This window comes from Streptomyces sp. NPDC096152 (assembly GCF_044763235.1).
Lineage (GTDB): Bacteria > Actinomycetota > Actinomycetes > Streptomycetales > Streptomycetaceae > Streptomyces.
Window position 1 is genome coordinate 282944 of sequence record NZ_JBIWFW010000005.1, and the last position, 348757, is coordinate 631700.

Annotated in this window: 285 protein-coding genes, 17 tRNA genes, 1 other RNA gene, 4 pseudogenes and 3 riboswitches (1 of these 310 only partly in view); of the genes and pseudogenes, 147 read left to right on the forward strand and 160 right to left on the reverse strand. The window is 71.8% G+C overall.

Features of this window, described 5'->3' with window-relative positions:
- Positions 1-82, forward strand: a riboswitch (cobalamin riboswitch); it begins 119 nt to the left of the window's first position.
- Positions 80-1209, forward strand: a pseudogene (locus ACIQ9G_RS19020) (HoxN/HupN/NixA family nickel/cobalt transporter). Its footprint overlaps the riboswitch before it by 3 nt.
- Here the strand turns inward: ACIQ9G_RS19020 and ACIQ9G_RS19025 are convergent.
- Positions 1202-2197: a nucleoside hydrolase gene (locus ACIQ9G_RS19025; RefSeq protein WP_403610622.1), complete on the reverse strand. Its 996-nt coding sequence runs from the start codon at positions 2195-2197 to the stop codon at positions 1202-1204. The pseudogene ACIQ9G_RS19020 and the gene ACIQ9G_RS19025 overlap by 8 nt on opposite strands.
- Before the next feature lie 198 nt (positions 2198-2395).
- Between ACIQ9G_RS19025 and ACIQ9G_RS19030 the strand changes: the two genes are divergently transcribed.
- A complete protein-coding gene (locus tag ACIQ9G_RS19030; RefSeq protein ID WP_403610625.1) occupies positions 2396-3175 on the forward strand; it encodes a hypothetical protein in 780 nt (259 codons plus the stop codon).
- Between the two features lie 16 nt (positions 3176-3191).
- Here the strand turns inward: ACIQ9G_RS19030 and ACIQ9G_RS19035 are convergent, their stop codons facing one another.
- The 6 genes from ACIQ9G_RS19035 to ACIQ9G_RS19060 form a co-directional block, all read right to left on the reverse strand.
- On the reverse strand, positions 3192-4535 hold the full coding sequence (locus tag ACIQ9G_RS19035) for a tetratricopeptide repeat protein (RefSeq protein WP_403610627.1): 1344 nt from the start codon (positions 4533-4535) through the stop codon (positions 3192-3194).
- A 448-nt stretch (positions 4536-4983) separates the two neighbouring features.
- A complete protein-coding gene (locus tag ACIQ9G_RS19040) occupies positions 4984-6360 on the reverse strand; it encodes an extracellular solute-binding protein (RefSeq protein WP_403610630.1) in 1377 nt (458 codons plus the stop codon).
- Positions 6361-6539: 179 nt separating this feature from the next.
- A complete protein-coding gene (locus ACIQ9G_RS19045) occupies positions 6540-9407 on the reverse strand; it encodes a caspase family protein (protein WP_403610633.1) in 2868 nt (955 codons plus the stop codon).
- 4 nt (positions 9408-9411) lie between these two features.
- Positions 9412-9777 (reverse strand): hypothetical protein, encoded by a 366-nt coding sequence (locus ACIQ9G_RS19050; protein WP_403610636.1) that lies wholly within the window; start codon positions 9775-9777, stop codon positions 9412-9414.
- A gap of 81 nt (positions 9778-9858) precedes the next feature.
- The gene (locus ACIQ9G_RS19055) at positions 9859-11235 is read right to left on the reverse strand and encodes a hypothetical protein (RefSeq protein WP_403610639.1); all 1377 of its coding nucleotides are present in this window, start codon (positions 11233-11235) and stop codon (positions 9859-9861) included.
- 88 nt (positions 11236-11323) lie between these two features.
- A complete protein-coding gene (locus tag ACIQ9G_RS19060; RefSeq protein ID WP_403610642.1) occupies positions 11324-12541 on the reverse strand; it encodes a PP2C family protein-serine/threonine phosphatase in 1218 nt (405 codons plus the stop codon).
- A gap of 187 nt (positions 12542-12728) precedes the next feature.
- Here ACIQ9G_RS19060 and ACIQ9G_RS19065 point away from each other — a divergent pair, with 187 nt between their 5' ends.
- Positions 12729-13160, forward strand: coding sequence for a hypothetical protein (locus ACIQ9G_RS19065; protein WP_403610645.1), 432 nt, complete (start codon positions 12729-12731; stop codon positions 13158-13160).
- 158 nt (positions 13161-13318) lie between these two features.
- The gene (locus tag ACIQ9G_RS19070) at positions 13319-14275 is read left to right on the forward strand and encodes a hypothetical protein (RefSeq protein ID WP_403610647.1); all 957 of its coding nucleotides are present in this window, start codon (positions 13319-13321) and stop codon (positions 14273-14275) included.
- Here ACIQ9G_RS19070 and ACIQ9G_RS19075 read toward each other — a convergent pair.
- Positions 14166-15524, reverse strand: a complete 1359-nt coding sequence (locus ACIQ9G_RS19075; RefSeq protein WP_403610650.1) for a PLP-dependent aminotransferase family protein — start codon at positions 15522-15524, stop codon at positions 14166-14168. The two genes, ACIQ9G_RS19070 and ACIQ9G_RS19075, sit on opposite strands and share 110 nt — an antisense overlap.
- 90 nt (positions 15525-15614) lie before the next feature.
- Here ACIQ9G_RS19075 and ACIQ9G_RS19080 point away from each other — a divergent pair, with 90 nt between their 5' ends.
- From ACIQ9G_RS19080 to metG, 3 genes are all read left to right on the forward strand, one after another.
- The gene (locus ACIQ9G_RS19080) at positions 15615-16445 is read left to right on the forward strand and encodes an alpha/beta fold hydrolase (RefSeq protein ID WP_403610652.1); all 831 of its coding nucleotides are present in this window, start codon (positions 15615-15617) and stop codon (positions 16443-16445) included.
- A gap of 261 nt (positions 16446-16706) precedes the next feature.
- Entirely contained in the window at positions 16707-18710 is a 2004-nt protein-coding gene (locus ACIQ9G_RS19085) for a VWA domain-containing protein (protein ID WP_403610655.1), read from the forward strand.
- 180 nt (positions 18711-18890) lie between these two features.
- Positions 18891-20606 carry a methionine--tRNA ligase gene (metG, locus tag ACIQ9G_RS19090; RefSeq protein WP_403610657.1) on the forward strand — a complete coding sequence of 572 codons (1716 nt, stop codon included), beginning with the start codon at positions 18891-18893 and terminating at the stop codon, positions 20604-20606.
- 102 nt (positions 20607-20708) lie between these two features.
- Here metG and ACIQ9G_RS19095 read toward each other — a convergent pair whose 3' ends face one another.
- Positions 20709-21056 (reverse strand): DoxX family protein, encoded by a 348-nt coding sequence (locus ACIQ9G_RS19095; RefSeq protein ID WP_356194826.1) that lies wholly within the window; start codon positions 21054-21056, stop codon positions 20709-20711.
- 153 nt (positions 21057-21209) lie between these two features.
- Positions 21210-22973 (reverse strand): aspartate--tRNA ligase, encoded by a 1764-nt coding sequence (aspS, locus tag ACIQ9G_RS19100; RefSeq protein ID WP_403610660.1) that lies wholly within the window; start codon positions 22971-22973, stop codon positions 21210-21212.
- Between the two features lie 273 nt (positions 22974-23246).
- On the opposite strand from aspS, the gene ACIQ9G_RS19105 reads away from it, so the two are divergent.
- Positions 23247-25379 (forward strand): SpoIIE family protein phosphatase, encoded by a 2133-nt coding sequence (locus ACIQ9G_RS19105; protein ID WP_403610663.1) that lies wholly within the window; start codon positions 23247-23249, stop codon positions 25377-25379.
- Between the two features lie 40 nt (positions 25380-25419).
- Here the strand turns inward: ACIQ9G_RS19105 and ACIQ9G_RS19110 are convergent, their stop codons facing one another.
- From ACIQ9G_RS19110 to ACIQ9G_RS19120, 3 genes are all read right to left on the reverse strand, one after another.
- Entirely contained in the window at positions 25420-26454 is a 1035-nt protein-coding gene (locus ACIQ9G_RS19110; RefSeq protein ID WP_403610666.1) for an AI-2E family transporter, read from the reverse strand.
- 177 nt (positions 26455-26631) lie between these two features.
- On the reverse strand, positions 26632-27609 hold the full coding sequence (locus tag ACIQ9G_RS19115) for a pirin family protein (protein ID WP_403610669.1): 978 nt from the start codon (positions 27607-27609) through the stop codon (positions 26632-26634).
- A gap of 146 nt (positions 27610-27755) precedes the next feature.
- Positions 27756-28229 (reverse strand): SseB family protein, encoded by a 474-nt coding sequence (locus tag ACIQ9G_RS19120; protein ID WP_356181649.1) that lies wholly within the window; start codon positions 28227-28229, stop codon positions 27756-27758.
- A 170-nt stretch (positions 28230-28399) separates the two neighbouring features.
- On the opposite strand from ACIQ9G_RS19120, the gene ACIQ9G_RS19125 reads away from it, so the two are divergent.
- The 3 genes from ACIQ9G_RS19125 (at position 28400) to ACIQ9G_RS19135 (ending at position 32060) form a co-directional block, all read left to right on the forward strand.
- A complete protein-coding gene (locus ACIQ9G_RS19125; protein WP_403610671.1) occupies positions 28400-30226 on the forward strand; it encodes an acyl-CoA dehydrogenase in 1827 nt (608 codons plus the stop codon).
- Positions 30227-30393: 167 nt separating this feature from the next.
- Entirely contained in the window at positions 30394-31686 is a 1293-nt protein-coding gene (locus ACIQ9G_RS19130) for a M18 family aminopeptidase (RefSeq protein ID WP_403610674.1), read from the forward strand.
- 122 nt (positions 31687-31808) lie between these two features.
- On the forward strand, positions 31809-32060 hold the full coding sequence (locus tag ACIQ9G_RS19135) for a DUF6458 family protein (RefSeq protein WP_392192185.1): 252 nt from the start codon (positions 31809-31811) through the stop codon (positions 32058-32060).
- 11 nt (positions 32061-32071) lie between these two features.
- Here ACIQ9G_RS19135 and ACIQ9G_RS19140 read toward each other — a convergent pair whose 3' ends face one another.
- Entirely contained in the window at positions 32072-33877 is a 1806-nt protein-coding gene (locus ACIQ9G_RS19140) for an NHL domain-containing thioredoxin family protein (RefSeq protein WP_403610677.1), read from the reverse strand.
- Positions 33878-34004: 127 nt separating this feature from the next.
- On the opposite strand from ACIQ9G_RS19140, the gene ACIQ9G_RS19145 reads away from it, so the two are divergent.
- Entirely contained in the window at positions 34005-34499 is a 495-nt protein-coding gene (locus ACIQ9G_RS19145; RefSeq protein ID WP_403610680.1) for an LURP-one-related/scramblase family protein, read from the forward strand.
- Positions 34500-34557: 58 nt separating this feature from the next.
- On the opposite strand, the gene ACIQ9G_RS19150 is transcribed toward ACIQ9G_RS19145, so the two are convergent.
- On the reverse strand, positions 34558-35367 hold the full coding sequence (locus tag ACIQ9G_RS19150) for a carbon-nitrogen family hydrolase (RefSeq protein ID WP_403610683.1): 810 nt from the start codon (positions 35365-35367) through the stop codon (positions 34558-34560).
- Positions 35368-35586: 219 nt separating this feature from the next.
- On the opposite strand from ACIQ9G_RS19150, the gene ACIQ9G_RS19155 reads away from it, so the two are divergent.
- On the forward strand, positions 35587-36411 hold the full coding sequence (locus ACIQ9G_RS19155; RefSeq protein ID WP_356181630.1) for a maleylpyruvate isomerase family mycothiol-dependent enzyme: 825 nt from the start codon (positions 35587-35589) through the stop codon (positions 36409-36411).
- 75 nt (positions 36412-36486) lie between these two features.
- Here the strand turns inward: ACIQ9G_RS19155 and ACIQ9G_RS19160 are convergent, their stop codons facing one another.
- Positions 36487-37788 (reverse strand): nitrate/nitrite transporter, encoded by a 1302-nt coding sequence (locus tag ACIQ9G_RS19160; RefSeq protein WP_403610686.1) that lies wholly within the window; start codon positions 37786-37788, stop codon positions 36487-36489.
- Positions 37785-38435, reverse strand: coding sequence for a GntR family transcriptional regulator (locus ACIQ9G_RS19165; protein ID WP_403610689.1), 651 nt, complete (start codon positions 38433-38435; stop codon positions 37785-37787). The genes ACIQ9G_RS19160 and ACIQ9G_RS19165 overlap by 4 nt, the downstream gene beginning before the upstream one ends.
- 190 nt (positions 38436-38625) lie before the next feature.
- On the opposite strand from ACIQ9G_RS19165, the gene ACIQ9G_RS19170 reads away from it, so the two are divergent.
- A complete protein-coding gene (locus ACIQ9G_RS19170) occupies positions 38626-39528 on the forward strand; it encodes a D-alanyl-D-alanine carboxypeptidase family protein (RefSeq protein WP_403610692.1) in 903 nt (300 codons plus the stop codon).
- A gap of 71 nt (positions 39529-39599) precedes the next feature.
- Here ACIQ9G_RS19170 and ACIQ9G_RS19175 read toward each other — a convergent pair whose 3' ends face one another.
- The 3 genes from ACIQ9G_RS19175 to pdhA (ACIQ9G_RS19185) are packed head-to-tail and all read right to left on the reverse strand — an operon-like array spanning position 39600 to position 43208.
- A complete protein-coding gene (locus ACIQ9G_RS19175) occupies positions 39600-41033 on the reverse strand; it encodes a dihydrolipoamide acetyltransferase family protein (RefSeq protein WP_403610694.1) in 1434 nt (477 codons plus the stop codon).
- Between the two features lie 10 nt (positions 41034-41043).
- Positions 41044-42024, reverse strand: coding sequence for an alpha-ketoacid dehydrogenase subunit beta (locus tag ACIQ9G_RS19180; RefSeq protein ID WP_356181616.1), 981 nt, complete (start codon positions 42022-42024; stop codon positions 41044-41046).
- Between the two features lie 2 nt (positions 42025-42026).
- Complete coding sequence (gene pdhA, locus ACIQ9G_RS19185) at positions 42027-43208, reverse strand: pyruvate dehydrogenase (acetyl-transferring) E1 component subunit alpha (RefSeq protein WP_403610697.1); 1182 nt, start codon at positions 43206-43208, stop codon at positions 42027-42029.
- Between the two features lie 530 nt (positions 43209-43738).
- On the opposite strand from pdhA (ACIQ9G_RS19185), the gene ACIQ9G_RS19190 reads away from it, so the two are divergent.
- On the forward strand, positions 43739-44782 hold the full coding sequence (locus tag ACIQ9G_RS19190) for a phosphotransferase (RefSeq protein WP_403610700.1): 1044 nt from the start codon (positions 43739-43741) through the stop codon (positions 44780-44782).
- A gap of 86 nt (positions 44783-44868) precedes the next feature.
- Here ACIQ9G_RS19190 and ACIQ9G_RS19195 read toward each other — a convergent pair whose 3' ends face one another.
- A complete protein-coding gene (locus tag ACIQ9G_RS19195; RefSeq protein WP_403610702.1) occupies positions 44869-46503 on the reverse strand; it encodes a protein kinase in 1635 nt (544 codons plus the stop codon).
- A 366-nt stretch (positions 46504-46869) separates the two neighbouring features.
- Between ACIQ9G_RS19195 and ACIQ9G_RS19200 the strand changes: the two genes are divergently transcribed.
- Complete coding sequence (locus tag ACIQ9G_RS19200) at positions 46870-48510, forward strand: protein kinase (protein ID WP_403610705.1); 1641 nt, start codon at positions 46870-46872, stop codon at positions 48508-48510.
- A gap of 107 nt (positions 48511-48617) precedes the next feature.
- On the opposite strand, the gene ACIQ9G_RS19205 is transcribed toward ACIQ9G_RS19200, so the two are convergent.
- The gene (locus tag ACIQ9G_RS19205; protein ID WP_403610708.1) at positions 48618-49160 is read right to left on the reverse strand and encodes a bacterial proteasome activator family protein; all 543 of its coding nucleotides are present in this window, start codon (positions 49158-49160) and stop codon (positions 48618-48620) included.
- A 206-nt stretch (positions 49161-49366) separates the two neighbouring features.
- On the opposite strand from ACIQ9G_RS19205, the gene ACIQ9G_RS19210 reads away from it, so the two are divergent.
- On the forward strand, positions 49367-50077 hold the full coding sequence (locus ACIQ9G_RS19210) for a hypothetical protein (protein WP_403610711.1): 711 nt from the start codon (positions 49367-49369) through the stop codon (positions 50075-50077).
- Positions 50078-50187: 110 nt separating this feature from the next.
- On the opposite strand, the gene ACIQ9G_RS19215 is transcribed toward ACIQ9G_RS19210, so the two are convergent.
- The 7 genes from ACIQ9G_RS19215 to pdhA (ACIQ9G_RS19245) form a co-directional block, all read right to left on the reverse strand.
- Positions 50188-51168 (reverse strand): NAD(P)H-quinone oxidoreductase, encoded by a 981-nt coding sequence (locus tag ACIQ9G_RS19215; protein WP_403610714.1) that lies wholly within the window; start codon positions 51166-51168, stop codon positions 50188-50190.
- A gap of 186 nt (positions 51169-51354) precedes the next feature.
- Positions 51355-52452, reverse strand: coding sequence for a potassium channel family protein (locus ACIQ9G_RS19220; protein ID WP_403610716.1), 1098 nt, complete (start codon positions 52450-52452; stop codon positions 51355-51357).
- Positions 52449-54044 (reverse strand): molybdopterin-binding protein, encoded by a 1596-nt coding sequence (locus ACIQ9G_RS19225; protein ID WP_403610719.1) that lies wholly within the window; start codon positions 54042-54044, stop codon positions 52449-52451. Before ACIQ9G_RS19225 ends, ACIQ9G_RS19220 begins: the two co-directional genes overlap by 4 nt.
- Positions 54041-55054: an NTP transferase domain-containing protein gene (locus ACIQ9G_RS19230; RefSeq protein ID WP_403610722.1), complete on the reverse strand. Its 1014-nt coding sequence runs from the start codon at positions 55052-55054 to the stop codon at positions 54041-54043. The genes ACIQ9G_RS19225 and ACIQ9G_RS19230 overlap by 4 nt, the downstream gene beginning before the upstream one ends.
- A gap of 55 nt (positions 55055-55109) precedes the next feature.
- Positions 55110-56624: a dihydrolipoamide acetyltransferase family protein gene (locus ACIQ9G_RS19235; protein ID WP_403610724.1), complete on the reverse strand. Its 1515-nt coding sequence runs from the start codon at positions 56622-56624 to the stop codon at positions 55110-55112.
- Entirely contained in the window at positions 56624-57628 is a 1005-nt protein-coding gene (locus tag ACIQ9G_RS19240; protein ID WP_403610727.1) for an alpha-ketoacid dehydrogenase subunit beta, read from the reverse strand. The genes ACIQ9G_RS19235 and ACIQ9G_RS19240 overlap by 1 nt, the downstream gene beginning before the upstream one ends.
- Complete coding sequence (pdhA, locus tag ACIQ9G_RS19245; protein WP_403610729.1) at positions 57625-58770, reverse strand: pyruvate dehydrogenase (acetyl-transferring) E1 component subunit alpha; 1146 nt, start codon at positions 58768-58770, stop codon at positions 57625-57627. Before pdhA (ACIQ9G_RS19245) ends, ACIQ9G_RS19240 begins: the two co-directional genes overlap by 4 nt.
- Before the next feature lie 190 nt (positions 58771-58960).
- Here pdhA (ACIQ9G_RS19245) and ACIQ9G_RS19250 point away from each other — a divergent pair, with 190 nt between their 5' ends.
- Positions 58961-59443 carry an Lrp/AsnC family transcriptional regulator gene (locus tag ACIQ9G_RS19250; RefSeq protein ID WP_403611290.1) on the forward strand — a complete coding sequence of 161 codons (483 nt, stop codon included), beginning with the start codon at positions 58961-58963 and terminating at the stop codon, positions 59441-59443.
- Between the two features lie 44 nt (positions 59444-59487).
- Here the strand turns inward: ACIQ9G_RS19250 and ACIQ9G_RS19255 are convergent, their stop codons facing one another.
- Together ACIQ9G_RS19255 and ACIQ9G_RS19260 are read right to left on the reverse strand one after the other, a co-directional pair.
- Entirely contained in the window at positions 59488-60078 is a 591-nt protein-coding gene (locus ACIQ9G_RS19255) for a TetR/AcrR family transcriptional regulator (protein ID WP_403610732.1), read from the reverse strand.
- Positions 60075-61589 (reverse strand): 3-hydroxyacyl-CoA dehydrogenase, encoded by a 1515-nt coding sequence (locus ACIQ9G_RS19260; RefSeq protein WP_403610735.1) that lies wholly within the window; start codon positions 61587-61589, stop codon positions 60075-60077. The genes ACIQ9G_RS19255 and ACIQ9G_RS19260 overlap by 4 nt, the downstream gene beginning before the upstream one ends.
- A 160-nt stretch (positions 61590-61749) precedes the next feature.
- On the opposite strand from ACIQ9G_RS19260, the gene paaN reads away from it, so the two are divergent.
- Positions 61750-63441, forward strand: a complete 1692-nt coding sequence (gene paaN, locus ACIQ9G_RS19265) for a phenylacetic acid degradation protein PaaN (RefSeq protein WP_403610738.1) — start codon at positions 61750-61752, stop codon at positions 63439-63441.
- Positions 63442-63450: 9 nt separating this feature from the next.
- Here the strand turns inward: paaN and ACIQ9G_RS19270 are convergent, their stop codons facing one another.
- The 3 genes from ACIQ9G_RS19270 to ACIQ9G_RS19280 are packed head-to-tail and all read right to left on the reverse strand — an operon-like array spanning position 63451 to position 66415.
- Positions 63451-64206: a TrmH family RNA methyltransferase gene (locus ACIQ9G_RS19270; protein WP_403610741.1), complete on the reverse strand. Its 756-nt coding sequence runs from the start codon at positions 64204-64206 to the stop codon at positions 63451-63453.
- Positions 64203-65414, reverse strand: a complete 1212-nt coding sequence (locus tag ACIQ9G_RS19275) for an HTTM domain-containing protein (RefSeq protein ID WP_403610743.1) — start codon at positions 65412-65414, stop codon at positions 64203-64205. Before ACIQ9G_RS19275 ends, ACIQ9G_RS19270 begins: the two co-directional genes overlap by 4 nt.
- The gene (locus tag ACIQ9G_RS19280) at positions 65411-66415 is read right to left on the reverse strand and encodes a DUF5819 family protein (RefSeq protein WP_403611293.1); all 1005 of its coding nucleotides are present in this window, start codon (positions 66413-66415) and stop codon (positions 65411-65413) included. The genes ACIQ9G_RS19275 and ACIQ9G_RS19280 overlap by 4 nt, the downstream gene beginning before the upstream one ends.
- Positions 66416-66780: 365 nt before the next feature.
- On the opposite strand from ACIQ9G_RS19280, the gene paaA reads away from it, so the two are divergent.
- From paaA to ACIQ9G_RS19305, 5 genes are read left to right on the forward strand one after another with little or no spacing between them, the layout of a single operon-like run.
- Positions 66781-67788, forward strand: coding sequence for a 1,2-phenylacetyl-CoA epoxidase subunit PaaA (gene paaA / locus ACIQ9G_RS19285; protein WP_403610746.1), 1008 nt, complete (start codon positions 66781-66783; stop codon positions 67786-67788).
- Complete coding sequence (gene paaB / locus ACIQ9G_RS19290; RefSeq protein ID WP_020119451.1) at positions 67785-68072, forward strand: 1,2-phenylacetyl-CoA epoxidase subunit PaaB; 288 nt, start codon at positions 67785-67787, stop codon at positions 68070-68072. The genes paaA and paaB overlap by 4 nt, the downstream gene beginning before the upstream one ends.
- Positions 68069-68788 (forward strand): 1,2-phenylacetyl-CoA epoxidase subunit PaaC, encoded by a 720-nt coding sequence (paaC, locus tag ACIQ9G_RS19295; RefSeq protein WP_403610750.1) that lies wholly within the window; start codon positions 68069-68071, stop codon positions 68786-68788. Before paaB ends, paaC begins: the two co-directional genes overlap by 4 nt.
- Positions 68785-69330 (forward strand): 1,2-phenylacetyl-CoA epoxidase subunit PaaD, encoded by a 546-nt coding sequence (gene paaD, locus ACIQ9G_RS19300; protein WP_403611295.1) that lies wholly within the window; start codon positions 68785-68787, stop codon positions 69328-69330. Before paaC ends, paaD begins: the two co-directional genes overlap by 4 nt.
- Positions 69330-70394, forward strand: coding sequence for a 2Fe-2S iron-sulfur cluster-binding protein (locus ACIQ9G_RS19305; RefSeq protein WP_403610753.1), 1065 nt, complete (start codon positions 69330-69332; stop codon positions 70392-70394). The genes paaD and ACIQ9G_RS19305 overlap by 1 nt, the downstream gene beginning before the upstream one ends.
- A gap of 227 nt (positions 70395-70621) precedes the next feature.
- On the opposite strand, the gene ACIQ9G_RS19310 is transcribed toward ACIQ9G_RS19305, so the two are convergent.
- From ACIQ9G_RS19310 to ACIQ9G_RS19320, 3 genes are all read right to left on the reverse strand, one after another.
- Positions 70622-70951 carry a rhodanese-like domain-containing protein gene (locus tag ACIQ9G_RS19310; RefSeq protein WP_403611299.1) on the reverse strand — a complete coding sequence of 110 codons (330 nt, stop codon included), beginning with the start codon at positions 70949-70951 and terminating at the stop codon, positions 70622-70624.
- A gap of 59 nt (positions 70952-71010) precedes the next feature.
- Complete coding sequence (locus ACIQ9G_RS19315; protein WP_403610755.1) at positions 71011-71859, reverse strand: hypothetical protein; 849 nt, start codon at positions 71857-71859, stop codon at positions 71011-71013.
- Positions 71860-71998: 139 nt separating this feature from the next.
- The gene (locus ACIQ9G_RS19320; RefSeq protein ID WP_403611302.1) at positions 71999-73459 is read right to left on the reverse strand and encodes a DUF2252 domain-containing protein; all 1461 of its coding nucleotides are present in this window, start codon (positions 73457-73459) and stop codon (positions 71999-72001) included.
- A 544-nt stretch (positions 73460-74003) separates the two neighbouring features.
- On the opposite strand from ACIQ9G_RS19320, the gene ACIQ9G_RS19325 reads away from it, so the two are divergent.
- On the forward strand, positions 74004-75215 hold the full coding sequence (locus tag ACIQ9G_RS19325; protein WP_403610758.1) for an acyltransferase family protein: 1212 nt from the start codon (positions 74004-74006) through the stop codon (positions 75213-75215).
- A gap of 338 nt (positions 75216-75553) precedes the next feature.
- Here ACIQ9G_RS19325 and ACIQ9G_RS19330 read toward each other — a convergent pair.
- Positions 75554-75637: transfer RNA gene (locus ACIQ9G_RS19330), tRNA-Leu, on the reverse strand.
- Positions 75638-76294: 657 nt separating this feature from the next.
- Here ACIQ9G_RS19330 and ACIQ9G_RS19335 point away from each other — a divergent pair.
- From ACIQ9G_RS19335 to pknB, 6 genes are all read left to right on the forward strand, one after another.
- Positions 76295-77158, forward strand: a complete 864-nt coding sequence (locus ACIQ9G_RS19335; RefSeq protein WP_403610761.1) for an FhaA domain-containing protein — start codon at positions 76295-76297, stop codon at positions 77156-77158.
- A 10-nt stretch (positions 77159-77168) separates the two neighbouring features.
- Positions 77169-77687: an FHA domain-containing protein gene (locus ACIQ9G_RS19340; protein WP_403610764.1), complete on the forward strand. Its 519-nt coding sequence runs from the start codon at positions 77169-77171 to the stop codon at positions 77685-77687.
- Positions 77688-77807: 120 nt separating this feature from the next.
- Complete coding sequence (locus tag ACIQ9G_RS19345; protein WP_403610767.1) at positions 77808-79355, forward strand: Stp1/IreP family PP2C-type Ser/Thr phosphatase; 1548 nt, start codon at positions 77808-77810, stop codon at positions 79353-79355.
- Between the two features lie 27 nt (positions 79356-79382).
- A complete protein-coding gene (locus ACIQ9G_RS19350; protein ID WP_392192142.1) occupies positions 79383-80819 on the forward strand; it encodes an FtsW/RodA/SpoVE family cell cycle protein in 1437 nt (478 codons plus the stop codon).
- Positions 80816-82300 carry a penicillin-binding transpeptidase domain-containing protein gene (locus tag ACIQ9G_RS19355; protein WP_403610770.1) on the forward strand — a complete coding sequence of 495 codons (1485 nt, stop codon included), beginning with the start codon at positions 80816-80818 and terminating at the stop codon, positions 82298-82300. The genes ACIQ9G_RS19350 and ACIQ9G_RS19355 overlap by 4 nt, the downstream gene beginning before the upstream one ends.
- A 169-nt stretch (positions 82301-82469) precedes the next feature.
- Positions 82470-84470, forward strand: coding sequence for a Stk1 family PASTA domain-containing Ser/Thr kinase (gene pknB, locus ACIQ9G_RS19360; RefSeq protein WP_403610772.1), 2001 nt, complete (start codon positions 82470-82472; stop codon positions 84468-84470).
- 79 nt (positions 84471-84549) lie between these two features.
- Here pknB and ACIQ9G_RS19365 read toward each other — a convergent pair whose 3' ends face one another.
- From ACIQ9G_RS19365 to ACIQ9G_RS19390, 6 genes and pseudogenes are all read right to left on the reverse strand, one after another.
- The gene (locus ACIQ9G_RS19365) at positions 84550-85317 is read right to left on the reverse strand and encodes a class E sortase (RefSeq protein ID WP_403610775.1); all 768 of its coding nucleotides are present in this window, start codon (positions 85315-85317) and stop codon (positions 84550-84552) included.
- A gap of 14 nt (positions 85318-85331) precedes the next feature.
- Positions 85332-86564 carry a class E sortase gene (locus ACIQ9G_RS19370; RefSeq protein WP_403610778.1) on the reverse strand — a complete coding sequence of 411 codons (1233 nt, stop codon included), beginning with the start codon at positions 86562-86564 and terminating at the stop codon, positions 85332-85334.
- Entirely contained in the window at positions 86561-87199 is a 639-nt protein-coding gene (locus ACIQ9G_RS19375) for an aminodeoxychorismate/anthranilate synthase component II (protein ID WP_403610780.1), read from the reverse strand. The genes ACIQ9G_RS19370 and ACIQ9G_RS19375 overlap by 4 nt, the downstream gene beginning before the upstream one ends.
- On the reverse strand, positions 87196-87357 hold the full coding sequence (locus tag ACIQ9G_RS19380) for a hypothetical protein (protein ID WP_266829722.1): 162 nt from the start codon (positions 87355-87357) through the stop codon (positions 87196-87198). Before ACIQ9G_RS19380 ends, ACIQ9G_RS19375 begins: the two co-directional genes overlap by 4 nt.
- Positions 87358-87409: 52 nt before the next feature.
- Positions 87410-87605 (reverse strand): annotated as a pseudogene (locus ACIQ9G_RS19385) (hypothetical protein); the annotation flags it as partial.
- Positions 87606-87626: 21 nt separating this feature from the next.
- Positions 87627-88415 (reverse strand): DUF881 domain-containing protein, encoded by a 789-nt coding sequence (locus ACIQ9G_RS19390; RefSeq protein WP_403610783.1) that lies wholly within the window; start codon positions 88413-88415, stop codon positions 87627-87629.
- A 141-nt stretch (positions 88416-88556) separates the two neighbouring features.
- Here ACIQ9G_RS19390 and crgA point away from each other — a divergent pair, with 141 nt between their 5' ends.
- Positions 88557-88811 carry a cell division protein CrgA gene (gene crgA / locus ACIQ9G_RS19395; protein WP_356181474.1) on the forward strand — a complete coding sequence of 85 codons (255 nt, stop codon included), beginning with the start codon at positions 88557-88559 and terminating at the stop codon, positions 88809-88811.
- Positions 88812-89079: 268 nt separating this feature from the next.
- On the opposite strand, the gene ACIQ9G_RS19400 is transcribed toward crgA, so the two are convergent.
- Positions 89080-89988 (reverse strand): rhomboid family intramembrane serine protease, encoded by a 909-nt coding sequence (locus ACIQ9G_RS19400; RefSeq protein ID WP_403610786.1) that lies wholly within the window; start codon positions 89986-89988, stop codon positions 89080-89082.
- A gap of 119 nt (positions 89989-90107) precedes the next feature.
- Positions 90108-90641 carry a peptidylprolyl isomerase gene (locus ACIQ9G_RS19405; RefSeq protein WP_403610788.1) on the reverse strand — a complete coding sequence of 178 codons (534 nt, stop codon included), beginning with the start codon at positions 90639-90641 and terminating at the stop codon, positions 90108-90110.
- Between the two features lie 410 nt (positions 90642-91051).
- Between ACIQ9G_RS19405 and ACIQ9G_RS19410 the strand changes: the two genes are divergently transcribed.
- The gene (locus ACIQ9G_RS19410; RefSeq protein WP_403610791.1) at positions 91052-91765 is read left to right on the forward strand and encodes a DUF5324 family protein; all 714 of its coding nucleotides are present in this window, start codon (positions 91052-91054) and stop codon (positions 91763-91765) included.
- Positions 91766-91847: 82 nt separating this feature from the next.
- Here ACIQ9G_RS19410 and ACIQ9G_RS19415 read toward each other — a convergent pair.
- Positions 91848-91920: transfer RNA gene (locus ACIQ9G_RS19415), tRNA-Ala, on the reverse strand.
- Between the two features lie 185 nt (positions 91921-92105).
- On the opposite strand from ACIQ9G_RS19415, the gene ACIQ9G_RS19420 reads away from it, so the two are divergent.
- The gene (locus ACIQ9G_RS19420; RefSeq protein ID WP_356181465.1) at positions 92106-92654 is read left to right on the forward strand and encodes a DNA-binding protein; all 549 of its coding nucleotides are present in this window, start codon (positions 92106-92108) and stop codon (positions 92652-92654) included.
- Positions 92655-92827: 173 nt separating this feature from the next.
- Positions 92828-94510 carry a protein kinase gene (locus ACIQ9G_RS19425; protein WP_403610794.1) on the forward strand — a complete coding sequence of 561 codons (1683 nt, stop codon included), beginning with the start codon at positions 92828-92830 and terminating at the stop codon, positions 94508-94510.
- A gap of 24 nt (positions 94511-94534) precedes the next feature.
- Here the strand turns inward: ACIQ9G_RS19425 and ACIQ9G_RS19430 are convergent, their stop codons facing one another.
- Together ACIQ9G_RS19430 and ACIQ9G_RS19435 are read right to left on the reverse strand one after the other, a co-directional pair.
- Positions 94535-95920, reverse strand: a complete 1386-nt coding sequence (locus ACIQ9G_RS19430; RefSeq protein WP_403610797.1) for a hypothetical protein — start codon at positions 95918-95920, stop codon at positions 94535-94537.
- Positions 95921-96103: 183 nt separating this feature from the next.
- A complete protein-coding gene (locus ACIQ9G_RS19435; protein WP_003999697.1) occupies positions 96104-96232 on the reverse strand; it encodes a DLW-39 family protein in 129 nt (42 codons plus the stop codon).
- Positions 96233-96570: 338 nt separating this feature from the next.
- Here ACIQ9G_RS19435 and ACIQ9G_RS19440 point away from each other — a divergent pair, with 338 nt between their 5' ends.
- A complete protein-coding gene (locus tag ACIQ9G_RS19440) occupies positions 96571-96933 on the forward strand; it encodes a DUF6344 domain-containing protein (protein WP_403610800.1) in 363 nt (120 codons plus the stop codon).
- Positions 96934-97304: 371 nt separating this feature from the next.
- Here ACIQ9G_RS19440 and ACIQ9G_RS19445 read toward each other — a convergent pair.
- The 9 genes from ACIQ9G_RS19445 to dnaA form a co-directional block, all read right to left on the reverse strand.
- Positions 97305-97381: transfer RNA gene (locus ACIQ9G_RS19445), tRNA-Ile, on the reverse strand.
- Between the two features lie 100 nt (positions 97382-97481).
- Positions 97482-98249 carry a DUF3566 domain-containing protein gene (locus ACIQ9G_RS19450; protein ID WP_403610803.1) on the reverse strand — a complete coding sequence of 256 codons (768 nt, stop codon included), beginning with the start codon at positions 98247-98249 and terminating at the stop codon, positions 97482-97484.
- A gap of 18 nt (positions 98250-98267) precedes the next feature.
- Entirely contained in the window at positions 98268-100865 is a 2598-nt protein-coding gene (gene gyrA, locus ACIQ9G_RS19455) for a DNA gyrase subunit A (protein WP_403610806.1), read from the reverse strand.
- Positions 100866-100907: 42 nt separating this feature from the next.
- Positions 100908-102968, reverse strand: a complete 2061-nt coding sequence (gene gyrB, locus ACIQ9G_RS19460; protein ID WP_403610809.1) for a DNA topoisomerase (ATP-hydrolyzing) subunit B — start codon at positions 102966-102968, stop codon at positions 100908-100910.
- Between the two features lie 409 nt (positions 102969-103377).
- A complete protein-coding gene (locus ACIQ9G_RS19465) occupies positions 103378-103911 on the reverse strand; it encodes a DciA family protein (protein WP_356181444.1) in 534 nt (177 codons plus the stop codon).
- Positions 103908-105029, reverse strand: coding sequence for a DNA replication/repair protein RecF (recF, locus tag ACIQ9G_RS19470; RefSeq protein ID WP_403610812.1), 1122 nt, complete (start codon positions 105027-105029; stop codon positions 103908-103910). The genes ACIQ9G_RS19465 and recF overlap by 4 nt, the downstream gene beginning before the upstream one ends.
- 119 nt (positions 105030-105148) lie before the next feature.
- Positions 105149-106024: a phosphogluconate dehydrogenase (NAD(+)-dependent, decarboxylating) gene (gene gnd / locus ACIQ9G_RS19475; RefSeq protein WP_403610815.1), complete on the reverse strand. Its 876-nt coding sequence runs from the start codon at positions 106022-106024 to the stop codon at positions 105149-105151.
- A gap of 200 nt (positions 106025-106224) precedes the next feature.
- Positions 106225-107355, reverse strand: a complete 1131-nt coding sequence (dnaN, locus tag ACIQ9G_RS19480; RefSeq protein ID WP_403610817.1) for a DNA polymerase III subunit beta — start codon at positions 107353-107355, stop codon at positions 106225-106227.
- A 977-nt stretch (positions 107356-108332) separates the two neighbouring features.
- Positions 108333-110378: a chromosomal replication initiator protein DnaA gene (gene dnaA, locus ACIQ9G_RS19485; protein ID WP_403610821.1), complete on the reverse strand. Its 2046-nt coding sequence runs from the start codon at positions 110376-110378 to the stop codon at positions 108333-108335.
- A 376-nt stretch (positions 110379-110754) separates the two neighbouring features.
- On the opposite strand from dnaA, the gene rpmH reads away from it, so the two are divergent.
- The 9 genes from rpmH (at position 110755) to ACIQ9G_RS19530 (ending at position 117742) form a co-directional block, all read left to right on the forward strand.
- Entirely contained in the window at positions 110755-110892 is a 138-nt protein-coding gene (gene rpmH, locus ACIQ9G_RS19490; protein ID WP_003956500.1) for a 50S ribosomal protein L34, read from the forward strand.
- Between the two features lie 21 nt (positions 110893-110913).
- Positions 110914-111285, forward strand: coding sequence for a ribonuclease P protein component (gene rnpA / locus ACIQ9G_RS19495; protein WP_356181429.1), 372 nt, complete (start codon positions 110914-110916; stop codon positions 111283-111285).
- Positions 111282-111635, forward strand: a complete 354-nt coding sequence (gene yidD, locus ACIQ9G_RS19500; RefSeq protein WP_403610824.1) for a membrane protein insertion efficiency factor YidD — start codon at positions 111282-111284, stop codon at positions 111633-111635. Before rnpA ends, yidD begins: the two co-directional genes overlap by 4 nt.
- Positions 111636-111638: 3 nt before the next feature.
- On the forward strand, positions 111639-112925 hold the full coding sequence (gene yidC / locus ACIQ9G_RS19505; RefSeq protein WP_403610827.1) for a membrane protein insertase YidC: 1287 nt from the start codon (positions 111639-111641) through the stop codon (positions 112923-112925).
- A gap of 15 nt (positions 112926-112940) precedes the next feature.
- Positions 112941-113453 (forward strand): protein jag, encoded by a 513-nt coding sequence (locus tag ACIQ9G_RS19510; protein WP_403610830.1) that lies wholly within the window; start codon positions 112941-112943, stop codon positions 113451-113453.
- A 186-nt stretch (positions 113454-113639) separates the two neighbouring features.
- On the forward strand, positions 113640-114356 hold the full coding sequence (rsmG, locus tag ACIQ9G_RS19515) for a 16S rRNA (guanine(527)-N(7))-methyltransferase RsmG (RefSeq protein WP_403610832.1): 717 nt from the start codon (positions 113640-113642) through the stop codon (positions 114354-114356).
- Positions 114357-114621: 265 nt separating this feature from the next.
- The gene (locus ACIQ9G_RS19520) at positions 114622-115695 is read left to right on the forward strand and encodes a ParA family protein (protein ID WP_403611304.1); all 1074 of its coding nucleotides are present in this window, start codon (positions 114622-114624) and stop codon (positions 115693-115695) included.
- Positions 115692-116795, forward strand: coding sequence for a ParB/RepB/Spo0J family partition protein (locus ACIQ9G_RS19525; RefSeq protein ID WP_403610835.1), 1104 nt, complete (start codon positions 115692-115694; stop codon positions 116793-116795). Before ACIQ9G_RS19520 ends, ACIQ9G_RS19525 begins: the two co-directional genes overlap by 4 nt.
- A 329-nt stretch (positions 116796-117124) precedes the next feature.
- A complete protein-coding gene (locus ACIQ9G_RS19530; protein ID WP_403610837.1) occupies positions 117125-117742 on the forward strand; it encodes a GNAT family N-acetyltransferase in 618 nt (205 codons plus the stop codon).
- A 353-nt stretch (positions 117743-118095) separates the two neighbouring features.
- Here the strand turns inward: ACIQ9G_RS19530 and trxA are convergent, their stop codons facing one another.
- The 7 genes from trxA to ACIQ9G_RS19565 form a co-directional block, all read right to left on the reverse strand.
- A complete protein-coding gene (gene trxA, locus ACIQ9G_RS19535; protein ID WP_030049453.1) occupies positions 118096-118428 on the reverse strand; it encodes a thioredoxin in 333 nt (110 codons plus the stop codon).
- Between the two features lie 44 nt (positions 118429-118472).
- Positions 118473-119444, reverse strand: coding sequence for a thioredoxin-disulfide reductase (trxB, locus tag ACIQ9G_RS19540; RefSeq protein WP_403610841.1), 972 nt, complete (start codon positions 119442-119444; stop codon positions 118473-118475).
- 174 nt (positions 119445-119618) lie between these two features.
- Positions 119619-120569 carry a hypothetical protein gene (locus ACIQ9G_RS19545; RefSeq protein ID WP_403610844.1) on the reverse strand — a complete coding sequence of 317 codons (951 nt, stop codon included), beginning with the start codon at positions 120567-120569 and terminating at the stop codon, positions 119619-119621.
- A complete protein-coding gene (gene sigM, locus ACIQ9G_RS19550) occupies positions 120566-121303 on the reverse strand; it encodes an RNA polymerase sigma factor SigM (RefSeq protein ID WP_403610847.1) in 738 nt (245 codons plus the stop codon). The genes ACIQ9G_RS19545 and sigM overlap by 4 nt, the downstream gene beginning before the upstream one ends.
- A gap of 26 nt (positions 121304-121329) precedes the next feature.
- Complete coding sequence (locus ACIQ9G_RS19555) at positions 121330-123054, reverse strand: protein kinase family protein (RefSeq protein ID WP_403610849.1); 1725 nt, start codon at positions 123052-123054, stop codon at positions 121330-121332.
- A gap of 118 nt (positions 123055-123172) precedes the next feature.
- Positions 123173-125536, reverse strand: a complete 2364-nt coding sequence (gene murJ / locus ACIQ9G_RS19560) for a murein biosynthesis integral membrane protein MurJ (protein ID WP_403610852.1) — start codon at positions 125534-125536, stop codon at positions 123173-123175.
- Positions 125537-125581: 45 nt separating this feature from the next.
- Positions 125582-127999, reverse strand: a complete 2418-nt coding sequence (locus tag ACIQ9G_RS19565; protein ID WP_403610854.1) for a DUF6049 family protein — start codon at positions 127997-127999, stop codon at positions 125582-125584.
- A gap of 278 nt (positions 128000-128277) precedes the next feature.
- Between ACIQ9G_RS19565 and ACIQ9G_RS19570 the strand changes: the two genes are divergently transcribed.
- A complete protein-coding gene (locus ACIQ9G_RS19570) occupies positions 128278-129753 on the forward strand; it encodes a CCA tRNA nucleotidyltransferase (RefSeq protein WP_403610857.1) in 1476 nt (491 codons plus the stop codon).
- 149 nt (positions 129754-129902) lie between these two features.
- Here the strand turns inward: ACIQ9G_RS19570 and ACIQ9G_RS19575 are convergent, their stop codons facing one another.
- From ACIQ9G_RS19575 to ACIQ9G_RS19590, 4 genes are all read right to left on the reverse strand, one after another.
- Entirely contained in the window at positions 129903-130385 is a 483-nt protein-coding gene (locus ACIQ9G_RS19575) for a hypothetical protein (RefSeq protein WP_403610859.1), read from the reverse strand.
- 127 nt (positions 130386-130512) lie between these two features.
- Positions 130513-131775 carry an MFS transporter gene (locus ACIQ9G_RS19580; RefSeq protein WP_403610861.1) on the reverse strand — a complete coding sequence of 421 codons (1263 nt, stop codon included), beginning with the start codon at positions 131773-131775 and terminating at the stop codon, positions 130513-130515.
- Between the two features lie 82 nt (positions 131776-131857).
- Positions 131858-132940, reverse strand: coding sequence for an inositol-3-phosphate synthase (locus tag ACIQ9G_RS19585; protein WP_403610863.1), 1083 nt, complete (start codon positions 132938-132940; stop codon positions 131858-131860).
- Positions 132941-132985: 45 nt separating this feature from the next.
- Complete coding sequence (locus ACIQ9G_RS19590) at positions 132986-133669, reverse strand: helix-turn-helix transcriptional regulator (RefSeq protein WP_403610866.1); 684 nt, start codon at positions 133667-133669, stop codon at positions 132986-132988.
- A gap of 352 nt (positions 133670-134021) precedes the next feature.
- Here ACIQ9G_RS19590 and ACIQ9G_RS19595 point away from each other — a divergent pair, with 352 nt between their 5' ends.
- Positions 134022-136712: a transglycosylase domain-containing protein gene (locus ACIQ9G_RS19595; RefSeq protein ID WP_403610868.1), complete on the forward strand. Its 2691-nt coding sequence runs from the start codon at positions 134022-134024 to the stop codon at positions 136710-136712.
- A gap of 254 nt (positions 136713-136966) precedes the next feature.
- Positions 136967-138475: a glycosyltransferase family 87 protein gene (locus ACIQ9G_RS19600; RefSeq protein ID WP_403610871.1), complete on the forward strand. Its 1509-nt coding sequence runs from the start codon at positions 136967-136969 to the stop codon at positions 138473-138475.
- A gap of 94 nt (positions 138476-138569) precedes the next feature.
- On the opposite strand, the gene ACIQ9G_RS19605 is transcribed toward ACIQ9G_RS19600, so the two are convergent.
- From ACIQ9G_RS19605 to ACIQ9G_RS19615, 3 genes are all read right to left on the reverse strand, one after another.
- A complete protein-coding gene (locus ACIQ9G_RS19605) occupies positions 138570-139601 on the reverse strand; it encodes an alanine racemase (RefSeq protein WP_392195953.1) in 1032 nt (343 codons plus the stop codon).
- Between the two features lie 86 nt (positions 139602-139687).
- Positions 139688-140809 carry a peptidoglycan bridge formation glycyltransferase FemX gene (gene femX, locus ACIQ9G_RS19610; protein ID WP_402432687.1) on the reverse strand — a complete coding sequence of 374 codons (1122 nt, stop codon included), beginning with the start codon at positions 140807-140809 and terminating at the stop codon, positions 139688-139690.
- 238 nt (positions 140810-141047) lie between these two features.
- Positions 141048-141353, reverse strand: coding sequence for a hypothetical protein (locus ACIQ9G_RS19615; RefSeq protein ID WP_356181356.1), 306 nt, complete (start codon positions 141351-141353; stop codon positions 141048-141050).
- Positions 141354-141625: 272 nt separating this feature from the next.
- Between ACIQ9G_RS19615 and rpsF the strand changes: the two genes are divergently transcribed.
- The 4 genes from rpsF to rplI all read left to right on the forward strand — a co-directional run bounded on the left by rpsF (position 141626) and on the right by rplI (position 143353).
- On the forward strand, positions 141626-141916 hold the full coding sequence (gene rpsF, locus ACIQ9G_RS19620; RefSeq protein WP_006141322.1) for a 30S ribosomal protein S6: 291 nt from the start codon (positions 141626-141628) through the stop codon (positions 141914-141916).
- Between the two features lie 78 nt (positions 141917-141994).
- On the forward strand, positions 141995-142594 hold the full coding sequence (locus ACIQ9G_RS19625) for a single-stranded DNA-binding protein (RefSeq protein ID WP_403610875.1): 600 nt from the start codon (positions 141995-141997) through the stop codon (positions 142592-142594).
- 57 nt (positions 142595-142651) lie between these two features.
- Positions 142652-142888 (forward strand): 30S ribosomal protein S18, encoded by a 237-nt coding sequence (gene rpsR / locus ACIQ9G_RS19630; RefSeq protein WP_003949403.1) that lies wholly within the window; start codon positions 142652-142654, stop codon positions 142886-142888.
- Between the two features lie 18 nt (positions 142889-142906).
- Positions 142907-143353: a 50S ribosomal protein L9 gene (gene rplI, locus ACIQ9G_RS19635; RefSeq protein ID WP_403610878.1), complete on the forward strand. Its 447-nt coding sequence runs from the start codon at positions 142907-142909 to the stop codon at positions 143351-143353.
- Between the two features lie 145 nt (positions 143354-143498).
- Here rplI and ACIQ9G_RS19640 read toward each other — a convergent pair whose 3' ends face one another.
- Entirely contained in the window at positions 143499-144839 is a 1341-nt protein-coding gene (locus tag ACIQ9G_RS19640) for an MATE family efflux transporter (protein ID WP_403610880.1), read from the reverse strand.
- 459 nt (positions 144840-145298) lie between these two features.
- Between ACIQ9G_RS19640 and dnaB the strand changes: the two genes are divergently transcribed.
- Both dnaB and ACIQ9G_RS19650 read left to right on the forward strand, forming a co-directional pair.
- Complete coding sequence (gene dnaB / locus ACIQ9G_RS19645; RefSeq protein ID WP_403610883.1) at positions 145299-146777, forward strand: replicative DNA helicase; 1479 nt, start codon at positions 145299-145301, stop codon at positions 146775-146777.
- 116 nt (positions 146778-146893) lie between these two features.
- A complete protein-coding gene (locus ACIQ9G_RS19650; RefSeq protein ID WP_403610886.1) occupies positions 146894-148279 on the forward strand; it encodes a serine hydrolase domain-containing protein in 1386 nt (461 codons plus the stop codon).
- 151 nt (positions 148280-148430) lie between these two features.
- On the opposite strand, the gene ACIQ9G_RS19655 is transcribed toward ACIQ9G_RS19650, so the two are convergent.
- A complete protein-coding gene (locus ACIQ9G_RS19655) occupies positions 148431-148883 on the reverse strand; it encodes a GNAT family N-acetyltransferase (RefSeq protein ID WP_403610890.1) in 453 nt (150 codons plus the stop codon).
- Between the two features lie 36 nt (positions 148884-148919).
- The gene (locus ACIQ9G_RS19660) at positions 148920-149384 is read right to left on the reverse strand and encodes a MarR family winged helix-turn-helix transcriptional regulator (protein ID WP_403610892.1); all 465 of its coding nucleotides are present in this window, start codon (positions 149382-149384) and stop codon (positions 148920-148922) included.
- 142 nt (positions 149385-149526) lie between these two features.
- On the opposite strand from ACIQ9G_RS19660, the gene ACIQ9G_RS19665 reads away from it, so the two are divergent.
- Positions 149527-150735, forward strand: coding sequence for an MFS transporter (locus ACIQ9G_RS19665; RefSeq protein WP_403610894.1), 1209 nt, complete (start codon positions 149527-149529; stop codon positions 150733-150735).
- A 126-nt stretch (positions 150736-150861) separates the two neighbouring features.
- Here the strand turns inward: ACIQ9G_RS19665 and ACIQ9G_RS19670 are convergent, their stop codons facing one another.
- A complete protein-coding gene (locus ACIQ9G_RS19670; protein ID WP_403610897.1) occupies positions 150862-151728 on the reverse strand; it encodes a GNAT family N-acetyltransferase in 867 nt (288 codons plus the stop codon).
- A 276-nt stretch (positions 151729-152004) separates the two neighbouring features.
- Between ACIQ9G_RS19670 and ACIQ9G_RS19675 the strand changes: the two genes are divergently transcribed.
- A complete protein-coding gene (locus ACIQ9G_RS19675) occupies positions 152005-153345 on the forward strand; it encodes a globin domain-containing protein (protein ID WP_403610899.1) in 1341 nt (446 codons plus the stop codon).
- A gap of 16 nt (positions 153346-153361) precedes the next feature.
- Here the strand turns inward: ACIQ9G_RS19675 and ACIQ9G_RS19680 are convergent, their stop codons facing one another.
- The 4 genes from ACIQ9G_RS19680 to ACIQ9G_RS19695 form a co-directional block, all read right to left on the reverse strand.
- A complete protein-coding gene (locus tag ACIQ9G_RS19680; RefSeq protein WP_356181323.1) occupies positions 153362-153844 on the reverse strand; it encodes an NUDIX hydrolase in 483 nt (160 codons plus the stop codon).
- A gap of 89 nt (positions 153845-153933) precedes the next feature.
- Positions 153934-154839, reverse strand: coding sequence for a LysR family transcriptional regulator (locus ACIQ9G_RS19685; protein ID WP_403610901.1), 906 nt, complete (start codon positions 154837-154839; stop codon positions 153934-153936).
- Positions 154840-155090: 251 nt separating this feature from the next.
- On the reverse strand, positions 155091-156278 hold the full coding sequence (locus ACIQ9G_RS19690) for a cystathionine gamma-lyase (protein WP_403610904.1): 1188 nt from the start codon (positions 156276-156278) through the stop codon (positions 155091-155093).
- Positions 156279-156422: 144 nt separating this feature from the next.
- Positions 156423-156800 (reverse strand): phage holin family protein, encoded by a 378-nt coding sequence (locus tag ACIQ9G_RS19695; RefSeq protein WP_403610907.1) that lies wholly within the window; start codon positions 156798-156800, stop codon positions 156423-156425.
- A gap of 49 nt (positions 156801-156849) precedes the next feature.
- On the opposite strand from ACIQ9G_RS19695, the gene ACIQ9G_RS19700 reads away from it, so the two are divergent.
- The 4 genes from ACIQ9G_RS19700 (at position 156850) to ACIQ9G_RS19715 (ending at position 159265) form a co-directional block, all read left to right on the forward strand.
- Positions 156850-157167, forward strand: coding sequence for a cupin domain-containing protein (locus ACIQ9G_RS19700; protein WP_403610910.1), 318 nt, complete (start codon positions 156850-156852; stop codon positions 157165-157167).
- Between the two features lie 180 nt (positions 157168-157347).
- Entirely contained in the window at positions 157348-157560 is a 213-nt protein-coding gene (locus tag ACIQ9G_RS19705; RefSeq protein WP_403610912.1) for a DUF5326 family protein, read from the forward strand.
- Positions 157561-157835: 275 nt separating this feature from the next.
- Positions 157836-158729: an IclR family transcriptional regulator gene (locus ACIQ9G_RS19710; protein ID WP_403610914.1), complete on the forward strand. Its 894-nt coding sequence runs from the start codon at positions 157836-157838 to the stop codon at positions 158727-158729.
- Between the two features lie 98 nt (positions 158730-158827).
- A complete protein-coding gene (locus tag ACIQ9G_RS19715; protein ID WP_356181304.1) occupies positions 158828-159265 on the forward strand; it encodes an SsgA family sporulation/cell division regulator in 438 nt (145 codons plus the stop codon).
- Between the two features lie 154 nt (positions 159266-159419).
- Here the strand turns inward: ACIQ9G_RS19715 and ACIQ9G_RS19720 are convergent, their stop codons facing one another.
- On the reverse strand, positions 159420-160847 hold the full coding sequence (locus ACIQ9G_RS19720) for a YibE/F family protein (protein WP_403610917.1): 1428 nt from the start codon (positions 160845-160847) through the stop codon (positions 159420-159422).
- 71 nt (positions 160848-160918) lie between these two features.
- Positions 160919-161096, forward strand: a riboswitch (TPP riboswitch).
- Here ACIQ9G_RS19720 and thiC point away from each other — a divergent pair.
- From thiC to ACIQ9G_RS19745, 5 genes are all read left to right on the forward strand, one after another.
- Positions 161089-162891 (forward strand): phosphomethylpyrimidine synthase ThiC, encoded by a 1803-nt coding sequence (gene thiC, locus ACIQ9G_RS19725; protein WP_403610919.1) that lies wholly within the window; start codon positions 161089-161091, stop codon positions 162889-162891. Its footprint overlaps the riboswitch before it by 8 nt.
- Before the next feature lie 170 nt (positions 162892-163061).
- Complete coding sequence (locus tag ACIQ9G_RS19730; protein ID WP_403610922.1) at positions 163062-163229, forward strand: hypothetical protein; 168 nt, start codon at positions 163062-163064, stop codon at positions 163227-163229.
- Positions 163230-163246: 17 nt separating this feature from the next.
- On the forward strand, positions 163247-163372 hold the full coding sequence (locus ACIQ9G_RS19735) for a hypothetical protein (protein ID WP_403610925.1): 126 nt from the start codon (positions 163247-163249) through the stop codon (positions 163370-163372).
- A 251-nt stretch (positions 163373-163623) separates the two neighbouring features.
- A complete protein-coding gene (locus tag ACIQ9G_RS19740) occupies positions 163624-163773 on the forward strand; it encodes a hypothetical protein (protein ID WP_403610928.1) in 150 nt (49 codons plus the stop codon).
- 630 nt (positions 163774-164403) lie between these two features.
- Positions 164404-164967 (forward strand): hypothetical protein, encoded by a 564-nt coding sequence (locus ACIQ9G_RS19745; protein WP_403610930.1) that lies wholly within the window; start codon positions 164404-164406, stop codon positions 164965-164967.
- A gap of 345 nt (positions 164968-165312) precedes the next feature.
- Here ACIQ9G_RS19745 and ACIQ9G_RS19750 read toward each other — a convergent pair whose 3' ends face one another.
- Together ACIQ9G_RS19750 and ACIQ9G_RS19755 are read right to left on the reverse strand one after the other, a co-directional pair.
- Entirely contained in the window at positions 165313-165480 is a 168-nt protein-coding gene (locus ACIQ9G_RS19750) for a hypothetical protein (RefSeq protein WP_403610933.1), read from the reverse strand.
- 90 nt (positions 165481-165570) lie between these two features.
- The gene (locus ACIQ9G_RS19755) at positions 165571-166338 is read right to left on the reverse strand and encodes a hypothetical protein (RefSeq protein WP_403610935.1); all 768 of its coding nucleotides are present in this window, start codon (positions 166336-166338) and stop codon (positions 165571-165573) included.
- A gap of 831 nt (positions 166339-167169) precedes the next feature.
- Between ACIQ9G_RS19755 and ACIQ9G_RS19760 the strand changes: the two genes are divergently transcribed.
- Entirely contained in the window at positions 167170-168084 is a 915-nt protein-coding gene (locus ACIQ9G_RS19760; protein ID WP_403610937.1) for a phosphotransferase family protein, read from the forward strand.
- A gap of 3 nt (positions 168085-168087) precedes the next feature.
- On the opposite strand, the gene ACIQ9G_RS19765 is transcribed toward ACIQ9G_RS19760, so the two are convergent.
- Positions 168088-169464 (reverse strand): sporulation protein, encoded by a 1377-nt coding sequence (locus ACIQ9G_RS19765; protein ID WP_403610939.1) that lies wholly within the window; start codon positions 169462-169464, stop codon positions 168088-168090.
- 211 nt (positions 169465-169675) lie between these two features.
- On the opposite strand from ACIQ9G_RS19765, the gene ACIQ9G_RS19770 reads away from it, so the two are divergent.
- Together ACIQ9G_RS19770 and ACIQ9G_RS19775 are read left to right on the forward strand one after the other, a co-directional pair.
- Entirely contained in the window at positions 169676-170227 is a 552-nt protein-coding gene (locus ACIQ9G_RS19770; RefSeq protein ID WP_403610942.1) for an ATP-binding protein, read from the forward strand.
- Positions 170228-170568: 341 nt separating this feature from the next.
- The gene (locus ACIQ9G_RS19775; RefSeq protein ID WP_403610944.1) at positions 170569-170847 is read left to right on the forward strand and encodes a hypothetical protein; all 279 of its coding nucleotides are present in this window, start codon (positions 170569-170571) and stop codon (positions 170845-170847) included.
- A 410-nt stretch (positions 170848-171257) separates the two neighbouring features.
- Here ACIQ9G_RS19775 and ACIQ9G_RS19780 read toward each other — a convergent pair whose 3' ends face one another.
- Positions 171258-172037 carry a GntR family transcriptional regulator gene (locus tag ACIQ9G_RS19780; RefSeq protein ID WP_403610946.1) on the reverse strand — a complete coding sequence of 260 codons (780 nt, stop codon included), beginning with the start codon at positions 172035-172037 and terminating at the stop codon, positions 171258-171260.
- A 165-nt stretch (positions 172038-172202) separates the two neighbouring features.
- Here ACIQ9G_RS19780 and ACIQ9G_RS19785 point away from each other — a divergent pair, with 165 nt between their 5' ends.
- From ACIQ9G_RS19785 to ACIQ9G_RS19800, 4 genes are all read left to right on the forward strand, one after another.
- On the forward strand, positions 172203-172550 hold the full coding sequence (locus ACIQ9G_RS19785) for a hypothetical protein (RefSeq protein WP_403610948.1): 348 nt from the start codon (positions 172203-172205) through the stop codon (positions 172548-172550).
- Positions 172550-173851: an FtsK/SpoIIIE domain-containing protein gene (locus ACIQ9G_RS19790; RefSeq protein WP_403611306.1), complete on the forward strand. Its 1302-nt coding sequence runs from the start codon at positions 172550-172552 to the stop codon at positions 173849-173851. The genes ACIQ9G_RS19785 and ACIQ9G_RS19790 overlap by 1 nt, the downstream gene beginning before the upstream one ends.
- Positions 173848-174045 carry a hypothetical protein gene (locus ACIQ9G_RS19795; RefSeq protein WP_403610951.1) on the forward strand — a complete coding sequence of 66 codons (198 nt, stop codon included), beginning with the start codon at positions 173848-173850 and terminating at the stop codon, positions 174043-174045. Before ACIQ9G_RS19790 ends, ACIQ9G_RS19795 begins: the two co-directional genes overlap by 4 nt.
- Positions 174046-174328: 283 nt before the next feature.
- Positions 174329-175696, forward strand: a complete 1368-nt coding sequence (locus ACIQ9G_RS19800; protein ID WP_403610954.1) for a replication initiator — start codon at positions 174329-174331, stop codon at positions 175694-175696.
- Positions 175697-175834: 138 nt separating this feature from the next.
- Here the strand turns inward: ACIQ9G_RS19800 and ACIQ9G_RS19805 are convergent, their stop codons facing one another.
- A complete protein-coding gene (locus ACIQ9G_RS19805; protein ID WP_403610956.1) occupies positions 175835-177400 on the reverse strand; it encodes a recombinase family protein in 1566 nt (521 codons plus the stop codon).
- 74 nt (positions 177401-177474) lie between these two features.
- Here ACIQ9G_RS19805 and ACIQ9G_RS19810 point away from each other — a divergent pair.
- Positions 177475-177606, forward strand: a pseudogene (locus ACIQ9G_RS19810) (thiamine biosynthesis protein ThiC); the annotation flags it as partial.
- Positions 177607-177769: 163 nt separating this feature from the next.
- Complete coding sequence (locus ACIQ9G_RS19815) at positions 177770-178873, forward strand: hypothetical protein (protein ID WP_403610959.1); 1104 nt, start codon at positions 177770-177772, stop codon at positions 178871-178873.
- 23 nt (positions 178874-178896) lie between these two features.
- Here ACIQ9G_RS19815 and ACIQ9G_RS19820 read toward each other — a convergent pair whose 3' ends face one another.
- The 3 genes from ACIQ9G_RS19820 to ACIQ9G_RS19830 form a co-directional block, all read right to left on the reverse strand.
- Positions 178897-179763, reverse strand: coding sequence for a hypothetical protein (locus ACIQ9G_RS19820; RefSeq protein WP_403610962.1), 867 nt, complete (start codon positions 179761-179763; stop codon positions 178897-178899).
- 181 nt (positions 179764-179944) lie between these two features.
- Positions 179945-181036, reverse strand: a complete 1092-nt coding sequence (locus tag ACIQ9G_RS19825; RefSeq protein WP_403610965.1) for a metallophosphoesterase — start codon at positions 181034-181036, stop codon at positions 179945-179947.
- A 299-nt stretch (positions 181037-181335) separates the two neighbouring features.
- Entirely contained in the window at positions 181336-182448 is a 1113-nt protein-coding gene (locus ACIQ9G_RS19830) for a LacI family DNA-binding transcriptional regulator (RefSeq protein WP_392195929.1), read from the reverse strand.
- 425 nt (positions 182449-182873) lie between these two features.
- On the opposite strand from ACIQ9G_RS19830, the gene hisC reads away from it, so the two are divergent.
- The 4 genes from hisC (at position 182874) to cydD (ending at position 190479) form a co-directional block, all read left to right on the forward strand.
- The gene (gene hisC / locus ACIQ9G_RS19835; protein WP_403610967.1) at positions 182874-183953 is read left to right on the forward strand and encodes a histidinol-phosphate transaminase; all 1080 of its coding nucleotides are present in this window, start codon (positions 182874-182876) and stop codon (positions 183951-183953) included.
- 275 nt (positions 183954-184228) lie between these two features.
- On the forward strand, positions 184229-185737 hold the full coding sequence (locus ACIQ9G_RS19840; protein WP_403610970.1) for a cytochrome ubiquinol oxidase subunit I: 1509 nt from the start codon (positions 184229-184231) through the stop codon (positions 185735-185737).
- Positions 185738-185757: 20 nt separating this feature from the next.
- A complete protein-coding gene (gene cydB, locus ACIQ9G_RS19845; protein WP_403610973.1) occupies positions 185758-186762 on the forward strand; it encodes a cytochrome d ubiquinol oxidase subunit II in 1005 nt (334 codons plus the stop codon).
- 60 nt (positions 186763-186822) lie between these two features.
- A complete protein-coding gene (gene cydD, locus ACIQ9G_RS19850) occupies positions 186823-190479 on the forward strand; it encodes a thiol reductant ABC exporter subunit CydD (protein WP_403610976.1) in 3657 nt (1218 codons plus the stop codon).
- Here cydD and ACIQ9G_RS19855 read toward each other — a convergent pair.
- The 4 genes from ACIQ9G_RS19855 to ACIQ9G_RS19870 all read right to left on the reverse strand — a co-directional run bounded on the left by ACIQ9G_RS19855 (position 190448) and on the right by ACIQ9G_RS19870 (position 194979).
- Positions 190448-191377, reverse strand: coding sequence for a Cof-type HAD-IIB family hydrolase (locus ACIQ9G_RS19855; protein WP_403611308.1), 930 nt, complete (start codon positions 191375-191377; stop codon positions 190448-190450). The two genes, cydD and ACIQ9G_RS19855, sit on opposite strands and share 32 nt — an antisense overlap.
- 162 nt (positions 191378-191539) lie before the next feature.
- On the reverse strand, positions 191540-192442 hold the full coding sequence (locus tag ACIQ9G_RS19860; RefSeq protein WP_403610979.1) for an LLM class flavin-dependent oxidoreductase: 903 nt from the start codon (positions 192440-192442) through the stop codon (positions 191540-191542).
- 71 nt (positions 192443-192513) lie between these two features.
- The gene (locus ACIQ9G_RS19865; protein ID WP_403610982.1) at positions 192514-193062 is read right to left on the reverse strand and encodes an RNA 2'-phosphotransferase; all 549 of its coding nucleotides are present in this window, start codon (positions 193060-193062) and stop codon (positions 192514-192516) included.
- Positions 193063-193221: 159 nt separating this feature from the next.
- On the reverse strand, positions 193222-194979 hold the full coding sequence (locus tag ACIQ9G_RS19870; protein WP_403610989.1) for an SDR family oxidoreductase: 1758 nt from the start codon (positions 194977-194979) through the stop codon (positions 193222-193224).
- A gap of 318 nt (positions 194980-195297) precedes the next feature.
- Between ACIQ9G_RS19870 and ACIQ9G_RS19875 the strand changes: the two genes are divergently transcribed.
- Genes ACIQ9G_RS19875 through ACIQ9G_RS19890 form a run of 4 tightly spaced genes read left to right on the forward strand, consistent with a single transcriptional unit; the run spans position 195298 to position 198823 of the window.
- Positions 195298-196272: an ABC transporter ATP-binding protein gene (locus ACIQ9G_RS19875; RefSeq protein WP_403611311.1), complete on the forward strand. Its 975-nt coding sequence runs from the start codon at positions 195298-195300 to the stop codon at positions 196270-196272.
- On the forward strand, positions 196262-197185 hold the full coding sequence (locus ACIQ9G_RS19880) for an ABC transporter permease (protein ID WP_403610992.1): 924 nt from the start codon (positions 196262-196264) through the stop codon (positions 197183-197185). Before ACIQ9G_RS19875 ends, ACIQ9G_RS19880 begins: the two co-directional genes overlap by 11 nt.
- Positions 197182-198093, forward strand: a complete 912-nt coding sequence (locus ACIQ9G_RS19885; protein WP_356181255.1) for an ABC transporter ATP-binding protein — start codon at positions 197182-197184, stop codon at positions 198091-198093. The genes ACIQ9G_RS19880 and ACIQ9G_RS19885 overlap by 4 nt, the downstream gene beginning before the upstream one ends.
- A gap of 10 nt (positions 198094-198103) precedes the next feature.
- On the forward strand, positions 198104-198823 hold the full coding sequence (locus tag ACIQ9G_RS19890; protein WP_356181252.1) for an ABC transporter permease: 720 nt from the start codon (positions 198104-198106) through the stop codon (positions 198821-198823).
- Between the two features lie 211 nt (positions 198824-199034).
- Here the strand turns inward: ACIQ9G_RS19890 and ACIQ9G_RS19895 are convergent, their stop codons facing one another.
- The 9 genes from ACIQ9G_RS19895 to ACIQ9G_RS19935 form a co-directional block, all read right to left on the reverse strand.
- A complete protein-coding gene (locus tag ACIQ9G_RS19895) occupies positions 199035-199847 on the reverse strand; it encodes an HAD family hydrolase (protein ID WP_403610995.1) in 813 nt (270 codons plus the stop codon).
- Complete coding sequence (gene serS / locus ACIQ9G_RS19900; RefSeq protein WP_403610998.1) at positions 199844-201121, reverse strand: serine--tRNA ligase; 1278 nt, start codon at positions 201119-201121, stop codon at positions 199844-199846. The genes ACIQ9G_RS19895 and serS overlap by 4 nt, the downstream gene beginning before the upstream one ends.
- A 530-nt stretch (positions 201122-201651) precedes the next feature.
- A complete protein-coding gene (pheA, locus tag ACIQ9G_RS19905; protein ID WP_403611000.1) occupies positions 201652-202584 on the reverse strand; it encodes a prephenate dehydratase in 933 nt (310 codons plus the stop codon).
- Positions 202585-202732: 148 nt separating this feature from the next.
- Positions 202733-204049, reverse strand: a complete 1317-nt coding sequence (efeB, locus tag ACIQ9G_RS19910) for an iron uptake transporter deferrochelatase/peroxidase subunit (RefSeq protein WP_403611002.1) — start codon at positions 204047-204049, stop codon at positions 202733-202735.
- 8 nt (positions 204050-204057) lie between these two features.
- Positions 204058-206091 (reverse strand): copper resistance CopC/CopD family protein, encoded by a 2034-nt coding sequence (locus ACIQ9G_RS19915; protein ID WP_403611004.1) that lies wholly within the window; start codon positions 206089-206091, stop codon positions 204058-204060.
- Between the two features lie 13 nt (positions 206092-206104).
- Entirely contained in the window at positions 206105-206542 is a 438-nt protein-coding gene (locus tag ACIQ9G_RS19920) for a copper chaperone PCu(A)C (RefSeq protein ID WP_403611313.1), read from the reverse strand.
- Positions 206543-206580: 38 nt separating this feature from the next.
- A complete protein-coding gene (locus tag ACIQ9G_RS19925; RefSeq protein WP_403611007.1) occupies positions 206581-207231 on the reverse strand; it encodes an SCO family protein in 651 nt (216 codons plus the stop codon).
- A gap of 90 nt (positions 207232-207321) precedes the next feature.
- Positions 207322-208065, reverse strand: a complete 744-nt coding sequence (locus ACIQ9G_RS19930; protein WP_403611010.1) for a YcnI family protein — start codon at positions 208063-208065, stop codon at positions 207322-207324.
- 197 nt (positions 208066-208262) lie between these two features.
- Positions 208263-209150 (reverse strand): hypothetical protein, encoded by an 888-nt coding sequence (locus ACIQ9G_RS19935; RefSeq protein WP_403611013.1) that lies wholly within the window; start codon positions 209148-209150, stop codon positions 208263-208265.
- A gap of 222 nt (positions 209151-209372) precedes the next feature.
- On the opposite strand from ACIQ9G_RS19935, the gene ACIQ9G_RS19940 reads away from it, so the two are divergent.
- Complete coding sequence (locus ACIQ9G_RS19940; RefSeq protein WP_403611015.1) at positions 209373-209819, forward strand: ATP-binding protein; 447 nt, start codon at positions 209373-209375, stop codon at positions 209817-209819.
- A gap of 166 nt (positions 209820-209985) precedes the next feature.
- Here ACIQ9G_RS19940 and ACIQ9G_RS19945 read toward each other — a convergent pair whose 3' ends face one another.
- The 4 genes from ACIQ9G_RS19945 to ACIQ9G_RS19960 all read right to left on the reverse strand — a co-directional run bounded on the left by ACIQ9G_RS19945 (position 209986) and on the right by ACIQ9G_RS19960 (position 215463).
- The gene (locus ACIQ9G_RS19945; protein WP_403611017.1) at positions 209986-210945 is read right to left on the reverse strand and encodes a D-2-hydroxyacid dehydrogenase family protein; all 960 of its coding nucleotides are present in this window, start codon (positions 210943-210945) and stop codon (positions 209986-209988) included.
- 1 nt (position 210946) lies between these two features.
- A complete protein-coding gene (locus tag ACIQ9G_RS19950; RefSeq protein ID WP_403611019.1) occupies positions 210947-212314 on the reverse strand; it encodes a PLP-dependent aminotransferase family protein in 1368 nt (455 codons plus the stop codon).
- Positions 212315-212456: 142 nt separating this feature from the next.
- On the reverse strand, positions 212457-213917 hold the full coding sequence (locus ACIQ9G_RS19955) for an aminopeptidase P family protein (RefSeq protein WP_403611022.1): 1461 nt from the start codon (positions 213915-213917) through the stop codon (positions 212457-212459).
- A gap of 139 nt (positions 213918-214056) precedes the next feature.
- Positions 214057-215463, reverse strand: a complete 1407-nt coding sequence (locus tag ACIQ9G_RS19960) for a PP2C family protein-serine/threonine phosphatase (protein WP_403611024.1) — start codon at positions 215461-215463, stop codon at positions 214057-214059.
- Between the two features lie 674 nt (positions 215464-216137).
- On the opposite strand from ACIQ9G_RS19960, the gene ACIQ9G_RS19965 reads away from it, so the two are divergent.
- Both ACIQ9G_RS19965 and ACIQ9G_RS19970 read left to right on the forward strand, forming a co-directional pair.
- Positions 216138-216803, forward strand: coding sequence for a bifunctional DNA primase/polymerase (locus tag ACIQ9G_RS19965; RefSeq protein WP_403611027.1), 666 nt, complete (start codon positions 216138-216140; stop codon positions 216801-216803).
- Positions 216804-216856: 53 nt separating this feature from the next.
- Complete coding sequence (locus ACIQ9G_RS19970; protein WP_403611030.1) at positions 216857-217444, forward strand: hypothetical protein; 588 nt, start codon at positions 216857-216859, stop codon at positions 217442-217444.
- 346 nt (positions 217445-217790) lie between these two features.
- Here ACIQ9G_RS19970 and ACIQ9G_RS19975 read toward each other — a convergent pair whose 3' ends face one another.
- The 3 genes from ACIQ9G_RS19975 to ACIQ9G_RS19985 form a co-directional block, all read right to left on the reverse strand.
- Complete coding sequence (locus ACIQ9G_RS19975) at positions 217791-218756, reverse strand: DUF5926 family protein (RefSeq protein ID WP_403611032.1); 966 nt, start codon at positions 218754-218756, stop codon at positions 217791-217793.
- A 300-nt stretch (positions 218757-219056) separates the two neighbouring features.
- A complete protein-coding gene (locus ACIQ9G_RS19980; RefSeq protein ID WP_403611034.1) occupies positions 219057-219695 on the reverse strand; it encodes an ATP-binding protein in 639 nt (212 codons plus the stop codon).
- 126 nt (positions 219696-219821) lie between these two features.
- On the reverse strand, positions 219822-220652 hold the full coding sequence (locus ACIQ9G_RS19985; protein WP_403611036.1) for a glycerophosphodiester phosphodiesterase: 831 nt from the start codon (positions 220650-220652) through the stop codon (positions 219822-219824).
- A gap of 261 nt (positions 220653-220913) precedes the next feature.
- On the opposite strand from ACIQ9G_RS19985, the gene ACIQ9G_RS19990 reads away from it, so the two are divergent.
- The 3 genes from ACIQ9G_RS19990 to ACIQ9G_RS20000 all read left to right on the forward strand — a co-directional run bounded on the left by ACIQ9G_RS19990 (position 220914) and on the right by ACIQ9G_RS20000 (position 223988).
- Positions 220914-222410: a S1C family serine protease gene (locus tag ACIQ9G_RS19990; RefSeq protein ID WP_403611039.1), complete on the forward strand. Its 1497-nt coding sequence runs from the start codon at positions 220914-220916 to the stop codon at positions 222408-222410.
- A gap of 62 nt (positions 222411-222472) precedes the next feature.
- Positions 222473-222559 (forward strand) — tRNA-Ser (locus ACIQ9G_RS19995).
- Positions 222560-223271: 712 nt separating this feature from the next.
- Positions 223272-223988: a hypothetical protein gene (locus ACIQ9G_RS20000; protein WP_403611042.1), complete on the forward strand. Its 717-nt coding sequence runs from the start codon at positions 223272-223274 to the stop codon at positions 223986-223988.
- Positions 223989-224004: 16 nt separating this feature from the next.
- Here ACIQ9G_RS20000 and ACIQ9G_RS20005 read toward each other — a convergent pair whose 3' ends face one another.
- Entirely contained in the window at positions 224005-224874 is an 870-nt protein-coding gene (locus tag ACIQ9G_RS20005) for a bifunctional DNA primase/polymerase (protein WP_403611045.1), read from the reverse strand.
- Positions 224875-225648: 774 nt separating this feature from the next.
- Between ACIQ9G_RS20005 and ACIQ9G_RS20010 the strand changes: the two genes are divergently transcribed.
- Together ACIQ9G_RS20010 and ACIQ9G_RS20015 are read left to right on the forward strand one after the other, a co-directional pair.
- A complete protein-coding gene (locus ACIQ9G_RS20010) occupies positions 225649-226206 on the forward strand; it encodes a SigE family RNA polymerase sigma factor (protein ID WP_403611048.1) in 558 nt (185 codons plus the stop codon).
- 195 nt (positions 226207-226401) lie between these two features.
- Positions 226402-228045, forward strand: coding sequence for a long-chain fatty acid--CoA ligase (locus tag ACIQ9G_RS20015; RefSeq protein WP_403611315.1), 1644 nt, complete (start codon positions 226402-226404; stop codon positions 228043-228045).
- A gap of 50 nt (positions 228046-228095) precedes the next feature.
- On the opposite strand, the gene ACIQ9G_RS20020 is transcribed toward ACIQ9G_RS20015, so the two are convergent.
- Positions 228096-233063: a PAS domain-containing protein gene (locus tag ACIQ9G_RS20020; protein WP_403611051.1), complete on the reverse strand. Its 4968-nt coding sequence runs from the start codon at positions 233061-233063 to the stop codon at positions 228096-228098.
- 231 nt (positions 233064-233294) lie between these two features.
- Positions 233295-233918: an SSI family serine proteinase inhibitor gene (locus ACIQ9G_RS20025; protein ID WP_403611054.1), complete on the reverse strand. Its 624-nt coding sequence runs from the start codon at positions 233916-233918 to the stop codon at positions 233295-233297.
- 171 nt (positions 233919-234089) lie between these two features.
- Here ACIQ9G_RS20025 and ACIQ9G_RS20030 point away from each other — a divergent pair.
- The 10 genes from ACIQ9G_RS20030 (at position 234090) to ACIQ9G_RS20075 (ending at position 246570) form a co-directional block, all read left to right on the forward strand.
- Positions 234090-234180, forward strand: a tRNA-Ser gene (locus ACIQ9G_RS20030).
- Positions 234181-234399: 219 nt separating this feature from the next.
- Positions 234400-234472: transfer RNA gene (locus ACIQ9G_RS20035), tRNA-Arg, on the forward strand.
- A gap of 622 nt (positions 234473-235094) precedes the next feature.
- Positions 235095-237140 (forward strand): right-handed parallel beta-helix repeat-containing protein, encoded by a 2046-nt coding sequence (locus ACIQ9G_RS20040; protein ID WP_403611056.1) that lies wholly within the window; start codon positions 235095-235097, stop codon positions 237138-237140.
- A 148-nt stretch (positions 237141-237288) separates the two neighbouring features.
- A complete protein-coding gene (locus ACIQ9G_RS20045) occupies positions 237289-238161 on the forward strand; it encodes a DUF2797 domain-containing protein (RefSeq protein WP_403611059.1) in 873 nt (290 codons plus the stop codon).
- A 91-nt stretch (positions 238162-238252) separates the two neighbouring features.
- Positions 238253-239179 (forward strand): amidohydrolase family protein, encoded by a 927-nt coding sequence (locus ACIQ9G_RS20050; RefSeq protein WP_403611062.1) that lies wholly within the window; start codon positions 238253-238255, stop codon positions 239177-239179.
- Between the two features lie 168 nt (positions 239180-239347).
- Positions 239348-240088, forward strand: a complete 741-nt coding sequence (locus tag ACIQ9G_RS20055; protein ID WP_403611065.1) for a response regulator transcription factor — start codon at positions 239348-239350, stop codon at positions 240086-240088.
- On the forward strand, positions 240085-241731 hold the full coding sequence (locus ACIQ9G_RS20060; protein WP_403611068.1) for a sensor histidine kinase: 1647 nt from the start codon (positions 240085-240087) through the stop codon (positions 241729-241731). Before ACIQ9G_RS20055 ends, ACIQ9G_RS20060 begins: the two co-directional genes overlap by 4 nt.
- 14 nt (positions 241732-241745) lie before the next feature.
- A complete protein-coding gene (locus tag ACIQ9G_RS20065) occupies positions 241746-243197 on the forward strand; it encodes a glycosyltransferase (protein ID WP_403611071.1) in 1452 nt (483 codons plus the stop codon).
- Entirely contained in the window at positions 243187-245514 is a 2328-nt protein-coding gene (locus tag ACIQ9G_RS20070; RefSeq protein ID WP_403611073.1) for a glycosyltransferase family 39 protein, read from the forward strand. Before ACIQ9G_RS20065 ends, ACIQ9G_RS20070 begins: the two co-directional genes overlap by 11 nt.
- Positions 245515-245766: 252 nt before the next feature.
- Positions 245767-246570: a TetR/AcrR family transcriptional regulator gene (locus tag ACIQ9G_RS20075; RefSeq protein ID WP_403611075.1), complete on the forward strand. Its 804-nt coding sequence runs from the start codon at positions 245767-245769 to the stop codon at positions 246568-246570.
- 171 nt (positions 246571-246741) lie between these two features.
- Here ACIQ9G_RS20075 and ACIQ9G_RS20080 read toward each other — a convergent pair whose 3' ends face one another.
- The 4 genes from ACIQ9G_RS20080 to ACIQ9G_RS20095 all read right to left on the reverse strand — a co-directional run bounded on the left by ACIQ9G_RS20080 (position 246742) and on the right by ACIQ9G_RS20095 (position 251326).
- Complete coding sequence (locus tag ACIQ9G_RS20080; RefSeq protein WP_403611078.1) at positions 246742-247215, reverse strand: PPOX class F420-dependent oxidoreductase; 474 nt, start codon at positions 247213-247215, stop codon at positions 246742-246744.
- A gap of 133 nt (positions 247216-247348) precedes the next feature.
- Entirely contained in the window at positions 247349-248170 is an 822-nt protein-coding gene (locus tag ACIQ9G_RS20085) for a YceI family protein (RefSeq protein WP_403611081.1), read from the reverse strand.
- Positions 248171-248272: 102 nt separating this feature from the next.
- Positions 248273-250819, reverse strand: a complete 2547-nt coding sequence (locus ACIQ9G_RS20090; protein WP_403611084.1) for an MFS transporter — start codon at positions 250817-250819, stop codon at positions 248273-248275.
- A 48-nt stretch (positions 250820-250867) separates the two neighbouring features.
- Positions 250868-251326: a MarR family winged helix-turn-helix transcriptional regulator gene (locus tag ACIQ9G_RS20095; protein WP_403611086.1), complete on the reverse strand. Its 459-nt coding sequence runs from the start codon at positions 251324-251326 to the stop codon at positions 250868-250870.
- 314 nt (positions 251327-251640) lie between these two features.
- Between ACIQ9G_RS20095 and ACIQ9G_RS20100 the strand changes: the two genes are divergently transcribed.
- Complete coding sequence (locus ACIQ9G_RS20100) at positions 251641-251835, forward strand: hypothetical protein (RefSeq protein ID WP_403611089.1); 195 nt, start codon at positions 251641-251643, stop codon at positions 251833-251835.
- A gap of 483 nt (positions 251836-252318) precedes the next feature.
- Here the strand turns inward: ACIQ9G_RS20100 and ACIQ9G_RS20105 are convergent, their stop codons facing one another.
- The 8 genes from ACIQ9G_RS20105 to ACIQ9G_RS20140 form a co-directional block, all read right to left on the reverse strand.
- On the reverse strand, positions 252319-253215 hold the full coding sequence (locus ACIQ9G_RS20105; protein ID WP_403611091.1) for an RNA polymerase sigma factor SigF: 897 nt from the start codon (positions 253213-253215) through the stop codon (positions 252319-252321).
- Positions 253216-253460: 245 nt separating this feature from the next.
- Positions 253461-254333 carry an RNA polymerase sigma factor SigF gene (locus tag ACIQ9G_RS20110; RefSeq protein ID WP_403611094.1) on the reverse strand — a complete coding sequence of 291 codons (873 nt, stop codon included), beginning with the start codon at positions 254331-254333 and terminating at the stop codon, positions 253461-253463.
- A 155-nt stretch (positions 254334-254488) separates the two neighbouring features.
- Positions 254489-254782 carry a Dabb family protein gene (locus tag ACIQ9G_RS20115; protein ID WP_356181117.1) on the reverse strand — a complete coding sequence of 98 codons (294 nt, stop codon included), beginning with the start codon at positions 254780-254782 and terminating at the stop codon, positions 254489-254491.
- The gene (locus tag ACIQ9G_RS20120; protein ID WP_356181114.1) at positions 254782-254958 is read right to left on the reverse strand and encodes a hypothetical protein; all 177 of its coding nucleotides are present in this window, start codon (positions 254956-254958) and stop codon (positions 254782-254784) included. Before ACIQ9G_RS20120 ends, ACIQ9G_RS20115 begins: the two co-directional genes overlap by 1 nt.
- Positions 254959-255127: 169 nt before the next feature.
- Positions 255128-255215: transfer RNA gene (locus tag ACIQ9G_RS20125), tRNA-Ser, on the reverse strand.
- 124 nt (positions 255216-255339) lie between these two features.
- Positions 255340-255771: a tRNA adenosine(34) deaminase TadA gene (gene tadA / locus ACIQ9G_RS20130; protein ID WP_403611318.1), complete on the reverse strand. Its 432-nt coding sequence runs from the start codon at positions 255769-255771 to the stop codon at positions 255340-255342.
- Positions 255772-255827: 56 nt separating this feature from the next.
- Positions 255828-256367, reverse strand: a complete 540-nt coding sequence (locus tag ACIQ9G_RS20135; protein ID WP_403611320.1) for a hypothetical protein — start codon at positions 256365-256367, stop codon at positions 255828-255830.
- A gap of 588 nt (positions 256368-256955) precedes the next feature.
- Positions 256956-257168 (reverse strand): hypothetical protein, encoded by a 213-nt coding sequence (locus ACIQ9G_RS20140; RefSeq protein WP_403611097.1) that lies wholly within the window; start codon positions 257166-257168, stop codon positions 256956-256958.
- 149 nt (positions 257169-257317) lie between these two features.
- Between ACIQ9G_RS20140 and upp the strand changes: the two genes are divergently transcribed.
- Entirely contained in the window at positions 257318-257953 is a 636-nt protein-coding gene (gene upp, locus ACIQ9G_RS20145) for a uracil phosphoribosyltransferase (protein WP_403611099.1), read from the forward strand.
- Between the two features lie 114 nt (positions 257954-258067).
- Here upp and ACIQ9G_RS20150 read toward each other — a convergent pair whose 3' ends face one another.
- From ACIQ9G_RS20150 to ACIQ9G_RS20170, 5 genes are all read right to left on the reverse strand, one after another.
- Positions 258068-258697, reverse strand: coding sequence for a LytR C-terminal domain-containing protein (locus ACIQ9G_RS20150; RefSeq protein WP_403611323.1), 630 nt, complete (start codon positions 258695-258697; stop codon positions 258068-258070).
- A gap of 233 nt (positions 258698-258930) precedes the next feature.
- Positions 258931-259227, reverse strand: coding sequence for a type II toxin-antitoxin system VapB family antitoxin (locus ACIQ9G_RS20155; RefSeq protein ID WP_003986294.1), 297 nt, complete (start codon positions 259225-259227; stop codon positions 258931-258933).
- Positions 259228-259517: 290 nt separating this feature from the next.
- Entirely contained in the window at positions 259518-259673 is a 156-nt protein-coding gene (locus tag ACIQ9G_RS20160; RefSeq protein WP_403611102.1) for a hypothetical protein, read from the reverse strand.
- Between the two features lie 54 nt (positions 259674-259727).
- On the reverse strand, positions 259728-260069 hold the full coding sequence (locus ACIQ9G_RS20165; protein WP_403611105.1) for a hypothetical protein: 342 nt from the start codon (positions 260067-260069) through the stop codon (positions 259728-259730).
- 148 nt (positions 260070-260217) lie between these two features.
- The gene (locus ACIQ9G_RS20170) at positions 260218-260820 is read right to left on the reverse strand and encodes an HhH-GPD-type base excision DNA repair protein (protein WP_403611107.1); all 603 of its coding nucleotides are present in this window, start codon (positions 260818-260820) and stop codon (positions 260218-260220) included.
- Positions 260821-261198: 378 nt separating this feature from the next.
- Between ACIQ9G_RS20170 and ACIQ9G_RS20175 the strand changes: the two genes are divergently transcribed.
- From ACIQ9G_RS20175 to ACIQ9G_RS20195, 5 genes are all read left to right on the forward strand, one after another.
- A complete protein-coding gene (locus ACIQ9G_RS20175; protein WP_403611109.1) occupies positions 261199-263142 on the forward strand; it encodes a copper resistance protein CopC in 1944 nt (647 codons plus the stop codon).
- A 103-nt stretch (positions 263143-263245) separates the two neighbouring features.
- Entirely contained in the window at positions 263246-263455 is a 210-nt protein-coding gene (locus ACIQ9G_RS20180) for a hypothetical protein (RefSeq protein WP_403611112.1), read from the forward strand.
- 140 nt (positions 263456-263595) lie between these two features.
- Positions 263596-263889: a hypothetical protein gene (locus ACIQ9G_RS20185; protein ID WP_403611114.1), complete on the forward strand. Its 294-nt coding sequence runs from the start codon at positions 263596-263598 to the stop codon at positions 263887-263889.
- A gap of 12 nt (positions 263890-263901) precedes the next feature.
- Entirely contained in the window at positions 263902-264897 is a 996-nt protein-coding gene (locus ACIQ9G_RS20190; RefSeq protein ID WP_403611117.1) for a DUF2637 domain-containing protein, read from the forward strand.
- 320 nt (positions 264898-265217) lie between these two features.
- Positions 265218-267605 (forward strand): ATP-binding cassette domain-containing protein, encoded by a 2388-nt coding sequence (locus ACIQ9G_RS20195; RefSeq protein WP_403611120.1) that lies wholly within the window; start codon positions 265218-265220, stop codon positions 267603-267605.
- Positions 267606-267848: 243 nt separating this feature from the next.
- Here the strand turns inward: ACIQ9G_RS20195 and ACIQ9G_RS20200 are convergent, their stop codons facing one another.
- The 3 genes from ACIQ9G_RS20200 to ACIQ9G_RS20210 form a co-directional block, all read right to left on the reverse strand.
- Positions 267849-270830 carry a glycine--tRNA ligase gene (locus tag ACIQ9G_RS20200; RefSeq protein WP_403611122.1) on the reverse strand — a complete coding sequence of 994 codons (2982 nt, stop codon included), beginning with the start codon at positions 270828-270830 and terminating at the stop codon, positions 267849-267851.
- A 208-nt stretch (positions 270831-271038) separates the two neighbouring features.
- Complete coding sequence (locus ACIQ9G_RS20205; protein ID WP_403611124.1) at positions 271039-272133, reverse strand: hypothetical protein; 1095 nt, start codon at positions 272131-272133, stop codon at positions 271039-271041.
- On the reverse strand, positions 272127-273182 hold the full coding sequence (locus ACIQ9G_RS20210) for an LD-carboxypeptidase (RefSeq protein WP_403611127.1): 1056 nt from the start codon (positions 273180-273182) through the stop codon (positions 272127-272129). The genes ACIQ9G_RS20205 and ACIQ9G_RS20210 overlap by 7 nt, the downstream gene beginning before the upstream one ends.
- 496 nt (positions 273183-273678) lie before the next feature.
- Here ACIQ9G_RS20210 and ACIQ9G_RS20215 point away from each other — a divergent pair, with 496 nt between their 5' ends.
- The 7 genes from ACIQ9G_RS20215 to ACIQ9G_RS20245 all read left to right on the forward strand — a co-directional run bounded on the left by ACIQ9G_RS20215 (position 273679) and on the right by ACIQ9G_RS20245 (position 280610).
- On the forward strand, positions 273679-273828 hold the full coding sequence (locus ACIQ9G_RS20215; RefSeq protein WP_403611129.1) for a hypothetical protein: 150 nt from the start codon (positions 273679-273681) through the stop codon (positions 273826-273828).
- An 84-nt stretch (positions 273829-273912) separates the two neighbouring features.
- Positions 273913-275181, forward strand: coding sequence for an acetyl-CoA carboxylase biotin carboxylase subunit family protein (locus ACIQ9G_RS20220; RefSeq protein WP_403611132.1), 1269 nt, complete (start codon positions 273913-273915; stop codon positions 275179-275181).
- Positions 275178-276230, forward strand: coding sequence for a branched-chain amino acid aminotransferase (locus ACIQ9G_RS20225; protein ID WP_403611134.1), 1053 nt, complete (start codon positions 275178-275180; stop codon positions 276228-276230). Before ACIQ9G_RS20220 ends, ACIQ9G_RS20225 begins: the two co-directional genes overlap by 4 nt.
- Before the next feature lie 167 nt (positions 276231-276397).
- Positions 276398-277414, forward strand: coding sequence for an amino acid--tRNA ligase-related protein (locus tag ACIQ9G_RS20230; RefSeq protein WP_403611136.1), 1017 nt, complete (start codon positions 276398-276400; stop codon positions 277412-277414).
- Between the two features lie 152 nt (positions 277415-277566).
- Positions 277567-278595, forward strand: a complete 1029-nt coding sequence (locus ACIQ9G_RS20235) for a hypothetical protein (protein ID WP_403611138.1) — start codon at positions 277567-277569, stop codon at positions 278593-278595.
- A gap of 49 nt (positions 278596-278644) precedes the next feature.
- Positions 278645-280006 (forward strand): MFS transporter, encoded by a 1362-nt coding sequence (locus ACIQ9G_RS20240; protein ID WP_403611141.1) that lies wholly within the window; start codon positions 278645-278647, stop codon positions 280004-280006.
- Entirely contained in the window at positions 279999-280610 is a 612-nt protein-coding gene (locus ACIQ9G_RS20245; RefSeq protein ID WP_403611143.1) for a DHHA1 domain-containing protein, read from the forward strand. Before ACIQ9G_RS20240 ends, ACIQ9G_RS20245 begins: the two co-directional genes overlap by 8 nt.
- Before the next feature lie 23 nt (positions 280611-280633).
- Here the strand turns inward: ACIQ9G_RS20245 and ACIQ9G_RS20250 are convergent, their stop codons facing one another.
- On the reverse strand, positions 280634-281656 hold the full coding sequence (locus ACIQ9G_RS20250) for a LuxR C-terminal-related transcriptional regulator (protein ID WP_403611146.1): 1023 nt from the start codon (positions 281654-281656) through the stop codon (positions 280634-280636).
- Between the two features lie 239 nt (positions 281657-281895).
- On the opposite strand from ACIQ9G_RS20250, the gene ACIQ9G_RS20255 reads away from it, so the two are divergent.
- Entirely contained in the window at positions 281896-283314 is a 1419-nt protein-coding gene (locus ACIQ9G_RS20255; protein ID WP_403611148.1) for a Gfo/Idh/MocA family oxidoreductase, read from the forward strand.
- Positions 283311-284762, forward strand: a complete 1452-nt coding sequence (locus ACIQ9G_RS20260; protein WP_403611151.1) for an MFS transporter — start codon at positions 283311-283313, stop codon at positions 284760-284762. The genes ACIQ9G_RS20255 and ACIQ9G_RS20260 overlap by 4 nt, the downstream gene beginning before the upstream one ends.
- Positions 284763-284973: 211 nt before the next feature.
- Here the strand turns inward: ACIQ9G_RS20260 and ACIQ9G_RS20265 are convergent, their stop codons facing one another.
- From ACIQ9G_RS20265 to ACIQ9G_RS20275, 3 genes are read right to left on the reverse strand one after another with little or no spacing between them, the layout of a single operon-like run.
- The gene (locus ACIQ9G_RS20265; RefSeq protein WP_403611154.1) at positions 284974-286248 is read right to left on the reverse strand and encodes a hypothetical protein; all 1275 of its coding nucleotides are present in this window, start codon (positions 286246-286248) and stop codon (positions 284974-284976) included.
- A 38-nt stretch (positions 286249-286286) separates the two neighbouring features.
- On the reverse strand, positions 286287-287555 hold the full coding sequence (locus tag ACIQ9G_RS20270; RefSeq protein WP_403611157.1) for a sensor histidine kinase: 1269 nt from the start codon (positions 287553-287555) through the stop codon (positions 286287-286289).
- The gene (locus ACIQ9G_RS20275) at positions 287546-288199 is read right to left on the reverse strand and encodes a response regulator transcription factor (RefSeq protein ID WP_403611160.1); all 654 of its coding nucleotides are present in this window, start codon (positions 288197-288199) and stop codon (positions 287546-287548) included. Before ACIQ9G_RS20275 ends, ACIQ9G_RS20270 begins: the two co-directional genes overlap by 10 nt.
- A gap of 251 nt (positions 288200-288450) precedes the next feature.
- Here ACIQ9G_RS20275 and ACIQ9G_RS20280 point away from each other — a divergent pair, with 251 nt between their 5' ends.
- Positions 288451-289185, forward strand: a complete 735-nt coding sequence (locus tag ACIQ9G_RS20280) for a hypothetical protein (RefSeq protein WP_403611163.1) — start codon at positions 288451-288453, stop codon at positions 289183-289185.
- A 400-nt stretch (positions 289186-289585) separates the two neighbouring features.
- On the opposite strand, the gene ACIQ9G_RS20285 is transcribed toward ACIQ9G_RS20280, so the two are convergent.
- Positions 289586-289673 (reverse strand) — tRNA-Ser (locus ACIQ9G_RS20285).
- Positions 289674-289745: 72 nt separating this feature from the next.
- Here ACIQ9G_RS20285 and ffs point away from each other — a divergent pair.
- From ffs to ACIQ9G_RS20315, 6 genes are all read left to right on the forward strand, one after another.
- An RNA gene (gene ffs, locus ACIQ9G_RS20290) (signal recognition particle sRNA small type) lies at positions 289746-289844 on the forward strand.
- Positions 289845-289890: 46 nt separating this feature from the next.
- On the forward strand, positions 289891-292383 hold the full coding sequence (locus tag ACIQ9G_RS20295) for a DNA polymerase III subunit gamma and tau (RefSeq protein WP_403611165.1): 2493 nt from the start codon (positions 289891-289893) through the stop codon (positions 292381-292383).
- A 209-nt stretch (positions 292384-292592) separates the two neighbouring features.
- Positions 292593-293879, forward strand: coding sequence for a phosphoribosylamine--glycine ligase (gene purD, locus ACIQ9G_RS20300; protein WP_403611168.1), 1287 nt, complete (start codon positions 292593-292595; stop codon positions 293877-293879).
- A 340-nt stretch (positions 293880-294219) separates the two neighbouring features.
- A complete protein-coding gene (locus ACIQ9G_RS20305) occupies positions 294220-296265 on the forward strand; it encodes a hypothetical protein (protein WP_403611171.1) in 2046 nt (681 codons plus the stop codon).
- Between the two features lie 431 nt (positions 296266-296696).
- Positions 296697-298187, forward strand: coding sequence for a N,N-dimethylformamidase beta subunit family domain-containing protein (locus tag ACIQ9G_RS20310; RefSeq protein WP_403611175.1), 1491 nt, complete (start codon positions 296697-296699; stop codon positions 298185-298187).
- A gap of 108 nt (positions 298188-298295) precedes the next feature.
- On the forward strand, positions 298296-299195 hold the full coding sequence (locus ACIQ9G_RS20315) for a phosphoribosylaminoimidazolesuccinocarboxamide synthase (protein WP_403611177.1): 900 nt from the start codon (positions 298296-298298) through the stop codon (positions 299193-299195).
- A 108-nt stretch (positions 299196-299303) separates the two neighbouring features.
- Here the strand turns inward: ACIQ9G_RS20315 and ACIQ9G_RS20320 are convergent.
- The 4 genes from ACIQ9G_RS20320 to ACIQ9G_RS20335 form a co-directional block, all read right to left on the reverse strand.
- A tRNA-Gly gene (locus ACIQ9G_RS20320) sits at positions 299304-299379 on the reverse strand.
- Between the two features lie 408 nt (positions 299380-299787).
- Positions 299788-299860: transfer RNA gene (locus ACIQ9G_RS20325), tRNA-Gly, on the reverse strand.
- Positions 299861-299941: 81 nt separating this feature from the next.
- Positions 299942-300013: transfer RNA gene (locus ACIQ9G_RS20330), tRNA-Gly, on the reverse strand.
- Between the two features lie 174 nt (positions 300014-300187).
- Positions 300188-300505, reverse strand: a complete 318-nt coding sequence (locus tag ACIQ9G_RS20335) for an Lsr2 family protein (RefSeq protein ID WP_356192220.1) — start codon at positions 300503-300505, stop codon at positions 300188-300190.
- A gap of 354 nt (positions 300506-300859) precedes the next feature.
- Between ACIQ9G_RS20335 and purS the strand changes: the two genes are divergently transcribed.
- The 7 genes from purS to purM all read left to right on the forward strand — a co-directional run bounded on the left by purS (position 300860) and on the right by purM (position 308372).
- Complete coding sequence (purS, locus tag ACIQ9G_RS20340; protein WP_015659417.1) at positions 300860-301123, forward strand: phosphoribosylformylglycinamidine synthase subunit PurS; 264 nt, start codon at positions 300860-300862, stop codon at positions 301121-301123.
- On the forward strand, positions 301120-301800 hold the full coding sequence (gene purQ, locus ACIQ9G_RS20345; protein WP_403611180.1) for a phosphoribosylformylglycinamidine synthase subunit PurQ: 681 nt from the start codon (positions 301120-301122) through the stop codon (positions 301798-301800). Before purS ends, purQ begins: the two co-directional genes overlap by 4 nt.
- The gene (gene purL, locus ACIQ9G_RS20350) at positions 301797-304055 is read left to right on the forward strand and encodes a phosphoribosylformylglycinamidine synthase subunit PurL (RefSeq protein WP_403611183.1); all 2259 of its coding nucleotides are present in this window, start codon (positions 301797-301799) and stop codon (positions 304053-304055) included. Before purQ ends, purL begins: the two co-directional genes overlap by 4 nt.
- A 145-nt stretch (positions 304056-304200) precedes the next feature.
- Positions 304201-304998 carry a sterol carrier family protein gene (locus tag ACIQ9G_RS20355; protein WP_403611185.1) on the forward strand — a complete coding sequence of 266 codons (798 nt, stop codon included), beginning with the start codon at positions 304201-304203 and terminating at the stop codon, positions 304996-304998.
- 115 nt (positions 304999-305113) lie between these two features.
- The gene (locus tag ACIQ9G_RS20360; RefSeq protein WP_403611188.1) at positions 305114-305680 is read left to right on the forward strand and encodes an META domain-containing protein; all 567 of its coding nucleotides are present in this window, start codon (positions 305114-305116) and stop codon (positions 305678-305680) included.
- Positions 305681-305741: 61 nt separating this feature from the next.
- The gene (gene purF, locus ACIQ9G_RS20365) at positions 305742-307271 is read left to right on the forward strand and encodes an amidophosphoribosyltransferase (protein WP_403611191.1); all 1530 of its coding nucleotides are present in this window, start codon (positions 305742-305744) and stop codon (positions 307269-307271) included.
- A 33-nt stretch (positions 307272-307304) separates the two neighbouring features.
- Positions 307305-308372, forward strand: a complete 1068-nt coding sequence (purM, locus tag ACIQ9G_RS20370) for a phosphoribosylformylglycinamidine cyclo-ligase (protein WP_403611194.1) — start codon at positions 307305-307307, stop codon at positions 308370-308372.
- A gap of 66 nt (positions 308373-308438) precedes the next feature.
- Here purM and ACIQ9G_RS20375 read toward each other — a convergent pair whose 3' ends face one another.
- Together ACIQ9G_RS20375 and ACIQ9G_RS20380 are read right to left on the reverse strand one after the other, a co-directional pair.
- On the reverse strand, positions 308439-308690 hold the full coding sequence (locus ACIQ9G_RS20375; RefSeq protein WP_356192239.1) for a DUF3073 domain-containing protein: 252 nt from the start codon (positions 308688-308690) through the stop codon (positions 308439-308441).
- 318 nt (positions 308691-309008) lie between these two features.
- On the reverse strand, positions 309009-310109 hold the full coding sequence (locus ACIQ9G_RS20380; RefSeq protein WP_403611196.1) for a Leu/Phe/Val dehydrogenase: 1101 nt from the start codon (positions 310107-310109) through the stop codon (positions 309009-309011).
- Between the two features lie 233 nt (positions 310110-310342).
- Here ACIQ9G_RS20380 and ACIQ9G_RS20385 point away from each other — a divergent pair, with 233 nt between their 5' ends.
- Together ACIQ9G_RS20385 and bldC are read left to right on the forward strand one after the other, a co-directional pair.
- The gene (locus ACIQ9G_RS20385) at positions 310343-311194 is read left to right on the forward strand and encodes a hypothetical protein (protein WP_403611199.1); all 852 of its coding nucleotides are present in this window, start codon (positions 310343-310345) and stop codon (positions 311192-311194) included.
- A 533-nt stretch (positions 311195-311727) separates the two neighbouring features.
- On the forward strand, positions 311728-311934 hold the full coding sequence (gene bldC, locus ACIQ9G_RS20390; protein ID WP_003949541.1) for a developmental transcriptional regulator BldC: 207 nt from the start codon (positions 311728-311730) through the stop codon (positions 311932-311934).
- Between the two features lie 464 nt (positions 311935-312398).
- Here the strand turns inward: bldC and ACIQ9G_RS20395 are convergent, their stop codons facing one another.
- The 5 genes from ACIQ9G_RS20395 to ACIQ9G_RS20415 form a co-directional block, all read right to left on the reverse strand.
- Entirely contained in the window at positions 312399-312590 is a 192-nt protein-coding gene (locus ACIQ9G_RS20395; RefSeq protein WP_403611202.1) for a DUF6274 family protein, read from the reverse strand.
- 205 nt (positions 312591-312795) lie between these two features.
- Positions 312796-312870 (reverse strand) — tRNA-Asp (locus tag ACIQ9G_RS20400).
- Between the two features lie 92 nt (positions 312871-312962).
- On the reverse strand, positions 312963-316940 hold the full coding sequence (gene hrpA, locus ACIQ9G_RS20405) for an ATP-dependent RNA helicase HrpA (RefSeq protein WP_403611205.1): 3978 nt from the start codon (positions 316938-316940) through the stop codon (positions 312963-312965).
- A gap of 149 nt (positions 316941-317089) precedes the next feature.
- Positions 317090-317389 carry a hypothetical protein gene (locus ACIQ9G_RS20410; protein WP_403611207.1) on the reverse strand — a complete coding sequence of 100 codons (300 nt, stop codon included), beginning with the start codon at positions 317387-317389 and terminating at the stop codon, positions 317090-317092.
- A gap of 143 nt (positions 317390-317532) precedes the next feature.
- The gene (locus tag ACIQ9G_RS20415; protein ID WP_403611210.1) at positions 317533-317913 is read right to left on the reverse strand and encodes a hypothetical protein; all 381 of its coding nucleotides are present in this window, start codon (positions 317911-317913) and stop codon (positions 317533-317535) included.
- Between the two features lie 221 nt (positions 317914-318134).
- On the opposite strand from ACIQ9G_RS20415, the gene ACIQ9G_RS20420 reads away from it, so the two are divergent.
- Positions 318135-318689 carry a hypothetical protein gene (locus ACIQ9G_RS20420; protein ID WP_403611212.1) on the forward strand — a complete coding sequence of 185 codons (555 nt, stop codon included), beginning with the start codon at positions 318135-318137 and terminating at the stop codon, positions 318687-318689.
- 111 nt (positions 318690-318800) lie between these two features.
- Here the strand turns inward: ACIQ9G_RS20420 and ACIQ9G_RS20425 are convergent, their stop codons facing one another.
- The 5 genes from ACIQ9G_RS20425 to ACIQ9G_RS20445 all read right to left on the reverse strand — a co-directional run bounded on the left by ACIQ9G_RS20425 (position 318801) and on the right by ACIQ9G_RS20445 (position 322016).
- Positions 318801-319769, reverse strand: a complete 969-nt coding sequence (locus ACIQ9G_RS20425; RefSeq protein WP_403611214.1) for a ferritin family protein — start codon at positions 319767-319769, stop codon at positions 318801-318803.
- Positions 319770-320041: 272 nt separating this feature from the next.
- Positions 320042-320115, reverse strand: a tRNA-Phe gene (locus tag ACIQ9G_RS20430).
- Positions 320116-320139: 24 nt separating this feature from the next.
- Positions 320140-320214 (reverse strand) — tRNA-Asp (locus ACIQ9G_RS20435).
- Positions 320215-320264: 50 nt separating this feature from the next.
- Positions 320265-320337: transfer RNA gene (locus tag ACIQ9G_RS20440), tRNA-Glu, on the reverse strand.
- A gap of 80 nt (positions 320338-320417) precedes the next feature.
- Positions 320418-322016: a metallophosphoesterase gene (locus ACIQ9G_RS20445; protein ID WP_403611217.1), complete on the reverse strand. Its 1599-nt coding sequence runs from the start codon at positions 322014-322016 to the stop codon at positions 320418-320420.
- An 86-nt stretch (positions 322017-322102) separates the two neighbouring features.
- Between ACIQ9G_RS20445 and ACIQ9G_RS20450 the strand changes: the two genes are divergently transcribed.
- The 9 genes from ACIQ9G_RS20450 (at position 322103) to ACIQ9G_RS20490 (ending at position 331503) form a co-directional block, all read left to right on the forward strand.
- Positions 322103-322453 (forward strand): metallopeptidase family protein, encoded by a 351-nt coding sequence (locus ACIQ9G_RS20450; protein WP_403611219.1) that lies wholly within the window; start codon positions 322103-322105, stop codon positions 322451-322453.
- A gap of 110 nt (positions 322454-322563) precedes the next feature.
- The gene (locus ACIQ9G_RS20455) at positions 322564-323109 is read left to right on the forward strand and encodes a hypothetical protein (RefSeq protein WP_403611221.1); all 546 of its coding nucleotides are present in this window, start codon (positions 322564-322566) and stop codon (positions 323107-323109) included.
- A gap of 208 nt (positions 323110-323317) precedes the next feature.
- Positions 323318-325489 carry a DEAD/DEAH box helicase gene (locus ACIQ9G_RS20460; RefSeq protein WP_403611223.1) on the forward strand — a complete coding sequence of 724 codons (2172 nt, stop codon included), beginning with the start codon at positions 323318-323320 and terminating at the stop codon, positions 325487-325489.
- A gap of 160 nt (positions 325490-325649) precedes the next feature.
- Positions 325650-327185 (forward strand): amino acid permease, encoded by a 1536-nt coding sequence (locus ACIQ9G_RS20465; RefSeq protein ID WP_403611226.1) that lies wholly within the window; start codon positions 325650-325652, stop codon positions 327183-327185.
- 236 nt (positions 327186-327421) lie between these two features.
- Positions 327422-327494 (forward strand) — tRNA-Lys (locus ACIQ9G_RS20470).
- Between the two features lie 108 nt (positions 327495-327602).
- On the forward strand, positions 327603-328733 hold the full coding sequence (locus ACIQ9G_RS20475) for a dihydrofolate reductase family protein (protein ID WP_403611229.1): 1131 nt from the start codon (positions 327603-327605) through the stop codon (positions 328731-328733).
- A 98-nt stretch (positions 328734-328831) separates the two neighbouring features.
- Positions 328832-328905, forward strand: a tRNA-Met gene (locus ACIQ9G_RS20480).
- Positions 328906-329275: 370 nt separating this feature from the next.
- Positions 329276-329433: riboswitch (cyclic di-AMP (ydaO/yuaA leader) on the forward strand.
- Between the two features lie 11 nt (positions 329434-329444).
- Complete coding sequence (locus ACIQ9G_RS20485) at positions 329445-330476, forward strand: M23 family metallopeptidase (protein ID WP_403611232.1); 1032 nt, start codon at positions 329445-329447, stop codon at positions 330474-330476.
- Positions 330477-330558: 82 nt separating this feature from the next.
- Positions 330559-331503, forward strand: coding sequence for an aldo/keto reductase (locus ACIQ9G_RS20490; RefSeq protein ID WP_403611235.1), 945 nt, complete (start codon positions 330559-330561; stop codon positions 331501-331503).
- Positions 331504-331851: 348 nt separating this feature from the next.
- Here the strand turns inward: ACIQ9G_RS20490 and ACIQ9G_RS20495 are convergent, their stop codons facing one another.
- The 4 genes from ACIQ9G_RS20495 to ACIQ9G_RS20510 form a co-directional block, all read right to left on the reverse strand.
- Positions 331852-333201 (reverse strand): PrsW family intramembrane metalloprotease, encoded by a 1350-nt coding sequence (locus ACIQ9G_RS20495; RefSeq protein WP_403611237.1) that lies wholly within the window; start codon positions 333199-333201, stop codon positions 331852-331854.
- A 115-nt stretch (positions 333202-333316) separates the two neighbouring features.
- Complete coding sequence (gene trmB / locus ACIQ9G_RS20500) at positions 333317-334147, reverse strand: tRNA (guanosine(46)-N7)-methyltransferase TrmB (protein ID WP_403611239.1); 831 nt, start codon at positions 334145-334147, stop codon at positions 333317-333319.
- 75 nt (positions 334148-334222) lie between these two features.
- Positions 334223-335464: an L-2-hydroxyglutarate oxidase gene (lhgO, locus tag ACIQ9G_RS20505; RefSeq protein WP_403611242.1), complete on the reverse strand. Its 1242-nt coding sequence runs from the start codon at positions 335462-335464 to the stop codon at positions 334223-334225.
- A 59-nt stretch (positions 335465-335523) separates the two neighbouring features.
- Positions 335524-336948, reverse strand: a complete 1425-nt coding sequence (locus ACIQ9G_RS20510) for an MFS transporter (protein WP_403611245.1) — start codon at positions 336946-336948, stop codon at positions 335524-335526.
- A gap of 692 nt (positions 336949-337640) precedes the next feature.
- Here ACIQ9G_RS20510 and ACIQ9G_RS20515 point away from each other — a divergent pair.
- Positions 337641-339719, forward strand: a complete 2079-nt coding sequence (locus ACIQ9G_RS20515) for an asparagine synthase-related protein (protein ID WP_403611247.1) — start codon at positions 337641-337643, stop codon at positions 339717-339719.
- Between the two features lie 53 nt (positions 339720-339772).
- On the opposite strand, the pseudogene ACIQ9G_RS20520 reads toward ACIQ9G_RS20515, so the two are convergent.
- Positions 339773-340378 (reverse strand): annotated as a pseudogene (locus ACIQ9G_RS20520) (RNA polymerase sigma factor); the annotation flags it as partial.
- A gap of 246 nt (positions 340379-340624) precedes the next feature.
- Positions 340625-341398: a TetR/AcrR family transcriptional regulator gene (locus ACIQ9G_RS20525; protein WP_403611249.1), complete on the reverse strand. Its 774-nt coding sequence runs from the start codon at positions 341396-341398 to the stop codon at positions 340625-340627.
- Positions 341399-341797: 399 nt separating this feature from the next.
- Here ACIQ9G_RS20525 and ACIQ9G_RS20530 point away from each other — a divergent pair, with 399 nt between their 5' ends.
- The 3 genes from ACIQ9G_RS20530 to ACIQ9G_RS20540 all read left to right on the forward strand — a co-directional run bounded on the left by ACIQ9G_RS20530 (position 341798) and on the right by ACIQ9G_RS20540 (position 346244).
- The gene (locus ACIQ9G_RS20530) at positions 341798-343174 is read left to right on the forward strand and encodes an NAD(P)/FAD-dependent oxidoreductase (protein ID WP_403611252.1); all 1377 of its coding nucleotides are present in this window, start codon (positions 341798-341800) and stop codon (positions 343172-343174) included.
- A 249-nt stretch (positions 343175-343423) separates the two neighbouring features.
- Positions 343424-345289 (forward strand): SpoIIE family protein phosphatase, encoded by a 1866-nt coding sequence (locus tag ACIQ9G_RS20535; protein WP_403611254.1) that lies wholly within the window; start codon positions 343424-343426, stop codon positions 345287-345289.
- 139 nt (positions 345290-345428) lie between these two features.
- Positions 345429-346244 (forward strand): class I SAM-dependent methyltransferase, encoded by an 816-nt coding sequence (locus ACIQ9G_RS20540; RefSeq protein ID WP_403611256.1) that lies wholly within the window; start codon positions 345429-345431, stop codon positions 346242-346244.
- 72 nt (positions 346245-346316) lie between these two features.
- Here the strand turns inward: ACIQ9G_RS20540 and ACIQ9G_RS20545 are convergent, their stop codons facing one another.
- Positions 346317-347579 carry an MFS transporter gene (locus ACIQ9G_RS20545; RefSeq protein WP_403611325.1) on the reverse strand — a complete coding sequence of 421 codons (1263 nt, stop codon included), beginning with the start codon at positions 347577-347579 and terminating at the stop codon, positions 346317-346319.
- A 164-nt stretch (positions 347580-347743) separates the two neighbouring features.
- On the opposite strand from ACIQ9G_RS20545, the gene ACIQ9G_RS20550 reads away from it, so the two are divergent.
- Positions 347744-348295 carry a MarR family winged helix-turn-helix transcriptional regulator gene (locus ACIQ9G_RS20550; protein WP_403611258.1) on the forward strand — a complete coding sequence of 184 codons (552 nt, stop codon included), beginning with the start codon at positions 347744-347746 and terminating at the stop codon, positions 348293-348295.
- Positions 348296-348757 lie beyond the last annotated feature (462 nt).

Below are 348757 nucleotides of genomic sequence, written 5' to 3' on the forward strand. Positions count from 1 at the left end.
ACTGGTCGCACGACCGGGAAGGCAGGGACGGCGGACGCACGACCCGTAAGCCAGGAGACCGGCCACGGCAGCTCACGAAGTGATCCACGAGGTGCTGGAGCGTGATACCGGATGACCCTGCCCGACCCTGCCCCGACGCCGTCCTTCCGCTGGCGCCGGGAGGACACCCTCAAGACCGCCGGCCTGATGGCCGTCATCGCCGTGCTGCACGTCGTGGCCTTCGGCGTGCTGTTCCTCCTCGTCGTGCCCGGGCACTACGTGGTCGGCTCCCAGGCCTTCGGCATCGGCCTCGGCGTGACCGCCTACACCCTCGGTATGCGGCACGCCTTCGACGCCGACCACATCGCCGCCATCGACAACACCACCCGCAAGCTGATGGCCGACGGCAAGCGGCCGGTGTCGGTCGGATTCTGGTTCGCCCTGGGCCACTCCAGTGTGGTCGTCGTGCTCTCCGTACTGATCGCGGGCGGCACCCAGCTCGCCGGAAAGGTCATGGACCAGGGCTCGCGCACCCACCAGGTCCTCGGCTTCATGGGGACGACCGTCTCGGGTACGTTCCTCTACCTGATCGCCGCCCTCAACCTGGTCGCCCTGATCGGCATCCTCAAGGTCTTCCGGGCGATGCGGGCGGGCACCTACGACGAGCGGGAGCTCGAAGAGCACCTGAACTCCCGCGGCTTCATGAACCGCGTCCTCGGCCGGCTGACCAGGTCTGTCAGCCGGCCCGGCCAGATGTTCCCCCTGGGCTTCCTGTTCGGCCTCGGCTTCGACACCGCCACCGAGGTCACGCTGATGGTGATGGCGGGCTCGGGGGCGGCGGCCGGACTGCCCTGGTACGCGATCCTCTGCCTGCCGCTGCTGTTCGCCGCGGGCATGAGCCTGTTCGACACCCTCGACGGCACGTTCATGAACTTCGCCTACCAGTGGGCGTTCTCGAACCCCGTCCGCAAGGTGTTCTACAACCTCACCATCACCGGCCTGTCGATCGCCGTCGCCTTCTTCATCGGCACGATCGAGCTGGTCGGTGTGCTGCACGACAAGCTCGACCTGCGCGACGACGTCACCGGCTGGATCGCCGGGCTGGACCTGGACAACGTCGGCTACGTCATCGTGGGCCTGTTCGTCGTGGTGTGGGCGGCGGCGCTGTCGTACTGGAAGGTGGCCAAGGTGGAGCAGCGGTGGGCGGTCCCGGCGGCCGACGTCAACTAGCCTCCGCCCGGGCAGCGTTCTCGACCGTCGTGAGATACAGCTTCACGTAGCGCTCGACGTCGATGTCCAGGGCCACGTCCACCAGCGGCTGTTCGCGCATCTCGCCGTGCAGTTCCGCCTCGCCCGGCCGCGGGCGGCGGTCGACGACCGTCTGCCCGCGGGCCGGGCCCGGCGCGAGGTTCACCTCCACCGGCAGCCGGTGGGTGGTCAGTCCCGCCGGGTCGGCGACCGAGCAGACCGCGCCCGCGTCGCCGAGGCCGCCGCAGACGTCGCCGAGGGTGTCGGAGGGGGTCTGGTAGGTCGCCGGGTCGCGGTGGGACAGCAGCCGCCCGGCCAGCCGGGCGCCGGGCTCCGCGCTCTCCCGGAGCCGCCGTACGTCCGCCGCCGGGACGGTCACCCGCTCGAACACGTCGAGGCCGTACATGGTGATCGGCACCCCGGCGGTCAGCAGGATCGCCGCCGCCTCGGGGTCGTGCCAGACGTTGAACTCGGCGACCGCCGTGGCGTTCCCGACGGCCACCGCGCCGCCCATGAACACGATCCGCTCGATGTTGCCCGTCACCTCCGGGTGGGTGCGCAGCAGCAGGGCGATGTTCGTCAGCGGGGCCGTCGGGACCAGGGTGACCGGACGGTCGGACGCCATGATCTCCCGGCGCAGCAGCGCCACCGCGTCCACGTCGACGGGACGGCGGCCCGGCGCGGGCAGACCGAGGTCGCCCATGCCGTCCCGGCCGTGCACGTGGTGCGCGCCCCGGGCCGGCTCGATCAGCGGGCGCCGGGCGCCGCGCGCGACGGGCACGTCACCGGCGCCCGCCTGGTCCAGGACGGTCAGGGTGTTGCGCACCACCTGGTCCACGTCCGTGTTCCCCGCGACACAGGTGACCGCGCGCAGGTCGAGACCCGGATGGCGTACGGCGAACAGCAGGGCCAGGGCGTCGTCGACGCCGGTGTCGCAGTCGATCACCACGGGGACGGGCTGACCGGTCACGGCGGGCTCCTTCCGTCGCACCGACCCTATGTGCCACTCCCGTCTCGCGGTACCGCGCGCCGGGGCTCGCGCGCCGGGGCGATGGAGTGCTTTTCACACGATCACCCGGACGGCCCGGCGCGCTGGTGCGCGGGCGCCGCCGGTGGTGCCGTGAACTGAGCCCAGCCCCTCAAGGTCCGTACGTCTGGAGGCACCGCCATGCCCCCCTCCCCGGCCCGCGCCCGCTCCGCCTCCGCCGCGCTGACCACGGTCGCCGCCGCCGCCCTGCTCACCACGACCGCGTGCACGGTCGGGCCCGGGCAGGCCGAGCCGCCCCCGGTGACGGCACCCGACACCCGCACGCCCGCAGCCTCCCCGGCCGGGTCCGCGCTGACCGCCGCGCAGGCGCAGGCCGCCCTGCTCACCCAGGCCGACCTGGGTTCGGCGTGGGCGCCCACCGAGGGCGCCGCGACCTGGCGGGACGGACTGCTCAAGGCGAGCACCGAGACACCCGACTGCCAGCGCCTGCTCGACGCCCTCTACGCCGACGAGCCGCTCGGCACGCCGACCGGGACGCACGCGGTCGCCGCCTTCGACAACGGCGACGACGCGGCCCAGCTGCGCTACCAGGTCCTCGACCGCCCGGCGGCGGACGTGGACCGGTCCCTGGCCTGGCTGAAGAAGCTGCCGGAGACCTGCGCCCAGTTCACGGCGACGACCACGCGGGCCGGCACGCAGCGGGTGGAGGTCACCGATCTCAAACTGCCGGCCGTCGGCGACGCCCGCCAGGGACTGCGGGTGGTGCTGACCGGCAGGAACTCCGACGGCGACCGGACCGTGCTCACCCTGGACGTGGCCGCGGTACGGGTCGGCGGTACCTCGATCACCCTCACCGACGGCGCCCTCGGCGGCATCTCGTCCGACGCCACCGCGCAGACGGCCCAGCTGGGCGCCCAGCGTCTGTCGGAGATCCGCCGGCGGGCGCGGGTGCAGGCCTGAGAGGGGCGGGCCCCCTTCACAGGGGCGGCTGGGCGGGGGCCGGGCCCAGGGTGGTGGTGCCGGGGGCCGTGCGGTGGCCCAGGCCGGTGCGGTAGGCGTCCAGGGCGGCCTCGACGCGGCCGGTGCGGCGCAGCAGGTCGCCGAGGAGGCGGCACAGGTCGGCCAGGTCGCCGGCCGCGCCCGCCCGCTCCAGGAGGCTCAGCGCGCGGACGTAGTGCTCCTCGGCGGTCTCGGTGTCGCGGGCGTCCTCCGCGATGATGCCGAGCAGCCGGTGCGCGGCGGCCGCGTGGACGGCGCCTCGCTCGGAGGAGAGGTCGCCGAGGACGTCGCGCAGCAGCGCCGCGGCCTCATCCGACTTGCCGCGCCGGTGCATCACATCGGCCAGCTCGACCACGACCTGACTGGTGTAGAGCGCTGCCCGCCGGGCCGAGAGCATGGCCTTCGCGGAGCGCAACTCATCCTCGGCCCGGTCCAGTTCGCCGTTCTGCGCGCAGACGTAGCCGCGCATCCAGTGGCATTTGGCCAGTTCGGTGCGCAGCTGGAGGCTGCGGTAGAGCTCGGCGGCCCTGGCGAGCGACGCGTCGGCCTCGGCGACCCGGCCCTCGGCCAGCAGGGTGCGGGCGACCGAGCGGTGCATCCGGGCCACCAGCGCCGGATCGCCCGCCTGCGGGGCCAGGGCCAGCGCGAACTCCGCCGCCTGCGCCGCCCGCGCGTGCGCCCCCATGTCCATGTACGGCCCGATCACGCTCGCGTACAGCAGGAGCAGCGCGTCCGGGTCGTGCAGTCCGCCCCGGTTGAGCTCGTCGAGGGCGGATTCGAGGAGGTAGACGGCGTACCGGAGTTCGCCGGCCAGGTAGTGGGAGACGGCGCGGCCGCGCAGGGCGGGCACGCGGGCCGGTAGCGGCGCGTCGGCGAGGGCCCGCTCGGACCGCTCGAAGTGCTGCCGGCCGGCCTCCAGTTCACCGGCCTCCAGGGCGCACTCGCCGAGCCCCAGCAGGGCCGCCGCCTGGACGTCGGCGAGTTCGTGCTCCTCGGCCTCCGCGAGCAGCCGCGCATAGCTCTCGGCCGCCTTCCCGGTCTCCCCGGCGGCGAGGGCGCGCTGTGCCTCGACGAGCCTGAGCCGCAGGTCGGTGGCGAGGTGGGCGGGGCGCCCGGTGGCGAGTTCGTCGAAGGCGACCCCGAGCCGGCCGGCGAGGTGCCCGAGCGCCTCGTCCGAGGGCCGCACCCGTCCGGCCTCCAGGGTGGAGATGTAGGCGGGCGTGTACGCCGGCTCCGCCAACTGCCGCTGGGTGAGGCCTTTTTCGCGCCGCAGCCGCTGCACCCTGCGCCCGATGGTCTTCGGGTCGTCCCGCTTCGCCATGCGGTTAATCATGCCAGTAAGCAGACTTACACCGAGCGGTCCCGCGGGCCTGCCGAGGCGCCCGCACGAGGCGGCCGGATGGCGCCCAACTCCCTTGGGCCCCCTTCCGGTTCGGCCTCCCGACCCCCTAGGTTGGGGAGCACATTAAACGTGCTTAATCCATCACTGTCGCTGCGAGGTCGGTTGCCGTGCCCGGACGCACTGTCGCGCGCCATGGACGCATCTCCGCACGTTACGCCAGAGGATTCGGCGCGGCGGTCATAGCCGTGGCCGCCCTGATCACCGCCGCCAACGCCGGCCCCGCGCGCGCGTCGGACGCCGCACCGGCCGCCCACCAGGCGGATCGACACCGCTAGGGCCTCTCATCCGGATCTTGCCGGGGGTCGCGGGGCCTGGCGGGCCCGAGCCCGAAGAGGGTCCTGGCCGGCCCGAGCCCGAAGAGGGCGCCCTAGTCCGGCAGGGCCCGGCGCAGGGCCCGGTCCAGGCGGGCGGCCAGCTCCGCGTCGCCCGGCGGGTCGTCGGTGAACAGGGCCCCCAGCTCAGCGGTGAACGTCTGGGTGAAGGCCCCGTAGAGCGGGGTGCTCGGCCGCCGCACCGCCGCGCGCAGGGCCGGCAGCAGGATGCCGCGGGCGTAGCGGGGGCGGCCCGTCCGGTCGCGGGGCATGTGGTCGGCACTCTCGCCGGTCGGCGACGCCGAGGGGCTCGCCCCGGAGGTGGGCGCGGAGGCGCAGGTGACGTGGTCGTCCACGTACGCCGAGGTGCGCGTCGCGGCGAAGCCCGCGTCCAGCAGGCAGCGTTCGCTCGCCGGGCTGGTGAGGAAGGTGATCAGCTCGGCCGCCTTCTCCGCCCGCTGCGAGTCCCGGGTCACCGCCAGGTTCTGCCCGCCGAGCACCGCCCGGCCGGGCAGCGGCGCCACGCCCAGCTGCTTCTCGGTGAAGGTCTGGTACAGCGTGCGGTAGGCGTACGGCCAGTGCCTCAGGAACGCGGTGCGGCCGTCCGCGAAGTCGCTGAGCGAGGCGGCCTCGTCGGAGTCGACGGCGTCGTCGAGGGTGTACGGCTTCGCGGTGCGCCCGCGCAGCTCCGCGATGCCGTCGCTCAGCTCCTGGACGTCACCGGTGTAGTGGCCGGAGGCGTCGGTGAGCGCGAAGTCCTTCGTCGCCGACGCGAACGCCTCGATCGCGTTGACCGTACGGCCCTCGTACCCGGCCAGCTGCGTGGTCCACGCCTTCTCGAACCCCTTGGGCCGGTGCGTGTTCAGGACGTCGCCCAGGTTGAGCAGGTCCTGCCAGTCGGTGCCGCCGCCGAGCGCGGTCTGCTGGACGCCCGCCTCGCGCAGGTAGTCCTTGCGGTAGTAGAGCAGCCCGACGTCGCTGTTGAACGGCACCGCGTACACCTTGTCCTTCCAGCGGGCGGTGCCGGCGACCGACGCGATCACGTCGGCGTCGACCGCCCGGTCGGACAGCGGGCGGATCAGCCCGGCCTCGGCGAACTCCGGCACCCATGTCACGTCCAGGTTCACCACGTCGTACTTCGCGCTGCCCGACTGCAGCGCGCCCAGCAGCTGGCTGCGCTGCTCGTCGGCCGAGCCGGGCAGTTCCACCAGGCGGGCGGTGAAGTTCGAGTGCTCCTTGGCCTGTTGCTGGTTCCAGGCGTCGATGAGCTGCTCGCGGATGCCGTTCTTGCCGGTCACGTCCCGGCCGCTGGCCACCACGATCTCCCCGGGCACGTCGGCGGCGGGCGTCTGCGTCGCCTGCGGGCCCCGCCCGGTGCAGGCGCCGACCGCGAGCAGCGGCAGCAGCGCGGACAGGGCGAGCCGTCGCGCCATCAGCCGCAGGGACACCGGCCGGCGTGGCTCGGGCCGCCCTGTCTTCGGCCGCTGCGGCACCAGTCGCCCTGTCTTCGGCCGCTGTGGCATCAGTCGCCGTGGTGTCAGCCGCTGTGACACCTGTCGCCGTGGTGTCAGCCGCTGTGGCATCAGCCCTCGTGGCGTCGGTGGCCGTGACATCAGTCCTCCCCCGTCCCCACCCGTGCGACCTCGTCGTGCAGCCCCGTGCCGAGGTCGTCGCCGGCGTCCAGGCAACGGCCCCCGCTCGCCTCGGCGATCAGGGCGTCGGGCCGGCCCTCGTCGCAGGAGCCGCCCGCCAGGGACACCATGTCCACCGGCACCTTGAGCCGGCGTGCCCGGGTCAGCACCTCGTCCAGGTTCCCGCCGGTCAGCCGGTTGTCGTCCTCGTCGTCGGTGATGTAGACGATCAGCTGCGGCCGCGCGTCGTCGGTGCCGCGGCGCCGCATCTCGTCGAGCGCGGCGAGCAGGGCCGCGTGCGGATCGGCCTCCGCGTCCCGCACCCGCGCCCCGCCGTCCACGACGCGCTCGGCGTCGGCGCGCCGGTGGTGCGTGAAGGGCAGCAGCGTCCCGTACGACCGTGCGCCCGAGGTGCCGTACACCGACCACACGCCGTACTCGTCCTGCACACCGAGTCCGCCGAGGGACTGCTTCAGCAGGCCGGGGCCGCCGCTGGGCCCGCGCCACTGGGCGTTCATCGAACCGGAGCTGTCGAGGAGGTAGAGGACCCGGCCGGGGCCGTTGGCGCTGCGGTACCGGTCCAGCACCGTGTCCATCACCCCGGGTTCGGCGGGGCCGGGCAGCGGGCTGGGGTCGCGCAGCACGCCCTCGCCGGGGTCGTCCTGGTCGAGCAGGGCGTGGCCGGGGCCGGACGCCTGCCGGAAGCCGGCCTTCTCGAACGTGGCACGGCCCGGCTCGCCGGTGAGCCAGTCGTGGAAGCGGCGCACGGCGTCGTCCCGCGCCTGCGCGTCCCGGTCGGCGCCCTCCCAGCGCACCCGTACGAACGTGGGCGTCAGCCCTGGTACGTCGCTCGGGTACTCGGCGATCCGCCGCACCCGGGTGGTCCGGGCGCAGCCGACGCCGCTCTTCAGCAGGAACTCGGGGACGAGTACGGCGGTGCGGCCGTCCGCGGCGTGGTCGGCCGGCAGCGTGCACAGCAGCTCGGCGGAGGTGGGCGCGGGCGGCCCGGTGGGGCGGATCCTCCCCTCGGCGGTGCGCGGGTCGGCGCCGCCGCCGCCGTAGAGGCCGACGGTCGCGAGGAGCGCGGAGTCGGTGAACTCGGGGTCGGGCCGCCGGACCTCGGCGTTCGCGTCCTGCTTCCTCAGGGCGTCGACCAGTTGGGACAGCGGGCGCCCGACGCGGTCCGCCAGAGCGTCCGCGGCGGTGTTCTGCGGGACGGCCAGGACGACCGGCGAGTACACGAAGGGCCCGGCTTCCGGCTCCAGCGGGGCGAAGGAGCGGTTGGGCCGGTCGGTGTTGACCCGGGGCACGTCCGCGACGGAGGCGGGGATCCAGACGTCCGGCTGCGGTCCCACGTCCCGCTGCGGGTCGGCGTCCTCGCGGGGTGCCTGCCAGGGGTCCGTCTGCTGGTGCAGCGCGCTGACCGCGGCGGCCGCGCCCGCGCCGTAGACGGTGATGCCGGTACGGCGGCAGCCGTGCCCGGTGGTGTTGGCGTCCGAGGTGAGGTACGCGTCCGCGTCCGCGCGCACCGTCGGCTCCAGGTCGGGGTCGGTCAGTACGCGCAGCTCCAGCGGCGGCACGCAGGGGTGGTCGCCGCCGGGGGCGATGAGGACGTAGCAGCCGATGCCGAGGGCGCCGAGCGCGAGCACGATCAGGGCGCTCACGGCGGCCCGGACGCGGGGGCGCAGCCCGCGGAACCACCGGCCGGCGGCGCGGCCCCGGCCGCGAACGGCCCGCAACGGGGCCACGAGCGAGCCCCGGGCCCCGGAGCCCGCCGGCCGCCCCGGCCCGGACGACTCCGCGCGCTCCGACGGCTCCGCATCCGGCCGCCCGGATCCCGGCGGCGCCGAACCCGGCCGTCCCCGCGGCTCGGATCCCGGCCGCTCCGCACCGGGCCGCCCCGATCCCGGCGGTTCCGCACGGGGCGGCTGCTCGGACGCCTCCGGACCGGGCCCCGGCTGCTCGGACGACTGGGTGGAGGACGGGGGAGACACCGAGGCGGCCGAGACCGCCGCCCCCGACGTCGACGCCGACGCCGACACGGGGGACCGTGACGACGGCGGAGACGGCGGGGAGGACGACAACGGTGAGGACGGTGACAAGGGGGCCGCCGCCAGCAGGACGTCCGTGCCAGGCTCCCCGGCGAGCTGCGGCTCCCACAGGTCCCCGAGCGTGGTCGTACGGCCCGCCAGAGACATCCGGTCCCGCAGCCGGTCGAGCAGCTCCAGAAGCGACGACTCCCCGTCCGCGCCGAGGAGTCGTACGAGTGCGTCGGTGAACGGCGTCGGTCTCGTGCCGTCGCCGGAGTCGATGAGCCGGTTGGCCTGCACGCTCATCAGCAGCAGGATCTTCTGGCGTCGGTCGGCGAAGTCGTGCCAGACCTTGGCGGCGTTGCCCGCGTAGCAGCAGTCGAGGATCACCACGACGCGCTCGGCGCGGCTCCCGGCCAGCTCGGTGAGCACAGCGGTGAAGGCGTCGGCGCCGGGGAACACCGCGCGCCCGCCCGCGACCACGCGCGCGTTGCGCATCTGCAGGAACAGCTCGTTGCCCGCGCTCGGCACCGCCCCGTGCCCGGCGAAGTAGCACAGCAGCAGCCCCTCGGTGAGGCGGGCGGCCGTGCGCAGCTCCTCGCTGAACTCGTCCAGGGACGGCGAACGCCGGACGGTGATCTGCTCCGGGTCGAACACACCGCCCCGCCGCAGCACTTCCTCGAGGTGGGTCAGGTTGTGCCGGACGGCGGGCAGATCGCCGGGGACGCCGTCCGGTTCGGCCGGTTTCGTATGGTCGTAGTCCGACACGCCGACCAGCAGCGCCCGGTTCACCCGCCCGCGCGGGTCGAAGCGGTCCACGGGGCTACCCCTCGTCGAGGTCCACCGGATCGACCCGTTCCTCCGGCGGATCACCGCGCTCCACCCGGCGGCGGTTCTCCTTCCAGGCCGCGACCGCCCGCTTGGTCTGCGCCAGCAGCTCCCGGAACGTGATCTCGGTGCCCACGCCGACCACGACCAGCAGGATCTCCATGCCGACACCCATGTGCCCCGGCGGGCCGTCCGTGCGCGGCCGCTCCAGGATCCGCAACCGGCCGCCGCGGACCAGCTCCTCCAGCGGTCTCTCCCGCTCCAGCCACGCCTTCAGCGCGGCGACGTCGTTGGTGCTGCCCGCGCTCCCGTCCAACCGGACCCGGATGCCTCGGCCGGCCACGCCATCCCCCTCAGCCATAACTCACCATTCTGGCATCGCGGCGGGGGTCGCGGGGAGGGTTCGTACCGGACACGTCCTTTTGCTACCAGCGGAGTTGGGTCAGCCCTGCGTCTGGAGCTGCCGCAGCTGCTGCCGTACGTGGTCCAGCGCGCCCTGCCGCCGGCCGGGCACCCGGCCGCGCAACTCGGCCAGTTCGGGACCGAGTTCACGGGCTCGCGCCGGGTCGCCGACCTGCCCCCACTGGTGGTGCGCCCGGTCGACGGCGGCCTCGACCTCCGGGGTGTCGGGGGACTGTCCCAGGGCGAGGCGGGTGGTGGCGACGGTCAGCCAGGCGCGGCAGCTGCGGGCCGCGTCCCCCGCGAACATCGCGAGATCCGCGCGGACTTCGGCCCAGTGCAGCGCCTCCTCGGAGGCCGTTCCGTACGCCCGTACGGCGGCCTGCTCCCAGCGGGCGGCCAGCGCGTCGGCGTCGCCGTGCCGCCCGCCCCGGACGCACTCGGCGATCGCGGCGTGCGGGTCGTCCGCGCCCGGCGGCCGCGGATCGCGCCGCGGGGCCGGGACGCCGTCGGCCGTCGCGGCGAGCGGGGAGGCCGTCAGCAGCGCCTGCGGGGCGTGGCCCCCGGCGGGTACGCCTTCCGCCGTCGCGGCGATCGGGTCGAACGCCGGCGGCTGCGGGAGCCGCCACCCGGCCGGGGCGCCCCCGGCCGCCGCGGCCGGCGGCTCGGGGTGGAAGGACGCGGCCGTCGCGGGGTATCGGCCGGGAGGGAAGGGCGCGTCGGTCGCGGGGTGCCGGCCGGGACGGAGGGACGCGTCCGTCGCGGGGTACGGGACGCCCGCTCCCGGCGGCTGTGCCGTCAGCACCAGGTCGCCGCCGGTACCGCCCTCGTCGGCGAGGCGCGCCAGCGCCTGCTGGTGCAACTGGCCTGGTGGCGGCCGGTGCCCGCTGCGCAGGAGGGTCGCCACCGCCTTCATGTACGACGGCACCGCGACCGTGCGCCGAGACGGCGGGGGCGCGATCCGGCCGTACACGGCGATGTTGCGGCCCGAGTCCAGCGGGCGCTCCCGGAGCTGGGCCCAGGCCTCCGGGTCCGCGTGCAGGTCGGCCAGGACTGTGGTGGTGCCGTCCGGGCGCAGCCGGAGCTCCTCGCGCAGCCAGTGCCAGGGCAGGGCGGTGTAACGGACCGTCGCGGGGGCGGTCCGGGCGAGCGCCAGATGGGGCAGGCGCTGCCGGCGGTCGAGCTGGAGCTGGCCGGTGACGAAGACGGTCAGCGGGCCGGGGGCCGCCGCGGCGGCACGCAGCCGGGTCAGGACGGCCTGCGGTTCGAGCGGGTCGACGAGTTCCACGACGGTCGCGGTGTCCGTGCCGGAGAGCACGGCGGGCGGGACGGCGGCCAGCACGGGAAGCACCGACGCGGCGTCCACCAGGCGCCCCCGGCCCACGGGTGAGGCCGCCAGCAGCAGCACTGTTCCGGGCATCGTCCCCCCGTGTCGTGTCGGTGATCCTGACTGGTCGCGTACGTCAGCACCGTAGCCTCTGCGGCTGCAAAGGTGGGCTTCGGACCGGTCAGCGCCGGTCGAGGCCGTACCGGGGCCCCCGCCCGGTGGCCCGCCCGGCGGCGCGGCGGACGGCGAAGATCGTGGTGTCGTCGCCGAGGTGGCCGCCGGAGTGGCGCAGGGTGCCGTCCCGGACGTGGGCGACCAGGCGCTGCGGCTCGGCGGTGCGCGGGTCGGCGGCCACGGCGCGGGCCAGCTCGGTGACCAGCGGGTAGAACCTCCCCGCGCCGTCGCGGGACTCCGTGACGCCGTCGGTGAACAGCAGCAGGGTCTCACCGGGGCCGAGTTCCATCCGCCGCACCGCCTGGGGACGGCCGGGGGCCAGCTCCCCGAGGCCGAGCGGGAGGCGGTCGCCCTGCGGCAGCGGCCGTACCCCGCCGGGGCCGACCGCGAGCGGCGGCTCATGGCCGAAATTGACCATCTCCACGGCGTTCGTGGCGTCCGCGGGGAAGCCGAGGAGCAGGGCGGTGGCGAAGCGGTCGCCGTCCTCGCGGCCGAGCGCCGTGGTGTGGCGGCGGTGCCGCAGCATCCGGGTCTCCAGGCGTTCGGCGACGGCCGCCAGGGACGGTTCGTGGAAGCCGGCCTCGCGGAAGGTGCCGAGCAGCGCGGCCGCCGCCTCGACCGCGCCGAGGCCCTTGCCCTGCACGTCGCCGATGAGGACCCAGGTGCGGCCGGGGCCGGGCTGGATGTCGTAGAAGTCGCCGCCGACGCGGGCCTCGGTGTCGGCCGCGAGATAGGCGGCCGAGTGGTCCAGCCCGCCGAAGCCCGGGGGCAGAGGCCGCAGCACGGTGCGGCGGGTGGTCTCGGCGACGTCCTGCATGTGCAGCATGCGCCGCTCGCCGCGTACCCGGACCGCGCAGGCCAGCACGGCGAGGATGCCGCCGGTGGCGACGAGGATGAAGTCGGGGACCCCGGTCTGGAACTGGTGCGGCCAGGCGCTGTCCACCAGCAGGTAGGTGACGACCGACAGCGCGGCGAAGACGGCCGTCGCCCACACCCCGCAGATCGCCGCGGAGATGCCGGGGACCAGCACGATCCAGGAGATGATCCGGAACTCGCCGGTGGTGTTCCAGTCGACCACCGCGATCGCCACGAGCAGCAGCAGCGGCGGCACCCAGGCCACACTGCGCCCGCGCACACGCAGCAACTGGCCGCGGTGCAGGACGTCGCCGCGACCGTGCTCCGGATAACGGTCGAGCGGCTCCGCACCCCCACCGCCGTCACTCACGCGCCTCAGCGAAACACAGCGGCGCACCGGCCGCATCCGGGCCGGGGGCGGGGTGGGGTGGGGCCGGACGGCCCACACGTCGGGCGCGGCCGCGGAAAGCTTCTGGAACAATCCCGTCCGCCGACTTGCCGACGCCCGCCGCCCGGTGTGCCCTGGTAGGCGGGGGCGAAGAGAGAGGAGTGCTCTCATGGCTCAGGCGCTCGCGCCCGGCAGCACCAGGCGCACCCACCCGCCCGACGTCTTCAGCGAGCGGACCCACGCCGTCGCCCGCTGGGCGATCCCCGCCGTGCTGGGACTCGTCTACGGCTTCTGGGCCGCGGCCAACCAGCGCCACGGCGGGCCGGTCACCGGCTGGAACCTGCTCTTCGGCTGGGTCACCGCAATCGTGTTCATGCTGGCCATGGTCGGTGTCCTGTACCTGGCGCCGCGCCTCAGGCGCGAGCTGCACGCCACCCTGTGGGGCGCCTTCACCGGCATCGCCGTGGGCTTCCTCTACGCCCAGACCGGCGACTCGGTCTTCACCGCCCTCTTCATCGGCCTGGGCTGCGCCGCCCTGGTGGGCGTCTCGCTCTTCTACTGGTGCTACACCCACGAGGACGCCGAGGGCCACCACCTCTGACCCCCGCGCCCCGCCGGGGCTCGACCTGTCCGCCGGGCCCCGCGCCACGCCGCGCCTTGCCCCGGAGGCCCCACCCCTCCGCACATGGGGCCCCGGAACCCTCACCCGTTCGCCCACTCCCACTCGCGCCCCCCGCCCCGAGGCCGTTGCCTGGGAGGGTGTCCCCACGTCTGCGAAGCGGTCCGGCGACCGCTCTGATCGCGCTCTCGTGCCTGCTCGTGCCCTTCGGCGCGCTGTCGGCCTGGGCCGCGTACGGGCTCGCCGACACCAGCCGCTACGTCACCACGATGGCGCCGCTCGCCGGCGACCCGGACGTGCGTGACGCCGTCGCCGACACCGTCGGGGACGGGATCATGCACGAGATCGACACGCGCGAGATCGACCGCGAGCTGGACGCGCGCGTGGTCCGGGGCACGGTGGCCCCCTTCGTCCACGAGGCGGTGCGCTCGTTCACGCAGACCGCCGCCTTCCGCACGGCGTGGAACGAGGGCAACCGGGCCGCCCACGACGCCGTGCTGCACGCCCTGCGCGACGAGCGCGCCGAGCACGACCGCCCGGTCACCGTCGACCTCGCCCCCGTGACCGCCCAGGTCAAGCGGCAGCTCACCCAGGACCACGTGCCGCTCGCCGGCCGCATCCCCGTCGAGCACACCGAGGTCTCCCTGCTCCCGGCCCAGCAACTGGGCCGTCTGCGGAAGGGGTTCCACGTGCTCGAAGTCGCCGGCTTCTGGCTCCCCGTCGCCGCCGTCGTGTTCGCCGTCGCCGGCATCGCCCTGGCCGCCCGCCGCCGCCGCGCGGTCCTCGCGACCGCGCTCGGCACCGCCCTCGGCGGCGGGCTGCTCGCCCTCGCCCTCGCCGTGGGCCGCGACCTGACCCTCTCCGACCTGCCCGGCGAGGTCTCCCACCCGGCGGCGGGCGCCGTCTACGACGCCCTCACCTCCACCCTGCGCACGACCTCCTGGCTGCTGGTGGCGATCGGCCTGACGGTCGCCGCCCTCACGTTGGTCACCGCCCGCTCCGGGCGCCCCCGTCCGCCCCGCTCCGGGCGACGTCGGCGAGCGTCCGCAGCGCCCGCTGCAGCTCCGGCTCGGGGGCCGACGCAAGCCCGAGCCTGACCGCGTCCGGGGTACGGGCCGGGTCGACGGCGAAGGCCGGTCCGGGCGTGACGGCGATCCCATGTGCGGCCGCCGCGGCCGTGAAGGTGTCCGCGCGCCATGGCGCGGGCAGCTCCCACCAGGTGAAATAGGCGTACGGATCGGACCGTACGGCGAAGGCGCCCAGGTGCCGGCCCACCAGCCGCTGCCGCCGGGCCGCCTCCGCCCGCTTCGCCGCCACCAGCCGCGCCACCGTCCCGTCCCCGGCCCACCGCACGGCCGCCGCCAGCGCGAAGCCTCCCGCGCCCCATCCCCCGGAACGCACCGCCGCCGCCACGGCCTCGACCCGGTCCGCCGGTACGACGAGGAAGCCGGCGGTGAGACCGGGGGCGACCCGCTTGGACAGCCCGTCGACGACGTGGACGAGGCCGGGGGCGTGGGCGGCCAGCGGGTCGGGGGTGCCGGGGTGCAGGAAGGCCCAGATGCGGTCCTCCACGACGGGCAGGCCGAGTTCGGTCACCGCGCGGGCGAGCCCGAGGAGCCGCGCCGGGCTCGTGGTGAGGGAGGTCGGGTTGTGCAGCGTCGGCTGGAGGTAGAGCGCGGACAGCGGCGCCGAGCGGTGGGCGGCGGCAAGTGCGTCCGGGCTGAGGCCCTCCGCGTCCGTGGCCAGCGGCACCAGGACGATCCCCAGCCGGGCCGCGATCTCCTTGACGAGCGGATACGTCAGCGCCTCGACGCCGACCCGCCCGCCGGGCCGGACCAGGGAGGCGAGGGCGGCGGCGATGGCCTGCCGGGCGTTTCCCGCGAACAGCACCCGGTCCGGCTCGGGACGCCAGCCCGGGGTGGCGAGCAGCGCGGCGGCCGCCTCCCGGGCGGCGCGGGTGCCGGTGGCGGCGGCAGGGCGCAGGGCGTCGGTGAGGCTGCCGGGCCGCAGCAGGGCCGCGAGGGCGGGTTCGAGCAGCTCGGACTGGCCGGGCGCGGTGGGGTAGTTGAGTTCGAGGTTGACCGCCGGCGGGGCGACGGCCGGGAACTCGGCGAGCGAACGGCCGGCCGGCGCCGGTGCCGCGGCCCGCACGAAAGTGCCGCGCCCCACCTCGCCCACCACCAGCCCGCGCCGCACGAGTTCGCCGTACACCCGCGCCGCGGTCGAGGCGGCGATGCGGTGCCGCCGCGCGAACGCCCGCTGCGGCGGCAGCCTCCGGCCGGGGGCGAGCCGCCCGTCCGCGATCGCGTCGGCGATCCGGTCGGCGATGCGCCGGTAGTCGTCCACGAAGGCCCCCTCGCCTGGCTTCCGCCCCCATTGCTCCGAGGGCAAAGACTCTATTGCACCGAGGAGTTGACCGCCTCTAGGGTCGCTGCCATGGCACCCTTCCTCGCATACGAGGACAAAGGCCCCGAAGAGCCACCGGCCTCCCTCGCCCCCACTGCGCCCGCCACCCCCTCCGTCCCTCTCACCCCTCTCGTTCTGATCCACGGCCACCCCTTCGACCGCACGATGTGGGCCCCGCAGCTCGACGCCTTCTCCGCCGCCCGCCGGGTCGTGGCCCCCGACCTGCGCGGCTACGGCGCTTCCCCCGTGGTCCCCGGCGTCACGCCGCTGGCGCGGTTCGCGCAGGACATCGAGGACCTGCTGGACGAGTTGAAGGTGGAGACCTTCGTCCTCGCCGGGCTGTCGATGGGCGGCCAGATCGCGATGGAGTGCTGCCGGCGCTTCCCGGACCGGATCCGGGGTCTGGTCCTCGCGGACACCTTCCCGGCTCCGGAGACGGCGGAGGGCAGGGCGGCCCGCAACGCGATGGCGGACCGCCTGCTGCGGGAGGGCATGGGCGGCTACGCCGACGAGGCGCTGGAGAGGATGGTCGCCCCGTACGCCGACGCCGCGGTCAAGGCCCATGTCCACCGCATGATGACGGCCACCCCCGCCGAGGGAGCCGCGGCGGCCCTGCGCGGCCGCGCCGAACGCCCCGACTACCGCGGCCTGCTGACCCGCCTCCCGGTCCCGGCCCTCGTCGTCGTGGGCGCGGACGACACCTTCACCCCGGTCGCCGACGCGGAGGCGATGCACGCCGCGCTCCCGGACTCCGCCCTGCACGTGATCGAGGGGGCGGCGCACCTGCCCAACCTGGAACGCCCGCAGGCGTTCAACGAGGCCCTGGGCCGGTTCCTGACACGGGTGGACGGCATCTCGTAGGTGCTGGGCCGGTTCCTGACACGGGCAGCGGGGTCATCGGGCTCGCCGGGGCCGACCACCGCGCGCTGCTCGTCGGCCTGACCCTCCACCGGCGGACAGCCCCGCGTCGAGGGGCGGGCGGTCGGGCCTGCTCGGGCACCATGGACACGGCTTGTACCCGGGCTCTCGCCCCTGCCCAAGATCATCACTTCGGGCCGCTAACCTTACGTGTCCGTCCTGGCCAGGGATCGACGGGCTTAACTCATGCGAAGGGTTGCGCACATGGGCATTCTCACTCTCCTGCGGAACGCGTTCGGCCGATCACGCAAGGGGCGCACGGCCGAGGCAGAGGGTGCGGAACGGGTTCCGTCCCAGGACACCGCCCCCGCGCACGAGGAGACTCCGTCCCCCGAGCCGGCGGCCCCCGCCGAGCAGTCGGACGCCAAGCTCCCGTCCCCGTCCCCCGAACCCACCCCAACCACCCCCCACGTCCCGGACCCCCGCCCGTCCTCCCCGGACGAACACGACCTCGTCAGCGCAGCCTTCGACAGCATCACCGTCCCCGCCCAGTCCAAGCCCCTCGACGAGCCCGCACCGGAGCCGGAGCCCAAGGCCGAGGCGCAGGCGGAGAAGCCCGAGCCGACCAAGGCCGAGAAGCCGGAGCCCGCGAAGGCCGAAGAGCCGGCCGCCGCCGAGGCCGAGCCGGAGGCGGCGCAGACCGAGGAGCCGGAGCCCGCACAGCCCGTGGCCCCGGAGCCTGCCAAGGCCGAGGAGCCGGAGGCAGCGGCGGCCGAGAAGTCGGAGCCGGAGCCGGAGGCAGCGAAGGTCACGGAGCCGGTCAGGGCCGAGGTGACGGAGCCGGAGGCAGCGGAGGACCCGGAGCCGGTCACGGCGAAGTCCGAAGCCCCGCAGGCGGAGGTGGCCGCCGAGCCGCAGCCGGCTGAGGCCCACGAGCCGGAGTCCGTCGAACCGGAGAAGCCGCAGACGGACGCCCCGAAGGCCGTGGAGGCGACCGAGCCCGAGGCCGCCGACGCCGAGCCGGAGACGGCCCCCGAGCCGGAGACGGCGAAGGCCACCAAGCCGGAGACCGCGGAGGCGGACGCCCCGCAGACCGAGGCCGAGGCCGAGGCCGCCGCCCAGCCGGAGACGCCGAAGGCGAAGGCCCCGGCGGCCGAGGAAGCCCCTCAGCCGGTGGAGCCGCAGGCCGACGAGACGCCCGAGCCGACGGCACCCGAGGCCACCGACCCGCAGCCCGCCGCGGAGCCCGAGGCAGAGCCGGAGCCGCGCGCGGCGAAGACCGAGACCTCCAAGGCCCCGGACGCCGAGAAGGCGCCCGAGCCGGAGACGCCCAACGCCGAGAAGGCCCCCGAGCCGGAGACGACTGCCTCCGAAGCCCCGGAGGCCGAGGAGGCCGAGGAGGCCGAGGAGGCCGAGGAGGCCGAGGAGGCCGAGGAGGCCGAGGAGGCCGAGGAGGCGACCGAACCGGAAGCCGCCGACGGCGAGACCGCCCCACAGGGGCCATCCGCACCCGACCACGAGACCCGCACGGGTGGTGCGGGTGGGAACGCTTCCGGCGAAGGCGAAGCCGAGACGTCCACCCCCGCCCCGGCCGGCACCCCCGCCCCAGCCGACACCCCCGCCGAACCCGGCCCCGCCCTCCCCCCCACCCTCACCACCGCCTACCAGGCAGCCACCACCACCCTCACCCGCACCGACCTCACCGGCACCCGCGCCAAGGTCTACCTCGTCCTCGACCGCTCCGCCTCCATGCGCCCGTACTACAAGGACGGCTCCGCCCAGGCCCTCGGCGAGCAGACCCTCGCCCTCGCCGCGCACCTCGATCCCGAGGCCACGGTCCACGTCGTCTTCTTCTCCACGGAACTGGACGGCACCGGCGAGCTCACCCTCACCGAGCACGAGAACAAGATCGACGAGCTGCACGCCTCCCTCGGCCGGATGGGCCGTACCAGCTACCACGCCGCCGTCGAGGCCGTGGTCGCCCACCATGAGAAGTCGGCCCCCGGCACCCCCGCCCTGGTCGTCTTCCAGACGGACGGCGCCCCCGACGCCAAGACCCCGGCCACCCAGTCCCTCACCGACGCGGCGAAGAACCACCCCACCGTGTTCTTCTCCTTCGTCGCCTTCGGCGAGCACGACAACAAGGCCTTCGACTACCTCCGCAAGCTGAAGACCGGCAACACCGCCTTCTTCCACGCGGGCCCCACCCCGCGCGAGCTCACCGACCAGGAGCTCTACGAGGGCATCCTGGCCGCCTGGCGTCCGTAACCGCTCGTAACCGCCCGCAGCCGCCGCACGGCACACCGCGCCGCCCGCTTCCCAGCCCGTAGAACGGGAAGCGGGCGGCGCGGTCGTGTCGGCTACGATTTCAAGGTTCGTAGACGAAATCGGACGGTCCGGAAAACCGCCCGGCCGTCACCCCGCGTAGCGACTTGGGAGCAGCCCGCGATGGCTCGACACCTCATCACCAGCGCCCTTCCGTACATCAACGGGATCAAGCACCTGGGCAACATGGTGGGGTCCATGCTCCCGGCGGACGTCTACTCCCGCTACCTGCGCCGGCGCGGCCACGACGTCCTCTACATCTGCGCGACCGACGAGCACGGCACCCCGGCCGAGCTGGCCGCGAAGGAGCGGGGCCTGCCGGTCGACGAGTTCTGCGCGCAGGCGCACGACGCGCAGAAGGCGGTGTACGACGGCTTCGCGCTCGCCTTCGACTACTTCGGCCGCAGCTCCTCCGCGGAGAACCGGGACATCACCCAGCACTTCGCCCGCAGGCTCAACGAGAACGGCTTCATCGAAGAGCGCGCCATCCGCCAGGTCTACAGCCCGGCCGACGGCCGCTTCCTGCCGGACCGCTACGTCGAGGGCACCTGCCCGCACTGCGGCTACGACAAGGCCCGCGGCGACCAGTGCGAGAACTGCACCCGCGTGCTGGACCCGACGGACCTGATCGACCCGCGCTCGGCGATCTCCGGCTCCACGGACCTGGAGGTCCGCGAGACCAAGCACCTCTTCCTGCTCCAGTCCAAGCTGCAGCACGAGGTCGAGGAGTGGGTCGCCCGCCACGAGGACGACTGGCCGCAGCTCGCGGCGTCCATCGCCCGCAAGTGGCTGAACGAGGGCCTGCACGACCGCGCCATCACCCGCGACCTGGACTGGGGCGTCCCGGTCCCGGCCGACACCTGGCCGGAGCTGGCCGCCGAGGGCAAGGTCTTCTACGTCTGGTTCGACGCCCCGATCGAGTACATCGGCGCTACGAAGGAGTGGGCCGACCAGGACCCGGACCACCGCGACTGGAAGTCCTGGTGGTACGACGTCGACACCGCCGTCCGCTACACGGAGTTCATGGCCAAGGACAACGTCCCGTTCCACACGGTGATGTTCCCGGCCACCGAGCTCGGCGTCCGCGAGCCCTGGAAGAAGGTCGACTACGTCAAGGCCTTCAACTGGCTGACGTACTACGGCGGAAAGTTCTCCACGTCCCAGAAGCGGGGCGTCTTCACCGACCAGGCCCTGGAGATCCTGCCCGCCGACTACTGGCGCTACTTCCTGATCGCGAACGCCCCCGAGTCGGACGACTCGTCCTTCACCTGGGAGCACTTCACGGCGACGGTGAACAAGGACCTGGCCGACACCCTCGGCAACTTCGTCAACCGGGTCCTGTCCTTCTCGAAGAAGCGCTTCGGCGAGGAGGTCCCGGCGGGCGGCGAGCCGGGCGAGGCGGAGGCCAGGCTGGGCGAGGAGATCGCACGGCTGCTCGCCGAGTACGAGGGCCACATGGAGGCGCTCCAGTTCCGCAAGGCGGCCGCGTCCCTGCGCGCCCTGTGGTCGGCCGGAAACTCCTACCTGGAGGAGAAGGCCCCCTGGCTGGAGATCAAGACCGACCAGGAGGCCGCGGCCCTCACCCTCCGCACGGCGATGAACCTGATCCACCTGTACGCGGTGGTCTCCGAGCCCTTCATCCCGACCACGGCGAAGACGATGCGCGAGGCCTTCGCCCTGCCGGACGACACGGCGGCGTGGAGCACCCCGGACGAGGCCCGCTCCCTCACCAAGCTCGCCCCGGGCATCCCCTTCACGGTGCCCCCGGTCCTGTTCGCGAAGCTCACGGACGACGACCTGGAGACGTACAAGGAGCGCTTCGGCGGCGAGGCCGCGTAGCCGCCGCTCCACCGTCCGCACCGGGGCCCGGTGACCTCCCTCCGAGGTCACCGGGCCCCGGTCGCGCGGGGCGCGCCCACGGCCGGGCACGCGTGCCGCCGTTCAGGCCGCGTGGGCGAGGACGAGCGCGCCGACCACCGGAGCGGCGTAGACCAGGGGGAAGGGGATGTGCGCGTAGGCGCGCGCCCGGGCCACGGTGATCGCCGCGCCGGTGAAGTACAGGACCAGACCGATCCCGGCGAGCAGGCCGATCACCGGCACGAACAGGCCGACCAGCAGCCCCACGGCCCCGGCGGTCTTGGCCAGGCCCAGCCAGGTCCACCACGACCGCGGCACCCCGTACTCCTGGAGGGCCTGCACGATCCACCGGACCCGCAGCAGCAGGACCGTGCCGGAGAGGCCCGCCATCAGGGCGGCCAGGACGGTGACGACGACGAGGGCGGTGTGCATGACGGTCTCCTTCGGACGGTGGGCCGGGGCGGCCGTGCGGCCGCTGCCTACCTGACGGGGGAGACGCGGAACATGTGACAGGGGCCCGGGATCGAGGTGATCCCGGGCCCCTGTGACCTCGGTGCCGGCGGGCCCCGCGGGGCCCGGCCGTGACTACTTCGGCTGCGGCTTGCGCACCGACAGGTGCAGTTCGCGCAGGCGGGCCTCGTCCAGCTCCGTGGGGGCGCCCATCATCAGGTCCTGGGCGTTGCCGTTGAGCGGGAAGGCGATCGTCTCGCGGATGTTCGGCTCGTCGGCGAGGAGCATCACGATGCGGTCGACGCCGGGCGCGATGCCGCCGTGCGGCGGGGCGCCGAAGCGGAACGCGCGCAGCATGCCCGCGAACTGCTGCTCGACGGTGTCCCGGTCGTAGCCCGCGATCTCGAACGCCTTGAGCATGATCTCCGGCTCGTGGTTCCGGATGGCGCCGGAGGACAGCTCGACACCGTTGCAGACGATGTCGTACTGCCAGCCCAGGATGTCCAGCGGGTCCTGGGTCTCCAGTGCCTCCAGGCCGCCCTGCGGCATCGAGAACGGGTTGTGCGAGAAGTCGATCTTCCCGGTGTCCTCGTCCTTCTCGTACATCGGGAAGTCGACGATCCAGCAGAAGCGGAAGACGTCCTCCTCGAAGTGACCCGCCCGGCGGGCCGCCTCGACGCGCACCGCGCCCATGATCTTGGAGACCTCGTCGAACTCGCCCGCGCCGAAGAACACCGCGTGGCCGGGGGCGAGGGAGAGGCGCTTGGTCAGCTCCGCGACGTTCTCCTCGGTGAGGAACTTCGCGATCGGGCCGGTCAGCGAGCCGTCCTCGGTGACACGGACCCAGGCCAGGCCCTTCGCGCCGAGCGTGACGGCGTAGTCGCCGAGCTGGTCGAAGAACTTCCGGGGCTGCGACGCGACGTCCGGCACCGGCAGCGCGCGCACGTGCTTGCCGGCGAACGCCTTGAACTCCGAGCCCTCGAAGACATCGGTGATGTCGACGAGTTCCAGCTTGGCGCGCAGGTCCGGCTTGTCGGAGCCGTACTTCAGCATCGCCTCGCGGAACGGGATCCGCGGGAACGGCGAGGTGACGTGCCGGCCGCCGCCGAACTCCTCGAACAGCTCCGTCATGAGCTTCTCGATGGGCTGGAAGATGTCCTCCTGCTCGACGAAGCTCATCTCCACGTCGAGCTGGTAGAACTCGCCCGGCGAGCGGTCCGCGCGGGCGTCCTCGTCGCGGAAGCAGGGCGCGATCTGGAAGTAGCGGTCGAAGCCGGAGATCATCAGCAGCTGCTTGAACTGCTGCGGGGCCTGGGGCAGGGCGTAGAACCGGCCCGGGTGCACCCGGGAGGGCACCACGTAGTCACGGGCGCCCTCGGGGGAGGTGGCGGACAGGATCGGCGTGGCCATCTCGTTGAAGCCCATCGCCGCCATCTTGTGGCGCATGGCGGAGATGACCGCCGTACGCAGCATGATGTTGCGGTGCATGCGCTCGCGGCGCAGGTCGAGGAAGCGGTACTCCAGGCGCCGCTCCTCGTTGACCCCGTCCTCGGCGTTGATCGTGAACGGCAGCGGGGCGGCGGCGCCGAGCACCTCGACCTCGCCGACCTCGACCTCGATCTCGCCGGTGGGCAGGTCGGTGTTCACGTTCTCGGTTCCACGTGAAACGGCCTTGCCGTCGACGCGGACCACCGTCTCCTTGGACAGCTTGTCCAGCGCCTCGTAGGCGGGCGTGCCGGGACGGGCGACGAGCTGCGTGATGCCGTGGTGGTCGCGCAGATCGATGAAGAGGATGCCGCCCAGGTCGCGCCGATTGTGCAGCCAGCCGCTCAGCCGGACGTCGCTGCCGACGTCAGAGGCGCGGAGCTCGCCGCAGGTGTGGGACCTGTACCGATGCATCGTCGTTCATCCAGTCTTCGCGATCGGGGTTTCCCCGGGGGCCTCTCCCCGGGACGCCCGGGCACGCACACGGCCCGGACCTCCCCAGGGTACCGGCCACGCCAAGATCGCCTCCCCACCGTTTCCGGCAGCCCGTCCGCGGCCCGATGGCGGCCCCGCGGCGGCCGATCCGCGACCCGACGGCTGCCCCGCGGCAGTCCGACATGAATTCGAGATCGCACACCTGTACGCCATCAGTGGCAGTGTGCGACGGCCTGTTCTTACAGTGGGGCAATGCGCACTGGTGAGCCCCTGCCCGCCGTGGGGGACGTCCTCGCCTCGCTCGCGACCGGCCTGTGGCACTGGGACACCGCCACCGGGCTGGTCGTGGTCGACGGCGAGGCGGCACGCCTGCTCGGACTCCCGCCCGAGGGGACCACCCTCACGGAGGCCCAGGTGCGCGCCCGCCTCCACCCCGTCGACTGGAACGAGATCACCGGCGTCATCCAGCTCGCCGTGGCCGAGGGCACCCTCGCCGAGGTGCGGGTCCGGATCATGGACGAGCGCGGCCGGATCGTCCGTATCGTGCGCAGCCGCTCCAAGCCCACCTTCGACCCGGGCAAGAGGGCGTACGAGCTGATCGGCACCCTCCAGGAGGTCACCGAGCCGACGCCGGGATCCCCGGCCGGGCGCAGCGCGGTCACCGGCGACTGGCGGCGCTCCCGCGAGGCGTTCCTGCTGGACGCGGGCCGGGCGCTGGCCGAGGCACGGTCCACGGCGGAGGTGCTGCGGGTCGCGGCCGGACTGTCGATGCCGGGCTTCTCGCCGGACGGCCTGGCCGTCTTCGGCGTGGAGGGCGACCGGCTGACGATCATCGGCCACCACGGGCAGCGCCCCGGCGACGAGGGCCCCTTCGTGCACATGGCGCTGGAGACGGACTACCCGGCCGCCGAGGCGGTCCGCACCGGCCGCGCCGTCTACCTCTCCTCCCCGGAGCAGTACCGCAGCCGCTACCCGCTCACCTGGCCGCTCGCCCAGCGCTTCAACCGCCAGTCCTGGGCGTTCCTGCCGCTGACCGTCCAGGGCCGCCCGATGGGCGCCTGGATGGCCGCCTTCACCTATCCGGTCGCGTTCACGCCCGACGAGCGCTCCGTGCTCACCACGGTGGCCCGGATGCTCGCCCAGGCCCTGTCCCGGGCCGGCACCGCCGAGACCGAACGGGAGCTCAGCGAGGGGCTCCAGCGCACGATGCTGCCCACGCTGGGCCCCGGCATCCCCGGCATGGACGTCGCCGCCCGCTACATCCCCACCGGCGGCGGCCTCCAGGTCGGCGGCGACTGGTACGACATGGTCCCGCTGCCCGGCGGCTCCTCACGGACGGCGTCCGGGGGCCGGTTCGCCCTCGTCATCGGCGACGTCCAGGGGCACGACGTGCGCGCCGCGGGGCTGATGGGGCAGCTGCGGATCGCACTGCGCGCCTACGCCTCCGAGGGCCACCGCCCCGACGCGGTCCTCACCCGCGTCTCCCGGTTCCTGCACGGCATCACCAGCGACCCCGACAGCGCCGACCTGCGCTTCGCGACCTGCCTGTACGCCGAGGTGGACCCCCGCACCGGGGTGCTGGAGATCGCCCGCGCCGGGCACCCGGACCCGGTGATCCGCATGGCCGACGGGACGGTGCTGCTGCGGCCGACGGCGGGCGGGCTGCCGCTCGGCATCGACCCGGACGCCGACTACCCGACCACCCGGTTCACGCTGGAACCCGGCGAGACGATGATGATCTGCACCGACGGCCTGATCGAGACCGGCGGCCACGACCTGGACACCGGCTGGCAGCGGATCCGGTCCATCCTCGAACAGCACGAGGGCGGCTCCGAGGAGCTCGCCGACGCACTCGTGCAGGCCGTGCACGGCCCCTCCTCGCACCACACCCCCGGCCCGCTGGCCGACCGCCGCGAGGACGACATCGCCGTACTGCTGCTCAGCCGCCGGGGCGAGGAGCACGGCGGCGCGGCGGCCGTCCGGCCCGAGGTCCGGCGCACGCTGCTGAGCGTCGCGCAGGCGGAGCCCGAGCGGGTCTCGGTGGCCCGGCAGCAGCTGCGGGAGCTGCTGCACGACTGGTCGTCGGAGGAGCAGGTGGACTCGGCCGTACTCCTGCTGTCGGAGATGCTCGCCAACGTCCTGCTGCACACCGACGCCGACGCGCTGCTGCTCGCCGAGATAGCGGGCGAGCAGGGCGAGCGCCGGATGCGGGTGGAGGTCACCGACGCCGGCGACGACCTCCCGCACAAGCGGCGCCCCGGGGAGCTGGCCTCCTCCGGCCGCGGCCTGGTGCTGATCGAACTCCTCGCCGACGCCTGGGGCGTGGACCCGCGCGGCCAGGGCAAGAGCATCTGGTTCGAACTCTACGAACCGGCGGCCAAATAGGGCACTCGCGTCACCGGCCGCAGCCTCGGCCGGGGCACGGCTACGCCTGGGACGCGTACCGGTCGCGGAGCTCGTGGGCCACGCCGAACGCGGCCGCCGTGAGGGGCACGGCCAGCAACATGCCGACGATGCCGGCGACCGACGCGCCCGCGGTGATCGCCAGCATCACCACCGCCGGGTGCATCTGCACGGTCCGGCTCTGGACCACCGGCTGGAGCACATGCCCCTCCAGCACCTGCACGGCGAGTACGACCCCGAGCGTCCACAGCGCGACGACGAACCCGCGGTCGGCGAGCGCGACCAGCACGGCCACCGCGCCGGAGAGGAAGGCGCCCAGGTAGGGGATGTAGGCGCCGACGAAGACGAGCGCGCCGAGCCCGACCGAGCCGGGCACCCGCAGGACAAGCAGGCCGACGGTGATGCAGACGGCGTCGATGAAGGCGATGAGGGTCGTGCCCCGCATGAACCCCTCGACGCCCCGGAACGCCCGGCGGGCCATGGCCTCCACCGTGTCGGAGGTGCCGTGCGGGGCGAGGGAGCGCAGGGCTTCGGCGGCCCGGTGGGAGTCCCGCAGGAAGAAGAACACGAGCAGCAGCGCCAGTACGGCCATGGCGAGGCTCTCGCCGACCACGCTGACCCCGCTGATGACGTTGGAGGCGGCCGTCCCGCCGAACTTGCTCAGCAGGTCCCGGGAGTTCGAGGCCAGGTCGTCCAGGGAGGTCCCCGCCGCCCCGAAGTGCTCGGCGAGCGACCGGGCCGCGGACTTCAGGGAGGAGACGATCTGCTCCCCGCTGTCCACCAGCGCCGCCACCACGATGTACACCGCCCCGCCGACCACGGCCACCACGGCGACGCAGGTGAGTCCGGCGGCGAGCGACCGGTTGACCCCGGCCGCCACCAGCCGCCGGAACAAGGGCTGCAGCAGGGCGGTGCCGAGCAGGGCCAGCAGCACCGGTGTCACGGTGGTGCGGAACTCCACACACAGCCGGACGCCGACCCAGACCACCCCGGACACCAGCAGGACGACGGCGCACCAGGCGCCGAGACGCCGGACGGGCTCGGGGAGCAGCAGCACGTCCCCAGCCGAACACGCCCCGGACGGGCTGTCCTGCGCGGACGGCCCGCCCGGGTGACGGAAGCGGTGGAGGTGAGGGAGGCGCTGCGGAGGCGGCTGCGGCGACGGAGGCGGTTGCGGTGACGAGCGGTCGGGGCCCGCGGGCTCCGGCGCCCACCGGAGGTGGGTGCCGGAGCGTCAGGCCCGCGGGCCGCTCTCCGACATCCCGTGCACGGCCGGGATCGTGCCCAGCCGGCCCTTCTGGAAGTCCTCGAAGGCCTGCATGAGCTCGTCGCGGGTGTTCATGACGAACGGGCCGTAGTGGGCCATCGGCTCCCGGATCGGCTGCCCGCCGAGGAGGACGACCTCCAGGTCCGGCGTGTGCGCGTCCTGCTTCTCGTCCGCGCGGACGGTCAGCGCGGAGCCGGTGCCGAAGACGGCGGTCTGGCCGAGGCGGACCGGCCGGCGCTCGGCGCCCACCGCGCCGCGTCCCGCCAGCACGTAGGCGAGTCCGTTGAAGTCCTCGCGCCAGGGCAGGGTGATCTCCGCGCCCGGCGCCAGCGTGGCGTGGACCATGGTGATCGGCGTGTGCGTGATGCCCGGACCCTGGTGGCCGTCCAGCTCACCCGCGATGACGCGCAGCAGCGCGCCGCCGTCGGGGGAGGTGAGCAGCTGGACGTTGCCGCCGCGGATGTCCTGGTAGCGCGGGGCCATCATCTTGTCCCTGGCCGGGAGGTTCACCCACAGCTGCAGGCCGTGGAAGAGACCGCCTGACACCACCAGCGACTCCGGCGGGGCCTCGATGTGCAGCAGGCCCGAGCCGGCGGTCATCCACTGGGTGTCGCCGTTGGTGATGGTGCCGCCACCGCCGTTGGAGTCCTGGTGGTCGAAGACGCCGTCGATGATGTAGGTGACGGTCTCGAAGCCGCGGTGGGGGTGCCACGGGGTGCCCTTGGGCTCGCCCGGCGCGTACTCCACCTCGCCCATCTGGTCCATCATGATGAACGGGTCGAGATGGCGGTAGTTGATCCCGGCGAACGCCCGGCGCACCGGGAAGCCCTCGCCCTCGAAACCGCTGGGCGCGGTCGTGACGGCGAGCACGGGACGTGCCACGGCGTCGGCCGGCGCGCTCACGCGCGGGAGCGTCAGCGTGTTCTCCACGGTCACTGCAGGCATGGTCGGTACCTCCTTGTGCGGACACTTTAGTTGAGCGTTGAACTTTCTGCCACCCCCAACAGAGAGAGCCCGGAGGGCATTCCCTCCGGGCTCGGTGCCTCCGCACGGCAAGGGCGGGCGGCTAGCCGCCTGCGAAGCCATGGCGTTCAGCCATACATCCGGCGCATCGCGAAGTCGACCATCTGCTCCACGGCCTTCGCGTCGAAGACGATCCGGTGCTCACCCTCCATGTCGAGGACGAAGCCGTAGCCGGTGGGGAGCAGGTCGATCACCTCGGAGCCGGTGATCACGAAGTACTTGGACTCCTTGCCGGCGTACCGGCGCAGCTCCTTGAGCGAGGTGAACATCGGGATCACGGGCTGCTGGGTGTTGTGCAGGGCCAGGAAGCCGGGGGTGTCACCGCGCGGGCAGTACACCTTCGACGTGGCGAAGATCTGCTGGAAGTCCTCGGCGGGCATCTGGCCCGTGGTGAAGGCCCGCACCGCGTCGGCGAGTGACGGCGGAGACGGCTCCGGGTACAGGGGCGGCTGCTGGCCGTATCCGCCGACGCCGCCGGGCATCTGCTGCTGCGGCGGGACGTAACCCTGCTGCGCGCCCGCGCTCTGCTCGTAGCCGTACATGCCCGCAAGAGTAGTCAACGGCCCGGCCCCGAGTAGAGCCTCGTCACAGATGACCGATCGGGGTTGCTTCTTATTACCGACGGGTAGCATCATCGGAGCTACTTGTTGGTACGTGAACCAGTCGCGAGGAGTCAGTGCCTCGCCCGAGTCCTCACACGGGAGCCGTAGCCATGGGGCACTACAAGTCGAATCTCCGCGACATCGAGTTCAACCTCTTCGAAGTTCTCGGGCGGGACAAGCTCTACGGCACCGGCCCGTTCGAGGAGATGGACACCGACACGGCCAAGAGCGTCCTCGAGGAGCTGACCCGCCTCGCGGAGAACGAGCTGGCCGAGTCGTTCGCGGACGCCGACCGCAACCCGCCGGTCTTCGACCCCGAGACCAACACCGCCCCGGTGCCCGCGAGCTTCAAGAAGAGCTACAAGGCCTTCATGGACTCCGAGTACTGGCGTCTGGGCCTGCCCGAGGAGATCGGCGGCACCACCGCTCCCCCGTCCCTGATCTGGGCCTACGCGGAGCTGATCCTCGGCGCCAACCCGGCCGTGTGGATGTACTCCTCCGGCCCGGCGTTCGCCCGCATCCTCTTCGAGGAGGGCACCGAGGAGCAGCGGAAGCTCGCGCAGATCGCGGTCGAGAAGACCTGGGGCTCCACCATGGTCCTCACCGAGCCCGACGCGGGCTCCGACGTGGGCGCCGGCCGCACCAAGGCGGTCAAGCAGGAGGACGGCTCGTGGCACATCGAGGGCGTGAAGCGCTTCATCACCTCCGGTGAGCACGACATGGAGGAGAACATCCTCCACTACGTCCTCGCCCGCCCCGAGGGCGCCGGCGCCGGCACCAAGGGCCTGTCCCTCTTCCTCGTCCCGAAGTACCTCTTCGACTGGGAGACCGGCGAGCTGGGCGAGCGCAACGGCGTGTACGCCACCAACGTCGAGCACAAGATGGGCCTCAAGGCCTCCAACACCTGCGAGATGACCTTCGGCGACCGCCACCCCGCCAAGGGCTGGCTGATCGGCGACAAGCACGACGGCATCCGCCAGATGTTCCGCATCATCGAGTTCGCCCGCATGATGGTCGGCACGAAGGCGATCTCCACGCTCTCCACCGGCTACCTGAACGCGCTGGAGTACGCCAAGGAGCGCGTCCAGGGTCCGGACCTGGCGAACTTCATGGACAAGACCGCGCCCAAGGTCACCATCACGCACCACCCCGACGTCCGCCGCTCGCTGATGACGCAGAAGGCGTACGCGGAGGGCATGCGCGCCCTCGTCCTCCACACCGCCTCCGTCCAGGACACGATCGCGGTCAAGGAGGCCAACGGCGAGGACGCCTCCACCGAGCACGCGCTGAACGACCTGCTCCTGCCCATCGTCAAGGGCTACGGCTCCGAGAAGGGCTACGAGCAGCTCGCCCAGTCGCTGCAGACCTTCGGCGGCTCCGGCTTCCTGCAGGAGTACCCGATCGAGCAGTACATCCGCGACGCCAAGATCGACACCCTGTACGAGGGCACCACCGCCATCCAGGGCCAGGACTTCTTCTTCCGGAAGATCGTCCGCAACCAGGGCGCCGCGCTGAACTCGCTGGCCGAGGACATCAAGAAGTTCCTGGCCCTCGGCACCGGCGGCGAGGAGCTGGCCGGCGCCCGCGAGCACCTGGCCAAGGCGACCGTCGAGCTGGAGGCCATCGTCGGCCTGATGCTGACCGACCTCGCGGCCACCGAGCAGGACGTCAAGAACATCTACAAGGTGGGCCTGAACAGCACCCGTCTGCTGCTGGCCTCCGGTGACGTGATCGTCGGCCACCTGCTGCTCAGGGGCGCGGCGATCGCCGCCGAGAAGCTGGAGACCGCCTCCGCCAAGGACAGGGCGTTCTACCGGGGCAAGATCGCGGCGGCGAAGTTCTTCGCGGCCAACGTCCTGCCGGGCGTCACCCTGGCCCGCAAGGTCTCGGAGAACGTCGACCTCGACCTGATGGAGCTGGACGAGGCCGCCTTCTAGTCCGTCCGCGGGGGAGGGTCCGCCGGTCCTCCCGCGGGGCACGGTCCGGTCCTCCCGCAGGGGCCGGCGACCCGCACGCGGGGTTTTCCGGAAACTCCACACCGCCCTCACGAGGGCCCGTTCCCGATCACAGGGAACGGGCCCTCGTCCGTCGTTAAGGTGAACCCATGAGTACAAGCCAGCGCTTCGATCGCGGCCACACCGACGACCTCATGTCCTTCCTGGCGGCCGGACCGTCGCCGTACCACGCCGTGGCGAACGCCGCCGAGCGGCTGGAGAAGGCCGGCTTCCGCCAGGTCGCCGAGACGGACGCCTGGGACGGCACGTCCGGCGGCAAGTACGTGCTGCGCGGTGGGGCGATCGTGGCCTGGTACGTCCCCGAGGGCGCCGCGCCGCACACCCCCTTCCGCATCGTCGGCGCGCACACGGACTCCCCCAACCTGCGGGTGAAGCCGCAGCCCGACCTCGGCGCGCACGGCTGGCGCCAGGTCGCGGTGGAGATCTACGGCGGCCCGCTGCTGAACTCCTGGCTCGACCGCGACCTCGGCCTGGCCGGCCGGCTGACCCTGCGCGACGGCTCCACCCGCCTGGTGAACGTCGACCGGCCGCTGCTGCGGGTCCCGCAGCTCGCCATCCACCTCGACCGCTCGGTGTCCTCCGAGGGCCTCAAGCTCGACAAGCAGCGGCACCTGCAGCCGGTGTGGGGGCTGGGCGACGACATCGGCGAGCGCGACCTCGTCTCCTTCCTGGAGGAGGAGGCCGGCGTCCCGGCGGGTGAGGCGGCCGGCTGGGACCTGATGGTGCACTCCGTGGAGCCGCCGGCCTACCTCGGCCGGGACCGCGAACTGGTCGCGGGCCCGCGCATGGACAACCTGCTGTCGGTGCACGCCGCCACGGCCGCGCTCGCCGCGGTGGCCGGGGCCGAGCTGCCCTGCATCCCGGTGCTCGCCGCCTTCGACCACGAGGAGAACGGCTCCCAGTCCGACACCGGCGCCGACGGCCCGCTGCTCGGCAACGTGCTGGAGCGCTCGGTGTTCGCGCGCGGCGGGTCGTACGAGGACCGGGCGCGCGCCTTCGCGGGCACCGTCTGCCTGTCCTCCGACACCGGCCACGCCGTCCACCCCAACTACGCCGAGCGGCACGACCCCACGCACCACCCGCGTGCGGGCGGCGGCCCCATCCTCAAGGTCAACGTCAACAACCGCTATGCCACGGACGGTTCGGGCCGGGCGGTCTGGGCGGCGGCCTGCGAGAAGGCCGGCGTGCCCTTCCAGTCCTTCGTCTCCCACAACTCCATGCCGTGCGGCACGACCATCGGCCCGATCACCGCGGCCCGGCACGGCATCCAGACCGTCGACATCGGCGTGGCGATCCTGTCCATGCACAGCGCCCGCGAACTGTGCGCGGCCGACGACCCGTTCCTCTTGGCCAACGCGCTGGCGGCGTTCCTCGAGGGCTGACCGGCGGCCCATGAGGAATCGCTTCAGCATGGTCGCCGGATGTCCGGGTACCCGACGGGGACCGGAAGGGACCGGAACAGGCCGGAACCACCGGACCTGACACCGGACAGGAGGCAACACTCATGGGCCTCGGCGGATGCATAGTCCTCATCGCGGTGGGAGCCATTCTCACGTTCGCGACCGACTGGCACATGCAGGGCGTCAACCTCGACCTCGTCGGCATCATCCTGATGATCGTCGGCCTGATCGGCGTGGTGACGTTCAGCAGCATCGCGCGGCGACGCCGCGTCATGGTGCCGCCCACGACGGCCGTGGTCGAGGAGGAGCGGCACCACCACGCCCGCGACGGCTACACCGACGGCTACGGCGTGTGAGCGGACGCCGATCAGGCGTCCAGCCCCGCCAGCACGAGCGGCAGCCGGTCCGCCCCGCCCGCGGTGAGGCGGACCGGGACGCCCCAGTCCTGCTGGTGCACATGACAGGCTGGGTATTCGTTCGCCGGGTCGTCGTCGCACGAGGCGGCCATCGCGGAGACGTGCAGCACGCCCTCCGCCACCGCGGGGTTCAGCTCCAGGGCGCGTGAGAGGTCCGTCCCCGCGCCCTCGCCCTTCAGCAGCAGCTCCGGCGGCGTGGAGGAGACCAGCAGCCGCGTCGACGGGCCGTACCGCGTGTCCAGTTTCTGGCCCGCCGGGGCCTCGAAGATCACGTCCAGCCGGAGCGAGCCGGGGGCCACCTCGGTCGCCGCCCGCTGGGTACGGTGGGCGACCGACTCCACACGCACCGCCTCCTCCGGCAGCCGCAGCCGGGTCAGCCGGTGCCGGGCCGACTCCACGACCACGATGTCCTCGCCGACGAGCACCGCGCCACTGGGCTCGCGCAGATCGGTGGCCAGCGTCGTCACTTCACCGGTGGCCGGGTCGTAGCGGCGCAGGGCGTGGTTGTAGGTGTCGGACACGGCGACCGAGCCGTCCGGCAGGGCCGTGACGCCCAACGGGTGCTGCAACAGCGCCTGTCCGGCCGCCCCGTCCCGGTGCCCGAAGTCGAACAGACCGGTGCCGACGGCCGTGTGCACGGAGCCGTCGGGATCCACCCAGCGCAGCGCGGAGGTCTCCGAGTCGGCGAGCCACAGCCGTTCGGGCGTGGCCGCGAGGCCGGACGGCTGCGCGAACCACGCCTCGGCACCCGGCCCGTCGACGAGCCCCTCGTTGGTGGTGCCCGCGGTGACGCCGACCGTCCCCTCGGCCGGGTCGTACGCCCACAGCTGGTGCACCCCCGCCATGGCGATCCACACCCTGTCGTTCCACCAGGCCACGTCCCAGGGGGACGACAGCTTCACCTCACCGCCGGGGCCGGACGTGGCCTCGCCCTGCATCCACTGGTACCCGGTGCCGGCCAGGGTCGTGGTCCGTCCCGTCTCCGGGTCGAAGCGCCGCAGGGCGTGGTTCACCGTGTCCGCGACGACGACGGTGCCGTCCGGCAGCAGCGCGAGCCCCTGCGGCTCCTGGAACCGGGCCCGGCCCGGGGCGCCGTCGGTCAGCCCCCGGCCGCCCTGGCCGATCCGCCGGACGACCGTCTCCCCGTCCGCCTCCAGCTCCACCAGCTGATGCCGGGTCGTGTCACTGACCAGGAAGTTCCCGCTCGGCAGCAGCAGCGCCCGCCCCGGGAAGCGCAGGGTGGTCGGCTCCGGCTCGGGTGCCACGTACGGCCCGTCGCCCCGCCGCAGGGTGCCCTTCGCCGCATGCTCGGCCTCCAGCTCCTCCACCAGCCGCTCGATGGCGTGCGCGTGCCCCTCGCCGGCGTGCTGCGCGACGACGTACCCCTCCGGGTCGATCACCACCAGCGTCGGCCAGGCCCGCACCGCGTACTGCTTCCAGGTGGCCAGCTCCGGGTCGTCGAGCACCGGGTGCTCCACCCCGTACCGCTCCACGGCGTCGACCACCGCCTGGTGCTCCGCCTCGTGCACGAACTTGGGCGAGTGCACCCCGATGATCACCACCGTGTCCCGGTGCTTCTCCTCCAGCTCCCGCAGCTCGTCGAGGACGTGCAGGCAGTTCACGCAACAAAAGGTCCAGAAATCCAGGACGACGATGCGACCCCGCAGGTCGGCGAGGGTGTACTGCCGGCCACCGGTGTTCAGCCAGCCGCCCCTGCCGGTCAGCTCGGGGGCGCGGACACGTGCGCGCTTTGCCATGCGTCAAGCCAACCACACGGCTCCGGACGCGGTTCTCCGGGGACGCGTGAGCACGACGTTCCCCACGGCTCAGCCCGTCGGCCTACCGGCGGCGTTCCGGAGCGGCCGCCGGGGAAGCGGTGAGGGCATGAGATTCCTCGTGCGCGACCGGATCCTCGGCATCGGTGACGACTACTGGATCGAGGACGAGCAGGGCCGCAAGGTCTTCCTCGTCGACGGCAAGGCGATGCGGCTGCGGGACACCTTCGAGCTGAAGGACGCCCAGGGCCGGATCCTGATCGACATCCACCAGAAGATGTTCGCCCTGCGGGACACCATGGTGATCGAGCGGGGCGGTGAGGCCCTGGCGAAGATCCGCCGCAAGCGGCTGTCGCTGCTGCGCAACCACTACCGGGTGTCCCTGGTGGACGGCACCGAACTCGACGTCAGCGGCAAGATCCTCGACCGCGAGTTCGCCGTCGAGTACGACGGCGAACTGCTGGCGGTGATCTCGCGGCGGTGGCTCACCGTCGTGGAGACGTACGGGGTCGACGTCGTACGGGAGGACATGGACCCGGCGCTGGTGATCGCGGTGGCGGTGTGCGTGATCCACCTGGCGGAGAAGGAGCGGGACGACGACTAGTGCCGTCCCGGCGCCCGTCCGGCGCCCGCGGATCAGGCGGGTGCCGGGGACCGGCCGGCTACCGGCCGCCGGCCCGGCGGCGCGGTGGTTCCAGGCCCAGCACGCGGTCCTTCAGGGCCGGGAACTGCTCCCGGGTCGTGGCGACCTTCCCGGAGTCGAGGTCCACGGTGAGGACCTCCTCCCCGGCGCCGGCCTCGGCCAGCACCTCGCCCCAGGGATCCACCACGATCGAGTGACCCGCCTGCGGAACCCCCGCGTGCGTCCCGGCCGTTCCACAGGCGAGCACGAAGGCCTGGTCCTCCACCGCCCTCGCCCGGGCCAGCAGCGTCCAGTGCGCGCGGCGGCGTTCGGGCCAGCCCGCCGGGACCACCAGCGTCTCGGCCCCGGCGTCGACGAGCCCGCGGAAGAGTTCGGGGAAGCGGAGGTCGTAGCAGGTGGCCAGGCCCAGGGTCGTCTCGGGCAGACGCACCGTCACCAGTTCGCTGCCCGCGCCCATCAGCACGGCCTCGCCCTTGTCGAAGCCGAAGCGGTGGATCTTGCGGTAGGCGGCGGCGAGTTCTCCGGAGGGGGTGAACAGCAGGGATGTGTTGTAGAGCGGGCCGTCGGGATCGCGCTCGGGGATCGAGCCGGCGTGCAGCCACACGCCCGCGTCGCTCGCCGCCTTGGCCATCGCCTCGTACGTCGGCCCTTCGAGCGGTTCGGCCCGGCCCGAGAACTCCTCGAAGGCGAAGGCCCCGGTGGTCCATAGCTCCGGCAGGACCACGAGATCGGCTCCGGCCTGTTCTCGTACCAGCGCGGCCACCCGTTCACGACGCGATTCGATCGATTCGTCCTCGTTTACGTCGATCTGGATCAGCGAGGCGCGCACACTACCACCGTCCTGACATTCGAGTCGTCCTCACGGGCCTACGATCGTCACACGAAAGCACTGCCGGGGTGCCTCACAGCAGCGTAACTTGGGGGTCCCCTGCTCGAAGCGGAGCGGAGAGCCCGGGGGAGCTCGAAGACACCCGCCGACAGCAGCCACCTCTGCCTGGCAACGCCGCCACCATCAGCCCGTGTACCGACCGCCGAGGGGTCCCGTTCCGTGAGTCTGCATCCCACCCTCCAGCCCTACGCCGACGCCTGGACCCATTCCGTCGAAGCGATATCCGAGCTGGTGCAGCCGCTCGTGGAGGGCGAGTGGAACCGGCGGACACCGTGCCCGGGCTGGTCGGTCCGCGACCTGGTCTCCCACGTCATCGGCATGGACTGCGAGATGCTCGGCGACCCCCGCCCCATCCACTCGCTCCCGCGCGACCTGTTCCACGTCGCCAGCGAGCACCAGCGCTACATGGAGATGCAGGTCGACGTCCGCCGCCATCACACGGCGCCGGAGATGACCTCCGAGCTGGAGTACACGATCATCCGCCGCAACCGCCAGTTGCGGAACGAGTCCCGAGACCCCGGCACCAAGATCCGCGGGCCGCTCGGCACGGAGATCACCCTCGAAGAGGCGATGCGCTACCGCGCGTTCGACATCTGGGTGCACGAGCAGGACCTGCGCGCCGCCCTCGGCCGCCCCGGCGGGCTGGACGCTCCCGGTGCGCTGGTCGCCCGTGACTATCTGCTGGGCGAGCTGCCCGACGTGGTCGCGGTGAAGGCCGACGCCCCGCGCAGCTCGGCGATCGTCTTCGACGTGCACGGGCCGGTGGAGTTCCTGCGCACGATCCGCGTGGACATCCAGGGCCGCGGCACGCTGGAGACCGCGCCCGCCCTCGGCCCGGCCGCGACCCTCACCCTCGACTGGGAGACGTACGTCCGGCTGGCCTGCGGCCGGGTCGCTCCGGAGGCGGTGGCGGACCGGGTGAAGGCGGAGGGCGACCCGGATCTGACGGAGGCGATCCTGCGGAACTTCAGGGTGACGCAGTAGGGGACTTCTCCTGAGGTCACCCCGAAGCGGGGGCCCGGGGGCTGCCCGCTCCCGGGAACACCGGCAGCGGGTGCCCTACGCGGGAACGTGCACCGTCTCCACCCGGCTCGCCACCAGCCGCTCCCGCTCCCTGAGCGCCGCCCTCGCGCGCAGCCGCAGGATCTGGCTCACGCCCAGCGCCTGGAGCACGAACACCGCCGAGAAGGCGATCGTGTAGTCGTCTCCGGTGGCGTCCAGGAGCACGCCGATCGCGAACAGGGTCGTCATCGAGGCGACGAAACCGCCCATGTTGGTGATTCCGGATGCCGTGCCCTGACGCTCCGGCGGGTTCGCGGGCCGGGCGAAGTCGAATCCGAGCATGGAGGCCGGCCCGCACGCCCCGAGCACCGTGCACAGCGCGACGAGCAGCCACATCGGCGCCCGTTCACCGGGGTACGCCAGCGTCGCGGCCCACATGCCGGCCGTGGCCGTCACCGTGCCGAGCGCGAGCGGCAGCCGGGCCGCGTGGTGCCGGGCGACGACCTGGCCGTAGACGAGGCCGACGACCATGTTGGACAGGACGACCAGCGTGAGCAGTTCGCCGGCACTCGCGCGGGACAGCCCCTGCGCCTGCACCAGGAACGGCAGCCCCCACAGGAGCAGGAACACCATCGCCGGGAACTGCGTGGTGAAGTGCACCCAGAGCCCGAGCCGGGTCCCCGGCTCCCGCCAGGCCGCGGCGATCTGCCTGCGCACATAGGCGGCGCCGTGGTGCGCCGGCGGCGCCGGTTCGTGGCCCTCGGGGTGGTCCCTGAGGAAGAGGAGCAGCAGGACCAGCACCGTCACGCCGGCCAGCGCGCTGCCGGCGAAGGCGGCGGTCCAGCCCAGGGAGTGCAGCAGCCGGGCCAGCACCAGCGTGGACACCAGGTTGCCGGCCATGCCGACCAGCCCGGCGAGCTGGGCGACCAGCGGCCCGCGCCGGGCGGGGAACCAGCGGGTGCCCAGCCGCAGCACGCTGATGAACGTCATGGCGTCGCCGCAGCCGAGCAGCGCGCGCGAGGCGAGCGCCGTGCCGTACGACGTGGAGAAGGCGAAGCCGAGCTGTCCGACCGTGAACAGCACGACGCCGAGGCCGAGCACCCTCTTGGTGCCGAGCCGGTCGACCAGCAGGCCGACGGGTATCTGCATGCCCGCGTAGACGAGGAGCTGGAGGATCGAGAAGGTGGACAGCGCCGAGGCGTTCACGTGGAAGCGGACGGCGGCGTCGAGGCCGGCGACCCCCAGCGAGGTACGGAAGATGACGGCGACGAAGTAGACGGCGACGCCGATGCCCCAGACGGCGACGGCCCGCCGGCCGCCGGGCGGGTCTCCCGGCAGGGAGACGGACGAGGAGCTCATCGCACCTCTCCCCGGGCCAGGTGGGAGAACCAGCCGACGTGGCGGTGGACGACCTCGACGGCCGCATCCGCGTCTCCGGAGCGCAGCGCGTCGAGGATCTCCTCGTGCTCGGCGAGCGTCTTGGCGATCCGGTCGGGGTGGGAGTGCATGACGGCGACGCCCATCCGCAACTGGCGGTCGCGCAGTTGGTCGTAGAGCCGGGAGAGGATCTCGTTGCCGCCACTGCGGACGATCTCGGCGTGGAAGCAGCGGTCGGTGACGGCGGCCTCGGCGAAGTCACCCGCCGCGGCCTGCCGCTTCTGCCGGTCGAGCAGTTCCTGAAGCCGTTCGAGCAGAGCGGGCGGCGCGGGTACGGCCTTGCGCGCGGCGTGCTCCTCGACCAGCAGCCGGGTCTCGACGACGTCGGCGATCTCCTGCGCGGAGACCGGGAGAACGAGGGCTCCCTTTTTCGGGTAGAGCTTGATGAGCCCCTCGACCTCCAGCCGCAGCAGCGCCTCGCGCACCGGTGTGCGCGAGACCCCGACGGCCTCGGCCAGCTCTCCCTCGGTGAGCAGCGTCCCGCCCTCGTAACGGCGGTCCAGGACCCCTTGTTTGACGTGGGTGTAGACGCGGTCGGCGGCGGGAGGTTGTTTGACGGCCAGGCTCATGCCCACAGCATAGATACAACACGTACGCATGCCCCCGTCCGTCCACGATGCGGACCGGGCCGGAAGTCATTCCCAGCGCGCGCACAACCATCTGTGCTAGTTACGAGTCACACAGGTGCGGCCCCACTTTCTTCGTGGCATTCAACTCGGCCGCACCGCAGGGGCATTCGACGTAATCGGGGTACCTCACTTGAAAACCGGCATCCAGGGCTTCCGTATCCGCAGAGCCGCAGCCGTCGCCGTCACCACCGGCGCCGTGCTCGCCACCGGGGCCCTCACCGCGGCGCCCGCGCAGGCCGTGACCGCGCCCTCGATCGTGGCCAAGGGCGGCTACGCGATGAACAACGCGACCGGTACGACGCTGTACACCAAGGCCGCGGACTACAGGCGTTCCACCGGTTCCACCACGAAGATCATGACCGCGAAGGTCGTGCTCGCGCAGCCGAACCTGAACCTCGACGCCAAGGTCACCATCCAGAAGGCGTACAGCGACTATGTCGTGGCGAACAACGCCTCCCAGGCCCACCTGATCGTGGGCGACAAGGTCACCGTCCGCCAGCTGCTGTACGGGCTGATGCTGCCGTCGGGCTGCGACGCCGCGTACGCGCTGGCCGACAAGTTCGGCTCGGGCACGACCCGGGCGGCGCGCGTGAAGTCGTTCATCGGCAAGATGAACAGCGCCGCGAGCGCGCTCAGCCTGAAGAACACGCACTTCGATTCGTTCGACGGCATCGGCAACGGGTCCAACTACTCGACGCCGCGCGACCTGACGAAGATCGCGAGCAGCGCGATGAAGAACTCCACGTTCCGCACGGTCGTGAAGACGAAGGCGTACACGGCCAAGACCATCACCAAGACGGGCAGCACCCGCACGATGGCGACGTGGACGAACACCAACTCGCTGCTGAGCAGCTACAGCGGCGCCATCGGCGTGAAGACCGGCTCCGGCCCCGAGGCGGGCGCCTGCCTGGTCTTCGCCGCCACCCGCAACGGCAAGACCGTCATCGGCACGGTTCTGGCGTCGACCACGTACGCGCAGCGCGCGACGGACTCGACCAAGATCCTGAACTACGGCTTCGCCAAGCTGGGCTGACGCCGGAGCACCCGCGACGCACAAGGGAACGGGCCCGCCGCACTCGCGGCGGGCCCGTTCCCTGTCGCTCGCTAGGCCCAGCTGATCAGGCGCTTGGGCTGTTCCAGGATCGCCGCGGTGTCCGCGAGGACCTTTGAGCCCAGCTCGCCGTCGACCAGGCGGTGGTCGAAGCTCAGCGCCAGGGTGGTGACCTGACGTGGCTTCACCTTGCCCTTGTGGACCCACGGCTGGAGCTTGATCGCGCCGACCGCGAGGATCGCGGACTCGCCGGGGTTGAGGATCGGCGTGCCGGTGTCGACGCCGAAGACGCCGACGTTGGTGATGGTGATCGTGCCGCCCTGCATCGCGGCCGGGGAGGTCTTGCCCTCCCGTGCCGTGGACACCAGCTCACCGAGCGACTCGGCCAGCTGCGGCAGGGTCTGGGCGTGCGCGTCCTTGATGTTCGGCACGATCAGACCGCGCGGCGTGGCTGCCGCGATGCCCAGGTTGACGTAGTGCTTCTGCACGATCTCCTGGTTGGCCTCGTCCCAGGACGCGTTGACCTCCGGGTTGCGCTTGATCGCGACCAGGAGGGCCTTGGCGATGAGCAGCAGCGGGTTCACCCGCAGGCCCGCGAACTCCTTGTCCTGCTTCAGCTCCTCGACCAGGCGCATCGTCCGGGTCACGTCCACCGTCACGAACTCCGTGACGTGCGGCGCCGTGAAGGCCGAGCCGATCATGGCCGCCGCGGTGGCCTTGCGGACGCCCTTGACCGGGATGCGGGTCTCGCGCGCACCGTCGTACGTCACCGCCGGCGCGGGGACGGCCGGGGCCGGTACGGCGGCCGCGGGGGCCTGCGGCGCCGGCTCGGCCCGCGGCGGGGCCGGGACCGCCGCCACCGCCGCGTGCACGTCCTCGCGCGTGATGATGCCGTCCGGGCCGGACGGGACCACCGTGGCCAGGTCCACGCCGAGGTCCTTGGCGAGCTTGCGCACCGGCGGCTTGGCCAGCGGGCGGGGCCCGGCGGCCGGCGCGGCCGCGCCGTGCCCGTTCAGCTCGGCCTGGACCGCAGCCGCGGCGGCGGCCGCCGCGGACTCGGGGCCCTTGCGGGGGCGGCGCTTCGTCGAGGACGTCGCGACGCCGTAGCCGACCAGCACCGGCTGGCGGCCTTCCGGCTTGGGCTCCTCCGCCGTCTGCTCGGCCGGGGCCGGGGCCTCGGCGACGACCGGGGTTTCCGCGGCGGCCGGGACCTCTGCGGGAGCGCCGCCCGCCACGTCCACCGCGATGATGGCCGTGCCCACGTCCACCGTGGTGCCCTCGGGGAAGTGCAGCGCGCGGACCACGCCGTCGTAGGGGATGGGAAGCTCGACGGCCGCCTTGGCCGTCTCCACCTCGCACACCGCCTGACCGTCCGTGACCGTGTCACCGGGCTGGACGTACCACTTGAGGATCTCCGCCTCGGTGAGCCCCTCGCCCACGTCCGGCATCTTGAACTCGCGCACGGACGCTTCCGTCATCGTCGTCACGACCCTCTCCTCAGTACGCCAGCGAGCGGTCGACGGCGTCGAGCACGCGGTCCAGGTTCGGCAGGTACTCCTCCTCCAGCCGCGCCGGCGGATACGGCGCGTGGTAGCCGCCGACCCGCAGCACCGGGGCCTCCAGGTGGTAGAAGCACCGCTCGGTGATCCGGGCGGCGATCTCCGCGCCCGAGCCGAAGAACACCGGCGCCTCGTGGACGACGACCAGGCGGCGGGTCTTCTCCACCGAGGCCTGGATCGAGTCGAAGTCGAGCGGGGAGACCGAGCGCAGGTCCAGGACCTCCAGGGCCTTGCCCTCCTCGGCGGCCGCGTCCGCGACCTCCTGGCAGAGCTTCACCATCGGGCCGTAGGCGGCGAGGGTGAGGTCCGTGCCCTCACGGACCACGCGCGCCTTGTGCAGGGGGCCGGGGATGGCCTCCGTGGCGACCTCGGCCTTGTCCCAGTAGCGCCGCTTCGGCTCGAAGAAGATCACCGGGTCGTCGCTCTGGATGGCCTGCTGCATCATCCAGTACGCGTCCGACGCGTTCGACGGGGAGACGATCTTCAGACCCGCCACGTGCGCGAAGAGCGACTCGGGGGACTCCGAGTGGTGCTCGACCGCGCCGATGCCGCCGCCGTAGGGGATGCGGACGACCACGGGCAGCTTGACCTTGCCCAGCGAGCGGGCGTGCATCTTCGCGAGTTGCGTGACGATCTGGTCGTACGCCGGGAAGACGAAGCCGTCGAACTGGATCTCCACCACCGGGCGGTAGCCGCGCAGGGCGAGGCCGATCGCGGTGCCGACGATGCCGGACTCCGCGAGCGGGGTGTCGATGACGCGGCTCTCGCCGAAGTCCTTCTGCAGGCCGTCCGTCACCCGGAACACGCCGCCCAGCTTGCCGACGTCCTCGCCCATGATCAGGACCTTGGGGTCCGACTCCAGGGCACGGCGCAGCGACTCGTTGATCGCCTTGGCCAGGGCCATCTTCTCCGCTGCCATGATCAGACCCCCTCTGCGTCCGCGAACGACGCCTGGTAGGCGGCGAACTGGGCGCGCTCCTCGTCGACGAGCGCGTGCCCGTCCGCGTACACGTTCTCGAAGATGGCGAAGTGGTCCGGGTCGGGCATGGCGCGGACCGCTTCGCGCACTCGCTTGCCCAACGCCTCGCTCTCGGCCTCCAGTTCCGCGAAGAATCCCTCGTCCGCGTGGTTTGCGGCCTCCAGGTAGCGGCGCAGGCGCAGGATCGGGTCCTTCGCCTCCCAGGCCACCCGCTCGTCGTCGTGGCGGTAGCGGGTGGGGTCGTCCGAGGTGGTGTGGGCGCCCATCCGGTAGGTGTACGCCTCGACCAGGGTGGGGCCCTCGCCGCCGCGGGCGCGCTCCAGCGCCCACTTGGTGACGGCCAGGCAGGCCAGCACGTCGTTGCCGTCGACGCGGACGCCGGGGAAGCCGAAGCCCTGCGCGCGCTGGTAGAGCGGCACGCGGGTCTGCTTCTCGGTCGGCTCGGAGATCGCCCACTGGTTGTTCTGGCAGAAGAACACCACCGGGGCGTTGTAGACCGCGGAGAAGGTGAAGGACTCCGCCACGTCGCCCTGGCTGGAGGCGCCGTCGCCGAAGTAGGCGATGACCGCGGAGTCCGCGCCGTCCTTGGCGATGCCCATCGCGTAGCCCGTGGCGTGCAGCGTCTGGGAGCCGATGACGATCGTGTAGAGCTGGAAGTTGTTGCTGTTGGGGTCCCAGCCGCCGTTGTTCACACCCCGGAACATGCCGAGCAGGTTGGTCGGGTCGACCCCGCGGCACCAGGCGACGCCGTGCTCGCGGTAGGTCGGGAAGACGTAGTCGTCCTCGCGAGTGGCCCGGCCGGAGCCGATCTGCGCGGCCTCCTGGCCCAGCAGCGAGGCCCACAGGCCCAGCTCGCCCTGGCGCTGCAACGCGGTGGCCTCGGCGTCGAAGCGGCGGGTGAGCACCATGTCGCGGTACAGGCCGCGGAGCTCATCGGGGGTGATACCGGCGACGTACTTGTCGTACTCGGCGTTCTTGACGCGCTTCCCCTCGGGGGTCAGCAGCTGCACGAGCTCGGGGTCGGCGCTCTTCCGCGCGCCCCCGCGACTTTTGGTGCCGGTGGTGCCGGCCTTGCTTCCGGCGCTGCGTCGCGATGTGCGCGCGGCAGTGCTCTCCACGGTCACGTGTGCTCCTCCGTCGGTCCGGCCCCCGGGGTTGCCGGTCGGCCTGGGGGTCTCCCCTTGCTCGTCGAGAGCCCGGGGAGGCTCGCCTGGTCCGACCACCGGGCACGGGGTGGGTGCCACTCGACCGGGAACAGGCGTGACAGGTGCCCCGGCGAGCGCCCTGCAACAGTCACGTTACCCAGTGCTCCACATTTCTGTGAAACCCCTCCTGACCTGCGTTTTTCCTTGGATTTCCAAGTATTTTCACTAGGAAGTCCAAGTACCTCGCCGGTCTTCGGGACAGCCGCTGGTCACAGCCTTGCAGGGGGCCGGAACACCGGCACGTTATCCCGGTCACCCCGGCGACGGGAAGGGTTCAGCGGACCGCCGGAAATGCTCCTGCCGGGGGACGACTCCGCGTAGTCGGCGGGGTGCGCACCGGCGTCGGGGGGAGGACGGCACACGACCTGTAGTGACCGAAAGCGACTACCGGAGACTGCCTGTGACAACGCCCAGCTCACGGCCTCGCCCGGTGCCCTAGCATCTGGCGCGTGCCGCGCCCTTGTGTACCACCCCCCGTACCCCTCGCGCCCCCTCTGAGCGCCCTGCTGCGCCAGTACACCGCCGGTTCCGCCCTCACCTGCGAACCCGTCGACCAGGGCCTGCTCAACCGCGGCTACCGGCTGTGCACGACCCGCGGCCGCTACTTCCTCAAGCACCACTTCGATCCGGACACCGCCGACCCCGCGGCCATCGCCCGCCAGCACCGCGCCACCCAGCGCCTGGCCGATCTCGGCGTCCCGGTGGCGCCCCCGCTCACCGGCCGGGACGGGCGCACGGTCGCCGTCGTCGGCGGCCACGCGTACGCCCTGCACCCCTGGGTCGAGGGCCGGCACCGCCACGGCGGCCAGCTCACCACCGGGCAGTGCGCGCGCCTCGGGGCGCTGCTGGGAGCCGTGCACGCCTGCCTGGAGCGCGTGATGCCGCCGAAGGGGCGCACCCGCCCGGCCACCGGCCCCCACCCCGTGGAGAGCGCCGACCCCGACGACACCTTCGCCCTGATCGACGACCTGCTCGCCCACGTGAGCCGCCGGCGCCCCCTCGACGCCTTCGACGAGCTGGCCAGGTACCGGCTCCTGGAGCGGCGGGCGCTGCTGGAGCAGCACACGGACCGGCGTCCGCCGCCCGGCGGCCCGGTGGGCTGGGTGCACGGGGACTTCCACCCGTTCAACCTGCTCTACCGGGGGGACGCGCCCGCGGCGATCGTCGACTGGGACCGGCTCGGGGTGCAGCCCCGCGCGGAGGAGGCCGTACGGGCGGCCGCGATCTTCTTCCTCCGGCCCGCCGGGACCCTCGACCTGCCGAAGGTCAGGGCGTACGCGCGCGCGTACCGGCGGGCGGCCGGGGCGGCGCCCTCCGAGCTCGCCGCCGCGGTGCACCGGGTGTGGTGGGAGCGCCTGAACGACTTCTGGATGCTGCGCTGGCACTACGAACGCAGCGACACCCGCGCGGACCCGCAGTTCCCGGCCGCCTCGGCCCTCGTGGTGTGGTGGACGCGGGAGTACGACGCGGTGTGCGGGGCGTTCGCGGAGTGATCCGGCTCAGGCGCGTCCGGCGTGCCGACGGCGTCCGGGACGCGCGCGTGCGGCCCGAGGGGGCTCCACGCGCGCGTGGCGGACGGTCAGTTGGTCCCGCCGCCGGTGGTGAGGTCCCCCGTGGTCGTACCGGGGGTGCCTCCGCTGGTGTCGCCGGTGGTGGTGCCGGTCGTCGTGCCGCCGGTCGTCGTACCGCCGTCCGTCGTGCCGCCGGTCGTGCTCCCCGACGCCGGGGGGCTGGACTGCGGGGCGGAGCTGGCGGGGTTCGACGGCTGGCCGGACTGCTGGTCCGGCGCGGACTGCGAGGGCGTGTACGAGGGCTGGCTGGACGGGGTCCAGTCCCCTCCGGAGCCTCCCGACCCGCTGCCGCTGTCCGTCGACGTGTCCGTCGGCCGGTCCGTGGTCGAGTCGCTCGGCGTGGAGCTGGACTTGGGGTCCTTGGTGGCGTGCGTGCTCGTCGGCGACTTGGTGGTGCCGCCGCCTCCTCCGCCGCCGCTGCCCTGGTTGTTCAGCGCCAGCGCGACGCCCGCCGCGACGGCGATCACCGCGAGCGCGGCGAGGATCCACAGCTTGCCGCGGCCGCTGCCCCGGTTGCCGTGCCCCTCGAAGCCGCCGTCGTCACCACCGCCGTACCCGCCCGGCAGGATCGGCTGCGGGATCTGCGCGGTGCCGGAGCCGGAGTCCGCGGGGTGCGGCATCACGGTCGTGCCGGCGAAGCCCGCCGCCGGGGTGTGCCGACCCTCGTGCGCCCCCACCGGGCCGGTGTTCCAGGTGCCGGTGTGGCCGCCGTGGTCGTAGAGCATCTGCAGCCCGTACTGGACCAGCCCGCGCATCTCCTCCGCCGTCTGGAAACGGTCGTCGGGCTCCTTGGCGAGCGAGCGCATGACAAGGCCGTCCAGCTCCGGCGGGCACGTGCCCTCCGAGGTCCGCGACGGCGGCACCGGGATGTCCTGGACGTGCTGGTACACCACCGACAGCGGGGTCTCACCGGTGAACGGGGGGCGCAGCGCGAGCAGTTCGTAGAGCAGGCAGCCCGTCGCGTACAGGTCGGAGCGGTGGTCCACGGCCTTGCCGAGGGCCTGCTCCGGCGACAGGTACTGCGGGGTGCCCATCACCATGCCGGTCTGCGTCATCGTCGTGGACGCCCCGTGCAGGGCGCGGGCGATGCCGAAGTCCATCACCTTCACGGCGCCGTTGTCGGTGATGATCACGTTGGCCGGCTTGATATCGCGGTGCACGATGCCGTGCTGGTGCGAGTAGGCCAGCGCCTCCAGGACGCCCGAGACGATGATCAGGGCCTGCTCCGGGCCCGGTGCCTCGGCGTTGAGCAGCAGGTCGCGGATGGTGCGGCCCTCGACCAGCTCCATCACGATGTACGGCACGGCCTGGCCGTTCGCCTGGTCCTCGCCGGAGTCGTACACGGCGACGATCGCGTGGTGGTTGAGGCCGGCCACCGACTGGGCCTCGCGGGTGAAGCGGGCCTTGGAGACCGGGTCCTCGGCGAGGTCGGCGCGCAGCAGCTTCACGGCCACGGTGCGTCCGAGGCGCACGTCCTCGGCGGCGAACACCTCGGCCATGCCGCCCCGGCCGAGTCTGCGGGTCAGCCGGTACCGGCCGTCGCCGACCAGGCCGCCGTTGCCCCACATCTCCGGCGCCTCTGACATGCCGCCGCCGGACGCCTCGGGGTCGGACGGGCCCTGGGCGCGCTGCGTCTGTGCCATCAGTCCTCGCCGTCGTTTCTGCCCGCGGTGCGCGCGGTGTTGTTACGGTCTCCGTCGGCCACGCTACAGGTTCGGCGCAAGCCGCCGGTCCAGAAGCGTCGCGGGAACCGGCCCGAGACGGACCGGCCATGAAACCCCGTGCGGGTGCGGTCGTGCAAATTGCGTGTACCAGTGGGACGCCAGCTGTAACGCTTGCGCGACGCTTCTTTCGCGTACGGTCACGGAACGGGCACCGAGCTTGACGTGTCCGTGCCCTGGGGCAGACTTGGCCGGGAATAGCACTTTCGATCACCGGATCCGGTCGACGGACAGCCGAACGCGGGAGCACAGCATCCGCTGCCGCCGCGCCTATGGGGGACGCAGAACATGAGCCAGGACGGCGCACAGAGCCGGTTCGCGGGGCGGGCACTGGCCGGCGGCCGCTACCAGCTGCGCGACTTGCTCGGTGAGGGCGGCATGGCCTCGGTGCATCTCGCCTACGACTCCGTGCTCGACCGCCAGGTGGCCATCAAGACGCTCCACACCGAGCTGGGCCGGGAGCAGGCGTTCCGGGAGCGGTTCCGCCGCGAGGCCCAGTCAGTGGCGAAACTCACGCACACGAACATCGTCTCGGTCTTCGACACCGGCGAGGACGAGCTCGACGGCACCACGATGCCGTACATCGTCATGGAGTACGTCGAGGGACGGCCGCTGGGCTCGGTGCTCGACGAGGACGTCCGCCGGCAGGGCGCCATGCCCGCCGACAAGGCCCTGAAGATCACCGCGGACGTGCTCGCCGCGCTGGAGATCAGCCACGAGATGGGCCTGGTCCACCGCGACATCAAGCCGGGCAACGTGATGATGACCAAGCGCGGCGTGGTCAAGGTGATGGACTTCGGCATCGCCCGCGCCATGCAGTCGGGCGTCACCTCCATGACGCAGACCGGCATGGTCGTCGGCACCCCGCAGTACCTGTCGCCGGAGCAGGCCCTCGGCCGGGGCGTGGACGCGCGGTCCGACCTGTACTCCGTCGGCATCATGCTCTTCCAGCTGGTCACCGGACGCCTGCCGTTCGACGCCGACTCGCCGCTGGCCATCGCCTACGCGCATGTGCAGGAGGAGCCGGTGGCGCCCTCCTCGATCAACCGCTCCCTGCCGCCGGCGGTGGACGCGCTGGTCGCCCGCGCGCTGAAGAAGAACCCGAACGAGCGCTTCCCCAACGCCGAGACCATGCGCGACGAGTGCCTGCGCGTGGCGTCCTCCGTCCAGGCGGCCCCGCCGAGCATCGTCCCCGGCGTCCAGACCTCCAGCGGCGCGGGCGTCGGCTCGGCGGTGTTCCCGCCGGTCGACCAGGCGAACCCGGCGCCCTCGGGCAACGTCCAGACGCCGTACCAGCCGGTCCCGAACCCGTACGGCAACCCGGTCCCCTCCGGGCCGTCCCCGGCGTACGGCTATCCGCAGCAGGGCGGCTACCAGACGCCCGCCCCGTCGCCGTACGCGCACCAGCAGGCCTCGACCCCGCCGCCGTACACGATGTCTCCGCAGACCACGCCCATGGGAGGCGGCCCGGGCAGCCGGAGCGGCCGGCCGGTGGTCATCGGCTCGGTCGCCGTCGCCGGCATCGCCGTCCTCGGCCTGATCCTGGCCCTGGTGCTGCACAACAAGGGCGACGACAACGGCGGCACCGCCCGCTCGAGCGGCAGCGCGAGCGCCTCGGCGTCCAAGGCGGCGGGCTACCGCGGGCCGGACCCGTCCAGGACGATCGACAGCAGCGAGTGCACGGAACCGCAGGAGTCGTACAACGACCCCGCGAAGATCCAGGTGCCCAACTTCCAGTACAAGTACGTCAAGTCGGTCAAGGCCTGCCTGCAGGCCGCGGGCTGGAAGGTGAGCGTCAAGGACATGGACGAGAACACCTACGGCGACGGCACCGTCATGAACCAGTTCCCCGCCGCGGGCACGGACGTCGACCCGAAGAACATGCCCGAGATCCAGCTCGGCGTCTCGACGGGCAACCCCGCCTCCTGAGCGGTCCGTCCACGACACGGTGAAGGGGCCCGGCAGTTCGGCTGCCGGGCCCCTTCCGTGGTCTCCGCGGGGAACCCGTGGGCCGGCGGGCCCGCGGGCTCACCGGCCTACAGGTACGGTCCGCCCGAACGGCCGCCGGCGCGGGGGTCGTCGCTCCCCTCCTGGCCGATGCCCGGGGGAAGCGCGCGGCGCATCTGCTCGAGCTGGGCCCGCGCGGCCATCTGCTGGGCGAACAGGGTGGTCTGGATGCCGTGGAAGAGCCCCTCCAGCCAGCCGACCAGCTGGGCCTGCGCGATGCGCAGTTCCGAGTCGCTGGGCGTCCCCTCGTCCGTGAACGGCAGGGACAGCCGCTCCAGCTCCTCGACGAGCTCCGGCGCCAGGCCGTCCTCCAGCTCCTTGACCGAGCTGGCGTGGATCTCCTTCAGCCGGTTCCGGCTCGCCTCGTCCAGAGGAGCCGCCCGCACCTCCTCCAGAAGCTGCTTGATCATGCTGCCGATCCGCATGACCTTGGCAGGTTGTTCCACCTGCTCCGTCACCGGGATCTCGCGGACGTCGTCGTCGCCACCACCACCGCCGAGCGCCATGCCGTCCTGGCCGACGACCAGGATCTGGGGGTTCTCCGGCGACCGTTCGTTCCTCGGCATCTCCATGCCGCCATTCTCTCGCACCCGTACACCTCACCTCCGTGGTGCCCCCCGCGGAAGCTGATCCACCGTGTCGCCCCCGGATCGGGGCGCCCGCGCGGGGCCGGTCGACCCATCGGCCGCGCCCGGAGTGCCGGATCGGGACGGTGATGTGAGTGTGGTGCCACGGATCCACCGATCCACCGACCGGGCACCTTGAGGGGGTCCACGACGTGACTCCATGGCCGCGCATCGCACTGCGCACGACGGGAGTGCTGGCCGTTCTGGGAGCCGTCGCCCTGCCCTGCGGCTCCGCCTCGTCGTACGACCCGGCGAAGGTCTCCCCGAGCCCCACGGCCGCCCGTCCGGCGCCCGCCTCCGCCTCCGCGCGCCCGGCGCCCGAAGGCGCCCCCGCGCACCCGGCGTCCGCCTCCGCCCGTCCGTCCCCGGCGGCCTCGTCCGCCCACCGCCCGGCCCCCGCTCCCGCCTCCGCCCGTCCGGCCGCCGCGCCCTCCGCCACCTCCTCCCCGCACTCCGCCGAGCCGTCCCGGGCCGGGAGCCGTCCCGGCGAGGGACGGCAGCGGCCGGGGCGGTCGACGGGGCCGGACGCCCGGGTGGAGGGCGACGACACGGCCCCGCCGGAGGACGAGGGCGCGAGGGGGCGGCACCAGGGCGGGCGGGACCACGGCGCGTGGGACGAGGGTGCGCGGGAGGAAGGCGCGGACCCGACCGGCGCGTCGACGGAGACGGCCGCCCCCCGGACACCCGAGGAGGCCGCTCCCGCCGCGTCCGTGCCGCCGGACGACCCGGCGGCACGGTCCGCCGCCCGGAGCGCCTCCGCGGCCGAGCCCGTGCTCCGGATCCTGCCCCTCGGCAGCGGGCTCGTCCTGATCGGCCTCGGCCTGGGCCTCGCCTTCGTCGGCCTCAGGGTGCGCCGCGGCTAGCCGCGCCGTGGCAGGTCGCGCCGTGGCAGGTCGCGCCGTGGCAGGTCGCGCCGTCGCTGGTCACGCCGTGGCGGGCGCGAGGGCGCCCGGGGGCTTCGGGGCCGGGGAGGTCAGCCGGCGACGAGGAGGACCTTGCCGATGTGGCTGCTCTCCTCCACGACCCGGTGGGCGGCCGCCGCGTCGCTCATCGGCACTTCGCGGTGGACGACCGGCCGGACGTGACCTGCGGCGATCAGCGGCCACACGTGCTCGCGCACGGCCGCCACGATGGCCGCCTTCTCCTCCAGCGGACGGGCCCGCAGCGAGGTCGCGCTGATCGCGGCCCGCTTGGCGAGCAGGGCGCCGATGTTCAGCTCGCCCTTGGCCCCGCCCTGCATCCCGATGATCGCGAGCCGGCCGTTGACGGCGAGCGCCTTGACGTTGCGGTCGAGGTACTTGGCGCCCATGTTGTCGAGGATGACGTCGGCCCCGGCACCGCCGGTGGCCTCCTTCACCTCGGCCACGAAGTCCTGCTCCCGGTAGTTGATCAGGACCTCGGCGCCCAGCTCGGCGCAGCGTTCCAGCTTCTCCTTGGTGCCCGCGGTGACGGCCACCGTGGCGCCCACGGCACGGCCGAGCTGGATCGCCATCGTGCCGATGCCGCTGGAGCCGCCGTGCACGAGCAGCGTCTCGCCGGGACGCAGGTGGGCGATCATGAAGACGTTGGACCAGACCGTGCAGGTCACCTCGGGCAGCGCCGCGGCCTGCTTCAGGTCGACGCCCTCGGGAACGGGCAGCAGCTGACCCGCCGGAACGGCCACCTTCTCGGCGTAGCCGCCGCCCGAGAGCAGCGCGCACACCTCGTCGCCGACCGCCCAGCCCGACACGCCGGGCCCCAGTGCGGCGATCCGCCCGGAGCACTCCAGGCCGGGGTACGGGGAGGCGCCGGGCGGCGGGTCGTAGAAGCCCTGGCGCTGCAGGATGTCGGCCCGGTTGACGGCGCCGGCCACCACCTCGACCAGCACCTCGCCCTCGCCGGGCACCGGGTCCGGCACCTCGTCCCACACCAACGCCTCGGGTCCGCCAGGTTCGGGAATCGTGATCGCATGCATGGGGCCGACGCTACTCCTCGCTCCCGCGGGAACAGCGCGCCACGGCCCCGGGCGGGCGGAGCGGGCGGCCGACGCCCGGGTCGCCGGTCAGGCGCTGCCTTGTCACCGGGCAGGCCGTGCCCGGTCACCGGGCAGGCCTCGGCTGGTCACGGGGCGGGCCGCACCCGGTCACGGGGCGGGCGGCGGTCAGTCCGTGGGCAGCGGCCGCGCGTGTGGGGTGACCTGGGTGACCGGTGTGGCCCGCACGATGGTGATCAGACGGTCCGTCAATTGCAGCGCGTCGACCGAGGGATCGTCGTATCCGAGCACCCGGTGCCCCCGTACGACGCTGACCACCAGGTCGTCGGTCTCCCGCGGCCCCCTGCCCACCTCGGCCTTTGTGACGGGCCGTTCGACGATGTCCAGGCCGCTCCCCTGCTGGATGAGGTCCTCCAGGACCATGCCGGCGGCCGGACTCAACACGGACAGCCCCAGCAGACGTCCCGCCGCGCTCGCGCTCGTGATGACCGCGTCCGCCCCGGACTGCCGGAGCAGCGGCGCGTTCTCCTCCTCGCGCACCGCCGCCACGATCTTCGCCCCCCGGTTGAGCTGCCGCGCCGTCAGCGTCACGAGCACCGCGGTGTCGTCCCGCTGCGTGGCCACGATGATCTGCCGGGCCCGCTCCACCTCCGCCCGTTTGAGGACCTCGCTGCGCGTGGCGTCCCCGATCACCCCCGCGTACCCGTCCGCCGTGGCCGCGTCGACCACCTTCGCGCTCGGGTCGACCACGACGACCTGCTGCTTCTTCAACCCCGTCGCACACACGGTCTGCAGGGCCGACCGCCCCTTCGTGCCGAAGCCGACGACGACGGTGTGGTCACGCAAGGTGGACCTCCAGCGGTTGAGGCGCCATTCCTCCCGCGTGCGTTCGGTGAGGACCTCGAGCGTGGTGCCGACGAGGATGATCAGGAACAGCACGCGCAACGGCGTGATGATGAGGATGTTGGTGAGCCGGGCGGCGTCGCTGACGGGCGTGATGTCGCCGTACCCCGTGGTGGAGAGGGTGACCGTCGCGTAGTACGCCGCGTCCAGGAAGTCGACCGAGCCGTCCGAGCTGTCGCGGTAGCCCTCGCGGTCGGCGTAGACGATGAGGACCGTCGCGACCAGCACCAGCAGGGCGAGGGCCAGCCGCTTGCCGACCTGCCGGACCGGGCGCTCCACCACCCGTCTCGGGAGTCTCACCCGACGGGTCACGAGGTGTTCGTCCGCTTGGCGGGCGATCGCGTCCTGGCCCGGAAGTTTCACGTGAAACACACACCGATACCGGCGGCGGCCCAGGGCAGATCGAGCAGCTCCGCCTCCTGCCCCGCCCGCGCGCCGCCCGGTGGTACGACGGCCAGGGCGTCGGCGGCGGCCACGCCCCGCAGCATGGCCGGCCCGTTGTAGTGCAGGGGAACCGCGTGGTCCCCGCGCAGCACGACGGGCACCAGCCGGGTGTCGTACGGATGCCCGTGCACCGCGTCGCTCAGCGGCAGCGTGTACGGCTCCGGCGCCGGGCGCGCCGCCAGGGTGCGCAGCAACGGTTCGGCGAGCGTGAGCAGGCCGGAGACGGCAGCCAGGGGATTGCCGGGCAGGCCGACGAGGTGCTGGTGCTCCTTGGTGCGGGCCAGGAGCATGGGATGGCCGGGGCGGACCTGGACGCCGTCCACCAGGAACTCGGCGTCGAGGCGGCGCAGGATGGGGTGGACGTGGTCGACGGGTCCGGCGGCGGTGCCCCCGGTGGTGACGATCAGGTCGGCACCGGATCCGGTGACCGCCTTGTACAGGGCCCCGGCGTCGTCGCCGATCCTGCGTACGGCGGTGACCTCGGCGCCGAGCGCCCGCAGCCAGGGCGGCAGCATCGGGCCGAGCGCGTCCCGGATCAGGCCGTCGTGCGGCAGGCCCTCGGCGAGCAGCTCGTCGCCGAGCACGAAGACCTCGGCGCGGGGCCGGGGGATCGCGGTGAGGGTGTCGTACCCGGCGGCCGCGGCGAGGCCGAGCACGGCCGGGGTGACGAGGGTGCCGAGGGGCAGCAACTGGTCGCCGCTCCCGCACTCCTGGCCGCGCGGACGGATGTCCTGCCCGTGCACGACCTCGCAGGTCGAGTGCAGCCGGCCCTTGTCGTCCATGCGGCCGTGCTCACTGCGCAGCACCGCCGTGGAGTCCTGCGGTACGCGGGCGCCGGTCGCGATCCGCACCGCCTCGCCGTCGGTCAGCGGCTCGGGCCGCGCGTGCCCGGCCAGAACGCCCTCGTCCCGGACGTCCCAGGGGCCGGGGCCGGCCACGGCCCAGCCGTCCATGGCGGAGGTGTCGAAGGAGGGCAGGTCGGTGAGAGCGGTGAGGGGGGCGGCCAGGACCAGGCCCAGGGCTGCGTCGAGGGGCACCGACACGGTGGCGCGGCGGGCGCCGGCGGGGGTGTCGACGGCGGCGGCTCCCCGGGGGACGGAGGCACGGGCCGCCCGGGCGGCGATCTCGCGGGCGGCGGGCCAGGGGGCGGCTCGGTGGCGGGATTCCGCCGAGTGCGGGCCGCCGTGACCGGCTGCGGCGCCGCCCCGGCCGGAGTGCTCCCCCTCGGGGGGCGCGGCGCCGGGTGCGGAGGCGGTGTCGTCACGGCCGTCCCACGAGGCGTCGTCGTATCCCGCGCGGGCGGTGTCGCGGAAGTGGGCCGGACCGGGGGCCTCTCCGGCGCCGCTCCCCGGGGCGGTCCCGGGACCTTCACCGTGGCCGTGGCCCGGAGTTCGGCTGTCGCCGTGGCCTTCGCCCGGTGCGGGGACGTTGCCCTCCTTCACGAGCGCGAGCACCTCCTCGACGTCGAGATCCTCGGCGTCCTCGCCGGTGCGGACGCCGCGGGCGGTCATCCGGCGTCCCGGCCCGCGCCGGGCCCCGCGTCGGCGGCGCTCTCGTCCGCCCAGCGCCGGGCGAGAGCGACGGCCTTGCGGGTGGCCTCGGCGACCGCCTCGGGGCCACCCCCGGCCTTCGCGGCGGCGTAACCGACGAGGAAGGTGGTCAGGGGCGCCGCCGGCCGGGCCACGCCGTGGGCGGCGTCGCGGGCCAGGTCGAGCAGGCCGCCGGTGTCGACGTCCAGGTCGATGCCCAGCTCGTCCTTGACTGCGGAAATCCATTCATCCAACACGTGCCCATGCTCCCTGATGCGTGCCCTGGCGTCGGCGATGTCGTCCCAGGTGTCGCAGTCGAAGGAGGCGACGGGGTCGGGGACGCGGGTGAGGTCGAGATCGGCGGTCAGCCGGCGCAGCGGCAGCCCGGTGAGAGGGCCGCTCGCGGCACCGCCGGGTGCGGAGCCGCCGCCGAGTGCGGAGCCGCCGCCGAGTGCGGGCGCGGCGAGGGCCGTCAGCCCGCGGCGCAGCGCGGCCGTGCGGTACGCGGCCACGAGCGGCTGGTCGCGCCCCTCGGCGTCGGTGAGCAGCGCGCCGTCCGCGCGGCCCGCCCGCAGGGCGTCCAACAGCCGCCGCACGGTGGCCTCTTCGAGGAACGGCAGATCGGCGGAGAGCACGACGACGTGGTCCGCCGTGGTGCGGCGCAGCCCGGCGTCGAGCGCGGCGAGCGGACCGGCGCCGGGCGGCTCCTCGCGCGCCCACAGCACGGGGCGCGGGGTCGGCCGTGGTTCGGCCACGACGACGGTCGTGCGCGCCCCGGCACAGGCGCCGAGCACCCGGTCGAGCAGGGCGCGGCCGCCGACCCGCACCCCGGGTTTGTCCGCGCCGCCGAGCCGCCTGGCGGCACCGCCGGCGAGCACGACGGCGTCGTAGGCGGCACCCTCGTCCGGCACACGCCCGGCCGCGTCCACTGCGCCGGGTGCGCCGGGCACGTCACGGGCGCCGGGGGCGCCGGGGGGCTCGTAGGCGGTCACCCCCCGAGTATGCGTCCCGCCCGCGATCACAGGGAATGCGGGCGGGACCCCGGCGTCACACCGTGCGCAGCAGCACCGCCGGCTGTTCCACGCAGTCCGCCACATACCGCAGGAAACCGCCCGCCGTGCCGCCGTCGCACACCCGGTGGTCGAAGGTGAGCGAGAGCTGGACGACCTGCCGCACCGCCAGCTCGCCCTCGTGCACCCAGGGCTTCGGGACGATGCGGCCGACGCCGAGCATGGCGGCCTCGGGGTGGTTGATGATCGGCGTGGAGCCGTCGACGCCGAACACCCCGTAGTTGTTCAACGTGAAGGTGCCGCCGGTCAGTTCCGCGGGCGTCAGGGTGCCCGCGCGGGCCGCCTCGGTCAGCCGGGCGAACTCGGCGGTCAGCGCCTCGACGTCCCGCGCGTGCGCGTCCCGTACGACCGGGACGACGAGCCCGCGCTCGGTCTGCGCGGCGAAGCCGAGGTGCACCTCGTCGAGCCGGACGACCTCCCTGGCCTCCATGTCCACCGTGGAGTTGAGCTCCGGGTAGCGCGCGAGCGCGGCCGTGCAGATCCGGGCGAGGAGGGCGAGAAGGGAGATCTTCGGGCCCCCGGCCGCGTTCATCGCCGCCCGCGCCCGCATCAGCTCCGTGGCGTCGGCGTCCACCCAGCAGGTGGCGTCCGGGATCTCCCGGCGGCTCCGGGACAGCTTGTCGGCCACGGCACCGCGCACACCCTTGAGGGGGATGCGCGTGCCTCCGGCGCCACCGCGGGGAGCCCGCCGGGCACCGGCGGCCGTCTCGGCGGGCCGCTCGGCGGCGGACGCGGACGTGCCCGACACGGCCGTGCCGGACGCAGTCGTGGCCTCCGTGCCCGGCGCCCCCGTACGGCCCGGCGCCGTGCCGGCCCGGAGCACGCCCTCGACGTCCGCGCGCAGGATCAGCCCGTCGGGGCCGGAACCGGAGAGCCGGCGCAGGTCCAGGCCGTTCTCCCGGGCGAGCCGGCGGACGAGCGGGGAGATGACCGGGACGGGTCCGTCGGCCGAGCGGTCGGCCGCCGGGCCGGGGACGGCCGTGCCGGCGCGGCCGTTCAGGGACGCCGCCCCCGCCGTCCTCGCCTGGACGGCGGCCGACGGTGCCGGACCGCCGTTCGCGGCGGCCACCCCTGCGCGCGCGTCCGCCGCACCCGCGGCCGGCGCACCCGGGGCGGACGCGTCCGAAGCCGGCCCGCCCGATGCCTGCGGCGCCTGGCGCACCCGCCGGCGGCGCGCCGGGGGCGCTCCGGTGCCGTACCCCACCAGGACGTTGCCGGAGCCCTGGCTGTCGTCCCCGGCGGCAGGTTCGCCGACCGCCACCGTCAGCAGCGGGGCGCCGACGGGCAGTTCGGTGCCCTCCTCGCCGTACCGGGCCGTGACCACGCCCCCGTACGGGCAGGGCACCTCGACCATCGCCTTGGCCGTCTCGACCTCGACGACCGGCTGGTCGACGGTGACGACGTCGCCCACCTGCACCAGCCAGCGGACGATCTCCGCCTCGGTGAGCCCCTCCCCGAGGTCGGGGAGCTTGAACTCCAGCACCTGTGCCATCAGCTCTCGGCCTCCCACTGCAGACGCGCGACGGCGTCCAGGATCCGGTCGACACCGGGCAGGTGGTGCCGCTCCAGCATCGGCGGCGGGTAGGGGATGTCGAACCCGGCCACGCGCAGCACAGGCGCCTCCAGGTGGTGGAAGCAGCGCTCCGTGACCCGGGCGGCGATCTCCCCGCCCGGGCCGCCGAAGGAACCCGACTCGTGCACGACGACCGCCCGCCCGGTGCGCCGCACCGACGCGCAGACGGTCTCGTCGTCGAACGGCACCAGGGAGCGCAGGTCGACGACCTCCAGGTCCCAGCCCTCGGCCCGCGCCGCCTCGGCGGCCTCGAGGCAGACGGGCACGGACGGGCCGTACGTGATCAGCGTGGCGCTGCGGCCGGTGCGCCGCACCACCGCACGGCCGATGGGCTCGACGGTCTGCGGTTCCTCCGGGTTCCAGGAGTCCTTCGACCAGTACAGGCGCTTGGGTTCGAGGAAGACGACCGGGTCGTCGGAGGCGATGGCGGCGCGCAGCAGGCCGTAGGCGTCGGCGACGGTCGCGGGCGTGACGACATGGAGCCCCGGAGTCGCCATGTAGTACGCCTCGGACGAGTCGCTGTGGTGCTCGACGCCGCCGATGCCGCCGCCGTAGGGGACGCGGACGGTGATCGGCAGGGGCATCCTGCCGCGGGTGCGGTTGCGCATCCGCGCGACATGGCTGATGAGCTGCTCGAAGGCCGGGTAGGCGAAGGCGTCGAACTGCATCTCGACGACCGGGCGCAGTCCGTACATGGCCATGCCGACGGCGGTGCCGAGGATGCCGGCCTCGGCCAGCGGAGTGTCCGTGCAGCGGTCCTCGCCGAACTCCTCGGCGAGTCCGTCGGTGACACGGAAGACCCCGCCGAGGGTGCCGACGTCCTCGCCCATCACGTGCACGGCGGGGTCGGCGGCCATCGCGTCGCGCAGCGCGCGTGTGAGGGCCTGGGCCATGGTGGCCGGCTTGAGCGCGACGGTGGTCATCGGGCCGTACCCTCCTGGGACTCGGACTCGGCCTCCAGCTCGGCCCGCAGCTGGGCCTGCTGCTCGCGCAGTTGCGGGGTGGGCTCGGCGTACACGTGGGCGAACAGGTCCGTCGGGTCGAGCGAGGGGTCCTGGTTCATGCGCTCGCGCAGCCGGGCGGCCATCGTCTCGGCGTCCTCGCGCGCGGCCCGGATGGCGTCCTCGTCGATCAGGCCCCGCCCGGTCAGCTCCCGCTCCAGCAGCGCGATCGGGTCGTGGTCGCGCCAGGTGTCGACCTCGGCGTCGCCGCGGTAGCGGGTGGCGTCGTCGGCGTTGGTGTGGGCGTCGATGCGGTACGTCACCGCCTCGATCAGCGTCGGGCCGCCACCCGCGCGCGCGTTGCGTACGGCGTCGGAGAGGACCTCGTGGACGGCGGCGGCGTCGTTGCCGTCGACCAGGCGGCCCGGTATCCCGTACCCGACGGCCTTGTGGGCCAGCGAGGGGGCGGCGGTCTGCTTGTCGAGCGGGACGGAGATGGCGAAGCCGTTGTTCTGGACGAGGAAGACGACCGGGGCCTGCCAGACGGCGGCGAAGTTCAGCGCCTCGTGGAAGTCGCCCTCGCTGGTGCCGCCGTCGCCGACCATGGCCAGCGCGACCACGTCGTCGCCCTTGAGGCGGGCGGCGTGGGCCAGGCCCACGGCGTGCGGCAGCTGGGTGGCGAGCGGGGTGCTCAGCGGCGCCACGCGGTGCTCGTAGGGGTCGTAGCCGGTGTGCCAGTCACCGCGCAGCAGGGTGAGGGCCTCGACGGGGTCCACTCCGCGCGCGACGACGGCGAGCGTGTCGCGGTAACTGGGGAAGAGCCAGTCCCGGTCCTCCAGGGCGAGCGCGGCCGCGACCTCGCAGGCCTCCTGGCCGGTGCTGGAGGGGTAGACGGCCAGGCGGCCCTGCTTGGTGAGCGCGGTGGCCTGCGCGTTGTACCGACGGCCGCGCACCAGCTGCGCGTACAGGCGGCGCAGCAGCTCCGGATCGGCCTTGGCGGCGGCCTCCGTGCCCAGGACGCGGTACGGCTCCGGGTCGGGCAGCAGCGGCGCGGGGTCGGTACGGGGCTGCCAGGCGGGCGGTGGCGATGGCCGGTACGCGCCCCGCTGCTCCATGACCGTCATGACGGCACCTCCTCGTGGGAGCGGCTACGGGAGGCGTGTCGGCTGTGACCCGCCTCACCTACCGATTGTTCGGTCGTCGGCACATTTTGGCTACAGGCGGCCCCAGGCTGTGGACAAACGGTTCTCCACAACCTGAGATGTACGCAGTACGTCCACGGCGGAGAGGCGGGGGGACATGGCATCTGAACAAATGGCCGAGGGCCCGAACGGCGCCGCCCTGCCGCCGCCGCGCCCGCTGGACGCCATTGATCAGGACATCCTGCAGATGCTCCAGACGGACGGCCGCGCCTCGATACGGTCGGTCGCCGAACGGGTCCACGTCTCGCGCGCCAACGCCTACGCGCGGATCAACCGCCTCATCGACGACGGCGTGATCCGCGGGTTCGGCGCCCGCGTGAACCACGAACGCGCGGGTCAGGCCACCTCGGCGTACATCACCCTGAAGATCGTGCAGAACTCCTGGCGCACGGTGCGCGAGCAGCTCAGGCAGTTGCCCGGCGCGTCCCACATCGCGCTGGTGGGCGGCGACTTCGACGTGCTGCTCCTCGTGCACACCCCCGACAACCGGGCCCTGCGCGAAGTGGTGCTCACCCGTCTCCAGGCGATCCCCGAGGTGCTCAGCACCCGCACGCTGCTGGTGTTCGAGGAGGAGGACCTGGAGCCCCAGGGCTGACCGGCGGCCGGGCCCGGAGACGGCCGGTGGCGGCCGGAGGCCGCTCAGTCCGCCTTGCGCAGGCCTCCGAAGACCAACTGCACCACCGCGTCGGCCACTTCGCGCTCGCTCATGCCGCGCCCGTCCGGCCGGTACCACTCCACGATCGAGTTGATCATTCCGAAGACGAGCCGGGTCGCGAGCCGCACCTCCACGTCGCCGCGCACGTCCCCCTCCGCGGCCGCCGCCTTCAGCAGCTCGGCCACCCGGTGGTCGAACTCGCGGCGCCGCTCCAGCGCCCAGCGCTCGGTGCCGGTGTTGCCGCGCACGCGCAGCAGCAGCGTCACGTACGGCAGTTCGGCGATGAGCACCTCCACCATGCGCCGCACGACGTACTCCAGGCGGCCCACCGCGCGCCCCACGCGCGCGGGTTCCTCACCGAGGATGCCGAAGAGCCCGTCCAGCGCCCGGCTGACGGCCCGGCGCAGCAACTCCTCCTTGCCGGCGACATGGTGGTAGATCGACGACTTGGAGATGCCGGCCGCCTTGGACAGGTGCTCCATGGACGTGCCGTCGTAGCCCCGGTCGTTGAAGACCCGCACGGCGACGGTGAGCAGCGTCTCGGGGGTGTACGTGTCGCGCCTGGCGGTGGTCATGAGGTGCCCTCCCGCTTGTCGGTGGCGTACGCGTGGCGGTAGAGCGCCAGGGACGGCGCGTAGCGTCCGGAGGGGTCGCGCAGGTGCAGGTCGTCCAGGAGGCCGTAGGCCCAGGTCCGGCCGAGCCTGCGGCTCCACTCGAAGGGCCCCAGGGGGTAGTTGACGCCCAGGCGCATCGCGGTGTCGATGTCCTCCTCGGTGGCGACCCCCTTGGCGACGGCGTCGTGCGCCAGGTCGACGATCCGGGCGACCGTACGGGCCACGATCATGCCCGGCACGTCGCCGATGACGCTGACGTCCTTGCCGAGCGCCTGGAAGAGCCCGGTGGCCTCCGCCAGGGTCTGCGGGGAGGTGTCCTGCGAGGCGGACAGGGCGATCCGGGTGGCCCTGCGGTAGTCGAGCGCCAGGTCGAAGTAGACGACGTCACGGAACTCGACGGAGGTCTGCCCGTCGGCGAGGACCAGTTGGCCGCCGCCGGGCAGCACCAGGCGGGTGCCGTGGTCCTCGTCCTCCTCGCGGACGGCGACGCCCGCCTCGCGGATCAGCGGGAGCAGCTCGGACGCCGGGCCCAGATCGCCCTCGGCGACGACGTACGCGGGCGGGTGCGCCTTCTCGGCGGTGTGCGGCTCGGGGCGCTCGGCGTCCTCGGCGTAGTCGTACCAGCCGTGTCCGCTCTTGCGGCCGAGGCGGCCGGACTCGACCAGGCGCCGCTGGGCGAGCGAGGGCGTGAAGCGGACGTCCTGGAAGAACGACTGCCACACGGAGTGCGTGACCGACTCGTTGACGTCCTGCCCGATGAGGTCGGTCAGCTCGAAGGCACCCATCCGGAAGCCGCCGGACTCGCGCAGCACGGCGTCGATGGTGGCGGGGTCGGCGCCCTGCGCCTCGAGGACGGCGAACGCCTCGGCGTAGAACGGCCGGGCGATGCGGTTGACGATGAAGCCCGGGGTGTCCGCGCAGGCGACCGGCGTCTTGCCCCAGGCGCGGGCCGTCTCGTACACGCGGGTGGCCGAGGTGACATCGGTCGCGAACCCGGAGACGACCTCCACCAGCGGCAGCAGCGGCGCCGGGTTGAAGAAGTGCAGGCCCACCAGGCGGCCCGGATTGCGCAGCGCGCCGCCGACGGCCGTCACCGACAGGGACGAGGTGTTGGTGGCGAGCAGGCAGTCGTCGCCGACGACGCCCTCCAGCTCGCGGAACAGCTCCTGCTTGACGTCCAGCCGCTCCAGCACGGCCTCGACGACGAGCGCGCAGTCCGCGAGGGAGGCGAGGTCCTCGACGGGCCGCAGCCGGGCGCGGGCCGCGTCCCTGTCGGCGGCGGAGAGCCGGCCCTTCTCGACGAGCCGGTCCAGCCGCGCGCCGATCGCGGCGGCCGCCTCCCCGGCCCGCCCGGGCACGGTGTCGTGGAGCCGCACCGGATGGCCGGCGACCAGCGCGACCTGGGCGATGCCCTGGCCCATGGTGCCGGTGCCGACGACGGCCACGGGGCTGCTGAGGTCGAGTGCTGTCATGTGCGCGATCCTCCCGCACGGGGTTTTCCACAGATGCGGCAGGCCCCCTTGTCCCGACCGATCGTTCGGTTACTCTAGCCCTGTCCAGTCGTTCCTGCCCATGGTTCTGCCCAGGTCATGAGCTCGAAGAAGAGTTCTTGAGACGAGGAGTTGGTCCCGCATGGCCGCCGAACTGACCGCGCACGAGCTCATCGCACGGCACCGGCCCACTCTCGACCAGGCGCTGGAGGCGATCCGCACGCGCGCGTACTGGTCGCCCCACCCCGAGCACCCGAAGGCCTACGGGGAGCACGGCGGCCTGGACGCGGCCGCGGGCAAGGCCGCCTTCGACGCCCTGCTGGGCACCCGTCTCGACCTCGGCCAGCCCGGCACCGACGACTGGGTGGGCGGCGAGGTCTCGCCGTACGGCCTCGACCTGGGCGTGACCTACCCGCACGCGGACCTCGACCAGCTGCTGCCCGCGATGAGGGCCGGACAGCGCGCCTGGCGCGACGCGGGCGCGGAGGCGCGCGCCGTGGTCTGCCTGGAGATCCTCAAGCGGATCAGCGACCGGACGCACGAGTTCGCCCACGCCGTCATGCACACCTCCGGCCAGGCCTTCATGATGGCGTTCCAGGCGGGCGGCCCGCACGCCCAGGACCGCGGTCTCGAGGCGGTCGCGTACGCCTATGTGGAGCAGGTGCGCACCCCGGACACCGCGGAGTGGACCAAGCCCCAGGGCAAGCGCGACCCGCTCGCCCTCACCAAGCAGTTCACGCCCGTCCCGCGCGGGATCGCGCTGATGATCGGCTGCAACACGTTCCCGACGTGGAACGGCTATCCGGGCCTGTTCGCGTCCCTGGCCACCGGCAACGCGGTCCTGGTGAAGCCCCACCCGCGCGCGGTGCTGCCCCTCGCACTCACCGTGCAGGTGGCCCGCCAGGTGCTCACCGAGGCCGGCTTCGACCCGAACCTGGTGGCACTGGCCGCCGAGCGGCCCGGCGAGGGAATCGCCAAGGCCCTGGCCACCCGCCCCGAGATCAGGATCATCGACTACACCGGGTCGACGGCCTTCGGCGACTGGCTGGAGGCCAACGCGCGCCAGGCGCAGGTCTACACGGAGAAGGCCGGCGTCAACACGGTGATCGTGGAGTCGACCGACGACTACAAGGGGATGCTCTCCAACCTGGCCTTCTCGCTCTCCCTCTACAGCGGCCAGATGTGCACCACCCCGCAGAACCTGCTCGTCCCGCGCGAGGGAATCCGCACCGACCAGGGCCCCAAGTCCTTCGACGAGGTCACCGCCGACCTCGCCAAGGCCGTCGACGGCCTGCTCGGCGACGACGCCCGGGCGAACGCCCTGCTCGGCGCGATCGTCAACCCGGACGTGAAGGCGCGCCTGGAGGCCGCCGCCGGCCTCGGCGAGGTCGCCCTCGCCTCGCGCGAGGTCACCAACCCGGACTTCCCCGGCGCGGTCGTCCGCACCCCGGTGATCGTCAAGCTGGACGGCGCCAAGCCGGACGCCGAGTCCGCCTACATGAGCGAGTGCTTCGGACCCGTGTCCTTCGCCGTCGCGGTCGACTCGGCGGCGGACGCGGTGGAGCTGCTGCGCCGCACGATCCGCGAGAAGGGCGCGATGACGGTGGGCGCCTACACCACCGACGACGAGGTCGAGCAGGCCGTGCAGGAGGTGTGCCTGGAGGAGGCCGCCCAGCTGTCCCTCAACCTCACCGGCGGGGTGTACGTCAACCAGACCGCCGCCTTCTCCGACTTCCACGGATCGGGCGGCAACCCGGCGGCCAACGCGGCCCTGTGCGACGGGGCGTTCGTGGCCAACCGGTTCCGGGTGGTGGAGGTCCGCCGGGAGGCCTAGGCAGGACCCTCAGGACGCGAGCGGTGCGCCCCCGCCGGCGCTCCAGTGGTACAGCGTCATCGCCACGCTGGTGGCGAGGTTGTAGCTGGAGACCTGGGGGCGCATCGGCAGCGCCACCAGGTGATCGGCACGTGCGCGGAGTCCGCCGGACAGGCCGCTGCGCTCGGAGCCGAAGGCGAGCACGGCGTCGTCCGGCAGCTTCAGCCCCCGGATGTCCTCGCCCTCCGGGTCGAGGGCGAAGAGCGGACCGGGCGGCAGCTCGTCGACGCCGAGCCGCTCCACGGCGGTCGCGAAGTGCAGCCCCGCCCCGCCGCGCACCACGGTGGGATGCCACGGGTCGAGGGTTCCGGTGGTGACCACCCCGGTCGCCCCGAAACCGGCGGCCAGCCGGATCACGGCCCCCGCGTTGCCCAGGTTGCGCGGCTGGTCCAGGACCACCACGGGCGCGCTGCGGGGCATGCGGGCCAGCACCGCCAGACGGTCCTCGCGGGAGGGCCGTACGGCGAGGGCGGCGACGGCGGTCGGGTGGGGCCGGGCCACGAGGGAGGCGTAGGTCTCCTGCGGCACCTCGGCCAGCAGGGCGCCCAGCCGGTCCCGTACGTCCGGCGCCAGTTCGTCGGCGAGGGCGAGCGCCGCCCGCCGGTCGGCGGTGACCGCCACCGGCACCTCGGCACCGAAACGCACGGCGTGCTTGAGGGCGTGGAAGCCGTCGAGCAGGACGCAGTCCCCGGCGAGCCGGCGCCAGCGGGAAACGGGATCGGTCATGCCCCGAAGCCTACGTGGACGGGCTCGCCGTCCCCCGGGGAGCGCGCGCCCTCCGGCTCCGGCCGGCCCGCCCGCGAGGGCAGCCGCCCCCGCGCGTGTGCCGCCCAGCCGCCCACGCGGTGCAGGAAGGAGGTCGGCAGGAACACCGCGTCCGCCGCGATCATCGCGAGCGAGAAGAACGGCAGCCCCAGGACGACGGCGATCACCGCGTGCTCGGTCATCATGGCCGCCAGCAGGACGTTCTTGACCCGCCGGTTGAAGAGCGTGAACGGGAAGGCGACCTGCACGGCCACCGTCCCGTAGGTCACCAGCATCACCATGGTGCCGCTGGCCGACAGCAGGTCGCCGAGCGCGGGCCAGGGCGAGAAGTAGTCCAGGTGGAGCGGGTAGTAGACGGCGGTGCCGTCCTGCCAGCGCGAGCCCTGGATCTTGTACCAGCCGGCCGTCGCGTAGATCAGGCACGCCTCCGCCGCGATCACGAGCAGCGCGGCGTTGTGCACCAGGTTGGCGATGACGTCGAGCAGGATCCGCGGCTGCGACCACCGGTCCCGGCGCCCGACGGCCCACCACAGGGCCTGCGCCACCCACACACCCCACAGGAGCGCGGGGACGAGCCACTCGCCCCGCATCCTGCCCGCTGCGGTCACCACGACCAGGACCAGCCCGAGCACGGCCCACAGGACGGGGCCGGCCCGGTCGGGCGTCCGCTCCCCGCGCGCGCGGGCCGCCGCCGCGCGCCGGGCCCGCCGCGCGTCCAGCGACCACACCTGGCCGCAGCGCGTGAAGACCAGGTACAGGGACATCAGGTGCAGGACGTTGTCGCCGCCGTCACCGGCGAAGACGCTGCGGTTCTGCAGCGACAGCACACCGACCATGAACAGCACGGACAGGGTGCGGGTGCGCCAGCCCAGCATCAGCAGCAGGCTCGCCAGCACGGCCAGCACGTAGACGATCTCGAACCACGGCTGCCCCCGGAACCACAGCAGGACCGTGAAGGAGCCGTTGCTCGCGGTCAGCTGCTCGGCGAGGTCCCAGCTCCACGGCGCGTCCGGCCCGTAGAGCTCCTGGCGGTGGGGGAACTCGCGCAGCAGGAACAGCAGCCAGGTCAGCGAGAAGCCGATGCGGATCACGGCCGCCTGGTACGGGCCGAGGGCCGCCTCGGTGACCCGGGCTATGCCCCGGGAGAAGCAGAGCGAGAGCCGGTTCACCGCACACCCCCTTCGAGCTCGCCGCTCGGCACCGTCCACCAGGGAAGCACGCGGTAGGCGGGCGTGTCCGGCACCTTCTCCCCGCTCCACACGGGCGGCTGCACATTGCTGGTACGGCTGCGGACCTGGACGCGCTGGATCACCCCGTCCGGGCCGGCCGCGTGGTCGCGGCCGAGGCGCAGCACGACGATCCGGCGCAGATACTGCTCGGCGAGCATGCCGCGCAGGCCCGCCGGGCGGTTCTCGCTGGTGTGGCTGGCGCCGTAGAAGTCCCAGGCGCGGCGCAGTTCGTTCTGCTGGGTGTGGCTGGGCACCGGATTGCCGTCGATGGCCCGGCCGTCCTGTGCCGACAGGTCGTACCAGCCGGTCGTGCGCAGGCCACCGGCGCCGGTGGCGACCTCGGCCCGCACCTGCACCGCGATGTTCTGCTGCAACGGGTTCGGCGCGAAGAGCTTCCAGTTCTGCTCGAACTCCGGGTAGACCCAGTCGTCCACGGCCTTGCCGTGCTGTTTCGTCATCGTGTTCGACGGCGCGACGTGCAGGAACACCATGCCCAGGTGCACACAGGCGGTCACCGCCACCACCGCGAGCGCCAGCGCCGCACCGACCCGGTAGGGCGTGGAGAGCGCGGCGACCCCGGCCCGGGCCTCGGCGCGGGGGCCGGGCACGACGGGGTAATCGCCCGGGCCGGGCACGACGGAATGACCGCCCGGGTCGGGCGCGGCGGGGTGATCGCCCGGGCCGGGCACGACGGAATGACCGCCCGGGTCGGGCGCGGCGGGGTGATCGCCCGGGCCGGGCGGGTCGCCTGCGCCGAGCGGGCCGCCTTCGCCGGGCCGGGCGGGCGCACCGGACGGATCGCCGTCACCGGGCCGGGCGCCGGCACCCGGTGTGCCCCCGGCGCCGAGCGGATCGTGGGCACCGGTGGGGCCGGCGGGCGCGGTGTCGCCCGTCGGGCCCCCGCCGTCCGGGGCGTTCGAGTCCTCGTCGTACGCGTCCATTCCGCCCCGTTCCCCATCCCCGTCCGTCTTACGGTCCTCGGCGCCGCACGGAACGGTACTCATGCCCGTCCTCCGGGCACACCCCCGGCCCCGGCCGGTACGCCGACGGTCCTTCGGCCGTGCCGCGATGACCGGACACAGACAAAAGACCGCGGACACAGGATCGCAGGAATGGGAGCGCGGAGACGAACCGCGAAGACAAGGCGCGGAGACGAGCGGCCGAGACGGGAGTGAAGCGGTTCGTCCACAGGCGGCCCGTGCGGTTGTCCACAGCGGTTGACACCCCGCGGCGCCGCGCCCCACCATGGATCCCACCGGACCGAACGATCGGTCGGGAGACACGGAGCGAAGTCGAGGGGGACCGCATGGCGACAGCAGCCGCGCACCAGCCGGCCCGCACCCAGGCGCACGACGCGTCGGGCACGGAGAGCACCGACGCCCAGCAGCGGGCCTTCGACGCCGCCGTGGCAGCCGACGAGCGCGTCGAGCCGCGCGACTGGATGCCCGACGGCTACCGCGCGACGCTGGTGCGGCAGATCGCCCAGCACGCCCACTCCGAGATCATCGGCATGCAGCCGGAGGCCAACTGGATCACCCGCGCGCCCTCCCTGCGCCGCAAGGCCATCCTCATGGCCAAGGTCCAGGACGAGGCGGGCCACGGGCTGTATCTGTACAGCGCGGCCGAGACCCTCGGCACCAGCCGCGACGAGCTGCTCGACAAGCTGCACACCGGCCGCCAGAAGTACTCCTCGATCTTCAACTACCCCACCCTGACCTGGGCGGACGTGGGCGCGATCGGCTGGCTGGTGGACGGCGCCGCGATCACCAACCAGGTGCCCCTGTGCCGCTGCTCCTACGGGCCGTACGCGCGCGCGATGGTCCGCATCTGCAAGGAGGAGTCCTTCCACCAGCGCCAGGGGTACGAGCTGCTGCTCGCCCTCAGCCGCGGCACCCCCGAGCAGCACGAGATGGCCCAGGACGCGGTGAACCGCTGGTGGTGGCCGTCGCTGATGATGTTCGGCCCGCCCGACGACGCCTCCCAGCACTCGGCGCAGTCGATGGCCTGGAAGATCAAGCGGCACTCGAACGACGAGCTGCGCCAGCGCTTCGTCGACATCTGCGTCCCCCAGGCCGAGAGCCTCGGCCTCACCCTCCCCGACCCGGACCTGGAGTGGAACGAGGAGCGGGGGCACCACGACTTCGGCGCCATCGACTGGACGGAGTTCTACGACGTCCTCAAGGGCAACGGACCGTGCAACGAACAGCGCATCACCCAGCGCCGACGAGCCCATGACGAGGGCGCGTGGGTGCGGGAGGCGGCCGTGGCCCACGCCGCCAAGCACACCGGTGAGACGGGAGTGAAGCAGGCATGACCAACACCGACTGGCCCCTGTGGGAGGTCTTCGTGCGCTCCCGGCGCGGTCTGTCCCACACCCACGCCGGCAGCCTGCACGCCCCGGACGCGGAGCTGGCCCTGCGCAACGCGCGCGACCTGTACACGCGGCGCGGCGAGGGCGTCTCCATCTGGGTCGTGCCGTCCTCGGCGATCACCGCGTCCTCGCCGGACGAGAAGGACCCGTTCTTCGAGCCGTCCGCCGACAAGCCCTACCGGCACCCGACCTTCTACGAGATCCCGGAGGGGGTGAAGCACCTGTGACCGCCACTGTCGCGACGACGGCCGCCCTCGCCCTGGGCGACGACGCCCTGGTGCTCTCCCACCGCCTGGGGGAGTGGGCGGGGCACGCCCCCGTCCTGGAGGAGGAGGTCGCCCTCGCCAACATCGCGCTGGACCTGCTGGGGCAGGCCCGCGTGCTGCTGTCGATGGTCGGTGACGAGGACGAGCTGGCGTATCTGCGCGAGGAGCGCGCCTTCACCAACCTCCAGCTCGTCGAGCAGCCCAACGGCGACTTCGCGCACACCATCGCCCGCCAGCTCTACTTCTCCACCTACCAGCACCTTCTGTACGCCCGGCTGGCCGCCGGTGACGGGGTGTTCGCCCCGCTCGCGGCGAAGGCCGTCAAGGAGGTCGCCTACCACCGCGACCACGCCGAGCAGTGGACGCTGCGGCTCGGCGACGGCACGGACGTCAGCCACGAGCGGATGCGGCGGGCCTGCCAGGCGCTGTGGCGGTTCACCGGCGAGATGTTCCAGCCGGTGGAGGGACTGGACGTCGACTGGGCGGCGCTCCGGTCGGCCTGGCTGGAGTCCGTGAGCGACGTGCTGCGCCGGGCCACCCTGCCCCTGCCCGAGGGGCCGCAGTCGGGGGCGTGGGCGGCGGGCGCGGGCCGGCAGGGCCTGCACACCGAGCCGTTCGGGCGGATGCTCGCCGAGATGCAGCACCTGCACCGCAGCCACCCGGGGGCGTCATGGTGACCACCGCGACCCCGCTGGAGACCGAGCTGCTGCGCCTCGCGGGCTCGGTGCCCGACCCCGAGCTGCCCGTGCTGACCTTGCAGGAGCTGGGCGTGGTGCGCGCGGTGCACCTGCGCGGCGCGGACTCCGTCGAGGTCGAGCTGACCCCGACCTACACCGGCTGCCCGGCCATCGAGGCGATGTCCCAGGACATCGAGCGGGTGCTGCGCGAGCACGGCCTGCGGGAGGTCACCGTCCGCACGGTGCTGGCACCCGCCTGGTCGACGGACGACATCTCCGACGAGGGGCGCCGCAAACTGCGGGAGTTCGGCATAGCTCCGCCGCGTGTGCGCGACGGCTCGGGAACGGTCGCGCTGGAGCTCGGCCCGACGCGCACGCTGTCCCCGGCGCCGGACCCGGTGGCCGCGACCGCCCCCGTCCCCTGCCCGCACTGCGGTGCGGCGGAGACCGAGCTGCTCAGCCGGTTCTCCTCCACCGCGTGCAAGGCGCTGCGGCGCTGCCTTTCCTGCCGCGAACCGTTCGACCACTTCAAGGAGGTGTGATGGCCCGCTTCCATCCGCTGCGGGTGACCGCGGTCGACCGGCTCACCGACGACTCCGTGGCGCTGACCCTCGCGGTACCGCCGGAGCTGCGCGTCGAGTACCGGCACGCACCGGGCCAGCACCTCGCCCTGCGGCGGACGGCCGACGGGGCGGAGATACGGCGGACGTACTCGATCTGCTCCCCCGCCCCGGAGCCCGGCGGCGACGGGCCGCGAACGCTGCGGGTCGGCGTGCGGCTGGTGGAGGGCGGCGCGTTCTCCACGTACGCGCTCAAGGAGATCAACGTCGGCGACGAGCTGGAGGTGATGACCCCGGCGGGACGTTTCACGCTGGAGCCCGCCCCCGGCCATTACGCGGCGGTGGTCGGCGGCAGCGGCATCACGCCGGTGCTGTCGATCGCCTCGACCCTGCTGGCGCGTGAGCCCGGAGCACGCTTCTGCCTGATCCGCAGCGACCGCACGACCGCCTCGACGATGTTCCTGGAGGAGGTCGCCGACCTGAAGGACCGCTTCCCGGACCGGCTGCACCTCGTGACGGTGCTCTCCCGGGAGGAGCAGCAGGCGGGCCTGCCGTCCGGCCGGCTCGACGAGGAGCGGCTCACGGACCTGCTTCCGGCGCTGCTGCCCGTGGGGGACGTGGCGGGCTGGTTCCTGTGCGGGCCGTACGGTCTGGTGCAGGGCGCCGAGCGGGCCCTGCGCGGGCTCGGGGTGGCCCGGACCCGGATCCACCAGGAGATCTTCCACGTGGACGCGGGGACTGCTCCCGTCCCGACCGCAGCGGCCCCCGCCCACAGCACGGTGACCGTCCGGCTCGACGGGCGCGGCGGAAGCTGGCCGGTCCAGGACGGGGAGACCCTGCTGGAGACGGTGCTGCGCAACCGGCCCGACGCGCCCTACGCCTGCAAGGGCGGCGTGTGCGGCACCTGCCGGGCCTTCCTGGTGACGGGCGAGGTGCGCATGGACCGCAACTTCGCGCTGGAACCGGAGGAGACCGAGGCGGGGTACGTGCTGGCGTGCCAGTCGCATCCGGCGACCGAGCAGGTGGAGCTGGACTTCGACCGCTGAGGACCGGCCGCCTGCCGCGCGCGGGAGGCGGCCGCCGCACCGTCCCCTGTTCCCTTTTTGCCTGGGACCTGTTGTGTTTTGACACACCATCAGGACCAGCCCTCGGCACCCGGCCGACGGTTCGGCGGCCCGGCGGCCGCTGACAGCACATCCCTTCGGCTGACGCCGCACGGACGCCGCGGATCCCGCAGATACCTCGGTCGCCGCGGTCGCCGCGGACTACGGCCTCAGAGCACGTGGCCCGGCCGGCCCTCGTCGGTCACGACCGGCCGGCCGGAGGCCGCCCACACCTGCATGCCGCCGTCGACGTTCACCGCGTCGACACCCTGCTGGACCAGGTACATCGCGACCTGGGCCGAGCGTCCGCCCGAGCGGCAGATCACATGGACGCGCCCGTCCTGGGGCGCCGCCTCGGTCAGTTCGCCGTAGCGCGCCACGAACTCGCTGATGGGGATGTGCAGCGCCCCCTCGGCGTGGCCCGCCTGCCACTCGTCGTCCTCGCGGACGTCCAGCAGGAAGTCGTCGTCCTTGAGATCGCCGACCTCGACCGTGGGCACACCAGCTCCGAAATGCATGCCCCCGACGCTACCCGAAGCCGGCACGGGGACGCCGTCGCTCAGCCCTGGCCCAGCAGCGTGGCCAGTTCAGCCTCGCGGGCCGTCACGTCGGCGCGCAGCTGCTCGGCGATCTCCTCCAGGAGCCGGTCGGGGTCGTCGGGAGCCAGGCGGAGCATCGAGGCGATCGCGCTGTCCTCCAGCTCCTTCGCGAGCATCGTGAGCAGCTCCTTGCGCTGCGCGAGCCACTCCAGACGGGCGTAGAGCTCCTCGCTGGGGCTCGGTTCCCGCTCGGCGGGCACCGGGCCCGCGGCCCACTCCGCGGCCAGCTCCCGCAGCTCCGTCTCGTCGCCCCGGGCGTAGGCGGCGTTGACGCGGGTGATGAACTCCTCGCGCCGCTTGCGCTCCTCCTCCCGCTGCGCCAGGTCGGGGTGTGCCTTGCGGGCCAGCTCGCGGTAGAGCCTGCGGGCCTCCTCGCTGGGGCGCACCCGCTGCGGAGGCCGCACCGGCTGGTCCGTGAGCATCGCCGCGGCCTCCGGGAACAGGCCTTCCCCGTCCATCCAGCCGTCGAGCAGTTCCTCGACACCGGGGATCGGCATCAGCCGGGCGCGGGCCTCGTCCGCCCTGCGCAGGTCGTCGGGGTCACCGGTGCGTGCCGCCGTGGCCTCGGCGATCTGCGCCTCCAGCTCCTCCAGGCGGGCATAGAGGGGGCCGAGTCTCTGCTGGTGCAGCCGGGAGAAGTTCTCGACCTCCACTCGGAAGGTCTCCACCGCGATCTCGTACTCGATCAGCGCCTGCTCGGCGGCCCGTACGGCCCGCTCCAGGCGCTCCTCGGGACGTGCCGCAGCACCGTCGGACGTCGACCGAGCCGCCCCGGCGACGTCACCCTGCTCAGCTTCCGGGGTCGTCACCCGACCAGCCTAGGCCACGCGGGCGGCGCCCTGGCTCACCGCGCCCCGAAAGGGCGGGCCGCCCCCGTCACGCCCCCGCCTTCCGTCACGCCCCCGCCTTCCGTCACATCCCCGTCTTCCGTCACATCCCTGCCTTCCGTCACACCCCTGACTCTGCCGCGATCCTGCCTGCCCGCACCGCCGCCACGAGGTCCGCGTGGTCCGCCTCCGTGCGGTCGGCGTAGGCGACGGCGAAGGCGGCGACGGCCTCGTCGAGTTCCTCGTTCTTGCCGCAGTAGCCGGCGATGAGGCGGGGGTCGGCGCTGTGGGCGTGGGCGCGGGCCAGCAGGGCGCCGGTCATGCGGCCGTAGTCGTCCATCTGGTCGGCCGCCAGCGCGGCCGGGTCGACGCTGCCCTTGCGGTTGCGGAACTGCCGCACCTGGAAGGGCAGTCCGTCGACCGTCGTCCAGCCCAGCAGGATGTCGCTCACCACCTGCATGCGCTTCTGGCCGAGCACCACCCGCCGGCCCTCGTGCGCCACCTCGGGCACCTCGAATCCGGCCGTCGCCAGATGCGGCAGCAGCGCGGAGGGCCTCGCCTCCTTCACCTGCAGGACGAGCGGCTCGCCGCGGTGGTCCAGCAGCAGCACCACGTAGGACCGGGTGCCCACGCTGCCCGTGCCGACCACCCGGAAGGCGACGTCGTGCACCGCGTGACGGGCCAGCAGGGGGAGCCGGTCCTCGGAGAGCGTGGACAGGTACTCCTCCAGCGAGGCGGCCACCGCCGTGGCCTCCGCGTCCGGCACCCGCCGCAGCACCGGCGGGGCGTCCACGAAGCGGCGGCCGCCGTCCTCGGTGGGCTCGGTCGACTTGGCCGCGAAGCGTCCGCTGGTGTTGGCCCGCGCCTTCTCCGAGACCCGCTCGAGCGTGCCGAGCAGGTCGTGGGCGTCGGTGTGGGAGACCAGTTCCTCGTCCGCGATGGCGTTCCACGCGTCCAGGGCCGGGAGCTTGGCCAGCAGCCGCATGGTGCGCCGGTAGGCGCCCACCGCGTCGTGCGCGGCCTCGCGGCAGCTCTCCTCGTCGCAGCCCGCCTCCCGGCCGGCGAGCACCAGCGAGGTGGCCAGCCGCTTGAGGTCCCACTCCCAGGGGCCGTGGACCGTCTCGTCGAAGTCGTTCAGGTCGATGACCAGGCCGCCGCGGGCGTCGCCGTACAGGCCGAAGTTGGCCGCGTGGGCGTCCCCGCATATCTGCGCCGCTGCCCCGGTCATGGGCGTACGGGCCAGGTCGTGGGCCATGAGACCCGCCGAACCGCGCAGGAAGGCGAACGGCGTCGCCGCCATCCGGCCCACCCGGATCGGGGTCAGCTCCGGTATCCGGCCGAGGTTGGACTGCTCGACCGCCGTCACCGCGTCGGGACGGGAGCCGTCCGGGTCCAGAGCGGCGTGCGCGGAACGCGGCACCCGGTGGCGCAGCGCCTTCCCCTGCTTCTTGGGCGACCCGCCGTCCGGGGACCCGTCCCCCGCGGCGGATCCCTGCCCGGACCACCGGGCGAAGCCCCGCACCCGCGGCAGCCGGCGCGCACGCCCGCCGTCGGCCACCTCCTGACCCGCCTCCCGCCGGATCTCCGGCCGCGCCTCCTGCCCGGTTTCCCGCCGGGATTCCTGTCGGATCTCCGGCCGCGCCTCCTGAGAGGCCTCCTGCCGCGCCGGCACCGACCCCACCGCTCCCGCACCGATCTCGGTCACCACGACCGCCTCCCCCGCCGCGCGCACATCCGCACCCGTGCCAAGACAACATCAACTCGTGGCGACCGTACCGCCGTCGGCCCGAGGGCGTCAGACCCTGTGGACAACTCGGCGGCTGTGGACAACTCGGCGGCTGTGGACGGCACCGGGCCCCGGACACGACTCCGCGGCCGGCGGACGCGCCCCCTCACCGACGCGGACACCGGCGTTCGTCGGCGCGGTTCCGGGGAGGGCCTTCTCACCTCGGCGGCCCTGTATTGCACGGTCGGCAGCGGGTAGGGGCAGCCCCGTGGGCCGGGACGGTACCGTCACCCGCCCCGAACGGAAGGCGTGCCGGCCGGGCATGTGCGCATCCGTTCGGCGGCCTGTGATCGCGTTCCAGGGCCCTGTCGGAAGAGGACGTTCCTGGGACGGGAGACGCATGATCCGGACGGATCACAGGGCAGCGGCCGGCACGGCCCCGAAGCCGCCGAGCCGAAAGCCGACCGCGCGGGACGTGCCGCTGTCGCGGGCGGCACCCGCGGCGCGGGCGATCGTGACCGGGCCGGGCGTCGTGCGAAGGGAGCGGCTCGCCGCACTGGACGGACTGCGGTTCCTGGCGGCGCTGTCGGTGGTGCTCTTCCACTTCGTCGGCCAGACCCCCGGAACGATGCAGAGGATCTGGGGCCGCCCGTACCAAGCCACCTTCCCCGAACTGCACCCCTACTTCGCCTTCGGACGACTCGGCGTCGACCTGTTCTTCCTGATCAGCGGTTTCGTCATCTGCATGAGCGCGTGGGGGCGCAGCCCACGTGACTTCTTCATCTCGCGCGTCACCCGTCTGTTCCCGATGTACTGGATCGCGGTCGTGGTGTCGGCGTGCGTCCTCTACTTCGCCGACAGCCCGTTCGGGCCGCCTGACCCGCGGGTGCTCTTCGCGAACTTCACGATGCTGCAGACACCGCTCGGTGTGGCCAACCTGGACTCGGTCTACTGGACGCTCTGGCCGGAACTCGCCTTCTACCTCACGTTCTCGGTCGTGGTGTGGAAGGGCCTCAGCTACCAGCGCGTGGTGCTCTTCTGCGGGGCCTGGACGCTCGCCACGGTGCTCGCGCCGGCCGCGCACATCCCGTTGCTCACGCTCGCGGTGAACCCGCCGTCCGCCCCGTACTTCATCGCGGGCCTGGCCTTCCACCTGATGTACCGGTACCGGCCGACCCCGCTGCTGTGGGGCATCGTCGCCATGTCGTGGCTGTTGGCGCTGCACTTCCTGCTGGCGCCCACCGGCGGGCGCAACAACTGGCTCACCTGGTCGCCGTCGCGCGGCTGGCTGATCCTGGTGGTCACCCTGTTCTTCCTGCTGATCGGCGCCATCGCACTCGGCTGGACGAACCGGATCCGATGGCGTGGGCTGACCGTCGCGGGCGCGATGACCTTCCCGCTGTACCTCCTGCACGACACGATCGGGATGAGCCTCGCGCACCACTACGGCGACCGTGTCGACCCCCTGGCCCTGGTCGCGGTCGTGACAAGCGGCCTGGTCGTACTGTCGTACCTGGCGCACCGGTTCGTCGAGCGCCCGATCGCGCTGGCCCTGCGACGCTCGCTGAACACCGCCACGTTCCGCCTGCGGGCTCCGGCGCTGCGCCCTTGAGCGGCCATCTCGAGGAAGCTCGGGTTGCTGCTCGCCACGCCTCATTCGCCAACTCCGGCGATCGACGGCCCACATGCCCGGCAGCCTCGCCGGTGCCCGATCACCGTCGGCCCGCGAGCCGGCGGGGCGCGCGGGCAGGGGCGAGAAGTGACGGAGCACCTGGGCGCCGAACACCGCACGCCGGCCGTCGAACTCGGCGTGAGATACCTCACGCGTCGGAGGCCCTGACGCGTCTCACCCTCGACCGTGCGATGCCTCACATCCGGCGGAAGCAACGAAAAACGGGCCTCTGCAGGACTTTCGTCACTGTCAGAGACCCGTTCATCGGTTCTTCGCTGTGCGCGAGGGGGGAGTTGAACCCCCACGCCCTTGCGGGCACTGGAACCTGAATCCAGCGCGTCTGCCTATTCCGCCACCCGCGCATTGGGTGTGTCCTCCGGCTCCCGCCCCTTGGGGGCCGGCGCCTTCCGACATCCAGAACATTAGCACGTAGGAGGGGGTGGGTTCACATCCCTTCCCCGGGCCCACCCCCGGCCCCGGCGACCGGGACCGCCCCCGCACCGGCCCTCCCCACGAGAGCCTCCCCGCCCCGCCACCGCGGGCCTCACCGCCCCACGTCTTCCGCCTCCGCCCCCGCTCAGCCCACCCACGAGCCGTCCCCGGGCCACTCCCGGACCGTCCCTGGGCCGGCCCCGCTCCCAGGAGCACCGGAAGCCCCCCGATCCGTCTCGACGTGAGCCTGTTCACGTATCAACCTCGTACCGGTCGGGCCCGTCTCCCCGGGAGCCGGGACAGGTCCACCGCCGGGTGCGGGACACTGGTCTGCAGCCGCCTCTACGATCCTGGGCAGAAGTACGCGCAGGAGTACTTCCCGCAAGGTTCGGAGAGAAGCTCGGCGGGGAACCTCGGAGGCAGCTCCGCGGGGAACCCGCAGAGACGTCGACACCCGTCGACGGGGCGGACAGGGGGAACCAGCCGATTTACCGGCGCGTGGATACGATCAGTAAGCAGTACCAGGTAAGCAGTACGCAGCACGACGGCAAGACCCGCTACGACGGCAACGACGGAGGAGGTGCCCCATGGGAGTCCTGAAGAAGTTCGAGCAGCGTCTCGAAGGTCTGGTCAACGGCACCTTCGCCAAGGTCTTCAAGTCCGAGGTCCAGCCCGTGGAGATCGCGGGTGCGCTCCAGCGCGAGTGCGACAACAACGCGACCATCTGGAACCGCGACCGGACCGTCGTACCCAACGACTTCATCGTGGAGCTCAGCACGCCGGACTACGAGCGGCTGAGCCCCTACTCCGGCCAGCTCGGCGACGAGCTCGCCGGCATGGTGCGCGACTACGCCAAGCAGCAGCGCTACACCTTCATGGGACCGATCAAGGTCCACCTGGAGAAGGCGGACGACCTGGACACCGGCCTCTACCGGGTCCGCAGCCGGACGCTCGCCTCCTCCAGCAGCCAGCAGGCGCCCTCGTCCCCGTCCGCCCAGGGCGGACGCCCGGGTTCCGGCGCCCAGGGCGGCTACGGCCACCCGCAGGCCGCAGGACCCGCGGGAGCGCCTCCCATGCCGTCCGCGCCGCCGCCCGGCGGCCGGCCCGGCGGGTACGGCTACCCGCAGCCCGCCGCGCAGCGGCCCGCCAACGCCCCGGCGACCGGCGGCCGCACCCGCCACTGGATCGAGATCAACGGCAATCGCCATCAGATCTCCCGCCCGACGCTGGTGCTGGGCCGCAGCACCGAAGCCGACGTGCGGATCGACGACCCCGGCGTCTCCCGCCGGCACTGTGAGATCCGGACCGGAACGCCCTCGACGATCCAGGATCTCGGGTCCACCAACGGCATCGTGGTGGACGGGCAGCACACCACCCGCGCTACGCTCCGCGACGGCTCGCGGATCGTCGTGGGCAGCACCACCGTTATCTATAGGCAAGCCGAAGGGTGAACCGGGGGCAATGTCAGAGCTGACCCTCACGGTCATGCGGCTGGGTTTCCTGGCCGTACTGTGGCTGTTCGTGATCGTGGCCGTGCAGGTCATCCGCAGCGACCTGTTCGGTACGCGCGTCACCCAGCGGGGAGCCCGCCGCGAGGCCGCGCGGCCCCAGCAGGCCGCGCGCCAGACGGCCGCTCCGCCGCAGCAGCGCGGCCAGCAGGGCGGCGGCGGCCGACAGCGCCGCAACGCCCCCACCAAGCTCGTGGTGTCCGAGGGCACCCTCACCGGCACCACGGTCGCGCTGCAGGGCCAGACGATCACCCTGGGCCGTGCGCACGACTCCACGATCGTGCTGGACGACGACTACGCCTCCAGCCGCCATGCCAGGATCTACCCGGATCGCGACGGCCAGTGGATCGTCGAGGACCTCGGATCCACCAACGGCACGTACCTGGACCGGAACCGGCTGACGACCCCCACACCGATCCCGCTGGGCGCGCCGATCCGCATCGGTAAAACCGTCATCGAGCTGCGGAAGTAGTACGACAATGAGCGAGCGGAGCGAGCACGCAGTGGCGGCCGGCACCCCGAGCCGCGGCGCGCTCCCGACCGGAGGGTGGGCACCGTGCGGATGTACCCGGAGCCGACGGGCGAGGTGCGCATGAGTCTGTCACTGCGCTTCGCCGCCGGATCGCACAAAGGCATGATCCGCGAGGGCAACGAGGACTCCGGCTACGCCGGTCCGCGCCTGCTCGCGATCGCCGACGGCATGGGCGGCCAGGCCGCCGGCGAGGTCGCCTCCTCCGAGGTGATCTCCACCATCGTCGCGCTCGACGACGACGTGCCCGGCTCCGACATCCTCACCTCGCTCGGCGCGGCCGTGCGGCGGGCCAACGACCAGCTGCGCGCGATGGTCGAGGAGGACCCCCAGCTGGAGGGCATGGGCACCACGCTCACCGCCCTGCTGTGGACCGGCCAGCGGCTCGGCATGGTGCACGTCGGCGACTCGCGCGCCTACCTGCTGCGCGACGGCGTGCTCACGCAGATCACGCAGGACCACACCTGGGTGCAGCGCCTCGTCGACGAGGGACGCATCACCGAGGAGGAGGCCACCACCCATCCGCAGCGCGCCCTCCTCATGCGCGCCCTCGGCAGCGGCGAGCACGTCGAGCCCGACCTGTCGATCCGCGAGGTCCGCGCCGGCGACCGCTACCTGATCTGCTCCGACGGCCTCAGCGGCGTCGTCTCCCACCAGACGATGGAGGAGACCCTCGCCAGCTACCAGGGCCCCCAGGAGACCGTGCAGGAGCTGATCCAGCTCGCACTGCGCGGCGGCGGCCCGGACAACATCACCGTCATCGTCGCCGACGTCCTCGACCTGGACACCGGCGACACCCTCGCCGGGCAGCTGTCCGACACCCCCGTCGTGGTCGGCGCGGTCGCCGAGAACCAGCTCCACCTCAACGACAACGGCATCATGCAGACGCCGGCCGGCCGCGCCTCGGGCCTCGGCCGCCACGTCCCCGGACAGGGCGGCGGGGGTGGCGAGTTCGGCCCGCCCGGCTCCGGCGACACCACCGGCTACGTCCCCACCGGAAGCTTCGGCGGCTACAGCGACGAGGACTTCGTCAAGCCCAGGAAGGGCCGCCGGTGGCTGAAGAGATCGTTCTACAGCGTGCTCGCGCTCGCCGTGATCGGCGGCGGTCTGTACGGCGGCTACCGCTGGACGCAGACCCAGTACTACGTCGGCGCCAACGAGGAGCACCTCGCCCTCTACCAGGGCATCAGCCAGGACCTGGCGTGGGTGAAGCTGTCGAAGCTGGAGAAGGACCACCCCGAGATCGAACTCAAGTACCTGCCTCCCTACCAGCAGAAGCAGGTCAAGGCGACGATCGCGCAGGGCGGCCTCGCGTCCGCCCAGAAGAAGATCGACGAACTGTCCGTGCAGGCCTCCGCGTGCAAGAAGGAGTCCGAGCGCCGGACCGCAGAGAGCCAGAACAACGCCAAGACGGGCGAGGGCCAGGCCGGAGGCACCACGGGAACCACCCGCACCTCCCTCACGTCCAAGGCGACACCGACACCGAATCCATCGGCGTCGAAGACACCGTCGTCCCCGTCTCCGTCCACGTCCGCCGCGCCCACTCCCAGCCCCGGCCCCACTCTCTCGGAGGAAGAGCAGAAGGTCGTCTCGCTGTGCGGCAAGCAGTAGGCAAGCCGTGAGAGGCCCTGTCACACGATGAGCAGTACTTCCAACCCGTCGACGCACCACACGTCCACCATCGGCGCCATCGGAGCGCCCAGCAGACGCAACACCGAGCTCGCGCTGCTGGTGTTCGCCGTCGTCATCCCGGTGTTCGCCTACGCCAACGTCGGCCTGGCGATCAACAACGAGGTGCCGTCCGGCCTGCTGAGCTACGGCCTGGGCCTCGGCCTGCTGGCCGGCGTCGGACATGTCGTCGTCCGCAAGTTCGCCCCGTACGCGGACCCGCTGCTGCTGCCGCTGGCCACCCTGCTCAACGGGCTCGGGCTGGTCATCATCTGGCGGCTGGACCAGTCCAAGCTGCTGCAGTCGATCAAGCAGGCGGGCGCGGCCGCGCCGCGGCAGCTGATGTACACGGCCATGGGCATCGCCCTGTTCGCCGTGGTGCTGGTCTTCCTCAAGGACCACCGCGTCCTGCAGCGCTACACGTACATCTCCATGGTCGGCGCGCTGGTCCTGCTGCTGCTGCCGCTGGTCCCGGGCCTGGGCGCCAACATCTACGGCGCGAAGATCTGGATCCACATCGGCAGCTTCTCCATCCAGCCCGGTGAGTTCGCGAAGATCGTGCTGGCGATCTTCTTCGCCGGCTACCTGATGGTGAAGCGCGACGCGCTGGCCCTCGCCAGCCGCCGCTTCATGGGCCTCTACCTGCCCCGCGGCCGCGACCTCGGCCCGATCCTGGTCGTCTGGTTCATCTCGATCCTCATCCTGGTCTTCGAGACCGACCTCGGTACGTCGCTGCTGTTCTTCGGAATGTTCGTCGTCATGCTGTACGTCGCCACCGAGCGGACCAGCTGGATCGTCTTCGGTCTGCTGATGTCCGGCGCGGGCGCCGTCGGCGTGGCCTCGTTCGAACCGCACGTGCAGCAGCGCGTCCAGGCCTGGCTCGACCCGATGAAGGAGTACACGCTCAGCCAGCAGGGCGTCGGCGGCCACTCCGAGCAGGCCATGCAGGCTCTGTGGGCGTTCGGCTCCGGCGGCACCCTCGGCAGCGGCCTCGGCCAGGGCCACTCCGACCTCATCCGGTTCGCCGCCAACTCCGACTTCATCCTCGCCACCTTCGGCGAGGAGCTCGGCCTGGCCGGCATCATGGCGCTCCTGCTGATCTACGGCCTGATCGTGGAGCGCGGCGTGCGCACCGCCCTCGCCGCCCGCGACCCCTTCGGCAAGCTGCTCGCCATCGGCCTCTCGGGCGCGTTCGCCCTCCAGGTCTTCGTCGTGGCCGGCGGTGTGATGGGCCTCATCCCGCTGACCGGTATGACGATGCCCTTCGTGGCGTACGGCGGTTCGTCCGTGATCGCCAACTGGGCCCTCGTCGGCATCCTGATCCGGATCAGCGACACCGCGCGCCGCCCGGCGCCCGCCCCCGCCTCCAACCCCGACGCCGAGATGACCCAGGTGGTCCGCCCGTGAACAAGCCCCTGCGCCGGATCGCGATCTTCTGCGGACTCCTCGTCCTCACCCTGCTCATCCGGGACAACTGGCTCCAGTACGTCAAGGCCGACAACCTCAAGAACGACGACAAGAACCGCCGGGTGACGATCGCGCGCTACTCCACCCCGCGCGGCGACATCATCGTCGGCGGCAACCCCGTCACCGGGTCCACCGAGACCAAGCGCAACGGTCTCAACGACCTGAAGTACAAGCGCACCTACAAGGACGGCCCCATGTGGGCGCCGGTCACCGGATACGCCTCGCAGGCCTTCGGCGCCAACCAGCTGGAGTCCATCGAGGACGGCATCCTCACCGGCAACGACGACCGGCTCTTCTTCCGCAACACCCTCGACATGGTCACCGGCAAGCCCCAGCAGGGCGGCAACGTGGTGACCACCCTCAACCCGGCCGCGCAGAAGGCGGCGTACGACGGCCTGAAGAACCAGGGCGGCAAGGGCGCCGCGGTGGCGCTGGACCCGGCCACCGGCAAGATCCTCGCGCTGGCGTCCTACCCGTCGTACGACCCGTCGGCGTTCGCGGGCACGTCCGACACGGACGCCCAGGCCTGGAAGAAGCTGCAGAAGAAGTCCGACGCCAGCGACCCGATGCTGAACCGGGCGCTGCGCGAGACCTACCCGCCGGGCTCCACCTTCAAGGTGGTCACCGCGGCGGCCGCGCTGGAGAACGGGCTCTACAGCTCGGCGGACTCGCCCACCAGGTCGCCGCTGCCGTGGATCCTGCCGCAGAGCACGACGGAGCTGAAGAACGAGGGCAACATCCCCTGCAAGAACGCCACCATGCGGGTGGCGCTGCGGGTCTCCTGCAACACCGTCTTCGGCAAGATGGGATACGACCTCGGCAAGGACAAGATGCTGGCGGAGGCGAAGAAGTTCGGCTTCGACGCCGAGCAGTTCGTGCCGGTCCGCTCCGCGGTCTCCAACTTCCCGCAGGACATGAACGCGCCGAACACCGCGCTCAGTTCGATCGGCCAGTTCGAGACCGCCGCCACCCCGCTGCAGATGGCCATGGTCGCCTCGGCCGTCGCCAACGACGGCAAGCTGATGAAGCCGTACATGGTCGACGAGCTCCAGTCGCACAACCTCGACCCCATCGAGAAGACGAAGCCGAAGGAGCTGAGCCGGCCGCTGACGCCGCAGAACGCGCAGATCCTCCAGTCGATGATGGAGACGGTCGTCAAGGAGGGCACGGGCACGAAGGCGCAGATCGGCGGCGTCACGGTGGGCGGCAAGACCGGTACCGCCCAGCACGGCGTCGAGAACAGCGCGAACCCCTACGCCTGGTTCCTCTCCTACGCCAAGATGCCCGACGGCAGCTCGCCGGTCGCGGTGGCCGTGGTCGTGGAGGACGAGAACGCCAACCGCGGCGACATCTCCGGCGGTGGCCTCGCGGCCCCCATCGCGAAGCGGGTGATGGAGGCGGTCATCAACTCCAAGAAGTGACCCCTGTCACGTCGCCTTCACATCGGTGCACGTTGCGATACCGGTCCTGTATCGGGTGACGGGCTTGGCCAGGTCACACAGAACGAGCCGGGTACGGTAGGCCCGGACGGCAGCCTCAGGCGGCACACGGGTGCCGCTCGAGACCGACGGAGAGGGCTGGTAGGTAGCTATGGAAGAGCCGCGTCGCCTCGGCGGCCGGTACGAACTGGGCCAGGTGCTCGGTCGTGGTGGCATGGCGGAGGTCTACCTCGCGCATGACACCCGCCTCGGCCGCACCGTGGCAGTGAAGACGCTGCGCGCGGACCTCGCGCGCGACCCGTCCTTCCAGGCCCGGTTCCGCCGGGAGGCCCAGTCGGCCGCCTCGCTCAACCATCCCGCGATCGTCGCGGTCTACGACACGGGCGAGGACTACATCGACGGGGTCTCGATCCCGTACATCGTGATGGAGTACGTCGACGGGTCCACCCTCCGTGAGCTCCTGCACAGCGGCCGCAAGCTGCTGCCCGAGCGGGCCATGGAGATGACCATCGGCATCCTCCAGGGTCTGGAGTACGCCCACCGCAGCGGCATCGTCCACCGCGACATCAAGCCGGCGAACGTCATGCTGACGCGCAACGGCCAGGTCAAGGTGATGGACTTCGGCATCGCCCGCGCCATGGGCGACTCCGGCATGACCATGACGCAGACGGCGGCCGTGATCGGCACCGCCCAGTACCTCTCCCCGGAGCAGGCCAAGGGCGAGCAGGTCGACGCCCGCTCGGACCTGTACTCGACGGGCTGCCTGCTCTACGAGCTGCTGACGGTCCGCCCGCCCTTCGTCGGCGACTCCCCGGTCGCGGTGGCCTACCAGCACGTCCGCGAGGAGCCGCAGGCGCCCAGCGTCTTCGACCCCGAGATCACGTCCGAGATGGACGCGATCGTGCTGAAGGCACTGGTCAAGGACCCGGACTACCGCTACCAGTCCGCCGACGAGATGCGCGCCGACATCGAGGCCTGCCTCGACGGCCAGCCTGTCGCCGCCACCGCCGCGCTGGGCGCGGTCGGCTACGGCGGCTACGGCGACGACCAGGCGACGACGGCCCTGCGCTCGGACGCCGGAGCCGGCGCCACGACGATGCTGCCGCCGATGAGCCCGGACGACGGCGGCTTCGGCTACGACGACCGCCCCGACCGGCGCCGCCAGAAGAAGTCCAACACCTCGACGATCCTGCTGGTCGTCGCGGGCGTCCTGGTGCTCGTCGGCGCGATCCTGATCGGCAAGTGGGCCTTCAGCGGCGGCAACGCGGGCGACGGCACCCTCAAGGCGCCCAACTTCGTCGGCCAGAGCTACGACGACGCCAAGCGAATGGCCGAGAACTCCGACCTGAAGCTGGCCCCGCCCACCCGGAAGCCCTGCGAGGATCAGCCGAAGGGCAACGTCTGCTCCCAGGACCCGACGGAGGGCACCGACGTCAAGAAGGGCGACACCATCAACCTGGTGGTGTCGACCGGGGCGCCGAAGGTGACGGTGCCCGACGTCCGCGGGCTCACCTTCGACACGGCCGAGTCGCAGCTCAAGGCCAAGGGCTTCGTCGTCGAGAAGCGGACCCAGGAGTCCGACCAGTCCCCGGGCGTCGTGATCGACCAGGACCCCAAGGGCGACTCGACGAAGCAGAAGGGCTCCACGGTCACCCTCACGGTCGCCATCGAGAAGAAGCAGGCCCAGGTGCCCGACGTCACGGGCCAGACCTGCGACGCCGCCAAGCAGCAGATGCAGGCGAACAACCTCGTCGGTGAGTGCACCGAGGTGGACACCAACGACCCCAACCAGGTGGGCAAGGTCATCCAGACCTCGCCGACGGCCAACACCAAGGCCGACCCGGGGTCGAAGGTGAGCATCCAGATCGGCAAGCAGCCGGCGCAACAGAAGACGCCGGTGCCCAGCGTCGTCGGTCAGACGGTGGGACAGGCCAAGCAGATCCTGGCGCAGGCCGGCTTCACCCAGATCCAGTTCGCGGGCGGCAGTGACCAGAGCGACGGGGCCCTCGTGGTCAAGCAGGACCCCAAGGGGAACCAGCAGGTCGACAATCCCGGCGCCACAGTGATCACCCTCACCACCTTCGGGGCCGGAGGCGACAACGGAGGCAACAACGGAGGCGGCGGAGGCGGCCCAGGAGGAATCTTCGGCTGATCCCAAGGCCCAGCCCCTGACGACCGGAGCCCCTGGCCACTCGCTGAGTGAGTGGCCAGGGGCTCCGTCGTGCCGTCGCTCAGCTCAGTTCCTTCGGCGGGGTGCGCCGGGAGTCGACTTTGTCCACCCGGACCAGTTCGCCCCAGACCACGTACCGGAACCGGGACGTGTAGACCGGGGTGCAGGTCGTCAGGGTGATGTAGTGGCCGGGCTTGGTCACGCCCGACTCCTTCGGGACCGACGACAGGACCTCGACGTTGTACTTCGAGGTCTCCGGGAGGATGTCGTAGACCTTGTAGACGTACCACTTGTCCCTGGTCTCGAAGACGATCGCGTCGCCCTTGCGCATCTTGTCGATGTTGTGGAACTTCGCGCCGTGGCCGTCGCGGTGGGCGGCGAGGGTGAAGTTGCCCGCCTTGCCGGTCGTCGGGAGGGTCGCCTTGACGGGGTCCGCGTAGTAGCCGGCCACGCCGTCGTTCAGGACCTCCGTCGACGTGCCCTTCTTGACCAGGACCTCGCCGTTGTCCATCGACGGCACGTGCAGGAAGCCGATGCCGTCCTTGGTGTCGAGCGCGCCGGGGGCGCCGGAGCCGGAGTGGGCCCACTCGTCACGGATCCGGTGGCCCTGCTGATCGGCCTGGCGGTCGGCGAGGACGTTCGTCCACCACAGGGAGTAGACGACGAACAGGCCGAGGACCAGGCCCGCCGTGATGAGGAGTTCGCCGAAGACGCTGACCGCGAAGGCCAGCCGGCCGGGGCGCCGGCGAGGCGGTGCGGAGCCGTACGCGTCACCGTGTCCTTCGCCGCCGTGGCTGTGCTCTGCCGTGCCGTCCGTGGTCGCTGCCACTGTTCATCTGCCCTTTAACTGACGAGCGCATCCGGCTTGCCCTTGCTGCGCGGCCGTTCCTCGACCATCTTGCCCCAGACGATCAACCGGTACTTGCTGGTGAACTCCGGCGTGCAGGTGGTGAGGGTGATGTAGCGGCCGGGTCCGGTGAAACCCGACCCCCTGGGAACGGGGTCCAGCACGCTCGTGTTGCTCGGCGGGGTCACCGGCAGCATCGACGCCATCTTGTAGACGAAGTACGTGTCCTGGGTCTCCACGACGATGGCGTCGCCCGGCGTGAGCCGGTTGATGTACCGGAACGGCTCGCCGTGCGTGTTCCGGTGGCCCGCGAGCCCGAAGTTGCCCGTCCTCGCGTCCGGCATCGCCGTGTTGAGATCGCCCTGGCCGTAGTGCCCGACCATGCCCTTGTCGAGCACCTTCTCCTTGCTGGTGCCCTCGGCGATCGGCACCACCACGTCCAGCTTGGGGATGTGCAGGATGGCGAAGCCCTGCCCCGGCTCGAACGTCCCCGGGTTGCGCCTGCCGCTCGCCCAGTCGTCCTGCAGGTGGTGCGCCTCGCTGCCCGCCTGGGCGTGCGCGCGGATGTTGGTCCACCACAGCTGGTAGGTCACGAAGAGCAGCATCACCACACCCGTGGTGATGAACGCCTCGCCGATGATCCGGCTGGCGAGGACGCCCGGGCTGGGCTTCTGCGCCCGCGCCCGGCGCCGGGCCTCCACACGGGACAACGGTGCGGACGGACCGCCCGCCGCGCTGTCGCCCTCCGCGGCCGTCCCGGTTGCCCCGGCCGCCCCGGCCGAGCCGCCGTGCCGCCCGTGACGGCCTTTGGCGGCCTTCCTGCGGGCCGCGCGCCCGCCCGGAGTGGTTCCTGTCACCGGTGTGACGGACGAGGCCCGAGAGGCCGTCCCAGGCCCCGTCCGGCCCGCGTCCGCCGGCGACGGCTCGGGGACCAGCAGCGCCATCGTCTCCTGGTCGCCCGCAGGCGGCACGGGAGACGGGTCGTGGGGCGGCGGAGCCGAGTAAGGGGGCGGGGCCCCGTAGGCCTGCTGCGGCTGCGCATACGGCTGCTGCTGCGGGTCGTACGGCTGCTGCTGCCCGTACGGCTGCTGCGGCCCGCCCTGCGCCGCCGGGGAGCCGTACCACTCCTGCGCCCCGGAGCCGTACCACTCCTCGAACGCGCCCGGCTCCCCGTACGACTGCTGCCCGTACGAGGTGTCGGTCTCGCGCTCGGGGCGCAGCGCGGTCACGCCGTGGCCCTGCCCACCACCGGGGCAAGCCCCGCCGACCTCGCCACGGCACCCTGGTCGCCGCACTCCACCAGCCAGTTGGCCAGCATCCGGTGCCCGTGTTCGGTCAGCACCGACTCGGGATGGAACTGCACACCCTCGACGGGGAGTTCACGGTGGCGCAGGCCCATGATGATGCCGTCCTGGGTGCGCGCGGTGACCTCCAGCTCGCCCGGCACGGTGTCCGGCTCGGCCGCCAGCGAGTGGTAGCGGGTCGCCGTGAACGGCGAGGGCAGTCCCGCGAAGACGCCCTTGCCCTCGTGCTCCACCAGCGAGGTCTTGCCGTGCAGCAGCTCGGGCGCCCGGTCCACGACACCGCCGTAGGCCACCTGCATCGACTGCATGCCCAGGCAGACGCCGAAGACCGGCACCCCGGTGGCGGCGCAGTGGCGCACCATGTCGACGCAGACGCCGGCCTCCTCGGGTGTCCCGGGGCCGGGCGACAGCAGCACGCCGTCGAAGCCGTCCTGGGCGTGCGCCGTCGACACCTCGTCGTTGCGCAGCACCTCGCACTCGGCGCCCAGCTGGTAGAGGTACTGGACCAGGTTGAAGACGAAGCTGTCGTAGTTGTCGACGACGAGAATCCGCGCACTCACTGGTTGTCCACCGTCACATCGTTGAAGGGAAGCAGCGGTTCGGCCCACGGGAAGACGTACTGGAACAGGACGTAGACGACGGCCAGGGCCAGCACCAGTGAGATCAGTGCCCTGACCCAAGCGTTCCCCGGCAGATGCCGCCAGATCCAGCCGTACATGCCGTCCCTTCCGTCTCGCCACGGCACCGGACGAGCGCCGTGGGTCACCAGACTAACGGCGCGGCGCCTCCGGTTTCCCGGCCTCCACAGGGTGGGCGGGGTACCCGGACTTACGTGGCACTGGGTCGATCACCTCAACGTCCGTGGGCACGGTTTCGTATCGGTCTCCCGAGCCTCTTCTTCAGGGTGCCGGTGTCGGCGTCCTCGAGCACGGGCTCGTTCCACGTGAAACCGAGCCGCAAGAGGTACGCGCCCACCGGCGGCTCCTGTTACGGCACCTGCTGCGTGGGCTTCGCGTAGTGCAGGTCCACTGTGCCCGAGTAGCCGGGCAGCGTCACCGTCCCGTTCTCGGTGACCTTCCAGCCGAGGCCGTAGACGTTGACGTAGACCATGTAGTTCTGGATGGCCGGGGAGTCCGCGAGCGCCTTCTGGAGCCGCTCCGGGTCGCCGACCGCCGTGATGCGGTACGGCGGCGAGTAGACGCGGCCCTGCAGGATCAGCGTGTTGCCCACACAGCGCACCGCGCTGGTGGAGATCAGCCGCTGGTCCATGACCTTGATGCCCTTGGCGCCGCCGTCCCACAGCGCGTTGACCACGGCCTGCAGGTCCTGCTGGTGGATGACCAGGTAGTCCGGCTGGGGCTCGGGGTAGCCCGGCAGCTTGGCGGTGGCGTTCGGCGGTGCGTCATTGAGGGTGACGGTGATCGCCCTGCCCTTGACGGGCTGGGTGCCGGCGTTCTTCTCCAGCCGTGTGAGCTTCTCGTCCTGGGCCGTGGTCCTGCCGTCGTCCCGTTCGGCGAGGGACTCCACGTCGTGGCGCAGGGCCGCGTTGGACTCGTCCAGCCCCTTGTTCTTGCGGCTGCGCTCCTGGATGAGGTCGGACAGCTTCAGCAGGGAGGTGTCCGTGCGCAGGTTGGTGCCCTTGGCCGTGTTGAAGCTCGTGACGAAGATCAGTCCCGCCAGGGCGAAGACGGCCGCGGTGAGGATCCGCACCGGCCGCACACGGCGGATGCGCCCGGGACTGGATTCCGTCCCCGGGGAGTCGGCAGAATTGCTCAACGTACCCTTATCTCCTTCGGCGCCGCGGAAGCACTACGCTAACGGACGCCCGGGGGAGCCCTCAGCGTCCCCTTGTACGCTGCTCCGGAGCCAGTTCAGTTCCCTGCGCGGCCACGCAGCGCATCGACAGGAGAGACCCTCGTGCCGAAGTCACGTATCCGCAAGAAGGCCGACTACACGCCGCCGCCGGCGAAGCAGGCGACGAGCGTCAAGCTGGACAGCCGCGGCTGGGTCGCGCCCGTCATGCTGGCCATGTTCCTCATCGGTCTGGCCTGGATCGTCGTCTTCTACGTGACCGACGGCTCGCTGCCCATCGACGCCCTGGACAACTGGAACATCGTGGTGGGCTTCGGCTTCATCGCCGCCGGTTTCGGCGTCTCCACGCAGTGGAAGTAAGCGCGGCCTCCCGGTGAATCCAGCTCTCCCCAGGGCTATCCGCTGAGTTATCCACAGGCCGGATCAATATCCACAGCTCCTGGGGAAAAGACAGCTGATCTGTGGATAACCCGTCTGCCGTTGACGCCGGTAGGACTGTCGGACCGGTACCCCAGGAGCTCTTCGCCCCCTGCCTGACCTGCATGAACTCATGTGGGCGACAGGGGGCACACCTGTGCCCGCACCCTATGCACAAGATCCGACACCCGCTGTGGACAACGGTTCGGTATCAACCGAGCTGGACCGTCCTGACCAGCGTCATCACCAGGACGACCGCGAGCACCAGCGCACAGGTGCCGTACTGCACCAGGGCCCGCCGCTCGCGCGGGGCGTGCACCATCGCGTAGCCGATCACCACACCGGCGACGAGCCCGCCGATGTGCGCCTGCCAGGCGATGCTGCCCCAGCCGAAGGTGATGATCAGGTTGATCACCAGCAGCGCGATGATCGGCCGCATGTCGTAGTTGAGCCGGCGCATCAGGACGGCGGTCGCGCCGAAGAGGCCGAAGATGGCTCCGGAGGCACCGAGCGATCCCTCGTACGGCGAGGCCAGCAGATACGTCAGCGCACCTCCCGCCAGCCCCGAGACGAGGTAGAGCGCGAGGTAGCGCGCCCGGCCGAGAGCCGCCTCCAGAGGGCCGCCGAGCCACCACAGGCTGAGCATGTTGAACGCGATGTGCCACTCCGCCTGGTGCGAGAACATCGAGGTCACCAGGCGGTACCACTCGCCGTGGGCGACTCCCGTGGTGGCGGTGTACGGCGGCGGGGGCCACGCGCCGACGAGGACCAGCTGGTCCACGAGCGAGGAGTCGACCTTGATCGCGATGAACACCGCGAGGTTGATCCCCATGAGGATCTTGGTGACCAGCCGGGGATCGGAGGCCATGCTCCCGCCCGCCAGCGTCCGCGGCCGGCTCGCGGACGGGGCGTGGCCCGTGCCGGAGCCGGTGCGGACGCAGTCCGGGCACTGGAAGCCCACGGAGGCGTCGACCATGCACTCGGGGCAGATCGGCCGCTCGCAGCGCGTGCAGCGGATACCGGTCTCGCGGTCCGGGTGGCGGTAGCAGGTGGGCAGGCGCTGAGCGTCCTGCGGGCCCTGGTCCGTCGGGCCCTGCGGGCTGCCTGGTGCCTGATCCATGGGGTCCCCTCGGCTTCGTCGTGGGCAGTGCGTCGCGGCCCGTCGTGGCAACGCACCGCCCCGCTCATCCTTACGGACGAGCGGGGCGATTGGTTCCCAGCCCGGGACGGCGCGCGGGTTCAGCCCTCGCGGGTCTCCACGACGACCGTCTCGATGACGACGTCCTCGACGGGGCGGTCGGTGCGCGGGTTGGTCTGCGCGGCCGCGATGGCGTCGACCACCTTCCGGCTGGCCGTGTCGGTGACCTCGCCGAAGATGGTGTGCTTGCGGTTCAGCCAGGCCGTCGGGGAGACCGTGATGAAGAACTGGGAGCCGTTGGTGCCCGGGCCGGCGTTGGCCATCGCCAGCAGGTACGGCCTGTCGAAGGACAGGTCCGGGTGGAACTCGTCCGCGAACTGGTAGCCGGGTCCGCCGGTGCCGTTGCCCAGCGGGTCACCGCCCTGGATCATGAAACCGCTGATCACCCGGTGGAAGACGGTCCCGTCGTAGAGCTTCCCGGTGGTCTTCTCACCGGTGGCGGGGTGCGTCCACTCCCGCTCGCCCGTGGCGAGCTCGACGAAGTTCCGGACCGTCTTGGGGGCATGGTTCGGCAGGAGCCGGACGTCGATGTCCCCGTGGTTGGTCTTCAGGGTGGCGTGGAGGTGCTCTGCCACGAGGTGCCTTCCGTTGGCTGGGTTGTGCTCCCAGATCCTCGCACGGTCCGTGCCGTGCGTCGCCCGGCGACCGCTTCCGGGCTCGGATCTGCCGGATCCGCTTGCGAAAACCTCGCCGTTCGTCCCGAAGAGGGGAGCGCGAGTCGGCAATCCGTGGCATTGTCGGCCACAAGCTCGTGTTGCCCCGTATTCATCCGTTATCGCATGTGATCGTCTCTCGGACGGACCCGCCGGGCACGGCGGACCCACCGGGACGGCGGGCACGCCAAAACGGAGGAGCCGCGCGGCAACCGGAGCCGTCGCCCGTGACCCGGATGCCCGTCCGCGCATGCCCTCGGGCGTGTCGACAGGCATGATCCGTAAAAGGGTGGAAAGTCGAATTACCGTACGCCACCGAGGAGGAGGAACCCGTGACCCGCATCGACAGCGTGCGCGCCGCGACCGGCTCGGCGAAGGACAGCGTGCTGCACGCCGCGGAAGTGGTGGCGCCCTACGCCGACACGGCCAAGGACAGGGCCGCACACTACGCACACGAGGCCCGCGTACGGCTCGCGCCCAAGGTGTCGCTCGCCGCAGACCAGGCCCGCGTCCAGTACGACGCCCATGTCGCACCCCGGCTGGAGCAGGCTCGCGCCCATGTCCCGCCCAAGATGGACAGGGCCGCCCATGAGGCGGCGGCCCGCACCCGCAAGGCCGCACGGCAGGCCGCCGAGTACTCCCGGCCGAGGATCGAGCAGGCGGTGGCGGCGGCCCAGCCCGTCGCCGACGAGGCCGCCGCCCGCGGCGCCGCCGCGGCGGGCGCCGCGCTGGCCGCGATGCGCGGCCAGCTCTCGGCCAAGGAGCTCCAGAAGATCGCCCGCAAGCACAACCGGCGAGCGCGGGCCGGCCGCACCGCGAAGACGCTTCTGGTCCTGGGCGCGCTCGCGGGCGGCGCCTTCGCCGCCTGGAAGTGGTGGGACAAGCAGGCCAATCCGGACTGGCTGGTGGAGCCGCCCGCGGCGACCGAGGTCCCCGAGACGGGCAGGCTGGCGTCGGTCGACGGCAGCGGCCAGTCCGTACTGGACCCGGAGGTCCAGGCCAAGGAGGCCGAGGAGGAGGGGGCGGACCGCGAAGAGCGCGGCTGACCTCCCTCCCCGCCCAGGATGACGAAAGCCCCTCCGCCCGGTTTCTGCGCCGGTCGGAGGGGCTTTCGTGGAGTGCGGGGAGTGGAGCCTAGGGGAGTCGAACCCCTGACATCTGCCATGCAAAGACAGCGCTCTACCAACTGAGCTAAGGCCCCTGGAACAGGGCATCCGGCCGGAGGAACCGTGTACCGGTCGGGTGCCGCTGACCAGAGTACCGGGTCACCCCCCACATCTCGCAAAAAGATGGGGGGTCCCCGTGACCGACCACTCTCCGTAAGATGCACTCCGCGCGGTTCGCTGCAGCGAACCGCGGTACTAGGGGAAGCGATGGGGAGACGCAATGGACGCCGCACAGCAGGAAGCCACCGCAAGAGCGCGGGAACTGCAGCGGAACTGGTACGGGGAGCCCTTGGGGGCGCTGTTCCGCAAGCTCATAGAGGACCTCGGGCTCAACCAGGCCCGTCTTGCGGGGGTACTGGGACTGTCCGCGCCGATGCTGTCGCAGCTGATGAGCGGGCAGCGCGCGAAGATCGGCAACCCGGCGGTGGTGCAGCGGGTGCAGCTCCTGCAGGAGCTGGCCGGGCAGGTCGCGGACGGCAGCGTCAGCGCGGCCGAGGCTACCGAGCGCATGGACGAGATCAAGCGGTCGCAGGGGGGATCGGTGCTCAGCAACACCACGCAGTCGACGAACAGTTCGGGGGCGCCCACGGTCAAGCGGGTGGTCCGGGAGATCCAGTCGCTGCTCCGGTCCGTCGCCGCCGCCGGTGACATCATCGAGGCGGCGGACACGCTCGCCGGCACGCACCCCGAACTGGCCGAGTTCCTCCGCGTCTACGGCGCGGGCCGCACCTCCGACGCGGTCGCGCACTACCAGTCCCACCAGAGCTGACATCTCACCGCCCGTCCGGCGCAGGGGAGTTGGACAGCCGGCCGAACGCGTGTGGAACACCGCGGACTTGGAGTGGCGTACCACTCGTCCCACTCGTCGGGGCGCGGGAGTCGTGTCACCCGCCGCGGGGGAAGCCAGGGGCGTGACCGCAGGGGGAGGAGCGACGCACAGCCATGGGTGAGGTCTTCGCCGGCCGGTACGAACTGGTCGACCCGATCGGACGCGGCGGGGTCGGCGCGGTGTGGCGCGCCTGGGACCACCGCCGCCGCCGGTACGTGGCCGCCAAGGTCCTGCAGCAGCGCGACGCCCACTCGCTGCTGCGCTTCGTCCGGGAACAGGCGCTGCGGATCGACCATCCCCATGTGCTCGCGCCGGCCAGCTGGGCGGCCGACGACGACAAGGTCCTGTTCACCATGGACCTGGTGGCCGGGGGATCGCTGGTCCATCTCGTCGGCGACTACGGCCCGTTGCCCCCGGTGTTCGTCTGCACCCTGCTCGACCAGTTGCTGTCGGGGCTGGCCGCGGTGCACGCGGAGGGCGTCGTCCACCGTGACATCAAGCCCGCCAACGTGCTGCTGGAGGCCACCGGGACCGGCCGGCCCAGGCTGCGCCTGTCCGACTTCGGCATCGCCATGCGGCTGGGCGAACCGCGGCTGACGGAGACCAACCTCGTGGTGGGCACGCCGGGTTATCTCGCGCCCGAGCAGATGATGGGCGCGGAGCCGGACTTCCCCGCCGACCTGTTCGCGGTCGGCCTGGTCGCCCTCTATCTGCTGGAGGGCGCCAAGCCGGACGCCAAGGCGCTCGTGGAGTACTTCGCGGAGCACGGGACACCGCGTGCGCCCCAGGGCGTTCCGGAGCCGTTGTGGCAGGTCGTGGCGACACTGGTGCAGCCGGATCCGGCGGCCCGGTTCCGTACGGCCACCGGGGCGCGCAAGGCGCTCGCGGCGGCGGCCGAGCTGCTGCCGGAGCCGGGTCCCGACGACGAGCTGATCGAGATCTTCGACCAACTCGGCCCGATCCCGGCGGGCTTCGGGCCCGACGGTCCCCTCGAACGCAGCCCGGGAGTGGCCCTGGTCCACACGAGGGAGACGGGCACAGGGGCGCGGACCGGGGGCTTCGGGGGCTCTGAGGGCTTTCGAGGCTCGGGGAGCTCTGGGAGCTCTGTAGGTTCTCAGGGCTCTGGGGGCTCTGGGGGCTCTGGGGACTCTGGGAGCTTCAGTGACGGCGCGGGCGGTACTGGCCGCACGGGCGCCCCGGCTCGGCCGGCTACCGCCGACGGCGCCGCGTCCGCTCCCGCGGATCCCTCGCACCCCCCTGTTCCCTCCGCCTCCGCCACTCCCTCCACCAGCTCTGCCGGTTCCGTGGGTGCCGCCGTTCCTCCTCTCCCGTCCACCGGTCCCCACGGCAGCGCGCCGGTGCCCGACCGGCCGTCCACGATGTCGGACACGGGCAGCTTCCACCTGCCGCCGCCCGAGCCCACGCCTCCGCCGTCGCCGTCGATCGCCGCGCAGGAACGCCGCGTCCAGCCGCCGCCCGCGCGCCCTGTCTCCCCCCACGACCCCACCCAGGCGCCGGCCTCCCCCCGGCCGTACCCACCCCGGCACCCGGCGGGGCCGACCGTTCCGTCGGCGTGGCAGCGCGCCGACGCGTCCACCGCTTCGTACACGGCCGCTTCGTACACGGCCGAGGCCCCACCGGCTCCTGTGTCGGCTCCCACTGCGGCACGGCAGACCTCGCGGCACCGGGCCGAGCGTCCCCGCCGCCCAGGGCCGCCCGCCAAGGCGGCCGTCCCGCTCCTGCTCCTCGCGCTGGCCTGCTACGCCGTGGGCTTCTGGGCGCTGTCCCGCATGTGAGCCGAGCGCGGCGAGCGGCGGGCCCTACCAGGCCCCCGCCCTGCGCCGGGCGACCAGAGTCCACGCACCGAGGACGACCAGCAGCAGGGTCCCCGTGCCGATTCCGCCCACGGCGAGCGCGCGCAGTTCCGGGGAGCCGCCCGCCGTCCCGGCAGGCGTGGCCGCGGCGCGGTCGCGGTCGGTGACCTCGAACACGCTCCGCGGGGTCGCGGTGCCGTCGTATCCCGGTCCGGACCGGGCGGCGCCGTCGGTACGGACGCGGAGGATCACGCCGAAGGGGCCGTCGCCGAACTGCTTGGCGGTCTGCGCGGCCAGGTGCACCACCAGGTAGTACGAGCCGGCGAACCGCATGGCCTTCACCTGGTCCGCGAAGCCGTAGCGGTTGGGGTAGGCGACGGGCGGGAGGGGGGCCAGCGCGGCCGACGCCTGTCTGCCGGTGTAGCCGTCGGCCGCCTCGGCGACGTATCCGCGCACCGGGTTGTAGAGCGACAGGGACAGCGCGCCGATCACATATCCGCTGCCGCCGCTCGAACTGCCCAGCTCCGCGGTGGCGTTCAGCCGCTGTCCCCAGTCGACGGGCACCTTGTAGAAGAGCGTCTGACCGGGGCGGATCCGGTCCCGCCAGCTTCCCGGCCCGACCGTGCTCGCCGCGGCGAACCCCGCGCCTCCCGCCCGGTCCACCGCCTGGCCGGTGACGGGCGCGGGCGAGGCCGAGTCCCACACGTCGGGCGCCCTGGTCGCGCCGGTCCGCTTCAGGGGCGGCTCGGACGCGGCGAAGAGCTCCAGGGGCCAGGTGTCCGGGGAGGACTCCGTGTCGTCGATGCGTTCGACGACGGCGTAGTAGGTGCCGGCTCCCTGGCACAGCACGTTGCGGGGACCCGTCTCGCGCGCTCCCCACGCGGCGATGGGATGCGGGCTGCGGCTTCCGCCGAAGCGGGTGGACTGGAGGGAGCAGGAGTTGCTGTCGGCGTCCTGCACCGAGACCCGCAGGCCGTCGGTGGCGGCGACTGCGGTGCCCGCGCGGGGGACGGCGGTGACAGAGACGTAGGCGGTCGACGTGGCGTCGAGGTCGAGGCGGTAGTAGAGCTTGCCGTTCTTCGGCAGGGAGCTGCGGTACGTGTGACCGGGTTCGAGGGGTTCGGCGTCCGTGGTGGTCGTGGCGCCGGTGACGGACCGGGAGCCGTCGGCGAACGCGTAGGGGCCCGCCCCGTCGGCCGCGACCGCGGGCGGGCCCGGTACGGCGGCCGCCAGGGCCAGCACCGCCCCCGCGAGGGCAGCGCGTACGACGGCGTACCCGGCGTACGAACGGCGGCGACTGCCGCGACCGCGCCCCGTCCTCGACCGCTGACCCGTCCCCGTACGCCACACCATGCCGCGCCACCCCTCCCCGCCGCTCAGGACGTCGCCCATCCTGCCCCGAGCACCGTTGCGCCATCCGCGCATTCCGTACGAGCGTCCGAAACGCCCGGCTCACCCGACGCTCCGTCCCCCGCGCTACCCCAGGCGTTCCGCCCCCGCAACACGGGACCCCGCCCAACACAAAACCCCGACCGCTGCGGCGGTCGGGGTCTGCTCGGTATCGGGTGTCGGTGCTCAGGAACCCGTGGGCACGGAGTCGGTCGCCTCCGTCCACAGATCCTGCTCGGCGCGATCCGCCTGGATCTGGCGGTACACGAGGAGCCCGCCGATGGCGGCCAGTGCGACCAGGAGAAGCTTCTTCACCGCGCGACCTCGTCTTTCCTTGACGTAGGGGACCTCTGGCGCCCGACTATACACACCGACCGATATCGATCGGTGACCTGCGTCCGCCATCAACTGCCGTGCGCGGACTCCCAGTAGGAGCGGACACCGCCGCTCCGGCCGGAGGGTGACCACACCCCCACGGACGGTCACTTTTGGTCGCCCTCGCCCCGCCTCCGCATGCTTTCTGCACTCTTGCGTCCATCCGAGTGGTGTTCATCCGAAGATCGACGCGCCACGGGCGTCGGTCCACCACTTCGCGAGCCACATACACATCATGAGGAAAGTACGCAAATCGCCCGACCTGAAAGTGAGGGGCCATGGACCAGAACAAGCTCATGAAGCTGTGGACCGCCATCGTCACCGCCTTCCTCGCGCTGTGCACGGCGCTGGGAGTCGTCACCACGACCGCCACCACGACCGCGGCCGCGGCTCCGCAGTCACGGCCGAAGACGGCGCCCGAAAGCACCGCCCGGGTCCCGGCGCAGACGACACCACACCGGTCCCGGATCCATGCCAGGTCCTTGCCCCCCACGATGAAACAGCGCATCCGCGCCGAGGCCCACGGCAAGACACCGACCTGCCGCCACCGCTCGCCCGGCGACGCGCAGTCCCTCGCGATGGACCCGCTGTGCGCCTCCGACGCCCCGCCGGTCAAGCCGACCATCCCCCTGCAACGCTGACAGAGCCGGCCCGGGACTCCCGGTGCCGCTCCCGCATCCATGACGTCACGGCGAGACTTGCGTACCGCACCACACGTCATCCCCCGAAGATCCCCGGTCACCCCGACCGGGGATCTTCGCCGTGCACGTTTCTGCCCGAGGCGTGCCGCCCCAAGTGGACCTGACCGCCGACGAACACCGGCCGTCCCCAGGCTCGCGATGAACACCCACCACCCCGGGCCGCCGATGACACCGGCCGTCCCCACCGGCCCGCCCCAGCCACCGCTTCAGCTGTCGCACCCGGTCCCCTCCCGGGCGCCCGGTACCGCGCGGTTGGTGTCAGCCCTGGACGTCAAAGACCCCCGGTCCTGATGGACCGGGGGTCTTCTCGCTGGTGGGGCTAACAGGATTTGAACCTGTGGCCTCATCCTTATCAGGGATGCGCTCTAACCAACTGAGCTATAGCCCCGCCGCGGCTGCGGTGTGTGTCCCGCGCGCTGACTCCTGAAGATTAGCGCACGACGGGGGCAGTCCCAAAATCGGTTCTCCCGGGCCGGAGCCCGGGTACGTCACTCGTCCTCGGCCAGCGTCAGCTCGATGCCGCCGACGAAGCCGGCGGACAGGTTGTAGATGAACGCGCCGAGGGTCGCCAGGGCCGTGGCGAGGACGACGTCGATGGCCGCGATGATCGACGCGAACATCAGAACGTTCGGGAGGGACAGGAAGGACTGCAGGTCGAAGCCGTTCGACTCGTTGGAGCCGGTCGCCTCCGAGATGGTCCCGCCGACCGTGGAGAACACGCCCATCGCGTCCATGACCATCCACAGCACGGCCGCGGCGACGACCGTGCAGATGCCGAGCGCGATGGAGAGCAGGAAGCTGACCTTCATCACCGACCACGGGTCGGCCTTGGCCACGCGCAGCCGTGCCTTGCGGGTGCGCGGCACGGTGCGGGCGCCCGTGCGCGGCCGGCGCACCGCGCCGGTGGACGCCGGAGCCGACGGATAGGCCTGCGGCGGGTGGTACGGGCCCGTGGGCTGCTGCGGCTGCCGTTCCCCCGGGAGCGGGGAGGCCGGGCGCTCCTGGGCGGCCGCATGGGGCGGAGGAGCGGTCTGCTGACCGGCCGCGGGCTGGGCCTGCGGGCCTCGGGTGTCGGTCACCGTTCCCCCCTGGGATGCGTGAGTGCCGGACGCGTGCGCGTCGGTCGCGGGCGACTTGATCGCCTTGAGGTTGGTCGTGTGCGGGTCCGTCGTCTGCGCGGCGGAGCCACGGCCGCCGCCGTCCGTTTCCCTGCCGGGGGAATTACCGGCCGATCCGGCGCCCGTGGCTCCGCTCACGATGACTCACTCCTCGTGCTACTCGTCCGAGGGCGCCTCACCCTCGTCCGTGCCGAGGATCGCGACGTCGTCCTCGGCGGTCTCGTCCACGGCCACGTCGCCGTCGACTTCCTCCGCCTCGCGTCCCGCCTCGGCGTTGCGAGCGATGCCGACCACGGCATCGCGCTTGCCCAGGTTGATCAGTTGGACGCCCATGGTGTCACGGCCCGTCTCCCTGACCTCATTGACTCGCGTACGAATCACACCGCCCGAGAGCGTGATGGCGAGGATCTCGTCGTTCTCCTCGACAATCAGCGCGCCCACGAGCGATCCGCGGTCCTCGACGATCTTGGCGGCCTTGATACCCAGGCCGCCGCGGCCCTGGACGCGGTACTCGTCGACACGGGTGCGCTTCGCGTACCCGCCGTCGGTGGCAGTGAACACGAACGTACCGGGTCGAACAACATTCATCGAGAGCAGCTCGTCTCCCTCGCGGAAACTCATGCCCTTGACGCCCGAGGTCGCACGGCCCATGGGGCGCAATGTGTCGTCGGACGCGGTGAACCTGATCGACTGCGCCTTCCTGCTGACCAGCAGCAGATCGTCGTCGGCCGAGACGAGTTCGGCTCCGATCAGTTCGTCGTCGGATCCGTCCTGCTGCTCCCGCAGATTGATGGCGATGACTCCGCCGGAGCGCGGCGAGTCGTAGTCCTTCAGCGGGGTCTTCTTGACCAGACCGGCCTTGGTGGCGAGCACCAGGTAGGGCGCCGCGTCGTAGTCGCGGATCGCGAGGATCTCGGCGATCGCCTCGTCCGGCTGGAAGGCCAGCAGGTTCGCCACGTGCTGCCCGCGCGCGTCCCGGCCGGCGTCCGGAAGCTCGTAGGCCTTGGCCCTGTAGACCCGGCCCTTGTTGGTGAAGAACAGCAGCCAGTGGTGCGTGGTGGAGACGAAGAAGTGGTCGACGATGTCGTCCTCCTTCAGCTTCGCGCCGCGCACGCCCTTGCCGCCGCGCTTCTGGGCGCGGTAGTCGTCGGTCTTGGTCCGCTTGACGTAGCCGCCGCGGGTGACCGTGACGACGATGTCCTCCTCGGCGATCAGGTCCTCGATGGACATGTCGCCCTCGTACGGGATCAGCTTCGTCTGGCGGTCGTCGCCGTACTTCTCGACGATCGCGGCCAGCTCCGCGCTGACGATCCCGCGCTGACGGACCGGCGAGGCGAGGATCTCGGTGTACTCGTTGATCTTCGCCTGGAGTTCGTCGTGCTCCTGGACGATCTTCCGGCGCTCCAGGGCGGCCAGCCGGCGCAGCTGCATCTCGAGGATGGCGTTGGCCTGGATCTCGTCGATCTCCAGGAGGCTCATCAGGCCCCCGCGCGCGATCTCGACGGTCTCGCTGCGCCGGATCAGCGCGATGACCTCGTCGATGGCGTCCAGGGCCTTCAGCAGACCGCGCAGGATGTGGGCGCGCTCCTCGGCCTTGCGCAGCCGGAAGCGGGTCCGGCGCACGATGACCTCGATCTGGTGCGTCACCCAGTGGCGGATGAACGCGTCCAGGGACAGGGTGCGCGGCACGCCGTCGACCAGCGCCAGCATGTTGGCGCCGAAGTTGGTCTGCAGGTCGGTGTGCTTGTAGAGGTTGTTCAGCACGACCTTGGCGACCGCGTCGCGCTTGAGGACGATGACCAGGCGCTGCCCCGTGCGGGACGACGTCTCGTCGCGGACGTCCGCGATGCCGCCGATCTTGCCGTCCTTCACCAGGTCGGCGATCTTCTGCGCGAGGTTGTCGGGGTTGACCTGGTAGGGCAGCTCCGTGACCACCAGGCACTGGCGGTTCTGGATCTCCTCGACCTCGACGACCGCCCGCATGGTGATGGAGCCGCGGCCGGTGCGGTACGCCTCCTCGATGCCCTTGCGGCCCACCACGAGGGCGCCGGTCGGGAAGTCGGGGCCCTTGATGCGCTCCATGAGCGCGTCCAGCAGCTCCTCGTGCGACGCCTCGGGGTTCTCCAGGTACCACTGGGCGCCGGCCGCGACCTCGCGCAGGTTGTGCGGCGGGATGTTGGTCGCCATGCCGACCGCGATACCGGCCGAGCCGTTGATCAGCAGGTTCGGGAAGCGGGCCGGCAGGACGGTCGGCTCCTGGGAGCGGCCGTCGTAGTTGTCCGTGAAGTCGACGGTCTCCTCGTCGATGTCACGGACCATCTCCATGGACAGCGGCGCCATCTTGCACTCGGTGTAGCGCATGGCCGCCGCCGGGTCGTTGCCCGGGGAGCCGAAGTTGCCGTTGGAGTCCACCAGCGGCATCCGCATCGACCACGGCTGGGCGAGGCGCACCAGGGCGTCGTAGATCGAGGAGTCGCCGTGCGGGTGGTAGTTGCCCATGACGTCGCCGACGACACGGGCGCACTTGTAGAAGCCGCGCTCGGGGCGGTAGCCGCCGTCGTACATGGCGTACAGGACACGGCGGTGGACGGGCTTGAGACCGTCGCGGACGTCGGGCAGCGCACGGGACACGATGACGGACATCGCGTAGTCGAGGTACGAGCGCTGCATCTCCGTCTCGAGCCCGACGGGCTCGACGCGCATCGCGAGTTCGCCGCCCTCTTCAGGGGTGACAGGAGTGTTGTCGTCGGCCATTGCTGGTGAGGATCCTTCCTGGTGCGGTCAGCTGAGACCGACTCAGATGTCGAGGAAGCGGACGTCCTTGGCGTTGCGCTGGATGAACTGGCGGCGGGCCTCGACGTCCTCGCCCATCAGGACCGAGAACAGGTCGTCGGCCTGGGCGGCGTCGTCGAGGGTGACCTGGCCGAGAACCCGGTGCTCCTGGTCCATGGTGGTCACGCGCAGCTCCTCGGCGTTCATCTCGCCGAGACCCTTGAAGCGCTGGATCGAGTCCTCCCGGACCCGCTTGCCGCGCTGGCGGCCCATCTCGATCAGCGCGTCGCGCTCGCGGTCCGAGTAGGCGTACTCGATGTCGTCCCGGCCCCACTTGATCTTGTACAGCGGAGGGCGGGAGAGGTACACGTGCCCGGCCTCGACCAGCGGCCGCATGAAGCGGAACAGGAAGGTCAGCAGCAGGGTGCTGATGTGCTGGCCGTCGACGTCGGCGTCCGCCATCAGGATGATCTTGTGATAGCGGAGCTTCGCGATGTCGAAGTCCTCGTGCACACCCGTGCCGAAGGCGGAGATCAGCGCCTGGATCTCCTGGTTCTGCAGGATCTTGTCGATCCGGGCCTTCTCGACGTTGAGGATCTTGCCGCGGATCGGGAGGATCGCCTGGTACTCCGGGTTGCGGCCGGACTTGGCCGAGCCGCCGGCGGAGTCACCCTCGACGATGAAGATCTCGCACTTGGTCGGGTCGTTGGACTGGCAGTCAGACAGCTTGCCCGGCAGGGACGCCGACTCCAGCAGGCCCTTGCGGCGGGTGAGGTCGCGGGCCTTGCGGGCCGCCACGCGCGCGGTGGCCGCCTGGATGCCCTTGCGGATGATGTCCGCGGCCTCGACCGGGTTGCGGTCCAGCCAGTCGTTGAGGTGCTCGTAGACCGCCCGCTGCACGAAGGTCTTCGCCTCCGTGTTGCCCAGCTTGGTCTTGGTCTGGCCCTCGAACTGCGGCTCGCTCAGCTTGACCGAGATGATCGCGGTCAGACCCTCGCGGATGTCGTCACCGGTGAGGTTGTCGTCCTTCTCGCGCAGCAGCTTCTTGTCGCGCGCGTACTTGTTGATCAGCGAGGTCAGGGCCGCGCGGAAGCCCTCCTCGTGCGTGCCGCCCTCGTGGGTGTGGATGATGTTGGCGAAGGAGTACACACCCTCGCTGTAGCCGCTGTTCCACTGGAGCGCGACCTCGAGGGAGAGGTTCTTGTCCTTGTCCTCGGCCTCCAGGTCGATCACCGTGGGGTGCACGACCTCCCCCTTGCGGGAGTTGAGGTACTTCACGAAGTCGACGATGCCGCCCTCGTAGTGGTACGAGACGGACTTGACCTCGTCCTTCACGTCCGCGCCGGCCTCGTCCGCCCCGGTGGTGGCCTTCGCCGACTCGCGCTCGTCGGTGAGCCGGATGGTCAGGCCCTTGTTGAGGAACGCCATCTCCTGGAAGCGCCGCGACAGCGTCTCGAAGGAGTAGTCGGTGGTCTCGAAGATCTCCGGGTCGGCCCAGAAGGTGACCGAGGTGCCGGTCTCCTCGATCTCCTCGTGCTTGGCCAGCGGCGCCGTCGGGACGCCCATCTTGTAGTCCTGCGTCCAGCGGTACCCGTCGGTCCTGACCTCGACGGACACCTTGGTCGACAGGGCGTTCACGACGGAGACGCCGACACCGTGCAGACCGCCGGAGACGGCGTACCCGCCGCCGCCGAACTTGCCGCCGGCGTGCAGCACGGTCAGCACGACCTCGACGGCCGGCTTGCCCTCGGAGGGCACGATGCCCACCGGGATGCCGCGGCCGTTGTCGACGACCCGTACACCGCCGTCGGCGAGGATCGTCACGTCGATCGTGTCCGCGTGCCCGGCCAGCGCCTCGTCGACGGAGTTGTCGACGACCTCCTGCACCAGGTGGTGCAGACCGCGCTCACCGGTGGAGCCGATGTACATACCGGGTCGCTTGCGGACCGCGTCCAGCCCCTCGAGGACGGTGATCGCGGTGGCGTCGTACGAGGAGGCCGTGACCTCGCCGTTCGAGGAGGCGGCCTCGTTCACGCCGGCGTCGGTGGACGGGATGTTCTCGTTGGGGTTGCCGGAATCGGCCACGAAGCGCCCTTTCTGGCACAGCACGAGCCGGGCTCGTCGGCGGGTTGCCGGAGCGGCTGCGGCATGTTGCGTTGGTCAGCCTTGATCAGCGTTGCTCAGCTTTTCCCGGACGGTCCCCACGTTTGGGGCGGGATTGCCTTCCAGTCTACCGGTAGCGCCGACAGTGATGGGGGTTTGCCGGTACCTGAGTCCGCATGTGGCGCCCTGAACCGGTCTCCGCCGGGTCCCGATATACGGATGGGGTCTCCAAGAGGCTCACAGCGGCACTCAGCGCTTCGGGACGTCAACCCATCGCTACTCAAGGGTCAGGTCGGGATCAGCAAGCGCGTACAGGCGTACGACGGACCCCTGTCCGAAGCCCGCCTGACCGCGCCGTACGGCCCGCCACGGGGACGTGATGTGATGTCTGTCACCCGTAGGTGTCGCCCGGTCCCGTGCTCCCCGGAGCGCGCAGCGGGCCGTAGCGGCGGGCGGAGCCGCCGGGTCCGAACACCTTGATCAACCGGACGGCGCCGTGCCCGAGATCCTCGTTGAGACGGGCGACCAGCGTCGGCGCGAGCAGCCGCAGATTCGTCGCCCAGGCCGTCGAGTCGCAGCGGACGGTCAGCACCCGCTCGTCCTCGTCGTACCGCTCCGGTACGCAGTGCTTGGCCACGTCCGCGCCGACGATCTGCGGCCACCGCCCCATCACACCGCCGACCGCGGCCGGGGTCTCCCAGCCGCGCTCGGTGATCAGCCGGTTGATCGCCGAACCGAGCGCCATCGGATCGCGGCCGTCGGCGCGCGCGCCGGAGCGCAGACCACCGCGCCGCGCCTGCTTCTTCTGTTGCGCCGCGTCGCCCCGCGCGCGTGCCGCCTCCTTGGCCGCCCTCAGCGCCACCCGCGCGAGGTCGACGCCGGAAGGCTCGGGGTTCTTCCGGGGGCCCGGCTCGTCCGTGCTCACGCCCGCTCCACCGTCCCCTCGGCGACGGCGAACCGCGTCCCCTCCAGGACGTGCGGAACGTCGTCGTCGACCGCGGCGGTCACCAGGACCTGCTCGCCGGGCGCGACCAGCTCCGCCAGCCGCTCGCGCCGGCGCGCGTCCAGCTCGGCGAAGACGTCGTCGAGGATCAGCACCGGCTCGTTGCCCTCCGCGCGCAGCAGGTCGTAGGAGGCCAGGCGCAGCGCCAGCGCGTAGGACCAGGACTCGCCGTGCGAGGCGTACCCCTTGGCGGGCAGCTGACCGAGCTTGAGCACCAGATCGTCCCGATGCGGTCCCACCAGGGTCACCCCGCGCTCGATCTCCTGCTTGCGGGCCTCGGCGAGCGCGGCCGTCAGCTGCTCGTAGAGGGCCTCGCGGGTGTGCGCCTCGCCGGGCGCGGACGGCTTGTACTCCAGCGCCACGGGGCCCCCGCCGGGCGCGAGCTGCTCGTACGCCTTGTCGGCGAGCGGCTGGATCGCCGCGATCAGGTCCAGGCGCCGGGCGAGCAGTTCGGCGCCCGCGCGCGCGAGGTGCTGGTCCCACACGTCCAGCGTGGACAGGTCCATGGAGCGGCCGCCGTGCCGGCGGGCCAGCGCGGCCGACTTCAGCAGGGTGTTGCGCTGCTTGAGGACCCGCTCGTAGTCCGACCGCACGCCCGCCATGCGCGGGGAGCGGGCGGTGATCAGCTCGTCGAGGAAGCGGCGGCGCTCGCCGGGGTCGCCCTTCACCAGGGCGAGGTCCTCGGGCGCGAACAGCACGGTGCGTACGATGCCGAGCACGTCCCGCGGCCTGACCTGCGAGGACCTGTTGATGCGGGCGCGGTTGGCGCGGCCCGGGTTGATCTCCAGCTCGACCAGCTGCTGCCGGTCGCCCTGCCGGACCTGCGCCCGGACGACCGCGCGCTCGGCGCCCATGCGGACCAGGGGGGCGTCGGAGGCGACGCGGTGACTGCCGAGGGTGGCGAGGTAGCCGACGGCCTCGACGAGGTTCGTCTTGCCCTGGCCGTTGGGGCCCACGAACGCGGTGACGCCTGGGTCCAGCGGGACCTCCACCCGGGCGTACGAGCGGAAGTCGGCCAGCGAAAGATGCGTGACGTGCATGGTCGTTCGCCGACCTCCCCCAACGTGGTGGTGCTTCGGTTTCCCCGGTCCGTCCACCGCCTGTGGACGGACCGGACCGCTCCCGAGAGGTGCCAGGGCGGGCACCCCCAGGGTGTGGACTACTTCTTCTCTACCGCGTGCCCGCCGAACTGGTTGCGCAGCGCGGCGATCATCTTCATCTGCGGCGAGTCCTCCTGACGGGAGGAGAACCGCGCGAAGAGCGAGGCCGTGATCGCGGGCAGCGGCACGGCGTTGTCGATGGCGGCCTCCACGGTCCACCGGCCCTCGCCGGAGTCCTGTGCGCGACCCCGCAGCCGCTCCAGGTGCTCGTCCTCGTCGAGGGCGTTCACCGCCAGGTCGAGCAGCCAGGAGCGGATGACGGTGCCCTCCTGCCAGGAACGGAAGACCTCGCGGACGTCCGTGACGGAGTCGACCTTCTCCAGCAGCTCCCAGCCCTCGGCGTAGGCCTGCATCATGGCGTACTCGATGCCGTTGTGGACCATCTTCGCGAAGTGGCCCGCGCCGACCTTGCCGGCGTGCACCGAACCGAAGTCGCCCTCGGGCTTCAGCGCGTCGAAGACCGGCTGGACCTTCGCGACGTTCTCGGCGTCGCCGCCGTACATCAGCGCGTAGCCGTTCTCCAGGCCCCAGACGCCGCCGGAGACGCCGCAGTCGACGAAGCCGATGCCCTTGGCCGCCAGCTCCCCGGCGTGCTTCTCGTCGTCGGTCCAGCGGGAGTTCCCGCCGTCCACGACCACGTCACCGGGCTCCAGCAGCTCGCCGAGCCGGTCGATCGTGTGCTGGGTGGGGTCGCCGGCCGGGACCATCACCCAGACCACTCGGGGGCCCTCGAGCTTGCCCACCAGCTCTTCCAGGCTGTGGACGTCCGCGAGGTCGGGGTTGCGGTCGTATCCGATGACGATGTGGCCCGCGCGGCGTATCCGCTCGCGCATGTTGCCGCCCATCTTGCCGAGGCCGACGAGACCGAGCTCCATCAGTTGCGTTCCTTAGGTGTCACGACGTGGCGTTGCGGCACTTCCGTGCCCGCGTCCGAGCCTAAACCCGGACGCTCGCGCACATCCGTGGGCATACGCGCTCATACGTACGCCCCGGCCCGCGGCTTCACCCACCGCGCCGTCCACAGATCCGCGCGGCCTGTGGACCACCGCGCCGCCGCCCCGTGCGGGCGCGGGCGTCAGCCGCTCAGGCGCACCGGCATGATCAGGTACTTGTAGGCCTCGTCCGCCTCCGCGTCCACCGCCGGCTTGCCGCTCAGCAGCGCGGGCTTGGTGGACGTCGTGAAGGAGAGCTGGGCCACCGGGGAGTCGATGGCGCTCAGGCCGTCCAGCAGGAACGTCGGGTTGAAGGCGATGGAGATGTCGTCGCCCTCGAGCTGTGCGTCGACCCTTTCCACAGCCTGTGCGTCGTCGCTGGAGCCGGCCTCCAGGATGAGCACGCCCTGCTCGAAGCTCAGCCGCACCGGGGTGTTGCGCTCGGCCACCAGGGCCACGCGCTTGACGGCCTCCACGAAGGGGGCGGTCTCGATGGTGGCGACCGAGTTGAACTCCGTCGGGAACAGCGTGCGGTACTTCGGGAGGTCGCCCTCCAGCAGACGCGTGGTCGTGCGCCGCCCGGCGCCCTCGAAACCGATCAGGCCCTCGCCCGCACCCGAGCCGGAGAGCGCCAGGATGACGCTGTCACCGCTGGTCAGCGCCTTGGCGGTGTCCAGCAGGGTCTTGGCGGGCACCAGGGCGACCGCGGAGGCGTCCGGGTTCTCCGGCTTCCACAGGAACTCGCGGACCGCGAAGCGGTAGCGGTCGGTGGAGGCAAGCGTGACCGTGTCGCCCTCGATCTCGATGCGGACACCGGTGAGCACGGGCAGCGTGTCGTCGCGGCCGGCGGCGATCGCGACCTGCTGTACCGCGGAGGCGAAGACCTCGCCGGGGACCGTGCCCGTCGCGTTGGGCATCTGCGGGAGCGACGGGTACTCCTCCACCGGCAGGGTGTGGAGGGTGAAGCGGGAGGAGCCGCAGACCACCGTCGCCCGTACACCGTCGGTGGAGATCTCCACCGGGCGGTTGGGGAGGGCGCGGGAGATGTCGGCGAGCAGGCGGCCGGAGACGAGCACCGTGCCCTCCTCCTCGACCTCGGCCTCGACGGACACGCGTGCGGAGACCTCGTAGTCGAAGCTCGACAGGCTCAGCTGGCCGTCCTCGGCCTTCAGCAGCAGGCCGGCGAGGACAGGCGCCGGCGGACGGGCCGGAAGGCTGCGTGCCGCCCAGGCCACTGCCTCCGCGAGTACGTCGCGTTCCACCCGGATCTTCACCGTAAGCCGCCTCCTGCTGTTGCTACTGAGTCCTCCGACTCGGTGTCACCGCCCACAGCGACGGGAAGGACACCGGGGACCAGTCTGACGCACCGCACTGACAGTAGGCGCCTGTCGGGGTCAAGTCGCTCCGAGGGGCGGTCGGGGCTCCGGGCTCGAGTTGTGCACAGGACCCGCTTCGAAACGGATTCCATGCTCTCTCTAGTTGGGAGTAGTAGTAGGGGCTGTGGATACCGTGGATAACCACGTTTTCCCAGCTCAGCGCGGATATTTTATCCACGTCCCCTGTGGGCGGAGCCCGTGGACAACTCAGCGGTTCTGTGGAGAACGGGAAGTTCTGCACACCTCGCCCACAGCCCGAGGGCAGTTCTCCCCAGGTGTGTCCCCAGGTTTACCCCCGTTTCCCACACCCCGCTGCGGCACCTTCGTGTGACGCCTTTCACTCGGCGCGGTGATCCGGTGCGTCGCGTTGCCGAACAGTGGACAGGGATGTGGAGAAGCCGCCGATCACTGGGGACAACCGGCCCTCTCCTGTGGGAAGCCCGTGGACAACTTCGTGCACACCCTGTGGATCAATTCGTCGTCCACAGTCTGTGGAGATCGTTCGTCCACGATTCCACAGGCTGCTGAGCTGGGCGGATGGTCTGCCGACAGCGCAGCCTGTGGATGCGATCTGGACAACTTCGCGGTCCCCAGCGTGTGGACGCAAGAAAGTCGCCGAATCTGTGGAGGGCGACCGTAACCCGGCCCGGATTCGAACAGACGAAGGCGAGCTCGGGAAGCCGGGAGACGGCTGGAGAGACGGCCGAGGGCGCCCCAGGGGCTTCCCCGGGGCGCCCTCGGTGGCGCGTGTGGCGGCAGGCTTGGCGGCGCGCGTGTGCCGGCAGGGCGTGGCGACGCGTTTGCCGGCAGGCGTGTGGCGGCTTGCGTGCGGCCGCTCGCAAGTGGCCGCAGGCGGGTGGCGCGTGTGGCGGCCGTCAGCCGTTCTTGATGCGGTTGGTCAGCTCGGTGACCTGGTTGTAGATGGACCGCCGCTCCGCCATCAGCGCGCGGATCTTGCGGTCGGCGTGCATCACCGTCGTGTGGTCGCGGCCGCCGAACTGCGCGCCGATCTTCGGCAGCGAGAGGTCGGTCAGCTCACGGCACAGGTACATGGCGATCTGGCGTGCCGTCACCAGGGCGCGGCCGCGCGAGGTCCCGCACAGGTCCTCGACGGTGAGCCCGAAGTAGTCGGCCGTCGACGCCATGATGGCCGTCGCCGTGATCTCCGGGGCGCTGTCCTCTCCGCCGGGGATCAGGTCCTTGAGGACGATCTCCGTCAGGCCGAGGTCCACCGGCTGCCGGTTGAGCGAGGCGAACGCCGTCACCCGGATCAGCGCGCCCTCCAGCTCGCGGATGTTGCGCGAGATCCGGGAGGCGATGAACTCCAGCACCTCCGGCGGGGCGTTGAGCTGCTCCTGCACCGCCTTCTTGCGCAGGATCGCGATGCGGGTCTCCAGCTCGGGCGGCTGGACGTCGGTGATCAGGCCCCACTCGAAGCGGTTGCGCAGCCGGTCCTCCAGCGTCACCAGCTGCTTGGGCGGCCGGTCGGAGGACAGCACGATCTGCTTGTTGGCGTTGTGGAGCGTGTTGAAGGTGTGGAAGAACTCCTCCTGCGTCGACTCCTTGTCCGCGAGGAACTGGATGTCGTCGACGAGCAGGATGTCCATCTCGCGGTAGCGCTTGCGGAAGCTGTCGCCCTTGCCGTCGCGAATGGAGTTGATGAACTCGTTGGTGAACTCCTCCGAGCTCACGTACCGCACGCGCGTGCCCGGGTAGAGGCTGCGGGCGTAGTGCCCGATCGCGTGCAGCAGATGGGTCTTGCCGAGCCCGGACTCCCCGTAGATGAACAGAGGGTTGTACGCCTTCGCGGGTGCCTCGGCGACGGCGACCGCGGCCGCGTGCGCGAACCGGTTGGAGGCGCCGATGACGAAGGTGTCGAAGAGGTACTTCGGGTTCAGCCGGGCGGTCGGCTCGCCGGGCCCGGTGGCCGGGGCGGGCTGCGCGGCCAGCGGGCCGGGGGCGCCGGTGGTCGGCAGGTTCGGGCCCACCGGGCCGCCGCGGTGCACGTGACCGGAGCCGGCCGGCGGCTCCGGCAGGTTGCGGCGGCCGGGGTCGCGCTGGTCGTAGTCGCCGCGCGAGGGCTCGTACTCGGAGCGCTGCTGGTCGTACGACGGGCGGTCCATCGGCTGCGGACGGTAGTCCTGGGACGGCGAGTAGGAGTCCTGCTTGCCGTACGCGTCCTGCCGGTCGTAGGAGTCCTGGCCGCCGTACGTGTCCTGCCGGTCGTACGAGTCCTGCTTGCCGTAGGAGTCCTGCCGGTCGTACGAGTCCTGCTTGCCGTACGTGTCGCGTGAGGGCGACGCGTACGGGTCCCGCTCGGGGAAGCCGAGTCGCTGCTGCTGCCAGCCGTGGTCGTCCTGCGCCGGGCGCGGCCAGGCGCCGGGCTCGGGGCGCCGATAGTCGGCGTACTCGGAGGGGTAGGCGGGGCGGGCGGTCGGCAGCGGGTCGCCGCCCTCGCCCGGCTGCGGGCGCGGGAGCGGCAGCGGCTCGCCCGGGTGCTGGTCGCCGCGGGCGGAGCGGTGGCCCGGGCCGTGGTTGTCGGCCCGGTGCCGGCCGTAGCCCTCGTACCCGCCCTGGCCTTGGCCGGCGGGCAGTTCCTGGTCCTCGTAGCGCGGGGCGGCGGGCGCCTGCGGCTGGGGCTCGCCGACGGAGCTGTCCACCGTGATCGCGATACGGATCGGGCGGCCGCACTCACGGCTCAGCGTCTCGCTGACGACCGGGGCGAGACGGCCCTCGAGCACGCCCTTGGCGAATTCGTTGGGAACGGCGAGCAGGGCGGTGTCGGCGACCAGCGCCAGCGGCTGGCAGCGTCGGATCCAGTGCTCGTCCTTGACCTCGACGCCCTGTCCGCGGCCCTCACCGAGGAGCTGATCGAGTACTCGTGGCCATACTGCGGCAAGATCGGCAGGTACGTCAGCCACAGGGCACGCTCTCTCACAGGTCCCACGAACGTGTGGTTGCGGGACGGGTCGGGATGTAAATCGGGTGGCGCGGGGGACAAGGGAACGAATCGGAGTCCAGTCACGGTAGTCAGCGCGACGGGTACGGTTCAAGTTGTTGTCCCCAGGCTGTGGACAGTGTCCCTTGCCGGCCGCCGGTTTGACCGGATGGCGTAGCCCCGCGTACCGTAACCAGGTCGAGTTGTCGATGGCTGCTGCCGCCTGCCTCCGAAGGGCACAGGTCACGTCAGGTGATCGGTAAGCGGTGCACTCGGGCGTAACTGCGAGCTACTCGTGGGCGCACGGTGACAGCCAGGACGGCACCCCGCCACTACCCGAACCTTTCTGGAGCCCCCGAGTGAGCAAGCGCACCTTCCAGCCGAACAACCGTCGTCGCGCGAAGACCCACGGCTTCCGGCTGCGTATGCGCACCCGTGCCGGCCGCGCGATCCTCGCGTCCCGCCGTAGCAAGGGTCGCGCCCGTCTGTCCGCCTGATCCCGATCAGGTCATGACATCGTGCTGCCCACCGAGAACCGGCTGAGGCGGCGCGAGGACTTCGCGACCGCGGTACGACGGGGGCGCCGGGCCGGCCGCCCGCTCCTCGTCGTCCATCTTCGTAGCGGTGCAACGGACCCGCACGCGCCTGGGGAGAGCGCTCCCCCGACGCGTGCGGGTTTCGTCGTGAGCAAAGCGGTGGGTGGAGCGGTCGTGCGCAACAAGGTGAAGCGCAGGCTTCGCCATCTGATGCGCGACCGAGTCGCTCTGCTGCCCCCCGGTAGCCTGGTAGTCGTACGAGCGCTGCCCGGTGCGGGTGACGCCGAGCACGCACAACTGGCCCGAGACCTGGATGCCGCCCTTCAGCGGCTGCTAGGAGGGGGCGCGCGATGAAGTACCCGCTGCTGGCGCTGATCAAGCTGTACCAGTGGACCATCAGCCCCTTGCTCGGGCCGGTGTGCAAGTACTACCCGTCGTGTTCCCACTACGGCTACACGGCCATCGACCGGCATGGTGCGATCAAGGGAACGGCACTGACCGCCTGGCGCATCCTGCGATGCAATCCGTGGTCGCTGGGCGGTGTGGACCATGTCCCGCCGCGCAAGCGCCCGCGGTGGCACGAAATGCTGCGCAACGCCTGGAGCGCACGCAAGGGCGGGCCCTCCGCCGCCGAAACGGCCACCGACAGGGAGATCCCTTCGAGCCCGGCCGCAGAGACACCGTCCCATGCCCAAGGAGCATGATTAGTGGACACGATTGCCAGCTTCTTCAGCTTCATCACGACACCGGTTTCCTGGGTCATCGTCCAGTTCCACTCGGTGTACGGGACGATCTTCGGTCCGGACACGGGGTGGGCCTGGGGCCTGTCCATCGTGTCCCTCGTGGTTCTGATCCGTATCTGCCTGATCCCGCTCTTCGTGAAGCAGATCAAGGCGACGCGGGCGATGCAGACGCTCCAGCCCGAGATGAAGAAGATCCAGGAGCGCTACAAGAACGACAAGCAGCGCCAGTCCGAAGAGATGATGAAGCTGTACAAGGAGTCGGGTACCAACCCGCTCTCCTCGTGCCTTCCCATCCTGGCGCAGTCGCCGTTCTTCTTCGCCCTGTACCACGTGCTCAACGCCATCGCGACGGGCAAGACGATCGGCGTCATCAACGAGTCGCTGCTGGCCAGCGCCCGTAACGCGCACATCTTCGGTGCCCCGCTCGCCGCGAAGTTCACGGACGGCGCGGACAAGGTCGCCTCGCTGAACGCCTCGATCACGGACGTCCGGGTCGTCACCGCGGTCATGATCGTCCTGATGTCGGCGTCGCAGTTCTACACGCAGCGCCAGCTGATGACGAAGAACGTCGACACCACGGTGAAGACGCCGTTCATGCAGCAGCAGAAGATGCTGATGTACGTCTTCCCGGTCATGTTCGCCGTCTTCGGCATCAACTTCCCGGTCGGTGTCCTCGTCTACTGGCTGACCACCAACGTGTGGACCATGGGCCAGCAGATGTACGTCATCCACAACAACCCGACCCCGGGTTCCAAGGCCCAGGCCGCGTACCTGGAGCGCCTGCACAAGCACGTCACCCACCACGGCAAGGCCCGTAACCGCCGCGAGCGCGCCATCGTGAAGGCGATCGTCGCCAAGGGCCGCGACCGCAACGAGTTCGAGCGCAAGTTCGTCAACGGTCTGAACAAGGCGGGCCTGGCGGCCCAGGCCGACGGCAGCGTGGTGAAGAGCGAGGGTGCCGCCTCCGCGCAGGCCGCGGACGGTACGGCGATCACCGCCACCGCCACCGAGACGGCCCCCCGGCGCCAGCAGCCCAAGCGGCAGACCAAGGCCCAGCGCCAGTCGGGTACGGCGAAGCCGGCCGGTGAGACCACGCCGTCCACCTCGCTCAGCAAGTCCGACCAGCCCCAGGACGACGCGCCCGCCGCTGCCGAGCAGGCTTCCGCGAAGCCCGGCAACAGCACTCGCAGCAGGGCCCAGTCCGGTCAGCGCAAGGGTCCGCAGCGCCCCAAGTCCCCGTCCAAGAAGTAAGAAGGAGCCCATCCCGTGACGGAAGGCACCACCTCCGCCGCTGCCGAGGGCGCAGACGCCCTGACCCACCTGGAGCAGGAGGGCGAGATCGCGGCGGACTACCTCGAGGGTCTGCTGGACATCGCCGACCTCGACGGCGACATCGACATGGACGTCGAGGCCGACCGCGCGTCCGTCTCGATCATCAGCGAGGCCGGCAGCCGCGACTTGCAGAAGCTGGTCGGGCGTGACGGCGAGGTACTGGAGGCCCTGCAGGAGCTCACGCGCCTGGCCGTGCACCGGGAGACCGGCGACCGCAGCCGCCTGATGCTGGACATCGACGGCTACCGCGCCAAGAAGCGGTCGGAGCTGTCCGAGCTGGGTGCGAAGGCCGCGGCCGAGGTCAAGAGCAGCGGTGAGCCCGTGAAGATGAAGCCGATGACCCCGTTCGAGCGCAAGGTCGTGCACGACGCGGTCAAGGCCGCGGGGCTGCGCAGCGAGTCCGAGGGCGAGGAGCCGCAGCGCTTCGTCGTCGTGCTTCCCGCCTGAGCGGTTCCCCGTTCGACCGGCCCCGTCTGTTGCGCAGGCGGGGCCGAACTTTGTCGGGCTGTTCCGGCGTATCGCCACCGGACCGCCCCCGCACCCCCGTCAGCCTGATCCCGCAGGCTGACGCATCCTGGTAGCCCTGGTGGTCAGCGCGCAGAGCGCTCTTGCGTACGGAAGGACGGTCACCCCGTGACGGAGGCAGTGGAGCTTCCCCCCGCGCCCGAGCAGGCGCGCGAGGTCTTCGGTGAGCGCTACGCGGATGCGGTGCGCTACGCGGAGCTGCTCGCGGAGGCGGGTGTGGAGCGAGGGCTCATCGGCCCGCGGGAGGTGCCCCGCCTGTGGGAGCGGCACCTGCTGAACTGCGCGGTGCTCTCCGAGGTCGTGCCCGAGGGGGTGACCGTGTGTGATGTGGGCTCGGGTGCCGGCCTGCCCGGCGTTCCCCTGGCGCTCGTCCGCGAGGACCTCAAGATCACGCTGTTGGAGCCGTTGCTGCGGCGCACCAACTTCCTCAACGAGGTTGTCGAGCTTCTGGGGCTGGACCATGTCACCGTCGTCCGCGGCCGTGCGGAGGAGGTCATGGGCAAGCTGCCGCCGGTCCATGTGGTGACGGCCCGAGCGGTGGCCCCTCTGGACCGTCTGGCGACCTGGGGCATCCCGCTGCTGCGGCCCTACGGCGAGATGCTCGCGCTCAAGGGCGACACCGCAGAAGAGGAGCTGAAGAGCGCCGCGGCCGCGCTGAGCAAGCTCGGCGCGGTGGAGACGTCCATCCTGCATGTGGGTCAGGGCATCGTGGATCCCCTGTCGACCGTGGTGCGGGTCGAGGTCGGCGAGAGCCCGGGCGGTGTGCGCTTCGCGGCGAAGCGCGCGAAGGCGGCCCGTACCGGGCGGACGCGCCGGCGCCGGTAGTTCGGTCTGTCGACCGGCGGTACTCCACACAAGCTGCCCCACCCGCTCATGCCGGAGTGTCGCGACAATTCGGCCACGGCTGCTGTGCATCGTGTTTCACGTGAAACGTCGCTCACTGCTGCACGGCATCATCAACCGTGGCCGCGTCGCGGCCCAACCCCGCGACCGACAGTCGCGCGGTTCACTCGGAGAGGGTGCGGAGTTGTCCACAGAGGTGGATTTCTCCACAGAACGCCAGGCCTCACTGGTTCATGACCCCGAAGGCATGGGAGGCTCTGTTCATTGCGAGCCTGAAGTCGAGGAGAGTGAATCCGTGCGGTCCGACGCCAACATCGCGGGACCGATGACCGATCCGGTCCCCGGTCCCCGTACCGAATCGATGGGGGAGGATGTTTCACGTGAAACACCGCCCCCGATGGACGACACTCCCATCGGTCGTGCTGCCCAACTGGCGGTCGAGGCTCTGGGCCGCGCCGGCGAGGGTCTTCCTCGGCCCGACCAGACCCGGGTCATGGTGGTCGCCAACCAGAAGGGCGGGGTGGGCAAGACGACGACGACCGTCAATCTTGCCGCGTCCCTGGCTCTGCACGGGGCCCGTGTCCTGGTGATCGACCTCGACCCTCAGGGCAACGCGTCCACCGCGCTGGGGATCGATCACCACGCCGAAGTTCCCTCCATCTATGACGTATTGGTGGAGAGCAAGCCACTCGCGGACGTCGTCCAGCCCGTTCCCGACGTGGAGGGCCTCTTCTGTGCCCCGGCCACCATCGATCTCGCCGGTGCGGAGATCGAGTTGGTGTCCCTGGTGGCGCGCGAGAGCCGGCTCCAGCGGGCGATCCAGGCGTATGAGCAGCCGCTGGACTACGTCCTCATCGACTGCCCGCCCTCACTCGGCCTCCTCACCGTCAACGCGCTCGTGGCCGGGCAGGAAGTCCTCATCCCGATCCAGTGCGAGTACTACGCGCTGGAGGGCCTGGGCCAACTGCTGCGCAATGTCGACCTGGTACGGGGGCACCTCAACCCCACCCTGCATGTGTCGACCATCCTGCTCACCATGTACGACGGCCGGACGCGTCTTGCGTCCCAGGTCGCGGAGGAGGTGCGCAGCCACTTCGGCGACGAGGTCCTGCGGACGAGCATTCCCCGCTCCGTCCGTATCTCGGAGGCGCCGAGCTACGGGCAGACGGTGCTGACTTACGATCCAGGATCGAGCGGTGCCCTCTCGTATCTTGAGGCGGCACGAGAAATCGCGCTGAAGGGTGTCGGCGTCCAGTACGACGCGACGCACGCCCACATCGGCGCCCAGAACGACCCGAGCATGGTGGAGGGGATGCAGTGAGCGAGCGACGGAGGGGGTTGGGCCGTGGTCTAGGCGCGCTGATCCCCGCTGCCCCGACTGGAGAGCGGACGTCGACTCCCCCGGCGGTGGGGGGTCCGGCTTCCCCGGCCCCGGCGGCCTCGGCGGCACTGACGGGCGACCGCGGACTTACCGCGGCGAACCTGGCCACGCTGCCGAAGGTTTCACGTGAAACAGAGGAAGGGGTGACGGTCGACGCCCCGGAGACGCCCGCGCCGCCGGTGGGTGCCCACTTCGCCGAGATCCCTCTGGACTCCATCACGCCGAACCCGCGCCAGCCGCGCGAGGTGTTCGACGACGACGCCCTGGCCGAGCTCGTCACCTCCATCAAGGAGGTCGGTCTCCTCCAGCCCGTCGTCGTACGGCAGCTCGCTTCGGGGCGCTACGAGCTCATCATGGGCGAGCGGCGCTGGCGGGCCTGCCGCAAGGCGGAGCTGGAGGCCATCCCGGCAATCGTGCGCGCCACCGACGACGAGAAGCTCCTTCTCGACGCTCTGCTGGAGAACCTCCACCGGGCGCAGCTGAACCCGCTGGAAGAGGCGGCCGCCTACGACCAGCTGCTGAAGGACTTCAACTGCACCCACGACCAGTTGGCGGACCGGATCGGGCGTTCTCGCCCGCAGGTCTCCAACACCCTGCGGTTGCTGAAGCTCTCGCCGGCCGTGCAGCGCCGGGTCGCCGCCGGGGTTCTGTCCGCCGGTCATGCTCGGGCGCTGCTCTCCGTCGAGGACTCGGAGGAACAGGACCGGCTGGCCCACCGGATCGTGGCCGAGGGACTGTCGGTGCGAGCCGTCGAGGAGATCGTGACCCTCATGGGGTCGCGGCCGCAGACCGGCCCGCGTTCCAAGGGCCCGCGGGCCGGCGCCCGGGTCTCCCCGGCGCTGTCCGATCTCGCCACCCGGCTGTCCGATCGGTTCGAGACGCGGGTGAAGGTCGACCTGGGGCAGAAGAAGGGCAAGATCACGGTCGAGTTCGCCTCCATGGAGGATCTGGAGAGGATTCTCGGCTCGCTGGCCCCGGGTGAGGGGCCGGTCCTGCAGAGGAGCCTGCTGGACGGTGGGCCGGAGGAAGAGGACGACTGACGCCCCTCCCCTTTGACGAAGGGGTTTCGGCTCGGCCGATCGACAGAGTCGGGCCGCGTCCGGCATGCACCGGAACACGGCCCGCACTTTGCTTTCAGACGGTATCGAGGCGATCGCAGGGTGGATACGATGCTGGGACAGGGCGCATCACCCGGCGGCACCTCTGACGGGGAGGCGGAGGCCATGCGAACGGTGAGCCGCACCGGACTCGTGGGGGCGGGTCTGGGGCTGGGTGCGGTCGGCGGGTTCGTGGGCAGTCTGCTCAGGGAACGCAGTGTTCTGGCAGCCGCTCGTGACACCGCCGGCGAAGGAAGCGAGGAACAGCCTCCATGGGCCGCAGGCTCGTACCGCTCACGCTGGACAACCTTCAGGATCTTCCCCGGCGCTGTCGCGCGTGTGTCTTCTGGGAGTTGGACCCCGTCAGCGGCGAAGCCGCGGTGAAGGCGGGGACACCCGCACTGGAGAAGGAATCCTGGATCTCCGCCGTCCTGCTCGACTGGGGCTCCTGCGGCCGGGTCGTGTATGTCGACGACGTTCCCGTGGGGTTCGTGCTCTACGCTCCCCCCGCCTATGTGCCGCGCTCCACGGCGTTTCCGACGAGTCCTGTCTCCCCGGACGCGGTGCAGTTGATGACCGGCTTCATCATGCCGGGCCACCAGGGTCAGGGACTGGGGCGTGTGATGGTGCAGACGGTCGCCAAGGACCTGCTGCGGCGGGGCTTCAAGGCGATCGAGGCGTTCGGCGACGCCCGCTGGAAGGAACCCGCCTGCATATTGCCGGCCGACCATCTGCTGGCGGTGGGCTTCAAGACGGTACGGCACCACCCCACTCATCCACGGCTGCGGCTGGAGCTCAGATCGACGCTTTCCTGGAAGGAAGACGTGGAGATGGCGATCGACCGGCTGCTGGGGGCCGTGCAGAAGGAACCGGCGCTCCGTCCGCTCTAGGGCTGTCCGGCGGATCATGCCGCAGACGCGGGGTCTGGCCCGCCCTCCCCCAAGCTCTTCGAGCAGGGGGTGCCCCCAGCGGCGTTGTCGTCGGTTGCCGACTCCCCCAAGCTCCCGGCTTCGCTCGAGCAGGGGGGACCCCCATCGCGTCGACGCCCTCCTCCGCCTTGCAGCTGGACGCCCCAGAACCCGCTCACCTGCGCTGATGACGCGCCGTTGCCTCTCTGCGACTTGATCCGCCGGACAGGCCCTAAGCCTGAAACGACCGGGGTGCCGCCGGCCTGTGGGCCGGGTCACGGAAAGCGAAGGGGCCGACCCCGGCGGGTCGGCCCCTTCGTGTTTCACGTGAAACGTCACTCGGCGATGAAGTCCTCGAGGTCGCGGACGATCGCGGCCTTCGGCTTCGCCCCGACGATGGTCTTGGCGACCTCGCCGTTCTGGTAGACGTTCAGGGTCGGGATGGACATGACGCCGTACTTGGCGGCCGTACCCGGGTTCTCGTCGATGTTGAGCTTGACGACCTCGATCTTGTCGCCGTACTCGCTGGCGATCGCCTCGAGGGACGGAGCGATCTGGCGGCAGGGACCGCACCAGGCGGCCCAGAAGTCCACCAGGACGGGCTTGTCGCTCTTGAGGACGTCCTGCTCGAAGCTGTCGTCGGTCACGTTCTTCAGGGTGCCGGCCACGGCGGGCTCCTTAACTGGTTCGGGCGGTGGTGTGGTTGGGAGTCTCAGACGGTGGTCTTCTCGGGCTCGGCCTTCTGCTCGTTGTCCGCGAGGACGGCGAGGAAGCGCTCGGCGTCGAGGGCGGCGGAGCAGCCGGTGCCGGCCGCGGTGATCGCCTGACGGTAGGTGTGGTCGACCACGTCTCCGGCGCCGAAGACCCCGGTGAGGTTGGTGCGGGTGGATGGGGCGTCGACCTTGAGGTAACCCTCTTCGTCCAGGTCGAGCTGGCCCTTGAAGAGTTCCGTGCGCGGGTCGTGCCCGATCGCGATGAACAGGCCCGTCACCGGCAGGTCCGAGAGCTCGTCCGTCTTGAGGTTGCGCAGCTTCAGGCCGGAGAGCTTCTGCTCGCCCTGGATCTCGGCCACCTCGCTGTCCCAGATGAACTTGATCTTCGGGTCGGCGAAGGCGCGCTCCTGCATCGCCTTGGAAGCGCGCAGCGTGTCGCGGCGGTGGACGACCGTCACGGACTTGGCGAAGCGCGAGAGGAAGGTGGCCTCCTCCATCGCGGTGTCGCCACCGCCGATCACGGCGATGTCCTGGTCCCTGAAGAAGAAGCCGTCGCAGGTGGCGCACCAGGAGACACCGCGGCCGGAGAAGGCGTCCTCGTTGGGCAGGCCGAGCTTGCGGTGCTGCGAGCCGGTGGCGACGATGACAGCCTTGGCCCGGTGCACCGTGCCCGAGGTGTCGGTGACGGTCTTGATCTCACCGGTCAGGTCGACGGAGACGATGTCGTCCGGGACCAGCTCGGCACCGAAGCGCTCGGCCTGGGCGCGCATGTTGTCCATGAGGTCGGGGCCCATGATGCCGTCGCGGAAGCCCGGGAAGTTCTCCACGTCGGTGGTGTTCATCAGCGCACCGCCGGCGGTGACGGCGCCCTCGAAGACCAGTGGCTTCAGCGACGCGCGCGCGGTGTAGAGCGCCGCTGTGTAGCCTGCGGGCCCGGAGCCGATGATGATCACGTTACGGACGTCGCTCACGGCTTGATTCCTCGTCTCTGGACTGTGTCGTACGGCCGGTGGGAGCCTCTCTCACAGCTCTCACCCCACCCAACGGATCCTACGGGGCGCGCATTCCCGGCGTGGCCGGGCACACGGAGGCGCGTCACCATACGGGATACCACGCAGCGCGTGGACCAGGCGTGGGCGCTCAGCTCAGGAACGCGTGTAGGAACGCTTCAGCAGTACCTTCGCCGCCGTCGCGGGGTGGTGGACGCAGGTGGCGTCGACGACATAGGCCGTGACCCGTGTGCTCTCGCCGGAGGCGTCGGGCAGCACGACCAGAAAGGCGTCCTTGCCGGCGTAGGTGCCTTGCTGGGCGGCGAGCGCCGTGTCCTCGCGTGCGATGCCCTGCTGGACGCACGGGGGGACCGAGACGGTGGGCTGGGTCTTGAGGACCCGCGGCCGATCGGTGTCCGGGGCGGAATCCACGCCGAAGCTGTGCGGGGCGCGCGTGTCGCCCTGCTGCTTCTGAGCCTTGGTGAGGAGGTCCGAGACCCGGCTCTCCAGCGTCCCCTCGGCGAAGGTGTCCGCGGAGGCGGTCGGCCGACCGTGCGCGGTGGTGTCGGAGCCGCTGCCGTCGTGCAGGGAGGCCAGCACCACGGACGCGACGCCCAGGACGGCGAGCGTGCACACGGACCCCAGGACGGCGATCCTGCGGCGCCCGTGCCGCGTACGGGTCTTGCGACCCGGGCCGGTGGTGGAGGCGCGGGGGTGGCCCATGGGGCGGTCCACTGTCGATGTTTCACGTGAAACATGCGCGCCGTCACCGGCATCGGTCTCGGGGCGGGAGGTGCCCACAGCGGCAGGTGTGTCCGTGGCCTCGGGCTCGTCCGTGACCGCGGCGGCCGTGGCGCTGAGCAGAGCCTCGGCGGCGAGCGCGGCGTCGATACGGCCCGCGACGTCGTCGGGCATACGGGGCGGGCCCGGCAGTGTGCCGAGCAGGCCGCGGATCTCCTCCAGGGACGTGTAGACGTCGGCGCACAGGGCGCAGGCGTCCAGGTGCCGCCGGAGGTCCGTGCTGCGGGACGGTGTCAGCAGGCCTTCGGTGAGGTCGGAGATCTCGGTGACGTCCGGGTGCCCGGCCCTGTCCGTCGTGGATGTCACGCTCGCCCACCTCCGCCCTTCACAGCAGTCGAATCGTCCGGCCCCGCGCCCTGTGGACCCGTGTCCAGAGGGTGCGCTGCCGGTGGGACGGATGTTCCCTGCACCCGGTTCCGTCCTCTGTCCGGTTCCTTTTCCTCTCCCGTGCCTTCCGCCGCGCCTCCCGGCCGCAGATGGGTGAGCAGCGGCAGGAGCCGGGCTCTGCCCCGGGCGCAGCGGCTCTTCACCGTCCCGGTCGGCACGTCGAGGATCCGGGCGGCCTCGGCCACGGGGTAGCCCTGCATGTCCACGAGGACCAGAGCGGCCCGCTGGTCGGCCGGGAGGGTGCCCAGCGCCTCGATGAGCTGCCGCTGGACGTCGTTACGCTCGGCGGGCGCGGAGGCCGACTCGTGCGGCTCCAGCAACTGCTCCAGGCGCTCGGTGTCGTCCACCGGCGAGGTCTTCCGTGAGGCGGCCTTGCGGGCGCGGTCCAGGCAGGCGTTCACCGTGATCCGGTGCAGCCAGGTCGTGACGGCCGACCGGCCGCGGAAGGTGTGTGCGGCCCGGTAGGCGGAGACGAAGGCGTCCTGGACGGCGTCGGCGGCCTCCTCGCGGTCCCTCAGCGTCCGCAGGGCGACGGCCCAGAGACGGTCGCGGTGTCGCCGTACGAGCTCACCGAAGGCGTCGGGGTCGCCCTCCACATGGCGGGACAGGAGGTCCTGATCGCTCAGGTCGCCGTGAGCGCTGCCCTCTGCCATCCGACCCCCTCCCCCTCGGTGAGACGTCAGCCCGTGAACTTCACTTCGGTGATGGCCTGCTTGTAGCCGGCGCCGGTGTACGCGCTCGCGTCCGCGCCGGAGTACGGCACGGCGGTGAGCCAGACGAGGACGTACCGCGTCTTCACCGGCTTGAGGATCTTCACCGTGGCGGTGTTCCCGCTCGTCCTGGCCGTGCCGAGCCGCTGCGCGGGGCTCATCGACGCCGACGCGAGCGAGTCGGACGCGTACAGCTCGACCGTCGTGTGATCGCCCGCGTAGCGCAGACCGATGGACGCGGTGGAGAGTCCGTGCGGCGAGCCGAGGTCGTAGACGATGCCGACGCCCGGCTTGTAGGGCGCGAGGGCCGGACCGTCTATGAAGGTGTTGGTCTTCCAGAACGTCGAGTTGTCCCCGTCATGGGTCCTGCCGACGTCACCGGGGTGCTGGGCGTCGCCCTTGACGACGTACTCCTGGGCGCCCTGGATCGCGATCGGCCTGACCGGCTTCGGCTGCTTGCCGTCCTTGCCGCTGCCGTCCGTCGTCTGGGTCTGGTTGCCGTTGTCGGAGTTGCCGCCCTGGTCCATCAGGGCGTCCGCGAGCTGCCAGCTGCCCAGGCCGAGGGCGGCGATGAGGAGGGCCGAGACGGCCCACTTCAGCACCTTGCCGGTGCGGCTCTGCAGCGGGGGCGGCGGCGGGGCCACCGCCTGCGTTACACCGTGATGCGGCGTCGTACGCCCGTAGGAGCCCTGCTGGTAGGCCGTGTGCTGGTACTCCGGCGGGGCGGCGAACGAGGGCTCCGGCGGGCGGATGCGCGGCATCTCGCCGATCGCCTTCACCAGTTCCTCCGGCGTGGTGCACGGGGACTCGTGGCGGGAGGCGGTGGCGCCGTTGTTGGCGAGGGCACGCATGGCGAGTTCGGACAGGCCGCGGTGCACCCCGGCCCGCACCTGGTCGGGCGGGATGAGGCCGACGTCCTTGGGCAGGCCGGACAGACCGTAGGCGTCGCTCTCGTACGGCCAGCGCTGAGTCAGCGCCGCGTACAACAGGGCGCCGATCGACTCGGTGTCGGTGCGCTGCGGGGTGTCGGAGCTGACGCCGCGCAGCGCCGCGTTCACGGCGAGGCCGCGGATGCGCCACTGGCCCGAGGAGGTGCGCAGCACCGCGTTGGGGTTCAGCCGCAGATGCGCGAGGCCCTCGCGGTGCGCGGCGGCCATGGCGGAGGCGACCTGGCTGACCAACTGGTAGGCGTCGTGCGGCTCCATGGGCCCGGCGGACAGCAGGGGGGTCAGTTCTACGGCGTCGGGCAGCCATTCGTGGACCACGTAGACGACGTCGTTCTCCTCGACGGCGTCCAGGACCTGGACGAAGCGCGGGTCGCCCAGCAGGGCCGAGGAGCGGGCCGCGGCCAGCACGGAGCGGGCGCGCGTGTGGTCCGCGGGCAGGATGTGGACGCCGACGGCGCGGCGGAGCTTCTCGTCCACCGCTCGCCAACTGCTGAACCCGTCCAGACGGGTGACGCACTCTTCGAGGCGGTAGCGACTGGCGAGCTTGTGACCGCTGTGCAGTTCGGGCGGTGAGGCCTTCTCTCCGGGACTCTCGGTCCCTCGGCTCCCCTGTGCCTCGTCGTTGTCCGTGTCCCGCTCCCCGTTCTGGGCCACCCCGTCGGCCGTGGCCTGGTCCGCCTTCGCGGTCAGCGGCTCGTCGCCGCTGTTCTCTGCCACGTCGACGGCAGCCGTGCTCCGTTCCGCCACCGTCGCTCCTGCCTCCCCATCCATTGCGCGCTGTCCGACGCCGAAACCAATTGTGCCCACAGTCCGCTGCTATGCACGACACACGGCCGCGGACGATGGTTGTGCGCCTACCCCCGCCTCAACGCCCCAGGCGCCCGCGGACCGTGCCCACGAGCGAGTTGAGTTCCTCGATACGCATACGGCGGGCGGCGACGAAGAAGACACCGAGCAGCAGGGCCCCGCCGGCCAGCAGCGCCGCGAACGACCCGAGGACGCCCTGGCCCAGGGCGTGGCCGATGGCGTAGCAGGCCGCGCCGCTGAGCAGCGCCGCCGGCACCGAGGCGATGCACAGCCGTGCGTACGTCCGCATGACACGGGAGCCGTCGAGGTCGCCGCCGAGCCGCACGCGCAGCCGGCGCCAGGCGACACCCACGCCGATCGCGTACGCGAGGCCGTACGCGGCGGCCATGCCGGCGACGGCCCAGCGGGGCGGAAGCAGCACGTAGCAGAGCGCGGAGGCACCCGCGTTGACCGCGGCCACGATGACCGTGTTGTAGAAGGGCGTCCGGGTGTCCTCGTACGCGTAGAAGGCACGCAGGACGACGTACTGCACCGAGTAGGGGATCAGGCCGAGGGCGAAGGCCATCAGCATGTAGCCCATGTTGGTGGCGGCGCCGGTGCCGGAGGAGCCGAAGATCAGGGTGCACATCGGGATGCCCAGGGCGAGGAATCCGAAGGCGATGGGCACGATGGCGACGGCCGTCGTGCGCAGGCCCTGCGAGATGTCGTCGCGGACGGCTCCCGCGTCGCCCTCGGCGGCCGAACGCGAGATGCGGGGCAGCAGCGCCGCCATCAGGGAGACGGTGATGATGGCCTGCGGCAGGCCCCAGATCAGCTGCGCGTTGGCGTAGGCGCTGAAGCCGGTGCCGGGCAGTTCGGTGTCGGTGACCGCGGCGGTGGCCAGCTGGGTGACGACCAGGGCGCCCGCCTGGTTGGCGAGGACGAAGAGGACCGTCCACTTGGCGAGCATGGCGGCCTTGCCGAGGCCGTGGCCCCGCCAGTCGAAGCGCAGGCGGAGCCGGAAGCCGGTCTCGCGCAGGTACGGGATCATCGCCAGCGCCTGGACGACGAGGCCGAGCAGCACGCCGACGCCCAGCAGGCGCTGTCCCTCCGGCGGGATGGTCGTGACGTTCATGTGGGAGTCCGCGGCGGTGCCGTAGACCCACAGGAACATGCCGAGCGTGGCGATGATGACGATGTTGTTGAGGACCGGAGTCCACATCATCGCGCCGAACTTGCCCCGGGCGTTGAGGATCTGCCCCATCACCACGTGGATGCCCATGAAGAAGATGGTGGGCAGGAAGTACCGGGTGAAGGCGACGCCCACCTCGTTGGCCGCGGGGTCGCTGGCGACCGGGTTGGACAGCAGCCGGACCAGGAGCGGCGCCGCGAACATCGCCAGCGCGGTGAGCAGGCCCAGCGCCACGACGACCAGGGTCAGCAGCCGGTTGGCGAAGGCCTCGCCGCCGTCCTCGTCCTCCTTCATGGCGCGGACGAGCTGCGGGACGAACACCGAGTTGAGGCCGCCGCCGACGGTCAGGATGTAGATCATCGTCGGCAGCTGGTAGGCCACCTGGAAGGTGTCACCCAAGAGGGCCGTGCCCAGTGCGGCCACGATCATCGCGGAGCGGACGAAGCCGGTGAGCCGGGACACCATCGTGCCCGCCGCCATCACGGCGCTCGACTTCAGCAGCCCCGACGCGCGCCCGCCCTTCTTCGCCGCCGCGGGCGCGGCGGCGGGGGCGGTCGTCTCCGTGGCGGCCGGAGCCGCGGCGTACGGTCCCGCCGGTCCCTGGCCGCCGGCCGGTGCGGGCGAGGGGCCGGGGACCGAGGGCGCGTCCGTCCGCGGGTGTCCGCCGGTGTGCTGCGGGGGCTGGTAGCCGTGCTGCCCGGCCTCCTGGAAGCCGTCCTGGCGCGCGTCGGGGTAGCCGCCCTGCTGGACGTGGGGGTAGCCGCCCTGCCGTGTGTCCTGGTAGCCGCCCTGCTGCTGGTCGCGGAAGAGGTGCGCGAAGGCGTCCGGCTCGTGGCGCTCCTCGCCGGAGTGGCTGACGAGGTCGTCGACGCCCACGAACCGGGTGCTGCGGGGGTCCTCACCGTGCGGCAGGTACTGCGTGGTGCCCGACGGCTCCGGCGGCGGGGTCTGGGCCCACACGTGGGGGTCGGGGGCGTACGGCGACTGCTGCGGCGGGCCGTACAGCGGCTGCTGCGGCTGGTTCGTGCCCGGGGCCTGCGGAGGATGGGCGGCACGGTCGTACAGCGCCTCGTCGACCGGGTCCTGGGCGGAGAGGTCCTGCGCCCGGTAGGGGTCGTCCGCGTAGGCGTCCTGGAGGTACATGTCCGCCGGGGGCTGCGAGGGCACCTGGCCGTGCTCGGGCGGCGGCCCCTCGGGGTGGCCCGAGCCGCCCACGGCCTGGCCGCGGTCACCGTCGTACGGCGCGTTCATGCTTACCCCACCTCGTCGTCCCGGGCCCACCGGGCCATGACATCCTCAACGGTCCACCCTCTCACCCGTGCCGGACGGGTCGGCGCCTCCCGCTGCGGTGTCCGGTGCCGGGTCACTCGGCTGCTCGGGGGTGTCCGCCCCGGGCCGAACGCCGGACTGTTCTGTGAGACGGTCCGCGGGCCCCTCGGGGTTCTCCGCACCGTCGTTCCCTTGCTCGTCGGGGTTTCCGGCGTCCTCGCCGGTCCCGTCGGGGCCGTCCTCCGCGGTGTCACGGGCGGCCGCCTGCTTGCGCTGGGTGTACATGCGGAAACCGGCGAGGACGAGCAACAGGACGCCGCCGCCGATGACCAGCATCACCGTGGCCGTGACCTCGGTGACCTTCACGTCGAAGGTGACCGGGTCCCCGTACTCCTGGCCGTCCTGCGTGTACAGCTGGGCCACCACCGTCACCGGGCCGTTGGCGTTGGCGGAGGTGGTGAACTTCACGGACTGGCTGTGCCCGCCGGAGATGGCCACGGGCTGCTCCGTGTAGGCCTTGCCGCCGATCTTCAGTCGCGTGGGGTTGGTCGAGGTGAGCCGCAGCACCAGGTGGTCGACGCCCTGCACCAGGTTGTTCTGCACGGTGACCGGGATGGTCGCGCTGCGCCCGGAGAGCTTGGTCTCCGACTTGTCGATCAGCTTGACCTGCTGGGCCAGGTCGTCGAGGTACGCCTCCACGCCGTCCCGGAAGTCCTCGGCCGCCGAGGAACGGCCGCGCCACGACGTGGACATCTCGCGGTTCATGGCCCGGCCGAAGGGAGTGACGACCCGGGACTCGTCGGTGAGCACGACCTTGAAGTTGTCGACCTTGTCCTGCGTCCTGCCGATCGAGGCGAAGGCGGAGCGCGCCAGCTCCTGCCTGCGCAGGGAGGAGGGGTAGTCCGCGGACGACGGCACCCGCGTGGTGGCGCCGGGGTCCGGCTTGGCGTCGGCGGCCGCGGTCAGGTCCTGCGCCTCCGACCAGGTGCTGTGCTGGAGGTCGGTCAGCGCCTGCGCCATGGCCCGGGCCTGGCTCGCGCTCGGCATTCGCTGCGGGGCGACGACGATGCTGCGCTGCTTACCGGTCTGCTCCCCGAGTTCCAGGCTCTGGGCGAGGAACTGCTGCACGGCGAGCGTGGAGCTGCCGGCCTTGGTCAGGTCGCCCTGGAACGCCGTGGACAGCCGCGCGTCCGCGACCACGGCCGTGGTGCCGCCGCCGATCGGGCGGGCCGCCGAGGGGGTGTAGGACAGGCCGCCGGTCTCCTGGAGGCTGTCGCCGCGCGCGATCACCTTGTCGGCGCCCGCGGAGGTGGCGACCTTCACGATCGACGGGTCGACGGCGCCGTCGACGGGCCAGGCGAAGTCGGTGCTCGGCTTCACGTGGAGCACCGTCTCCACCGTGCCGGCGGCGACGTCGGTGGCGTCCCTGAGCTGGCTGAGGGAGCCGGTGACGCTCGTACCGCTGTGCGCGAGGGAGGCCAGGTCCGGGTCGGCGAAGGGGAGCGCCACGACGTCCTTGCCCGCCACCGCCTGCTGCAGCTCGGCGAGCCACTTCTTGGCCACCGCCTGCTTGGTGCCCGCAACGGGGCGGCCGCTGCCGTTGCGGATGCGGTAGTTGCGGGTCATGGCGTCCACGGAGGCCAGCAGGTCCGGGTCGATCACCCAGGTGACGTCGAGGTCCTTGCCCAGCGCGAGCATCTGCTCCAGACGGCCGCCGGGAGCGAGGTCCTGGGCGAGGTCGTCGTTGCCGAAGGTCGGCGTCTGCTGTTCCCCGGGGCCGGTCTCCGCCGTCATGTGGACGTCGGAGACGAGCGGCCACAGATAGGTGGTCTTCGTCTTGGTGTCCGCCTCGTCGGGCTTCCAGGGCAGGAACGTGTGCCGGATGCCCAGTACCTGGTCCCACGGCTGCGCGGCGCTCCGGCCGGAGAGCGAGACGGAGAGCGCGTAGACCCCGTCCGGGCCGAGGTCGAGCTTGCCGACCGGCACCGAGATGCTGAAGTGCTCGGCGACGCCCGGGGTGAGCCGGTCGAACTCCTGGACGTACTTGCCGCCGACCTCGACGCCGTCGGCGCCCGGCTCGAAGTCGGTGCGCCGGGCGACCGTGTCGATCGCCGAGCGGGTGTTCAGCTCGGGGCCCACGCGCAGGCCCACGTGGGCGCCGGTGACCGCCTGCTTGCCGTTGTTCGTCACCGTGCCGCTGACGGTGACGGTGTCACCGTCGGAGGGGGCGCTGGGGCTGAGCGAGTCCAGGGAGACGTCCACCGTGCGCGAGCCGGTGGCGGCCGCCTGCGCGGCGTCCTGGCCCGTGGCGTCCGCGGTCGGCGCGGCGGGCAGCTGGAGCAGACCGGCCAGCAGGGGCGCACCGGCGAGTGCTGCGCCGGTGCGCCGCAACCAGCGGCGGGCAGGTGAGGGAGTGGTCCCCTGGAAGTCTGCCGCGTCGGCCACGCGCTCGCCCGTCCCTCGTCGTCGTCAGTGGTCGTCGGATGTGCGTCCCCGCATGGTAACGATGTGCGCTGAGGCGAAGTGCCACGGAGGCGCCCACAAGATCGGCGGGCACCGGTGCTCGCCCTTCATATGCCCGTTTCCGCGGATGCTGTTCATTACGTCACAAAAGCGCTGATTGAGTGCCTGGTGGAAGGGCCCGCGTCCCGCGTCGGCGGGCCCGTCCGGGCTCCGGATATGGCGGCGCGGCCGGGCGGCCGGGCCACGTACCCTCTTCTGTTGTGCCGAACGCCAACGAAGACACTCCCCCTGCCCTGAGCCAGGTCCAGCAGCGCGCGGTGAACGAGCTGCTGCGGGTGGCCCCCGTCGCCGACGACCTCGCGCGCCGCTTCCAGGAGGCCGGGTTCTCGCTCGCCCTGGTCGGCGGCTCGGTCCGGGACGCGCTGCTCGGCCGGCTCGGCAACGATCTGGACTTCACGACCGACGCCCGCCCCGAGGACGTACTGAAGATCGTGCGGCCCTGGGCGGACGCGGTGTGGGAGGTCGGGATCGCCTTCGGCACGGTCGGGGTCCAGAAGCAGGCCCGTGTCGGGGACGTCGACCGGTGCTTCCAGATCGAGGTGACCACCTACCGGTCGGAGGCGTACGACCGCACCTCCCGCAAGCCCGAGGTGTCGTACGGCGACTCCATCGAGGAGGACCTCGTCCGGCGTGACTTCACGGTCAACGCGATGGCCGTCGCGCTCCCGCGGATGGAGTTCGTGGACCCGCACGGCGGGCTGGACGACCTCGCGGCTCGGGTGCTGCGCACCCCGGGCACGCCCGAGGAGTCCTTCTCCGACGACCCGCTGCGGATGATGCGGGCCGCGCGCTTCGCCGCCCAGCTCGACTTCGAGGTGGCGCCCGAGGTCGTCGCCGCGATGAAGGGGATGGCCGAGCGGATCGAGATCGTCTCCGCCGAGCGGGTGCGGGACGAGCTGAACAAGCTGATCCTGTCCGCGCACCCGCGCAAGGGCCTCAGCCTGCTCGTCGGCACCGGCCTGGCCGACCGGGTGCTGCCGGAGCTGCCCGCCCTGCGCCTGGAGAGCGACGAGCACCACCGGCACAAGGACGTCTACGAGCACACGCTGATCGTGCTGGAGCAGGCGATCGCGCTGGAGGAGGACGGCCCCGACCTGGCCCTCCGGCTGGCCGCGCTGCTGCACGACATCGGCAAGCCGCGCACGCGCCGCTTCGAGAAGGACGGCCGGGTCTCCTTCCACCACCACGAGGTGGTCGGCGCGAAGATGACCAAGAAGCGCATGACGGCCCTGAAGTACTCCAACGAGCTCGTGAAGGACGTCTCGCGTCTGGTCGAGCTCCACCTGCGCTTCCACGGCTACGGCACGGGCGAGTGGACCGACTCCGCGGTCCGCCGCTACGTCCGCGACGCCGGGCCGCTCCTGACCCGGCTGCACAAGCTCACGCGCTCCGACTGCACCACGCGCAACAAGCGCAAGGCGGCCGCGCTGTCCCGCGCGTACGACGGTCTGGAGGCGCGCATCGCCGAGCTTCAGGAGAAGGAGCAGCTCGACGCCATCCGGCCCGACCTCGACGGCAACCAGATCATGGAGATCCTCGGGGTGAAGCCCGGCCCGGCCGTCGGCAATGCCTACAAGTACCTGCTGGAGCTCCGTCTGGAGAACGGCCCGATGGAGCACGACGCCGCGGTGGCGGCCCTCAAGGAGTGGTGGGCCGAGCAGGGCCCACAGGGCTGAGGGCGCACGGCACGCGGTTGCGTACGCGGTGCCGCGTGGCACCGGGTTCGTGTTTCACGTGAAACACGGCCGCGCGACAGCCCCCGGAAAGCCCGAAGGGGCGATGTTTCACGTGAAACATCGCCCCTTCGTCATGGGGGACCGAGGTGTTACTTGGTCTCCTTCAGGCACAGCACCACGTCATGGCCGCTGCCCGACTGCACGTAGTAGATCGTCGAGTCCGTGACGGTCTTGCACTGGGACTCGTCGGTGGAGTTGTCGAACTTCTGGACCACCTTGTACTGGGCGCCGCTGGAGGAGCAGTCGACATCCTGGAGGTCGGGCTTGGAGTACGAGCCGTCGTTGTGCATGCACGAGCCCACCGACGTGGTCTCCGCGTCGTCGCGGGTGAAGAACCAGCCCGCACCGAACTTGATGAGGCCGATGATGACGGCGACGACGATCAGTCCGACGATGCGCAGCGCCTTCTTGCCCGCGCGCTTGCCGGCCGAGGGCGGCGGCGGGGGGACCGGCGCGCCCTGCTGCTGCGGGAACGGAGCGTACGGCTGCTGCGGCGTACCCGGGGCGGCGGGCTGCCCGGTGGGCGCCTGGGCGTACGGGTTCTGGCCCTGGGCAGGCGGTGGAACGGTCACTTGGGGTCCCCCTGGAAATGAGGCGGCGCCGCTGACGCGGACATGGCGCGAATAAGACGCACGTAAGTTACCGGTCCCCACTGACAACGCGGCAGCCGAGGCGGACTCTGTAGCTCTGATGTGACACTTACCAGCGCTCAAAGCGGGCCATAGCGGCCGCAACCGCGCCGTAGATCACGGCGATCGTGATCACCAGTGCGGCCGAGCGCCCGTCCGGCGGGAGCATCAGCGCGGCGACGCCGGCGGCGCCGACGAAGGAGACGTTGTACAGGACGTCGTACACGGAGAAGATACGGCCGCGGAAGCCGTCCTCGACCGTGGACTGCACGACCGTGTCCGTGGCGATCTTCGCGCCCTGGGTGGTCAGTCCCAGCACGAAGGCCGCCACCAGCAGTGGCCCGACGGCGAAGGGGAGGCCGAGGGCCGGCTCCAGGACCGCCGCGGCCGCCGCGCACACGACGATCCAGCGGGCGGGGCCGAGCCGCCCCGCTCCCCACGGAGTGACGACCGCCGCCGCGAAGAACCCGGCGCCCGAGGCGCCAAGCGCCAGGCCCAGCAGGCGCAGCCCCTCCTGCGGGTGGGAGGTCAGCCCGTACCGGCACAGCATCAGCACCATGACGGTCAGCGCGCCGTAGCAGAACCGCATCAGCGTCATCGAGGCCAGCGCCCAGGCGGCCTCCCGGCGCGGCGGGGCCGCGAGGTGCCGCACGCCCGCCGCCAGGTCGCGCGCGGTGCCCCGCAGCGCCGCGCCCAGCCGGGGCTGGATCAGCTCCTGGTCGGGGCCCAGCAGCTCCGGCGCCATGAGCAGCGACACCAGGGCCGCGCACAGGTACAGCGCGGCGCCCAGCAGCACCACGGCCGCGTCGGAGTCCTCGGCCACCAGCCGGACCGCGAAGGCGAGCCCGCCGCCCGCGAAGGCGGCCAGTGACCCGGCGGTCGGGGACAGGGAGTTCGCGATCACCAGGCGCTCCCCGTCGACCACGCGGGGCAGCGCCGCGGACAGGTCCGACAGGACGAAGCGGTTGACGCCGGTCACGCACAGTGCGGAGACGTAGAACAGCCAGTCCGGGACGGCGGCGACCATCAGCACCGCCGTCACCGTGGCCATCGCCGCGCGGGTCAGGTTGCCGTAGAGGAGCACCTGGCGGCGCCGCCAGCGGTCCAGCAGGGCTCCGGCGAAGGGTCCCACCAGGGAGTACGGCAGCAGCAGTACCGCCATGGCGGAGGCGACCGCGGCGGCCGAGGTCTGCCGCTGAGGGGAGAAGACGACGTAGGTGGCGAGCGCGGTCTCGTACACGCCGTCGGCGCCCTGGGAGAGCAGCCGCACGGACAGCAGGCGCCGGAAGTCCCGGAAACGCAGCAGGACGCGCAGGTCACGGACGACGGGCATGGGGCTCAGCCTCACATACGGGAAGGGTCCCCGGGGGGATGATCCCCCGGGGACCCTCAAGGACCCGCGATCACGAGCGTGTTCAGCGCTCGACCTCGCCGCGGATGAACTTCTCCACGTTCTCCCGGGCCTCGTCGTCGAAGTACTGGACCGGCGGGGACTTCATGAAGTACGAGGACGCCGACAGGATCGGGCCGCCGATGCCGCGGTCCTTGGCGATCTTCGCGGCGCGCAGCGCGTCGATGATGACGCCCGCGGAGTTCGGGGAGTCCCACACCTCGAGCTTGTACTCCAGGTTCAGCGGGACGTCGCCGAAGGCGCGGCCCTCGAGGCGGACGTAGGCCCACTTGCGGTCGTCCAGCCAGGCCACGTAGTCGGACGGGCCGATGTGGACGTTCTTCTCGCCGAGCTCCCGGTCGGGGATCTGGGAGGTGACGGCCTGCGTCTTGGAGATCTTCTTGGACTCCAGGCGCTCGCGCTCGAGCATGTTCTTGAAGTCCATGTTGCCGCCGACGTTCAGCTGCATCGTGCGGTCCAGGACGACACCGCGGTCCTCGAACAGCTTCGCCATGACGCGGTGCGTGATGGTGGCGCCGACCTGGGACTTGATGTCGTCACCGACGATCGGGACGCCCGCCTCGGTGAACTTGTCCGCCCACTCCTTGGTGCCAGCGATGAAGACCGGGAGGGCGTTGACGAAGGCGACCTTGGCGTCGATGGCGCACTGCGCGTAGAACTTCGCCGCGTCCTCGGAACCCACGGGCAGGTAGCAGACGAGGACGTCCACCTGCTTGTCCTTGAGGACCTGGACGACGTCGACCGGCTCCTCGGCGGACTCCTCGATCGTGAGGCGGTAGTACTTGCCGAGGCCGTCGAGGGTGTGGCCGCGCTGGACGGTCACGCCGGTGTTCGGCACGTCGCAGATCTTGATGGTGTTGTTCTCGGAGGCGCCGATGGCGTCCGCGAGGTCGAGGCCGACCTTCTTGGCGTCGACGTCGAAGGCGGCGACGAACTCGACGTCACGCACGTGGTACTCGCCGAACTGCACGTGCATGAGGCCCGGGACCTTGGACGCCGGGTCGGCGTCCTTGTAGTACTCGACGCCCTGCACCAGCGACGCGGCGCAGTTGCCCACGCCGACGATGGCTACGCGAACCGAACCCATTGGCGGTTGCTCCCTGTGTGTACTCGGTGAGGTCCCGACGGGACCTCACGTGGCGGTGTCGTCGGGCGTATCCGGCCGGGGCGACTCCCCGGACCGGGGCAGGCCGCCCGTCGCTCCAGATGTGGTGTCCTGCTGAGCGGATCCCCCGGGGCCGGAACCCTTCAGGTCCCGTCCGGCCCGCTCGCTCTCGATGAGCTCGTTCAGCCAGCGCACTTCGCGCTCCACGGACTCCATCCCGTGGCGCTGGAGCTCGAGGGTGTAGTCGTCGAGGCGCTCCCGGGTGCGCGCCAGGGAGGCGCGCATCTTCTCCAGGCGCTCCTCCAGCCGGCTGCGGCGGCCCTCCAGTACGCGCATGCGCACGTCCCGCGACGTCTGCCCGAAGAAGGCGAAGCGGGCGGCGAAGTGTTCGTCCTCGTACGCGTCGGGGCCGGCCTGCGAGAGCAGCTCCTCGAAGTGCTCCTTACCTTCCGCCGTCAGCCGGTAGACGATCTTGGCGCGACGTCCTGTGAGGGGAGCGGCCAGGGCGTCCTCGTGGGTGCTGCCCGGTTCCTCGATCAACCAGCCGTTCGCGACGAGCGTCTTGAGGCAGGGGTAGAGCGTCCCGTAACTGAAGGCACGGAACACACCCAGTGACGTGTTGAGGCGTTTGCGCAGCTCGTAGCCGTGCATCGGAGACTCGCGGAGCAGGCCGAGCACGGCGAACTCGAGGATGCCGGAACGTCGGCTCATCGTCGCCCCTCTCGTCCTTATCTCGCGCTGATGTATCGACTCGATACATCACGACGATAGAACGGTCGTCCGGCCGCGACAAGAGGGCACATGGTGAACGGGATCACATCACCGTTTCGTTGCAGGCGAGTTGCCTGATTTGGGGTGAACTCGGGGGCTCGGGAGGTTTTGGCGGTGCGTAGTCTGTGCGCCATGCACACCACCGGGAACCGAGAGACTCCTGGGGACGTCCTCGTCCTCGGTGCAGTACGGGTGAATGCGCAACCGACCACATCCGTACTTCGGGGGGACCGGAAACCAGCCGCCGTTTCCAGGCGCGCAAGGGTGCGCCTGCCCGAGGAGTAATCGTTCGATGAGCGAGCACCGTCGCAAACCGCCGCAGCCGCAGGAAGGCGGACGTGCCGCGGCCCGACGCGGTCAGTCCGGTTCGCCCTCCGGCCGCCGCGCGGCACCGCGAGGCGCCACCGGATCTTCCGCCGACTCCTATGGGCCCAGTTCCCATGGATCCAGTCCCTACGGGGCGGGTTCCCAGGGCGCCGGGCCCCGTGGCATGGGGGATGAGGGCCCCGCGTACGGCAGTCGTGCCGAGGCCAGGCGCGCGGCGCAGAGAGGCGGCGGCCGCCGCCGTGCGCCCGAGCCGGCCGGCCCCGGGCGCGGCAGGGGCCGCAGCGCCCCTCCCGCCGCCAAGCGGATGATCGACTACCCGCGCGCGGGCAAGTACGGATGGCGTCGCTGGATGCCGTCCTGGAAGCTCGTGACCGGCCTGTTCATCGGCCTCGTCGGGAGCCTGGTGGCGGTCGCGGGCATCGGGTACGCCATGGTGAGCGTGCCCAACGTCGCGGACACCGCGGAGGCACAGAACAACGTCTACTACTGGTCCGACGGCACCCAGATGGTCGCGACCGGTGGTGAGACGAACCGCCAGATCGTGAACCTCTCGGAGATTCCGGAGGCGATGCAGAACGCGGTCATCTCCCAGGAGAACAAGACCTTCTACAGCGACAGCGGCGTCGACCCCAAGGGCATCGCCCGCGCCGTGCTGAACATGGCCCGGGGCGGTCAGACGCAGGGTGGCTCCACCATCACCCAGCAGTACGTGAAGAACGCGCGGCTGGACGACCAGTCGCAGACGATCACCCGTAAGTTCAAGGAGATCTTCATCTCCATCAAGGTGGGCGCCACGGTCCCCAAGAAGGAGATCCTGGCCGGCTACCTGAACTCGGCGTACTACGGCCGCGGTGCCTACGGCATCCAGGCGGCGGCGCGCGCGTACTTCAACAAGGACGCCATCAGACTGAACCCGGGCGAGTGCGCCTTCCTGGCCGCGACGCTCAAGGGCGCCACGTACTACGACCCGGCGGGCGCGACCTCCATCGACCCGAGCGCCACCGAGCAGGCCAACAGCAAACGCGCGCTGAGCCAGATGCAGGACACGCTCACCAAGATGGTCGAGTACGGGCATCTGAGCGCCACGGAGCGGGCCAAGTACACCACGCTCCCCAAGGTGCAGAACCCGCGGTCGAACACCCGGCTGAGCGGCCAGACCGGCTATCTGGTCGACCTGGCCAAGGCCTACATCATCAACAACACCGACATCTCCGCCAACGAGCTGCAGCGGGGCGGGTACCGGATCTACACGACCTTCGACAAGAAGAAGGTCAACGCCCTCAAGGCCGCGGTGGAGAAGGTGCAGAAGGGCAACATCAAGCCCAAGCTGCGTCCGGACACCGATACCCACGTCCAGTTCGGCGGCGCCTCGGTGGACCCGAGGACGGGCGCCATCGCGGCCATCTACGGCGGTGAGGACGCCACCAAGCACTTCACCGACAACGCCGACGCCACCGGTGCCCAGGTGGGCTCGACCTTCAAGCCGTTCGTGCTGGCCGCAGCCATGAAGTGGGGCGTGCGCAACCCCGACGGCCCCGAGGACCAGCCCCAGGACGAGCGCACCCAGGTCTCCCCGAAGAGCCTGTTCAGCGGCCAGAACAAGCTCAAGATCAAGGACTACCGGGGCGAGGTCTGGAAGAACGAGAAGGGCGAGGAGTGGCTGCAGACCAACGACGGCAACCAGTCCTACGGCACCCCGCCCCAGCACCAGATCGACCTGCGTGAGGCGATGCGGGAGTCGGTGAACTCCGCCTTCGTGCAGCTCGGCATGGACATCGGCCTGGACAAGGTCAAGGAGTCGGCCATCGACGCGGGCCTGAAGTCGAACAGCCTGGCCGGCACCAGCTACCCCTCCTTCTCCATCGGCATCTCCGACCCGAGCGCGATCCGCATGGCGGGGGCGTACGCCACCTTCGCGGCCAGCGGCAAGCAGAACGAGCCGTTCTCGGTCAAGGAGGTCAAGGACAAGGACGGCACGCGCTACAAGCACGAGGACAAGACCAAGCAGGCCTTCACCTCCAAGGTCGCCGACAACGTCACCGACGTGCTGAAGACCGTGGTCGAGAAGGGCACGGGTACCAACGCCCAGCTGCCCGGCCGTGACGTGGCCGGCAAGACCGGTACCACCGACGGCAACAAGTCCGCCTGGTTCGTGGGCTACACCCCGCAGCTGTCCACCGCGATCAGCATGTTCCGGATGGACGACAACGCGGAGAACAAGTCGCGCACCTTCCTGAAGATGTACGGAACGGGCGGGCAGAAGAAGATCCACGGTGCCTCGTTCCCGGCCCAGATCTGGCACGACTACATGGCCGAGGCGCTCAAGGGCCAGCCGGCGGTGCCGTTCCCGGCGCCCGAGCCCATCGGCACGGTCGTCAACGCCCCGCCGAGCCCGACCCCGACCCCGACGGTCACGCCGAGCCAGGAGACGAGCCCGAGCCCGTCGCCCACGCCCAGCGAGACCCAGACCAGCCCGAGTCCCTCGCCGAGCGACAGCTGTGGCTTCTTCGGCTGCAGCAACAACGGCGGACAGAACGGCAACGGCGGTACCACCGACGGCGGCACCAGTCCGACGCCGACGATCACGGACACGAGCACCACGGGCACCACCCGGGGCAACGGCAACGGCGGCTTCTTCGGAGGCAGTACGGGCTGACCCCGGCCGGCCGGTCCCCCGGCCGGCCACCGTGGCGCTGCACCCGCGCCGGCACGACAGGGCAGGGCCCCCGGATCCGATCCGGGGGCCCTGCCCTTTTCCGCTCCGTGGTTCCGTGCCCAGGTTTCGTGCCGGCGTTCCGTGCCGTGATTCCGCGCTGTGGATCCGTGCCGGATCCCGGGTTCCCTGCCGGGCGGCCGCGGAGAACGGCGTGCGCGGGGTCCCGCTCAGGCGCGTACGGCAGGATGTGCGGCATGACCGGTGCTGAATCGACGCAAGCGAGCGTGCCCGAGACCGACCCGGTGCGGCCGACCGGGGAGGACCCGGTCGCCGCGGCCGGCAGCGAGCTGATCGGCGGACCCGTCGGGCGGCTCGCCCTGCTCGGGACGTCCTGGTGGACCCCGGTACGGGTCGTGGCGCTCGTGGCGATCGGCATGTTCGCCCTCGGCCTGGTCCAGAAGGCGCCCTGCTACAACGGCGCCTGGTTCTTCGGCGCCGGCTCGCAGTACACCAAGGCCTGCTACTCCGACATCCCGCACCTCTACCAGGGGCGCGGGTTCGCCGAGGGGCTCGTGCCGTACTTCGACAAGCTCCCCGGCGACATGGACTACCTCGAATACCCGGTGCTGACCGGCGTGTTCATGGAGGTGGCCGCCTGGCTCACGCCCGGCAGCGGCAGCATCCAGCACCAGGAGCAGTGGTACTGGATGGTCAACGCGGGGATGCTGATGGCCTGCGCGGCCGTCATCGCCGTCTGCGTCAGCCGCACCCACGCGCGCAGGCCCTGGGACGGTCTGCTGGTCGCGCTGGCGCCCGCCTTCGCCCTGACCGCCACCATCAACTGGGACCTGCTGGCGGTCGCCCTGACGGCCGCGGCGATGCTGATGTGGTCCCGCGGCCGGTCCCTCGCCTTCGGCGTCCTGCTCGGGCTCGCCACGGCCGCCAAGCTGTATCCGGTCTTCCTGCTCGGCCCGCTGCTGATGCTGTGCTGGCGCGCGGGCAGGTGGCGGGAGTTCGGCCGGGCGTTCGGCGGCGCCGCCGTGGCCTGGCTGGTGGTGAACCTCCCCGTGATGCTGTTCGCCTTCGAGGGGTGGTCGAAGTTCTACCGGTTCAGCCAGGAGCGCGGTGTCGACTTCGGTTCCTTCTGGCTGATCCTCGCCCAGAACTCCAGCAGCCCGCTCAGCACCGACACCGTCAACACGCTCGCCACCCTGCTGATGCTGCTGAGCTGCGTGGGCATCGCGGCCCTCGCGCTGACCGCTCCGCGCCGTCCCCGCTTCGCCCAGCTGGCCTTCCTGATCGTCGCGGCCTTCATCCTCACCAACAAGGTCTACTCGCCGCAGTACGTCCTGTGGCTGGTGCCGCTGGCCGTGCTGGCCCGGCCCCGGTGGCGGGACTTCCTGGTCTGGCAGGCGTGCGAGGTGGCGTACTTCCTGGGGATCTGGATGTACCTCGCGTACACGACCAGCGGGGACGCCCACAAGGGGCTGCCGACCGACGGCTACCACTGGGCCATCGGCGTGCACCTGCTGGGGACGCTGTACCTGTGCGCCGTCGTGGTGCGGGACATCCTCATGCCGGAGCGGGACGTGGTGCGCCGGGCCGGGGACGACGACCCCTCGGGCGGTGTGCTCGACGGCGCGGAGGACGTCTTCGTGCTCGGCACGGCGGCCCGTCCGCGGCGCCACGCGGCCCACTTCGCCGGGCCGCAGGTGGAGTGGGGCACCCGGGCCGTGGCCTCCCCCGGAGAAGGTTCGCTCTGAGCGAACGGGGGACGAAGGCCCCCTGCAGCCCCGACCGCATGCGAAAGGCCGTACACCGGGCGTTCCGGGTACGGCCTTTCGTGCCGATGGGACCTCAGCGGTCCATGAGCCGGTCGAACTGCGTGGTGGTGTGCCGCAGATGGGCCACCAGCTCGTCGCCGACCTTCGGCTCCGGGGCGTCCATGGGCACGAACAGGATCGAGACCTGCATGTGCGGCGGCTCCGCGAACCAGCGCTGCTTGCCGCCCCAGACGAACGGCGAGAGGTTCCGGTTGACCGTGGCGAGGCCGGCGCGGGCGACGCCCTTGGCGCGCGGCATGACGCCGTGCAGCGCCTTGGGGGCCTCCAGGCCCACACCGTGCGACGTACCGCCCGCCACGACCACCAGATAGCCGTCGGAGGCGGCCTTCTGCTGCCGGTAGCCGAAGCGGTCGCCCTTGGTCACGCGCGTGACGTCCAGGACCGCGCCGCGGTACTCGGTGGCGTCGTGGTCCCCCAGCCACAGCCGGGTGCCGATCCGGGCGCGGAAACGGGTCTGCGGGAACTGCTGCTGGAGCCGGGCCAGTTCGTCGGCCTTGAGGTGGCTGACGAACATCGTGTGCAGCGGCAGCCGGGCCGCGCGCAGCCGGTCCATCCAGCCGATGACCTCCTCGACGGCGTCCGAGCCGTCGGTGCGGTCCAGCGGCAGATGGATGGCGAAGCCCTCCAGCCGGACGTTCTCGATGGCGGCGTGCAGCTGGGGCAGGTCCTGCTCGCTGATGCCGTGCCGCTTCATCGAGGACATCACCTCGATGACGACACGGGCGCCGACGAGGCCGTACACCCCGTCGACCGAGGACACCGACCGGATCACCCGGTCGGGCAGCGGCACCGGCTCCTCGCCGCGCCGGTACGGCGTCAGCACCAGCAGGTCGCCGCCGAAGAAGTCCTTGATCCGGGCGGCCTCGTACGTCGTACCGACGGCGAGGACGTCCGCGCCCAGGCGCGTGGCCTCCTCCGCCAGCCGCTCGTGCCCGAAGCCGTAGCCGTTGCCCTTGCAGACCGGTACGAGGCCCGGGAACTGCTCCTGCACGTGCTTGTGGTGCGCCCGCCAGCGCGCGGTGTCGACGTAGAGCGTGAGCGCCATGGCCGGACCTGGAACCTTTCCTTCTGGTGGCTGCGGTGGTCAGCTGCGGTGGTCAGCTGTGGTGAAGAGGGGACGGGGGACGGGGCTCAGCGCCGGGACATGTAGATGTCGAGCGCCTTGTGGAGCAGCTTGTTCAGGGGGAAGTCCCACTCGCCGAGGTACTCGGCCGCCTGTCCGCCGGTGCCCACCTTGAACTGGATCAGACCGAAGAGGTGGTCGGTCTCGTCCAGCGAGTCGGAGATGCCACGCAGGTCGTAGACGGTGGCGCCGAGCGCGTAGGCGTCACGCAGCATCCGCCACTGCATGGCGTTGGAGGGCCGGACCTCACGGCCGATGTTGTCGGAGGCACCGTAGGAGTACCAGACGTGGCCACCGACGATCAGCATGGTCGCCGCGGCCAGGTTCACCCCGTTGTGCCGGGCGAAGTACAGCCGCATCCGGTTGGGGTCCTCGGAGTTGAGGGCCGTCCACATGCGCTGGAAGTACGACAGCGGGCGGGGCCGGAAGTGGTCGCGCACGGCCGTGATCTCGTACAGCCGCTGCCATTCCTCGAGGTCCTGGTAGCTGCCCTGGACCACCTCGACGCCGGCCTTCTCGGCCTTCTTGATGTTGCGCCGCCAGAGCTGGTTGAAGTTCTTGTGCACCTCTTCCAGGGAGCGGTTCGCGAGCGGCACCTGGAAGACGTAGCGCGGCTGGACGTCGCCGAAGCCGGCGCCGCCGTCCTCGCCCTGCTGCCAGCCCATGCGGCGCAGCTTGTCGGCGACCTCGAACGCGCGGGGCTCGATGAAGTCGGCCTCCAGGTCGCGCAGGCGCTTGATGTCCGGGTCCTGGATGCCCCTCTTGATGGACTCGGCGTTCCAGCGCCTGATGATCACCGGCGGGCCCATCTTCACGGAGAAGGCGCCCTGCTGCTTGAGGTGGGCCAGCATCGGCTGGATCCAGTCGTCCAGGTTCGGCGCGAACCAGTTGATGACCGGGCCCTCGGGCAGGTAGGCGAGGTACCGCTTGATCTTGGGCAGCTGGCGGTACAGCACGAGGCCCGCCCCGACCAGTTCGCCGGTGCGGTCGTCGAACCAGCCGAGGTGTTCCGAACGCCACTCCGCCTTCACGTCCGCCCAGGCCGGGACCTGCATGTGACTCGCCGCGGGCAGGCTCTGGATGTAGGCCAGATGCTGCTCTCGACTGATGGTCCTCAAGGTCAGGGTCATTCGGGGCGCTCCTCGGGCTGGCTTGTCCCCATGGGGTCAGGGGCTCCGGCTCTCGCGCCGAAGCCTACTGCGCCTGGCCCGCGGCCCGAATGACCGTGCGGTGCCTTCCCCCCGGCCCGGGGTCCGGCCGGGGGCGTGCGGTGGGCCGGCGTGGGGCGCCGTCCGGAGATCCGGCGGACGGCGCCTCATGCCCTGCGGACGGTGTCCGTGATGTTGTGGTGGAGGGGGGTGTGCGGCGTCAGAAGAACCCGCCCCAGGCCAGGCCGAGTCCGAAGCCGACCGCGGAGGCGCCGAGGCCGATGATCAGCCCGAAGCGCTCCCGTGTCGTCTCCGAGATCCACTGGCCGTACGCGCCGGTGAGTATGCCCACCAGGCCGGCCCAGGAACTCAGCGCGTGAAGACCGGGGAACCACGCGGCGACGACAGCCGTCAGGCCCAGCGCCAGGGTCACCGCGAGCAGGGTGTCCTGGACGGGATGGGGCTTGCCGTCCGTGGAGAGGAGTCCACCGCCGGTGGCGGTGTTGGGTCGCAACGTCTGTGCCATCGGGCACCTCCTGCGAAGGGCGGCGCATCGTAGCGCCTTACACACCCGTCGTGTCCAGGTTGACGGGTCCTGGGGCCCGATTTCAACCGGAAGCGGGGGTGAGGGTAGTCTGTAACGTCTGCATCGGTCTCTGTCCAGGCACCCTCGCGGCGCCTGGCGATTCCGTCGGCCGCCTCCGATTGTCAGTGGCGGCCGATACCGTTGCGTACGCATCACAACCCTCCTGCCACGGAACGACCGTGGCCGCCGAGTCCAAAGGAGGTGGGTTCCACATGCGTCACTACGAGGTGATGGTCATCCTCGACCCCGACGTCGAGGAGCGCGCTGTCTCTCCGCTGATCGAGAACTTCCTGTCCGTCGTCCGTGACGGCGGCGGCAAGGTCGAGAAGGTCGACACCTGGGGTCGTCGTCGTCTCGCCTACGAGATCAAGAAGAAGCCCGAGGGCATCTACTCGGTCATCGACCTGCAGGCCGAGCCTGGAGTCGTCAAGGAGCTCGACCGCCAGATGAACCTGAACGAGTCGGTCCTCCGGACCAAGGTCCTCCGTCCCGAGACCCACTGAGCTCTCCCGCTCAGTTGATCCCGGGATTCGAGTAGCAGCACCAAGCAGCCAGCAGCACACCCGCCGAGAGGTTCCCCCATGGCAGGCGAGACCGTCATCACGGTCGTCGGCAATCTTGTCGACGACCCCGAGCTGCGCTTCACCCCCTCCGGTGCGGCGGTCGCGAAGTTCCGTGTCGCGTCCACGCCCCGCACCTTCGACCGTCAGACGAACGAGTGGAAGGACGGCGAGAGCCTGTTCCTGACCTGCTCGGTCTGGCGTCAGGCGGCGGAGAACGTCGCGGAGTCGCTCCAGCGAGGCATGCGCGTCATCGTGCAGGGCCGGCTGAAGCAGCGGTCCTACGAGGACCGCGAGGGCGTCAAGCGCACGGTCTACGAGCTGGACGTCGAGGAAGTCGGCGCCAGCCTGCGCAACGCCACGGCCAAGGTCACCAAGACCACCGGCCGCGGTGGTCAGGGCCAGGGCCAGGGCGGTTACGGCGGCGGTGGCGGCCAGGGTGGCGGCGGCTGGGGCGGCGGCCCCGGCGGCGGTCAGCAGGGCGGCGGCGCGGCCGACGACCCGTGGGCGACCGGCGCTCCCGCCGGTGGCAACCAGGGCGGTGGCGGTGGCGGCGGCTGGGGCGGCGGCTCCGGCTCCGGCTCCGGCGGCGGCGGCTACTCGGACGAGCCCCCCTTCTAGGTCCCCGGACCAAGGGTGGGCCGTACCCACACTTCTTGATCACACAGGAGAAACACCATGGCGAAGCCGCCTGTGCGCAAGCCGAAGAAGAAGGTCTGCGCTTTCTGCAAGGACAAGGTCACGTACGTGGACTACAAGGACACGAACATGCTGCGGAAGTTCATTTCCGACCGCGGCAAGATCCGTGCCCGCCGCGTGACCGGCAACTGCACGCAGCACCAGCGTGACGTCGCCACGGCCGTCAAGAACAGCCGTGAGATGGCGCTGCTGCCCTACACGTCCACCGCGCGCTAAGGGAAGGGTGACCGAATCATGAAGATCATCCTCACCCACGAGGTCTCCGGCCTCGGTGCCGCGGGCGATGTCGTCGACGTCAAGGACGGCTACGCTCGCAACTACCTGATCCCGCGGAAGTTCGCGATCCGCTGGACCAAGGGTGGCGAGAAGGACGTCGAGCAGATCCGTCGTGCTCGCAAGATCCACGAGATCCAGACCATCGAGCAGGCCAACCAGATCAAGGCCCAGCTCGAGGGTGTGAAGGTCCGTCTGGCCGTTCGCTCCGGCGACGCCGGCCGTCTCTTCGGTTCCGTGACCCCGGCCGACGTCGCCTCGGCGATCAAGGCCGCCGGTGGTCCCGAGGTCGACAAGCGCCGCATCGAGCTCGGTGCGCCGATCAAGACCCTGGGCGCCCATGAGACGTCCGTGCGTCTGCACCCCGAGGTGGCCGCCAAGGTCAACATCGAGGTCGTCGCGGGCTGACCGCTGCGCCCGGCTTGAACAGCCAGGAGAAGGGCCGTACCCGATGGGGTGCGGCCCTTCTTCATGGCCGTGTTTCACGTGAAACGGTGTGCGGTGCGCGCTGTCGCATGTTTCACGTGAAACCGCCCCGTTTCCCGTGAACCGCTCAGCGGCGCGTCGCGCCCGTCACCAGCCAGCGGCCCGAGCGGGCCCGCAGCCACAGGGTCAGCATCCGTACGGCCATCATCAGGGTCATCGCTCCCCACAGCGCGGTCAGGCCTCCGCCGAACGCGGGCACCAGCAGCGCGGCCGGCGTGAAGACCGCCAGCGTGAGCAGCATCGCCCACGCCAGGTAGGGGCCGTCGCCCGCGCCCATCAGGACGCCGTCGAGGACGAAGACGGCGCCGCAGACCGGCTGGGAGAGCGCCACCACGAGCAGCGCGGGCAGGGCGGTGTCCGTCACCGCGGGGTCGCCCGTGAACAGCGGCAGGAACACCGGACGGGCCACGGCCACCAGCAGCCCCAGTGCGGCGCCGACCGCGATGCCCCACTGCACCATGCGACGGCAGGCCGCCCGGGCACCCTCGGCGTCCTCCGCGCCCAGATAGCGTCCGATGATGGCCTGCCCGGCGATCGCGATGGCGTCCAGGGCGAAGGCGAGCAGGCTCCACAGGGACAGGACGATCTGGTGGGCGGCGATGTCCGCGTCCCCCAGCCGGGCCGCGACCGCCGTGGCGATCAGCAGGATCGCCCTGAGAGAGAGCGTGCGGACCAGCAGGGGGGCGCCGGCCTGGGCGGAGGCCCTGATCCCCGCGGCGTCCGGGCGCAGTGAGGCACCGTGCTTGCGGGCGCCGCGGACGACCACGGTGAGGTAGACCGCGGCCATGCCGCACTGGGCGATGACGGTCCCCCAGGCGGAGCCGGCGATACCGAGCCCGGCACCGTACACGAGACCGGCGTTGAGAACGGCGTTGGCGACGAAGCCGCCCACGGCGACGTAGAGCGGAGTCCGTGTGTCCTGCAGACCGCGCAGGACGCCCGTGGCAGCGAGCACGACGAGCATGGCCGGGATGCCCAGTGCGGAGATGCGCAGATACGTGGTCGCGTACGGGGCCGCGGTGGGCGAGGCGCCGAAGAGGTCCACGACGGCGGGAGCGGTGGGCAGGGTGACCGCGATGACGGCGGCGCCCAGCAGCAGCGCCAGCCAGATGCCGTCCATGCCCTGGCGGATGGCGGCCGGGAGGTCTCCGGTGCCGACGCGACGGGCGACGGCGGCGGTGGTGGCGTAGGCGAGGAAGACGAAGACGCTGACGGCCGTCGTCAGAAGGGCCGAGGCGACGCCGAGTCCGGCGAGCTGTGCCGTGCCGAGGTGGCCGACGATCGCGCTGTCGGCCAGTACGAAGAGTGGCTCGGCGACCAGCGCGCCGAAGGCCGGAACGGCCAGCGCGACGATCTCCCGGTCGTGCTTGCGCCGGGTGCTCGCGGGGCGTGCGGGGGCCTGTGTCATGGGCATCAATGTAATCGTCCACAGGTAAGAGATGCAAAGCCCCTGAGGTCCTTACTGAGTGTCTCGGAGTGTGTGCTTGTACGCACCGTTCGAAGCGAATGTGGTCCGACCGGGGAAGTTTTTCTTCTGCACAGCCCGTGGATGGCAAAACTGCAGCTCAGAGGCTCGGTGCGGCAGGGAGCGAGGGCTTGTTCACAGTGCTGTCCACCGGGTCGTGCACAGGTTTTCCCGAGTTCTCCACAGCATCCGGGCGCTCGTCCACATGGCCTGTGGATAACCAGATTGGCTGACGCTGCCCGGGGGCCTACCGTGGACCGGCGCCCGCTCCGTTCGCCGGCCTCCGAACCGTCACAGAGTGGCGCGCCAGAAGCGGAGACTGGCTTCTCGTTTTGTCAGTGCCGTGCCGTAGAAAAGAGGGGCACGGCGAGGTCCGCTCGGCGGACGGGAGGAGGTCGCTCGGTGAGCATTTCCGAGCCCTTGGACGACCCGTGGGCCGAGAGCGGACCCAGTGATCGTCTGCCCGCCTCCCGCCGGCACCCCGAGGGAGGCCGCGGGCGCGACGAGCAGCACGACCGGGGCCGGGACAGCGGCGGGTGGGACGGCGCGGGCTCCTCCTTCGAGCGGGTTCCGCCGCAGGACCTCGACGCCGAGCAGTCCGTCCTCGGCGGCATGCTTCTGTCCAAGGACGCCATCGCCGACGTCGTCGAGATCCTCAAGGGCCACGACTTCTACAAGCCCGCGCACGAGACGATCTACCAGGCGATCCTCGACGTCTACGCCAAGGGCGAGCCGGCCGACCCGATCACGATCGCCGCCGAGCTGACCAAGCGCGGCGAGATCAACAAGGTCGGCGGCGCCTCGTATCTGCACTCGCTCGTCCAGACCGTCCCGACCGCGGCGAACGCCGCGTACTACGCGGAGATCGTCCACGAGCGTGCCGTGCTGCGCCGGCTGGTCGAGGCCGGCACCCGCATCACGCAGATGGGATACGCGGCCGACGACGACGTCGACGAGATCGTCAACCGGGCCCAGGCCGAGATCTACGCGGTCACCGAGCAGCGCACCAGCGAGGACTATCTGCCGCTGGGTGACATCATGGAGGGCGCGCTCGACGAGATCGAGGCGATCGGGTCGCGCAGCGGCGAGATGACGGGTGTGCCCACCGGGTTCACGGACTTCGACTCCCTCACCAACGGCCTGCACCCGGGCCAGATGATCGTCATCGCCGCCCGTCCCGCGATGGGCAAGTCGACGCTCGCGCTGGACTTCGCGCGCGCGGCGTCGATCAAGAACAACCTGCCGAGCGTCATCTTCTCCCTCGAGATGGGGCGCAACGAGATCGCGATGCGTCTGCTGTCCGCCGAGGCCCGGGTCGCCCTGCACCACATGCGCTCCGGCACGATGACCGACGAGGACTGGACGCGGCTGGCCCGCCGGATGCCCGACGTCTCGGCCGCCCCGCTCTACATCGACGACTCCCCGAACCTGTCGATGATGGAGATCCGCGCCAAGTGCCGCCGCCTGAAGCAGCGCAACGACCTGAAGCTGGTCGTCATCGACTACCTCCAGCTGATGCAGTCCGGCGGCTCCAAGCGCGCCGAGAGCCGTCAGCAGGAGGTCTCGGACATGTCCCGGAACCTCAAGCTGCTCGCGAAGGAGCTGGAGGTCCCGGTCATCGCGCTCTCCCAGCTCAACCGTGGCCCCGAGCAGCGCACCGACAAGAAGCCGATGGTCTCCGACCTGCGTGAGTCCGGGTCCATCGAGCAGGACGCCGACATGGTCATCCTGCTGCACCGCGAGGACGCCTACGAGAAGGAGTCGCCGCGGGCGGGCGAGGCCGACCTGATCGTCGCCAAGCACCGTAACGGCCCGACGGCGACGATCACGGTCGCCTTCCAGGGGCACTACTCGCGCTTCGTGGACATGGCGCAGACCTGATCGGGGCTCTGGTGCCTTGGTGCGCCGGCGGCTTGGCGATCCGGCGGGGGCGGCTGTCCCGGCGCGCTCGGTGAAATGAACTCGACGTGCGCGGTCGCACCGGGTGGACTGGGGGCATGACGACACCTCAGGACGAGCTTCTTCCCGGTACGCGCCGGGCACTGCTGCACCGAATCGCCGTGGCCCAGAGCGAGGGACGCGCGCCGTCGCTCGTCGCGGCGGTCGTACGGGACGGGCGGACGGTGTGGCACGGCGCGCGGACGTCGGTGGACGGGCACGGGCCGGACGAGAACACCCAGTACCGCATCGGCTCGATCACCAAGACGTTCACCGCGGTGCTGGTCCTGCGGCTGCGGGACGAGGGGCTGCTCGACCTCGGTGACCCGCTGGAGAAGCATCTGCCGGGCACCGGTGCGGGGGAGGCCGCGATCGCCGACCTGCTGGCCCACACGGGCGGACTGGCGGCAGAGTCCCCCGCCCCGTGGTGGGAGCGCACGCCGGGGACGCTGCGCCCCGAGCTGTCCGACGTTCTCGGCGAGCGGCCGCTCGTGCATCCCGTCGGCCGGCGGTTCCACTACTCGAACCCCGGCTACACCCTGCTGGGCGCCCTCGTGGAGAAGCTGCGCGGGGCGCCGTGGGAGGAGGTTCTTCGGCGGGAAGTGCTCGCACCCCTGGGCCTGCATCGCACGTCTGTGCGACCTCGGGCGCCCCATGCGGGGGGCTGGGCCGTGCACCCCTGGGCCGATGTGCTGCTCCCCGAGCCCGCCGAGGATCTCGGCCGGATGGCACCGGCCGGGCAACTCTGGTCCACCACGGGCGACCTGGCACGGTTCGCCGCCTTTCTGGCCAAGGGGGACGACCGGGTGCTGGGTGCCGCCTCCCTGCACGAGATGCGCACCCCCGCCGCTCCGCCCGAGGCCGTCGACGTGGCCACCGGCTATGCGTACTGCCTCGGGCTGGAGTTGAGGCGCATGGACGGACGCCTGCTCGTCGGGCACACGGGGTCGCTGCCGGGCTTTCTCGCCTGCCTCACCTTCAGCCCGGAGGACGATGTCGCCGCCGTCGTTCTGGCCAACTGCACACAGGGTCCACTGGTGTCGACCGTGGGCGCCGAGCTCGTCGGGATCGTCGCCGAGGCGGAGCCGCGGATCCCGGAGCCCTGGCGGCCGCTGCGGGAGGTCGATCCGGCCGTGCTGGAACTGGCGGGGCAGTGGTACTGGGGGACCCAGGGCGTCGCCCTGAGGATCACGGCCGACGGGCTGGTCTCGCTGGAGCCGCTCTCCGGCACGGGCCGCCGTTCGCGGTTCCGGGCGAACGGTGACGGGACGTGGACCGGTCTGGAGGGGTACTACGCCGGCGAGGTTCTGCGGGCGGTACGACGCCCCGACGGGACGGTGAGCCACCTCGACCTCGGATCGTTCGTCTTCACGCGTCAGCCGTACGACGAGACGGCGCCGGTGCCCGGCGGGGTGGACGCGAAGGGGTGGCGCGGGATCGGCTGACGCGGCCACTGCCCGATCCCTTCGACGGGCGTCCTGTTTCACGTGAAACAGGACGCTTCGCTGCTTCTGGGCACCTGCCTGCCGACTTCCCGACCGACCGACCTGCCGACCGGGCCGATCCGATGCGGAGGCGGGCCCGTGGCCAGAGTGGTCAGAGCTGGAGCTTGAAGCCCACATGGGAGGCCTGGAACCCCAGCCGCTCATAGAAGCGGTGGGCGTCGGTGCGTGTCGTGTCCGAGGTCAGCTGGACCAGTCGGCAGCCCTGGCGCCGTGAGGCGTCGATCGCCCACTCGATGAGCCGCGTGCCCAGGCCGCTGCCGCGTTCGTCGGCATGGATACGGACCGCCTCGATGATCGACCGGGTCGAGCCACGGCGGGAGAGTCCGGGAATGATCGAGAGCTGGAGCGTGCCGACGACGCGCCCTTCGCGCACGGCGACGACCAGGTGCTGGTTCGGATCGGCGCCGAGCCGCTCCAGAGCGGCGAAGTACGGGGTGAGGTCGTCCGGGGACTCGCGCTGCGCGCCGAGCGGGTCGTCCGCGAGCAGGGCGACGAGGGCGGGGATGTCGTCGGTGACGGCGGCGCGGATGTCGAGATCTCCCATGCCCCGCACCCTATGCGCCGTCGGCGGCCCGCGGGGTCATGCCGGAGCCGGTGCGTGCAACGACTCCACCGCCCGGACCAGCGGTGCCAGTTCGGGGTTCTTCGTAGCCTCGTCGAGTGCCTCGCGCAGGGCGGCGTCGTTGGTCGGCCGGGCGTCCTCCAGAAGCTTGAGGCCGGCCTCGGTGACGTTGGTGTAGATGCCCCGGCGATCGGTGGGGCACAGATAGCGCTCCAGCAGCCCGCGGTCCTCGAGCCGGGTGACCAGCCGTGTGGTGGCGCTCTGGCTGAGGACGACCGCATCGGCCACCTGCTTCATCTGCAGATGGCCTCCCTCGCCGTCGTGCTGCCGGCTGAGCACGTCGAGCAGGGAGTACTCGCGCACGCTCAAGTCGTGAGCGGACTGCAGGGCGCGCTCGATGTGCGCCTCGATCCTCCCGTGCAGCAGGGAGAGGGCGCACCAGCCCTGGGCGAGGGCGGTGAGCGCGGGATCCGTCGCTGTCATGGGCGTTCTCCTCCGTCCCGGAGCGGCTGTCCCCAGGATAGAGCAGCCTCGAAATATCCGTCGCTTGCATATAGCCCGCGTCTGCAATTATTGTGAACGCACGCAAAGCGCACCTGCAATCGTCTGGGAAGGTCTACCCCTCATGCCTCTCGCGCTTCTGGCCCTCGCGATCGGGGCCTTCGGAATCGGAACGACCGAATTCGTGATCATGGGCTTGCTGCCCCAGGTCGCGAGCGACTTCGGGGTCACCATCCCCACCGCCGGTCTCCTGGTGACCGGCTACGCGCTCGGCGTCGTGTTCGGCGCCCCGCTGATGACCGCGCTCGGCACCAAGATCTCCCGCAAGCGGATGCTGATGCTGCTGATGGGTCTGTTCATCGCCGGGAACCTGCTCTCCGCGCTCGCCCCCGCCTTCTCGGTCATGCTGATCGGCCGGGTGGTCGCCTCGCTGGCCCACGGTGCGTTCTTCGGCATCGGCTCGGTCGTCGCCGCGGATCTGGTCGCCCCCGACAAGAAGGCCGGTGCCATCGCGATGATGTTCACCGGCCTGACGGTCGCCAACGTCGTGGGCGTGCCGCTCGGCACCCTGCTCGGCCAGTCCGCGGGCTGGCGCGTCACCTTCACCGTCGTCGCCGCTCTCGGCGTCGTGGGGCTGGCCGGCATCGCCCGGCTCGTCCCCGAGATGCCCAGGCCCGAGGGTGTGCGCCTGCGCCATGAACTGGCCGCGTTCAAGAACGCCCAGGTCCTGCTCGCCATGGCAATGACCGTGCTCGGCTTCGGCGGTGTCTTCGCCGCCATCACCTACATCGCGCCGATGATGACCCGCGTCGGCGGCTTCGCCGAAGGGTCCGTCACCTGGCTTCTGGTCCTCTTCGGCCTCGGCATGGTCGCCGGCAACCTCGTCGGCGGCAGGTTCGCCGACCGGGCCCTGATGCCCATGCTGTACGTCTCCCTCGGCGCCCTGGCCGTCGTTCTCGCGCTCTTCACGATCACCGCGCACAACAAGATCGCCGCCGCCGTCACCATCGCCCTGATCGGCGCCCTCGGCTTCGCCACCGTGCCGCCGCTGCAGAAGCGGGTCCTCGACCAGGCGCACGGCGCCCCGACCCTGGCCTCGGCCGTGAACATCGGCGCGTTCAACCTCGGCAACGCGCTGTCCGCGTGGCTCGGCGGCCTGGTCATCGCGGCCGGCCTCGGCTACACCGCGCCCAACTGGGTGGGCGCCGTGCTCGCCGCCGGCGCCCTGGTCCTCGCCGTCGTCTCGTCCGCCCTGGAGCGCCGGGACACCGCGCCCGGCACCGTCGTCGCGGGCGCCCCGGCGGCCGAGCAGCGGACGGTCGTCCACCACTGACGACACCCTCTGCACGTCGACGCCGGTCCCCGCCCCAGGTCGGGGACCGGCGTTCTGCCGTACCGCCTCGTAGGTGCCCGTGCCCGTGCCCGTGCCCGTGCCCGTGTCCGTGCCCGTGCGGGCGGCTCAGCCCGCTGCCACCGTGACCGGGGCGAACCGGCGGGTCCAGTCCCCGGGCAGCTCCGTGATCCCGTAGGTCATGACGGCGTTGAAGGTGACGGACGCCAGTCCCCGCTCCTTCACCCAGTCGAGCAGTTCCTCGTGCCGTACGTCGATGTCGGTGCGCAGCGGCCGGTCCGTGTGGGCGGCGAGCGAGGCGAGGAGAGCTTTGGCGGTGTCGGTGTCGCGGGCGATCAGCGGGCCCACCACCTGGGTGTCCATGTTGGGCCAGGCCGCCGCGTACCCGATGACGCGGCCGTCGTCCTCCGCGATCCTCAACTGGTCGGCGAAGGCGGGCAGCCGGGTGACGATGTGAGTACGGTCGGCACCGAACACCTCCTCGTCGAGCCGGAGAATGCCGGGGAGGTCCTCGGCGGTGGCCGCCCGCGTGGCGACCCGGGGAGCCGCCCCGCCCGGCGTGAAACGGCCCCTCACCATTTCCGCCCGTCCGGTCGCCTTGAACCCCATCTCCTCGTACAGCGGTCGGCCGTACGGCGTCGCGTGCAGGGTCAGCGGGGTGGTGTCCAGCATCGAGACGACGTGGCGCATGAGCCGGCGCCCGATGCCCTGACGCGCGTGCCGTTCCGCGACCAGGACCATGCCGATGGCGCCCAGGTCAGGGCGCTCCCGCGGTCCGTACTCCGTGACCACACAGGCGGTGACGAGACCGCCCTCGGGGTCGTCGATCCCATACCCCCGACCGGCCGTGAGGAGGAAGCCCCATTTGTGCTCCTCGCGCGGCCACCCCCGGTTCTCGGACAAGTCGGCGCAGGCGGTGAGATCGCGGAGCGTCAGACGGCGAATGGGCAGAGCGGTGGGAAAAGGAGTCGGCACGCAGTTCAGGCTGTCCGACCGGTGCCCTCGACGTCCACCCGTTTCGGGGGAGGCACACGTGGTTTTGGCCATGTCGTCGCCCTGTGCACAACCTCTGGACAGCTGCCGGTGGTTTCACGTGAAACGTGGCCGCCGTGATCTGTGGGGCCCGGCATAGGCGGGACCTCGCGTGGATACGGTCGTGCCGGGTACCGGACCGCACGGCAGGAATTAAGCCAACGCGGGGGAGAGCACGCGAGCGCGCATGGCTGAGGACGTGCGCAGACCGACCACACGATGTCCGAGGCGAGGCACAGCATGGACGCTCCGATCAGCCCGTCGGCCGGGAACGGCCCGCCGGACGGGGGCGGCTGGTTCGTTCCGCGCACAGGGCCGACGGAGCGGTCCGGCACCCGCGAAGTGCGCCTCGGCCCCTCAGCGGATCCCGCGGCGGATCAGGAGCGCCCACCGGCAGCCCACCCGGCCACACCGCCGCCCCCTCCGGCGCCGGGCGTTCGCGGCGCGTCCCCGGACGCGGTGCTCATCCGCCGCACGCTGGCCGCGATCGAGCCCGTCGCCGACGACGCCACCTCGTATTTCTACGCGCTGCTCTTCGTGCACCATCCCGACCTGCGGTCCCTGTTCCCGCTCGCCATGGACACCCAGCGGGACCGGTTGTTCAAGGCCCTGCTCACCGCGGCTGAGCGCTTCGACGACACCGAGGTCCTCGTGGGCTATCTGCGAAACCTCGGCCGTGGCCACCGCAAGTACGGCACCCGGGCCGAGCACTACCCGGCGGTCGGCGAATGCCTCATGGGCGCGCTGAGCACGTACGCGCCCGGCGTCTGGGATCAGGAGACCGCGGCGGCCTGGATCCGGGCGTACACGAGGATGTCCCAGGTCATGATCGACGCGGCGGCGGCCGACGAGGCACATGCCCCGGCCTGGTGGTCCGCGGAGATCGTCGCCCAGGAGAAGAGAACCTCGGACATCGCCGTCCTCACCCTCCGCCCCGATCATCCCTACCCCTTCCTGGCCGGGCAGTACACGAGCGTGGAGACACCCTGGTGGCCGCGGATCCGGCGGCATTACTCCTTCGCGTCCGCCCCCCGCTCCGACGGGCTGCTCACCTTCCATGTGAAGGCGGTCCCCGCGGGCTGGGTCTCCCAGGCGCTGGTGCACCGTGCCCGGCCCGGCGACATCGTCCGCCTCGGCCCGCCCGCCGGTTCGATGACCGTCGACCACACCACTGAGAGCGGTCTGCTGTGCCTGGGCGGAGGCACCGGGATCGCGCCCATCAAGGCGCTGGTCGAGGACGTCGCGGTCCACGGCGAGCGGCGACCGGTGGAGGTGTTCTACGGCGCCCGCACCGACCACGACCTGTACGACATCGACACGATGCGCCGGCTCCAGCACGCCCACCCCTGGCTGTCGGTCCGCGCGGTCGTCGACCGGCAGGCGCACCCCGGGCTGCCGGAGGCGGTACGGGGGGCCGGTCCGTGGAACGAGTACGACGCCTATCTCTCCGGACCGGTCGGCATGATCCGCAGCGGGCTGACCACCCTGCGGGACGTCGGCATCCCGTCCGCGCGGATCCGCCACGACGCGGTCGAGGAACTGGCCTTCGCCGGACCGTGAGCCGTTCGGCCCATCGTCACCCCAGGTCGGGCGCGTGCATGGCGCGTACGCCCTCGATGTTGCCGTCCAGGTAGTGCCGCAGCGACAGCGGGACCAGATGGACGGAGGCGATTCCCACCCGGGTGAACGGCACGCGGACGATCTCGTACTCGCCGGCGGGCTCCTCCACCTCGGGGCCGTGCCGCAGGGAGGGGTCCATAGACTCCAGACGGCAGACGAAGAAGTGCTGCACCTTGACCCCGGTCGCCCCGCCGTCCTCGCCGATGTGCTCCACGGTGTCCACGAAGCAGGGCACCACATCGGTGATCTTGGCGCCGAGTTCCTCGTACACCTCGCGGTGCAGGGCGTCGACGACGGTCGTGTCCCCCGGTTCGACCCCGCCACCGGGCGTGACCCAGTAGGGATCGACCCCGGGCTTGGTGCGTTTGATCAGGATCAGGTCGTCGCCGTCGAGAAGGACGGCGCGGGCGGTGCGCTTGACCACGGGTCGGACGGTCATGGGAGAAATGTGGCCCGGCTGGTTCCACGTGAAACATCGCGAAACGTCACCGGGCGATGCCAGGAAGTGACGTCCTCGACGGACTGCTTCTAGCACCAGTCGGCAGCCGCCCGCAGCAGCCACTCGTGGGCCCGCGCGATGTGCGGCATCGCCAGTGTGCCTGTGCGGGCCACCAGGAAGTACGTCCGCAGCGGCGGCACCGCCGGCTCGTGCAGGGCCACCACCCGGCCCTGTTCGAGGGCGGGCGCGCACAGATACCGGGGCAGCACCGCGAGCCCGGCGCCCGCGACCGCGCAGGCGAGGACCGCGCGCAGGTCGGGGACGATCACGGTGCCGGAGGCGGCCGGCCGGGCGTCGAAGACCGAGGCCCAGTAGCGGGAGACGAAAGGGAGCGACTCGTGGACCTCGACCACGGGGATGTCGTCCAGGGCCGGTACGTCCTCGCGGCGCAGCGTGTTGGAGCCGATCCGCTCCGCCCAGCTCCGGGCGGCGACCAGTACATGCTCCTCGTCGCACAGCGTGGTCGCCGTGAGCAGGGCGCCGCGCGGCCGGGCCGTGCCGATGGCCAGATCATGGTGTCCGGCGGCCAGTCCCTCCAGGGTCTCCTCGGCGTTCCCGAAGGAGGCGCGCAGCGCGAAGGCCTGTCCGTCCTCGCCGGTCAGCTCGGTCAGCGCGGGAAGCGCCCGTTCGGCGGTGAACTCGGGCGGCCCGGCCAGATGCAGCGTCCGCACGGACGCCTCGTCGTCGAGGCCCGATTCGGCGATCTCCACCAGTGCGTCCAGATGCGGCGCCGCCTTGTGCGCGAGCTCGTCACCGATGGATGTCGGCGTGACACCGCGGGCCTGGCGCAGGAACAGCGGACGGCCGAGCTGCCGTTCCAGGGTGCGGATCTGGGAGGTGACGGCCGGCTGGGAGAGACCGAGCAGCGCCGCGGCCCGGGTGAAGGAGCCCGCCCGGTGCACGGTGACGAACGTCCGCAGCAACGCCAGATCCATGGCCCGCCCTCCCCTCCAGGTGCCCTTCGCCAGCCCCCCGGCCGCGCCCAACTATAAATATGTCGATAGGTCTCTGTCGCTACTGTGATTGGACACTGACAGACAGTCAACTAGCCTTGTTCGCGCGGTTCTTCGCGCGCGGAACCGAGGACGGTCCGAGCCACGAGGGGGGAGGCTCGGACCGTCCGCCGTACGCAGCCGGACACCGAACGGCGTCCGGGAGAGGACCCCCGACCGGCGTCCGGGAGAGGTCACCGCGCCGACTCGTCCAGCGCCCGCAGCACGTCGGCCACCAGGTCCGCGGGGTCCTCGGCCCCGACCGAGAGCCGGATGAAGCCCTCCGGCACGGCGTCGCCACCCCAGCGTCCCCGCCGCTCGGCGGTCGAGCGCACCCCGCCGAAGCTCGTCGCGTCGTCCACGAGCCGCAGCGCGTCGAGGAAACGCTCGGCCCGCGTGCGCGAGGGCAGCGTGAAGGACACCACGCATCCGTAGCGCCTCATCTGCTGCGAGGCGATCTTGTGCGAGGGGTCGTCGGGCAGGCCCGGATAGCGCAGCCCGGTCACCTCGGGACGTTCCCGCAGCGCCTGCGCGAGCGCCAGGGCGGAGGAGTTCTGCCGCTCGACGCGCAGCTGGAGCGTGGCGATCGAACGGTGCGCGAGCCAGGCCTCCATCGGCCCGGGGATCGCGCCGACAATTTTGCGCCAGCGCCGCACGGCGGCCATGGCCTCGGTGTCGCGGCCGGCGACGTATCCGAGCAGGACGTCGCCGTGCCCCGTGAGCTGCTTGGTGCCGCTGGCCACCGCGAAGTCGGCGCCGAGGTCCAGCGGCCGCTGCCCGAGCGGTGTGGCGAGCGTGTTGTCGACGGCGACCAGGGCCCCGCGGGCGTGGGCCGCCTCGACCAGCCGCCGGATGTCGCACACATCGAGCCCGGGGTTCGACGGGGACTCGATCCACAGCAGCCGCGCCCCGTCCAGGACCTCCAGCTGCGCGTCGCCGGCGGTCGGCGCGGTGCGCACCTCGATCCCGTACCCCTCCAGCTGGGCGCGAGCCAGCGGCAGCGCCTGGTAGCCGTCGCTGGGCAGGACCACCGCGTCGCCGGCGCGCAGCTGGGAGAAGAGCACCGAGGAGATGGCGGCCATGCCGGAGGCGAACACCAGCGTCTCGACGTCCCCGCGTCCGGGTCCCTCCAGCTCGCCGATGGCCCGCTCCAGCAGCGTCCACGTCGGGTTCTCGTCACGGCCGTAGGCGTACGGACCGGTCGGGTCGCCCGGCAGGTGGAAGTGGGCGGCGAACACCGGCCCCGGGAGCGTGGGCTCGTGCTTGACCGGCTCGGGCAGCCCGGCGCGCACCGCGCGCGTGCCGTCACCGGCACCGGCAGTGGCCGGGGAACCGGCCCCTTCCAGCGTGCCGCCCTCGTCGTCCTCAACGGAATCGTTCATGCCGGCCGTCCTTCCGTGCCCTCGTACCGCGGCGAGCGGAACGGGGCCCGCTCGCCTCTCCACCCTCTCAAGACGCACCTCGACGCCGTCCGCACCCCCGTGGCAGGGGCCGGGCACGACCACGACGAGGCCGAGGAGCCCCCCTCAGTCCTCGTCCGGCAGGACGAGGTTCAGCGCCCAGGAGACGACCGAGATGATCAGGGCGCCGACGACCGCGGTCCAGAAGCCGTCGACGTGGAAGCTCAGGTTCAGCTCGCCGCACACCCAGGAGGTCAGCAGCAGCATCAGCGCGTTGACCACCAGGGTGATCAGGCCGAGCGTCAGCACGAACAGCGGGAACGTCAGCACCTTGACGAGCGGCTTGACGAGGAAGTTCACCAGGCCGAAGACCAGCGCCACCACGATCAGCGTGCCGATCTTCCTGCCGGTGCTGTCACCGGTCAGAGTGATGTTGTCGAGCAGCCATACGGCGACCGCCAGGGCACCCGCGTTGGCGATCGTCTTGACTATGAAATTCTTCATGTGTCTGATCGTGGCAGACCGGATGGGGCTACGAGGTGGGCGAGGGCGAATGAAGGCATTCCGGCTGGACGAACTGGAGGCGGAGCGGGCCGCCAACGAGGGCGCCTACCTCCAGTTCCTGCGGGAGCGGAACATGTCGGTCGGCCTGTACGCCCTCGACGCGGGCGAGCACGACCCGCAGAAGCCCCACCATCAGGACGAGGTGTACTTCGTCGCGAGCGGCCGAGCCTCGATCACGGTCGGCCTGGAGACCACCGAGGTGGCGCGCGGCAGCGTGGTCTACGTCCCGGCCGGAGTCGCCCACAAGTTCCACCACATCAGCGAGGACCTGCGGGTCCTGGTGGTGTTCTCTCCCCCCGAAGCCTGAGGCGCCGTCTCGGTGTTCCCTAGGGGAACGGTCAGGGACGGGCAAGGGATGCGAGGCCCCCGCCGGGCCCGTTCGCGGCCCTAGCATCGGGTGCAGGACATCGACACGACCCGGCGGCGAGGAGCCCGGGGCCCGACAGGGTCCGGCGCCGGCCACGGGCGGAGAGTAGGGACGAGGGCAATGCGAGAGATCTTCGCGGGTCTGCCGTGGTGGGTGAAGTGGGTCGCGGTGCCGATCATCGCCCTGGTCGTCTTCGGCGGCCTGATCGCGAGCGTGGTCGGCTTCGTGATCGGCCTGCTGTTCAAGCTGCTGGTCTTCGTCGCCCTGGTCGGCGGACTGATCTACGTCGTGCGGAAGTTCATGTCGAGTTCGTCGTCGCGCAGCGACTGGTGAGCAGGGCGCGCGGCGAGCGGTGAGCGGGCGCGGCGGCGACCAACCGGTGTCGGTCGCGCGGCGGCCGCAGGGCATGTGGGGGAACGCCGGTGACCGGTAACAGGAATCGCATGTTCCCTCGCGGGAGGGAAGTTTGCCGGAGGGGCCGTCCGCGAGCGGTGGCGGGCGGATAGGGTCCGGAAATCGACGCGGGGGTCGGTCCCCCGCGGGCGGCGCACACCCCCTTCCCGTGTTCCCCCGCACGGGATGCCCCCTCGCGCTTCGGGAGTGACCCCTTGGCCACTGTTGACACCGCACCCGCAGAACCGCACGCGCCCCGGATGCCGTCCCACTCCACGGCGCTCCCCGCGCAGCCGCGCTCCCCGGCGCGCTCCGTGGCCCCCGTGGAGCGGCCGAGCCCCAGCGTCCCGGAGCAGCAGCACTCCCAGACCCTCATCGGATCTGTGCAGCGCGCGATGCGCCTGCTGGAGACGGTCGCCCGGCACGAGCACGGCGCGCCCGCCAAGCAGCTGGCCCGCGAGACCGGACTGGCGCTCCCGACCGCCTACCACCTGCTGCGCACCCTCGTCCACGAGGGCTATCTGTACCGGGACAAGGGCCTGTTCTTCCTCGGCGACGCCGCCGAGCGCCTGAGCAGCAGCGGAGCGGCGCAGAAACGTCGCAGCACGGTCGTCGACGCGCTCGCGCACTGGCGCGATGCGATCGGCGCCCCGGTGTACTACGCGATGTACCGCGACGGCGAGATCGAGATCGTGTGCGTCTCCGACAGCCCGGGCAGTCCCGCGGTCGAGGAGTGGGCCGACTTCCGTGAGACCGGGCACGCGCACGCGATCGGCCAGTGCCTGCTGTCCCAGCTGGACGACGGCGCCCGCCGGGACCATCTCGACCGCTACCCCGTGCGGTCCCTCACTCCGTACACGGTCCGGGACGATCACGCTCTGTTGCGACGTCTGGAACGGATGTGCCGGATGGAACCGGTGACCGAGCGTCAGGAGTACGCGCTGGGTACGGTTTGTGCGGCGGTCCCGATCACGGTGGGCACCACGGCGGCCACGATGGCACTGTCCCTCCCCGCCCACCAGGCCTCCCGCCTGCTGCCCGCGGCCCGTCAGCTGCAGGGCGAGGTGAGCCGGAGGATCGGCTCTCTGGCGCTCTCTATCAGCATCTGAAAACTCACTCCTTGTGATCTGCCGTGCACGTTCAGCAAGATGCACCCAGTGTGACGGGGACGATTCCCGGCCAGTCGACGGCAGATGACGGGGTAGCGATGCGCGAGTCCGTACAGGCAGAGGTCATGATGAGCTTTCTCGTGTCCGAGGAGCTCTCCTTCCGCATCCCGGTGGAGCTGCGGTATGAGACCTGCGATCCCTATGCCGTGCGGCTGACCTTCCATCTGCCCGGGGACGCACCGGTGACCTGGGCCTTCGGGCGCGAGCTGCTGATCGACGGGGTGGGCACGCCGTGCGGGGACGGCGACGTGCGGATCTCGCCCGCCGACAACGAGGCGCTCAGCGAGGTCCTGATCCGGCTGCAGGTCGGCGGCGACCGGGCGCTGTTCCGTTCTTCGGCGGCCCCGCTCGTGGCGTTCCTCGACCGCACGGACAAGCTGGTGCCGCTCGGACAGGAGGGCGCGCTGGGGGACTTCGACGCCCACCTCGACGAGGCCCTGGACCGCATCCTGGCGGAGGAACAGAGCGCGGGCTGAAGCGCTACGGCCGTCAGGGCGCTGTTGCCGTAACGCTTCGCCGTCCCAGGGGGCATCCGCCGCGTCGCCCTCGGCCTCGCCGGCGACACCGCCTGTGACCTCGTTCGCGACCCCGCCCCGTCCCCCTCGCCGTGACCCGGCCCGAGGTGCCGCCTCAGCGCCTGCGGCGTCGTCCCCGTCCGCCGCGCGCCGGGGCCGGCTGGGCGGCCGGTGCCGCGGCCGGGGCGGCTCCCGGGCGGTCGGCCGAGACCACGAGGGCGGCGAGGGCCGTGGTGACCGGGACCGAGGCCACCAGGCCGATCGAGCCCACCAGCGTGCGCACGATCTCCTCCGCGACCAGTTCGCTGGTGGCGACGGTCCCCACGCTGCTCTGCGCGATGGAGAAGAGCAGCAGCAGCGGGAGCGCGGCGCCCGCGTACGCGAGGACCAGGGTGTTGACCACCGACGCGATGTGGTCGCGTCCGATGCGGATGCCCGCCCGGTACAGGCCTCGCCACCCCATCGCGGGATTGGCCTCGTGCAGCTCCCAGACCGCCGACGTCTGCGTCACCGTCACGTCGTCCAGCACACCGAGCGAGCCGATGATGACGCCGGAGAGCAGCAGACCGCTCATGTCGATCGACGGATACAGGCCGTGGATGAGGCCGGTGTTGTCGTCCGTGTTGCCGGTGAGGGCGGCCCAGCCGATGAACAGCGAGCCCAGGATGCCGATCAGCACCAGAGATATCAGGGTGCCGAGCACCGCGACCGAGGTGCGCGCGGACAGGCCGTGGCACATGTAGAGGGCGATCAGCATGATGGCGCTCGACCCGACCACCGCCACGACCAGCGGGTTCGAGCCCTGCAGGATCGCCGGCAGGACGAAGAAGTTCAGTACCAGGAAGCTGATGGCCAGCGCGACCAGCGCCATGACGCCCCGCATCCGCCCGACGACCACGACGGCGAGTGCGAAGATGCCCGCCAGCAGACCCATGGGGAAGCGCCGGTCGACATCGGTGACCGAGTACTGGAGATCCTTCGGCGCGGAGGGCTCGTAGGCGACCACGACCTTCTCGCCCTCGTGCAACTGCCGCGACTGGTCCGGCTGTACGAACTCGGTGAATGTACGGCCCTTGTCGGAGCCGGTGTCGACCCGGACCGTGGCCTTCTTGCAGGTGCCGGAGGCCTGATCCGGCGCGGAGGAGCCTCCGGCGGCGGAGGGATCTCCGGCGGGGGCGGCGGCTGAGGCGTTCACCCCCTTGCAGCTGACCGCGATCACCCGGGTGACGGTGGCCTGCTGGCTCTGCCGGTCGAAGCCGACGCCGGTGCGCTCGTGCGCGGGGGCACCGCCGGGCCAGAGCACCGCGAGCCCGACGACCACCGCGGCGGCGAACGGGATCAGGATCGCCGCGATCACCTTGCGCAGGTGCTTCGAGACGGGCGTGGCGGGCCCATGACTGTGACTGTGCCCGTGGCCGTGTCCCCGCCCGTGCTCGTGGCCCTGTCCAGACCCGTGCCCATGCTCATGGCCCTGGTCGTGCCCGGGGCCTGGTCGGCCTCGTGGTTCGGGCGGTGGATAGGGGGACTGCTGTGTCGTGGTCACCGCCAGATCATCGCAAGAACGGCAGAGGCCCACTGTTCACCGCGCCACAAAGGACGCTAGCGTGGAGGCACCTTTGCACACGCGGGAGCTCGGAGCACCGGGCTGAGAGGGCGCTGACCTCCGTATTCGCGATGTTTCACGTGGAACGAGAGATGTTTCACGCGAAGCGTCGACAGACGGAAGCCGCTGCGTCGACCGCCGAACCTGTTACCGGGTAATGCCGGCGTAGGGAGTAGGTCTCATGACCAACAAGGACGCACGCACGCCTGCCTCCACGCAGATCTCCAGCGACGGGGAGGCCGGGAAGTCCATCGGCTGGCACAAGGCGTATGTCGAGGGCTCGCGCCCCGACCTGCGGGTGCCGGTCCGTCAGGTGCACCTCACCAACGGGAAGTCGGTCACGCTGTACGACACGTCGGGCCCGTACACCGATCCACTCGTCGACACCGATGTCCGCAGGGGCCTGCCGCCGCTGCGGGAGAACTGGATCATCGCCCGCGGCGACACCGAGGAGTACGCGGGCCGTCCCGTCCGCCCCGAGGACGACGGGATCAAGCACACCTCGCCGCGCGGGGGCCTGCGCAACCTCGACGCAGTGTTCCCGGGACGGCCGCGCCAGCCGCGCCGGGGGCGTGACGGCCAGGCGGTCACGCAGCTCGCGTACGCGCGCCGCGGCGAGATCACACCCGAGATGGAGTATGTGGCCCTCCGCGAGAACGTCGCTCCGGAAGTGGTCCGGGAGGAGATCGCGGCGGGCCGCGCCGTGCTGCCAGCCAACGTCAACCACCCGGAGATCGAGCCGATGATCATCGGCAAGCGGTTCCTGGTGAAGGTCAACGCCAACATCGGCAACTCCGCGGTCACGTCCTCCATCGAGGAGGAGGTGGAGAAGATGACTTGGGCGACCCGATGGGGCGCGGACACGGTCATGGACCTCTCCACCGGCCGCAACATCCACACCACCCGGGAGTGGGTGCTGCGCAACTCCCCCGTCCCCATCGGCACGGTGCCGCTCTATCAGGCCCTGGAGAAGGTCGACGGCAAGGCCGAGGAACTGACCTGGGACATCTACAGGGACACCGTCATCGAGCAGGCCGAACAGGGCGTGGACTACATGACGGTCCACGCCGGCGTACGCCTGGCCTACGTGCCGCTGACGGCGAACCGCAAGACCGGCATCGTCTCGCGCGGCGGCTCGATCATGGCGGCCTGGTGCCTCGCGCACCACAAGGAGTCGTTCCTCTACGAGAACTTCGAGGAGCTCTGCGAGATCCTCGCCGCCTACGACGTCACCTACTCGCTGGGCGACGGACTGCGTCCCGGCTCCGTCGCCGACGCCAACGACGAGGCGCAGTTCGCGGAGTTGCGCACGCTCGGGGAACTCAACACGATCGCCAAGCGTTTCCACGTACAGACCATGATCGAGGGCCCGGGACACGTCCCGATGCACAAGATCAAGGAGAACATCGACCTTCAGCAGGAGATCTGCGATGAAGCTCCGTTCTATACGCTCGGCCCGCTGACCACGGACATCGCGCCGGCGTACGACCACATCACCTCCGGCATCGGTGCCGCGATGATCGCCTGGTGGGGCACGGCCATGCTCTGCTACGTCACGCCCAAGGAGCACCTGGGCCTGCCCAACCGCGACGACGTCAAGACCGGGGTCATCACCTACAAGATCGCCGCCCACGCGGCCGACCTCGCCAAGGGCCACCCCGGGGCGCAGGAGTGGGACGACGCCCTGTCCGACGCCCGCTTCGAGTTCCGGTGGGAGGACCAGTTCAATCTGGCCCTCGACCCGGACACGGCACGGGAGTTCCACGACGAGACCCTCCCCGCGGAACCGGCCAAGACGGCCCACTTCTGCTCGATGTGCGGCCCCAAGTTCTGCTCGATGAAGATTAGCCAAAGCATCACAGAGCGGTTCGGTGGTGCGGCGGGCGAGGCGGCGTCACCCGAGGAGATTGCTGAGGGGATGCTCCAGAAGTCGAAGGAGTTCGCGGAGGCGGGGAACCGGGTGTACCTGCCTATCGCCGACTGACAATTGTTTCGGCCCGCGCCTCTGGCTGGTCAGTCCGGTCGGGAGCGCGGGCCGCGTGCATCCTTGTAGATGGGGGGGTTGAACCGCTGGGATCAACGCTTCGCCGGATGCCCCCTTGCTGGATCAACCGCGGCGCGGCGTGCTGCAGGTGCCGCGGTGGCACATTTGTCATGGACGGCGGCCTCGCCCCCGAGAACAGCGGCGACGTCATCACCCGGCTGGGCAGGTGGGCCGACCTCCCCGTCCGGCACACCGGGTACTCCCCCCGCCGCGGCGCCGCCGAGTCCTACCGCCGCGCCAGCAGCGACCGCCGCGTCATCGCCAAGTCGGGTGGATAGGTGCCCAACTCGCCGTCATGGAGGGAACCTTCGAGGACGGCGACGGGTCGGAGGAGAACGCCATGATCGGCGTGCTCTATGTGATCGAGCGCCCCGAAGGCGGCCGCCACGCGTGCGTGACCCATGTCACATTCAGAAGGTGACGAGGGTTGGGCGTCGCACGGTGCTAGAGGGCTCGCCTCGAGGTCGCTCTCGCTGACCTGCGGATTTGGAATATATCTACACTCTCATTCCGGCTTCTGCGGGCACCCCCGGAATTAGTTGTCAATTAAGTCCGGGAAGCCGCTTGACGGTCGTTCGACCATCCAGCCGATCACCCGGTGATACATTATTAGCTGTCCCTGACGGCTGACTGCCGATTGGTAGTCATGACACCAGAAGGGAGGCAAGACGCATGCCCGGACCTGACCCTGAAAAGGCCAGGCCGGCGAGGATCAAGCTTCGCCGCAGACTGCGGACCATCGTCCGCAGACTTCGGCCCTTGGCCATCGTCCTGCAGATCGTCTACTACGCAGTGCGCGTAGTACGCGAACTGCTCGACTGACCTCGGAGAAGCGCTGAGGGCCCACCTCGTGCCAGCGAGGCGAGCCCTCGGTCCACGTCGAGCCTGCGTGGGTCCCGTGCGTATCTGTCTGCCGTGCGGGACCCACACCCATGTGTGGACTGCTGACCGCTACGGTAGCACGACTCCAATTTGAATTAAGCAGCCTCCCTGGCGAAAATTTTGCAGGGGCTTTTTTGGCTCTCGTTACGCTGTCAAAAGCTACGTGAAGTGTTTCGGGGCGATTAGTGGCCAAATTAGACGCCGCCAAATAGTCTGCCGCAAAAATAGCCGACACTACCAAGCCGGATGGACAACAGGAGCTGTAACGCGCCCCGTTACGGCCCCAAAGGTCACGCAACGAGGGCGATGCGCACGCGGACCGTACCGGTACGCCGGTACGGCCATACCCCTTGTACCGGTACGGCTGGCGGCGTACCGGCAGGTCACAGGAGGGGAAGGGATCGGGATGCTGTAGGAACTGCCCGTCGCCACCTTCTACTCGTACAAGGGTGAGCCGCTCCCGGAAGGTCATGACCGGCGCGGCAGGCGAACGGCTCAGGGCAAGGCCGAGGGCCCGTATGCGGCGACCTGAGCGTCCGGGGTGCTCCGCCGTGCGGGAGCATGTCCCGCATGCCTGACACTGTGCGGACGATCCTCGTAGCTGCCGCCACTGCCGTGGTGACGACCGCTGCGGCCGGCCTGCTTGTCATCCCCCGGCTGGAGGCCCGCAAGAAGCGGCTGGTCGAGGTCCACGCCGCCCGCGACGCTTTCGGCGCACACATGTTGCGGATCATCTCCGCGTGCGCGCAGTTACAGAACATCCAACTCCCCGCGGCCGACGATCCCGACTGGACGCCGGTCCTACGGGAACGGCTCGCCGGTGAGCGGGAGCGCTGGTGGCAGCAAATAGACGACGCCACCCGGTGGCTGATCGACAACGTCGCGACGTACGCCACCAGCTGGCCCATGCGCCACCTGATCGAGATGCCCATCACCTACGCCGGTCACGCCCGCATGGTGGTGCTCTCCGAGCGCGAGGAAGCCACCAAGCTGGAGTTGCTGCTGGAGTTGACCGTGCCGGTCCAACGCCAGTACTTCGGTTGGCTCGGGTCGCGCGCCCGTCACATCGCCGCGGACAACCGAGCATTCGCCCAGACCATCGCTCGCCTCACCGCCGAGCCCACTGCGCCGTAAGCCGATCGGTGATGAACAGCAGCCGGTCGCTGCGTCATCGCCAAGCGGGGCGGCTGGGTGGGAGGAGAACGCCCTGCACTGCGTGCAGTAGGCCGCTCGCCCTGTGACGTCGAGCCAGTGATCGACTTCATCCCTGAGAAGGTCGAGGGCTTCATCGCGCAGCGACGAGCTTGTCGAGGGGGCTACCCGACACCGAGACGGTTCGGTAATCGATGTCATCACCCGCTGCGGCATCACGATCGTCGTACGCCGCGCATCGCCGGCTTCGACGCAAGGGCGACCACCTCCCGGAGTACTACGCGGTGATGGAGCCCATCCTCGACGACGACAAGGGTCGACGAACTTCTATGACGGGTTGAAGCTTCCGAAGTGGCCGCGGCTGGAGTACGAGACGGTCCCGCTGAAGAAGTTCGAGTACATCGCCGAGGTCTTCGCCGCGGACAAGTACAAGAAGTCCGTCATGACCGTCAACGCGCGGAACGGGTTCGAGTGGGAGGTGATCGTCAGGAACATGGGCTTCTCGAAGGAGGTCTTCACCGATGACGAGGGGCAACATCAAGAAGTACGTCCCCACGATCCTCATGGACATCCGCCAAGCCTCGACTACGTGCTGGCGGAGCCGCTATTCGTCCGGTTCCTGCGGGCGATGCGTCGGTCTCGCGCACGGGCCGTTCGGGCAACCTCGGCGGCCACGATCAAGCGGCGCCGGGCGTCCAGGAGGTCCAGTCCTGGGGCGAAGGAGCGGCACCGCTGCACTATCTCCCAGCACACCCCGTCTGTCGGGATGACCTCGCCCGCAAGGTATCGCTCGACACGCAAGGCCATCGGTCCGAAGAGCAGCCATCGGTCGTCCTGCAGACCGGTCTTGCTGATCAGATCGTGCAGTTCGCCTATGAACCTCTCCTGCTCGGACGGGACAGCTATCACCACCCGGGGGGTCTTCGGCCGGGACTCTCGCGCGTTTTCGATTTCCCGAGCCAACTGGGTGCGACGGATCATCCATTCGTCCGTGAGCTTCCGTCCTGGGTGAACAGACGGGAGACGGTACAGCCAGGCCCAGGGGCTCTGCTCATACCTTCCGACGGGGTCTGGCGTTTCGTCCGCCGGGTCCCCGGCCCACCAGCGCAGCAGGGTCATGAGCGTGATCATGGTGGGCAGCCGTGCGCCCGACAGCGCTGCATACAGGGCGGCTCTGGAGACCACTGTCTCCTCGTGCCCGGCAATCCAAGCGACTGAGACCTTGCCGTCGCCCAGTTGCCGAAGGTCGTACGCGAACGCCTGCAGCGGCCCGTCTTCGGGGTTCGGAATTCTCGGACGAGCTGGCATATGCCAGTTTCCCCTCCCCGTCCTGTCGCCGATGTCTCGCGACATCTTTTCACAAGATCAAAGTGTCAGTGCCGCCAGATAACCTCTAAACCAAGGGACGAGAGCAGCCGCAAGTGAGACCGGAGTTGACGGTCTTTCGAAGAGGCAACCGCGCCAACGGGCTCTCGCCGCACAGCAGTCCGATGCCGGTCGGCCACCTGGAGGTGACATGACTGCGGCCCCCCGCGCCAACGGGGGGCCGCACAGCAGTCCGATGGGTCTCGCACCCGAACCAGAAGCACGTCCGCACTTCAATGAGAGGGTAGAACCATCAGTTCCAACTCCGAGGTTACGGGTCAGCCTGTCCCGGCGTCGAGCCGGGATCCTCGATGGAAGTCGTCGTGGACGGCTGTCCGTGCCATTTCTTCGAGGCACCGCGCCTTGAGCGGGGTCGTCGGTGCCGCGGTACTCGGTCTGACGAGCGGGGCCTGCAAGGTCTTCGGTCAGGACTTCGCCGAGCACATCCTCACCTGGCTCAGTCACCTCTGAACCAGGACCCGCGCCAGCGACTGCGGCCCGGCCCGATCCTGGGCCGGGCCGCAGTCGTATGGCGCCCTCCATAACGTCCGCCTGCCTCAGCAGGCCCGGGTGGGTGCCCGGGCAACCCCAGATGCGGAAATTCCGGCTCGCCGAGGACGCGGACGCTGGCCCCATGCCGGGCAGGGCGACGTCCATCCACACCGGGGGGATGTCCCGCCCGGACCGGGACCGCAGGCTCGGCCTCATCGGGGCTGGTCACTTCTCGGTACGGTCAGGGGCGTGTCTGGTGCACGTCGGGTTGGTCACCCGCAGACGTGCGCCGGTTGATCGCGCGCTACTAGGGGAGCTGGTACGGGCATGGCGGTTGACGCTGCTCGGTCGGATGAGGGGTTCACGTCGGCGGGGGCTGCGCGGGTGATGAGTGCCGCATGCCAGGCCACCGGGCTGGATGACAGAGGCGCTGAGTTGATCCGACTTGGGGAGAATGCGCTGTTTCGGCTGGTCTCGGTGCCAGTGGTCGTGCGGGTGGCCCGCGGTGAGGAGTATCTACCGAAGGCGCGCACTGAGGTGGGCGTGTCTCGGTGGCTTGCTGCGGGAGGGTTTCCGGCTGCGCGCATCGTCGATGACTTGGAGCAGCCGTTGGTGGTCGAGGGGCACCCGGTGACCTTCTGGCATCTCATCGTGGAGGGTGACCGCAAGGCGACGTACGGGGAGCTGGGAAGCATCCTGCGTGGCCTGCACTCCATGACGCTGCCGGCTGGACTTGAGCTGCCGCCGTTCGATCCGTTCGACAAGCAAGAGCTGCGGATCAGCCGAGCTGCGATCCCGGAGGACGACAGGGTGTTCCTTCGTAAGCGCTGGTGTGAGCTGCGCGATCAGTTCGGGGAACTTAGGTTCGAGACTCCCAGGGGGCCGGTGCATGGGGACGCTCACGTGCAGAACCTCATGGTGAATCAGCGGAACGAAGCGGTCCTGATTGACTTCGAGGCCTTCTGCTTCGATCACCCTGAGTGGGACCTGATGGTCACGGCCACGGAGCATCACAGTCTTGGGTGGCAGACAGATGAGCAGTACGCCGACTTCGTGCGGGCGTACGGGCGGGATCTGTATGACTGGCACGGCTATGACACGCTTCGGCGGCTGCAAGAGTTCGGCATGACGACGTGGCTCATGCAGAACGTGCAGGAGGATCAGGAGACGGCGGACGAGTACCGTCGGCGTATCGCCGCCCTGCGCGACGATGACGCACCGCGTGACTGGCGGGCGCGATAGCTGCTATTCGTCCTCGTCCTCCAAGCGGACGAGTGCTTCGCTGACTCGCTCGTTGAAGGCGACGACGGCGGGGTGAGCGGCGTGCGAGCTGACCTCCGTCTGGAAGTCGGTGATGTAGCGCTGGAAGCGGGCGGACTGGAGGGTGTCGCCGCCGTCTAGGGCGAGACTGGCTGTGGTGACGGCGGCTTCCAGATCGCCGCTCAGTAGCTGGCTCTGGGCGAGCACCATGCGGCAGAAACCGAGGGTGCGGGCGTACTGGGGGTTTGTGCTGTCCACGGCGCGCTGTGCGTGTTGCACGGCTTCGCGGCGCATCTTTAGGTCGCGGAAGCAGTGGCAGAACTCGCCCAGCAGTTCGGCGTCGTCGAAGTAGCTGAGCCATGCGGGGTCGTCGGCGGTGTCTGCTTGCACGAAGTGGTGTTCGGCTTGATTCATGGCGTGGCCGGCTCCGGTGCGGTCGCCTGCGTTGGACAGGGCGCGGGCCTCCATGGCCCAGTAGTTCGCCATGGCGCGTGGCGTGGCTCGGCCTTTGGCGCCCTCGACGGCGGCGCGGGCCAGTTGGATGGCTTGGGTGTGATTGCCGAGGTAGTTGGCCTGGTGGCTGAGGTTGCCGAGGATGCGGGCACCGAACATGCGATCGCCGATGACCTGGGACAGACGCAGTGTGGATGTGAGGTAGCGGTGGGTGAGTCGGTGGTTTCCGACGTCGTACGCGGTCCAGGCGAGCAACTGGGACACCTCGGCGGCAGCGCTGAAGAGCGCATGGCCCACCTTCTCGCTGTAGCTGGCGCTGAGCAGTGGCAGGACCTCGTGGCGGAAGTAGTGGCGTAACGCTCGGTGGCCGTGGCCTCCGCCGTACTTGAAGTCGAGCTGCATGAACGTGGAGGCTGCGTCCCTGATCGCGCGCACGTCGCGCATGCCGACCCGTTGGTGAGCAGGGCGATCGGCCTGGATGCCATCAGGGCGCGCGATCACCCACGAAAGGACGGCCACGCTGAGGTCGGCGTCTGCGATGACCAAGCAGTCGCTGACTGCGGCCTCGGCGCGTTCTTGAGCGAGTCCGTCCAGCATGGACAGCACGTCGGGAACGGTGCTCGGGTAGCCGACGGGGTCCGGGGCGGCTGGCTGGGAATGGTTGAAGAATCCGAGATCACCTGGCGTGACGCGGCGGCTCAGCTTCGAGCTGAGCACCTCTGCCATGATCGCTACTGTCTGCGGTTGGATGCCCGCGCCGTCCCGCCATCGCTGCACTGAGACGTGCGTTGTCCCGAGACTGATGCCTCGCTGGTCGGCGGCATCTTTCATCCGCTTGGCAAGGCCTTTGTTCGAGACCTTCGCTTCGTCCATGACTGCGATCAATTGCGCATTCGGCTCTCGGTTCATGCTCCCCTGCCAACCCGAGAATGACGGCGAGTGTTCATCGTGGCACAGGAGTCGCTCTTTGGGGGTTCGTTGGTGAACCCCCTTTGCCTTTGCCGGTGTTCACGTGAACCCCCCGATGAACGCTCCCGGTCACGCCCGCTGAGCCGTGTACTGGCTTGCGTGATGCAACGGGCGCCGAACGAGCCTCCTCAGGCTCTCGGAAGGGGACGTGATGGATGCGGGCAAGACCAAGTGGCTGGCGAGTGAGCTTGATGCGTACACCCACTGGTTCGCGGGACCGCCAGCTCCGTCTGCCGACGGGCACTTTCTGACGCTCACGCTGTTCGCCGAGTTCGAAAACACGGCGCGCACGGCACGTGAGATGACGGCCGTGTTCCTCCGGGGCGCGGATGCTGGCGCGATCGTGGATGACGCTCGGCTGGTCGTCTCGGAACTGGTTGGCAACGTGGTGAACCATGCGGTGCCGGATCGTCACCTCGCTGTGCCCGGCGGCTGCCGACGCATCGACGTGACCTTCAAACTATGGCCGAAGTGGCTGTTCATCGGCGTAACCGACGAAGACTCGACGCCCCCGTTGCTTCCGGCTGGAGAGGCATTCTCGCCGGGACTGCTGGGGGAGCTGTCGGAAGCGGTCCTGCCCGACAACGGCCGTGGCCTGCTCATCGTGCAGCGATTGGCGGCGGCGGTCTGGTGGTCGCCGCAGGAGCGGGGCGGCAAGACGGTCTGGTGCCGCTTCGACCTGGACGGCGGAACAGATCACTGACCGCACCAGTGATCTCCGGGGCGCCGTCCTCGGCCACTCCTTCGCGATCGGGAGTCGGCGGTGACCCGGAAACCGGCTGGAGTCTGACCTCTCCGGCCACGGAGCGCGGTCCCTCGCGGTAATGCCCACCGGGTACCCCACCCGAGTGAGGGGCCGCGCTTCACAACCTCATACCGAGACCGGACCACCCCCGCGCCTGGCAGCAACTGGGGTGGTCCGGGAGGGGACGCAGCGGTCCCCGGTGCCTGATGGTACCGGGGCCGCTGCGCTGCGTCGCTTCTGCCCCTGAAAGCAAGCAAGTTGACGAGTCGTAATCTGCAACAGGGTTGAGGTGAACACACGTGACAGGCGCGGGTGAGGAATGGATCGGTGATGGCCTGCAAGACATCGAGGGCATGGATGCTGTGTTGTGGACGCCCGGTGTCGACTACATCGCGGGATGGCGCGGGGCGCGGGAGTCCGCCGACCGGTTGAACCGGGCACTCCTTGGCGTCGGCTTCGAGCTGTCGGCCGTTCGGGCGGTTGGCTCCACGGACGAGAGGGGGCGGGGCGTCGTCCGGCTGGCGGGCCGGCCGGACACTGTGGACCGGCTCGCTGCTCTTCTGGAGTCGGCGGCATGAGGGGCGCTTGTGCTGGTGAGTGGCGCGCGTGGGCACGTCGTCGGCCGGAGAGACTTTGGGCTGGAGCTGCCATGGGGCGAGTGAACAGGGGGCCTTACGCTGGCCCGGCGAATCGGGCAGGTACTGGTCCTGCCCGCGGTTGTGCCCGATTGGCCCCCTGTTCTTCGAGGCTCGCCCCATGGTGGCTGCCTAAAGTCTCGGAGGCTGGCGACCCCCAGCCCCATGGGCTCCGGCCTGCGAGGACCGGTCGTGGCCTCGACTCCTTGAGCGCGCTGGGGTCGGGGGCGCTCGGTGACCGGCCGGGACCGGCGTCCACGCCGCACGCCCGGCCGGGGCGGCCGGGCGTCCCGGCGCGCCGCAGGCGCGCCCTTGAGGAAGTGAAGCCGGTTTCGACCGATGGCCGTTCGATCTCAGGTGCGGGCGCGTCGTGTGGGCTGCTTGTCGGCGGTGATCCGGTAGGCGGCTTCGGCGCGGTCGGCACCGATGCGCAGTTCTTCGAGGATCAGAGGGCGGTCGTCGGTGCCGTGCGTGGTGCGGGCCAGGTGGAGGATCGGGGTCGCGTCCGGGAGCCGCAGCGTGGTGCGCTCGTCGGGCAGTGGCATGCGGGCGCGTACCGTCTCGGTCCACGACAGCTTGTGTCCGTCCTCAGTGAGCAGCCGGTAGATCTCCGCCGGTTGCCTGCCCGGCTCCTCGCCGAGCGAGGGAACTGCCTCGGCGACCTCGAACGGGATCAGAGTGCGGTGCATGGCTCGCGTCCCAGTACCGGGCTCGACGAGCAGCCGGTCGCAGGCGAACAGCGCCTCTTCCACGTCGAGTTGAAACAGTCGGCCGGTGGCCTTGTTGGTGCGGGTGCGGTACGTGCTCGGCGCCTCTGCCTCTTCCCATACCTCCCCATCTGGCATGACGAACCGGCCGTGGGTGGTGTGGCTGATGCGCCGTTCAAGGGTGAGTGCGGGTTGGCCGTCGGAGCGTACGAAGCTGCCTTTGCCGTGGCGGACGTCGATCAGGCCTTCCGCTCGCAGGGCGGCGATCGCGTTGCGTACCGTCGGTCGGGAAACGCCGTAGCGGGCCATGAGTTGGGCTTCGGACGGCAACAGGGAGTCGGGTGCGAACTCGCCGGACAGGATCGCTTCGCGGATCGCGGCGGCCACCTGCTGGTAGAGGGCTCCGGGGCGCTGGATCTCCGACATCGGGTCATCTCCGGATCGTGGTCGTAGGCACGTCGCACGCGCGACATCACTCGTCAGCATAAGTAGTTGCGCTCTCGCCGTACAGGACTCCATAGTCGTAACTCGTAAGGACAAGTGACGTCAGTACCTTGCTGGCGTCCCGACTGGCCAGGGAGGCCACAGAACATGCAGTCCATTCCCGTGGACACGGCGCGGCTCGGCGTACTGCGGTGCGCCATCGCGCCGGAAGTAAAACTCAGCAACCCCGAGACACAGGAGGTGAAGAGGGACCGGGACGGCAACCCGGTCTGGACCGTGGCGGTGACCGTGCGACAGGACAGGCGGCGCATCTCCGTGATCGAGATCGCCGTCAGTGGTCAGCCGAAGGGGATCGAGGAAGGACAGATCGTCAAGGTCACCGGGCTGACGGCATTCGTCTGGTCGATGGGTGACCGACACGGTGTCAGCTTTCGCGCGGACGCGGTCACGGCCGTCCACGGCGGCCCGTCGCCCGCCAAGGGTGGTGATGCGTGATGGGGCCGATCGTGCTCGCCTTCGCGCTCGCCGTGTTGGCGTGGATGCTGGTCGTCGGCGACCTGGTGCGGCGGCACCGGCCGGCCTGGCACTGGTACCTCGTCGGCTACCCGGTCACCGCGTTCCGGGTGGTGTTCACCTGGCGCAAGGTCGCCGTCCTCAACGACCTCGCCGTCTCCCGGCGCCTGCCGCGCGGGCTGCTCGGCGACCTGGTCGTCAAGGGTGATCCGCTGCGCCCGGTGGCTCCGCGGGTCTCCTTCCCGCGTGCCACCCGCATGGGGCTGACCGTGATCGTGCGCCTGCACGCGGGCCAGACCCCGGCCACCTTCCTCAAGGCGGCTGACGCTCTCGTCCACGCGTGGAAGGTTCACGCGGTCCGGGTCACCTCGCCAGAACGCGGGCTCGTCCTCCTGACCGCGACGGCCACGGATCCGCTGGAGCGACCGGGCTTAGCCACTGCCCCGGCCGAACTCCTCTCCGCGCTCATCGGCGTCCTGGAGAACGGCGGCGCCTGGGTGATGAACTTGCGGCTCGTACCGCACTGGCTCATCGCCGGAGCCACCCGATCCGGCAAGTCCACTCTCGTCGCCCGGTTGATCACACAACTGGCGACTCAACCTGTCGCCCTGGTCGGCATCGACTGCAAGGGCGGCATGGAACTCGGCCTGTTCGCTGGTCGGCTCAGTGCCCTGGCGACCTGCCGCCGAGAAGCGGTCGCCGTGCTCTCCGCACTCGTAGTCGACATGCAAGACCGGATGAGCGCGTGCCGGGCCGCCGGGGTCCGCTCGATCTGGGAGCTGCCCGAGAAGCTGCGGCCGGTGCCGGTCGTCGTGATCGTCGACGAGATCGCGGAACTGTACCTCTCCGATGGCACCCGCGAGAGCAAAGCGGAAGCAGACCAGTGCTCCACACTCCTGCTCCGCCTGGCGCAGCTCGGGGCAGCGCTCGGCCTGCACCTGGTCGTCGCCGGCCAACGCGTCGGCTCCGACCTCGGCCCCGGCGTCACCGCCCTGCGCGCCCAACTTGGTGGCCGCGTCTGCCATCGCGTCAACGATCCAGGCACGGCGGAGATGACTTTGGGCGACCTCAACAAGGACGCCGTGGCCGTAGCCCAGTCGATCACTGCGGAGGAACGCGGCGTGGCCGTCTGCACCGGCCCGGAAGGCGGCTGGAGCCGCGCCCGCTCCCACCTCACCTCCACTGAAGAGGCCGTCTTGACGGCCCGGAAGTGCGACGCGATGACCCCGGAACTGCCCGCCATAGACCGCGCCCTCGCAGCGCTGGAAGGAGACGGCAAGTGATCGGCACGGGTACAGCGGTCTCACTCGTCGTGCTCTTCGGGATCATCACCTTCCTCCTCGTCCGCTCACGCGACGTACGGATCTGGGAGGCGGCGTGCATCGCCCTGTTCGGGATGTACCTGGGTGAGACGCCCGTCGCTCTCGCGATCAACGGCTTCGTCACTTGGTTCCTCAGCGGCTTCAACCACTTCTGATCAGGGAGAACACGCCATGCCCATGCCGCGCGTGAGGTGCCCGCACTGCAAGGGCGACGGGGCCCGTCGCACCTGGACTGGGCGGCTGCGGCGCTGCCGCGTCTGCCGAGGAACCGGAACCATCCGCTGACCCTCCGATCCATCGATCCCACAAGGGAGTGATCCCCATGATCAACGGCGCACCACCCACCATCACCGTTGCCGCTTCGGCGGCCCACCTTGGAAGGTCACCACCATCACCTCGGAGATCAGCCCGACTGACCGGCGCGCCGTCCTGGCTCTCATGGCGCGCCTGCGTCAGCTCCCCGAAGCAGACCTCGACGCCATCCGCCTCGTCCAAGATCCCAAGTTTCCCCGCTGGCTCAAGCAGGTCACCGCAACCGGCGGTTGTGCCCATCCCGTCCACCTCTCCGGCTCTACTGCCACCCTGGACGCCACAACCGGCGAGATCCTCCAGCACTACGACACCCGCAACGAACCCTGCGAACGGCTCCTCGTCCGCTGCCGCAACCGCCGCGCAACCGTCTGTCCCGCCTGCTCCCGGCTCCATGCCGGAGACACGTACCACCTCGTCCGCGCCGGCCTACTCGGCGGCAAGAACGTCCCGGCAACAGTCCGCCACCGGCCCCGGCTCTTCGTCACTCTCACCGCCCCGTCCTTCGGGGCCGTCCACCGTGCCGGTGAGCCCTGCCGTCCCCGTCGCGACGGCGGCACATGCGAACACGGCCGTCCCCGCGGCTGCGGCACGGTTCATGTCCCGGACGCTTCAGCTGTCGGCCAACCTCTCTGCCCGGACTGCTACGACTACACCGCCCATGTCCTCTGGCACGCGCATGCCTCCAAGCTATGGGATCGGTTCGTCATCGACGTCCGACGGCGCCTTGCCTCCTCGGTCGGCCTCGTACAATCCCATTTCGCCCGTTATGCGCGGCTGTCCTTCACGCGCGTGGCCGAGTACCAGAAACGCGCGGCCGTCCACGTGCACGCTGTTATCCGCCTCGATGGTGCGAACGGGCCGGACGACGAGCCCCCGGCTTGGGCCACCACTGACCTCGTGGCCGATGCCGTGTGGGCTTCAGCCCGACGGGTCATGGTCCGCACTCCCTACAGCCCTGCCGCGGGGGAGCTGGCACTGCGCTGGGGCGTCCAGGTCGACGCCCGACCCCTGCATGCCGACGGCGACGGCCCTGACGATGACGCCGTGGCTGCGTACGTGGCCAAGTACGTCACGAAAGGCGCGAGTGAGACCGGCGCTGGCACTGACCGCCCACTCACCACCCGGACAGATATCGAGTCAGCAGCTGTCAGCGATCACGTCCGTGCTCTCATGCGTGCCTGCTGGCGCCTTGGCGGTCTGCCGGAGTACGGCCCACTCAACCTGCGGGCTTGGGTGCACAACCTCGGCTACCGGGGCCACATCCTCACCAAATCCCGGGCTTATTCGACGACATATGCAGCGCTCCGCGCCGAACGTGCCCACCACATGGGTCACGTCGACATCCCCCAAGCGGTCATCGAACGCGACTGGCGCTACGTCGGCTCCGGCCACACTCCGGGCGCCGCACTCATCGCGGCTGGAGTAGCAGAGGACATAGCCCACAACCGCGCTGCGGCCGCCGAATCTCTCCAGGCTGGCGGTGATGTCACCTGAGCAACCCCCGGAGGAAACCGAGCAGCACGGACCGAGAGCAGGCGGCGGTCCAAGCGTGGGTTGATCGACAACTACGTGAATCTCCCCCGCTCTCCGATTATCAGCTACGGAGCGTGGGGGAGATCCTGGGACTTCAGCTCATTCGGAGGTCCGCCACACGGGCTTGAGTAGATCCGGATCGAAGGTCTTGTTGCCCTTTCCGCCCGGCACGGCGATTACTGCACTCAGCACCTTCTTGATCGCTTCCCGCTTCTGCGTGAGCGTTTTCGTCTTCCAGGACTTCCGGATGTCCTCCGTGGCCTCCTCGGCCTCGGCCTTCAACGCCTCGTGCGCCTTCTGGTCGGTCCGCAGCTCCTTGATCCGCCGTTCGAAGACGGGAAGGTTACGGAAGAACGTCTCGTCGTCGATGTCCGTGTCCTCGTCGTCGTGCCAGCGGCGTTCAAGCTCCCTGCGGCTCTTCAGTGCACGTTCCAGCGCAGCGGCCTTGTCCCAGTCCGGCACCTCCTGGGCCTTGGTCGCCGCCTCGCGTTCCAGCTTCGCGATCACCAGTTCCTCGATGATGTCGTCTGTCTTGTCGCCGCGCTTATAGGTCTTGTTGCAGCCACCGTCCACGGTCTTCTTGCACATGTAGGCGTGCTCGTACTTGAGCCAGTCGTTCGCCTTGATCCCGATCATCTTGTTGTTGCAGACCGTGCCGTCCTCCAGCACGTTGCCGCACCGCAGGATGCCGGTCAGCAGGTACTTGTGGACCAAGCCGCCGCGCGGCATGCCCGTTCCGCCACCCCGCTCCCTGATCTTTGCCGTAACAGCGAACCACTGCTTCGGCGTGATGACGGGCTCCCACCCGCCCACGATCGGCTGGTCGTCGCCGTCGCGGACGAGTTCCCCCTTGATCTCGCGGTACCCACAGAGCCGTGCGTTCATCAAGACCTGCTTGACGGTCTGGTACTGGAAGGGGTTCCCGCGGCTTGTGATGTATCCGGCTTCCTTCCACTGCCGCGTGATCTCCGAGATGGAAGCTCCAGCGATCACGTCGTGCACAGCCTTCCGGATCGTATCGGCCTCCTTCTGCCGCAGGGTGACCTTGTCGTCCTCCCACCCGAAAGGGCGCCATGCCGAGACCGACTGCCCACGGATCGCCCGGTTGCGGTGGCTGTTTCGACTCCTCCGCTGCTTCTTCCTGGTTTCGCTGAGGGACATGGCGACCCCCACCAGTCCCTTGATCTCAAACCCTTCGGCGTACAGGTCTTGGACGCCGTTCGAGTCGTGGTAGACGCGTTCCTCCTGTGAGGTGAATGCCTTCAGGTACCGCTCCCAATCGCTCGGGCGCCGGTACAGACGGTCGTCGTTCACGGCCATGACTCCGTGGACCGGGTACCCCTCCGGCGTCGCCCCTGCCGCAAGGTCGGCAAGCAACTGCTCGAAGTCGTCGCGAACCACGCTCTCCTTGCTGGCGCTCTTGTCGTTGTCTGTGTAGCGGTAGACGACCAGCCATCCGAATCTGCCGGCGGCCTCCGTCATGTCCCGGTGCTGGTCCTCGATGCCGTGGGCGTCCTTCACCCGGCCGTCGAACGAGATACGTGCGTAGCAGACAACGCACTTCAGGTTGGGATCGGCGGCCAGCATGGCGCGTACTTCCTCGACGGACGGCAGTCCCTCCGGCACGCCTCGCAGCTTGCTGATCACCTCGTCGCGCTTGCCCACGATGCTCCCCCTCGGTCCATGTCTGGGCTGCTGGAACGACCGTAGCGTATGTGTGACCTTTGTTAATGCTGTACTCGATGAAGATCTCGCAGGACATCCGCCGCGAACACGGCACCGGTCAGGCCGAGATCGAGGAGGGCATGGCCCAGAAGTCCAAGGAGTTCGCGGAGGCGGGGAACCGGGTCTACCTGCCCATCACCGACTGACACCCGAGCGCCCCACCGCGGGGTCCGTGTTCCACCCCGTGCCCCGTGCCCGGCCGCGTCAGCCCGAGCGCGGAGCACGGAGCGCGGACCCCGTGGAGCCGGTGTCGTAACGGAAGGGGCACGACGGCGTTCCGTGGGGAGCAAGATCTCTACTGTCGGGGGCGTGGGTGGGATCGATGTTGCCAATGGAGTAGCGGGCGCCGTCATCGGCATGTTGTTCGCGGTGCTGTTCCAACAGCCTTTGCAGGACGCCTGGTTCCGGCTGCGTGGGCGCTCGGGGCGGGCGCTGCGCACGCTGCGGCGCCGGGACGAGTCCAGTCCCGCCTGGCGCACCTTCTCCCTCGGGCCGTTGCAGACCTCGGCCCTGATCGTCGAGGGGGACGGGGAGACGCCGATCCCTCCCGAGACGGTCTTCGTCCACGTGCTCGACGAGGAGGTGAGGCTGCCGGAGGACATGGCGCCCTGGCGGGACGAGGTCGCCGCCGACAGCGAGCGTGTGCGCGCCGAGGGACGCACCCCGGTGTGGAACGGCCCGCGGTACGCGGTGGAGTCGTTCGGCATCTCCCGCACCGCCCTCGACGAGACCCCGGAGGTGCATCTGCGGCTGCGGCCGACCGACTACTACACCTTCCTCGCCGCCCAGCAGCTCGACCGCCGACTGCCCGACGGGGCGACTCCCCGCTCGCGCTATCTCGACCCGGGGGAGCCGCTGCGGGCCCCGGCGTTCCTGCAGTGCAGCTTCGCCGTCAACGTCGCGGTGGTCACCGCCGACGACATGCTGGTGGTGAGCCGGCGCAGCGACCGGGTCCGGATGGCACCGGGGGTGTGGAACTCCTCCGTCAACGAGGGCCTGTCACGCCACATCGACTCCTCGGGGCGGAGCGCGCCGGACCTGCACGCCGTGTGCCGCCGGGGCATGCGCGAGGAACTGTCGCTGGAACCGCACGAGTACACCGTCGACCTGCTGGCCTTCGTCCTGGACGTCGAGCGGCGGCACTGGAGCGCCCACTACTACGCCCGGCTCAAGGAGTTGAAGAGCACGGACCTGCAGGAGCGGATGAGCCGGGGCGTCGCGGACCGCTGGGAGCACCAGACGATCGACTACGTGCCCTTCCGGCCCGCCCCGGTGGTCCGGTACATGATGCGGGAGGACCGCGTGCACCGGTGGGCGCCGCTGGCCCCGGCGCTGTTCCACCTCGCTCTCGTCCATGCCTACAGCCGCACGCTCGTCGAGCGGGTGGAAGCGCAGATCCTCAGACGTCTGTAGCCGGGGCGACCCGTACGCCCGGGTCACTCCGGCTGGTGCTCCGGTCCTCCGAAGTCCGGGCTGGTGAAGTCGGGGCTGGTGAAGCTCGTGCGGTGGCTCGGGCTGCCGTCGTCGGGGCTGCTGAAGCCGGGACGGTCGTAGCCGAGCCGCGGCATACGGCCGGTCGGCGCCGAGGGGGCCGGTGCCGTCCGGGGGGCGTTCGAGCCGCGGTCGGTGAGCGCCTCGCGCAGGAACGGCACTATGCCGCGCTCCAGCAGCGCCTCCCGCCAGGCGTCCCTGGCCCGGGCGACCTCCTCGTCGAGCGCGCCGTACGGACCGGCCGTCGGCGAGGGGCGGTTGCGCAGGGCGGTGAGCAGCAGCCCGACGGCGGCGACGAGGATCGCTGCCGCGGTCACCGCGCCGAACACCCAGCCCGTCGTGATCATGGTCTGGGCGAAGGCCGGCGCGGGGTCGAGCATCTTCAGGACGTAGCCGACGAGCAGGAAGAGGGCCGCCGCGGTCCCGGCCAGCACGGGGGCGAGAACGGCGACGACGGCGACGGCGCCCGCGCCGGTCGTCTCCGCGACCTCCCCCATGGTGGTGGCGATGCCCACCGCGCCCGCGCCCGGCTCGGCGGATCCGGCCTCGCGGACGGGCGACGCCGTGGCCTGCTCCGGACGGCGCAGTTCCTCGCGGATCTTCACGTAGTGCTGGTACTCGGTCGCCGCGGCCGCCGTGATGAGGGCGGAGGCGTCGAGTGCCATGGTGCGCAGCTGTTCGAGGTTGAGCCGCTGTCCGACAGCGGCCAGTTCCTGGCGGTGCGGGGCGGAGCGCAGCGCCTCATCGAGGATCCGCTCGTATTCCTGGCGGTCCTCGCTCAGCAGGTGCTGCGGAACGCTGTTCATGTGCATCCCCCGATGCTCCGTAGGGCTTGGGGCTCGCACGCCGGCGAGCCGTCGGGCAGAAACGGAGGGGAGCCTGCTACGGATAAGCCGATGGTAGAGCCGTGACGGCGCGCGGTGACAGGGGGTTTCCACAAATTCGGTGCGGACCTGCGCGTCCGCGACCGCGAGAGGCCGTGCCGGTGAACGCTCAGACGTCCAGCGGCAGTTGCTGGACCAGCAGCTTTCCGGCCATGGTCACGCCGCCGTCCATCGCGATGGCGAGTCCGTCGGCGTAGACGTGCGGTCCCTCCACCACGGGGCCCGCGTTGTCCTCGCCGTCCTCCGAGCCGACCTCGCCCAGCAGATAGGGGATGGGGCTGTGGCCGTGGACGATGCGGTTGCCGCCGTACGTGTCGAGCAGGGAGCGCACGGCGTCGGCGCCGCCCTCGTCGCGGAAGGAGAAGCGCTTGGTGAACTTGCGGAAGAGGTCCCACACCTCGTCGGCGTCGTTGCGCGTGATGGTCTCGCGCACGGTGTCGTTGACCGCCTCGATGGAGTCGCCGTAGTCGAGGTAGGCGGTGGTGTCGGAGTGCACGAGCAGGTGCCCGTCGACCTCCTCGACGGCGTCCAGGCGGGCCATCCACTGCAGGTGGTGGTCCTGGAGGCGGTCCATGTCGGACTTCTGGCCGCCGTTGAGCAGCCAGGCCGCCTGGAAGGTGGCGGTGCCCGCGCCGGAGTGGACGGGGGTGTCGCCGAACCGCTTGGCGCCGAGCAGCAGCAGCTCGTGGTTGCCCATGAGCGCCTTGCAGTAGCCGCCGGCCGCGGCCGCCTCGGCGGACAGCCGCATCACCAGGTCGATGACGCCGATGCCGTCCGGCCCGCGGTCGGTGAAGTCGCCGAGGAACCACAGCCGCGCGGTGCCGGCGCACCAGCGGCCCTCGGAGTCGACGAGCACCTTCTCCCGCAGCGCGGCGAGGAGCTCGTCGAGATAGCCGTGCACGTCCCCGACGACGTACAGGGGGCCCTGGCCGGTGGCGGCCCCGGGGGCCGGTGCGGCGGCCGGGTCGACGGCCACCTGAACCGTGTCACCCCGGTTGATGACGGGCAGGTCGCGCTGCGTGGGCGTGTACGCGTCCGGGTAGCCCTCCCGGGCCGGCGCGGCGGTGTCGGCGGGCTGCGCGCCGTGGGCGTACGGACCGGTCTCGGGCACGTACGCGGGTACCCGGAAGTCGCGCAGCGTCGCCGTCCGCTCCACCTCGGGTCCCTGACCGGCCCCCTGAGTCATCGACCCCTCCACCATCGCGCCGCAGCTGCACCGCTTCGGACTGCCTGGTCGCAGCGGCCCGCGGTGTCGTGGGCCCATCATAGGAATGCGGATCGCGCCATGTGATGACCCAGGGGTGGTGAATCGGAGCAGGACTCCGGTGCACCGCGGCTTTCGCCCCGATTGGGCGGTCTTCGGCGGTCCGGCGGGCGGCCGGCCCGGAGCCTTTCCTCCGGATCCGGCCGGCTCCGGGCGACGGTGCCTCCCGGGTGCCCGAGCGGGGGCAGACGCACGTACCGGGCCCCGCGACCCCGGCACGATGCGAAAGAGTGGCCCTACCGTCCCTCCGGTCCTCGGGGCGGGCTGACGGTCGTACGGGGCGGACGCCGCTGGGACGAGGTGCGCACGATCAACTCGGTCGGTATGACCTGTTCCACCGGCTGGTCCGACTCGACTCCCTCGATCGCGTCGATGAGGAGCTGGACCACCGCGGTGCCGATGCGGCGGGGCTTGAGGGAGAGCGTGCTGATGGGCGGCTCGGTGTTGGCGTACACCGTGGACTCGCTGCAGCACACCAGCAGCAGATCCTCGGGGACGCGCAGGCCGTAGCGGCGGGCGGCGGCGAGCAGGTCGGTGCCGTTCGGGTCGAACAGGCCGTACACGGCGTCCGGGCGGTCGGGCCGGGCGAGCAGCCGGTCGGCGGCGACGGCGCCCGCGCACGGGTCGTGCGCCGGGTAGGCCTCGTACACCGGGTCCTGGCCGACCCGCTCGCACCAGCGCAGGTAGGCCGTGGTCGACAGGTGGGTGTACGTGTCGGTCGTGGTGCCGGTGAGCAGGCCGATGCGCCGGGCGCCGGCCTCGGCGAGATGGTCGAGGATGCCGAGGACCGCGGCCTCGTGGTCGTTGTCGACCCAGGCGGTGACCGGCAGGGTGCCGGCCGGGCGGCCGTCGCTGACGACCGGTAAGCCCTGGCGGACCAGCTCGCTCACCACCGGGTCCTGGTCGGACGGGTCGATGACGACCGTGCCGTCCAGGGCGACGTTCGACCACACGTCGTGGCGCGAGGTCGCGGGCAGGATGACCAGGGCGTAGCCGCGGGCGAGCGCGGCGGAGGTGGCGGCCCGGGCCATCTCGGCGAAGTACGCGAACTCGGTGAAGGTGAAAGGTTCATCCCCGTACGTCGTCACGGTCAGGCCGATCAGTCCCGACTTGCCGGTACGGAGGGTGCGGGCGGCGGCCGAGGGGCGGTACCCCAGCCGGTCGGCGACCTCGCGGACATGGCGCCGGGTGGCGTCCGGGAGCCTGCCTTTGCCGTTGAGGGCGTCGGAGACGGTCGTGATGGAGACCCCGGCGGCGGCGGCCACGTCTCTGATGCCCGCCCGTCCCGGTCGGCTGCCTCGACGTGAGGTTTCCGCGCGGCTCACCTGGTGCTTCCCTGCTGCTGTCATGGCGAGCCGATAGTAGGGCTCTTGCGGTGGGGTAGTGCGGACGCATATGCACGCGTTGACAGGCACGTTTCTGCATGGTCATCTGCGGTCAACTTCCTCGGAAGCCATGCCAGTTAAACGGTCCAGCGTCAGTACGTGCCGTAGGGGCACGCATGGGCCTGGCGAGCCCTCGATGTTTCGAAGAGGTCTCAACTCACCTGCACGGGTGATGCGCGCCACGGCGTGAGCCACCGGCGCGTAGATATATGTGCGATGCGCCCCCTCATTCGTACAACTTCGTACAACGTTGCCCCCGGATGCCGGTGCGACGGGCGGAGTCCGGCCTTCCGCGGACGAGTGATGGCTCCCGACCCATGCGCAGGCGCGCGGAATCCTCATAAGGTGAGCAGTATTGAAAGCCGGTGGTGGTCACGAGGAGGACTGCGGTGAGCGAGACGAGCCCGAAGCTGCGCGCCGAGCTGGAGGGTATTCCCACCTACAAGCCGGGCAAGCCCGCCGCGGCCGGGGGCCCGGTGGCGTACAAGCTGTCCTCCAACGAGAACCCCTATCCGCCGTTGCCGGGGGTGATGGAGACGGTCACGGCGGCCGCCTGCTCCTTCAACCGCTACCCCGACATGGCGTGCACGGCCCTGACGAACGAGCTGGCCGAGCGCTTCGGCGTGCCGGCCTCCCACGTGGCCACCGGGACCGGCTCGGTGGGTGTCGCCCAGCAGCTGATCCAGGCGACCAGCGGACCGGGCGACGAGGTCGTCTACGCCTGGCGGTCCTTCGAGGCTTACCCGATCATCACCCGGATCAGCGGCGCCACCTCGGTGCAGGTGCCGCTCACGCCGGGCGACGTGCACGACCTGGACGCGATGGCGGACGCGATCACCGACCGCACCCGGCTGGTCTTCGTCTGCAACCCGAACAACCCGACCGGCACGGTGGTGCGGCGGGCCGAACTGGAGCGCTTCCTCGACCGGGTGCCCGGCGATGTACTGGTGGTGCTGGACGAGGCCTACCGCGAGTTCATCCGCGACCCGGAGGTCCCCGACGGCGTGACGCTGTACCGGGACCGGCCCAATGTCTGCGTCCTGCGGACGTTCTCCAAGGCGTACGGCCTGGCCGGCCTGCGGGTGGGCTTCGCGATCGCCCATGAGCCGGTGGCGGCGGCGCTGCGCAAGACGGCGGTGCCCTTCGGCGTGAGCCAGCTCGCGCAGGAGGCGGCGGTCGCCTCGCTGCGCGCCGAGGACGAACTGCTCGGCCGGGTCGGCTCGCTGGTGTGCGAGCGCGCGCGCGTGGTCGACGGCCTGCGCGCCCAGGGCTGGACGGTGCCCGAGACCCAGGCCAACTTCGTCTGGCTGCGGCTGGGGGAGCGCACGACGGCCTTCGCCGAGGCCTGCGAGCAGGCGGGCGTGGTGGTCCGGCCGTTCCCGAACGAGGGTGTGCGGGTGACGATCGGCGAGAGCGAGGCGAACGACATCTTCCTGAAGGTGACGGAGGCGTTCCGCAAGGAGGCCTGAGCCGCGGCGCCGGGGCCCCGCCTCCCTGGCTCCTTGCTGCCGTTGTCGTTCCTCTTCCGCCCCTCTGTCGTGCCGCCCCCGGACCGGGTCCGGGGGCGGTTTCGTGTTCCGGGCGCCGGAGGGGACCCCCCACCCCTCGGACGCCGAACGGGTATGCGTCATAATTGCTTGTGAATGTGAACGCGTTCACAAGCGCGTCCCGATTGCTCCGTGATGTGCGTTACATCCCGGGTATGCGGTCGCCGTGATCGCCGCGAGGTAAGGAGAGTGACGACGTGGACCTGGCTCTGGCGCCGGAGACACTGGCGCGCTGGCAGTTCGGCATCACCACCGTCTACCACTTCCTGTTCGTCCCCCTGACGATCTCGCTGGCCGCTCTGACGGCCGGGTTGCAGACGGCCTGGGTGCGCACGGAGAACGAGAAGTACCTCAGGGCCACCAAGTTCTGGGGCAAGCTCTTCCTGATCAACATCGCCATGGGCGTGGTCACCGGCATCGTGCAGGAGTTCCAGTTCGGCATGAACTGGTCGGACTACTCCCGCTTCGTCGGCGACATCTTCGGCGCCCCGCTGGCCTTCGAGGCCCTGATCGCGTTCTTCTTCGAGTCCACCTTCATCGGGCTGTGGATCTTCGGCTGGGACAGGCTGCCCAAGAAGATCCATCTGGCCTGCATCTGGATGGTGGCGATCGGCACGATCCTGTCGGCCTACTTCATCCTCGCGGCGAATTCCTGGATGCAGCACCCCGTCGGCTACCGGATCAACCAGGCCAAGGGGCGCGCCGAGCTCACCGACTTCTGGGCCGTGCTGACCCAGAACACCGCGCTCAGCCAGGCCTTCCACACGCTCTCCGCGGCCTTCCTGACCGGCGGGGCGTTCATGGTCGGCATCGCCGCCTACCACCTCGCCCGCAAGAAGCACGTCCGCGAGATGAAGACCTCGCTGCGGCTCGGCCTGGTCACCGTCGTCATCGCCGGCCTGCTGACCGCGGTCAGCGGCGACGTCCTCGGCAAGGTCATGTTCAAGCAGCAACCGATGAAGATGGCGGCGGCCGAGGCGCTGTGGAACGGCCAGGACTCCGCCCCGTTCTCGATCTTCGCCTACGGCGACGTGGAGAAGGGCCACAACAGCGTGGCCATCGAGATCCCGGGCGTGCTGTCCTTCCTGGCCAACGACGACGTCACCTCCTATGTGCCGGGCATCAACGATGTCAACAAGGCCGAGCAGCAGAAGTTCGGGCCCGGTGACTACCGGCCCAACATCCCGGTCACCTTCTGGGGCTTCCGCTGGATGATCGGCTTCGGCATGGCGTCCTTCGCCATCGGTCTGGCCGGTCTGGGGCTGACCCGCAAGAAGTTCCTGCTGCCGGGGCACCTGCGGGTGGCCGAGGACGAGGTCCCGCACCTGGTCCTGTTCCGGAACAACGCACTCAGCCCGAAGCTCACCACCTGGTACTGGCGCATCGCGATCTGGACCCTGGCCTTCCCGCTGATCGCCAACTCCTGGGGCTGGATCTTCACCGAGATGGGCCGCCAGCCCTGGGTCGTCTACGGCGTCCTGCAGACCCGGCACGCGGTCTCCCCCGGCGTCTCCCAGGCCGAGGTCCTCACCTCGATGACCGTCTTCACGCTGCTCTACGCCATCCTCGCCGTCATCGAGGTGAAGCTGCTCGTGAAGTACGTCAAGGCCGGCCCGCCCGAGCTGACCGAGGCCGATCTCCACCCGCCCACGAAGATCGGCGGCGACTCCCGTGACGCCGACAAGCCGATGGCCTTCTCGTACTAGGCCGAGGGAGCTGCACAGTCATGGAACTGCACGACGTCTGGTTCGTCCTCATCGCCGTCCTGTGGACCGGCTACTTCTTCCTGGAGGGCTTCGACTTCGGGGTCGGCATCCTCACCAGGCTGCTGGCCCGCGACCGGCCGGAGCGGCGAGTCCTGATCAATACCATCGGTCCCGTCTGGGACGGCAACGAGGTCTGGCTGCTCACCGCGGGCGGCGCCACCTTCGCGGCCTTCCCCGAGTGGTACGCCACGCTCTTCTCCGGCTTCTACCTGCCCTTGCTGGTCATCCTGGTCTCCCTGATCGTGCGGGGCGTCGCCTTCGAGTACCGGGCCAAGCGGTCCGAGGAGCACTGGCAGCGCAACTGGGAGACCGCGATCTTCTGGAGCTCACTGATCCCCGCCTTCCTGTGGGGCGTGGCCTTCGGCAACATCGTGAGGGGCGTGAAGATCGACCGGAACCTGGAGTACGTCGGGAACGTCTGGGACCTGCTCAACCCGTACGCGCTCCTCGGCGGGCTGGTCACCCTGACCCTGTTCACCTTCCACGGCGCGGTGTTCACCGCTCTGAAGACCGTCGGTGACATCCGGGAGCGGGCGCGGAGGCTGGCCCTGTGGGTGGGCCTGGTGACGGCGGTCGCGGCGCCGGCCTTCCTGGTGTGGACACAGGCCGACACGGGCAACGGCCGGAGCCTGGTGGCGCTGGTCGTGGCGGTGCTCGCCCTGGTGACCGCGCTGGTGGCGAACCAGGCGGGACGCGAGGGATGGTCCTTCGCCCTGTCCGGCGTCACGATCGTGGCCGCGGTGGCGATGCTCTTCCTGTCCCTCTTCCCGGACGTCATGCCGTCCTCGCTGAACGAGCAGTGGAGCCTGACGGTCACCAACGCCTCGTCCAGCCCGTACACCCTGAACATCATGACCTGGTGCGCGGGAATCGCGACCCCGATCGTCCTGCTCTACCAGGGGTGGACCTACTGGGTCTTCCGCAAGCGGATCGGCACGCAGCACATCGCCGAAGCCGCGCACTGAGTCCGAACGGGGTGTGTTTCACGTGAAACACACCCCTCTGGGCCGAAGGGCTTGCCTCCCGTGAAACCGATCGATCCACGCCTCCTCCGTCACGCCCGCGCCACCCGGTTCTTCCTCGTGGCGGTCATCGGCCTGGGTGCCGTCGGCGCGGGGCTGGTCATCGCGCAGGCGATGCTCCTCGCCGAGCTGGTGGTGGGCGCCTTCCAGCACCGGCTGCCGGTCGCCGAACTCCGCACTTCCCTGCTGCTGTTGGTGGCCGTCGCCTGCGGCCGCGCGCTGGTCTCCTGGCTCACCGAGCTGGCCGCGCACCGGGCGAGCGCCGCGGTGAAGTCCGAGCTGCGCGGGCGGCTGCTGGAGCGGGCCGCGGCGCTCGGTCCCGTCCGGCCGGGCGGGCAGCGGACCGGCTCGCTGGTCGCCCTGGCCACCCGGGGCGTCGACGCCCTGGACGACTACTTCTCGCGCTATCTGCCGCAGTTGGGGCTCGCGGTGGTCGTCCCGGTGGCGGTGCTGGCGCGGATCGTCACCGAGGACTGGGTGTCGGCGGCCATCATCGTCTGCACCCTGCCCCTCATCCCCGTCTTCATGATGCTGATCGGCTGGGCGACGCAGTCGCGGACGGACCGGCAGTGGAGGCTGCTGTCCCGGCTGTCCGGACACTTCCTCGACGTCGTCGCCGGGCTGCCGACCCTGAAGGTGTTCGGCCGGGCCAAGGCGCAGGCGGAGTCCATCCGGCGCATCACCGGCGAGTACCGGCGGGCCACGATGCGGACCCTGCGGATCGCCTTCCTCTCCTCGTTCGCGCTGGAACTGCTCGCGACCCTGTCAGTGGCCCTGGTCGCCGTCACCATCGGTATGCGGCTGGTCGACGGCGATCTGGCCCTGTACGACGGCCTGGTCGTCCTCGTGCTGGCGCCCGAGGCGTATCTGCCGCTGCGTCAGGTCGGGACGCAGTACCACGCGGCGGCGGAGGGGCTGGCAGCGGCCGAGGAGATCTTCGCCGTCCTCGAGACGCCGGTGCCGGAGCCCGGCCGGGGCGCCGTCCCGGAGGGGGCGTTGGTCTTCGAGGGCGTGAGCGTCCGCTATCCCGGCCGGTCCGCCGACGCCGTGAGCAATGTGTCCTTCACCGTGGAACCCGGAGAGACGGTGGCCCTGGTCGGGCCGAGCGGGGCGGGCAAGTCGACCCTGCTGAACGTCCTGCTGGGGTTCGTCCGGCCCACCGGAGGGCGGGTGCGGATCGGCGGGGCCGATCTGGCGGACCTCGATCCGGAGCAGTGGCGGTCCCGTGTCGCCTGGGTGCCGCAGCGGCCGCACCTGTACGCCGGCACCATCGCCGAGAACGTACGGCTCGCGCGGCCCGACGCGGACGACGCGGCGGTACGGCGGGCGCTGGCCGACGCCGGTGCGCTGGAGTTCGTCGACGCGCTGCCCGAGGGAGCGGACACCGTGCTGGGAGAGGACGGGGCCGGCCTGTCCGCCGGGCAGCGGCAGCGGCTGGCGCTGGCCCGGGCCTTCCTCGCGGACCGGCCGGTCCTGCTGCTGGACGAGCCCACGGCCGCGCTGGACGGGGCGACCGAGGCCGAAGTCGTCGACGCGGTACGGCGGCTGTCCGTCGGGCGGACGGTGCTGCTGGTGGTGCACCGTCCGGCGCTGCTGGGGGTGGCGGACCGGGTGGTGCGGCTCCGGGAGGCCGAGAGCGCAGGGGCCGAGGGCGCAGGGGCCGAGGGCGCAGGGGTCGAGGGTGCGGAAGCCGAGGGTGCCCGGCGGGCCGCGAACGCCTCCGGGGCCCGCATGATCGCGGCGGAGAGCGGGGCGGAGAGCGGGGCGGAGAGCGCGGCGGAGACCGCAGGGGAGGCCGTAGCCCCCTCCGTGCCGGTCGAGCCGGAGAGCGGTGCCGTGGCGGTCTCCGGTGGCGTCCTCGCACGCGTCCGGGCCATGTCCGGCCCCCGGCGCGGCCGGCTCGCTCTCGCCCTGCTGCTCGGCAGCCTCGCGCTCGCCAGTGCCGTCGGGCTGATGGCCACCTCGGGGTGGCTGATCTCGCGGGCCTCGCAGCAGCCCCCCGTGCTGTACCTGATGGTGGCGGTGACGGCGACGCGCGCCTTCGGCATCGGACGTGCGGTCTTCCGGTACGCCGAGCGCCTGGTGTCGCACGACGCGGTGCTGCGGATGCTGGCCGACACCCGGGTGGCGGTCTACCGGCGGCTGGAGCGGCTGGCGCCCGCCGGACTGCGCCGGACCCGCCGGGGCGATCTGCTGTCCCGGCTCGTCGCCGACGTGGACGCGCTCCAGGACTACTGGCTGCGCTGGCTGCTGCCGGCCGGAGCCGCCGTGCTGGTCTCGGCCGCCTCCGTGGCGTTCACGGCCTGGCTGCTGCCGGAGGCCGGGGCGGTGCTGGCGGCCGGGCTGCTGGCCGCCGGGGTCGGCGTCCCGCTGGTCACCGGTGCCGTGGCCCGGCGGGCCGAGCGCCGGCTCGCCCCCGCCCGCGGGGTGCTCGCGACCCGGGTGACCGACCTGTTCACCGGCACCGCCGAACTCACGGTCGCCGGCGCCCTGCCCGCCCGTACCGCCGAGGCGCGGCGGGCCGACACGGTGCTCACCCGGATCGCCTCGCGCGCCGCCACGGCCACCGCGCTGGGCGACGGGCTCACCGCGCTGATCTCGGGCCTGACGGTCGCGGCGGCGGGCCTCGCCGGCGCCCGGGGGGTCGCGGACGGGCGGCTGGCCGGGGTGGCCATGGCCGTCGTCGTCCTCACCCCGTTGGTCGCGTTCGAGGCCGTGCTCGGGATGCCGCTCGCCGCGCAGTACCGGCAGCGGGTGCGCCGCAGCGCGGAGCGGGTGCACGAGGTCCTGGACGCCCCCGAGCCCGTCCGTGAACCGGAACGGCCGGGGCGCGCGCCCGCCTCTCCCTTCCCGCTCGTCGTGACCGGCCTCACGGCCCGGCACGCGGGACAGGAAAGCGATGCCTTGAGCGGCCTCGACCTGACGCTGGACCGGGGGCGCAGGATCGCGGTGGTCGGGCCCTCCGGGTCCGGCAAGACCACGCTGGCCCAGGTGCTGCTGCGGTTCCTGGACGCGCGGGCGGGTGCCTACACGCTGGGCGGGATCGACGCCTACGCCCTGGACGGCGACGACGTACGGCGGAGCGTCGGGCTCTGCGCCCAGGACGCGCACCTCTTCGACAGCTCCGTACGGGAGAACCTGCTGTTGGCGAGGAAGGACGCCACCGAGGCCGAGGTGCGGGACGCGCTCGCGCGGGCCCGGCTGCTCGACTGGGTGGACAGCCTGCCCGACGGCCTCGACACGCTCGTCGGCGAGCACGGCGCGCGACTGTCCGGCGGGCAGCGGCAACGGCTGGCGCTGGCCCGCGCACTGCTCGCCGACTTCCGGGTCCTCGTGCTCGACGAGCCCGCCGAGCACCTGGACCTGCCGACGGCCGACGCCCTCACCGCCGATCTGCTGGCCGCCACCGAGGGCCGTACGACGCTTCTCATCACGCACCGGCTGGCCGGGCTGGAGAGCGTCGACGAGGTGCTCGTCCTCGACGGGGGGCGTGTGGTGCAGCGGGGCCCCTACGCGGAGCTGGCCGCCCTGCCGGGGCCGCTGCGGCGGATGGTGACGCGGGAGGCGGAGGCGGAGCTTCTGACGGCGGCGCGCCAGGCCCCGTCCCGGCCGGGCGGAGCGCCGCCCGTCACAGCCGTTCCGCGAGCAGCTGCTCGATGACGACCGCGACCCCGTCCTCGTTGTTGGCGACCGTCCGCCCGGAGGCCGCGGCGATCACGGCCGGGTGGGCGTTGCCCATGGCGTAGGAGCGGCCGGCCCAGGTCAGCATCTCCACGTCGTTGGGCATGTCGCCGAAGGCGACGACCTGCTCGTGCGAGATGCCTCGCTCGGCGCAGCACAGGGCGAGCGTGCTGGCCTTGGAGACGCCCGGGCCGCTGATCTCCAGCAGGGCGCTGGGGCTGGACCGGGTGATGGTGGCGCGCTCGCCGACGGCCAGGCGGGCGAGGGTGAGGAAGGCGTCGGGGTCCAGCTCGGGGTGGTAGGCGAGGACCTTCAGGATCGGCTGGTCGGTGCCGGCCCCGTCCACGGCCAGCAGCTCCTCGGCCGGCGCGCGCGTGTCCGGCACCTCCATGTGCAGCTTCGGATAGGCCGGCTCCTGGTAGAAGCCGTAGGTCTGCTCGACCGCGTACACCGTGCCCGGCGCCGCGTCCCGCAGCAGTCCCACGGCGTCCAGCGCGTTCTCCCGGCCCAGGTCCCGCACCTTGACGAAGCGGTGGGCGCCGGGCCCGCCGTGCAGGTCGACCACGGCGGCGCCGTTGCCGCAGATCGCCAGGCCGTGGCCGTGCACATGGTCGCTGACGACGTCCATCCACCGGGCCGGGCGGCCGGTGACGAAGAAGACCTCGACGCCCGCCTCCTCGGCGGCGGCGAGGGCGGCGACCGTGCGGGGGGACACCGACTTGTCGTCGCGCAGCAGCGTCCCGTCGAGGTCGGTGGCGATCAGCCGCGGTGGGCCGGCGGGGGCACCGCCCCGCTCGCGCGAGGTCGAGAGCATGGGTGAGGCGGCCGGGATCGCGGGCTGTCGAGTCGCTGAGGTCACCACGCCATTGTCCCGCACATGCCCGCCCGGCCGGGCGGGACCGCGCACATGTGATGAGGACCTCCGCACATCTGAGGAGCCACCCCGCAGAGCCCTGCTCACGGAGTCCACGTCCACCCCGGGAGCCCACCTCGCGGACCCTCCCCCGGGACCCGCCGCAGAGGAGACACCCCCCAGACGTCATCCGAGCTGGGCCGGTGCCTCCCGGGCGATCTGCTCGAAGACCTTCTCGTCGGCCGCGAAGTCCGAGTCGGGGATCGGCCAGTGGACCACGATCTCGGTGAACCCCAGTTCCTTGTGGCGTCCGGCGAAGTCCACGAACGCGTCGAGAGACTCCAGCGGACGGCCCCGGTCCGGGGTGAACCCGGTGAGCAGGATCCGGTCCAGCTCGGAGACGTCCCGCCCGATCGCGTCGCAGGCGGCGGCCAGCTTGTCGCTCTGGTCGCGCAGCGCCTGGAGCGACTGCTCCGGGGTGCCGTTCTCGTAGAGCCTCGGGTCGCCGGTGGTCACCCACGCCTGTCCGTGACGCGCGGCGAGCCGCAGCCCGCGCGGACCGGTGGCCGCCACCGCGAACGGCAGCCGGGGCCGCTGCACACAGCCGGGGATGTTGCGTGCCTCGTGCGCCGAGTAGAAGTCGCCCTTGTACGACACGGCGTCCTCGGTCAGCAGCCGGTCGAGCAGCGGAATGAACTCGGCGAGCCGGTCGGCCCGCTCCCGCGGGGTCCAGGGCTCCTGGCCGAGCGCGGTGGCGTCGAATCCGGTGCCGCCCGCACCGATGCCGAGCGTGACGCGGCCGCCGGAGATGTCGTCGAGTGAGATGAGCTCCTTGGCGAGGGTGACCGGGTGCCGGAAGTTCGGCGAGGTCACCAGCGTGCCCAGGCGCAGCCGCTCGGTCGCGGCCGCCGCGGCGGTCAGGGTCGGCACGGCACCGAACCAGGGGCCGTCCCGGAAGCTGCGCCACGACAGGTGGTCGTAGGTGTAGGCGGTGTGGAAGCCCAGCTCCTCGGCACGCGTCCATGCCGCGCGGCCTCCCTCGTGCCAGCGGCGGTACGGGAGGATCACGGTGCTCAGGCGCAGGCTCATGGCCCCGAGCCTATGCGCCGCCGCGGTTTCACGTGAAACGGCGACCGCCCGCGTCCGACCCGCCGGAACCTCTACAGGCCCCCCGGAAAGCGCAGGTACCGCGGAGGCACCGCCCGCGTCAGCCACACCCCGTTCGCGCTGACGTGGAAGACATGGCCGTCGCGGTGCATCGCGGCCGCGTCGACGGAGAGGACGACCGGGCGGCCCCGGCGGGCGCCCACGCGGGTCGCGGTCTCGCGGTCCGGTGAGAGGTGCACGTCGTGGCGGTTCATGGGGCGGAGCCCCTCGGAGCGGATCGCGTCCAGATGGCGGGCCACGGTCCCGTGGAAGAGGTGGGCCGGCGGGTTCGCGGGCGGCAGCCCGAGGGCGACCTCGATGCTGTGCCCCTGGCTGGCGCGGATCCGAGTGCCCTCGATCGCGAAGCGCCGCTTGTCGTTGACGGCGACCACGTGGTCCAGTTCCTCGCGCGTGAAGGGGAAACCGTGTGCGCCGGCCGCCGCGATCAGCACGTCGATCTCCACCCAGCCGGCCGCGTCCGGCAGCAGCCCGATCCGCTCGGGCTGGTGGCGGAGGTGTTTCGACAGGTACTTCGACACCGTGACGGTGCGTCTTTCGTCCATCTCCCCAGCCTGCCGGGGAGACGCGGATCACGCAGTCGAATTTCCCGGCGGAGGTTTGATCCACAAGCAGGCGGGGTTATCCACAGGCTGAGCCGCGATTCTGTGGACAACCGCCCGCCCGCTCGGGGGTTTGGCAAGATCGACTGGAGCGACTCCCGCTCACAGCGGCGGCTCGGCCCGCGCGAGTCTGCGCAGCGCCCCCGGCGTGAACCGGGACATCGCGCGCAGCACCCGCGCCTCCGGCGTCACCGGGACCACCGCCTCGTTGCGGGCGACCGCGCGCAGGATCGCGTCGGCGACCTTCTCCGGCGGGTAGTTCCGCAGCCCGTACAGGCGGGCCGCGCGCTTCTGCCGGCGCCGCTCCTCCTCGGCGCCGACCCCCGCGAAGCGCGCCGTCGATGTGATGGCGGTGTTGACGAAGCCGGGACAGACCGCGGTGACGCCGATGCCCCGCCCGGCCAGCTCGGCGCGCAGGCACTCGCTGAGCATCAGCACCGCGGCCTTGGAGGTGCTGTAGGCGGGCAGCGCCCGGGAGGGCTGGTAGGCCGCCGCGGAGGCGGTGTTGACGATGTGGCCGCCCTGCCCGCGCTCGGCCATCTGCCGTCCGAAGAGCCGGCAGCCGTGGATCACGCCCCACAGATTGACGTCGAGGACCTTCCGCCAGTCCTCCGGCGTGGTGTCGAGGAAGGGGCCGGCCAGTCCGATGCCGGCGTTGTTGACCAGCACGTCCACCACGCCGTACGCGTCGGCGACCTTCGCGGCGAGCTTCTCCATCGCCTGCTCGTCGGAGACGTCCACCGTCTCCGCCCAGGCGGCCGGCGCCCCGTGCAGCCGGGACAGCTCGGCGGTGCGGGCGGCGGCCTCCGCGTCCCGGTCGACGGCGACCACCCGGGCCCCGGCCTCGGCGAAGGCGAGCGCCGTGGCCCGCCCGATGCCGCTGCCCGCCCCGGTGACGAGCACGAGCTGTCCGCCGAATCGGTCGGCGTACTTCCCGGTCGCCGCCGGTACGGGACGCCCGCCCTCGGTGGCCGTCACGAACTCCGAGATCCAGGCCGCCACCTGGTCCGGCCGGGTGCGGGGGATCCAGTGCCCGGCGGGCAGCGTCCGGCGCACCAGGTCCGGCGCCCACCGCTCCAGCTCGTCGTACAGCCGCTCCGACAGGAACGCGTCCCCCTCGGGCGTGACGAGCTGCACGGGCACGTGGGCGTAGGCGTCCGGGCGCGGCCTGCGCAGCCGGGCCCGGACGTTGTCCCGGTACAGCCAGGCGCCGTGCGCCGCGTCCGTCGGCAGCGACGCGGTCGGGTAGTCCCCGCCGGGCACCTTCTCCATGCGCCGGAGGATCCCAGGCCACCGCCTGCCGAGCGGGCCGCGCCAGGCCAGCTCCGGCAGCACCGGCGTGTGCAGCAGGTACACGTACCAGGACCGGGCGCCCTGGCCGAGGAGCTGTCCGACCCGGCGCGGGGTGGGCCGCTTGATCCGCCGGCCGATCCAGTGGCCGAAGTGGTCGAGCGAGGGCCCGGACATCGAGGTGAAGGAGGCGATCCGGCCCTTGGTGCGCCCGACGGTGACGAACTCCCAGGCCTGCACCGAGCCCCAGTCGTGGCCCACCAGGTGCACCGGCCGGCCGGGGCTGACCGCGTCGATCACGGCCAGGAAGTCGTCGGTGAGCTTCTCCAGGGTGAAGCCGCCGCGCAGCGGCCGGGGCGCCGTGGAGCCCCCGTGGCCCCGTACGTCGTACAGCACGACGTGGAAGCGGTCGGCGAGCCGCCCGGCCACCTCCGACCAGACCTCCTTGCTGTCCGGGTAGCCGTGCACCAGGACGACCGTCGGCCGCGCCGGGTCGCCCAGCTCGGCCACGCACAGCTCGACCCCGCCGGTCGGGACCCGGCGCTCCCGCGCCCCCTTCAGTGAGGGCACGCGCGCCCCGTCCCCTCCACCCGGCGCGGCACCGCCCCGCGCCCGCCTTCCACCGTCCACCGGCCCACCCAGCCCTTCGGCCGCAGTATGTGTCCGTTACGTGATCTGGCGACTGTGGCAGTTGTTAGACCGATCGTCAATAGCGGGGAGGGGCGGGGGGAGGCCGCGGCAGAGGGGGGAGGAACCAGGCAGAACGGCCGGTCCGGCTGAGACCTCAGGGGGACCTCCGCGGCCCCGTACGACTGGAGGCTGACACCAAGACTGCTCTGGGGTCTGACGACGGCCCCGGCGGGCGTCACTACCGTCTACGACGTGACTGTGATCGCGACCGAAAGCCTGAGCAAGCGGTTCCCCCGGGTGACCGCGCTCGACCGGCTCTCCGTGGACGTCGGGCCCGGTGTGACCGGACTCGTCGGCGCCAACGGGGCCGGCAAGTCCACCCTGATCAAGATCCTGCTGGGTCTGTCCCCCGCCACCGAGGGCCGCGCCGAGGTGCTCGGCCTCGACGTCGCCACCCAGGGCGCCGCCATCCGCGAACGGGTCGGCTACATGCCGGAGCACGACTGCCTGCCGCCCGACGTCTCGGCCACCGAGTTCGTCGTCCACATGGCCCGCATGTCCGGCCTCCCGCCCACCGCCGCGCGCGAGCGCACCGCGGACACGCTGCGCCACGTCGGCCTCTACGAGGAGCGCTACCGCCCCATCGGCGGCTACTCCACCGGCATGAAGCAGCGCGTCAAGCTCGCCCAGGCCCTGGTGCACGACCCGCGGCTGGTCTTCCTCGACGAGCCCACCAACGGCCTCGACCCGGTCGGCCGCGACGAGATGCTCGGCCTGATCCGCCGCATCCACACCGACTTCGGGATCTCGGTCCTGGTCACCTCGCACCTGCTGGGCGAGCTGGAGCGCACCTGCGACCACGTCGTCGTCATCGACGGCGGCACCCTGCTCCGCTCCAGCTCCACCACCGACTTCACCCAGACCACGACCACCCTCGCCGTCGAGGTCACCGACACCGACGAGCACCCGGACGGCACCCGCGCGGTGCGCGACGCGCTCCACGCGCGCGGGGTGGCGACCCAGGACGGCACCGGCCTGCCGGGCGCCGGCCACGTCCTGCTGCTCACCGCCCGGGGCGAGGAGACGTACGACGTGGTGCGGGACGTCATCGCGGACCTCGGCCTCGGCCTGGTGCGCATGGAACAGCGCAGGCACCACATCTCGGAGGTCTTCCGGGACGACGACGCACAGCACGGCGCAGAGCGGAAGGAGGCGGTCGGCCATGGCGGTTGAGCAGCCCACCCGGACACCCGTCCCGCCCTCGGGAGACCAGACCCGCATCCACGACATCGGCTACCGCGGCTACGACGGCCCCCGCCTCGGCCGCGCCTACGCCCGCCGCTCGCTGTACTCGCAGTCCCTGCGCGGCGCCTACGGCCTCGGCCGCTCGCTGAAGTCCAAGGTGCTGCCGATGCTGCTGTTCGTGGTGATGTGCGTGCCCGCGGCCATCATGGTCGCCGTCGCGGTCGCCACGAAGATGAAGGACCTGCCCGTCGACTACACGCGCTACGCCATCATCATGCAGGGCGTCATCAGCCTGTACGTCGCCTCGCAGGCACCCCAGTCGGTCTCCCGCGACCTGCGCTTCAAGACCGTGCCGCTGTACTTCTCGCGGCCCATCGAGACCGCCGACTACGTCCGCGCCAAGTACGCCGCCCTGGCCTCGGCGCTGTTCGTCCTGACCGCCGCGCCGCTGCTCGTGCTGTACGTGGGGGCGCTGCTGGCCAAGATGGACTTCGCCGACCAGACCAGAGGATTCGCCGAGGGACTCGTCTCCGTGACCCTGCTCTCCCTGCTCCTGGCCGGGATCGGCCTGGTCGTCGCCGCCGTCACCCCGCGCCGCGGCTTCGGCATCGCCGCCGTGATCGCCGTCCTGACCATCTCCTACGGCGCCGTCTCCACCCTGCAGGCCATCGCCGACGCCCAGGGCAGCACCGGCGCGATCGCCTGGATCGGCCTCTTCTCGCCGCTCACCCTCATCGACGGCGTGCAGACGGCCTTCCTGGGCGCGACCTCGTCCTTCCCCGGCGGGGCCGGCGCGGGCCCCTCCCACGCGGAGGGCGTCGTCTACGTCCTCGCGGTGCTGGGACTCATCGCCGCGTGCCACGGCCTCCTCGTGCGCCGCTACAAGAAGGTGGGACTGTGACGACCCTCAGCATCGACCACGTCTCCCGATGGTTCGGCAACGTGGTCGCCGTCAACGACGTCACCATGACGATCGGCCCCGGCGTCACCGGCCTGCTCGGCCCCAACGGCGCCGGCAAGTCCACCCTGATCAACATGATGGGCGGCTTCCTCGCCCCCTCCACCGGCTCCGTCACCCTCGACGGGCAGCCGGTGTGGCGCAACGAGCGGATCTACCGGCACATCGGCGTCGTCCCCGAGCGGGAGGCGATGTACGACTTCCTCACCGGCCGCGAGTTCGTCCTCGCCAACGCCGAACTGCACGGCCTCGGCGCGAAGGCCGCCCAGCGCGCCCTCGCCACGGTCGAGATGGAGTACGCGCAGGACCGGAAGATCTCCACGTACTCCAAGGGCATGCGGCAGCGCGTGAAGATGGCCTCCGCACTGGTCCACGATCCCTCGCTGCTGCTGCTCGACGAGCCGTTCAACGGCATGGACCCGCGCCAGCGGATGCAGTTGATGGACCTGCTGCGGCGCATGGGCGACGAGGGCCGCACGGTGCTGTTCTCCTCGCACATCCTGGAGGAGGTCGAACAGCTCGCCCGGCACATCGAGGTCGTCGTCGCCGGACGCCACGCGGCCAGCGGCGACTTCCGCCGCATCCGCCGCCTGATGACCGACCGGCCGCACCGCTACCTGGTCCGCTCCAGCGACGACCGCGCCCTCGCCGCCGCGCTGATCGCCGACCCGTCCACGTCCGGCATCGAGGTCGACCTCGCCGAGGGCGCCCTGCGGATCCAGGCCGTCGACTTCGGCCGGTTCACCGCCCTGCTGCCGAGGGTGGCCAGGGACCACGGCATCCGCCTGCTCACGGTCTCGCCGTCCGACGAGTCCCTCGAGTCCGTCTTCTCGTATCTGGTCGCGGCGTAGGAGGCCGAAGATGTACGACCCCACAGTCGCCCGGCTCACCTACCGCGGCCTGCTCGGCCGCCGTCGCGCCCTCGTCCTCGGCGCGCTGCCGCTGCTGCTGATCGTGATCGCCGTAGCGGTCCGCGCCCTCGCCGGCGCCGACGACCAGACCGCGGTGAACGTCCTCGGCGGGTTCGCCCTCGCCACCATGGTGCCGCTCATCGGCGTCATCGCCGGCACCGGCGCCATCGGCCCGGAGATCGACGACGGCTCGGTGGTGTACCTGCTGTCCAAGCCGCTGAAGCGGCCGACGATCATCTTCACCAAGCTGATCGTGGCGATCGCGGTGACGATGGTGTTCTCCGCCGTGCCGACGCTGATCGCCGGTCTGATCCTCAACGGCAACGGCCAGCAGATCGCGGTGGCCTACACGGTGGCCGCGCTGGTCGCCTCGATCGCCTACGCGGCGCTCTTCCTGCTGCTCGGCACGGTGTCCCGGCACGCGGTGGTCTTCGGCCTCGTCTACGCGCTGGTCTGGGAGGCGCTGTTCGGCTCCCTGGTGCCCGGGGCGCGCACGCTGAGCGTCCAGCAGTGGTCGCTGGCGGTGGCGCACAAGGTGGCCGGCGGGGACCTCGTGACCTCCGAGGTCGGACTGACGACGGCGACGGTGCTGCTGGTCGCTGTGACCGTGCTGGCCACCTGGTTCGCCGGGCAGAAGCTGCGCTCGCTCACCCTGGCCGGCGAGGAGTGACCCTCCGGTCCCGCCGTCCGCGGCGGGACCGGCGACCTGCCCATATTCGATGGCGTACGCGGCGGCGTCCGGGCACAGTGGTGGTGCGGACGGCGCCGGGACGCGACCGGCGCCCCGCCCGGGGCGGCCGCTTCGAGCACGCGACACGCCGTCGCGTGGGCCGCCCTCGGGCGTGCTGCCGAGGGCCCGCGGGCGCTGTCCGACGCGGGCGCTATCCGAGCAGCCGCTCCAGCACCACCGCGATGCCGTCCTCCTCGTTGGAGGCCGTCACCTCGTCGGCCACCGCCTTCAGCTCCTCGTGCGCGTTGGCCATGGCCACGCCCCGGGACGCCCAGGCGAACATCGGGATGTCGTTGGGCATGTCGCCGAAGGCGAGGGTGTCGGCGGCCTTCGCGCCCAGTCGGCGGGCCGCCAGCGACAGACCGGTGGCCTTCGACAGGCCGAGCGGGAGGAGCTCGACGATGCCCTCCCCGGCCATGGTGACCGAGACGAAGCCGCCCGCGGTCTGCCGGGCCACCTCGGCGAGCTCGTCGTCCGACAGCGTCGGGTGCTGGACGTAGATCTTGTTCAGGGGCGCCGACCACAGATCGGAGACGTCCGTGAACGGCGTCGCCGGGAGCGCGCCCGTGACCGCGTACCCGGGACCCACCAGCACCTCGCCGTCCAGGCCGTCACGGCTCGCCGCCAGGTACAGCGCGCCGACCTCGGCCTCGATCTTGGCCAGGGCCACGGCCGCCAGCTGCCGGTCCAGCGTCACCGACGTCAGCAGACGGTGCTCCCCGGCGTGGTAGACCTGGGCGCCCTGGCCGCAGACCGCGAGGCCCCGGTAGCCGAGGTCGTCGAGTATGTGCCGGGTCCAGGGGACCGCGCGCCCGGTCACCACGATGTGCGCGGCGCCCACCGCGGTGACCGCGGCGAGCGCCTCGCGCGTGCGTGACGAGACCGACTCGTCGGTGCGCAGCAGCGTCCCGTCGAGGTCGGTCGCGATCAGCTTGTACGGGAACGCCTCGGCGGCGGCGCTCACCTGGTCACCGGTTCCAGGACCTCCCGGCCGCCGAGGTAGGGGCGCAGCACCGGCGGCACCCACACGGAGCCGTCGGCCTGCTGGTGGTTCTCCAGGAGCGCGACGATCGTCCGCGGGACGGCGCACAGCGTGCCGTTGAGCGTGGCCAGCGGGCGGACGGTCTTACCGTCGCGGACGCGGATCTGCAGGCGGCGGGACTGGAACTCGGTGCAGTCCGAGGTGGAGGTCAGCTCGCGGTACTTGCCCTGGGTCGGGATCCAGGCCTCGCAGTCGAACTTGCGCGCGGCCGAGGCGCCGAGGTCACCGGAGGCGACGTCGATGACCCGGAACGGCAGCTCCAGCGACGACAGCCACTGCTTCTCCCACTCCAGCAGACGCTGGTGCTCCTCCTGCGACTCCTCCGGGGCGACGTAGGTGAACATCTCGACCTTGTCGAACTGGTGCACGCGGAAGATGCCCCGGGTGTCCTTGCCGTGCGAGCCGGCCTCGCGGCGGAAGCAGGGCGAGAAGCCCGCGTAGCGCAGCGGCAGGCGGTCCGCGTCGATGATCTCGTCCATGTGGTACGCGGCGAGCGGCACCTCGGAGGTGCCGACCAGGTAGAGGTCGTCCTTCTCGAGGTGGTAGACGTCCTGGGCGGCCTGGCCGAGGAAGCCGGTGCCGGCCATCGACTGGGGGCGGACCAGCGCCGGGGGCAGCATCGGCGTGAAGCCGGCCGCCGTGGCCTGCGCGATCGCCGCGTTCACCAGGGCGAGCTCCAGCAGGGCGCCGACGCCGGTGAGGAAGTAGAAGCGCGAGCCGGACACCTTGGCGGCGCGCTCGACGTCGATGGCGCCGAGGAGCTGACCGAGCTCCAGGTGGTCCTTGGGCTCGAAGCCCTCGGCGGAGAAGTCGCGGATCGTGCCGTGCGTCTCCAGCGTGACGAAGTCCTCCTCGCCGCCGACCGGAACGTCGGGGTGCACGAGGTTGCTCAGCTTCTGGAGGAGTTCCTGGGTCTCGTGGGCGGCCGCGTCGCGCTCGGCGTCGGCCGTCTTGACGTCGGCGGCGAGCTGACCGGCCTTCTTCAGCAGCTCGGCCTTCTCGTCCCCGGCGGCCCTGGGGATGAGTTTGCCGAGCGCCTTCTGCTCGGCGCGCAGTTCGTCGAAGCGGACGCCGGACGACCTGCGCCGCTCGTCGGCAGACAGGAGAGCGTCGACGAGCGCGACGTCCTCTCCACGGGCGCGCTGTGACGCGCGCACACGGTCGGGGTCCTCACGGAGCAGGCGAAGGTCAATCACGCGGCCAAGGCTACCGGTGCCGCCTTCCCGCTCACGACCCTGTATTCCGAACCGCGGCTTACCCACCGTTATGGAGGAATTGCCCCCAGTGTCAATAACCCGTGTCTCACTCCCTGGGACGGAGCAGTCGGCGGGCGTGGTGTTGACTGGATTTCCTTGCGGAAACGGGAACTTGGTTGCCCCCTTGTCCACAGGGATCCTCTGTCCGGGAAAGTTATCCACAGGCTGTGCGAAAGATCTGTGGACTTCGGAATTGATCACTCCGGAAGGTCGGGCCGGAGTGAAGAATTCCCGGTGCAAACCCCCGCGACACCCACGTTCGGGTGGAAATGGGTCGCCCCAAAAGATGAACCAAAGGAAACGGGTGGACGAAGGGTGATGTGTGTGGCGGTGGCCGCCCTGAGGGCTCGTAGGGCGATTTGTCGACTGAGTGGCGCTTCGGTGTCGACTTGTCCCCAGGTCGAGACGAAGCCTGTGGATAACTTCTGTGGATAACGCCGCCGGGCCGTCCCGACCGGCGGGGACGTGCCCTAGAACCGGCCGTCCTGGCAGCGCGCCACCCACTCCGCCGCGGCCACGAACTCCTCGTCCGAGGTCCCGCGCGACGTGGGCCGCACGCCGGCCGCGCCGATGTCCGCACGCGGGTACGAGCCCAGGAAGCGCACCTGGAGGCAGATCCGCCGCAGCCCCATCAGCGCCTCGGCCATGCGCCGGTCGTTGATGTGGCCCTCGGCGTCGACGCAGAAGCAGTAGTTGCCGATGCCGGCCCCCGTCGGGCGGGACTGCAGCAGCATCAGGTTGATGCCCCGGGTGGCGAACTCGCCGAGCAGGTCACGCAGCCCGCCCGGGTGGTCGTCGCGCTGCCACAGCACCACGGAGGTCTTGTCCGCGCCGGTCGGGGCGGCGGGCCGGGCGGGACGGCCGACCAGGACGAACCGCGTCTGCGCGTTCTCCGCGTCGTGGATTTCCGTCTCCAGGGCCTCCAGGCCGTACCGCGCGGCCGCGAACTCCCCGGCGAACGCGGCGTCGTAGCGGCCCTCCTGCACCAGGCGGGCGCCGTCCGCGTTGGAGGCGGCCGACTCCCACACGGCGTCCGGGAGATTGGCCTTCAGCCAGTTGCGCACCTGCGGCTGGGCGGCCGGGTGGGCGGTGACCGTCTTGATGTCCGACAGTTTGGTGCCGGGCCGCACCAGCAGCGCGAAGGTGATCGACAGCAGCACCTCGCGGTAGATCATCAGCGGCTCGCCCGCGACCAGCTCGTCGAGGGTGGTGGTGATGCCGCCCTCGACCGAATTCTCGATCGGCACGAACGCCGCCTCGGCCTCACCGGCGCGGACCGCGTCCAGGGCCGACTGCACGGACACGTAGGGGATCAGCTCCCGGGTGGCCGTCTCGGGAAGCGTGCGCAGGGCGACTTCGGTGAAGGTGCCTTCGGGACCGAGATACGCGTAACTCGCTGGCATGTCCTCACCCTAATGGCCTTCAGGAGCCTCGGCCCATGTGTCTCACGGGCGCCCCTCCCGCGGGTGAATCGGGGTGACTCCCAGGGCCTCTCCTTGGGCCTCTCTTTCGAAAGAAGGGCGCTGGGTGTGCTGTCCCGGGACAGCACACCTAGCCCTCCAGCAACCGCTGCCCCACGTACTCCCCCGCGGCCGCCCCGCCCGGCACCGCGAACAGGCCGCTCGCCTCGTGCCGGAGGAACCGTGACAGCGCGTCCCCGCGGTCGAGCTTGCGCTGCACCGGGACGAAGCCGCGCAGCGGGTCGGCCTGCCAGCAGACGAAGAGCAGCCCCGCGTCGGGGACGCCGTCCGCGTCGAAGCCGTCGTGGTAGGAGAACGGCCGGCGGAGCATCGCCGCGCCCCCGTTCTGATCGGGGCGGGTGATCCGGGCGTGCGCGTCGACGGGCACGACCAGGTCGCCCTTCGCGTCCGTCTTCTCCAGGTCCATCGGGGTCGTCTCGGTGCCCCCGCTCAGCGGCCCCCCGTCGGACTTCCGGCGCCCGATGACCTGCTCCTGGGCGGTGCGGGAGAGCTTCTCCCAGTCGTCGAGGAGCATCCGGATACGGCGGACGACGGCGTAGGAGCCGCCCGCCATCCAGTCCGGCTCGCCGCCCTCGGGGACGAAGACGCGCCGGTCGAAGTCGGCGTCGGCCGGTTTGGGGTTGCGGGTGCCGTCGATCTGGCCCATCAGGTTGCGGGCCGTCATCGGGTGCGCGGTGGCGCCCGGGGAGCGGTTGAAGCCGTTCATCTGCCAGCGGAGACGAGCGGCGCCGCCCGCGTCCTTCTGGATCGCGCGCAGGGCGTGGAAGGCGACCAGGGCGTCGTCGGCGCCGATCTGCACCCACAGGTCGCCGTTGCTGCGGGCCTTGTCGAGCCGGTCGGCGGAGAAGTCGGGCAGCGGGTCCAGGGCGGCCGGCCGCCGCTTCCGCAGGCCCGTCCGGTCGAAGAAGCCGTGGCCGAAGCCGAACGTGATCGTCAGCGACGACGGGCCCGCGTCCCGGGCGACGTCGGTGTCGTCGGACGCGGCCGCCTCGCCCGCCATGAGCCGTTCGGCCGTCGCCGACCAGCGGCGCAGCAGGGCGGCCGCCTCCTTGCGGCCCGCCCCCGGCGCCAGGTCGAAGGCGGCGAGGTGACCGCGGGCCTGGAGGGCGTCGGTGATGCCGGGCTGATGTTTCCCGTGAAACATCGCCCGGCCGGAGCCGAGCGAGGTGAGCGGAACGGCAGCGGACGGCGCGGCCGCGTACCCCACGGCCCCGCCCGCCGCCCCGAGCACCAGCCCGGTGGCCCCGGCGGTGCCGAGCAGCCGACGGCGGGAGAGGCCCGCTCCGGCAGGGACGTGCCCACGCGTGCCGGCCGCGGTCGAGGCGTCCCGGGAGGGCGCGGTGGGGGAGTCCTGGGAGGTGGCCTCCGGGGTGGACTGGTCAGCCATGGTGGGGTTCAGCCGATCTGCGCGTTCTTGGTGACGGTCGCCTGGTCGATGTCGGAGGTCCGCACGGTCACGGCGATCTTCCAGTCGCCGGCCATGGGGATCTGCACGCCGCTCGCCGCCCAGTGTCCGGTGGTGATGTGGTCGGGGGCCACGGGGAGCGGCCCGAGCCTCTTCGCGGTCAGGGTGAGGGCGACCTTCACCTCGGGGACGTCGAACGCCCGGCCGTCCGGGCGCTGCACATAGACGTGCATCTCGTTGCCGCCCACGCGCGCGGGGTCGAGGTCGAGCCGTACGACGCCCTTGCCGTCCAGGCCGCCGGTGTCGAACGGCATGTCCAGGGTCACGGCTCCCGCGGAGGACGACGCCGAGGAGGACCCCGAGGACGAGGATGCGGCCTTGGCCGCCTCCTCGGTACGGCCCGGCTCGGTCTGGGTGAGCACGGTGGTCACGCCGAGCAGGACGACGGCCACCGCCGCCTCCGCGAGCACCGAGCGGCGCAGTCCGAACCGGTTCGGGTCGGCGTCCCGCAGCCGCTTGCGCTTCGCGGTGTCCACGGCGGCCCGCTGACGCGCGAGCTGCGCGGCCCGCTGGGGGTCGCCGTCGGTGCGCACCTCCGCACCGGCCGGCGCGTCGGCCCGCGCATCGTCCTGCGGGGAGTCGCCGTCCGCCACAGCCCGGGTGTCCGCCGCAGCCCCCGCGTCCGCCCTCGTCGCCGCCGCCTGCCGGGCTCCCGCGGGCTCCTTCTCCTGCTCGTCCCCCTCCTCCTGCTCGTTCTCCCCCGCGCGAGGCGCCGCCGCCGCGGAGGCGGTCACCGTCCCCGCCAGGCGACCCGTCCACCGCCGTGAGGTCCACGCGATGCCGACGAGCAGCACCACGAGGCAGATCTTGGCGAGCAGCAGCTGTCCGTAGCGGGTGCCGGTGAGGGCCGGCCAGGAGCCGACCTGGCGCCAGGACTGGTAGGTCCCGGTCGCGATCAGCGCCAGCACCGAGGCGAAGGCGACCCGGGAGAAGCGGCGTACCGCTGAGGCGGGGAGCGGAGTGTCCGTGGGGGTCCGGTACAGGGCGACGAGGAGCGCGACGAGTCCGCCGAGCCAGGCGGCGACGGCCAGCAGGTGGACGACGTCGACGGGCATGGCGATTCCCGGCTGGAGGCCGGTCGAGGCGTGCTCGGCCATCGCCCAGCTCGCCGCGAGCCCGGCCGCGACGACACCGCCGCCGATGGCGAGCCCGAAGCTCAGGTCGCGCTTCTCGTCGTCCTCCCGCTTGTCGTACGCCCCGAACAGCACCGCGATGAACAGCGCGGCGGCGGCGAGCAGCAGCAGCCGGGAGACGAGGGCCGCGCCCGTCTTGGTCTGGAGCACCTGCCCGAGGAGGTCCAGGTCCAGGACGTCCCCGGCCCTCCCGGTGATGGTGTAGGCGCCGCGCAGGAGCAGCAGCGCCAGGGTGGCCGCGGTGAGCGCGAGCCAGCCGGAGACCACGAGCCGCTGCACCGCGCGCACCCCCGACCCGCGCTGCCAGCAGGCCAGCACGAAGGCGGCGCCGCCCACCAGGACGACGAAGCCGGCGTACGACACGTACCGCCCGATCCCGTAGAGCACGCCGACCGGGCCGCCGCCGACGTTCTGCCCGTCGACGGCCACGGACGTGCTGGAGGGGGCGCCGACGGAGAAGGTGTACGCCCCGCCGACGGGGTGGCTGTCGTCCGAGACCACCTGGTAGGCGACGGTGTAGGTGCCGTCGGACAGCCCGCCGCGCAGCCGCACGGCGTACGTCGTCCCGCTCACCTCGATCGGGCTGCCGGTGTCGACACGTTTGCCGCGGGGGTCGAGCACGCGCAGCGAGCCGTCGTTCAGGGCGACCTTCTCGGAGAAGGTCAGCGACACCTGGGTGGGCGCCTTGCCGACCACCACCCCCTGCTGGGGGTCGCTGCCGGTCAGCGCGGCGTGCGCCGAGGCCGGCGCGGCGCCCGCGAGCAGCGCGCCGGCGACGGCCAGGAGCAGCAGCACCACGGTCCGGACGCGGGGGGCGATGGTCGGCGTCACGGTGATCCCTTCCTCAGTGTCCGGTCGTGGGGGTGTACGTGGCGGGCTTCACCGGTATCTCAACCGTGACGGTGCCGGACTCGGCGAAGTGCAGCCGCACGGGGACCTTCTGGCCCTGCCGCGGCCGGCGCTTCAGGTCCTCGAACATCAGATGGTTGCCGCCGCTTCGGAACACGAGCCGGCCGTGGGCGGGGACGGCGAGGTGGCCGGCCTCCTCCATCGACCCTCCGGCGGTGCGGTGCACGGTGACGCTGCCCGCGATGTCACTGGTGACGGAGGTGAGTTCGTCCCGTGTGCCGCCCTTGTTGACGACCGTGAGGAAACCGGCCGCCATGGTGTCCGAGACCGGCTGGGGCATGTAGGCGGCGGCGACCGAGAGTTCGGCCTTCCCGCCGCCGGAGTCCGGGCCGCCGCAGCCCGCCAGCACGGCGCAGCCCGCGGTCACGGCCATGGCCAGGGAAACGGCTCCGGCCGCCGGGTGCGGACGCCTCACGGGTTCTCCCCCTTGACGATCTTGGGGAGGTCCTTGGTGTAGTCGTCGACGGTGGCGTCCTCGCCGTAGAGGAGGTACCCGCCGTCGGTCTTCGGGGAGAAGGCGACGACCTGGGTGCCGTGGACGGAGGCGAGCTTGCCGTTCTTGTCCTTGTGGGTCGGCTCGATGGAGATGCCGAGGGTGCGGGCGCCGGCCTGGATGGTGGCGAAGTCGCCGGTCAGGCCGACGAACTGCGGGTCCGTGTTCTTGAGCCACTTGCCGAGCTCCGCGGGGGTGTCGCGCGCCGGGTCGGTGGTGACGAACACCACGCGCAGCTTGTCCTGTTCGGCCTTGGGCAGCGCCTTCTTGGCGACCGCGATGTTGTTCATCGTCAGCGGGCAGACGTCGGGGCAGTGGGTGTAGCCGAAGTAGATCAGCGTCGGCCGGCCCGCGGTCTCCTTGCGGAGGTCGTACTTCCTGCCGTGGGTGTCGGTGAGCACCAGATCCGGCTTCTCGAACGGCTTGTCGAGGACGGTCGCGGCCTTCTGCGAGGTGTCCTCGGAGACGACCGAGACGGGGCTCTGGCCGGTGTCGCCGCTGCCGCAGGCGGAGAGGGTCATCGTGGCGGCGGCGAGCAGCGCGGCCGCGGCGAACGTCTTCTTGCGCATAGAAAAATGTCCCAGATGTGAGAACTCCGGCGCGCACCGGGGTCGTGAGCGAGGGGCGTACGATCCCGGCGCGCGTCGCGGACGAGCGGATCAGGCGGTGGTGCGCCTGCGGCCGGCGAGCACGCCGTAGGCGACTCCGGCCGCGCCGACGACGATCCCGGCGATGCCGAGGACGCGGGCCGTGGTGTCGCTGCCGCCCTTCGGGGCGGAGGTGTCGGCGGAGGCGTTCTCGGCGGGCGCCTTGGCGTCGTCGGAGGCGCCCTCGGCGGCCGTGCCGTGGTGGTCGCCGGTCGCGGCGGCCAGCTCCAGCACCGGCGCCGGGTTGTCCGGTTCGGCCTGGCCCTCCTGGGGCACCTCGATCCAGCGCACGACCTGCTTGTCGGAGTACGTCTGGAGCGCCTTGAAGACGAGCCGGTCGGTGTCCTCGGGCAGGGCGCCGAGGGAGACTGGGAACTTCTGGAAGAAGCCCGGCTCGATGCCCTTGCCGTCGGCGGTCCAGGTGACCTTGGTGACGGCCTCGGAGATCTTCTCGCCGTGCAGGTCCAGCGGCTTGGCGAGCTTGGACTTGGTGACCTTGACGGTCCAGCCGTCCATCGGCTGCGGCATCACCGAGGCCAGCGGGTGGTCGGCCGGGAAGTTGACCTCGAGCCGGGTGGTGGAGGCGTCGTCGCGCTCGTTGGGGACCTTGAAGTCGACGACGGTGTAACCGCCCTTGGCGGGCGTGGTCTCCGGCTGCACGCCGACGTGCGCGAACGCGGGCGTGGCCAGGGCGGTCAGGGCGAGCACGGCCGCCCCGGCGACGGCGGCGGCAGTGGTGGGACGAGAGGCCTTCATGGCAGGAAGCACTCCACTTCGAGTGAGTTCGTCGGGTTCCGTTGGTCAGGAGGAACGCGCGTGTGGTCAGGAGGGACGCGCGTGCGCAGGGGTGGCCGGCGGTGCGGCTCCCGGGAAGCGGGCACGCGTGCGTGCCGCACGACGGCGGCCGCTGTCCTCCGGCGGAACTCCGCTCGGTGGAGACTGGTCGCGTCGCGTCAGGCGGCGAGGGTGAGGAAGGGGGCGGGGGGCGGGCCGCGCCGGACCACCGAGTGCTGGAGTGCGGTGGTGGTGGGCGCCGGGGGCACCGGGTGGGTGGTGCGGCGGCAGCGCGGGCCCGCCTCGGGCGCGGTGGGCAGCCCGGCGCGCAGGGCCCGCGCCAGGGCGAGCGCCGCCCGCAGGGACCGTACCGACGCCGTGTCGGCGACCTCGTGCGCCGACAGCCGGATGAGCCGCAGCAGGGCCAGGTCGCCGCGGCGCAGCAGCCAGCCCGCGGCGAGCGCGGCGAGGACGTGGCCCAGCAGCATGGGCAGCGACGGCAGCAGCGAGACCGCCGGGTCGGCGGTGGGCGCGGCGGGCAGGGCGTGTGCCGGGTGGTGCGGGGCGGCCGGGGCCGCGCCGGTGTAGACCCGCGCGTCGACGAGGATCCGGTAGGCCTGGGTGGGGCTGATCGCGGCAGCGGTGGTCCCGCAGACGAGCCGGGCGGCCCGCTCCACGAGGGTGGAGTCGGACATCGCGGGCATGGAGCCCATCGATCCCATGGACGTCATCGGGCCCATCGAGCCCATGGATCCCGGCGCCGCACCGCCGGACGCCGTTGCTCCCGCGCCGTGCTGGGCCAGCCCGAACAGGGTGTGCAGCACGGTCTGGCCGACCGCGAGGAGCGCCGCGATCCCCGGCAGCGAGCGCGCGCGTCCGGCCAGCGGCGCCACGACGGCGAGCACCCCCAGGAACCCGGCGCCCAGGGTCCACAGCGGGACCGTGGCGCACGAGGCCAGCGTGTGACCGGCCGCGGCCAGCACGACGCAGACCGCGGCGAACATCGCGGCCCGCAGGATCCGGAGATCGCCTCCGGCGTGCGCCGTGCGCGGGTGGGGGGCAGTCATGGCGGCCCCATCATCCCATCGGGCCTCCGCGTTCCGTACGGCAGGTCCGCAAGATGACGTACGGCCGGAAGGTCACGGTCTGCCACCAAGGGCCCGCACATACACCGATTCCCTTCCGGCCGCATCCGCCGATCGGGCGGCGATACGCCGGAAACGTGCTTACGGCGGTCAACCCGGGGCAATACGTAACGGTATGTCGAGCCGCAGCCGGGAGGCTGGAGCATGAGCATCTGGTGGTCCATCCATCTGCGTCGTGATGCTGCGAGCGTTCCGCTCGCCCGGCGGCTTCTGCTCGGCACGATGGAGACGGCGGGCGTCGACCCCGACATCTCCTACGACCTGTCCGTCGCCCTGAGCGAGGCCTGCGCGAACGCCGTCGAGCACGGCGGCGACAGCGACTCCTCGGAGGCCTACCGCGTCACCGCCTACCTCGACGGCGAGAAGTGCCGTATCGAGGTGGCCGACTCGGGTCCCGGCTTCCGGCCGCCCAGCCGCCCCGTCCCGGCCCGGGTCGCCTCCGTCGAGGACGAGCACGGACGGGGCCTGTGCCTCATCCAGGCGCTCGCCGACCACGTCCACATCGGCGGCAAGCCCGGACTGGGCGGGACGGTGGTGTCCTTCGACAAGCTCCTCAAGTGGCGCGAGGACGCGCCGCTCATCGCGGTCTGACGCACCCACTTCCCTTGGCCGCTGGCCGCCCGGCTCCCTTGGCCGCCCGGCGCCACCGCCGCACCCGGCCGTCCGACGCGCTCTCACTCTCGGGCGCCCGAGGCCCGCGCCGCTCCCGGCCGTCCGACGCACGACCGGCCGCAGGCCGTACGACGGCCTCCGCCGATCAGCCGAGGACCCGCACCGGTTCGCCCGCGAGGTGGGCCAGGACGTCCTCCACCGCCTGCCCGTAGTAGCGGGCGTAGTTGGCGCGGGATACATAGCCCAGGTGCGGGGTGGCCAGCAGGCGCGGGGCGGTGCGCATCGGATGACCCGCGGGCAGCGGCTCGGTGTCGAAGACGTCGACGCCGGCGCCCGCGATACGGCCCTCGCGCAAGGCGGCGAGCAGGGCGTCCTGGTCGACGATCGCGGCCCGCGAGGTGTTGATCAGGTAGGCGGTCGGCTTGAGCAGGGCGAGTTCGGCGGCGCCCAGCAGACCGCGGGTCCGCTCGCTCAGCGCGAGGTGGACGGAGACGAAGTCGCTCCCGGCGAGCAGCTCCTCCTTGGAGGAGGCCCGCCGTACGCCGACCTCGGCCGCGCGCTCCGCGGTCAGGTTCCGGCTCCAGGCGCTGACCTCCATGCCGAAGGCGAGACCGACCCGCGCCACCCGGCCGCCGATCCTGCCCAGCCCGAGCAGGCCGAGCCGCCGGCCCTCCAGGTCGGCCCCGACGGTGGACTGCCAGGGGCCGCCCGCGCGCAGGGAGTTGCCCTCCTCGACGATGCCCCGGGCGAGGGCGAGCAGCAGGGCCCAGGTGAGTTCGGCCGGCGGGGCCGAGGAGCTCTCGGTGCCGCACACCGTCACCCCGGCCGCCCGGGCGGCGGCGAGGTCGATCACCGAGTTGCGCATTCCGGAGGCGACCAGCAGCCTCAGCCGGGGCAGCCGGCCCAGCAGTGAGGCGGGGAAGGGCACCCGCTCGCGCAGGGTCACCACGATGTCGAAGTCCGCCAGGGCCGCGGCGAGTTCGTCCTCGGACGCGAAGTGGCCGGTGAAGGGGACGACCTCCACCCGGCCGTCGAGCGGCGACCAGTCGGCGACGGTGGTCGCCACGTTCTGGTAGTCGTCGAGTACGGCACACCGCAGTCGCATGTCAGTTCCCCTCCAGGACCTTCGCCAGTACCTCCAGCGCCTCCGGATACACCCTCTCGCGGGGCGTCCCGTAGCCGACGACCAGTCCCTGCGGCCGGTTCCCGCCCGGGGTGTGCCAGTGGTCGCCGAGCCGGCCGAGCGCGAGGCCCTCGGCCTCCGCCCGGGCCAGCACCTCGGCCTCCTCGGCGACGTCCACCAGGGCGTGCAGGCCGGCCGCGATCCCGCGCACCCGCCGGCGGCCGCCCAGCCGGGCCACGAGCTGGTCCCGGCGCCGCCGGTAGCGCAGCCTGCACGCGCGCACGTGCCGGTCGTACGCGTGGCTGTCGATGAGCTCGGCGAGCGCCAACTGGCCGATGGTCTCGGTGTGGTGGTCGCTGTGCAGCTTGGCGTCGGCCACCACGTCGACCAGGTGCGGCGGCAGCACCATCCAGCCCAGCCGCAGGGCGGGCCCGAGGGTCTTGGAGGCGGTGCCCAGGTAGGCGACCAGGCCCGGCGCCATGCCCTGGAGCGCGCCGACGGGCTGACGGTCGTAGCGGAACTCCCCGTCGTAGTCGTCCTCGACGATCAGCCCGCCCCGCGCGCGTGCCCAGTCGGTGAGCGCCCGGCGCCGCTCGGGGTGCAGGGTCACGCCCGTCGGGTACTGGTGGGCGGGCGTGACGACCACCGCGTCCTCCTCGCCCAGCTCCTGCGCGCGGGTCCCACGTTCGTCCACGCGCACCGGCACCACACCGCCGCCGTTGCGGCGCACCACCTCACGGTGGAAGGGCAGCCCGGGATCCTCCATGGCGACCTCGCCGCCCTCCAGCACACGCGTCAGCAGCGCCAGACCCTGCACATATCCGGAGGTGATCACGATGCGCTCCGGCGGCGCGATCACCCCGCGCGCCCGTCCCAGGTAGCCCGACAGCGCCGTGCGCAGCTCGACCCGGCCGCGCGGGTCGCCGTAGTCGTACGCCAGTGAGGGCGCCGTCGCGATGGCGCGGCGCAGCGCCCGCAGCCAGGCCGCCGCCGGGAACGCCCCGACGTCCGGGCTGCCCGGCCGCAGGTCCAGCCGGGGCGCACGCGCGCGGGCCGCCCCGCCCGGCTCCTCCGCGTCGACGCTCGGCAGCGCGGCGACCCGGGTGCCCGAGCCCTGCCGCGCCGTCAGATAGCCCTCGGCGACGAGCTGGTCGTACGCGGCCTTCGCGGTGCCGCGCGAGACGCCGAGCTCGGTCGCGAGCCGCCGGGTGGCGGGCAGCCGCGTCCCGGGCGTCAGCCGCCCGTCCCGTACGGCGTCCCGCAGCGCCCGCTCCAGTCCCGCCCGCCTGCCCGCCGCCGCGTCCGGCTCCAGATGCAGGTCCACCCCGACACCGGACCAGAAGTCGTCCACGATCCCCCCACGTGAAGAACGCGCCCCGGAAGGAGCGCGGAAAGGTGCGTACGCGGCCCGGCCGCGCGCACGCGGACGGCCGTCCGGCCGCCCGCAGACGAGTGGCCGGGCACCTCCCCGGTGCCCGGCCACCGCCGTGACATCAGCCCTTCAGCGAAGCCATCCAGGCCTCGACCTCGTCCGACCGGCGAGGCAGCCCGGCGGACAGGTTCCGGTTGCCGTCCTCCGTGACCAGGATGTCGTCCTCGATGCGCACGCCGATGCCGCGGTACTCCTCCGGCACGGTCAGGTCGTCCGCCTGGAAGTACAGGCCCGGCTCGACGGTGAGGACCATGCCCGGCTCCAGCGTGCCGTCCACGTACGTCTCGGTCCGCGCGGCCGCGCAGTCGTGGACGTCCATGCCGAGCATGTGGCCGGTGCCGTGCAGCGTCCAGCGGCGCTGCAGGCCGAGCTCCAGGACCCGCTCGACCGGGCCCTCGACCAGGCCCCACTCGACGAGCCGCTCGGCGAGCACGTGCTGCGCGGCGTCGTGGAAGTCGCGGTACTTGGCACCCGGCCGGACGGCCTCGATCCCGGCCTCCTGGGCCTCGTACACGGCGTCGTAGATCTTCTTCTGGATCTCGCTGTAGGTGCCGTTGACCGGCAGCGTGCGCGTGACGTCGGCGGTGTAGAGCGAGTGGGTCTCCACGCCCGCGTCCAGCAGGAGCAGGTCGCCGGAGCGGACCGGGCCGTCGTTGCGCACCCAGTGCAGGGTGCAGGCGTGCGGGCCGGCGGCGGCGATGGTGCCGTAGCCGACGTCGTTGCCCTCCACGCGCGCGCGGAGGAAGAAGGTGCCCTCGACGTAGCGCTCGGACGTGGCCTCGGCCTTGTCGAGGACCTTCACCACGTCCTCGAAGCCGCGCACGGTGGAGTCGACGGCCTTCTGCAGCTCGCCGACCTCGAAGTCGTCCTTGACCAGCCGCATCTCGGAGAGGAAGACGCGCAGTTCCTCGTCGCGCTCGGCGGTGACCTTGTCGGTCAGCGCCTCCTCGACGCCGGCGTCGTGACCGCGCACCACGCGGACCGGGCCGGTGGCCTCGCGCAGGCTGTCCGCCAGCTCGCGCACGTCGGCGGCGGGGATCCCGTACAGCCGCTCGGCCTCGGTCAGGGAGTGGCGGCGGCCGACCCACAGCTCGCCCTGGCCGGAGAGCCAGAACTCGCCGTTCTCACGGTCCGAGCGCGGCAGCAGGTAGATCGTCGCGCGGTGGCCGGTCGCGGTCGGCTCCAGCACGAGGACGCCGTCCTCGGTCTGGTTGCCGGTGAGGTACGTGTACTCGACCGACGACCGGAAGGGGTACTCGGTGTCGTTCGACCGGGTCCTGAGGTTGCCCGCGGGGACCACCAGGCGCTCGCCGGGGAAGCGCGCGGAGAGCGCGGCGCGGCGGCGGGCGGTGTGCCCGGCCTGCTCGACGGGCTCCAGGCCGCGCAGCTCGGTGTCGGCCCAGCCGCCCCTCATGTTCTCGGCGAGCTCGTCGGACACGCCCGGGTACAGGCCGTTCTTACGCTGCTTGATCGGCTCCTCCGACTCTGTCTCCGGGGTCTCCGTAGTGAGCTCGTCGGCCACGGTCTTCCTCCTCGATACGGCACTGGACCGCCTCCCATCGTACGGTCGGGCGGCGGGAGTCCCGGGCCGGGAAGGACCGGTCACGGAGCGCGGCGGCGCGCACACGCCCGGGCGGCGTCCGCCCCGGTCGTCGGCGCCGTCACTCGAAGCGCGCCGCCAGCAGGGCCACGTCCTCCGCGCCGTTCGTGACGTCCAGGCCCTCCGGCAGGACCGTCCGCAGGACGTGGTCGGCGACGGCCGCCGGGTCCTCGCGCAGCGTCCGCGGAACGCTCGCGGCGGCCGTGTGCAGCCGGGCGAAGGCGCGGTCCACCGGCTCGCCCGTGCGGTGCAGCAGCCCGTCGGTGTAGAGCAGCACCGTTTCGCCCGGCTCCACCTCGAACTCCAGGCTCGGCGCCTCCCAGCAGGCGAGCATCCCGAGCGGCGCGGACACCGACGTCTCCACGAACTCGGTGCGCCGCTCGCCGACCAGCAGCGGCGGGCTGTGCCCGGCCCCGGCCAGGGTGATCTTGCCCAGGGAGGGCTCGCAGTAGGCGAACAGGGCGGTGGCGGAGCGGGCGGGCTCGGTCAGCCGCAGCAGCAGTTCGAGGTCGGAGAGGACGGCGACGGGATCCTCGCCCTCCATCACCGCGTACGCCCGCAGCGACGCGCGCAGCCGGCCCATCGCGGCGACCGCGCCGGGGCCCGCCCCGGTGACCGAGCCGACCGCGAGACCGAGCGCGCCCTCGGGCAGCGGCAGCGCGTCGTACCAGTCTCCGCCGCCGCGCGGGCCGGTGCGGTGCAGGGCCGCGAGCTGGACGCCGGGGACCCGGGGCAGCCGGGAGGGCAGCAGTTCCTCGGACATCGTCCGCAGGCACGCGCGGGCGCGCTCCACCTCCAGCAGCCGGGCCAGGTGCTCGGCCGCGTAGCGCACGTACAGCCCGGCGAGATGGCGGCGGCGGTCGGACGGCTCGGCGGGTTCGTCGTAGAACCACACGGCCGCGCCGAGGCGGCCGGCGGCCTCGGCGGACAGGGACAGCGCGTAGCTGGCGGCGTAGCCGAGGCGGGTGGCCACCTCGCGGTGGCGGGGGTCGAGGCCGTCCTCGGCGAACAGGTCGGCGTGCACGATCTCGCCGGCGCCGCCCGGCGGGACGACCCCGGTGCCGAGGAGCGCCCCGTACGGCAGCGCGCGGCGCGGCACGGTCTCGATGTGCCCGAGGTCCGCGCGGGCCAGGCCCAGGCCGACCGTGGTGCGGGGGCCGAGTCCGTCGCCCGGTTCGAGGACGACGAGGCCGCGCCGGGCCCCCACCAGGGCGGCACCGGCGCGCAGCAGTTCCCCCAGGGCGGCGTCGAGCCCGTACGTCCGGGCCAGCCGCTCGGTGAGTTCGTGCAGGGTCGTCAGATCGGACACCCAGCCGGCGAGCCGGTCCTGGAGCAGGGCCCCCGGCGGGTACGGGGCGGGGACGGGGTCCGGGCTGTTCGGGGAGGCGGCCGCGGGGGCACCCGGAGCGGCGGACACGGAGGCGACAGTGTGTGCGGGGGTCGGAACCGCTGAATCGATTCCAGCCACTTTCGGAGGGTGAGGGGCGTTCATGGCGTCCGGCTTTCCGACCGGTGCGGATTGCTCAAAAGCATCGCAAAACCCCCATGTCATTCTGCGCCGCCGGCAGTGTCTCCACATGTACACGCACTCGTAAGGGGATGTCCAGCATTGTCCTGCCGGGATTCCTGGTGTCAGAGGGACTCCAGGGGTTCTCGGGCGGACCCCTTGCGAAATGACGAAGTTGGCTTAAAACTGCCTCGGGTAACGGCCTATTGCGGTCGACTGGGTTTGCTCCACGGAGCGTCACAGCGGTCGTGATGGGTACGTACTCGGTGAAGGCCAGGGGTGGTTGGGAACCGCCCGGAACCTGGCGACGGACCCGGGCGTCTTAGCCACCGACGACCGTGCCCCATCCTCCGCGGTGGAGGCGGAGAGCAAAACGCGCAACGGCAAAACGCCACGCTCCGCCACCCCACGCCACGCCCATACTTTTGCCGGACGCAGGTAGACGCAGTAGGGACGGGGCCGCCGCGGACGCAGCCCACGCTCGACCCACAGGGGTTCCCCGTGCCTGACGGCAGGGGTGTGATGCGCCACCAGGTACGCACAGCGAAGTGATCGACACATGGCGTGATGTGACCCACGGTGTTGCCAGCGGTGCAACGGTGTTGCCAGCGGTGCAACGGAAAGGACGAGCGCTCATGCGCGAGATCCCCGGAAGGCGACGCAGGCTTCTGTCCCGGCGCGGCGACGGGAGGCCTGAGCAGATCAGCGCGGCCCTGACCTACGCGACACGGTGGCGGTGGCCCGTACTCCCGGGCGTGGCACCGGATCCGCAGGGCCGCGGCCGCTGCGGCTGCCCGGACCCGGAGTGCACGGTGCCCGGCGCGCATCCCTTCGACCCGGGACTCCTGGCCGCCACCACCGACGCCCGCATGGTGCGCTGGTGGTGGGCCAACCGGCCCACCGCGCCGATCGTCCTGGCCACCGGCGGACCGGCCCCGTGCGCCGTCAGCCTGCCGGCCCTCCCGGCGGCCCGCGCCCTCGAGGCACTCGACCGCGTCGGCATGCGCCTCGGCCCGGTCGTCGCCTCGCCCACCCGCTGGGCGCTGCTGGTGAAGCCGTACTCCATGGAGCAGTTGGGCGAACTGCTCTACGCCAAGGACTTCGTGCCCGGCTCCCTCCGATTCCACGGGGAGGGCGGCTACCTCGCCCTGCCCCCCTCCGAGACCGGCACCGGACCGATCCGCTGGGAGCGTGCCCCGCTGCCCGGTTCCGCCTCGCCCTGGGTGCCCGACGTGGAGGCCGTCGTGGACGCCGCGGTGGACGCCCTCACCCGTACGGGTGTGAGCGCCCCCGAGTTGTAGGGGCGCCGGGCGCGCCGGAGGGGCCGGCGGCCCACGGTGGCTATCTTCCGTTCATGAACCTCCGTCTGCTCGCCCTTCTGGGCGTCGTGACGGGCGCCGTCGTGCTGCCGTTCGCCGTGGCGTCCGCGGGTCCCGTGGACAGCGGGGGCCGCGCCGTCGCCCCGTCCGCCCCGCGTTCGCTGTCGCACGGTGACGACAAGATGCCGCGAGGCGACCACCGCATGCCCTCCGGCGACGACGGGGCGCCCTCGAAGGCGCCCGCCGCGTCCCCGCTGCTGCTCGGACTCGGCCTGGCCACCGCCGCCCGCTGCGGCCCCGAGGTCACGTCTCCCGAGGGCGTCGAGGCGCAGACCTGTGTGCTGACCCAGGGCGAGGACACCTGGGCGCGCGCCTACTACCGCAACGCGACCGGCAAGGCCCTGGACGCGGCCCTGAGCCTGCTGGCGCCCGGTGACCGCACGGTGCAGACGCACTGCGCGCTGGACGGGAGCGACGAGCCGGGGACGTGCGAGACACCCCGGGAGCACACCCGGGGGACGCCGGCGGCGTACTCGGCCGTCGCCGAGTTCGCGGCGCCCGGCGGGCGCGGGCCGATGCTGCTGCGTTCCGGTAGCAACTCGTCGGCGGACACGGGCGGTTGACGCGCCCGATGCGCACGGTGAGCACCGATGCGCATGGAAAGACCCGGTTGCTGGCGACGGGGGATGCACCAGCAACCGGGCTAGTGGAACGGTAACAAGAGATCGGCGGTTCGCAAATTCGATCTCGGCTTTCCAGTCATCGCGTGTGCCGCCATTCCGGACACCGACTCCCTTTTGCGGAGCGCGAGTTGTGACTGGTGTCACGTACGGCGGGCGGCTGCTTCGGCTGACCGGTCGGTCAGCCGAAGCAGCCGTTCAGGAGCCGGGGGCCAGGGTCCGCGGCTCCTGAACCGGAAAGCGGTGTCCGTGGGCCGGAGAGCGGCGTCCGTGAACCGGAAGCCGACGGTCAGCTGAGCGTCACCTGACGGTTGGTCAGGCCGCCTCGCGCCCGGCGCTCCTCCGCGGTCAGCGGCGCGTCCGTGTCCAGGGCGGCGGCCAGCCGCTCGGCGAACTCGGCGGCCGGCTTCTCCACATCCTCCGCGCCGACCCCGCTCGGCAGGTCCCACACCGGCACCGTCAGACCGTGCGCGCGGAACGAGCCCACGAGGCGGGTGCCCTCGCCCAGGCTCGAACGGCCCGCCGCGTGCAGGCGCGCCAGGGCGTCCAGCAGCTGCTCCTCCGGGTGCGGCATGACCCAGCGCAGGTGGTTCTTCTCCGGCGTCTCGCACCAGTAGGCGGCGTCCACGCCCTGCAGGCGCACCGTCGGGATGGCGGCGGCGTTGGCCCGCTCCAGGGAGGCGGTGACCTCCGGCGTCGCGTGCTCCGCGTCCGGCACCCAGAACTCGAAGCCCTCGTGCACATCCGGCTCGAAGGGGGCCTTCGGGTCCAGCAGGTCCTGCAGCCGCGGCCCGTCGGCCGGGGCGCGGCGCCCCTGCACCGGCGTGCCCGGCTCGGCCTCCAGGGCGCGCTGGAGCGTGTCGGCGAGGTCGCGGCTGATGTCGCCGGACGCCGTGTCGTTCTGCAGGCCGAGCAGGACCGAGCCGTCGTCGCGGCGCAGCGCGGGCCAGGCCATCGGCAGGACCGTGGCCAGCGTGACGGACGGGACGCCCTCGGGCAGGTCCTCCCGGAGCGTCAGCCGGACCGTGGCGGCGGGAACGAGCTCGCGCAGCGCCACCCAGTCGCACTCGCCTGGGAGACCCTCGAACGGCCGTCGCACCAGTTCGGTGGCCGCGTGCGCGGCGGCCCGGCCGTGGCAGGCCTTGTAACGGCGCCCGCTGCCGCAGGGGCAGGGCTCGCGGGCGCCGACGACCGGGATCTCTCCGTCCGTGAGCTGCGGGCGCTTGGCCTTCGTCTGGGGTCGCTTCTTGGCCATCTGGGTGTCTCCCGGTTACGGCTCGTCTCGTACGGCGGGAGCCTAGCCGTTCAGGCCATCAGCGACGGGATCCTGTGGACAACGCACCGGCGGTGGACAACTCGTCCGGCGGTGGGTGCGGGGGCGCGGCGGTGAACGGGGGCGGCCGGCGGCGCTCGGCGCGGGACGTCGCCTCGGCCCGGGACGCCGCCGCGCTTCCGGATGTCGCCTCGCCCCCGGGGCCCGTCTCGGCCCCGGAGGCCGCCCCGGTCCTGGAGGCCCCCCCGGTCCTGGAGGCCCCCCCGGTCCCGGGACGGCGCCTCAGTCCAGGTCGTCGAAGGCGTCCGCGAAGCGCAGCTCCGGTATCGCCGACACCGACGGGGCGGTGACGCGCGTAGCGAAGTCGTCGCGGCGGTGCCCGGCGTCGGGATCGTGCACGTCGTCTTGGACGACGACCCACACCGTGACCTCGCCGCGGACGTCGTCCCGCACCCCCCAGTCGTCGGCGAGGGCGGTGATGATGTTGAGCCCGCGGCCACCGTGCGCGGTTACCGAGGGGGTGGCCCGGGCCGGGCGGGTCGGTCCGCCGCCGTCCGTCACCTCGACGACCAGCCGGCCGCCGGTGTCCACGCGCCACGCGGCCCGGATGGCGCCGTCGCCGGTCAGGGCACCGCCCAGCGGTCTGCCGTGCTTGCAGGCGTTGCTGAGAAGTTCGGAAAGGATCAGTACGGCATCGTCGATGACCGGTTCCGCCACGCCACCGCCGCGCAACTGCTCACGCATCCGGTGTCTTGCTTCCCCCACGCCCGCAGGGCCATGGGGTACGGCCATGCTCGACGACGTGGGCACCTCCTGTGCCACCACCAACGCCACCCCCGAGACCTCCTTCGCCCCACGCCACGGTGTGGATGCCCCATTGGCCTGTACCGGAAACCGGCCAATCCTCGTCCGGTGACGCACTGGCAACAGTCGAACACGCTCCGAACGCGCCGGAGCACTCCCTGTCATGGTGTGGCTGGATTGCTGCGGTGTGGCCGATTCCGGAGGATGGTGCAGTGCGGCCCCCGGGTCAAGGGGTGGGGCCGATCAGCGGCCGAGCCGATGCAGAACCGCGCGCGGGCGGTTGGTGATGATGGCGTCGATGCCCAGGTCGAGGCAGAGGTCGACGTCCTCGGGGTCGTTCACGGTCCACACGTGCACCCGGTGCCCGGCCCGCTGCAGCCGCTCGATGTAGGCCGGGTACTTGCGCACGATCCGGATGGAGGGCCCCGCGATCCGGACCCCCGCCGGAAGCCGCCCGTCCCGGAGCCGCGGCGAGACGAACTGCATCAGGTAGACCGTCGGCAGCGTCGCCGAGGCCGCCTGCACCCGGTGCAGCGAGCGCGCCGAGAAGCTCATGACGCGCACCTGGGACTCCTCGGCGGAGGCCGGGGCGTCCAGGCCGAACCGTTTCAGTAGCAGCAGCAGCCGCTCCTCGACCTGCCCCGCCCAGCGTGTGGGGTGCTTGGTCTCGATGGCCAGCTCCACCCGGCGCCCGGAGTCGGCGACGAGCTCGAGCAGTCGCTCCAGGGTGAGCACCGCGGTCTCCTGGGGGTCCTCGGGGCGGACCTCCCAGTCCGGCTCCTCGTCCCGGCCGCGCCGGGAGGCACGCGCCGGCCAGGAGCCGAAGTCCAGCGCGGTCAGGTCGGCGAGTTCCAGGGCCGACACGGCTCCCCGTCCGTTGGACGTACGGTTGACGCGGCGGTCGTGGACACAGACCAGGTGGCCGTCCGCGGTGAGGCGTACGTCGCATTCAAGGGCGTCCGCGCCGTCCTCGATGGCCTTCTTGTAAGCGGCCAGCGTGTGCTCGGGGGCGTCCTCGGAGGCTCCGCGGTGGGCGACGACCTGAATGGGGTGCTGCTGCCGTGCGTGGGTCACGGCGTCATGGTGCCACCGCTCGGGGGTACGTGTGAGGGCGGGCGGGCGTCGACAATGTGTCTGTTTCGTGTGAGATGACCTATGTAAGGGATGGCCCCGGACCCACAGCCACCGCTTATGGTGCTCTGACGGCCCGTGGGAAAAGCTGAGGGCATACACAGGGCACATGCACATGCTGAAGCGCGCCGGCTCGTCGACAGGCGTGAACGAGTGTGACCGAGTGAGACCTGCACCAGCAGCCGTGGATCGAGGAGAAGAGCTGTGAGCACCGAGAACGAGGGCACCGCGGTACCCCCGGCCCCGTCCGCACCTCCCGTGCCGGTGGAATCTCCCGCTGCTTCCCCCGGGACGGCCGCCCCCCAGAGCGGCGCGACGCCCCCGCCGCCGAGCGCGCCTCCGCACGTTCCGGGCGCCCCGCGGCAGGACGCGGTGCACGGCGGCCCGCCGCCCGCGCACGCGTCGGCGGGCGGCCACGGCGGGGCCGGCGCACCCGGACCGCAGGGCCACGGCGGGCCCGCCGACGGCTCCTGGCCGCCTCCGGCCCCGGCCGGAGCCCCGTCCTACGCGGACGGAGGCGGTTCGGGCTCCGGCTGGGGTTCGACGTACCAGCAGCCCGCGCCGAAGCCCGGTGGCCGGCGCGGCGGTCTGGTCGCCGCGGTCCTGGTGGCCGCGCTGGTCGCCGGCGGACTCGGCGGCGGCCTCGGCTACACCCTGGCCAAGAACAACGACGACAGCGGCTCAACCACCGTCTCCGCCTCAGACACCGGTGCCTCGCAGGTCAAGCGGGACCCGAACTCGATCGCGGGCGTGGCCGGCAAGGCGCTGCCGAGCACGGTCACCATCGAGGCCGAGGGCGCCGGCGGCCAGGGCGGCACCGGCACCGGCTTCGTCTTCGACACCCAGGGCCACATCGTCACCAACAACCACGTGGTGGCCGAGGCGGTCGACGGCGGCAAGCTGACCGCGACCTTCCCCAACGGCAAGAAGTACGACGCCGAGGTCGTCGGCCACGCGCAGGGCTACGACGTCGCCGTCGTCAAGCTCAAGAACGCGCCGGGCGATCTCAAGCCCCTCACCCTCGGCGACTCCGACAAGGTGGCCGTCGGCGACGAGACCATCGCCATCGGCGCCCCCTTCGGCCTGTCGAACACGGTGACGACGGGCATCATCAGCGCCAAGAACCGCCCCGTCGCCTCCAGCGACGGCAGCTCCGACAGCAAGGCGTCCTACATGAGCGCCCTGCAGACGGACGCCTCCATCAACCCGGGCAACTCCGGCGGCCCGCTGCTGGACTCGCGCGGTGCGGTGATCGGCATCAACTCCGCGATCCAGTCCACGGGCAGCGGCGGCGGCCTGGGCGGTTCCGGCCAGTCCGGTTCGATCGGCCTCGGCTTCGCCATCCCGATCAACCAGGCCAAGTACGTCGCCCAGCAGCTGATCAAGACCGGCAAGCCGGTCTACGCGAAGATCGGCGCGTCCGTCTCCCTGGAGGACCGCACCAACGGTGCGAAGATCACCGACCAGGGCGTCAGCGGCTCCGCCCCGGTCGAGTCGGGCGGCCCCGCCGACCGGGCCGGCCTCAAGCCGGGCGACGTCATCACCAAGCTCGACGACCACGTGATCGACTCCGGCCCGACCCTGATCGGCGAGATCTGGACCCACAAGCCCGGCGACAAGGTGACCATCACCTACCTGCGCGACGGCAAGGAGCGCACCGCCGAGGTCACCCTGGGCTCCCGCGTCGGCGACAACGGCTGACCCCACACGCCCGCGCCCACCGGTTAGTCTTGTCCCCGCGCCGCCGATCACGGGCAGCGCGGGGAGGCGTGCCCGAGCGGCCGAAGGGAACGGTCTTGAAAACCGTCGTGGCAGCGATGTCACCGTGGGTTCAAATCCCACCGCCTCCGCGCAGGTCATAGACAGTGCAGCTCAGAAGGGGTGCCCCTCCGGCGAGGGGCACCCCTTCCGCGTTCCGTGGTCTCGACCCGGAGACGCGAACGCTCCACGTCGAACACGTCGCCGGCACCGCGGTGTGGCCGGCCGGTGAGTTGCTGGACGGCACGACCGCCCGAGGTCGCGGCCCCGGCGAAGGGCCGGGCACAAGCCCGGCGATCGCCCGCACCGCTGACGGGGAATCGGCGCCGCATTGAGGTGATCCTTCCGCGCCGACACCGGCTGGAGCCCCTACCGGCCGCTCGGGGCGATCACCACGACGACACGACCCCGAGGTTCACCACCGGGTCATGAGCAGGGGTTCGGCCGCACGTCCCGCGCGGGACAGCCCCACGCCCCGCGCGGGACAGCGGCGTCACGCCGCCCACCGCCGCTCGAGGGCCACGGCGGCGAGCACGCACTGCCCGTGCTCGTTGCCGCGGCGTCTCGGTCGACTCGGGCGGCGAGACTCGGGTGCCCCGCCGTGGCGGCCGGGCCGCCCCCGGCTCCCCCTCGGGTGTCACGCCTTCCCCGCCCGGTGACGGTCGCGTCCCGGGTCTGTGACATCGGTGGTCGGTGTGCTGCGGCTGGAGAAGGGCGTTGCTACCGTCCCGGTCCGGGTGGCCGACGGGCCGCCGTACGAACGGCTGTGTGCACAGCCGTATGCACAACAGGGGGGCGTCCCAGATGAAGGCCAGCCGTCTCAGACCCGCCGGTGTCGCGCTCGCGGCCGTCGCGTTGTCCGCCGTGCTCACCGGATGCGGGGGGAGCGCCGCCGGAGCCGCGGCGAAGCCGGGTGCGGGCGGCACGGCCACCGCCTCGCCCGACGCGGTGGCCACCGCCACCGCCCCGTCGTCCGGCGCCACCGCGAAGAAGCCCGGTACGGCTCCGGGCGCGGCGGCGACGGCCGCCGCCACACCCGCCGGCGCCACACCCGCCGGGAAGACCGGTGCCGGACCCGCCGGGAAGACCGGTGCCGGACCCGCCGGGAAGGCCGACCCAGGACCCGCCGCGAGCGGCGCGCCCGCCGCCGACTGTGCCGGGAAGGCGCCGAACCCGGACGACGTCGATCCCGACGAATTCGCCGTCTATCGCGTCGAGGAACTCGACGGCGCCACCGGCAAGGTGAACCTCGTCATCCAGCACGGGGCCTGGGGATGCCCCGGCAAGGACACGGACGGCGCGCCCTTCGTCGTCACCGGCGAGGAGAGCCGCTGGGCCCTCGACCAGGCCGCGTACGTCACCGCCACCAACCCCGTCACCGACAGCAGCGAGAACCGGCGGATCGGCGTGCAGGAGCTGATCGACTGGATCGAGGCGCACCCGGACTCCGGCCTGGTGTTCCGGTACGAGACCGGCGACGACGGCGCGATCCACCGGCTGGACGAGGTGTTCACGCCGTAACCGGCACGGGCCGCTCTCACGGCCGGTGGGCCGTCATGCGGGCCGCCGAGGCGACGGTCGCGCGGGCCTCCTGCTCGGGCAGGCCCGCGCGTACGGCCGCGTCGACCAGCGGGTCGACGAGGGCCGGTCCGATGCCGTCCTCATAGGCACGGCAGGCCGCCCAGAACAGGCGGGTGTTGCGCTGTCCCTCGTGCGCCCCCAGGACGAACTGCACCAGGCCCTGGCCGTGCCGGCCCGCCGACGCGGGCGCCGGGTGGTGCGCCGGGCGGGGCGGTGGCAGCAGCAGTCGCAGGAGGGCCCGCGGGCAGGGCGTGGGCGCGAGGTGGGCGGTGCCGGGGGCCGTGCCGTATACCCCGTGCTCCGTGCGGGAGCCGGGACCGACGAGGTAGCCGCCCGCGCCGCGGATGTCGATGCCGGGGGCCAGCCGCCCGGCCGAGTTGGGGACGACGACGTCCGCGGGACCCCTCAGCCACAGATGGCGGCCGCCGCTGGGGGTCAGCACGACCACGGTCGGGGGGATCGTGAACAGGTGGCGCAGGGCGAGTTCGCGCAGGGCCGCCGAGGAGTCCGTGCCGGACTTGGTGTCCAGGTCGACGCCGATCAGGTGGTACGGCGGCAGTCCGCAGGCGATGCCGTAGCCGGTGGCCCAGGGGGCCGCGGCGAACAGTGCGCGGATGCGCGCGGGGTCGGTGGAGGCGTCGTACACGCCGTGGCCGAAGCGGCCGCACTCGCCGTGGCAGGGGGCCGGGGCCGGGTCGTCGCGGTGCGGGGAGCGCAGGGCCGGCAGCTTCGTCCGGGACAGGGGGATGACGGCCAGTCCGCGTTCCGCGGCCGACAGGGCGTGTGCGAGGGCCAGCGTCGTGGTTAGCCGGTCGATGGTGGCCATACCACCATGTTCGTACGTGCGTTCGAAAAAGGGAAGAGGGCGCCCGTCGACCGTCTCGACACGCCGGGGATCGCCGATGCGGACGCACTGGCTGCCGAAACGCTTCAGCGCGTGCGGTGTCCGGGGGGGGGGATATCCATGATGGCCCTGATCGCGGCTCTGAGTCATGAAGAGTGGCGAAAGGGGTTTATCGACTTGTTCTCACGCTTGCGTGCGAATCATGGCTTCCGGGATGAATCATCCGGGATCCGGTGGGCAACCCTGATCCTGCGACGTCGTGGAGTAACGCCGGGGCCGGTCGGCCGACCGCCCTGGTGACAGCCGAAGTTCAGGTACCGCACGTACCTCACGCCTCACGGTTTCCGGCAGGGAGCCGGTTCCCACCTCGTACTGGAGGAGCGCACATGGCAAGCATCCGTACGGCCATCCACTTCACCCGCCTCTGGTGAGCCGGGGCGGACCGGCGCATTTGGGGATTCGCCGGTCCTGAGCGCCCCTGCGGGGTGTGCTTGTGGGGTTGCACAACGCCTGCGCGGCGGTGCTTCGGCACCGCCGCGCGGGCGCTTTCACGCGGCCGCGACGGCCCTGGCGGCTCCAGCTGCCTGACGGGCCGTCAAGGTGGCCGCCGGGCCCCCGGGGTGAACCCCCAGTACGTGCGGCCCGCTCGTCCACCTTCAGGAGGTGCGGCCGGCCCCGCCCCTACAACCTGAGGGGGACCCCGCTTCGGGACCTGGGGCCGATCCGCGGGGGCGGGTGCGCTCCTAGCGTGGAGCCATGACCACACCCGTCTGCACCAGTGCGTCGAACGCCGCCGCCCCGATGACGCGGACCCCGGCGTATCCGTCGTTCACCTCGTACGTGAGGGCCCGCCGGCCGGTGCTGCTGCGTACCGCCCGGTCGCTGACCGCGAACGCGAGCGACGCGGAGGACCTGCTGCAGACCGCGCTGACGAAGACGTACGTGGCGTGGGAGCGGATCGAGGACCACCGGGCGCTCGACGGCTACGTGCGCCGGGCGCTGCTGAACACGCGCACCTCCCAGTGGCGCAAGCGCAGGGTCGACGAGTTCGCGTGCGAGGAGCTGCCCGAACCGGAGCCCGTACCCGGCGCGCCCGACCCGGCGGAGCAGCAGGCACTGCACGACGCGATGTGGCGGGCGATCACGAAGCTGCCCGCCCGGCAGCGGGCCATGGTCGTCCTCAGGTACTACGAGGACCTCTCCGAGGCCCAGACGGCCGAGGTGCTCGGGGTGTCCGTGGGCACGGTGAAGTCGGCGGTCTCCCGCGCGCTGGGCAAACTGCGCGAGGATCCCGAGCTGGGCCTCGTGCGCTGATCGTCCGTCCCGCGCATCGTCCCGCGCCCCTCCGTGGCGGCCGGTGTGTGCTGCGGCACGGTCCACCAGTGCGAAAGGTCACGTGATCGATGGCCCGCCCCTAGTGACATACCGCGTGGTATGTGCGCAGAATCAGCGCAGCCCTTACCGCCGCGTAGGCAATGTCGCCCCCGGGAGGACGCCGTGCTGAGCACCATGCAGGACGTACCACTGCTGATCTCAAGGATCCTGACCCACGGGTCGACGGTCCACGGGACCTCGCAGGTGACCACCTGGACCGGCGAGGGGGAACCGCACCGCCGTTCCTTCGCCGGGATCGGCGCCCGGGCTGCCCAGCTGGCGCACGCCCTGCGCGAGGACCTCGGGATCGTGGACGACGACCGCGTGGCGACCCTCATGTGGAACAACGCCGAGCACGTCGAGGCCTACTTCGCCATCCCCTCCATGGGGGCGGTCCTGCACACGCTCAACCTGCGCCTGCCCGCCGAGCAGCTGACCTGGATCGTCGACCACGCGGCCGACCGGGTCGTCATCGTCAACGGGTCGCTGCTGCCGCTGCTCGCCCCGCTGCTGCCGCACATGAAGACCGTCGAGCACGTCGTCGTCTCCGGTCCCGGCGACCGCGCGCTGCTCGCGGACGTCTCCGTCCGGGTCCACGAGTACGAGGACCTGATCGCCGGGAAGCCGACCGCGTACGACTGGCCCGAGCTGGACGAACGCCGGGCCGCCTCCATGTGCTACACCTCCGGCACCACCGGCGACCCCAAGGGCGTGGTCTACAGCCACCGTTCGGTGTACCTGCACTCCATGCAGGTCAACATGACCGAGTCCATGGGCCTCACCGACCAGGACACCTCGCTCGTGGTCGTCCCCCAGTTCCACGTCAACGCCTGGGGCCTGCCGCACGCCACCTTCATGACCGGCGTCAACCTGCTGATGCCGGACCGCTTCCTGCAGCCCGCCCCGCTCGCCGAGATGATCGAGGGCGAGAAGCCGACCCACGCGGCCGCCGTCCCCACCATCTGGCAGGGCCTGCTCGCCGAACTGACCGCCCGGCCCCGGGACGTCTCCTCCCTCACCCAGGTCACCATCGGCGGCTCCGCCTGCCCGCCCTCCCTCATGGAGGCCTTCGACCAGCTGGGCATGCGGGTCTGCCACGCCTGGGGCATGACGGAGACCTCCCCGCTCGGCACGGTCGCCCGTCCCCCGGCCCACGCCGTCGGCACGGACGAGGAGTTCGCCTACCGGCTCACCCAGGGCCGTTTCGCGGCCGGTGTCGAGGCCCGGCTCACCGGCCCCGGCGGCGAGCGGCTGCCCTGGGACGGCGAGTCCGCGGGCGAGCTGGAGGTCCGCGGCCCCTGGATCGCCGGCGCCTACTACAACGGCCCCGACGCCGAACCGCTGTGCCCCGCCGACAAGTTCAGCGAGGACGGCTGGCTGAAGACCGGAGACGTCGGCACCATCAGCCCCGACGGCTTCCTCACCCTCACCGACCGGGCCAAGGACGTCATCAAGTCCGGCGGCGAGTGGATCTCCTCGGTCGAGCTGGAGAACGCCCTGATGTCCCACCCGGCCGTCGCCGAGGCCGCCGTCGTCGCCGTCCCCGACGACAAGTGGGGCGAGCGCCCGCTGGCCACCGTGGTCCTCAAGGAGGGCGCCGGCGCCGACTTCGAGACCCTGCGCACCTTCCTCCTCGAAGAGGGCAGGATCGCCAAGTGGCAGCTCCCGGAGCGCTGGACGGTGATCGAGGCGGTCCCGAAGACCAGCGTCGGCAAGTTCGACAAGAAGGTGCTGCGCCGCCGGTACGCCGCCGGGGACCTGGACGTCACCAACCTCTGACAGCCGCCCGTGGGGGCACACGGCCGGGACCCACGCGGTCCCGGCCGCGGTCAGTTGGTCCCGATCCGGGCCAGCAGGTCGACGATCCGGTCCTGCACCTCGGCGCTGGTGGACCGCTCCGCGAGGAACAGCACCGTCTCGCCGGAGGCCAGCCGCGGCAGGTCTGCCTGGTCGACCGCGGCCGTGTAGACGACCAGCGGGGTGCGGTTGAGCTGCCCGTTCGCGCGCAGCCAGTCGACGATCCCGGCCTGGCGCCGGTGCACCTGCATCAGGTCCATCACGACCAGGTTCGGCCGGAACTGCCCGGCGAGCGTCACCGCGTCGGTGTCGCTCGCGGCCCGCGCCACCTGCATCCCGCGCCGCTCCAGCGTCGAGGTCAGCGCCAGCGCGATCTCCGCGTGCTCCTCGATCAGCAGCACGCGCGGCGGGTGCTGCTCGCTGTCGCGCGGGGCGAGAGCCTTCAGCAGGACGGCGGGATCGGCGCCGTACGCCGCCTCGCGGGTGGCCTGTCCGAGTCCCGCGGTCACCAGCACGGGCACCTCGGCGGCGACGGCCGCCTGCCGCAGCGACTGCAGCGCGGTGCGCGTGATCGGCCCGGTCAGCGGGTCGACGAACAGCGCGGCGGGGAAGGCGGCGATCTGCGCGGCGACCTCCTCGCGGGAGTGCACGATGACCGGCCGGTACCCGCGGTCGCTCAGCGCCTGCTGCGTGTTGACGTCCGGGGCGGGCCACACCAGCAGCCGGCGCGGGTTGTCCAGCGGCTCCGGCGGCAGCTCGTCGTCCATCGGCTGCGGCCGCGGGGTGTCCGCGATCTCCACGGCCCCGCCCGGGCCGTCCAGCGGCTCGGGCCCCTCGGCCGCGTTCTCGTCCGGTGCTCCTATGGCGTACGACCGTCCGGCGCCCTCGGTGGCGGGCGCGAGCCGGGACTGCCCGGCCAGGGACGGCTGCGCGGGCGGGGACGGCTGCCCGGCCTGCGAGGGCTGTCCGCCCACGGAGGGCGGGGCGGGCGGCTGTTCGGACTGCGGATGCGGCCGGGCGGTCTGCTCCGGCCGGACGTTCTGCCCCTGGCGGGCCGTCTGCTCCGGGCGGGCGGCGGCCGGGTCGGGCGGGGTGCCCAGCTTGCGCCGACGTCCGGAACCGGAACCGCCGGTCCCGTGCGGAGGCGTGGCCGCGCCGGTCTGGGGGACCTGCACCTGCGCCGCCTGGCGGCTGAACGGGACGCCCTGACCGAGCGTCCGCACACTGAACGCCCGCCCCTGCGTCGAGTTGGGGTCGACCGGCGCGGCGGCCTCGGCGGGCAGCGGCTGCGACGCCCGCGCGGCGGCACCCCCGGCGACCGGCTGCCCGGCCGGCTGAGCGGTGGGCTGTCCGGGGACCTGCTCGGGCGGGAGCGGGGGCGCCTGCGCGGGCGTACCGGCAGCCGGGGCGGGCGCGACCGGCTGCGGAGCGCCCTGAGCGGGCGGCACGGGGGCGCCGGGCGCGCTCTGCGGGGCGGGCGCGGGCGGGCCGGGCGCGTGGGGCGGTACGGGCACGGCGGCACCGTCCGGCGGGACGGGGGTGCCCGTGCCGGAGGTGCCGTCGGCGCCGGGCCACGGCTGCGGGGCCGGGATGCCCGTGGCCGGATTCGGCTGTGCGGCGGGGACGCCCGGAGCCGGGACGCCCGGAGCGGGCGCGGCCTGCGGCGCGGCGGGGTGCGCCGCAGGAACGCCCTGTGCCGGGACGCCCGGGGCGGGCACCGGCCGCGGTGGGACCGCCTGGCCGGGGACCGCCTCCGGGGGAAGGCCGCCGCCGGGGACCGCCTGGGCCGGGGCGGGAACGGCGCCCTGCTGGGGGAGCGGCTGGGCGGCACCGCCCTGGGCGGGCGGCGCGACCGGCCCGGCCACGTTCTGCGCGGGGGGCTGCTGCACGGGCACCGGCTGCTGCTGCGCCGGTGCCTGCGGGACGACACCCGGCTGGACGACACCGGACTGGGCAGCGACCGGCTGGGCAACGACCGGCAGGCCGGGGCCGGCCTGGGCCAGGACCGGCTGTCCGGGAATCACCGGTGCCACGACCGGCTGTCCGGGCGCGACCGGCGGGACGGCGGGAACGGCGGTTTGCGGAACCGCTTGCGGGACGGCCTGCGGGGCCGGTCCCACCTGGTCCGGGGCGCCCTGCGCCGGCACACCCGGCTGCACGGGCTGACCCGGCACCTGCGGCCCCGGGGCCACGAGGCCGCCCTGCGGCGCGGGACCGCCCTGAGGCGGAACCACCCCGCCCTGCCCCGGCACCGCGGCACCCTGGGCCTGAGGCTGGGCCGCGGCGGCCGCCGGTGCCTGCGGCGGGACGCCCTGCACTGGCGTCGCCTGGCCGGGCGCGGACTGCGCGGCGGCCGCGCCCTGCGCGGGAATCCCCTGGGCGGGCGTCGTGCCCTGATCCGTGGAGTCGGCGGGCTGGGCCATTGCCCGCCGACGGCGTCCCGTCGGCGCGCTCGTGGGATGCGGCTGCGGCGGGGTGTGGTCGTCGGCCTGGTCGTGGGGCACGGCGTCGTGCCGGCCGCCGTCGGTGCCGGCGCCGGGCGCGATGCCCTGCGGCGGCACCTGGACCGGGGCCTGTCCCTGTCCTTGTCCCTGCGGGGCGCCGGACGGCCGGTCCGCCTCGGCAGGCGGCAGGGCGAAGACCGCACGGGGAGCCGCCTCCTGCGCGGCGGCACGCTCGGTCGCCGCGGCGAGGGCACGCCGACGGCGCCCGGTCGGCTGCGGTGCCTGCGCCCCGTCCGTCCGCTGCTCCGCCACCGCGGGCAGCGCGGGCGGCAGCGCCTGCGGTTCACCGGCGTCGCGCCGGGCCCGCCGCCCGCCGGGCGCGGGCACGCCCTGCGGCGGCACCGTGCCGCCCAGACCGTTGCCGGACGCCGCGGTCCCGGCGGCGTGTTCGGCCGCCGTGACGACGGCGCCCTCGCTCACGTCGTCCGTCCCGCCCTCGGCACCCCCGGCGCCCTCGGCGGGCCGTCCGCGGCGCCGTCCGGTACCGCCGGAGGCGTCGGCACCCTGGTCGGCCGCCAGGTCGGCCGTCTGCGCGGACTGCTCGGCGGCACGCCTGCGGCGCCGTCCGGTCGGAGCGGTCGGAGCGGTCGGAGCGGTCGGGGCGGTCGGAGAGGCCGGCGGGGTCGAGGCGCCGGACGCCTCGCCGGCGGCCTCGTGCCCGCTCTCCAGGAACGCGTCCGTGGAGGACCGCCGGGCCCGCCGCCGCCCACCGCTCGGAGCGGGCTCGGGAAGGGCGACCTCCGCCGAGACACCCGCTCCACCCGCAACCGCGTCCGGAACCATGTCCGTCTGCGCGTCCGTGAAGGGAACGGGGGCGCCGGCCGTGACGGCCCCCGCGCCGGCGCCGAGCGGCACCTCGAGGACGTAGGCGTTGCCGCTCATCCCCGGCACCTCGTGCGTCTGCAGCACACCGCCGTGCGCCCGGACGATCCCGCGGACGATCGGCTCGTGCACCGGGTCTCCCCCGGCGTACGGTCCGCGCACCTCGATCCGTACGACCTCGCCGCGCTGCGCTGCCGCCACCACGACGGTGTTGTCCATGTAACCGCCCGCCGACACGGGGGCGTTGCCGGTCGCGTCGACGCCCGCCACGTCGGCGACGAGGTGGGCGAGCGCGGTCGCGAGCCGCTGCGGGTCGACCTCGGCCTCGATGGGCGGCGCGTGCACGGCGAACTGCACCCGGCCCGGGCCCACCAGCTCGACGGCCCCGTCGACGCCGGCGGCGACGACCGCGTCGAGCATCACCTTCGTACGGGTGATCTCCTCGCTGCCGGCGTCGATGCGCTGGTAGCCGAGGACGTTGTCGATGAGGGTGGTGATGCGCGAGTAGCCGGCCGAGAGGTGGTGCAGCACCTGGTTGGCCTCGGGCCACAGCTGCCCGGCGTCGTCGGCGGCGAGCGCGGCCAGTTCGCGGCGCAGTTCGTCGAGGGGGCCGCGCAGGGAGCGGGCCAGCAGGGTGAGCAGCTGCTCGTGCCGGGCGGCCAGCGCCTCGAAGCGGTCCTTCTCCCGCTCGCCGAGGGCGGCGTACCGCTCCTCGTTCGCGGCGAGTTCCTCCGCGTGGCCTTCGGTGAGTTCCTCGACCTCGGCGACGTGCCGCTGGCGCAGGGCGGTCAGCTCCGAGGCGTGCTCCTCGGCGAGACGCTCCAGCTCCTCCTCGTGCCGCTTGTCGGCGGCGGCCTTCTCCTCGGTGAGCGTGTCCAGCGGACGCCGGTCGGCGAAGGTCATGACGGCGCCGACGAGCTGGTCGCCGTCGCGGACGGGGGCGGTCGTCAGGTCGACCGGGACCTTGTCGCCGCTCTTGGACCACAGCACCTGCCCGCGCACCCGGTGCTTGCGCCCGGAGCGCAGGGTGTCGGCGAGCGGGGACTCCTCGTACGGGAAGGGCGAGCCGTCGGGGCGCGAGTGGAGGACGAGGTCGTGCAGCTCGCGGCCGCCGAGTTCGCCGGCCCGGTAGCCCAGGATCTGGGCGGCGGCCGGGTTGACCAGGACGACCCGCCCGTCGGTGTCGGTGCCGACGACGCCCTCGGACGCGGCCCGCAGGATCATCTCGGTCTGCCGCTGCGAACGCGCCAGCTCGGCCTCGGTGTCGACGGTGCCGGACAGGTCGCGCACGACCAGCATCAGCAGTTCGTCGCCGCTGTAGCCGTGACCGTCGTAGGCCTGCTGCCCGTTCTCCAGATTCGCGCTCGTGACCTCGACGGGGAAGTCGGTCCCGTCGGTGCGCCGGGCGGTCATCCGGGTCGGCTTGGTGCGCCCGCGCGGGTCGATGTGGTCGGGGCGCCGCATGGAGCCGGGGATCAGCTTGGAGTCGAACTCCGGCAGCAGGTCGAGCAGGCCCCGCCCGACGAGCGCGGTCCCCGGGGTCTCGAAGGCCTCCAGGGCGATGGTGTTGGCGTTGACGACCGTCCCGTTTGCGTTGACCAGCAGCAGCGCGTCGGGCAGCGCGTCGAGTATGGCTGCGAGGCGAGCAGCGCCTCGGGATGGCCTGCTGCTCACGAGACGCTTCCTCCCTGTTACCGCACCTAGCCGACCGCGGGGGCCATCTTGCCAACCGGCCCGCGACGTGTCACGCGAGGGAGTCTATGCGCTGAGGTTGCGCCCGCGACGCCGGATGAGAGGGAGGTCGCACGACAAAGTGAGGCCGAACCGGTGACCCTGCGCTTCCACTTCGCACGACCTTCGCCGGACCTTTACGGACGCCCTCGCGCACCCGCCGTCCGATCGGTGTCACCGCCGCGCGGGCCCCGTGCCGTGCCCGGCGGGTGGCGTGCCGTGCTCGCCGGGTGCCGTGCCCGCGAGCCGGGAACCGGCGCGGGGCAGCAGCGGCACGAGCCGGTCCCAGCGGTCGATCCGACAGCCGTCGCCGCGGTCGAACGACGCGTCGACGGGGCGCCCGGCCCAGGTCCCGGTGACATGGGCGGTGGCCGGCCCGCCGTACCGCAGGGTGCAGACGGCGTCGTCCGGGACGGGGGCGAAGACGTCACGCCCCCAGCGCGTGCTCCGGTCGAGCGCCCCGCACGCGCCCCGCGCATCGGGATGGCTGCCGCCGAAGGGATGGCAGTACAGCTCGTACGTCCCGTCCCACCCGCCGCCCGCGTGCCGCACGGTCACCGTGAGGTGGTCGCCGGCCCGGTCCTCGTCGCGGACGGGCGGGGGCGCGGCGGCCGACGCGAGGGCGGTCGGCCCGGCGGCGGCGAGCGACGTGAGCGCGACGAGGGAGGCGGAGGCCCCGAGGAGCAGCCGCCGCAGGGGCCGAGGGGCCCCGGGGCCGTCGGCGCGCCGGAGGAGCCGGGACCGCCGGGGGCGTCGAGGGCGTCGGGAAAGGTGATCGGGGGAGCTGACCTGCACCATGCCCGGACTAACGCGCCACCCCCCGGTACGTTGCGCCGCGCCCGACGCTCCGGGAAGGGCTTTGCCCTGCGGCCCGCCTGCCTAGTACCGTGGGGGGCGATTGGTGACACCGCGCTCGGCTGTGTCATCATCTGCACGCACCACTCGCGCGCTCGCGGGAGCGGTTGTGCTGGAGGCGTCGCCTAGTCCGGTCTATGGCGCCGCACTGCTAATGCGGTTTGGGCCTTAAAGCCCATCGAGGGTTCAAATCCCTCCGCCTCCGCGCTGGATCACCGAAGCCCCGGTCCACCCGACCGGGGCTTCGCTGCTTTCCGCCCGGCCCCGCCTCCCATCCTTCGGCGAGACACCCTCCGAACCACGTTTTCACAGGTCACAAGCGGTGCGGGGAACGGATTTCACATGGCGGCGGCAGTCATGTAATGTTCTTCCTGTCGCCGCGAGCGGGCCGAAAGGGCCAGGAGCGAAGACAACAACAGAACAGGCACTCGTAGCTTAACGGATAGAGCATCTGACTACGGATCAGAAGGTTGCAGGTTCGAATCCTGCCGAGTGCACACAGATCAGAGGCCCCGGAGAGATCCGGGGCCTCTGGCGTTTCCCGGGCGTACAGCGGCGAAGTACGGCAACCGCGTCAGCCGCTACCGCCCGTCGTGCGGCGGGATGACCCGGAGGCCGCCACGTCGAGCCAGGCCCCCCTCATGGGGCCGCGACCGGCGGTGGAAGGCCGGGTGGCGCAGCCGGGTTCCCTGTTATGCGATGCGGATCTCTCCGAGGGGCCTGAAGCCCGCCCAGCAGTCCGTCGGTGCCGTGTCCGGGCGGAGGGTGCGTCGTGGGGCCGGCCGGAGCTGAGAGCGCGGCGCGACCCGTAGAGGGTGCCCTGGTCGGGCGGCACCGGCGCGGGGTCACCGATGTCAGGCGGCATCGGTTCGGAGGAGGTCGACCGCCCTCAGGCGCACCTTCCGCGCACATGCTTCACGGCTCGAGTTCCGCCGGACCGGGCAAGGTCTCTCCGCCCACCGGCGCGTCTGCTTGCCTCTCCCGCCGCCGTGATCACACAGTGCAGGTCGATCGGCGAAACCGACACGAGGTCACCTGAAACTGTGCAAAAGATGACGGACTGCGTCGTCGCGGTCGCCAATGTCGGTCATCCGTGAAGGCGGGCAAGTGAAGAACGTGATGAAGCGACGCGCCCTTCTGTCGGCGTTCGTCGTGGCAGTGGCGACGGTGTTCCCGGCGTTCCCGGCAGTCGCGGCCGCACCCGGTCGTGCGGCTGCCAGCACACTGATCGTCGATGACGACCTGGCATGTCCGGGTGCCACTTATTCGACCATCCAGTCCGCCGTCGACGCGGCAGCCGCCGGGGACACCATTCAGGTCTGCGCCGGCACCTACAACGAGATCGTCGACGTCAACAAGCCGAATCTCACGCTGGTGGGCCAGACCAAGCTCCCGGCGGACTGTGATGTGTTCGCAGAGCCCAAGCCGGCGGTCGACTCGATCATCGAGGCCACGAATCTCGCCGGCGAGGGGATCGTGAACCTTCGCGAGGACAACATCCGGTTCCAGGGCTTCACGGTGCAGAACAACCAGGGCTCCGCCCTCGGCGGCTACGGCGTCAACACGTCCGTCAACCACTCCGGATACTTGGTCACGAACAACGTGATCCAGGGCAATCCGGCGGGGATGTACTTCAACGCGAGCGGCACGACGCCGTCCCAGGTCACGCAGAACTGCATTCGCCTGAACAACACGGGCTTCGGGGTCCAGGCCCCGGCCGGCAACGGCATCTACTCCGACCAGGGCTTGGACAACGCGCGGATCGACCACAACGCGTTCTTCCAGAACAAGAACGGCGCGATCACCCTCGACAAGTACCAGAACACCCTGCGGGCCACCGTCGACCACAACGTCTCGCACCAGGACAACGGGCTGCTCAACATCTTCCACTCGACGGGCAGCGTGGTGACCGACAACCAGGCCGTCGACAACACCGGATCCGCGATCTACCTCGGAGGCGCCGACTCCCGGCTTCAGGTTCTGCGCAATGACATCCAGGGGAGCTACCACGGGGTGCGCGCGGAAAACGTCGTCGGCGGTCCGTCAGAGGCGAACGATCAGATCCAGATCAGCAACAACAACATCCGCAACACCACGCTCGGCGACGGTATCTCGGCGGGTCCGAGCTCGCTGACGCGTTCCACCATCTCGGACAACAGCGTGAACAACAGCGGGCACGACGGCGTCCTCATCGAGGACACCGGCAGCAACGCCGACAACGTGGTCACCCGCAACGTGCTGCTGAACAGCAAGGTGTTCGACTGCGAAGACCTCACCAAGGGGGACGGCACGGCCGGGACGGCGGACACCTGGACGGACAACCGGGCCAACACGAGCAACCCCACCGGTCTGTGCCCCAAGCCGGTCCTGACGATCAAGAAGACCCACGCGGGCAACTTCACCCAGGGCCGGCAGGGCACCTACACCATCACGGTCGGCAACGACGCATCCGGCGGCCCCACCAACGGCAGCACGGTCACCTTGCACGACACCCTCCCGGCAGGACTCACCGCCACCGGCATCAGCGGCACCGGCTGGGACTGCACCCTCAGCACGCTCACCTGCACGCGCAGCGGCTCCCTGGCCCCCGGGGCCAGCTACCCGCCCATCACGCTGACGGTCGACGTCTCCTGCAACGCCCCCGCCCAGGGCACCGACACGGCGACCGTCACCGGTGGCGGCGACACCGGCACCCACACCGCCGTGGACCCCACCACCATCGACCCCAATCCCGAGTGCCGACCGTCCTTGACGATCGAGAAGACCCACAAGAAGGACTTCAAAGAGGGGCAGCGGGGCACCTACACCATCACGGTCGGCAACGCCGGCCCCGGTCCCACGGACGGCAGCACGGTCACCGTTCATGACGTCCTCCCGCGAGGACTGACCGCTGCGAGCATCTCGGGCGCCGGATGGACCTGCGACCTGGCCACGCTGACCTGCACGCGCAGTGACGTCCTGGCCGCTGGGGCCAGTTACCCGCCGATCACGCTCACGGCCGACGTGCCATGTGAGTGCAAGATCAAGAAGGGGATCGACACAGTGACGGTCACCGGGGGCGGTGACAGTGCCACGCACACGGCCACGGACCCCACCGTCATCAAGCGCGACAAGCACTGCAAGTCCCACAAGCCCCACAAGCCCCACAAGCCGGGCCATCACTGACGGTGGCAGTCGTAGGCACGGGCCGCTCGCTGTAACCCTCTCTCCTCGAGGTTCGACTCTGCCGAGCGCCCACGGATCAGAGGCCCCGCCGGTCCGGCGGGGCCTCTGACGTCAGCGCTTGTCAGTGGGTGCCTCTACCGTGGGAGCGATGGCACGGGCGTGGGAGTGTGCGGGGCTGCGGTGGGCGGCGGGCGGTCCCGTGCTGGCGTGGCACGGCGGGCGCACGAGTGCGCTGTCGTGGGGGAAGCGGGTGGCCTTCGAGGCCGTGGAAGGGGGAGTGCGGACCTGCGTGGGGGCGCGGGGGCACGCGTGTCCGGCGCGGGCGGCCGTACCGGGGAGGAGTACCGGCGCGCGGTGCGAGGAGTGCGCGCGGCTGGACCGGGCGCACTCCGTGGCCGCCGACACGATCGCGGACGACCCGCGCCCGTACCACGTGTATTTGGCCTGGTTCGGGCCCGGCCTGGTCAAGGTCGGGATCACCGCGCTGGAGCGGGGACCGGCGCGGCTGTTGGAGCAGGGCGCGGTCTGCTTCACCTGGCTCGGCGCCGGGCCGTTGATGGCCGCGCGCCGCACCGAGGAGCTGCTGCGCGCCGCGCTCGGCGTCCCGGACCGCATTCCGTACGCCGAGAAGCGTGCCGTACGGTCCGCGCTGCCCGCGACGGCGGCGGAGCGCGCGGCCGAAGTGGCGGACCTGCACGGCCGGGCCGTGGCGCTCGGCGGCTGGCCGGAGTCGCTGGAGTGGGAGCCGTTCCGGCCCGTCGATCACGCCGCCGCCTTCGGCCTGCCGGGACTGCCCGCCGCCGTCGGCGAGGTGCGCGAGCTCGTCGCCGGGGGCGTGGTGAGCGGTGAGCTGGTCGCCGCCGCAGGACCGGATCTGCACCTGGCGACGGAGGCGGGGACCGTGGTGCTGGACACCCGGCTGATGACCGGGTGGGCGCTCGGGCCGGCTTCCGGCGGAGGACTCACCGTGCCGGTAAGGGAGTTCAGGGAGCCGCCCGGCGTGCAGGACGGGTTGTTCTGAGGCGGCACCGGGGGCGCGGCGTGTGCCGAGGACGGCCTCCCGTGCCCGGGAGGCTGGACGTCGTGCGGCGCCTGGCCTCATCGTGGGCGGCATGAGTGATCAACGCATGGCACGGGCCGGGCACGCCGCCGAGGTGCGGGCGTTCTGGGAGCGGCTCGGGCTGCCGGGACTCGTCGACGTGCACACGCACTTCATGCCCGAGCGGGTGCTGCGCAAGGTCTGGGACTACTTCGACGGGCTCGGCCCCCTCACCGGTGGTGTCGAGTGGCCCATCGCCTACCGCGAGGAGGAGCACCAACGCCTGGCCCGGCTGCGCGAGTTCGGCGTCCGCGCCTTCACCGCGATGCTCTACCCGCACAAGCCGGGCATGGCCCGGTGGCTGAACGGCTGGGCGGTCGACTTCGCCCGCCGCACACCCGACTGCCTGCACACCTCGACCCTCTTCCCGGAGCCGGGCGTCGAGAGGTACGTCCGGGAGGCCGTCGAGGCGGGCGCCCGGGTGTTCAAGGCACACGTCCAGGTGGGGGCGTACGACCCCGCCGACGAACTCCTCGACACCGCATGGGGATTGCTCGCCGACGCCGGTGTCCCCGTCGTCGTCCACTGCGGTTCGGGGCCCGCCCCCGGCAAGCACACCGGGCCGGAGCCGATCGGGCGGGTGCTCGCCCGGCACCCCCGGCTGCGACTGGTGGTCGCGCACTGCGGGATGCCGGAGTACGAGGACTTCCTCGACCTCGCCGAGCGCTACGGCGAGGTGCGGCTGGACACCACGATGGCGTTCACCGACTTCAGCGAGAAGCTAGCCCCCTTCCCCCGGCGCGCCCTGACCCGGCTGGCCGGCCTCGGCGACCGGGTCCTGCTCGGCTCGGACTTCCCCAACATCCCCTATCCGTACGTCCATCAGCTGCACGCCCTGGAGCGTCTCGGCCTCGGCGACGCCTGGCTGCGGGCGGTGTGCCACGACAACGGGGCGCGGCTCTTCGGGCTGCCCCGAGCCCGCCGGGCACCGGGACGGTAACCCAGGCAGCCCGGCCGGCCCGGCCGGCCCGGCCCAGCCCAGGCAGCCGGGGCAGCCCCGTCGGGCAGGCGGTTCCCAGGAGTTCCCCGAGCGGCGCCTGTGCGCTTCTCAGGGAAATCACAGACACGTGAAAGCGTGCTCTCAGAGGCCCCCGACAGGGTGTCCACCATGACCACGATCTCGCCCCGGGGGCGCACCGAACTGCTGAGGCCGGACGGGAGCCCCGTCCGGGTGCTCGTGGTGGACGACGAGCTGTCGATCACCGAACTGCTGTCGATGGCCCTGCGCTACGAGGGCTGGCAGATCCGCAGCGCGGGCGACGGGCAGGGCGCCGTCCAGGCCGCGCGCGACTTCCGGCCCGACGCCGTCGTCCTCGACATGATGCTGCCCGACATGGACGGTCTCGCCGTCCTCGGGCGGCTGCGCCGCGAGCTGCCCGACGTGCCCGTCCTCTTCCTCACGGCCAAGGACGCGGTGGAGGACCGCATCGCCGGGCTCACCGCCGGCGGGGACGACTACGTCACCAAGCCGTTCAGCCTGGAGGAGGTCGTCGCCCGGCTGCGCGGGCTCATCCGGCGGTCGGGCGCGGCCGACCGCCGCTCCGACTCCGTGCTGGTCGTCGGCGACCTCACCCTCGACGAGGACAGCCACGAGGTGGCGCGGGCCGGGGAGCACATCCACCTGACGGCGACGGAGTTCGAGCTGCTGCGCTTCCTGATGCGCAACCCGCGGCGGGTGCTGAGCAAGGCGCAGATCCTGGACCGGGTGTGGTCGTACGACTTCGGCGGCCAGGCCAACGTGGTCGAGCTGTACATCTCGTATCTGCGGCGGAAGATCGACGCGGGCCGGGAGCCGATGATCCACACCCGGCGCGGCGCCGGATACCTGATCAAGCCCGCCGTCACGTGAGTGGCCTGCGACGGCCGCGTCCGCGGAAGCGGCGAGCGGGACGGCCGCGCACCCTGCGGACCCGGCTCGTCGTCTCCGCGGTGACCCTGATCGCCGTGGTGTGCGCCGTGATCGGCACGGTGACGACCCTGGCGCTCCGGTCCCACCTGTACGACCAGTTGGACGGCAAGGTGCACGAGACCGGTATGCGCGCGGTGGGCGGCCACATGCTGCACCGCTCGGCCGCCCCGGGCTCCGCCCTGCTGCGGAACCCGGCCGGCGGTCCGGACGACATCGCCGTGTCGCCGGGCGACAGGGTGAAGGACCTGCTCATCCTGGGTCCGACACAGCCCCGGACCGTCGCCGCCCTCGTGCACGACGGCACCATCGTCAGCGCGGCCGTCGCCCGGCAGAAGAACGACGACAACGGCTCCTTCAAGAAGATGGACGCCGCCACCCTCAGCGCGGCGCAGAAGGCGGCCCTGGCCTCGGTGCCCAGGGACGGCGACGCGCACTCCGTGGACCTTCCCGGCCTGGAGGAGTACCGCGTCGAGTACCTCACCGGCCCGGACGGCGGCGACGCGTACTACGTCGCCCTGCCGACGGCGGACGTCACCGCCACCCTCACCACCCTCGTCCTGGTAGAGATCAGCGTCACCGCCGCCGGGCTGATCGCCGCCTCGCTCGCCGGGGCCGCCATCGTCGGGGTCGCGCTCCGCCCGCTGCGCCGGATCGCCGCCACCGCCACCCGTGTCTCCGAACTGCCGCTGCACACCGGCGAGGTGAACCTCAGCGAGCGCGTGCCCGAGCCCCAGACCGACCCGCACACCGAGGTCGGCCAGGTCGGCGCGGCCCTCAACCGGATGCTCGACCACATCCACGGCGCCCTGCACGCCCGCCAGCGGAGCGAGACGCGGGTACGGCAGTTCGTCGCGGACGCCAGTCACGAGCTGCGGACCCCGCTCGCCTCCATCCGCGGGTACGCCGAGCTGACCCGGCGCGGACGCGAGCGGGTCGGCCCCGACACCCGGCACGCGCTGGGCCGGATCGAGTCCGAGGCCGGGCGCATGACGCTGCTCGTCGAGGACCTGCTGCTGCTCGCCCGCCTGGACGCGGGCCGGCCGCTCCAGTTCGAGCAGACCGACCTGGTCCCGCTCGTCGTGGACACCGTCAGTGACGCCCGCGCGGCCGGCCGGGACCACGACTGGCGGCTCGACCTGCCCGACGAGCCGGCCCTGGTCTCGGCGGACGCGGCCCGGCTGCAACAGGTCCTCGTCAACCTGCTGGCGAACGCGCGCACCCACACACCGCCGGGCACCACCGTCACCGCCCGGGTGCGCCGGCAAGGGACGTGGCTGTGCGCCGACGTAGAGGACGACGGGCCGGGCATCCCGGCCGAGCTGCTGCCGCACGTCTTCGAACGGTTCGCGCGCGGCGACTCGGCGCGCTCCCGCGCCACCGGCTCGACCGGTCTGGGCCTGGCCATCGTGCGGGCGGTGGCGGCCGCGCACGGCGGGGCCGTGACCGTCGACAGCCTTCCCGGGCGGACCGTGTTCACCGTGCGGCTGCCCGCGCTCACGGTCGCCCCGCACCCGGTGGCCGTCCGGCGAGCGCACTCACAGGCACGGCACAGCGTCACCACACGGGTGGGACAGGGCACTTGAGAAGAGTCGGTCCCATGCGAACCGACTCTTCTCCCGGCACCCTGCCGGCGCGGAAGCACCTCCCGGCCACAGACGCCGGTACGCCTGTCCTGGACGTAGTGATCCCCGTCTACAACGAGGAGAAGGACCTCCTGCCCTGTGTGCGCGGACTGCACGAACACCTCACGCACACCTTCCCCTACGCGTTCCGCATCACGGTCGCGGACAACGCGTCCACGGACACCACCCCACGGGTGGCGGCGCGGCTGGCGGCGGAGATCGCCGAGGTCAGGTCCGTCCGGCTGGAGCAGAAGGGCCGCGGCCGGGCGCTGCGGACCGTCTGGGCGGCCTCGGACGCGCCGGTCCTCGCGTACATGGACGTCGACCTGTCCACCGACCTCAACGCGCTGCTGCCGCTGGTGGCGCCGCTGATCTCCGGCCACTCCGACCTGGCGATCGGCTCCCGGCTGGCGCGCAGTTCGCGCGTGGTGCGGGGCGCCAAGCGGGAGTTCATCTCCCGCTCGTACAACCTGATCCTGCGCGGCTCGCTGCAGGCCCGCTTCTCCGACGCGCAGTGCGGCTTCAAGGCCATCCGGCGTGACGTGGCGCAGGCGCTGCTGCCGCTGGTGGAGGACACCGGCTGGTTCTTCGACACCGAGATGCTGGTGCTCGCCGAGCGGGCCGGGCTGCGCATCCACGAGGTGCCCGTCGACTGGGTCGACGACCCCGACTCGACGGTGCACCTCGTGCGGACGGCCACGGACGACCTCAAGGGGGTGTGGCGGGTGGGCAGGGCCCTGGCCACCGGCTCGCTGCCGCTGGACCGGCTCACCCGCCCCTTCGGCGACGACCCGCGCGACCGCGACCTGACCGACGTGCCCGGGGGACTGGCCCGCCAGCTCGTCGGCTTCTGCGTCGTCGGCGGGCTGTCCACCCTGTTCTACCTGCTCCTCTACAGCGTCTTCCGGCAGTTCGCCGGCTCGCAGACCGCCAACGCGCTCGCCCTGCTCGTCTCGGCGGTCGCCAACACCGCCGCCAACCGGCGGCTGACCTTCGGGGTGCGCGGCCGCGGCGGCGCCGTCCGCCATCAGGCGCAGGGACTCGTCGTCTTCGGCATCGGTCTCGCGCTGACCAGCGGCTCGTTGGCCGCCCTGAACGCGGCGAGCAGCAGTCCGGCGCACTCCACCGAGCTCTCGGTCCTGGTGGCGGCCAACCTCGCGGCGACGGTGCTGCGGTTCCTGCTCTTCCGCGCCTGGGTGTTCCCCGAGCAGCGCGATCAGGGCGCCCGGACGGCCGCCTCGCACCCCCGGCGCCCGGTGGCCCACCCCGACCACGTCCCCGATCACGACACCGTTTTCGGCACCGACCTCGACCTCCACCGCCTCCGCGCCGGTGACGTCGCGGACCGCGCCTGGCGCGACGCGACCACGCCACCGCAGCCGGTGCGTCCGTACGACACGACCCGAGGGACCCGCGATGACCACTGACCACGACCGTCCGAGCGGGCAGGGCGGCACGGGCCCGTCCTCCTGGGGGCCGCCCACGGCCGCTCCCCCGAATCCCCCGCCGACCGACCCGGCCACCGTGTCGACGGTCTCCTCCGCGACGGACTCCCCCTCACCGCACGCTCCGTCGTCGGGCTCCGGCTCGGCTGCCTCCCCCTCGGCCCGGGAGCCGCGGCAGCCCTTCGGGCGCCGGCTGTGGCGCGGCCGTCCCGAGGACCCGCGCTGGGCGCGCCCAGCGTTTCTCGCGCTGCTGCTCGCGACCGCCCTGCTCTACCTCTGGAACCTGAGCGCCTCCGGCTACGCCAACTCCTTCTACTCGGCGGCCGTCCAGGCGGGCAGTACGTCGTGGAAGGCGATGTTCTTCGGCTCGCTGGACGCGGGCAACGCCATCACCGTCGACAAGCCCCCGGCCGCGCTCTGGCCGATGGCGCTGTCCGTCCGGCTCTTCGGCCTCGACTCGTGGGCGATCCTCGTCCCCGAGGTCCTCATGGGCGTCCTCGCGGTCGTCGTGGTGTACGCGGCGGTGCGCCGCCGGTTCCGCCCCGCGGCGGGGCTGATCGCGGGCGCGGTGCTGGCGCTCACCCCCGTCGCGGCGCTGATGTTCCGGTTCAACAACCCGGACGCGCTGCTGGCGCTGCTGATGGCGCTCACCGTGTTCTTCGTGATCCGGGGCCTGGAGGACGGCCGTACCAGGTGGCTGGTGTGGGCGGGTGTCGCGGTCGGCTTCGCCTTCCTGACCAAGACCCTGCAGGCCTTCCTGATCCTGCCCCCGCTGGCCCTCGTGTACGGCGTCTGCGCGCCGGTGGGGCTGAGGAAGCGGCTGGCACAGCTGGGGCTGGCGACGGCCGCCCTGGTGGTCTCCGGCGGCTGGTGGGTCGCGGTCGTCGAGCTGTGGCCGGCCTCGTCGCGGCCGTACATCGGCGGTTCGCAGAACAACAGCTTCCTGGAGCTGACCTTCGGCTACAACGGCCTCGGCCGCATCAACGGCGACGAGACCGGCAGCGTCGGCGGCGGTGGTGGCGGCGGCCGGGGCAACGGCCTCGGGCGCTGGGGGGAGACCGGCTGGGACCGGATGTTCGGCTCCGAGATCGGCAGCCAGATCTCCTGGCTGCTCCCGGCCGCGCTGATCCTGCTGGTCGCGGGACTGGTCCTGACCCTCAGGACACGGCGGACCGACCTGGCCCGGGGTTCCTTCCTGGCCTGGGGCGGCTCGCTGCTGGTCACCGCCGTCGTCTTCAGCTACATGGCGGGGATCTTCCACCAGTACTACACGGTCGCCCTCGCCCCCTGTATCGCCGCCGTGGTCGGCATGGGTGCGACGACGCTGTGGGAGGAGCGCTCCCGGCCGTGGGCGTCGCTCACCCTCGCGGCCGCCGTCACGGCGACCGCGGCCTGGGGCTATGTCCTGCTCAACCGCACGCCCGGCTACCTGCCCTGGCTGAAGTGGCTGGTCCTGGTCGGCGGCCTGACCGCCGCGCTCGGCCTGATCTTCGCTGCCCGGCTGGGCCGGCGGCTCGCGCTCGCCGCGGTGGCCGCGGGCATCGTGACCTCGCTGGCCGGTCCGACCGCGTACACGCTGAGCACGGTGAACTCCGCGCACACCGGTTCCATCCCGACGGCCGGGCCCGCGGGCGCGAGCACGATGGGCTTCGGTGGGCGTGGGGGCGGCCCCGGTGGTTTCCCCGGTGGGGGGATGCCCGGCCGGAACCAGCAGAACGGCAACGGGAACGGCACCGCGCAGGGCCAGGGGCAGGGTCGGGGCCAGAACGGCAACGGCTTCCCGGGCGGCGGCCCCGGAGGTTTCCCCGGCGGAGGTGTGCCGGGCCGGAACCAGGGCCAGGGCCAGGGCCAGAACGGCAACGGCTTCCCCGGGGGCGGGCCGCTGGGCGAGGGGGGCCGTACGGGCGGCGGCGCCGGCGGCCTGCTGAACGGGGCGCGGGTCGGCTCCGCGGCCAGGAAGCTGCTGGAGCAGGACGCCTCCCGCTACACCTGGGCCGCCGCCTCCATCGGTTCGCAGAACGCGGCCAGTTACCAGCTCGCCACCGGCGACCCGGTGATGGCGATCGGCGGCTTCAACGGCACCGACCCGTCTCCGACGCTCGCGCAGTTCCAGAAGTACGTGGCCGCGGGAAGGATCCACTACTTCATCGCGGGCGGCGCCATGGGCGGTGGCATGGGCGGCGACGGCGACGGGACCTCCGCGCGGATCACCTCCTGGGTCGAGAAGAACTTCGAGAAGGTCACGGCCGGTTCGGCCACCTTCTACGACCTCACCCAGCGCACGACCGGCGGCGGCTGACGATCCACGACGGCTGACGATCCGCGCGGGAGGCCGGCGGGAGACACGCGGAAGCCGCGCGGGAGACGGGCGGTGGCCCGGGGCACGTACGCCTCGGGTCCCCGCCCTTTCCGCCGTACGGGACCGGCGCGCACCACGCCCGGCCGGTGGCGGTGTTGTTGCCGCGCGGGGCGGAGCGGGCAGACTCGGAGAGGGTGGCGGCCCAGGTGGGTGCCCCGCGGAGCGGCGGTGAGAGGCTGAGGAAGGTGCGCCATGGCGAAGGCAGCCCCGAGGGCCAAGGGCGCGCCCCGGACCAGCGTCTGGCTGGAGGGCAAGACACGCGGCGGCGGGCGCGGGGGCGGGCAGCCCTCCGGACTGGACCGGGAGCGGATCACCGCGACCACGGTCCGCCTGCTGGACGCCGAGGGGCTGACGGGGTTCTCCATGCGCCGCCTCGCCGCCGAGTTGGACGTCACGGCGATGTCCCTGTACTGGTACGTGGACACCAAGGACGACCTGCTCGAACTCGCTCTGGACGCCGCCTTCGGCGAACTGCGGCTGCCCGACGCGGAGGCCGGCGAGGACTGGCGCGACCAACTGCGCGGGCTCGCCGTCGAGTACCGGTCGCTGCTGGTGCGCCACCCGTGGCTGTCACCGCTCGCCGGGACCTTTCTCAACATCGGCCCCCACGCGCTCGCCTTCTCCGGCACGGTCCAGCGCGTCATCCGCCGTACCGGGCTGCCCGAGCACACGCTGACCGGGGCGATCTCGGCCGTCTTCCGGTTCGTGTACGGGTACGGGACGATCGAGGGCCACTTCGTCGCCCGCTGCGCCGACGCCGGGATGGCCCCCGACGACTACTTCCGTTACGCCATGAGCGCCGCGACGCGGGTCCCGGACGCCGCCGAGGTCCTGGCGGAGTCCGCGAGCCTGATGGCGGCCCGGGGCGGCGACACGGTCCAGGAGATGCTGGACCGCGACTTCACCTTCGCCCTGGACCTGCTGGTGGCGGGCATCGAGACGATGGTCCGCCGGGCGACGGCGGATCGGGCGCCCCGGCCCCCCTCGTCCGGCTAGCCGCCGGCGTCCCGTCCGCCCGGCCGCCTTGTCCGCCCGGCCCCGCGACGCCGGCAGGATCCGCGACCCTGGCTGGATCCGCGCCCCGGCAGGATCCGAGAGGGGGGCTCCAGCCTTCCTCCTCGCCGGGAAGCCGCCGGTGGCCACCGGGCCCAGCGCTCCGGCGAGGCTCTAGCCTTCCTCCTCGACCAGCCGCGCCGGGAAGCCGCCGGTGGCCACCGGCCCCCAGCGCTCCGGTGTGACCCGGATGATCGACTTGCCCTGCTTGACCATGGCCTGGCGGTACTCGTCCCAGTCGGGGTGCTCCCCGGCGATGTTCCGGTAGTACTCCACCAGCGGTTCCACGGAGTCCGGCGTGTCGATCACCTCGGCGGTCCCGTCGATCTGCACCCAGGGCCCGTTCCAGTCGTCGCTGAGCACGACGATGCTCACCCGCGCGTCCCGCCGGGCGTTGCGCGTCTTGGCGCGCTCCGGGTACGTGGAGATCACGATCCGCCCCGAGCCGTCCACCCCGCAGGTCAGCGGCGAGGCCTGCGGGCCGCCGTCGGCCCGCCGGGTCAGCAGCAGGGCGTGGTGCCGGGGGCGTACGAAGTCCAGCAGTTCGTCGAGGGAGACACGGGTGTTGGTCGCGATGTTCGGTGCCATGCCCGCAGCCTAGGGGCGGGAGGGCGGGTGGAGGGGCCGACGAGGGTGACCCTGCCGTGCCTACCACCCGCCCGGCCCGGTCCCACGGCGCGGCGCGGTGTCTCCGCCGGGCAGGCGCGCGGGCAGGCGCGCCTCAGACGGCCGGCAGCGACTCGCCCTGCACGGCCTGGATGTCGAGCTCCACCCTCAGCGTCGTGCCGATGGCCGCGATGCCCGCCTGGAGGACCTGGTTGTAGTTCATGGCGAAGTCCTCGCGGTGCAGTTCGGCCGTCGCGCGGAAGGCGGCCCGGGTGCCGCCCCAGGGGTCGGCGCCGGTGCCGAGGTAGGCCAGGTCCAGGTCGACCGGGCGGACGACGCCGTGCATGCCCAGCTCGCCGTGGACGGTCCAGCGGTCCGAGCCGGCCGCCGTGACGCCGGTCGAACGGTAGGTGATCTCCGGGTGCTTCTCGACGTCCAGGAAGTCGGCGGACTTCAGGTGCCCGTCGCGCATCCCGTTGCCGGTGTCGATGGAGGCCGCGCGGATGACCGCCTCCACGCGGGACTTGGTGACGTCGTCCGGGGCGATCTCGAGGGTGGCCGCGAAGTCCGTGAACCGGCCGCGCACGCTGGAGATGCCCAGGTGCTGGGCGACCGCGGCCACCGAGGAGTGCGCCGGGTCGACGGTCCACGGTCCGGGCGGCGGCAGCTCGGTGCCGCCCTGCCGGGCCAGCGTGACCGTGCCGATCTCGGCCCGGCCACTGGCGGTGACGAGCGCGCTCGCGGCGGCGGGCGCGTACCCGACCGCTGTGACGATGACCGTGTACGCCCCCGGCGCCAGAGCGGTCGCGTCCCGGACGGCGCCCTCCTGGTCGGCCTCGGCGCGCAGCACCTGCGTGCCCGTCATGTCGGTCACCGTGACGACCGCGTGCGACACGGCCCATCCGTCCCGGGTGCGGATCCTCGCGGTCAGTCCCATCCCGTTTTCTCCCTGGAAACCCATACAAAATGGTCGTAAGCAGTTCGGCCCGCGGCGGGTACGCCTCCGTTCGGAGCGCGCCCGCCGCGGGCCGGGGCCGTGCTACTCGCCGGGGTGGGCGAGCTCGATGTCGTGGTCGTCGACGCCGCGGCCGGAGACCGTCAGCGCCGTCGCCACCGGCGGGTAGCCCGTCGCGATGACGGTGTACTCGCCGCTGTTCAGGTCGGTGAAGGCGTACGCCCCGTCCGCGCCGGTGGTGGCCGTGCCGACCACGTTGCCCGCCGCGTCGACCAGCGTCACGCGGGCGTCGGCGAGGGGACCGTGCGGAGCCCGCACGACACCCTGCACCTCGGCGCCGGCGTCGAGGTCGACCTCGACCCGGGTGACCCCGGTGCCGCCGACCTCGACGGGCAAGGCCCGCGGCCGGTACCCGGCGGCGTTCACCGCCACCGTCACCGCGCCCGGCACCAGCTCGGCGAAGGAGAACTCGCCCTGCTCACCGGTGGTCCCGGTGGCCAGCAGGTCCCCGCGCACATCGGTGACGATCACCATCGCGTCCTTGACCGGCAGCCCGCCCTCCGCGGCCCGCACCACACCGCTCAGCCCGCTGGTGCCGCTGAGCAGGACGTCGTACGCCACCGGCTCGCCGTTCACGACGATCGTGGAGGCCTGCGGCTGGTAGCCGTCGGCGGAGGCGATCAGCACGTACGAACCCGTACCCGGCGCGTCCACCGCGTAGGCACCGTCGGCCTGGGCCACGGAGCGGCCCAGCTGACGGCCCGTCAGCGAGATCAGCGTGACGGCGGCCCGCGGCACCGGCGCGCTCTCGGCGCCGCGGACGAAGCCGCGCACCGGGATCCCGCCCCCGCCCCCGGCACCGGTCTCCGCGGGAGCGGCGGTGGCGACGGCGGCGAGCCGCTGGGTGCCCTCCGGGCCGGCCTCCGCTGTGGCGGCCGACGCCGGGCTCGGCGCGTTCTGCCCGGCCGGGACCTGGGCGGGGGCCTGGGCCTCCGCGACGGCCGGGGTGGCGGCGGGGTCGACGGGGAGGGACTCGCCGTCGGCGGCCTGCGCCAGGCCGCCCTTGGTCCGCAGCGGGACCTCCTTGATGAACAGGGTGATCAGGAAGGCGACCGCGGCCAGCCCGGAGGCGATCAGGAAGACGTCGGCGATGCCGTGGCCGTAGGCGCTCTCCATGACCGTGCGCAGCGGCTTCGGCAGCGCGTCCATGTGCGGGATGCTGTCGCCGGAGCCCGAACCGGCCAGGGCACGGGCGTACTTGGGGTTCAGGTCCGCCAGGCCGTCCTTGACGTAGTCGGTGATCCGGTGGGCCATCACCGCGCCGAGCGCGGAGACGCCGACCGCACCGCCGAGGGAACGGAAGAAGGTGACCGTGGAGCTGGCCGAGCCGAGGTCGCCGGGCGCGACCTGGTTCTGCGTGCACAGCACCAGGTTCTGCATCATCATGCCGATGCCGAGACCCAGCAGGCCCATGAAGACGGCGGTCTTCCAGTAGTCGGTGTCGTACCGGATGGTGCCGAGCAGGCCCAGGCCGGCCGTCACCAGCACGCCACCGCTGACCAGCCATGCCTTCCAGCGGCCGGTGCGGGTGATGAACTGACCGGAGACGGTGGAGGAGACGAACAGACCGCCGATCATCGGGATGGTCATGACGCCCGACATCGTCGGCGACTTGTCGCGGGCCAGCTGGAAGTACTGGCTGAAGAAGACGGTGCCGGTGAACATCGCGACGCCGACGAAGAGCGAGGCGAGCGACGCGAGGGTGATGGTGCGGTTGCGGAACAGCCGCAGCGGGATGATCGGCTCGCTCGCCTTCGCCTCGACGAGGACGAACAGCAGACCGAGGACGACGGAACCGGCGACCATCGTGTACGTCTGCCACGACAGCCAGTCGTACTTGTCACCGGCGAAGGTGACCCAGATCAGCAGCAGCGAGACGGCGGCCGAGATCAGGAACGCGCCGCCCCAGTCGACCTTCACGTCCCGCTTCACCACGGGCAGGTGCAGGGTCTTCTGCAGCACGATCAGCGCGATGACCGCGAACGGCACACCGACGTAGAAGCACCAGCGCCAGCCGAGCCACGAGGTGTCGGTGATGACACCGCCGAGCAGCGGGCCGCCGACGGTGGCGACGGCGAAGGTGGCGCCGAGATAGCCGGAGTACCGGCCGCGCTCGCGCGGGGAGATCATCGCCGCCATGACGATCTGCGCCAGCGCGGACAGACCGCCGACGCCGATGCCCTGCACCACGCGGCAGGCGATCAGCATGCCGGGGTTCTGCGACAGGCCGGCCGCCGCCGAGGCGACGACGTAGATGACGAGCGCTATCTGGACGAGAGCCTTCTTGCTGTACAGGTCGGCGAGCTTGCCCCACAGGGGAGTGGCCGCGGTCATCGACAGCAGGGCGGCGGTGACGACCCAGGTGTAGGCGGACTGACCGCCGCCGAGGTCGCCGATGATCTCCGGCAGGGCGTTGGAGACGATCGTGGACGACAGGATCGCCACGAACATGCCGAGCAGCAGCCCGGAGAGCGCCTCCATGATCTGCCGGTGTGTCATCGGAGCGTCGCCGGAGGAGCCTCCCCCGTGCTTGGCGTGAGCCCGCACACCGGCTGGTGTGGTCGTTGCCATGGGCTTCCTTCTCTTACGTGCTTGCGGGTGTACGGGTGGTCTCTTCGACTACGGGTGCGGGAGCCGGGCCGGGGCGGACCGGCAGTCGCCGAAGCTGGCGCGCAGGCGCGTCATCAGCCGGATGAGCTGGCCGACCTCGTCGTCGGTCCAGTCGCTCAGCCGGTCGGCGAGCAGATGGGTGGTCCGCAGTGACAGCTCGTCGAGCTGCGCCGCGCCCTCGGGCGTCAGGTGCAGGATGCGCGAGCGCTTGTCCGCGGGGTCGGGCGACCGCTCGATCCAGCCGCGTGCGGCGACGTGCGCGACATGCCGGCTGGTCACCGACATGTCCACGGAGAGCAGCTCGGCGAGCTTGCTCATGCGCATGTCGCCGTGCCGTCCGAGCAGCGTCAGCACGGCGGCCGAGCCCGCCGGGCAGTCGGGCGGCAGTATCCGTCCCATGTCCCGTTTCACGGCTCCGACGGCACTGAGCTGGCGCGCCAGCTCTTCGAACTGCGACCGCTCGGCCATCACACCTCCCGTATTCGTTGCTTGGGGCAACCATACGAGCAGTTGGTTGCTGCAGGCAAACAAGCAGGGGCCGGTCGGCGCAAAAAGTTGGCAAAGGCAAGTATCGCGATCGTAAATGCGCAGGTGGGCCCGCGCACGGGACTCCGTCCGGCGCTTGAGGACGAAACCGTTCAGAACGCGCCCGTCACGGTCGCGGTGGCGGGTCCGGGGACGGCATTCCCGAGAGCACGCGCCGACGCCGGGCGTCCTGCCGGGAGCGCCGACGCAACCCCCGCCCTTGGGCGGCCCCCGCGTTTTCGCTAGGGTCTCGGGCCATGGCTAACACGCAGGGCCCCCAGGGCAACTACGACCCCGCCGGCAGCACCCAGATGTTCCGCGCGTTCGTGGACGAGGCTCCTCAGAGCGCCACCCCGCAGCAGACCTCCTCGGGCCCCCGGGTCGGCCTGATCATCGGCATCGTGGTCGCCGTGGCGGTCGTCGCCGCGGTGGCGTGGCTCGCGCTCAAGTAGGCCCCGCCCGCCACTGCTTCCACCGGACGGGCGCGTCCCGCGTCTCGATGCGCACGCCCAGTGGCACCCTCCTCCGAGCTCTCGGCTGCGCTCGAGCGGGGGTCCCCGTCGCGTCGACGCACACCGTCCACGTCCGTCCTTCCGTGCGCCGGCCCCGATCGGCGCCGGAAGCGTCCCGGCCGACCCGGCCGTCGCTCGGGCGATGCCGAGCGCCTCGATGATGTGCGTACCGAGGGCCGTCGTACCCGAACTCACCCGTGTGCCGCCGGAGTTGCGTCACCGTAGTCCGCGCCGCTTCCGCACGCGGCCCGTGTCGCGCCCGGACAGACGACGGCCGCCGAAGCAACCGTGAAGGCGCCTCGGCGGCCGGGGTCGATGTCGCCCACGCCGTCCAAGCCGTCCGCATCGGGCGAAGCATCGCGCCACGATGACCGACGCTCCGTCAAATGGGAGGAGACGGGGAAGGGGAGGGCGGGAGGAGGGTCAGTCCGAGATGAGTCCCTCGCGCAGCTGTGCCAGCGTGCGCGTGAGCAGCCGGGAGACGTGCATCTGCGAGATGCCGACCTCCTCGCCGATCTGCGACTGGGTCATGTTGGCGAAGAAGCGGAGCATGATGATGCGCCGCTCGCGCGGCGGGAGCTTGGCGAGCAGGGGCTTGAGCGACTCGCGGTACTCGACGCCCTCCAGCGCCGTGTCCTCGTAGCCCAGGCGGTCCGCCAGCGAACCCTCGCCGCCGTCGTCCTCCGGGGCCGGCGAGTCCAGCGAGGAGGCGGTGTAGGCGTTGCCGACCGCGAGGCCGTCGACCACGTCCTCCTCGGACACGCCCAGCGCGGTGGCGAGTTCGGTGACCGTCGGGGAGCGGTCGAGCTTCTGGGAGAGCTCGTCGCTGGCCTTGGTGAGGGCCAGCCGCAGCTCCTGCAGCCGCCGCGGCACCCGCACCGACCAGGAGGTGTCCCGGAAGAAGCGCTTGATCTCGCCCACGACCGTCGGCATCGCGAAGGTCGGGAACTCCACGCCGCGTTCGCAGTCGAAGCGGTCGATCGCCTTGATCAGGCCGATGGTGCCGACCTGGACGATGTCCTCCATCGGCTCGTTGCGGGAGCGGAAGCGGGCGGCCGCGTAGCGCACCAGCGGGAGGTTGAGCTCGATCAGGGTGTCCCGGACGTAGGCGCGCTCGGGGCTGCTCTCGTCGAGTGCGGCGAGCCGCAGGAACAGGGAGCGGGACAGGGTGCGGGTGTCGATGGCTTCCGGGGCCGGAAGGGCCGGGGCCGGGGCCGGAGCGGCCTCGAGGGACACAACGTCGAGGGCGTCGAGCGCCTCGGGCACGCTCTCGCTCTTCGTGAGCGTGAGCACCTTCGAGCTGCCCTGATCTGCGGACATGCCACCCCCTATGGGTCGCGGGACGGTCGCGGCGGCGCCCTCGTCGAGAAGAACGCAGCCTTCACCTGAATACCGGCGCCGAAGCCCCGGCAAACGCTCTTCCCGCAGAATGTCACATGTCGGCAACGCGCTGTAGGGACTTGTCGACATCCGTGGCGCGAATCGGCCCTGGACAACAGGGGTCTGACGGCGTTTCACGGGGCGCATGTCGGCATCCGCCCAGGTGAGGGATACGCTCCTGCCGGTTACGCCTCGATCCTGTTTGCGGATCTCAGCCGCTGGAAGCTACGCGCGAGTAGCCGGGAGACGTGCATCTGTGAGACGCCGAGTTCCGCACTGATCTGCGACTGGGTGAGATTGCTGTAGTAGCGCAGCAGCAGGATGCGCTGCTCCCGCTCGGGGAGCTGGACGAGGAGGTGGCGGACCAGGTCGCGGTGCTCCACGCCGTCGAGCGCCGGGTCCTCGTAGCCGAGCCGGTCGAGCAGCCCGGGCAGCCCGTCGCCCTCCTGGGCGGCCTCCAGGGAGGTCGCGTGGTACGACCGGCCCGCCTCGATGCAGGACAGCACCTCCTCCTCGGTGATGCGCAGCCGTTCGGCGATCTCGGCGGTGCTCGGGGTGCGCCCGAAGGCGGTCGTCAGGTCCTCGGTGGCGCTGTTGACCTGTACCCACAGCTCGTGCAGCCGGCGCGGGACGTGGACGGTGCGCACGTTGTCGCGGAAGTAGCGCTTGATCTCGCCGACGACCGTCGGCATCGCGAAGGTCGGGAACTGCACGCCCCGGTCGGGGTCGAAGCGGTCGATGGCGTTGATGAGTCCGATGGTGCCGACCTGGACGACGTCCTCCATCGGCTCGTTGCGGGAGCGGAAGCGGGCGGCCGCGTAGCGCACGAGCGGGAGATTCGCCTCGATGAGCGCCCCGCGCACGCGGGCGTGCTCGGCGGTGCCGGGTTCGAGCTCCTTCAGCTGAGTGAAGAGCACCTGGGTGAGGGCCCGGGTGTCGGCGCCGCGGCGCTTCTCCGGGGGCGGTGCCTCGGCCGGGGACGGAGCCTCTTCCTGGGGCGGCGCAGTACTGGCCGACACGGTCAACGCCACCTCTTCATCGATCAACTCATCCGTCAAAAGCGGTCATAGCATCACAAGACAGGTCCATCGTGTTCAAGCACCGCATATGCACGTGTTGAGGGGTGAAATACCGGCTCAGGGGCGCCCGGACATGGCGAAGCCCCGCACCGGTCCGGTGCGGGGCCAGGGGTGTGGCCGTGCGTTCGTACGGCTCAGAATTCGTAGTCGGCGATCACCCACGTGGCGAACTCGCGCCACAGTCCTACGCCCGCCTGGTGGTCCGGGTGCTCCACATAGCGGCGCAGCGCGGCGAGGTCGTCGAACGCCGAGTTGATCGCGAAGTCGTAGGCGATGGGGCGGTCGCTGATGTTCCAGGCGCACTCCCAGAAGCGGATCTCCGGGATCCTGCCCTCCAGGGCGCGGAAGGCCTCGACGCCCTCCACGACGCGCGGGTCGTCGCGCTCGACGCCCTCGTGGAGCTTGAAGAGGACCAGGTGGCGGATCATCACTTTCCTCCGTGCGCGACCCAGGTCATGAAGTCGCCGATGGCCTTTGCGGCGTCCGATATGCCCTCGAAGCCTATCTGCACGTAGTCCGCGGCCTTGGCCGGGTCCGTGATGATCAGATACAGCGCGAAGACCACGAGCGCGTAGACGGCGATCTTCTTGGCGTTCACCGCCATCGCGGCCTCTCCCTCTGACTGCTGCGGACTGCTGGTGTTCCCGGGCCTGTCGGTGCTCTCGGGGCTGGTGGTGCCGGCGGTGAGTGTAACCGTCGGATCGTTCTTCCGGATCATCCCCACCCACGGATCCACGCACGAAGGGCCCCGTCCGACGGACGGGGCCCTTCACTGGCGGTAGCGGAGGGATTTGAACCCTCGGTGACTTGCGCCACACTCGCTTTCGAGGCGAGCTCCTTCGGCCGCTCGGACACGCTACCGAGGGAGACCTTACAGCACGGGGGGCCGTGGTTTGAAATCCGTTTCCCCGCGGCTTCCCGGCGCCCCGGACGCCGCTCTCCAGGGCGGCTCGGCGGCCGTGGACCGCTAAGGACCGGGGACCGCTCAGCGGGCGCGGAAGAAGTCGGTGAGCAACTGGGCGCACTCGTCCGCGAGCACGCCCTCGATCACCTCGGGGCGGTGGTTGAGACGCCGGTCCCGTACGACGTCCCACAGGGAGCCGGCGGCCCCCGCCTTCTCGTCGCGGGCGCCGTACACCACCCGGTCCACCCGGGACTGCACGAGCGCGCCCGCGCACATCGTGCACGGCTCCAGCGTCACCACGAGCGTGCAGCCGGACAGCCGCCACTCCCCGGCCGCCGCGGCGGCCCGCCGGAGGGCGAGGACCTCCGCGTGCGCGGTCGGATCGCCGGTGGCCTCCCGCTCGTTGTGACCCGTGCCGAGCACGGTCGTCCCGTCGGCGGCCAGCACGACGGCGCCGACGGGGACGTCCCCGCCCCGGGCGGCCTGTTCGGCCTCGCCCAGGGCGAGCCGCATCGCGGCCCGCCAGCGGTCGCGCACCGGGTCCGGGGGCCCCTGGGTCTGCGGCGCGGTCAGCGGACGGTCTCCAGCACCTCCGAGGCACCGAGGGCCTCGGCGATCGCGTTCAGCGCGTCGTCCGCGTCCAGGGCGCGCAGCTCCTTCACGCCGACACCGAGGTCGTCGAGGATCTCGGCGTCACCGAGGGGGCCGTGCGTGATGGCGTCGGCGGAGCCGCCCTCCTCCTCCTCGTCGTCCTCGGCGGAGGCGGGCTCGCCGTCCTCCGTGCCGTCGAGGTCGAGGGAGTCCAGGTCGGTGCCGTCGTCGCCGGGCTCCCGGCCGAGCAGTTCGTCGGTGAGCAGGATCTCGCCGTACGAACTGCGGGCGGCGGCCGCGGCGTCGGAGACGTAGATACGAGGGTCGTCCTCGCCGTCTACGCGGACGACGCCGAACCACGCGTCCTCCTGCTCGATCAGGACGAGCACCGTGTCGTCGTCGGTCGAGGCTTCCCGGGCCAGATCGGCCAGGTCGGACAGCGTCTCCACATCATCGAGCTCTGTGTCGCTCGCTTCCCACCCGTCTTCGGTGCGCGCGAGCAGTGCGGCGAAGTACACCGTGACTCTCCCACTGGTCATAGGCGTGCCGGTTGGGGGTCCCCCCGGCGGAGGTTCTGGGCGGGGAGAGCTGGGCTCCGAGCCCCACCCACTCGGAATCGTGGCAGAAACAAGGCGTTCAGGGGACGTCTTCGGCTCCCTGTGTCCGGCAGTTTTGACCGTACGTCCGTCAAGGACTCACCGGCGCACTCGTTGCCGCCACCTGCGGATCGTACGCGGCTTTGCCCGGCGCGCAGCACGCCCACCGCCCGAAACGCCCACGCGGGTGTCGCCCGTGTCCCCGCAACCACCCACCGCGCCTGCCTGCCGAACGTGGGACCGCCTGTCGGAGCAACGTCGAAGTGCCGGGCGCTCGGAGTGTCGGGCCATCGGTGTGCCGGATCGGAGTGTCGGGCAGTTCGAGCGTCGTGCTGTCGGGGTGCCGGGCTCTCGGCGCGCCGCCCGGCGCGAGGCCCCTGGCGGTCGACACGGACGGCAGCCGGAGACCCTGGCGGTCGCAGCGGACTTCGGCCGGGGTCTCCGGACGGTCGATACGGGCGGCCGCCGGCGTGCCCGGGCGGTCGGCGCGGGCGGCAGCCGGAGAGGTGCCTACCAGCGGAACGTGCGCATGCGCATCGCGTGTCGCAGCCGGGCGACCTTGGCGCGGCGGGGCTGGACGCGGTCGCGCAGCGCCCTGGCCTCGGCGAGTTCGCGCAGGAACCGGGCCCGGCGCCGCCGCCGCTCGGCCTCGGCCTCCGGTGTGTCCGGCGTCCGGCGCTCCTCGCGCGGCGCCGCTTCGTCACGGGATTCCCGCTCGGGCATCGGCTCACCACCCCACTTCGTCCTCCCGCATTCCCCCGGACCGGGAGTTTGATGCCGGAGGAATGTGCCGTGACGTGGGCGGCAGCCGTCCGGACGGGGCGGTGGAGGGAGGCGGGCGGTCGGCCGAGGCGCCCGGTTACTGTTGGCACATGCGTCTCCACGTCGTCGACCACCCTCTGGTCGCCCACAAGCTCACCGCGCTGCGCGACCGGCGCACGGACTCCGCGACCTTCCGCCGGCTCGCCGACGAACTCGTCACCCTGCTCGCCTACGAGGCCACGCGGGACGTGCGCACCGAACAGGTCGACATCCACACGCCTGTCGCGCAGACCACCGGAGTCAAGCTCTCGCACCCGCGTCCGCTGGTGGTGCCGATCCTGCGCGCCGGTCTCGGCATGCTGGACGGCATGGTGCGGCTGCTGCCCACCGCGGAGGTCGGCTTCCTCGGCATGATCCGCAACGAGGAGACGCTGCAGGCCTCCACGTACGCCACCCGTATGCCGGAGGACCTCTCCGGCCGTCAGGTGTACGTCCTCGACCCGATGCTCGCCACCGGCGGCACGCTGGTCGCCGCGATCCAGGAACTGATCAAGCGCGGCGCCGACGACGTGACCGCGGTCGTGCTGCTCGCCGCCCCCGAGGGCGTCGAGGTCATGGAGCGGGACCTCGCCGGCACCCCGGTGACGGTCGTGACGGCGTCGGTCGACGAGCGCCTCAACGAGCACGGCTACATCGTCCCGGGCCTCGGGGACGCGGGCGACCGGATGTACGGCGCGGCCGAGTAGCGCTTCGTACCCGCCGGGCCGCCGGGCCGCCGGGCTCCCGGGCCGCCGTTCGCCGGAAGGCGTGCGGCGGCCTCGGTCTTTCCGCGGCCGTACGGTCCTGTCGCCGCGCCCCGCTCAGCAGCCCTTCTTCGCCGCGTCGGCGGCCGGCCGCGGTGCGCTGAGGGCGGCCAGCGCCTTGGTGGCGTCCGGCTGCTTCGCCAGTTCCTTGAAGCCGTCGCCGATGACGAGGTCGACGTCGGCGCCCTTGCGGGTGTCCGCGCGGGTCTCGGCGCCGGTGAGCTGGGTGGCGAGCACCGGAAGCGAGGTGTTCATGGCCGACGTCGCGCCGAGCAGCAGTCCGCTGCCCTTGACCTTCTTGTCGAACTCCTTGGTGGCGTTGCCCACCTGGCCGATGTGGAAGCCGCGCTTCTTCAGCTCGTCCGCGGTCTGCTTGGCCAGGCCCTTGCGGGGCGTGGCGTTGAGGACGTTGACGGTGATCTGGCCCGGCTTGGGCAGCGCCCGCTCCGCACGGGCCGGGGAGGGGCTCGCCTTGGGCTCGGCCGCGGTCGCGCAGTCCGCCCTGGCGTTGGCGGCCGACGCTTTTCCGCCACCCCCGGTGAAGACGTCGATGAGCTGCAGCGTGCCCCAGCCGATCACGCCGAGCACGGTGGCGGAGGCGACGGCCAGGAACGCGAGCCTGCCGCGCCGCCGGGGCCGGCGCATCCGCGGATACTTGTTCCCCTTGATCCGGTACTGCCCGCCCATGCCGGGGGGAGTCAGCATGCTCATGGGCGCAGCGTAGTGTGCCGGGGCGGTGATTCCTACTAGATGATCATCGGATCCGCCCAGCAGAACCCGAAAGGTCCAAGCCGTCCCCTGACGGATACGGCCAGAAGGCTCTCGGGCGGGCTCTGAGGCTCTCGAGCCGGACTCGGCGGCTCCCGGATCGGCCGGCTCCCGCGTCGGCCCGCTCGGCTCCCGGATCGGACCGGAGGTGCTCAGCCCAGTTCGAGTACGCGCGCGTGCAGCACCTGGCGCTGCTGGAGCGCCGCCCGCACCGCGCGGTGGAGCCCGTCCTCCAGGTACAGGTCGCCCTGCCACTTCACCACGTGCGCGAAGAGGTCCCCGTAGAAGGTCGAGTCCTCGGCGAGCAGGGTCTCCAGGTCGAGCTGCTGCTTGGTGGTGACGAGCTGATCGAGGCGGACCGGGCGCGGCGCGACGTCGGCCCACTGCCGGGTGCTTTCCCGGCCGTGGTCGGGGTACGGCCGGCCGTTTCCGATGCGCTTGAAGATCACACGGAAAGCCTACCGGCCAAGACGTTCCGGGCGCAGCCATGACGACGGAGTGCGACGCGGGAAATGCCGCAGCAAAGCGGGGCGAATCCGGAACAGGGGCCTGAGACGGGCGGCGGCGAGACCGTGCCTCCGTCCGCCCGCTCGCCGGGCACCGCCGTGTAACGCCGGACTCACCGGGCCTCGCTGGGCCTGGCTGGGCATCCTGACCGGCCGGGAGATCCCGGCCGCCTCATCGGCACGGCCCGGAGGAGGCGGTCGGCCGGGCGCCCGCGCCGGCGCCCAGCCGGGGTTCAGCCGCGCTTCCCTTCCTCCGCTGTGGCCGGCCGCCGGTCGCGTGACTCGGTCCGACCGGGGTCCTTCAGGTGCGTCTTGTTCGTATCGGCGGTGTTGCGGACGGCCTCGGCGCGCAGCAGGGCGCGCAGGACCGCGTAGGGGTCGCTGGGCATGGCTGTGGTTCCTCGCGTCGTACTCGATGGACGGACCGGGGGCGGAACGGTCCGTCAGCAGCGCAGGACCACACGGCACAGGGCGTGCAGGCGGGAGGAAGGGTTCGGCGGCGCGGCGGCCGGAAGGGTCGCCGAGTGCTCCGGGGCAGGTGGGGGCGGCGCGGCGGGCCGCAGCGGTACGGCGGCACGGTCGCCGCCGCGCACGGCGGGCCGCAGCGCCGCATCGAGGACGTCCTGCTCGGCGGCCCCGCCGCCCGGCGCACCGGCCACCGGCGCGACGGCCACCGCGTCCGTCCCGGCGTGCACGCCCGGCACCAGCAGAGAGAGCAGCAGGACGAGCACCCGCAGGCAGGCGTGCCGGCGCGCGGCGCGGCGGGCGTGCGGTGCGGTGCTCACGTCGGGTCATGTCCCCGCGGGACGGACGCCGTTCAACGCGGCACGCCCGAGAATCGCCCGCTCGGCGTAGGGCCACGCCCCGGTCCGCCCGGCCGGGTCCGGTTCGGGGCGGCCCGCCTCGGTCTGTGTCGGCCCGCGACGGACCGATTCAGCCGGCGGAGGGCTTCGTGGCCTTCGCCGACTTGGCCGCCGCCTTCGCCTCCTGCTTGTACGCCCGTACCCGCTCCAGCGACTCCGGCCCGGTGATGTCGGCGACGGAACGGAAGGACTCCGCCTCCCCGTACGGCCCCGCGGCCTCCCGCCACCCCTCGGGCCGGACACCGAGCTGCTTGCCGAGCAGCGCGAGGAAGATCTGCGCCTTCTGCTTGCCGAACCCGGGCAGCTCCTCCAGCCGCCGCAGCAGCTCGCGCCCGTCGCCGGCGTCCCGCCAGATCGCCTCGGGGTCGCCGTCGTAGTGCTCCACGAGGTACTGGCACAGCTGCTGGATCCGCTTGGCCATCGACCCCGGGTAGCGGTGCACGGCGGGCTTGTCCGACAGGAGTGTGCCGAAGGTCTCCGGCTCGAACGCCACGATCTCGTGCGCGTCCAGGTCCTCGGTGCCCATGCGCCGGGCGATCGTCGCCGGTCCCTTGAACGCCCACTCCATCGGGATCTGCTGGTCCAGCAGCATCCCGATCAGCGCGGCGAGCGGACTGCGCCCGAGGAGCGCGTCGGCCTCGGGATCCTGGGCGAGGTGAAGAGTGACGTCCATGCCCCGATGATCGCCCGCCGGGCGGCGGAACGCAGCATGGCACGCCTCCGATGGACGTGCCGGGCGACGCCTTCTCCCGCCCGGCGCGCGCGGGCCGGAGGCGTCGCGGTGCGGGGGCCGCGGGCCCGGCCGCCGCCGGATGTGTGAAGGTGCGGGGATGGTCCGCGAGGGGGGTGAGTGATGCGCGGCGCGCGTCCGTACGTATCCGGAAGCCGGCAAGTCCCACAACGGAGAGGCGACGTGGTCCGACGGCGGAGCGAAGGCCATGACGGCGGTGCGTCCCACGGACGGCCGGGGCGGGACGACCGGGAGGCGCGCGGCCGGAGAGGGGTTGGGCGGGAAGCGCGGGTTCGGGAGGGGCGGCGACGGCTCCCGGTGGTGGCGCTGCTGGGCGCCGTGGTCGTCCTGCTGCTCGGGGGCGCCGGGCCCGCCGCGGCGCACGCCGCGCTGCGCACCACCGACCCGGCCGACGGCTCCGTCCTGAGGTCGGCCCCGCACGCGATCACGCTGACCTTCACCGAGTCCGTCGGCCTGCTCGACGACTCCTTCCGCCTCCTCGGCCCCGACGGCCGCCGGGTGCGCACGGGCGAGGCCCAGCACGCTCCGGGCCGCTCCGACACCGCCCGGGTGACCCTGCCGGGCAAGCCGGCCCAGGGCACCTTCGTCCTCGCCTGGCGGGTGGTGTCGGCGGACAGCCACCCGGTGTCGGGCGCCTTCACCTTCTCCGTGGGGCGTCCGTCCCCGACGGCCGCCACGGTCGGCACCGGCCCGGCGGAGGACCCCGTCACCGGCAGCCTCTGCGACCTCGCCCGCTGGGCCGCCTACGCCGCCGCGGCCCTGCTCATCGGCACGGCGTTCTTCGCCGTGGCCTGCCGTCCGCCGGACCCCGGTCCGCTGCGCGGGCTGCTCGTGGTGGGTTGGTGGGCGCTGCTGGCGTCCACGGTGGTCCTGCTGGTCCTGCGAGCCCCGTACGAGACGGGTGCGGGCCCGGCGGCGGCCCTCGACCCCTCGGCCCTGTCCCGCACCCTGACCAGCCGCCCGGGCGTGGTCCTGCTGGCCCGCCTGGCCCTGCTCCTGCCGGCCGCGGCCTTCCTCGTACGGCTGTCCCGGCGCGGCGGGGACGGGGGCCCGGCGCGCCCGGCCAAGGCGACGGGCGCGGCGGGCGCTGTGCTGGCCCTCGCCCTGGCCCTGACGTGGGCGGCGGCCGAGCACGCGTCGGCGGGCCTCCAGGTGCCCGTCGCCATGGCGTCCTCCGCCCTGCACCTGCTGGCGATGTCGGTCTGGCTGGGCGGCCTGGCAGCCCTGTTCACGACGCTCCGCCGGACGCGGCCGGCCGATCCGGACCCGGACCCGGACCCGGGGACGGGCGAGACGGGCGAGACGGCCGGGACGGGTGGTGACGCCCCCTCACCGGCGTCGGTGACGGCGGCCGGTACGGCGACGAAGGCAGCGACGGCGACGGAGACCGAGCCCCCCGGCCCCGAGCCCGCCCACGTCCCCCGTCCCGCCCCGACCGCCACCGTCGCCCGCTTCTCCCGTATCGCCTTCGCCGCCGTCACCGTGCTGGTGGTCACCGGCGTCTACCAGTCCTGGCGCGGCCTCGGCTCCTGGACCGCGTTCACGGACACCTCGTACGGGCGGCTCCTGCTGCTGAAGCTCGCGGCCGTGACCCTGCTGCTGACGGCGGCGAGCCAGTCCCGGAACTGGACGGCACGACTGCTGACGGCGGACGCGGACGCCACCGCGGCCGACGACGCCCCTTCGACCCAGGTCTCCGCGGCCGACGACGCCCCTCCGAGCCACGTCCCCGCGCCCGGCGCCCAGGAGCCCGACGTGCACCGTCGCGGTCTGCGTCGCGCGGTCCTGGCCGAAGTCGCCGTGGGGGCCGCCGTGTTGGTGCTCAGCACGGTGCTGACCGGTACCGTGCCCGGGCGTGCGGCGGCCGAGGCGGCGCAGGCCCCGCCCACCTCTGGGGGGCAGAGCGCAAGCGTCACGTGGATCCCCTTCGACCTCGGCACCTCGGGCGCCCGGGGCAAGGTGCAGATCACCCTGCTGCCGGGCCGCGTGGGCGAGAACACGGTGGAGGCCGTGGTCTTCGGCCCCGACGGCGGAGTGTCCACCGTGCCCGAACTACGGCTCTCCCTCTCCCTGCCCGCCCGGGACATCGGCCCGATCGACGCCGGGCTCACCGACAAGGGCGGCTACTGGGGCACCGACCGCCTCACCCTGCCGATCGCCGGCACCTGGACGATGAAGGCGACGGTGCGGGTCTCGGAACTGGACCAGGTGAGCGAGTCCCGGAAGGTCCGGATCCCCGGCTAGCCCAAGGGCCGTGAATACGCGTTCCTTTTCCGTAACTTCGCATATGCGTGCGCGTTATGCCGGTGTCGTGCGACACAGTCGTCAGGACTCACCGGAGAAAGTCATGTCGAATGTCACCCTGTGGATGCTGATCGTGTGTGCTTCCGCGTGCACCGCCGGCTCCATTTTCGTACCGCCCTACCAATGCCGAATGTGGCGGGTCGACGCAATGGAATTGAATCGCCGTCGGCTCATGGTCGACGTGCTCCAGAGCAACGCCCGTCCGCTCGGCGTCGATCCGATGTCCGACGAGGTGTCCACCGGTGCCGAGTAGTGTGGCTCCGCACCCCGCACCGCCGTCCATCTCTTCGGCTGGACGGACGAGACATCCCATCGCACATATATGCTTTGTCGTGGGAATCCGTTCACCCAAATGCCCCGCATCCGGTGGAGTGGGGCGGCGTTAGTCGGGATATGACTAAGGCAACCAGGGAAGGGCAGTACCTGCGTCTGTTCGTGGGACGCGAGCGGGAGGGCACGGCTGCCGGACGTGCGGTCGCCCTGGGCCCCTACACCTACATCCCCGCCCCGGTGCACCAGGCGGGGCCCGCCAACGGCACGCTGAGCAGAGGCGGCCTCCCGGTGGCGCTGAGGGTGACCGAGCCCCTGCTGCGGGATTTCCTGGACGCGATGAGTGCGCTGGAAGTCGATCTCGCCCGCCGATGGGTGGGCCCTGAGGGCAGGTCGCCCTTTTCGGTGGTGGAATAACCAGGTCGCGTGATGTACGACGAACGAATCGACGGCCACCCCGGACGCCCGGCCGATTATCCGGATTATCTGGACGGATATCAGCAGACCGGCACCGGTCGGCACCGCGCTCCGGCTCCGCCCCCCACTCCGGATCCGGCCCCGGACATGTATTTCTCGACCCCCCTGGTGCCGCCGGACTCGGCCTGGGACCCGGCCGAGGAATTGGCCTTCATGCTCCAGGACGCGATGTCGGAGCAGAATCGGCCGAGAATTCCCACCGCCCGGGTCGAGGTGCCGGTCACTCCGACCGGGCCCAGCACGCCATTGGAGAATCTCCAGGAAATCACCGCGGAACTGCCTCGGCTGAGAAGGGTGTCCCGCGGGCATCGCAAGGTCCGCAAGCGCAAGTGGCCGCCCGGCCTGCGGGCCGTCAGTCAGTTCATCGCCGCGCTGGCCGCGGTGACCGCCTCCGCGGTGAGTCTCTTCGGTGGAATGGTTGCCTACGACCCCCTCCGCATCGTGGCCGTGTCCCGTATGCAGGCCGGTACCGCGTCCTGGTGGCCGCTGCTCGTCTTCGGCCCCTGGCTGGTGGCGTCGCTGTCCGTCCTGCGCGCCGCCCTGCACCGGCGTCGCGCCGTCCACTCCTGGTGCGCGGTGCTGCTCTTCTCGGCCATCGCGATGTTCCTGTGCGTCGTCCAGGCGCCCAGGACGCTCGTCGACATCGCTGCGGCCGCGCTGCCGGGCCTGGCGTCCCTGACCTGCTTCCAGCAGCTCGTCCGCCAGATCACCCTGACCCGCCCGCCCCGGCGCGTCGCCCCCCGCCACCGGCAGCGGAGCGCCCCCCGGTCCGAACTCCCCGCGGAGGGCCCGGCTCCGTCCCCCGCGCCGGGCAGGACAGCTCCCGCCTCGGGCAGGACCACACCGGTGGCGGGCAGGACCAGTCCCGCCCGCGGCAAGGCCGGTCCCGCCGCGGGCCGGTCCCAGCCGTCCAGCGGGAAGGCCAGGGGGCCGGGCACCCGCTGGTGACCCACGGAGCCCCTGGACGACGAAGGCCCGCAGGGCGGGGCCCGTAGGAAGAGGCCCGTACGGTGAGGCCCGTACGACCAAGGGCCGTACGGTGAGGCCCGTTCGACGAGCACCCTTACGACGAGGGCCCCGAGCGGCGAACCGCCCGGGGCCCTCGCCCGTTCACGGAGCGGGATTCGCCGGCGCAGGTGCGCGCGGGAAATCCGTACCGCCTCCGTCAGGAATCGGGAAGCGCCGGGCCGCGCTTCCCGCCTAGCGTGTCTGCCGTGGACATCACCGGCGGTGCCAGAGGCCGGGCGGACGGAGCGGACGGAGACACGATGAGCATGGCCACGAGGACCGACCCGCGGTCGCCCGCGTCGCACGTGGCGGACAGCCACGATCTGATCCGCGTGCACGGCGCCCGCGAGAACAACCTCAGGGACGTCAGCATCGAGATCCCGAAGCGCCGGCTGACGGTGTTCACCGGCGTCTCCGGATCGGGCAAGAGCTCGCTGGTGTTCGACACCATCGCAGCGGAGTCGCAGCGGCTGATCAACGAGACGTACAGCGCCTTCGTGCAGGGCTTCATGCCGAACCTGGCGCGGCCCGAGGTCGACGTGCTCGACGGGCTGACGACCGCGATCATCGTCGACCAGCAGCGGATGGGGGGCGACCCCCGGTCCACGGTCGGCACCGCCACCGACGCCAACGCGATGCTGCGCATCCTCTTCAGCCGGCTCGGCACCCCGCACATCGGCCCGCCCAGCGCGTACGCGTTCAACGTGGCCTCGGTCCGGGCGAGCGGGGCGATCACGGTCGAGCGTGGTGCGAAGAAGGCGGTGAAGGCGACCTACTCCCGCACCGGCGGCATGTGCCCCACCTGCGAGGGCCGGGGCACGGTCTCCGACATCGACCTCACCCGGCTCTACGACGACTCCAAGTCGCTCAGCGAGGGCGCGCTCACCATCCCCGGCTACAGCATGGACGGCTGGTACGGCCGCATCTTCACCGGCTGCGGCTTCTTCGACCCGGACAAGCCGATCCGCGACTACACGAAGAAGGAGCTGCACGACCTCCTCCACAAGGAACCGACCAAGATCAAGGTCGAGGGCATCAACCTGACGTACGAAGGGCTGATCCCGAAGATCCAGAAGTCGATGCTGTCCAAGGACATCGACGCGCTCCAGCCGCACGTACGCGCGTTCGTGGAGCGGGCGATGACGTTCACCGCCTGCCCCGAGTGCGACGGCACCCGGCTCAGCGCGGGCGCCCGGTCGTCGAAGATCAAGGGGAGCAGCATCGCCGACGCCTGCGCGATGCAGATCAGCGACCTGGCCGAGTGGGTCCGAGGGCTCGACGAACCGTCCGTGGCGCCCCTGCTCGCCAAGTTGCGGCACGCTCTCGACTCGTTCGTGGAGATCGGGCTCGGCTACCTCTCGCTCGACCGGCCGTCGGGCACGCTGTCGGGCGGCGAGGCACAGCGCGTGAAGATGATCCGCCACCTCGGCTCCTCGCTCACCGACGTCACCTACGTCTTCGACGAGCCCACCACGGGCCTGCACCCCCATGACATCCAGCGGATGAACTCCCTGCTGCTGCGGCTGCGGGACAAGGGCAACACGGTGCTCGTCGTGGAGCACAAGCCGGAGGTCATCGCGATCGCCGACCACGTCGTCGACCTCGGCCCCGGCGCCGGCACGGCGGGCGGCACCGTCTGCTTCGAGGGCACCGTCGAGGGGCTGCGGGCCGCCGACACCGTCACCGGCCGTCATCTCGACGACCGGGCCGGCCTCAAGGAGACGGTGCGCAAGCCCACCGGCACGCTGGAGATCCGCGGCGCGACGGCGCACAACCTGCGCGACGTCGACGTCGACATCCCGCTCGGGGTGCTGACCGTCGTCACCGGGGTCGCCGGCTCGGGCAAGAGCTCGCTGGTGCACGGGTCGATCCCGGCCGGCGAGGGCGTGGTGTCGGTCGACCAGGGCGCGATCCGCGGCTCCAGGCGGAGCAACCCGGCGACGTACACCGGACTGCTCGACCCGATCCGCAAGGCCTTCGCGAAGGCCAACGGGGTGAAGCCGTCCCTGTTCAGCGCCAACTCCGAGGGTGCCTGCCCCACCTGCAACGGTGCCGGCGTCATCTACACCGACCTGGCGATGATGGCCGGCGTCGCCACCACCTGCGAGGACTGCGAGGGGAAGCGGTTCGAGGCGTCGGTGCTCGACCACCACCTCGGCGGCCGCGACATCAGCGAGGTGCTGGCGATGTCGGTGACCGAGGCCGAGGAGTTCTTCGGCGCGGGCGAGGCGCACACGCCGGCCGCGCACCGCGTCCTCGGGCGGCTCTCCGACGTCGGACTCGGCTACCTCACCCTCGGCCAGCCGCTCACCACGCTGTCCGGCGGCGAGCGCCAGCGGCTCAAGCTGGCCACGCACATGGCCGAGAAGGGCGGCGTCTACGTCCTCGACGAGCCGACCGCAGGCCTCCACCTCGCCGATGTGGAGCAGCTCCTCGGCCTGCTCGACCGCATCGTCGACTCCGGCAAGTCGGTCGTCGTGGTCGAGCACCACCAGGCGGTCATGGCGCACGCCGACTGGATCATCGACCTCGGCCCCGGCGCCGGCCACGACGGCGGCCGCGTCGTCTTCGAGGGCACCCCCGCCGACCTGGTCGCCGCCCGCTCCACCCTCACCGGCGAGCACCTGGCGGCCTACGTCGGCGCCTGACCCGGAAATCCGGCCGAGGCCTGGCTCGGAAATCCGGCCGAGGCCTGACCCGGAAACCGGCCGAGGCCCCGGCCCCTCGGCGGCCGGGCCCTCGCTGCCGCTGCTCACGCCCAGCGCCAGGAGCCCCGGCCGGGGAGGCGCCGGCCGGCGGGAGACGGGCCGGGCTCCGGGCAAAGCACCGCGCCCCCCGGGCCGGATCGGCGACGGGGGGCGCGGCGGGCGTTCACCACTGCGGGGTACCGCCTACAGCGCGCTCCAGTCCAGCGTCGTGCGGGCCAGGCGTGCCACGTCCTCCAGCAGGGCCAGTCGGGCCGCACGGACCGCGAGGTCGGGGTCCATCACCAGGACCTCGTCGAAGAAGGCGTTGATGGCGGCGACCAGCGGGGCGGAGACCTCGACCAGCGCGGTGAGGTCGTCCTCGCGATCGCGCAGGGCCTGGCGGACGGCCTCGGCGCTCTCGGCGAGGCGCAGCTCGGCGGGAGCGGTCAGCCGGGAGCGGTCCACCGCCTCGGGGCCGCCCTCCGCACCGTCCCCGGGGAGGATGCGCAGCACTCGCTGGAGCGCGGCGGTGAGCCCCTCGAACGCCTCGGTGCCGACGTGGCGCTCCAGGGCGGCCAGGGTCCGGTCGCCGTGCGCGGGGCGGTCGGCCCACACCAGGACGGCCTGGACGAGCCGGTGCTCGTGCCCCGCCTCGGTGAGCTGCTGCTCGTAGCGGCGGGTGATCAGTTCGGCCGCCTCCGCGAGCCGCTCGGCGGGCACGTCGACGCCCTGGGCGGCGTAGCGTTCGGCCGCCGCACGCAGCCCGTCGGCCACGCGGAGCCCGGCCAGCGCGGGCACGCTCCGCAGGACGTTGAGGAGACCGATGGCGGCCCGGCGCACCCCGTACGGATCGGAGCTTCCGGTCGGCACGGCGCCGATCACGAACATGCCGGTCACCAGGTCGAACCGGTCGGCGAGCGACAGCACGGCGCCCGCTTCGCCGGCGGGCAGCGCGCCGCCGGAGGAGCGCGGCAACTCCATCTCGGCCAGGGCCCGCGCGACCTCCGCGGGCTCACCGGCGCGGCGTGCGTACTCCTCGGCCATCACCCCGGCCAGGCTGGAGAACTCGACCACCATCTGCGACGCCAGATCGAACTTGGCGAGCTCACCGGCGCGACGCACCGTGGCGGCGGAGTCCTGCGGGAGCACCGCACGTTCGGCCAGGTCGCGGGCGAGCGCGGCGATGCGGTCGGCGCGGTCGGCGACCGTGCCGAGCCGGTCCTCGAAGGTCAGCTTGTCGAGTCGGCCGCGGAAGTCCTGCGGGGACACCTTCAGGTCGGTGCGCCAGAAGAAGGCGGCGTCCTCGTAACGGGCCCGCAGCACCGCCTCGTTGCCCGACCGCACCACGTCGTCGTCGCAGGTGCCGTTGGCGAACGTGATGAAGTACGGCATGAGGCGCCCGTCGCCGTCCAGCACCGGCAGATAGCGCTGGTGCTTGCGCATCACGGTGGTCAGAACGCTCGAGGGCAGGTCGAGATAGCCCTCGTCGAAGGACCCCCGCACCGGGTGCGGGTACTCCACGATGTCGGTGATCTCGTCGATCAGTCCCGCCTCGCCGGCCACGTCGATGAATCCGCCGACCTCCGCCGCCGCCTCGTGGGCACCGCGCACCACCGCGTCGCGCCGGCCCTGCCGGTCCAGCATGATGCCGTGCATCTGGAGGAAGTGGGCGTAGCCGACGGCGGACGTCACCTGGACGACCGGGTCGGGGGCCGTGCGGTGGACGCGTGTGGTGGTGCCCGAGGCGAGCGCGGAGACGGCGATCGGCAGGGGCGTGCTGCCGAGCAGGGCGAGCAGCCAGCGGACCGGCCGGGAGAACGACAGGGACGGGTCGTTCCACCGCATGTTGCGGCTGGAGCGCAGCTCACTCACGACCTCGGCCAGGAGCTCGCTGAGCACCTCGACCGCCGTGCGGCCCGGCGCCTCGCGGGTGAGCGCGATGTAGTCGACGCCGTTGACGTCGAGGACCTGCACGTCCGACGGGTCGGCTCCCTGGCTGCGGGCGAAGCCCAGCAGGGCGGGCGTGGGGGCGCCGTCCCGGTAGGCGGCGGCGGCCTTGGGGCCGCGCACGGTCCTGACGGTGTCCGGCTCCCGCGGCTCCACCTTCTCGACCGTGATGACCATGCGGCGCGGGGTGGCCATCGCGGTGATCGCGCCGTGGCCCAGCCGGGTGGCGGCCAGCTTGCTCGTGATCGCCTCTCGCACCGCGTCGGTGGCGGCGCGGACATCGGAGTACGGCAGCTCCTCCACACCGATCTCGAAGAGCAGCGTCTCGGTGCTGAGCACCGTGGGCAGTGCGGCCCGCACGGCGGGGGCCGGCGCGGCGGCCGTTCCGAGCGGGTACTCCAGGGCGGCGCGGCGCTGCCCCCACAGCTTGGCCGACTCGTGCGTGAGGCCGCGCATCAGGGAGAACGCCTTGGCACGCTCGGTGGTGCTGAGTGCGCCGCGCGCGTCGAGCACGTTGAAGGTGTGGCTGCACTTGAGCACGTACGTGTAGGCCGGGATGGGCAGCTCCAGGTCGAGCATGCGCCGTGCCTCGGACGCGTACGACTCGAAGAGCCGGTGGTTGGTCTCGACGTCGGCGTCGTCGAGGTAGTGGCGGCTCATCTCGTACTCGTTCTGGCCGAACACCTCGCCGTAGGTGATGCCCGGCGCGTAGGCGATGTCCTTGAAGTGGGACACGCCCTGAAGGTTCATCAGGATGCGTTCGAGGCCGTAGGTGATCTCCACCGACACCGGGGACAGAGTGACCCCGCCGACCTGCTGGAAGTAGGTGAACTGGGTGATCTCCATGCCGTCCAGCCAGACCTCCCAGCCCAGCCCCCAGGCGCCGAGTGCCGGGGAGGCCCAGTTGTCCTCCACGAACCGCACGTCGTGCGCGCCGAGGTCGATGCCGAGCGCCCGGAGGCTGCCCAGGTACAGCTCCTGCGGGTTGCCCGGGTCGGGCTTGAGGATCACCTGGAACTGCGTGTGGGTCTGGAGGCGGTTCGGGTTCTCGCCGTAGCGCGAGTCGTCCGGCCGCACGCTCGGCTCCACGTAGGCGACGCTCCAGGGCTCGGGGCCGATCACCCGCAGCGCCGTGGACGGGTTGGCCGTACCGGCTCCCACCTCCGTGTTCAACGGCTGCGTGATCATGCACCCGTTGTCGCTCCAGTATTTCTGCAGGGTGAGGATGGCATCCTGCATGGTCAGCGCTGTCTGGCCGTTCTTCATGGTGATCGAATCGCCTGTTTCCCGAGTTGTTCGGCAAGGTGGTCACGCGCGCGGGCGCTGTCCAGGCGCCGCCGCCTGGACCAAAATACTCAGGGGGTTTGTGCCGTCCCGCGCCCGAACGCCCCCTGGATCGCGGCTTCTTGGTCCGGCTTACGGCCCCGGACGACCAGAAACCGGGACCTCAGCGGACCCGCTCCCAGTCTGTCACCAGCGTTCGGGCGGCCTCCTCCGAGGACAGTTCGACGACGTCGTCGGCCGGCGGACTGGCGTGCCGGCGCAGTCGCTCCTCGGCCGCCGCGACCGCCACGGCCGCCGAACTCCACGTCCCGGCCGGGCCGGCCAACCGCTCGCCGAGCAGGCGCAGCAGGGCCCGGTAGTTCTGGCCGCGTCCTCGGGCGACCGGCCGCAGGCCCTCCATGGCCAGCACCGTCGCCGAGGACAGCGCGTCCAGGGCCGCCAGGTCGGTGACGCCGTGCAGTACGGCCGCCGTGGCCGGGCCGGCCAGGACGGGGTGGGCCAGGCTCATGGCCTGTACGAGGACCATGTTCACGCCGAAGGCGAGTTCCACACCGAGGGGACGGCCGGCCTCCTCGATCACTATGACGTTGGCGACGTCGGTCCACCCCCGCGCCCCTCGCAGAGAGAGATTGGCGTTGCGGCCGGTGACGCCCGGCATGCCGAAGACGTGCCGGAACTGCTCGGGGGAACGCGCGCCGGCCGCGACGGCGAGGCCGGCCGCGATGCCGCCCTCCACCAGGTCCCGGTCGTCCGCCAGCACGCGCAACTGCACGTCGTGCGCGGCGAAGCCGAGCCTGTCGACCAGGAGGTCCCGGGCGAGCGCGGTGAGCCGTGGCGCGTCCCCGGCGGGCCCGAGCGCGCCGAAGGACATGAAGGAGCAGCCGAAGGGGGACATCTCGCCGGTCCGGCGGACATGGTCGAGGTTGCGCAGGCGCAGGGCGGGCTGCACCAGGAAGGCGCGCTCGTGGACGCCGCCGGAGAGCAGCGGTTTCAGCACGCTGATCGTGGAGTTTGTGTAGCGCACGGACGGATCGTGGTGGGACACCACCGGCCGCCGGTGCCGCTCCGTGTAGCCGGCCGCGAGGCACGCGCGGCGGAAGGCCTCCACCACGGTGGCGGCGGCACCGGGGACCGCCTCGATCGCCGAGAGGCCTTCCGCGGCCCGCGGGATGACGGGGCCCGGTGGGATCGTTCGCGGTGCGCTCGCGTCCGGGCGTGCGGTGCGGGCCGTCTCCGTGGGCGACGGGAGCCTCACCATCCGGCACCGCCCGAGGGACGGGGCGCGACCGCCGCGGCGTCGAGGGAGAGCGTCGCGCCGTCCAGCACGGCCCGCACGCCCAGGGGCAGGGTCACCATCGGGCTGGTGTGCCCGCAGGGGAAGCCGATGACGACGGGGAAGTCGTGCCCGTGCAGCGTCCCGGCGATCGCACGTCCCAGTTCCCCGATCTGGTCCTCGCGGAAGGGCCAGCCGAACAGGACCGCGCGTGCCCCGTCGAACAACCCGGCGAGGTTCATCGACAGGAGATCCTCGGTGGCGTTCACCATCGAGTAGGGCAGCTGCGGTGTCTCCAGCAGCACGATGCGGTCCGTGAAATCGGGCTGCCACGGGGTGCCGACCAGGCGGCGCAGGACCGGCAGGCAGCCCCCGGCAAGGGTCCCCGTGACCCTGCCGGGGCGCAGGACCTCGGCCGGCGGCACGGGCTCGGCGCGCCGGGCCCGGCCGGGACCGCTCCAGTCCGCGCCCTCCCGGACGATCCGCTCCGGCCTCGGCACCGGCCCGGCCGGCTCGGCGGCGCCGGTCACCCTGAGGAAGTGGTCCGCCGTCTCCCGCAGGGGGGCGGGGTATTCGGCCCACTCCGCCATGACCGAGGGTCCGTAGAAGGTCACCAGACCGGTCTCGGCGCGGATCGCCGTGTGGAGCGAGGTGATGTCCGAGTAGCCGCAGAAGACCTTGGGGTGGGCGGCGACGAGGTCGTAGTCGAGTTCCGGGAGCAGCTGCGCGCTGAGACTGCCGCCGATGGCGCACAGCACCCCGCGGACCTCGTCGTCGGCGAACGCCTCGTGCAGGTCCGCGGTCCGCTGTGCGGCCGTTCCCGCGGTCCACGGGCCGGTGGTGAGGGCGTTCTTGGTGAGCCGGGGACGCAGACCGACGTCCCTCAGCGCCTGCAGTCCGCGCTCCAGGCGCTGCGGATAGCGGCCGGCCGCGTCGGCGGCGGGGGAGACGACGGCGACCACGTCACCGGGCGCGAGGGCGGGCGGCAGGACCGGTGCGGGCGCCGGGGATCGCCCTGTTCTGGCGGATGTCATGAGCGGGACCTTCCCTTGGTCCTGGCGCATTTCCAGGAGGTGGTGCTCAAGAAAGACATGTGGCTCCTCATCAATACGGCACCGGTTCGAGGGACGTCCCTCGACCGCGAGCCGGCGGTGTTGATCTCCGTTCGGCTCGACGGAATATTGCCTCCGTACCGGGAAATGTGATTCCCGGGCGGGCGATGTTTCGGTGACCGTTCGAACCTGCGATCCAAAAGGTCCGTCGCGGCGCGGTTCCTCGCGAAGTCGTGTTGCGCGAAAATCGATAACGACTTTAAGTATTCACGCCGTGCAGTGACAACCGGCAATGATGGTGATCCAGGTCACATGGCGCGCGTCGTCGCAGGTCGATCGGTCCGGAGTGTGCCAGACAGCAACCTGCCAGATGGTTCTCTTGATGCTCCGGCGGTCCGAACGTAGATTTCCGACCCAGGCGAAACCCGCCGGTCGTTCGGCTCGAATTAATGGATGTAGAACCATCCAAGGGGGATCCATGATGAAGTTCCTGACGCGTGCCCTTTCCGCACTCGCGGTGATCGCCGCAGTTCTGGTGCTGGGTGCCACGGCCGCGAACGCTCATGAAGCGGGCACTTTCAATGCGGCGTCGGACGGCGTTTCCCCGTTGAGCCTCAACTGGGACTGACTCTTTCCCTTGCCGCAACTCGCCGCGCGAGGGCAGGGAAATCTGGAAAACAAGCCGAAGGCTGGAGAGGTAGGGCAGCGGGGTATGAGCGACAAGAATCTCCTGGTGTACTCGTGGAACGGGGTCACCCTGGAGGCACTGCTGGACGGCGGTGCCCGGGTGACGCTGGTCTTCGACGCCTGGGAGGCGACCCACCGGACGATCGACCCCGAACTGCTCGCCCGGGTGGAACGCCACTACGTGATCCGCACCTACGACGCGCTCGACGAGGTCGCGCAGCTCGCTGTCGAGCTCCGCTCCACCGGCGTGAAGATCGACCGGGTCCTCAGCCTCTCGGAGTTCAGCCAGTTCAGCGCCGCCTACATGGCCGGCCTGCTCGGGCTCGCTCAGCCCTCGATCGAGAAGTCCGTGCTCATGCGCGACAAGCGGGCCATGAAGGAGCGCGCGGCACGCGCCGGCATCGCCTGCGCCCGCTACGAGTCGCTCTCCACCACCGACATCGAGGGCTCCGTACGCCGCGTCGAGGAGCGGCTCGGCTTCCCGGTCGTCGTGAAGCCCGCCGCCGGCCTGGGCTCGGTGGGCACCTCCGCCGTGCACAGCGCCGAGGAGCTCGCCGACGTGCTGCGCGCCGCCGGGAGCGGCACCGAGGAAGCCGGCCTCACCCGCTTCCTGATCGCCGAGGAGCCGATCGACGGCGACGAGTACCACGTCGACGCCGTCTGGGAGAACGGCGTCGCGCAGATCCTGGGGGTCAGCCGCTACCTGCGGCCGCGCATGCAGGTGAAGACGCCGGGCCGGGACAACGGATCGATCCTGCTGCCCCGCGACCGCGAGCCCGAGCTCTACGCCGAGGTCGAGGAGCTGCACGCCCGTATCAACGCCGCGTTCGAGATCACGGACGACATCACCCACCTCGAGATCTTCCGGCGTTCCGACGGCCGTCTGTGGTTCTCCGAGATGGCGACCCGCTTCGCCGGTGGCGCCATCCCCGAGAGCTTCAAGCCCTACGGCGCGGACCTGCGCGAACTCTGGATCGACGCCGTCCTGAACAGCGACCGGGAGCCGCTGGAACTGCACGCACCCGACTATCCGTACGTCGGCTGGATCAACCTGGCCCCCGCGGCCGCCGGTGTCATCACCCAGGAGCCCACGGACGAGCAGATCGCGGCGTTCCCCTACGTGCTGGACATCATCCGGTCCCGTTCGGTGGGCTTCGACATCGAGGAACTGCACCCCTCGGTCTGGTGCCTGATGCTGGTCATCAGCGCCGAGAGCGAGGCCCAGTTCCGGGAGCGGGCCGCCGAGCTGGAGGCCGCGCTGCTTCCCTCGTACGCGACGGCGCCCGCGTCGTGAGCGTGGTCGTCAAACCTGCCGAGGCGCCTGCCGCACTGGGTTTCGGTTCCCGCTTCACCGGCGGCATGGTGCTGTCCCGGTGGACCGCCGGCGAGGGCTGGTCGGCGCTCGAGGTGGGCCCGCACCGGCCGCTGGAACTGTCTCCCGCGGCCATGGCCCTCCACTACGGGCAGGCCGTCTTCGAGGGACTGAAGGCGTTCCCCCGCGCGGACGGTTCGCTCGCGCTGTTCCGGCCGCGCGCGAACGCCGAGCGCTTCAACCGCAGCGCGGTACGGCTCGCCATGCCCACCCTGCCCGTCGAGACGTTCGTCGACGCGTGCGCGCGGCTGGTGCGCCACGACGCCGCCGACGTGCCGAGGGGTCCCGGGCAGAGCCTCTACCTCAGGCCCTTCATGATCGCGGTGGAGCCGAGCCTCGGTGTGCGGCCGGCGCGGGAGTACCTGTTCGCCGTGATCGCCTCACCGGTCGACCACTTCTTCGCGGACGGCTTCGAGGCCATCGACGTCTGGTGCCCGACGGACCAGATCCGCGCGGCTCCCGGGGGCACCGGCGCCGCCAAATGCGCGGGCAACTACGCCGGCGGGCTGGCCGCCAAGGCCCAGGCCGTGGAGCGTGGCTGCCACGAGGTCCTGTGGCTCGACGCCCGGGAGCACCGCTTCGTCGAGGAACTCGGCGCCATGAACTTCTTCGGCGTCACCCGCGAGCCGACGGGCGGGCCGCTCCTGGTGACCCCGCCGCTGTCGGGGACGATTCTGGCGGGCAACACCCGGGACACCCTCATCGAGCTCGCCGCCGACCTGGGCGTACGGACCGAGCAACGGCCCATCGACATAGCCGAGTTGACGAACGGCAACGGTGGTTTCGACGAGGCCTTCGCCTGCGGAACCGCGGCCTCCGTGGTGCCCATCGGCAGCGTGACGACCGCCGGGGGCCGGCACGTCCTGGGCGACGGCCGTCCGGGCGGCCTGACCACCCGGCTCCGCGAGGAGCTGGCCGCCGTGCAGTACGGGGAGCGGCCCGACACCCGACGGTGGATGCACACCGTCTGACCCCGGCCTGCCCGCCCGCGGCGCCCGGCGGCGACACGCCGCCGACAACGCCCCGCCTCACCGACCGAGGCCACGCGGCCTCCGGACGTCCCGGACCGGCCGGCCGGCCCTCGTCGCCTTCACACGAACCGCACACCTTCCATTACGCATCCCTAGGGAGAATCACCTTGGCCACGCCCACGTACACGCACGGCGGATGGCGTCCCTCCGCGGACCGCTTCCTGGAGATCATCGACCAGCCGCTGTTCCGCACCCTGGTCGACCTGCAGGACCTCGTGACCCTCGAGACCGCCCTCTTCTGGCGGGAGCGGGGCGTCAAGTCCGTCCACCTGCCGATCACCACCAACAGCATCTCCAGCCCGATGGGTCTGGGAAGCGACTCGCTCCCGGTCGAGATCGACCTGTTCGGCCAGCGCACGTTCCTCGCCGACTCCATGCAGTTCATGCTGGAGTACGGCTGCCGCCTCAGCCCGCAGGGCAGCTGGTACCTGATGCCGAGCTTCCGCGGCGAGGACTGCGACGAGTCGCACCTCAACCAGTTCTTCCACAGCGAGGCCGAGCTTCCGGGCGGCCTCGACGCGTGCATCGACGCCGTCAACGCGTACATGCGCCGACTGGCCCAGGCGGTCCTGGACCACCACGCCGACGACGTGCGGGCCATCGCGGGCACCACCGAGCACCTGGAGCGCATGGCCGGGCTGGAGTCCTTCCCCCGGATGACCTTCGACGAGGCCGTCGCCCACCTGGGCGACGACCCGGACGCGGTCGAGCACCACGACGGCTGGCGCACCCTCACCCGGCACGGAGAGCGCCGGCTGATGGAGGAGGTCAGCCCGATCCTCTGGATCACGCACTACGACCACCTGTCGGTGCCCTTCTACCAGGCCTACGGCGACGAGGACGGCCGCACGGCCCTCAACGGCGACCTGCTCTTCGGCATCGGCGAGACCGTCGGCTGCGGCGAGCGCCACGTCGACGGCGAGCAGGCGCGCAAGGCCCTGGCCCACCACCAGGTCCCCGAGGAGGCGTACAGCTGGTACGTGCGCATGAAGGACGCCTTCCCGCAGCACACCTCGGGCTTCGGCCTGGGCATCGAGCGCTGGCTGATGTGGGTGCTGAACCAGAAGGACATCCGTGAACTCCAGCTCGCCCCGCGCCTGAACGGTGTCAGCGTCACGCCCTGACCGGCACGACCCGCGCACCGGCTCCCCGGACCCACGGCCACGGGTCCGGGGAGCCGGGCACCCGGGTCCGAACCACGGGACGCCCGTCGAGCGGCGCCCCGCCCACCGACCCGCGCACGGTGGTCCCGCAAGCCCCCCGCAGGAGACGAGAGATGCACCGGTCGACCGACGAGATCACCGTTGCCAGGGTGCCCGTGCCGCACCGCTCGCTGCGCGCGAGGACCCACGCGTACCTGGCCGCCGGCCCCGCGCTGGTCAGCGTGCACGAGCACGCCGGCGTCGAACTCATCTACCGCCACGAGGAAGCCCAGTACACCTACCGCCAGTCCGTGCCCGACCTGATGGGCCTGCTCGGGGTGCTCGGCAGGGGACTGCTGTCCGAACCGCCCGACGCGGTGGGCGCGTTGATCCTGCCCATGCCCTACTACCGCCGGTTCAAGCCCGAGGGCACCCCGGTCGACCCGTCGACGTGCGGCCGGATCATCCGTCATCGCAACCGGGAACTGCTCGACGCCTGCGCCCGTTTCCGGGCCGACCATCCGCCCTCGGCCGGACTGCCCATGCCCGCCCTGATGGCCGACCCCTTCCGCGACGCGGCGGACTTCGCGTCCGACTACGCCGATCGCCTCGGGGAGGTGTTCGCGCTGAAGTGGCACTCCCCGTCGGCCGAGCGACCCGTCTCCGCCTACGTGGAACGCGGTTATCTCGACCTCGCGGCGGACCTGGGCGTGCCGACCGTGATGCACTGCTCGCCCGACGGCGGGCTCGCCGACCTCGCCGAGATCGCCACGGTCGCCGTCCCCGCCGCGGTCGCGGCAGGTGCCCGGATCAGCCTGGCCCACCTCGGCTTCAACAACCCCGCGCTGCCCCGGATCCTGGACACCCCCGGCGTGTACGCCGACCTCGGGCCGTGGGAGGTGGTGTGCGAGCGGACGGTCGGGGACCCCGGACCGGTCAACTCCGACGTGCGGCTCGCCCGGCTCATCACCGCATGCGGGGCGAGGCTGATGGTCTCCCTCGACACCCCGTGGCACCTCCAGCACTGGAACGACGGGCGCGGCCTCGGTGCGGAGACCGTCCCCGCCTTCCGCCGGATCCTCGGTGCGCTCGACCTCAGCGGCACCGATCCGCGCTCCCTCCTGGCCGGCAACGCCCTGAGCTTCCTGTTCGGGGCGCCGTGACCGGCCGGACCACGCCCACCGGCGCCGACCCGACGGAGAAGGAAGAGCCGTGTCCCTGCTGAAGGACCTGCGCGCACTGCCGCGCACCGCCCGGACCCTGCTGCTGCTCGGTGCTCTCAACAACGTCGGCTCGGGCCTGGTTCTGCCGTTCCTCGCCGTCTACGTCCACCAGGTCAACGGCCTCGGCCTCGACACGGCCATGCACGCCGTGTCGGTGACGGCGACCGCCGCCATCGTCGGCGGTCTCAACGCCGGGCGCCTCGCCGACCGTATCGGCGCCCGCCGTACGGCGGCGGCGCACATGGTGCTCAGCGCGGTGGGCGTGACCGGGTACGCCCTGGCCGGCGAGACCTGGCACTTCCTGCTGTCCGCCGCGATCTGGGGCCTCGGCCTGGGCAGCAACGCGGCGTGGAACAGCCTGCTCGCCGCATCGGTGCCCAGCAGGTCCCACACGGTGGTGTTCGGCTTCAACTTCACCCTGACCAACGCCGCGCTGGGGATCGGCGGTCTCCTCGGCGGCGCGCTCGCGAGCACCGGGCACCCGATGTCGTTCCGGCTGCTGTACGGCGCCAACGCCCTCAGCTACCTCGGGATCGCCCTGGCCATGTTCGCCCTGCGCGGCCTCGGCCCCGACACCCGGAACGGGGCCGGCACGGCGCGGGACCACACCCGGCCGCAGAGCTACCGCCAGGTCCTCGCCGGCGGCCCCTTCCTCCTGGTCCTCGGTCTCGCGCTGGCGCTGTACTTCTCCTCCTACGGGCAACTGGAGGCGGGGTTCCCGGCCTTCCTGCTGACCAACACCGAAGTGGGGCCGGGCGGGATCGCCGTACTGTTCGCCGTCAACACCGGGGCGGTCATCTGTTCCCAACTGGTCCTGCACGAACTGATCAAGCGGTGGAAGCACACGCGCACGGTCGCACTGGCCGCCGCCGCCTGGTCGGCGAGCTGGCTCGTCGTGCTCGCCGCGACGGCCGCGGACGCGGACGTCCAACTGGCTGTGCTGGTCGGCGGCATGGTGCTCTTCGCCTGCGGCGAGACGCTGTTCGCGGCAGGAACGCCCGCCCTGGTGAACTCCCTGGCCACCCCCGCACTGCGGGGACGCTTCAACGCCGCCTACGGCACGGCCACCTCGGTGGGCTTCGTGACCGGACCGCTGGCGGCCGGCGCCCTGGTGGCCGACGCGGGAACCGTCCTCGTCACCGGCCTGTCCGTGCTGTGCGCGATGGCGGCGCTGGTCGTCCTGGCCTCGACGGTCCCCCTCGAGCGCGCGGCCGCCAACGCCACCGCCGCCACCGGGGGTGAGGAACCCGCCGACCAGGGCGCGGCGGACGACCGCAGTGCCCAGGACGCGGCGGACGACCGCAGTGCCCAGGGCGCGGAGGACGACCGCCAGGAGCCGGTCCGTGGCTGACCAGCGCATCCCGTCGCCGGCGGTGGCGCCCCTCCGCGCACCGGACGCGAGCCCGCCCACCGCGGGCCCCGCCCGGAACGACCGGCGACTGCTGCGCGAACTGTCCGGCCTGCTGGGGACGCGGCCCGAGGACGCGCCGGCCGTGCTGCGCGCCCGGCTGGCATCGCTGGCCGCCGCCCAGGCCGAAGTGGAGCGGCTCCACCGGGCCGAGGTGGCCTCAGCCGCCCGGGCCCTGGCCGAGAGGGCCCACCTCGTTCCCGGCGGCCTCCTGGTCGCGGCCCGGATCGACGGCGCGACCGGACGCAGGCTGCGGCACCTCGCGGCGGCCGTGGCCGAGCACCTCTCCTCGGGCATGGGCCTGGTCGTCCTGTGCACTCCGCACGACGGCCGGGCACTGCTGGTCTGCGCGGTGGGCAGGCGGCTGCGAGCGCAGCGGGTGGACGCCCGGGACGTCCTCCGGGAGGCCGCGGCCGCGATCGGGGGGAGCCCGGCGGGCCGGGGAGCCTGGTCGAGCGCCGCCGGACGGCGGACGGACGAGCTCGGCCGGGCCCTGGCACTGGCCCGCACCGAGGCCACGGCCGTGCTGGGGCGGACCCTGGCGTGACGGCACGAAGGAGGGCGACGCCCTCAGAGCCAACCGCGTTCGGCGACCCTGAGTCCGGCTTCGAACCGGCTCCGGGCGTTGAGCCGGTCCATGATGTCCGACATCAGCCGGCGGACACTGCGGACGGAGAGGGCCAACTGCTTGCTCGCGGCCTCGTCCGTCATGCCCTGTGCGAGAAGACGCAGCAGCTCACGCTCCTGCGGGCTGAGTCCCTGATCGTCCGGAAGCTCCGCGGTGCCGAGCGGGCGTGCGGAATCCCAGATGTGCGAGAAGAGCGCCAGCAGGGCGGCGACGATGCCCTGCTCGCGCACGACCAGTGCGCCTTTGGTCGATTCCTCCGGATCGATCGGGAGAACGGCGAGTTTGCGATCCACGAGGATCAGACGCATGGGCAGCACGGGATGTGTGCGCACCTGTCCGCCGCATTCGTTCAGCCAGGCCGCGTAGCGACGAGTGGCGCTGTGGTTGCGGACACTGTCCAGATAGATTGTTCGAATAGTTGCGCCGCGTTCGACCACCCGCGCGTCCAGAGCCTGGCTCGCGGCCATGCTCTCCGGGGTGAGGGAAGCCTTCGGAATGAAAGCGAGTACTTCCGTCTCGATTCTCTCCGAAATTTCGTCGAGATATCCGCGCACAGAATCCGTACCCCGCAGGTACTCGATCCTGCCGCCGCCGGGTCCCTCTTGCGCCTCTTCGAACTCCGCCACGATGTCGGACAGTGCCACGCGGCATTCGGCCAGCTTGTGCTGGCGTTTGTGTATTTCTCTCTGCTGGGCGGCTATCAGCTCCGCGAGCGCCACGCCCGGCTTCACCACGACGACGGCGCCCGGCTCCTCCCCGGAGGGCCTGATCAGCGAGAAGTCGGCCAGCTCGTCGAGTCCGGCCTGTACGGCCGAGGTGCTCAGGCCGGTCGCCTCGACCAGTTCGTCGACGCTCCACCGCGGTCTGCGAATCATCGCCCGATATACCGCTTCGGTTCGCTCACCCAACCCCAGACCGGCGAGCGAGGCCTGTGTGTGCACCTCGAGCCCAAGAGCTTCCGTCATTCCACCCGTCACCTTCCCGATGCGGGGGACAACGATAGCTGGTCGTGTGGCCGTCAACTAGGTCCGCGCCGACCTCCCGGTCGACCCGGGACCACGAGGACGGGCCCGCGGTCAATCGTCCGGTGCCGTGCTGTGCCGTCCTCCGCAGAACCAGAAGAAATACGAGTCGCGCCGGTATTTCGGGAGCGTGACGCGCGACACAACACGCGACGCAACAAATCCTGAGGGGGATGAACGACATGGCTCGCACCATTACGGTCTTGCTGGTCGGCGGTTCGGGGCACTGGGCCGGCAGGGAGAACCACGTTCCGGCGCTGCTCGACATGCAGAAGTCCGGATGGCCGGTCCGCACCGCTGTCATCTGCGATCCCAGAAACCCGGAGAAGCGCGCCCAGGACGAGGACATGGCGCCGCTGCGCGAACTGCTGGGGAGGGACTCACCGGAGTGGGTCAATCCCGACGGGCTCAGCGGCACGGAACTGGAAGCCGTGCTGGACCGCGCCCACGCCACTCACCGGTTCTCCTTGGCGATCATCGCCTGCAACCCGGTCCACCACCGTGCGTACATCCTCTGGGCGGTCTCCCGGGGGATCAGCGTGCTGTGCGACAAGCCCCTGCTCGTCGCCGAGGGGTCCGCGTACGATGCGGCGGCCGCAGAGCGGATCATCGGCGGCTACGCGGAAATCGGCCGCGCGCTCACCCGCGCCCGCGCCGCGGGGCCGTGCCACGTCGCCATGCCGCTGCGCCGCAGGGCCAACGACGTCTACCGGTCGATCGCCTCGGACCTCACCGAGACGCAGCGCGTCCACGGGCAGGGCATCACCTCGATGCAGCTGATCAAGAACGGCGGCCTGTTCCGGTACCCGGAGGAGTACCTGCTCGGCGATGCGCACGGGTACCGCAGCGGTGTCGGAGCGCTCTCCTTCTCCAGCTACCACTACATCGATCTGCTCTCCTGGTACCTGGAGCTGGCACCGGGAGAGGCAACCGCTCTACGGGTGACCAACCCGTATGTGCGCAGGGTCGGCGAGTTCCTGCGCACCCGTCAGGCCACCGCGCTCGCCGACCTGGTCGGCGGCGACGAATGGGTGCGGAGCCCCGAGCTGCCGCCCCAGGTGCTGGCGGCGGAGACCGACTTCGTCTTCCACCTCGAACTCCTGGGGCAGGAAGGCCAGAAGGCCGGGCTCGTGACCTACGCGTGCCATTCGAACACCTACTCCCATCGCTCCGTCGGACTCCGGGAGTTCGACCGGACCGACCGTCAGCCGTTCCGGGAGAAGGGCCGGATGTCCCAGTTCACCCTGGACATCAGCCAGGGCAGCATCCAGCACATCGGCGTCTTCAAGAACGATGTCGTCGGCGAGGACTACCGGATCCGGGTGCAGCGGCGCCGCAACCCGGTCGTGACCGACGAACCCTACGTCGAGCAGGTGTTCCACGACGCGCACGCCGGGAGCTCGGTGACCCCGCAGGACGTCCTGCGCGCGATGGTGCTCCTGGCGAGCGGTGAGGCCGCCCCCGCCCAGGTCGCCGACCGGATCTCCTTCTTCGAGGACCAGCGGCTCAGCCACCACCTGTTCGGCACCTTCTACGAGCTCGTCGCCGCGGGCGCCGAGGGGGTCGGCGCGGCGGAGCGCGTCGTCGAGCTGGCCCGGTGACCCCGGCGCCCGCCGGTCGGCGGGGACTGCTGGCCGCGCTGCTGTCGGTGATGTTCCTCGCCGCCATGGACAGCGCGGTGACCGCCACGGCCGCGCCGCAGATCGTGACCGACCTGGGCGACGGACCGGCCTTCAGCTGGCTGCTCGCCGCGTACGTCCTCGCCGCGACCGTCTCCCTGCCCCTGTCCGGGAGGCTGGCCGACACCCACGGACGCAGGCCCGTGCTCGTCGGAGGGACCCTTCTGTTCCTGGCGGGTTCCGCGTTGTGCGCGGCCGGCTGGAGCATGACCAGCCTCGTCACCTTCCGCTTCGTCCAGGGCCTGGGCGCCGGCGCGCTCCAGGCGACCGTGCAGACGGTCGCCGGCGATCTCTACCAGCCGCACGAGCGTGGCCGCATCCAGGCGATGCTCGCCTCGGTCTGGAGTGTCGCCGCCCTGGCCGGGCCGGCCGCGGGCGGTGCGCTCGCCCAGTACGGCCACTGGCGGGGGATCTTCGTGCTCAACCTCCCTCTCGGTCTGGCCGCGGTGTGGCTGCTGGTCCGCCGGTTCCCCGGGGAGGACCTGCGCGGCGGCACGAGCGGTCCCCTGGACTGGCGTGGCGCCCTGGGCCTCCTGCTGACCTGCGCGGCGTTCATGACGCTGCTGGTCGAGGGCGGCACGGCCTGGCCCTGGGTCTCCGCCGAGAGCGGAGCGCTGCTCATCGTCTTTGCGCTGCTGGCCCTGGCCACGGCGCGCATCGAGCGGCGCGCCGCCCACTCCCTCATGGCGCGGTGGGTGTGGCAGCGGCGCGAACTGGCGGTTCCCGGCCTGGTGCTGGGACTCATGGGCGTGATCATGACGGCGCCGATGCTGCTGCTGCCGGTCTACGCGCAGGCGACCCTGGGACTCGGTCCGGCGGCAGGCGCGGCCGTGCTGGCCGGGATGACCTTCGGCTGGCCGACCGCGGCGGTCTTCAGCAGCCGCCTGTACCTCCGCGTCGGGTTTCGCGAGGCGGCTCTGACCGGCGCGGCGACGGTGACCGCCGCCCTGGTGACGACGGTGTTCCTCGCCGCGGCCGGCGCCCGTGCCGTGCCGTTCGTCGCCGCGTCGGCACTGCTCGGCGTCGGCTTCGGCCTGCTCCAGCCGGCCCTGCTCGTCGGTGTCCAGGCGGCTGTCACCTGGGCCGGCCGGGGCGCCGCGACGGCGAATCTGATGTTCTGCCGGGAAGTGGGCCAATGCCTGGGGGCGGCCCTGTTCGGGGCTCTGTTCAACGCCGCCGGGAACCAGGGCGTCGCGGTGGCCGCGGACTGCGCGGCCGTCTGCGGAGCGCACGTCGCGGCGGGCCTCCGGTGCGCGTACGCCGTGGCCGCCGGTTGCGCGGCGGCCATGGTGTGCCTGCTGATGATGATGTCGCGCGTCACGGTCCGCGTTCCGGTGGACGGAAGGGCCGTACCGCGGCGGATGCCGTGACGACGCGGGGCGCGACTACGGAGTGGTGTGAACGGCGGCACGCCAGAGGGCCGGGCCACTTTCGCGGTCCGGCCCTCTGGGCTGGCGGAGGATACGAGATTCGAACTCGTGAGGGGTGCGTCCGCCAGCGCGCTGGACAAAGACCCGGACAACGAGCGGTACGGAGACTGTGTCCGGCCCCCGCCGCATACGTCGCCGCCGATCAGGTCCGTCAGCGCATATCTGTGAGGAGGGTGTTGAGTTCAGCCTCCTGGTGGGCCGGCGACATCGGCGGGTTCGAGTGGTCGATGCCGAAGGTCTTCAGGACCTGGTCCATCTGGGCGTCGATGAACGTCCAGCCGGTGTTGTCCAGCGGCTGCAACGAGGCCTGGTCGGCATCCCAGAGGTCTCGCAGCGACTGGGCAGCTGCGTGGGCCCGGGTCGCGTTCCCCGACCGAGCGTCCCTGAGTGAGGTCAATGCGAGCGTCCTCAGTGCGTCGACCTTCGTGGACGGGAAGTGCTTCACGGCCTGGCCGGGGGCGAGGTGGACGGTGGAGGTGGCGTCCTCCTCCGGCGCCGGGCCGGCGTGCGGCTGGCTGTGCGCCCAGATCAGCAGGCTCCCGGTGGCGACGGCGAGGAGGCCGAAGCCTGCCAGCGCGATGTGCTCCCTGGGCGGGTTGGCGGAGATCTGCGGGGCGTGCGTGGCGTCGTAGGTCTCGGTCACGTCGGAGCGCGTCACCGTCAGGTAGATGACAGTCGCCAGGATCAGGCCGAGGAAGATCAGGCTGGTGGTGAAGGTGCCCAGCGCAAGGCCGGTCGGCTCGCCCGGCTGAGCGACCTTCGGGGAGGCGAGCCAGTCGCCGATGTTGGCGCCCAGCGGGCGGGTCAGGATGTAGGCGAGCCAGAAGGACAGCACGGGGTTCGCGCCGAACTTCCACAGCAGCGTGATCGCCGCGATGAGGCCGAGCGGCAGCAGGACCGAGACTCCCGGGCTCCAGCCGGTGAGCTCGAGGGTCCAGTCGCCGGTCGCGGTGCCGAGCGCGAAGGTGACGAGAACGGCGAGCCAGTAGAACGACTCACGCGGCAGCGTCGTGACCGAGTGGATCGAGAGGGTGCGCTCGCGCAGCCACCACACGCCGAAGACCACGGCGAGCAGGACCGAGAACACGGCGGAGCTGATCCACAGCGGCACGTTGAGCTGGTCGGTCAGGATGTCGGTGTACAGCGTGCCCGTGACACTGACAACGACCACGGTCAGCCAGTACGGGAAGGGGACGTACCGCTTGAGCCGCAGCTGGACGCCCAGAACCACCACGAACACCGCGGTGAAGATCCAGGCCGTGTTCACCAGGCCGACGCCCAGCTTCATGTTGATCCAGTCGGCGAAACTCTCACCGACGGTCGTGCACAGGATCTTGATCACCCAGAACCAGATGGTGACCTCGGGAACCTTGTTCAGCATCAGCCGCCCGCTGCGGCGCGTGCGGGCTTCGCTTGTCGTTGTCATGCAGGGAGGTTCGCTCGGCCGACCTGCACACAACCTGACTACGCGATCGCTTCTGGCGTGGGGAAGGTCACCTCGACGCGACCGTGACCATCCGCGATCGCACGGACTGCCACTCCCGCGGACGCGGCGAGACGCCTTACCACGGCCAGCCCCAACCCGTGCCCGTTGCCGCTGGTCACGCCGGCTTCGAAGACCCGATCAACCTCCCCCGGATCGAACCCCGGGCCATCGTCGAGGACATCGATCACGACGCCCTTGGGCTGGATGCGCGCCGTGATCCAGACCCGCGAGCTCGCATGCCGCAGGCCGTTCTCCAGCAGGGGTGACAACACAGCCACGACGAGTTCGCTTGCCACGGCGACATCGACGTCGGTCGGGATGGCGAGTTCGATGGAGCGACCGGCGATCGCCTGTCGCGCCGCCGCCCTGAGATCGCAGCGGGTACCGCCGTCGATCCGTGTCCGGGCGGCACTCAGAATCGTGGTGATCGCCGTGTTCAGGCGGTCGACCTCGGTCAGAACATACTCCGGTGACACATGGTGACCGGAGAGTTGCGCCAACTGTGCCTCGCCCCGCAGCGCCGTCAAGGGCGTCCGCAACTCGTGGGCGATCTCATCGGTGAGCCGACGCTCGTCCGCGAGCGCGTTGTCTATGCGGTCAAGCAGGCGATCGAGAGTTCGCCCGAGCTCCCCGAATTCGTCGCGAGGAACGCCGAGGTCGAATCGACGCCCGGGTTCGTGATCGCCCCAGTCGTCGGCAAGAGCGGCCATGTCGTGAACCACCCGCAACGCACGACCCACCACGAGGTACGCGACGACGCCTGCGAGCAGGATCGTGATGCCACCCAAGACGAGCGACATCGCCAGGCTGCGCTTCTCCGATGTCTCGTACGGCGTCAGATCCACCCTCACGACCGCCACAACGCGGTGGTCTTCGAGCCGGATCGGCTGGGCATACAGCAGGTATCTGCCGATCGTGGTGGTCCGGGACTGCCCGGAGTCGGCAAGCGCCTCGACGCGGCCACGAAGGCTGCCCGGGACGATCCCGTCAATGAGGTGCCCATCGGCATACACCCACGAGACGGTGTCCAGCGCTTCGTTGCCGCTCTCGATCAGCACGACGTGGCCACCGCGTACGGTCACGTTCGCCGCCACCGCCTCTGCACGCGTATGCGCCAGAGCGTTCGCGTCAGCGTCGGTCACCCGGCTCAGCAAGACGTGTGAGACCACCACCAGCACCGCGGCCACCGCTGTTGCGATCAGAACCGCGAGCGCGACGACTCTCCCGCGGAAGCCCGTCACTCCCATCGATAGCCCACCCCACGGACCGTCGCCAGGCGATCGGCCACGCCCAGCGCGCCGAGTTTGGTCCGTAGCCGGCGAACGAAGGAGTCGAGGGTGTTGTCGCTGACCTGTGCGCCATGCGGCCAGCCGGCAGCGACGAGGGCGTGGCGGCGTACAGCGTCGCCCTGTGAGGCGATAAGCCTGCCCAGCAACCGAAACTCGGTCGGCGTCAGGCTCTCGCTTGCCGAACCGTAGCTCACGACATGTTTCGCCGGGTCGAGAACGACGCCGCCGGGTGGGGTCGTCGCGGTGGTTCTGCGTAGCAGGGCGCGGACCCGCACCAGCAATTCCGGGATGTCGAACGGTTTCGTCATGTAGTCGTCGGCTCCCGCCTCGAAACCGCCCACCTTGTGGTGCATGCCGTCCAGAGCGGTGAGCATCAGCACCGGGGCATCAACGCCACGTGCCCGCAGCGCCAAGCAGACATCGCGACCGTCGGCGTCCGGGAGCCCTAGATCCAGGACGACCAGGTGAGGGACCGGATCAAGGTTCCGCAGCAGACTGTCCGCCGCAGAAGCGACTGCGACCCTGTGGCCGTCGTGCTCGAGTGCACGCTTGAGGACGTCGCGGACCGCCGCGTCGTCCTCGCACACCACGATGAAAGCCACACGCTGACCATAGGCACTCCGGTGAGAGTTCTCGTCAGCGCCCTGGAAGTCGGAGTGGCTCCCGCTGCCGACGGTCAGGTGATTCGGCTCTGGCAAGGTGTGACCGTCTACAAGCGTGTAGACAAGGAGGGTGTCAATGCGTGTAGCGTGCCCGGGTGACTTCGATAGCTCGCTATGCCCGTTCGGGCAGCACTGCCGCAGGCGTCATCCGAGGCACGGTTCGCGTCCCCGGAATCGTCGCCGCCTTCTGGATGGCGAAGGGATTGTCGACGGCGCTGGGGGAGGGCGCCTCGGACTACCTCGTCCAGGCCATGGTGCCGCAACTGGCGGTGGTGCTCGGGTTCGCCGCCTTTCTCGTCGCGCTTGTGATCCAGTTCCGCCAGGCTCGCTACCGGGCGTGGACGTACTGGTTCGCCGTCGCCATGGTGGGCATCTTCGGGACGATGGCAGCCGACGTGATGCACGTGGCCCTCGGCGTGTCCTACACCCTCTCCAGTGCGCTGTACGGGGTGCTGCTGCTGGCCGTGTTCTGGCTGTGGCGGCGCACCGAGGGCACCCTGTCGATTCACACCGTCGACTCCCCCCGTCGTGAGGCGTTCTACTGGGCGACCGTCGTGGCCACCTTCGCCATGGGCACCGCGCTGGGCGACTTCACCGCCTTCACCCTGCACCTGGGCTACTTCACCTCCGCGTCCGTTTTCGCGGTGCTGATCCTCATCCCGGCGGTGGGATACCGCTGGCTGCGCTGGAATCCGGTGTTCTGCTTCTGGGCCGCTTACGTGATCACCCGCCCGCTCGGCGCGTCGATCGCCGACGGCCTGGGCAAGCCTCGCTCCGTCGGAGGCCTCGGCCTCGGCGACGGGCCGGTGGCTCTGGTTTTGCTTGCCTTGATCGTCCTGGTGGTCGCCTACCTGGCGGTGACCCAGGCGGACGTTCAGCGTGTGCACGAGCCCGCCGCACCGGAATCGACCGCCGCGCGCGTGTAGCGGGCGGGTGGAGGTGCGTAGACGACCTGAGGGGCCCGGACAGGATGTCTGGGCCCCTCGCTGTCATGTGCCCTTACGGTTCACTCGGCGGCCCGACGGGCGACAACGTCGGCAGTCGGCCGTCGGCAGTCGGCTGGTGACCTCTCCACAGAGCCGCTCGTGTGCAGCCATGACGATGTGCGGCGGCCGGGGTGCGCCGGACGAAGAACAGGACAACAAGCGGCGTCGCGTGTGCCGGACGCCATGCTCAAGGACGTGGCCCGGAAGATCGCCGAAGCCATCTGGGGACGCCCCGAGACACCCTCTGTGGACAAGAACCAGGACAACGAGGTCTGCGGACAACGTCGAAGGGCCCCACCGCGAACGGTGGGGCCCTTCGACATCGTGCCCGGTGAGGCACTGGCGGAGGATACGAGATTCGAACTCGTGAGGGGTTGCCCCCAACACGCTTTCCAAGCGTGCGCCCTAGGCCTCTAGGCGAATCCTCCGCCGGAAACATTACATGACCGAGAGGAGTGCTCGCGAACTCGTTCCGCCCCCTCCGCATCGGGTAGTCTGTGCGCAGCCCCTCACGCGGCGCTATCTGACTGAACTCCCCCAGGGCCGGAAGGCAGCAAGGGTAGGTCGGCTCTGGCGGGTGCGTGGGGGGCGCTTGCGTTCCGCGGGCCGGGACCATTGTCGGTGGGCGCCTATAACCTCGTAAGCGTGTCGTCTCTCGCGCTCTACCGCCGCTACCGCCCGGAGTCCTTTGCCGAGGTCATCGGGCAGGAGCATGTCACCGACCCGCTGCAGCAGGCGCTGCGGAACAACCGGGTCAATCACGCGTACCTGTTCAGCGGTCCGCGCGGCTGCGGCAAGACGACCAGCGCCCGCATCCTGGCCCGCTGTCTGAACTGCGAGCAGGGGCCGACCCCGACGCCGTGCGGTGAGTGCCAGTCCTGCCAGGACCTGGCCAGGAACGGGCCGGGCTCCATCGACGTCATCGAGATCGACGCCGCTTCGCACGGTGGTGTGGACGACGCCCGTGAGCTGCGCGAGAAGGCGTTCTTCGGGCCCGCGAGCAGCCGGTACAAGATCTACATCATCGACGAGGCCCACATGGTCTCCCCACAGGGCTTCAACGCCCTGCTGAAGGTCGTCGAGGAGCCGCCGGAGCATCTGAAGTTCATCTTCGCCACCACCGAGCCCGAGAAGGTCATCGGCACCATCCGCTCGCGGACCCACCACTACCCGTTCCGGCTCGTGCCCCCGGGGACCCTGCGGGACTACCTCGGCGAGGTGTGCGGCAAGGAGCGGATCCCCGTCGAGGAAGGCGTCCTGCCGCTCGTCGTGCGCGCGGGCGCGGGTTCCGTGCGTGACTCCATGTCCGTCATGGACCAGTTGCTCGCCGGCGCGGGCGACGAAGGTGTGACGTACGCCACGGCCACCGCCCTGCTCGGCTACACGGAGGGCTCGCTGCTCGACTCCGTCGTCGAGTCGTTCGCCACCGGGGACGGCGCCGCGGCCTTCGAGGTCGTGGACCGGGTGATCGAGGGCGGCAACGATCCGCGGCGGTTCGTCGCCGACCTGCTGGAGCGGCTGCGGGACCTCGTGATCCTCGCCGCCGTCCCGGACGCGGCGGAGAAGGGGCTCATCGACGCGCCGGCCGACGTCATCGAGCGGATGCAGGCCCAGGCCGGGGTCTTCGGCGCGGCCGAGCTGAGCCGTGCCGCCGACCTCGTCAACGAGGGGCTGACCGAGATGCGCGGCGCCACCTCGCCGCGGCTCCAGCTCGAACTGATCTGCGCGCGCGTGCTGCTGCCGGCCGCGTACGGCGACGAGCGGTCGGTGATGGCACGGATCGACCGGCTGGAGCGGGGTGTGAGCGTCGCCACGAACCCGGGTGCGGGCATGGGCGCGCCCGCCATGGGTTACGTGCCGGGACCGGAGGCGCACGGCGGCGTCGGGGGCCCCCAGGTCGCTCCCGTGCCGCCGGGCGGCGGCCCGGCGGCGGCGCGCGCGGCCGTACGGGGGCCGGGTGCGCCGGAGGCTCCCGCGGCGGCGCCGGGCGCTCCGGCGGCTTCTCACGCTCCGGGTGCTCCGGGTGGTCCAGGCGCCATTGCAGGCCCTGCGGGGGCCGTGCAAGGCCATGGAGGGGCCGCATCGGGCCGAACCGGCCCCGTGGGCGGTCCCGGCGCGGGCTCCGGCGGTCCGGCGCCCTCCGGGCCCGCCGCCGGTGACCGTCACGAGGAGCCGCCCGCGCCTGCCGCGGCGGCGGCTCCGCCCGCCCCTGCCCCCGCGTCCCCGGCGGCTCCGCCCCAGGGTCCCGCCGCGCCCGGCTCCTGGCCCACCGCGGCCCCCGCGGGCGGCGGCCGGCGTCCCGGCGGCTGGCCCACGGCGACGGCACCGGGCGGCGGCGGACGGCCCCCGGCCGGTCCGGGCGCGCCGGCCCAGGGGCAGCAGGCACCGGCCCGCCCCGCCCCCGCGCAATCGGCGCCCCAGCACCAGGCGCCGCCCGCCGCCGCGCCCGTCTCGCCCCCGCCGGGCGGCGGGATCGACCCCCGCTCGCTCTGGCCGAACATCCTCGAGGCGGTGAAGAACCGCCGCCGTTTCACCTGGATCCTGCTCAGTCAGAACGCCCAGGTCACCGGCTTCGACGGCACCACCCTCCAGATCGGCTTCGTCAACGCCGGAGCCCGGGACAATTTCGCCGGCAGCGGCAGCGAGGACGTTCTCCGGCAAGCCCTGGCCGAGCAGTTCAACGTCCATTGGAAGATCGAGGCGATCGTCGACCCGACGGGCGGCGGCTCCGCACCCCCCGCGCCCGGCGGCTTCGGTGGTGGCGGCGGCTCCGGCTTCGGGGGCTCCGGACCGGGCTTCGGCGGTTCCGGTGGCGGCTACGGCGGCGGTGGCGGTGTGGCGGCGGCGCCGCGCACGGCGGCTCCCCAGGCCCCGGCGCAGGGTCCCGCGCCTGGCGCGGCGCCCGGTCGTCCGTCCGCCTCGGCGGGCGCGTCCACGGGACTGGCGGAGCGGTCGCCCGCGTCACCGTCGGCCCCGGCCGCCCCCCGGCCCTCCGCCCCCGAGCCCACCCCGGTCGCCCCCGAGGACGACATCCCCGAGGACGACGACCCCGACCTCGACGAGTCCGCCCTCTCCGGGCACGAGCTGATCGTGCGCGAGTTGGGCGCGACCGTGGTCGAGGAGTACTCGACGGAGTGACGCGGCGACGAAGCGGCGGCACTCGGCAGCGGCACGCGCGGCGGCCCACAGCAAGCAGCGGCACGAACAGCGGCGCCGGGCAGGGGCGCCGGGCAGCGGCTGCGGGCGATGACCGCCGGGCCTTTTCGTAGGAACATACGAACGCCCGGTCGCCGGCTCCTCGGTGGCCCGCACAACCGGTGCCCGCCCCCTCCCGTTAGGCTGACCCCGTGAAGGTCCTTGTCATCGGTAGCGGCGCCCGCGAGCACGCCCTGTGCCGTTCCCTGTCCCTCGACCCCGACGTCACGGCGCTGCACTGCGCCCCCGGCAACGCCGGCATCGCCGAGGTCGCCGAGCTGCACAAGGTCGACGCCCTGGACGGCGCCGCCGTCGCCGCGCTGGCCACGGAGCTGGGCGCCGACCTCGTGGTCGTCGGCCCGGAGGCCCCGCTGGTCGCCGGGGTCGCCGACGCCGTGCGCGCGGCGGACATCCCGGTCTTCGGCCCGTCCAAGGAGGCCGCACAGCTCGAGGGCTCCAAGGCCTTCGCCAAGGACGTGATGGCCGCGGCGGGCGTCCCCACGGCCCGTTCGTACGTCTGCACCACGCCGGAGGAGGCCGCCGCGGCCCTCGACGCCTTCGGCGCCCCGTACGTCGTCAAGGACGACGGGCTCGCCGCGGGCAAGGGCGTCGTCGTCACCGGTCACCTCGACGCCGCCGAGGCGCACGCGGCGGCCTGCATGGGTACGGCCTCCGCGCCCGCCGGACAGCGGGGCAGCGTGGTCGTCGAGGAGTACCTCGACGGCCCGGAGGTGTCCCTGTTCGCCGTCACCGACGGCGAGACGGTGGTGCCGCTGCAGCCCGCGCAGGACTTCAAGCGCGCCCTGAACGGCGACGAGGGCCCGAACACCGGCGGCATGGGCGCGTACTCCCCGCTGCCCTGGGCCGACCCCAAGCTCGTGGACGACGTGCTGCACAGCGTGCTGCAGCCCACCGTCGACGAGATGCGCCGCCGGGGCACGCCGTTCTCCGGCCTGCTCTACGCCGGGCTGGCGATCACCGGCCGCGGGATCCGTGTGATCGAGTTCAACGCCCGTTTCGGCGACCCCGAGACCCAGGTCGTCCTGGCCCGTCTGCGGACGCCGCTCGCCGGTGTCCTGATGGCCGCGGCCACCGGCACCCTCGCGCACCTGGAACCGCTGCGCTGGAGCGACGACGCGGCCGTCACCGTGGTCGTGGCCTCGCACAACTACCCCGGCACCCCGCGCACCGGCGACCCGATCACCGGCCTGGACGAGGTGGCCGCCCAGGACGCCCCGCACGCGTACGTCCTGCACGCCGGCACCCGGCGCGACGGCGACACCGTTGTGAGCGCGGGCGGCCGCGTGCTGTCCGTCACCGCGACCGGCGCGGACCTGACCGAGGCCCGCGACCGCGCGTACACCGCCGTGGCCCGCATCGGCCTCGACGGTTCCCAGCACCGTACGGACATCGCGGCGAAGGCGGCGGCGGGCGCGTAGCGCCACCGCACTCCGCGCCCCACCCGGCACCGGACCCGCGCCCGCACCGCACACCGCACACCGCACACCGCACACCGCACACCGCACACCGCACACCGCACGCGCCTCAGGCCCCGGACGAAATCCGGGGCCTGACCGTTGCTTTCGGTCGCCCAGCTCTGACCAAAGCCATTCCATCGAGTGACCGATGTTCTATCCGGCTGACGTGGGCCGCAGCCCCAACTAGGGTGCGGCGCAAGCGTTCGGGCACTTGGCCCACCGGCATTGCGATGTCGGTGGCGGGTGCCACAGTGGGGGAGTGAGCAACACCAGGACAGTCGGGAGGGGGTGACGTCCGGTCGTGACCGGTACGGGTGTGGAGATCGGCGCGCAGGCCGCACGCTCGCGTGCCCTGGCCGTGCTGCGGATCCGCAGCCGGGCGCTGGCCGTCGCCCTGCTGCCCGCCGCGGCCGCCGTGGTGCTGCTCGCGGGCGGCTCCACCGGACATTTCGTGGGCCGGGGCTGGGACCTGACCCGCTGGATCGTGGGCGCGGTGGCGGCCGTCGTCCTGCTCGCCGCCGTCGGCGTCGGCCTGGTGGTCGCCCGGGCCCGCCCGGCCACGACTCCGACGGTCCCGATCCCCGAGGAGGCCGCCCCGGACCTGTACCGGCTGGTGCGCGACCTCGCCGACCGCCTCGACGTCCCCGCCCCCTCCGCCATAGCGCTCACGCCGGACTGCGACAGCTGGCTGGAGGACCGCACCCACCCGGCCCACGGCCCTCCCCCGCGCGAGGTCCGCGACGAGCCGGGCGGCATACGCGGCCTGTCCCTGGCCCGGCCGCGCCGTACCGCCGCCCCGGTCCTGGTGATCGGCTCCCCGTTCCTGTGGTGGATGCGGGTCGGCGAGCTGCGGGCCGTCCTCGCCCCGGTCGTCGCCGGTACGGGACCCTCGGCGCACCCGGACATAGCCGCCGCCCGGCGCTTCGTCCGCGGTCTGGACGCCGCGGTGGCCGTCGCCGCCACGCCCGGCCGCTGTCGGCTGTTCCGCGGGATGTGCGCGGCGCTCGGCCGGGTCGCCCGGCTGCTGCTGCGCAGCTGCCGGGAGCACGCCACCGAGATGGAGCGCGGGGTGGCCTCCGCCGCCGCCGAGCGCGCCCAGACCGTGGACTACGGGCTGCGGATCGTCGCGCAGGAGCAGGTGGGCCTGGCGTACGCGGGCTGGGACCGGCTGCTGACGCGGGTCGCGCTGCCCGCCTGGCGCATGGGCCGCTGGCCCGCGCGGCTGGACGCGGGCGTGGTCGCGGCCCTCACCGAGCTGTCCCGCCGGGACCGCCTGGCCGAGGGATTCGCCTCCCGGCTCGGCGAGCGCCCCGCCTGCGACCTGCTCGAAGAGCCCGGCGCGGTGGACGAGGCGGCCTCGCTGCTGGCCGCCCGCCTCTTCCACGGCGGCCCGGCCGAACGCGGGCCGGGCTGGTCACCGGTCGACTGGGAGGCGTATCCGGAGGAGGTCGTCGACCGCAAGTGGCGCGCCGACGCCGCCCGGCTGCACCGGGTGCTGGACAGCCTGGGCGTACGCCGTTCCCCGGTGCCCCCGGCCGCGAATCCGCACGGCCCGACCCTGGCCCGCGTCCTGGACCACCTGGCGGCCGCCCCGCACGGCCCCTACGACCACGGGCTCGGCCCCGACGCCGGCGGACTCGGCCCGGACGTTCACGGGCCCGGCCCCCGGAACCACGGGTTCGCGAACGAGACCCACACTCACGGCCCCGGCCGCGACGCCCGCGGCCTCGCGGCCGGGGCTCACGGGCTCGGCCCCGCCGCCCCGTCCGACGCGGAGGCGCGCCGACCCGGCGCCGACGCTCCGGGGCCCGTCGCCCCGCCCGTCGCCCCGCCCGTCGCCACCCCCGCCGTCCCACCGGGCGGCACGTCGGGCTCCGCGCCCACGGCGGGACCGCGCGGGACCGACGAGGAGGACACGGCCGAGTTCGGCAGCGAGCGGAGCGCGGCGCTCGCGGCGGGGCTCAGCGCCGAGCTGGCCCGCGAGGAGGCGGACGCTCCGGCCCGTGCGGCGGCCTCGTCGGGAGCCGCAGGCCAGGGCCAGGCCCCCGACCTCATGCCCTGGGACGACGGAGCCCTGCCGCTGTTCCCGCTCCAGCCCCCGCGCACCGGCCGCGACCTGCTCGCCGACCACGTCACCGCCATGGTGTGCTGCGCCGCGATGGACACCGCCGGCGCGACTCCGGGCCTCGACTGGCTGGACGGTCCCGCCCTGATGCTGGGCGGTGAGCGGGCCGCCGACCTGGGCTCCAAGGTCCTGGCCCTGGTCGAGGACGGCGATCCGGGCCCGTTGCGGACCTGGCTGAGCGATCTCGGCATACGCCCGGAGAAGCCCGTCCGGCTCGGCTGAGCTGGGACGACGCGGGAGCCGACACCCCGCCTACCGGACCCCCCGCTTCCACTTTCGGCCAATACGCAACGAATAGTGACAACATGCGTGCGTTATGTGATGTGCTGGAACCGAACACGCGCCTGGCAAACGCGCGCGACATACGACACGCGGCGTCCGCCGCCAGACAGACAGTGGCAGACGCCGACACGAACCGACAGACGACGTCCGGTGCCGTCCGGCGACGAACACCGACGGCCACGGACGACGGACGACGGACGACGGACGACGGCGAGCATGACGACGGACGAGGGCGGGCGCGTCGCCGGACGCCGACGGAACCGCACGCAAGAGCCGACAGCACCGCAGGGCACGGACGGACACCGGCAGGCACCGGCAGGTACTTACCGGTACACGACGACTGACCACGGGGGCACGAGGGAGGGGACGCCATGGGGTCGGAGCACATCCGCCGCTGGGAGTCGGGAGCACTCGCGCACGCCGTGACGGACCCCTTCGGCCAGGGACCGGTCCCCTGGCTGCGCGGCAGCGAGACCTACTTCGACGACACCGGCCACGTCGTCCCCTGGTACGTGGACCCGGCCCCGCAGGCCGCGGCCGGCGCCCCGCGCGTCCCGGCCCCCCGGGCCTCCGGCGACCCCCGCTCGGCCGACGACGTGCATCGCCAGATCAAAGGTTTCACCTCCACCGGCGCCGTCGCGCCCGGAGAGGCGATCGACTTCCACGTCACGGTCGACCCGCCTCAGCAGTTCGGCGTGGACGTCTACCGCATCGGCCACTACGGCGGCGACGGCGCGGCCAAGATCACCACCAGCCCGCGTCTGTCCGGCATCGTCCAGCCCCCGCCGCTGGCCGCCGACCGCACGGTCTCCTGCCACCACTGGTGGCTGTCCTGGCGTCTGCAGGTCCCGTCGTACTGGAGCATCGGCGCGTACGTCGCCGTCCTGACCACGGCCGACGGATACCGCTCGCACGTGCCGTTCACCGTCCGGGACGAGCGCCCGGCGGACCTGCTCCTGCTCCTGCCCGACATCACCTGGCAGGCCTACAACCTCTACCCGGAGGACGGCCGCACCGGCGCCAGCCTCTACCACGCGTGGGACGGGGACGGCCGGCTGCTCGGCGAGGCCGACGCCGCGACCACGGTCTCCTTCGACCGCCCGTACGCGGGCGCGGGTCTGCCGCTGCACGTCGGCCACGCCTACGACTTCATCCGCTGGGCCGAGCGCTACGGCTACGACCTCGCCTACGCCGACGCCCGCGACCTGCACTCCGGCCGGATCGACCCCGCCCGCTACCGCGGCCTGGTCTTCCCCGGGCACGACGAGTACTGGTCGGTCGCCATGCGCCGTACCGTCGAGCGCGCCCGCGACCACGGCACGTCCCTGGTGTTCCTCTCCGCCAACACCATGTACTGGCAGGTGGAGCTGGGCCCCTCCCCGTCCGGGGTGCCGGACCGCCTGCTCACCTGCCGCAAGCGCAAAGGCCCCGGCCGGCCCGTGCTGTGGCGGGAGATCGACCGGCCCGAGCAGCAACTCGTCGGCATCCAGTACGCAGGCCGTGTCCCCGAGCCGCGCCCGCTGATCGTGCGGAACGCGGACCACTGGCTGTGGGAGTCGACCGGAGCGCACGAGGGCGACGGCATCGAGGGCCTGGTCGCGGGCGAGGCCGACCGCTACTTCCCCCGCACCCCGCTCCCCGCGCACCAGGACCGCATCCTGCTCGCCCACTCCCCGTACACCGACGGCGAGGGCGTCCTGCGTCACCAGGAGACGTCCCTCTACCGGGCCCCCTCCGGCGCCCTGGTGTTCGCCTCCGGGACGTTCGCCTGGTCCCCGTCGCTGGACCGCCCCGGCCACGTCGACGCGCGGATCCAGCGAGCCACCGCCAACCTGCTGGACCGCATCTGCAAACGGGGGTGAGCGCGGCCGCCAGGCCCCGTCCGCCTCCGTCCGACCCACCCCAGCCCGAGTCCGATCCTCCCCATACGGGAGAATCGAGCCACTTGGACAGAACCACGGGGAGGAACCGTGTCCGGATTCGTCGAAAAGCCCGAGCCGCTCCAGGTTCCGGGCCTGGTGCATCTGCACACCGGCAAGGTGCGCGAGCTGTACCGGAACGAGGCGGGCGACCTCGTGATGGTCGCCAGCGACCGCATGTCCGCCTACGACTGGGTGCTGCCCACCGAGATCCCCGACAAGGGCCGTATCCTCACGCAGCTCTCCCTGTGGTGGTTCGAACGGCTCACCGACCTGGTCCCGCACCACGTCCTGAGCTCGGAGCTGCCCGAGGGCGCCCCGGCCGACTGGGCGGGCCGCACCCTGGTCTGCAGGTCGCTGCGGATGGTCCCCGTGGAGTGCGTGGCCCGCGGCTACCTCACCGGCTCGGGCCTGGCCGAGTACGCCGAGTCCCGCACGGTCTGCGGCCTCGCCCTGCCCGAGGGCCTGGAGGACGGCTCCGAGCTTCCCGCGCCGATCTTCACCCCGGCCACCAAGGCCGAGGTCGGCGAGCACGACGAGAACGTCTCCTACGAGGAGGTGGCCCGCCGGGTCGGCGCGGAGACCGCCGCCCAGCTGCGCCAGACGACGCTCGCCGTCTACGGCCGTGCCCGGGACATCGCCCGCGACCGCGGGATCATCCTCGCGGACACCAAGTTCGAGTTCGGCTTCGACGGGGACACCCTCGTCCTCGCCGACGAGGTGCTCACCCCGGACTCCTCCCGCTTCTGGCCGGCCGACCAGTGGCAGCCGGGCCGCGCGCAGCCGTCGTACGACAAGCAGTTCGTCCGCGACTGGCTCACCTCGCCCGAGTCCGGCTGGGACCGCGCGAGCGAGCAGCCCCCGCCGCCGCTCCCGCGGCACGTCGTCGAGGCGACGCGGGCGAAGTACGTGGAGGCGTACGAGCGGCTGACCGGGATGAGCTGGTCCTAGCCGGCGCGGCGGACCGGGCCCGTGGGCGGGCCCGGGCACCCCGGGGCCCGGGAACGCCGGGGCCCGGGAACGCCGAAGGCCCCGGTCGGATGACCGGGGCCTTCGCTGTGGAGCGGACGACGAGGCTCGAACTCGCGACCTCAACCTTGGCAAGGTTGCGCTCTACCAACTGAGCTACGTCCGCAGTGCGCCGTGGCGCGAGGCCAACTATACCCAACCTCACGCACCTGCGAGCCGTATCGCCGTGTGCCGCTTCGCGGTCCTCGGTCCTGTCGGGGCCGGCGGCCGGCCGTCCCGCGCGGTCCGCGGTGGCAGCGCGGTGAGCGCGGCGGGTCCCGATGGCGGGAGCCCGGCCGGTCAACTCCCGAATGAGGCGGCGACTTTCCCGGGGGACCGCGCGGATGGCCCCCGGCGAGCTGACGGACGATGAGGGGCGCCGGCGGGTGCCTCAGCCGGTCGTCCCGCGCGCGGGGATGTGGCGACCTTCACATCGCACTCGTCGCCCTCGCGGGCACTCGTTCGGAGCCAGGGAAATGCACCCGGCCCGACAATGAAAAAGACCCCGATCCGATGGACCGGGGTCTTCTTACCGAGCGGACGACGAGGCTCGAACTCGCGACCTCAACCTTGGCAAGGTTGCGCTCTACCAACTGAGCTACGTCCGCATTGCCTCCGACCGGCTCCCACCGATCGGCGCGGGCACCAGCCTACCTGATCCACATCAGTGGTCGGGACCGGCGGTGCAGAGCGGGTGACAGGAATCGCACACTGCGTCTTCCCCCTGGAAGGGGGATGTTCTACTACTGAACTACACCCGCATGTACTCCGTGGGTTCCGGCCTTTCGGCCTCGCCCCTCGGCGTGCTCCAGACATTAGCTGATCAGCAGGGGGGTGGCGCAAGTCGGTTGCCGCCAGGGCCCGCTGACGGGCCCTGAGCACGCACCCGGGCGGGCACCCGGCGCCCCGGGAGGGCGGGCGCGAGGGCGGCTCCGTCACCGGGCCGCGGAGAACGCCTCGTAGACCCGCTTGGGGATCCGGCCGCGCGCCGGCACCTCCATCTTGTTGGCCTGGGCCCAGGCCCGGACGGCCGCGGGGTCCGGTGCGACCTCGGTCTGCCGGTAGGCCTTGCCCGACTTCGACCGCTTGCGGCCGGCCTCCACGTACGGCTCGAGCGCCTTACGCAGTTTCTTGGCATTGGTTTGGTTCAGGTCGATCTCGTAGAACTTGCCGTCGAGTCCGAAGGCGATCGTTTCCGCCGCTTCCGAGCCGTCGATGTCGTCAAAGAGAGTGACCACGACACGCTGCGCCACGAATATCGGTCCCTTCGTGCGACACCTCTGCTGCCACGCGCTCCGCGATGACGTGCGAAGACGTTCGGAGATGTCGGCTGTCCGCCTGTTATCGGGAAAAGTATCGGCTGTTGCCAATTCATTTGTACAGTGCCGGGCATTGCAAAGTGAAGCCCGACTAAATCTGTCCGCGTGTCCCGGGGCAATACGGCGTCCCGTACCGAAGGTCGAACTTTCCCAGAACTTTTCACGAAGTCCGCGTTCCGATGCCGGATCGTGATGGCCGTCACGTAGATTCCTACGAATCTACCCGCGTAGAAATTTGGTACGGGTAGTCTGAAGGGACCTGCTCAGCACCACACACCGGGAGTGCCAGTGGCACGCGTCGTAGTCGACGTCATGCTCAAGCCGGAGATCCTCGACCCCCAGGGCCAGGCGGTGCAGCGCGCACTGCCGCGCCTGGGTTTCGAAGGCATCTCCGACGTCCGCCAGGGAAAGCGATTCGAACTGGAAGTTGACGGGCCGGTCGACGAGGCCGCGCTCGCCCGCATTCACGATCTTGCCGAATCCTTCCTCGCCAACACCGTGATCGAGGACTTCACCGTCAAGGTGGAGGAAGTCGCGGAGGCGGCGAAGTGACCGCTCGTATCGGCGTCGTCACTTTCCCGGGCAGCCTCGACGACCGGGACACCCAGCGCGCTATCCGTCTCGCGGGAGCCGAACCGGTCGCCCTCTGGCACAAGGACAAGGACCTCAAGCAGGTCGACGCCGTGGTCCTGCCCGGCGGATTCTCCTACGGCGACTATCTGCGGGCCGGCGCCATCTCCCGCTTCTCGCCGGTGATGGAGACGGTCATCGAGCAGGCGAGGGCCGGAATGCCGGTCCTCGGCATCTGCAACGGCTTCCAGGTCCTCACCGAGGCCCACCTCCTCCCGGGCGGCATGCTCGGCAACGACCACCTGCACTTCATCTGCCGCGACCAGAAGCTGCGGGTGGAGAACGCGGAGACGGCCTGGACCGTGGACTACGAGGCGGGCCAGGAGATCCACATCCCGCTGAAGAACATGGACGGCCGCTACGTCGCCGACCGGTACACGCTGGACAAGCTGGAGGCCGAGGGCCGCGTGGTCTTCCGCTACCTGGACTTCAATCCGAACGGCTCGCTCAACGACATCGCGGGCATCACCAACGAGGTCGGCAACGTCGTGGGCCTCATGCCGCACCCCGAGCACGCCGTCGAGCCCCTGATCGGTTCGGGCCGCACCGACGGTCTGCCCTTCTTCACCTCGATCCTCAAGAAGCTGGTCAACGCATGAGCCGGACGCCTCTGGACACGGTCGAGCACGCGGCCGCGACCCCCGACGTCGAGCTGCCCTGGGCCGAACTCGGCCTGAAGAAGGACGAGTACGAGCGGGTCGTGGAGATCCTGGGCCGCCGCCCGACCGGCGCCGAGCTCGCCATGTACTCGGTGATGTGGTCCGAGCACTGCTCGTACAAGTCCTCCAAGGTCCACCTGCGCCAGTTCGGTGAGAAGGCCCCGGAGAACGACGCCCTCCTCGTCGGCATCGGCGAGAACGCCGGCGTCGTCGACGTCGGCCAGGGCTACGCGGTCACCTTCAAGGTGGAGTCGCACAACCACCCCTCCTACGTCGAGCCCTACCAGGGCGCGGCCACCGGAGTCGGCGGCATCGTCCGCGACATCATCGCGATGGGCGCCCGCCCGGTCGCGGTCGTGGACCCGCTGCGCTTCGGCGCCGCCGACCACCCCGACACCAAGCGCGTCCTGCCGGGCGTCGTCGCCGGCATCGGCGGCTACGGCAATTGCCTCGGCCTGCCGAACATCGGCGGCGAGGTCGTCTTCGACGCCTGCTACCAGGGCAATCCGCTGGTCAACGCCGGCGCCATCGGCGTGATGCGGCACGAGGACATCCACCTCGCGAAGGCGTCCGGCGCCGGTAACAAGGTCATCCTGTACGGGGCCCGGACCGGCGGCGACGGCATCGGCGGCGCGTCGATCCTGGCGAGCGAGACCTTCGACGACGCCAAGCCCTCCAAGCGCCCGGCCGTCCAGGTCGGCGACCCCTTCCAGGAGAAGCTCCTCATCGAGTGCACCCTGGAGGCGTTCAAGGAGAAGCTGGTCGTCGGCATCCAGGACCTCGGCGCGGCCGGTCTGTCCTGCGCCACCTCGGAGCTGGCCTCCAACGGCTCGGGCGGCATGCGCGTCACCCTGGACGACGTACCGCTGCGCGACTCCACGCTCTCGCCGGAGGAGATCCTCATGAGCGAGTCGCAGGAACGCATGTGCGCGGTCGTCGAGCCGGGCAAGGTCGACCGCTTCCTGGAGATCTGCGAGAAGTGGGACGTCATCGCCACCGTCATCGGTGAGGTGACCGACGGCGACCGCCTGGAGATCTACTGGCACGGCGGCAGGATCGTCGACGTCGACCCGCGCACGGTCGCGCACGAGGGCCCGGTCTACGAGCGCCCCTACGCCCGCCCGTCCTGGCAGGACGCGCTCCAGGCCGACGACGCGAACAAGCTGCCCCGGCCGGCCTCGGGCGAGGAGCTCAAGGACCAGGTCCTGAAGCTGGTGGCCTCCCCCAACCAGGCCTCCAAGAAGTGGATCACCTCGCAGTACGACCACTTCGTGCAGGGCAACACCGTCCTCGCCCAGCCCGAGGACTCCGGCATGATCCGCATCGACGAGGAGACCGGCCTCGGAGTCGCCCTCGCCACCGACGGCAACGGCCGGTACGCCAAGCTCGACCCGTACACGGGCGCGCAGCTGGCCCTCGCCGAGGCCTACCGGAACGTGGCGACGACCGGCGCCAAGCCGCTCGCCGTCTCCGACTGCCTGAACTTCGGCTCGCCCGAGGACCCGGCGGTGATGTGGCAGTTCGCGGAGGCCGTGCGCGGTCTGGCGGACGGCTGTCTGCAGCTGGGCACCCCGGTGACCGGCGGCAACGTCTCGCTCTACAACCAGACGGGCGAGGCCGCCATCCACCCGACCCCCGTGGTCGCCGTCCTCGGCGTCATCGACGACGTGGCCCGGCGCACCCCGGTCGCCTTCCAGGAGGATGGGCAGCTGCTCTACCTCCTCGGCGACACCCGCGAGGAGTTCGGCGGCTCGGCCTGGTCGCAGGTGATCCACGACCACCTCGGCGGTCTGCCGCCGAAGGTCGACCTGGAGCGGGAGCGGCTGCTCGCCGAGATCCTGATCTCCGCCTCCCGCGACGGCATGATCGACTCCGCGCACGACCTGTCCGACGGCGGGCTGGTCCAGGCCGTGGTCGAGTCGGCGCTGCTCGGCGGCAAGGGCGCGCGCCTGGTCGTACCCGACGGGCTCGACGCCTTCACCTTCCTCTTCTCCGAGTCGGCGGGGCGCGCCGTCGTCGCCGTGCCGCGCTCGGAGGAGGTCCGCTTCAACGACATGTGCGGCGCGCGCGGTCTGCCCGCCACCCGTGTCGGTGTCGTGGACGGTGACGCGATCGAGGTCCAGGGCGAGTTCGCGCTCCCCCTGGCCGCGCTGCGCGAGGCCCACGAGAACACGATCCCGGCGCTGCTCAAGTAGGCGGCCGTACGGCGGGCACGGACCCCACCCGGTGCGCCGGGCGGGGCCCTGCCCGCCGTGCCGCCCGGTCAACGCCGTGACCGGCGCCCGGCCCCGCGCCGAGCACGGACCTCCCGCCCCCTCCGCGCCGACTAGGCTCACCGCCATGCCCCCGGCCAAGAAGCGCACCAGGACGTACGACCCCGTCAGGACGCGGGACGCGGTGTGGGCCCAGTTCGCGCGGGTGCGGGAGGCGGTCGGCGGTCTGACGGGCGAGCAGCTCGCCCTTCCCACCCGGCTCGGCGACTGGACCGTACGGGAGCTGGTGGCGCACATCGGGACCGCGCTCTCGGCGGTCGACCGGGCCCTCGACCGTCCGGAGCCCGCCCGGCAGGACGTGACACTGCCGGACTGGCCCCCCACCACCGCCGCGGACTCCGCGGCCCTCGCCGAGTACGCCCACCGGCTCGCCGAGGAGAACCCCGACCTCTACGCCTACCTCGGCGCGGTCGGGGAGCGATTGCGGGCCCGGCTCGACGAGCATCCCGGCACCCGGCTGCTCGCCACCCCCGCGGGCGCCCTGCCGCTCACGGACTACCTGGTCACCCGCGCCGTCGAGCTCGTCGTCCACACCGACGACCTGAACGCCGCCGTGCCGGGCCTCGCCGTGCCCCACGACCGCCAGGCCCTCGCCGCCTGCACCCGGCTGCTGGCCGACACGCTCGCCGCCCGGGCACCCGGCGGGTCGACCGAGGTGCGCATCCCGCCGTACGCCGTCGTCCAGTGCGTCGAGGGCCCCCGGCACACCCGCGGCACCCCGCCCAACGTCGTCGAGACCGACCCGCTGACCTGGGTCCGGCTGGCCACCGGGCGCACGGCGTGGCGGGACGCGGTGGAGGCGGCCGAGGTCAGCGCGAGCGGGGAGCGGTCCGACCTCGGGGGCCTGCTGCCGCTGATGCGCTGAGCGGCTCGGACGGAACCGGCCGCGCGCCGGGAGGGACGGCTCGGGCGGAACCGGCCGCGCGCCGGGAGGGACGGACCCGGCGGAACCGGCCGCCCGTCCCTCCCGTCCCATCCGCATGGACACTCAGCGACTGACCCTCGCCGTCCTGACCGTGCTGCCCCTCGCGGTGGCCTGCGGCAGCGGGACGGGCGCCGCCGGGCCCGGCAACGACTCCGCGGCCCCGGACGCGAAGGCCGTGACCGGCGTGCACCGGAGCGCCGACGACGTCACCGGTGACCGGCTCGACCTCACCACCGGGGACGGCGACCGGATGCGCCCCACCGGGGAGCAGGACGCCCCCCTCCGCGGCACCCGCTGGAACGTCACGGCACTCGGCACCGGCCACGCGGTGGTCTCCCCGCCCCGGAACGCCCGGGCGCACCTCGTCTTCGGCCGCGCCTCCGGCAAGGTCACCGGCAGCCTCGGCTGCAACCGCGTCACCGCCGGAGCCACGGTCCGCGACGGACGTATCGCCCTGGGGAGCGCGTCCACCACCCGAATGATGTGCGACGCCTCACTCATGGACGTCGAGAAGCGGCTGCTGCGGCTCTTCGACTCCACCGTGAGCTGGCGCATCGATCACCGCACCCTCACGCTGACCAGCGAAAACGGTGAGCGTGTCACGGCCGTGGCGGACCGGTGATCCACAACGGCCGCGCATCCCCAATTCGGACCAGTGGTCGACCTCGCCTACACTCGGTGCCGTGCCACGTGGTGACGGTCGACTCAATCACGATCTGCTCCCCGGCGAGAAAGGCCCCCAGGACGCGTGTGGCGTCTTCGGTGTCTGGGCTCCGGGCGAAGAGGTCGCAAAGCTCACGTACTTCGGGCTCTACGCCCTCCAGCATCGGGGCCAGGAATCCGCGGGAATCGCGGTCAGCAACGGCTCCCAGATCCTCGTCTTCAAGGACATGGGCCTCGTGTCCCAGGTCTTCGACGAGACCTCGCTCGGTTCGCTCCAGGGTCACATCGCGGTCGGTCACGCCCGCTACTCGACCACCGGCGCCTCCGTGTGGGAGAACGCCCAGCCGACGTTCCGCGCCACCGCGCACGGTTCGATCGCGCTCGGCCACAACGGCAACCTGGTCAACACCGCCCAGCTCGCCGAGATGGTCGCCGGCCTGCCGAAGGACACCAACGGGCGTTCCACCCGCGTGGCCGCCACCAACGACACCGATCTGCTGACGGCGCTGCTCGCGGCCCAGGTGGACGAGGACGGCAAGCCGCTGACCATCGAGGAGGCCGCGCACACCGTCCTCCCGCAGGTCAAGGGCGCCTTCAGCCTCGTCTTCATGGACGAGCACACCCTCTACGCCGCCCGTGACCCGCAGGGCATCCGCCCGCTGGTCCTCGGCCGTCTGGAGCGCGGCTGGGTCGTCGCCTCCGAGTCCGCCGCCCTCGACATCTGCGGCGCCAGCTACGTCCGCGAGATCGAGCCGGGCGAGTTCGTGGCCATCGACGAGAACGGTCTGCGCACCTCCCGGTTCGCGGAAGCGAAGCCCAAGGGCTGCGTCTTCGAGTACGTGTACCTGGCCCGCCCGGACACCGACATCGCCGGCCGCAACGTCTACCTCTCCCGTGTCGAGATGGGCCGCCGCCTCGCCAAGGAGGCCCCCGCCGAGGCCGACCTGGTGATAGCGACCCCGGAGTCCGGCACCCCGGCCGCCATCGGCTACGCGGAGGCCAGCGGCATCCCCTTCGGCTCCGGCCTGGTGAAGAACGCCTACGTCGGGCGCACCTTCATCCAGCCCTCGCAGACCATCCGCCAGCTCGGCATCCGCCTGAAGCTGAACCCGCTGCGGGAGGTCATCAAGGGCAAGCGCCTGGTGGTCGTGGACGACTCGATCGTCCGCGGCAACACCCAGCGCGCCCTGGTCCGGATGCTCCGCGAGGCGGGCGCCGCCGAGGTCCACATCCGGATCTCCTCGCCGCCGGTGAAGTGGCCCTGCTTCTTCGGCATCGACTTCGCCACCCGCGCCGAGCTCATCGCCAACGGCATGACCATCGACGAGATCGGCACCTCGCTGGGCGCCGACTCGCTGGCGTACATCTCCATCGACGGCATGATCGAGGCGACCACCATCGCCAAGCCGAACCTGTGCCGCGCCTGCTTCGACGGCGAGTACCCGATGGAGCTCCCGGACCCCGAACTGCTGGGCAAGCAGCTGCTGGAGACCGAGCTGGCCGCCGGGCCCGCCGCCACGGCCGCCGCCGACGCGATCCGTCGCCCGTAACACCTGCCGTACGACACGAAAGTTCTCATCGTCATGTCTGAGACAACCGGTGCCAGCTACGCAGCCGCGGGCGTCGACATCGAGGCGGGCGACCGCGCCGTCGAGCTGATGAAGGAGTGGGTGAAGAAGACGCAGCGCCCCGAGGTCCTCGGCGGCCTCGGCGGCTTCGCCGGCCTCTTCGACGCCTCCGCCCTCAAGCGCTACGAGCGTCCGCTGCTCGCCTCCGCCACGGACGGCGTCGGCACCAAGGTCGACATCGCGCGGCAGATGGGCGTCTACGACACCATCGGCCACGACCTGGTCGCCATGGTCATGGACGACATCGTGGTGTGCGGTGCCGAGCCGCTGTTCATGACCGACTACATCTGCGTCGGCAAGGTCCACCCCGAGCGGGTCGCCGCCATCGTCAAGGGCATCGCGGAGGGCTGTGTGCTGGCCGGCTGCGCCCTCGTGGGCGGTGAGACGGCCGAGCACCCGGGTCTGCTCGGTGCGGACGACTTCGACGTCGCCGGGGCCGGTACGGGCGTCGTGGAGGCCGACCGGCTGCTCGGCGCCGATCGCATCCGTACGGGTGACGCGGTGATCGCCATGGCGGCCTCCGGTCTTCACTCCAACGGGTACTCCCTGGTCCGGCACGTCCTGCTGGACCGCGCCGGGCTGTCGCTCGACGCGCGGATCGAGGAGTTCGGCCGCACGCTCGGCGAGGAGCTCCTGGAGCCCACCAAGATCTACTCGCTGGACTGCCTGGCGCTGACCCGCACCACCGACGTGCACGCCTTCAGCCACATCACCGGCGGAGGACTCGCCGCCAACCTGGCCCGGGTGATCCCGGACGGCCTGCACGCCGTGGTCGACCGCTCCACCTGGACCCCGGCCCCCGTCTTCGACCTCGTCGGCAGGACCGGCGACGTCGAGCGGCTGGAGCTGGAGAAGACCCTGAACATGGGCGTCGGCATGATCGCGATCGTGCCCCAGGAGTCGGTGGACGTGGCGCTCGCCACACTGGCCGACCGCGGGGTCGACGCCTGGGTGGCCGGTGAGATCACGGACCGGGGCCGGCACACCACCGGGGCGGACCTGGTCGGGGACTACGCCGGCTGACCGACCGCGGACAGCACAGAACCCGGTCCGTGGAATCCCACGGACCGGGCAGTGGTCAGTGCAAAGTCAAGCGCCGCGGCGACGCTGGTGCGGGGACTGCTCGTCCTCGTCCTCATCGTCGTCGTCGTACAGGTCGGCGTACCGGCTGTACAGCTCGTCGTCCTGCTCATCGTCCTCGAACGGTTCGCCGTTCGGCGATGCGTTCGATGTCGATGCGCCCAGCTCCTCGGCCAGGCGTGAGAGATCCGTCCCACCGCTGTTGTACTTCAGCTGGCGGGCGACCTTCGTCTGCTTGGCCTTGGCCCGGCCGCGCCCCATGGCTCGACCCCCTCAACGACGGGGCTCGACGGCCCCAGAGTCTTGACACGCGTTCATGATCCGGAACGGGCTCTCCGTGGAGAGACCGGTCCGTAGGGCTTCCACGGTACCTGAGCCCGCGGCCATACGGTACGTCGCCCGCAGGACGCGCGTGTGCGCAGAACCTTCGAGGCGCCCCGTCCTCGCTGGTCAGTGGCGATTTTAACCACTTATCGGCGGGCGACCCGCCGGGGGAAGTGAGAGTTCTCTCCAACTGCCCACCGGCAGGTACCGCTCAAACGTAGGACGACCGGGACTTCAGGGCGCGTGTCCCGGGTGTCAGCGGGCGCCCGAGGCCCGTGCCTCCGCCATCCGCTGCTCGGCGATCCGGTCGGCCGCGGCAGCCGGCGGAATCCCGTCCTCCTTCGCACGAGCGAATATGGCCAGCGTGGTGTCGAAGATCCGCGCGGCCTTCGCCCGGCACCGCTCGAAGTCGAAGCCGTGCAGCTCGTCGGCGACCTGGATGACACCGCCGGCGTTCACCACGTAGTCCGGCGCGTAGAGGATCCCGCGGTCGGCGAGGTCCTTCTCGACGCCCGGGTGGGCGAGCTGGTTGTTGGCCGCGCCGCACACCACCCTCGCGGTCAGCACCGGCACGGTGTCGTCGTTCAGGGCGCCGCCCAGCGCGCAGGGGGCGTAGATGTCGAGCCCCTCGGTCCGGATCAGCGCGTCGGTGTCCGGGACCACGCGGACGGACGGGTGCTCGGCCACGATGCGCGCGACGGCATCCTCGCGCACGTCCGTGACCACGACCTCGGCGCCCTCGTCCAGCATGTGCCGCACGAGGTGGTGCCCGACCTTGCCGACGCCGGCGATGCCGACCGTGCGGCCGCGCAGCGAGGGGTCGCCCCACAGGTGCTGCGCGGACGCCCGCATGCCCTGGTAGACGCCGAAGGCGGTGAGCACGGAGGAGTCGCCCGCGCCGCCGTTCTCCGGGGAGCGCCCGGTGGTCCAGCGGCACTCGCGCGCCACCACGTCCATGTCGGCGACATAGGTGCCGACGTCGCAGGCGGTGACGTAGCGCCCGCCGAGCGAGGCCACCATGCGCCCGTAGGCGAGCAGCAGCTCCTCGGTCTTGTCCCGCTCCGGGTCCCCGATGATCACGGCCTTGCCGCCGCCGTGGTCGAGCCCGGCCATGGCGTTCTTGTACGACATGCCGCGGGCGAGGTTCAGCGCGTCGGCGACGGCCTCCGCCTCGGACGCGTAGGGGTAGAAGCGCGTACCGCCGAGCGCGGGGCCCAGGGCGGTGGAGTGGATGGCGATGACGGCCTTCAGACCGCTGGCACGGTCCTGGCAGAGCACGACTTGCTCATGACCCCCCTGCTCCGAGCGGAACAGGGTGTGCAGTACATCAGCAGGCGCGCCGGTTACGTCGGTCACGGTGGTGACTCCCGGGTACATAGCGGCGAGTGGGGAGGGCCTCCGTAAGGGTGGCGGGGGCCGTGGCATGAGCGTAGAGCCTGACCCCGCTCGCCATGGGCGCAGTGGTCCGGATCACCCTCCCTCGGAGTACGTTCCCGTCCGGACGTGGGACGATTTGCAGTGGTTTTCCGTGTGGTCCGGTGCCGGGCCGCGACGGGTTTCGGGTCTGGTCCGATGGGGAGGGAGCAGGCGTGCCCAAGGTGTCCTCGGTGGTCGTCCCCTACGCGACCTACCTGCGCGTCTACGAGCCGCTGGCCGCCTTTCCGGAGCCGGAGCGCGGCCACTGGGCCCGCTACGCGCGCCGCCCGGACCGCCCCTCCTACCAGGACGAACTGCGCCGCTCGCTGGCGGACCTGCTGCCCACCCCGCCGGTCCCGGTGCCGGTGCACGAGAGCCCGGACGCGTTCGTGCTCGACGTCGACGGCGTGGTCTGCGTCTGCCCCTGGCGCACCCGGCTGCGCGGCTGGCAGGCGCTGGGCGAGCTCGCCGAGGAGCTCCCGGCGGTGGTCCAGGACGCGGTGCTGCCCCCGGTCGTCCGGCGCCAGGCCGCCCAGGACTACGAGCGCTGGCTGGCCGGCAACCCCGACGCCCGGCCCTGGATCCGCACGGCGACCTGGCAGGTGCCGCTGAACTGGTTCGTACTGGTCTCCGACGAGGAGCGGGAGTACGTCAAGGGCACCGGCGACTCCGGGGACGAGACGCCGGCGCTGCGCTACCGGACGCCGATGGTGCAGGCCCGGCGCCGGGTGGCGCGGGCGCTTCGGACGCTCAAGGAGACCGTCGACGAGGGACCGCTGATCGACGGCCTGGTGGACGTCGGGCGATGGCTGGAGGAATTCCATCCGCGCTCGCTGGTCGAGCTCGACTACGGCGGGCTGGTGCACGTGCTGCCGGCCGGCGAGCTGGAGGGTGATCACTCGGCGGCGGACGTGGCCGAGGGCATCGGGGCGCTGCGCCGGGGCGACGGGGCCGCCGCGGGGGAGGCGTACGTGCGGCTGGTGGAGCGGTGGCGGTCGGTGCGCGACCGGCGCTCCGCGAACTGACATCACAGTAGATGTGACGTGGATCACGGACTAAACCGTTTCGAACAGCGTACGGTCATGGGCATTTCGGGGAACTGACGGGATGTAGACCCCGATCCGGGCTTTTGTCCCCAAGGGTGACGGACGGCACTTACCCGGCCCTTGCGCCGCTTGCCTCTCCTCATGCCAAAATAGGACAAGGAGTCCGGGGAGGACTCCGTCCGTCCTGATGTGCTCCACTATGGGCGGAATCTCAGCATTGCACGCTTTGGGGGGTCTGGTGACTCCTGATCGTCCTGTGACTGATCGTCACAGCGGCGTGACTGTCCGCTATGGCATGGTCCATCGGCTTCCGTCGGTGATGAACACCTGGGAGGGCAATTCCATCGGTTTGGCCGACGCGGCTGGACAGATGGTGTAGTTGTAGTGCCGAGGACAAGCCGTTCGTCCTATAACCGACTCGACTCGCGTCCGCCATTTCGGGCAACGCGGGTCAAGGTGCAGAATTTAGAGGAAAGAACCGAGAAGGTTCGGTTCTCCCGAGGAGGCCGCTCATGACCGCTCGCACCCCTGATGCCGAGCCGCTGCTGACCCCGGCTGAGGTCGCCACCATGTTCCGCGTCGACCCCAAGACGGTCACGCGGTGGGCGAAGGCCGGCAAGCTCACGTCGATCCGCACGCTCGGCGGGCACCGCCGCTACCGCGAAGCCGAGGTCCGCGCTCTGCTCGCGGGCATCCCGCAGCAGCGCAGCGAGGCCTGAACAACCGAATAACCCGGGTTGTCCGGCTGGCCCCCATCCCGCCGAACCGCCCGGAACCCACAGCTCAAAGCGACGCGGGTCCTGCCCCAACAGGCCCCCCGCCCAAGCCGATCAGAGCTCCACAGGCATGTGAACAAGGGTGCGTCGTCGATCGCGCTGGACTCCGCCGGGTCCAGCGCGATCTTTTTTGTGCGCTGTCCGGCGGTCCGCGACCGCTCTGTGAGCGGGCTTGTCGGAGTCTGGGGAGCGGTGTGGGATCACCCGCGGAGCGGCTCAGCGGCTAGTGCAATTGCACATATTAAATCGACCCGTTGTAGGAGAGGGGTAAGTACCGCGGTTTCAGAAACTCATGCGGTGACTCCCGTCACACCCCGGGCGGCTTGTTGCTCCCGCCCTGCGTGCGCTAAAGAGGGCCGCCGCTCCCATCGCCCCATCGCGCGGCGGGAGTTCGGGACCGGACGCGCTCACGCGGTGGAAGGGGCCTCGTCCTCGACCGCCTCGGCCGGGACTTCCGCGGCCGGCGGGGCGCCGTCCCACGCCTGGCGCAGCAACAGGCGGCAGACCGGGCAGTGGCGGGTGAGATGGCGGTACGACGAGGCGGCTGCGAGGTGCGCACGGAGCAGCGCCCGTGTCTTGTGCCTGGCCGATGCCGCCATACGCCACCTCCGGCGGGCCGTACGGGAACGGGTCCTGCCTTCTGGGTACCGGCGGAATGTGACGCCGTCAAGACGGCGTGGGGGCGAGCCAGGGGGAGCCAGGGGGAGCCAGGGAAGAGTCGGAGGGCGCCGGGAGGGCGCCGGGAGGGTGTGCGGACATAAGGAAGGCCCGCGTCCCCCCGAGGGGCGCGGGCCTTCCTTACTGCGGTCCTGACGGGATTTGAACCCGCGGCCTCCACCTTGACAGGGTGGCGAGCACTCCAAACTGCTCCACAGGACCAGGTTTCGCTGCGCTTCCTTGCGTTGCGCTGCGAGAAGGACTGTACAGGACCGCGGCCTGCCTGGTCGAACTCACCCTCCGTGTGCTCGCGATCACGGAGCGGCGGCGTCGATCGCCTTCACGATGCGCTTGTCGGAGACGGGGTACGCCGTGCCCAGGGCGTGGGCGAAGTAGCTGACCCGCAGCTCCTCGATCATCCACCGGATGTCCCGCACCGACGAGGGCACCGGACGGCCCTGCGGCATCTGCTCCAGCAGCCAGGCGTACTCGTCCTGCATCTCCTGGACCTTCTCCATGCGTGTGGTGTCCCGCTGGACGTTCGTCGGCATCTGCTGGAGCCGGCGGTCCGCGGCGATCAGATAGCGCATCAGGTCCGGCAGCCGGCGCAGGCCCGTCCCCGTCACGAAGCCCGGCCCGACGAGCCGGTCGAGCTGTGCCCGTACGTCCGCCAGGTTCGGCAGCAGCGCGGGGCTCCGTACGGCCTTCAGGCGGCGCTCACAGGCCTGCCAGGCGGCCAGCACCTGCTGCACCTGCCCGACCGTCCGCACGGTCGCGTCGACGATCTCGGCCCGCACCTTGTCGTACAGCTTCCGGTACGACTCCTCGTCCCACACCGGTCCCCCGAAGTCCGCGATCAGCCTGTCGGCGGCGGCCGTCGCGCAGTCGTCGAACAGGGCCTGGATGGAGCCGTGCGGGTTCGCCGAGAGGGCGAGCTTCTGCTGGTTGGTGAGCTTTTCGGACGCGAACTTCGCGGGGTTCACCGGGATGTTGCGCAGGATCAGCCGCCGGGTGCCCTTCCACATGGCCTCGGCCTGTTCCGCCTCGGTGTCGAAGAGGCGTACGGAGACCGTGTCGCCGTCGTCGACGAGGGCGGGGTACGCCTTCACCGGCTGGCCGGCCCGGCGGGTCTCGAAGACGCGGGTGAGCGCGCCGATGCTCCAGTCGGTCAGGCCCTTGCGCTCCAGCGACTCGCCGCCCTGCCGGACGGCCGTCGCGGCGGCGGCCTGGGAGAGGGCCTGGCGCGCCTTCGGCTTCAGGCGGAGCTTGAGGGACTCCAGATCCTTGTCCTCGGCCAGCTTGCGCCGCCGCTCGTCGACGATCCTGAAGGTGATCTTCAGATGCTCGGGGACCTTCGCCCAGTCGAAGTCGTCGGCCTCGAAGGGGACGCCGACCATGCGCTTCAGCTCGCGGGCCATGGTCGTGACGAGCGGCTCCTGGAGCGGCTCCGCCTTCTCCAGGAACGCCTTCGCGTAGTTCGGCGCGGGCACGTAGTTGCGGCGGATCGGCTTGGGCAGGGAGCGGATCAGCTCGGTGACCACCTCCTCGCGCAGACCCGGGATCTGCCAGTCGAAGCCCTCGCCGGTGACCTGGTTGAGCACCTGGAGCGGGATGTGGACGGTGACGCCGTCGGCGTCCGCGCCCGGCTCGAACTGGTACGTGACCCGGAACTTCAGGCCGCCCTGGCGCCAGGAGTCCGGGTAGTCGGCCTTGGTGACCGCCTCGGCCGACTCGCGGATGAGCATCTCCCGCTCGAAGTCCAGGAAGTCGGGCTGCTCGTGCCGCTTGTGCTTCCACCAGGAGTCGAAGTGCGCGCCGGAGACGACGTGTTCGGGGACCCGCTGGTCGTAGAAGTCGAAGAGGGTCTCGTCGTCGACCAGGATGTTCCGGCGCCGGGCGCGGTGCTCCAGCTCCTCGACCTCGGTCAGCAGCCTGCGGTTGTCGGCGAAGAACTTGTGGTGCGTGCGCCAGTCGCCCTCGACCAGGGCGTTGCGGATGAACAGCTCCCGGCTGACCTCCGGGTCGATCCGCCCGTAGTTGATCTTGCGCTGGGCGACGATCGGGACGCCGTACAGCGTGACCTTCTCGTACGCCATCACCGCGGCCTGGTCCTTCTCCCAGTGCGGCTCGCTGTAGGTCCGCTTCAGCAGGTGGCCGGCGAGCGGCTCGACCCACTCGGGCTCGATCCTCGCGTTGACCCGGGCCCACAGGCGGGAGGTCTCGACGAGTTCGGCGGACATCACGAAGCGTGGGGGCTTCTTGAACAGGGCCGAGCCGGGGAAGATCGCGAACTTGGCGTTGCGGGCGCCCACGTACTCGTTGCGGCCGCCGTCCTTGCGGCCGCCCGGGCCGGAGTCCTTGGACTCCTTCACGTCCTTCATGCCGATATGCGAGAGCAGACCGGCGAGGAGGGAGACGTGGACGCGGTCGTCGGGGGCGTCCTCGTCGTTGAGGTGGATGCCCATCTGCTTGGCGACCGTGCGCAGCTGCGTGTAGATGTCCTGCCATTCGCGGATGCGCAGGAAGTTGAGGAACTCCTGCTTGCACATCCGGCGGAAGGAGGAGGAGCCGCGCTCCTTCTGCTGCTCGCGGACGTACCGCCAGAGGTTGAGGAAGGCGAGGAAGTCGCTGGTCTCGTCCCGGAAGCGGGCGTGCTGCTGGTCCGCCTGGGCCTGCTTGTCGGCGGGGCGTTCGCGCGGGTCCTGGATGGACAGCGCGGCGGCGATGACCATGACCTCGCGCACACAGCCGTTCCGGTCCGCCTCCAGGACCATGCGGGCCAGGCGCGGGTCGACGGGCAGTTGGGCGAGCTTGCGGCCGGTCTGCGTGAGCCGCTTGCGCGGGTCCTTCTGGGCCGGGTCGAGGGCGCCCAGTTCCTGGAGCAGCTGGACGCCGTCGCGGATGTTGCGGTGGTCCGGCGGGTCGATGAAGGGGAACTTCTCGATGTCGCCGAGGCCGGCCGCGGTCATCTGCAGGATGACGGAGGCGAGGTTGGTGCGCAGGATCTCGGCGTCGGTGAACTCCGTCCGCGCGACGAAGTCGTCCTCGCTGTACAGGCGGATGCAGATGCCGTCGGACGTGCGGCCGCAGCGGCCCTTGCGCTGGTTGGCGCTGGCCTGCGAGATCGGCTCGATGGGCAGCCGCTGGACCTTGGTGCGGTGGCTGTAGCGGGAGATGCGGGCGAAGCCGGGGTCGACGACGTACTTGATGCCGGGGACCGTGAGGGACGTCTCGGCGACGTTGGTGGCCAGCACGATCCTGCGTCCGGTGTGCGGCTGGAAGACGCGGTGCTGCTCGGCGTGCGAGAGCCGCGCGTACAGCGGCAGGACCTCGGTGGACCTGTACTTCTTCTTCAGCAGCGCGTCCGCTGTGTCCCGGATCTCGCGCTCACCGGAGAGGAAGACCAGGATGTCGCCCTGGCCCTCGGCCATCAGCTCCTCGACGGCGTCGGTGATCGCGGTGATCTGATCGCGGTCGGCGTCGTCGGAGTCCTCCTCGAGCAGCGGCCGGTAGCGGACCTCGACGGGGTACGTCCGCCCGCTGACCTCGATGATCGGGGCGTCGCCGAAGTGGCGGGAGAAGCGCTCGGGATCGATGGTGGCCGAGGTGATGACGACCTTGAGGTCGGGACGCCGGGGCAGCAGCTGGGCGAGGTAGCCGAGCAGGAAGTCGATGTTGAGGGACCGCTCGTGGGCCTCGTCGATGATGATCGTGTCGTAGGCGCGCAGCTCGCGGTCGGTCTGGATCTCCGCGAGCAGGATGCCGTCCGTCATCAGCTTCACGAAGGTGCCGTCCGGGTCCACCTGGTCGGTGAAGCGGACCTTCCAGCCGACGGCCTCGCCGAGGGGAGTGGCCAGTTCCTCGGCCACGCGCTCGGCGACGGTGCGGGCGGCGATGCGGCGCGGCTGGGTGTGCCCGATCATGCCGCGGACGCCCCGGCCGAGTTCGAGGCAGATCTTGGGGATCTGGGTCGTCTTGCCGGAGCCGGTCTCGCCCGCCACGATCACGACCTGGTGGTCGCGGATGGCGTCGGCGATGACGTCCTTGCGCCGGCTGACCGGGAGCTGCTCGGGGTAGGTGACGGTGGGCACGCGGGCCCGCCGCTTGTCCATCCGCGCCTCGGCCGTGGTGATCTCGGCGTCGATCTCGGCGAGGACGGCGGCGTGGGCGTCCGGCTTGCGGATCTTGCGCGCACCTTCGAGCCTGCGGCCGAGCCGGTGCGCGTCGCGCAGCGAAAGCTCGGTCAGGCGGGGGGCGAGAGTGCCGAGGGCGGGGGCGGGATGCGTAGACATACGCCCCCCAGGATCTCATCCCGGGGAAATCGCGCGCGAATGATTTGACGCGCGCCCGTGACCAGGGCGGTCACGGGCGCACCTGCCGCCAGGCCCGTCCGGGCCGGACCCGCGTCCGCGATGTGATCGGCGGGGCGGCCGGACAGCTCCTACGGAGCCGTCGGAGGCTGCTCGTGGCGTGCCGCCGGGCGGTCGCCCAGGGCGATGGAGCGCGCGGTGTTGGAGATGGCCTTGATGCCGAGGTAGGCGGTGGTCATGCTGCTCACCGCGGTGAAGGCGGCGGTCAGCACGCCGACGATCACCGCACGGTCCCCGTCGAGGCGCCACACCCCGAAGACGGCGATACCGGCGATCGCGAGATTGCTGACGACCACGGCCAGCAGCCCGTACCTAGCCCGGTCCTTCTCCAACTCGACGTCCCGAATGGCTCGTGCTTCGTCTCTGCTCATGGTGCCCCCCGGCTCTCTCGGCGCGACGCCGACCAGGCAGAACGTAGCGCCGTCCGGGAACGCTGCCAAGCACGGCGAAGGCCCCGTCCTGCGGGACGGGGCCTTCGGGCGTCGACCGCGATGCGAGGAGTCGGCGAGGGGGTTCAGCAGTGCCGCTGTCCCTGGCGGAACCCGGCCTTGAAGCCGTCCCTGAAGCCTCGCTGGTAGTCCCAGTTCGAGTACTTGTTGCCGTGGTGGAGGCCAGGTGCCTGCCGGTGGTCGTTCCAGTGGTTGTTCCAGTGGTTGTTCCAGTGGTCGTGCCGCTTGCAGTACCGCTGTGCCTGGCGCCACCCGGCCTTGAAGCCGTCCCTGAAGCCCCGCTGGTAGTCCTTGTTCGAATGGGGAGCCTTGACGGTGGCACCGACATGCGTCGCGCTCGGTGCGGCAGCGGCGGCCTGCTCGAAGCCGACCGGGGCGAGGACGACCGCCGCGGCGATGAAGGCCGAACCCAGGACGCCTGCACGCTTCCTATGAGTCATGGGCATACTCGCCCCCTCTAGGTGATGTCGCACTTTCCTCACTTTTCACTCTAATCACCCGGATGGCGGCCGCAACTCTGCCATCATTGGCCTGATGCGCCCCACTCGGTACTCCATGCGCGCGCATCTCATACATCCGGAGCACCTAGCCCAGATAATGCTCAAACTGACAGATATCGGGGCGAGTGCCCCTCGTGTGCCGCCACCTGTGCGCCGGAGGAGTTTCCGTGAGTGTTGGGCTGTTCAACGACCTTCCCAGCCACCCCCTCTTCGTTCACAGCGCTGTGGTGCTGGTCCCGCTGACGGCGCTGGCACTCCTCGTCTGTGTGCTGTGGCCGTCGGCGGCGCTCCGACTCAGCTGGGTACTGCCGGCGCTGGGAGCGCTCACCCTCGCTCTGGTGCTGCTGACCACCGAATCCGGCGAGTGGCTGGAGGAGCGGGTGAAGGAGACCGCGCTGGTGGAGGAGCACGCCGAGATGGGCTCCGACCTCACTCCGTGGGTGATCGCCCTGTTCGTGTTGACGGTCGCCGTCTTTCTGCTCGGCCGCGTCGGCTCTCGCTGGGAGGGCGAGCGCGGCGGTACGGCCGAGAGCTCCACGCAGGGCGGGACGTCCGCTGTGGTTCGACAGGCTTCCTCCGCTCCGGTGCGCGTCGCAGCGCTGGTGCTTGCCCTGGTCGTGGCCGTCGGCGCAGGCATCGAGGTGTACCGGATCGGGGACTCGGGCGCGAAGGCTGTCTGGCAGGGCCGGTTCTCGAAAAGCGAATCCGGCGGCAAGGAGTGACGCGGCAGCGGCAGCGGCTGCGTCGCCGGCAGCCCGCGCGGCACGTGTGAGGCTCGACCGGCCGGACGTTCCTGCTTTGTGTCCGGCCGGTCTCGCGGCTCGGCCGGGGAGTCACCGCAACTTGTTGAGCGCCTGCTGGAAGGCGGCCGCGTGCTTGGCCTCGTCGGCGGCCGTGTCACGGAAGTAGCGGGCTACGGCGGTGCCGCCCACGGCCGTGGCTCGGTTGGCGAACCCGGGGTACAGGGTTCTCGCTTCGTTGCGTTCCCCGGCCACGGCCTTGCCCAGGTTCTTCCTCGTCGTGCCGACCAGGCCCGCCAGTACCGCTTCGCCGGCGAAGTGCTCGTGCAGCTCGACCCCGGCGGTGCCCTCGAACAGCCGGGCCAGTGCGGGGTTGCCGGTCTGCCGCGCACGGGCGGCGTAGAGCATGTACTTGGCGTGGGCGAGCGCCTCGCCGTGCGTGGCGGTGTCGAGGTTGGTCCGGGTGCGGGCGGCCTTGACCTTCGGAAGGCCCGCGGGGACGGAGACCGTGGTGGCGGTCGGCGGTGCCGGGATGGTGCCGCGGCCGGTGGTCACCACCTTCAGCGCTGTGCGGTAGGCGTCGCGGTGGCGGCCCTCGTCCGCGGCGATCTCGGTGAACAGCTTGGCGGCCGCGAGGTCTCCGTCCGCGCGGGCCTGGCGGGCGAAGCCGCGGTACATGACCTGGTGCTCGTACGCCTCGCCGTTGACGGCCTGGCGCAGGTTGGCCGCGTTCGTGCCGACCGTACCGGCCAGGACGGCCGCCTGGCGCAGGTGCTCGTTCAGCTCCGTCCGAGCGGTGGTGCGGAAGAGCCCGCCGACCTCCGGTAGGAGCCGGCGGTCGGCCTCGGCGCCGTAGAGGCTGTACGAGGCGTAGGCGAACGCCTCACCCTTCATGGCGGTGGCCAGGTCGGAGAGCGTCTGTGCGCGAAGGGCGCGGGTGGGGGTGTGCGTGCTCCGGTGCTGATCGGCCGGCACGGCAAGGGCCACGGCCGTAACCGCCTGGGACGCAGCGGTCAGGGTGCACAAGCCGACCAGAAGCGCACGCATCGAGTGGCGGACCATGATGCCTCCTTCGGGGCGCGTCCGGGTGTGAGCGCCCCTCCTCATGCCACCCGCACTCGTGCGCACCTGCCCCTTCACGTAACCCTTTCGAGTGAGTACGCACAGTGATCGCACTTCTGCTCTCGCCGCTCCGCCGGGGAGGAGCGGAAGGCGTTGACGCAGCTCAGCAAGCTCTTCGAGTGAGGTCGCTGCCGTCGTACCGCCGTCACTGCACCAACGCGAAACCCCCGCCGATGATCTCGACGGGGGTTTCTGCCCTGCTAGGGCGGTTGTGGCTGGGGCCGGGGTCGAACCGGCGACCTTCCGCTTTTCAGGCGGACGCTCGTACCAACTGAGCTACCCAGCCACGAGGTTTCACGTGAAACCTCAGCGGTCCTGACGGGATTTGAACCCGCGGCCTCCACCTTGACAGGGTGGCGAGCACTCCAAACTGCTCCACAGGACCAAGCTGTTGCGCGCGAACCAACGAACGTAAGTGTCGCACACCGTACTGCGTGCCCCCAACGGGATTCGAACCCGTGCTACCGCCTTGAAAGGGCGGCGTCCTAGGCCGCTAGACGATGAGGGCTATCGGCCCGCCTGGGCGCTTCTCAGCGCGTCGGGGACGTGAGAAGCATATGGGATGGCGGGGAGGATCGCCAAAACGGTTTACGGGCCGGAGGAGGAGGGTGCTGACGGGGCCGGTGCGGTGCCCGTCGGGCCGGGTGCGGCACCCGGCCGGTTCTCCTTCGGCAGGTGGCGGCTGACCTCGGCCGTGGTCTGGCCCAGGCCGCCCAGCCGGATCTCGTCCCAGGCCTGGAGGCGGCGGCTGTCCCGGTCGAAGTAGAGGACCGACGCCTGGATCGGGTCGGGGTACTTCCCCTCCACCGCGCGCAGACCGCTGCCGCCCGTCGAGCCCTCCAGGCGCAGGCGGGTGCCGTACTTCATGATCTCCGTGTCCTCGTGGTGCAGATGCCCGGCCAGGACCATCGGGACCGTGCCGTCCGTCTCCCGGGCCGCCGCCGGCTCGTGGGCGACGGCGATGTCGACCGGGGTGCCCCCGGCCCGCTGGTCACGCAGGGCCGACGCAAGCCGGACGCCCGCCATCCGCTCGGCCGCGTCGCCGCCGGGCACGGCGGAGCGGTCGGGGGTGAACTGGGGGTCGCCGATGCCCGCGAACCGCAGCCCGGCGACCGTCTCGGCGCGGCCGCCGTCCAGGACGTGCACATTGCGCAGCCGCTCCAGGTACCGCTGGGTGGTCGTGGAGTCGTGGTTGCCGCGGACCCAGACGTAGGGGGCTCCCAGGTCCTCGATCGGGTCCAGGAAGCCGTTCTCCGCCGAGGTGCCGTGGTCCATCGTGTCGCCGGAGTCGACGATCACGTTCACCTTGTACTGCTCCACCAGCGAGGCGATGATCTTCCAGCTCGCCGGGTTGAGGTGGATGTCCGAGACGTGCAGCACCCGGATGGTCGTCGGATCCGGAGCGTAGGCGGGGAGCGTGGAGGTGACGTCGTAGAGCTTCGTCACGTTCGTCACCAGGCGCGCCAACTCCTTCTGGTAGACGTCGAACTCGGTGACGATGCTGCGGGCGTTGCCGACGACCGAGGGCGCCGAGGACAGCAGCCCCGAGAACTTCGGCTCCAGGACCGACTTCGGGTTCCAGGTCGCGTACGCCGTCGCCCCGCACGCCCCGAGCAGCGCCAGCGCCAGGCCGCCGGCCGCCAGGGCGCGGCGGGGGCGGCGGTAGACCACCAGGCCGAGCGCCGTCGCGCCGGAGACCACGGCCACACAGGACCGTACGGCCAGGTCGAGGGTGCCGTCCTCGACGTCGTGGACGACCTCGTCCTGCAGGCCGGAGAGGCGTTCGGGGTGGTCGACCAGGGCCTGGGAGCGGGCGGGGTCGAGCTGGTCGACGTTGACGTCCAGGCGGACGGGGGCGACATGGCTGTCGAGCTCCAGCGCGCCCAGCGGGGAGATGTTGATCTTCGTGCCGCCGCTCAGGGACGGGCGCAGGGCCATCGTCGTGTTCATGGGCCCCACCGGCACCCGTACGTTGCCGACGACCAGCAGGCCCAGCCAGGCACCGAGGAGCACCACGGCGACCAGGCCCAGGGCGCGGAGCCGGCGGTTGGGCTCAGGGGCCAGTTCGACGGCGGGACCCGGGCGGCGCGAGCGGTCGCGGCGCCGGGTGAGGACGCGGGCTGCTCTCCTTCGTATGCCGTGGTGGCGGTGCGTGCGGTTCAGGTCTGCGAGGGGGGCGCGGGCCATTGGTCGCGTATGCCCAACTGCGCGACGGGATATGCGCGAAAGGTTCACGCCGGTCGTCCGGGGCGGTCGTACCGGACAATGGCCCTGTGCTGGAGATGACGCGCGAGGAGTTCGAGGAACTGGTCGCCGAGGCCCTCGACCGGATTCCGCCGGAGCTGACGCGGCTGATGGACAACGTGGCGGTGTTCGTCGAGGACGAACCACCCGCCGAGGACCCCGAGCTGCTCGGGCTGTACGAGGGGACTCCGCTGACGGACCGCGGCGAGTGGTACGCCGGCGTGCTGCCGGACCGGATCACGGTCTACCGCGGGCCGACGCTGCGCGTGTGCGAGACCCGGGAGGACGTCGTGGCGGAGACCGAGGTGACCGTGGTCCATGAGATCGCCCACCACTTCGGGATCGACGACGCGCGGCTGCACGCTCTCGGGTACGGCTGACGGGGGTTCCCGGGCGTGGCGGAGGCTTGGTGGGGTCGGCCGCGTGTCCTCTTGCGGGTGGCGGGAGTTGGACAGGTTGACTCCTGCGTCTGCCCCGGAGGTGGCTTCCCGTGCGCCGCTTGTACGTACCCGTCCGTCTCGCCGTCGCGGTGGCCGCCGTCGCCGTCACCGCCGGCTGTGTGAGCGTGGGCGACGACACCGACGGCGGAGCCAGGCCGTCGCACTCCGCCGGCCGGCGGGCCGGTGAGGCGCCGGACGGGGGCACGGGCGGCTCCGGCGGAGGCGCGGGCCACGCCGGGTCGGGTGAGGGCAAGCGCGGGCACGGGGGCAAGAAGAAGGCCGACCGGACGCCGTCCGCCTCGGCCTCGCCGTCCGCCGCGGGGAGCGCGTCCCCGGCGCCCGGGAAACCGGGGGCACCGGGGCAGCCCGGACAGCCGCCGCCCGCGGGGCAGCCCGCGCCGACGCAGGGGCAGCCCGCCCCCACGGGGACGTCCACCGCGCCGGAACCGTCGCCGCCCCCGCCGACCTCGTCCCAGGGGACACCGGCTCCGACGTCCGCCGAGCCCTCGTCCTCGGCGCACGACAACACCGGGGCGCAACTGGCCCGGTTGGAGCCGGCCTCGAAGGTCGGGGCACCGGTGTACGTGCGGGGCTGACCTGCGGGTACGGGGCCGGTTTGCCTTCCGGGATGGGGAGTGCGTATGGTGGTAGATCGTTTGATCCCATTTGCCCGGCGCCCACGCAGAGCGCGCCGTGTGGCGCGTACTCTCCCTTGCCGTGGCGGACCGCATCGAGGCGGTCGTAATGCGAATCACGGAGTTGACGGGCGCGTGCCGACGAGACTCCGGAAGGTTTCGCATTCGCATGTCCATTGTCAGTACTGATCACGTCGTCGTGCCCGAGAACACCGAGGACGCCGACAACGCCGAGCACACCGAGGCGCAGCAGGAGGCCGAGCAGGCCACCTTCGCCGACCTCGGCCTGCCCGAGGGCGTCGTCCGCAAGCTCGCGCAGAACGGCGTGACCACCCCCTTCCCGATCCAGGCCGCGACCATCCCGGACGCCCTGGCCGGCAAGGACATCCTCGGCCGTGGCCGCACCGGCTCCGGCAAGACCCTCTCCTTCGGTCTGCCCACCCTGGCCACGCTGGCCGGTGGCCGCACCGAGAGGAAGCGGCCCCGGGCCGTGATCCTCACCCCGACGCGCGAGCTGGCGATGCAGGTCGCCGACGCGCTCCAGCCCTACGGCGACGTCCTCGGCCTGAAGATGAAGGTCGTCTGCGGCGGCACCTCCATGGGCAACCAGATCTACGCGCTGGAGAAGGGCGTCGACGTCCTCGTCGCCACCCCGGGCCGTCTGCGCGACATCATCAACCGCGGCGCCTGCTCGCTGGAGGACGTGCGGATCGCCGTCCTCGACGAGGCCGACCAGATGTCCGACCTGGGCTTCCTGCCCGAGGTCACCGAGCTGCTCGACCAGGTCCCGGCGGGCGGCCAGCGGATGCTGTTCTCCGCGACCATGGAGAACGAGATCAAGACGCTCGTCGACCGCTACCTGAGCGAGCCTGTCCTGCACGAGGTCGACGCGGCGCAGGGCGCGGTGACGACCATGTCGCACCACATCCTGATCGTGAAGCCCAAGGACAAGGCGCCGGTCACCGCGGCCATCGCCTCCCGCAAGGGCCGCACCATCATCTTCGTGCGCACCCAGCTCGGCGCCGACCGTGTCGCCGAGCAGCTGCGCGACGCCGGCGCGAAGGCCGACGCGCTGCACGGCGGCATGACGCAGGGCGCCCGCACCCGGACGCTGGCCGACTTCAAGGACGGCTACGTCAACGTCCTGGTCGCCACCGACGTCGCGGCCCGCGGCATCCACGTCGACGGCATCGACCTGGTGCTCAACGTCGACCCGGCCGGTGACCACAAGGACTACCTGCACCGGGCCGGCCGCACCGCCCGCGCGGGCCGCACCGGCACCGTGGTCTCCCTCTCCCTGCCGCACCAGCGGCGCCAGATCTTCCGGCTGATGGAGGACGCGGGCGTCGACGCCTCGCGCCACATCATCCAGGGCGGCGCGGCCTTCGACCCGGAGGTCGCCGAGATCACCGGCGCCCGGTCGATGACCGAGGTGCAGGCCGAGTCGGCGGGCAACGCCGCCCAGCAGGCCGAGCGCGAGGTCACCCACCTCACCAAGCAGCTGGAGCGTGCGCAGCGGCGCGCCACCGAGCTGCGCGAGGAGGCCGACCGGCTGGTCGCCCGGGTCGCCCGCGAGCGGGGCGAGGACCCCGAGACCGCGGTGGCCGAGGCCCAGGCGGCGGCCGAGCAGACGGCCGAGGTGGTGGTGCCGGAGCAGCCGGCCGCCCAGGACGTCGACCGCGCCGAGCGGACCGAGCGCGAGGAGCGCCCGGCGGGCGCGTCGTCGTACGAGCGCCGTGAGCGGCGGGACGAGCGGGGCGGTCGTTCCTACGACCGTGACCGCGGCGAGCGTTCCTTCGACCGGGACCGCGGCGGCGACCGCGGCGGCCGTTCCTTCGAGCGCCGTGACGACCGTGGCGGTTTCCGTCGCGACGACCGCCGGGACGACCGGGGTGACCGTGGCGGCTTCCGCCGTGACGACCGCGGTGGCCGCTCCTTCGACCGGGACCGTGACCGCGACCGTGGCTTCGAGCGCCGTGACGACCGTGGCGGTTTCCGTCGCGACGACCGCCGGGACGACCGGGGTGACCGTGGCGGCTTCCGCCGTGACGACCGCGGCGAGCGTTCCTTCGACCGGGACCGCGGCGGCGACCGCGGCGGCCGTTCCTTCGAGCGCCGTGACGACCGTGGCGGCTTCCGCCGGGACGACCGCCCCGCGCGCCGCGACGAGCGCGGCGGGCACCGCGGCAGCGACCGCCCGTTCAACCGCGACCGCCAGGGCGACCGCCCCGGCTTCCGCTCCTCCGGCCACGACCGCCCGTACGGCCGTCGTGACGACCACCGCGGCACCGGGTCCTTCGGCCGCCGCGAGGACAAGCCGCGCTGGAAGCGCAACGGCTGACAGGCCTACCGGCTGACAGGCTCACCGCCTGAGTGGGGCTACGCCTGAGTCACCAAGGGCCCGTACGACCGATGTCGTACGGGCCCTTCGCCATAACTTTTGGCCACAGCACCTTTCGTGTGTCGCATGTCACGCCATCGGTCAGGGAATCGCTGGGTGCATGACAGATGACACCAGGGCGAGCGGGCCGTCGGACGAAGAGCGGCTGGCCCAGCTCGGCTACACGCAGGTTCTCGCCCGCCGGATGTCGGCGTTCGCCAACTACGCGGTCTCCTTCACGATCATCTCGGTCCTGTCCGGCTGTCTGACGCTCTACCTCTTCGGGATGAACACCGGCGGCCCCGCCGTGATCACCTGGGGCTGGGTGGCGGTCGGCCTCATGACGCTGTTCGTCGGGTTGTCGATGGCGGAGATCTGCTCGGCGTACCCGACCTCCGCGGGCCTGTACTTCTGGGCCCACCGGCTGGCGCCGCCGAGGACGGCCGCCGCCTGGGCCTGGTTCACGGGCTGGTTCAACGTGCTGGGGCAGGTTGCGGTGACGGCGGGCATCGACTTCGGCGCCGCGTCCTTCCTCGGTGCCTACCTCAACCTCCAGTTCGGCTTCCACGTCACACCCGGCCGCACGGTCCTGCTCTTCGCTGCGATCCTGCTGCTGCACGGCCTGCTCAACACCTTCGGCGTACGGATCGTCGGCCTCCTCAACAGCGTCAGCGTGTGGTGGCACGTGCTGGGCGTCGCGGTGATCGTCGGCGCGCTGGCCCTCGTGCCGGACCGGCACCAGTCGGCGTCCTTCGTCTTCACCGAGTTCGTCAACAACACGGGCTGGGGCAGCGGCGTCTACGTCGTCCTGCTGGGCCTGCTGATGGCCCAGTACACCTTCACCGGCTACGACGCCTCCGCCCACATGACCGAGGAGACGCACGACGCGTCCACGGCCGGCCCGAAGGGCATCGTCCGCTCCATCTGGACCTCCTGGGTGGCCGGTTTCGTCCTGCTGCTCGGCTTCACCTTCGCCATCCAGTCCTACGACAAGGAGCTCGCGTCACCGACCGGCGCGCCGCCCGCGCAGATCCTGCTGGACGCCCTCGGCGCGACCGCGGGCAAGCTGCTGCTGCTCGTGGTGATCGGGGCGCAGCTGTTCTGCGGCATGGCGTCCGTGACGGCCAACAGCCGCATGATCTACGCCTTCTCCCGCGACGGGGCGCTGCCCTTCTCCCACGTGTGGCACACGGTCAGCCCGCGCACCCGCACCCCGGTCGCGGCGGTCTGGCTGGCGGCGCTCGGGGCGCTGGCCCTGGGCCTGCCGTACCTGATCAACGTCACGGCCTACGCGGCGGTCACCTCGATCGCGGTGATCGGCCTCTACATCGCCTACGTCGTGCCGACCCTGCTGCGGGTGCGCAAGGGCGAGGCCTTCGAGCGCGGGCCCTGGCACCTGGGCCGCTGGTCGCAGGCGATCGGGGTGGTGTCGGTGGCCTGGGTCGGCGTGATCACCGTCCTGTTCATGCTGCCGCAGGTCTCCCCGGTCACCTGGGAGACGTTCAACTACGCCCCGGTCGCCGTCCTGGTGGTCCTCGGTTTCGCCGCGACCTGGTGGCTCGCCTCCGCGCGCCACTGGTTCCTCAACCCCACCCACGCACGCACCCTCGCCCGCGAGGCCGCCCGCACCGGCGCCCCCGAACCGGCCGACCCCTGACCCGAACGCGAACCGGCCGACCCCTGACCCGAACGCCCCGCCCGCCGCCCGTACGGCACGCCCCCGACCGGGCCCCGCCGCCCGCAGGCACGCTCCCGACGGCCGTTCGGCACCCGCACGGCACTCTCCCGACCGGCCACCTGGACACCCTTACGGCACACTTCCGGCCCGGCACCCCCGATACCCGATCGGACAGGCGGCCTGCTCCGGCTATGCTCGGGTAGGCAACATCGCCTGGGCCCTTAGCTCAATTGGCAGAGCAGTGGACTTTTAATCCATTGGTTGTGGGTTCGAGTCCCACAGGGCCTACGAGAGAGGCCCCGCCCCGGAGGACTCCGTGGCGGGGCTTCAGGCGTTTCCGCGGCAACTTCCCCGGCGGCTCACGCAGTTCCGTTCCCGCAGAGAGAGCGCGCGCCGATGCCCCGTCCGTACGTCCTGCTGTCCGCCGCCGTCTCCCTCGACGGCTACCTGGACGACACCGGCCCCGAGCGGCTGCTGCTCTCCAGCCCCGCCGACTTCGACCGGGTGGACGAGGTGAGGGCCTCGGTGGACGCGATCCTCGTCGGCGCCGGCACCATCCGCGCCGACAATCCGCGGCTGCTGGTCAACTCGCCCGAGCGGCGGGCCGCCCGGGTCGCCGCCGGGAAGCCGGAGTACCCGCTGAAGGTGACGGTCAGCGCGGCCGGCGAGCTGGACCCGGCCGCGCGGTTCTGGCACACGGGCGGCGAGAAGGCCGTCTACACGACCGACCGGGGCGCCGAACGGCTGCGCGGGGCCGGCCTCGCCGCCGATGTCGTCCCGCTGGGCGCCGAACTCGACTGGCGGCGGCTGCTGGAGCATCTGCACGACGTGCGTGGGGTGCGGCGGCTGATGGTCGAGGGCGGCGGGACCGTGCACACCCAGCTGCTTCAGCAGAGCCTCGCGGACGAGCTCCAGCTCGTGCTCGCCCCGCTCCTCGTGGGCGACCCGCGGGCGCCGCGGCTGTTCGGGCCGGGCGTCTACCAGGGCGGACGGCTGCGGCTCGTGGAGACTCGGGCCATCGAGGACGTGGTCCTCATGCGCTACGAGCCGACGGCTCCCGGCACCGGGACCCTCGCCTCGCCCGCGGACCGGCACTGGCTCCGGCTGGCGTGCGACCTGGCGGCGCTCTGCCCGCCCTCGCGGACCGCGTTCAGCGTGGGCGCGGTGGTGGTGGCCGCCGACGGCACCGAACTCGCCCGGGGCCATTCGCGGGAGGGCGACGACCCCGTCGTGCACGCGGAGGAGGCGGCGCTGGCCAAGGTGGACCCGGCGGACCCGCGGCTGGCCGGCGCCACCGTCTACAGCAGCCTGGAGCCGTGCGCGCGGCGTGCCTCCCGGCCCCGCCCGTGCGCCCGGCTGATCCTCGACGCGGGTGTACGGCGAGTGGTCACGGCCTGGCGTGAACCGGACACGTTCGTCGAGGGCGCCGACGGGTCCGGGACGCTCGCGGCCGGGGGCGCGCGGACCGTACTCGTCCCTGAGCTGGAGGAACGGGCCAAGGCTCCGAACCGGCATCTGACCGGCTGAGCGGTACCGCGCCGCCGGCCCGGGAGGGGCGCGGGGCGGAGGCCGGACTCCATGCGTGTGCATTCGGCCTCGCGGATGGGGTACAGTTGGTCTCACGACGCGGGGTGGAGCAGCTCGGTAGCTCGCTGGGCTCATAACCCAGAGGTCGCAGGTTCAAATCCTGTCCCCGCTACTGAAGACTCAGGGCCGGAATCCGATCAAGGATTCCGGCCCTGAGTGTTTCCCGTCCCACCGTGTCCTCCGGTCGGCCCTCAGGTCCATGGAGGGCGCCCTCGGCCCGTACTCCCGGGCCGGCGGGTGTCGCCCTTGATCATTGTCACGGCGGGTGAGTGATCCGCGCCGGAGCGCACGGCAAGTGACACACCGTCAGAAATCCGCTGCCGCGGAGGGTGGGTCAACTCGCCCGATTTTCGTCGCGCATGGCCCGAACGTCTGGCCAAAAAGGTTTAATGATCAAGTCGAACGGCTTGGAATCAGAGGCTCGCGTCTATTAACGTTCGATAACGCAGCGCGGTCGTCCCAGCCGTCACAAGCGACGGCTCCGTGCGCGCGCGCCGAATCCCGCAAGGGAACCGGGGAACCACCAACTTGGGGTGAATCGGGCGTCAACCACCGTGCTCGCACGTCTGGTTTACGCGCGTAGGAGACCTTCCCGCTCCGAACCCGTCAGCTAACCCGGTAGGCGAGACGGAAGGAAAGGAGCACGCCCGAGTGGCGTCCAACCGCCCCGCCCCCGAAGCCCCGTTCGTGCCGGGTCAGCGCACCGAAACCTTCGGCTACGGCAGTTACCGCACCGACGAGGGCCCCTGGGAGGAGTGGAATCCCACCGAGGAGTCCGTCCAGCCGGTCCGGGGTCGGCACCGCGTCGCCAAGCAGCGCGGCGGCGGGCTCGCCCGCAGCTCCACCGTTCTCGGTGTCGGCGTCATAGCCGCCGTCGGCGCGGGTGGCATCGCCAGCGCCCACACCGGCAAGCCGCCGGTGTCCATCTCCATGCCCGACCTGCCCTCCGTGGGCTCCCTCTTCGACGACGAGCCCGCGGCCCCCGAGGGCTCCGCGACGGCGCTCAGCACTCTCGGCACGAGCACCGCCGAGACCACCGAGAGCGCCTCCGACGCGGGCGAGGCGCTGCGCAACCGCATCATGGCGCAGGCCGAGCAGCAGCAGGCCCAGGTCGAGACCAAGGCCCAGAAGGCCGCCGAGGCCGCAGCCGCCAAGCAGGCCCAGGAGGCCGTCGCCAAGGCGCAGCAGGAGGCCGAGGCGAAGGCCGCCGCCGCGAAGAAGAAGGCGGAGGAGGAGGCCAAGCGGAAGGCCGAGGCCGAGCGCCTGGCCGAGCTGGCCAAGCAGTACACGCTGCCGACCCCCTCGTACACGATCACCGGCACCTTCGGTCAGCCCGGTTCCATGTGGTCCTCCGGCTACCACACCGGCCTCGACTTCGCCGCTCCCACCGGAACCCTGATCAAGGCGATCCACAGCGGCACCATCACCGAGGCGGGCTGGGCCGGCGCCTACGGCTACCGCACCGTCCTCACCCTCGACGACGGCACCGAACTGTGGTTCTGCCACCAGTCCTCGATCAGCGTCAACGTCGGCCAGAAGGTGAGCACGGGCGACGTCATCGGCCGAGTGGGCGCCACCGGCAACGTCACCGGGCCGCACCTGCACCTGGAGGTCCACCCCGACGGCCAGGCCACCGGCATCGACCCGATGACGTGGCTGCGCGACAAGGGCCTCACCCCCTGACCCACCGGGTTCGCGCAAGCTTTTCCCCACGGAGCCGCCCTGATCGGAATGGGCGGCTCCGGCGCGGTTGTTGATGTCTTCCATGACTTCTCTTCGCAAGCTGAGCTCGTCCGACCTCGAGGTCTTCCCGCTCGCCCTCGGCGGCAACGTCTTCGGCTGGACCGCAGACGAGGAGGCGTCCTTCGCCGTCCTCGACGCGTACACGGCCGCCGGCGGCAACTTCGTCGACACCGCCGACTCCTACTCGGCATGGGCCGCGGGCAACCGGGGCGGCGAGTCCGAGACGATCCTGGGCAGGTGGCTGAAGGCACGCGGCAACCGCGCCGACGTCGTCATCGCCACCAAGGTCAGCCAGCACCCCGACTACCAGGGCCTGACCGCCGCCAACATCAAGGCCGCGGCCGACGCCTCGCTGCGGCGCCTGGGCACCGACCACATCGACCTGTACTACACCCACTTCGACAAGCCGGACGTGCCGGTCGAGGAGATCGTCGGCGCGCTCGACGAGCTGGTGAAGGCGGGCAAGGTGCGCCACATCGCCGCCTCCAACATCTCCGCCGAGCGCCTGCGGGCCTCCCTCGACTTCTCCGACCGGGAGGGTCTGGCCCGGTACGTGGCGCTCCAGCCGCACTACAACCTGGTCTCGCGCGACACCTACGAGGGTGAGCTGCGGGACCTCGCCGAGCGGGCCGGTCTCGCCGCCGTCCCCTACTTCGCGCTGGCCTCGGGCTTCCTCACCGGCAAGTACCGGCCCGGCGCCCAGGTGGACAGCGCGCGGGCGGAGGGCGCGGCCAAGCACCTGCTGACCGAGCGCGGCCGCAGTGTCCTCGCCGCCCTCGACCAGGTCGCCCGGGCCCACGACGCCTCCGTCGCCACGGTCGCCCTCGCCTGGCTCGCCGCCCAGCCCACGGTGATCGCGCCCATCGCCTCCGCCCGGACCCCGGAGCAGCTCCCGGCCCTGCTGAAGGTGGCGGACCTGGCCCTGACCGAGGAGGACCTCGCCAGGCTGACGGAGGCGTCGGCCTGACGGCCCCGGACGCCGACCTCGGCAGCGGCCTGACGGCCCCGGTCCGCCGATTTCGGCAGCGGCCGGACGGCCACGGCTCGACGACCACGGCCTGACGTCTACGGCCCGGCTTCGGCCTGACGACTACCGCCTGCCGGCGTCGGCCTGGCCCGGCTCGACTGTTGCCGGCCGAGGTCGTGCCGCCGTCGCGGCGCCGACTCCGCGGCCTCGCGGGGCCGGGCGGGTGGGGTACCCCCCGCCGGACCCGACCCCGCCGGACCCGACCCCGCCGGACCCGACCCCGCCGGACCCGACCCCGCCGGACCCGGCCGAGCGGGCCGGACCCGGCCCGGCTCGCCCAAGGGCCGGTCAGGTCCGGTACGGGTTGTAAGCGGGGTAGGGGGTCGCCGGACCGTGGGGGACATGGGTCGCGGGCCGGCCGTAGACGCCGTACACCGGCCAGGGCGGGGCGACGACCGGGACCGGCGGGGCGGTTCTGCGCGCCGCGTGGTCCAGGGCCGGCTGGGCCACCTCACGGCGCGCCCACAGCTCGCCGAGCAGTTCCCGCTCCCGGACGACGAAGTCGGCGCCGGCCCGGCCCCGGCGCCCCCGGTGCCGCAGGAACGCCAGCGAGGTCGCGTACGCCTCGTACTGGGCGACCGCCCGGCCGGCCGGCTTGCCGAGGTGGTGCCGGGCGTGCTCCCGGGCCAGCCTGCGCGCCCGCATGGAGCCGAGCGCGAACGGCTCGGCGGGGGTCAGCCACCCGGCGGCGGCGTATGCGGGCAGTTCCTCGCGCACGGTGCGCAGCTCCCGCTGCCGGGTCCAGATGACCATCCAGGTCAGCAGCCCGAACGCGGGCACCATGAAGGCCGCGTAGACGGCGAGGAAGCCGTACGTGCCGAACGTGGAGGAGCCGTTCCACAGCGCGTGCATGCTCATCGCGAGCAGCAGTCCGCTCAGCGGCAGCAGGACGCGCCGCACGCGCCGGCGGTCCGCGGCGAGCGCGGCGGCGGCGCCGAAGCCGATGCCGGTGCACACGGTGAACAGCGGGTGCGCGAACGGCGACATGATGATCCGCACGAAGAAGGTCGCCGCGGTGACGGAGGCGATGCCCCGGCCGCCGGTGAGCTGGTCGGTGCCGAAGGCGGTGCCGAGGTAGAGGATGTTCTCGGTGAACGCGAAGCCGGTTGCGGTGAACCCGGCCAGGACGACGCCGTCGACGATCCCGGTGAAGTCCCGTCTGCGGAAGAGGAAGAGCAGCAGCACGGCGGAGCCCTTCGCGGACTCCTCCACGATCGGCGCTATCACCGTCGCGCCGAGGGTGTCCGCCCGGGTCGGGTCGGCGGTCGCCGTCTCTATCCACTGGGTCGCGAAGCTGTTCGCGACGATGGCCACCAGCGCCGCCGCGCACGCGCCCCAGGCGAAGGCGAACAGCAGGTTCCGCCAGGGGCCGGGCTCCACCCGGTCCAGCCAGCGGAAGGCGGCTATGAGCAGCGGCACGGGCAGGACGGCGAGGCCCAGCCCGACCAGGAACCCCTCGGTGCCGGTCTGCTGGCGCACGAGCGCGAGGATGACGAGCCCGGACAGCGCGAGCAGCATGGCGGGCGCGCCGTACCGGACCCATCGCTTCTGCCACCAGTGCGCATGACGCGGCCGGCCGCCGGCCGCTCCGGGAACGGGTCCGCTGGGGTGGGGCGGGTACGGGGGACAGGTGGCCACGGCATTGACCCTAACGAGGGAGGACGCCGCCCGCGACGGGGCCTGGCACATCGCGTCAGGCGCGGTCGGGACGCTCGGCGGAAGGCTGCTCCGGCAGGTGCTGCGGAGGCTGGTCTCAGTGCGGTACGCGGCGGAAGAGAAGATCGTTCACCACATGACCCTTGTCCAGTCCCTGGCCCTCGAAACGGGTCAGCGGACGGAAGCCGGGTCGCGGCGCGAAACCGCCGTCGGCCTGCGTGTTCTCGAAGGCCGGGTGCGCGGTCAGCACTTCGAGCATCTGCTCCGCGTACGGCTCCCAGTCGGTCGCGCAGTGCACGATCGCCCCGGGCCCGAGCCGGGTGGCGGCCAGGGTCAGGAACTCCGGCTGGATCAGCCGCCGCTTGTGGTGCCGCTTCTTGGGCCAGGGGTCGGGGAAGTACACGCGCAGCCCGTCGAGCGCGTCGGGGCGGAGCATCTCCCGCAGCAGGATGATCGCGTCGCCGTTGCCCACCCGGACGTTGGACAGTCCGTTCTGGTCGGCCAGGTTGAGCAGGTTGCCCTGACCCGGCGTGTGCACGTCGACGGCGAGGATGTTGGTGTCCGGGTCCGCGGCAGCCATCCGCGCGGTCGCCTCTCCCATGCCGAACCCGATCTCCAGCACGACCGGGTTCGTGTTGCCGAACAGCTCGGCGAGGTCGATCACCCGCTGCCCGTCGATGTCCAGCCCCCAGGAGGGCCACAGCCGCTGGAGCGCGTCCGCCTGCCCAGCGGTGACCCGGCTCCGCCGCGGCTGGAAGCTGCGGATCCGCCGCTCGAAGTGCGAACCGGCCGGATCGGCCTTCGGGCCGTCGGGAAAGCGCGGCTCTCCCTTGGCCCGGGTGTGCCGGACGGACACACCGGGGGCGTGCTGCGGCCGCCCGTCGGAGGCGGGCCGGTGGGCTTCGGGGGTGTTCAGGGAGTTCGACACAGTGCCTCGATTTTACGGGGCGCACGCCACCGGCGGCCCGGCCCCCGGCCCTGGGCGCCCGAGCCCCGCGGCTGCTTACGCCGACGCCAGCACGGACAGGGCCCGGCGAGCCACCTCCCGTCCGATCGGCAGCGACGCCGTGGCCGCGGGGCTCGGAGCGTTGAGCACGTGCACGGCCCGCGCACCCTCCCGGATCAGGAAATCGTCCACCAGCGTCCCGTCCCGGAGCACCGCCTGCGCCCGCACTCCCGCCGCGGTCGGCACCAGGTCCTCCTCGCCGACCGCCGGGAGCAGTCTGCGCACCGCCTCCGCGAACGCCTTCCGCGACACCGACCGCCGCAGCTCCCCGGCGCCGTAGCGCCAGTGCCGCCGGGCGATCCGCCAGGACCCCGGCCAGGTCAGCGTCCCCGCCAGCTCCCGGGGCCGTACGGTCCCCCATCCGTATCCCTCCCGCGCCAGCGCCGGCACCGCGTTCGGCCCGATGTGCACATCGCCCGCGATGCCCCTGGTCAGATGCACGCCGAGGAACGGGAACGCCGGGTCCGGCACCGGATACACCAGCCCCCGCACCAGCTCCGGCCGCGCCAGCTCGTAGTACTCCCCCCGGAAGGGGACGATCCGCACGTCCGGCTCGTCCCCGGTCAGCCGGGCCACCTCGTCGCAGTACAGCCCGGCGCAGTTGACCAGCACCCGCCCGCGCACGACGTCGCCCCGCGCCGTGCGCACGGCCACGCCCCGCTCCGGCCGCCGGTCCACCTGGACGACCCGCGCCCCGTACCGGATCTCCGCGCCGGACGCCCGCGCCAGCTGCCGGGCGACGCCCGTGAAGTCGCAGATCCCCGTCGTCCCGACGTGGATCGCGGCCAGGCCGCGCACCTCCGGCTCGTACTCCGCGATCTGGGCGGCGCCCAGCTCCCGCACCGGAATGCCGTTCTCCCGGCCGCGCTGGACGAGGGCGTGCAGGCGGGGCAGCTCCTCCCGCCCGGTCGCGACGATCAGCTTGCCGGTGACGGCGTGCGCGATGCCGTACTCCGCGCAGAACTTGACCATCTCGGCGGCGCCCCGCACCGCGTACCGCGCCTTCAGCGAGCCCGGCCGGTAGTAGATACCGGAGTGGATGACCCCGCTGTTGCGCCCCGTCTGGTGGCGGGCCGGGCCCGGCTCCTTCTCCAGGACGGTCACCCGGGTGCCCGGCGCCGCGCGCGTGATCGCGTACGCCGTCGACAGGCCGACGATCCCGCCCCCGATCACCAGCACGTCACAGTCGTGAGCGATGTCCGGCCGCACCTGCTCCACCTCCCGGCTTCGATAGTGCACTGCGCCACTGACAATGCCCTCAAACCCGGGGTCCTTCGGCTCGCCGCGCCCGGGCCGGCTCAGGCCGGAGCCACCAGCAGCGGCCGGGCGCGCTCCCGCAGCTCGACCACGCGCGGTTCGTCGCCGTAGGGCTCCAGGCGGTGCAGCAGGTCCTTGACGTACTCCGTGGTGCGCGCGGACGAGATGCGCCCGGCCACCTCCACCGCCCGTACGCCCTGCTCGCAGGCCGCGTCCAGGTTGCCCGACTCCAGCTCGGCGACCGCGGACACCACCAGCCGCAGCCCGTGCGAGCGCACGAACTCCTCCGTCGGCTTCGACAGGGCCTGTTCGGTGAAGCGGCGGACCTGGCGGGGTGCCTTCAGGTCGCGATAGCACTCGGCGGCGTCGGCGGCGAACCGGTCGTAGCCGTAGAAGCCGAGCCAGGACGGGTCGTGGTCGCCCTCGCGGGACCGCTCCAGCCAGCCCTCGGCGGCCTTCAGGGCCGCGCCGGCCGCCTGGGCGTCGCCCGCGCGCGCGTGGGCGCGGGCCTCGACGAGGCGGAAGAAGCTCATGGTGCGGGCGGTGGCCAGGCCGCGGTTGCGCTCCAGGGCCGCCTGCGCGAGGTCGACGCCCTCGTCGCCGAAGCCCCGGTAGGTGGCCTGGAGGGACATGGACGCCAGCACGTACCCGCCGAGGGGGACGTCGGCGGCGGCGCGGGCCAGGCGCAGCGCCTGGATGTAGTAGCGCTGGGCGGCCTCCTGCTGGCCGGTGTCGAAGGCCATCCAGCCCGCCAGCCGGGTCAGTTCGGCGGAGGCGCCGAACAGCGCCCGGCCGACCTCGTCGGAGTAGGAGCCGAGCAGCAGCGGCGCCGCCTCGACCCGCAGGCACTCCGGCACCATCGACGAACGCCAGTCGCCGCCTCCGTACTTGGAGTCCCAGCGCCTGGCGTCCTCGGCGGCCTCCCGCAGCTTCTGCACGTCGCTGTGGCCGACTTTGAGCGGTGCGCCCGAGCCCTCCGCCGGACTGGCCTCGCGCGCCACCGAGCTGTCGGCCGGGGTTATCAGCCACCGTGATGCGGGCGTTGCGTATGCGCTCACCGCGAACGAGCCGGCCAGCGACTGCCAGATGCCGCCGGTACCGGCCCGGCGGCCGGCGAGGTCGAGACGGTACAGCTCCGTCGCCGACCGCACCGCCTGACCGACGTCTCTGGGGAAGGACAGGCCCACTTCCGGCGCGGGGTCCGCGTCCGCCAGACCGATCTCGTGGAGCGGCACCGGACGGCCGAGCTTCTGCCCGATGGCGGCCGCGATGAGGTGCGGCGCCGCGCCCTGCGGCACCATTCCCTTCGACACCCAGCGCGCCACCGAGGTCTTGTCGTAGCGAAGCGTCAGACCGCGTTGGGCACCGAGGTCGTTGACGCGTCGCGCGAGTCCCGCGTTGCTGATTCCCGCGAGGGCGAGAACGGCGCCGAGCTTTTCGTTCGGCCCGCGTTGCTCCCTGGACATGCGCCACCCCTCGACACAGACGGCTGCCGCGCTGGCATAACCACGCGGCATTCGTAAACCCAGCGTAGTTCGCCGCATCCCAAGCGTTAAGGGGCATTGTTCCGGTTGGCGGGATTGTGGCCCGTACCGAAGTGCGGTCCCTGCACGCTCAGTTGCGGCGTGCTCCCGGTGTGTGGCCGTGCGCCCGCCCGTGCGCTCTTCTCCGGCCATGGAGGGAGCGGTTCCATGGTGGTCGTGGGTCGGCCCGCTGTACTGGATCCAGTGGGCTGGGGGACGCCGCCGCCTCCATCCCCGCGGGCGGCGGAACGGTCCGGGAGGCGAACTCCGCCTCCCGGACCGTCTGTTGTCCGTTCGGTGCGTGGAGCATGTACGGAGCGTGTGCAAGTCCGCTCCTCCCGCGCCGATTTGGCTGAAAATAATCCCCGCTTCTCGACGCCCAATACGGCCCTCACCATGGAAATTGACGGCGCGAAGGGCGTCGCGGGGAGCGCATCAGGGGGCGCATTCGCGTCGCAGTAACCCTGCCCCGTAGAGGTGTTGGGCAACCGCCGAGCAGGCGTCGGGCAGGCGCGCGGGGGCGCGTGCCGTACGGCGAAGGCGGCTCCGCCTCCCCTCCGGCGCGCGTCCTTCGTGGCAGCATGGTGTCCCTGTTGGTGCGGTGCACTGGTTGTCCACAGCCTGTGGAGGCGTCGATGCGGTGGTTGGTGGGATGGAGCAGCACCGCCGCGGGGGCCGCCGCGATCGGCGCCGCGGGCGCCACCGGATTCGACGGCGAGACCGTGCATCCGGTGGGCTCCCAACTCCTGTGGGGCGACCCCGATCCGCTCTGGGCGGTCGGCGACTGGCGCCCGGACGAGGTACGCCTGGTACGGGCCGACGCCCAGACGAGGATCGCGGTGCTCGGCACCTGCGGAGCATCCGACGAGCAACTGCGGGTCGGCCTGCTCGCCGCGCGCGGCGGCGCCCTGCGGCATCTGACCGCCTGGCCGGGCAGCTACACGGCCGTCGTCCAGGTGGGCCGGCGCGTCACCGTCTGCGGCGACCTCGCCGGCGCCCGCCCGGTGTTCCACACCCCCTGGGCCGGCGGCACCGCCTACGCGACCGCCGCGCTGCCGCTGGCCGACCTCACCGAGGCCAACCTCGACTTCGGGCACCTCGCCGCGCTGCTCGCCGCCCCCGACGTGCCGGCCGCGGTGCACGACTCCACGCCGTACGCCGGTGTGCGGCGCATCCCGCCGGGACACGCGCTGATCCTGCGCGCCGGGGCCCGTGAGGTCGCCGGGTACGAACCGGTCGCCTCGCTCGCCGTGGCGGCTCCCCCGGCCGACCCGGACAGCGCGGTCGGCGCCGTGCGGGACGCGCTGGTCGAGGCCGTGCGCGCCCGGCTGTCCGCACCCCGCCACGTCCCCGACGTAGACCCCGGCCCGGTGCCCGGCATGGGCCCCGCCGAGCGGCGCGCCGCCCGCGGGATGCCGGTGCCGGGGATCGGGGCCGACCTGTCCGGGGGCTCGGCCTCCGGGACGCTCGCGCTGCTGGCGGCCGGGCTGCCGGGGATGCCGGGCACGCTCCTGGGCCACGGCACCGGCGCCGGTGAGCGGCTGCTCGCCGTCACCTTCAACGACCTCACCGTCGGCGGGCGCGAGGCCGAACTGGAGCGGGCCGGGGCGCTCGCGGCCAACCCGCGGCTGCACCACGTGGTGGTCACCGGCGGCGAGGACGTGCTCCCGTACGCCGACCTGGAGGGGCCGCTCACGGACGAGCCCGGGCCGTCACTGGTGACGGCGGCACGCCACCGGGCCCGGCTGGCCTCGGGCAGCGCCGACCACTTCACCGGGTACGGCGCCCGCCAGGTCCTGGACGCGCATCCGGCGCGGCTGGCCGACCTGCTGATGGACCGCCAGCGGCGGCATCTGGTCCGCCCGGTCGCCGCGCTCGCCAAGGCCGACGGATCGGTGCTGGTCCCCGCGCGCGTGTACGGCGCGGCCCGGCGGCTGGCGCGGACGCCGTACCGGACGGGTCTGGAGGTGCTCGCCGACCGGCTGCTGCACCGCCGCTTCGACGAGCCCGGGGGCGCGGTAGGGGCGTCGCTGGCCGCGCTCACCTGGGGCAGACCGGGGCCCGCCGCGCGCTGGCTGACCGGGGAGGCGCTGGCTGAAGTATCGGTTCGTCTTCAGGGTGCGACCAGCCGGTCCGGAGTGGGGCCGGGGCAGCGGCCGGGCGACTACCGGGCGCGAGCGGCGCTGGCCCGCCACGCGGCGGACCTGCGGATCCTGGAGCAGGCCGCGGAGATCCGCTCCCAGCGGCTGCACACGCCGTTCCTCGACAACCAGGTCGTCCGCGCGTGCCGGACCCTGCCGGAGGCGCTCCGGGTGCAGCCGGGGGCGCGGGCGTCGATCCTCCGTACGGTCCTGGAGGGCGCCGGTGTGGGAGAGCTGCCGCCCGGCTGGGGCGCGCCCTCGCACGCCTCGGCGGCGGTGGCGGCGCGGGCGGGGCTGCGGGTGGCCACGGACTCCCTGGTCGAGCTGTTCGCCACGCCGCTGCTGGCGGAGGCGGGGCTGGTGGAGGCACGGGTGGTGCGCAAGGCGTTGCGGGAAGCGGCGGCGGGGGAGCCGATGCCGTTGGACGGGCTGGCGGACCTGGTGTCGCTGGAGATGTGGCTGCGGCGGCTGCTGGCGCGGCGGGGGACGTGCTGGACGGGGACGCCCGCACGGGCTCGGGCGGTGCCGGCGGGGATCGCCCCGCAGCGGGGGGCGCTGGCCTCCGGGACGTGATCGGGGTCCGGGGTCCGGGGCGCGGTGGCCGCGGAGCCGGGGGACGCGGTGCCGTCGGATCCGCCGGAGCCGTGTGCGGCCTGCGCGGCGAACACCGCGAAGTCGTCGACCAGTTGCTCGCGCCGCGCGGTCCTCGTCCAGTGCGTGGCGACGCGCCGGACGGTGGTCAGCAGATAGGCGCGTACGGCGTGCTCGGGGCCGGAACCGCCGCGCACCGCCTGGAGCATCCGGGCGAACACCTCGGCGGTGAGGTCGTCGGCGGTGTGGGCGTCCCGGCAGCAGGTACGGGCGTAGCGGCGCACGGCGTCCGCATGGCTCCGGTACAGCTCCTCGTACGCCGTGTCGTCACCCGCACGCATCCGCCCGATCAGGTCGACGTCCGACGGCGGGAGTTCCACCGCAGGAGGCGGCACATCGTCGTCCCACCGCTCGCGTTGAGCCGGAACACCGGCCTGAGCCGGAACACCGGTCGGTGCCGGGACGTCAGCCCGGGGCGGCACGCCATCCCGGGCCGGGAAGGCGCCGCGCGGGGCGCCGGCCGGGCCGCCCTGGGGCGGCACCTGGGGCGGCGACTGGGGCGGCGACTGCGACGGGCGGAGCCGCTCCGCGTCCGCCGCCGCGCCGTCACCGCGTGACTCGTCGCGTCCCTCAGCGCCCATCGCGGTAAGCCCCCGCCGCCAGTCCAGCCCTGCCGATCACCGGGGCAGCGTGCCACAAGGGTTCCGGCCAGGACGGGCTCGTACGGATCGACCACTCGTCCGTGGGGAACCGGCGGAGCGCCGTACCGAACTTCACCCAAACGGGGAACGCCACCTGCCGGTCGCACGGCAGGCGACAGGGCGGCGGGGCGGCACTTCACCCCGCCGCGGCGTCACCCGTCCCGTATCGCCGGCGCCCTGCCCGGCTCACGCCGGTCGCGATCGCAGTCCCTCCAGCAGGATGTCCAGGAGCCGCGCCGAGGCGGCCGCCTGCTGGGCGGCGTCCGGCAGTGAGGGGGCCGCCGTCGCGATGACCAGCAGGACGTCCGACACCGACACGTCCGGCCGCAGCTCACCCGCAGCGCGAGCCCGATCCACCAGCCGGCCCACGACCTCGAGCAGCGCCGCCGCCCCCGCGTCGTCGCCCGAGGGGAGCGCCGCGGTCTCGTCCGGCACGAGGCGCAGTTCCCCGGAGGCCGGCTGCGTCCGCTGCTGCGGCACCCGTGCCTCGGCCGCCGGTCCCGCGGCGTCGTCCGCGACCCCCACCCGCAGCACCTGCGGCGGCAGCAGCCGGCCCGCGCCGGAGGCCACCGACGTGCGCAGGAAGCGCGCGAGCGCCGACCACGGTTCGTCCTCCTGTCCGAGCGCGGCCCGCGCCTGCTCGGTCAGCCGGGAGGTCTCCTCCTCGGCTATCCGCCGCACCAGCACGTCCTTGCTCGGGAAGCGCCGGTACACCGTGCCGACGCCGACCCGCGCGCGCCGCGCCACGTCCTCCATGGGCGCGCCGTACCCCAGCTCGCCGAAGACCTCGCGCGCCGCCCGCAGCACGTGCTCCAGATTGCGCTGTGCGTCGACGCGCAGCGGCGTCGTCCGCGACCCGCCCCCGCGTCCGCCGCCCGCCGCGCTCATGGCCGCGCTCATCGCCCCGCCGACGGGCGCGACGGCCGACGCGGTAGACCAGTGAGAGTCCTGAATGTGCATAAGTGATCCCCCGGTAATGACGTCTCCCCCCGGAGACTCTCCCCGCCACTGAAATCCGGGATGCACGGAACGGGCACGGCGCCCGAGCGGGCCCGCCCAAGAGAGCCCCGGTGGGACCCAGCGGACTCGTCCGGTCACATGCCCTACACCCCGTCGACACACGAACATAGTTGAGAGGGGGTCAATTCAGAAGGGGGAGGTTCCGCACAGAGCGCCCCTCGATCGGAGTACGAGCCGCATACGTCCGGATTGCGCCCCCTTCCGTACCCCGGCTCACACCCGCTGACCTGCGCGCCTTCCCCGCACTCCGATGATTCGGCCAACCCTGGCCGGCCCGGCCTCCCGGTCACACAATTCGCCGGGGCTGTGGACAAACGAGAGCGCCGGGTGCGTCATGGGGTGGTGAAGGAACGTGCGCGCATTCTCGTTGTCGGCGGCGGCTACGTCGGGATGTACACGGCCCTGCGCCTGCAGCAGCGGATGAAACACGAGCTCAGGCGGGGCGAGGTCGACATCACGGTCGTGACGCCCGACCCCTACATGACCTATCAGCCGTTCCTGCCCGAAGCGGCCGCCGGCGCGATCTCCCCGCGCCATGTCGTCGTACCGCTGCGCCGCGTGCTCGGCCAGTGCCACCTCGTCGTCGGCGAGGTGACGTCCATCGACCACGCACACCGCACCGCGACGCTGACCACCCTCGCCACCGAGGAGGGCGCGGCCGCCGAGAAGCTGACGTACGACGAACTCGTCCTCGCCCCCGGCTCCGTCTCGCGCACCCTGCCCATCCCCGGCCTCGTCGACTACGGCATCGGCTTCAAGACCGTCGAGGAGGCCATCGGCCTGCGCAACCACGTCCTCGAGCAGATGGACATCGCCTCCTCCACCCGCGACCCCGCGGTCCGCGACGCCGCCCTCACCTTCGTCTTCGTCGGCGGCGGCTACGCCGGAGTGGAGGCGCTCGGCGAACTGGAGGACATGGCCCGCTACGCGGCGCGCTACTACCACAACGTCAAGCCCGGGGACATGAAGTGGATCCTCGTCGAGGCCTCGGACCGCATCCTGCCCGAGGTCGGCGAGGAGATGGGCCGCTACACGGTCTCCGAACTGCGCCGCCGCAACATCCAGGTCCTCCTGGAGACCCGCCTCGAGTCGTGCGCCGACCGCGTCGCCGTGCTCAGTGACGGGCAGCGCTTCCCCACCCGTACGGTCGTGTGGACCGCCGGCGTCAAACCGCACCCGCTGCTCGCCGCCACCGACCTCCCGCGCAACGGGCGCGGCCGGCTGAAGTGCACCGCGGAGTTGCGCGTCGACGGGGTCGAACACGCCTGGGCCGCGGGCGACGCCGCCGCCGTCCCCGACGTCACCGCGGAGGACCCCGGCAGGACGACCGCCCCCAACGCCCAGCACGCGGTGCGTCAGGCCAAGCTCCTCGCCGACAACATCGCGCACACACTGCGCGGCGAGCCCCTGGAGAGGTACGCGCACTCGTACGCCGGTTCGGTCGCCTCGCTGGGGCTGCACAAGGGCGTCGCGCAGGTCTACGGGCGCAAGCTGAAGGGGTACCCTGCGTGGTTCATGCACCGCGCCTACCACCTCAGCAGGGTGCCCACCTTCAACCGCAAGGCCCGTGTGCTGGCCGAGTGGACGCTGGCGGGCCTCTTCAAGAGGGAGATCGTCTCCCTCGGTTCACTGGAACATCCCCGCGCGGAGTTCGAACTGGCGGCCGGGGGAAAGCATCCTCTCGACCCCCACATCAACCCGAAGGGGTCGTCCTGACCGGACCGAGGAACTCCTGCGGACGCCCCGGCGTCTGACGGATGTCGGTGCGGTCGGCCACACTGCCAGACTGAGCCATGACCGCGCGCGGTCCCACGACCGCGCGCGGTCGGCCGCCCGTCCTCGAACACCCCGACGCTTTCCCCTGTGCCGCACCCGGGACGGCGAGAACTGCGGCCACCGCCGCACGGCCCCGACACCCCGGCCCGGCCGGAGCCGACCTGAGACGACGACACGAGGCAAGGATTCGTGAACTTCACGCGCTGGAGCGCCCGGCTCCCCGGAACGCAGCGCCGCGCCGCAGCGCGGACCGATCTCGCGGCCTCCCCGGACCGGCGGGGGGACAACTCCGTACCCTCCGCACGCGCCGCACGGCGGGCGGGCGGGGTGTGCGCGCCCGCCGTCGACGAACTCCCCGCGCGCGAGGTCCTCGACCGCGTGCCCGCCCTCGTCGCCCTCGTCCACGGCCCCGACCACCGCATCGCGTACGTCAACGACGCCTACGCGGCGGCCTTCGGCGGACGGCCGCTCGGCGAACCCGCCCGCGACGCCCTCCCCGAGCTGCGCGAACTCGGCCTGCTCCCGCTGCTCGACCAGGTGCTGCGCAGCGGCAGACCCCGCACCCTGAAGTCCCGCCGCGCACCCGACGGCCGCTCGTACACCTTCACGTGCACCCCGGTCGCCGAGACCGGCCCCGTCCCGGGTCCGGAGGGCCGAGGCGGCTCCCCGGCCGAGATCCGCACCCCCGCCGCCCCGGTCACGGAGGACGGCGGCGCCCCCGGCGCGGACGCCGCTCCCGCCCACGCGAGCCCGGAGGGCGGTACCGGCGCGAATGCCGACGCACGCGGCGGCCCGGGCCCGGAGGTCCGCGCTGGGGCGGACGGCCGTACCGCCGCAGGCGCCGACGGACGCGGCGGCCTCGGCGTGCTGGTCTTCGCCACCGACGTCACCGACCACGCCGAGGCCGCCGAACGCCTGCGCGCCAGCGAGCGCCGCCAGCGCGAGACCGCGGTCACCCTCCAGCGCTCGCTCCTCCCGCAGGTCCTGGAGCAGCCGGACGACCTGCGGATCGCCGCCACCTACCAGCCCGGCGGCACCGAGGCCGCGGTCGGCGGCGACTGGTACGACGTGATCACGCTCGGCGGCGGCCGCACCGCGCTGGTCATCGGCGACGTGATGGGCAGAGGCGTCCGGGCCGCCGCGGTCATGGGCCAGCTCCGTACCGCGGTCCGCGCCTACGCCCGCCTCGACCTGCCCCCGCACGAGGTGCTCCAGCTCCTCGACGGCCTCGCCGCGGAGATCGACGCCAACCAGATCGCGACCTGCGTGTACGCCGTCCACGACCCGAACGAGGGCCGGCTGGTGTACGCCTCCGCCGGGCACCTGCCCATCCTGGTCCGCGACGAGAACGGCACGGTCCTGCGCGCCGACGAACCCACCGGTCCGCCCCTCGGCACCGGCGGCTGGGTGCACGCCTCCGGCTCGGTCCCGCTCGGACCCGGCTCCACGGCGGTCCTCTACACCGACGGTCTGGTGGAGCGCCGCGACGAGGACCTCGACGAGGGCATCGCGGCGCTGGAGCGCGCCCTCGCCGGCGCCACCGGCACCCCGCAGGTGGTCTGCGACCGCCTGGTCCGCTCGGCGGGCGTCCAGGCGGACCACTACGACGACGTGGCGGTCCTCGTCCTCCAGCACCCCGCCCGCACGGGCCCGGAGAGCGAACTGTTCCGCAACGCCGCGCTGGAACTGCTGGGCGGAGTGGAGGCGGCCCCCCGCGCGCGTGCCTTCGCCTCCGGCGTCCTGACCAGCTGGCGCTTTCCCGTGGAACTGCACGACCTCGGCGTCCTCGCGGCGAGCGAACTCGTCGCCAACTCCCTCCAGCACGGCACCCCGCCGATGCGGCTGCGCCTGCGGCGCACCGACCGGCGTCTGATCGTCGAGGTCACCGACGGCGACGACCACCTGCCGAGGCGGCGCCGCGCGGAACCGGGGGACGAGTCGGGCAGGGGCATCGCGATCGTCGCCACCATCGCCTCGAACTGGGGCTCGCGCAGGACGCCGGGCGGCGGGAAGGCGGTGTGGTGCGAGTTCGCGCTGCCGCGCACGGCCGGATGACCCCCGGCTTCCGCCCCGGCCACCGCCCCGGACGCGGCGGCGGCGGAGGGGCGGCGGGAGGCGCACGCGAAAAGGTCGCACGGGTGGGCGGGCAGCGCGGCGTCTAGGCGCGGCCGTCCAACGGTGCTAGTAGCTCACCATGGCAGACGCACCCGGATTTCAACTCAAGGGCAGCGCCCCCGAGCGCTACGAGCAGTACGTCGCGCCGATCATGGCGCCCTTCGTCACCGCACTCCTGGACGCCGTCGACCTCTACCCCGGCGCCGTGGTCCTCGACCTCGCCTGCGGCACCGGCTTCGCCGCCCGCGCGGCCGCCGCCCGGGTCGGCCCGTCCGGCCGGGTCTTCGGCGCCGACGTCAACGAGGGCATGCTCAAGGTCGCCGAGGCCCGTCATCCGCGTATGTACCCCGACATCGAGTTCACCGCCGCCCCCGCCGACCGGCTCCCCTACGCGGACGCCACCTTCGACGCGGTGATCTGCCAGCAGGGCGCCCAGTTCTTCCCCGACCTCGACGCGGCCCTGGCGGAGACCGCCCGCGTCACCCGTCCGGGCGGCCGTTTCGCGGCCACCGTCTGGGCGGACCGCGGCCTCTCCCCCTACTTCGACGCGCAGTACGCGGTCATCGAGCAGTACGGCGGCCCGGACGTCGCCGAGAGCTACGCCGCGGCCCTCGCCTGCACCGCCGACCGCTTCACCGCCGCCCTGCGGTCCGCCGGCTTCCACGACGCCACCGCCCGCGAGACCACCTTCGGCATCACCCTGCCCCCGCTGGCCGAGTACGGCCGCGGCCAGCTCTCCGTCACCCCCTGGGGCCAGGAGATCCTCGACACCCGGGGCGAGGAGGTCCTGGCCGAGGCGGGCCGTGCCCTCGCCGACCGGCTCGCCGGCCACGCCGCCCCGGACGGCACGGCCACCCTGCCCTTCACCGCGACCCTCACCACGGCGGTCCGCTGACACGGCCCGGTCCACGGCACACAACAGGGCGGCCGCCACCCGAAGGTGACGGCCGCCCCGGTCCCCGAAGGGTCACGCCTCCGCGGCCACCGGCTCGGCGGCCGCCCCACCCCGGGCGACCACCCGGCTCCGCGCCCCCCACGGGTGATCCTGTACGGCGGTGAGCCGCCGCCCGAGCCGCAGCGCGAGCACCGAGATCCCGAGCGAGAACAGCAGGAACGTCACCACGTACGGCGCGTGCAGCGAGGCCCCCATCGGGCCGCCCACCGCCGGCCCGATCGCCAGCGCGAGCTGCTTCACCAGCGCGAAAGCGGAGTTGTACTGCCCCGCCATCCCGGTCGGCGCCAGATCCGCGACCAGCGGCGCCACCGTCGGCGACAGCATGGCCTCACCCAGCCCGAACAGCGCGTACGTCGACACGAAGGCGGCGGTCGCCATGGTCCGGCTGCCGTGCCCCAGCCCCGCGTACGCCGCCGCGGCCCAGGCCACCGCCCACACCAGACCCACGACCGCGATCACCCGCGACCGGCGGCGCCGCTCGACGAACCGCAGCACCGCGAACTGGGCGACCACGATCATCAGCGTGTTCGCCGCCAGCGCCGTGCCCAGCGCGGACGTCGAGATCCCGGCGGCCTCCACTCCGTACGCGCTCAGCCCCGACTCGAACTGGCCGTAGCAGGCGAAGAACAGCACGAAGCCCAGCACGCACAGCTGCACCATGGCGCGGTTGCCGAGCAACTGCCGCCGGCCGCCCTTCGCCGACGCGGTCGGCGCCTCCTCGATACGCGGCGCATGCGGCATCCGCACCGTCGTCATCACGACGGCCAGCAGCAGGAACACCGCCGCCTCGAGCGAGAACAGCAGAGTGAACGAGGAGGCGCGGGAGGTGTCCACGAGATGCCCGCCGATGAGACCGCCCACCCCGAGCCCGAGGTTCTGCAGGAAGAACTGCGTCGCGAAGGCCCGCGACCGCGTCTCCGCCGACGAGCAGTCCACGATCATCGTCGCCAGCGCCGGCTGCATCACGGCCTGCCCGGCCCCCAGCGCCACCGCCGACAGCAGCACGGTCGCCGCACTGCCCGCCAGCCCCAGGCTCAGTGCGCCGAGCGCGGCGGTGACCAGGGCGGCGAGCAGGACCGGCAGCGGGCCGCGCCGCACGATCGCCCGTCCGGCGAACGGCAGCACCAGCAGCGCGGCCACGGCGAAGACGGCGAGGACCAGCCCTGCCGTCGTGGCTCCCAGCTCCCGCACCTGCGCCACATAGACGTACAGGTAGGGGACGGTGAAGCCGAGCCCGAACGCGCTGAGTGCGTTGCCCACGTGGATCCGGCGCATCGCTGCGCCCATCGCCCTGGTCACGTTCACCTCTCTCGAGTAGTCGCTTGAGTAGTTGGAGGTCTTCAGTAGTTACTACTGAAGACTTCGAAGCTAAAGTTCGAAGCTAAACAGTACACCTGGAAGGACTTCAACGCCAAGCGGGCTCGTGCCATACTGCGGCCATGGGCGACACCTCCGGCAGCCTCGGCGAACCGACACTCGAAGAGCAGATCGCCGCCTACCAGCGCGAGTTCCAGGACCTCGACCCCCAGGTCGAGAAGATCGTCTCCGCGCTGTCCCGGCTGAACCGCCGGATGAACGTCGCCTACGGCCGTCAGACCTCCGCGCTCGGCATCAGCAACGCCGAGTGGGAGGTCCTCAAGGCCCTCGTGCTCTCCGGCGCCCCCTACCGCATGGGGCCGAGCGACCTGGCCAAGCGCCTGGGCCTCACGCCGGCCGCCATGACCCACCGCATCGACCGCATGGTCGGCGAGGGTCTGGTCACCCGGGAGCGCGACGAGACCAACCGGGTGCGCGTGATCGTGGAGCTGACACCCGAGGGCCGGGAGAAGTGGCTGGAGGCCATGCGTCTGGCCTCGGTCTTCGAGGAGGACCTCCTCCAGGACCTCGCCCCGGAGGAGCGCACCATCCTCGGCGAGGCCCTGACCAGGCTTCTTCGCAGGGTGGAGCACGCCCAGCCGGACGCCGGCGGCCGGCTCAGCGATCTGGACTGAAAGATCTTGACAGCCGGGACTTGACAGCCCCCTGCCGGATCCGTAACGTTCTTCGGGTTGCCACCGAGCCGTAACGGTTCTCCGGCAGCACCTCCCGCCGCATATGCGGCACACAAACCACCAGCACGATCTCCCAGCGGGATTGTTTTCGGCGTGCCCGAATTCAATTCGAATGGGACTCGTCGATCTTGACCGGATCCGCTCAGGGCCCGATTGGGAATCGCCGAGCGGATCCGCTAAGGTTTGAGACGTCGGAACGGCCGAACGGCCGGGAAGACAAGCCCCGCTGACTGGGGGTCAGGTCGAGAAAAGATCTGATAGAGTCGGAACCGCCGGAAAGGGAAACGCGGAAGCGGGAACCTGGAAAGCACCGAGGAAATCGGGTCGGAAAGATCTGATAGAGTCGGAAACGCAAGACCGAAGGGAAGCGCCCGGAGGAAAGCCCGAGAGGGTGAGTACAAA

Excerpts from the sequence above, each read along its gene's own strand:
- ACIQ9G_RS19030 (WP_403610625.1), top strand. The coding sequence starts at position 2,396 with ATGCCCCCCTCCCCGGCCCGCGCCCGCTCCGCCTCCGCCGCGCTGACC.
- ACIQ9G_RS19035 (WP_403610627.1), bottom strand. The coding sequence starts at position 4,535 with ATGGCGAAGCGGGACGACCCGAAGACCATCGGGCGCAGGGTGCAGCGG.
- ACIQ9G_RS19040 (WP_403610630.1), bottom strand. The coding sequence starts at position 6,360 with ATGGCGCGACGGCTCGCCCTGTCCGCGCTGCTGCCGCTGCTCGCGGTC.
- ACIQ9G_RS19050 (WP_403610636.1), bottom strand. The coding sequence starts at position 9,777 with ATGGCTGAGGGGGATGGCGTGGCCGGCCGAGGCATCCGGGTCCGGTTG.
- ACIQ9G_RS19055 (WP_403610639.1), bottom strand. The coding sequence starts at position 11,235 with ATGCCCGGAACAGTGCTGCTGCTGGCGGCCTCACCCGTGGGCCGGGGG.
- ACIQ9G_RS19065 (WP_403610645.1), top strand. The coding sequence starts at position 12,729 with ATGGCTCAGGCGCTCGCGCCCGGCAGCACCAGGCGCACCCACCCGCCC.
- ACIQ9G_RS19080 (WP_403610652.1), top strand. The coding sequence starts at position 15,615 with ATGGCACCCTTCCTCGCATACGAGGACAAAGGCCCCGAAGAGCCACCG.
- ACIQ9G_RS19085 (WP_403610655.1), top strand. The coding sequence starts at position 16,707 with ATGGGCATTCTCACTCTCCTGCGGAACGCGTTCGGCCGATCACGCAAG.
- metG (WP_403610657.1), top strand. The coding sequence starts at position 18,891 with ATGGCTCGACACCTCATCACCAGCGCCCTTCCGTACATCAACGGGATC.
- ACIQ9G_RS19095 (WP_356194826.1), bottom strand. The coding sequence starts at position 21,056 with ATGCACACCGCCCTCGTCGTCGTCACCGTCCTGGCCGCCCTGATGGCG.
- aspS (WP_403610660.1), bottom strand. The coding sequence starts at position 22,973 with ATGCATCGGTACAGGTCCCACACCTGCGGCGAGCTCCGCGCCTCTGAC.
- ACIQ9G_RS19105 (WP_403610663.1), top strand. The coding sequence starts at position 23,247 with ATGCGCACTGGTGAGCCCCTGCCCGCCGTGGGGGACGTCCTCGCCTCG.
- ACIQ9G_RS19115 (WP_403610669.1), bottom strand. The coding sequence starts at position 27,609 with ATGCCTGCAGTGACCGTGGAGAACACGCTGACGCTCCCGCGCGTGAGC.
- ACIQ9G_RS19120 (WP_356181649.1), bottom strand. The coding sequence starts at position 28,229 with ATGTACGGCTACGAGCAGAGCGCGGGCGCGCAGCAGGGTTACGTCCCG.
- ACIQ9G_RS19125 (WP_403610671.1), top strand. The coding sequence starts at position 28,400 with ATGGGGCACTACAAGTCGAATCTCCGCGACATCGAGTTCAACCTCTTC.
- ACIQ9G_RS19130 (WP_403610674.1), top strand. The coding sequence starts at position 30,394 with ATGAGTACAAGCCAGCGCTTCGATCGCGGCCACACCGACGACCTCATG.
- ACIQ9G_RS19135 (WP_392192185.1), top strand. The coding sequence starts at position 31,809 with ATGGGCCTCGGCGGATGCATAGTCCTCATCGCGGTGGGAGCCATTCTC.
- ACIQ9G_RS19140 (WP_403610677.1), bottom strand. The coding sequence starts at position 33,877 with ATGGCAAAGCGCGCACGTGTCCGCGCCCCCGAGCTGACCGGCAGGGGC.
- ACIQ9G_RS19145 (WP_403610680.1), top strand. The coding sequence starts at position 34,005 with ATGAGATTCCTCGTGCGCGACCGGATCCTCGGCATCGGTGACGACTAC.
- ACIQ9G_RS19160 (WP_403610686.1), bottom strand. The coding sequence starts at position 37,788 with ATGAGCTCCTCGTCCGTCTCCCTGCCGGGAGACCCGCCCGGCGGCCGG.
- ACIQ9G_RS19165 (WP_403610689.1), bottom strand. The coding sequence starts at position 38,435 with ATGAGCCTGGCCGTCAAACAACCTCCCGCCGCCGACCGCGTCTACACC.
- ACIQ9G_RS19180 (WP_356181616.1), bottom strand. The coding sequence starts at position 42,024 with ATGGCAGCGGAGAAGATGGCCCTGGCCAAGGCGATCAACGAGTCGCTG.
- ACIQ9G_RS19195 (WP_403610702.1), bottom strand. The coding sequence starts at position 46,503 with ATGGCACAGACGCAGCGCGCCCAGGGCCCGTCCGACCCCGAGGCGTCC.
- ACIQ9G_RS19200 (WP_403610705.1), top strand. The coding sequence starts at position 46,870 with ATGAGCCAGGACGGCGCACAGAGCCGGTTCGCGGGGCGGGCACTGGCC.
- ACIQ9G_RS19205 (WP_403610708.1), bottom strand. The coding sequence starts at position 49,160 with ATGGAGATGCCGAGGAACGAACGGTCGCCGGAGAACCCCCAGATCCTG.
- ACIQ9G_RS19215 (WP_403610714.1), bottom strand. The coding sequence starts at position 51,168 with ATGCATGCGATCACGATTCCCGAACCTGGCGGACCCGAGGCGTTGGTG.
- ACIQ9G_RS19225 (WP_403610719.1), bottom strand. The coding sequence starts at position 54,044 with ATGACCGCCCGCGGCGTCCGCACCGGCGAGGACGCCGAGGATCTCGAC.
- ACIQ9G_RS19235 (WP_403610724.1), bottom strand. The coding sequence starts at position 56,624 with ATGGCACAGGTGCTGGAGTTCAAGCTCCCCGACCTCGGGGAGGGGCTC.
- ACIQ9G_RS19240 (WP_403610727.1), bottom strand. The coding sequence starts at position 57,628 with ATGACCACCGTCGCGCTCAAGCCGGCCACCATGGCCCAGGCCCTCACA.
- pdhA (WP_403610729.1), bottom strand. The coding sequence starts at position 58,770 with ATGACGGTCATGGAGCAGCGGGGCGCGTACCGGCCATCGCCACCGCCC.
- ACIQ9G_RS19250 (WP_403611290.1), top strand. The coding sequence starts at position 58,961 with ATGGCCGAGGGCCCGAACGGCGCCGCCCTGCCGCCGCCGCGCCCGCTG.
- ACIQ9G_RS19255 (WP_403610732.1), bottom strand. The coding sequence starts at position 60,078 with ATGACCACCGCCAGGCGCGACACGTACACCCCCGAGACGCTGCTCACC.
- ACIQ9G_RS19260 (WP_403610735.1), bottom strand. The coding sequence starts at position 61,589 with ATGACAGCACTCGACCTCAGCAGCCCCGTGGCCGTCGTCGGCACCGGC.
- paaN (WP_403610738.1), top strand. The coding sequence starts at position 61,750 with ATGGCCGCCGAACTGACCGCGCACGAGCTCATCGCACGGCACCGGCCC.
- ACIQ9G_RS19270 (WP_403610741.1), bottom strand. The coding sequence starts at position 64,206 with ATGACCGATCCCGTTTCCCGCTGGCGCCGGCTCGCCGGGGACTGCGTC.
- ACIQ9G_RS19280 (WP_403611293.1), bottom strand. The coding sequence starts at position 66,415 with ATGGACGCGTACGACGAGGACTCGAACGCCCCGGACGGCGGGGGCCCG.
- paaA (WP_403610746.1), top strand. The coding sequence starts at position 66,781 with ATGGCGACAGCAGCCGCGCACCAGCCGGCCCGCACCCAGGCGCACGAC.
- paaB (WP_020119451.1), top strand. The coding sequence starts at position 67,785 with ATGACCAACACCGACTGGCCCCTGTGGGAGGTCTTCGTGCGCTCCCGG.
- ACIQ9G_RS19305 (WP_403610753.1), top strand. The coding sequence starts at position 69,330 with ATGGCCCGCTTCCATCCGCTGCGGGTGACCGCGGTCGACCGGCTCACC.
- ACIQ9G_RS19325 (WP_403610758.1), top strand. The coding sequence starts at position 74,004 with ATGATCCGGACGGATCACAGGGCAGCGGCCGGCACGGCCCCGAAGCCG.
- ACIQ9G_RS19335 (WP_403610761.1), top strand. The coding sequence starts at position 76,295 with ATGGGAGTCCTGAAGAAGTTCGAGCAGCGTCTCGAAGGTCTGGTCAAC.
- ACIQ9G_RS19340 (WP_403610764.1), top strand. The coding sequence starts at position 77,169 with ATGTCAGAGCTGACCCTCACGGTCATGCGGCTGGGTTTCCTGGCCGTA.
- ACIQ9G_RS19345 (WP_403610767.1), top strand. The coding sequence starts at position 77,808 with ATGAGTCTGTCACTGCGCTTCGCCGCCGGATCGCACAAAGGCATGATC.
- ACIQ9G_RS19350 (WP_392192142.1), top strand. The coding sequence starts at position 79,383 with ATGAGCAGTACTTCCAACCCGTCGACGCACCACACGTCCACCATCGGC.
- pknB (WP_403610772.1), top strand. The coding sequence starts at position 82,470 with ATGGAAGAGCCGCGTCGCCTCGGCGGCCGGTACGAACTGGGCCAGGTG.
- ACIQ9G_RS19380 (WP_266829722.1), bottom strand. The coding sequence starts at position 87,357 with ATGTACGGCTGGATCTGGCGGCATCTGCCGGGGAACGCTTGGGTCAGG.
- ACIQ9G_RS19400 (WP_403610786.1), bottom strand. The coding sequence starts at position 89,988 with ATGGATCAGGCACCAGGCAGCCCGCAGGGCCCGACGGACCAGGGCCCG.
- ACIQ9G_RS19420 (WP_356181465.1), top strand. The coding sequence starts at position 92,106 with ATGGACGCCGCACAGCAGGAAGCCACCGCAAGAGCGCGGGAACTGCAG.
- ACIQ9G_RS19425 (WP_403610794.1), top strand. The coding sequence starts at position 92,828 with ATGGGTGAGGTCTTCGCCGGCCGGTACGAACTGGTCGACCCGATCGGA.
- ACIQ9G_RS19430 (WP_403610797.1), bottom strand. The coding sequence starts at position 95,920 with ATGGGCGACGTCCTGAGCGGCGGGGAGGGGTGGCGCGGCATGGTGTGG.
- ACIQ9G_RS19440 (WP_403610800.1), top strand. The coding sequence starts at position 96,571 with ATGGACCAGAACAAGCTCATGAAGCTGTGGACCGCCATCGTCACCGCC.
- gyrA (WP_403610806.1), bottom strand. The coding sequence starts at position 100,865 with ATGGCCGACGACAACACTCCTGTCACCCCTGAAGAGGGCGGCGAACTC.
- recF (WP_403610812.1), bottom strand. The coding sequence starts at position 105,029 with ATGCACGTCACGCATCTTTCGCTGGCCGACTTCCGCTCGTACGCCCGG.
- gnd (WP_403610815.1), bottom strand. The coding sequence starts at position 106,024 with ATGGAGCTCGGTCTCGTCGGCCTCGGCAAGATGGGCGGCAACATGCGC.
- yidD (WP_403610824.1), top strand. The coding sequence starts at position 111,282 with ATGAAGTACCCGCTGCTGGCGCTGATCAAGCTGTACCAGTGGACCATC.
- ACIQ9G_RS19520 (WP_403611304.1), top strand. The coding sequence starts at position 114,622 with ATGGGAGGCTCTGTTCATTGCGAGCCTGAAGTCGAGGAGAGTGAATCC.
- ACIQ9G_RS19530 (WP_403610837.1), top strand. The coding sequence starts at position 117,125 with ATGGGCCGCAGGCTCGTACCGCTCACGCTGGACAACCTTCAGGATCTT.
- sigM (WP_403610847.1), bottom strand. The coding sequence starts at position 121,303 with ATGGCAGAGGGCAGCGCTCACGGCGACCTGAGCGATCAGGACCTCCTG.
- murJ (WP_403610852.1), bottom strand. The coding sequence starts at position 125,536 with ATGAACGCGCCGTACGACGGTGACCGCGGCCAGGCCGTGGGCGGCTCG.
- ACIQ9G_RS19580 (WP_403610861.1), bottom strand. The coding sequence starts at position 131,775 with ATGCCCGTCGTCCGTGACCTGCGCGTCCTGCTGCGTTTCCGGGACTTC.
- ACIQ9G_RS19585 (WP_403610863.1), bottom strand. The coding sequence starts at position 132,940 with ATGGGTTCGGTTCGCGTAGCCATCGTCGGCGTGGGCAACTGCGCCGCG.
- ACIQ9G_RS19590 (WP_403610866.1), bottom strand. The coding sequence starts at position 133,669 with ATGAGCCGACGTTCCGGCATCCTCGAGTTCGCCGTGCTCGGCCTGCTC.
- ACIQ9G_RS19595 (WP_403610868.1), top strand. The coding sequence starts at position 134,022 with ATGAGCGAGCACCGTCGCAAACCGCCGCAGCCGCAGGAAGGCGGACGT.
- ACIQ9G_RS19600 (WP_403610871.1), top strand. The coding sequence starts at position 136,967 with ATGACCGGTGCTGAATCGACGCAAGCGAGCGTGCCCGAGACCGACCCG.
- ACIQ9G_RS19605 (WP_392195953.1), bottom strand. The coding sequence starts at position 139,601 with ATGGCGCTCACGCTCTACGTCGACACCGCGCGCTGGCGGGCGCACCAC.
- femX (WP_402432687.1), bottom strand. The coding sequence starts at position 140,809 with ATGACCCTGACCTTGAGGACCATCAGTCGAGAGCAGCATCTGGCCTAC.
- ACIQ9G_RS19615 (WP_356181356.1), bottom strand. The coding sequence starts at position 141,353 with ATGGCACAGACGTTGCGACCCAACACCGCCACCGGCGGTGGACTCCTC.
- rpsF (WP_006141322.1), top strand. The coding sequence starts at position 141,626 with ATGCGTCACTACGAGGTGATGGTCATCCTCGACCCCGACGTCGAGGAG.
- ACIQ9G_RS19625 (WP_403610875.1), top strand. The coding sequence starts at position 141,995 with ATGGCAGGCGAGACCGTCATCACGGTCGTCGGCAATCTTGTCGACGAC.
- rpsR (WP_003949403.1), top strand. The coding sequence starts at position 142,652 with ATGGCGAAGCCGCCTGTGCGCAAGCCGAAGAAGAAGGTCTGCGCTTTC.
- rplI (WP_403610878.1), top strand. The coding sequence starts at position 142,907 with ATGAAGATCATCCTCACCCACGAGGTCTCCGGCCTCGGTGCCGCGGGC.
- ACIQ9G_RS19640 (WP_403610880.1), bottom strand. The coding sequence starts at position 144,839 with ATGACACAGGCCCCCGCACGCCCCGCGAGCACCCGGCGCAAGCACGAC.
- ACIQ9G_RS19650 (WP_403610886.1), top strand. The coding sequence starts at position 146,894 with ATGACGACACCTCAGGACGAGCTTCTTCCCGGTACGCGCCGGGCACTG.
- ACIQ9G_RS19655 (WP_403610890.1), bottom strand. The coding sequence starts at position 148,883 with ATGGGAGATCTCGACATCCGCGCCGCCGTCACCGACGACATCCCCGCC.
- ACIQ9G_RS19660 (WP_403610892.1), bottom strand. The coding sequence starts at position 149,384 with ATGACAGCGACGGATCCCGCGCTCACCGCCCTCGCCCAGGGCTGGTGC.
- ACIQ9G_RS19665 (WP_403610894.1), top strand. The coding sequence starts at position 149,527 with ATGCCTCTCGCGCTTCTGGCCCTCGCGATCGGGGCCTTCGGAATCGGA.
- ACIQ9G_RS19675 (WP_403610899.1), top strand. The coding sequence starts at position 152,005 with ATGTCCGAGGCGAGGCACAGCATGGACGCTCCGATCAGCCCGTCGGCC.
- ACIQ9G_RS19680 (WP_356181323.1), bottom strand. The coding sequence starts at position 153,844 with ATGACCGTCCGACCCGTGGTCAAGCGCACCGCCCGCGCCGTCCTTCTC.
- ACIQ9G_RS19685 (WP_403610901.1), bottom strand. The coding sequence starts at position 154,839 with ATGGATCTGGCGTTGCTGCGGACGTTCGTCACCGTGCACCGGGCGGGC.
- ACIQ9G_RS19690 (WP_403610904.1), bottom strand. The coding sequence starts at position 156,278 with ATGAACGATTCCGTTGAGGACGACGAGGGCGGCACGCTGGAAGGGGCC.
- ACIQ9G_RS19695 (WP_403610907.1), bottom strand. The coding sequence starts at position 156,800 with ATGAAGAATTTCATAGTCAAGACGATCGCCAACGCGGGTGCCCTGGCG.
- ACIQ9G_RS19700 (WP_403610910.1), top strand. The coding sequence starts at position 156,850 with ATGAAGGCATTCCGGCTGGACGAACTGGAGGCGGAGCGGGCCGCCAAC.
- ACIQ9G_RS19705 (WP_403610912.1), top strand. The coding sequence starts at position 157,348 with ATGCGAGAGATCTTCGCGGGTCTGCCGTGGTGGGTGAAGTGGGTCGCG.
- ACIQ9G_RS19715 (WP_356181304.1), top strand. The coding sequence starts at position 158,828 with ATGCGCGAGTCCGTACAGGCAGAGGTCATGATGAGCTTTCTCGTGTCC.
- thiC (WP_403610919.1), top strand. The coding sequence starts at position 161,089 with ATGACCAACAAGGACGCACGCACGCCTGCCTCCACGCAGATCTCCAGC.
- ACIQ9G_RS19730 (WP_403610922.1), top strand. The coding sequence starts at position 163,062 with ATGGACGGCGGCCTCGCCCCCGAGAACAGCGGCGACGTCATCACCCGG.
- ACIQ9G_RS19735 (WP_403610925.1), top strand. The coding sequence starts at position 163,247 with ATGGAGGGAACCTTCGAGGACGGCGACGGGTCGGAGGAGAACGCCATG.
- ACIQ9G_RS19740 (WP_403610928.1), top strand. The coding sequence starts at position 163,624 with ATGCCCGGACCTGACCCTGAAAAGGCCAGGCCGGCGAGGATCAAGCTT.
- ACIQ9G_RS19745 (WP_403610930.1), top strand. The coding sequence starts at position 164,404 with ATGCCTGACACTGTGCGGACGATCCTCGTAGCTGCCGCCACTGCCGTG.
- ACIQ9G_RS19750 (WP_403610933.1), bottom strand. The coding sequence starts at position 165,480 with ATGTTCCTGACGATCACCTCCCACTCGAACCCGTTCCGCGCGTTGACG.
- ACIQ9G_RS19755 (WP_403610935.1), bottom strand. The coding sequence starts at position 166,338 with ATGTCGCGAGACATCGGCGACAGGACGGGGAGGGGAAACTGGCATATG.
- ACIQ9G_RS19760 (WP_403610937.1), top strand. The coding sequence starts at position 167,170 with ATGGCGGTTGACGCTGCTCGGTCGGATGAGGGGTTCACGTCGGCGGGG.
- ACIQ9G_RS19765 (WP_403610939.1), bottom strand. The coding sequence starts at position 169,464 with ATGAACCGAGAGCCGAATGCGCAATTGATCGCAGTCATGGACGAAGCG.
- ACIQ9G_RS19770 (WP_403610942.1), top strand. The coding sequence starts at position 169,676 with ATGGATGCGGGCAAGACCAAGTGGCTGGCGAGTGAGCTTGATGCGTAC.
- ACIQ9G_RS19780 (WP_403610946.1), bottom strand. The coding sequence starts at position 172,037 with ATGTCGGAGATCCAGCGCCCCGGAGCCCTCTACCAGCAGGTGGCCGCC.
- ACIQ9G_RS19785 (WP_403610948.1), top strand. The coding sequence starts at position 172,203 with ATGCAGTCCATTCCCGTGGACACGGCGCGGCTCGGCGTACTGCGGTGC.
- ACIQ9G_RS19790 (WP_403611306.1), top strand. The coding sequence starts at position 172,550 with ATGGGGCCGATCGTGCTCGCCTTCGCGCTCGCCGTGTTGGCGTGGATG.
- ACIQ9G_RS19800 (WP_403610954.1), top strand. The coding sequence starts at position 174,329 with ATGGCGCGCCTGCGTCAGCTCCCCGAAGCAGACCTCGACGCCATCCGC.
- ACIQ9G_RS19820 (WP_403610962.1), bottom strand. The coding sequence starts at position 179,763 with ATGCACATGAACAGCGTTCCGCAGCACCTGCTGAGCGAGGACCGCCAG.
- ACIQ9G_RS19825 (WP_403610965.1), bottom strand. The coding sequence starts at position 181,036 with ATGGTGGAGGGGTCGATGACTCAGGGGGCCGGTCAGGGACCCGAGGTG.
- ACIQ9G_RS19830 (WP_392195929.1), bottom strand. The coding sequence starts at position 182,448 with ATGACAGCAGCAGGGAAGCACCAGGTGAGCCGCGCGGAAACCTCACGT.
- cydB (WP_403610973.1), top strand. The coding sequence starts at position 185,758 with ATGGAACTGCACGACGTCTGGTTCGTCCTCATCGCCGTCCTGTGGACC.
- ACIQ9G_RS19860 (WP_403610979.1), bottom strand. The coding sequence starts at position 192,442 with ATGAGCCTGCGCCTGAGCACCGTGATCCTCCCGTACCGCCGCTGGCAC.
- ACIQ9G_RS19865 (WP_403610982.1), bottom strand. The coding sequence starts at position 193,062 with ATGGACGAAAGACGCACCGTCACGGTGTCGAAGTACCTGTCGAAACAC.
- ACIQ9G_RS19880 (WP_403610992.1), top strand. The coding sequence starts at position 196,262 with ATGGCGGTTGAGCAGCCCACCCGGACACCCGTCCCGCCCTCGGGAGAC.
- ACIQ9G_RS19890 (WP_356181252.1), top strand. The coding sequence starts at position 198,104 with ATGTACGACCCCACAGTCGCCCGGCTCACCTACCGCGGCCTGCTCGGC.
- pheA (WP_403611000.1), bottom strand. The coding sequence starts at position 202,584 with ATGCCAGCGAGTTACGCGTATCTCGGTCCCGAAGGCACCTTCACCGAA.
- efeB (WP_403611002.1), bottom strand. The coding sequence starts at position 204,049 with ATGGCTGACCAGTCCACCCCGGAGGCCACCTCCCAGGACTCCCCCACC.
- ACIQ9G_RS19920 (WP_403611313.1), bottom strand. The coding sequence starts at position 206,542 with ATGGCCGTGACCGCGGGCTGCGCCGTGCTGGCGGGCTGCGGCGGCCCG.
- ACIQ9G_RS19925 (WP_403611007.1), bottom strand. The coding sequence starts at position 207,231 with ATGCGCAAGAAGACGTTCGCCGCGGCCGCGCTGCTCGCCGCCGCCACG.
- ACIQ9G_RS19930 (WP_403611010.1), bottom strand. The coding sequence starts at position 208,065 with ATGAAGGCCTCTCGTCCCACCACTGCCGCCGCCGTCGCCGGGGCGGCC.
- ACIQ9G_RS19935 (WP_403611013.1), bottom strand. The coding sequence starts at position 209,150 with ATGACTGCCCCCCACCCGCGCACGGCGCACGCCGGAGGCGATCTCCGG.
- ACIQ9G_RS19940 (WP_403611015.1), top strand. The coding sequence starts at position 209,373 with ATGAGCATCTGGTGGTCCATCCATCTGCGTCGTGATGCTGCGAGCGTT.
- ACIQ9G_RS19945 (WP_403611017.1), bottom strand. The coding sequence starts at position 210,945 with ATGCGACTGCGGTGTGCCGTACTCGACGACTACCAGAACGTGGCGACC.
- ACIQ9G_RS19965 (WP_403611027.1), top strand. The coding sequence starts at position 216,138 with ATGCGCGAGATCCCCGGAAGGCGACGCAGGCTTCTGTCCCGGCGCGGC.
- ACIQ9G_RS19970 (WP_403611030.1), top strand. The coding sequence starts at position 216,857 with ATGAACCTCCGTCTGCTCGCCCTTCTGGGCGTCGTGACGGGCGCCGTC.
- ACIQ9G_RS19975 (WP_403611032.1), bottom strand. The coding sequence starts at position 218,756 with ATGGCCAAGAAGCGACCCCAGACGAAGGCCAAGCGCCCGCAGCTCACG.
- ACIQ9G_RS20000 (WP_403611042.1), top strand. The coding sequence starts at position 223,272 with ATGAAGGCCAGCCGTCTCAGACCCGCCGGTGTCGCGCTCGCGGCCGTC.
- ACIQ9G_RS20005 (WP_403611045.1), bottom strand. The coding sequence starts at position 224,874 with ATGGCCACCATCGACCGGCTAACCACGACGCTGGCCCTCGCACACGCC.
- ACIQ9G_RS20010 (WP_403611048.1), top strand. The coding sequence starts at position 225,649 with ATGACCACACCCGTCTGCACCAGTGCGTCGAACGCCGCCGCCCCGATG.
- ACIQ9G_RS20015 (WP_403611315.1), top strand. The coding sequence starts at position 226,402 with ATGCAGGACGTACCACTGCTGATCTCAAGGATCCTGACCCACGGGTCG.
- ACIQ9G_RS20025 (WP_403611054.1), bottom strand. The coding sequence starts at position 233,918 with ATGGTGCAGGTCAGCTCCCCCGATCACCTTTCCCGACGCCCTCGACGC.
- ACIQ9G_RS20040 (WP_403611056.1), top strand. The coding sequence starts at position 235,095 with ATGAAGCGACGCGCCCTTCTGTCGGCGTTCGTCGTGGCAGTGGCGACG.
- ACIQ9G_RS20045 (WP_403611059.1), top strand. The coding sequence starts at position 237,289 with ATGGCACGGGCGTGGGAGTGTGCGGGGCTGCGGTGGGCGGCGGGCGGT.
- ACIQ9G_RS20050 (WP_403611062.1), top strand. The coding sequence starts at position 238,253 with ATGAGTGATCAACGCATGGCACGGGCCGGGCACGCCGCCGAGGTGCGG.
- ACIQ9G_RS20055 (WP_403611065.1), top strand. The coding sequence starts at position 239,348 with ATGACCACGATCTCGCCCCGGGGGCGCACCGAACTGCTGAGGCCGGAC.
- ACIQ9G_RS20065 (WP_403611071.1), top strand. The coding sequence starts at position 241,746 with ATGCGAACCGACTCTTCTCCCGGCACCCTGCCGGCGCGGAAGCACCTC.
- ACIQ9G_RS20070 (WP_403611073.1), top strand. The coding sequence starts at position 243,187 with ATGACCACTGACCACGACCGTCCGAGCGGGCAGGGCGGCACGGGCCCG.
- ACIQ9G_RS20075 (WP_403611075.1), top strand. The coding sequence starts at position 245,767 with ATGGCGAAGGCAGCCCCGAGGGCCAAGGGCGCGCCCCGGACCAGCGTC.
- ACIQ9G_RS20080 (WP_403611078.1), bottom strand. The coding sequence starts at position 247,215 with ATGGCACCGAACATCGCGACCAACACCCGTGTCTCCCTCGACGAACTG.
- ACIQ9G_RS20085 (WP_403611081.1), bottom strand. The coding sequence starts at position 248,170 with ATGGGACTGACCGCGAGGATCCGCACCCGGGACGGATGGGCCGTGTCG.
- ACIQ9G_RS20090 (WP_403611084.1), bottom strand. The coding sequence starts at position 250,819 with ATGGCAACGACCACACCAGCCGGTGTGCGGGCTCACGCCAAGCACGGG.
- ACIQ9G_RS20095 (WP_403611086.1), bottom strand. The coding sequence starts at position 251,326 with ATGGCCGAGCGGTCGCAGTTCGAAGAGCTGGCGCGCCAGCTCAGTGCC.
- ACIQ9G_RS20100 (WP_403611089.1), top strand. The coding sequence starts at position 251,641 with ATGGCTAACACGCAGGGCCCCCAGGGCAACTACGACCCCGCCGGCAGC.
- ACIQ9G_RS20105 (WP_403611091.1), bottom strand. The coding sequence starts at position 253,215 with ATGTCCGCAGATCAGGGCAGCTCGAAGGTGCTCACGCTCACGAAGAGC.
- ACIQ9G_RS20115 (WP_356181117.1), bottom strand. The coding sequence starts at position 254,782 with ATGATCCGCCACCTGGTCCTCTTCAAGCTCCACGAGGGCGTCGAGCGC.
- ACIQ9G_RS20120 (WP_356181114.1), bottom strand. The coding sequence starts at position 254,958 with ATGGCGGTGAACGCCAAGAAGATCGCCGTCTACGCGCTCGTGGTCTTC.
- tadA (WP_403611318.1), bottom strand. The coding sequence starts at position 255,771 with ATGCGGCTCGCCCTGGGCGAGGCCGAACAGGCCGCCCGGGGCGGGGAC.
- ACIQ9G_RS20140 (WP_403611097.1), bottom strand. The coding sequence starts at position 257,168 with ATGCCCGAGCGGGAATCCCGTGACGAAGCGGCGCCGCGCGAGGAGCGC.
- upp (WP_403611099.1), top strand. The coding sequence starts at position 257,318 with ATGCGTCTCCACGTCGTCGACCACCCTCTGGTCGCCCACAAGCTCACC.
- ACIQ9G_RS20150 (WP_403611323.1), bottom strand. The coding sequence starts at position 258,697 with ATGGGCGGGCAGTACCGGATCAAGGGGAACAAGTATCCGCGGATGCGC.
- ACIQ9G_RS20160 (WP_403611102.1), bottom strand. The coding sequence starts at position 259,673 with ATGCCCAGCGACCCCTACGCGGTCCTGCGCGCCCTGCTGCGCGCCGAG.
- ACIQ9G_RS20170 (WP_403611107.1), bottom strand. The coding sequence starts at position 260,820 with ATGGACGTCACTCTTCACCTCGCCCAGGATCCCGAGGCCGACGCGCTC.
- ACIQ9G_RS20180 (WP_403611112.1), top strand. The coding sequence starts at position 263,246 with ATGTCGAATGTCACCCTGTGGATGCTGATCGTGTGTGCTTCCGCGTGC.
- ACIQ9G_RS20185 (WP_403611114.1), top strand. The coding sequence starts at position 263,596 with ATGACTAAGGCAACCAGGGAAGGGCAGTACCTGCGTCTGTTCGTGGGA.
- ACIQ9G_RS20190 (WP_403611117.1), top strand. The coding sequence starts at position 263,902 with ATGTACGACGAACGAATCGACGGCCACCCCGGACGCCCGGCCGATTAT.
- ACIQ9G_RS20195 (WP_403611120.1), top strand. The coding sequence starts at position 265,218 with ATGAGCATGGCCACGAGGACCGACCCGCGGTCGCCCGCGTCGCACGTG.
- ACIQ9G_RS20200 (WP_403611122.1), bottom strand. The coding sequence starts at position 270,830 with ATGCAGGATGCCATCCTCACCCTGCAGAAATACTGGAGCGACAACGGG.
- ACIQ9G_RS20205 (WP_403611124.1), bottom strand. The coding sequence starts at position 272,133 with ATGGTGAGGCTCCCGTCGCCCACGGAGACGGCCCGCACCGCACGCCCG.
- ACIQ9G_RS20210 (WP_403611127.1), bottom strand. The coding sequence starts at position 273,182 with ATGACATCCGCCAGAACAGGGCGATCCCCGGCGCCCGCACCGGTCCTG.
- ACIQ9G_RS20215 (WP_403611129.1), top strand. The coding sequence starts at position 273,679 with ATGATGAAGTTCCTGACGCGTGCCCTTTCCGCACTCGCGGTGATCGCC.
- ACIQ9G_RS20220 (WP_403611132.1), top strand. The coding sequence starts at position 273,913 with ATGAGCGACAAGAATCTCCTGGTGTACTCGTGGAACGGGGTCACCCTG.
- ACIQ9G_RS20235 (WP_403611138.1), top strand. The coding sequence starts at position 277,567 with ATGCACCGGTCGACCGACGAGATCACCGTTGCCAGGGTGCCCGTGCCG.
- ACIQ9G_RS20250 (WP_403611146.1), bottom strand. The coding sequence starts at position 281,656 with ATGACGGAAGCTCTTGGGCTCGAGGTGCACACACAGGCCTCGCTCGCC.
- ACIQ9G_RS20255 (WP_403611148.1), top strand. The coding sequence starts at position 281,896 with ATGGCTCGCACCATTACGGTCTTGCTGGTCGGCGGTTCGGGGCACTGG.
- ACIQ9G_RS20265 (WP_403611154.1), bottom strand. The coding sequence starts at position 286,248 with ATGACAACGACAAGCGAAGCCCGCACGCGCCGCAGCGGGCGGCTGATG.
- ACIQ9G_RS20270 (WP_403611157.1), bottom strand. The coding sequence starts at position 287,555 with ATGGGAGTGACGGGCTTCCGCGGGAGAGTCGTCGCGCTCGCGGTTCTG.
- ACIQ9G_RS20280 (WP_403611163.1), top strand. The coding sequence starts at position 288,451 with ATGGCGAAGGGATTGTCGACGGCGCTGGGGGAGGGCGCCTCGGACTAC.
- ACIQ9G_RS20310 (WP_403611175.1), top strand. The coding sequence starts at position 296,697 with ATGGGGTCGGAGCACATCCGCCGCTGGGAGTCGGGAGCACTCGCGCAC.
- purL (WP_403611183.1), top strand. The coding sequence starts at position 301,797 with ATGAGCCGGACGCCTCTGGACACGGTCGAGCACGCGGCCGCGACCCCC.
- ACIQ9G_RS20355 (WP_403611185.1), top strand. The coding sequence starts at position 304,201 with ATGCCCCCGGCCAAGAAGCGCACCAGGACGTACGACCCCGTCAGGACG.
- ACIQ9G_RS20360 (WP_403611188.1), top strand. The coding sequence starts at position 305,114 with ATGGACACTCAGCGACTGACCCTCGCCGTCCTGACCGTGCTGCCCCTC.
- purM (WP_403611194.1), top strand. The coding sequence starts at position 307,305 with ATGTCTGAGACAACCGGTGCCAGCTACGCAGCCGCGGGCGTCGACATC.
- ACIQ9G_RS20375 (WP_356192239.1), bottom strand. The coding sequence starts at position 308,690 with ATGGGGCGCGGCCGGGCCAAGGCCAAGCAGACGAAGGTCGCCCGCCAG.
- bldC (WP_003949541.1), top strand. The coding sequence starts at position 311,728 with ATGACCGCTCGCACCCCTGATGCCGAGCCGCTGCTGACCCCGGCTGAG.
- ACIQ9G_RS20395 (WP_403611202.1), bottom strand. The coding sequence starts at position 312,590 with ATGGCGGCATCGGCCAGGCACAAGACACGGGCGCTGCTCCGTGCGCAC.
- hrpA (WP_403611205.1), bottom strand. The coding sequence starts at position 316,940 with ATGTCTACGCATCCCGCCCCCGCCCTCGGCACTCTCGCCCCCCGCCTG.
- ACIQ9G_RS20410 (WP_403611207.1), bottom strand. The coding sequence starts at position 317,389 with ATGAGCAGAGACGAAGCACGAGCCATTCGGGACGTCGAGTTGGAGAAG.
- ACIQ9G_RS20415 (WP_403611210.1), bottom strand. The coding sequence starts at position 317,913 with ATGCCCATGACTCATAGGAAGCGTGCAGGCGTCCTGGGTTCGGCCTTC.
- ACIQ9G_RS20425 (WP_403611214.1), bottom strand. The coding sequence starts at position 319,769 with ATGGTCCGCCACTCGATGCGTGCGCTTCTGGTCGGCTTGTGCACCCTG.
- ACIQ9G_RS20445 (WP_403611217.1), bottom strand. The coding sequence starts at position 322,016 with ATGGCCCGCGCCCCCCTCGCAGACCTGAACCGCACGCACCGCCACCAC.
- ACIQ9G_RS20460 (WP_403611223.1), top strand. The coding sequence starts at position 323,318 with ATGTCCATTGTCAGTACTGATCACGTCGTCGTGCCCGAGAACACCGAG.
- ACIQ9G_RS20465 (WP_403611226.1), top strand. The coding sequence starts at position 325,650 with ATGACAGATGACACCAGGGCGAGCGGGCCGTCGGACGAAGAGCGGCTG.
- ACIQ9G_RS20475 (WP_403611229.1), top strand. The coding sequence starts at position 327,603 with ATGCCCCGTCCGTACGTCCTGCTGTCCGCCGCCGTCTCCCTCGACGGC.
- ACIQ9G_RS20490 (WP_403611235.1), top strand. The coding sequence starts at position 330,559 with ATGACTTCTCTTCGCAAGCTGAGCTCGTCCGACCTCGAGGTCTTCCCG.
- ACIQ9G_RS20510 (WP_403611245.1), bottom strand. The coding sequence starts at position 336,948 with ATGTCCAGGGAGCAACGCGGGCCGAACGAAAAGCTCGGCGCCGTTCTC.
- ACIQ9G_RS20515 (WP_403611247.1), top strand. The coding sequence starts at position 337,641 with ATGCGGTGGTTGGTGGGATGGAGCAGCACCGCCGCGGGGGCCGCCGCG.
- ACIQ9G_RS20525 (WP_403611249.1), bottom strand. The coding sequence starts at position 341,398 with ATGCACATTCAGGACTCTCACTGGTCTACCGCGTCGGCCGTCGCGCCC.
- ACIQ9G_RS20540 (WP_403611256.1), top strand. The coding sequence starts at position 345,429 with ATGGCAGACGCACCCGGATTTCAACTCAAGGGCAGCGCCCCCGAGCGC.
- ACIQ9G_RS20545 (WP_403611325.1), bottom strand. The coding sequence starts at position 347,579 with ATGCGCCGGATCCACGTGGGCAACGCACTCAGCGCGTTCGGGCTCGGC.
- ACIQ9G_RS20550 (WP_403611258.1), top strand. The coding sequence starts at position 347,744 with ATGGGCGACACCTCCGGCAGCCTCGGCGAACCGACACTCGAAGAGCAG.